The sequence below is a fragment of the Sphingomonas naphthae genome, assembly GCF_028607085.1.
In the GTDB taxonomy this organism is placed as follows: domain Bacteria; phylum Pseudomonadota; class Alphaproteobacteria; order Sphingomonadales; family Sphingomonadaceae; genus Sphingomonas_Q; species Sphingomonas_Q naphthae.
Window position 1 is genome coordinate 1,023,153 of sequence record NZ_CP117411.1, and the last position, 457,885, is coordinate 1,481,037.

The 457,885-nt window shown below is 67.9% G+C and carries 409 protein-coding genes, 4 tRNA genes, 2 other RNA genes and 2 pseudogenes (2 of these 417 only partly in view); 218 read left to right on the forward strand and 199 right to left on the reverse strand.

Annotation, left to right across the window (positions count from 1 at the left end):
• The 8 genes from PQ455_RS04820 to modA all read right to left on the reverse strand — a co-directional run.
• Positions 1-91: the 5' end (the start) of a hypothetical protein gene (locus PQ455_RS04820; protein WP_337958562.1), read on the reverse strand. Its footprint begins 194 nt before the window's first position; only the first 91 of its 285 coding nucleotides appear in the window; the start codon lies at positions 89-91; the stop codon falls past the left edge of the window.
• Between the two features lie 132 nt (positions 92-223).
• Positions 224-300 (reverse strand) — tRNA-Pro (locus PQ455_RS04825).
• A 47-nt stretch (positions 301-347) separates the two neighbouring features.
• Positions 348-2,504: a TonB-dependent receptor gene (locus PQ455_RS04830; RefSeq protein WP_273689683.1), complete on the reverse strand. Its 2,157-nt coding sequence runs from the start codon at positions 2,502-2,504 to the stop codon at positions 348-350.
• Positions 2,505-2,562: 58 nt separating this feature from the next.
• On the reverse strand, positions 2,563-3,318 hold the full coding sequence (locus tag PQ455_RS04835; RefSeq protein WP_273689685.1) for a molybdopterin-dependent oxidoreductase: 756 nt from the start codon (positions 3,316-3,318) through the stop codon (positions 2,563-2,565).
• On the reverse strand, positions 3,315-4,139 hold the full coding sequence (locus PQ455_RS04840) for a cytochrome b/b6 domain-containing protein (RefSeq protein WP_273689686.1): 825 nt from the start codon (positions 4,137-4,139) through the stop codon (positions 3,315-3,317). The genes PQ455_RS04835 and PQ455_RS04840 overlap by 4 nt, the downstream gene beginning before the upstream one ends.
• A gap of 146 nt (positions 4,140-4,285) precedes the next feature.
• Positions 4,286-5,020 (reverse strand): molybdenum ABC transporter ATP-binding protein, encoded by a 735-nt coding sequence (locus PQ455_RS04845; protein WP_273689690.1) that lies wholly within the window; start codon positions 5,018-5,020, stop codon positions 4,286-4,288.
• Positions 5,013-5,696 carry a molybdate ABC transporter permease subunit gene (gene modB, locus PQ455_RS04850; RefSeq protein WP_273689692.1) on the reverse strand — a complete coding sequence of 228 codons (684 nt, stop codon included), beginning with the start codon at positions 5,694-5,696 and terminating at the stop codon, positions 5,013-5,015. The genes PQ455_RS04845 and modB overlap by 8 nt, the downstream gene beginning before the upstream one ends.
• Positions 5,693-6,445, reverse strand: coding sequence for a molybdate ABC transporter substrate-binding protein (gene modA, locus PQ455_RS04855; protein ID WP_273689694.1), 753 nt, complete (start codon positions 6,443-6,445; stop codon positions 5,693-5,695). The genes modB and modA overlap by 4 nt, the downstream gene beginning before the upstream one ends.
• Between modA and PQ455_RS04860 the strand changes: the two genes are divergently transcribed.
• Complete coding sequence (locus tag PQ455_RS04860) at positions 6,444-6,695, forward strand: hypothetical protein (protein ID WP_273689697.1); 252 nt, start codon at positions 6,444-6,446, stop codon at positions 6,693-6,695. The genes modA and PQ455_RS04860 overlap by 2 nt on opposite strands.
• A 141-nt stretch (positions 6,696-6,836) precedes the next feature.
• Here PQ455_RS04860 and PQ455_RS04865 read toward each other — a convergent pair whose 3' ends face one another.
• Positions 6,837-7,574, reverse strand: a complete 738-nt coding sequence (locus tag PQ455_RS04865) for a c-type cytochrome (RefSeq protein ID WP_273689698.1) — start codon at positions 7,572-7,574, stop codon at positions 6,837-6,839.
• 188 nt (positions 7,575-7,762) lie between these two features.
• The gene (locus PQ455_RS04870) at positions 7,763-8,110 is read right to left on the reverse strand and encodes a UrcA family protein (protein WP_273689700.1); all 348 of its coding nucleotides are present in this window, start codon (positions 8,108-8,110) and stop codon (positions 7,763-7,765) included.
• 276 nt (positions 8,111-8,386) lie between these two features.
• On the opposite strand from PQ455_RS04870, the gene PQ455_RS04875 reads away from it, so the two are divergent.
• A complete protein-coding gene (locus tag PQ455_RS04875; protein WP_273689702.1) occupies positions 8,387-9,898 on the forward strand; it encodes a S10 family peptidase in 1,512 nt (503 codons plus the stop codon).
• A gap of 63 nt (positions 9,899-9,961) precedes the next feature.
• Here PQ455_RS04875 and PQ455_RS04880 read toward each other — a convergent pair whose 3' ends face one another.
• Positions 9,962-10,900 carry an aminoglycoside phosphotransferase family protein gene (locus PQ455_RS04880; RefSeq protein ID WP_273689705.1) on the reverse strand — a complete coding sequence of 313 codons (939 nt, stop codon included), beginning with the start codon at positions 10,898-10,900 and terminating at the stop codon, positions 9,962-9,964.
• A 149-nt stretch (positions 10,901-11,049) separates the two neighbouring features.
• Between PQ455_RS04880 and PQ455_RS04885 the strand changes: the two genes are divergently transcribed.
• Positions 11,050-11,619 carry a DUF2585 domain-containing protein gene (locus PQ455_RS04885; protein ID WP_420542833.1) on the forward strand — a complete coding sequence of 190 codons (570 nt, stop codon included), beginning with the start codon at positions 11,050-11,052 and terminating at the stop codon, positions 11,617-11,619.
• A 35-nt stretch (positions 11,620-11,654) separates the two neighbouring features.
• Here the strand turns inward: PQ455_RS04885 and PQ455_RS04890 are convergent, their stop codons facing one another.
• Positions 11,655-11,879: a hypothetical protein gene (locus tag PQ455_RS04890; RefSeq protein ID WP_273689708.1), complete on the reverse strand. Its 225-nt coding sequence runs from the start codon at positions 11,877-11,879 to the stop codon at positions 11,655-11,657.
• A gap of 141 nt (positions 11,880-12,020) precedes the next feature.
• Between PQ455_RS04890 and PQ455_RS04895 the strand changes: the two genes are divergently transcribed.
• The 5 genes from PQ455_RS04895 (at position 12,021) to PQ455_RS04915 (ending at position 17,251) form a co-directional block, all read left to right on the forward strand.
• A complete protein-coding gene (locus PQ455_RS04895) occupies positions 12,021-14,366 on the forward strand; it encodes a chemotaxis protein CheA (RefSeq protein WP_273689711.1) in 2,346 nt (781 codons plus the stop codon).
• Positions 14,363-14,797, forward strand: a complete 435-nt coding sequence (locus PQ455_RS04900; protein ID WP_273689713.1) for a chemotaxis protein CheW — start codon at positions 14,363-14,365, stop codon at positions 14,795-14,797. Before PQ455_RS04895 ends, PQ455_RS04900 begins: the two co-directional genes overlap by 4 nt.
• A gap of 104 nt (positions 14,798-14,901) precedes the next feature.
• Entirely contained in the window at positions 14,902-15,270 is a 369-nt protein-coding gene (locus PQ455_RS04905; RefSeq protein WP_273689717.1) for a response regulator, read from the forward strand.
• Entirely contained in the window at positions 15,267-16,415 is a 1,149-nt protein-coding gene (gene cheB, locus PQ455_RS04910) for a chemotaxis-specific protein-glutamate methyltransferase CheB (protein WP_273689719.1), read from the forward strand. Before PQ455_RS04905 ends, cheB begins: the two co-directional genes overlap by 4 nt.
• On the forward strand, positions 16,406-17,251 hold the full coding sequence (locus PQ455_RS04915) for a CheR family methyltransferase (protein WP_273689723.1): 846 nt from the start codon (positions 16,406-16,408) through the stop codon (positions 17,249-17,251). The genes cheB and PQ455_RS04915 overlap by 10 nt, the downstream gene beginning before the upstream one ends.
• 22 nt (positions 17,252-17,273) lie before the next feature.
• Here the strand turns inward: PQ455_RS04915 and truA are convergent, their stop codons facing one another.
• Both truA and fmt read right to left on the reverse strand, forming a co-directional pair.
• On the reverse strand, positions 17,274-18,020 hold the full coding sequence (gene truA / locus PQ455_RS04920) for a tRNA pseudouridine(38-40) synthase TruA (protein WP_273689725.1): 747 nt from the start codon (positions 18,018-18,020) through the stop codon (positions 17,274-17,276).
• Entirely contained in the window at positions 18,017-18,931 is a 915-nt protein-coding gene (gene fmt, locus PQ455_RS04925) for a methionyl-tRNA formyltransferase (RefSeq protein ID WP_273689729.1), read from the reverse strand. The genes truA and fmt overlap by 4 nt, the downstream gene beginning before the upstream one ends.
• A gap of 53 nt (positions 18,932-18,984) precedes the next feature.
• Here fmt and recR point away from each other — a divergent pair, with 53 nt between their 5' ends.
• The 3 genes from recR to PQ455_RS04940 all read left to right on the forward strand — a co-directional run bounded on the left by recR (position 18,985) and on the right by PQ455_RS04940 (position 21,565).
• The gene (gene recR / locus PQ455_RS04930; protein WP_273689730.1) at positions 18,985-19,581 is read left to right on the forward strand and encodes a recombination mediator RecR; all 597 of its coding nucleotides are present in this window, start codon (positions 18,985-18,987) and stop codon (positions 19,579-19,581) included.
• Between the two features lie 79 nt (positions 19,582-19,660).
• Entirely contained in the window at positions 19,661-20,194 is a 534-nt protein-coding gene (def, locus tag PQ455_RS04935; RefSeq protein WP_273689731.1) for a peptide deformylase, read from the forward strand.
• 189 nt (positions 20,195-20,383) lie between these two features.
• A complete protein-coding gene (locus PQ455_RS04940; RefSeq protein WP_273689733.1) occupies positions 20,384-21,565 on the forward strand; it encodes an L-talarate/galactarate dehydratase in 1,182 nt (393 codons plus the stop codon).
• A gap of 57 nt (positions 21,566-21,622) precedes the next feature.
• Here the strand turns inward: PQ455_RS04940 and hemA are convergent, their stop codons facing one another.
• Both hemA and murI read right to left on the reverse strand, forming a co-directional pair.
• The gene (hemA, locus tag PQ455_RS04945; protein ID WP_273689735.1) at positions 21,623-22,849 is read right to left on the reverse strand and encodes a 5-aminolevulinate synthase; all 1,227 of its coding nucleotides are present in this window, start codon (positions 22,847-22,849) and stop codon (positions 21,623-21,625) included.
• A gap of 85 nt (positions 22,850-22,934) precedes the next feature.
• Positions 22,935-23,732, reverse strand: a complete 798-nt coding sequence (gene murI, locus PQ455_RS04950; RefSeq protein WP_273689736.1) for a glutamate racemase — start codon at positions 23,730-23,732, stop codon at positions 22,935-22,937.
• Between the two features lie 82 nt (positions 23,733-23,814).
• Between murI and PQ455_RS04955 the strand changes: the two genes are divergently transcribed.
• On the forward strand, positions 23,815-24,702 hold the full coding sequence (locus PQ455_RS04955) for a 5'-nucleotidase, lipoprotein e(P4) family (protein WP_273689737.1): 888 nt from the start codon (positions 23,815-23,817) through the stop codon (positions 24,700-24,702).
• The gene (locus tag PQ455_RS04960) at positions 24,702-25,355 is read left to right on the forward strand and encodes a 3-oxoacid CoA-transferase subunit B (protein ID WP_273689740.1); all 654 of its coding nucleotides are present in this window, start codon (positions 24,702-24,704) and stop codon (positions 25,353-25,355) included. Before PQ455_RS04955 ends, PQ455_RS04960 begins: the two co-directional genes overlap by 1 nt.
• A gap of 12 nt (positions 25,356-25,367) precedes the next feature.
• On the opposite strand, the gene PQ455_RS04965 is transcribed toward PQ455_RS04960, so the two are convergent.
• The gene (locus PQ455_RS04965; RefSeq protein WP_273689742.1) at positions 25,368-25,892 is read right to left on the reverse strand and encodes a GNAT family N-acetyltransferase; all 525 of its coding nucleotides are present in this window, start codon (positions 25,890-25,892) and stop codon (positions 25,368-25,370) included.
• A gap of 73 nt (positions 25,893-25,965) precedes the next feature.
• Between PQ455_RS04965 and PQ455_RS04970 the strand changes: the two genes are divergently transcribed.
• Positions 25,966-27,240 (forward strand): MFS transporter, encoded by a 1,275-nt coding sequence (locus tag PQ455_RS04970; protein ID WP_273689743.1) that lies wholly within the window; start codon positions 25,966-25,968, stop codon positions 27,238-27,240.
• A gap of 17 nt (positions 27,241-27,257) precedes the next feature.
• On the opposite strand, the gene PQ455_RS04975 is transcribed toward PQ455_RS04970, so the two are convergent.
• On the reverse strand, positions 27,258-28,220 hold the full coding sequence (locus tag PQ455_RS04975; RefSeq protein WP_273689744.1) for a class I SAM-dependent methyltransferase: 963 nt from the start codon (positions 28,218-28,220) through the stop codon (positions 27,258-27,260).
• Positions 28,221-28,335: 115 nt separating this feature from the next.
• On the reverse strand, positions 28,336-29,199 hold the full coding sequence (lgt, locus tag PQ455_RS04980; protein WP_273689746.1) for a prolipoprotein diacylglyceryl transferase: 864 nt from the start codon (positions 29,197-29,199) through the stop codon (positions 28,336-28,338).
• A gap of 184 nt (positions 29,200-29,383) precedes the next feature.
• Between lgt and PQ455_RS04985 the strand changes: the two genes are divergently transcribed.
• From PQ455_RS04985 to alkB, 3 genes are all read left to right on the forward strand, one after another.
• Entirely contained in the window at positions 29,384-29,584 is a 201-nt protein-coding gene (locus tag PQ455_RS04985; protein ID WP_273689747.1) for a DUF5818 domain-containing protein, read from the forward strand.
• A 96-nt stretch (positions 29,585-29,680) separates the two neighbouring features.
• Positions 29,681-30,766 (forward strand): bifunctional DNA-binding transcriptional regulator/O6-methylguanine-DNA methyltransferase Ada, encoded by a 1,086-nt coding sequence (gene ada / locus PQ455_RS04990; protein ID WP_273689749.1) that lies wholly within the window; start codon positions 29,681-29,683, stop codon positions 30,764-30,766.
• A complete protein-coding gene (gene alkB, locus PQ455_RS04995) occupies positions 30,763-31,401 on the forward strand; it encodes a DNA oxidative demethylase AlkB (protein WP_273689751.1) in 639 nt (212 codons plus the stop codon). The genes ada and alkB overlap by 4 nt, the downstream gene beginning before the upstream one ends.
• Positions 31,402-31,405: 4 nt before the next feature.
• Here alkB and rffA read toward each other — a convergent pair whose 3' ends face one another.
• Positions 31,406-32,587: a dTDP-4-amino-4,6-dideoxygalactose transaminase gene (gene rffA, locus PQ455_RS05000; protein WP_273689753.1), complete on the reverse strand. Its 1,182-nt coding sequence runs from the start codon at positions 32,585-32,587 to the stop codon at positions 31,406-31,408.
• Positions 32,584-33,408, reverse strand: coding sequence for a class I SAM-dependent methyltransferase (locus PQ455_RS05005; RefSeq protein WP_273689754.1), 825 nt, complete (start codon positions 33,406-33,408; stop codon positions 32,584-32,586). Before PQ455_RS05005 ends, rffA begins: the two co-directional genes overlap by 4 nt.
• A gap of 126 nt (positions 33,409-33,534) precedes the next feature.
• On the opposite strand from PQ455_RS05005, the gene PQ455_RS05010 reads away from it, so the two are divergent.
• The 8 genes from PQ455_RS05010 to PQ455_RS05045 all read left to right on the forward strand — a co-directional run bounded on the left by PQ455_RS05010 (position 33,535) and on the right by PQ455_RS05045 (position 42,931).
• Positions 33,535-34,662 (forward strand): glycosyltransferase family 61 protein, encoded by a 1,128-nt coding sequence (locus PQ455_RS05010; protein ID WP_273689756.1) that lies wholly within the window; start codon positions 33,535-33,537, stop codon positions 34,660-34,662.
• Between the two features lie 43 nt (positions 34,663-34,705).
• The gene (gene recO, locus PQ455_RS05015; RefSeq protein ID WP_273689758.1) at positions 34,706-35,434 is read left to right on the forward strand and encodes a DNA repair protein RecO; all 729 of its coding nucleotides are present in this window, start codon (positions 34,706-34,708) and stop codon (positions 35,432-35,434) included.
• Positions 35,435-35,914: 480 nt separating this feature from the next.
• Positions 35,915-37,234, forward strand: coding sequence for a proline--tRNA ligase (gene proS / locus PQ455_RS05020; protein WP_273689760.1), 1,320 nt, complete (start codon positions 35,915-35,917; stop codon positions 37,232-37,234).
• 241 nt (positions 37,235-37,475) lie between these two features.
• On the forward strand, positions 37,476-38,726 hold the full coding sequence (locus PQ455_RS05025) for a lipoprotein-releasing ABC transporter permease subunit (protein ID WP_273689762.1): 1,251 nt from the start codon (positions 37,476-37,478) through the stop codon (positions 38,724-38,726).
• Positions 38,719-39,390: an ABC transporter ATP-binding protein gene (locus PQ455_RS05030; RefSeq protein WP_273689765.1), complete on the forward strand. Its 672-nt coding sequence runs from the start codon at positions 38,719-38,721 to the stop codon at positions 39,388-39,390. The genes PQ455_RS05025 and PQ455_RS05030 overlap by 8 nt, the downstream gene beginning before the upstream one ends.
• A 201-nt stretch (positions 39,391-39,591) precedes the next feature.
• Entirely contained in the window at positions 39,592-42,045 is a 2,454-nt protein-coding gene (locus tag PQ455_RS05035) for a beta strand repeat-containing protein (protein WP_273689767.1), read from the forward strand.
• Between the two features lie 2 nt (positions 42,046-42,047).
• Positions 42,048-42,533, forward strand: a complete 486-nt coding sequence (locus PQ455_RS05040; RefSeq protein WP_273689769.1) for a TadE/TadG family type IV pilus assembly protein — start codon at positions 42,048-42,050, stop codon at positions 42,531-42,533.
• Positions 42,530-42,931, forward strand: a complete 402-nt coding sequence (locus PQ455_RS05045) for a TadE/TadG family type IV pilus assembly protein (RefSeq protein ID WP_273689771.1) — start codon at positions 42,530-42,532, stop codon at positions 42,929-42,931. Before PQ455_RS05040 ends, PQ455_RS05045 begins: the two co-directional genes overlap by 4 nt.
• Positions 42,932-43,042: 111 nt before the next feature.
• Here PQ455_RS05045 and cysK read toward each other — a convergent pair whose 3' ends face one another.
• From cysK to PQ455_RS05065, 4 genes are all read right to left on the reverse strand, one after another.
• The gene (gene cysK / locus PQ455_RS05050) at positions 43,043-43,957 is read right to left on the reverse strand and encodes a cysteine synthase A (RefSeq protein ID WP_273689773.1); all 915 of its coding nucleotides are present in this window, start codon (positions 43,955-43,957) and stop codon (positions 43,043-43,045) included.
• Complete coding sequence (locus PQ455_RS05055) at positions 43,954-45,252, reverse strand: MFS transporter (protein WP_273689774.1); 1,299 nt, start codon at positions 45,250-45,252, stop codon at positions 43,954-43,956. The genes cysK and PQ455_RS05055 overlap by 4 nt, the downstream gene beginning before the upstream one ends.
• 112 nt (positions 45,253-45,364) lie before the next feature.
• Entirely contained in the window at positions 45,365-46,237 is an 873-nt protein-coding gene (gene nudC, locus PQ455_RS05060; RefSeq protein ID WP_273689775.1) for an NAD(+) diphosphatase, read from the reverse strand.
• Between the two features lie 48 nt (positions 46,238-46,285).
• Positions 46,286-47,167 (reverse strand): N-formylglutamate amidohydrolase, encoded by an 882-nt coding sequence (locus tag PQ455_RS05065; RefSeq protein ID WP_273689776.1) that lies wholly within the window; start codon positions 47,165-47,167, stop codon positions 46,286-46,288.
• A 114-nt stretch (positions 47,168-47,281) separates the two neighbouring features.
• On the opposite strand from PQ455_RS05065, the gene cpdR reads away from it, so the two are divergent.
• Together cpdR and PQ455_RS05075 are read left to right on the forward strand one after the other, a co-directional pair.
• Positions 47,282-47,656, forward strand: a complete 375-nt coding sequence (gene cpdR / locus PQ455_RS05070; protein WP_273689777.1) for a cell cycle two-component system response regulator CpdR — start codon at positions 47,282-47,284, stop codon at positions 47,654-47,656.
• A gap of 17 nt (positions 47,657-47,673) precedes the next feature.
• Positions 47,674-48,675: a cation diffusion facilitator family transporter gene (locus tag PQ455_RS05075; protein ID WP_273689779.1), complete on the forward strand. Its 1,002-nt coding sequence runs from the start codon at positions 47,674-47,676 to the stop codon at positions 48,673-48,675.
• 15 nt (positions 48,676-48,690) lie between these two features.
• Here PQ455_RS05075 and PQ455_RS05080 read toward each other — a convergent pair whose 3' ends face one another.
• Both PQ455_RS05080 and PQ455_RS05085 read right to left on the reverse strand, forming a co-directional pair.
• Entirely contained in the window at positions 48,691-49,593 is a 903-nt protein-coding gene (locus tag PQ455_RS05080) for a histone deacetylase family protein (RefSeq protein ID WP_273689781.1), read from the reverse strand.
• 826 nt (positions 49,594-50,419) lie between these two features.
• Positions 50,420-51,481: a 2,5-dihydroxypyridine 5,6-dioxygenase NicX family protein gene (locus tag PQ455_RS05085; protein WP_273689783.1), complete on the reverse strand. Its 1,062-nt coding sequence runs from the start codon at positions 51,479-51,481 to the stop codon at positions 50,420-50,422.
• Positions 51,482-51,752: 271 nt separating this feature from the next.
• Here PQ455_RS05085 and PQ455_RS05090 point away from each other — a divergent pair, with 271 nt between their 5' ends.
• The 8 genes from PQ455_RS05090 to PQ455_RS05125 all read left to right on the forward strand — a co-directional run bounded on the left by PQ455_RS05090 (position 51,753) and on the right by PQ455_RS05125 (position 62,876).
• On the forward strand, positions 51,753-53,033 hold the full coding sequence (locus tag PQ455_RS05090) for an amidase (RefSeq protein WP_273689785.1): 1,281 nt from the start codon (positions 51,753-51,755) through the stop codon (positions 53,031-53,033).
• The gene (locus tag PQ455_RS05095; RefSeq protein WP_273689787.1) at positions 53,030-54,034 is read left to right on the forward strand and encodes an alpha/beta fold hydrolase; all 1,005 of its coding nucleotides are present in this window, start codon (positions 53,030-53,032) and stop codon (positions 54,032-54,034) included. The genes PQ455_RS05090 and PQ455_RS05095 overlap by 4 nt, the downstream gene beginning before the upstream one ends.
• A 157-nt stretch (positions 54,035-54,191) precedes the next feature.
• Positions 54,192-54,689, forward strand: coding sequence for a (2Fe-2S)-binding protein (locus PQ455_RS05100; protein WP_273689789.1), 498 nt, complete (start codon positions 54,192-54,194; stop codon positions 54,687-54,689).
• Complete coding sequence (locus tag PQ455_RS05105; protein ID WP_273689790.1) at positions 54,686-58,216, forward strand: molybdopterin cofactor-binding domain-containing protein; 3,531 nt, start codon at positions 54,686-54,688, stop codon at positions 58,214-58,216. The genes PQ455_RS05100 and PQ455_RS05105 overlap by 4 nt, the downstream gene beginning before the upstream one ends.
• 192 nt (positions 58,217-58,408) lie before the next feature.
• Positions 58,409-59,350 carry an IclR family transcriptional regulator gene (locus PQ455_RS05110; RefSeq protein WP_273689791.1) on the forward strand — a complete coding sequence of 314 codons (942 nt, stop codon included), beginning with the start codon at positions 58,409-58,411 and terminating at the stop codon, positions 59,348-59,350.
• Between the two features lie 166 nt (positions 59,351-59,516).
• Positions 59,517-60,830, forward strand: a complete 1,314-nt coding sequence (locus PQ455_RS05115; RefSeq protein WP_273689792.1) for an MFS transporter — start codon at positions 59,517-59,519, stop codon at positions 60,828-60,830.
• A 63-nt stretch (positions 60,831-60,893) separates the two neighbouring features.
• On the forward strand, positions 60,894-61,526 hold the full coding sequence (locus PQ455_RS05120; RefSeq protein ID WP_273689794.1) for a LysE family translocator: 633 nt from the start codon (positions 60,894-60,896) through the stop codon (positions 61,524-61,526).
• Positions 61,527-61,565: 39 nt separating this feature from the next.
• Positions 61,566-62,876 carry an amidohydrolase gene (locus PQ455_RS05125; protein ID WP_273689796.1) on the forward strand — a complete coding sequence of 437 codons (1,311 nt, stop codon included), beginning with the start codon at positions 61,566-61,568 and terminating at the stop codon, positions 62,874-62,876.
• A 92-nt stretch (positions 62,877-62,968) separates the two neighbouring features.
• Here PQ455_RS05125 and PQ455_RS05130 read toward each other — a convergent pair whose 3' ends face one another.
• Positions 62,969-63,358, reverse strand: coding sequence for a four-helix bundle copper-binding protein (locus PQ455_RS05130; RefSeq protein WP_273689797.1), 390 nt, complete (start codon positions 63,356-63,358; stop codon positions 62,969-62,971).
• Positions 63,359-63,487: 129 nt separating this feature from the next.
• On the opposite strand from PQ455_RS05130, the gene fabD reads away from it, so the two are divergent.
• The 7 genes from fabD to PQ455_RS05165 all read left to right on the forward strand — a co-directional run bounded on the left by fabD (position 63,488) and on the right by PQ455_RS05165 (position 69,004).
• Entirely contained in the window at positions 63,488-64,423 is a 936-nt protein-coding gene (gene fabD, locus PQ455_RS05135; protein WP_273689798.1) for an ACP S-malonyltransferase, read from the forward strand.
• A 228-nt stretch (positions 64,424-64,651) separates the two neighbouring features.
• The gene (locus tag PQ455_RS05140) at positions 64,652-65,068 is read left to right on the forward strand and encodes a GxxExxY protein (protein WP_273689800.1); all 417 of its coding nucleotides are present in this window, start codon (positions 64,652-64,654) and stop codon (positions 65,066-65,068) included.
• Between the two features lie 10 nt (positions 65,069-65,078).
• Complete coding sequence (fabG, locus tag PQ455_RS05145; RefSeq protein WP_273689802.1) at positions 65,079-65,819, forward strand: 3-oxoacyl-[acyl-carrier-protein] reductase; 741 nt, start codon at positions 65,079-65,081, stop codon at positions 65,817-65,819.
• Between the two features lie 218 nt (positions 65,820-66,037).
• Positions 66,038-66,274 (forward strand): acyl carrier protein, encoded by a 237-nt coding sequence (locus tag PQ455_RS05150; protein WP_273689804.1) that lies wholly within the window; start codon positions 66,038-66,040, stop codon positions 66,272-66,274.
• Between the two features lie 147 nt (positions 66,275-66,421).
• Positions 66,422-67,681, forward strand: coding sequence for a beta-ketoacyl-ACP synthase II (fabF, locus tag PQ455_RS05155; protein ID WP_273689806.1), 1,260 nt, complete (start codon positions 66,422-66,424; stop codon positions 67,679-67,681).
• Between the two features lie 4 nt (positions 67,682-67,685).
• The gene (mltG, locus tag PQ455_RS05160; RefSeq protein WP_273689808.1) at positions 67,686-68,684 is read left to right on the forward strand and encodes an endolytic transglycosylase MltG; all 999 of its coding nucleotides are present in this window, start codon (positions 67,686-67,688) and stop codon (positions 68,682-68,684) included.
• Positions 68,685-68,785: 101 nt separating this feature from the next.
• The gene (locus tag PQ455_RS05165; protein WP_273689810.1) at positions 68,786-69,004 is read left to right on the forward strand and encodes a hypothetical protein; all 219 of its coding nucleotides are present in this window, start codon (positions 68,786-68,788) and stop codon (positions 69,002-69,004) included.
• A gap of 120 nt (positions 69,005-69,124) precedes the next feature.
• Here PQ455_RS05165 and argC read toward each other — a convergent pair whose 3' ends face one another.
• From argC to PQ455_RS05205, 8 genes are all read right to left on the reverse strand, one after another.
• The gene (gene argC / locus PQ455_RS05170; RefSeq protein ID WP_273689812.1) at positions 69,125-70,063 is read right to left on the reverse strand and encodes an N-acetyl-gamma-glutamyl-phosphate reductase; all 939 of its coding nucleotides are present in this window, start codon (positions 70,061-70,063) and stop codon (positions 69,125-69,127) included.
• Positions 70,064-70,065: 2 nt separating this feature from the next.
• The gene (locus PQ455_RS05175) at positions 70,066-71,004 is read right to left on the reverse strand and encodes a C40 family peptidase (protein ID WP_273689814.1); all 939 of its coding nucleotides are present in this window, start codon (positions 71,002-71,004) and stop codon (positions 70,066-70,068) included.
• Positions 70,928-71,260 (reverse strand): MarR family transcriptional regulator, encoded by a 333-nt coding sequence (locus PQ455_RS05180; protein WP_273689815.1) that lies wholly within the window; start codon positions 71,258-71,260, stop codon positions 70,928-70,930. The genes PQ455_RS05175 and PQ455_RS05180 overlap by 77 nt, the downstream gene beginning before the upstream one ends.
• A gap of 160 nt (positions 71,261-71,420) precedes the next feature.
• Complete coding sequence (locus PQ455_RS05185; protein ID WP_273689817.1) at positions 71,421-72,803, reverse strand: leucyl aminopeptidase family protein; 1,383 nt, start codon at positions 72,801-72,803, stop codon at positions 71,421-71,423.
• Between the two features lie 34 nt (positions 72,804-72,837).
• A complete protein-coding gene (locus tag PQ455_RS05190) occupies positions 72,838-73,932 on the reverse strand; it encodes a serine hydrolase (protein WP_273689819.1) in 1,095 nt (364 codons plus the stop codon).
• A 95-nt stretch (positions 73,933-74,027) separates the two neighbouring features.
• Complete coding sequence (locus PQ455_RS05195) at positions 74,028-75,320, reverse strand: spinster family MFS transporter (RefSeq protein WP_273689821.1); 1,293 nt, start codon at positions 75,318-75,320, stop codon at positions 74,028-74,030.
• A 26-nt stretch (positions 75,321-75,346) separates the two neighbouring features.
• Positions 75,347-77,905, reverse strand: a complete 2,559-nt coding sequence (locus PQ455_RS05200; protein ID WP_273689822.1) for an HWE histidine kinase domain-containing protein — start codon at positions 77,903-77,905, stop codon at positions 75,347-75,349.
• Positions 77,902-78,429 (reverse strand): biliverdin-producing heme oxygenase, encoded by a 528-nt coding sequence (locus PQ455_RS05205; RefSeq protein ID WP_273689824.1) that lies wholly within the window; start codon positions 78,427-78,429, stop codon positions 77,902-77,904. The genes PQ455_RS05200 and PQ455_RS05205 overlap by 4 nt, the downstream gene beginning before the upstream one ends.
• 163 nt (positions 78,430-78,592) lie before the next feature.
• Between PQ455_RS05205 and PQ455_RS05210 the strand changes: the two genes are divergently transcribed.
• The gene (locus tag PQ455_RS05210) at positions 78,593-81,928 is read left to right on the forward strand and encodes a glycosyltransferase (protein WP_273691237.1); all 3,336 of its coding nucleotides are present in this window, start codon (positions 78,593-78,595) and stop codon (positions 81,926-81,928) included.
• Positions 81,929-81,957: 29 nt separating this feature from the next.
• Here the strand turns inward: PQ455_RS05210 and PQ455_RS05215 are convergent, their stop codons facing one another.
• On the reverse strand, positions 81,958-82,851 hold the full coding sequence (locus PQ455_RS05215) for a hypothetical protein (protein ID WP_273689826.1): 894 nt from the start codon (positions 82,849-82,851) through the stop codon (positions 81,958-81,960).
• Positions 82,852-82,902: 51 nt separating this feature from the next.
• Here PQ455_RS05215 and PQ455_RS05220 point away from each other — a divergent pair, with 51 nt between their 5' ends.
• Together PQ455_RS05220 and PQ455_RS05225 are read left to right on the forward strand one after the other, a co-directional pair.
• Entirely contained in the window at positions 82,903-83,928 is a 1,026-nt protein-coding gene (locus tag PQ455_RS05220; protein ID WP_273689829.1) for an aspartate-semialdehyde dehydrogenase, read from the forward strand.
• Between the two features lie 6 nt (positions 83,929-83,934).
• Entirely contained in the window at positions 83,935-84,603 is a 669-nt protein-coding gene (locus PQ455_RS05225; protein WP_273689831.1) for a DUF2238 domain-containing protein, read from the forward strand.
• Here the strand turns inward: PQ455_RS05225 and PQ455_RS05230 are convergent.
• Positions 84,588-85,214, reverse strand: a complete 627-nt coding sequence (locus PQ455_RS05230) for a YitT family protein (protein ID WP_273689832.1) — start codon at positions 85,212-85,214, stop codon at positions 84,588-84,590. The genes PQ455_RS05225 and PQ455_RS05230 overlap by 16 nt on opposite strands.
• Positions 85,215-85,364: 150 nt before the next feature.
• Here PQ455_RS05230 and bla point away from each other — a divergent pair, with 150 nt between their 5' ends.
• Together bla and PQ455_RS05240 are read left to right on the forward strand one after the other, a co-directional pair.
• Positions 85,365-86,303, forward strand: coding sequence for a subclass B3 metallo-beta-lactamase (gene bla, locus PQ455_RS05235; protein ID WP_273689834.1), 939 nt, complete (start codon positions 85,365-85,367; stop codon positions 86,301-86,303).
• 25 nt (positions 86,304-86,328) lie between these two features.
• Complete coding sequence (locus PQ455_RS05240) at positions 86,329-87,567, forward strand: aminotransferase class V-fold PLP-dependent enzyme (RefSeq protein WP_273689836.1); 1,239 nt, start codon at positions 86,329-86,331, stop codon at positions 87,565-87,567.
• A 26-nt stretch (positions 87,568-87,593) separates the two neighbouring features.
• Here the strand turns inward: PQ455_RS05240 and PQ455_RS05245 are convergent, their stop codons facing one another.
• Together PQ455_RS05245 and PQ455_RS05250 are read right to left on the reverse strand one after the other, a co-directional pair.
• Positions 87,594-88,517: a DUF808 domain-containing protein gene (locus PQ455_RS05245; protein WP_273689837.1), complete on the reverse strand. Its 924-nt coding sequence runs from the start codon at positions 88,515-88,517 to the stop codon at positions 87,594-87,596.
• Positions 88,518-88,758: 241 nt separating this feature from the next.
• Positions 88,759-89,430: a spermidine synthase family protein gene (locus PQ455_RS05250; RefSeq protein WP_273689839.1), complete on the reverse strand. Its 672-nt coding sequence runs from the start codon at positions 89,428-89,430 to the stop codon at positions 88,759-88,761.
• A 119-nt stretch (positions 89,431-89,549) separates the two neighbouring features.
• Here PQ455_RS05250 and PQ455_RS05255 point away from each other — a divergent pair, with 119 nt between their 5' ends.
• The 3 genes from PQ455_RS05255 to PQ455_RS05265 all read left to right on the forward strand — a co-directional run bounded on the left by PQ455_RS05255 (position 89,550) and on the right by PQ455_RS05265 (position 93,312).
• Complete coding sequence (locus PQ455_RS05255; protein WP_273691239.1) at positions 89,550-90,308, forward strand: alpha/beta fold hydrolase; 759 nt, start codon at positions 89,550-89,552, stop codon at positions 90,306-90,308.
• 613 nt (positions 90,309-90,921) lie between these two features.
• The gene (locus PQ455_RS05260; RefSeq protein ID WP_273689840.1) at positions 90,922-92,103 is read left to right on the forward strand and encodes a GGDEF domain-containing protein; all 1,182 of its coding nucleotides are present in this window, start codon (positions 90,922-90,924) and stop codon (positions 92,101-92,103) included.
• A 69-nt stretch (positions 92,104-92,172) separates the two neighbouring features.
• The gene (locus PQ455_RS05265; protein ID WP_273689841.1) at positions 92,173-93,312 is read left to right on the forward strand and encodes a GGDEF domain-containing protein; all 1,140 of its coding nucleotides are present in this window, start codon (positions 92,173-92,175) and stop codon (positions 93,310-93,312) included.
• 24 nt (positions 93,313-93,336) lie between these two features.
• Here the strand turns inward: PQ455_RS05265 and PQ455_RS05270 are convergent, their stop codons facing one another.
• Positions 93,337-94,431 (reverse strand): phytase, encoded by a 1,095-nt coding sequence (locus PQ455_RS05270; protein WP_420542835.1) that lies wholly within the window; start codon positions 94,429-94,431, stop codon positions 93,337-93,339.
• Positions 94,432-94,611: 180 nt separating this feature from the next.
• Between PQ455_RS05270 and PQ455_RS05275 the strand changes: the two genes are divergently transcribed.
• From PQ455_RS05275 to PQ455_RS05285, 3 genes are all read left to right on the forward strand, one after another.
• Complete coding sequence (locus PQ455_RS05275) at positions 94,612-97,428, forward strand: TonB-dependent receptor (protein ID WP_273689842.1); 2,817 nt, start codon at positions 94,612-94,614, stop codon at positions 97,426-97,428.
• A 95-nt stretch (positions 97,429-97,523) separates the two neighbouring features.
• Positions 97,524-98,339, forward strand: a complete 816-nt coding sequence (locus PQ455_RS05280) for a hypothetical protein (RefSeq protein ID WP_273689843.1) — start codon at positions 97,524-97,526, stop codon at positions 98,337-98,339.
• A 132-nt stretch (positions 98,340-98,471) separates the two neighbouring features.
• On the forward strand, positions 98,472-99,701 hold the full coding sequence (locus PQ455_RS05285) for an NAD(P)/FAD-dependent oxidoreductase (RefSeq protein WP_273689845.1): 1,230 nt from the start codon (positions 98,472-98,474) through the stop codon (positions 99,699-99,701).
• A gap of 65 nt (positions 99,702-99,766) precedes the next feature.
• On the opposite strand, the gene PQ455_RS05290 is transcribed toward PQ455_RS05285, so the two are convergent.
• The 4 genes and pseudogenes from PQ455_RS05290 to PQ455_RS05305 all read right to left on the reverse strand — a co-directional run.
• Entirely contained in the window at positions 99,767-100,774 is a 1,008-nt protein-coding gene (locus PQ455_RS05290) for a helix-turn-helix transcriptional regulator (protein ID WP_273689847.1), read from the reverse strand.
• Between the two features lie 55 nt (positions 100,775-100,829).
• Positions 100,830-101,036 (reverse strand): hypothetical protein, encoded by a 207-nt coding sequence (locus PQ455_RS05295; RefSeq protein ID WP_273689849.1) that lies wholly within the window; start codon positions 101,034-101,036, stop codon positions 100,830-100,832.
• Between the two features lie 422 nt (positions 101,037-101,458).
• Positions 101,459-101,872 carry an NAD(+)--rifampin ADP-ribosyltransferase gene (gene arr, locus PQ455_RS05300; RefSeq protein ID WP_273689851.1) on the reverse strand — a complete coding sequence of 138 codons (414 nt, stop codon included), beginning with the start codon at positions 101,870-101,872 and terminating at the stop codon, positions 101,459-101,461.
• Between the two features lie 243 nt (positions 101,873-102,115).
• A pseudogene (locus PQ455_RS05305) lies at positions 102,116-102,244 on the reverse strand (IS481 family transposase); the annotation flags it as partial.
• A gap of 177 nt (positions 102,245-102,421) precedes the next feature.
• Between PQ455_RS05305 and PQ455_RS05310 the strand changes: the two are divergent.
• Positions 102,422-103,291, forward strand: coding sequence for a helix-turn-helix domain-containing protein (locus PQ455_RS05310; protein ID WP_273689852.1), 870 nt, complete (start codon positions 102,422-102,424; stop codon positions 103,289-103,291).
• On the opposite strand, the gene PQ455_RS05315 is transcribed toward PQ455_RS05310, so the two are convergent.
• Positions 103,284-103,850, reverse strand: a complete 567-nt coding sequence (locus PQ455_RS05315; protein WP_273689854.1) for a putative antibiotic biosynthesis monooxygenase — start codon at positions 103,848-103,850, stop codon at positions 103,284-103,286. The two genes, PQ455_RS05310 and PQ455_RS05315, sit on opposite strands and share 8 nt — an antisense overlap.
• Positions 103,851-104,111: 261 nt before the next feature.
• Here PQ455_RS05315 and PQ455_RS05320 point away from each other — a divergent pair, with 261 nt between their 5' ends.
• The 3 genes from PQ455_RS05320 to PQ455_RS05330 are packed head-to-tail and all read left to right on the forward strand — an operon-like array spanning position 104,112 to position 107,953.
• Positions 104,112-104,591 (forward strand): (2Fe-2S)-binding protein, encoded by a 480-nt coding sequence (locus tag PQ455_RS05320; protein ID WP_273689856.1) that lies wholly within the window; start codon positions 104,112-104,114, stop codon positions 104,589-104,591.
• Positions 104,588-105,598 carry an FAD binding domain-containing protein gene (locus PQ455_RS05325; protein WP_273689858.1) on the forward strand — a complete coding sequence of 337 codons (1,011 nt, stop codon included), beginning with the start codon at positions 104,588-104,590 and terminating at the stop codon, positions 105,596-105,598. The genes PQ455_RS05320 and PQ455_RS05325 overlap by 4 nt, the downstream gene beginning before the upstream one ends.
• Before the next feature lie 12 nt (positions 105,599-105,610).
• Positions 105,611-107,953: a xanthine dehydrogenase family protein molybdopterin-binding subunit gene (locus PQ455_RS05330; RefSeq protein ID WP_273689861.1), complete on the forward strand. Its 2,343-nt coding sequence runs from the start codon at positions 105,611-105,613 to the stop codon at positions 107,951-107,953.
• Positions 107,954-108,296: 343 nt separating this feature from the next.
• On the opposite strand, the gene PQ455_RS05335 is transcribed toward PQ455_RS05330, so the two are convergent.
• Entirely contained in the window at positions 108,297-109,232 is a 936-nt protein-coding gene (locus PQ455_RS05335; protein ID WP_273689863.1) for a LysR family transcriptional regulator, read from the reverse strand.
• A gap of 115 nt (positions 109,233-109,347) precedes the next feature.
• On the opposite strand from PQ455_RS05335, the gene PQ455_RS05340 reads away from it, so the two are divergent.
• The 8 genes from PQ455_RS05340 (at position 109,348) to PQ455_RS05375 (ending at position 116,150) form a co-directional block, all read left to right on the forward strand.
• On the forward strand, positions 109,348-110,991 hold the full coding sequence (locus PQ455_RS05340) for a CocE/NonD family hydrolase (protein WP_273689865.1): 1,644 nt from the start codon (positions 109,348-109,350) through the stop codon (positions 110,989-110,991).
• Complete coding sequence (locus PQ455_RS05345) at positions 110,988-111,728, forward strand: SDR family NAD(P)-dependent oxidoreductase (RefSeq protein ID WP_273689866.1); 741 nt, start codon at positions 110,988-110,990, stop codon at positions 111,726-111,728. Before PQ455_RS05340 ends, PQ455_RS05345 begins: the two co-directional genes overlap by 4 nt.
• 14 nt (positions 111,729-111,742) lie before the next feature.
• On the forward strand, positions 111,743-112,834 hold the full coding sequence (locus PQ455_RS05350) for an alkene reductase (RefSeq protein WP_273689868.1): 1,092 nt from the start codon (positions 111,743-111,745) through the stop codon (positions 112,832-112,834).
• Positions 112,831-113,697 (forward strand): alpha/beta fold hydrolase, encoded by an 867-nt coding sequence (locus PQ455_RS05355; RefSeq protein WP_273689870.1) that lies wholly within the window; start codon positions 112,831-112,833, stop codon positions 113,695-113,697. Before PQ455_RS05350 ends, PQ455_RS05355 begins: the two co-directional genes overlap by 4 nt.
• 17 nt (positions 113,698-113,714) lie before the next feature.
• Entirely contained in the window at positions 113,715-114,110 is a 396-nt protein-coding gene (locus PQ455_RS05360) for an aldo-keto reductase family protein (protein ID WP_273689872.1), read from the forward strand.
• A gap of 52 nt (positions 114,111-114,162) precedes the next feature.
• Complete coding sequence (locus tag PQ455_RS05365) at positions 114,163-114,804, forward strand: glutathione S-transferase family protein (RefSeq protein WP_273689873.1); 642 nt, start codon at positions 114,163-114,165, stop codon at positions 114,802-114,804.
• A gap of 84 nt (positions 114,805-114,888) precedes the next feature.
• A complete protein-coding gene (locus PQ455_RS05370; protein WP_273689875.1) occupies positions 114,889-115,812 on the forward strand; it encodes a LysR family transcriptional regulator in 924 nt (307 codons plus the stop codon).
• A gap of 29 nt (positions 115,813-115,841) precedes the next feature.
• Complete coding sequence (locus PQ455_RS05375; RefSeq protein WP_273689877.1) at positions 115,842-116,150, forward strand: EexN family lipoprotein; 309 nt, start codon at positions 115,842-115,844, stop codon at positions 116,148-116,150.
• A gap of 10 nt (positions 116,151-116,160) precedes the next feature.
• Here the strand turns inward: PQ455_RS05375 and PQ455_RS05380 are convergent, their stop codons facing one another.
• Genes PQ455_RS05380 through trbB form a run of 11 tightly spaced genes read right to left on the reverse strand, consistent with a single transcriptional unit; the run spans position 116,161 to position 125,762 of the window.
• Entirely contained in the window at positions 116,161-116,385 is a 225-nt protein-coding gene (locus tag PQ455_RS05380; protein ID WP_273689879.1) for a DUF2274 domain-containing protein, read from the reverse strand.
• Entirely contained in the window at positions 116,382-117,608 is a 1,227-nt protein-coding gene (locus tag PQ455_RS05385) for a TraB/TrbI/VirB10 family type IV secretion system protein (RefSeq protein WP_273689881.1), read from the reverse strand. The genes PQ455_RS05380 and PQ455_RS05385 overlap by 4 nt, the downstream gene beginning before the upstream one ends.
• On the reverse strand, positions 117,605-118,621 hold the full coding sequence (trbG, locus tag PQ455_RS05390) for a P-type conjugative transfer protein TrbG (RefSeq protein WP_273689884.1): 1,017 nt from the start codon (positions 118,619-118,621) through the stop codon (positions 117,605-117,607). Before trbG ends, PQ455_RS05385 begins: the two co-directional genes overlap by 4 nt.
• Entirely contained in the window at positions 118,618-119,301 is a 684-nt protein-coding gene (gene trbF / locus PQ455_RS05395) for a conjugal transfer protein TrbF (RefSeq protein WP_273689886.1), read from the reverse strand. Before trbF ends, trbG begins: the two co-directional genes overlap by 4 nt.
• A gap of 3 nt (positions 119,302-119,304) precedes the next feature.
• On the reverse strand, positions 119,305-120,615 hold the full coding sequence (gene trbL / locus PQ455_RS05400) for a P-type conjugative transfer protein TrbL (protein WP_273689888.1): 1,311 nt from the start codon (positions 120,613-120,615) through the stop codon (positions 119,305-119,307).
• 1 nt (position 120,616) lies between these two features.
• On the reverse strand, positions 120,617-120,919 hold the full coding sequence (trbK-alt, locus tag PQ455_RS05405) for a putative entry exclusion protein TrbK-alt (RefSeq protein ID WP_273689890.1): 303 nt from the start codon (positions 120,917-120,919) through the stop codon (positions 120,617-120,619).
• A gap of 5 nt (positions 120,920-120,924) precedes the next feature.
• Positions 120,925-121,683: a P-type conjugative transfer protein TrbJ gene (trbJ, locus tag PQ455_RS05410; protein ID WP_273689892.1), complete on the reverse strand. Its 759-nt coding sequence runs from the start codon at positions 121,681-121,683 to the stop codon at positions 120,925-120,927.
• A complete protein-coding gene (gene trbE, locus PQ455_RS05415; protein ID WP_273689895.1) occupies positions 121,680-124,169 on the reverse strand; it encodes a conjugal transfer protein TrbE in 2,490 nt (829 codons plus the stop codon). Before trbE ends, trbJ begins: the two co-directional genes overlap by 4 nt.
• Positions 124,166-124,447: a VirB3 family type IV secretion system protein gene (locus tag PQ455_RS05420; RefSeq protein ID WP_273689897.1), complete on the reverse strand. Its 282-nt coding sequence runs from the start codon at positions 124,445-124,447 to the stop codon at positions 124,166-124,168. Before PQ455_RS05420 ends, trbE begins: the two co-directional genes overlap by 4 nt.
• The gene (locus PQ455_RS05425; RefSeq protein WP_048578620.1) at positions 124,444-124,779 is read right to left on the reverse strand and encodes a TrbC/VirB2 family type IV secretion system protein; all 336 of its coding nucleotides are present in this window, start codon (positions 124,777-124,779) and stop codon (positions 124,444-124,446) included. The genes PQ455_RS05420 and PQ455_RS05425 overlap by 4 nt, the downstream gene beginning before the upstream one ends.
• Positions 124,776-125,762: a P-type conjugative transfer ATPase TrbB gene (trbB, locus tag PQ455_RS05430; protein ID WP_273689929.1), complete on the reverse strand. Its 987-nt coding sequence runs from the start codon at positions 125,760-125,762 to the stop codon at positions 124,776-124,778. Before trbB ends, PQ455_RS05425 begins: the two co-directional genes overlap by 4 nt.
• A 228-nt stretch (positions 125,763-125,990) precedes the next feature.
• Between trbB and PQ455_RS05435 the strand changes: the two genes are divergently transcribed.
• Both PQ455_RS05435 and PQ455_RS05440 read left to right on the forward strand, forming a co-directional pair.
• The gene (locus PQ455_RS05435; RefSeq protein WP_273689931.1) at positions 125,991-126,809 is read left to right on the forward strand and encodes a hypothetical protein; all 819 of its coding nucleotides are present in this window, start codon (positions 125,991-125,993) and stop codon (positions 126,807-126,809) included.
• Positions 126,806-127,267: a hypothetical protein gene (locus PQ455_RS05440; protein ID WP_273689933.1), complete on the forward strand. Its 462-nt coding sequence runs from the start codon at positions 126,806-126,808 to the stop codon at positions 127,265-127,267. The genes PQ455_RS05435 and PQ455_RS05440 overlap by 4 nt, the downstream gene beginning before the upstream one ends.
• Here the strand turns inward: PQ455_RS05440 and PQ455_RS05445 are convergent.
• From PQ455_RS05445 to PQ455_RS05495, 11 genes are all read right to left on the reverse strand, one after another.
• The gene (locus tag PQ455_RS05445; RefSeq protein ID WP_273689935.1) at positions 127,250-127,675 is read right to left on the reverse strand and encodes a ribbon-helix-helix domain-containing protein; all 426 of its coding nucleotides are present in this window, start codon (positions 127,673-127,675) and stop codon (positions 127,250-127,252) included. The genes PQ455_RS05440 and PQ455_RS05445 overlap by 18 nt on opposite strands.
• A gap of 9 nt (positions 127,676-127,684) precedes the next feature.
• The gene (locus PQ455_RS05450; RefSeq protein WP_273689936.1) at positions 127,685-129,658 is read right to left on the reverse strand and encodes a conjugal transfer protein TraG; all 1,974 of its coding nucleotides are present in this window, start codon (positions 129,656-129,658) and stop codon (positions 127,685-127,687) included.
• A 14-nt stretch (positions 129,659-129,672) separates the two neighbouring features.
• Positions 129,673-131,424, reverse strand: coding sequence for a relaxase/mobilization nuclease domain-containing protein (locus PQ455_RS05455; RefSeq protein ID WP_273689938.1), 1,752 nt, complete (start codon positions 131,422-131,424; stop codon positions 129,673-129,675).
• A gap of 238 nt (positions 131,425-131,662) precedes the next feature.
• Positions 131,663-132,427 carry a lytic transglycosylase domain-containing protein gene (locus tag PQ455_RS05460; RefSeq protein WP_420542858.1) on the reverse strand — a complete coding sequence of 255 codons (765 nt, stop codon included), beginning with the start codon at positions 132,425-132,427 and terminating at the stop codon, positions 131,663-131,665.
• A 151-nt stretch (positions 132,428-132,578) separates the two neighbouring features.
• Entirely contained in the window at positions 132,579-132,911 is a 333-nt protein-coding gene (locus PQ455_RS05465; protein ID WP_273689940.1) for a DUF736 domain-containing protein, read from the reverse strand.
• Between the two features lie 36 nt (positions 132,912-132,947).
• Complete coding sequence (locus PQ455_RS05470; RefSeq protein ID WP_273689941.1) at positions 132,948-133,505, reverse strand: S26 family signal peptidase; 558 nt, start codon at positions 133,503-133,505, stop codon at positions 132,948-132,950.
• On the reverse strand, positions 133,502-134,008 hold the full coding sequence (locus tag PQ455_RS05475; RefSeq protein ID WP_273689942.1) for a DUF2840 domain-containing protein: 507 nt from the start codon (positions 134,006-134,008) through the stop codon (positions 133,502-133,504). Before PQ455_RS05475 ends, PQ455_RS05470 begins: the two co-directional genes overlap by 4 nt.
• The gene (locus PQ455_RS05480) at positions 134,005-134,271 is read right to left on the reverse strand and encodes a helix-turn-helix transcriptional regulator (protein ID WP_015459426.1); all 267 of its coding nucleotides are present in this window, start codon (positions 134,269-134,271) and stop codon (positions 134,005-134,007) included. Before PQ455_RS05480 ends, PQ455_RS05475 begins: the two co-directional genes overlap by 4 nt.
• Positions 134,272-134,399: 128 nt before the next feature.
• Positions 134,400-135,068 (reverse strand): DUF2285 domain-containing protein, encoded by a 669-nt coding sequence (locus PQ455_RS05485; protein WP_420542836.1) that lies wholly within the window; start codon positions 135,066-135,068, stop codon positions 134,400-134,402.
• Complete coding sequence (locus PQ455_RS05490) at positions 134,962-135,183, reverse strand: transcriptional regulator domain-containing protein (protein WP_273689955.1); 222 nt, start codon at positions 135,181-135,183, stop codon at positions 134,962-134,964. Before PQ455_RS05490 ends, PQ455_RS05485 begins: the two co-directional genes overlap by 107 nt.
• 147 nt (positions 135,184-135,330) lie before the next feature.
• Positions 135,331-135,603 (reverse strand): DNA -binding domain-containing protein, encoded by a 273-nt coding sequence (locus tag PQ455_RS05495; RefSeq protein WP_145074289.1) that lies wholly within the window; start codon positions 135,601-135,603, stop codon positions 135,331-135,333.
• 169 nt (positions 135,604-135,772) lie between these two features.
• Between PQ455_RS05495 and PQ455_RS05500 the strand changes: the two genes are divergently transcribed.
• Positions 135,773-136,000 (forward strand): helix-turn-helix domain-containing protein, encoded by a 228-nt coding sequence (locus PQ455_RS05500; protein WP_273689957.1) that lies wholly within the window; start codon positions 135,773-135,775, stop codon positions 135,998-136,000.
• A 159-nt stretch (positions 136,001-136,159) separates the two neighbouring features.
• On the opposite strand, the gene PQ455_RS05505 is transcribed toward PQ455_RS05500, so the two are convergent.
• The 3 genes from PQ455_RS05505 to PQ455_RS05515 form a co-directional block, all read right to left on the reverse strand.
• Positions 136,160-137,002, reverse strand: coding sequence for a DUF932 domain-containing protein (locus PQ455_RS05505; RefSeq protein ID WP_273689960.1), 843 nt, complete (start codon positions 137,000-137,002; stop codon positions 136,160-136,162).
• Between the two features lie 284 nt (positions 137,003-137,286).
• Positions 137,287-137,586, reverse strand: a complete 300-nt coding sequence (locus PQ455_RS05510; protein WP_273689962.1) for a DUF736 domain-containing protein — start codon at positions 137,584-137,586, stop codon at positions 137,287-137,289.
• Between the two features lie 671 nt (positions 137,587-138,257).
• Complete coding sequence (locus tag PQ455_RS05515) at positions 138,258-140,312, reverse strand: ParB/RepB/Spo0J family partition protein (RefSeq protein ID WP_273691242.1); 2,055 nt, start codon at positions 140,310-140,312, stop codon at positions 138,258-138,260.
• A gap of 712 nt (positions 140,313-141,024) precedes the next feature.
• Here PQ455_RS05515 and PQ455_RS05520 point away from each other — a divergent pair.
• The 4 genes and pseudogenes from PQ455_RS05520 to PQ455_RS05535 form a co-directional block, all read left to right on the forward strand.
• Entirely contained in the window at positions 141,025-141,270 is a 246-nt protein-coding gene (locus PQ455_RS05520) for a FitA-like ribbon-helix-helix domain-containing protein (protein WP_181410451.1), read from the forward strand.
• Complete coding sequence (locus tag PQ455_RS05525; RefSeq protein ID WP_273689967.1) at positions 141,267-141,689, forward strand: type II toxin-antitoxin system VapC family toxin; 423 nt, start codon at positions 141,267-141,269, stop codon at positions 141,687-141,689. Before PQ455_RS05520 ends, PQ455_RS05525 begins: the two co-directional genes overlap by 4 nt.
• A gap of 82 nt (positions 141,690-141,771) precedes the next feature.
• Positions 141,772-142,017 carry a hypothetical protein gene (locus PQ455_RS05530; protein ID WP_273689970.1) on the forward strand — a complete coding sequence of 82 codons (246 nt, stop codon included), beginning with the start codon at positions 141,772-141,774 and terminating at the stop codon, positions 142,015-142,017.
• 18 nt (positions 142,018-142,035) lie between these two features.
• Positions 142,036-143,115: pseudogene (locus PQ455_RS05535) on the forward strand (recombinase family protein); the annotation flags it as partial.
• 576 nt (positions 143,116-143,691) lie between these two features.
• Here PQ455_RS05535 and PQ455_RS05540 read toward each other — a convergent pair.
• From PQ455_RS05540 to PQ455_RS05585, 10 genes are all read right to left on the reverse strand, one after another.
• A tRNA-Arg gene (locus tag PQ455_RS05540) sits at positions 143,692-143,768 on the reverse strand.
• 82 nt (positions 143,769-143,850) lie between these two features.
• On the reverse strand, positions 143,851-144,255 hold the full coding sequence (locus tag PQ455_RS05545) for a hypothetical protein (RefSeq protein ID WP_273689972.1): 405 nt from the start codon (positions 144,253-144,255) through the stop codon (positions 143,851-143,853).
• A gap of 2 nt (positions 144,256-144,257) precedes the next feature.
• Entirely contained in the window at positions 144,258-144,926 is a 669-nt protein-coding gene (nth, locus tag PQ455_RS05550; protein ID WP_273689974.1) for an endonuclease III, read from the reverse strand.
• 9 nt (positions 144,927-144,935) lie between these two features.
• Positions 144,936-145,676, reverse strand: a complete 741-nt coding sequence (gene dapB / locus PQ455_RS05555; RefSeq protein WP_273689976.1) for a 4-hydroxy-tetrahydrodipicolinate reductase — start codon at positions 145,674-145,676, stop codon at positions 144,936-144,938.
• Between the two features lie 84 nt (positions 145,677-145,760).
• On the reverse strand, positions 145,761-146,420 hold the full coding sequence (locus PQ455_RS05560; protein WP_273689978.1) for a trimeric intracellular cation channel family protein: 660 nt from the start codon (positions 146,418-146,420) through the stop codon (positions 145,761-145,763).
• Positions 146,421-147,588: 1,168 nt separating this feature from the next.
• Complete coding sequence (locus PQ455_RS05565; protein WP_273689979.1) at positions 147,589-148,425, reverse strand: TorF family putative porin; 837 nt, start codon at positions 148,423-148,425, stop codon at positions 147,589-147,591.
• Between the two features lie 177 nt (positions 148,426-148,602).
• Positions 148,603-150,102 (reverse strand): SulP family inorganic anion transporter, encoded by a 1,500-nt coding sequence (locus PQ455_RS05570; protein ID WP_273689980.1) that lies wholly within the window; start codon positions 150,100-150,102, stop codon positions 148,603-148,605.
• 17 nt (positions 150,103-150,119) lie between these two features.
• Complete coding sequence (locus PQ455_RS05575; protein ID WP_273689981.1) at positions 150,120-150,815, reverse strand: carbonic anhydrase; 696 nt, start codon at positions 150,813-150,815, stop codon at positions 150,120-150,122.
• 138 nt (positions 150,816-150,953) lie between these two features.
• Positions 150,954-152,267: an ATP-binding protein gene (locus tag PQ455_RS05580; RefSeq protein WP_273689982.1), complete on the reverse strand. Its 1,314-nt coding sequence runs from the start codon at positions 152,265-152,267 to the stop codon at positions 150,954-150,956.
• Positions 152,264-152,974, reverse strand: a complete 711-nt coding sequence (locus tag PQ455_RS05585; RefSeq protein WP_273689983.1) for a response regulator transcription factor — start codon at positions 152,972-152,974, stop codon at positions 152,264-152,266. The genes PQ455_RS05580 and PQ455_RS05585 overlap by 4 nt, the downstream gene beginning before the upstream one ends.
• A 236-nt stretch (positions 152,975-153,210) precedes the next feature.
• On the opposite strand from PQ455_RS05585, the gene PQ455_RS05590 reads away from it, so the two are divergent.
• The 3 genes from PQ455_RS05590 (at position 153,211) to PQ455_RS05600 (ending at position 155,157) form a co-directional block, all read left to right on the forward strand.
• Entirely contained in the window at positions 153,211-153,477 is a 267-nt protein-coding gene (locus tag PQ455_RS05590) for a hypothetical protein (RefSeq protein WP_273689985.1), read from the forward strand.
• 215 nt (positions 153,478-153,692) lie between these two features.
• Entirely contained in the window at positions 153,693-154,256 is a 564-nt protein-coding gene (locus PQ455_RS05595; RefSeq protein WP_273689987.1) for a DUF1579 domain-containing protein, read from the forward strand.
• Positions 154,257-154,833: 577 nt separating this feature from the next.
• Complete coding sequence (locus tag PQ455_RS05600; protein WP_273689989.1) at positions 154,834-155,157, forward strand: hypothetical protein; 324 nt, start codon at positions 154,834-154,836, stop codon at positions 155,155-155,157.
• An 18-nt stretch (positions 155,158-155,175) separates the two neighbouring features.
• On the opposite strand, the gene PQ455_RS05605 is transcribed toward PQ455_RS05600, so the two are convergent.
• Positions 155,176-156,450, reverse strand: coding sequence for an MFS transporter (locus tag PQ455_RS05605; protein WP_273689992.1), 1,275 nt, complete (start codon positions 156,448-156,450; stop codon positions 155,176-155,178).
• 136 nt (positions 156,451-156,586) lie between these two features.
• Complete coding sequence (locus tag PQ455_RS05610; protein WP_273689994.1) at positions 156,587-157,417, reverse strand: ATP-binding protein; 831 nt, start codon at positions 157,415-157,417, stop codon at positions 156,587-156,589.
• 122 nt (positions 157,418-157,539) lie between these two features.
• On the opposite strand from PQ455_RS05610, the gene PQ455_RS05615 reads away from it, so the two are divergent.
• The 5 genes from PQ455_RS05615 to rnpB all read left to right on the forward strand — a co-directional run bounded on the left by PQ455_RS05615 (position 157,540) and on the right by rnpB (position 161,365).
• On the forward strand, positions 157,540-158,436 hold the full coding sequence (locus PQ455_RS05615) for an aldo/keto reductase (protein ID WP_273691245.1): 897 nt from the start codon (positions 157,540-157,542) through the stop codon (positions 158,434-158,436).
• The gene (locus tag PQ455_RS05620) at positions 158,433-159,197 is read left to right on the forward strand and encodes a histidine phosphatase family protein (protein ID WP_273689996.1); all 765 of its coding nucleotides are present in this window, start codon (positions 158,433-158,435) and stop codon (positions 159,195-159,197) included. The genes PQ455_RS05615 and PQ455_RS05620 overlap by 4 nt, the downstream gene beginning before the upstream one ends.
• Positions 159,194-160,048, forward strand: coding sequence for an NAD(P)H-hydrate dehydratase (locus tag PQ455_RS05625; protein ID WP_273689997.1), 855 nt, complete (start codon positions 159,194-159,196; stop codon positions 160,046-160,048). The genes PQ455_RS05620 and PQ455_RS05625 overlap by 4 nt, the downstream gene beginning before the upstream one ends.
• A gap of 84 nt (positions 160,049-160,132) precedes the next feature.
• Positions 160,133-160,846, forward strand: coding sequence for an N-acetylmuramoyl-L-alanine amidase (locus PQ455_RS05630; RefSeq protein ID WP_273689998.1), 714 nt, complete (start codon positions 160,133-160,135; stop codon positions 160,844-160,846).
• Between the two features lie 157 nt (positions 160,847-161,003).
• An RNA gene (rnpB, locus tag PQ455_RS05635) (RNase P RNA component class A) lies at positions 161,004-161,365 on the forward strand.
• A 149-nt stretch (positions 161,366-161,514) separates the two neighbouring features.
• Here rnpB and PQ455_RS05640 read toward each other — a convergent pair.
• The gene (locus tag PQ455_RS05640; RefSeq protein WP_273690000.1) at positions 161,515-162,480 is read right to left on the reverse strand and encodes a LysR substrate-binding domain-containing protein; all 966 of its coding nucleotides are present in this window, start codon (positions 162,478-162,480) and stop codon (positions 161,515-161,517) included.
• Positions 162,481-162,591: 111 nt separating this feature from the next.
• Here PQ455_RS05640 and PQ455_RS05645 point away from each other — a divergent pair, with 111 nt between their 5' ends.
• From PQ455_RS05645 to PQ455_RS05660, 4 genes are all read left to right on the forward strand, one after another.
• On the forward strand, positions 162,592-163,137 hold the full coding sequence (locus PQ455_RS05645; RefSeq protein WP_273690001.1) for a peroxiredoxin: 546 nt from the start codon (positions 162,592-162,594) through the stop codon (positions 163,135-163,137).
• A 174-nt stretch (positions 163,138-163,311) separates the two neighbouring features.
• On the forward strand, positions 163,312-163,830 hold the full coding sequence (ahpD, locus tag PQ455_RS05650; RefSeq protein WP_273690003.1) for an alkylhydroperoxidase, AhpD family: 519 nt from the start codon (positions 163,312-163,314) through the stop codon (positions 163,828-163,830).
• Positions 163,831-163,958: 128 nt separating this feature from the next.
• On the forward strand, positions 163,959-164,663 hold the full coding sequence (gene epsC / locus PQ455_RS05655; protein WP_273690005.1) for a serine O-acetyltransferase EpsC: 705 nt from the start codon (positions 163,959-163,961) through the stop codon (positions 164,661-164,663).
• The gene (locus tag PQ455_RS05660; protein WP_273690006.1) at positions 164,663-165,001 is read left to right on the forward strand and encodes a DUF2794 domain-containing protein; all 339 of its coding nucleotides are present in this window, start codon (positions 164,663-164,665) and stop codon (positions 164,999-165,001) included. Before epsC ends, PQ455_RS05660 begins: the two co-directional genes overlap by 1 nt.
• A gap of 108 nt (positions 165,002-165,109) precedes the next feature.
• Here the strand turns inward: PQ455_RS05660 and PQ455_RS05665 are convergent, their stop codons facing one another.
• Together PQ455_RS05665 and gph are read right to left on the reverse strand one after the other, a co-directional pair.
• Positions 165,110-166,210, reverse strand: a complete 1,101-nt coding sequence (locus tag PQ455_RS05665; protein WP_273690008.1) for a hypothetical protein — start codon at positions 166,208-166,210, stop codon at positions 165,110-165,112.
• A 40-nt stretch (positions 166,211-166,250) separates the two neighbouring features.
• On the reverse strand, positions 166,251-166,934 hold the full coding sequence (gene gph / locus PQ455_RS05670; RefSeq protein WP_273690010.1) for a phosphoglycolate phosphatase: 684 nt from the start codon (positions 166,932-166,934) through the stop codon (positions 166,251-166,253).
• 67 nt (positions 166,935-167,001) lie between these two features.
• Here gph and glmU point away from each other — a divergent pair, with 67 nt between their 5' ends.
• The 6 genes from glmU (at position 167,002) to rplS (ending at position 172,411) form a co-directional block, all read left to right on the forward strand.
• Positions 167,002-168,363, forward strand: coding sequence for a bifunctional UDP-N-acetylglucosamine diphosphorylase/glucosamine-1-phosphate N-acetyltransferase GlmU (gene glmU, locus PQ455_RS05675; protein ID WP_273690012.1), 1,362 nt, complete (start codon positions 167,002-167,004; stop codon positions 168,361-168,363).
• Positions 168,364-168,388: 25 nt separating this feature from the next.
• Positions 168,389-168,625, forward strand: a complete 237-nt coding sequence (locus PQ455_RS05680) for a ribbon-helix-helix domain-containing protein (RefSeq protein ID WP_273690014.1) — start codon at positions 168,389-168,391, stop codon at positions 168,623-168,625.
• On the forward strand, positions 168,625-168,987 hold the full coding sequence (locus tag PQ455_RS05685) for a PIN domain-containing protein (protein ID WP_273690016.1): 363 nt from the start codon (positions 168,625-168,627) through the stop codon (positions 168,985-168,987). Before PQ455_RS05680 ends, PQ455_RS05685 begins: the two co-directional genes overlap by 1 nt.
• A 489-nt stretch (positions 168,988-169,476) precedes the next feature.
• Positions 169,477-171,300 (forward strand): glutamine--fructose-6-phosphate transaminase (isomerizing), encoded by a 1,824-nt coding sequence (glmS, locus tag PQ455_RS05690; RefSeq protein WP_273690018.1) that lies wholly within the window; start codon positions 169,477-169,479, stop codon positions 171,298-171,300.
• Complete coding sequence (gene trmD / locus PQ455_RS05695; protein ID WP_273690019.1) at positions 171,297-172,025, forward strand: tRNA (guanosine(37)-N1)-methyltransferase TrmD; 729 nt, start codon at positions 171,297-171,299, stop codon at positions 172,023-172,025. Before glmS ends, trmD begins: the two co-directional genes overlap by 4 nt.
• A 5-nt stretch (positions 172,026-172,030) precedes the next feature.
• Positions 172,031-172,411 (forward strand): 50S ribosomal protein L19, encoded by a 381-nt coding sequence (gene rplS, locus PQ455_RS05700; RefSeq protein WP_273690021.1) that lies wholly within the window; start codon positions 172,031-172,033, stop codon positions 172,409-172,411.
• Positions 172,412-172,561: 150 nt separating this feature from the next.
• Here the strand turns inward: rplS and nrdR are convergent, their stop codons facing one another.
• From nrdR to rpiB, 3 genes are read right to left on the reverse strand one after another with little or no spacing between them, the layout of a single operon-like run.
• Complete coding sequence (nrdR, locus tag PQ455_RS05705) at positions 172,562-173,023, reverse strand: transcriptional regulator NrdR (protein ID WP_273690022.1); 462 nt, start codon at positions 173,021-173,023, stop codon at positions 172,562-172,564.
• Positions 173,024-173,031: 8 nt separating this feature from the next.
• Positions 173,032-174,333, reverse strand: coding sequence for a serine hydroxymethyltransferase (gene glyA, locus PQ455_RS05710; protein WP_273690024.1), 1,302 nt, complete (start codon positions 174,331-174,333; stop codon positions 173,032-173,034).
• Positions 174,330-174,782: a ribose 5-phosphate isomerase B gene (gene rpiB / locus PQ455_RS05715; RefSeq protein ID WP_273691248.1), complete on the reverse strand. Its 453-nt coding sequence runs from the start codon at positions 174,780-174,782 to the stop codon at positions 174,330-174,332. Before rpiB ends, glyA begins: the two co-directional genes overlap by 4 nt.
• A gap of 89 nt (positions 174,783-174,871) precedes the next feature.
• Here rpiB and PQ455_RS05720 point away from each other — a divergent pair, with 89 nt between their 5' ends.
• Complete coding sequence (locus tag PQ455_RS05720; RefSeq protein WP_273690026.1) at positions 174,872-175,345, forward strand: hypothetical protein; 474 nt, start codon at positions 174,872-174,874, stop codon at positions 175,343-175,345.
• 130 nt (positions 175,346-175,475) lie between these two features.
• Here the strand turns inward: PQ455_RS05720 and PQ455_RS05725 are convergent, their stop codons facing one another.
• The 5 genes from PQ455_RS05725 to PQ455_RS05745 all read right to left on the reverse strand — a co-directional run bounded on the left by PQ455_RS05725 (position 175,476) and on the right by PQ455_RS05745 (position 180,593).
• Positions 175,476-177,071, reverse strand: coding sequence for an isocitrate lyase (locus PQ455_RS05725; protein ID WP_273690028.1), 1,596 nt, complete (start codon positions 177,069-177,071; stop codon positions 175,476-175,478).
• A gap of 137 nt (positions 177,072-177,208) precedes the next feature.
• Positions 177,209-178,039 carry a DUF481 domain-containing protein gene (locus tag PQ455_RS05730; RefSeq protein ID WP_273690030.1) on the reverse strand — a complete coding sequence of 277 codons (831 nt, stop codon included), beginning with the start codon at positions 178,037-178,039 and terminating at the stop codon, positions 177,209-177,211.
• A gap of 144 nt (positions 178,040-178,183) precedes the next feature.
• On the reverse strand, positions 178,184-178,654 hold the full coding sequence (locus PQ455_RS05735) for an RNA pyrophosphohydrolase (protein WP_273690031.1): 471 nt from the start codon (positions 178,652-178,654) through the stop codon (positions 178,184-178,186).
• Entirely contained in the window at positions 178,651-179,649 is a 999-nt protein-coding gene (locus PQ455_RS05740) for an alpha/beta hydrolase (RefSeq protein ID WP_273690033.1), read from the reverse strand. Before PQ455_RS05740 ends, PQ455_RS05735 begins: the two co-directional genes overlap by 4 nt.
• 20 nt (positions 179,650-179,669) lie before the next feature.
• A complete protein-coding gene (locus tag PQ455_RS05745) occupies positions 179,670-180,593 on the reverse strand; it encodes a 5'-methylthioadenosine/S-adenosylhomocysteine nucleosidase (protein WP_273690034.1) in 924 nt (307 codons plus the stop codon).
• Between the two features lie 145 nt (positions 180,594-180,738).
• Here PQ455_RS05745 and PQ455_RS05750 point away from each other — a divergent pair, with 145 nt between their 5' ends.
• The 4 genes from PQ455_RS05750 to alaS all read left to right on the forward strand — a co-directional run bounded on the left by PQ455_RS05750 (position 180,739) and on the right by alaS (position 188,513).
• Positions 180,739-181,884, forward strand: coding sequence for a purine-nucleoside phosphorylase (locus tag PQ455_RS05750; protein WP_273690035.1), 1,146 nt, complete (start codon positions 180,739-180,741; stop codon positions 181,882-181,884).
• Between the two features lie 18 nt (positions 181,885-181,902).
• A complete protein-coding gene (locus tag PQ455_RS05755; protein ID WP_273690036.1) occupies positions 181,903-185,202 on the forward strand; it encodes a TonB-dependent receptor in 3,300 nt (1,099 codons plus the stop codon).
• Between the two features lie 191 nt (positions 185,203-185,393).
• The gene (locus PQ455_RS05760) at positions 185,394-185,771 is read left to right on the forward strand and encodes a hypothetical protein (protein ID WP_273690038.1); all 378 of its coding nucleotides are present in this window, start codon (positions 185,394-185,396) and stop codon (positions 185,769-185,771) included.
• A 75-nt stretch (positions 185,772-185,846) separates the two neighbouring features.
• Positions 185,847-188,513 carry an alanine--tRNA ligase gene (gene alaS / locus PQ455_RS05765; RefSeq protein ID WP_273690040.1) on the forward strand — a complete coding sequence of 889 codons (2,667 nt, stop codon included), beginning with the start codon at positions 185,847-185,849 and terminating at the stop codon, positions 188,511-188,513.
• A 9-nt stretch (positions 188,514-188,522) separates the two neighbouring features.
• Here alaS and PQ455_RS05770 read toward each other — a convergent pair whose 3' ends face one another.
• The 13 genes from PQ455_RS05770 to PQ455_RS05830 form a co-directional block, all read right to left on the reverse strand.
• Complete coding sequence (locus tag PQ455_RS05770) at positions 188,523-190,076, reverse strand: carboxylesterase/lipase family protein (protein ID WP_273690042.1); 1,554 nt, start codon at positions 190,074-190,076, stop codon at positions 188,523-188,525.
• The gene (locus PQ455_RS05775) at positions 190,073-190,966 is read right to left on the reverse strand and encodes a LysR substrate-binding domain-containing protein (RefSeq protein ID WP_273690044.1); all 894 of its coding nucleotides are present in this window, start codon (positions 190,964-190,966) and stop codon (positions 190,073-190,075) included. The genes PQ455_RS05770 and PQ455_RS05775 overlap by 4 nt, the downstream gene beginning before the upstream one ends.
• 19 nt (positions 190,967-190,985) lie before the next feature.
• On the reverse strand, positions 190,986-191,927 hold the full coding sequence (gene kdgD, locus PQ455_RS05780) for a 5-dehydro-4-deoxyglucarate dehydratase (RefSeq protein ID WP_273690046.1): 942 nt from the start codon (positions 191,925-191,927) through the stop codon (positions 190,986-190,988).
• Positions 191,928-192,110: 183 nt separating this feature from the next.
• Complete coding sequence (locus PQ455_RS05785; protein WP_273690047.1) at positions 192,111-193,676, reverse strand: aldehyde dehydrogenase (NADP(+)); 1,566 nt, start codon at positions 193,674-193,676, stop codon at positions 192,111-192,113.
• A gap of 79 nt (positions 193,677-193,755) precedes the next feature.
• Positions 193,756-194,397, reverse strand: coding sequence for a 6-phosphogluconolactonase (locus tag PQ455_RS05790; protein ID WP_273690048.1), 642 nt, complete (start codon positions 194,395-194,397; stop codon positions 193,756-193,758).
• Complete coding sequence (locus tag PQ455_RS05795; RefSeq protein ID WP_273690051.1) at positions 194,390-194,779, reverse strand: VOC family protein; 390 nt, start codon at positions 194,777-194,779, stop codon at positions 194,390-194,392. Before PQ455_RS05795 ends, PQ455_RS05790 begins: the two co-directional genes overlap by 8 nt.
• A gap of 14 nt (positions 194,780-194,793) precedes the next feature.
• Complete coding sequence (locus PQ455_RS05800) at positions 194,794-196,383, reverse strand: family 43 glycosylhydrolase (protein ID WP_273690053.1); 1,590 nt, start codon at positions 196,381-196,383, stop codon at positions 194,794-194,796.
• Positions 196,380-197,573, reverse strand: coding sequence for a DUF885 family protein (locus PQ455_RS05805; RefSeq protein ID WP_273690055.1), 1,194 nt, complete (start codon positions 197,571-197,573; stop codon positions 196,380-196,382). The genes PQ455_RS05800 and PQ455_RS05805 overlap by 4 nt, the downstream gene beginning before the upstream one ends.
• Positions 197,570-201,376 (reverse strand): LamG-like jellyroll fold domain-containing protein, encoded by a 3,807-nt coding sequence (locus PQ455_RS05810; protein ID WP_273691250.1) that lies wholly within the window; start codon positions 201,374-201,376, stop codon positions 197,570-197,572. Before PQ455_RS05810 ends, PQ455_RS05805 begins: the two co-directional genes overlap by 4 nt.
• A gap of 85 nt (positions 201,377-201,461) precedes the next feature.
• Positions 201,462-202,748, reverse strand: a complete 1,287-nt coding sequence (locus PQ455_RS05815) for an MFS transporter (RefSeq protein WP_273690057.1) — start codon at positions 202,746-202,748, stop codon at positions 201,462-201,464.
• A 22-nt stretch (positions 202,749-202,770) separates the two neighbouring features.
• A complete protein-coding gene (locus PQ455_RS05820) occupies positions 202,771-203,568 on the reverse strand; it encodes a 2-keto-4-pentenoate hydratase (protein ID WP_273690059.1) in 798 nt (265 codons plus the stop codon).
• 87 nt (positions 203,569-203,655) lie between these two features.
• Complete coding sequence (locus PQ455_RS05825; RefSeq protein ID WP_273690062.1) at positions 203,656-205,095, reverse strand: mannitol dehydrogenase family protein; 1,440 nt, start codon at positions 205,093-205,095, stop codon at positions 203,656-203,658.
• Positions 205,092-206,606: a UxaA family hydrolase gene (locus PQ455_RS05830; RefSeq protein ID WP_273690063.1), complete on the reverse strand. Its 1,515-nt coding sequence runs from the start codon at positions 206,604-206,606 to the stop codon at positions 205,092-205,094. The genes PQ455_RS05825 and PQ455_RS05830 overlap by 4 nt, the downstream gene beginning before the upstream one ends.
• Positions 206,607-206,669: 63 nt before the next feature.
• Here PQ455_RS05830 and PQ455_RS05835 point away from each other — a divergent pair, with 63 nt between their 5' ends.
• The 6 genes from PQ455_RS05835 (at position 206,670) to PQ455_RS05860 (ending at position 213,696) form a co-directional block, all read left to right on the forward strand.
• On the forward strand, positions 206,670-207,707 hold the full coding sequence (locus tag PQ455_RS05835; protein ID WP_420542837.1) for a LacI family DNA-binding transcriptional regulator: 1,038 nt from the start codon (positions 206,670-206,672) through the stop codon (positions 207,705-207,707).
• Between the two features lie 223 nt (positions 207,708-207,930).
• Entirely contained in the window at positions 207,931-209,373 is a 1,443-nt protein-coding gene (gene uxaC / locus PQ455_RS05840) for a glucuronate isomerase (RefSeq protein WP_273690065.1), read from the forward strand.
• 20 nt (positions 209,374-209,393) lie between these two features.
• Positions 209,394-210,227, forward strand: a complete 834-nt coding sequence (gene kduI / locus PQ455_RS05845; RefSeq protein WP_273690067.1) for a 5-dehydro-4-deoxy-D-glucuronate isomerase — start codon at positions 209,394-209,396, stop codon at positions 210,225-210,227.
• An 11-nt stretch (positions 210,228-210,238) separates the two neighbouring features.
• Positions 210,239-210,994 (forward strand): 2-dehydro-3-deoxy-D-gluconate 5-dehydrogenase KduD, encoded by a 756-nt coding sequence (gene kduD, locus PQ455_RS05850; protein ID WP_273690068.1) that lies wholly within the window; start codon positions 210,239-210,241, stop codon positions 210,992-210,994.
• A gap of 41 nt (positions 210,995-211,035) precedes the next feature.
• The gene (locus PQ455_RS05855; protein WP_273691254.1) at positions 211,036-212,013 is read left to right on the forward strand and encodes a sugar kinase; all 978 of its coding nucleotides are present in this window, start codon (positions 211,036-211,038) and stop codon (positions 212,011-212,013) included.
• Between the two features lie 99 nt (positions 212,014-212,112).
• A complete protein-coding gene (locus PQ455_RS05860) occupies positions 212,113-213,696 on the forward strand; it encodes a carboxylesterase/lipase family protein (protein ID WP_273690070.1) in 1,584 nt (527 codons plus the stop codon).
• Between the two features lie 149 nt (positions 213,697-213,845).
• Here PQ455_RS05860 and PQ455_RS05865 read toward each other — a convergent pair whose 3' ends face one another.
• Complete coding sequence (locus PQ455_RS05865) at positions 213,846-214,280, reverse strand: cupin domain-containing protein (RefSeq protein ID WP_420542838.1); 435 nt, start codon at positions 214,278-214,280, stop codon at positions 213,846-213,848.
• A 252-nt stretch (positions 214,281-214,532) separates the two neighbouring features.
• Here PQ455_RS05865 and PQ455_RS05870 point away from each other — a divergent pair, with 252 nt between their 5' ends.
• The 3 genes from PQ455_RS05870 to eda all read left to right on the forward strand — a co-directional run bounded on the left by PQ455_RS05870 (position 214,533) and on the right by eda (position 219,307).
• The gene (locus PQ455_RS05870) at positions 214,533-217,556 is read left to right on the forward strand and encodes a TonB-dependent receptor (protein WP_273690071.1); all 3,024 of its coding nucleotides are present in this window, start codon (positions 214,533-214,535) and stop codon (positions 217,554-217,556) included.
• A gap of 57 nt (positions 217,557-217,613) precedes the next feature.
• The gene (locus PQ455_RS05875; RefSeq protein WP_273690072.1) at positions 217,614-218,606 is read left to right on the forward strand and encodes an alpha/beta hydrolase; all 993 of its coding nucleotides are present in this window, start codon (positions 217,614-217,616) and stop codon (positions 218,604-218,606) included.
• A gap of 83 nt (positions 218,607-218,689) precedes the next feature.
• Positions 218,690-219,307: a bifunctional 4-hydroxy-2-oxoglutarate aldolase/2-dehydro-3-deoxy-phosphogluconate aldolase gene (gene eda / locus PQ455_RS05880; RefSeq protein WP_273690073.1), complete on the forward strand. Its 618-nt coding sequence runs from the start codon at positions 218,690-218,692 to the stop codon at positions 219,305-219,307.
• Positions 219,308-219,401: 94 nt separating this feature from the next.
• Here the strand turns inward: eda and PQ455_RS05885 are convergent, their stop codons facing one another.
• Entirely contained in the window at positions 219,402-222,260 is a 2,859-nt protein-coding gene (locus PQ455_RS05885) for a TonB-dependent receptor plug domain-containing protein (RefSeq protein ID WP_273690074.1), read from the reverse strand.
• A gap of 203 nt (positions 222,261-222,463) precedes the next feature.
• A complete protein-coding gene (locus PQ455_RS05890; RefSeq protein ID WP_273690076.1) occupies positions 222,464-224,380 on the reverse strand; it encodes a DUF8034 domain-containing protein in 1,917 nt (638 codons plus the stop codon).
• Between the two features lie 486 nt (positions 224,381-224,866).
• Between PQ455_RS05890 and PQ455_RS05895 the strand changes: the two genes are divergently transcribed.
• The 4 genes from PQ455_RS05895 (at position 224,867) to PQ455_RS05910 (ending at position 230,623) form a co-directional block, all read left to right on the forward strand.
• Positions 224,867-227,017: a TonB-dependent receptor gene (locus PQ455_RS05895; protein ID WP_273690078.1), complete on the forward strand. Its 2,151-nt coding sequence runs from the start codon at positions 224,867-224,869 to the stop codon at positions 227,015-227,017.
• Positions 227,018-227,102: 85 nt separating this feature from the next.
• The gene (locus PQ455_RS05900) at positions 227,103-228,086 is read left to right on the forward strand and encodes an aldo/keto reductase (protein ID WP_273690080.1); all 984 of its coding nucleotides are present in this window, start codon (positions 227,103-227,105) and stop codon (positions 228,084-228,086) included.
• Positions 228,087-228,147: 61 nt separating this feature from the next.
• Positions 228,148-229,314, forward strand: a complete 1,167-nt coding sequence (locus PQ455_RS05905) for an FAD-dependent monooxygenase (RefSeq protein WP_273690081.1) — start codon at positions 228,148-228,150, stop codon at positions 229,312-229,314.
• Between the two features lie 217 nt (positions 229,315-229,531).
• Entirely contained in the window at positions 229,532-230,623 is a 1,092-nt protein-coding gene (locus PQ455_RS05910) for an AbrB family transcriptional regulator (RefSeq protein WP_273690082.1), read from the forward strand.
• On the opposite strand, the gene dinB is transcribed toward PQ455_RS05910, so the two are convergent.
• Positions 230,620-231,720 (reverse strand): DNA polymerase IV, encoded by a 1,101-nt coding sequence (dinB, locus tag PQ455_RS05915; protein ID WP_273690084.1) that lies wholly within the window; start codon positions 231,718-231,720, stop codon positions 230,620-230,622. The two genes, PQ455_RS05910 and dinB, sit on opposite strands and share 4 nt — an antisense overlap.
• Positions 231,721-231,928: 208 nt before the next feature.
• Here dinB and PQ455_RS05920 point away from each other — a divergent pair, with 208 nt between their 5' ends.
• From PQ455_RS05920 to PQ455_RS05930, 3 genes are read left to right on the forward strand one after another with little or no spacing between them, the layout of a single operon-like run.
• On the forward strand, positions 231,929-233,119 hold the full coding sequence (locus PQ455_RS05920) for an efflux RND transporter periplasmic adaptor subunit (protein ID WP_273690086.1): 1,191 nt from the start codon (positions 231,929-231,931) through the stop codon (positions 233,117-233,119).
• Between the two features lie 13 nt (positions 233,120-233,132).
• Positions 233,133-236,318, forward strand: coding sequence for an efflux RND transporter permease subunit (locus PQ455_RS05925; RefSeq protein ID WP_273690088.1), 3,186 nt, complete (start codon positions 233,133-233,135; stop codon positions 236,316-236,318).
• Positions 236,315-237,802, forward strand: coding sequence for an efflux transporter outer membrane subunit (locus PQ455_RS05930; RefSeq protein ID WP_273690089.1), 1,488 nt, complete (start codon positions 236,315-236,317; stop codon positions 237,800-237,802). Before PQ455_RS05925 ends, PQ455_RS05930 begins: the two co-directional genes overlap by 4 nt.
• Before the next feature lie 106 nt (positions 237,803-237,908).
• Here PQ455_RS05930 and PQ455_RS05935 read toward each other — a convergent pair whose 3' ends face one another.
• A complete protein-coding gene (locus PQ455_RS05935) occupies positions 237,909-238,052 on the reverse strand; it encodes a hypothetical protein (protein ID WP_273690090.1) in 144 nt (47 codons plus the stop codon).
• 207 nt (positions 238,053-238,259) lie between these two features.
• Here PQ455_RS05935 and PQ455_RS05940 point away from each other — a divergent pair, with 207 nt between their 5' ends.
• Positions 238,260-238,523 (forward strand): hypothetical protein, encoded by a 264-nt coding sequence (locus PQ455_RS05940; protein ID WP_273690092.1) that lies wholly within the window; start codon positions 238,260-238,262, stop codon positions 238,521-238,523.
• A gap of 49 nt (positions 238,524-238,572) precedes the next feature.
• Here the strand turns inward: PQ455_RS05940 and PQ455_RS05945 are convergent, their stop codons facing one another.
• Positions 238,573-240,438, reverse strand: coding sequence for an AsmA family protein (locus PQ455_RS05945; RefSeq protein WP_273690093.1), 1,866 nt, complete (start codon positions 240,436-240,438; stop codon positions 238,573-238,575).
• A gap of 184 nt (positions 240,439-240,622) precedes the next feature.
• Between PQ455_RS05945 and PQ455_RS05950 the strand changes: the two genes are divergently transcribed.
• From PQ455_RS05950 to PQ455_RS05960, 3 genes are all read left to right on the forward strand, one after another.
• Entirely contained in the window at positions 240,623-240,865 is a 243-nt protein-coding gene (locus tag PQ455_RS05950; protein WP_273690095.1) for a hypothetical protein, read from the forward strand.
• 72 nt (positions 240,866-240,937) lie between these two features.
• Positions 240,938-241,129, forward strand: a complete 192-nt coding sequence (locus PQ455_RS05955) for a hypothetical protein (protein ID WP_273690097.1) — start codon at positions 240,938-240,940, stop codon at positions 241,127-241,129.
• Positions 241,126-241,491, forward strand: a complete 366-nt coding sequence (locus PQ455_RS05960) for a YozE family protein (RefSeq protein ID WP_337958567.1) — start codon at positions 241,126-241,128, stop codon at positions 241,489-241,491. The genes PQ455_RS05955 and PQ455_RS05960 overlap by 4 nt, the downstream gene beginning before the upstream one ends.
• A 143-nt stretch (positions 241,492-241,634) precedes the next feature.
• Here the strand turns inward: PQ455_RS05960 and PQ455_RS05965 are convergent, their stop codons facing one another.
• From PQ455_RS05965 to PQ455_RS05975, 3 genes are all read right to left on the reverse strand, one after another.
• Complete coding sequence (locus tag PQ455_RS05965) at positions 241,635-242,459, reverse strand: alpha/beta fold hydrolase (protein ID WP_273690098.1); 825 nt, start codon at positions 242,457-242,459, stop codon at positions 241,635-241,637.
• A gap of 64 nt (positions 242,460-242,523) precedes the next feature.
• Complete coding sequence (locus PQ455_RS05970; protein ID WP_273691262.1) at positions 242,524-243,879, reverse strand: MFS transporter; 1,356 nt, start codon at positions 243,877-243,879, stop codon at positions 242,524-242,526.
• A gap of 326 nt (positions 243,880-244,205) precedes the next feature.
• Positions 244,206-245,549 (reverse strand): DNA recombination protein RmuC, encoded by a 1,344-nt coding sequence (locus PQ455_RS05975; RefSeq protein ID WP_420542839.1) that lies wholly within the window; start codon positions 245,547-245,549, stop codon positions 244,206-244,208.
• Positions 245,550-245,650: 101 nt separating this feature from the next.
• Between PQ455_RS05975 and PQ455_RS05980 the strand changes: the two genes are divergently transcribed.
• On the forward strand, positions 245,651-247,312 hold the full coding sequence (locus tag PQ455_RS05980; protein ID WP_273690099.1) for a formate--tetrahydrofolate ligase: 1,662 nt from the start codon (positions 245,651-245,653) through the stop codon (positions 247,310-247,312).
• Between the two features lie 213 nt (positions 247,313-247,525).
• Here the strand turns inward: PQ455_RS05980 and PQ455_RS05985 are convergent, their stop codons facing one another.
• Entirely contained in the window at positions 247,526-248,473 is a 948-nt protein-coding gene (locus PQ455_RS05985) for an IS5 family transposase (protein WP_273685932.1), read from the reverse strand.
• A 234-nt stretch (positions 248,474-248,707) separates the two neighbouring features.
• Complete coding sequence (locus PQ455_RS05990) at positions 248,708-250,090, reverse strand: intermediate filament-like cell shape determinant CreS (protein ID WP_273690101.1); 1,383 nt, start codon at positions 250,088-250,090, stop codon at positions 248,708-248,710.
• Positions 250,091-250,257: 167 nt separating this feature from the next.
• On the opposite strand from PQ455_RS05990, the gene PQ455_RS05995 reads away from it, so the two are divergent.
• Entirely contained in the window at positions 250,258-252,528 is a 2,271-nt protein-coding gene (locus tag PQ455_RS05995) for an ATP-dependent helicase (RefSeq protein ID WP_273690102.1), read from the forward strand.
• 33 nt (positions 252,529-252,561) lie between these two features.
• Here PQ455_RS05995 and rdgB read toward each other — a convergent pair whose 3' ends face one another.
• The 6 genes from rdgB to PQ455_RS06025 all read right to left on the reverse strand — a co-directional run bounded on the left by rdgB (position 252,562) and on the right by PQ455_RS06025 (position 258,894).
• Positions 252,562-253,203, reverse strand: coding sequence for an RdgB/HAM1 family non-canonical purine NTP pyrophosphatase (rdgB, locus tag PQ455_RS06000; protein ID WP_273690105.1), 642 nt, complete (start codon positions 253,201-253,203; stop codon positions 252,562-252,564).
• Positions 253,203-253,916 (reverse strand): ribonuclease PH, encoded by a 714-nt coding sequence (gene rph, locus PQ455_RS06005; protein WP_273690107.1) that lies wholly within the window; start codon positions 253,914-253,916, stop codon positions 253,203-253,205. The genes rdgB and rph overlap by 1 nt, the downstream gene beginning before the upstream one ends.
• A 77-nt stretch (positions 253,917-253,993) precedes the next feature.
• Positions 253,994-255,301, reverse strand: coding sequence for an adenylosuccinate lyase (purB, locus tag PQ455_RS06010; protein ID WP_273690109.1), 1,308 nt, complete (start codon positions 255,299-255,301; stop codon positions 253,994-253,996).
• Between the two features lie 123 nt (positions 255,302-255,424).
• Positions 255,425-256,090, reverse strand: coding sequence for an RBBP9/YdeN family alpha/beta hydrolase (locus PQ455_RS06015; RefSeq protein ID WP_273690111.1), 666 nt, complete (start codon positions 256,088-256,090; stop codon positions 255,425-255,427).
• A 185-nt stretch (positions 256,091-256,275) separates the two neighbouring features.
• Positions 256,276-256,701, reverse strand: a complete 426-nt coding sequence (locus PQ455_RS06020) for an organic hydroperoxide resistance protein (RefSeq protein WP_273690113.1) — start codon at positions 256,699-256,701, stop codon at positions 256,276-256,278.
• A gap of 159 nt (positions 256,702-256,860) precedes the next feature.
• Positions 256,861-258,894, reverse strand: a complete 2,034-nt coding sequence (locus PQ455_RS06025; RefSeq protein ID WP_273690115.1) for a S9 family peptidase — start codon at positions 258,892-258,894, stop codon at positions 256,861-256,863.
• Between the two features lie 127 nt (positions 258,895-259,021).
• On the opposite strand from PQ455_RS06025, the gene leuC reads away from it, so the two are divergent.
• From leuC to PQ455_RS06105, 16 genes are all read left to right on the forward strand, one after another.
• Positions 259,022-260,461, forward strand: a complete 1,440-nt coding sequence (gene leuC, locus PQ455_RS06030; RefSeq protein WP_273690116.1) for a 3-isopropylmalate dehydratase large subunit — start codon at positions 259,022-259,024, stop codon at positions 260,459-260,461.
• A complete protein-coding gene (locus PQ455_RS06035; RefSeq protein ID WP_273690118.1) occupies positions 260,458-261,303 on the forward strand; it encodes an N-acyl homoserine lactonase family protein in 846 nt (281 codons plus the stop codon). Before leuC ends, PQ455_RS06035 begins: the two co-directional genes overlap by 4 nt.
• 62 nt (positions 261,304-261,365) lie before the next feature.
• On the forward strand, positions 261,366-261,638 hold the full coding sequence (locus PQ455_RS06040; RefSeq protein ID WP_273690120.1) for a type II toxin-antitoxin system Phd/YefM family antitoxin: 273 nt from the start codon (positions 261,366-261,368) through the stop codon (positions 261,636-261,638).
• Positions 261,638-262,054, forward strand: coding sequence for a type II toxin-antitoxin system VapC family toxin (locus tag PQ455_RS06045; protein WP_273690122.1), 417 nt, complete (start codon positions 261,638-261,640; stop codon positions 262,052-262,054). The genes PQ455_RS06040 and PQ455_RS06045 overlap by 1 nt, the downstream gene beginning before the upstream one ends.
• Position 262,055: 1 nt before the next feature.
• On the forward strand, positions 262,056-262,637 hold the full coding sequence (leuD, locus tag PQ455_RS06050) for a 3-isopropylmalate dehydratase small subunit (protein ID WP_273690123.1): 582 nt from the start codon (positions 262,056-262,058) through the stop codon (positions 262,635-262,637).
• Positions 262,638-262,719: 82 nt separating this feature from the next.
• The gene (locus PQ455_RS06055; protein WP_273690124.1) at positions 262,720-263,043 is read left to right on the forward strand and encodes a DUF1476 domain-containing protein; all 324 of its coding nucleotides are present in this window, start codon (positions 262,720-262,722) and stop codon (positions 263,041-263,043) included.
• 4 nt (positions 263,044-263,047) lie between these two features.
• Positions 263,048-263,293: a BolA family transcriptional regulator gene (locus PQ455_RS06060; RefSeq protein WP_273690125.1), complete on the forward strand. Its 246-nt coding sequence runs from the start codon at positions 263,048-263,050 to the stop codon at positions 263,291-263,293.
• 4 nt (positions 263,294-263,297) lie between these two features.
• A complete protein-coding gene (gene grxD / locus PQ455_RS06065; RefSeq protein ID WP_273690127.1) occupies positions 263,298-263,633 on the forward strand; it encodes a Grx4 family monothiol glutaredoxin in 336 nt (111 codons plus the stop codon).
• Positions 263,634-263,714: 81 nt separating this feature from the next.
• A complete protein-coding gene (locus PQ455_RS06070; RefSeq protein ID WP_273690129.1) occupies positions 263,715-265,046 on the forward strand; it encodes a chloride channel protein in 1,332 nt (443 codons plus the stop codon).
• A gap of 118 nt (positions 265,047-265,164) precedes the next feature.
• Positions 265,165-265,533 (forward strand): BlaI/MecI/CopY family transcriptional regulator, encoded by a 369-nt coding sequence (locus PQ455_RS06075; RefSeq protein WP_273690131.1) that lies wholly within the window; start codon positions 265,165-265,167, stop codon positions 265,531-265,533.
• Positions 265,530-267,089: a M56 family metallopeptidase gene (locus PQ455_RS06080; RefSeq protein ID WP_273690132.1), complete on the forward strand. Its 1,560-nt coding sequence runs from the start codon at positions 265,530-265,532 to the stop codon at positions 267,087-267,089. Before PQ455_RS06075 ends, PQ455_RS06080 begins: the two co-directional genes overlap by 4 nt.
• A 261-nt stretch (positions 267,090-267,350) precedes the next feature.
• Entirely contained in the window at positions 267,351-268,217 is an 867-nt protein-coding gene (locus PQ455_RS06085; protein ID WP_273690133.1) for an MBL fold metallo-hydrolase, read from the forward strand.
• Positions 268,214-268,891, forward strand: coding sequence for a DUF4230 domain-containing protein (locus PQ455_RS06090; protein ID WP_273690135.1), 678 nt, complete (start codon positions 268,214-268,216; stop codon positions 268,889-268,891). The genes PQ455_RS06085 and PQ455_RS06090 overlap by 4 nt, the downstream gene beginning before the upstream one ends.
• Before the next feature lie 190 nt (positions 268,892-269,081).
• Complete coding sequence (gene nadA, locus PQ455_RS06095; protein WP_273690137.1) at positions 269,082-270,080, forward strand: quinolinate synthase NadA; 999 nt, start codon at positions 269,082-269,084, stop codon at positions 270,078-270,080.
• Between the two features lie 54 nt (positions 270,081-270,134).
• Positions 270,135-272,369: a S9 family peptidase gene (locus PQ455_RS06100; RefSeq protein ID WP_273690139.1), complete on the forward strand. Its 2,235-nt coding sequence runs from the start codon at positions 270,135-270,137 to the stop codon at positions 272,367-272,369.
• A 10-nt stretch (positions 272,370-272,379) separates the two neighbouring features.
• Positions 272,380-272,916 (forward strand): NADPH-dependent FMN reductase, encoded by a 537-nt coding sequence (locus PQ455_RS06105; protein ID WP_273690140.1) that lies wholly within the window; start codon positions 272,380-272,382, stop codon positions 272,914-272,916.
• A 26-nt stretch (positions 272,917-272,942) separates the two neighbouring features.
• Here PQ455_RS06105 and PQ455_RS06110 read toward each other — a convergent pair whose 3' ends face one another.
• The 8 genes from PQ455_RS06110 to aroA all read right to left on the reverse strand — a co-directional run bounded on the left by PQ455_RS06110 (position 272,943) and on the right by aroA (position 281,048).
• Positions 272,943-273,383 carry a DUF4112 domain-containing protein gene (locus PQ455_RS06110; protein WP_273690141.1) on the reverse strand — a complete coding sequence of 147 codons (441 nt, stop codon included), beginning with the start codon at positions 273,381-273,383 and terminating at the stop codon, positions 272,943-272,945.
• Between the two features lie 111 nt (positions 273,384-273,494).
• The gene (locus tag PQ455_RS06115; protein ID WP_273690142.1) at positions 273,495-274,847 is read right to left on the reverse strand and encodes an ABC transporter substrate-binding protein; all 1,353 of its coding nucleotides are present in this window, start codon (positions 274,845-274,847) and stop codon (positions 273,495-273,497) included.
• Positions 274,844-276,355: a peptide ABC transporter substrate-binding protein gene (locus PQ455_RS06120; protein WP_273690144.1), complete on the reverse strand. Its 1,512-nt coding sequence runs from the start codon at positions 276,353-276,355 to the stop codon at positions 274,844-274,846. Before PQ455_RS06120 ends, PQ455_RS06115 begins: the two co-directional genes overlap by 4 nt.
• A gap of 16 nt (positions 276,356-276,371) precedes the next feature.
• Positions 276,372-276,457, reverse strand: a tRNA-Leu gene (locus PQ455_RS06125).
• Between the two features lie 57 nt (positions 276,458-276,514).
• Positions 276,515-276,799 carry an integration host factor subunit beta gene (ihfB, locus tag PQ455_RS06130; protein ID WP_273690145.1) on the reverse strand — a complete coding sequence of 95 codons (285 nt, stop codon included), beginning with the start codon at positions 276,797-276,799 and terminating at the stop codon, positions 276,515-276,517.
• Between the two features lie 228 nt (positions 276,800-277,027).
• The gene (gene rpsA / locus PQ455_RS06135; protein WP_273690147.1) at positions 277,028-278,752 is read right to left on the reverse strand and encodes a 30S ribosomal protein S1; all 1,725 of its coding nucleotides are present in this window, start codon (positions 278,750-278,752) and stop codon (positions 277,028-277,030) included.
• Positions 278,753-278,938: 186 nt separating this feature from the next.
• A complete protein-coding gene (gene cmk, locus PQ455_RS06140; protein ID WP_273691268.1) occupies positions 278,939-279,574 on the reverse strand; it encodes a (d)CMP kinase in 636 nt (211 codons plus the stop codon).
• Positions 279,575-279,707: 133 nt separating this feature from the next.
• Positions 279,708-281,048 carry a 3-phosphoshikimate 1-carboxyvinyltransferase gene (gene aroA, locus PQ455_RS06145; RefSeq protein ID WP_273690149.1) on the reverse strand — a complete coding sequence of 447 codons (1,341 nt, stop codon included), beginning with the start codon at positions 281,046-281,048 and terminating at the stop codon, positions 279,708-279,710.
• A gap of 108 nt (positions 281,049-281,156) precedes the next feature.
• Between aroA and PQ455_RS06150 the strand changes: the two genes are divergently transcribed.
• Both PQ455_RS06150 and PQ455_RS06155 read left to right on the forward strand, forming a co-directional pair.
• On the forward strand, positions 281,157-281,468 hold the full coding sequence (locus PQ455_RS06150) for a TIGR02300 family protein (protein ID WP_273691269.1): 312 nt from the start codon (positions 281,157-281,159) through the stop codon (positions 281,466-281,468).
• A 97-nt stretch (positions 281,469-281,565) separates the two neighbouring features.
• Positions 281,566-281,641, forward strand: a tRNA-Ala gene (locus PQ455_RS06155).
• Positions 281,642-281,707: 66 nt separating this feature from the next.
• On the opposite strand, the gene PQ455_RS06160 is transcribed toward PQ455_RS06155, so the two are convergent.
• The gene (locus PQ455_RS06160; RefSeq protein WP_273690151.1) at positions 281,708-282,085 is read right to left on the reverse strand and encodes a Rieske (2Fe-2S) protein; all 378 of its coding nucleotides are present in this window, start codon (positions 282,083-282,085) and stop codon (positions 281,708-281,710) included.
• An 80-nt stretch (positions 282,086-282,165) separates the two neighbouring features.
• Positions 282,166-283,077, reverse strand: coding sequence for a LysR family transcriptional regulator (locus PQ455_RS06165; RefSeq protein WP_273691271.1), 912 nt, complete (start codon positions 283,075-283,077; stop codon positions 282,166-282,168).
• A 104-nt stretch (positions 283,078-283,181) separates the two neighbouring features.
• Between PQ455_RS06165 and PQ455_RS06170 the strand changes: the two genes are divergently transcribed.
• The 3 genes from PQ455_RS06170 (at position 283,182) to PQ455_RS06180 (ending at position 288,336) form a co-directional block, all read left to right on the forward strand.
• Positions 283,182-285,278, forward strand: a complete 2,097-nt coding sequence (locus PQ455_RS06170) for a malate synthase G (protein ID WP_273690152.1) — start codon at positions 283,182-283,184, stop codon at positions 285,276-285,278.
• Positions 285,279-285,405: 127 nt separating this feature from the next.
• A complete protein-coding gene (locus tag PQ455_RS06175) occupies positions 285,406-285,939 on the forward strand; it encodes a gamma carbonic anhydrase family protein (RefSeq protein WP_273690153.1) in 534 nt (177 codons plus the stop codon).
• A 129-nt stretch (positions 285,940-286,068) separates the two neighbouring features.
• Positions 286,069-288,336 (forward strand): NADP-dependent malic enzyme, encoded by a 2,268-nt coding sequence (locus PQ455_RS06180; protein WP_273690155.1) that lies wholly within the window; start codon positions 286,069-286,071, stop codon positions 288,334-288,336.
• A 3-nt stretch (positions 288,337-288,339) separates the two neighbouring features.
• Here PQ455_RS06180 and PQ455_RS06185 read toward each other — a convergent pair whose 3' ends face one another.
• The 4 genes from PQ455_RS06185 to PQ455_RS06200 form a co-directional block, all read right to left on the reverse strand.
• Complete coding sequence (locus tag PQ455_RS06185; protein ID WP_273690157.1) at positions 288,340-291,555, reverse strand: hybrid sensor histidine kinase/response regulator; 3,216 nt, start codon at positions 291,553-291,555, stop codon at positions 288,340-288,342.
• 155 nt (positions 291,556-291,710) lie between these two features.
• Positions 291,711-292,238 carry a molybdenum cofactor biosynthesis protein B gene (gene moaB / locus PQ455_RS06190; RefSeq protein ID WP_273690159.1) on the reverse strand — a complete coding sequence of 176 codons (528 nt, stop codon included), beginning with the start codon at positions 292,236-292,238 and terminating at the stop codon, positions 291,711-291,713.
• Positions 292,238-294,034 (reverse strand): transglycosylase SLT domain-containing protein, encoded by a 1,797-nt coding sequence (locus PQ455_RS06195; RefSeq protein ID WP_273690160.1) that lies wholly within the window; start codon positions 294,032-294,034, stop codon positions 292,238-292,240. The genes moaB and PQ455_RS06195 overlap by 1 nt, the downstream gene beginning before the upstream one ends.
• On the reverse strand, positions 294,031-294,723 hold the full coding sequence (locus tag PQ455_RS06200; RefSeq protein WP_273690162.1) for a uracil-DNA glycosylase family protein: 693 nt from the start codon (positions 294,721-294,723) through the stop codon (positions 294,031-294,033). The genes PQ455_RS06195 and PQ455_RS06200 overlap by 4 nt, the downstream gene beginning before the upstream one ends.
• 138 nt (positions 294,724-294,861) lie before the next feature.
• On the opposite strand from PQ455_RS06200, the gene PQ455_RS06205 reads away from it, so the two are divergent.
• The 4 genes from PQ455_RS06205 to PQ455_RS06220 all read left to right on the forward strand — a co-directional run bounded on the left by PQ455_RS06205 (position 294,862) and on the right by PQ455_RS06220 (position 300,012).
• On the forward strand, positions 294,862-296,499 hold the full coding sequence (locus tag PQ455_RS06205) for an electron transfer flavoprotein-ubiquinone oxidoreductase (RefSeq protein ID WP_273690163.1): 1,638 nt from the start codon (positions 294,862-294,864) through the stop codon (positions 296,497-296,499).
• 51 nt (positions 296,500-296,550) lie between these two features.
• Positions 296,551-298,281 (forward strand): tetratricopeptide repeat protein, encoded by a 1,731-nt coding sequence (locus PQ455_RS06210; RefSeq protein ID WP_273690164.1) that lies wholly within the window; start codon positions 296,551-296,553, stop codon positions 298,279-298,281.
• Positions 298,278-299,141 (forward strand): 4-(cytidine 5'-diphospho)-2-C-methyl-D-erythritol kinase, encoded by an 864-nt coding sequence (locus PQ455_RS06215; RefSeq protein WP_273690166.1) that lies wholly within the window; start codon positions 298,278-298,280, stop codon positions 299,139-299,141. The genes PQ455_RS06210 and PQ455_RS06215 overlap by 4 nt, the downstream gene beginning before the upstream one ends.
• A gap of 163 nt (positions 299,142-299,304) precedes the next feature.
• Positions 299,305-300,012 (forward strand): N-formylglutamate amidohydrolase, encoded by a 708-nt coding sequence (locus PQ455_RS06220; protein ID WP_273690167.1) that lies wholly within the window; start codon positions 299,305-299,307, stop codon positions 300,010-300,012.
• An 89-nt stretch (positions 300,013-300,101) separates the two neighbouring features.
• On the opposite strand, the gene PQ455_RS06225 is transcribed toward PQ455_RS06220, so the two are convergent.
• Both PQ455_RS06225 and PQ455_RS06230 read right to left on the reverse strand, forming a co-directional pair.
• Complete coding sequence (locus tag PQ455_RS06225; RefSeq protein ID WP_273690168.1) at positions 300,102-300,437, reverse strand: cell division protein ZapA; 336 nt, start codon at positions 300,435-300,437, stop codon at positions 300,102-300,104.
• Positions 300,437-300,667, reverse strand: coding sequence for a hypothetical protein (locus PQ455_RS06230; RefSeq protein WP_273690170.1), 231 nt, complete (start codon positions 300,665-300,667; stop codon positions 300,437-300,439). Before PQ455_RS06230 ends, PQ455_RS06225 begins: the two co-directional genes overlap by 1 nt.
• Before the next feature lie 210 nt (positions 300,668-300,877).
• On the opposite strand from PQ455_RS06230, the gene tkt reads away from it, so the two are divergent.
• The 9 genes from tkt (at position 300,878) to PQ455_RS06275 (ending at position 309,218) form a co-directional block, all read left to right on the forward strand.
• Entirely contained in the window at positions 300,878-302,842 is a 1,965-nt protein-coding gene (gene tkt / locus PQ455_RS06235) for a transketolase (RefSeq protein WP_273690171.1), read from the forward strand.
• Positions 302,843-302,858: 16 nt separating this feature from the next.
• Positions 302,859-303,866 (forward strand): type I glyceraldehyde-3-phosphate dehydrogenase, encoded by a 1,008-nt coding sequence (gap, locus tag PQ455_RS06240; protein WP_273690173.1) that lies wholly within the window; start codon positions 302,859-302,861, stop codon positions 303,864-303,866.
• Positions 303,867-303,870: 4 nt separating this feature from the next.
• Positions 303,871-304,353, forward strand: a complete 483-nt coding sequence (locus tag PQ455_RS06245) for an MOSC domain-containing protein (protein WP_273690174.1) — start codon at positions 303,871-303,873, stop codon at positions 304,351-304,353.
• Positions 304,331-305,527 (forward strand): phosphoglycerate kinase, encoded by a 1,197-nt coding sequence (locus PQ455_RS06250; RefSeq protein WP_273690177.1) that lies wholly within the window; start codon positions 304,331-304,333, stop codon positions 305,525-305,527. The genes PQ455_RS06245 and PQ455_RS06250 overlap by 23 nt, the downstream gene beginning before the upstream one ends.
• Positions 305,524-305,946 carry a VOC family protein gene (locus tag PQ455_RS06255; protein ID WP_273690179.1) on the forward strand — a complete coding sequence of 141 codons (423 nt, stop codon included), beginning with the start codon at positions 305,524-305,526 and terminating at the stop codon, positions 305,944-305,946. Before PQ455_RS06250 ends, PQ455_RS06255 begins: the two co-directional genes overlap by 4 nt.
• A gap of 30 nt (positions 305,947-305,976) precedes the next feature.
• Positions 305,977-306,873 (forward strand): fructose bisphosphate aldolase, encoded by an 897-nt coding sequence (locus PQ455_RS06260; protein WP_273690180.1) that lies wholly within the window; start codon positions 305,977-305,979, stop codon positions 306,871-306,873.
• A 5-nt stretch (positions 306,874-306,878) separates the two neighbouring features.
• Positions 306,879-307,283, forward strand: coding sequence for a putative quinol monooxygenase (locus PQ455_RS06265; protein WP_273690182.1), 405 nt, complete (start codon positions 306,879-306,881; stop codon positions 307,281-307,283).
• A gap of 115 nt (positions 307,284-307,398) precedes the next feature.
• The gene (locus PQ455_RS06270) at positions 307,399-308,754 is read left to right on the forward strand and encodes a serine hydrolase domain-containing protein (protein ID WP_273690184.1); all 1,356 of its coding nucleotides are present in this window, start codon (positions 307,399-307,401) and stop codon (positions 308,752-308,754) included.
• Between the two features lie 86 nt (positions 308,755-308,840).
• Positions 308,841-309,218, forward strand: coding sequence for a VOC family protein (locus tag PQ455_RS06275; protein ID WP_273690185.1), 378 nt, complete (start codon positions 308,841-308,843; stop codon positions 309,216-309,218).
• Positions 309,219-309,225: 7 nt separating this feature from the next.
• Here PQ455_RS06275 and PQ455_RS06280 read toward each other — a convergent pair whose 3' ends face one another.
• Positions 309,226-309,777, reverse strand: coding sequence for an NADPH-dependent FMN reductase (locus PQ455_RS06280; protein ID WP_273691273.1), 552 nt, complete (start codon positions 309,775-309,777; stop codon positions 309,226-309,228).
• A gap of 113 nt (positions 309,778-309,890) precedes the next feature.
• Between PQ455_RS06280 and PQ455_RS06285 the strand changes: the two genes are divergently transcribed.
• Together PQ455_RS06285 and thiE are read left to right on the forward strand one after the other, a co-directional pair.
• Entirely contained in the window at positions 309,891-312,143 is a 2,253-nt protein-coding gene (locus tag PQ455_RS06285; RefSeq protein ID WP_273690186.1) for a ribonuclease R family protein, read from the forward strand.
• Positions 312,144-312,182: 39 nt separating this feature from the next.
• Complete coding sequence (gene thiE / locus PQ455_RS06290; protein ID WP_273690189.1) at positions 312,183-312,878, forward strand: thiamine phosphate synthase; 696 nt, start codon at positions 312,183-312,185, stop codon at positions 312,876-312,878.
• A gap of 45 nt (positions 312,879-312,923) precedes the next feature.
• Here the strand turns inward: thiE and rfbA are convergent, their stop codons facing one another.
• The 5 genes from rfbA to rpsF form a co-directional block, all read right to left on the reverse strand.
• Positions 312,924-313,793, reverse strand: a complete 870-nt coding sequence (rfbA, locus tag PQ455_RS06295; RefSeq protein WP_273690191.1) for a glucose-1-phosphate thymidylyltransferase RfbA — start codon at positions 313,791-313,793, stop codon at positions 312,924-312,926.
• A gap of 34 nt (positions 313,794-313,827) precedes the next feature.
• Positions 313,828-314,886 carry a dTDP-glucose 4,6-dehydratase gene (rfbB, locus tag PQ455_RS06300; RefSeq protein ID WP_273690192.1) on the reverse strand — a complete coding sequence of 353 codons (1,059 nt, stop codon included), beginning with the start codon at positions 314,884-314,886 and terminating at the stop codon, positions 313,828-313,830.
• Positions 314,887-315,040: 154 nt separating this feature from the next.
• Positions 315,041-315,622, reverse strand: coding sequence for a 50S ribosomal protein L9 (gene rplI, locus PQ455_RS06305; protein WP_273690194.1), 582 nt, complete (start codon positions 315,620-315,622; stop codon positions 315,041-315,043).
• Positions 315,623-315,634: 12 nt separating this feature from the next.
• Positions 315,635-315,859: a 30S ribosomal protein S18 gene (rpsR, locus tag PQ455_RS06310; protein WP_273690196.1), complete on the reverse strand. Its 225-nt coding sequence runs from the start codon at positions 315,857-315,859 to the stop codon at positions 315,635-315,637.
• 12 nt (positions 315,860-315,871) lie between these two features.
• Entirely contained in the window at positions 315,872-316,309 is a 438-nt protein-coding gene (rpsF, locus tag PQ455_RS06315; RefSeq protein WP_273691275.1) for a 30S ribosomal protein S6, read from the reverse strand.
• 321 nt (positions 316,310-316,630) lie between these two features.
• Here rpsF and PQ455_RS06320 point away from each other — a divergent pair, with 321 nt between their 5' ends.
• The 7 genes from PQ455_RS06320 to trxA are packed head-to-tail and all read left to right on the forward strand — an operon-like array spanning position 316,631 to position 327,891.
• Positions 316,631-318,988 (forward strand): sensor histidine kinase, encoded by a 2,358-nt coding sequence (locus PQ455_RS06320; RefSeq protein ID WP_273690197.1) that lies wholly within the window; start codon positions 316,631-316,633, stop codon positions 318,986-318,988.
• Positions 318,988-319,431: a tRNA (adenosine(37)-N6)-threonylcarbamoyltransferase complex ATPase subunit type 1 TsaE gene (gene tsaE, locus PQ455_RS06325; RefSeq protein WP_273690199.1), complete on the forward strand. Its 444-nt coding sequence runs from the start codon at positions 318,988-318,990 to the stop codon at positions 319,429-319,431. The genes PQ455_RS06320 and tsaE overlap by 1 nt, the downstream gene beginning before the upstream one ends.
• The gene (locus PQ455_RS06330; protein WP_273691277.1) at positions 319,428-320,402 is read left to right on the forward strand and encodes an aminoglycoside phosphotransferase family protein; all 975 of its coding nucleotides are present in this window, start codon (positions 319,428-319,430) and stop codon (positions 320,400-320,402) included. The genes tsaE and PQ455_RS06330 overlap by 4 nt, the downstream gene beginning before the upstream one ends.
• Positions 320,402-321,154 carry a nucleotidyltransferase family protein gene (locus PQ455_RS06335; RefSeq protein WP_273690200.1) on the forward strand — a complete coding sequence of 251 codons (753 nt, stop codon included), beginning with the start codon at positions 320,402-320,404 and terminating at the stop codon, positions 321,152-321,154. Before PQ455_RS06330 ends, PQ455_RS06335 begins: the two co-directional genes overlap by 1 nt.
• Before the next feature lie 14 nt (positions 321,155-321,168).
• Positions 321,169-324,084, forward strand: a complete 2,916-nt coding sequence (gene addB, locus PQ455_RS06340) for a double-strand break repair protein AddB (RefSeq protein ID WP_273690202.1) — start codon at positions 321,169-321,171, stop codon at positions 324,082-324,084.
• On the forward strand, positions 324,081-327,512 hold the full coding sequence (addA, locus tag PQ455_RS06345; protein ID WP_273690204.1) for a double-strand break repair helicase AddA: 3,432 nt from the start codon (positions 324,081-324,083) through the stop codon (positions 327,510-327,512). The genes addB and addA overlap by 4 nt, the downstream gene beginning before the upstream one ends.
• A gap of 55 nt (positions 327,513-327,567) precedes the next feature.
• Positions 327,568-327,891 (forward strand): thioredoxin TrxA, encoded by a 324-nt coding sequence (gene trxA, locus PQ455_RS06350; RefSeq protein WP_273690206.1) that lies wholly within the window; start codon positions 327,568-327,570, stop codon positions 327,889-327,891.
• Between the two features lie 99 nt (positions 327,892-327,990).
• Here the strand turns inward: trxA and PQ455_RS06355 are convergent, their stop codons facing one another.
• Positions 327,991-329,178 (reverse strand): ATP-binding protein, encoded by a 1,188-nt coding sequence (locus tag PQ455_RS06355; protein WP_273690208.1) that lies wholly within the window; start codon positions 329,176-329,178, stop codon positions 327,991-327,993.
• Positions 329,179-329,495: 317 nt separating this feature from the next.
• Here PQ455_RS06355 and PQ455_RS06360 point away from each other — a divergent pair, with 317 nt between their 5' ends.
• Entirely contained in the window at positions 329,496-330,596 is a 1,101-nt protein-coding gene (locus PQ455_RS06360; protein ID WP_273690209.1) for a KpsF/GutQ family sugar-phosphate isomerase, read from the forward strand.
• Between the two features lie 231 nt (positions 330,597-330,827).
• Here PQ455_RS06360 and fcl read toward each other — a convergent pair whose 3' ends face one another.
• The 7 genes from fcl to PQ455_RS06395 all read right to left on the reverse strand — a co-directional run bounded on the left by fcl (position 330,828) and on the right by PQ455_RS06395 (position 340,014).
• A complete protein-coding gene (gene fcl / locus PQ455_RS06365; protein ID WP_273690211.1) occupies positions 330,828-331,790 on the reverse strand; it encodes a GDP-L-fucose synthase in 963 nt (320 codons plus the stop codon).
• The gene (gmd, locus tag PQ455_RS06370; protein ID WP_420542840.1) at positions 331,777-332,856 is read right to left on the reverse strand and encodes a GDP-mannose 4,6-dehydratase; all 1,080 of its coding nucleotides are present in this window, start codon (positions 332,854-332,856) and stop codon (positions 331,777-331,779) included. Before gmd (PQ455_RS06370) ends, fcl begins: the two co-directional genes overlap by 14 nt.
• 146 nt (positions 332,857-333,002) lie before the next feature.
• Positions 333,003-333,989: an NAD-dependent epimerase/dehydratase family protein gene (locus PQ455_RS06375; RefSeq protein WP_273690214.1), complete on the reverse strand. Its 987-nt coding sequence runs from the start codon at positions 333,987-333,989 to the stop codon at positions 333,003-333,005.
• Between the two features lie 12 nt (positions 333,990-334,001).
• On the reverse strand, positions 334,002-335,000 hold the full coding sequence (gene gmd / locus PQ455_RS06380; protein WP_273690216.1) for a GDP-mannose 4,6-dehydratase: 999 nt from the start codon (positions 334,998-335,000) through the stop codon (positions 334,002-334,004).
• Between the two features lie 241 nt (positions 335,001-335,241).
• Positions 335,242-336,483 carry a class I SAM-dependent methyltransferase gene (locus tag PQ455_RS06385; protein WP_273690218.1) on the reverse strand — a complete coding sequence of 414 codons (1,242 nt, stop codon included), beginning with the start codon at positions 336,481-336,483 and terminating at the stop codon, positions 335,242-335,244.
• 40 nt (positions 336,484-336,523) lie between these two features.
• The gene (locus PQ455_RS06390) at positions 336,524-339,100 is read right to left on the reverse strand and encodes a glycosyltransferase (RefSeq protein WP_273690220.1); all 2,577 of its coding nucleotides are present in this window, start codon (positions 339,098-339,100) and stop codon (positions 336,524-336,526) included.
• An 11-nt stretch (positions 339,101-339,111) separates the two neighbouring features.
• On the reverse strand, positions 339,112-340,014 hold the full coding sequence (locus PQ455_RS06395; protein ID WP_273690222.1) for a DUF4214 domain-containing protein: 903 nt from the start codon (positions 340,012-340,014) through the stop codon (positions 339,112-339,114).
• Between the two features lie 521 nt (positions 340,015-340,535).
• Between PQ455_RS06395 and PQ455_RS06400 the strand changes: the two genes are divergently transcribed.
• On the forward strand, positions 340,536-341,717 hold the full coding sequence (locus PQ455_RS06400; RefSeq protein ID WP_273690224.1) for an FkbM family methyltransferase: 1,182 nt from the start codon (positions 340,536-340,538) through the stop codon (positions 341,715-341,717).
• 68 nt (positions 341,718-341,785) lie between these two features.
• On the opposite strand, the gene PQ455_RS06405 is transcribed toward PQ455_RS06400, so the two are convergent.
• Entirely contained in the window at positions 341,786-343,126 is a 1,341-nt protein-coding gene (locus PQ455_RS06405) for a hypothetical protein (protein WP_273690226.1), read from the reverse strand.
• 193 nt (positions 343,127-343,319) lie between these two features.
• Positions 343,320-345,281 carry a glycosyltransferase family 4 protein gene (locus PQ455_RS06410; protein WP_273690228.1) on the reverse strand — a complete coding sequence of 654 codons (1,962 nt, stop codon included), beginning with the start codon at positions 345,279-345,281 and terminating at the stop codon, positions 343,320-343,322.
• A gap of 193 nt (positions 345,282-345,474) precedes the next feature.
• Between PQ455_RS06410 and PQ455_RS06415 the strand changes: the two genes are divergently transcribed.
• The gene (locus PQ455_RS06415; protein ID WP_273690231.1) at positions 345,475-347,862 is read left to right on the forward strand and encodes a glycosyltransferase family 4 protein; all 2,388 of its coding nucleotides are present in this window, start codon (positions 345,475-345,477) and stop codon (positions 347,860-347,862) included.
• A 346-nt stretch (positions 347,863-348,208) separates the two neighbouring features.
• Here the strand turns inward: PQ455_RS06415 and PQ455_RS06420 are convergent, their stop codons facing one another.
• The 4 genes from PQ455_RS06420 to PQ455_RS06435 all read right to left on the reverse strand — a co-directional run bounded on the left by PQ455_RS06420 (position 348,209) and on the right by PQ455_RS06435 (position 352,192).
• Positions 348,209-349,267 carry a KpsE/RkpR family capsule polysaccharide export protein gene (locus tag PQ455_RS06420; protein ID WP_273690232.1) on the reverse strand — a complete coding sequence of 353 codons (1,059 nt, stop codon included), beginning with the start codon at positions 349,265-349,267 and terminating at the stop codon, positions 348,209-348,211.
• Positions 349,268-349,400: 133 nt separating this feature from the next.
• The gene (locus PQ455_RS06425; protein ID WP_273690234.1) at positions 349,401-350,150 is read right to left on the reverse strand and encodes an ABC transporter permease; all 750 of its coding nucleotides are present in this window, start codon (positions 350,148-350,150) and stop codon (positions 349,401-349,403) included.
• A 121-nt stretch (positions 350,151-350,271) separates the two neighbouring features.
• Entirely contained in the window at positions 350,272-351,492 is a 1,221-nt protein-coding gene (locus PQ455_RS06430) for a polysaccharide biosynthesis/export family protein (RefSeq protein ID WP_273690236.1), read from the reverse strand.
• 37 nt (positions 351,493-351,529) lie between these two features.
• Positions 351,530-352,192 (reverse strand): ABC transporter ATP-binding protein, encoded by a 663-nt coding sequence (locus tag PQ455_RS06435; RefSeq protein ID WP_273690237.1) that lies wholly within the window; start codon positions 352,190-352,192, stop codon positions 351,530-351,532.
• A 141-nt stretch (positions 352,193-352,333) separates the two neighbouring features.
• Here PQ455_RS06435 and PQ455_RS06440 point away from each other — a divergent pair, with 141 nt between their 5' ends.
• Genes PQ455_RS06440 through PQ455_RS06450 form a run of 3 tightly spaced genes read left to right on the forward strand, consistent with a single transcriptional unit; the run spans position 352,334 to position 355,964 of the window.
• Positions 352,334-353,437, forward strand: coding sequence for a glycosyltransferase family 4 protein (locus PQ455_RS06440; protein ID WP_273690239.1), 1,104 nt, complete (start codon positions 352,334-352,336; stop codon positions 353,435-353,437).
• 29 nt (positions 353,438-353,466) lie between these two features.
• A complete protein-coding gene (locus PQ455_RS06445; protein WP_273690241.1) occupies positions 353,467-354,798 on the forward strand; it encodes a glycosyltransferase family 4 protein in 1,332 nt (443 codons plus the stop codon).
• Complete coding sequence (locus tag PQ455_RS06450; RefSeq protein ID WP_273690243.1) at positions 354,795-355,964, forward strand: hypothetical protein; 1,170 nt, start codon at positions 354,795-354,797, stop codon at positions 355,962-355,964. The genes PQ455_RS06445 and PQ455_RS06450 overlap by 4 nt, the downstream gene beginning before the upstream one ends.
• A 9-nt stretch (positions 355,965-355,973) precedes the next feature.
• Here PQ455_RS06450 and kdsA read toward each other — a convergent pair whose 3' ends face one another.
• The gene (gene kdsA, locus PQ455_RS06455; protein WP_273690245.1) at positions 355,974-356,804 is read right to left on the reverse strand and encodes a 3-deoxy-8-phosphooctulonate synthase; all 831 of its coding nucleotides are present in this window, start codon (positions 356,802-356,804) and stop codon (positions 355,974-355,976) included.
• A 192-nt stretch (positions 356,805-356,996) separates the two neighbouring features.
• On the opposite strand from kdsA, the gene PQ455_RS06460 reads away from it, so the two are divergent.
• From PQ455_RS06460 to PQ455_RS06470, 3 genes are read left to right on the forward strand one after another with little or no spacing between them, the layout of a single operon-like run.
• A complete protein-coding gene (locus tag PQ455_RS06460) occupies positions 356,997-358,622 on the forward strand; it encodes a capsular polysaccharide export protein, LipB/KpsS family (RefSeq protein WP_273690248.1) in 1,626 nt (541 codons plus the stop codon).
• Positions 358,619-359,872: a capsule biosynthesis protein gene (locus PQ455_RS06465; RefSeq protein ID WP_273690250.1), complete on the forward strand. Its 1,254-nt coding sequence runs from the start codon at positions 358,619-358,621 to the stop codon at positions 359,870-359,872. Before PQ455_RS06460 ends, PQ455_RS06465 begins: the two co-directional genes overlap by 4 nt.
• A gap of 13 nt (positions 359,873-359,885) precedes the next feature.
• Complete coding sequence (locus PQ455_RS06470; RefSeq protein WP_273690252.1) at positions 359,886-361,139, forward strand: glycosyltransferase family 4 protein; 1,254 nt, start codon at positions 359,886-359,888, stop codon at positions 361,137-361,139.
• A 22-nt stretch (positions 361,140-361,161) separates the two neighbouring features.
• On the opposite strand, the gene PQ455_RS06475 is transcribed toward PQ455_RS06470, so the two are convergent.
• From PQ455_RS06475 to dnaK, 3 genes are all read right to left on the reverse strand, one after another.
• Positions 361,162-361,605, reverse strand: a complete 444-nt coding sequence (locus PQ455_RS06475; protein WP_273690254.1) for a vgr related protein — start codon at positions 361,603-361,605, stop codon at positions 361,162-361,164.
• 22 nt (positions 361,606-361,627) lie between these two features.
• Positions 361,628-362,761 (reverse strand): molecular chaperone DnaJ, encoded by a 1,134-nt coding sequence (gene dnaJ / locus PQ455_RS06480; RefSeq protein ID WP_273690257.1) that lies wholly within the window; start codon positions 362,759-362,761, stop codon positions 361,628-361,630.
• Between the two features lie 142 nt (positions 362,762-362,903).
• Positions 362,904-364,802 carry a molecular chaperone DnaK gene (dnaK, locus tag PQ455_RS06485; RefSeq protein ID WP_273690259.1) on the reverse strand — a complete coding sequence of 633 codons (1,899 nt, stop codon included), beginning with the start codon at positions 364,800-364,802 and terminating at the stop codon, positions 362,904-362,906.
• Between the two features lie 160 nt (positions 364,803-364,962).
• Here dnaK and PQ455_RS06490 point away from each other — a divergent pair, with 160 nt between their 5' ends.
• Positions 364,963-365,418: a copper chaperone PCu(A)C gene (locus PQ455_RS06490; RefSeq protein ID WP_273690261.1), complete on the forward strand. Its 456-nt coding sequence runs from the start codon at positions 364,963-364,965 to the stop codon at positions 365,416-365,418.
• Positions 365,419-365,630: 212 nt separating this feature from the next.
• Here the strand turns inward: PQ455_RS06490 and PQ455_RS06495 are convergent, their stop codons facing one another.
• A complete protein-coding gene (locus PQ455_RS06495) occupies positions 365,631-366,008 on the reverse strand; it encodes a winged helix-turn-helix domain-containing protein (protein WP_273690263.1) in 378 nt (125 codons plus the stop codon).
• A gap of 5 nt (positions 366,009-366,013) precedes the next feature.
• The gene (locus PQ455_RS06500; RefSeq protein WP_273690265.1) at positions 366,014-367,426 is read right to left on the reverse strand and encodes a M20/M25/M40 family metallo-hydrolase; all 1,413 of its coding nucleotides are present in this window, start codon (positions 367,424-367,426) and stop codon (positions 366,014-366,016) included.
• Between the two features lie 99 nt (positions 367,427-367,525).
• Here PQ455_RS06500 and ettA point away from each other — a divergent pair, with 99 nt between their 5' ends.
• The 3 genes from ettA to PQ455_RS06515 are packed head-to-tail and all read left to right on the forward strand — an operon-like array spanning position 367,526 to position 370,148.
• Positions 367,526-369,205 carry an energy-dependent translational throttle protein EttA gene (ettA, locus tag PQ455_RS06505; RefSeq protein ID WP_273690268.1) on the forward strand — a complete coding sequence of 560 codons (1,680 nt, stop codon included), beginning with the start codon at positions 367,526-367,528 and terminating at the stop codon, positions 369,203-369,205.
• Positions 369,202-369,684: a hypothetical protein gene (locus tag PQ455_RS06510; protein ID WP_273690270.1), complete on the forward strand. Its 483-nt coding sequence runs from the start codon at positions 369,202-369,204 to the stop codon at positions 369,682-369,684. Before ettA ends, PQ455_RS06510 begins: the two co-directional genes overlap by 4 nt.
• Positions 369,684-370,148, forward strand: a complete 465-nt coding sequence (locus tag PQ455_RS06515; RefSeq protein ID WP_273690272.1) for a nucleoside deaminase — start codon at positions 369,684-369,686, stop codon at positions 370,146-370,148. Before PQ455_RS06510 ends, PQ455_RS06515 begins: the two co-directional genes overlap by 1 nt.
• A 10-nt stretch (positions 370,149-370,158) precedes the next feature.
• Here PQ455_RS06515 and PQ455_RS06520 read toward each other — a convergent pair whose 3' ends face one another.
• Positions 370,159-370,728, reverse strand: a complete 570-nt coding sequence (locus PQ455_RS06520) for a Uma2 family endonuclease (protein WP_273690274.1) — start codon at positions 370,726-370,728, stop codon at positions 370,159-370,161.
• Between the two features lie 60 nt (positions 370,729-370,788).
• Positions 370,789-371,238: a hypothetical protein gene (locus PQ455_RS06525; RefSeq protein ID WP_273690276.1), complete on the reverse strand. Its 450-nt coding sequence runs from the start codon at positions 371,236-371,238 to the stop codon at positions 370,789-370,791.
• A gap of 126 nt (positions 371,239-371,364) precedes the next feature.
• Here PQ455_RS06525 and PQ455_RS06530 point away from each other — a divergent pair, with 126 nt between their 5' ends.
• Positions 371,365-371,619, forward strand: a complete 255-nt coding sequence (locus PQ455_RS06530; protein WP_273690278.1) for a hypothetical protein — start codon at positions 371,365-371,367, stop codon at positions 371,617-371,619.
• Between the two features lie 79 nt (positions 371,620-371,698).
• Here the strand turns inward: PQ455_RS06530 and PQ455_RS06535 are convergent, their stop codons facing one another.
• Positions 371,699-372,331, reverse strand: a complete 633-nt coding sequence (locus tag PQ455_RS06535; RefSeq protein WP_273690280.1) for a carbonic anhydrase — start codon at positions 372,329-372,331, stop codon at positions 371,699-371,701.
• A gap of 67 nt (positions 372,332-372,398) precedes the next feature.
• Between PQ455_RS06535 and lipA the strand changes: the two genes are divergently transcribed.
• The gene (lipA, locus tag PQ455_RS06540) at positions 372,399-373,352 is read left to right on the forward strand and encodes a lipoyl synthase (protein WP_273690282.1); all 954 of its coding nucleotides are present in this window, start codon (positions 372,399-372,401) and stop codon (positions 373,350-373,352) included.
• Between the two features lie 131 nt (positions 373,353-373,483).
• Positions 373,484-373,960: a type II toxin-antitoxin system RatA family toxin gene (locus tag PQ455_RS06545; protein WP_273690284.1), complete on the forward strand. Its 477-nt coding sequence runs from the start codon at positions 373,484-373,486 to the stop codon at positions 373,958-373,960.
• Here PQ455_RS06545 and PQ455_RS06550 read toward each other — a convergent pair.
• The 3 genes from PQ455_RS06550 to PQ455_RS06560 are packed head-to-tail and all read right to left on the reverse strand — an operon-like array spanning position 373,906 to position 376,102.
• A complete protein-coding gene (locus PQ455_RS06550; protein ID WP_273690286.1) occupies positions 373,906-374,418 on the reverse strand; it encodes a CinA family protein in 513 nt (170 codons plus the stop codon). The genes PQ455_RS06545 and PQ455_RS06550 overlap by 55 nt on opposite strands.
• Entirely contained in the window at positions 374,415-374,963 is a 549-nt protein-coding gene (locus PQ455_RS06555) for a hypothetical protein (RefSeq protein WP_273690288.1), read from the reverse strand. The genes PQ455_RS06550 and PQ455_RS06555 overlap by 4 nt, the downstream gene beginning before the upstream one ends.
• Positions 374,960-376,102 carry a bifunctional 2-C-methyl-D-erythritol 4-phosphate cytidylyltransferase/2-C-methyl-D-erythritol 2,4-cyclodiphosphate synthase gene (locus tag PQ455_RS06560; protein WP_273690290.1) on the reverse strand — a complete coding sequence of 381 codons (1,143 nt, stop codon included), beginning with the start codon at positions 376,100-376,102 and terminating at the stop codon, positions 374,960-374,962. The genes PQ455_RS06555 and PQ455_RS06560 overlap by 4 nt, the downstream gene beginning before the upstream one ends.
• 92 nt (positions 376,103-376,194) lie before the next feature.
• On the opposite strand from PQ455_RS06560, the gene dusB reads away from it, so the two are divergent.
• The 5 genes from dusB to ntrX all read left to right on the forward strand — a co-directional run bounded on the left by dusB (position 376,195) and on the right by ntrX (position 383,499).
• Positions 376,195-377,193, forward strand: coding sequence for a tRNA dihydrouridine synthase DusB (dusB, locus tag PQ455_RS06565; protein ID WP_273690292.1), 999 nt, complete (start codon positions 376,195-376,197; stop codon positions 377,191-377,193).
• Positions 377,169-378,290 (forward strand): two-component system sensor histidine kinase NtrB, encoded by a 1,122-nt coding sequence (locus PQ455_RS06570; protein WP_273690295.1) that lies wholly within the window; start codon positions 377,169-377,171, stop codon positions 378,288-378,290. Before dusB ends, PQ455_RS06570 begins: the two co-directional genes overlap by 25 nt.
• A 2-nt stretch (positions 378,291-378,292) precedes the next feature.
• A complete protein-coding gene (gene ntrC / locus PQ455_RS06575) occupies positions 378,293-379,738 on the forward strand; it encodes a nitrogen regulation protein NR(I) (RefSeq protein WP_420542842.1) in 1,446 nt (481 codons plus the stop codon).
• A 138-nt stretch (positions 379,739-379,876) separates the two neighbouring features.
• The gene (locus PQ455_RS06580) at positions 379,877-382,108 is read left to right on the forward strand and encodes a sensor histidine kinase (protein ID WP_420542860.1); all 2,232 of its coding nucleotides are present in this window, start codon (positions 379,877-379,879) and stop codon (positions 382,106-382,108) included.
• Positions 382,108-383,499, forward strand: coding sequence for a nitrogen assimilation response regulator NtrX (ntrX, locus tag PQ455_RS06585; RefSeq protein ID WP_273690298.1), 1,392 nt, complete (start codon positions 382,108-382,110; stop codon positions 383,497-383,499). The genes PQ455_RS06580 and ntrX overlap by 1 nt, the downstream gene beginning before the upstream one ends.
• 36 nt (positions 383,500-383,535) lie before the next feature.
• Here the strand turns inward: ntrX and PQ455_RS06590 are convergent, their stop codons facing one another.
• Positions 383,536-383,970, reverse strand: coding sequence for a GreA/GreB family elongation factor (locus PQ455_RS06590; protein ID WP_273691282.1), 435 nt, complete (start codon positions 383,968-383,970; stop codon positions 383,536-383,538).
• Between the two features lie 74 nt (positions 383,971-384,044).
• Positions 384,045-386,006: a lytic transglycosylase domain-containing protein gene (locus PQ455_RS06595; RefSeq protein ID WP_273690299.1), complete on the reverse strand. Its 1,962-nt coding sequence runs from the start codon at positions 386,004-386,006 to the stop codon at positions 384,045-384,047.
• A 160-nt stretch (positions 386,007-386,166) separates the two neighbouring features.
• Between PQ455_RS06595 and dapA the strand changes: the two genes are divergently transcribed.
• The 8 genes from dapA (at position 386,167) to PQ455_RS06635 (ending at position 394,149) form a co-directional block, all read left to right on the forward strand.
• Positions 386,167-387,042 (forward strand): 4-hydroxy-tetrahydrodipicolinate synthase, encoded by an 876-nt coding sequence (gene dapA / locus PQ455_RS06600; protein WP_273690301.1) that lies wholly within the window; start codon positions 386,167-386,169, stop codon positions 387,040-387,042.
• A gap of 8 nt (positions 387,043-387,050) precedes the next feature.
• Positions 387,051-387,536, forward strand: coding sequence for an SsrA-binding protein SmpB (smpB, locus tag PQ455_RS06605; RefSeq protein ID WP_273690303.1), 486 nt, complete (start codon positions 387,051-387,053; stop codon positions 387,534-387,536).
• On the forward strand, positions 387,536-388,078 hold the full coding sequence (locus PQ455_RS06610) for a DUF2062 domain-containing protein (RefSeq protein ID WP_273690304.1): 543 nt from the start codon (positions 387,536-387,538) through the stop codon (positions 388,076-388,078). Before smpB ends, PQ455_RS06610 begins: the two co-directional genes overlap by 1 nt.
• A 2-nt stretch (positions 388,079-388,080) precedes the next feature.
• A complete protein-coding gene (locus tag PQ455_RS06615) occupies positions 388,081-390,477 on the forward strand; it encodes a hybrid sensor histidine kinase/response regulator (RefSeq protein WP_273690305.1) in 2,397 nt (798 codons plus the stop codon).
• A 243-nt stretch (positions 390,478-390,720) separates the two neighbouring features.
• Positions 390,721-390,987 (forward strand): hypothetical protein, encoded by a 267-nt coding sequence (locus PQ455_RS06620; protein ID WP_273690306.1) that lies wholly within the window; start codon positions 390,721-390,723, stop codon positions 390,985-390,987.
• 208 nt (positions 390,988-391,195) lie between these two features.
• Entirely contained in the window at positions 391,196-391,555 is a 360-nt protein-coding gene (locus tag PQ455_RS06625) for a response regulator (RefSeq protein WP_273690308.1), read from the forward strand.
• 125 nt (positions 391,556-391,680) lie between these two features.
• Positions 391,681-392,745: a recombinase RecA gene (gene recA, locus PQ455_RS06630; RefSeq protein ID WP_273690310.1), complete on the forward strand. Its 1,065-nt coding sequence runs from the start codon at positions 391,681-391,683 to the stop codon at positions 392,743-392,745.
• 483 nt (positions 392,746-393,228) lie between these two features.
• On the forward strand, positions 393,229-394,149 hold the full coding sequence (locus PQ455_RS06635; RefSeq protein ID WP_273690312.1) for a DUF4350 domain-containing protein: 921 nt from the start codon (positions 393,229-393,231) through the stop codon (positions 394,147-394,149).
• A gap of 373 nt (positions 394,150-394,522) precedes the next feature.
• Here PQ455_RS06635 and PQ455_RS06640 read toward each other — a convergent pair whose 3' ends face one another.
• Positions 394,523-395,029, reverse strand: a complete 507-nt coding sequence (locus PQ455_RS06640) for a CcdC protein domain-containing protein (protein ID WP_273690313.1) — start codon at positions 395,027-395,029, stop codon at positions 394,523-394,525.
• Positions 395,030-395,153: 124 nt separating this feature from the next.
• On the opposite strand from PQ455_RS06640, the gene PQ455_RS06645 reads away from it, so the two are divergent.
• The 4 genes from PQ455_RS06645 (at position 395,154) to dnaE (ending at position 401,841) form a co-directional block, all read left to right on the forward strand.
• Entirely contained in the window at positions 395,154-396,566 is a 1,413-nt protein-coding gene (locus PQ455_RS06645; protein WP_273690314.1) for a M20/M25/M40 family metallo-hydrolase, read from the forward strand.
• 69 nt (positions 396,567-396,635) lie between these two features.
• Complete coding sequence (gene fsa / locus PQ455_RS06650) at positions 396,636-397,289, forward strand: fructose-6-phosphate aldolase (protein WP_273690315.1); 654 nt, start codon at positions 396,636-396,638, stop codon at positions 397,287-397,289.
• Positions 397,290-397,406: 117 nt separating this feature from the next.
• Positions 397,407-398,315 carry a tyrosine recombinase XerC gene (locus tag PQ455_RS06655; protein WP_273690317.1) on the forward strand — a complete coding sequence of 303 codons (909 nt, stop codon included), beginning with the start codon at positions 397,407-397,409 and terminating at the stop codon, positions 398,313-398,315.
• Positions 398,316-398,397: 82 nt separating this feature from the next.
• Positions 398,398-401,841 carry a DNA polymerase III subunit alpha gene (gene dnaE / locus PQ455_RS06660; RefSeq protein WP_273691284.1) on the forward strand — a complete coding sequence of 1,148 codons (3,444 nt, stop codon included), beginning with the start codon at positions 398,398-398,400 and terminating at the stop codon, positions 401,839-401,841.
• A gap of 112 nt (positions 401,842-401,953) precedes the next feature.
• Here the strand turns inward: dnaE and PQ455_RS06665 are convergent, their stop codons facing one another.
• Positions 401,954-403,027 carry a PA0069 family radical SAM protein gene (locus PQ455_RS06665; RefSeq protein ID WP_273690318.1) on the reverse strand — a complete coding sequence of 358 codons (1,074 nt, stop codon included), beginning with the start codon at positions 403,025-403,027 and terminating at the stop codon, positions 401,954-401,956.
• A gap of 114 nt (positions 403,028-403,141) precedes the next feature.
• Here PQ455_RS06665 and PQ455_RS06670 point away from each other — a divergent pair, with 114 nt between their 5' ends.
• Genes PQ455_RS06670 through fghA form a run of 3 tightly spaced genes read left to right on the forward strand, consistent with a single transcriptional unit; the run spans position 403,142 to position 405,485 of the window.
• Entirely contained in the window at positions 403,142-404,254 is a 1,113-nt protein-coding gene (locus tag PQ455_RS06670; RefSeq protein ID WP_273690320.1) for an S-(hydroxymethyl)glutathione dehydrogenase/class III alcohol dehydrogenase, read from the forward strand.
• 14 nt (positions 404,255-404,268) lie between these two features.
• The gene (locus PQ455_RS06675; protein ID WP_273690322.1) at positions 404,269-404,652 is read left to right on the forward strand and encodes a VOC family protein; all 384 of its coding nucleotides are present in this window, start codon (positions 404,269-404,271) and stop codon (positions 404,650-404,652) included.
• The gene (gene fghA, locus PQ455_RS06680; protein ID WP_273690323.1) at positions 404,652-405,485 is read left to right on the forward strand and encodes an S-formylglutathione hydrolase; all 834 of its coding nucleotides are present in this window, start codon (positions 404,652-404,654) and stop codon (positions 405,483-405,485) included. The genes PQ455_RS06675 and fghA overlap by 1 nt, the downstream gene beginning before the upstream one ends.
• A gap of 125 nt (positions 405,486-405,610) precedes the next feature.
• On the opposite strand, the gene PQ455_RS06685 is transcribed toward fghA, so the two are convergent.
• Complete coding sequence (locus tag PQ455_RS06685; RefSeq protein WP_273690324.1) at positions 405,611-410,269, reverse strand: NAD-glutamate dehydrogenase; 4,659 nt, start codon at positions 410,267-410,269, stop codon at positions 405,611-405,613.
• A gap of 161 nt (positions 410,270-410,430) precedes the next feature.
• Positions 410,431-411,249: a PAS domain-containing protein gene (locus tag PQ455_RS06690; RefSeq protein ID WP_273690325.1), complete on the reverse strand. Its 819-nt coding sequence runs from the start codon at positions 411,247-411,249 to the stop codon at positions 410,431-410,433.
• A 174-nt stretch (positions 411,250-411,423) separates the two neighbouring features.
• Here PQ455_RS06690 and typA point away from each other — a divergent pair, with 174 nt between their 5' ends.
• On the forward strand, positions 411,424-413,265 hold the full coding sequence (gene typA, locus PQ455_RS06695; protein ID WP_273690326.1) for a translational GTPase TypA: 1,842 nt from the start codon (positions 411,424-411,426) through the stop codon (positions 413,263-413,265).
• Positions 413,266-413,339: 74 nt separating this feature from the next.
• Here the strand turns inward: typA and rpoN are convergent, their stop codons facing one another.
• From rpoN to PQ455_RS06725, 6 genes are all read right to left on the reverse strand, one after another.
• A complete protein-coding gene (gene rpoN, locus PQ455_RS06700) occupies positions 413,340-414,833 on the reverse strand; it encodes an RNA polymerase factor sigma-54 (protein ID WP_273690327.1) in 1,494 nt (497 codons plus the stop codon).
• Positions 414,834-414,945: 112 nt separating this feature from the next.
• A complete protein-coding gene (gene lptB / locus PQ455_RS06705; protein ID WP_273690328.1) occupies positions 414,946-415,704 on the reverse strand; it encodes an LPS export ABC transporter ATP-binding protein in 759 nt (252 codons plus the stop codon).
• 104 nt (positions 415,705-415,808) lie between these two features.
• Positions 415,809-416,363: an LptA/OstA family protein gene (locus tag PQ455_RS06710; RefSeq protein ID WP_273690329.1), complete on the reverse strand. Its 555-nt coding sequence runs from the start codon at positions 416,361-416,363 to the stop codon at positions 415,809-415,811.
• Positions 416,360-417,007 (reverse strand): LPS export ABC transporter periplasmic protein LptC, encoded by a 648-nt coding sequence (gene lptC, locus PQ455_RS06715; protein WP_273690330.1) that lies wholly within the window; start codon positions 417,005-417,007, stop codon positions 416,360-416,362. Before lptC ends, PQ455_RS06710 begins: the two co-directional genes overlap by 4 nt.
• Positions 417,007-417,624: a ribonuclease D gene (locus tag PQ455_RS06720; protein ID WP_273690332.1), complete on the reverse strand. Its 618-nt coding sequence runs from the start codon at positions 417,622-417,624 to the stop codon at positions 417,007-417,009. Before PQ455_RS06720 ends, lptC begins: the two co-directional genes overlap by 1 nt.
• A 55-nt stretch (positions 417,625-417,679) precedes the next feature.
• Complete coding sequence (locus PQ455_RS06725) at positions 417,680-418,474, reverse strand: TerC family protein (protein ID WP_273690334.1); 795 nt, start codon at positions 418,472-418,474, stop codon at positions 417,680-417,682.
• Positions 418,475-418,746: 272 nt separating this feature from the next.
• Here PQ455_RS06725 and PQ455_RS06730 point away from each other — a divergent pair, with 272 nt between their 5' ends.
• Both PQ455_RS06730 and PQ455_RS06735 read left to right on the forward strand, forming a co-directional pair.
• Entirely contained in the window at positions 418,747-419,583 is an 837-nt protein-coding gene (locus tag PQ455_RS06730; protein ID WP_273691286.1) for a cold-shock protein, read from the forward strand.
• Between the two features lie 386 nt (positions 419,584-419,969).
• Complete coding sequence (locus PQ455_RS06735) at positions 419,970-420,800, forward strand: hypothetical protein (protein ID WP_273690335.1); 831 nt, start codon at positions 419,970-419,972, stop codon at positions 420,798-420,800.
• A 90-nt stretch (positions 420,801-420,890) separates the two neighbouring features.
• Here PQ455_RS06735 and PQ455_RS06740 read toward each other — a convergent pair whose 3' ends face one another.
• Complete coding sequence (locus PQ455_RS06740; protein ID WP_273690336.1) at positions 420,891-421,775, reverse strand: bestrophin family protein; 885 nt, start codon at positions 421,773-421,775, stop codon at positions 420,891-420,893.
• Between the two features lie 21 nt (positions 421,776-421,796).
• On the reverse strand, positions 421,797-422,033 hold the full coding sequence (locus tag PQ455_RS06745; protein ID WP_273690337.1) for a hypothetical protein: 237 nt from the start codon (positions 422,031-422,033) through the stop codon (positions 421,797-421,799).
• A 236-nt stretch (positions 422,034-422,269) separates the two neighbouring features.
• Between PQ455_RS06745 and PQ455_RS06750 the strand changes: the two genes are divergently transcribed.
• A complete protein-coding gene (locus PQ455_RS06750) occupies positions 422,270-423,178 on the forward strand; it encodes a LysR family transcriptional regulator (protein ID WP_273690339.1) in 909 nt (302 codons plus the stop codon).
• Between the two features lie 49 nt (positions 423,179-423,227).
• Complete coding sequence (locus PQ455_RS06755; protein ID WP_273690341.1) at positions 423,228-424,529, forward strand: aminotransferase class V-fold PLP-dependent enzyme; 1,302 nt, start codon at positions 423,228-423,230, stop codon at positions 424,527-424,529.
• Between the two features lies 1 nt (position 424,530).
• On the opposite strand, the gene PQ455_RS06760 is transcribed toward PQ455_RS06755, so the two are convergent.
• The 5 genes from PQ455_RS06760 to lepB all read right to left on the reverse strand — a co-directional run bounded on the left by PQ455_RS06760 (position 424,531) and on the right by lepB (position 428,951).
• Positions 424,531-425,358, reverse strand: a complete 828-nt coding sequence (locus PQ455_RS06760; RefSeq protein ID WP_273690342.1) for a sugar phosphate isomerase/epimerase family protein — start codon at positions 425,356-425,358, stop codon at positions 424,531-424,533.
• A gap of 110 nt (positions 425,359-425,468) precedes the next feature.
• Positions 425,469-426,386: a GTPase Era gene (gene era, locus PQ455_RS06765; protein ID WP_273690343.1), complete on the reverse strand. Its 918-nt coding sequence runs from the start codon at positions 426,384-426,386 to the stop codon at positions 425,469-425,471.
• On the reverse strand, positions 426,386-427,051 hold the full coding sequence (gene rnc, locus PQ455_RS06770) for a ribonuclease III (RefSeq protein ID WP_273690345.1): 666 nt from the start codon (positions 427,049-427,051) through the stop codon (positions 426,386-426,388). The genes era and rnc overlap by 1 nt, the downstream gene beginning before the upstream one ends.
• 91 nt (positions 427,052-427,142) lie before the next feature.
• On the reverse strand, positions 427,143-428,024 hold the full coding sequence (locus PQ455_RS06775) for an outer membrane protein (RefSeq protein WP_273690347.1): 882 nt from the start codon (positions 428,022-428,024) through the stop codon (positions 427,143-427,145).
• Positions 428,025-428,150: 126 nt separating this feature from the next.
• A complete protein-coding gene (gene lepB / locus PQ455_RS06780) occupies positions 428,151-428,951 on the reverse strand; it encodes a signal peptidase I (protein ID WP_273690349.1) in 801 nt (266 codons plus the stop codon).
• Between the two features lie 88 nt (positions 428,952-429,039).
• Between lepB and pgi the strand changes: the two genes are divergently transcribed.
• Together pgi and PQ455_RS06790 are read left to right on the forward strand one after the other, a co-directional pair.
• On the forward strand, positions 429,040-430,530 hold the full coding sequence (pgi, locus tag PQ455_RS06785; RefSeq protein WP_273690351.1) for a glucose-6-phosphate isomerase: 1,491 nt from the start codon (positions 429,040-429,042) through the stop codon (positions 430,528-430,530).
• 49 nt (positions 430,531-430,579) lie between these two features.
• On the forward strand, positions 430,580-432,409 hold the full coding sequence (locus tag PQ455_RS06790; protein ID WP_273690353.1) for a DUF885 domain-containing protein: 1,830 nt from the start codon (positions 430,580-430,582) through the stop codon (positions 432,407-432,409).
• 99 nt (positions 432,410-432,508) lie between these two features.
• Here PQ455_RS06790 and PQ455_RS06795 read toward each other — a convergent pair whose 3' ends face one another.
• Positions 432,509-433,156 (reverse strand): alpha/beta hydrolase, encoded by a 648-nt coding sequence (locus tag PQ455_RS06795; protein ID WP_273690355.1) that lies wholly within the window; start codon positions 433,154-433,156, stop codon positions 432,509-432,511.
• A 110-nt stretch (positions 433,157-433,266) separates the two neighbouring features.
• Here PQ455_RS06795 and PQ455_RS06800 point away from each other — a divergent pair, with 110 nt between their 5' ends.
• The 10 genes from PQ455_RS06800 to gorA all read left to right on the forward strand — a co-directional run bounded on the left by PQ455_RS06800 (position 433,267) and on the right by gorA (position 444,304).
• Positions 433,267-434,301: a cysteine desulfurase family protein gene (locus PQ455_RS06800; protein ID WP_273690357.1), complete on the forward strand. Its 1,035-nt coding sequence runs from the start codon at positions 433,267-433,269 to the stop codon at positions 434,299-434,301.
• Complete coding sequence (locus PQ455_RS06805; protein WP_273690359.1) at positions 434,298-435,434, forward strand: cysteine desulfurase family protein; 1,137 nt, start codon at positions 434,298-434,300, stop codon at positions 435,432-435,434. The genes PQ455_RS06800 and PQ455_RS06805 overlap by 4 nt, the downstream gene beginning before the upstream one ends.
• A complete protein-coding gene (locus PQ455_RS06810) occupies positions 435,431-435,766 on the forward strand; it encodes a 2Fe-2S iron-sulfur cluster-binding protein (protein ID WP_273690361.1) in 336 nt (111 codons plus the stop codon). The genes PQ455_RS06805 and PQ455_RS06810 overlap by 4 nt, the downstream gene beginning before the upstream one ends.
• 28 nt (positions 435,767-435,794) lie before the next feature.
• Positions 435,795-435,892: signal recognition particle sRNA small type (gene ffs / locus PQ455_RS06815), an RNA gene on the forward strand.
• Between the two features lie 182 nt (positions 435,893-436,074).
• A complete protein-coding gene (locus PQ455_RS06820) occupies positions 436,075-437,679 on the forward strand; it encodes a DNA polymerase III subunit gamma/tau (RefSeq protein WP_273690362.1) in 1,605 nt (534 codons plus the stop codon).
• Positions 437,676-438,011 carry a YbaB/EbfC family nucleoid-associated protein gene (locus PQ455_RS06825; RefSeq protein ID WP_273690363.1) on the forward strand — a complete coding sequence of 112 codons (336 nt, stop codon included), beginning with the start codon at positions 437,676-437,678 and terminating at the stop codon, positions 438,009-438,011. The genes PQ455_RS06820 and PQ455_RS06825 overlap by 4 nt, the downstream gene beginning before the upstream one ends.
• Before the next feature lie 121 nt (positions 438,012-438,132).
• Positions 438,133-439,794 (forward strand): DNA repair protein RecN, encoded by a 1,662-nt coding sequence (gene recN / locus PQ455_RS06830; protein WP_273690365.1) that lies wholly within the window; start codon positions 438,133-438,135, stop codon positions 439,792-439,794.
• Positions 439,795-440,059: 265 nt separating this feature from the next.
• Entirely contained in the window at positions 440,060-442,549 is a 2,490-nt protein-coding gene (gene hrpB / locus PQ455_RS06835) for an ATP-dependent helicase HrpB (RefSeq protein WP_273690367.1), read from the forward strand.
• A gap of 52 nt (positions 442,550-442,601) precedes the next feature.
• Positions 442,602-442,901, forward strand: a complete 300-nt coding sequence (locus tag PQ455_RS06840) for an ETC complex I subunit (protein WP_273690368.1) — start codon at positions 442,602-442,604, stop codon at positions 442,899-442,901.
• Between the two features lie 56 nt (positions 442,902-442,957).
• Positions 442,958-444,304: a glutathione-disulfide reductase gene (gorA, locus tag PQ455_RS06845; RefSeq protein WP_273690369.1), complete on the forward strand. Its 1,347-nt coding sequence runs from the start codon at positions 442,958-442,960 to the stop codon at positions 444,302-444,304.
• A 274-nt stretch (positions 444,305-444,578) separates the two neighbouring features.
• Here the strand turns inward: gorA and PQ455_RS06850 are convergent, their stop codons facing one another.
• Together PQ455_RS06850 and PQ455_RS06855 are read right to left on the reverse strand one after the other, a co-directional pair.
• Entirely contained in the window at positions 444,579-446,093 is a 1,515-nt protein-coding gene (locus PQ455_RS06850) for a DEAD/DEAH box helicase (RefSeq protein WP_273690371.1), read from the reverse strand.
• Between the two features lie 107 nt (positions 446,094-446,200).
• Positions 446,201-446,626, reverse strand: coding sequence for a hypothetical protein (locus tag PQ455_RS06855; RefSeq protein ID WP_273690373.1), 426 nt, complete (start codon positions 446,624-446,626; stop codon positions 446,201-446,203).
• A 96-nt stretch (positions 446,627-446,722) separates the two neighbouring features.
• Between PQ455_RS06855 and PQ455_RS06860 the strand changes: the two genes are divergently transcribed.
• A complete protein-coding gene (locus PQ455_RS06860; RefSeq protein ID WP_273690374.1) occupies positions 446,723-448,171 on the forward strand; it encodes an FAD-binding oxidoreductase in 1,449 nt (482 codons plus the stop codon).
• A 63-nt stretch (positions 448,172-448,234) separates the two neighbouring features.
• Positions 448,235-449,044: a SapC family protein gene (locus tag PQ455_RS06865; RefSeq protein ID WP_273690376.1), complete on the forward strand. Its 810-nt coding sequence runs from the start codon at positions 448,235-448,237 to the stop codon at positions 449,042-449,044.
• A 437-nt stretch (positions 449,045-449,481) separates the two neighbouring features.
• Here PQ455_RS06865 and trpE read toward each other — a convergent pair whose 3' ends face one another.
• Together trpE and PQ455_RS06875 are read right to left on the reverse strand one after the other, a co-directional pair.
• The gene (gene trpE / locus PQ455_RS06870) at positions 449,482-450,993 is read right to left on the reverse strand and encodes an anthranilate synthase component I (RefSeq protein ID WP_273690377.1); all 1,512 of its coding nucleotides are present in this window, start codon (positions 450,991-450,993) and stop codon (positions 449,482-449,484) included.
• A 10-nt stretch (positions 450,994-451,003) separates the two neighbouring features.
• Positions 451,004-452,953, reverse strand: coding sequence for a peptidylprolyl isomerase (locus PQ455_RS06875; RefSeq protein WP_273690379.1), 1,950 nt, complete (start codon positions 452,951-452,953; stop codon positions 451,004-451,006).
• 163 nt (positions 452,954-453,116) lie between these two features.
• Between PQ455_RS06875 and tpiA the strand changes: the two genes are divergently transcribed.
• Positions 453,117-453,860: a triose-phosphate isomerase gene (gene tpiA, locus PQ455_RS06880; RefSeq protein WP_273690381.1), complete on the forward strand. Its 744-nt coding sequence runs from the start codon at positions 453,117-453,119 to the stop codon at positions 453,858-453,860.
• Positions 453,861-453,881: 21 nt separating this feature from the next.
• On the opposite strand, the gene PQ455_RS06885 is transcribed toward tpiA, so the two are convergent.
• Complete coding sequence (locus tag PQ455_RS06885; RefSeq protein WP_273690382.1) at positions 453,882-455,585, reverse strand: ABC transporter ATP-binding protein; 1,704 nt, start codon at positions 455,583-455,585, stop codon at positions 453,882-453,884.
• The gene (locus tag PQ455_RS06890; protein WP_273690383.1) at positions 455,569-456,675 is read right to left on the reverse strand and encodes a nucleotidyltransferase domain-containing protein; all 1,107 of its coding nucleotides are present in this window, start codon (positions 456,673-456,675) and stop codon (positions 455,569-455,571) included. The genes PQ455_RS06885 and PQ455_RS06890 overlap by 17 nt, the downstream gene beginning before the upstream one ends.
• Before the next feature lie 114 nt (positions 456,676-456,789).
• Between PQ455_RS06890 and PQ455_RS06895 the strand changes: the two genes are divergently transcribed.
• The gene (locus PQ455_RS06895; protein WP_273690385.1) at positions 456,790-457,227 is read left to right on the forward strand and encodes a PqqD family protein; all 438 of its coding nucleotides are present in this window, start codon (positions 456,790-456,792) and stop codon (positions 457,225-457,227) included.
• A gap of 8 nt (positions 457,228-457,235) precedes the next feature.
• Positions 457,236-457,885, forward strand: the 5' portion of a protein-coding gene (locus tag PQ455_RS06900) for a glycosyltransferase family A protein (protein ID WP_273690387.1). It continues 46 nt past the right edge of the window; 650 of the gene's 696 nt are visible here — the first part of the coding sequence; it begins with the start codon at positions 457,236-457,238; its stop codon lies off the right edge, out of view.

Consider the following 457,885-nt stretch of genomic DNA (forward strand, 5'->3'; position numbering starts at 1 on the left):
TCACCGGCACGAGCAGGAACTGCCCCCGCGCCGGCGGCGCGAGCGTGAGCGCCCCCAGCCCCAGCACCACCGCCCCGATCTGCCCCGCCACCATCATCCCGGTTGCCCCACGCGAATATCCATATCGGATGCGTTAGGCGACACTGGTTAGCGATCGGTTAACCGTGAAGGCATGCCCATGGCGATGGCGCGCGATAAGATCGGCACCTTCGTTGCGGTAAAATGGTCGGGGAGACAGGATTCGAACCTGCGACCCTCTGGTCCCAAACCAGATGCGCTACCAGGCTGCGCCACTCCCCGAGGTCGTGGTTCCCTTAGAGGGGGAAAAGCGGGCGGCCAAGCCTTTCTTAGAAATGCTCGAAGCGCAGGCCCACCCACAGCGTGCGGGGGGTGGCGCGTTCGATGGTGCCGTCGGCGGCGATCGTGGCGGGGACGAGGGTGTTGGTGAGGTTTTCGGCGCGCAACTCCAGCCGCAGGCCCGCGAACAGGGGGTAGGAGGCGGTGGCGTCGAGGGTTGTCGCCGCCGCCAGCGCGCGGCTGTTCTGGTCGTCCTCATATTGGCGGGCGACGCGGCGGACGGTCGCGTCGAGGCGCAGCGCGCTGGGGTCGTTCCAGCCGAGGGTGAGCGAGGCGGTGGTGCGCGGCGTCTGGGCCGGGCGCAGGCCATCGAGCGCGGCGGCGACGCCGGAGGCGCTGACCTTCGCATCAGACAGGGCGAAGGAGGCGGCGGCGAACATCCTGTTCCAGCTGCCGTTCGCCTCCAGCTCGATGCCCTGCGAGCGGATCGAATCGAGGTTCTGGCGGACGCGATAGGCGCCGCCCGCCGCCACGAAGCCGACGATCGGGAAGGTGCCGGGGCCGACCCCGGCGGTGACGTTGCCGATCGCGTCCTTCAACACGTTGCGGAACAGCGTCGCGCCGAGGCGCACGGTGGGCAGCGGGCGCCAGTCGATCCCGCCGTCCACGCCGGTCACCGTCTCGGGCTTGAGGCCGGCGTTGGCGGCGGTGGCGTCGGCGCCGGCGCGGAAGGGGCGGTAGAGTTCGTTGAGCGTCGGCAGGCGCCAGCCGCGATAGCCGGCGGCGCGCAGGGTGATGCCGCCATCCAGCTTGTACGCCGCGCCCAGGCGCCCGGTCGGCTCCCACCCGCTGCGATCGGCGAAGGCGAGGGCGGTGAGGGGCGCGCCGGTCGCGAGCGTGCGCTCGTTGAGATAGCCGTCCGCGATGCGCCAGCGATCGATCCGGCCGCCGGCGGTGAGGGTCAGCGCCTCGACCGGGAAGATCGTCGCCTCGACGAAGCCGCCGAAGGTACTCGTCTCGCCGCCCGCCTCACGGCCGCGTGTCGGGAGGCCGGCCACGAACGTATAGCGTTCCTTGGTGGCGCCGGTGGTGCGGCGGCCATCGGCGCCCAGGCGCAATTCGATGCCGGTGCCGACCGGCGGGCGCAGCTCGATCTTGCCGCCGATGCCGGTGGCGGGGACGGAATATTGGTCGAGCGTCTTGGTGGCGAGGCTGCGGGCGGCGTTGAGGCTGCCGTAGCTCGACTGGAATTCGCGCACCTGAAGGTAAGCGAGCGCCTCCCAGCCCCAGCGCCCGCGCCCGACGAGGCGGACGCTGGCGTCCTGCCCGGTGGCGGTGTTGCCGGTGAAGGGCAGGCCCCGGCTGCGGGCGTCGCGGGTGATGACGCCGTTGGCCTGCAATTCGGTATCCGGCCCGATCGGAAACACCGCGCGGGCGGCGACGCTGCCCTGGCGGTATGCGGCGGGCTGGTCGGCGGTGCCGCGCCGCGCCTCGACGATGGGGATGAAGCCGTCGCCCCGGCCGTAGCTGGCGGACAGGCTGGCGAAGCCGCCGCCGACGGTGGTGGAGATGCCGGCATTGGCGTCGATCGCGTCGCGGCTGCCATAAGCGATGCCGCCCCAGACCGGGGCCAGTTCGGTCGGGCCGGCGCTGGAGATGTCGATCGTGCCGGCCAGCGCGCCGGGGCCGTTGGCGCCGCTGCCGCCGCCGCGCGTGACGCGCACCTCGCTCAGCCGCTGCGGATCGAACGCCTGCCAGTTTACCCAGCCGCCGAAGGGATCGACCTGCGGCACGCCATCCAGCACCACCAGCGCGCGCGACGAGGCGTTGCCGCCGAGCCCGCGCAGGGTCGCGCCCTGGCTGGTCGGGTGGGCGGAGCGGCTGTCGGAACGGCGGAACTGAGCGAAGCCGGCGACCGATTGCAGCACGGTTTCCAGCCGCCCGCTGGCGGATTGATCGAGCCGGTCGCGGCCGATGGTGGAGACGTCATAGGCGGCCTCGCCGGCCGAGGCGGCGAGCCCGCGCCCGGTGACGACGATCTCGGCCGTGTCCTGCGCGTGGGCGACGGTGGGCAGCGCGACGCCGAGCAGCAGGAGCGCGGCGATCCGTGTAAGGTCACGAAGTTCGCATCCTACCGCCCAGTATTTCGCGCCGGTCGGCGGGGTGTTGGCGGGCAGGGCGGCGAAGCGGGGACGAAAAGCGAACATGGCGGCCGCCTCGCACAAAGCGGGGGCTGTAGGACAGCGATTTTTTGCCTGCGACGATCTAGATGCCGGCATACCATTCATAGTCGCTGACATCTTCCCAATATCCTCCCTTGCCGGCGCCGATGGCGGCGAGGCTTGTGACCGCCTCTATCCCCATCAGATATTTGGCCTGCTTGTAGCCGAGCTGCCGTTCAACCCGGAGGCGGAGCGGGGCGCCATTGGCCACAGGTAGCATTGCGCCGTTCAATCCCCAGGCGAGAATCGTCTGCGGGTGGAAGGCGTCGACCAGATCGATGCTCTCGTAATAGGTGGCGGAGCCGATCCGGTCGGCACAGTGGAAGACGATATATCTCGCCTTGTGGGAAAGGCCGGCGGCGTTGAGGATCAGGCGCAGCGGCGTGCCGGTCCATTTCCCGATCGCGCTCCACCCCTCGACGCAATCGTGCCGCGTGATCTGGGTGCGCGCGGGCATCCGGCCGAGATCGGCGAGCGACAGCGACAGCGGCCTGGCGACGAGGCCGGTGACGGCGAGGCGCCAGTCGGTGAAATGGCTTGCGGCCATCGCGGCATAGTCCGCCCCGGCGGGGGTGCGCGTGCCGTTCGAGCGGAACACGGGCGATATGTCCGCGCCGGCGAACTCCGGGGCGAGAGCCGCGCGATCGGTGATGAGGCGCTGGGCGCGATAGGTGAGCTTTTCGGCCGAGGCGAGCGCGCCGTGAAAAGTCGGGTTGGCGCCCAGCTTGTCGCAGCCGGCCAGCAGCAGCCCGCCGGCGGCGGTGGCCGATCCGATCAGCGCGCGGCGCGTGATCGTCATGCGCGGGGCAGCCGGAAGCGGCCGGTGATCATCGATCGCAGTTCGTTGATCGGCCCGGCCAGCACCACCATGATGAGGTGGACGAGGATGAACAGCGCGATGAAGGCGGCGCAGAGGAAGTGGATCGACCGCGCCGATTGGCGCCCGCCGAACACGTCGAGCAGCCACGGCCAGGCCGCGTTCATGCCCGGCGCCATGGTGAGGCCGGTCAGCACCAGCAAGGGGATCAGCGCGAAGATCACGCCGACATAGGCGATCTTCTGGAGCGGATTGTAGCGCGCGGCGGCCTCGCCTTTGGGAAAACGCAGCCGGGCGTGATCCCTGATGTCCCGCCACAGATGGCGGGGGCGCAGTTCGTCCCGCGTCGGGGCGAGATCGCGGCGGGCGTGGCCGTTGGCGAGGATGGCGACGATATAGGCGAGGATGCCGATCGCGAGCACCCAGGCGAAGGCGAGATGCCAGCGCCGCGCCATCGACAGGCTGTAGCGGGACGGGATCGTCGCCCAATAGGGGAAGGCGCGGGTCTGGGTGCGGCCCTGCTTGTCCTCCCACCGGCCGAGGACGCCCGTGGTGGGGATCACGACCGATCCGATCACGAGCCGGCCCTGCGTCGGCGTCGCGCCGATCATCAGCCACGCCCGATCATAGTTCGCGCCGGCCTTCCCCCAATAGAGCCGGGGGTGGGCGTTGAAGATCATCAGCCCGCTCATCAGCATGACGAAGATGGTCAGCGCGTTCAGCCAGTGCCAGATGCGCGTCGAAAGACGGTGGCGCAGGATTGTGCGGCGCGGTTCGCCGGGGGGCTGGGGGGCCGCTTCCATAAGTGATGCATGGACCGTTTGGGGCGGTCTGTCACGTGGGCGTTCGGCCACCGGCTTCCGTGCTCCTGCGCAGGCAGGAGCCCAGGGTTACAGGGCGGATCGCTTGTCGCCCCTGGGCTCCTGCTTTCACAGGAGCACGGCCGGGGTCAGGTAAGCGTGACGTGGCTACCCGGCCGGGGCAGGGGCCCGCTGACCCGGATCGTCACCAGATCGCCCTCCACCCCCACGACCTCGCCCTCGGCCCCCGCCAGCAACTCCGGCCCGCCCTCGGCCACCACCCGCCCCTCGGCGATCAGCACCACATGATCCGCCAGCCGCCGCGCCTCGCCAACGTGATGCGTGACGTAAAGGATCGGCAGGCGGAAGCGGGCCTTGAGGGTTTCGAGGAAGGGCAGGATCTCCGCCTTGCGCCCGCCATCCAGCGCGGCGAGGGGTTCGTCCATCAGCAGCAGATCGGGCTGGCTGAGGAGGGCGCGACCGATCGCCGCCCGCTGGCGCTCGCCGCCGGAAAGGGTGGCGGGGCGGCGGGAGAGGAGGGGGGCGATCGCGAGCACCTCGACCACCTCGTCGAAGCCGATGCCGCTCCGGTCGCTGCGGCGCAGGCCATAACGCAGGTTTCGCTCGACCGTCATGTGCGGGAACAGGCGGGAATCCTGATGGACGATGCCGATGCGGCGCCGCTCCGGCGGCAAGGCGAGCAGGTCGCGCCCGTCGAGGCGGACATGGCCCTCGCCCGTGGTCGGGCCGGCGATGGCGGCGAGGATCGAGGATTTGCCCGCGCCGGAGGGGCCGAACAGCGCCGTTACGCCATCCGACGGGGCGGTGAAGGCGGCCTCCAGCGCGAAGCCGCCCAGCCGGCGACGGATCGCGACGTCAAGCATCGCGACCCTCCCGCCGCATCGCGCGCAGCAGCCATTCCGACAGCAGCAGCGCCGCAACCGCCAGCGACAGCGAGATCAGCGCCAGCCGCAGCGCGATCCGCTCGCCGCCGGGCACCTGGAGCGCCGAATAGATGGCGAGCGGCAGGGTCTGCGTCTCGCCGGGGACGTTGGCGGCGAAGGTGATGACCGCGCCGAACTCGCCCAGCGCGGCGGCGAAGCCGATCACCAGCGCGGCGATCAGGCCGGGGGCGGCAAGCGGGAGGGTGATGGTGAACAGGCGATCCCAGAAGCCCGCGCCCAGCCCGCGCGCGGCTTCCTCCAGCCTGGGATCGACCGCCTCCAGCGCCTGCCGCACCGCGCGGACCATCAGCGGAAAGGCCATCGTGCCGGCGGCGAGGCTGGCGCCGGTGGAGGTGAAGACCAGGCGGATGCCGGCCTTGTCGAGCAGGGCGCCGATCGGCCCCTGCACGCCGAACAGCAACAGCAAGGCGAAGCCGACGACGACGGGGGGCAGCACCAGCGGCGCATGGAGCAGCGCATCGATCAGGGTGCGGCCGGGGAAGCGGCAGCGCGCGACGATCCACGCCGCGACGATTGCCAGCGGCAGCCCGACCAGCGCGGCGCGGCCGGCGACGATCAGGCTCAGCCACAGCGCCTCGGCTTCGAGCGCACTCACTTGGGGGGCGTGAAGCCGTAGCGGGCGAAGATGGCGCGCGCCTGTGCCGAAAGCAGGAAGCGGGCGAAGCGCGGCGCGGTGGGCGCGGCGCGGGTGGTGAGCGCCATGGGGTAGCTGATCGGCGCATGGCTGGCGGCGGGGAAGCGGCCGGCCAGCGCCACGCCTTTGTCGAGCGCTGCGTCGGTCGCGTAGACGATGCCGAGTGGCGCCTCCCCGCGCGAAACGAGGGCCAGCGCGGCGCGGACATTCTCGGCGCGGGCGAGGCGGGGCTGGACGGCGCGCCACAGACCGAGCTTGGTGAGCGCCTGTTCGGCATAGCGGCCGGCGGGGACGTAGGCGGGGTCACCCACCGCGAGGCGCCCGTTCGGGCCGAGCCGGGCGAGCAGCGGGAAGCGTCCGTCGATCATGGCAACGGGTTTCGCGCGGCTGGCCATAGGCGCGACGAGGACGAGGCTGTTGCCGAGCAGGGCGCGGCGCGTGCCGGGGCGGATGCTGCCCTTGGCGACGGCATAATCCATCGATTCCGCGTCGGCGGAGACGAACAGGTCGGCGGGCGCGCCGCCCTCCAACTGGCGGGCGATCGTGCCGCTGGAGGCGAAGGAGAAGCTGACCGGCTCCTTCGTCCGCGCGGTATAGGCGCGGCCGGCCTCCTGCATCGCCTCGGTCAGCGAGGCGGCGGCGAACACGCGCAGCTGCGCCGGGGCGGGGGCCGCGACGAGCGCGAGAAGCAGGAGGAGGAAACGCGTCATGCCCGCCGGGCATAGCGAAGTGGGGCGCGGAGGTGAACTGGCCAAGGGGGGCAATACGCCGCGTTTCAGCAAAGCGACTTTTCTGCCCAAACAAGCAACGCTGATCGGGAAGTTAATAGACGACGCCGGTCGGTACGACGCGAATTATGATGCGGCTTGTCATCTCGATCACGGTATCATGGGGATCAAGCCCATTCTCGATAGGCCAATGTTCGATCGCAGACGCCTTGAACTGCTCAATTTGATATGAACGAAGCGTGATGTGATCGCCAACTCGGGGGAGAGCGTCGAACTCCCATGCTCCGAGCTGCGCATCGCCATGTTCTGATACGATGTGCGCGATTATCATGAACGCGCCCGCAAACCCAACCGCCGCCGTAACGCCCGCCGCTTACTTCGTCGGGCGTTGCTGGGCCTGCTGGCCGGAGGTGGCAGGAGCCGCCGGGCCGGCGATGTTGCCGGCGGGCTGCTTGGCGGCCTGCGCTTCGGTCGGCACGGGCACGTTGCCGGCCTTCTGCGCGTCGTCCTTGCCCTCGGCGGCGGCCTTCTCGGGCGAGGCGGCGCCTTCGGGAGCGGCTGCGGTGGCGGTCGCGGCAGGGGCAGCCGGCATCGGCAACGGGCTGGCGCTGTGCTGGTTAAGGAAGGCGATCACGTCGGCGCGATCCTCGGGTTTGGAAAGGCCCGCGAAGGTCATCTTGGTGCCGGGCGCGAAGGCCTTGGGATTCTTCAGCCACTGGGCCAGATTGTCCCAGTTCCAGGTGCCGCCCTTGCCCTTCAGCGCATCGGAGAAGGCGAAGCCGTTGGCGCCGGTGCCGATGCTCTCGCCCAGCACGCCCCACAGGTTGGGGCCAAGCGCGTTGGGGCCGCCATTGTCGGCGTTGTGGCAGGCGGCGCATTTCTTGAAGACCTGCTCGCCCTTGGCCGGGTCGGCCTTGGCGAGATACACTTCGATCGGCTGTTCGGCGGCGGCTTCCTCGCCACCGGCCTCGGCCTCGACACCCTCGACGGTGTAGCCCATCGTCTCGGGGCGCTCGGCGTGGAAATACTCGCCGGTCACGATCGAAAGGCCAAGAGCAGCGATGCCGCCGGCCAGCACCCATCCGGCGATCGTGTTGCCGCGGTCGTTCATTGCCTGCCTAACCCCCGATTTTATATGCGGCTCTCAAGGCCGCGATAAGGCGAACAGCGGTTCCTTTAGGGGGCGTTGTGCTGCACTGCAAGCGGCCAAGCGGGGGCCGGCACGGCATTTCCACGCGACGACGGGCGGAACCGGATGGCCGGCTCCGCCCGCGTGAGGAACGGGGATCGCGGGGGCGATCAGCCGCCGTGCGCCGGCGATCCGGCCTCGGCGAGCTGCGTCTCGCGCAGTTCCAGGATGCTCGCCAGATGCACCTGCGCGGCCGTCTCGGCGCGCACCTTGCAATCCATGCTGTGCTGGAGCGCGGTCAGGTCGCGATAGTCGGTCGGCGCCTGACAGACGGCGTTGACGGCGCTCGAGATGCGCTTGGCGAGCGTCTTCTTGCCGGCGGCCGAGGCGAGATCGAGATCGGCGGTGGCGACGCGCACAGCGGTCGGCTCGGTCACCGGCGTAGCGGCGAAGGCGGGCGCGGCGGCCGCTGCGAACAGCGGGGCGGCGATCAGCGGGACGAGGATGGTCTTGAACATGATGAATTCCTTTCCTGGGTCGGGGGCCCCCAGGGCCTTCTCGTGAGAGGAGGCTGGGGTCGCCGGGCGGTTGGTGGGGCCACCGCCCGGCCCGCCCTTCCTAGGCGGGGTGGGTCGGCCGATCGATCGAGCTTCGATCGGGGGCGCCGATCGCCCGACCGGCGGTACGAGCGCCGTCCATCGATCGACGAACGACATGAACCGCGCTTGCAGGATCGGCGACGGGCGGCGATCCTGCCCGCCATACCGCCTCTTTCCTCAGGATATGCCCCGCCGATGATTCGCCGTTTCGCCGCCGCGCTGATGTTCACCTCTCTGCTGACCGCCGCCGTGCCGGCCGCCGCGCAGGACAAGGGCGCGCCCAAGAAGGAGGCGCCCGCGCCGAAGAAAAGCGACGACAGCGATCTGCCGCCGCTGCCCGCCGACCGTACCGTCCGCCAGCAGGCGGTGATCGGCGGCCGGTCGATCGCCTATGACGCCACGGTCGGCACGATCCCGGTGCGCGATGCCAAGGGCAAGATCGCGGGCGAGGTGGTGTTCACCGCTTATACGATGCCGGGCGCGGCGCGCGGATCGCGGCCGGTCACCTTCGCCTTCAACGGCGGGCCGGGGGCGTCGTCGGTCTATCTCAACCTCGGCGCGATCGGGCCGAAGCGGGTGCAGTTCGGCGCGCAGGGCGACAGCCCGTCGGACAGCCCGGTGCTGACCGACAATCCCGCCTCCTGGCTCGACTTCACCGATATCGTCTTCATCGATCCGGTCGGCACCGGCTTCTCGCGCTCGCTGGTGGACGAGGAGCAGACCAAGAAGCTGTTCTATTCGGCCAAGCCCGACATCGAATATCTGTCGCGCGTGATCTACGATTGGCTGCTCCGCAACGGGCGGCTGACCTCGCCCAAATATCTCGCGGGCGAAAGCTATGGCGGCTACCGCGTGCCGCGTGTCGCCTACCATCTTCAGAGCCAGCTCGGCGTCGGGCTGAACGGGCTGGTGCTGGTGTCGCCCTATCTCGATCCGACCGCGTTGCGCGCGCAGGGCACGGCGCTGTCGCCCTTGCCCTATATGGCCACCCTGCCGTCGATGGCGGCGGCCAATCTGGAGCGCAAGGGCCAGCTCAGCCCGGCGGCGTTGCAGGAGGTGGAGGATTATACGCGCGGCGAATATATCGTCGATCTGCTGCGCGGCCGCTCCGATCCGGCGGCGGTCGAGCGGCTGACGACGCGCGTGTCGGCCTATACGGGCCTCGATCCGAAGATCGTGCGCCAGTTGCAGGGCCGGGTCGATCTCGGCACCTTCCTGCGCGAGATCCATCGTGGCGAGAAGAAGATCGGCTCGGTCTACGACAGCAATGTCACCGCCTACGATCCCTTCCCCGAAAAGGCCGACAGCGACAGCAACGACCCCATCCTCGACGCGCTGATCGCGCCGACGACGAGCGCGATGGTCGATTTCGTCACCACCACGGTCGGCTGGAAGGTGGACGCGCGCTACAATGCGCTGTCCTACGATGTGAATCGCATGTGGGTGCGCGACAACAGCGACACGCCGGTGCAGGATCTGCGCAAGGCGATGGCGGCCGACCCCAAGATGCGGGTGATCGTGGCGCACGGCATGGACGACCTGTCCTGCCCCTTTTTCGCCAGCCGGCTCATCATCGATCAGCTGCCGGTGATGGGCGATCCCAACCGCGTGAAGCTGTCGCTCTATGCCGGCGGCCACATGTTCTACAGCCGGCCGGCGAGCGGGCAGGCGTTCCGGGAAGATATCCGGGGGATGATGGCGCGTTAGTTTGATCCGCTCACGCGGATAGCGGCCGGCCCCGCCCCTGATCCGGCCTAGCCGGATCAGGGCTCAACCAAACGCGAATCCCGGATCGCACCCCAGCAGCAGGATCGAGACGCCGAGCGTCGCCTGCCAGCGGGCGCGGAGGAGGGCGGTGCGCCAGCCGGGGCGCCGCTCCACCGCCGGCGCTTCGGCCGCCGCGACCTCGCGGGCGACGAAGGCGGCGAAGGCGTCGTCGCGGGTCGAGCGCAGGCCCCGGCTCCAGGCGACCGCCATCGGCAGGCGCCACGGCGCGACGGCGGCCGGGGATATGCCGGCGGCGCGGGCGTAGCACCACACGTACCAGCGTGCCGCCAGCTCGCGGCAGAGCGCCACCGCCCCGCGCCGCAGTGCGTTGCCGCTGGGGAAGGCGCCGAAGCGGATCAGCAATTCGGTGCGGGCCAGATCGGCGAGCGGCTGGCCGGCCGAGGCGCGCCCCCAATCGATCACGACCAGCCCGGCGGGGGTGTCGATCACGTTGCCGGGGTGGAAATCGCCATGGCACAGCCGGTCGATCCCGCCACTTGCGCCCAGCCGGGTGAGGCGGGCGAGGGCGGCCGAGCGGGTCGCCATGTCGCAGCCGGAATGGACGATCTGCAATTCGGTGACGTCGCGCTGGCGGCGCATGTCGCGCGGCGGGCGGCGGCTGTGGATCGCGGCCTGGGCGCGGGCCATGCGGGCGAAGGCGCGGGCGATGCCCCACGGCGCACGGCCAGTGACGGCCAGAACGGTACGGCCCTCGACATAATCGAACAGCAGGCCCCGCCGCCCGTCCACCTCGATCCGCGCGCTGGCGGCCGCCACGGGCAGGCCGCAGGCGGCGGCATGGCGCGAGGCGGCCTCCTCGCGCGCGATCAGCGCGTCGGGAACCTCGGTGCCGTATAATTTGACCACCCGGCCGTCGGCCCGGCGATACACTTCGGAACTGGTGCCACGCCCGATCGGCGTGCCGGGTCCGTCGTCTCTCATCCCGCCGCTATCGACCCTCCCGAACATCGTCACCACCCCGATATGGGGGGTTATGACATGCCTTTCGCATGTGCGAAACGGCGAGGGCGGCGATTGGTTGCGTTGCGGCGGCCCTTGCCGTCGCGCGGGCTTTGCCAGACGATGCGGGAATGACCGGACCCGATATCTTCCGCCGCCGCCATGCTATCGCCGCCGCTGCCGTCGTGGCCGCGACCGGGCTGATCGAATGGCTGATGGCCCGCCCGCCGATCTGCCGCTGCGGGCGGGTGCGGCTGTGGGCGAGGGAGGTGCAGGGGCCGGAGAACAGCCAGCAGATCGCCGACTGGTACAGCCTCAGCCACATCGTCCACGGGCTGCTGTTCTACGGCGCCCTGCGGCTGGTGCTGCCGCGTCTGGCCTGGGGCTGGCGTCTGGTCGTCGCGGTGGGGATCGAGGCGGCGTGGGAGCTGGCCGAGAACAGCCCGGTCATCATCGACCGCTACCGCGCCGCGACCATGGCCTTCGGCTATTCGGGCGACAGCATCCTCAATTCACTGAGCGACATCGCCTGCATGATGGTGGGCTTCGTCGTCGCGCGGCGCCTGCCGGCGTGGGGATCGGTGCTGCTGGTGGTGGCGCTGGAACTGATCGCTTTGGCCGCGATCCGCGACAATCTGGCGCTCAACGTGCTGATGCTGGTGCACCCGGTGGATGCGGTGCGGGTGTGGCAGGCGGGTTAGAAGCCATCGCCTCCCGATCCGAGCCAAAGACCCGATCAGTTGATCGTCTGCGGCCGCTGGTTGGTGTTGCGGTACATCGCCATCTGCTCCTCGGTCGGCACCGGCGGGCGCTTGGCCATCAGCGACTGGAACACCAGCATCAGCGCTATGGCGCCGGCCGCGATCATCAGCGCGACGCGCGTGTCGCCGGTGAAGACCGGGCGGCGGCGCTGGTGGGTCCAGTGCTGGCCCTTGCGGGCGGGTTTGGAGAACAGGGGCATATATAGATCCGCATAGGGCAAAGCCGCCCGCGCCGCACGCCATAATTTACGTAGCCCTTCGCAACGCATTGCGCCGCATGGCTAACACTTTGTTCACCATCCGCTGTCATGCCGGCCCGGTAGTAATGGGACAGGGCCTCGATGGACGACCTGCTGACAGAGTTCATTGCCGAAACGCGCGAGACGATGGAGGCGCTGGCCGGCGAGGTCGTCGCGTGGGAGGCGGCGCCCGGCGATCGCGAGCGGCTGGATGCGATCTTCCGCTTCGTCCACACGGTGAAGGGCAGCTGCGGCTTCCTCGATCTGCCGCGCCTCGGCAAATTGAGCCACGCGGCCGAGGATGTGCTGGCCGACGTGCGCGCCAACCGCCGCATGCCCGATGCCCGCCTCGTTTCGGCCGTGCTGGGCGTGATCGACCGGATCGGCGAGCTGACCGACGCGATGGAGACCGGCGTCGCCGTCTCCCATCACGAGGACGAGCAATTGATCGCCGCGCTTGCCGAACAGGCCGGGCCCGCCGACGCGCCCGAAGGCGCCACCCCCAATACCGTCCAGCCCAGCACCGCGCGCACCATGGCGCGCAGCATCCGCCTGCCGGTCGATCTGCTCGATCGCATGATGGCGGGCGTGTCCGATCTGGTGCTGGCCCGCAACGAACTCGGCCGCAAACTGCGCGACGGCAATGACGAGACCGGCACCGAGGCCGCGTTCGAGCGCCTCTCGCTCACCATCGGCGAGATCCGCGAGGCGATCACCCGCACCCGCATGGCGCGGATCGACAATCTCTTCTCGGCGCTGCCCCGTCTCGTCCGCGATCTGTGCGCCGATCTCGGCAAGCGCGTGTCGCTCGATATTGACGGCGGCGACGTCGAACTCGATCGCGAGATGATCGAGATGATCCGCGATCCGCTGACGCATATCGTCCGCAACGCGATCGATCACGGCATCGAACTGCCCGAGGTGCGCGAGCGCACCGGCAAGCCCGCCGCCGGGCGCCTGCGCATCGGCGCGCGCCAGTCGGGCAACCAGATCCTGATCGACGTGATCGACGACGGGCGCGGCGTGGATGCCGATCGCCTGCTCGAAAAGGCGCTGATGGCGGGGCAGGTCTCGACCGATCAGGCGCTCCAGATGAACTGGCAGCAGAAACTCGAACTGATGTTCCTGCCCGGCCTCTCCACCGCCGGTGCCGTCACCGCCATTTCCGGGCGCGGCGTCGGCATGGACGTGGTGCGCGCCAATATCGAGCGGATCGGCGGCCTCGTCGATATCGAGAGCCGGGTCGGCGCGGGGCTGAAGCTCACCCTGCGCGTGCCGCTCACCCTCACCATCATTCCCGCCCTTACCATCCAGACCGGCGACCAGCGCTTCGCCGTGCCGCGCTCGGCGATCGAGGAGATCGTGCGCGTCGGCGGCAATGCCGTCACGATGGAGAAGATGGGCGACGCCAATGTCGCGCGCATCCGCGGCCGCCGCCTGCCGGTGGTGGCGCTGGGCGCCTTCATGGGCCTCGAAGGGCAGGGGGCGTCCCGCCCGATCGCCGGCGTGCTGGTCGTCGTCCGCGCGGGCGGCGGCGAGCGGTTCGCGCTCTTGGTCGATCAGGTCATGGATCATGAGGAACTGGTGGTGAAGCCCGCCGCGCCCGCGATCATGGCCGCCGGGGTCTTCGCCGGCACCACCCTGCCCGACAACAGCCGGCCGATGCTGCTGCTCGACGTGGCCGGCATCGCCGCTGTCGCCGGGGTCGCCTCGGCCGAGCGCGAGGAGGAGCGCGCCGAGGCCGCCGTCGTCGAGGTGCCGCCGACCCTGCTGTTCCGCGATCTCGACGGCGTCGATCGCGCCATCCGCCTCGCGCTCGTCGAGCGCATCGAGGATGTGCCGACCGCGTCGATCGCGATGAGCGGCGGGCGGCTGCGCATGGCGCAGGACGGCCGCATCGTCGCCATCGCCACCTGCGGCGCGCCGCTGCCCGACGATCGCGTGCGGCTGCTCCGCCTGTCGGACGGCGCCACGCAGGTCGGCTATGCGATCGATCGGGTCAACGATATCGTCGAACTGGCGGGCGATCCCGTGCCCGCCGCCGCCCCCGGCCCGGTGCTGGGCGTGCTGGCCCACGAGGGGCGTCCGGTCGAACTGCTCGATCCCTTCTGGCTCTTCGCCGAGCCCGCCGCCTCGGCGCCGGCCGCGAGCCATCATCCGGCCGCCAAGCCGCTCTGCCTGCTGGCCGACGCGAGCGACCCGTGGACCCGGCAGGTGCTGGGGCCGCTGATCGCCGCCGCCGGCTACCGCGTCGCCTTCGATGCCGATGGCGAGGCGCCGGCCGACGTGGTGATCGCCTCGTGGGGGGCGTCCGCGCCCGCCGGCGGTGGCGCGCCGGTCGTCCGCATCCGCCCGCAGGCCGAGCCGCAGGGCGACGACAGCATCTATCGCTACGATCGCGCGGCCCTGCTCGATGCGTTGCGCACCAGCGTGGGGGGCGGGCGATGACCGACAATCTCTATCTGATCGTCTCGATCGCCGGACGTGAAGCCGCTCTGCCCGCCGACCAGATCGAATCGGTGGTGGAGGTGGACGCCATCACCCCGGTTCCGCGCGTGCGGCCGCATATCGCCGGCCTTTTCGCGCTCCGCAGCCGCGTGCTGACGGTGATCGATTCGACCGCCGCGCTCGGCCTCGGCAGCGTCGTGGCGGATGGCCCGTCGACCGCCGCGATCGTGCTGGTCGATGGCCATGCCTATGCGCTGCTGGTCGATTCGGTCGATGATGTGGTGCCGGCCGCTGCGCCGCACCGCCCGCCCGCGATCCTCGATCCCGTCTGGGCCGCCGCCTCGCGCGGGGCGATCGAGCATGACGGGCGCGCGCTGCTGCTGATCGATCCGGCCTATCTGGTCGAGGGGCCGGCCGCCATGGCAGCATAGTAAATGTCTCATAAACCAACAAGTTTCCGGTCCGTTAACGCGACCGTTACCGATCGATCCTAAACGGGTTCATGTGTTCGATCGCGTTTATGAGGCTGCCTGCAATGAAGACGTGTCTGGTCGTTGACGACTCCAAGGTGATCCGCAAGGTGGCGAGGCACATCCTCGAAACGCTCGACTTCCAGGTCGACGAGGCCGGCGACGGCCGCGAGGCGCTGGAGAGGGTCACGGGGGCCGAACAGCCCGACGTGATCCTGCTCGACTGGAACATGCCGGTGATGAGCGGGATGGAATTCCTCCGCGCCCTGTCCACCACTGATCTGCCGCGCCGCCCCAAGGTGGTGTTCTGCACGACCGAAAATTCGATCGGCCACATCCGCGCCGCGATCAGCGCCGGTGCCGACGAATATGTGATGAAGCCGTTCGATCGCGAGACGCTGCACAGCAAGATGCAGATCGTGGGCGTCGCGTGAGCCCAGCGGGGGGCAATGCGATGCTGGCCCCCCGGCCGGCGGCGTGGGGCGCGAGCCCGATGCCGGCCGAGCCGATCCGGGTGCTGGTGGTGGACGATTCGGTCGTCGCCCGCGCCGTGCTGCGCCGCCTGCTGGAGCGGGCGGGCGATTTCGAGGTCGTCGCCGAGGCCAATTCGGCCGATCAGGCGCTCGCCAAGCTCCGCCAGCATTGGGCGGACGTGGTGCTGCTCGACATTAACATGCCCGGCACCGACGGGCTGACCGCGCTGCCCGATCTGATCGCGGCGGCCAATGGCGCGCGCGTGGTGATCGTCTCGGGCGCCTGTGCCGATGGCGCGGCCGCCACGATCAGGGCGCTGGCGCTGGGGGCCGCGGACGCCTTGCTCAAGCCCGACGCGGCGCGGATCGGCGCTTCCTTCGGCGATCTCCTCACCGCGCGGCTGCGGCGGCTGGGCCGGGCGACGCCGCTCGCCCCCAATGTCCGGCCCCTGCTGCCCAACGATCGCCCGCCGCAGCGGGTGCCGGCGCGGCGCGGGCCGGTCGAGTGTATCGCGCTCGGCTCCTCCACCGGCGGCATCCACGCGCTCGCCGGTTTCTTCGCCAGCTTCCCCAAGGCATCGACCACGCCGCTGCTGCTGACCCAGCATCTGCCGCCGCCCTTCATGCCCTTCTTCGCCGCGCAGATCAGCGACATGGTCGGCAGGCGGGCGCAGGTCGCCCAGAGCGGGATGCGGATCGCGCCCGGCGTGGTGCTGGTGGCGCCGGGGGAGGGGCATCTCACCCTCGTCCGCTCCGGCTCCGACGTGCGCGTGCGGATCGACAGCACGCCGCAGCCCTCCGGCTGCCAGCCGTCGGTCGATCCGATGCTGGCGTCGGTCGCGCAGATCTACGGCGCGGCCGGGGTCGGCGTCGTGCTGTCGGGCATGGGGCGCGACGGGGTGATCGGCGCCGAGGCGCTGGTGACGGCCGGCGGCGAGGTGCTGGCGCAGGATCAGGCGAGTTCGGTCGTGTGGGGGATGCCGGGCGTCGTGGCGGCGGCGGGCCTCGCCTCCGAAGTGCGGCCACCGGCGGCGCTGGCGGGCCATCTGGCGCGGCGCATGGGGTTTCAGGGCATGGGATATCAGGGGGATAAAGGGTGGATCTGAGCGCGGACGACCATGCCTTCTTCGCGCGCCTGCTCGAGCAACGGACCGGACAGCAACTCCAGCCCGGCCGCCGCTGGCGGCTCGATACCGCCCTCCAGGCGGTGCTGAAGAGCCACGCGATCGAGGATGTGCCCGCGCTCGTCCGGCGCCTGCGGATGGGCGATCCGGTGCTGGCCGAGGCGGTCGCCTGGGCTCTGCTCAACCACGAGACCTTCTTCTTCCGTGACCAGCCGGCCTTCACCCAGCTCGTCACCGCCGGGCTGCCGGCGCTGCGCGAGTTGCGCGCCGCCCAGCGCCGCCTGCGCATCTGGTCGGCCGGCTGCTCGACCGGGCAGGAGCCCTATTCGCTCGCCTTCGCTTTCGCCCGCGAACCGAAGGTGTGGGAGGGGTGGCAGATCGACATCGTCGCGACCGACATCTCCCCGCTGGCGATCGAGCGCGCCCGCGCCGGCCTCTATACCCAGTTCGAGGCGCAGCGCGGCCTGCCCGTGCAGGAACTCGTCACCCTGTTCGAGCCCGCCGGCGACAGCTGGCGGGTGTGCGACCGGATGCGCCACAAGGTCCGCTTCAGCCGCCACAGCCTGTTCGACGCGCCCCCGCCGGGCGGCCCGTTCGATCTCGTCCTCTGCCGCAACGTCCTCTTCTACTTCGCCCCCGATCGCCGCCGCGCGGTGTTCGCGAACATCGCCTCGGCCATGGCGCCCGACGGCCGGCTGATGCTGGGCGCCGCCGAAACCGTGATCGGCCAGACCGACGATTTCGCCGTCGACCCCGAACAACGTGGCCTCTACCGCCGCCGCGATGGCGCGGAACCGGCGATGGCGCGGGTGGCGTAAGGCTCGGCCTGAACCCGGTCGTTTACGCCTCCGGGTAATCCGCCCCGACGAAGTACAGCCCATCCGGCGGGGCATTATGGCCCAGCGCGGCCCGGTCGCGCGCCTCCAACGCGGCCCGCAAGTCCGCCGCGCTCCACTTGCCCTGGCCCACCAGCGCCAGACACCCCACCATCGATCGCACCTGATGGTGCAGGAAGGAGCGCGCCGCCGCCTCCACCTCGATCGCATCGCCCACCCGCCGCACCGCCAGCCGGTCGAGCGACTTGACCGCGCTCGCGGACTGGCAATGGACCGAGCGGAAGGTGGTGAAATCGTGGAGGCCGACCAGCTGTTGCGCGGCCGCGTGCATGGCCTCCGCATCCAGCGGCGCGGCGATGCGCCACGCCCGGCCCGCCTCCAGCGCCAGCGGGGCGCGGCGGTTGACGATGCGATAGACATAGCGCCGGCCGGTGCAGGAGAAGCGGGCGTGCCAGTCGGCGGGCACCTCGGCGCAATCCAGGATCGCGATCGGATGGGGGCGGACCTTGGCATTGATCGCCTCCATCAGCCGGAAGGGCGCGAACGGCTTCTCCACATCGACATGCGCCGCCATCGCCAGCCCATGCACCCCCGCGTCGGTGCGGCCGGCGGCCTGCAAGCTCACCGCCTCGCCCGACACGGCGAACACCGCCTCCTCGATCGCCTGCTGCACCGAGGGGCCGTGATCCTGTCGTTGCCAGCCCATGAAGGGCCGGCCGTCGAACTCCACGGTCAGGCGGAAGCGGGTCATGCGGTGGGCGAGGGAAGGATCGTGCCGACGGGCAGATCGAAGCCGCGCAGCAGCGCGTCGGGCGTCATCATTCCCCGGCCGGCGCGCTGGACGATCCCGGGGCGGATCGCGCCTTCCCCACAGGCGATGGTGAGCGCGCCGTCCAGCACCTCGCCGGGCGCGCCGCTGCCCGCGACCGGATCGGCGGCGAGGATGCGGATGCGCTCGCCGCCGTGTTCCAGCCAGGCCCCCGGCGCCGGATTGAAGGCGCGCACGGCGCGGGCGACCTGTTCGGCGGGCAGGGTGAAATCGAGCCGCGCCTCGGCCTTCTCGATCTTGGCTGCATAGGTCGCGCCCTCGGGCTGCGCGACGGGCGGATGGCCGGGCAGGTCGGCCAGCACCGCCACCATCAGCGCCGCGCCGGTGGTCGCCAGCTCGGCGGTCAGTTCGCCCGCGCTCTTGTCGCCGGTCGGCGTCTCGATCGCCGCCAGCATCGGCCCCGTGTCGAGCCCGCGCTCCATTTGCATGATCGTCACGCCCGTCATCGCGTCGCCCGCAAGTATCGCGCGCTGGATCGGTGCCGCCCCCCGCCAGCGCGGCAGCAGCGAGGCATGGATGTTGAGGCAACCGAGCTTCGGCGCATCCAGCACCGGCTGCGGCAGGATCAGGCCATAAGCCGCCACGATCGCGACATCGGCACCCAGCGCGGCAAACTCCGCCTGTGCCTCGTCATTCCGCAGGCTGACGGGGTGGCGCACCTCCAGCGCCAGCATCCGCGCGCGATTGTGGGCCGGCGTCGGCATGTCCGCCTTGCCGCGCCCGGCGGGGCGGGGCGGCTGGGTGTAGACGCCCACGATCTCGTGCCCGGCCGCGACCAGCGCGTCGAGCGCGGGAACGGCGAAATCGGGGGTGCCCATGAAGATGATCCGCATCCACCCCCTCTGGCCGCTTGGCAGAGGGCGGGGCAAGCCCATATCGTATCGCGATGGCATCTCCCGAAATCGAGGCACTCACCCAGGCACTGTCGCGCCTTCCCGGTCTCGGCCCCCGCTCGGCCCGCCGCGCGGTGCTGCACCTGCTGAAACGGCGCGAGGCGCTGATGGGGCCCTTGCTCCACGCGCTGGAGGCGGTGAACGCCAAGCTGGTGACCTGCTCGACCTGCGGCAATGTCGATACCGCCGACCCCTGCGCGATCTGCGCCGATCCGCGCCGCGACCCCCGGATGCTGTGCGTGGTGGAGGAAGTGGCCGATCTGTGGGCGCTCGATCGATCGCGACTGTTCCCCGGCCGCTTCCACGTGCTGGGCGGGCGGCTCTCGGCGCTGGAAGGCGTGCGGCCCGAGGATCTCACCATCGATCGGCTGGTCGGCCGCATCGCCGAGGGCGGCATCGACGAGGTCGTGCTGGCGATGAACGCCACTTTGGAGGGGCAGACCACCGCCCATTATGTGGCCGAGCGGATCGAGAAATATCCGGTCCGGGTGACGCAGTTGGCCCACGGCCTGCCGGTGGGCGGCGAGCTGGACTATCTCGACGAGGGGACGCTGGCGCAGGCGCTGCGGGCGCGGCGGCCGGTCGGGTAGGGATCCGGCTTGTCCCGATGCGCGCTGATGGGCGCAGCCCGAGATTGAAAAATCGCGTCCCTCGCGCTACCTGAGCCGCATGGCCATCCGCCCCATCCTCGAAGCGCCCGATCCCCGCCTGCGGGTCAAATCCACGCCGGTTGATACGGTCGACGACGATCTGCGCGCGCTGATCGCCGACATGTTCGACACGATGTACGACGCCCCGGGCATCGGCCTCGCCGCGATCCAGATCGGCATACCGAAGCGCGTGCTGGTCATCGACCTTCAGGAAGAGGACGACGAAGAGGGCAAGCCGATCCGTACCCCCCGGGTCTTCATCAATCCCGAATTCTACGATCCGTCGGACGATCTGAGCGTCTACAACGAAGGCTGTCTTTCGGTGCCGGATCAATATGCCGAGGTCGAGCGCCCGGCGACGGTCCATGCCCGCTGGCTCGACGCCGAGGGCGTCGCGCATGACGAGCGGATAGAGGGCATGCTGGCGACCTGCATTCAGCATGAGATGGATCACCTCGAAGGCATCCTGTTCATCGATCACCTGTCGCGCATGAAGCGCGAGATGGTGCTGAAAAAGCTTGAAAAAGCCCGCCGCCAGCGCCGCGCCGCCTGACAAAGCCGTGAGGCTTTCGGCGCTTTGCGCCTGGAATGACGGTGTCACGACCGGCTCGTGGCCGTCGTATCGATGATTGGCTCATCGCCCGATCGATGCAAAAGTTGATCGGATCGTTGTCGATTCCCGTTTGGACGCTGCTCGGCCCGCTACGTATCGCTCTCCCACGATAAGGCGCAGGAGAGTCCCATGTTCGAGCAACGCGTGATTTCGGCCAATCCGATGCAGGGCAGCCTCGCCGCGGGCGTGGCGACGCTCGACCGGATCAGCAAGGTCACCGTCAGCCTCGCCTTCCTGCCCCTGAAGCGCCCGATTAGCGACGCCAAGGTGCTCACCGGCCGGCAGAAGCCGCTCACCGAAGTCGCCTTTCTGTTCGCCGAGATCGAGAGCGAGGGCGGGCTCCACGGCCTCGGCGTCAGTTACTCCAAGCGCGCCGGCGGCCCCGGCCTGTACGCCCACGCAAAGGAGATCGCCGGCAACCTGATCGGCGAGGATCCCAGCGACATCGCCCGACTGTGGACCAAGCTGGTCTGGGCCGGCGCCTCGGTCGGCCGCTCCGGCCTCGCCACGCAGGCGATGGCCGCGTTCGATATCGCCTTGTGGGACATGAAAGCCAAGCGCGCCGGGCTGCCGCTCGCCAAGCTGATCGGCGCGCACAAGGATTCCGTGCGCTGCTACAACACGTCGGGCGGCTTCCTCTCCTCGCCGATCGAGGAGGTGCTGGAGAATTGCCAGGCCTCGATGGGCTCGGGCATCGGCGGCATCAAGATCAAGGTCGGCCAGCCCGATCCGATGGAAGATCTCCGCCGGGTCGAGGCGGTGCGCGGCCTGCTCGGCGATTTCCCGCTGATGGTGGACGCCAACCAGCAATGGGACCGGCCGACCGCTTTCCGCATCGGCCGCATCCTCGAACAATTCAACCTCGTCTGGATCGAGGAACCGCTCGACGCCTATGACGCCGAGGGCCACGCGAAGCTGGCGGCGATGCTCGACACGCCGGTCGCCTCGGGCGAGATGCTGTCGAGCGCCGGCGAACATCTGGAACTGATCCGCCTCGACGCGGTCGATTTCATCCAGCCCGATGCCCCCCGCGTCGGCGGCATCACCCAATTCCTCAAGATCATGACGATGGCCGAGCAGAAGCATATGAAGCTCGCCCCGCATTTCTTCATGGAACTTCACGTCCACCTCGCGGCGGCCTATCCGCACGACAGCTGGGTCGAGCATTTCGACTGGCTGGAGCCGCTGTTCAACGAACGCCTCGACATCGCCGACGGGCGGATGGCGGTGCCGGCGCGGCCGGGCATCGGCATTTCGCTGAGCGATCAGGCGCGGGCGTGGACGGTGGCGACGGAGGCGATCGCAGGCTGACGGAAGTCAGGTCGCTTCGGTAAAGGGGCGGGGGCGGTGCCGGCAGACCGGCCGCCCTCACGCCGCCTTGCGCAATTCCATCCGGTCCCAGATTTCCACCAGCGCGTCGGTCAGTTCGCGCATCATTTCGGCCGTGTGGCTGGGGCCGGGGGTGAAGCGCAGCCGCTCGGTGCCGCGCGGCACGGTCGGGTAGTTGATCGGCTGGACGTAGATGCCGTACTCGGCGAGCAGGATGTCGCTGATCCGCTTGGCGCGCACCGGATCGCCCACCATCAGCGGCACGATATGGGTGGTGGAGGCCATCACCGGCAGGCCGGCCTCGGCGAACATCGTCTTCAGCAGGGCCGCCGCCGCCTGCTGCCCGTCGCGCTCTTCCGACGAGGATTTCAGGTGGCGCACGCTAGCCAGCGTGCCTGCCACCAGCACCGGCGACAGGCTGGTGGTGAAGATGAAGCCCGGCGCGTAGCTGCGGATCACGTCGATGATCGTGCGGCTGGTGGCGATGTATCCGCCCATCACGCCGAACGCCTTGCCCAGCGTCCCCTCGATGATGGTGATGCGATCGGCCACGCCGTCGCGATCGGAGATGCCGCCGCCGCGCGGGCCGTACATGCCGACCGCATGAACCTCGTCGAGATAGGTCAGCGCGTTATATTTGTCCGCCAGATCGCAGATGTCGGCCAGCGGCGCGACATCGCCATCCATCGAATAGACGCTCTCGAAGGCGATCAGCTTGGGCGCGTCCGGGTCGGCCTCGGCCAGCAATTCCTCCAGATGGGCGAGGTCGTTGTGGCGCCACACGTGCTTCTCGCAGCCCGAATTGCGGATGCCCGCGATCATCGAGGCGTGGTTCAGCTCGTCCGAGAAGATGATGCAGCCCGGCAGCACCTTGCCGAGCGTGGAAAGCGTCGCGTCGTTGGAGACATAGCCCGAGGTGAACAGCAGCGCGGCATCCTTGCCGTGCAGGTCGGCCAGCTCTTCTTCCAGATCGATATGGTAATGCGTGTTGCCGCCGATGTTGCGCGTGCCCCCCGAGCCGGCGCCCACGTCGTGCAGCGCATCCTCCATCGCCGCGATCACCTTGGGGTGCTGGCCCATCGCGAGATAGTCGTTGGAACACCACACCGTGATCGGCTTCGGGCCATTGTGGCCGGCGAAGCAGCGCGCGTTCGGGAAATTGCCCTTGTTGCGCAGGATGTCGATGAACACCCGGTAGCGGCCCTCGGCATGAAGGCGCTCGATCGCCTGGGTGAAGACGCGGCTGTAATCCAACACTCTCTCCATGGGGGAGATTTCTGCGCGCGCCTCTACCGAATATGGCGGGTCCACGCCAGCGCGAACGGCTCGCAACTATGATCGGCCGCCTCGATCAAAGGTATGAGATCTCGGGCAGTCCCCGCCCGGCGAGCGCGGCGCGGAGCCCGTCCGGCACATCGAAGCGCGCGGTGAACAAGGCGGTCCCAGGAGCCGGCGCATCGGGCCAATCCTGCCCTTGCGTCAGATAGGCCGTACGGCGCGCGATGCCCTCGGCCCCATCCACGAACGCCAGCGGGCGCGGCGCGACGGCCGCCAGCCGGTCCTGCACCAGCGGAAAGTGGGTGCAGGCCAGCACCACCGTATCCATTGCCTCGCCGCCGGGCTGGTCGGTCAGGCCGGCGAGGGCGGCGGCATAGGCATGGTCGGGCGTGTCCTCGCCGCGCAGATGCGCTTCGGCCAGTTGCACCAGCGCCGCCGATCCATGGCGCAGCACCGTGCAATCGCCCGCGAATCGTGCCGAAAGATCGTCGACATAGGGCTGGCGGACGGTCGCGTCGGTGCCCAGCACGCCGATCACGCGCGTTTGCGAGACCAGCGCGGCGGGCTTGATCGCCGGCACCGTGCCCACGATCGGCAGGTCCAGCACGGCGCGCACCTGCGCCAGCGCGATCGTCGAGGCGGTATTGCAGGCGATCACGATGATGCGCGGATCATAACGCTCGGCCAGCCGCCCGAGCAGTGCGGGCACGCGCGCGGCGATCTCGGCCTCGGTCTTGGTGCCATAGGGAAAGCCGCCATTGTCCGCGACATAGACGATCGGCGCCTGTGGCAGCGCACGTTGTACCGCGCCCAGTACGGAGAGGCCGCCGACGCCGGAATCGAACAGCATGACGGGCCGGATGTCGCTCATGCCGGCCCGAATAGGCCGGAGGGCGGACATTGGGAACACCCCGCTTGTCGCCCACGCGGCGCCCGCTTAAGGACCGGGCATGATGCTGCGCGCTGCCCTACCGGCCGTCCTCCTGCTGCTCGCCGGTTGCGCGACGCAGACACGCCCCGTGGCGGACGTCGCGCCGCCCGCCCCGCAGACCCCGCCCAAGGCGATGCAGTGGCTCTACGGGTCGGGCGAGGGCGCGGCGATCTCGCGTCAGGCCTATAATGCGCTGGCGGCCTATACCGCGACCGTCGCCGCCGATCGCAAGGCCGGGCGCCCGGTCCGCAGCGCCATCCTCGCCCCCGGCGCGACGCTCGATGCGCCGCGCTTCGTCGAATGCGCCGGCGGTCAGCCGCTCGCCGCGATGTTCGACGTGGACGAGACTGTGCTGCTCAACCTCGGCTTCGAATATGACGACGCCAAGGGCGGGGTCCGCCCGTGGGACGAGGATCGCTGGGCGCGCTGGGAACAGGCCGGTGCCGACAAGGTGCTGCCCGTCCCCGGCGCGGTCGAGGCCCTCGCCACCTTGCGCGCGCAGGGCCTGACGATCCTGTTCAATTCCAATCGCAACACCGCCAACGGCGCTTTCACCAAGGCGGCGATCGAGGGCGCGGGGCTCGGCCCGGCGGTGGCGGGCGACACGCTGTATCTGAAGGGCGACGTGGCCCCCGGCTCGGGCAAGGACCCGCGCCGGCTGAAGGCGTCGGAGCATTATTGCATCGTCGCATTGGGCGGCGACCAGCTCGGCGATTTTTCCGACCAATTCGGGCCGCTGATGAAGGATATTCCCGGCCGCCGCGCATGGGTGGGGCAGGGCGCGATCGCGCGACTGTGGGGCGCGGGCTGGTTCGTCCTGCCCAATCCGCTCTATGGCACCGGCACGGTCGGCAGCTATGACGACGTTTTCCCGGCGGACAAGCGCTGGACGGATCAGGGAGGCAAATGATGGCGACCACGGCAGTGAAGGGCTGGACCCGCGACCAGATGGCGGCCCGCGCCGCCGCCGAGCTGGAGGATGGCTTCTACGTCAACCTCGGCATCGGCATCCCGACGCTCGTCGCCAATTACATCCCGGAGGGCGTCAACGTGACGCTCCAGTCCGAGAATGGCATGCTCGGCATCGGCCCCTTCCCTTACGAGGGCGAGGAGGACCCGGACCTCATCAATGCCGGCAAGCAGACCATCTCGGCTTTGCCCTCCTCCAGCTTCTTTTCCTCGGCCGACAGCTTCGCGATGATCCGTGGCGGCCATATCGACCTGACCGTGCTGGGCGCGATGGAGGTCGCCGAAAATGGCGACATCGCCAATTGGATGATCCCCGGCAAGATGGTGAAGGGCATGGGCGGCGCGATGGACCTCGTCGCCGGCGTGAAGAAGATCATCGTCGTCATGGAGCATAACTCCAAGGACGGCAGCCCCAAGTTCATGCCCGCCTGCACCCTGCCGCTGACGGGGCAGAATGTGGTCGACATGATCGTCACCGATCTGGCGGTGTTCAAGCGCCCCGACCACAGCTCGCCCTTCAAGCTGGTCGAGATGGCGCCCGGCGTCACCGCCGAGGAGATCGCCGCCAAGACGAGCGCGCATTACGTTTCGTGATGCGCGGTGGGGTTAGCCCAGCGTCCGCTCGAAGGTGATGATGGGCCGCTCGCGATAGCTTGCGGTCCGGACCGCCTCGAACCCGAGCCGCCGCGCCAGCCCCACGGACGCTTCGTTCAGCGGCGTGATCATCGACACGATCCGCACCGCGCCCATCCGCGCGTGCGCCCAGGCCAGCACCGCTTCCATCCCCTCGCGCGCGATGCCCTGGCCATGCGCCCATGGCCCAAGCACCCACGCCGCCTCCGGCGCGCCGTCGAAATCGGGGCCGAGCCCGCGATGGAAATCCGCCAGGCCGATCTCGCCGAGCATCTGGCCGGTCGCCTTGTCCTCGACCAGAAACATGCCGTAGCCGAAGGCTGTCCAGTGGCCGATGAAGCGCATCACGCGGTGCCACTGGTCCTCCGCGCCGATCGGCTGGCCGGTGATGTGGCGGAACACGTCGGGCTCCTGCCACAGCGCCAGCGCCGCCGCATAATCCGATGCCCGGTGCGGCCGCAGCCGCAAGCGGGGCGTCTCGATCACGGTATCGGCCATGAATAGTCCTTTCCGGGTTGGACCGGGGGTTGGGCTGCGCTATGCCGCGCCACCCGCTTCATAGACAGTGTAGATGACCCCATCCTTTCACCTCTTGTCCAAGCGGCGCTTCCTGCCCTTGTTCACCACCCAGTTTCTGGGCGCGTTCAACGACAATCTGTTCCGCACCGCGATGGTGATGCTGGTGACCTTCCGTGTCTACAGCGATCCCAAGGCGGAGGCGCTGTTCAGCGCGATCGCGGCGGGGCTGTTCATATTGCCCTTCTTCCTGCTTTCCGCCCCCTCCGGCCAGCTGGCGGACGGGACGGACAAGGCGCGGATCGTGCGGCTGGTGAAGACCGCCGAGATCCTCATCATGATCGTCGGCGCGGCCGGGCTGCTGCTGGCGCAGGTGCCGCTGCTGCTGGCGGCGCTGTTCGCGATGGGGGTGCATTCCACCTTCTTCGGCCCGATCAAATACGCCATCCTGCCGCAGCATCTGCACGAGGATGAGGTGCTGGGCGGCACCGGGCTGGTCGAGGGCGGCACCTATTGCGCGATCCTGCTCGGCACGATCGTCGGCGGGGTGCTGCCGGCCGAATATGCCGCCGGGCTGGTGATCGTGGTGGCGCTGATCGGGCGATTGGCCGGATCGCAGGTGCCCCCGGCGCCGGCGCAGGGGGCGGTGCCCAGGGTCGACTGGAACGTGATCCGCTCGTCGATCCGGCTGGTGGGCGATACGATGCACATCCGCCACCTGTTCCTCGCCATCGCCGCGATCAGCTTCTTCTGGGCGATGGGCGCCATTCTGGCGGCGCAATTCCCGCCGCTGGTGAAGAATGTGTTCGGCGCCGATCAGGATGTGGCGACGCTGTTTCTGTCGGTCTTTTCGGTCGGCGTGGCGCTGGGCTCCGTCGCGATCAACCGGCTGCTCAAGGGCACGGTGCAGGCCCGCTTCGCGCCGGCCGCCGCGCTCGGCATGGGCGCCTTCGTGCTGATGCTCTACTGGACGACGAGCCGCTGGGTCGCCCCGGCCGGGGAAGGCACGCTCGATCTCCACCGCTTCCTGGCCCAGCCGATGGGCGTGTGGGTGCTGGTCGCGCTGCTCGGCGTGGCGGTGGCGGGGGGCATGTTCGTCGTGCCGCTCTACGCCTTCCTCACGACGAGCGTGCCCAAGGCGGAGACGGCGCGCACGGTGGCGGCCAACAATATCGTCAATTCGGGCGCGATGGTCGCCTCGACGCTGATCCTGTCCGGGCTGATCCGCGCCGGTGTGGGGGTGTCGGACACGCTGTTTCTGGTCGCGGTCGGCAGCGTCGGGGCGGCGTGGCTCGGCTGGCGGCTGCATTGCGCCTGCGATCCGGCATGAACGCGGGATAGGGCTGGCTAGAAGCCCGCCGGTTTGACCCATTCCTGAGCTGTGGCCGCCAGCACCTTGAAAAGCTGGCCCATTTCCTCCGCCGCCGTCAGCCGGCGATATTGCCCCGCTATCTCCTCCCCCCGCTCCGGCGCCGACCGGGCCAGCGCCGCCGCGCGCTGGGCGAGGCCGAGGGTGACGAGCCATTGGCCCTGCGGGATCGGGCCGTGGGTGGCCGCGCCGCCGGCCCGCAGCGCCGCCGCGAGGGCGGCGAAATCGACATGGGTGGTCAGGTCATGCTCGCCGGGGTCGGCGAAGGGATCGACAGGGGCGTGGCCGCGCACGGCTTGCAGCGTGTCGCCGGCTTCGCCCTTCGCATAGCCATAATCGATCGCGAGCAGCGCGCCGCCTTGTCCGGCGATTCGAGTGGCGAGGGCGGTGGCGATCGCCTGCGTCGCGGGATTGTCCTCCCGGATATTGCCCGCGTCGGCGACGAAGCGGCCGGCGACGTGGTGGACCATCCGCTCGCGCCCCTCGATCGTCTGGCGGACGGGCAGGGCATCGAAGAATTCGTTCGCCACCACCATCAGCGCGCCGTCGGCGGGCAAGGTGTCGATCGTGTCGTGCCATGTCGCACCCGGCAGGCGCGCGCGCTGGGCTTCGCGCAGCACCGGGCTGGTCTCGACGAGGTGGATCGCGGGGGTCAGCCCCGCCTTCGCCATCGCCCGCAGCGCATCCACCGCCAGCGTGCCGCGCCCCGGCCCCAGTTCGACATAATGGGCGGGGGGGCGGCCGGCGCGTTGCCACAGGTCGGCCAGCCACAGGCCGATCATCTCGCCGAACATCTGGCTCACCTCGGGCGCGGTGACGAAATCACCGGTCGCCCCCAAGGGATCGCGGGTGGCGTAATAATGCGCGTTGCAGGCCGCCATCCAGTCGTGGACGGACAGCGGCGCGCGGGCGGCGAGGGTGGTGGGGAGGTTTTCCGTCATCCTCTCAACCTTTCAGCCGTTCGTCCTGAGCGTAGTCGAAGGACGTGCGACTTGGCGACACCGCTTGGGGCACGTCCTTCGACTTCGCTCAGGACGAACGGTGTTTATATGTGACTCAGCCGACGCTCTCGCTTCCAGCCACCGGCTCCACCCGCACGCGCCGTCCCTTGGCGGTCAGCATCAGATACACCCCGCCCACGAACAGCGGCAGCGACAGCGTCTGCCCCATCGTCAGCCCCCACGACAGAGTGCCGAGCTGCTCGTCGGGTTCGCGGAAATATTCGACGATGAAGCGGCTGACCGTATAGCCGACGAGGAACAGGCCGAGCAGCTTGCCGGGCTCGTAGCGGGCACGGGTCTTCCAGAAGGCCAGGCTCAGCAGCGCGCCCAGCACCAGCCCCTCCAGCGCGGCCTCGTAGAGCTGGCTCGGGTGGCGGGGCAGGGGGCCGGCCCGGCCGGTGAAGACGATCGCCCACGGCACGTCGGTCACCCGGCCCCACAATTCGCCATTGGCGAAATTGGCGAGGCGGCCGAGGAGCAGGCCGATCGGCGCGACGGTGACGACATAATCATGGACCCGGAGCGCGCTCAATTTGTGGCGGCGGGCACAGGCGATCATGCCGAGCGAACAGCCCGCCGCGCCGCCATGGAAGGACATGCCGCCGTTCCATAGCTGGAGGATGGCGATGCCGCTGAACAGATCGCGATCGTAGAAGATGGCATAGCCCAGCCGCCCGCCGACCAGCACGCCGATGGTGCAGTAGAATACCAGATCATCGACCGCGCGCTTGCCCATCGGCGCGCCGGGCTCGGCCAGCAGCTTCAGGAAATACCACCAGCCGATGACGATGCCGGCGATGTAGGACAGAGAATACCAGCGCAGCTGGAAGAAGCCGAGATCGAGCGCCACCGGCGACAGCGGCAGCCGATCATAATGGAGATAGGCCGAGGTATCGACGGCCAGCGTGGCGATGCTCATCGGCGCTGTCCACCGCATTCACGAAGTTCGCATCCACCAGCGCCGTTTCGCGCCGGGCAGGGGGGGCAAGAAGCGTGATCCATGGCGCCGCCTTGGCACAGACCGGGGGCTGTAGGACAGCGTGTTTTGTCGGCGGGCGGTCTGGCGGCTGGCGGAACGATCCATAGACCCCTATTTCCCTTTCATGACCATCGGCGACCCCATCGACGAAACCGGCACCCTCCTGCGCGACGGCGGCGGCTTCGTGCTGAGGCTGGATGGGGGCGGGCGGTTGCGGCTCGAACTGCGGCGGATGCCGGTGGACGAAGTGGAGAAGCATGTCCGCCTCGTCGGCGTGCTGATCGGCCCGGATCATGTCGATGTCGAAGGGCTGCGGCTCGCGTGACGCCCCGCCTTTCTCGAATTCGAAAGCAAGCGGCGGGAAGCGGCGGCGCGGCCGCGCGATCATAAGGATCGCACAGCAACCTCACGGATCGAGACCATGACCACGACGACCCTCATCCCCGCGATCGACGATCCCCGCTGGGCGCGCATCGTGGCGCGGGATGCCTCGGCGGACGGCGATTTCTATTATTCGGTGCTCACCACCGGCGTCTACTGCCGCCCATCCTGCGCCTCGCGCGGCGCCCGGCCGGAGAATGTGGCGATCCACGCCTCGCTGGCCGAGGCCCGCGCCACCGGCTTCCGCCCCTGCCGCCGCTGCGACCCCGAAGGCATCGCCGAAGCTGCGCAGATCGCGCTTGTGACCGATGCCTGCCGCCGGATCGAGGCGAGCGAGACACCGCCGTCGCTCGGCGAGCTGGCGGCCGACGCGGGGTTCAGCGAGAGTCATTTTCACCGCCTGTTCCGCCGGCTCACCGGCCTCACGCCCCGCGCCTATGCCGCCGCCCACCGCGCCGGTCGGGTGCGCGAGGGCCTCGCCGCCGGCCAGCCGGTCACCGCCGCGCTGCACGAGGCGGGCTTCGGTTCGGCCAGCCGCTTCTACGAAGGCGCGGGCGCGATGCTCGGCATGGCTCCGTCGCGCTTCCGCCAGGGCGGCGCGCGGGAGACCTTGCGCTTCGCCATCGGCCAATGCTCGCTGGGCGCGATCCTCGTGGCCTCCAGTGACACGGGCGTGGCGGCGATCCTGCTCGGCGACGATCCACAGGCCCTCGTCCGCGACGTGCAGGATCGCTTCCCCAAGGCCGATCTCGTCGGCGGCGACGCGGCCTATGAGGCGATCGTCGCGCGGGCGGTGGCGCTGGTCGAGGCGCCCGGCATCGGCCTCGATCTGCCGCTCGACATTCGCGGCACCGCCTTCCAGCAGCGGGTGTGGCAGGCGCTGGCGGCGATCCCGGCCGGCGAGACGCGCAGCTATGCCGATGTCGCCCGCGCGATCGGCGCCCCCGCCGCGACCCGCGCCGTGGCCGGCGCCTGCGCCGCCAACGCGCTCGCCATCGCCATCCCGTGCCATCGGGTGGTGCGCAACGACGGCGGCCTTTCGGGCTATCGCTGGGGCGTCGAGCGCAAGCGCGCGCTGCTCGATCGCGAGGGCGGGGCGCGGGAAGGCGAAGCGGCGGCGGCATGATCGCCGATCTCTTCGCCGAGAGCCGGACGCTGACGCTCGATCCCGGCGCGATGCTGCTCGGCGGCTTCGCGCTCGGGGTGGCGCCGGCGTTGCTGGAGGGCGTGGCCGCGATCGCCGCCGCCGCGCCCTTCCGCCAGATGGCGACGCCGGGCGGGCGGCGCATGTCGGTGGCGATGACGAATTGCGGCGCCGCCGGATGGGTCACAGATGCTGCCGGCTATCGCTACGCCACCGCCGATCCCTTGAGCGGTCGGCCCTGGCCCGCGATGCCGCCTGCCTTCCGCGATCTCGCCCGCCGCGCCGCCACCGCCGCCGGTTTCGCGGGCTTCGATCCCGATGCCTGCCTCGTGAACCTCTATCGGCCGGGCGCGCGCATGGCGCCGCATCAGGATATCGACGAGCGCGACATGGGCGAGCCGATCGTCTCGGTCTCGCTCGGTCTGTCGGCCACCTTCCTGTGGGGCGGCGCCGCGCGCGGCGACCCGAAGCGGCGGCTGCGCATCGATCATGGCGACGTTCTCGTGTGGGGCGGCCCCGCCCGCCGCACCTTCCACGGCATCGCCCCGCTCGCCGCCGGCACCCAACCCGATACCGGCGAGACGCGGATCAACCTCACCTTCCGTCGGGCGCTGTAGCCGGTCAGTGACGCAGGGCTGCCTCGATCACCGCGACGATCCGCTCCTGCTCGACCGGGGTAATGACGTCGTCGAGGGGCAGGCGCAGCAGTGTGGCGGCGGCTTCGTCGGTCACCCCCATCGGCCCTGCCACGCGGCCGTAGCGCCGGCCGCCGGGTGAGCTGTGGAGCGGCTTGTAATGGGTGCGTGCATCGATCCGCTCATAGGCAAGGCGCGCGATCACGCCGGCACGGCGGGCTTCATTCTCGAAGCGGAGCGCGAAGATATGGCCGTTGCCGGCCGCCTGTTCCGGTATCGCGAGGAGGCGTACCCGCCCCCGCGCGGCGCAGTCGGCCAATAGCGCGACGTACCGATCATAGGCCGCCAACCGCGCTGCCCGCTTGGCATCGGCATCGTCGAATTGCGCGGCGAGGAGCGCGGCGGTGAGATCGGACGGCAGGAAGGACGAGCCCAGCGCCTGCCATTCGTAGCTGGAGACATGGCCCTGCTCGAAGCGCAGCCGATCGGTGCCTTTCTCCCAGGCGATCTCGGCCGCCGCCGCCGCGTCCGGGCGGTTGACGATCAGCGCGCCGCCCTCGCCGCAGCTGACGTTCTTGGTGCCGTGGAAGCTCAGCGCTCCGAAATCACCGAAGCCGCCGAGCGGTTTGCCGTCCCAGCTCGATCCGAATGCCTGCGCCGCATCCTCGACCAGCGCGATGCCGCGATCGGCGCAGAGCGCGACCAGGGCATCCATCGCGCAGGCGACCCCGGCATAATGGACGGCGTACACCGCGCGCGTCCGGGGCGTGATCGCTTCCTCGACGCGTGCGACATCGATGTTGAGCGTCGTCGGCAGCACATCGACGAAAACCGGAACCGCGCCGCGCAGCGCGACGGCGGTCGCGGTGGAGGAGAAGGTCCACGACGGCAGGATGATCTCGTCACCCGGCCCTACACCGAGCAGCAGCGCCGCCATTTCGAGCGCGGCGGTGCAGGAATTGGTGAGGAACGGGCGCGAGCCGGAATAGATCGCGTCGAGTTTCTCGTGGCATCGCCGCGTGTTGCGTCCGCCGCCGGTCAGGCTGCCATCGTCCAGCGCCCGCATCACCTCGCGGCGAACGGCAGGCGACAGGGATACGCGGTTGAAGGGGATGGGAGGCGGGTTGCCCTGGCAGCCGGTGTCGCGAGACTGATAGGGTGCGTTCATGCGGTCGGCGCCGGACGATTGGTGGAATCGCCTGCCGGGGTCAGAATTTGGAGGGCCGCCTCGATCGGCATCGGTCGATCGAGCGTCGCCGAGACATAGAGGCGGGCGATATCGAGGCCCCCATCGGGGCCATGGACGATCTCGATCGATCCGAAGCCGAGCCGCTCGAGCGCCCCGCGCAGGATCGGCTCGTCGATCCAGTGGAAGCGGGTGCTGGGCGCGGTATCGAACGCGGAATGGCGCCCGCAATCGCGCAGCATCCGCGCCCAGCCGCTGTCCGATCCGCCATCGCCGAAGGTGCCGACGAACCGTCCACCCTTTTGCAGCAGGCAGGCGGCCGAAATCAGATAGGTGAGCGCCGACTGGAAATCCATCATCAGGAATACGTCGATTCCGAAGAACAGGTTGCAGCCTGTGCCGCCTTTCGTGAAATCGTCGATCAGGCTGCGATTGTCGGTCCAGGCGCTGTGCCGTACCGCCAGTCGGCCCGCCGCGACATGATCGGCGCAGCGTGCTTCCAGGCTGCCGATGAAGGCGGGGCTGATCTCGTAGGCGGTGATCGACGCGGGCGTGCGGTCGAGCAGCATCTGGGTGTATTTGCCCGATCCCGGCCCGATTTCGATGACGTGGGAATCGGCCGCCAGAAAGGCCGCGCCGAGACAGTCGAAGGTCGCCTCGCGCAGCCGATCATCCGCCCATTCGTCGCCGGGCCATTGCCAGTCGCCACCTTGGGCTTGGGCCCGCTCGGGGAATATGCGTCGCACATAATCATCGAAGAAATCGCCCATCGCGAAACGGGAAGAGCGGGGCGGTGGGTTCATTCAGGACAGTCCGTAAAGGTGATGCGGCGGATCACGAAATCTCCGAACTGCGGCCAGCGGACCGTCATATGTTGCGAATGGGGAGCCCTAGTCTAGCATGGGAACTACTGAAGCCAAGGGGTCGCAATGGGTGAGTTTTCGGGTTCGGTGGTGCAGGATGACGATGTCTTCCGCGATTATGATTCGCCGCTATCCGCCATTTACCGCGCTTACACCCTGTGGCCGGCGGATCGACGGGGATGGAGTGAAGACCGCCTGACATCTTTTGAAACAGATCAGATCCTTGTCACCAGCGGTTTCGTCCCGGTCGATACGCAGCGCGGCCGTCTGTTGCTCAACCAGAGTTATAACCAGATCGATACGATCCTGCCTGTCCGCTTCACCCTCACCGACCAGAAATCGCGGTTCACGCTGAAGAGCGATCCGATCGAACTGGCCGGCCGCTATATCGTCCTGGGTGGGCCGGTCGACGGCGTATGGTATCACTGGCTGTTCAACTGGTTCCCCAGGCTGTTGCTGTTGAAGCAGCTTCGCCCGGACGTCTTCACCGATCGACGCACCCGCATTCTCGTCCATCCCAAGGCGCTGGAAGAACCTTATGTCGCCATCTTGCGGACCATGGGCCTTGGCGACGATCGGTTTTTCGCGATCGATCCGGATCGGGATTATATGCTCGATCGCGCGATCCTCGTGTCCTTTCCCAGCCAGAACAAGCTGTACCCGGCGTTGATGAACGCGACCGCCCGTCACCTCCTGTACAAACTCACAATGTCTGGTTCGCCGTCGCGCGGAAGACGGATACTCGCCAGCCGCCAGCCCCTGTCGCCGCCCAAGAGACGTATTCACAATTTCCACGAGATCGAACCGATTCTCGCGGATCTCAAGGTGGATATCGCCACCTTGGGCAGCTATTCGGCGGCGAAGCAGATACGGCTTTTCCGGAACGCGGATCTGGTGATCGGGGCGCACGGATCCGATCTGACCAATCTGCTGTTCTGCCGCCCCGGGACGAACGTGCTGGTCATCGAGAATGATTTCAGCCTCCGTTACGATCTGCACCTCGGGCTGAAGATGCTCTGCGAGATCATGGGCCTGCCCTATCGGGTTCACCGGGCATCCACCCATCGCCTGGCCGGTCTGGCGATGACGCCGGCGCATCACATCAACGAGGATTACATCATCGATTCCAAGCTGTTCCGAAACGATGTCGAGGCTTTGCTATATCCGAAGACCGGATCGCCCGTTTCCGGTTGATCGTTCGCTTGCCTCGCCCGGCCATGCGGCGCATCCCGCCGCAATGCACCTCGCCACCCGCGCCATCGTCTGTGCCGTGCTGCCGCATGGCGAGCATGGCGCGATCGTGCGGCTGATGACGGCCGAAAATGGCCTGCTGCCGGGTTATGTGCGGGGCGGGCGGTCGCGGCGGCTGCGGCCGGTGTTGCTGGTGGGCAATCTGGTCGAGGCGGATTTCCGGTCGCGCACGGACGCGCAGCTCGCCGCGCTGACGGTGGAACTGGCCGAGAGCCGGGCGGCGTTGCTCGGCGAACCGCTCGCCGCCATCGGAATCGAATGGGCGACGGCGCTGACGGCGGCGGCCTTGCCCGAGGGCCAGCCCTATCCGCATCTCCATGACGCGCTGGATGGCGTGCTGGCGGCGATCGCGGCGGCGCCGTCGGCGCGCGGCTGGGCGGGGGCGCTGGTGCGCTATGAACTGCTGGTGCTGGCCGAACTGGGCTTCGGGCTGGACCTGACCGCCTGCGCGGCGACGGGGGTGACGGAGGATCTGGCATGGGTGAGCCCCAGGAGCGGCGGCGCGGTTTCACGGGGGGCCGGGGCGCCCTATGCGGATCGGCTGCTGCCGTTGCCGGGGTTCCTGATCGCTGGGGGCGATGCGGGGTGGGGCGATGTGGTCGCCGGGCTGGCGATCACCGGCCATTTCCTGACGCGCGATGTGCTGATCGGGCGGGCCGCGACGATCCTGCCGGCGCGGGCGCGGCTGGTGGAGCGCTTGAGCCGGCTGGCGTGAAAGCGGCGAGGCTTGCGCGATCAGATCGGCCTGTCGGCAGACCCTGAAACGCCAAACGCCCGAACCGCGTTTTCGCGGTCCGGGCGCCTGCGTGACGATCGCTCGTCAGCCCCCTACTCGTAATAAGCTCCGGCCCACACGCTGCACCGTCCCCTTTAAAAACGGCGTGCGGGGCTCTGGAGCCCTCCCCGAACCATGGCCTAGGCCTCGTCTCGGTAAGGCGGGGTTAATCGGGTCGGCCGGGCTTGTCATCGGTTTTGGTATGTATCCGATGCGATACGGACGCATCTGTGTTCTTGATGCAACAGGATCATTCCTCCCCGGCACGGGGAGGGGGACCAGCCGCAGGCTGGTGGAGGGGGCTATCCGCGATCGCAGCGCGAGAGGTGAACCCCCTCCACCACAGGCCACGCCGGCGGTCCCGGGTTGCCGCCCGCGCCCTGCCCTCGTAGGGAGGCGCACCTTCTATCAGGACGACCCATGCGCCTTTCCCGCACCCTGCTGCCTGTCACCAAGGAATCGCCCGCCGACGCGCAGATCATCAGCCACAAGCTCATGCTGCGCGCCGGGCTGATCCGCCAGACCGCCGCCGGCATCTATGCCTGGCTGCCGCTCGGCCTGCGCGTGCTGCGCAATATCGAGCGGATCGTGCGCGAGGAGCAGGATCGGGCAGGGGCGGTCGAGCTGCTGATGCCGACGCTCCAGTCGGCCGATTTGTGGCGCGAATCGGGGCGCTACGACGCCTATGGGCCGGAAATGCTGCGCATCAAGGATCGCCACGACCGCGAGATGCTCTACGGCCCGACCAACGAGGAGATGATTACCGCGCTCTTCCGCGACGCCGCGCGCTCCTACCGCGATCTTCCGCGCACGCTCTATCACATCCAGTGGAAGTTCCGTGACGAGACGCGCCCCCGCTTCGGCGTGATGCGCGGCCGCGAGTTTCTGATGAAGGATGCCTATTCGTTCGACATGGACGAGGCCGGCGCGCGCCACAGCTACAACCGGATGTTCGTCGCCTATCTCAACACCTTTGCCCGCATGGGCCTGCGCGCGATCCCGATGCAGGCCGATACCGGCCCGATCGGCGGCGACCTGAGCCACGAATTCATCGTGCTGGCGCCCACCGGCGAGAGCGACGTCTTCTACCACAGCAATTGGGAGCGGCCGGCCGAACTGTCGTCGGTCGATTTCGACGATGTCGACGGGCTCCAGGCGATCGTCGGCGGCTACACCGCCGATTATGCCGCCACCGACGAGAAGCGCGACAGCGCGCGCGAGGCGGAGGCCGGCGAAGCGCTGCGCCAGTCGCGCGGCGTGGAGGTGGGCCACATCTTCTACTTCGGCACCAAATATTCGGCCGCGATGGGCATGAAAGTGCAGGCCAGGGACGGCGGCGAAGTCGTGCCGCACATGGGCAGCTACGGCATCGGCGTGTCGCGGCTGATGGGGGCGATCATCGAGGCGAGCCATGACGATGGCGGGATCATCTGGCCGGACGCGGTGGCGCCCTATCAGGTGGGCCTCATCAACATGCGCGCCGACGATGCGGCCTGCGCGGCGGCCTCGGACGACCTTTACGCGAAGCTGGGCGGGGCCGAGGGCGGCCGCGTCCTGTACGACGACCGCGACGAGCGCGGTGGGGCGAAGTTCGCGACGATGGATCTGATCGGCCTGCCCTGGCAGATCGTGGTGGGGCCGAAGGGGCTGGCCAAGGGCGTCGTCGAGCTGAAGCGCCGAGCGACGGGCGAGAAGGTGGAACTGTCGATCGAGGACGCGCTTCAGAGGGTAGCCGCTTGAACTTAAAGCGCCGTCACCCTGAACTCGTTTCAGAGTCCATCTCTCCACGGGCGCAAGCGCCTGGGGATGGCTGGATGCTGAAACACGTTCAGGGTGACGGTCAGTTCCTCCCCGGCACGGGGAGGGGGACCATGCGCAGCATGGTGGAGGGGGGCTTCCACGGGACGCAGCGCTTGGGGATAGCCCCCTCCACCACCGGCTTCGCCAGCGGTCCCCCTATCCGTGCCGGGGAGGATTTTAAATGATCCTCACCCGCTACGAGCGGATGATCGCCAAGCGCTACCTCCTGCCCGGCAAGGGCGAGGGGTTCATCTTTCTCGTCGCCTCGATCAGCCTCGTCGCGGTCATGCTCGGCGTGGCAGCGCTCATCATCGTCATGTCGGTGATGAACGGCTTTCGCGCCGAGCTGTTCGACAAGACGGTGGGGCTGAACGGCCATGCCGTGATCCAGGGCTATGACGGCAAGCTGCCCGACTGGCGCCCCATCGCCGATGCCGCGCGCAAGCTGCCCGGCGTCACCAGCGCCACCCCGCTGATCGAACAGCCGCTGATGGCGAGCTATGACGGGCGGGTCGAAGGCGTGCTGGTGCGGGGCATGCGGGTCGAGGATATTCGCGGCAACCCGATCATGGCCGACAAGGTCATCGCCGGGCGCCTTCAGGACGTGACGCCGGGATCGAACAACGTGGCGATCGGCGTGCGGCTGGCCGAGGCGCTGGGCGCGCGGGTCGGCGGGCAGATCAGCCTCATCAGCCCGCAGGGGCAGACCACGCCCTTCGGCACGGTGCCGCGCATCGTGAGCTATACCGTCGCCGCCATCTTCGAGGTGGGGGTCTATGATTATGACAAGGCGTTCGTCGTATTGCCGGTCGAGGATGCGCAGACGCTGCTGCTGATGGGCGACGCAGTCGGGCTGGTCGAGGTGCAGACGACCGATCCCGACAAGGTCGGCGCCATCCTCGCCCCGCTCGATCCGATCATCCGCGGCAAGGCCGAGATCCGCGACTGGCGTACGATGAACGCGGCGCTGTTCGAGGCGCTCGCGGTCGAGCGGGTGGCGATGTTCACCATCCTGTCGATCATCGTGCTGGTCGCGGTGTTCAACATCCTCTCCTCGCTCATCATGCTGGTCCGCGCCAAGACGCGCGACATCGCGATCCTGCGGACGATGGGCGCGACGCGTGGCGGGCTGGTGAAGATATTCGTCACCGTCGGCACCACGATCGGCGCGCTCGGCACGCTCGCCGGGCTGGGGCTGGGCGCGCTTTTCCTGTTCTTCCGGCAGGGGATGGTGAACGCGATCCAGTTCGTCACCGGCCAGAATCTGTGGGATCCCTCGGTGCGCTTCCTCACCGAACTGCCGTCCAAGACCGATCCGGTCGAGGTGACCGCCACCGTGGTCATGGCGCTCGGCCTGTCCTTCCTCGCGACGCTCTATCCGGCGTTCAAGGCCGCGAACACCGATCCGGTGCAGGTGCTGCGCTATGAATGAGATATTGGGCGTCACCGATCTGCGCCGCACCTTCGTCCAGGCCGATGTCGCGATCGAGGTGCTGCGCGGCGTCAACCTGACGGTGGGGCAGGGCGAGATCGTCGCATTGCTCGGGCCGTCGGGATCGGGCAAGTCCACCTTGTTGCAGGCGGTCGGGCTGCTGGAGGGCGGTTTCGAGGGATCGATCCGCATCGCCGGCATCGAGGCGTCGAAGCTGGATAACGACGGGCGCACCGCCACCCGCCGCGACCGGCTGGGCTTCGTCTACCAATTCCACCATCTGCTGCCGGACTTCAACGCGACCGAGAATGTCGTGCTGCCGCAACTGATCCACGGCGCGACCAACGCCGAGGCCAAGGCGCGGGCCGAGGCGCTGCTCACTACGCTCGGCCTCGGCCACCGCCTGTCGCACCGCCCGAGCCAGCTTTCGGGTGGCGAGCAACAGCGGGTCGCGGTTGCCCGTGCGCTCGCCAATCGCCCCGCTCTGGTGCTGGCCGACGAGCCCACCGGCAACCTCGACGAATCCACCGCCGACGTCGTGTTCGCCGAATTCCTGCGGCTGGTGCGGTTCGAGGGCTCCGCCGCCCTGATCGCCACCCACAACGAGCGGCTGGCGGCGCGGATGGACCGGGTGGTGCGGTTGCAGGATGGCGTGATCGCTTAAGACATTTCCCCGTTCGTCCTGAGCGTAGTCGAAGGACGTGCGACTGGACGCAGCGTTTGGGGCACGTCCTTCGACTTCGCTCAGGACGAACGGACGGGATAAGAGCGCCCCGGCTCGGTAAACATCCATTAACCATCCATTTTAGAAGTACCTTAGCCGCGCCCGCCTAAGCCCGATCGGATTGGGACGGGTGGGCGAAACGTGCGGCGATTCTGGCGACTGAAGCGGGACGAGACAGGGAGCATCGCCATCATGGCGGCGATGGCGCTGTCGGCCGTGCTCGGCATGTCCGCCTTCGCGGTCGAGGGCACGCAGGGCTATGTCGCCAAGGTGCGCAACCAGCGGGTCGCCGATCTGGCGGCGCTGGGTGCGGCGATCGCCTATAAGGCGAGCCCGTCCGACGCCATCCTGATCGCATCGGCCCAGTCGATCGCGGCCGCCAACGGGCTGACCTCCACGCAGGTCACGGCCGTCAAGGCGACCGACCCCAGCGGCAAGCCCGCGATCCAGGTGACCGTCTCGACCGACGTGCCGCTCGATCTGGCCAAGGCGATCACGTCGAAGCTCAGCTACACCGTGACCAACACGGCGATGGCCTCGCTCAACGCCAACACCACGCCCGCCTGCATCGTCGCGCTGTCGGGCGGAACCACCTATGGCGTCAGCGTCACCGGCGGCACCTCGCTCAGCCTCGGCGGCTGTGCGCTGGCGACCAATTCGGGCGTGAGCGCCACGTCGGGCACGAGCATCACCGCCGGATCGGTGGTGGCGGGCAAGAGCATCTATGACCAGCCGACCACCTGGAACGGCACCCCCGCGATCACCACCAACCCGACGCCCAACCAGATCCAGGCCAACAAGGCGAACGCGGCGCTCGATACCTATGGCAGCGACGCGCGCCTTGTCGCCGCCTTCGCCAAGCTGGGGCAGATCACCGCCACCGTCACCGCGCCCGTGGCGCCGCTTTCGCCGACCGGCCCGGCCGCGCTGGCGAACCCCTCCACGCCCACCGGGGTCGATTGGGATTTCAGCTACAGCCCCAACGCCACCGTCGCCGCCTATCGCGACAGCCAATATGGCAGCAGCTACACGGTGCCCGCCGGCAATTATACGATCGCCAGGCTGATCGTGCAGGGCGGCATCAGCGTGAAGTTCATCGGCGGTGCGGGCAAGACGATCACGATCAGCAACGGCATCCAGAACGGCGGGTCGTCGCTGATCTTCGGGCCGGGCGACTTCCGCATCAACGGCGCGATCAGCAGCAACAACGCCCCGCTCACCTTCGGCGACGGCAGCTACCAGATCGGCGACGGCGCGCTGAACCTTGGCAACACGATCACCTTCGGCAATGGCGACATGAGCTGGAACGGATCGCTGTCGCTGGGCAACGGCACGTTCAAGCTGGGCACCGGCGCGCACCGCTTCACGGGTCTCTCGATCGGCAACGGCGTCAATTTCCAGATGGGGGCGGGGGCCTTCTCCGTCTCCGGGCCGCTCAGCCTGGCCGGCACGATCACGCTGCCCGCCGGCAATATCGCGATCGGCAAGGATGCCTCGGGCAACAGCCTGACGGTCAACGGCAACGTCACTTTCGGGGACGGCAATCTCGATGTGCTGGGCGGGCTCGTCGTGTCGGGCACGATGACCAAGGGCACCGGCTATCTGCGGACGGGGGCGGTCTCGAACGGGGTCGGCATCAACGTGACCGGCACGCTCAACGCCAACACCGGCGACATCGACACGACCGGCAGCCTCAGCGTCTCGGGCTCGGGCACGATGAACAAGACGAGCGGCTATCTGCGCACCGGCAAGCTCTCCAACGGCACCGGCATAGACGTGTCATCGACCCTGAACGCCGGCAGTGGCAATATCGACACCAGCGGATCGGTGTCGATCGGCGGGGCGATCAACTCGACATCGGGCAGCTTCACCACCGCCGGCAACCTCACCGTGGGCGGCAGCAAGCGGCTGATCCTTGGGCCGGGCAATTTCACCGTCGCCGGCAAGGTGACGACCAGCGGCGGCTCGGTCGTGACGACGGGCGCCGGCACGCAGACGATCGGCGGCGTATCGGGCGTGGCGCTGGATATCGCCGGCGGCACGATCACCTTCGGCGACGGGGCGTTCAGCGCCAACGGATCGGTCAGCACGACGAGTGGCGGGGTCGTCAACTTCGGCGTATCGGCCAACCACCAGATCAACGGATCGCTCAGCATCACCGCCAACGCCAGCTTCGGGGCGGGCGCCTATACGATCAACGGCAATCTAGCGGGCACGGCCAGCGGCACGCTGACGGGCACGGGCGTCACCTTCATCCTTGCCGGCAATCTCACGATGAGCGGCGGATCGCGGATGAACTTCACCGCGCCGACCAGCGATGCGGGCGGCGGCATCACCGATGTGGTGATCGCCACCAAGTCGGCCTCGGCGACGCTCATCAACCAGGGCGCGCAGAACACGCTGACCGGCATGTTCTACGCCCCCAATTCGGCGGTCACGCTGGATGGCGGCGCCAATTTTTCAGCACCTTCGGGGAAATGCCTCATGATGGTCGTCAGCACGCTCACCCTGAACGGCGGCACGAGCAGCGGCACCGCGTGCACCAGCCTGACGGGCGGCTCGACCGGCTCGGGCGGCGTGGCGCTGGTGCTGTGAGGATGCGGCGGCTCCTCTCCAGCGAGCGCGGCACCGCGACGATCGAGTTCGCGCTGGTGTCGCTGTTCTTCTTCGGCCTCGTCGTCGTCGCGCTCGATTTCGGCGCCTATGTGCAGCAGAAACTGCGGCTGGGCGCGGCGGTCGAGCAGGGATCGATCATGGCGTTCAACACGCGCGACAGCGTGGTGCCGGCGAACGTGAGCAACTACATCTCCGCCGCCGCCCGCACGGCGACCGCACCGACGACCGCGATCACCTGCAATCAGGGGCAGGCCTGCACCAACACCGGCCGCACCTGCGCCTGCTACAATGCCGCCAGCAAGGCCTTCACGGCGGCGGCGAGCTGTTCGGCGACCTGCACCGACGGGGCTCTGGCGGGCTATTACATGACGATCACCTCGACCACGCCCTATCAGGCGATGATCGTGCCCGATGCGCTGCTTTCCGGCCGCAACCTCGTCCAGACTGCCGTGGTGCGACTGCAATGAAGATATGGCGCGAGCAGCGCGGGGCGACGGCGGTGGAATTCGCCTTCGTCGCGCCCATCTTCCTGATGTTCCTATTGCTGTTGCTGGAAGGCGCGCGGATGATGTGGACGCAGGGCGCCTTGCAGGAGGCGGCGGCTTCGGCGGCGCGGTGCAGCGCGGTCAAATCGTCGAGCTGCAACAGCGACGCGCTGGTGAAGAGCTATGCGGTGGCGCGCGCCGCCAATTCGCAGATCACCATCGCCGCCACGACGGTGACGATCGACAATGCCGTCACCTGCGGCACGCTCGGCAACATGCAGAAAGTGACGATCACCGCGCCCTGGTCGTCGGCGGCGACGAACCTGCTGCCCGGCGCGCCGAGCCAGTTGAGCGTCTACAGCTGCTTTCCGAACGCCTGAGCCGCCGACAAAAACCTTCGTGCTCCTGCGAAGGCAGGAGCCCAGGGTTACAGAGCGCGGCGCCCGCCGCCCTGGGCTCCTGCCTTCGCAGGAGCACGCCAGTGAGCTGGGCTATTCCGGCAGAAAATCCGGCACCGAAAGATACCGCTCGCCGGTATCGTAATTGAAGCCCAGCACCCGCGATCCGGGGAAGTCCTTCAGCTTCGCCGCGATCGCCGCCAGCGTCGCGCCCGAGGAGATGCCGACCAGCATTCCCTCCTCGCGCGCCGCGCGCCGGGCGTAGTCCTTCGCGTCGGCGGGATCGACCTGCGCCACGCCGTCGAGCAGATCGGTGTGGAGGTTGGCGGGGATGAAGCCCGCGCCGATGCCCTGGATCGGGTGGGGGGCCGGCTGGCCGCCCGAGATCACCGGCGACAGCGTCGGCTCCACCGCGAACACCTTCAGGTTGGGCCACACCTTCTTCAGCGCCTGCGCGACGCCCGTGATGTGGCCGCCGGTGCCGACGCCCGTGACCAGCACGTCGATCGGCGCGTCGGCGAAGTCCTTCAGGATTTCCTGGGCGGTGGTGCGGACGTGCACGTCGATGTTGGCGGGGTTCTCGAACTGCTGCGGCATCCACGCGCCGGGCGTCTCCGCGACGATCTCGGCGGCGCGCTCGATCGCGCCCTTCATGCCCTTCTCGCGCGGGGTCAGGTCGAAGCTGGCGCCATAGGCCAGCATCAGCCGGCGCCGCTCGATCGACATGCTCTCGGGCATCACGAGGATCAGTCTGTAGCCCTTCACCGCCGCCACCAGCGCCAGGCCGATGCCGGTGTTGCCCGATGTCGGCTCGACGATCGTGCCGCCGGGGGCGAGCTGGCCGCTGGCCTCGGCCGCCTCGATCATGGCGAGCGCGATACGGTCCTTGATCGAGCCGCCGGGATTGGATCGCTCGGACTTGATCCACACTTCGGCGTCGCCGAACAGGCGCTGGACGCGGATGTGCGGCGTGTTGCCGATCGTTTCGAGGATGGTGTTCGCCTTCATGTGCGGATCTCCTGTCCGGGAACCTCTTCCATAGTCTCGGGCACCTCCGGCGGATCGAAGGTGCGGGCGCGGCGCAGTTCGGGGAAGATGCGCGACCACAAGAGGGTAACGCCGATCGCGGCGACCCCGCCCGCCACCACGGCCGCGACCGGGCCGAGCAGTGCCGCCATCGCGCCGGATTCCGCCTCGCCCAGTTCGTTCGATCCCGAGATGAACAGGCCGGAGACGGCGCCGACCCGCCCACGCATCGAATCCGGCGTGTGCAACTGGATCAGCGACTGGCGGACATAGACCGAGACCATGTCGGCGGCGCCCAGCAGCGCCAGCGCGCCGAGCGACAGCGGCAGCCAAGTCGACAGGCCGAAGATCACCGTCGAGAGGCCGAACACGCACACCGCCGCCAGCATCTTCACGCCGACATCGTTCTTGAGCGGGCGGAACGAGAACCAGATGGCGATCAGCGCGGATCCGATCGCCGGCGCGCCGCGCAGATGCCCCAGCCCCTCGGCGCCGACATGCAGCACGTCGCGCGCGTAGATCGGCAGCATCGCGGTCGCCCCGCCGAACAGCACGGCGAACAGATCGAGCGAGATCGCGCCAAGCACCAGCCGGTTGCGGCGGACATAATGCAGCCCCTCGATCATCTGCTTCACCGGATGGACGGTGCGATCGAGCACGGCGCGCGGCACCGGGCCGATCATGCTGAGCATCAGCACCGACGACAGGCACAGCACCATCGAGACGGTGTAGGGCACCCAATGGTCGATCGCGTAGAGATAGCCGCCCATCGCCGGGCCGATGATGGCGCCCGTCTGCCACGCGACCGAGCTGACCGCGATCGCCTGCGGCAGCACGGGCAGCGGCACCAGATTGGGGGCGAGCGCCGAATAGGCCGGGCCGGCGAAGGCGCGCGCGACGCCCAGCAGCGCGGCCACGAAGAACATCCACGGCAAGGTCGCGGTGTCGTGCCAGCTGTGCCACGCCAGGATCGCGGCGCACAGCGCCTCCAGCGAGACGGTGAGGCGGACGATGATCCGCCGGTCGATCCGGTCCGCCGTCCAGCCGGTGATGAGCGTCAGGGCGGCGAGCGGCACGAACTGGATGAGGCCGACGAGGCCGAGCTGGAACGCCGCGTCGCGCACGTCCATCGCGCCCTTCAGCGGATCGCGCGCGATATCGTAGACCTGCCAACCGATCACCACGACCATCGAATTCTGCGCGAGCATCGTCGAGAAGCGGGACAGCAGGTAGAAACGGAAATCGCGGAAGGCGAACGGCGAGGGGGAAGTGGCCATGCGCAGTCGTTAGGCTTTGTTCCCCCGCCGCCGCAACGACAGAAACGCTAGGGGCGGGGATGGGCGCGCTTTGAGGGCGTTTTTATTTGCAACCCGTTCGAGAGGCGTGGGTCTAGGCGCCCGCCACCCACCGCCGGAACAGGGTGTTGGCGATGGCATAGGGCGGCGGGGCGATGAACGGCGCGTCGGGTGCGCCATCGAGCGCAGCGCGGACGTCGGCGCGGGTGACCCACATGGCGGCCTCCAGCTCGGTCGTGTCGAGCGTGATGGCCTCGTTCTCGGCCGCGGCGATGCAGGCGATCATCAGCGAGGAGGCGAAGGGCCAGGGCTGGCTGGCGACATAGCGCACCGCGCCGGTCGGCACGCCGGCTTCCTCGTGCAGCTCGCGCCGCACCGCCTCCTCGATCGACTCGCCGACTTCGACGAAGCCCGCCAGCGCGGAATAGCGCCCCTTGGGAAAAGCCGGCTGGCGGCCGACCAGCACCCGCGCATCCTCGCCCTCGCCGATCTCGGCCAGCATGATGACGACCGGGTCGGTGCGGGGGAAATGTTCGGTGCGGCAGGCGTCGCAGCGGCGGCCCCAGCCGGCGCGGAACGGCGCGGTCGGCTGGCCGCAGTTCGCGCAATGATGGTGGCGCGCGTGCCAGTCGGCGAGACTGCGCGCGGCGGCATAGGTGGCGGCATCCTCGGGCACGAGCCGGTCGAGGATCGGGAACAGCGTCGCGGTGCGGCGCGCGGCCGGCGCGGGCGAGGGGATGGCGACGAAGCAGGGCGCGCCATCGACGAAGCCGAGGAAGGCGGTGTCGTCTTGCCCCGGCATCGCCGCCCAACCGAGGCGGCCGGCATCGGTGGCGACGGGCTCGTAGGCGGCGAGGTCCAGCAGCCGCGCGCCGGGATCGGCGGCGAGCGCGGCGATGGCGGCGGGGTCACTGCGGATCGCATCGGCACGATCGAGGGTGGAGCCGGTGAAGCCGGGCGGTGTCATGCGAGGATCCTAGCGATTTGCAACGCGCTGGGGGAGCCCATTAAATCGCTACTCAGCCGCCTCCGCCAGCCGCCCCGGCAACGTCTCCACCAGCGCCACCCCGATCGCCCGCATCAGCCGCGACACCATCGCCACCCCCGCCGGATCGGGCGTCCGCATGTCGGGCAGCAGGTAGAGCGACCGGCACATCTCGATCTGCACCGCATGCACCCCATCCTCCGGCCGCCCATGCCGGTCGAGCGTATAGCCCCCCGCATAAGGCTGGTTGAGCGCCACCGGCAGGCCCGCCGCCGTCACCGCATCCTGCGCCGCCGCCGCCAGTTCCGCCGCGCAGCTCCGGCCGTGGCGGGTGCCGATCACCACCTTCGCGCCGCCCTCCGGCAGCGGCGGCATCGAATGGCAATCGAGCAGCACCGCCTGCCCCCATGCCGCCCGCATCCGCGCCAGTTGCGCCGTGATCGCCTCGTGGAAGGGCCGGTGGACCCGCTCCACCAGCGCCGCCACCTCCGCGCCGCCCAGCCGGTGCCGCCACAGATCGCCCTCCCGCGCCAGCCGGCGGGGGATGAGGCCGAGCCCCGAGCGCATCCGAAAGGAGGGCGTCGCCGGCCAGGGCAGGGGGCCGTCGATCATCTGTGGGTCGAGATCGCGCACGTCGCGGTTGAGGTCGATCGCCGCGCGCGCCACGTCCGCCACGATCGCGGTCGCGCCCTCCGCCACCAGCCCGCCGATCAGCGCGTCGGCATGACGATCCTCCAGCGTTTCGAGCGCGTGGCGCGTCACCCGTGCGCGCGCCATCACGGCGGCGGGATAGGTCTGGCCGGCGTGCGGCACCGCGACGAGCAGCGGCAGGGCCGGCCCGCCCGGCGCGATCGTCCTGAAGGTTGCGTCCTGTCCCGTCATCGAAGCGCCATGATAGCGGGCCTCGGCCACATGGGCACCCCGGCGCTAACCATCCAAAGCTGGAAATTTTTAACAAGCGCAGGCATAGTGGCTCGGGTCGCGCGGCCTTTCCGGTCGAAGGGCCGGGCCGATCAGAGGATAGTCATGATTCGCATCCTGCTTGCCGAGGACGATTCGTCGATGCGCGAATATCTCGCGCGGGCGCTCGAAAAGACCGGCTACAAGGTGACGGCGGTCGATCGCGGGACCGAGGCGCTGCCCCTGCTGGAGCGCGAGACGTTCGATCTGCTCCTCACCGATATCGTCATGCCCGAACTGGACGGCATCGAGCTGGCGCAGCGCGCCGCCGTGCTGGCGCCCGACATGCGCGTGATGTTCATCACCGGTTTCGCGGCGGTGACGCTCAAGAGCGGCGCGGTGCCGAAGGACGCGAAACTGCTGTCCAAGCCCTTTCACCTGCGCGATCTGGTGCTGGAGGTCGATCGCATGTTCGAGGTCGGCACCGCCACCGAGCTCTGATCGACGGACCGGCGGTTTTGGGTAACGCGCACGGCCACGATCACGCGGGCCATTCTCACGCCGATCACGACCATTCGGGTCACGGCCATTCGGGCCACGACCATAAGGCGCATGGTCACGCCGGCCATTCGCACGGCCACCACGGCCATTCCCACGCCCCGTCCAGCTTCGGCCGCGCCTTCGCCATCGGCATCGCGCTCAACACGGGCTTCGTCGTGGCCGAGGGGCTGGCCGGTGTCTGGGCGGGCTCGATCGCGCTCATGGCCGATGCCGGACACAATCTGTCCGACGTGCTGGGGCTCATCCTCGCCTGGGTCGGCCATTCGCTGTCGTCGCGCCCCGCCTCGCCGCGCTTCACCTACGGCCTGCGCTCCTCCTCGATCCTGGCGGCGCTCGGCAATGCCGTGTTGCTCATCCTGGCGAGCGGCGCGATCGCGTGGGAGGCGGTGCGGCGGCTGATCGAGGACGGCGCGCAGCCGATGGGCGGCGTCGTGATGGCCACCGCCGCGATCGGCGTGATCGTCAATCTGGCGACGGCGATGCTGTTCCACCGGGGCCAGCACGACCTCAACATCCGCGGCGCCTATCTCCACATGGCGGCCGACGCGGGCGTCTCGGCCGGGGTGGTGATCGCCGGGCTGATCGTCGCGAAGACCGGCTGGCTGTGGATCGATCCCGTCACCAGCCTCGTCATCGTCGCGGTGATCCTCCTGTCGACCTGGGGGCTGCTGCGGGATTCGCTGGCGCTCTCGCTCCATGGCGTGCCGCGCGGCGTCGATCTCAAGGCGGTCGCCGCCCGCCTCGGCGGTCTGCCCGGCGTCGCCCATGTCCACCACATCCACATCTGGCCCACCAGCACGACCGAAACGGCGCTGACGGCGCATCTGGTGATGCCGGCGGGCGCGACGGATGCCTTCCTGTCAGACACCGCCGGAATGCTCGAACAGGATTTCACCATCGGCCACGCCACCCTCCAGGTGGAACGCGGCGGGGACTGCGCGCACGCGGATTGCGAATAGCGGCGGAACGGCGGTTCAGTCGGCGCCATACGCCTCGGCCAGCGCCAGCATCGACCGCACGTGCCGCCGCGCCACCGCCATCCGGTCCTCGCCATAGCCCCCGCCGAGCGTGCTCGCGACCGGCACGCCCGCCATGCGCGCCATCCGCGCGACATAGCGATCGCGCGCGTCCAGCCCCGCGTCGCTCAGCGCCAGCCGGCCGAGCCGGTCTTCGACATGCGGGTCCACGCCCGCCTGATAGAGGATCAGGTCGGGCTGGAAATCCGCCATCACCGGCGGCAGCACCTCGCCCAACAGCGCCAGATAGGCCGCGTCGCCGATCCCGTCCGGTAGCGGCACGTCCTGCGTCGAACGGGCCTTGCGCGCGGGAAAGTTGCGTTCGGCGTGGAGCGACAGCGTATAGATATCCTCGCGCCCGGCAGTCAGCATCGCCGTGCCGTCGCCCTGATGCACGTCGAGGTCGAGGATCAGGATGCGGGCCGCATCGCCCTCCGCGATCAGCCGGTGGGCGGCGATGGCGAGATCGTTGAACACGCAATAGCCGGCACCCGTATCGGCCAGCGCATGGTGGCTGCCGCCCGCCGCATTGGCGGCGTGGCCATGGTCAAGCGCCAGCTTCGCCGCGAGCCAGGTGCCGCCCGGCGACAGCTGCGATCGGCGCGCCACCCGCTCGGTCACGGGAAAGCCGATCCGCCGCTCCTTGATGGCCGGCACCGAAAGGCTCAGCACCTCCTCGACATAGGCCGGATCATGCACTGCCTCGATCCAGTTACGGGGCATGAGCGCGGGCGCATGCTGGGTGAAGGCGGCGCCGGTCTCGCCCAGCGCCTCCATCACCAGTCCATATTTGTCGAACGCGAAGCGGCTGCCCGGCGCGGCGGGCGAGACGTAGCCGGGGTGGTGGACGACGTGGAGCATGGGGAGGGATGTAGGGATGCGCACGAGAGTTCGCGACTGCCGCCGCCATCACGGGACTGCGATGAAGAAATATCTTGACAAATAGGAACAAATAGAAAACATGTGCGGCTGTCGAATCGCCAAAGGCCAAGGCGTGCAGACGAGCATCCGGCGCGGGGCGACCCGCACCGGAACGACCGGCGCGAAGTCATCCGGTTCACCATGACGAAGCTTCGCGACAGGTCCGGCGAACATTTCAGGCGGCCCAGCCAAACCGGCCAGTAGCTCTTCGGGGCGAAAACCCAAGGGGCCACCGTCACCGGACCACCCCCAGCGCGGGCCTGCGGCGGCCTGCAAAAATGCTGTAAAAGTCCGCCCGGATGCCCGTGGCAGGACGCGCCGGTCGAAACGCTTCTTCCCGATTTCCGTCTGAATACCGCCAGCAAATCCTATTTTTCATCACGCGCACGCTCCCCCCCCCCCGGTTGTGCTCCGGCGGAGGCCGGAGCCCAGGGTTACAAAGCACACCCCAAGCCACCCTGGGCTCCGGCCTTCGCCAGAGCACAACCGCAGCCGCTGACTAACCATGGCGATAACAGACCGGTGAAACCGAAATCCTCCCCTGCGAGGGGAGGTGGCAGCCCGCAGGGCTGACGGAGGGGTATTGCCCTATCGAGAGCGGGTCACCCCTCCACCATGCTTCGCATGGTCCCGCTTCCCTTGCAGGGTAGGATCTTGCCCACCAATCAAACCCGCATCGGCATCGGCATCGGCATTGCTCGACCAGCACAAAAAAAGGCCGGCGCCTCACCGCACCGGCCCTTCCTTCACCGCTTCAGGGAAAGCGTCACCGCCCCGGAACGCGCATCTCCTCCGGCACGATCACGCCGCGATCCACGATCGTCTGGTTGTCGAGGAACAGGCTGCAGTTCCGGAGCGGCAGATCGATGTGGCAGGCGGTGTCGTTGGTGCCGCCCACCTCGGTGTTCGGCCCCAGAGAGAACAATACGTTGCCATAGAAGGACAGGCCGTTGACCCCCAGTTCCGGCGCGCCGCGCATCGCGGGGGATTTGGCGTTGCGGGTGGTGGCCAGATGGTGCCAGGCGGCCTTCTCGTTCAGGCCCCAGCCGATGTGCGACACGGCATAGGCGCGCGGATCGTTGAAGCTCTGCATATAGCCTTCGAGCAGCGCCTTATCGAGCCCGTCGCCCTCGATGTGGGTGACGTAACCCTTCTCGATCGTCAGCTTCACGGCGCTCGTGAAATAATCGTTGAACACCATCGAGATATCGCCCGGCGCGATCACCACCGTGCCGTCCACGCCATCGTCGTCGCCGCTCGTCAGCAGGAAGCCCGAGGGCCAGTGATCCCAGCGGCCGGGCGTGTCGGTATAGCCATATTCGGTCAGCACCGGATATTTGGTGAGCTTGTAGGTCACGTCGGTGCCCGCGTCGGACGTGACGCGCAACTCCTTCGCGCGGGTTAGCAGATCGCCGGCATGTTCCACCCGGCGGCGCAGATCGGGGCTGGGGGCGAGCTGCTTCAGCACATGCAGCGGCTCGATCACCATCAGCATCCGCGTGCCCGAGGCAAGGATCTCGTTCTGCTCGTGGCTGAACAGCAGGCCGATCAGGTCGATCACCAGATCGGCCTTCTTCATCATGTCGACGACGGCGGTGTTGCCCTCCAGCGGCCCCTTGCCGACCGTGTCGAAGCGGCCGGTGGTGCGCAGCGGCAGGTTCATGTGGAACGCCTCGCCGCCCAGCATCCGCGCGGCCGTCAGCGTGGCCTGCGCGTAATCGGCGCGGATCTCGCCTTCGGACAGCACGCCGACCAGCACGCCCGGCTTCACGCCGCACAATTCCAGTTCGGCCTGGAAGGTGTTCACCATGTCGATATCGATGGGCATCGGGGCGTCTCCGCATGATCGGACGGGTGCGATGCCGCCTGTCCGCACCGCTCTGACGGGCAGGATAGGCATGGGTAGGCGGCAGTCTCAATGGTTCGGCGGCCACCGCGCGCACTTATCAAAGATGTGATGTGAAGGGGCGGGCAGGGCGGAAAACCGCACTTTTCACATGCTTGATTTCGTGGGCGCCGCGCCGCCCCGCGCTTGACCATGGCGCATGGCGGACCGCACGTTCCGGCCCGTTATTCAAGCGGTAGGGAGCGCGCACATCATGGCCGAGCTGTACGAGATCAGCGCGCGGGAGGCCGTCGCCGGCGTCGCCAAGGGGGACTTCACCGTCGAGGCGGTGGTCCGCTCCTATCTCGATCGCGCCGACGCGGTCGAGGCCGATGTCGGCGCGTGGCACCATCTCGATCCCGATGCGGCGATCGCCACCGCCAAGGCGGTCGATGCCGGGCCCGGCGGCCCGATGAAGGGCGCGCTGATCGGCGTGAAGGACGTGATCTGCACCGCCGACATGCCGACGACCTTCGGCTCCAAGGCCTATGAAGGCTTCCGCCCGCCCTATGACGCGGCCTGCGTGACCATGGCCAGGGCGGCCGGCGCGATGGTGCTGGGCAAGACCGTGTCGACCGAATTCGCCGCCATGTCGCCCGGCAAGACGAAGAACCCCTTCAACCCCGAACATACGCCCGGCGGCTCCTCCAGCGGATCGGCGGCGGGGGTGGGGGCGAAGCTCGTGCCCATCGCGCTCGGCACGCAGACGGCGGGCTCCACCATCCGCCCGGCGGCCTTCTGCGGCGTGGTCGGCTACAAGCCGAGCTACGACCTGATCGATACCACCGGCACCAAGACGCTGGCGGCCTGCTTCGACACGATCGGGGTTATCGCCCGCGACGTGCGCGACGTGGCCTTCTACACCGCCCACGTCACCGGCAAGCCCGAGCTGGAGCCCGATGCGGCGCCCGCCGCGCCCACCGTCGCGCTCTACCGCAGCGAGGCGTGGCATCTGGCTTTGCCCGAGGCGCAGGAGGCGCTCGACCGCGCCATCGCCGCGCTGGCCGCCAAGGGCGTCAGCGTCACCGAAATCCCGCTGATGCCGGGTTACGACAAGCTCCTCGATATCCACGAGCGGATGATGGATTGGGGCATGACGACCGGCCTCTCCTACGAGCGGCTCTACATTCCCGATCGCATCTCCCCGATCTCGCGCGACATGCTCGAGGGCCGCGCCGCCCACGCCAGCGCCGCGAAATTCGCCGAGGCCGAGGCCGAGGCGATCGCCGCCCGCGCCAACATCAGCGCGCTGTTCGGCGATTATGACGTGATCCTGACCCCGCCGGCCCCCGGCGAGGCGCCCAAGGGACTGGCGCGCACCGGCGACGCCAGCTTCAACCGCGGCTGGACCGCGCTGCACCTGCCCTGCATCACCGTGCCCGCCGGCACCGGCCCGACCGGGCTGCCCGTCGGCGTACAACTGGTGGCGCGCAAGAACGACGACGCGCGGCTGCTCTCCGCCGCCGCCTTCCTCGAAGCGGCGCTCGCGGCGTGAGCGGCACGGTCCACGCTTTCGGCGACGTGACCTTGCAGAGCGGGGCGATCCTCCCCGCCGCGCAGCTCACCTACACGACGCATGGCACGCTCAATGCGGACAAGAGCAACGCCATCCTCTTCCCCACCTGGTTCGGCGGCCAGCATCCGGCCAACGACTGGATCATCGGCCCTGGCCGCGCGCTCGATCCCGAGAAATATTTCATCGTCGTCGTCAACAATATGGGCAACGGCCTGTCCTCCTCGCCCAGCAACACGCCGGCGCCGGCGGACGGGCCGCGCTTTCCCTATGTGTCGGTGCTGGACAATGTGATCCTCCAGCGGCGGCTGCTGGAGGAGGCGTTCGGGATCGGGCACCTGTTGCTGATCGTCGGCCGCTCGATGGGCGCGCAGATCGCCTTTCAATGGGGGGCTTATTATCCCGATTTCATGGATGCGATCCTGCCCTTCGTCGGCTCGGCCCGCACCGCGCATCATAATTGGGTGTTCCTCGAAAATGTGCGCGGCGCGATGACCTCGGACCCCGCCTTCATGGACGGGGAATATGAAACCCAGCCGACCGTGGCCTTCGATCGGATGGGGCTGGTGTTCGATAGCTGGGGTCTGTCGCAGGCCTGGTATCGGCAGGGGCTGCATCTGGCGCAGGGCTATGCCACGACCAAGGATTTCATCCGCCGCCAGCGGCCGCAGGGCGGGGGGGACGCCAACAACGTCATCGCTTCGGTCGAGACGTGGCAGGGCGCGGACCTCAGCGACAATCCACTCTATGGAGGGGATTATGCCAAGGCCCTTGGCGCGATCACCGCGCGCACTATCGTGATGCCGTCGCGTACCGACCTCTATTTCCCGCCGGAGGATAGCGAGATCGAAGTCTCCCACATGCCCAACGCCGAATTGCGGGTGATCGAATCGGTCTGGGGCCACCGCGCCGGCGCGCCCGGCACCGATCCGGTCGACACCGCCTTTATCGAGGATGCCATCCGCGAGCTGCTGCCGGCGTGAGGGCGGCGCGCACAACATCCTTCCCCCCTCCCGCGTGCGGGAGGGGCCGGGGGTGGGCCTCCGACATCAGCGGCGCGAGCGCGACCCTGTCGGGCCGCGCGCCCACCCCTGACCCCTCCCGCAAGCGGGAGGGGAAATCCCCCGCGAGGCGGGCGGCGTGAGGGGGCCGGGGGGCACCCATACCGTCACCCTCACGGTCAACGGCGCGGAGCATGCGCTGGAGATCGATCAGGGCGCCGTCCTGCTCAACGTGCTGCGCAACGATCTGGCGCTGAACGGGCCGAAATTCGGCTGCGGCCTCGCCCAGTGCGGCGCCTGCACCGTGCTGATCGATCGCCGCCCGGCGCGCGCGTGCGTATTGCCCGCCGCGAACCTCGAAGGCTATGCCATCACCACGCTCGAAGGGCTGGGCGACCGCGCCGCCCCGCACCCCGTCCAGCAGGCGTTCATCGAGGCGAACGGCACGCAATGCGGCTATTGCCTCAACGGCATGGTGATGGCGGTCACGGCCCTGCTGGAACGCCAGCCCGACGCGAGCGAGGACGATATCCGCAAGGCCCTCCGCTACAATCTCTGCCGCTGCGGATCGCATGTCGAGGTGCTGGCGGCGGCGTTGAAAGCGGCCGAGGCGATGCGGCAGGCGCCCACGCCATGAGGAACCCCGAACTCCCCACCGCCACCCGCGCCGATCTGATCGCGCGCGGCGGCCTCCTCGCCATCGTCCGCAATTCGGCGACGATGGCGGTGCCCGAATTGTTCGTGACGATCCTCGATGACGGGCGGGTGATCGGCTACAACAACCATGTCGATCTCGGCACCGGCATCCGCACCTCGCTCGCCCAGATCGTCGCCGAGGAGCTCGACGTGCCGTTCGCGCAGGTGTCGATGATGCTCGGCGACACCGAATGGACGCCCGACCAGGGCGCCACCACCGCCAGCGAGACGCTCCAGATCACCGCCGTGCCGCTGCGCTGCGCCGCCGCGCAGGCGCGGGCCATCCTTCTCACCCGCGCCGCCGCCCGCTTCGGCGTCGGGATCGAGGCGCTGTCGATCGAGGATGGCGAAATCCTCGTCGCGGACGGCGGCAACCGCCGTGTCAGCTTCGCCGAACTCGTCGCGGGCGAGACGATCGTCGCCGAAGTGGACCTCGCCACCCCGGTCAAATCGCCCGACGATTACCGCATCGTCGGCCGCTCGACGCCGCGCGTCGACATTCCCGCCAAGGCGCTGGGCGAACTGGTGTTCGTCCACGACATGCGCCTGCCCGATATGCTGCACGGCCGGGTCGTCCGCCCGCCCTATGCCGGGCGCGACGTGGGCGCCTTCATCGGCCGCACGCTCGTCTCCGTCGACGAAGCCTCGATCGCGCACATCCCCGGCATCGTGAAACTGGTCGTCATCCACGATTTCATCGGCATCGTCGCCGAGCGCGAGGAGCAGGCCGATGCGGCGATGCGCGCGCTGAAGGTCGATTGGGGCGCCTTCGACGATCTCGCCGATCTCAACAATCCGACGCAGGCGATCCGCGACAATCCGCGCACCACCCGCAAGCTGGTGGACGAGGGCGATGTCGAGGAGGCGCTGGAGGGCGCCGCCGTCCGCCTCGCCCGCACCTATGTGTGGCCCTATCAGATGCACGGCTCGATCGGCCCATGCTGCGCGCTGGCGGAGTTCGGCGCCGATGGCCGGCTGACGATCTGGTCCGGCACCCAGACCCAGCTCATGCTCCGCGCCGATCTGGCGAAGCTGCTCGACCTGCCCGAAACCGCCATCGACATCGTCCGCATGGAGGCGTCGGGTTCCTACGGTCGCAGCGGCGCCGACGACGTCGCGGCCGACGCGGCGCTGCTCGCCCGCGCGGTCGGCCGCCCGGTGAGGGTCCAGCTCACCCGCGATCAGGAGCATATGTGGGAGCCCAAGGGCACCGCGCAGCTGATGGAGGTGGATGGCGGCCTCGATGCCGATGGCGCGCCGCTCGCCTATGATTATCAGTCGAGCTACCCGTCCAACATCTCGCCGATGCTGGCGCTGCTGCTGACCCGCACGATCGAGCCGCAGGTCGATCGGATGACCGGCGGCGACCGCACCGCCATCCCGCCATATTCCTACCCGAATCTCCGCATCAACATCCACGACATGCCGCCGATCGCGCGCGCCTCCTTCATCCGGGGCGTGTCGGCGATGCCGACCAGCTTCGCGCACGAATCCTTCATCGACGAACTGGCGGTCGAGGCCGGGGTCGATCCGGTCGAATATCGCCTGCGCCACATGACCGACGAGCGCGCCATCGCCCTCGTCCGCGCCGTGGCCGATCGGGCGGAGTGGGAGGAACGGCTCGACGCCCGCCAGATCGAGATCGCGCCCGATATCGTGCGCGGGCAGGGCTTCGGCTACGCCGTCTATGTCCACGGCCCATGGCCGGGCAAGGCGGCGGCCTGGGCGGCCTGGGTCGCCGAGGTCGAGGTGAACAAGGCCACCGGCGAGGTGGCGGTCACCCGCGTCGTCGCCGGGCAGGATTCGGGCATGATGGTGAACCCCGAAGGGGTCCGCCACCAGATCCAGGGCAACGTCATCCAGTCGACCAGCCGCGTGCTGCGCGAGCAGGTCCATTTCGACGCGGCCGGCGTCACCAGCCGCGAATGGGGCGATTATCCGCTCCTCACCTTCCCCGAATTGCCGAAGATCGACGTGGTGATGATCCCGCGCCCGCGCGATCCGCCGCTGGGGGCGGGCGAATCCGCCTCGGTGCCGAGCGCCGCCGCCATCGCCAATGCGGTCTATGACGCGACCGGCGTCCGCTTCCGCGAACTGCCGCTCACGCCCGAACGGGTGCTGGAGGGCCTCGGCCGCAAGCCGCGCCCCGCGATGTTGCCGGCGCCCGAGCCTGTCGAGAAGGCCAAGGCCCGCCCGTGGAAGGCGATCGCGGCGGGCGCGCTGGCGCTGCTGGGGGCCGGATCGATCCTGTGGCCGGTGAAAGCCTCGATCGCCCCGATCCCTCGCCCCGCCGCCGACACCTTCTCCGCCGAGACGATCGAGCGCGGGCGAATGCTGGCGGCGGCCGGCGATTGCGCGGTCTGCCACACCACGGCGGGCGGCGCGGAGAATGCCGGCGGCTTCGCGATGGAGACGCCCTTCGGCACCGTCTATTCGACCAACATCACCCCCGATGTGGAAACCGGCATCGGCGCCTGGTCCTACCCCGCCTTCGAGCGGGCGATGCGCCACGGCATCTCGCGCGACGGGCGGCACCTCTACCCGGCCTTCCCCTACACCAGCTTCACCAAGATGAGCGACGCCGACATCCAGGCGATCTATGCCTATCTGATGGCGCAGCCGGCGGTGAAGGCGAAGCCGCCCGAGACCAGGCTCGCCGCGCCCTATAGTTGGCGCCCGCTGCTCGCTGGCTGGAACGGCCTCTACCTGAAACCCGGCCCACTGCTGGCCGATCCGGTCCGCTCGGACGACTGGAATCGCGGCGCCTATCTGGTCGAAAGCGTCGGCCATTGCTCGGCCTGCCACTCCCCGCGCGACGCGCTCGGCGGCGAGGTCCAGGGCGCGAACCGCTGGGCCGGCGCCTTCGCCGAGGGCTGGGAGGCGCCCGCGCTGGGCACCCATTCCAAGTCGCCCGTCCCGTGGACCCGCGAGGATCTCTACACCTACCTCCGCACCGGCGCGTCGGACGTGCACGGCCCCGCCGGAGGCCAGATGGCGCCGATCGTCGCCGGCCTGCGCGCGCTGCCCGACAGCGACATCCGGGCGATGGCCACCTACCTCTCCGATCTCGGCACGCCCGAGGCGACCCAACCGGCGGCGGCGCTGGTGGCTGCGGGGGAGGCGGCGCTGCAACCGCTCAACACGCCCGGCGCGCGTCTGTTCGATCGCGCCTGCGCCATGTGCCATTTCACCGAGGCGCCCGACCTGTTCGGCGCGAGGCTCCCCTTGGCGCTCAACAGCAACGTCCATTCGGATCATGCCGACAATCTCGTCCGGTCTATCCTCGATGGCCATGCCGATCCGGCCAATCCGGGGCGCGGCGCGATGCCCGCCTTCCGCCATCACCTGACGGACGCCCAGATCGCCGAACTCGCCCGCTTCATCCGATCGGGGCAGGCCCCCGGCAAGGCGCCGTGGCGCGACCTCGAAGCCACGATCGCCCGGATTCGCGCGGAAAGCCGCCACTGATCGATGACGGTTATTTGACAGTCATCGAAAAGAGGATAGCTTCATTGTGGATCGAAACCGAATCGCCTGGGGCGGTGATGACGGTGTGACCGAATATCCGGGGAGGGAGCCTGCAAGGCGGTGCACAGCCGTTAGCAGGAGGGGCATATGGCCCATCGAATTTCGGACGTTGACACCAGGTTCGGCGCTTCCATGCCGTCGGCGACCGAACAGGTCGTGGCGGCGACTTTCTATGACGCGCCGCCGCCCAATCCTTCTTCCGTCACCTATCGCGCGCACCAGTTGCACGATGGCGATCTGGAAGACCGCAACGGCCACAAGATCCATCACGACTATCAATACGTCAGCTTTTCCGACGCGGCCTATGAAAAGACGGTCGTCAAGTCGGCGCAGCGAACCTTGCAGGTCTTTGAATTCTTCACCGAATACCGCCGCGCCGCCAGCGCGAGCGAGATCGCGATCAATCTCGATCTGCCGCAGTCGAGCACCTCGATGCTCCTGCGCAGCCTCGTGTCGCTCGGTTACCTCAGCTATGATGCCGCCACCCGCCTCTACGCGCCGTCGCTGCGCCTCTCGCTGATCGGCGCGTGGCGGCCGGAACGGGTAGGGGTCGCGAACGACATCCTCCAGCTGATCGAACAGCTGCACATGGAAACCGGCGAATGCGTGATGCTCGCCGAACAGTACAAGCATTTCGTCCGCTACATCTACGTCCTCCAGAGCGCCGATCCGGACAAGGTCTATTATGTCCCGCTGGGCATCCTCCGCCCGATCTGCACCACCGCCTTCGGCCAGATCATGCTGAGCCTGAAGAGCGACAAGGAGATGCGGATGCTCGTCCACCGCGCCCGATCCGACAAGGATTCGGCCGATTACGGCGTCGGCATCGATACGGTGGCCGTCGCGGTCGAGCGGGCGCGCGAACTGGGCTATGCCTATACCAGCCGGCTGGTGAACGATTTCCGCTCCTATCAGCTGGCCACTTTGCTGCCCGGCAACGGTGACGCGCCGGCGCTGGCGATCGGCATTTCCTCCTACGGCGATCGCTTCATCGAGCGGAAGGCCGAGCTGCTCGACCGGCTGATGACGGTCGCGAAATCGCGCGGAATGGCCGCCCCGCTATCACATTCCTGATTTGTCGGCGGGCGGCTGCCGGGGCGGTTGCCTGCCCCCGATATCGGGCTAGCCTGCACCCATAATATAAAGGGGATGTCGAGCTGATCGTCGCTGGAGGGGCCAGGGTGCCCCGGCTCGCGATGGCGGTCGGGGCGGGTTATTGGCACCGATCACGAGGCCGACGATGCAGAGCGAACTTACGGCGTCCGCCCCCTACGTCCCGGCTGTGGGCAAGCTGAAGATCTATACCAAGATCATGCTGCGGCTGATCCCGTTCCTCGGGCTGTGCCTGATGACCTCGTCGCTCGATCGGGTGAACGTCAGCTTCGCCAAATTGCAGATGCTGGACGAGTTGCAGTTCAGCAACGCGGTCTACGGCATCGGCGCCGGCATCTTCTTCCTCGGCTACATTCCGTTCGAGGTGCCCAGCAACGCCATCCTTGCCCGCGTCGGCGCGAAGCTCTGGATCGGGCGGATCATGATTACCTGGGGCATCATGTCCGGGTTGATGATGTTCGTGCAGACGCCTGCCCAATTCTACGTCCTGCGCTTCCTGCTCGGCATGGCCGAAGCGGGCGGCCTGCCCGGCGTGCTCTATTACCTCACCTCCTGGTTCCCCTCGTGGCGGCGCGGTCGCGTGATCGGCCTGCTGATGCTCGGCGGCCCGATCGCCACCATGTTCGGCGGCCCCATCTCGGGCATCATCATGCAGGACATGCATGGGCTGAACGGCTGGAGCGGCTGGCAATGGCTGTTCCTGCTGGAAGCGATGCCCAGCGTCATCCTCGGTCTGATCGCCTTCTTCTACCTTCCCAAATCGCCCACTGCCGCCAAATGGCTGAGCCCGGAGGAAAAGACCTTCCTCGCCGACGAACTGGCGCATGACGTGCGGCAAGCCCCGCCCGGCCTCCACCGCTTTCGCGACGGCCTGCTCAACAAGCGCGTCTGGCTGCTCGGCGGCATCGATTTCTCGATCCTGCTGGCGACCTATGCGATGGGCTTCTGGCTGCCGACCTTCATCCGGGGCGCGGGCGAGACCGATCTGGTCCGCATCGGCTTCCTCTGCGCCATTCCCAGCATGGCCGGCATCGCCGGGCTGCTGCTGCTCTCGGCCAGTTCGGACAAATATCGCGAACGCCGCTGGCACATCATCGTGCCCTTCCTCGTGGCGGCGGTCGCGCTGTCGACCAGCACGCTCTTCCTCGACAATGTCGCGATGATCGTCATCTGCTTCGCGGTGGCGATGATGATGGTGACCGGCACGATCTCGGTCTTCTTCACGCTTCCGGCGACCTTCCTCACCGGCCCGGCGGCGGCGGCGGGCTTCGCGCTCGCCTGTTCGCTGGCCAATATCGCCGGCCTGGTCAGCAATTCGATCACCGGCTTCGCGCTGGAACTGACGGGCAGCCCGGCCAGCGCGCTCCTGATCTTCTCGGGCTCGCTCTGCGTCAGCTGCCTGATCGTCTATTCGCTGCCGCCCAAGCTGGTGAACCGCTGATCCGGCGCATTGCCTGTAAACCCGCGCTGGGGCAGGGGGCGTCATCCGTAGGGGGAGACGCCCATGCCGCACGCCACCACCATCATCGCCTTCGCGCTGGTCGCTTTCGGCATGGTCGTCACGCCGGGGCCCAACATGCTGTATCTCGTGTCGCGCTCGATCGCGCAGGGGACGCGGGCGGCGATGATCTCGCTGGTCGGTGTCGCGACGGCGCTGTTGATCTACATGGTGGCCGCCGCGCTCGGCATCACCGCGCTGCTGCTGGCGATTCCGCTGGCGTATGACGCCTTGCGCATCGCGGGCGCGCTCTACCTGCTGTGGATGGCGTGGAACGCGATCCGGCCGGGCGGGCGCTCGCCCTTCCAGGTGCGCGACCTGCCGGCCGACGGGCCACGCAAGCTGTATGTGATGGGGCTGCTGACGTGCCTGCTCAATCCCAAGGTGGCGGTGCTGTATCTGTCGCTGCTGCCGCAGTTCATCGATCCCAAGCTGGGGCACGTCCTCGGCCAGTCGCTGCTGCTCGGCGCCACCCAGATCGCGGTGAGCGTCGCCACCAACGGCACCATCGCTGCCTCGGCGGGCAGCATCGCCCGCCTGCTGGCGCGCAAGCCCGCCTTCATGACGGTGCAGCGCTGGCTGATGGCGACCGTGCTGGGCGGGCTGGCGGTGCGGATGGCGTTCGAGACGCGGAAGTAAGGCTATCGGGCGGGCGGCGCGCTTGATAGCCTGCGGCCCATGAAGCATTTCCTCCTCGCCGCCGCCGCTCTCGTCGCCACTCCCGCGCTGGCGCTCGATCCGCCGGCCGCGCGCGCCGCGATCGACGCGCAGGTGGCGAAGAACTGGGCGGCGCTCGATGCGCTCTACGTGGATCTCCACCAGCATCCCGAAACCGGCTTCCACGAGGTCCGCACGGCGGGCGTGCTGGCGGCGCGGATGAAGAAACTCGGGCTCGAGGTGACCGAGAAGGTCGGCGGCACCGGCGTGGTCGCCATCCTGCGCAACGGCCCCGGCCCGACGATCCTGCTCCGCACCGAGCTGGACGGCCTGCCGATGGAGGAGAAGACCGGTCTGCCCTACGCCAGCCGCCAGCAGCAGACGGCCGACGGCAAGACGACCTTCACCATGCACAGCTGCGGCCACGACAATCACATGACCGCCTGGATCGCCACCGCCGAGGTGCTGATCGCGATGAAGGCGCAGTGGTCGGGCACGGTGATGTTCGTGGCGCAACCCTCCGAGGAGACGGTGCAGGGCGCGCGGGCGATGCTGAAGGACGGGCTGTTCACCCGCTTTCCGAAACCCGATGTCGGCTTCGCGGTGCATGTGCGCGCCGATCCGGCCGGCACGGTGCTGCTGAAGGATGGCGTCGCCAGCTCCAATTCGGATGCGCTGACGGTGCTGTTCAAGGGGCGCGGCGGCCATGGATCGATCCCCTCGGCCACGATCGACCCGATCGTGATGGGCGCCCATTTCGTGAGCGACGTGCAGAGCGTCGTCAGCCGCCAGAAGGAAGCGGGCACCTTCGGCGTGGTGACGGTCGGCAGCTTCCAGGCGGGCACCGTCGGCAACATCATCCCCGACAATGCCGAGCTGAAACTCTCGCTCCGCAGTTTCACGCCCGAGGTGCGGGCGATGCTGCGCGAGGGTGTCGAGCGCACCGCGAAGGCGTCGGCGGCGATGGCCGGCGCGCCCGAACCCGTCATCACCCACGTCTCCGGCACGGCGGCGGTGGTGAACGATCATGCGCTGGCCGAAAAGGTGGGCGCGGTGCTGGCGGCGGCCGGCGGCGACCGCATCGACACCCAGCCCGCCACCGCCCCCGGCTGGTCCGCCAGCGAGGATTATTCGGCCTATGTCGAGGCGGGCGTCCCCTCGGTCTATTATTTCATCGGCGGCTACGACGCGGCCACCATCGCCGCCGCCCAGGCGAAGGGCGAGCCGCTCCCCACTAACCACTCCCCCTATTTCGCGCCGGACCACAAGGCGACGATCGGCACGGCGGTGCGGACGCTCAGCCTGTCGGTGCTGGCGGTGGCGGGGCGCTGAGCCGATCACGGCCTTCGCCGTGACCGGTCCAGCGCCCGGCGGTCGTCAGGTCGCGGGCGAACGATCGGCGTGAAGGTCGACTCGCCGGACCGTCACCCCAAGGTCGCCAGCGCCTCGCGGCAATCGTTCGCGCATTCGCGGCACATTTCCGCGCAGCGGCGGCAATGGTCGTGATCGTGTTTTTCGCATTCGATCGCGCAGATGTCGCAGGCGTCGGCGCAGGCGATCAGCAGCACCTTGAGCATCGCCGCATTCTCGCCGGTCTGGCGGGTCGCGGCGCGGGCGGCGGCGGTGCAGATGTCGGCGCAATCCATGCAGGTGCGGATGCACTGGGTCATGTCCATCGGCTCGGCCGAACAGGCGTCCGCGCAACTGGTGCAGATCACCGCGCAATACATCGCATGCTTGGCCGCCTCGGCCATCGGTTCGTTGATGTGGCCCTTGGCCAGCGGATGCGACGCGATCATCTTGCGAATGGACATAGGGTTTGGCTCCTGCTCCGATATATTTATCCGTAGCGCACGGCGGGAAACCGCGTTCCGCTCGGGCCGTGCTTGCAAGCCGGCGTCCATCTTTCTACGCGCATCCGCTTCCAGATCGAGGTGATTTCGATGCGTGCATTCATCTTTCCCGGCCAGGGCAGTCAGGCGGTCGGCATGGGCAAGGCGCTGGCCGAGGCCAGCCCCACCGCCCGCGCGGTGTTCGAGGAGGTGGACGACGCGCTCGGCCAGCACCTCTTCCGCCTGATGACCGAGGGGCCGGAGAGCGATCTCACCCTCACCGAAAACGCCCAGCCCGCGATCATGGCCAACGCCATCGCCACCCTGCGCGTGCTGGAGAAGGAAGGCGGCATCCGGCTGGCCGACAAGGCCGATTATGTCGCGGGCCACAGCCTGGGCGAATATGGCGCCCTGTGCGCGGCGCAGGCGCTGGACCTGACCACCACGGCCCGCCTGCTCAAGCTGCGCGGCCAGGCGATGCAGGCGGCGGTCCCGGTGGGGCAGGGGGCGATGGCCGCTTTGCTCGGCGCCGATCTCGCAAAGGCGCAGGCGCTGGCAGACGCGGCCGCCGAGGGCGAGGTCTGCACCGTCGCCAACGACAACGATCCCGGTCAGGTCGTCATCTCCGGCCATCGCGGCGCGATCGAGCGCGCGGTGGCGATGGTGAAGGATTACGGCATCAAGCGCGGCGTGCTGCTGCCCGTGTCCGCCCCCTTCCACTGCCCCCTGATGCAGCCTGCCGCCGACGCCATGGCCGAGGCGCTGTCGAACGTCGCCCTGCGCGCCCCGCTCGTCCCCGTCTACGCCAACGTCACCGCCGCCCCCGTGGCCGACCCGGACACGATCCGCGCCCTTTTGGTGCAACAGGTGACGGGCACCGTCCGCTGGCGCGAAAGCGTCGCGGCGATGGCGGAAGCAGGCGTCGACCAGTTCGTCGAATTCGGCGGCAAGGTGCTCGGCCCCATGGTCAAGCGCACCGCCCCGGAAGTGACGCCGGTGAGCGTGGTGACGATGGACGATATCGAGGCGCTGCTGAAGGGGCTTTGAGAAGAAGGGTTTGTTCACGCGGAGACGCGGAGACGCGGAGAGAAGAGGGGAAGAAGGAAGGTTGATTGGGACGTGGCTCCCCCAACGTTCGAGATACAGGCAACGACCGATGAGCCACGTCCCGATAACTCATCTTCCTCTCTCACTTCTCACTCTCCCTTCTTCTCTCCGCGCCTCCGCGTCTCCGCGCGAACAAAAATTCCCAGCCGTCCCCCGGAGAAAACGCCGATGGCAGACATAGACACCATCACCGGCGACGTGATCGACCTCGCCCTTCGCCTGCACCGTGATCTCGGCCCCGGCCTGCTCGAAAGCGTCTATGAGATGGTGCTGGCGAGCAAGCTCACCGCCATGGGCTACACCGTCGCCCGCCAGCACCCGGTCGATATCGCTTTCGAAGGCCTGCGCTTCGACGCCGCCTTTCGCATCGATCTGCTCGTCGATGGTCGGCTGCTCGTCGAGATCAAGTCGGTCGAGCGCCTCACCGCCGTCCACGCCAAACAATTGCTCACCTACTTGCGTCTTACCCATCAGCCCGTAGGGCTGCTCATCAACTTCGGTGGTGCCACGCTGAAGGAAGGGCTGAAGCGGATCGTCAACGATCACCGTCCTTCCTCATCGCCGCCCCTCCGCCTGAACCATTGAGAGGAAAAGCATGTTCGACCTTTCAGGCATGACCGCGCTGGTGACCGGCGCATCCGGCGGGCTCGGGTCGGAGACGGCCAAAGCGCTCGCGGCGCAGGGCGCCAAGGTGGCCCTGTCGGGCACGCGGCAGGGCGTGCTGGACGAGGTGGCGGCGGGGCTCGCCGGGGAGCCCGTCACGCTCGCCTGCAACCTCTCCGATCCGGCCGAGGTGGACGGTCTCGTGCCCCGCGCGGTCGAGGCGCTGGGCGGGCGGCTCGATATTCTCGTCAACAACGCCGGCATCACGCGGGACAATCTCATCCTGCGGATGAAGGATGACGAGTGGAATCAGGTGATCTCGGTCAATCTGGAGGCCGCGTTCCGCCTGATCCGCGCCGCCGCCCGGCCGATGATGAAGCAGCGGTTCGGCCGGATCGTCTCGATCACCTCCGTGGTCGGCGTCACCGGCAATCCGGGGCAGGCCAATTATGCCGCGTCGAAGGCGGGGCTGATCGGCATGTCCAAGAGCCTGGCGCAGGAACTGGCCAGCCGTTCGATCACGGTCAATTGCGTCGCCCCCGGCTTCATCCGCTCGGCGATGACCGACGGGCTGAACGAACAGCAGAAGGCCGCCATCCTGACGAAGATCCCCGCGGGCGATCTGGGCGCGGGCAGCGATATCGGCGCGGCGGTGGTGTATCTCGCCAGCCGGGAGGCGGGCTACGTCACGGGGCAGACCCTGCACGTCAACGGCGGCATGGCGATGATCTGACAAAACCCTCCCCCTGCGAGGGGAGGTGGCAGCCCGTCAGGGTTGACGGAGGGGTATCCCGCCATCGCGAGCGGGTCACCCCTCCACCAGCCTGCGGCTGGTCCCCCTCCCCTTGCAGGGGAGGATCGGGAGAGTGGTCCCGCCCGTCACACTCTTGCGCGCCTCCCGTGGCGCGGCTAGGGCGCGTTCAAAGGTTTAAGGCACGGAAAGGCTACAGCATGAGCGACACCGCAGAGCGCGTGAAGAAGATCGTTGTCGAGCATCTCGGCGTCGAGGCGGACAAGGTCACCGAGGAAGCGAGCTTCATCGACGATCTGGGTGCCGACAGCCTCGACATCGTCGAGCTGGTAATGGCGTTCGAGGAAGAGTTCGGCGTGGAAATCCCCGACGACGCGGCCGAGAAGATCAGCACCGTCAAGGATGCCATCAGCTACATCGACGCCAACAAGGGCTGAGCCCTTCCAGCGTCGACCGGCTGCGCGGCTCTCCGGCGACATGCCGGGGGGCCGCTTCTGGTTTCTGATGATGCGAAAGAACCCCGCCCCGAAGTGGCTATATCCGCGACGGGGCGGCATAAAGAGAATGGAAGAAGGAGACCGCCCATGCGTCGCGTAGTCGTGACCGGACTGGGGCTCGTCACGCCGCTGGGTGCGGATGTCGAGACCGCCTGGGCCAACATTCTTGCGGGCAAATCCGGCGCCGGCACCATCACCCGCTTCGATCCGTCCGATCAGATCTGCAAGATCGCGTGCGAGGTGAAGCCCGCCGACCATGAATATGGCTTCGATCCGAACAAGCGGGTGGACTACAAGGTCCAGCGCCAGGTCGATCCGTTCATCATCTACGGCATCGACGCCGCCGGCCAGGCGCTGGAAGACGCCGGCCTGACCGAGATGAGCGAGGAGGAGCGGTTCCGCGCCGGCTGCTCGATCGGTTCGGGCATCGGCGGCCTGCCGGGCATCGAGAGCGAATCGCTGGTGCTCGCCGCCAAGGGGCCGCGCCGCGTCTCGCCGCACTTCGTCCACGGGCGCCTCATCAACCTGATCTCGGGCCAGGTCTCGATCAAATATGGCCTGATGGGGCCGAACCACGCGGTCGTCACCGCCTGCTCGACCGGCGCGCATGCGATCGGCGATGCCGCGCGGATGATCGCGATGGACGATGCCGACGTGATGCTGGCTGGCGGCGCCGAATGCGCCATCTGCCCGATCGGCATCGCCGGTTTCGCGCAGGCCAAGGCGCTGTCGACCCGCAACGACGAGCCCGAAAAGGCCAGCCGCCCCTATGACAAGGATCGCGACGGCTTCGTCATGGGCGAGGGCGCGGGCGTGGTGGTGCTCGAGGAATATGAGCATGCCAAGGCACGCGGCGCCAAAATCTACGCCGAGGTCGTCGGCTATGGCCTGTCGGGCGACGCCTATCATGTGACGGCGCCGCACCCGGAAGGCTCGGGCGCGTTCCGATCGATGCAGATGGCGCTCAAGAAAGCCGGCATGGCGCCGTCCGATATCGATTACATCAACGCCCACGGCACCTCGACCCCGATGGGCGACGAGCTGGAACTGGGCGCGGTCCGCCGCCTGTTCGGCGACGCGATCGAGACGGTGTCGATGTCCTCGACCAAATCGGCGATCGGCCATCTGCTGGGCGGCGCGGGCGCGGTCGAATCGATCTTCTGCATCCTCGCCATCCGCGACCAGATCGTTCCGCCGACGATCAACCTAGATAACCCCAGCGACAGCTGCGTGGGCGTCGATCTGGTGCCCCACGTCGCCAAGAAGCGGCAGGTGAAGGCGGTGCTGAACAACAGCTTCGGCTTCGGTGGCACCAACGCCAGCCTGATCCTCAAGGCCGTCGACTGACCCGATGGCGCGGCGCCGCACCTCTCGCAAGGGCGCGGCCGTCGCGCTGATCGTGGCGGCGGCGCTCGTCGTCGCCGCCGCCGTCGCCGGCTATCCGGCATGGCGCGACTGGTATGGCCCCGGCCCGCTCGACGAGGCGAAGGAAGTCACTATCCCGGCCGGCTCGACGCTGGCGGGCGCGGCGCGCGCGCTGGAGAAGGCCGGCGCGATCCGCTCGACCACGGGCTTCCTCCGCTTCGCGCGCCATCTGGGCCCGTCCAAGCCGATCCGCGCGGGCGAGTTCGAGATTCCGGTCGAGGCGAGCGGCAAGGAAATCCTGACGCTCCTCCAGAACGGCAAGACGCTCCAGCGGCTGGTGACCATTCCCGAAGGCATGCCCTCGGTCATGGTCGTCGATCGCCTCCGCTCCGAGCCGCTGCTGGAGGGCGAGACCGACGTGCCCGAAGAGGGCAGCGTCCTGCCCGACAGCTACAGTTTCGAGAAGGGCGAAGCCCGCGCCGACGTGCTCGATCGGATGCAGGCGGCGATGACGAAGACGCTCGCCGAGCTGTGGGACAAGCGCAATCCCACCACGGTCGTCACCACCCCGCGTGAGGCGATCATCCTCGCCTCCATCGTCGAGAAGGAAACCGGCGTCGCGTCGGAACGCCGTCTGGTCGCGGCGGTCTATTCCAACCGCCTCCGCATGGGGATGCGCCTCCAGGCCGATCCGACGACGATCTACCCGATCACGAGGGGCCGCCCGCTCGGCCGCCGCATCCGCCGCTCCGAACTGAACGCGGTCAACGGCTACAACACATATGCCATGGCCGGGCTGCCGCAGGGGCCGATCGCCAATCCGGGCCGCGAATCGATCGCGGCGGTGCTCGATCCGGCGCCCAGCAAGGCGCTCTATTTCGTCGCCAGCGGCAAGGGCGGCCATGTGTTCGCCGACACGCTGGCGCAGCACAATTCCAACGTGCAGAAATTCTACGCGCTGCGCCGCCAGCGCGGCGAGATGTAGCGGGAAATCGTCGGGCGGAGCTGATCCGCCCGATTGTTATGGCTCCGTTTCGCGCGCTTTGCGTTTGTGTGCCGTAACCGGCTCACACGGAAGGACCATCCATGGCCAGCGAAGCGATCACCCCCGTTACCGACACCACCACGACGGCCGAGCCCACGGCCGCCGAGCAGAAGATCGCGGCCGCCCGCGACGCGCTGCTGGCGAAATCCGCCCCGCTGATCGAGCAGGCCAAGGGCTTCGCCAAGGCCCGCCCGTTCGCCACGGCGGCGCTGGCGGGTGTGCTGGGGATCGCGTTCCTGAACACGCTGCGGGGGAAGTAAACTTCAAGCAAACCCGTCACCCCGGCGAAGGCCGGGGTCTCAGGAGGCTCGGGGCAACGGTTCCGCACATCGCCTGAGACCCCGGCCTCCGCCGGGGTGACGGTTATTTGCGAGGGGCGATTACAGCTTCAACCCCGCCGCCTCGTCAAAGCCCGCCATGATGTTGAGGTTCTGCACGGCAGCCCCCCCCGCGCCCTTGCCGAGATTGTCCAGCGCCGCCACCAGCCGCGCCTGACCCGCCGCCTCGTCGCCATAGACGAACAGATCGAGCCGATCCGTTCCCGCCGCCTGCTCGATATCCAGCGAGGTCGGCGCATCGCCCACCACGCGCACCAGCGGGCGCCCGCGATAGGCCTCGTGCAGCGCCTCGCGCATCGCCGCCAGGCTGGCGCCGGCGGGCAGCAGGTGCATGTGCAGCGGCACCTCGACGATCATGCCCCGATAGGTCCGCGCCACTGCCGGCGCGAAGATCGGCGGATGGGCAAGTCCCGCATGGCCCTGCATCTCGGGCACATGCTTGTGCCCCAGCGACAGCGCATAGGCGCGGAAGGCGGTGTCGGTGGCGCCGGCGATCGCCCGGTCCTCGAACTGCGCGATCATCGCCTTGCCGCCGCCCGAATAGCCCGACGTGGCCGAGACGGTTGCGGGATAGTCCGCCGGGATCAGCCCCGCGCGCACCAGCGGGCGCACCAGCCCCAGAAAGCCCGTTGGGTAGCAGCCGGGGTTCGACACGCGGGTCGACGCCTCGATCTCCGCCGTCCGGCCCGGCTCGATCTCGGGAAAGCCATAGGCCCAGCCGGCGGCGGTGCGGTGCGCGGTCGAGGCGTCGATCACCTTGGTGGTGTCGTTTTCGATCAGCGCCACCGCCTCGCGCGCGGCGTCGTCGGGCAGGCACAGGATCACCACGTCAGCCGCGTTGAGCGCCTCGGCGCGGGCGGCGGCCTCCTTGCGGCGCGCGTCGGGGATGGTCAGCAAAGCGATGTCCGTGCGGCCGGCCAGCCGGTCGCGGATTTCGAGGCCGGTGGTGCCGGCGGCGCCGTCGATGAAAACCTTCACCATCTCTAGTCGATCCTTCTGCGCGCGACGATCGGCCGGGTTTCGCCCGCCTCCTCCAGTCTCGCGATCACGTCGGCGAGCGGCTCGATCACCGTCGCCATCCAAAATGCGTTGGCGTGGAGCAACCGCGCCCCATCCGCCATCAGCCCGACATGGCCGGGAAAGAAGATAATATCGCCTCGTCGGAGTGCATCCCCCTCGGCGATCTCGCGCCCCAGACCGCGCTGCTGGTCGCTGTCGCGCGGCGCCAGGATGCCCGACAGGCCGAGCGCCACCTGCACCAGCCCGGAGCAATCGATGCCGCCGGCGCCGCGCCCGCCCCACAGATAGGGCGCGCCGATCAGCCGCTCGGCCACCGCGACCGGATCGGGCGAAACCTCGTCCACCGCCGCCACATGGCGCAAGTGCAGATAGCCTTGCGCCACCTTCAGGAACGCGCCCTCGGCCTCGCCGCATAGCCGCGCGCCGATCGGCAGGCTCGTCACCACGGCCGTCTTGATCGCCGGCCCGGCGAACACCGGCGCCAGCGGGGCGGTGACGACATGGTTCGCCTCCGCCTCGATCGCGCCCAGCGCCGCGACCGGCAGGTAGCCGACATAATGATCGTGCAGGCCATAGCCCCAGGCCCAGCCGCCGGTCACGTCCAGCACGGCGAAACCCTCGCCCTGCTTGAGCTGCGATACGGCGGTGGCGGATCCGTCGGCGGCCCCGCTCAGCGGCACGCTGGCCGCCTCGACGCGGCAGGGGTGGGGCAGGGCATAATGCGGCGCGAACAGCATACCGGCCAGCGCCGCGTCGGCCAGATCGGGCCGGATCGCGTTGGTGCGCGGGTCGAGAGCCCGCGTGGGGCCGGTCAGCCGAAAGCGGTCAACCGGCGGCCGGGCGGGGGCGGCGGGAAAGCGGATCGGGGACTTCGCCCTCGATGAGGCCTCCGAAGAGCTCAAGAAAGTCCGTCCCCTTGTCCGTAGACGCCACGAAAACATTGCGCCGGTCGGCCTCGTCGCGTTCGCGCCGCAGATAGCCGAGCGCACCCAACGTATTCAAGGCGCGTGTGACAACGGGTTTGGATACCCCGAGGTTCTGCGCCAGGCCGCGCACCGTATGCGGGCCGGGCGTCATGTAAACGAGCAGGAGCAGCGCCATCTGCCGGTTGGTCAGATCGGGCTTGCCCGAGCGGACATAGCCCACCAGCGTCTGCATCCAACTACCAAGCGACCCATCGTGGATCATATGCGCCTCTCTAACCTGGACCGGCTTCTTCCTCCGGGGGCGGAGAAGAGCCTGCTAGGATCGAAAAACACCTGAACAGCGCGATCGTTTCATTGGCGGCGCGATTGGCTGGTCGCGGGCTACGACCGGCTCAGCCCGCGAAGCGCCGTTTGAGCATTTCCCACGCCGCGCGCAGCGCCAGCGCCTCGCCGCCTTTGGGTCGTCCCGGCTTGGCCGTCGGCATCCAGGCGAAGGTGTCGAAATGCACCCAGGGCAGCCCGGCGGGCACGAATTCCTGAAGGAACACCGCCGCCGTGATCGCGCCCGCGAAGCCGCCGGAGCCGGCGTTGTTGATGTCGGCGATGTCCGATTTCAGCATGTCGCGATAGGGCTTCCAAAGCGGCAGCCGCCACACCGGATCGCTCACCGCATCGCCCGCCGCGACCAGATCGGCCGCCAGCGCGTCGTCGTTGGCGAACAAGGCCGGCAGGTCCGGCCCCAGCGCCACCCGCGCCGCGCCGGTCAGGGTCGCGAAATCGATCAGCAGGGCGGGCTTGTCCTCGGCCGCGTGGGTGATCGCGTCGCCCAGCACCAGCCGGCCCTCGGCGTCGGTGTTGCCGATCTCGACATGCAGTCCGCTGCGCGCCGTCAGCACGTCGCCGGGGCGGAAGGCGTCGCCGGCGATCGCATTCTCCACCGCCGGGATCAGCAGGTGGAGCCGCACCGCCAGCCCCGCGCCCATCACCAGCCCGGCCAGCGCCAGCGCGTGCGCCGCGCCACCCATGTCCTTCTTCATCAGCAGCATCCCCGCCGCCGGCTTGATATCGAGCCCGCCCGAATCGAAGCACACGCCCTTGCCGACGATCGCGAGGCGCGGATGCGCCGGGTCGCCCCATGTCAGCTCGATCAGGCGCGGCGCGCGGGCGCGGACGGCGGCGCGGCCGACCGCGTGGATCATCGGATAGCCCTGCTCCAGCGCATCGCCCTGCGTTACGGTCACCGTGCCGCCATGCGCCTTGGCGACCGCCTCCACCGCGCCCTGCAACTCGGCCGGCCCCATGTCGGCGGGCGGCGTATCGACCAGATCGCGCACCAGCGCGACCGCCTGGGCGACCCGCACCACGCCATCGATCGCCGCCGGCTCGCGGGTCAGCAATATGCGGGGCGAGGCGGGGTCGGGCTTCCTGCGATAGCGATCGAAGCGGTGCTGGGCGAGCAGCCAGCCGAGCGCGGCGGCCCCCGGCGCGCCCTCCTTCAGCCGATAGGTGCCGGCGGGCAGCTTGGCGCAGACGGCGGCCAGATCCCACGGGCCGTTCTCCTCGGCCATGCCGATCGCGGCGCTCCACTCGCCCTTGTCGCCCGGCAGGATCACGATCTCCCCCGCCTTTGCCCTGAACCGCGCCGCCGCGACCAGCGCGCGCACGCCCTCGGGCTGGCCGGCGAGCCACCCGTCGAGCCCGGCCTTGCCCAGCGGCAGCAACGTCCGGGCATCCTGCCCGCGATCGGCGATGAGGAGAGAGGCGAAATCGGTCATGGCGTCAGCGGATGCGGCATGTGTGGACTATTGTCTACGGCTTCACCGCCACCCCATGCGCGCCGATCACCGCGCGGGTCACGTTCTGCATCATCTGCATTCGCTGCCACACCGCCAGCCGCGTGCTGGCGATCATTACCGCGACCGAATAGGTGCGGCCATCGGGCGCGGTCAGGATGGCCACGTCGTTATAGCCGGTGCCGGTGCCGCCCAGATCCTGCCCCGTGCCTGTCTTGTGGGCGAAGGCCCAATCCTCGTCGATGCCGCCCTTCAGGCGCTTCGGGCCGGTCTTGCTCTGCGCCATCGTGCTCAGCAGCAGCTGGGTCGAGGCGGGGGAGAGCAATTCGGTCTTGCGCAGCTTCGCCAGCGCGGCGGTGATGCCGTCGGGCTCGGCGCCGTCGATCGGATCGGCGAGATAGCGGTCGAGCGCCGCCTGGCGCTGCGCCAGCGGCAGCGCGGCGCGGGCCGCCTCGAAGCCGCGACCGAGGCCGCCCATCGACTGTTTCCACGTCAGTCCGGCGGTCTGCGCCTGCAACAATCGCTCGCCGGGGCCGAAGCGGATGCCGCCGATACCCTTGGCCAGCATCATCGCCCGCACCGAATCCGGCCCGCCGACGAGCCGCAGTAGCGCGTCGTTGGCGGTATTGTCGCTCTGCGTCATCGCGCGGGTGAACAGGTCGCGTACCGTGGTGGTATAGCCGCTCGCGCCGACCAGCGCGGCGATCGGCTGGTGGAACAGGGTTAGATCCTCGCGCCGGATCGTGACCGGCTGGTCGAGCCGCACCGTGCCGCGATCGATCCGGTCGAGCAGGGTGATCGCCACCCACAGCTTGGACACGCTCTGCTGCGGGAAGCGCGCGGTGCCGTTGAACGACACGATCCAGCCCGCCTGGATATCGCGCACCGAAATGCCCACCCGGCCGGCGAACCCGCGCCCCAGTTCGGCGATGCGCGTGGCCAGCATCGCCGGCGGCTGGGGCGTGGCGCCGGGCGGCACCACCACCGGCACCGCCACCTTGACCGGCGCGGTCGCGGCGGGAAGCGGGGCTTTGGCGGAGGGGGTGACGCAGGCGGACAGGAGCAGGGGAAGGGCAAAGGCGGCCAGCCGGCCGAAGCGCGATATCGTCAAGGCATCCCCCGATTATTCGCTCGTTTTCTTAGCGACTTGCACGGGAAGCGCACTGTCCGCCGGTCGCGCTACAGCCCCATCCTGCCGCACGGCGCCTACCGGTTCCAGTCCTTCGCCAGATGGCGCGAGGCCAGACCCATCAGCAATGCCGCCAGCAGGTAGAATACGAGCACGCACAGGATCGAATAGCGCAGCGCATCGTCGCCGAACTGCGGGCCGAGCTTGTCGGAGATGAAGCCGATGATGAGCGGCCCGAGACCGATGCCGATCAGATTGTTGACGAACAGGAAGGTCGCCGAGGCGGTCGCCCGCATCGACGGCGGCACCAGATGCTGGACGGCGGTGATGACCGGCCCCAGCCACACCAAGGCCAGCGCCACCGGCACCACGAACAGCAGGATGGTGACGGGCAGATTGTGGACGAGCAGCCCCGTCACGTAGAAGGGCACCGCGATCAGATAGGCGATCGCCGGCACCCGGCCGTAGGCGGCGGGGTTCGACGGGCCGAGCCTGTCGCCCAGCCAGCCGCCGGCCCACACGCCCGCGACGCCGCCGACGAAGGTGATCCCGCCGACGATCTGCGACACGGTGATCGGCGCCAGCGCGAAGGTGCGGGCGAAGAAGGAGACCGTCCAGAACAGCATTCCGTAGCCGACGATCGAGCTGCACGAGGCGCCGAACGCCAGCAGCCAGAAGCTCGGCTTGCGGCGGAGCAGCGCCAGCACCGCGCGAAAGGGCGGCGCCTCCGCGCTCGGCTGCGGCGGATCGAAGCGGCCGCGCGCCGGCTCCTTCACCACCAGCCGGAAGATCGGCGCCAGCACCAGCCCGGCCAGCCCGACGCTCACGAACGCCACCCGCCAGTCCACCGTCGCCGCGATCCAGCCGCCGAGCAGGATGCCCAGCGCCGATCCGAGCGGGATGCCCAGCGAATAGAAGGCCATCGCCTTGGCACGGCTCGAGCGAGGGAAATAATCGGCGATCAGCGCATAGGTCGGCGCGACCCCGCCGGCCTCGCCCACGCCCACGCCGAGGCGGGCAAGGAACAGCTGCCAGAAATTGCCCGCCGCCCCGCACATAGCGGTGAACAGGCTCCACAGGGCCAGGCTGATGGTGATGATCGCGGTGCGGCTCTTGCGGTCGGCCAGCCAAGCGATCGGGATGCCGAGCGCGGTGTAGAAGAGAGCGAAGGCGATGCCCGAGAGCAGCCCCAGCTGCGTGTCGGTCAGCTGGAATTCTTCCTTGATCGGCAGCGCGAGGATGCCGAGGATCTGCCGGTCGATGAAGTTGAACGTATAGACCAGCAGCAGCATCACGAGCACAAGCCCGCGATAGCCCGCGCTCTCGATCCGTCTCCCGCCCGTATCCGTCGCCGCTGTCTCGCCCGCCATCGCCATCCGCCTCTTATCGTTGGCGGTCAGCTTTGCCCGTTGAGGTTGACGCGCGCAATCGCCGCGGCGAGCGATTCCAGATTGTACGGCTTCTTCACGATCAGCACGGCGGCATGGCGCTCGGGCAGGTCGAGCTGGTCGCCATAACCGGTGGCGAAGGCGAAGGGGATGCCCGCCTCGGCCAGCGCGTCCGCCACGGGCAGGCTGGTTTCCACCCCCAGGTTGAAATCGAGCAGGGCGAAGCCGGGCGGGTTGGCCGCGATCACGCTGAGCGCCTCGTTCACGTTGGAGGCGGTGGTCACCGCGCGCGCGCCGAGCGAGCGCAGCCCGTCCTCGCCGTCGAGCGCGATGATGAGGCTGTCTTCCACCAGCAGCACGTGGCGGCCGTTGAGCAATCCTTCGCTGACGGCCGGCTTGGGCGCCTTGGCGCGGCTGCGGGCGGTATCGGCCAGCACGCTCGCCACCCAGCGGCTGGGGATGCAGAAATGCGCTTCCAGCCCGCCGAGCCGGTAATGCGCCTCGGCCTTGCCTTGAAGGTCGTAGGGGATCGATCGTTCGATGATCGTGCTGCCGAACCCGCGCCGCGAGGGGGCGGTGACGGCGGGGCCGCCGATCTCCGTCCAGTCGAGCAGCAGGCTGCCGTCCTCGTCCACCGTCCACGACACATCGACATGGCCGCTATCGGAAAGCGCGCCATATTTGGCGGCATTGGTGATGAGTTCGTGGAGGACGAGCGCCATCGTCGTGAAGGCGGTCGGCTCCAGCAGCACGTTCGGCCCGCGCGCGCGGATGCGTTCGCGGTTGCTGGAGAGATAGGCGGCGGCCTCCGTCTCGATCAGGTCGATCAGGCTGGCGGGCGCCCAGCGGTCGGCGGTGATCTGGTCGTGCGCGCGGGCGAGCGATCCGATGCGGTCGTCCAGCGTCTCGATGAAGGCGGCGGTCGGCATCGGCGTCGCCCGGCCCTGGCTGACGAGGCCCCGGATCAGCGCGAGAATGTTGCGCACGCGGTGGTTCAGTTCGGCGATCAGCAATTCCTGCCGCTCGGCCGCCTTGGCGCGCTCCTGCCCGGCATTGTCGCTCATCCGCAGCACCACTTCGAGCAGGGTGGTGCGCAGCATTTCGGCGGCGCGCATCTCGGGATCGGTGAAGGGCAGGGCATAGCCGCGCACCAGTTCGGACCATTCCTCGAAGCTCTTGCGCGGGGTCAGGCGCGGGCCGTTGGGGCCATAGTCGATCGTCTTTTCGGGGTTGCCCGCCCAGCGCACCGCGCGCAGCCGCTCGGCGCGGAACAGCACGACATAGTCGCGCGGCCGGCGCGAGACGGGGATGGCGATCAGGCCGGCGGCGCGGTCGGCATATTTCTCGGCGCCGGGCAGGATCGTGGCGATGCGATCGGTGGAATATATCTGGCTCGCCGCCAGCATGTTGAGCGAGCGGACGATCGCCGCGAAATCCTCACGCGGCGGGGCCAGGCCGGAGAGCGCGACCTTGCCGTCGACATAGACGCCCGCGCCGTCCGAGGGGATGGCCTCGGACATGACGTCACCCAGCCACGGTGCGTTGGTCAGCAGGTCGCCATCCTCGGCCAGCGAGGTCATCAGCCGGTCGGCCACGTCGCGCGCCTTGCGCTCGTAATCGCCGAGGCTCTGGCGTTCGCGGCTCTCCAGCATCAGCGAGAACATCTGGCCGAACAGTTCGGCGATGGTCCGCTGCGTCATGCTGGGCAGGCGCGGCGCATAATGGTGGCAGGCGAACAGCCCCCACAGGCGCCCCTCGACCACGATCGAGATCGACAGCGACGCCTTCACGCCCATGTTGGCGAGATATTCGATGTGGATCGGGGAGACCGCGCGGGTCAGCGACAGCGACAGGTCGATCGGCTCTCCGCGCGCGTCCAGCGTCGGGATGATCGCGGGCGCCTCGGCATCGACATCGGCGATCACGCGGAAGACGTTGCGCAGGTAGAGCTTGCGCGCCTGCGCCGGAATGTCGCTGGCGGGATAGTTGAGGCCCAGGAAGCTGTCGATGCCGGGGCGGACGGATTCGGCGATGACCTCGCCCGATCCCACGCTGTCGAAACGATAGACCATCACCCGATCGAAACCGGTGATCGCACGCACCTGCCGCGCGCCCTCGCGGAACAGGCCCTTCAGATCCTCGGCCTGGGTCAGCCGGCCGACGAGGCCCCGCACCACCGAGGCCGCCTCCGTCTCCTCGACGATCGCGGGCTCGGCCTCGATGAGGACGCCGCCGCTCGCGAAATGGACCGCCACGTCGAACGGCGGGCGCCCCTCCACCAGCGACAGGTTGAACAGCCGCTCGACCATGTCGCCGCCGCGCAGGATCGTCAGCCGGTTGCGGATCGCATGGACCGCATCGGGGCAGAAGATCGTCGCGATCGGCTGGCCCAGCGCATCCTCGGCCGATGTGCCGATGAAGTCGGCGATGTTGGCCGAGGCGCGCGACACGATCCAGTCGGTCGAGACCGCCAGCAGGAAGCCGAAGGGCTGGATGCGGCCCGGAATATGGATCGGCTCGCGATCGCAATTCGTCAGGTCGGTCGGGGAATTGGGCTCGATGCTCATGCGGGATCCTCGACGCGGGCGGCGCGGGCGAAGGTGGCGAAGGCGGCCTCGGCGGCCATGATGGCTTCGTCGACCCAATCCTCGCCGGTCGCCGCGTCGTCCAGCGCCGCCATGAAGTCGCGCCACTCGCCTGGTGCGAATTTATGGGCGAGATAGGCGCGGGGCAGGCCGTCCGCCACCCGCTCCGCCAGCATCGCGCCGCCCAGCCGCGATCCCTCGATCACATAGAGCGTCCCCCAGCGCGCGGCCTCGCCATTCAGCCGGGCGATGGATATCGGCGCGGGCACCGCCCGGCCGAGCGCCGCCAGATCGGCGCGCAGCAGCGGCCCGCGCGGGCTCCAGCGCGGCCAGGGCGCGGTCTCGCCCAGCGCATCCTCGATCGGCAGCAATGCGCGGGCATGCGCCGTCAGGAAGGCGGCATAGCTCTCGCCGTCGCCCAGATCATAGCCGGCAAAGGCGGCGTCCAGCGCCTCGTGAGTCGCGTGCGTCGCGGCGCGGAGCCGCTGGCGGACGGGGAAGCTCACGCGGCAGCGCCCGCGTAAGGCGTTGAACGGACGGGGTTGCGGGCTGCCATAGGGGCGACGGGCTAGACCAGCCCGCCCCACATGGCAACGCGCCATTGCCGCGCCCGCGCGACCGGCCTAGACCGCCCCGCTGAACAACCCGGCACGAGAAGCGGTGACGAATATGGGCCAGCAGCCGGTCTTCTACGATCCCAGCGGCCGCCGGCGCCGCCGTTTCACCGTCTCGGTCGTCGCCTTCGTCGCGCTGCTGCTGCTGGCGATCGCCATCTTCGTCGGCTCTATCGTCGAAACGCCCGCCGGCAGGCCGCTGCCGTTCGAGGTGGAGCGCCCGCCCGTCCGCAGCATCGGCCAGCTGGCGCATCAGGAAGGCAATCGCATCGTCCGCGCGCTCCGCGCCCGATCTCTGCTGCCCGCCAAGGCCTACAAGTCGCAGAAACCGCTCGCCGTCTCCTTCCACGCGCCGTGGGACGATGCCAGCGCCGCCTCGCTCGGCCGCCACGTCGACGATCTCGACTGGATCGTGCCCGGCTGGCTGTCGGTGACCGGGCCGGGCCACAAGCTCACCGTCTTTCCCGATCTGGCGGGCCACCGCATCATCGATGGCGCGTCGCGGCGGCCCAAGGTGCTGCCGATGCTCCAGAACGCGATCGAGGGTGAATGGGACGGCAAGGGCACCGCCGCGCTGCTCGCGGATCGCGTGGCCCGTACGCGGCTCCTCGATCGGCTGGAGGGCTTCCTCGTGGCCAACCACGCCGACGGCGCCTTCTTCGATCTCGAGGATCTGCCCGCCTCGGCCCAGCCCGATTACCTCGCCTTCCTCCGCGAAGTCCGTGCCCGCTTCGACAAGCGCCATTGGCTGATGGCGATGGCCGTGCCGGTCGGCGACCGCGACTGGAACCTGCCGGCCTATGCCAGGGTCGTCGATCGCCTGTTCCTGATGGCCTATGACGAACATTATCCCGGCGGCGATCCCGGCCCGATCGCCTCGCAGAACTGGTTCGTTACGCAGGTCGCCACCGCCGCGCGCGGGGTGCCGCGCGACCGGATCGTCGTCGCGGTCGGCTCCTATGCCTATGATTGGGCCAAAAGCGGCGGCACCGATGCCATGTCGGTCGAGCAGGCGTGGCTGACCGCGCACGAATCCGATGCGATCCCGGCCTATGACAAGGCGAGCGGCAACAGCAGCTTTCAATATGCCGAGGGCGATACGCCCCACACCGTCTGGATGCTGGATGCCGCCAGCGTCCACAACCAGCTCGCGGCGCTGCGCCGGGGCGGCTTCAACGCCTTCGCCTTGTGGCGGCTGGGCAGCGAAGACCCCTCTGTCTGGCAGGTGTTCGGCCGCGCCCACGAGACCGGCGCCAACGTCCGCGCGATCGAGGCGATCCCGGCGGGCACCGATGTCGATATCGAAGGCGCGGGCGAGATATTGAAGGTCGGCGCGGTGCCCGTGCCGGGCTTCCGGCAGGTCGACGTGGACGGGCAGGGCAATGTCGCCGACCAGCGCTATATCCGCCTGCCGCTGCCCTATGCCATCCAGCGCGCCGGCTATCGCCCCGGCCTCGTCGCGCTGACCTTCGACGACGGCCCCGACCCCAATTGGACGCCGCGCGTCCTCGACGTGCTGAAGGCCAAGAAGGTGCCCGCCACCTTCTTCGTCGTCGGCGAAAATGCGCTCGCCAATTACGGCCTGCTCCGCCGCGAGGTGGCCGAGGGGCATGAGGTGGGCAACCACACTTATACTCACCCCAATCTCGGCCAGGCGAGCGATCGCGAGACCGAGATCGAACTGAACGCCAACCAGCGGCTGTTCCAGGCCTTCACGATGCGCTCGATGCGGCTGATGCGCGCGCCTTACTTCGGGGATGCCGAGCCGACCACGGCGGACGAAATCGATCCGGTGCTGATCGGCCAGCGGCTCGGCTATCTCTCGGTCGGCCTCCATGTCGATCCCGACGACTGGAAGCGCCCCGGCGTCCAGCACATCATCGACGAGACGATCGCCGGCGTGCAGGCCAGCAACGGCGACCGATCGGGCAATGTCGTCCTGCTCCACGACGCGGGCGGCGACCGGCGGCAGACGGTCGAGGCGCTGCCGATCATCATCGATCGCCTCCGTGCCCTCGGCTATCGCTTCGTGCCGGTGTCCGAGCTGATCGGCCTCAGCCCGCTTCAGGCAATGCCGCCGCTGCCCCCGTCCGAACAGGGCGCCGCGCGCACCGATCTCGCCCTGTTCACCACGCTCGGCCTGATCCTTCAGGCGCTCAAGGTGATCTTCTTCGTCGCGATCAGCCTCGGCATCCTGCGCGCCATCACGCTGGCCGGGCTGGCGCTGTGGCAGGCCCGCCGCGAGAACAGGCAGGTCTGGCCCGCGCTCGACCCGGACAAATTCGTCTCGGTGCTGATCCCCGCCTATAACGAGGCGCGCGTGATCGAACGATCGGTCGCCAAGGTGCTGGCTTCGACCGACGTGCGGATCGAGGTGATCGTGATCGACGACGGATCGAAGGACGACACCAGCGCGATCGTGGCCCGCGCCTTCGCCGACGAGCCGAGGGTCCGCCTGCTGACGCTGGAGAATGGCGGCAAGGCCCGCGCGCTCAACGAGGGGCTGAAGCTGACCAATGGCGAAATCGTCATCGCGCTCGACGCCGACACCCAGTTCGAGCCGCGCACCATCGCCCGCCTCGCGCGCTGGTTCGGCGATCCGAAACTCGGCGCGGTCGCGGGCAATGCCAAGGTCGGCAACCGGGTCAATCTGGTCACCCGCTGGCAGGCGCTGGAATATATCACCGCGCAGAATCTGGAGCGCCGCGCGCTGGGCCGGCTCGATGCGATCACCGTCGTCCCCGGCGCGGTCGGCGCTTGGCGGCTGGCGGCGATCGCGCAAGCCGGCGGCTATCCGCACGACACGCTGGCCGAGGATCAGGATCTCACCATCGCCATCCAGCGGCTCGGCTGGACGGTCAGCTACGACCAGTCCGCCATCGCGTGGACCGAGGCGCCCGAGAGCTTCCGCGCGCTCGCTAAGCAGCGCTTCCGCTGGGCGTTCGGCACGCTGCAATGCCTGTGGAAGCATGGCGCGGTGCTGCGCAACGGCCAGCCCAAGGGCCTCGCCCGCATCGGCTTGCCGCAGGCGATCCTGTTCCAGCTCGTCTTCGCCGCCATCTCGCCCATCATCGATCTGGCGCTCGTCGCCTCGATCGTCGGCACCTGGATGAACGTCGCGGCGCACGGCTGGGCGCAGACACGCGGCGATGTCGGGCTGATGGCGGTCTATTGGCTCGTTTTCACCGCGATCGACCTGCTCGCCGGCATCGTCGCCTTCGGCCTCGAACCGCGCGAGAAATGGCGGCTGCTGTGGCTGCTGGTGCCGCAACGCATCGGCTATCGGCAGGTGATGTATTATGTCGTCATCAAGGCGCTCAGCAACGCGCTGCGCGGCCGCATGGTCGGCTGGGGCAAGCTGGAGCGGTCGGGCAGGGTAGGGGCGGCCTGAGCGGCGTCCCCCTGCGTCGACCGCTACCGTCAGCCGCCCTCGAACCCGCTCGGGCCGATCCGCGCGGCGCGGAGATCGATGCCGCCATTCCGCCCGAACAGCCGCGCGACGCCTTCGGCATATTTGCCCAGCGCCCCCTCGCGGCGCGCGCCTTGCCAGCCGGCATGGATCGTCACGAACAGGATCTTGAACTCCTCGCCCAGCTTGGCGCGCGTTTCGGGCGTCGACAGGCGCGGGTCCGACAGGGCCTGCGCCGCCTGCGCGCGGACACCACGCAGCCCGGCGGCGGGCGGCTCCCGACCCTCATGCACGATCATCCAGCCGAGGATCATATAGGCCGCCAGCGAGGATGCCGCGTCGTCGCCGGCCAGGCCGTAAGGGCGGGTAAGGCCTTCGTAGATCGCGGAATACTCATGCCTGGCGAGCTGCGCCCGCAAGGCTTGCGCGTTTTGCGGATCGCTGCTGCTCGCGCGCTCCAGCAGATCGGCCACCTGCTGTTCGCGGAACTGCCGCGTCGGCGCCGGATAAGGCTTGCCGGCGGCAAGCCCGGCCGGCGCGGGCTTCCGGAACGCGCTCATTCGGGCGCCGCCCGATGCGGCGGCCGGCGCGGCCGATGGCCTGCCCGTCGCTTGCGGCTGCCCCTGCTGCTGCAGGATCTGCTCGCTCGCGACCCCGATCGCCGCGTAGCCCATCGCCGCGGTCGGATCCATGACCGGGTTGAAGATGAAATCCTGCGCCATCGCCGGCGTTGCCGCCAGCATGACGGCGGATACGAGCAGGAGAGTGCGCATGAGCCCGACGGTCCTTCGGTAGCCCTTGAGGTCCGAGGGAGGGACGCTTCGCACGCGCAAGGGTTCCGGGCTGCCCTGCTTCACCCGCCCCAAGCAAAACTGCCTGCCGCGGCTCCGCCCTTTGCTGGACAAACCGTGCGCGATCCCTAATGCCCCCACGCCTACGAAAGGAGCTTGGGTATCATGGGGTATCGTGTCGTCGTCGCTGGAGCCACCGGGAATGTCGGGCGGGAAATGCTCGCCATTCTGGCCGAGCGCGAGTTCCCGATTTCGGAGATCGCCGCCGTCGCCTCCGCGCGCAGCCAGGGCGACGAGATCGATTTCGGCGAGACCGGCAAGAAGCTCAAGGTCCAGAACATCGAGCATTTCGATCCAACGGGCTGGGATATCGCGCTGTTCGCGATCGGATCGGACGCCACCAAGGTCCACGGCCCGCGCTTCGCGGCGGCCGGCTGCACGGTGATCGACAATTCGTCGCTCTACCGCATGGACCCGGACGTGCCGCTGATCGTGCCCGAGGTGAACCCCGAGGCGATCGACGGCTACAGGAAGAAGAATATCATCGCCAACCCCAATTGCTCGACGGCGCAGATGGTGGTCGCGCTGAAGCCGATCCACGATGCGGCGACGATCACGCGCGTCGTCGTCTCGACCTACCAGTCGGTGTCGGGCGCCGGCAAGGCGGGCATGGACGAGCTGTTCGAGCAGAGCCGCAACATCTTCGTCGGCGACCCGGCCGAGCCGAAGAAGTTCACCAAGCAGATCGCCTTCAACGTGATCCCGCACATCGACAGCTTCCTGGACGACGGTTTCACCAAGGAAGAGTGGAAGATGGTCGTCGAGACCAAGAAGATCATGGACCCGAAGATCAAGGTCGTCGCGACCTGCGTGCGGGTGCCGGTGTTCGTCGGCCATTCCGAAGCGATCACGATCGAGATGGAGCGCGAGCTTTCGGCCGCCGACGCGCAGAAGATCCTGCGCGAGGCGCCCGGCGTGATGCTGGTCGATAAGCGCGAGGACGGCGGCTACATCACCCCGGTGGAATGCGTCGGCGATTTCGCCACCTATGTGAGCCGCGTCCGCGAAGACCCGACCGTGGAGAACGGTCTCGTTCTCTGGTGCGTGTCCGACAATCTCCGCAAGGGCGCCGCGCTCAACGCGGTGCAGATCGCCGAACTGCTCGGCCGGCGGCATCTGAAGAAAGCGTGACGCCCCATGGAGCGCTTTCCGGTCTGGCGAGCGCTCCCACCGGCGCAACGCGCGCTGCTTGTGATACTCGGCGTGGCGGTTGTGGCGGCGCAGGTTCGGCAGCCGTTCCCGGACATGGCGCCGATCCAGCACGCACCGACGGTTCTGTTGCTCGTCGCGGCGCCGTGGCTGTTGCGGCGCTGGCCGCTGTCGACCAGGTCCGTCGCCTGCGTCATCGGTTTCTTTCTGCTGCATACACTGGCAGGTCGGTACATCTACTCCTACGTGCCCTATGATGTGTGGGCCAAAGCGTTGACCGGCCACACGATTTCGACACTGACTGGCTGGCGACGCAATTGCTTCGACCGGCTCGTGCATTTCTCGTTCGGCCTTCTTGCGGTCCGCCCGATAGCCGAATTGCTCCAGCGTTATGTCGGGGCCGGTCGTCGCCTGTCCCTGTATGTCGCGGTCGAGTTCGTGCTGGCCTTCAGCTGCGTCTACGAAATCTTCGAATGGGCGCTGACGCTTATGATGGCCGGTGCCGACGCCGAGGCTTACAATGGACAGCAGGGTGACCCGTGGGATGCCCAAAAGGATATGGCGATGGCGATGGCCGGCGCGATCGTCGCGGCCGCTATTATCGCCCTTGGGCGCCGAAGGGTCGGGCGGAAAGCCGCAGCTCAATACCCAGTATAGCGCCCCGGCTTGTGCCACGCGATCAGCATCGCGCTGATCGCCGCCGCGCTGACCAGAGACAGCAGGAACGGCACGAACGGCAGCACCGGGATCGCCGCCGCCAGGATCAGGCAATCGCCGATCAGGGTCGTCCGCCCCGGATTCCAGCCCCGGCTGCGCGCCAGCACGAGGGCCAGCACGCCGAGCCCGCCGACGCCCGCGCCGTGGCGGGCCAGCGCCAGCACGCCCATGCCGATCAAGGTCCCACCGAAGATCGCCGCGAACAAGGGATCGATCCAGCCGATATGGAACAGGTGCGGCGCCGCGATCGCCCCGCCGCTGACGCCCGCGCTCACCAGCGCCGTCCGCACCGCGAAGGCCGTGCCCAGCGTCCGCCACGCCAGCCACAGGAAGGGCACGTTCAAGGCCATGAAGGTCACCGCCATCGGGATCGGCAGCACATAAGAGAGGAGCAGCGCCAGCCCCGCCGTGCCGCCCGTCACCAGCCCGGCCTGCCCGAGGCAGACGAGCCCCACCACGAGGAAGCTCACGCCCATCAGGATCGCATAGACATCCTCGCCGGCGCTGTGCGGGCGGATGATCGGCGGTTCGGTGGCAAGCGGGTCGGTCATGACGCTCCGTCGATGCGGGCATCCTCTGCGCGGGCGGGCGCTCTGGCGGCGCCGTCGTCGCGCGTTCTAGCAGCCGATCGCGCCCAAGGCGACTTGTTCGATCGGCGGGCAGGGGCCATCATCACAGCCAAGCCAAGAGGAGAGACTGCGGTGCGGCGAGCGATGCGATGGATGGCGGTGGCCGCGACGATGGCCTCATCGCTCGCGCTGGCGCAGTCCCCGCCTCCGCCGGCACCGGAGCCCGCGCCCGATCCGCTGACCGCGCCGCTCGGCGGCGACAATGCCGCCCGATGGCTGGAACCGCAGCCGCCGACCCGCATCCACGGCAACACCTATCTGGTCGGCTACAGCGGGCTCAACGTCGGTCTGATCGATACCGGCGGGGGGCTGATCCTGATCGATGCCGGCTTGCCGCAGGGTATCGCCGGGGTCGAGGCGCATATCCGCCAGCTCGGCTTCCGCGTCGAGGACGTGAAATATCTCCTCTCGACCGAACCGCATTACGATCATGCCGGCGGCCTCGCCGCGCTGGCCCGCGACACTGGCGCGACGGTGGTGGCGAGCGGCCCGGCGGCCAGGGTGCTGGAGCAGGGCAGGAGCGGTACGGACGACCCGCAGGAGGCTTGGCTCCCCGCCTTCCCGGCGGTGAAGAAGGTCCGCGTCGTCCGCCCCGGCGAGCGGCTGAAGCTCGGCAAGGTCACCGTCACCGCGCAGGCGACCCCCGGCCATACGCCGGGCAGCATGAGTTGGTCGTGGAGTTCGTGCGAAGAGGGCAAGTGCTTGGGCGTCACCTTCGCCGCCAGCCTCAATCCTTTGGCCGCCGAAGGCTATCGCTACGATACGCCGGCCAAGGCATCCCCCGCCGCCGCCTTCCGCCACACTTTCGCGGCGGTCCGCGCGCTGCCCTGCGACATCCTCCTGACATCCCACCCCGAAGCCTCCGACGGCCAGACGAAATTTGCCCGACTGCGCCAGGGCGTGAAACCCAATCCCTTCATCGACCCCGCCGCCTGCCGCGCCTATGCCGACAAATACGAACCCCTGTTCGACAAGCGCATCGCCGACGAGAAGAGCGGCGCGGCGAAATAGGGCGGGGTGGCATATGGGAGCCAGCATGACTGACGCACCGATCCCCGCGCTCACCCGCCGCACCCTGCTGCAAGGCGCGATGGCGGCCTCCATTGCCGCACCCGCCATCGCGCACGCCGCCCCGGCCACCTCGCTCAAGGCGCAACTCCTGCTCGCCCCCGACCTCCTCTATTTCAACGCCGCCAACATCGCCCCGGCCTTCCGCAGCGTCGTCGCCGCGCAGGATCGCGGCACGCACGACTTTCAGGCCAATCCGTCGCGTGAATATCGCGAGAAATATCCGGTCCTCGCCACCCGCCTGCGCCAGCGCCTCGCCGCGCGCCTCGGCGTCACCGCCGACGAGATCGCGCTGGTGCGCAATTCGAGCGAGGCCAATACGGTGGCGGTGCTGGGCCTCGATCTGAAGCCGGGCGACGAGATCATCGTCACCGATCACAACCACCAGTCCACGCTCGACAGCTGGAAACTGCGCGCCCGCCGCGAGGGGCTCGTCCTCAAGACCATCAAGACGCCCGTTTCCGCCACGTCACCGCAGGCCGTGGCCGATCTGTTCGCGCAGGCCATCACCCCGCGCACGAAGGCGATCTTCCTGTCGCACATGACCAACGTCACCGGCCTCGTCTTCCCGGTCGCCCTCATCGCCGGGCTGGCGCGCGCGAAGGGCATCTGGCTGCATGTCGATGGCGCGCAGACCTTCGGCTGGATGAAACTCGATCTGGCGGCGCTCGGCTGCGATTCCTATTCGGGCAGCACGCACAAATGGCTGATGGGGCCGCTGGAGGGCGGCATGCTCTACGTCCGCCGCGCGCGGATGGACGAGCTGAGCCCGATCATGCGCAGCCACGGTTACTGGCTGACCGACGAGAAGAATATGGCGACCGCGCAACGCTATGAGATCCTCGGCCAGCGCGACGACCCCAAGATCGAGGCGATCCTGACGACGCTCGATGCACTCGACACGATCGGCGAGGCCGCGATCGAGACGCAAGCGCGTGCCGGGGGTGAGGCGATGCGCGACGTGCTGACGGCGGTGCCGGGCACGAAGCTGGTCGGCAGCCGTCATCCGGCGCTCTCCGGCCCGGTGCTGACGATGGCCTTCCCCGGCAAGGATGTCGCGGCGCTGCGCAAGCGCCTGTGGGCCGAGGGCAAGCTGGCCACCGCCGCCGCGAGTGCGCAGGGGCAATCGCTGATCCGCTTCAGCCCGCACATCTACAATGACACGGCCGAGATGCGGGCGGTGGCCGATCTGCTGAAAGGCGGCTGATCTTCGCTGGCGCGCGGTGTCGCGGGCTAGTGCCTGATCTTGTGGATCCCCAGCGCCAGCACGCCGCCGACCACCAACCCGACGATGCCCGCCGCCAGCGCGCCGACCGCCCAGCCGATCAGGCCGCCGATCGCGGGCAGCGCATGGGCCGCGACCTCGCCCCAATGGTGGACGATGTGCGCGGGCGTCGCCCAGCCCAGTACCTCGGCGCCGTGGAGCAGGATGCCGCCGCCGACCCACAGCATCGCGGCGGTGCCGACGATCGCCAGCACCTCCATCACGATCGGCATCGCCTTCACCATGCCGCGCCCGGTGGCGCGCACCGCCGCGCTCGATTTCTTGGCGAGATGCAGCCCGATATCGTCGAGCTTCACGATCAGCCCGACCACGCCATAGACGCCGACGGTGATGCCGATGCCGACGATGGCCAGCACGATCGCCTGTTCCCAGATCGGCTCGGCGGCGACGTCGGCCAGCGCGATCGCCATAATCTCGGCCGACAGGATCAGGTCGGTGCGGACCGCGCCCGCGACCTTCGATTGCTCGAGATGGGCGGGGTCGTCGAACGTCTCGGTTTCTTCCGCGCCATGCCCGCCCTGAAAGGCGCCGATCACCTTCTCGGCCCCCTCGAAGCAGAGGAAGGCGCCACCGCACATCAACAGCGGCGTGATCGCCCAAGGCGCGAAGGCGCTCAGCAGCAAGGCGGCGGGCAGCAGGATCAGCAATTTGTTGCGGATCGATCCCAGCGCGATCTTGCCGATGATCGGCAGCTCGCGCTTCGGGCTGAGCCCGGTGACGTAGCGCGGGGTGACGGCGGCATCGTCCACCACCACGCCCAGCGCCTTGCTGCCCGCCTTGCCGGCGGCCGCGCCGACATCGTCGAGCGAGGCGGCGGCCAGCTTGGTGAGCGCGGCGATATCGTCGAGGAGGGCAACCAGTCCGCCGGGCATCGTTTCACCTGTTGAGGGAAGGGGGTGTCGCCTTGCGTAGCGGCTGGGCGGGGCGGCGCAAACGGGAAAGCGTGTCAGTCATCATCCTGATCCCCGTTCGTCCTGAGCGCAGTCGAAGGACGTGCGACTGGACGCAGCGCTTGGGGCACGCCCTTCGACTTCCTGCCTTCAGGCAGGAAGTTTATCCTGAGCGCCCGCCTTGCAGGCAGTCGAAGGGCTCAGGGCGAACGGGTCTGGAAGCTCAGCGTTTCACCGCCACCCAGATCATATGATGCGCGCCCTTGCGCCCGCCGGTCGCGCGCACCGGCACTTCCTCCACCACGAAACGCGCGCGGCGCAGGCGTTCGGTGAAGGCCTTGTCCGCGCCCGCCGACCAGATCGCCAGCACGCCGCCCACCGCCAGCGCATCATACGCAGCCCGCAGCCCCTCCTTGCCGTAGAGGCGATCGTTGGAGGGGATCGTCAGCCCGTCCGGGCCATTGTCCACGTCGAGCAGGATCGCGTCCCACTGGCCCGGCCCTCGCGCGATCGGCGACTGCACGTCGCCCACCTCGACCGTCACGCGCCGGTCGGCGAGGCTGGCGCCGGCCAGATGCGCCAGCGGTCCCTTTGCCCATTCGACCACCTTGGGCACCAGTTCGGCGACGGTGACGGCGGCGTCCTTGGGCAGATCGGCCAGCGCCTGCCGCAGCGTGAAGCCCATGCCGAGCCCGCCGATCAGCATCCTCGGGCGCGGCCGGCCCCGGATCTTCTCGCAGGCGAGGCGGGCGAGGGCTTCCTCCGATCCGCTCAGCCGGCTGCTCATCAATTCGTTGCGGCCGAGCAGGATCATGTAATCGCCATGGCGCGTCATCAGGCGCAGCGTGCCGCCGCCGGGCAGATCGGCGGTGTCGAGCAGTTCGAGCGGTGTCATGCCCCGCCCATGGGTGCGTGGCGGCGGAAAGGCAACCATGGTCGAATGGTCGACAGGCTCCGGCGGGCAGGCTACCGCTCCACCCGACCTTCCCCAGCCGGACATCTGCCTTGGCCGACATCGCCGATTACCCCGTCCATCATTTCCAGGCCGACGATGGCGAGCGCCTCGCATATCGCGAACTCGGGCAGGGCGTGCCGCTGATCCTGATCCACGGCCTGTTCTCGAACGGCTGGACCAACTGGATCCGCTACGGCCATGCGGATCTCATCGCGGCCAAGGGCTTTCGCGTCATCATGCCCGATCTGCGCGGCCATGGCGAAAGCGCCGCCCCGCACGATCCCGCGGCCTATCCGCCCGACGTGCTGATGCAGGACGGGCTCGCGCTGGTGCGCCATCTGGGTGTCGAGGCGGATTACCGGCTGGCGGGCTATTCGCTGGGCGGCCGCACCGCGCTGCGGATGCTGGTGAAGGGTGCGCGGCCGAAGCAGGCGGTGCTGTGCGGCATGGGGCTACAGGGCATCATCGACACCGGCGGCCGGGTCGGCTTCTTCCGCGAGGTGCTGGAAGGCGTCGGCACGCACAAGCGCCTATCCCCGCAATGGATGGCCGAGGCGTTCCTCAAGACGACCGGCGGCGATCCGCAGGCGATGCTGCCCCTGCTCGACAGCTTCGTCAGCACGACCGAGGCCGAACTCGATTCGATTGACCTGCCGGTGCGCGTGGTGTGCGGGGTGGACGATCACGACAATGGATCGGCCGAGGCATTGGCCGATCGCCTGCCGCACGGCAGCTTCGCCGCCATCCCCGGCAACCATATGAGCGCCGTGCTGAAAGCCGAGCTGGGACGCGAGATCGCGGACTTCCTGGAGCCCTGAGCACATCGTCATCATCGAGCGCGCCGCCACAGGCGCCTCGGGCGCCGGGCAATCGATAGCCGATATCGCTACATCGATCCGGGCCATCATTCGGCATTAAACCCGTTCGCGGGGCCGGATGATTCTTCGCCGGATATTCGCCGCTTCTATCCGGCGAGCGGCACTAAATCTGTCGGTCGGTCCAGCAGTCGAAACATTCCGTTTCGCCGGGCGGCAAGAGCTTCTGACATCCCGGACAACGCCCTTTCACGCTCGGAGCATAAAGATGCGCCAAGAGATTACTTATTTTACGTAATATAAGTAAAATATCGGGAATGATCTTAAAACTCCGTGGCCAAGCCATCCATAATGTGATGCGTGATCTTCTACTATTGGTAATCTTATCGAAAATGGTGAAGATTTTTGTTGATATTGTGCTCGGCGTTGTCGGAGCAGATCGGGCTTTCGCCGCAAAATGTTGGATGCCCGCCGGGGTCGATCCGCCCAGTTAGACACCGACTTGACGATCGGTTCGGAAATCGGCGAAACAGCGCGCTTGGCCATCGCGGCCGGGCGGGGGGCCTGATCGCGCGGGCCGCCCTGCTGGAGCGCGTCCGCGCCCGTGCAAAGCATATTGTTCCTGGTCGCCATGCTGGCGTTGATCGGCATGATGCTGTCGGGCGCCATGCTCATCGCGTGGCGCGATTTTGGCCGTCCGCGCCATGCGCTGATCTGGGCGCTGGGCTTCGGCTGCGCGGCGCTGCAATGGACGCTCAACGCCATCATCGTCTATTTCCGGTTGCCCGGCGGGCCGCCGGCCCAGCCGCTCGGCTTCCTCTACATCGGGATGACGGCGTTCGTGCTGCTCGGCGTGCGGGCGCGGGCGGGCTATCGCGGGCGGCGGCTGTGGCTGTTTCTCGGCTGGGCGGCGGCGGTGCTGTCGGTGCCGGCCTTGACCTATCTTTACCCGCATCGTGGTCTCGCGACCCTGCTGCCGAAGATCTTCACGACCGCCGTGCTGACGATCGCCGCGCTGTCGGTCGTGCCGCGCGGCCGGCCGGCGACCTCGGCCGAGCGCGGCATGATCCTGCTGCTCGGTCTCTACGCCATTTCCGAGATGACCCTCGGCCTCGTCGGCATGGCGGGCGGCGCCGCGCCCAGCCGCGAGATGATCCGCTTCTACCGCCGCATGTCCGAACTGATGACGCCGGCCGCCTTCACCGGCACGGGCCTGTTCGCGGTGTTCCTGATCGCCGCCGATCTTTCGACCCGCATGAAGCGGCTCGCCAGCACCGATCCGCTGACCGGCCTGCTCAACCGGCGCGGGCTGGACGAGGCGATCGCCCAACTCGCCCGGCGGCACGCCCGCACGCCGCTGTCGGGCAGCGTCGTCGTCGCCGATCTCGACAGTTTCAAGGCGCTCAACGACCGGTTCGGCCATCCCGTGGGCGATCGGGTGCTGCGCCTGTTCGCCCGGCTGGTGCGCGATCACAGCCGGCGCGGCGAACTGGTCGCGCGGATCGGCGGCGAGGAATTCGCGCTCGTCCTGCCCGCCGTCTCCGCCGCCGAGGCGACGATACGCGCCGAGGAATTGCGCCTCCTCACCGCCGCCGCCCGCCTGGCCGAGGAGCCCGATCTCGCCGTCACCGCCAGCTTCGGCGTCGCGGCGCTGGCGGGGGGCGGGGGGCAGGTGGCCCCTGCGGTGCAGGACGCCATCGCCCGCGCCGACACCGCGCTGATCCGCGCCAAGGGCGAGGGGCGCGACCGGGTGTTGCAGGAGGATGCCGCCGATCGAAACGGGGCCGTAAGCGGTTAACCCGATGCTAGAGATTTTGGCGCTATTCCGCCGCTCGTGGACGCGAGCCTCCTTCAACCGGTCAGCACCGTGCTGGTAGCCCTGGTCACGATCAGCGCGATGATCGCGGTGATCCTCGCCATCGCGTGGCGCGATTTCGGCCGCCCGCGCCATGCGCTCACCTGGGCGATCGGCTTCACCCTCGCCTCGGTCGCCTGGGGCATGGCGATCGTGCAGCTGGCCGCGCCGGACTTCGCCTGGCTGCTCGCGATCATGGCGACGGGGCTGACCGCCTGGTCCAACGCGGCGGTCGCGATCGGCTATCGCCAGCGCGGCAGCCAGCCGCCGCTCGTGTGGCCCCTGGTCGGGCTTGGCGCGATCGTCACCTTCGCCGACGCGGTGCTGGCGGGAGTCGGCGGGCTGGAGGGGCTGCGCGCCGCCATCCCGGTGCTGTTCGCCACCTTCACCATGGGCCTCGCCGCCTCGGCGCTCACCGGCCGCCGCGCGGGCGAGCGTGCGGCCGAGCGGGTGACGATGCTGGTGCTGTTGACGCTCGCGATGTTCCACCTCGTCACCGCCGCGCTGGCGCTCACCGTCTCCGGCCCCGAGCTGCACGGCGATCTCGCGGTGTTCATGCAGGCGCGGCTGCTGGTGACCCCTGCGGCACTGACCGCGACGGGCCTCTTCTCGGTCTTCCTGCTGGCGGCCGACCTCGCCGATCGGATGCGGCGGCTCGCCGCGAGCGACCCGCTGACCGGCATCCTCAACCGGCGTGGCTTCGAGGAAGCGGCGATGCTGCTGCTCGACAGCGCGCGGCGTCAGGGCCGCCCTGTCACGCTGGTGCTGGCCGACATCGATCGCTTCAAGCAGATCAACGATGCCCACGGCCATGCGGCGGGCGACCGCGCGCTGCAACTCTTCGCCGAGCGGGTCGGCGCCTCGATCCGCCGCCGCGACCTGTTTGGCCGGATCGGCGGCGAGGAATTCGCCATCATCCTGCCCGACACCCCGATCGAGGACGCGCGCGTCGCCATCGACAAGCTGCGGCTGGAAGTGGCGGGCTACGACGCCGGCGAACTGGCAGAGCCTGTGCCGATCACCGCCAGCTTCGGCATCACCGCCTTCCGCCCCGGCGAGGATCGCACGCTCGCCAAGATGATGGCACGCGCCGACAGCGCGCTCTATTCCTCGAAACGTGGCGGCCGGAACATGGTAACGCTGATCGCCTGATATCCCCGGCTTATCGACGCAGTCTCATGGCCTTCCGTCGCCCAGCCCCAGCGCCTTCGCGATATCGCCCCAAGCCACCAGCTTGAAATTCTGCGCCCCGGCGGCGTTCTGGCCGTCCTGCGCCACGAAGAGCCCGCCGGGATAGGCGGGGCCGAAATCGCCGAGGATCAGGTCGATGCCGTCGGTTTCCTCGGTCGATCCCACCTTGCCGGCGGCGATGCGGAAGCGGCCGATATAGCGGTCGTCGGCCAGGCCGTAGACGCTGTAGGCATTGTCGCCCTGGCTGGAGACCAGCACATAGCCGCCGCGCGCGCCGATCGGGGCGAGGGCGACGCCCTCGGCATCGGCGACCAGATTCTTGCCGTCGGCCGCGCCGACCTTGGTCGCGGTGACGGGCGCGTCGGCGCGGGCGTCGAAGCGCCAGAGGCCGACGTCCTCCTCGGCCACGTACAGCCGGCCGGTGCGGTTGTCGGCCGCGCAGCCTTCGGACTGGGTGGCGAGCTTCATGGTGCGCACGATCTGCGCGGTCGGCGCGGCGCCGGAGGCGTCGATGGCGACCTGGTTGATCGTGCCGTCCTTCAGCACGGCAAAGGCGTAGAGCCCGGCACCGTCGCGATAGAGGCAGACGCCATAGGCCTCGCCGCTGCCGGCGCTGACCGTGCCGAGCGCAGCCAGCTTCGTGGTGACGGGATCGAGCCGGAACAGGGCCAGCCTGGCGTTGGCGACGTCGTTGCGGTCGCTGGCGACCACGAGGATGCCGGCCTTGCCCGCGATCGTCACGCCGTCCGCCAGATCGACATTGTTGACCCGGCCCGCGTCGTGGAAATCGCGCACCTTGCCGTCGAGGCCGTAGACATAGAGCCCGGCCTTCTTGTCGGTGCCGACGATCAGGCTGGCGGCGGGATCGGCGGGGTTGCGCCAGATGGCGGGGTCGTCGGCGGCATCGGCGTTGGCGGTGCCGACCGGCTCGGTCTCGGCGCGCGCCGTAACCATGACGGCCGGGGCGGAGGCGGCGATGCGCTGGGCGACCGGCGTTTCCCGCGCCATGCAGCCCGTCAGGGTGAGCAGCATCACGGCAAATGTCAGCGGCGTCGCGGCCGCGCGAAAGGTGGTCGTCATGATCTGGATGTCCCCCGAAGTCGCGCCGGCCCTGTCGGCGCGACATGACAGGGTGATGACAGCTGATCCCTGAATGGCCTTGTCACGATATCGTAACGCAGGCGTCACCGAACCTACCCGCGCCGCCGGTAGGGGCCCTCGCATCGCCGCTGAAACCGGCTTGAATGGGGGATTACCGACGTGAACAACTCATCCGCTCGGCGGAGCATCGCCGCGTGCCGTATCGGCGCGCTTCTCGCCTCGACCGCGCTCGTGGCGGGCACCGCTTATGCGGCGGCACCGGAGCCGGAACCCGTGGCCGCCGCGGCCGAGGAGCAGACGGACATCGTCGTCACCGGCACGCGCCCGATCGCGGAATCGGAGGCGGCGGCGCTTCAGGTGCAGCGCAATTCGGATTCGCTCGTCAGCGTCGCCGCTTCCGATGCGGTCGGCCGCCTGCCCGACCAGAATATCGCGCAGGCCACCAGCCGCCTGCCGGGCGTCAGCGTCGAGCGCGATCAGGGGCAGGCGCGCTACATCAACCTGCGCGGCGCGCCCAAGACCTGGACGACGCTGTCGTTCGACGGGATCAACGTGGTGAGCCCCGAGGGCCGGGACGCGCGCTTCGATTCCATCCCCTCGGCGATCGCGGGCAAGATCATCGTGTCGAAGGCGGTGACCCCGGACATGCCGGGCGAGACCGTCGCCGGCAACGTCAACGTCGTCACCCGCTCGGCCTTCGACTATCGCGGCTTCCACATGGCCGGGAAGGGCGGGCTGGGCTTCGCCGAACTGGGCGATCGCAAGGAATATGAGGCCAACGGCGTCATCTCCGATCGCTTCCAGACCGGCATGGGCGAATTCGGTGTGCTGCTGTCGGGCAGCTATTACGAACGCAACATGATCACCGACAATTTCGAGACCGATTACGAGCCGGTCTCGCGCGATGCCCGCCCGGGCAACGCCACCCGCTTCTGGGCGCATGAGGCGGAGAACAAGCTTTACCGCCTGACCCGCAAGAACTGGTCGGTCTCGGGCCGGCTCGACTGGAAGCCGGACGACGCCAACACCATCTCGCTGCGCTCGATCTACACGATCTTCACCGATGACGAGGCGCGCGACAATTATCGCTTCGACCTCGACGACCGCGAGGCCGACCTCGTCGCCAACACCGCCGCCTGCACCGTCACGCCGAACGCGACGCCGACCACCTCGGGCTATGCCGACGTCTGCATCGGCAACACGCCGCAGAAGGGCACGGTCTATGGTATCGACATCCGCCAGCGTTCGACCCTGCGCGCCTTCCGCCAGTCGGTCTTCACCAACACGCTGGCGGGCGACCATCGCTTCGGCGACGGCGGCTGGAAACTGTCGTGGGTGGCCAATTACACCGAATCGAAGGACGATCGCTCGGTCGTCGGCGAGGCGACGTGGGACAGCCCGGGCACGCGCAACCTGCGCCCGACGGTGACCTATGATTTCTCCAATCCGAACCGGTCGAGCCTGAGCCTGTTCCGCACCATCCAGCTCGCCAGCCCGACCCGCTATCAGGCGGGCGACGCGGTCACCGCGATCGACAGCTTCACCAAGCCGCTTTCGTCCTTCACCGTGCTCGACGCGGTGGATACGACCAAGGCCTATACCGGCAAGGTCGTGCTGGCGCGCCAGGCCGAGATGTTCGGCGGCGACAGCGAGTTCAAGCTGGGCTTCCAGTTCGACCAGCGCACCAAGGTGGCCGACGAGCGGAACATCGTGCTGAACACCGCCGCGCAATTCGCCACGGCGGGCTTGCCGACCGATTACAACCAATTCTCGCTCGACCGGTCGTTCCTCGGCGAGATCCCGATGGGCTACACCTTCCGCTACTTCGACATCGCCAAGATGCAGGCGGCGTCGGATGCGGCGACGAAGAATTTCGCCTTCACGCCGGTCACCGCCAACAATTACGACGTGCGCGAGCAGGTCTACGCCGGCTTCGCGATGGGCACGGTGCGCTATGACTGGGGTTCGGTGGTGGGCGGCGTGCGCGTCGAGCATCTGAAGAACCGGGGCACCGCGCTCGCCACGCTCGGCGCGGCGACGCCGGGGCTGGTGACGGCCGAGAGCGAGCAGACGCTCGTGTTCCCCAGCCTGCACGTCAATTACAATGTCGACGAGACCAAGAAGCTGCGCCTGTCGTTCAACAGCGGCGCGGCGCGGGCGGATTACGATCAGCTTCGCCCGAACGTCGTCATCAGCGATACCAACCAGACGATTTCGGGCGGCAATCCGGGCGTGAAGCCCGAGCGGGCCTATGGCGTCGACGCTTACTTCGAATGGTATATGCGGCCGCAGGGTTATCTGATGGTCGGCGTCTTCTACAAGAAGGTGAAGGACGTCCTCTACAACCAATCGCGCACCTTCGGCTCGAACGCGCTGGATACCGGCGGGATCGATCGGTCTGGCTATGTCTTCTCGGGCATCACCAACGACGGCGACGGGCGGCTGTATGGCATGGAAGCGGCGGCGCAGCTCCAGCTCGAGCCGTGGACGGCCAACCTCGGCCTGCCCGATTTCATGGGCGGCTTCGGCGTCTCGGCGAACGTGACGCTCAACGACAGCAAGGTGACCAAGCCGGCGTCCGGCGCGATCCCGGCGCGCAAGGTGCGGCTGCCGGGCGCCTCCGATTTCGTCTACAATATCGGGGCCTATTACGAGAAGTACGGCATCTCGCTGCGCCTGCAATATCAGAACCGGGGCAAGTGGCTGGATACGATCGCCGACAGCCTGGCGGACGCGGGTGATACTTATTGGGCGGCGGACGACGAACTCGATTTCTCGGCGCGCTATGCGATCACCAAGAATGTCGAAGTGTTCTTCGACGCCTCCAACCTGCTCAACCATCCGGGTCGCCGTTTCTCCGATCCCGGCAACCTGCTGACCGCGAGCGGCATCGCCTCGCCCAGCACGAGCAGCCAGACGATCGAATGGGAGCGGTTCGGCCGCCGCTACACGGGCGGCTTCCGCTTCAACTTCTGACGAGGCCGTGTCCCGGCGCCCCTGATGCCAGGGGCGCCGGGGCAGGGGAGCGACGACTCTGTCCTCCGCCTGGCGGGTAGGATAAGGATGAGGCCATGATGATCCCGCTGCTCGCCGTGCTGTCGCTGGCCGCGACATCCCCATCCGCGACATCCCCATCCGCGCCGTCGCTCTCCGCCGAGGAGGTGCGCCGGCTGCCGGCGGCCGAGGCGCGGCAGGGTGTCGTCGCCGCCGCCGACGCGGTCTATGCGATCGGCAATCGGGAGATCGGGCGCTACGCCAAGGCGGACGGCAAGCTGCTGGCGCGCTTCGCGGGCGATGCCGGCCACTTCCCGCACATGAACAGCTGCATCGTCCACCGCCGCGAACTGGTCTGCGCCGCCTCCAGTTTCCCGGCGGTGCCGATGTGGAGCCGGGTCGAGCGGTTCGACGCGCGCACGCTCGCCCATCTCGGCAGCCGCGAGATCGCCGACGCGCCGGGATCGCTCACCTGGCTCGACTGGCACGGCGGCGCCTGGTGGGCCGCCTTCGCCAATTACGACGGGCGCGGCGGCACCCCCGGCCGCGACCATCGCGAAACCGTCGTGGTCCGCTACGACCGCGCCTTCCACGAGATTGCGCGCTGGCACTTCCCCAACAGCATCCTCGATCGCTTCGCGCCGATGAGCGCGTCGGGCGGGGCGTGGGGGCCGGATGGCCTGCTCTACGTCAGCGGCCACGACCGGCCGGAGCTTTACGCGATGCGCGCGCCCGCCGGCGGCGGCGTGCTGGAACTGGTCGCGACGATCGCGATGCCCACCAACGGCCAGGCGATCGGTTGGGATCCGAAGGACCGCCGCATCCTCTGGTCGATCACCCGCCAGGGCAGCGAACTGGTCGCGAGCCGCATCCCGGTGGTGGCGGGCCGCTGAACGCCTTGCCGGGCCTCGTCGAAAGGCGATCGAAACGGATCTGGCCTTGTCGACATGTCCAGCATCGATACAGTCCGTCGCCGCCCGTCCGTTTGGTAGGCGTGGCCGCAGATGAGAAACGAAGGCGAGGATATGACGCGATACGATGTGGTGATCGTGGGTGGCGGGCATGGCGGTGCGCAGGCGGCGGTGGCACTGCGGCAGGCCAAGTTCGAGGGGACGATCGCGATCGTCGGCGACGAGCCGGAGCTGCCCTATGAGCGGCCCCCGCTGTCGAAGGACTATTTCTCCGGCGAGAAGGCGTTCGAGCGCATCCTGATCCGACAGCCCGCCTTCTGGGAGGAGCGGCAGGTGGCGATGCTGCTCGGCCGCAAGGTCGTGTCGGTCGATCCCGCGGCGCGGAGCATCACGACGGCGGACGGCGAGACGATCGGCTATGGCGACCTGATCTGGGCCACCGGCGGCTCACCCCGCAAGCTGACCTGCTCGGGCCACGACCTGATCGGCGTCCACGGCGTGCGCACCCGCGCCGATGTCGATCGGATGACCGGAGAGCTGGCCGGCACCACCCGCGTCGTCGTGATCGGCGGCGGCTATATCGGGCTGGAGGCCGCCGCCGTGCTGGCCAAGTTCGGCAAGCAGGTGACGGTGCTGGAGGCGCTCGACCGGGTGCTGGCCCGCGTCGCCGGCGAGCCCTTGTCTCGCTTCTACGAGGCCGAGCATCGCGCCCATGGCGTCGACGTGCGGCTGGGCGCGAAGGTCGAATGTATCGAGGAGGCCGAGGGCCGGGTCACCGGCGTGCGGCTGGCCGATGGCGAGATCCTGGCCTGCGAGATGGTGATCGTCGGCATCGGCATCATCCCCGCCGTCGAGCCGCTGCTGGCGGCGGGTGCCGAGGGCGGCAATGGCGTCGCGGTCGATGCGCAATGCCGCACCAGCCTGCCGCACATCTACGCCATCGGCGACTGCGCGCTCCACGCCAATCCCTTCGCCGGAGACATGCCGATCCGCCTGGAATCGGTCCAGAACGCCAACGATCAGGCGACCGTCGCGGCCAAGACCATTCTCGGGCAGGAGGTGGCCTATCACGCCGTGCCGTGGTTCTGGTCCAACCAATATGATCTGCGCCTCCAGACGGTGGGCCTGTCCACCGGCCACGAGCAGGCGGTGCTGCGTGGCGACCCCGCGACCCGCAGCTTCTCGATCGTCTATCTGAAGGACGGCAAGGTCATCGCGCTCGATTGCGTCAACGCCACCAAGGACTACGTCCAGGGAAAGGCGCTGGTCGTCGGCGCCGTAGCATTGCCGGCCGAGCGGCTCGCCGATGCCGCCGTGCCGCTCAAGGAGCTGGCGGCCGCCTGAGGCTGTTTGCGCAAGACCGTCTGGCGAAGAAGGCGGCTATCGACATCGATCCCTCCCGATAGCCGTCATGCCTGTTCCGGCCTCGCGGACGGCACCATCGCCTGCGCCGCCGCGATCCGCTCGCGCATCGTCTCGCACAGCAGGACCGGCCCCTCGATCACCAGTTCGCCGCCCCAGCTGAACAGATGCTCGGCCAGTTCGCGCATTCCGCCCGACGAGAAACGGATGCGCATCCCGCCGTCGTCCAGCGGCTCGACCTGTTGGTGGCGATGGAAGCGCCAGCCCCGCGCCCGCGCGGCGGAACTGGCCGGCACGCGCAGCACGACATCCTGCTTCTCATCGCGCCACACCGCGAAACTCTCGGCCAGCCACCCGTCGATATCCCAATCCTCGGGCGCACAGCCCAGCGTCTCGCTCAGCCGCGTATCGCTCATCCGGTCGAGCCGGAAATAGACCGGCTCCTCGTCGCGTCCCGGCATCTTGCCCAGCAGATAGGTCAGCGGGCCGTGCACCAGCCCATAGGGGATCACCCGACGCCAGCGCGGTTCGGGCCGATCCTCGGTCGCATAATCGAATTCGATGCAACAGCCGGCGAGGATCGCGCGCTGCACGATCGTCAGCGTTTCCGGCGCGACGGTCGCGATCGGCCCGGCGGCGACCATCGTGCGCTGCAACCGCGCGAGCGCGTCGAGATCGGGGTCGATCCGCCGCCTCTCCCGATCGTCGAGCGCACCCTTCACCTTGGCGAGCAGGCTGGCGAGCTGGTCGGCCCGCGCCGTCCGCCCGGCCGCGCGCTGGCCCTCGGCCTCGGCCTGGAGCGCCGCCACTTCGGCGGGCGTCGGGCGGGTATAGACGCGGCGCAGGCTGTCGCGGATCAGGAACCGCTTGCGGCGATCGTCGGCGATCTCCTCCAGATCGAAATGCGTCGCGATCACATCGCGCATCCGCTCCGCCGTCCGCCGGTTGACCCCCAGCCGCTCGGCCATCTCGCCCAGCGTCAGCCCCTCGCCGGTTTCGGACAGGGCATGGACCAGCGCCAGCAACCGATCCAGCTTCGCCATCCGTTCGGTCATCGCTCCGCCCTCCACGTCCGTATCTGTCGCAGGTTGCGGCGGCGGGCGGCGTTTTTCAACCGCCATGACCCGGCCGGTTGGCTGCATGGCACACCGGTACGACACCGGAAGCGGATGGCAGGAACAGGCTGTAAGGAATGGCGCCCCGCGCCGGATAAACATAACGAATACATCTTGCCGTTTTCACTACTATAGAGCCGCCGCTGTGCGTCTGCAGCCGATGCGCGCCGAACTGCGCCGCCGCCATTGCTTTGAAGAGCACCGGTTGCCCACTCATCATTCGGCAGTCGGCGCCCAATGGGAAGCCGCCGGCGGCAGCCGGACCCACTTGCGGTTGTCGGTGGGCCCGGAGGGCTAAGCTTCCTGCGCACTGATCCAACTGCTATCCTAAGCTCGGAGCCATGGAGGCAGACATGACGCATTTGGTGGGAGTAGCCATCGCGATCGGCGGTGGTATCGCAGTGGCGATCGTAATGGCCTTCGCTGCGGTGTGGGTGAAGCCGCGTGCCTGACCCTCTTCTGAATGGCAGCAAACGTCCCCATTTCGAAGCTTAGCCGGTGTGCGGCCCCAGCCGCCCGGCTGCAAACGACCGACAAGTAGGCATCCACGGTAGCTTGGGGCCGCCCGAAACGGGACGTTGGTTCAGGTGGCTAGCAGCGCTGGGATCGCACAAGCGAAGCTGACTATTCTTCGATGGTATCCCTGCCGTCAGCCTTAAGTCGGGCAAGCCCTTCCTTCATCGCTCGTAGTTCCTCGGTTGTATGACCCTGCCAGTCCTCAAGCTCGCCCACAACGCGCAACGGAGCAGTCGAGCGATAAGAGGCGGTCACGTTTCCCGGGAACTTCTTATCGGTCAGGTTGGGATCGTCCTCAAAGGGGCCGGTCGGCTCGACGATATAGATGCGGCCCCGTCCCGCGCCCAAGGCTAGCTCAGCGCCCCAGGTCGCTGCCCCGAGCATCGCCGAGAAGTAAATGTGCTTGAGTCGGCGCTCAATGAAGTTGCTGCGGTGGCCGGGCACAAGCAGCTCGCCGATCTTCAGGTCTGCCTTCGTGCCGTGATAGAAGGTTGTCCCTGGTGGAACTTCATGTGCCCGCAATCTCAACCTCCGCGTTTATAACCGCCAGATAGCGGTGCTGTTGCTGCCCGGCGGGTCCGCCGAGAACCTAATCGAGGCGGGCGGACGGAGCCGCGCCAATGCTTTTCTTTGCGCGTCCGCCTCTACCCGCGAAGCGCACGCACCATGCGGCGGGAGGCCGGATCGATTTCAATGGTTAACGAATGGCGCGCAGGTCGTGAGTGTCGGGGTCATCCACGCATCGACGGTGTGCGTCCGCTAGTGCCACTTCTGCACGGTGGTCGGGCTGATCCCGTAGCAGCCGGCGAGCGCCCTTACGCTCTCTTCACTCCGCTGTATCGCTCGACGGACTGCCTCAGTCGTCCGGGCGCTGCCGTGTAGAAACTGGCCCATAGCTCCTCCCGCCGCGCATGCAGGTCAAGCGTACCACCACACTGCGAGATCAAACACCTAGTGGCAAACGGCGCGCAGGCCGCGTACAGCCATGCAAAGCGTTTGGCCGGGACTAGCTCAGGCATGTCGAATGCGTCTTCAGGATCCTTGGCGGGCGGTCACGGCGGCCGAGTGCATTTGTTCGAGGACGTGGTGCGCGCTTCGCACCAGCTGCCAGGCAAGCTGACGCTTTGCAGTCTGGCCAACGGCTGGACCTCGTTGCTGCTGCGCCGTTACATCGAGCCGGCCCATGTCGAACCATTCGAGACGACGCCTATCCCCTATCAATCGACCGTGTTGGTGAAGTCGGGCGCCACCACTATCGAAAGCTTTGCCGCCGGGCGATGGCGCAAGGCAAACTACGTTCCAGGCGACCTTGGCATGGTGCCGCCAGGAGAAGGGGCCCGCCTGCGCTGGGGCGGGCGCCAGCGACATGAGACGCTGCAGGTGTTCCTGCCCGAGGCCCTGCTGGAGCAAGCCGTAGCCGATCTCCACGATCATCTGGGCGGCCGCCGTCCGAGTCTTGACAGCCTGTCCATGCGCGAGGGGCTGGTCGAGTCCGTGGTGCTGGCGCTCGAACATGGCGTCGAAGCCGGGTATCCCGCAATCTATGCCGATAGCGCGGCGCACTTTCTTGCCTTGCACCTCCTGGCGTTCGGTGCCGATCGCGCCCGCAGTCACTCAGGTGGCGACCTCCAGATGCGGCGCGCGGAGGAGTACATGCGCACGCACCTGGCGCAGCCGATCACGCTGTCAGACATCGCCGAAGTCATCGGCTGCAGCACGTTTCAATTGATCCGGCTAACCAAGCGCCTCCGCGGCCAGACGCCCATCCGTTACCTCGGCGAGCTACGGATGGAATGCGCGGAGCGCCTGCTGCGCGAGAGCGGCATGAGCGCTGTCCAGGTCTCGCTCCGGTGCGGCTTCACCAATCCCTCGCACTTCGCGACCGCGTTCCGCCGACGCTTCGGCGTGTCTCCGCGGGAGTTTCGGTCGCAGACTACGTGACCCGATCGGCTTGCGCGGCGGGGTAGAGCCAGCCATGAAACAGGCGTGTCAGGGCCGGCATGATCAGCCAGGTCACCAGAGCCGACAAAATGCTCACAGATACAAGTGCGATTGCCCACTCCGGCGCTGATCGCTCCAGCGGGGCGAGCAGTTGGTTGAGCACAAGAGTTGTCGGGTAGATGCCGACAATGCTGAGCAGCGCCAACTTCCAACCGGGAGGTGGGTCGGCGTAAGCCGACGCCGGGCTGAACCAGATCTCCACACCCTTCCGGACCCGGATTAGCGGCTGTTCGCTCGCCACACCCTCAAGGCGTGCGCGCCATTTAGCTGCATCCGACGACCCGCGCCACCTGGCTAGCGCCTGCTCGCTTTCGAAAAGCACGTTAACGGACCAGCGCTCGTCCTCGCCGGTGCGGCCGGTCGCCGCGGCATCGACCCCCGTCGCCCCGTGTGCCCTGGTCGCGGCGGAGCCCATTCCCTCGACTAACCGCTGGAACTCCGCATGACGAGGGTGCGGCACAAGGAATTCCAGACGGAGCACTGCGGGGGCCGACGCCATCGGTGACTTCCATTTAGTGAGGCGCTAGAAAGTAAATGCGTTTAGTCGTATTTACAAGAGTTTCAACCCGACGACATCACAAACCGAAATATCAACACAGATTGTGGGCAACCAATTCTTCGTTCTCTCGCGAGATTGCGCTCCCCAGAGCTGTATTTCTGCGACTTTGTTTCTGAGAAGTAACCAGGACGCAATTTCGCGAGTGTCTTGCATTCAACCTTGTCACGACGCAGTATCTAAGCACCTGCTGGGAGGCATTGCATGGCTGCAGAACTTTCGCTGACCGTAGTCGTCAATGGCAGCCCGTATACCGCGCAAGTGGCGCCGTGGACGACACTCCTCGACCTGTTGCGCGAGCAACTCGACCTCACCGGCACCAAGAAGGGTTGCGATCATGGCCAATGCGGTGCGTGCACGGTGCTGGTGGACGGCCGGCGGATCAACAGCTGCCTTGCGCTCGCGATAACGCGGCCGGGGGCGGAGGTCGTGACGATCGAGGGACTGGCCGATGGCGAGGCTCTCCATCCGATGCAGGCCGCTTTCCTCCAGCACGATGCGTTCCAGTGCGGCTATTGCACGCCCGGGCAGATCTGCTCGGCGGTGGCGCTGATCGCAGAAGGGCACGCGCGGACGCGGGAGGAGGTCGCCGAACTGATGAGCGGCAATCTCTGCCGGTGCGGCGCCTACGCGAACATAGCAGACGCCATCATGGATGTGATCGGGCAGGAGAAGGAGGCATGACGCCCTTCGCTTACGCGCGCGCCGGTGATCTGGCCGAGGCGGTGGCGTTAGGGGCCGAACCGGGGACGCGTTTCGTTGCGGGCGGCACCAACCTTGTCGACCTGATGAAGTATTTCGTTGAGGCGCCGCCGCGCGTGGTCGACATCAACGCGCTGTCGCTGCGAGCGATCGAGGACCTTGATGGCGGCGGGCTGCGCCTAGGCGGGCTCGCGACCAACGCGGACACGGCCCACGATCCGCGCGTGCAGGCGCGCTATCCGGTGCTCGCCAGCGCGATCCTGGCGGGCGCCAGCGCACAGCTTCGCAATGCGGCGACCAACGGAGGCAATCTGAACCAGCGCACCCGCTGCTATTATTTCTACGCCATCGACACGCCCTGCAACAAGCGCGCGCCGGGGTCGGGCTGCGGCGCGATCGGCGGCTTCAACCGCATCCACGCGATCCAAGGCGCGAGCGAGCACTGCATCGCGACGCACCCGTCGGACATGTGTGTTGCGCTGCTGGCGCTCGACGCGACAGTGCGTGTGACCGGGCCGGGCGGCGAGCGCGTCATCGCGATCGACGACTACCACCGGCTGCCGGGCGACGAGCCATGGCGCGATACCACCCTCCAGCCCGGCGAGATCGTCACCGCGATCGACCTGCCCGCAGAGGGGTATGCCGCGCACCACAGCTACCTGAAGATGCGCGACCGCCAGTCCTATGCGTTCGCGCTAGTCTCGGTGGCGGCCGTGATGCGAGTGGAGGACGGCGTGATCCGCGAGGGCAGGATCGCGATGGGCGGCATGGCGCACAAGCCGTGGCGCGTGGCGCAAGCCGACGCGCTGCTCGCCGGAAAGCCGGTCGATGACGACTTCGCCGACGTGGCCGACGCGCTGATGACCGGCGCCCGCGGCTATGGCGCCAACGACTTCAAGCTGGAACTCGCGCCGGCCACCATTCGCCGCGCCTGCAGGCAGGCTGCGGGTGGCACGCCCCAGATCCAATCCGACAAGCGCATCGTCTGAGGAGGCGCGCCCATGGCCACGATGCCCGACCCACCACTTGCCGCGCCGCTCGGCCGCGATCGGCTCGATGCCGCGCCGCGCCGCATCGAGGGCCGCGACAAGATCACAGGTCGCCTGCGCTACGCCGGCGACATCAGCGCCGCCACGCTGGGGATCGCCGAGCGGGCGCTGCTGCACGCGGTGGCGATCGTCAGCACGCAGGCGAACGGCCGGGTGCTCGGCTTCGATGCGGACGAGGCGCTGGCCGCCCCCGGCGTCAAGCTCCTGATGACGCACGAGAACGCGCCGCGGCTCGGCAAGGTGGTGGCGCTGAACGGAGCGGAGATCGGCGAGTTGCGGCCGCTGCAGGACGATGTGCTCCACTATGGCGGCCAGTGCGTGGCTGTGCTCGTCGCCGACACGCTCCAGCACGCGCTCGAGGCAAGCGTGCTGGTGCGCGTGCGCTACAGCGAGGCAACGGAAGACACCGCCTTCCGGCTAGCGGACGGGCGCGGGCGCGCGGTGGATGCCAAATCTCTTGGCTCCGGCACACCGGGCAAGGTCGAAACGGGCGATGCCGATGCCGCCTATGCGCAGGCGCCGTACAAGGTGGACGTGACGCTGACGACGTCCGCGCATCACCACAACGCGATGGAGCCGGGCGCGGCCGTGGCCATGTGGAACGGCGAGGACGGCCTCACCGTCTACTCGCCCACCCAGTTCAGCTACAACGAGGCGGTCATCCTGGGTGAGGCGTTCGGCTTCAGCCTCAAGGAACGCCTGCCGCGGATGATCGCGCAGGTCATCGCCAAGTACCAGTTCAGCAACAAGGTGCGGGTCGTCGCCCCTCCGGCAGGAGGCGCGTTCGGGGGGAAGAACTGCAACATTCACCTGCTGCTCGTCGCCATGGCCGCGAAACTCGCCGGAGCGCCGGTCAAGCTGGTGCTGTCCCGCGCGCAGACCTACACGTTGATGCCGCACCGCGGCGAGACGCATCAGCGCATCCGGCTGGCCGCCGACGCCGACGGGCAGCTCCAGTCGTTCCTGCGCGAGGCGGTTGTGGCGCAGGGCGCCAAGGGCAGCTTCGCCGAGCCGGTCAACGAGGTGGGTCCCAAGTCCTACGCCTGTCCGAACCTGCGGCTGCACACGCAGACGGCCCGGCTGGACACCAGCGCGTCCGGCTGGATGCGCGGACCCGGCGCGGGTCCGGACGCAGTTGGCCTGGAAATCGCGATGGACATGCTGGCGCACGAAGCCGGGATCGATCCCCTCGATTTCCGGCTGCGCAATCACGCCGATGTGGAACCGGATACCGGGCACGAGTGGTCGTCCAAGTCGCTCAAGGCCTGCTATCAGGCGGCGGCCGAGCGGATCGGCTGGTTCGACCGTGACCCGGCGGTCGGGTCGATGCGGGAAGGACGGCACCTTGTCGGCTTCGGCATGACCACGTCTATGTATCCCGTCCTGCAAATGCCCGCGCTGGCGCGGTGCGTCGTGCGCGCCGATGGCCTCGCGACCTTGCAGACGGCGCAGCACGAGATCGGCCAGGGCATGATCACCTCGCTCACACAACTCGGCGCGGAGGCGCTCGGCCTGCCCGTTGACCAGGTGACGCTGGAATATGGCGACAGCGCCCTGCCTTATGGCGGCATGACCGTGGGCTCAATGACCACGCTGACCAACGGCGCGGCCATCCACGAGGCCGCGACGCTGGTAAAAAAGGCGCTGTTGAAGCGCGCGGTCAGGGATCAGGGCTCACCGCTTCACGGGCTGCACCGGCACGATCTAGACGTGGTGGACGGGGTCATCGTCTCACCCGATGGTCCGCGCGAGACCGTCGCTGCGCTCATGTCGCGTCACCCCGAAGGTCTGATCGAAGAGGAGGCGGTCACCGGCCGGACGATGGGGCGCAGCAGCTACGGCCGCTTTGCCTTCGGCGCGCAATTCGCCAAGGTCCTGATCGATCCGGAGACGGGGCACCTCCAGGTCGCCAAGCTGATCGGCGCGTTCGCCGGCGGGCGGGCGGTCAACCCGCTGCTCGTCCGCAGCCAGCTGATGGGCGGCATGGTATGGGGTCTCGGCCAGGCGCTGCTGGAGGAAACGGTGATAGACCCGCGATCGGGCATGTGGATGAACCGCAGCCTGGGCGAAGCGCTTGTCCCCGCCCATGCCGACATTGCCGAGCTCGACGCGCTAATCATCGAGGAGGACGACACCCGCGCGCATCCGCTTGGGATCAAGGGCATGGGCGAGATCGGATCGATCGGCGGTCCCGCCGCGATCAGCAACGCAATCTTCCATGCAACCGGCGTGCGATTGACAGAGCTGCCTTTCCGCATCGACCGCCTGCTCGCAGCCATGCGGAGTAGGTCCTAAGTTGGGCGGATCTCGTCTGAGTTCGGTTGACGCGCTGGTCTAAGGGAGCAAACTCGGGAGCACATTGCGCACCGCACAGCAAAGACCTGAGTCGGAATAGGCGCTCATTTTCGCTCATGTCGATGCATACCGGCAAAGCAGAGACAGAACGCCAATGTTCCAGGCAGGCTCTTCGCATGCTGCAAACCTTTGAATTGCCGAGTGAGCCTGCCACAGCGACGGGGTGTCCACCGGCGTTCAAGCGGCGGCTTGCCTCCTCAGCAAACGCGATCATCGGATAGCAAGCAGACCGAAAGTGAACGGCGTCACCTGGACGCGAAGGGCCAGCCGCTATGATCGACCCTCATGCCGGCGCTCTAAAGGATGGGATCGCGTTGTTCTGCCAATGGAGGCCAGGCGGGTTCGACGCTTTCAGATAATCGACGAAGGCGCGAACGGAAGGGGTGAGTTCGCGTCGGCTAGGAAAAACGAGATTCACGACGACCGGAGACGAGGTCCATTCCGGCAGGAGATGGACGAGGCGCCCCTCTTCGATGTCGGGTGCGCAAAGATAGCAGGAGATTACGCCGATTCCGGCACCGTTGAGAACGAGGCGGTGGATCGTCAAAGCGTCGTTCACGCTCACGCGTGACTTCACGAAAATATCCCGCGTCATGTCTTCTTTGGAAAACGACCATCGCCGTAGTTGCCGGTCGCTCGCCGGCATCTCGATGACGTCATGATCCGTCAGTTCATCGACCGCCGTGGGCGGCGCGCGCGCTGCGAGGTATACAGGCGATGCGCAGAGCACACGCTTCATCTCGCCGAGACGGACGGCCACCATCGACGAGTCAGCGAGCTCGCCAAAGCGTATTGCGACGTCGACCCGATCCGCGACGAGATCGGCGACGCGACTCGTTAGGTCGAGATCGACATCGACGCGGGGAAATCGCCGGAGGAATGCCGGAAGCTGCTCGGCGAGCACGTTGATGCCAAAGCCGATGCCGGCGCTTACGCGAAGCAAGCCCTGAGCTTCGGTGCTCAGGCTGCCAACATAGGCCAGCGCATCGTTCAGGTCGCCGAGCGCCGAGGTGCACCGCTGCATCAGGCTCTCGCCGGCCGGCGTCAGCGTAACCTCGCGCGTCGTGCGCTGGACGAGGCGTAGACCGAGCGATGCTTCAAGCCGTGCAATGCTCCGGCTAACGTTCGAGCGGGGCTCGTCCAGCTCCCTTGACGCGGCGGCGAAGCTCCGCAGCGCGCCGACCCGTTCGAATATTCGAAGATCGTCGAGCATGGCCATGCTCTTATCATGCCGTTTCCGGCATAGTGTGTCCAGCAATTGGACACAACGGAATCAGCCCCTCCGGCGTTGAAGCGATGATGGCGAGAAAGGCTGTCCGATGAAGGGATAATCGATGGTAGACGTGAACGTTCAGCCGTTCGAAATCGAGATGCGCACGCGCCACGGCGATCTCGTGCGCGCGGACGTCTATCTGCCACGGGACCATGCCGGTCCGTGCCCGGTTCTGCTTGGCGCCTCGCCTTACCAGAAGTCGCTGCGGCGGTTGCCACCACACTGGGTTTTCCCGTTCATCGAATACGGCCCGATGCAGCTCTATCTCGATGAGGGCTACGCCTATGTCGCAATGGACGTGCCCGGCACCGGGCGATCTGAAGGGACCTGGGATTTCGTCTCGCGCGCGGAGGGCGAGGCAATCCACGACATGATCGAGCATGTCGCGGAACAGGATTGGTCGACCGGCGACGTGGGCATGATCGGAATGTCCTATTATTGCTGGAGTCAGTGGAACACCGCCAGGACGCGGCCCCCCAGCCTCAAGTGCCTCGGCGCTTATGATGGCGCGACCGACATGTATCGGGACTGGATGTATCACGGCGGCATGCCCACCGAGATGTTCCTCGACGCATGGCTGTTTGGTGCGGTTCTCACGCAGCATTTATGGGAGGGGCGCGACATTCGCGGCGGCGGTCGCGGCGAGCTCGTCTACGACATCCTTACCCATTCGCTCGACGACGAATGGCAGCGGCGGCGCTCACCGTTTTGGGAGCTCGACCAGATCGATATTCCTGTGCTGTCGATCGGGGTCTGGGGGAAAAGTTCGCTGCATCTGCGCGGCAACTTCACCGGGTTCGAGCGGGTGCGCGGGCCGCGGCAGCTCGTCGTCACCGAGCCGGACAGCTTTGCCGGCGCGCAGACGCAATATTCCGACGCCGAGTTCCATCGCAGCGAGCTGCTGCCGTGGTATGACCACCACCTGAAGGGCGTCCGGAACGGGGTGATGGATCGTCCAGCGGTCCGCGTCTTCGTTCAAGGCGAGGGAAAATACCGCGAAGCGACCACATGGCCGCCGGATGACGTCAAGACCGCCACATTTTTCCTGAGCGGCGAGCAAAGCGGCGTCGTCAAGTCGCTTAACGACGGCTCGCTGTTCGACGCTCCACCCCAGGCCACCGATAGCGCGACGTCGTGGAGCTACCCCGATCCTCAGTGGATGGCGGGCGTCACGACGTTCGACGAGAAGGGCGTGCCCGATCACGTCGCCAGGGTGAACACTTTCACCTCCGCTCCGTTCGACCGCGACCGCGAGTTCACCGGGCAAGGGGTGCTGGTGCTCCATGCTTCAAGCGATCAAACCGACATGGACGTGATCGTGAAGCTGACCTTGCTCTCCGGAAAGGGCGAGGCGATCAAGCCGATCAAGGTCAGCCAGGGCTGGCTGCGCGCCTCGCACCGGGCCGAAGACGCCGACCTCACATCGGATATGCGTCCGTTTCACGCCCACGCCGAAGTAGAGCCGATCACGCCGGGGAAGGCCTACGAGCTTCGCATCGAGCTGATCCCGATGTCGTTTCTCGTCCGGAAGGGCGAGCGCATTCGGCTTGAGATCAGCAACACGGACTCGATGATAACGGATGCGCCGATGACCCATTTCTACGGGCAGAAGGTCGGCACCGACACCTACCACCATGACGCGGTCCATCCCTCGTGCCTCCGGCTGCACGAGCGTCCGCGCGTGCAATTGGGAGACAGCCAATGAACACCGATCGCACGGTTCTGCTCACAGGCGCGGCTGGCGGCATGGGAGCGGTCTTCGTCCAGCGGTTCCTCGGCAATGGTGACACCGTCGTCGCGACCGATACCAGCGGCGAAGCGCTTGGCGCGCTCCTCGAAAAAATGGGCGAATCGGACAGACTGATAGTCGTCCAAGGCGACATTTCGGACGATGCGAGTTGCCGGGAGATCGCCGAGACCGCCCGGACGAAAACCGGGCGTATCGACGTGCTCGTCAACGTGGCCGGCTTTTTCCCGATCCAGCCCTTCCTCGACATCAGCGCCGACGACTGGCGCAAGATCATCGACATCAACCTGACGGGCACGGCCTTCATGACCAAGGCGGCACTGCCGCTTATGGTCGGGCGCGGATGGGGGCGGATCATCAACGTCGGGTCGGCGTCGGTCTATCCGGGCGTGCCCGGCCAGTCGCACTATGTCGCCGCGAAAGCGGGCGTTATCGGTCTGACCCGCAGCCTCGCACGCGAATTTGGGCGGGACGGCATCACCGTCAACCTCGTCGCGCCGGGGGTCACGGTCACCAAAGCGGTCAAGGAAAGCTTTCCCGAGGAACTGCTCAAGGAGCAGATCGAGCGACGCTGCATCAGGCGCGAAGAAAAGCCCGACGATCTCGTGGGCACCGTGTTCTTTCTCGCATCGCCCGATGCCGATTTCATAACCGGCCAGTCGATCATCATCGACGGCGGGTCATTGATGCTCTGACCGGAAGACCCGCCATGACCGATCTGTTTACGCCCTACGACCTTCACGGCCTCGAATTGCCGAACCGCATCGTTATGTCAGCGATGACGCGGACGCGCGCCTCGGATACCGGTGTGCCGACCGACCTCATGCGCGACTACTACGTGCAGCGAGCTTCGGCGGGCCTCATCGTTACAGAATGCACGCAGGTCTCCGATCAGGGCCACGGCATCATCCGCTGCCCCGGCCTCCATCGCGCCGATCAGATCGAAGGCTGGCGCAAGGTGACCGATGCGGTCCACGCGGCCGGGGGCAGGATCTATGTCCAGCTCTGGCATTGCGGGCGCGTCGCGCATCCGGAGATGCGCGGCGGCGAACCTCCGGTCGCGCCCTCGCCGCTGCCCGCAGAAGGCGACTTCTTTCTGCCACGCGGCCGAGTCGAGTTTCCCACGCCCCGGCCGTTGCGCGTCGAGGAGATCGCGCCGATTGTCGAGGATTTCGCGCGAGCCACCCGCAACGCCCAGGAAGCGGGCTTCGACGGCGTCGAACTGCACGGCGCGAACGGCTATCTGCAGGACCAGTTTCTTCAAGATGGCAGCAACCATCGCACCGATGCCTATGGCGGCGGGGTCGCGAACCGCGCCCGGCTGATGATCGAGACCGCCGAGGCCATGATCGGCGCGTGGAGCGCGGACCGGGTCGGCCTCAGGCTGTCGCCCTCCAGCTATCTCTACGGGATGAAGGATAGCGATGCGCGCGAAACCTTCGGCCATCTCGTCACCGCCTTCGATCGCCTGGGGGTCGGCTATCTCACCTTCCTTGAGCCGAATGGCAAAGATGCCAAGAAGGGCGTCCAGATCGAGCATGTCGTCGAAGCGCTGGGGCCGCTCACGTCACGACCGATCATCGTCAACACGGGCTTCGACAAGGACAAGGGCAATGAGGCGATAGCGAGCGGCGCTGTCGATCTCGTTGCCTATGGCGTGCCATATATCGCCAATCCTGACCTCGTGGAGCGATACCGGAGCGACGCACCGCTCAACAAGCCGGACCCGGAGACCTTCTACGGGGAAGGCCAGAAGGGCTATACCGACTATCCTGCGATGGCCGGCGGGACGACACCGTGACCTGGGATGAGTTCGCCACGATCCGGGCGGATGTGGGCGAAGCGAAGCTCGCGGTGCGCGTCGGAGGTTCTGGACCGCCGGTCGTGCTCCTGCACGGCTTCCCACAGCATTCGCTGATGTGGCATGCGATCGCGCCGATTCTTGCCGAGCAGTTCACGGTGATCGCGCCCGACCAGCGCGGCATGGGTGCCTCGACGATAGCGGAGGGTAACTACAGCAAGACGGCTCTCGCGGGCGACCTCGCCAAGGTGCTTGACACGCTTGGTCACAGCCAGGCGCACATCGCCGGCTACGATCTCGGCGCGGGCGTCGCGGCCGCCTTCGCCCGTGACTATCCGCGCAGGGTCAGACGGCTCGCCGTTATGGAGTTCGTCCTCGCGGGCTTCGGTCTTGAGCAGGCGATGGCACCGCAACCGGGCTGGGGCGCGGACTCCAACTGGCACTTCAGCGTTTTCGCCGCGCCCGACGTTGCCGTCTGGCTCTTCGCGGGACGCGAGCGCGAGCTGCTGGAATGGTTCTTCTGGCACGAAACCCATGCCGGTTCGCTCGCCGTGAGCGAAGCACATATGGCGGCTTACGCGCGCAGCCTGTCGCGTCCGGGGGTGCTGCGGGCCGGCGCCAGCTATTACGCAGCGATCTTCCAGGACGCCGACGACAATGCTCCTCTGAAGAAGAAGCCGCTGGCGATGCCAGTGCTCGCGGTGGGTGGCGCGTCGCACGCCGGACCGATGCTGGAGCGCTTCTGGAGCGACGTCGCCTCCGATCTCACGACCGCGGTCATCCCCGCCGCCGGCCACTGGCTCGGCGATGAAAATCCGCGGGCCACAGCGAAAGCGCTCGCAGACTTTTTTTCACAGCCTTGAAGCAGCAGGAGACAGACATGGCCGAGCAGAAAAGCATCCTCATCGTTGGCGAAACCCCCGAGAACATGGATTTTTCGGACCCGGCGATCCCGAAGGGCCTCACGCCCGACAAGATCCGCGACGGACTGGAATCGTCGCTGAACGAACTTCGCGGCAAGGGTCACATCGCCCGCCTCGTTTATCTCGACACCAGGGAGACAGCCCCTGAGCAAATGGCGGAAGCGCTCGGCTGGAATGTGTTCGATGTCATCGTCGTAGGCGCTGGCCTCCGGATCGTGCCCAAGCAGACGGAGATGTTCGAGGTCGTCATGAACACCATCCGCACCGCAGCGCCTCAGGCGAAGCTCGCGTTCAATCTCAGTCCCGACGACTCCGCGGATGCGGCGAATCGGCAGCTCTCCGGCGATGACTGAGCCACTCGAAGCCGACCCTGGCGGACGCTTGCCCGATCCAGGGCAAGATGGCGTGCCGGCGCTCTACTGGGGTCCGGGCACCTGCGCGATCGGCATTCAGGTATTGCTCGAGGAATCGGGTCGCCCCTACCGGACGATAAAGGTCGACGTCCACGGCGGCGGCACTCGCACGCCCGAGTTCCTGGCGATCAACCCCAAGGGTAAGGTGCCGACGCTTGTCCGAGAGGACGGGACCGTCCTGACGGAGTTCGGTGCGATCGCCACTTGGCTCGGACTGACTGACAAGAGCGCCGGCTTGCTACCGCGCGATCCGGAAAGTGGCGCGCGCGTCGCCGAAATGATCGCTTACGTTGAAGGCACGATTCACGGTCAGGGCTATGGCCGCCTCATGCGTCCCGACCTGTTCGAGCCTCAGGACGCGTTGCACACGAGCCTAGGGATTGGCCAAGCGGCCGTCAGACGCCAAGGTCGAGAGATCGTGGAGCAGGGCTTCGCTGTGCTCGATGCCGACTTGGCCGGACATGCATACGCCATCGGCGATTCCTTCACGATCGCGGACGCCGCGCTGTTCTACGTCGAAAGATGGGCACCGCAACACGATGTCGATCTGCCGCGCCATGTCGCCAGCCATTTCGCAAGACTCAAAGAGCGCCCTGCTATTCAATGCGTCATGCAACAGTGGAAGAATTTGTGACCGGCGGGCCTTTGGTCCTCACGGCACACGACGCAGACCGCTGCGACGGTCTCAATCCGTTCCTTCTGTCGGTAACCGAAAGCTATGTGCTTTGAGATCCGCCAACTTCATTATGCTATCACTGCAGCAGACCACGGAAGCTTCTACAAAGCTGCGCGAGTTCTCGATATCGAGCAATCAACACTAAGCCGCAGCATTCTCAAGTTGGAACGCGCGATTGGAACACCAATCTTCGAGCGGTCGCGTTCTGGTGTGACGGCGACATTGGCTGGCTCTGCGTTCATTCGGGGCGCGAGGCCGATGGTCGCGAGTGCGGAAGCTTTAGTCAAGATGATGCGAGCGGCCGGCCAAGGCCGAGCGGGTGGACTCGCCGTCGGGCATAATAGTTCAGTATCGGCGGGTAATCTTCGCGCTATTTTGATGAGTTGGCACGATACTCACCCCGACGTGATTTTCGAATGTGTTGAGGCTGATCGCAGTGTCCTGCTCGCTGGACTGGACTCTGGCGAGATTGACATAGCTATACTGATGGGCGCAGCCAGCCATAAAGGCTTCCACTGTGAGCCGTTATGGAGCGAGCGCATGCTCGTGGCGTTGTCCTCGGCTCATGCATTGGCCGGACGCAACGCAGTTTTGTGGACAGACCTACGTGGCGAGCGCATCTTATTGCCTGCCGCTGATCCGGGGCCGGAAATACACGATATGCTGCTCGGCAGGTTATCGGCGGCGGGCATGAAACCGGACATACGGATGCATCGATCCAGCCGAGAAATGATCCTGAGCATCCTTGGGGGCGGCTCCAGCGTGAGCATCGTTTGCGAAGGCTCTACGGGTGCGAGCTATCCTGATGTGGTCTATCGTCCAATACACGGCGAGCAAGGTCCGGCACTTACTGGCTATTCGGGGTACTGGCGCGACGACAATGGCAATCCGGCGCTACGGCGCTTCCTTGAATTCATCAAGGCACGTTACGCACTGTCTTTTGATGTATCTTCGGAATTGCAGTAGATTAGCTGACCGATTGCGGAGTTGTAGCGATGTGGCAAAGCAAGATATTTATCAGCGTGCTTGTTGCTTTGGCCATCGGCTTTGCAGGCGGTTTCGCCTTGCGGCCCGTCATCGCACCCGCGCCACAGGCTGTTGCCGTCTCCAGCCCGGCGCCAATCGCTATGACCTCGCCCGAAGCGCGCGGCACCCAGTATTTCGTGGCGCATATCGACGAGGCCCGTCAGGTTGTGGCCGGATGCCGGGACGGCTCGGTGCGTGGCGGCGAATGTGCCACCGCCGAGGAAGCGATCATAAAGGTCGATGCCGCAGAACGCCGGAGAAAGTTCCTGGGCAATTGACTCCGAATGCTCAGTTCTTTCCGATGTCCCGACGACGTGAAAACCCTCGGTCGCTGGCCATAAACTTTGCTAGCATCGGCGAGACGAGCTTTTCGGGCGGGATGGCTTCCGCGCCCGTTTCAGCCGCGAGTGCGGCGGCGTAAGCGGCGAGATCACGGTGGACGGTGGCTGGTAGTTCGACCGTTAACTTGACGGGTCGGTCGTCGGCAAGCGGCCCCAGCTTCAACTTTGTCATCGTGCGGCTCCCATTGGTTCGAGCACAAGGTCGCGGGTGAGGACCACGCGCAGCGGATGGCCTGGCCGGATGGTGAGCGTCGGCTGCACGTTGAGCTGCCGCCGCACGATCTGCTGGCCGGTCTGGTTGATGGTGTCCTGCGAGCCCCGCCGCAGCGCGCGGGTCAGCTCGTCCTCGCTGTCCGCGCCCAGCTCGGTGCCGACGCCGAGCAGCGTGGAGACGGCGGCTGCCCTGAGCAGACTGCCCCAATGCTGATTCACGCGGTCCTGTAGGCCCGCGAAGCCCGCGCCGTCCGCGCCGGGCTGGCGCTCGAGAACGATCGAGCGGCCGTCCGGCATGATGAGCCGATCCCAGGCGAGCAATACGCGGGTCTGCCCGGCGGCGATCTCGCTGTCATACTCGCCGATGAGCCGCGCGCCCTGCGGGATGAGCAGGATGCGCCCCGTGAGGCTGTCATAGACGTTCGCCGTCACCTGCGCGGTGATCTGGCCGGGCAGGTCCGAACGGACGCCGGTGATGAGCGCAGCCGGGATGGTGCTGCCGGCTTGCACGATGTTGGGCGACGCCGGCGCGGCCAGCCGCTCGACGCTGACGGTGCGCTGGTTGGCCGCCTGCGCCATGAAGGCGCGCTTGCCGGCCTGGTCGCCTTGCGCCGCCTGCTGCGCTGGTTCCTGCGCGGAAGGTGCCGGCAAGCCCGGCGTCGAAACCGGCTCCGCACCCGCACCCGCACGCCCGCCGCCGCTGCCGAGAAAGACCGAGCTGGTGCGGGCCGCATCGCGTTCCTGCGCCGCTCGCTGCCGGGCGGCCTCCGCCGCCTGCGCGCGCGGATCGGGCGGGCCGGGCTGCGCGCCGACCGGCGGCACCGGCACGTCTTCGCCACGCTGCTGCGCCGATACGATCGGGCGGCCGAGGTCGCCGGGAAGCGGTGGGCCGAGCCGGGGCGCCTGGGCGTAGTCTCGCGGCCCGGATGTGATCGCCTCGGAGGTGGCGCGGCTGTCGGTGTTATAGAGTTCTTGGCGCACCTCGTCGCCCGGCGGTCGCAGAGCGTAGATCAGCGAACCACCTATACCGAGTCCGGCGGCGACGCCAACGAGGGCGAGCGCTTTACGGGACAACCGCATGACGCGGGGTGGATCGCCGCGAAGCTGGAACGCGGCCGGATCGGGCCGTGGCGACTGCGGGGTGGGCCGATCCTCGACGGACGGATCGTGGCTATCGGTCACGGCCGCCCCCTCCGTCCGTCGTCGCGAACGATGCGGACGCGCTGCTCGGTGCGCCGATCGCCCAGGCGCAGCTCGGCGGCGGCGAACAGGCGATCGACCACCATGTAGCGACCTTGGACTCGATAGTTGACCAGCTCGGCGTCACCACGCGGGCCCGTCACGAACAGCGGCGGCATCTCGCCCTGCGAGATCCCGGCCGGAAATTCGATGAACACCTGTCGCCCGTCGTCGAAAGCGCGGGCCGGACGCCACGGCGCGCGGTCGCCCTCGATCCGGTAGCGGAAATTGAGCGCCGTTACGTCCACGCCGGTCGCGGCCGGCGCAGCGGCAGCAGCCGCCGCGTTGCGGCCTTGTAAGGCGATGAGCTGGTCCTGCGGATAGGTCCAGGACACAGACGCCATGTAGGTGGCGGGCGTTGCGCGCAGCTCCAGATGGTAAGTGCGGCGGTCGGTATTGATGACCAGATTGGTGGTGAGGTCGGGCCGGGTGGGCTTCACGAGGATATGCACGCGCGCGGTCGGCCCGCTGCCGCTCACCGTGTCGCCAATGATCCACCGCACCGTATCGCCGGCCGCGACCGGCCCCGGCCCCACGAGCTGCTCGCCTTCCTGCAAGGCGATGTCCGTCACCTGACCGGGCGCGGTATAGACTTGATAGAGCGCGCCTTCGGTCCACGGATATTGCTGGATGGCGTTGAGAAAGCCGTCACGCACCGGCTGGATGCGCGCGGCGTCGTTGGCGTCGCCGACACGGCGGCGCGGATCAGCGGGCTCTGGCGGTCGCGCGCGCTCCGTCATCGGCTCCAATTGGCCGGGCAGCGGCAACGGCTCGGGGATCGTGACAATCTCGACCGCGCGGGGCGGCTCGGCCGCGGGCGTCGCGACGATCGCAGGGGGCGGATCGTCGAAAGCGATCACGGGCGGCCTGGCCGACGTGGTGGCACAGCCGGCGAGCGCGGACGCGGAGACGAGCAACGCGGCCGTGGCCGCGCGGCGGATGGGTATGCCGGTCATTGCGACAGCTCCTTCGACCAGTTGAGGGCTTTGACGAAGACGCCAAGCGGATTCTTGCGCAGGGCGTCGGGGGTACGCGGTGGCTGCACGACGATGGTGAGGATCGCCGACCAGCGTTCGGTGGCGGCAAGGCTGCCGTCCTGATAACGGCGCTCGATCCAGGCGACGCGGAAGCTGTCGGGTGAGGCGCGGATGACGCTCGAGACTTCCACCGCGACCTGCACCCGCCCGACATTGGCGAACGGGTCGTTGGCTCGCGCATGATCGTTGAGTGCCATCGCGCCGCGATCGGTCGTGAAATCGTAGGCCCGCAGCCAGTTCTGACGGACAATGACCGGATCGGCCGGGATCGCGCGGACCTGCTCGATGAAGCGGGCGAGGTGGAACGCGATCTGCGGATCGGTCGGTCGGTAGCCGGCTTCGGCCGGCGCAACCGCTTGGGCCTCGCCCAACCGATCGACTTGAACGACCCACGGGACGATATGGCCGCGCGTCGATTGCCAGACGAGGCCGCCGGCCAAGCCGCCCGAAAGCGCGAGCGTCCCGAAGAAGGCGAGCCGCCAGTTCTTCGCCTGCACGCGCGCCGAGCCGATGCGGTCGTCCCATGCCTGCGCCGCGCGCTGATAGGGTGTGGCCGGCTCGGTCGTCTGGCCGTAGCGGATGCTCGGTCGCTTGAACATGGATCAATCCTTCTGGCTGGTGTCGACGGACGCGCCGCTGCCGCCGCCGTCGCCGGAGCGCAGCGTGTGGGCGGCGATGGTCGCGCCGTGGGTCATGGTCTGGCGGTTCTTCATCGCGGACGCCCAGGCGGGCGCTCCGGCCGGCGCGTCCGGCGACGGCGCGGAGCCGCCGCCTGAAACGGTCCCGCCCGTTGCGGTGACGGCGGCGCGGCCGCCCGAGCGATAGCTGCCCTTGAGCGAGGCGGCCGCCTTGCGAAGCGGCGACATGGCTGCGCCGACGGCGGCCTGGCCGACGCCAGCAGCGCCGCCGGCAACGGCGGCAGCGCCGGTCTTGCCGGCCGAACCGAGTGCATAGGCGCTGTTGGCGGCGCCCGAAGTGAAGGCGGCGCCGCGCGCTGCGCCGCCTACTGCACCCGCCGCCGCGCCGACGCCGAGGCGGGCGGCAGCGGCGCCACCGGCAAGCGCGCCGCCGGCTGCGAGCACGGTTCCCGCCGCAGCCCCTGCGCCAAGCGCCGGGCCGCCGGAGACGATGCCATTGGCGATCGACGGGCCGAAGATACCAAGGCCGAGAAGACACAGCGAGGCAAGCGCGACGGCCATCGCGTCCTCGATGCTCGGCTGCGCGCCGCCGAAACCGGCGCGGAACTCATCGAACAAGGTCGAGCCGATGCCGACGATGACGGCGAGCACCAGCACCTTGATGCCCGACGAGATCACCAGCCCCAGCACGCGCTCGGCCATGAAGGCGGTCTTGCCGAACAGGCCGAACGGAATAAGGACGAAGCCGGCGAGCGTCGCCAGCTTGAACTCGATCAGCGTCACGAAAAGCTGGATCGCCAGAATGAAGAAGGCGAGGATGACCAGCACCCAGGCGATCAGCAGCACCGCGATCTGGATGAAGTTCTCGAAGAATGCGACCCAGCCCATCAAGTCTGAAATGGATTCTAGGATCGGCTGACCAGCCTCCAGCCCAACTTGGGCGACGCGGCCCGGCTGGAGCAGTTCGGCGGCCGTAAAGCCGGTGCCCGACGCTTTGAGGCCGAGCCCGGCGAAGCTCTCGAAGACGATGCGTGCCAGGCTGTTCCAGTTGCCAATGATGTAGGCGAAGACGCCGATGAACAGCGTCTTCTTGACGAGGCGGGCGATGATGTCGTCGCCCTCACCCCACGTCCAGAACAGCGCGGCCAGGGTCACGTCGATGACGATCAGGGTGGTGGCGATGAACGCCACCTCGCCGCCGAGAAGGCCGAACCCGCTGTCGATGTAGCGGGTGAAGACATCCAGAAAGCGATCGACGACGCCGGTGCCGCCCATGTCAGTTCTCCTGTGCCGAAGCGTCTTCGGCGATGCGGGCGGCGGGGCGCGCGCCGGGCGCGAGGAATCGGCGACGGTTCTCGGCCCAGGCGCGCAGGCAGTCGGAGTCGCTTGCCCCGGCCGCGCCGATCGACTGGCAGCGGCGCAGCTCGATCAGCAGCGGGTCCGTCGCCGAGGTGTCGGCGACGGCCGCCGGCGCCGCGCGCGGGGGTTCGGGTGCGCGGCTCATCTCGATCGCCGTCATCGTGATGGCGATGGCGATGAAGATGACGGCGCCGATGCGCGCGAGGAGCTTGCTGTCCACGGGCGTCAGTCGTGGAACATGCGGGCGTTGCCCGGCTGATAGCCGGTGGACCGCGTGAGGAAGCGGCGGAGCCGTTCGCGGCTCTCGGCTTCGACGGCAGCGTTGCGCGCGGAATCCAGCGCCTGCGCCCGGCCCTGCGCGGCGAGCAGCGCCGTCAGGTCCGCAAGCTGCTGTGATTGCAGCGCGAGAAGCTGGTTGCCCGCCTGCGCCGCCTGAAGCGCGCCCGTCGCCGACTGGCTGGACGTGACCAGGCCGTCCATCGTGGTGCGCGCGCCGTCGATGTTGCCGACGACGCCGGCCTGAACGCGCAGCGCGTCCTCGAACGCCCCGACGCTATCCGCCCAACGCGCATTGGCATTGGCGACCATCTGCGCGTGGGTGCCGGTGAGCGCCGCGCCCTTGTAGCGGCCGTTGAACACCTGCTGGACGTTCTGCACATCGTAGGCGATGCGCTGCGCCTCGCCGAGAAGCTGCTGGGTGCGCTGCACCTGCTGCTGCAACTGCTGGAGCGAGCTGAACGGCAGCGAAGCCAGGTTGCGCGCCTCGTTGACGAGGCTGGTCGCCTGCTGCTGGATTTGCTGGATCTGGTTGTTGACCTGCTGGAGCGACCGCGCGGCCGTCAGCACGTTCTGCGCATAGTTGGTCGGGTCATAGACGATCCCGCCGAACTGAGCGTGCGCCGGCGTGGCGGCGGTGATGCCGATCATGCTCGACGTGGCGATGGCGCCGGCCAGCATGGCGCGGCGCAGGATATTGGGTTTCATGGGGTCGTGTCCTTCAAGGCAAGGTGGAGCTGGCCGGCATCTTCCCGGCGACCGGCCAGCGGATCGGGTTGGGGTTCGGGAAGAAGATCGACCGCCCAGGCCAGGCCGCGATGGCGCAGCCATTCGGCGGCGAAGCGCTCGCGGCCGTGGGTCTCGACCAGCTCGGCGATGCGGAGCTGATCGGTCTTGGAAGAAGCGGCGGCGAAGGCCAGCGCGATCTCGCCCAGCCCCAGCTCGAACAGCCGGTTGCCGCGCCGCGACTGGCAGTAATAGTCGCGCTTGGGAGTCGCCCGGCTGAGGATTTCGATCTGGCGGGCGTTGAGGCCGAACCGCTCATAGATCGCGGCGATCTGCGGCTCGGCCGCGCGTTCGTTCGGTAGGAAGATGCGCGTCGGGCAGCTCTCGATGATGGCCGGCGCGATGCTCGACGTCTCGATGTCGGCGAGGCTCTGCGTGGCGAAAACGACGCTGGCGTTCTTCTTGCGCAGGGTCTTCAGCCATTCGCGGAGCTGCGCGGCGAAGTCGGGGCTGTCGAGAACCAGCCAGCCCTCGTCGATGATGATGAGCGTGGGCGAGCCGTCCAGTCGGCCCTCGATCCGGTGGAACAGGTAGGACAGCACCGCGGCGGCCGATCCGGCGCCGACCAAACCCTCGGTCTCGAACGCCTGCACCGACGCTTCGCCGAGCCGTTCGGCCTCGGCATCGAGCAGCCGGCCCCACGGCCCGCCAAGGCAATAGGAGGCGAGCGCCTGCTTGAGCTGCTGGCTCTGGAGCAACACGGCGAGCCCGGTCAGCGTGCGTTCCGTGACGGGCGCACTGGCAAGCGAGCCGAGCGCCGACCACAAATGCTCTTTCGCCTGCGGATCGACCGCGACGCCTTCCGAGGCGAGGATCGCCGCGAGCCAATCCGCCGCCCATGCGCGCTCGGCCGGATCATCAATACGGGCGAGCGGCTGGAGCTGCACGCCGTCGCCGGCCTCGTCGGCGAGCATCCCGCCGAGATCCTGCCAGTCGCCGCCCATGCCGATCGCAGCGGCGCGAATGCTGCCGCCGAAATCGAAGGCGAAGACCTGGCCGTTCTCGTAGCGGCGGAACTGCATCGCCATGAGGGCGAGCAGCACCGACTTGCCGGCGCCGGTCGGCCCGACGATCAGCGTGTGGCCGACGTCGCCGACGTGAAGGGAAAACCGGAACGGGGTCGAGCCTTCGGTCTTGCCATAGAGCAAGGGGGGCGCGCCGAAATGCTCATCCCGTTCCGGCCCCGCCCATACTGCTGACAGGGGGATCAGGTGGGCGAGATTGATGGTGGAGATGGGAGGTTGGCGGACATTGGCGTAGGTGTGGCCGGGCAGGCTCCCCAGCCATGCCTCGATCGCGTTCATGCCCTCGGGGATGACGTTGAAGTCGCGGCCTTGGATGACCTTTTCGACCAGCCGCAGCTTCTCGGCGGCGACGGCGGGATCGCGGTCCCATACCGTCACCGTCGCGGTGACATAGGCCATGCCGGCATAGTCGGCGCCCAACTCCTGCAGGGCGGTGTCGGCGTCGGCGGCCTTGTTGGAGGCGTCGCTGTCCACGAGGACCGACGCCTCGTTGGTCATCACCTCCTTCAAGATCGCGACCACGCTCTTGCGCTTGGCGAACCACTGGCGGCGGATGCGGCTCAGCAGCTTGGTCGCATCGGTCTTGTCGAGCATGATCGCGCGGGTCGACCAGCGATACTCGAAGGCGAGCCGGTTCAGCTCGTCGAGCAGACCGGGGAAGGTCACGCTCGGGAAGCCGACGATGGTGAGCGTGCGAAGATGTTGGTCGCCGAGCTTCGGTTCGAGCCCGCCGGTCAGCGGCTCGTCGGCGAGCAGCGCGTCGAGGTGCATCGGCGTCTCGGGGACGCGCACGCGCTGGCGGCGGGTCGAGACGGTCGAGTGGAGGTATGTCAGCGTCTCGGCGTCATCGAGCCAGCGAACCTCGGGCACGAAGCCGTCGACCAGGTTGAGCACACGGTCGCTGCGATCGGTGAAGCCCTTGAGCAGCTCCCACGGATCGACGCCGGATGTGGAGCGGCCCTCGTAGAGCCAGCCTTCGGCGCGCGCCGCTTCCTCGGCCGGCGGCATCCACAGCAGCGTCAGGAAGTAGCGGCTCTCAAAATGCGCGCCCTCCTCGCGGAACTGTTCGCGGCGCTCGAACTCGACCAGCGACGACACGGGATCGGGAAAGTCGGACTGCGGATAGTCGAGCGCCGGGGTGCGCTGCGCCTCGACGAAGATCGCCCAGCCGGAGCCGAGACGGCGCAGCGAGTTGTTCAGCCGCGCTGTCGTGGCGACCAGCTCAGCCGGCGTCGCGCTGTCGAGATCAGGGCCGCGGAACCGGGCGGTGCGCTGGAACGAGCCGTCCTTGTTCAGCACGACGCCTTCGCCGACCAGCGCCGCCCAGGGCAGGAAGTCAGGAAGGTTTGCAGCTTTGCTGCGATATTCGCGCAAGCTCATCATGGCCGCATCCATGTCGGGTAGCGGAGGTGGCGTCGGGCCACGTCCACGAATTGCGGGTCGCGGCGAGCGGCCCACACGGACAGCCCGTGGCCGACCGCCCAGATGACCAGGCCGGCGATCCACAGGCGCAGGCCGAGGCCGATCGCGCCCGCCAGCGTCCCGTTGACGATGGCGATCGAGCGTGGGGCGCCGCCGAGCAATATCTGCTCGGTCAGCGCCCGGTGGACCGGGGCGAAATAGCCCGCGATCGGTTCGCCATGATCGGCCGCCCCGTTCATGCGATCAGCGCTCCGCCGCCGAACGAGAAGAACGACAGGAAGAAGCTCGACGCGGCGAACGCGATCGACAGGCCGAACACGATCTGGATCAGCCGGCGCGAGCCGCCCGATGTGTCTCCGAACGCCAGCGTCAGGCCGGTCACGATGATGATGATGACGGCGATAATCTTCGCCACTGGCCCCTCGATGCTTTCGAGGATCGACTGGAGCGGCGCTTCCCACGGCATCGACGAGCCGCCGGCGTGGGCCGGAACGGCAAAGGTCAGCGCGATCACGCTGGCGGTGGCGGTAAGCATGGCGCGGCGTGCGCCATGCCGAAGGGCATGGATCATGGCAGGTCTCCGGCTTGGTGGTTGGTGAGGGGTGCGAGGCGGTAGTCGCCGGTTGCGAGGTCGAGCCCTTCGACGCGGGCCAGCTCGGTCAGCCGGCGCCCGTGCGCGTCGCGGACCAGCACGGCGATCAGGTCGATCGTCTCGGCGATCAGCGCGCGCGGGACCGTCACGACGGCCTCCTGGATGAGCTGTTCCATGCGGCGCAGCGCGCCGAGCGCAGTGCCGGCGTGGATAGTGCCGACTCCGCCGGGATGACCGGTGCCCCAAGCTTTGATGAGGTCGAGGGCCTCGGCACCGCGAACCTCGCCGATGGGGATGCGGTCGGGGCGCAGGCGCAGCGACGAGCGGACCAGCTCGGACAGCGACACCACGCCGTCCTTGGTCCGCATGGCGACGAGGTTAGGCGCGGCGCATTGCAGTTCGCGCGTATCTTCGATCAGGACGACGCGGTCGGTGGTCTTGGCGACTTCCGCCAATAGCGCGTTGACCAACGTGGTCTTGCCCGCGCCGGTGCCGCCCGCGACGAGGATGTTGGCGCGGCTCTCGACGCCGTGGCGCAATGCCTCAGCTTCAGCCGCCGACATGATCCCCGCAGCCACGTAGTCGTCGAGCGTGAACACGGCGACGGCGGGCTTACGGATCGCGAAGGCCGGCGCGGCGACGACGGGCGGCAGCAACCCCTCGAACCGCTCACCTCCTTCCGGCAGCTCGGCCGAGACGCGCGGGGATCGGGCGTGAACCTCTACGCCGACATGGTGCGCGACCAGGCGGACGATTCGCTCGCCATCGGCAGCGCTCAGCAGCTCGCCAGTATCGCTGATCCCCTCGCCGAGTCTATCGAGCCAAAGCCGGCCATCCGGGTTCAGCATCACTTCGATGACGGCGGGATCGTCCAGCCATCCCGCGATCGACGGTCCGAGCGCCGTGCGCAGCATTCGCGCGCCGCGTGTCTTGGTCTCGGATCGGATCGGCTGGACGGTCAAGGATCGGCCCCTGGATTGGGCCGGGCGAACCGCCGCCTGACCTCAGGAGCACATCAAGAGACGCAGAAATATTCGCCCTGCAACAGCTACTTATCGGCGTAGTAAAAGCGGCGGCATATACGGTGCCGGCGGCGGATTTGTTTGGGCTGACACTCGGCCTCCGCGGTTCGCACCATTATCGACCAGGAATGATGACGGGCGAATCGGCGAGGCGATAACGGACGGATGATGGCAAGCAATTCAGAGACAAACGACGCGGAAGAGACTGGGGCATCGCTTTCAGTCGAAGCCCGCCCACGATGGTCGATCTGGATCGACATCGAGGGCTTTAGCAAACTTTGGGAGGACGGCGGGTTAGCCTTGGCAGGATTGCGCGCGCTGATGAGCGGAATCTACGCGATCGGTAACAAGGTCTATACCGACGATGGCGATCGGCTCTTCGCCCACCAGTTCGGGGATGGCTTTGTCATCGTCGGCGATTTCCACGAGGAAGCGCTGGACCGCTGCGTCGCAATCGCTGTTGCGCTCATGCGCCACATCGCGACGTCGGGTTGCCTCGCCCGCGCCGCTGTCGCCGAGGGTGATTTCGCCGATTACTCGGGTTGCTGGCCCAAGGAAATCCGTCAGGAGATAGCGAACCTTCAGTCCAACGATACCGTGTCGCTGGGGAGCGGGAGCATGACCCTATTGCCCGTGATGGGAACGGCTCTCATCAACGCGAACAAACTCGACAGCAGCAATTGCGTAAAGGGCGCTGTGCTGACCATCGCATCGAAGGATGCGGGGCGGATCGCCAGCGGCTTTCCCCGCCGCGTGTCGGCAGCGGACGGCAGGTTCACGATGATCGATTGGGTGCATGCCGCCTCCCCCTTTATCGATGAGATTGTCGCCCGATCGGGCGTCGGCGGTTTATCCGCTGCCGACATCGAGGCAGCCATTACCCGCTATGTCGGAGGGATGCCCGCGCCGCCATCGGCATGGATCACCGGCACCCGCGACTATGGCAGCCTTTCCATGCCGCTCGCGGGGGACGAAGCGGCGACATGAAGCGAGAGAAGACGCCGAGGATTCCGACAGCGGAAGAATTTTCAGCTTACAGGGGCGCGCACTGCCACCAGCTATGGGCGCGGGTTGGTCCCGACTGGACTTGCCCGTGTTGCAAGCGGTCGAAATTCCAGATTCTCCGTTGGACTATGCGCTTCCCGCGCACGGCAGAACGCTTCGAAGACTGGATGGCTGGACTGCATGAGCATCACGATCATGCACGCAGTTGGGACGGCATCGGCGTTGCTCGGTTTCATCCAACGGTGCTGTGCGATCAGTGCAACGCAGCAGACGGTGCGGCAAAACGGCGGCTGAAATTGCCTGAATACTTTTCATTCTCACCTATGGAAATCGCACAGTTCGTCACGGCAACACCGCACGGAAAGCATGTGATCGATCTGGCATCGGCAGAACGCATTTACAGATCCCTTCGAGGTGCCGACCTAGTCGCTTTCAGGTGACGGTCTCGGAGCGACATCTTCGGGTATCTCGTCCAGCAGGCTCTTGCCGCTGGCATAGCGACGACCGAGCGTTTCGATGAAGCCCTCATAGCGCTTGCGCCCCTTCACCTGCGCAGCAGCCTGGTCCTCGTCGGACAGCGGCGGTGTCACCGACAGCCAGAAGCGGACGAACAGCGCCAGCGCTTCGGTCGAGAGTCCCGTGTTGCGCTCAAGCCGCTGCACCTGACGCGACAGGCGGTCGAGCCGGCGAGCGAACGCCGCCTCCATCCGGTCGGCGCCATCCGGCGAAAGATAGGACGCCACTGCCGCCTCCACGATCGCCGAGCGCGAGATGCGGCGGCGGATCGCCAGCTCGTCCACCTGCTTAGCAAGTGCGGGCGGGAAATAGACGTTGAGCCGGGTCCGCATGACGGCCTCCTACAAGTCGATGCCGTCGGCCGGATCGAGCGAGGCTTGCCGTGCGAGCCCCTGCATCCGGCGGCGCACGGCTGCCTGCCGGGCCGCGTCGTCCTGCTCGTCCTCCACGATCGCGAACTCCTGCGCGGGCGGGGCCGTCGTTTCCGGCGCAATGGCGACATGCTCGGGCAGCTCGGGCTCTCGGCGCAGCCCTCCATTGGCAGCGTCCTCGGCATCGCGGACGATGCGTGCGACCTGCTTCGGATCAGCGGATGCCTGCCGCCCGGTCCAGTCATCGGACCTGACACTGGCCGCCTCCGGCGCCGGCGCCGACGCGATCCGCTCGGACAGGCGGCGATCTTGATAGTAGCGCGCCTTCTTCGCGCGGATCGGATGAACGCCCGCGACCATGACGATCTCGTCGTCCGGTGGGAGCTGCATCACCTCGCCGGGGGTGAGGAGCTGGCGGGCGGTCTCGGACCGCGACACCATCAAATGCCCGAGCCACGGTGACAAGCGATGCCCGGCATAGTTCTTCATCGCCCGCATCTCGGTGGCGGTGCCGAGCGCGTCCGACACGCGCTTGGCCGTGCGTTCGTCGTTGGTGGCGAAGCTCACGCGGACATGGCAGTTGTCGAGGATCGCGTTGTTGGGGCCGTAAGCCTTCTCGATCTGATTGAGCGACTGCGCGATCAGGAACGCCTTGAGCCCGTAGCCCGCCATGAACGCCAGGGCAGACTCGAAGAAGTCGAGTCGGCCGAGCGCGGGAAACTCGTCGAGCATCAGCAGCACGCGATGGCGGTTGCCCTTCGGGGTCAACTCCTCGGTCAGCCGGCGCCCGATCTGGTTGAGGATGAGGCGGATCAGCGGCTTGGTGCGGGATATGTCGCTGGGCGGCACGACCAGATAGAGCGTCACCGGCCGCTCGCCCTCGACCAGATCCGATATGCGCCAGTGACAGGCCCGCGTGACTTGCGCGACGACAGGATCGCGGTAGAGGCCGAGAAACGACATGGCCGTGCTGAGCACGCCCGACCGCTCGTTGTCCGACTTGTTCAGCAGCTCGCGCGCGGCGCTAGCGACGACGGGATGCACGCCGGCTTCGCCCAGGTGCGGCGTCGCCATCATCGCGGCCAGCGTCTGTTCGATCGTGCGCGCCGGGTCCGAGAGGAATCCGGCGACGCCGGCCAAGGTCTTGTCCGTCTCGGCATATAGGACGTGGAGGATCGCGCCGACCAGCAGCGAGTGGGAGGTTTTCTCCCAATGATTCCGGCGCTCCAGCGACCCTTCGGGATCGACCAGCACGTCGGCGACATTCTGCACGTCGCGAACCTCCCACTGGCCGCGCCGCACCTCCAGCAACGGATTGTAGGCGGCCGACGCGGCGTTGGTCGGATCGAACAGCAGCACGCGGCCGTGCCGCGCCCGAAAGCCGGCGGTCAGCGTCCAGTTCTCGCCCTTGATATCGTGGACGATTGCCGACGCCGGCCAGGTCAGCAGCGACGGCACGACCAGGCCGACGCCCTTGCCTGAACGGGTCGGGGCGAAGCACAGCACATGCTCAGGGCCATCGTGGCGCAGATAGTCGCGGGCGAGCCTGCCGAGCACGACGCCGTTCGGCCCGAGCAGCCCGGCCGCATGAACCTCGCGCTCGGTCGCCCAGCGGGCTGAGCCATAGGTCTCGGCGTTCTTCAATTCACGCGCGCGCCACACCGACATGCCGATGGCGACGGCGATCGACGCGAACCCGCCCGACGCGGCGATGAACGCGCCCGTCTTGAAGATGTCGGGCGCGTAGGCGTCGAACGAAAACCACCACCAAAAGAAGGCCGGCGGCGGATAGATGCGCCAGCCGAAGGCAACGACCCACGGCGGGCCAAGCTCGGGCTGATAGGCGAGCGCGGCGGCTGTCCACTGCGTCGCGCCCCACACCCCGGCGAGCACGATCAGGAACACGATGATGATCTGGCCCCAGAGTATCTTGGTCGCGGACATGGAGGTCTCCTGATTCAGATGCCGAGGCCGCGCTTGCGGCCGAGCGTCCAGTCGATGCCGCCGCCGGCGCGGACGACGCCGGACACCTGACGGCCGAGTTGCTGTTCGAGGGTGCTGGCCCACGGCACGAGCCGGAAGCCGAGCCCGTCGTCGACCATGGCGAAGCGGCCTGACGCGAGCGCGAGGCGCTGGCGCACAACACCTGCGATCTTCTCGCCGGAGCCAGCGGGCCGGTAGGCAAGCCCGGTCTCGCACGCGATCTTCGCGCCAACCGCGTCCAGCTCGCGCTTGCGGAGCGTGTCGAGCATTCCGCGCTCGAACACCGTCCGCTCGCCGAAGCGACGCGCCAGCCCTTCCTTGACGAGATGGTCGGTGCGCGCGTCCATCGCGCGCCGCACCTCGGCGCCGAACCCGCCGTCCGCAACGCTGGCGCCACGCTCGATCAGGCGATGGTCAAGCCAGGTCGCGCCGGGCGCTTTCACCTGCGCGGCAAGGTCAATGTCCGACCGCGTGGCGAGCACCAGCGTCGGCGTTTTCTCGCCGGGCCGGCCGACGCCGCGCAACTCGACGATGCCGCCGAGCTTGGGGCTATGCTCCAGCGCCTCGATGCCCGGCAGGCGAACATGGTGGGTGCGCCCGTCCGTGCCGTCGATGACGGCATAGGCGGTGCCGGTCAGCTCGTCGTGCAAGCCCTTGTCGATCAGCCGGCCGGCGATCGGCTTCGCGGGCGCGCTGGTGACGACGGCGTAGCTGTCGAGCGGCCGGTCCTGCCCCCGATCCTTGAGCGCCGCGCCGATCGTGCGGATGATGTCGCCGCGCACGCCCAGCTCGCGCAGCTTCGCCGCCGCACCTTCCGCGACCGCCCATTGGCCGGTATCCCCTTCGGCCGCGAGCCCCATCGTCTTTAGGTGTTGCAAGCGCCCGACCATCAGACGGCGGAGCCGCGGATCGTCAGGGCCGGGCCGCTCGGGGCGCAAGTCGATCACGCCCAGCTCGTCGGACGCGCGCTTGATATCGGTATCGAGCCGGGTCCAGCGTTCCGCCGTCACCTCACGGTCGAGCGCGCGCTGCACCTCATGTTCGGGCTTTGGCCCAAGCTCGGCGAAGGCCAGGTCTTGCGCGCGCGAGCGGAGATTGTGGCTGATGTAGTCGCGGGAGATAACGAGATCGGCGCCCTGATCGGTAACGCCGCGCACGAGCAAGTGGACGTGCGGGTTGTCGGTGTTCCAGTGATCGACCGCGACCCAATCGAGCTGCGTCCCGAAATCCGCCTCCATCTGACGCATGAGGTCGCGCGTGTATTCGCGCAGGTCGGTCAGGTCGGCGGCATCCTCCGGCGACACGATCACCCTGAAATGATGCCGGTCATCCTTGCACCGCTCGGTGAAACCGCGATCGTCTGCATTGTCTCCGGCCGCGTCGAACATCCGAGTAGGCGAGCCGTCGCGGGTGACGCCTTCGCGCTTCAAATATGCGACGTGCGCGGACAGCGGAGCCGAGCGCCGGCCGCCCCGGCTGCGGGTGGTCACGGGGAGCATCTTGACCATGACGCGGCGGCCCGAGCCGAACAGGCGGCTGCGGGCAAAGGCAGTGCGTCCCCGCCCGAAGGTCGATTGCGCGCCACGGCGCGCGCCGCCACGCCGGCCGCCGCTGTGGATCGCGGCGACGCGCAGCACCTCGGCGACTAGGCCGCGGCCATTGCGGCCCTGCGTCGTGCTGCGCTTGGCTTTGCCGGGACGAACGCGGAACTCGCTGTCCTCGCTCACGGCCGGGCCGCTTTCGGCCGAAAGTGGCCTGTGGTGCCATTCGAGGCTTTGTTATTGCTGGATTTTCCCTTCCGCGCGGCACGCGCGCCGACCGACGCCCCCGTGTGAAGCCACGGAAAAGCCTCGGCTTTTCGGCTGAACGGGGCGCTGCTTATATCTTGCCCTCGTCTGTCCCTGCCGTTTTCTCCCTCCCCAGGCACAATCCTGCTCGGGACGGATGATGGGGATGAAGCGCAGATCATTGCGGTCGGCCGGCGCGGGCGCGGGGCACGAACAGCGTGTCCGCCGGCTCGTTGGCAGACGGGGCGGCGGCGCGAAAGTCGCCGGATGTCGGCCCATCCGCCGGCAGTTCGGGCGCGGGTTCTGCGCCGCCCGACCGCTCGGAGACGCCCTCGGACGCGGCGCTCGCGGTGCGGACGAACAGCGCCGCACGACGCCACGCGAAGCGGTCCGGCGGCGCACTCACCGCCGTTTCAACCACATCCGGTGCGCCGGCTACGGTTGTAAGCTGGGCGAGGTAGCCGACCGTCTCGGCGGGCAGCGGACGGCCGCGCGACAGGTAATCGTCGTAGCGCCCCGGTCCCGCATTATAGGCCGCCAGCATCGCGGTCGCGTTGCCGTAGCGGTCGTGCATCTCGCGCAGGTAGGCCGCACCCGCCATGATGTTGTCGCTCACGTCGAACGGGTCGGGGCCGAGACCGTAACGGGCGCGCAGCCCCGCCCAGGTCGCGGGCATGATCTGCATCAGTCCCATCGCGCCAGCCCGAGAGACGGCGCGCGAATTGCCCCGGCTTTCGACGCGCATGACCGCCCATATCCACGCTTCGGGAATCCCGAACCGGCGCGCGGCGTCGGCGACATGACCGGCGAAGGAATGTGCTGCGGCGGGGACGGCAACGGGCGCTTCTTGCGCCCAAACCGTTCCCGGCGCAGCGCCACCGGACAACAGGACGGCGGCAATCAATTTGGCCGATCCGACTCCGCTTCGACGCCAGCCTGCCAGCGTGCTCGCTGCGGTAAAGGGTTCGCGCGAAGCGCCGGCCGTCGGCCGCCCTTGACCTTCGCTGCGCGCGCCGGCCGGCCTTGGGCCGAGCGGGACGAAGGGATGAGACGGCTTTCCCGCGAACAAAGGGATGAGCAGGGATCGCACCGGGTCAGTCCTGCTCGCGTGATTTCGGCTGACGATTCCAGCGCAGCGACCAGGCCGATTTGTCGCCCGTGTTCTGGAACAGTGCGGCGCGGATCGGCTGCGCAAACGCGGGGTCGTCGATGCGCAGCGAGACGTAATCCCCGGCGCGCTCGCCGGTCTTGTTCCAGCCCGCGCCGATCTCCGGGCCTTCGCTGTCGCCGCGGTGGACGCGCCAGTCCGGCGCCTTTTCGGCGTCGATCGGGTCGGAGGGAACGATCGAAATGCGGATGTCGAGCGTCGCCGTCTCGATGATCCCTTCATAGCCGTTGGCGGTGCGGAAAAAGCTGCCGATCTGCATGGGAATGTCCTTTCGTTTGGCGGGGTGAATGCGGAGTCAGGACCGGGCGGCACGCCACGTCAGCGGCGCTTCGGGCGTGTCGCGGGTGAGGATCGGGATCGCGCGGCCGAGCACGGTCGAAGCCGGCAGCGGCCCGAAATAGCGCCCGTCCAGGCTGTCGGGATGTCCGGGATTGAGGAGAAGCAGCTCGCCTGCCGCGAGCGTGCGGCAACCTTGCCACCCGGGCAGCGGACGGCCGATCCGGTCACGGATCAGGGCGACGGCAACCACCCGTCCATCAACGCTGATCGTCACGCCGATCCGGCAAACGCGCTGCCCCGTCTTGGCGGTGACATGCTTCAACAGCGGCACGTCGCGGCCGAGATAGCCGCGCTCGGCCAACCAGCGCCCAAGCCGCTCGGGCGGCGCGACGGCGACAAGCGCGCCAACCGGCGGATCGCTGTCGGGCCGTATGCGATAGAGGCCGAGCGGTGCGCTCGCGCTGGCGTTCCAGATGACGCGCGGGAGCGGATCGGTGAGGGCGATCGCAGCGAACGATAGGACGAACGCTGATGCGGCGAAGGCTGTCGCGCGGAAATAGAGGCGGCGCGTCATCCCTCGATCTCCCGGCGCTTGAGCCAGGCGCGATGACGCTCCAGCGTGTAGGGGCGCGGGACTTGTCCGGCGGCGATGCGGTTGTGAACGTGCCGCCAATGGTCGGGCGCGGCTTCACACGGATCGACGCCGGCCGCTTCGGTTGCGTCAATCGCCGCGAGAACCTGACTGACCTTGGGCCAGCCCTCGATCTTGAGCAGGATGTCGCCACCCGGCCGCACGAACGGCAGCGTCGTGAACGGCTCAGCCGCGCCGACCGCGCGCACGATGTCGATGCGCGAGCTGACCGTGCCGTAGTCGTTCGCCGCCCAGCGGACGAAGGCGAAGATCGCGCCCGGCTTGAAGCGGACGATGCGGCGGCGGCGATCGACGATTTCGTCCACGGCAACGCGGCCGAACCTGATCCAGTGCTCGATCCGCTTCTCGATCCAGGTCAGTTCAACGCGAGTCATGCCGTCGTCGGATGGCTGGCGGTGACGCATGGGTGGCGGCGGGACGGTCATCGCCGGCTCCGGGCGATGGCCGAATCCGCGCGCGGCATGAGGTCGTCCTGACCCGGATCGGAGGTCGAATGTTTGATGCCGATGTCGGCCCAGGCCCGCAGGTCATCGACCGAATAGACGACTCGGCCCCCGATCCGGCGGTAGGCGGGGCCGGTGCCGAAATAGCGGTGCTTCTCCAGCGTGCGGCCGGAGAGGCCGAGAAAGCGCGCGGCTTCCGGCGTGCGCAGGAAGCGGGGCGGCAGGTTCGTGGGCGTATCGGACAAGTGACGGCTCCTGCGGGCGGTGGCGGCAGGAGGCGTAATTGTCAGAATGGAGGCGGCCGGGTGGGGTATGAAGATGTGCGGCTGCGCGGATGTGACCACCCCCGCGTCAGCGGGCCAGGATAGGCGTTTCAGCGGATGCGGAGCAGCTTGCGGTAATCGCCTTTCATCATGGCGATGCCATCACGGACCAGCCGAACCACAAACGACCGGGACGCTGACATTTTCCAGTCGCTCGCGGAGAGCTTGGCCGCGTCCTCGCGCCCCAGCTCGACCGCGATCTGGCGATAGGTTGCACCGCCATCACGCAAATCAAGGGCGCGGAGGATCAGGCTTAGGCGGGCTAAGCGATAGGGTGTGAGCGGCCAACCGCGCGGCAACGGTCCGGCCTCCCGGCCGAGCAGCCGGCGATGGAAGCGCAATAAGGTGGCGATCCGGGTAACGAAGTCCCGGTCGAGCGGGATGATGGCGGCGAGCGGTCGGCCGGGGGTCGGGTCACGCAGCCATAGCCGATGCTCGCCGGCTGCGTCGGCGACGATGACGTGGCGCCCGTCGATCCCCGCCAGGTCCGCGAGCAGCGTGCCGAGCAAGTGCGGATCGACCGGCTGAGCGCTCGCGAATCCGTCCGGCGCCGCGTCGAGAATGACCGTGACGGCGGTCAGTTCCGGCCGCCAAACGACGGGCTGGGTCAGGTCATCGGGCGCCGTGGCGAAAGGACAACCCCCAGCGCCGCGCGAACGCCGACTCGGCGGCGTTCTTTGCGACGGCGCCGCTCGCGATGCGTTGCTGCATCTGCGCATGTTCGGCGCGATAGGTGAGGTTACGGCGTAGAAACTCGGCGGCTATGTCGGCGCGCCCGATCGCGTTGGACAGACCGCCGTCGCGTCGCTGGCGCCGGCGCTGTGGCGTCGGCATTGCATCCTCCCAACCGCGCTTCGCGCGGATTTCAGGCAGTGCAGCGTCACCTGTCGAGTATCGCGCGAATAGCGCGAAGACTGCGCTCAACCATGCCGCGAAAGCCGTGCTGGAGCCGAGCGAATGGGACCGAATTGGAGTTAAATCTTAACGCCTTGCTGGCCTCTGGCAGCCGAGCAGATGGGCATAGCCAACCTCGGTCATCCATCGTGCTCGCGCAAGATGACTGTCGTGCATTGTCTTCGCTCTGTGCGGTTCGGCGGCAGCGTCGATGCCGAGAATACAGGCGGCGACCTCGCGCCAGTCTGCGCCTTCGTCGTCGGCGTCGAGCAAGCGCAGATAATCGCCGAGATGGCCTTCATCGTAGGCGGTGAGCTGTGATACGTCCGGCGCACGATCCGCGAATGGGCTGGTGCTCATGGCGCCCTCGTCATGTCTTCCGTTAACCAACTTAGACCAAATACAGAGGCCAGCTACGCGCAAGTCTCGCATCGTTCGTCGCACCTGTTGCAGCGATAAGCGGGGTGAGGCTGACGATACACCTTATAGGAGATAAACCGCATAATGTGTATCGTCCAGTTTGCCGCGCATGGACATGCGCCGCCTCGTGGGATTGAACTTTGCCCGGCTGAGGAAGGAAAAGGGCTTTACCCAGGAGCGCTTTGCCGAAACATCAGGATTCACGCAGCAATATGTGAGTGATTTGGAGCGAGGCCGCCGTAATCCTACAGTCGTGACCTTGTTTCATTTGGCTTCCGCACTTGGCGTCACGCCGGCTGATCTTCTTGCTGAAGCCGATCAGACCGAGACTGACTAACCGAAACCCTTTCTCGCGAGCCGGGCGCCAGCCCGGCGAGCGCGCCATATGCGGCCGCGCGAACCATCGGGACGCGCGGCCGCCGACGATGCAAGCGGGTGGCTCGCGTGAATGCGCAGAGCCGTAGAGCCGGAAAACCGGCCCTACGGCTTCGGACGGTCAGGCTGCTTTCAGTCGCTGCATCCCCTCGGCCAGCGTCCACAGCGCGCGATTAAGCGTCACATTCTGGTCGATGCCGTTGATGGCGCGGGTCTGACTGCGACGGATGCGGCCTTCGGCGTTGCGCTTGCGGCCCTGCAACCCACCCCGAATGACGTTCTCCTGAATGACGTTGAACGTGGTCCAGAGGCTGTCGCCCCTATCTTCGCGGCGACGCGGCTCGATGATTTGCTCGGGGCGCAGCGGGCTTTCGTCGTCGCCGTAGCGGGCAACCAAGCTGACCTCGGCTAGCAAGCGGCGCTCGTCGTCGGAAAGCCGAACCTCCTTCATCGTTTCGCTGGCGTCGATCAGCCGGGGAAAATCCTCGGCGACGGTGTAAACGCCCTCGATGATGTCGTGCTCGATATTCCCCTTGTGCGGCACACGGACTTCCTCGAACCGCTCGCCAGCGATCATGGAATTGGTGCAGACGAAGCGCAGCATCCCGGCGAACATCTGATAGGCGCTGGTCCCGTCATGGCTGTTCACGATGATGACCTCGGCGGCTTCGGGCTTGCCGATGCCCTCATCACGGCGCAGGCGCAGCATATGCTTGGCGTGGCCGTGGCGGCTCCCATCGCGCGGAACCGACTGGACGGCAAAGAACGGGAACCATCCCTCCCGGCGCAATCCCTCCACGATGTCGATGGTCGGGACATAGACATACCGCTCCGAACGGCTGTCGTGCGCCTCGCGGGCGAAGATGGACGGGACATGAGCGTAGAGCGCCTCGTTGTCGAGCGGCTCCCGTCCGCTGATCTGATGGGCGTTCCGGCCGAACCGGGTGGCAAGTTGATGATACATGGCTGAACTCCTTGGGCTTGGGTTTCCGCGCAGCGGAGCGCCGCGCTGAAACCCTGCCCGTCGGCGAGACCGGGGGTGCAACCGGAGCGGGCGGCTTCGCGGGGAACCGGCTGCACGGAACGCGAAGCGTGGAGGAAGCTGGGCGGAAGCCGCTCCGAAGGGCGCTGGGGGCAGCGCCCCAAGCACCTCACAACATGCCGGGCCACTGGCCCGTCCATATTATGAACCGGCGGACCAGCACACGAAGGCGCCCCGCTTCGAGGGAGCGGGGCGCCGTGTGGAGATCAGCGCGACCAGATGAGGGCGTATTCGCCAGGGGTCTCGGTTTCGACCAGAGTGGCGTAGATCGGAGCCGCGAAGGTCGGGTCGTCCAGCTTGACCGAGATGTAGTCGCGGTTCTCGCGGCTGGTCTTCTTCCATCCCGCGCCGCACTCGACCGTGCCGACCGCGAGGCGGAAATCGGGAGCCTTCTCGCTCTCCTTGTCGATCGGACGGAGGGTGGCCTTGGCGTTGAGGGTGAGCGTCTTGATGGTTCCGGTGAAGGAGCCGTTGCCCGCCTGGGTGAAGGTGCCGATGGTAGCCATGTCGAAGTTCCTTTCGCTTCGGGCCACGACCGCCGCGGCCTCGATGGCGATCGGTGAAGCGGGGATGATCGGACGCGCACCGCTTGCGGCCGGAGCGCAGCGAAGGATGGCGACGCGCGGCTTTTTTGTTTCGCGATGCAAAGCCGAAGGCGGCGGAAAAAAGCCGCGCGTCGCCGTTGCGCCAGGCCGATCAAGGCGAAGCCGGCCCCGGTTAGATCAAGCCAATCGAGAGGCCGCGCGGTTGTCGCCGAGCCGGAAATTCTACGCCGGGGCTATCAGGGGCATTGTCAGTCGGAGGCATTCGCTTCTTTGCTGGCCCGCGCTGGGATCACCTCGCAAGCAATCCTTCGCAGAGATGTCGGGAGAGCGGGCGTCGCCGACTCTCTGCCTATGTGTTCGCCGAGATCCAAACGTGAGGCTCGAGTAGACCGTCGCTCACCGCCCCCATCATCTTCGCCAAGCGCTTCCGCCGTGCGGGTCTGCAATATCACTCGGCGAACCGAGCCCCAGAAACGCAACGGTCGATCCGCCATCAGCACGCCGCCCCGCGCCCTCGGAGCGGGGCGCCTTTGCAATGGGAAAGCGGCCGCGCCCCAACGGGCGCGGCCGCGATTTTCCGCCGGTCGTTAGAGAAAAGTCGGGACCGCTCCCGCGGTCCCGACCCCATGCCGCTATTCGGCGGCGACAGCATAGGACGCTTCGCTATCCTCCACTTCGGGCGGCTGCTCCACGCTATCCGCGTCCTCCGGCTCCACAGGCGCGCCGTCCGCTCCCTCCGGTTCGGGCGTCCGCAACACGGCGGGAAGCCAGCCGGTCCCGGAAAGAAGCTGCTCGGCGGCCTGCGCCATGTCCGGCTTCTTCATGTCCGCGATGCGGCGGGCGGCGTCCTCGGACACGCCTTCGGTCACGGCCTCCACGATATGCGCCTTGGTGACACGGCCAAGATAGCTGTCCACGGTCGGCGTCCAGTCCTTCGTCACATCCAGCGCCAGCGCGCCCGCCAGCCTGTCCGCCGTTTGCAACGACCGGGGCTTGCGGTCCCACGGCAATCGCAGGGCGTTGACGGTGCGAGCCGCGCAATGCGCCAGCAGCGCAATCCGCTTCGCCTCGTCCAGCCCGACGATGAAGCCCCATAGGTCTGCCACGTCGCGCGGCATCCGCTCGGCCCATGCCTCGTGCTGCTCGTTCGCCCGCGCGGCCAGCGGCGTATCCTCGATTCCGTCCGCATGGCTCCCCAAGGGAGTCACGGTCGGACGAACCTCAAGGCAACCGGCCTCCGCATAGCTGTAGAACAGTTGTGCGGTGAGCGTGTGGGTCAGCGCGATCAACGCCGTATCCGGCTGATCGGCCAACGCCACGCGGAGCGCCAGCGTCCGATGGGCGGACAGGTCGCGGGTGAGGCTGTCGGAAATCGGCTTGCCCGGTTCCTCGTCCTCGTCGACATCCTGCACGCCCTCGTCGCCGTCCTCCGGCTGCTCGTCGTCGCCCATCTGCGGCTCGGTCGCATCGCCTTCTTCCGGCTCCGACTGCGGCTCCGCCAGCGCCTCGTCCTCGGCCCGCACGAAACCGCGCTCGATCCTGACCGTGCCGTCATGATGAAGCACCACGAACGCGCCGCCGTTGGCGATCACGTTGGGGTCATAGGCGGAGCGCTTCGCCGAATAGGCGTCGATCTCATCCGACACCGCATCCAGCTTCGCGGCAATGTCCTCCGGCATTTCCTCGAAGGACTCATAGCCCTCCGCCAGCGCGTCATACTCCGCCGACAGAGCGTCCAGCCGCGCCTCATCCTCGTCGGAGAGGGTGACGGTCTGCGGATAGAAACGCCGCATCCCATGGGCGTGGGGATAGTCGATGTGCGCTTCGGCCCATTTCCAGCCCTCGGCCTGAACGCGCTCGGCAATCTCGCGCAGCTTCTCGATAGCGAGCGTATCGAGCAAGCCCGCATCCTCGAAGAACCCGCCACGGTCCTCGCTGAACAGGTCGCGGATGATGTTGCCGCCCGCTTCCGCATAGGCTTTGGCTCCGACGAACACCGCGCGGCGGTCCTCTGCCGACACATTGCTTGCGGTCATGTCACGCCGGATGATCCACGGCTCACGGTTGTGATGCAGGTTGGCGAACACCTGTTCCTGCCGGTCATGGTCCTCGGTGATGGCGAAGGCCATAAGCTGGTCGAGCGTAAGGCCGTCCTCACGATAGACCTGCAACAGCTTGGGCGAGACAGCGCCAAGGCGAAGGCGCTGCTTCACCACGGAAGCCGACACGCCGAACCGCGCACCGATTTCCTCGGCGCCATAGCCCTTGCTCTCGGACAGTTCGCGGAACCGCTCGAACTGGTCAGCGGGGTGCATCGGCGTCCGGGTCACGTTCTCGTCCAGACTGATTTCCGATGGGTCGTTCGCCGTATCGAGCCAGCAGCGCACCGGCTCGGAATTCTTGATCTGCTTGCGCTTGGCGCGCAGCAGCATCGCCAGCCTGCGGCCCTCGCCAGCAGTGACGAAATAATTGCCGGTGGGTGTCCCGTCCTCCTTGGTTTCCGGCTCCACGACAAGATTCTGGATCAGCCCCTTGTGCTGGATCGAAGCGGCCAGCGCCTCGATTGCGGCTTCCCCATGCGGCACCTTACGGGCATTGCGCGGCGACTTTTTCAGCCTGGCGAGCGGCACGAAGATTTCGACGCCCGACACAGGCTCGGCGGCTACGGTTTCGGTAACAGCGTTCATCACACTTCTCCTAAAAACCGCACTCACCCCGGAATGGGGTGGGCGGCGAAGAAGCGACCGGCTGGCCCGCCAGCGGAGCCGGGCAGCATCCGCAGGACCGGAACGCAGTGGAGGACGCGCCAATAGCGCGTTGCGGCCCGGCGGGGCGGGCCTAGAGGGAAGCGACGCCCACCCCATCAACGGGGAGAGAAACGACCAGATGCGATCGGGGCGGCGCAGCCCTGGCCCGATCTCCGCAGCTTCAAGAAAAAAGGAACCCGCGTTGGCGGGTTTCACCGTCTCAGCGCGCCAGCGGCGCCTCAACGAAAACGGCGCCCTCGCAACGGCGCGACGCAGCGGACCGCGTGGCGGCGAGCCGAGCAGAGACCAAGGTCGTTGCGCCGCAGGCGCAGCCCCGCCGGTCGCCGCGAGCGCGAGACCGCCGCCCGTCCGGCAAGGAGAGAGGCGAGAGCGCCAGCGGGTCAGCAACAGAACGCCGCGCCCTTAGGAGCGCGCAGCGCGGGACAGAGCGCGTCCTTAGAAGCTCCCGCTCATTTGGCGGCCTTTCGTCTTCCGCCATGCTGATCGTCACCCGGCAGGGACGAGACCCGCCAGGGGCTCGGTCGAAGCGCAGCGGAGATAGAGCGGCGGTCCCGCAGGGAGGCGTCAACTCCCTCGTTGCTCTTTTCAGCCTCATCGACTAATATGCAGTCAATGACTTATGGAGGTGCGTATGGCAGTCATGACGATCCGAAACATCGACGATGCGATCAAAAATCGTCTGCGCCTGCGCGCTGCGATGCACGGTCGGTCGATGGAAGATGAGGCCCGCGACATCCTGCGTTCGGCGCTCTCGACCGAAATCCCGCGGCCTCGCAATCTGGGCCAGGCCATCCATGAAAGGTTCGGCGCGCTGGGCGGCGTGGATCTGCCTGAGCTGTCCCGCGAGCCGATCCGGGCGGTGGACTTCGGCGAATGATCGTCCTCGACACAAACGTCATTTCCGAGCTGATGCGGCGCGAGCCTGACCCGAGGGTGATGGCGTGGATCGCCGAGCAGCCGATGGCGGGCGTATTCACGACGACGCTGACGCAGGCGGAAATCTTCTACGGACTGGCATTGCTTCCCGAGGGACGCCGCCGCGATGATCTGCTGGCCGCCGCGCGTCCCATGTTCGACGTCGATCTGGCTGGCCGCGTCTTGCCGTTCGATACCGAAGCGGCGCTTGCCTATCCCGAGATCGCCGCCGGGCGGAAACAGGGCGGCAAGCCGATCAGCCAGATCGACGCGCAGATTGCCGCCATCGTGCGCTCGCGCGGCGCAAGGCTGGCGACTCGCAATGTGCGCGACTTCGCCGAGTGCGGGATAACGGTCGTCGATCCGTGGAGCGAAGCATGACGCCCGCCGCCGCGCGTCCCTATCTGCGCTACGCCGCGATGGAGCCTTTGTGCAAGGCGCGGACACGCGGCAGCGTATCGAGATGGCCATTCCTCGCAAAGTCCGTCGCCGCACGCCTCGTCGCTGGGCCGAGTGCCCGGATGACCTGCATGACTATGCCAATCCCGTCACACCGCGGCGGGTGGCGCGCCGGTCGCGCGACGATGACGGGCCGATCGTCGTCACCGACGACTGGCCGGAGCAAGTTCCGATCGGCGACGCCGAGTTGCGCGCGATCGAAGGCCACATGCGGCGAGAGCTGGACAAGCTGTTTGGACCGCTGCCGTGAAGTGAGGAGTGAAGCGTTATGACCAGCGCCGCCCAGCGACGAAGCGAGGATGAGGCGTCGGTCGTGGCGACCGCCCGCGCCGCACTCTACCTGCGCGTTTCGACCGGCCGGCAGGCCGAGAGCGACCTGTCCATTCCCGACCAGCGCCGCCAGATCGAGGGCTACTGCCTGTCGCGCGGCTGGGAGGTCGCGGCCGAGTTCGTCGAGCCGGGCAATACTGCGACTGATGATCGCCGGCCCTCTTTCCAGGCGATGATCGACGCGGCGATGGTCAAGCCGCCGACGTTCACCGTCATCGTCGTTCACAGCTTCTCACGGTTCTTCCGCGACCAGTTCCAGTTCGAGTTCTACGTCCGCAAGCTGGCCAAGAACGGAGTGAAGCTCGTCTCGATCACGCAAGACCTGGGTGACGATCCGATGAGCGTGATGATGCGCCAGATCATGACGCTGTTCGACGAATATCAGTCGAAGGAGAACGGCAAGCATACGCTGCGCGCGATGAAGGAGAACGCGCGGCAAGGCTTCTGGAACGGCGCGCGGGCGCCGATCGGCTATCGCGTCGTTGCGGCCGGGGAGCGCGGCGCGAAGATCAAGAAGAGGCTGGAGGTCGATCCGCTCCAGGCCGAGACGGTGCGGCGCATCTACCGCATGGCGCTGAATGGCGTCGATAACAGCGGACCAATGGGCCTCAAGTCGATCGCCACTTGGCTGAACGAGAACAACATCCGCACCCGCGACGGCGGGCGCTGGGGCTTGGGCGCGGTGCATCAGGTTCTCACCCGCACGACCTATATCGGCCAGCACCGTTTCAACACGCGCGATCACAAGACCAGGACGCCGAAGCCGGAGAGCGAGCACGCTATCATGGAAGTGCCCGTCATCGTCTCGGAAACGGAGTTCGAGGCGGTCCAGCGGTCGCTCAAGGCGCGGAGTCCGAAGATGATGCCGCCAATGGCGGCGGGCGGCCCGACGCTGCTCACCGGCATCTGTTTCTGCGCGTGCTGCGGCGGCGCGATGACGCTGCGAACGGGCACCAGCAGCGTCGGGCGGGAATATCGCTATTACACCTGCTCGACGAAAGCGCGACAGGGCGCGACCGGCTGTCCCGGCATCACCGTGCCGATGGATCGGCTCAATGAGGCCGTGGTCGATCATCTCGAAGCGCGGCTGCTCGACCCGGCGCGGCTCGAAGCTCTGATGGATCAGATCCTTGAACGCCGCGACGAATGGGTGAACCAACGCCGCGAGCATGTCGCAGACCTTGGGCGGCGCGCGACCGAGGCGGAGGCGAAGCTCAAGCGCCTCTATGACGCGATCGAGAACGGAGTCATCGACGTGAGTGACCCGTCGCTCAAGGATCGCATCGCCGAGCTGACCGCGACGCGCGACCAGGCCAAAGGCGACGCCGAGCGTGCATTGGCGCATATCGTGAAGATCGGCCCGACGATCACGCCGGAGAGCCTGCGCACGTTCTCGGTCGCCCTGCGTAAGAAGCTGCGGAACGGCGACGGCACATTCGCCCGCGATCAGGTTCGCGCGGTCGCACAGCGAGTCGAGGTCGTGAGCCGGAAGGAGGTTCGCATTCGCGGCCTGCGCAGCGAGCTGCTCCGAACGCTAACCGCCGCCTCTGGCGTAGAGGCGGCGGTGCTAGGCGTTCGTGCCTTTGAACCGAAATGGCGCACCCGAAGGGATTCGAACCCCTGGCCTCTGCCTTCGGAGGGCAGCGCTCTATCCAGCTGAGCTACGGGTGCGTTGCGAGCGCGACTAGCAGAGGGTGGGGCGGGCCGCCAGAGGCAAATGGCGGCCCGTCCACAGATCGCGCCGCCCGGCCGGTCACTTGGCGGGCTTCGGCGCCTTGGCGATCGTCACCGGCTGGAACGGGCCCAGGCCACAGGTCGGGCCGGGGATGCCGGAGGGGGCGGTTTGCAGCACGGTGATCGTGTCGATCGAGCAGAGCTGGCCGATCGTCGTGCGATAGCCGAACCGCTCCTCGAACCCCAGCCGCGAGCAGGCGTAGGGCAGGGTGTTGCGATACACTTTCCGGTTGTTCATGAAGAAATCGATCGTGCTGTCGTCACGCACGCGGGTCTCGCGGATGTTACGGGTCAGGATGCAGTCGATCGGCTTGCCGGCGGGCGTGGCGGTGACCGGCGCTTCCTTGGCGAGCGCGGGCGAGGGGGCCAGCGCGGCGGCGGCCAGCGCGGGAAGAAAAGCGGCGGCGAACGATATACGGGCCATGGTCAATGCTCCATCGACCGGGCGGCCTTCCGGGCCGGCGCCGGCGTCTTCGGTTTGAACGCGCAGAGATCGGCAACGATGCATCGCCAGCACTCCGGCTTGCGCGCCTTGCACACATAGCGACCGTGCAGGATCAGCCAATGATGCGCGTGGCGACGAAAGGGAGACGGAGTCACCTTCTCGAGACCTTGCTCCACCTTGTCGACCGTCTTGCCCTTGGCGAGGCCGGTGCGGTTGGAAACGCGGAAGATGTGCGTGTCCACCGCGATCGTCTCCGCTCCGAAGGCGACGTTCATCACGACGTTGGCGGTCTTGCGGCCGACGCCGGGCAGCGTCTCCAGCGCGTCGCGATCGGCCGGCACCTCCCCGCCATAGACGTCCACCAGTCGCTGCGAGAGGGCGATGACGTTCTTCGCCTTGGTGTTGAACAGGCCGATCGTCTTGATATGCTCCTTCAGCCCGGCCTCGCCCAGCGCCAGCATGGCTTGCGGGGTCTGGACATCCTGAAACAGCCGCCTAGTCGCCTTGTTGACCCCCACGTCGGTCGCCTGCGCCGACAGCGCTACCGCGACGACCAGCGTATAGGGGTTCACATATTCGAGTTCGGTCTGGGGCGAGGGGTCCTCCTCGGCCAGCCGGCGGTAGAATTCGAAGACGTCGGCCTTCTTCATCGCGCGCCCTCAGAGCCCCAGCACGTCCGCCATGGAATAGCGGCCGGCGGGCTTGCTGGCGAGCCACAGCGCCGCCTTCACCGCGCCGCGCGCGAAGATGGCGCGGGTTTCGGCGCGGTGGCCGATCTCGATCCGCTCGCCCTCGGCCGCCAGGATCACCTGATGGTCGCCGGCGACCGATCCGCCGCGCAGCGAGGCATAGCCGATCGTCCCCTCCTCGCGCGCCGCCAGTACGCCCATCCGCTCGGTCACGCTCTTCGCGCCGCCGCGCCCGCGCGCCGCCGCCTCGCCCAGCAGCAGAGCGGTGCCGGAAGGCGCGTCGAGCTTGTGGCGGTGGTGCATCTCCAGCACCTCGATATCCCAATCGGTGCCCAGCCGCCGCGCCGCCTCCTCGACCAGATGGGTCAGCAGGTTCACGCCGAGCGAGGTGTTGGCCGCCTGCAACACCGCCACGCTGCCCGCCGCCACGTCGATCGCGGCATGATGCTCGGCCCCGAGCCCCGTGGTGCCGATCACGATCGGCGTGCCCGCCGCCACCGCCGCGTTGAGATTCGCCTGCAGCGCGGAGGGGGAGGAGAAATCCACCAGAACGTCGCTTCCGCCGGCCAGATCGGTGATGCTTTCATAGGGGCCGGTGAGGGGGCCGTCGCGGTCGATCCCGCCGGCGACCAGCGCGCCCGCCGCGCCCGTCTCGGCCGCGATCGCCTGGCCCATCCGTCCGCCCGCGCCGAGGATGCCGATGCTGGTCATGTCGCTGGTCCTTCCGAAAGCTGCGGCCGAAATCTTGGGGGCGGCACCCCATGGCAAATTTGGTGCGTGTAGGACAGCGCCGGATTATTCCGGCTCGCCACCCCGATAGGGCGGCAGCCGCCAGCCGCGCGCGATGGCGATGCCGCGCAGCGCGAAGCCCGCGACGGTCGCGATGCCGGCGGCGGCCACCGGCGACACGCCGATCGCGGTGAGCGCCACATAGAGCCCGGCGGCCAGCGCGGCCGGGGTGACATAGAGTTCGGGCCGGATCAGGATCGACGGCACCCCCGCCAGCACGTCGCGGATGATGCCGCCGACGCAGGCCGTCACCACGCCCATCCCCGCCGCCGGCACCACGGGGATGCCCCACGCCTGCGCCTTGGCCGCGCCATAGACGGCATAGGCGGCGAGGCCGGCGGCGTCGAACCAGTCGAGCGCCTTGCCCTGCCACAGCCGCTGCGGCGTGAACCACACGATCAGCGCCATGACGAGGCAGATGCCGAGCGCGACGCTGTCGTGCATCCAGAATACCGGCGCCCCGATCAGCAGATCGCGCACCGTGCCGCCGCCCGTGCCGGTGATCGCCGCGAAGAAACAGAAGGTGACGAACGTCAACCGCGCCCGCGCCGCCGCCACCGCGCCCGATGCCGCGAACAGCGCGATGCCGCCCATGTCGAGCCACGGCAGCGCCGAGGCCGAGAAGGCACGCACGGTGGCGGGCACGGCAAGGGTCACGTCGAGCATGGCGCGCTTATAGCGGCGGGTGAGGGAGGGGGCAGGGGGGATTCGCGGGCAACCCGGCCGCCCACGTAACCACCGTCCATCCCCACCCGCCCATCCCCACCCATTCACCCCACCCAACCCAACCCGTTCATCCCGAGCGAAGTCGAGGGATCGCCCGGCATTGAGCGCAGCCGAGATGCGGATGGGCCGGAGACCGGTCCTCGACTTCGTTCGGGATTACAATTTCGAGGATCCGCGAAATCCCAGGATCATCGCCGGCCGCCTTCCGGGCAGCCTCGTCGAACACTCGGGTTCGTCTATGGTTGCGATCGGCCTTCCTCTCGCGAGATGTGCATCGGCTTTATGCATCACGGAAGCACCCGGAACTGCGTTACTTTCCAGCGATGCAGAACTTGTGAGTTTTGCATCACGGCTGCGGCAAATTGGTCGTCAGCTACCATTCGCCGTCTGCAACGGCATTGCCTCTGCCACCTTTAGGATTGGACCACCTGTGTAGTGGCAGTAGCCAAGGACCATCATTGCATCGGGCCATTCCGTTTCACATTGGCCGATCACACCGACCATCATGTATCGTGCTGATCGTTGCGGGGCATCTTTAAGAACCTCACCCCGTGCATAGATACCGATCCGACGATTGCGGAGTGAGCGCGCGACATTTGACCGAGCCGCGTTGCCTTGCCCCTCGCGTTTGAACAATGCGCGGCCCGCCCAGAAACCTTCGATTGCTACGCAAGTCCCGTTCAGCTTTTCACCGCGTGCGAGGACTTCATCAAACGTCAGACGTGCCGCGTTCGCCCGATTGCACTTTACAGGATCAGACCAAGCCCCGAGGATTACGTCCTCCGAACCGGTAGTCGGTTTGTTGGAGGTTTGGGCAGGCGCGGAGGTTGCGATCAATCCAGTAGCGACTGTTAGGATCACGCGAGCGAGCATGGCTCACACTAGCACATCCAAAAATGTCGGCTAGTGGACGCCCCGATCAGTTGCTTTCAGCCCCGAGCCTGATGCAAAACTTTCAGGTTTCGCATCAGGGCCGAAACCGGCCAACCTGCCATCCCATACCCCAAACACCATCGGCGGAGCCACCTGCCCGTGACCCCGCCGACACGAACCTCCCTGGTTCGTTTATCGTTGCGGGCCGGCCGCCCTCGTCAGGCGGCCGGCGGCATCAGAAAGCGGCCGTGATGGAGAAGACCACCTGCGCGCTCGAGATCGCGCTGCCGTCCTTCGTCGAGGCGAAGTTCGGGAACAGATAGGCGCGATCGTTGCGCTTGATGCTGGTATCGACATAGGCGACGCCCAGCACGACCGGGCCGAGCGCGTAATCGGCGCCGAGCATCCAGTCGACATACTGGCCGGTCGGGGCGACCGAGGTGCCGTTCGGGCCAAGGCCGGAATTGCCCTTCGAATAGCCGACGTGGGCCTTGGCGGTCAGGCCGGTCTCGGCGACGGGCATGTTGTAGTCGCCCCAGACGTAGAGGTTGTCGTTCTTCTTGCCGGGGTTGTTCGGCACGCCCGTCGCGTAGGTGGCGGCGTTCCAATACCATTTGCCGAGTGCCTGCTGCTTGGGGGCATAAGCGACGCCGACGAGGGCATTGACCGGGCCGAGCACGCCCGACAGCTTCACATAAGGCTCGGCGAAGTCGGTCTCGGAGGCGCCGCCCGGATACATGTACCAGAGCAGGCCGGCATCGAGCGCGAGGCCGTTGCCGAGATCGGCCTTGTAGCCGCCGAACAGGTCGAGTTCCATGCTCGAGCCACCGAAGGTGCCCCAGCCGGCCAGGTTGGAGCCCCAGGTGCCGACGTAGAAGCCGCTTTCGTGGCTGACGGTGATGCCGGCCTGAACCGCCATATGCTCGTCGGTCTGCGAGACGCCACGGAAGCGATAGTCGGAAACGAGGCCGGCGCTGCCCGACACGGTGAACGGCTTGGCAGGTTCGTCCTGCGCGAGAGCCGGGGTCGCGGCGGCGCACAGCAGGGCTGCGGCGGCGAGACGATTGAACATGGAACATTCCCCTTTGAAGAGTGAACGTTCCTCCTGCACCCGCCGGTCGCTACCTCTCGCGTCGCCATCTGGCGATCACCGGGCCACGTGTCCTGCGGGTGCCTTGGTCCTATTGGCCGGTGGGTGTCCCGGCGTTGCTAGACTGTTTCAAAAGATGTCCGTGTCACGCTGTGACCTTCAGGCCACAGCGAGCTTGGACAGATTGCCCTTGGCGCCCATCAGCTCGATCGACATGCCGCGCGCGCGCTTGCGCTGGAGCCAGTCGGTCAGCATCTCGGCACAGGTGTGATCGACCGCGTCGCAGCGATGCAGGTCGAGCTGGAGCGCGCGATCCTCTGAAACCGAGTCCAGCACCCGGTTCAGCTTGGGCAGCGTCACGAAAGTCGCGGCGCCGACCAGGCCGATGCGATCGACCGTCTCGCCCTGCTCGGCATCGACGCGCAGCTTGAGCTTGCGGACATGCGGCAGCAGTTCGAGCAGCGAGAGGCCGAGACCCACCAGCACGCCGGTCAGCAGATCGGTCGCGATCACCATCACGAAGGTCGCCGCCCAGATCAGCGCGGGCAACAGGCCATATTGGTGGAACAGGTGGCGCACATGGCTGAGGCTCACGAGGCGCCAGCCGGTGATGACGAGGATGCCGCCCAGCGCCGCCATCGGGATCTGTTGCAGCACGAACGGCAGCAGCGCCACGAAGCCGAGGATCCAGGTGCCGTGGAGGATGGTGGACAGGCGGGTCTGCGCGCCGGCCTGCACGTTGGCCGAGGAACGGACGATCACGCCCGTCATCGGCAGCGCGCCGGCGAAGCCGCAGAGCAGGTTGCCCACGCCCTGCGCGCGCAATTCCTTGTCGTAATTGGTGCGGACGCCGTCATGCATGCGATCGACCGCCGCCGCCGAGAGCAGGGTCTCGGCCGAGGCGATGAAGGCGATGGCGAGCGCCGTCGTCAGCACCGCCGGGGTCATCATCGCGCTCAGGAAGCTCTGGTCGGGCGTTTCGACAGCGGCCCAGATCGAGGCCGGCACGGTGACGCGCGCCACGTCCAGCCCGCCCGCTATCGCCACGATCGTCGCGGCGACCACGCCGACGAGCGCGCCCGGCACCAGCTTCATCGAGGCCGGGCGGAACTTCTCCCACGCCAGCATCGATCCGATGGTGACGAGGCCCAGCACGAAGGCCAGCTCGGTCGCGGCGATATTGTTGGGGTCCAGGCCCAGCAGGCGGCCCGGCATGGCGGAAAGGTTGGCCAGGCCGCTCGACAACGGCTTCTCGTCGAACAGCACATGAAACTGGCCGATCACGATCAGCGCGCCGATGCCGGCGAGCATGCCATGCACCACCGCCGGGGAGATGGCGCGGAACCAGCCGCCGAGGCGGAAGATGCCGGCGGTCACCTGGAGGAGCCCCGCCAGCACGAGGATCGGCCCCAGCGCCGAAAGACCCTGCTCGCGCACGATCTCGAACACGATCACGGCCAGGCCGGCGGCCGGGCCGCTGACCTGGAGCGGGGAGCCCGCCAGCAGGCCGACGACGAGGCCGCCGATGATGCCGGTGATGAGGCCCTTTTCGGCCGGCACGCCGGAGGCGACGGCAATGCCCATGCAGAGCGGCATCGCCACGAGGAAGACGACGATGGACGCGGTGAAATCCCGCGCGAGATGCTTGGTGTTCAGCATGGGCAGTTGCATCGGATTTACTCGGCCGCCTGGAGGAAGGGGACTTCCGCTGCGGTGCGCTTGCCGGCGGGCAGGGCCACGGGCAGCGGTGCGTCTTCGCGCAGCGCGGTGAAGCGGCCGGTCTCGCCATCGAGGCCGAGCACCTGACCGCCGTGGATGTCGACGAACCAGCCGTGCAGCGAAATCTCGCCGCGCGCGATGCCCGACGCGACCGACGGATGGGTGCGCAGATGCTGCAACTGGCTGACGACATTCTCCAGCGCCATCACGCGGGCGCGCTCGCCGCCGGTCATCTCCGGATAGCAATGCTTCACCACCTCGTTGGCGGCGTTGCTGTGGCGCAGCCAGGCCGCGACGTTCGGCATCGAGCCGAGCTTCTCCGGGGCTTCCATCGCCTTCATCGCGCCGCAGTCCGAATGGCCGCACACGATGATGTCGCGCACGCCCAGCACCATCACGGCATATTCCACCGTGGAGGTCACACCGCCGTTGGCGCTGGAATAAGGGGGCACGATGTTGCCGGCGTTGCGGCAGACAAAGAGGTCGCCGGGCGCCGCCTGAAGGATCTGCTCGGGCACGACGCGGCTGTCCGCGCAGGAGATGATGAGCGCCTTCGGGCTCTGCCCTTCAGCCACCAGCTTGGAAAAGAGGGCGCTCTGGTCCGGGAAGGTCTTCTTCTCGAAACTGAAAACGCGACCGATCAGCTCGTTCACCGATTTGCTCCACTTGAATCACTGGTCCACCAAGGTGGACGGATCGGGTAGAGTTAGGGCGGCGATCTTGCTGTGTCGCAGCACGGATGTAAGGAAATATTTCCGGCGGATAAGCGCCAAAAAAATCGGGACGAACCGTTACGCCGGCAGCCGGATTTCCGCGCGCAGCCCGCCCTCGGCGCGGTTCGCCAGATGCAGCGTGCCGCCTTCGCCCTCCACCGCCTTGACGACGATGGCGAGGCCCAGGCCGAGGCCGCCGGTGTAACGCCCGCGGGCCGCGTCCAGCCGGATGAAGGGCTGCAACACCGCCTCCAGCTGGTCCTCGGGGATACCCGGCCCCTTGTCCTCGACGCAGATCACGATCGTGTCGTCGCGGCGAAACAGGGTGACGTGCGCGCTGCCGCCATAATGGATGGCGTTGGCGATCAGATTGCCGAGCGCGCGGCGCAGGCTGAGCTTGCGCACCACCGCGTCGAGATGCTCCGGCCCGTCATAGGCCGCGTCCAGATCGCGATCGGTGGCATTGTCCACCATCGTCTGCACCAGCACGGCGAGATCGATCTTGACCGGCTTCTCGGGCTCGCCCTCGCCGCCGAGGTAGGCGAGCAGCGAGGCGACCATCGCCTCCATCTCGGCGACATCCTCACCCAGCGCCTCGCGCGCCTCGCGGTCGTCCACCCCGTCCAGCCGCAATTGCAGCCGGGCGAGCGGGGTGCGCAGATCGTGGCCGACCGCCGCCAGCGCCTGGGTGCGATCGTCGATCAGCTTGTGGATCCGCTCCTGCATCACGTTGAAGGCGCGGATCAGGCGGCGCACCTCGAACGTGCCGGCCTCGGGAATATGCACTTCCTCGCCGAAGCCGATCCGCTCGGTCGCCTGCGCCAGCCGCCGCAGTGGGCTCAGCGTCTGGCGGATCATCAGCGCGCCGATGATGAGCAGGCCGAGCGCCGGCACCAGCGCCAGCAGGATGCGATTGAGCGCCAGATCCCAGCCGCCATGGACGATCTCGCGCGTGCCGAATTGCAGCCAGCTGCCGTCGGGCAGGCGCAGATAGCCCGTCACCGCCGATCGCCGGCCGGGCGAATCGAGCCGCAGGCGCAGGTTCGCCTGCGTCAGCGACGGCTCCCACGCCACGATCTGGCGGCGCATCTCGTCGAGCTGCGGGGTCAACGGGGCCGGGGGCGGCTTGGTCGGCGTCCAGTGGACGTCGTAGCGATCGGTGGTGAGTTCGTCGGCCAGTTCGGGCCGCTCGTAGCGCGGCCGCTCCACCACCAGCTTGCGCGCGATGACCAGATGCTCGGCCAGCCGGCGCGCCTCATCCTCCTGGATCAGCAGCCGGCTCGCCCGTTCGTAGAGAAGCGTCGAAACGCCGAATTCGATCGCGACCGTCAGCAGCAGGATCGCGACGATCCGCCCCAGCAGGCCCAGCGACCGGCGGAGCGGGTTGTTCAAGCGCGCGTGACCTCGGCCTTCAGCATGTAGCCGACGCCGCGCACCGTCAGGATCGGCGCGACCTTGCCGGCCTCGGTCAGCTTGCGGCGCAGGCGGCTGATGAGCACGTCGATGCTGCGATCGGAGGCGTCGCCCAGCCGGGTGCGCGATAGTTCGATCAGCCGGTCGCGCGCGATCACGCGCTGCGGCTGGCCGAGGAAGCTGGCGAGCAGATCGAATTCCGCGCCGGTCAGCTCCACCATCGCCCCGCTGGGCGAGCGCAGCTCGCGCCGGGGGAAATTGGCGACCCAGCCGTCGAAATGCGCCTCGGTCTCGCGCACCTCGCCATGCTGGCGCTCCAGCCCGCCCCGGCGCAGCACCGCGCGGACGCGGGCGATCAGCTCGCGCGTGCCGAACGGCTTGGCGATATAATCGTCGGCGCCCAGTTCCAGCCCGAGGACGCGATCCTCCTCGCTGCCCTTGGCGCTGATGAAGATGATCGGCACCTCGCTCTTCTTGCGCAGCTGGCGGCACAGATCGATGCCGTTGGTGCCGGGCAGCATGATATCGAGCAGGATCAGGTCGACCGGGCCGTTCTCCATCGCGATCCACATTTCGGGCGCGGAGGCGGCGGGGCGAACGAGATAGCCGTTTTCCTGCAGCGCGCGCGCCGTCAGGGTGCGGAGGGGGGGATCGTCCTCGACGAGGATGATGGACGGGGGGGTCACTGGCTCTTCGCCTGGATCATCGGGGTCATTACGGCCAGAGGTAGGAATGGCGGGGTCGCCGGTCAACCGCCGCAAGGGGTCGGCGGCCGCCGGCAATGCGCCAGCAACACTTTGTAAGTCGGCGGAAATCCCATCGTCTGACACGCGACACGCTTCCTTACGAACCGGTGCTTCCGCCGCAATGTGGGAAATCTACCTGTCACCATACAGCAATGATAGCCCCCAAGGAGACCCCTATGATCCGCTTCGCCCTCGCCGCCGGCCTGGCCCTCTCGCTCGCCGCCCCGGCCGCCGCGCAGAACCTGCACGAAACGCATGAGGAAGTCCGCATGCCCGCCGGCAAGACGGTCAAGCTCTACCGTCCGATCGCCCGCGCCGAGGCGTGCGGCGTCTCCTTCCACCACCGCCCCGCCGGCAAGCTGCCGACGATCGCGGCCGACACCAAGGACAGCTGCGCCACCGAATATGCCCTGAACGAGAAGAAGGGCGAAGCGCGCCGCTGATCGGCCCGCTTCTTCGCGACATCCGGAACGCCCGCAGGCCCTCGTCTGCGGGCGTTTTCTTTTAAGGACTGCAATGTCTCTCCACCGTTCGTCCTGAGCGAAGTCGAAGGACGTGCCCCGGCGCGCCGGCGTCTCGAATTGGGCGAGCCGATGCCCGCTTGCGCACCCCCGACCAATCCGGCACCATCCCGCCATCCGCTGCCGGGAGAAGACGCATGATCCGTCTCGCTGTCGCCGCCGTCCTGTCACTCGCGCTTCCCGCCGCCACGCTCGCCCAGCCGCCCGACCGCGCCGCCATCGCCGCGCAGGTCGAAGCGCTCAAGGCCACCGCCTGGATGGACGGCACATGGCGTGGTCCTGCAACCTTCCAGACCCCCGGCGGGCCGCTCACCATCACCCAGACCGAACGGGTTGGCCCCATGCTCGGCGGCGCGATCCGATTGGTCGAGGGCAAGGGCTACATGGCCAACGGCATGGCGGGCTTCAACGCCTTCGGCGTGATCGCCTTTGATCCGCAGACCAGGGCCTACATCTTCCAGACACACGCGCAGGGCCACGCCGGCAATTTCCCGCTGACCGTCACCCCCACGGGCTGGGCCTGGTCGCTGCCGATGGGCGAGGCGAGCCTGCGCTACACGACCACCCTGGTCGATGGGAAATGGCACGAGATCGGCGAGCGCATCGTCCCCGGCCAGAAACCCGTCACGATCTTCGAGATGACGCTGGTCCGCATCGGCGACACCGACTGGCCGGGGGCAGGGGCCGTGCCGGCGAAATAGCCCGCAGGATACACGGGAGCATGCCGGTCACGCAAAGAGCATTCGTGACCGATGCCGCAAAAGTACCTTGACAAATAGGAACATTACGTAAACATACACCATCGCTCGATTCCCAGAGGCCATGGGCGAAGAGCAAGCATCCGGGGCGGGCGACCACCCCGGAACGACCGGCGCGAAGCCATCCGGTTCACACCGACGATGCATCGCGACCGGCTCGGGGGATTATACGCAGGCGGCCCAGCCAAACCGGCCAGTAGCCCTGCCAAGGGGCGAAAACCCAAGGGGCCACCGTCCACCGGGCCAAACCCAGCGCGGGCCTGCGGCGGCCCGCACCATTGCTGTAAAAGTCCGCCCGGATGCCCGTGGCAGGACGCGCCGGTCGAAACGCTTTTTCCACCACGAGAGCGGAGGTGCGCCCGATGCGATCCTATTTTTTCGCCCACCACTGAAATCCGTCCGTCATTCGCGCGAAGGCGGGAATCCATGTCTCCCTCGCCGCAAGCCGCGATCGAATATGGAGAGAGCCATGGACCCCTGCCTTCGCAGGGGTGACGTCACGCTGACGTCGAGGCGGTTGATGGCCTCCACAGCTCCTCTATCGTGGCGTCGCAGTTTCGGTATTCTTTGCCATATGAGAAAGGCCCACGACCCGGATCGCTTTCACCGCATCGTCGGCTGGGTATCCGCCATCATATTGTTATTGTTCATTGGCTTACCAATATTTGCGGTCAGCGCCATCGGCGAATGCTTGCCACGAGGAACGCCTGAGACGGCAGCCTGCGATGCCCGCAAGCGCATGGAGTTGCTTTTCCTGCTTTTCGCCATCCCCATAACTTCGGCTGTCGCTGGCTGGCTGATGTTTCGGCTTAGCAAGTTTTTTGACGGACCCTACGGCAGCTAACGACCGACAACCGCCACCTCACTCCCCCTGCATCGTCCCATGATCCCGCGTATCCTTCATCCTCAGATACACCACCAGCGACACCCCGATCAGCGCGGTGACATACCAGTAGAAGGCGGCCTCCACCCCCTCGTTCTTCAGCCATAAGGCGACATATTCCGCCGTGCCGCCGAAGGCGGTGTTGGCGATGGCGTAGGGCAGGGCGACGCCCAGCGCGCGGATTTCGGGGGGGAACAGCTCGGCCTTCACCACGGCGTTGATCGATGTGTAGCCGGTCACGATCAGCAGCGCGGCCATCACCAGCGCGAAGGCGGCGAGCGGGCTCTGCACCGTGCCGAGCAAAGTGAAGATCGGCACCGTTCCCAGCATTCCGGCGATGCCGAAGCCCACCATCAGCGGCTTGCGCCCGATCCGGTCGGAAAGCGCGCCCGCCGCCGGCTGGACGAGCATGAACAGGAACAGCGCGGCCGTCATCACGAGTGTGGCGGTCTCGCGGGGGAAGCCGGCGGTCTTCTCCAGGAATTTCTGCATGTAGATGGAGTAGGCATAGAAAGCGACGGTGCCGCCCGCCGTCAGCGCGATCACGGTGAAGGCGGCGCGCGGGTGGAGGCGGAAGAGGGCGCTGCCGCTCGACTTGGGCGCCTCGCCAGCCTTGGCGGTCTCGTAGGCCTTGGTCTCGTCGATGCCGCGGCGGATGAAGAACACCGCGATAGCCAGCGCGCCGCCGATCAGGAAAGGGATGCGCCAGCCCCACGCCTCCAGCTGCGGCCGATCGAGCAAAGCCTGCAACAGCAGCAGCACGCACAAGGCGATCAGCTGCCCCGAAATCAGCGTCACATATTGGAAGCTGGAGAAGAAACCGCGATGTCTTCTGCCCGCCATCTCGGACAGATAGACCGCGCTCGCGCCATATTCCCCGCCGACCGACAGCCCCTGCATCATCCGCGCCGCGACCAGCAGCACCGGCGCAAGCGTGCCGATCGTGGCATAGCCCGGCGTCAGCGCGATCATCAGCGATCCGGCGCACATCAGCGTCACGGACAGCGCCAGCCCCGCCTTGCGCCCGCGCCGATCGGCATAGATGCCCATCACCCACGCCCCCACCGGCCGCATCACGAACCCCACCGCGAAGATCGCGGCGGTATTCAGCAACTGCGCGATATCGTCGCTCTGCGGGAAGAACACCGGCGCGAAATAGAGGGTGAAGGCCGAGTAAGCGTACCAATCATACCATTCGACGAGATTGCCCGCCGATCCGCCGAGGATGGATTTGAGGCGCTGGCGCTCGATCATCGGCTGCTATCTCCGCAACAAGAGACCCGTTCGTCCTGAGCGTAGTCGAAGGACGTGCGACCGGACGCGGCGCCTGTTGCACGCCCTTCGACTTCGCTCAGGGTGAACGGAATGGAGTGTTGCGGGCGGAAATCGCTCACAACCGCATCCCGTGCCGCCCGGCCAGCTCCACCACATATTGCCACGCCACCCGGCCCGATCGGCTGCCCCGCGTCGTCGCCCAGGCGATCGCGTCCTGCGGGTCGAGCGGCAGGCCGAGCGCCCGCGTATAGCCCTCGATCATCGCCACATAGGTCGGCTGGTCGCAGACGTGGAAGCCGAGGCTCAGCCCGAAGCGATCGGACAGCGCCAATTTGTCGTCCACCACGTCGCGCGGGTTGATCGCGCTGGATTGTTCGGAAAGGTCGCGCGGCACGAGGTGGCGGCGGTTGGCGGTGACGTAGAGGCGGGCGTTGGCCGGCCGCGCCTCCGCGCCGCCCTCCAGCAGCGATCGCAGCAGGCGCGGCGCCTCGCTCTCCTCGCTGAACCCCAGATCGTCGAGGAAGAGGATGAAGGCGCGGGGGGCCTCCGCGATGGTCGCGAACAGATCGGGCAGGGTGTCCAGCGCATCGGGCGCCACCTCGATCAGCGCGATCGCCGCGCCCTCGCCCTGGAGCGCGCCGACCACGCCCTTCACCAGCGCCGACTTGCCCGCCCCGCGCGCGCCCCACAGCAGGGTATCGTGCGCGGCATGGCCGGCGGCGAGGCGGCGGCTGTTGTCGAGCAGCGCCGCCTTCTGGGGGTCGATCCCGCTCAGCCGGTCGAGCGGCAGGGGGCTGAAGGCGCGCGCGGCGGCCAGCGCCTGCCCGCGCCACAGATAGGCTGGGTGCGCCAGCGGATCGGCGGCGGGCGGCGCGGGCGGGGCCAGCCGCTCCAGCGCATCGGCGATGCGGGCCAGGATCGTGTCGCCGGGGATCGTTTCGCTCATGGGCAGGCGATGGACCGGGTGCGGCACGGATGCAACAGTGTCGCCGCGCTTGCGTTGGGGCTGGCGACAGGGGACGGCATCGGGAGAATTTCGTGAGCAGCACATTCGGTTCGCTTCCGCTCATGTTCGGCGGCAACGTGTTCGGCTGGACGATCGACAAGGCAACGAGCTTCCAGATCCTCGACCGCTTCGTCGATGGCGGCGGCCGCGCGATCGACACCGCCGACGTCTATTCCGCCTGGGTGCCCGGCCATAGCGGCGGCGAATCCGAGGCGATCATCGGCGAATGGCTGAAGGCATCGGGCAAGCGCGACGCGGTGACGATCGCCACCAAGGTCGGCCTGCTGCCGGGCGAGGGCTGCGAGGGCCTCGCCGCCACCCGCATCGCCGCCGCCTGCGATGCCTCGCTCCGGCGGCTCGGCGTGGAGACGATCGACATCTATTTCGCCCACCGCGACGATCCTAGGACGCCGCTGGAGGAGACGCTGGCGGCGTTCGACGCGCTGGTGAAGGCCGGCAAGGTCCGCACCATCGCCGCCTCCAATTACACCGCCGATCGGCTGGGCGAGGCGCTCGCTATCTCCGACGCCAACGGCTGGGCGCGCTTCGCGGTGCTGGAACCGCTCTACAATCTCGTCGAGCGCGGGGAATATGAGGGTGCGTTGCGGGATTTGTGCGTGAAGGAGGGTATCGCCGTCACGCCATATTATGCGCTGGCGGCGGGCTACCTCACCGGCAAATATCGCTCGGCGGACGACCTGAGCGGCAGCCGCGCCGATAGCGTCCGGCCCTATCTGGAGGGCAAGGGGCCGGCGGTGCTGGCGGCGATGGATGCCATCGCGGCGGACACCGGGGCGAGCATGGTCGCGATCGCGCTGGCGTGGCTGAACGCCAAGCCGGGCATCGCCGCGCCGATCGCCAGCGCCACCAGCATCGCCCAGCTCGACACTTTGCTGGCCGCCGCCCGGCTGACACTCACCCCCGAACAGGTCGCCGCGCTGGATACGGCATCGGCATGAGCGGTCGCTGGCCCGAGACGCTCTGGCTCGTCCGCCACGGCCAGAGCGCGGGCAATGTCGCGCGCGACGCGGCCTCGGCGGCGGGCGACTATCGCATCGCGGTCGAGGGGCGCGACGTGGACGTGCCGCTGAGCGCGCTTGGCGAGGAACAGGCCGACGCGCTCGGCCACTGGTTCGCGGGCGAGGAGTTCGAGGACGACCGGCCCGACGTGCTCCTCGTCTCGCCCTATGTCCGTGCGCGGCAGACGGCGGATCGCTTCGCCGGGGCGGGCGGCGGGGCCGACGGGCTGATCCAGTGCGTCGACGAGCGTCTGCGCGAGAAGGAGTTCGGCATCCTCGACGGGCTCACGACCGCCGGCATCCATGCCGAGCTGCCCGATCAGGCCGAGTTCCGCCGCATCCTCGGCAAATTCTACCACCGCCCGCCCGGCGGCGAGAGTTGGTGCGACGTGATCTTCCGCCTGCGCGCGGTGATGGACACGATCGCGCTGCATTATGCCGGCCGGCGGGTGATGATCGTCGCGCATCAGGTGGTGGTGCTGTGCCTGCGCTATGTGATCGAGCATCTGAGCGAGGACGAAATCCTCGCCATCGACCGGGCGGGCGACGTGGCGAACTGCTCGGTCACGCGCTACCGCTTCGATCCCGTGGCGGGGCCGCAGGGCGGGCTGGTGCTCGATCTCTACAACCAGACCGCGCCGGTGCGCGCCGAAACCGCCGTCACCTCCGAACCCGATCGGTCGGAGGCGAAAAGCGCATGACCGCGCCGCTCGACCGCGACTGGCTGGCGGCCCACCCTCTGCCCTCGCCGGGCGAGGAGAGCGACAAGAACAGCCGGGGACGGGTGCTGGCGGTCGGCGGATCGATGCTCTGCCCCGGCGGCCTGATGCTCACGGCCGAGGCGGCGCTGCGCGCGGGCGCCGGCAAGGTGCGGGTCGCGACCGTGGCGCCCGCCGCGCTCGCCATCGGCATCGCCATGCCGGAAGCGGGGGTGGTCGCGCTGCCGGTCGACGATCGCGGTGAGATCGCGGTCGCGGGCGCCGACGCCGTGATCGAAAACCTCGCCCGCGCTGACGCGCTGGTGTTCGGCCCGGCGATGGCGAGCAGCGTTTCGGCCGCCCGCCTGCTGGGCGCCGTCCTCCACCAGATCGGCGGCGTGCCGGTGGTGTTCGACGCCGCCGCGATCGGTGCGCTGCGCCACCGCGCGGCCGCCGTGCGCGCGCTGGCGGGCGGCGCGGTGCTGACCCCGCACCATGGCGAGATGGCGGCCTTGTGCGGGCTGGACGAAGCGGAGGTCGCCGCCGATCCGGTCCGCCACGCTTGCGAATGGGCCGAAACCTTCGGCGCGGTGGTCGTGCTGAAAGGCGGCGACACGATCATCGCCGCGCCGGGCGCGGAGCCGCTGCGCTACGACGGCGGCGGGGTCGGGCTGGCGACATCGGGTTCGGGCGACGTGCTGGCGGGGATCGTCGCGGGCCTGCTGGCGCGCGGTGCCACCCCGCGCGACGCGGCCGCCTGGGGCGTGTGGCTGCATGGCGAGGCGGGGCGCACCCTCGGCCCGCCGGGCTTTCTCGCCCGCGAACTGCTGCCGCTGATCCCGGCGTTGTTCTGATCTCGCGGCCCGGTCATCTCCCCGTTTGCGCCACCGCCGAAACCCGGTATTCCGGGGGGCACGAGGCTGGCCGAAGGGGATGATATGGACGGCGCGATCACCGATATCCCGTCTCCCAATTTCGACGAGCGCAAGCTCCCCATCTCCATGCTCGTGCTGCATTATACCGGGATGCCCACCGGCGATCTGGCGCTCGCCCGCCTGACCAGCCCGGATGCGCCGCGCGTGTCCTGCCATTATCTCGTCGAGGAAGACGGGCGGATCATGCGCCTCGTGGCCGAGGACAAGCGCGCCTGGCACGCCGGCAAGTCGCACTGGCGCTCGATCGACGACGTCAATTCCGCCAGCATCGGCATCGAGATCGTCAATCCCGGCCACGAATTCGGCTACCGGCCCTTCCCGGAGGCGCAGATGTCGGCGCTGATCCCGCTGATGTCCGACATCTGCGAACGCTACGGCATCACGCGCGGCAATATCGTCGGCCATTCGGATATCGCCCCCGTCCGCAAGGTCGATCCGGGCGAATTGTTCGATTGGGAGCGGCTGGCCAAGGTCCGCCTCGCGCTGCCGCGCCCGCGCAAGCATCTGGCCGATCCGCACTGGACCGACGGCGGCTTCCTCCTCGCCCTCGAACGCTTCGGCTACGACGTGCTCGACGGCCCCGCCGCCGTCCGCGCCTTCCAGCGCCGCTATCGCCCCGAAACGATCGACGGCGTGGTCGACGGCGAAACCCGCGCGATCCTCCTCTCCCTTCTGACCGGCGGCGACAAGGGCGCGGAGAAGAGACTGGGCTCGTAAATCCCCCCTCCCCTTTAGGGGAGGGACCGGGCGTGGGGGCTGTCCAAGCTGCTCAACGATCGTTGAGGCGGGCCGACAACCCCCACCCCAACCCCTCCCCTGAAGGGGAGGGGCTTTAAGGTTGCGGTTCCCCCCGCACCCCGCTACCGCGCTCCCGCCAGAGGGCCGGGCGGCCGCCGGTGACGCAAGTCGCGGGAGGAAAGTCCGGGCTCCACAGAGTGACGGTGCCGGCTAACGGCCGGCGGGGGCGACCCCAGGGACAGTGCCACAGAAAGCAGACCACCGCATTTCGATGCGGCCAGGGCGAAAGGGTGCGGTAAGAGCGCACCGCGGCTCCGGTAACGGAGACGGCATGGTAAACCCCACCGGGAGCAAGACCGAATAGGGACGGCGCATGGGCTACTCGGCCCGGTCGTCCGGGTTGGTTGCTGGAGGCGGCGCGCGAGCGTCGCCCTAGAGGAATGGTCGCCTAATCCCGCAAGGGAGGGACAGAACCCGGCTTACAGGCCCTCTGGCATTTTCCCTTAATCCTCCCCGAGCTTGCTCGGGGAGGGGGACCGCCGGCGTAGCCGGTGGTGGAGGGGTGTCGCGTTATCGGGGACGGGGACACCCCTCCACCAGCCTGCGGCTGGTCCCCCTCCCCAGGCAAGCCTGGGGAGGAACTGGGATCACAGCCCCCACATCCGGTCGATCTGCGGATCGTCATAATCATGGCTCGCCGCCGGGGGCGGGGCGGGGATGCAGTTCACGATCGTGTCGGCCAGCAGGCGGAATTCCTTCTCGCGCGGGCTGCCTTTGCGCCAGATCAGGGCGATGCGGCGGGAGGGGTGATCGGCGTGGAGCGGGCGGGCGAACACGCTCGTGCCGTCCAGCAGCCCCGCCTCGATCGCCATGTGCGGCACCAGCGTGACGCCCAGGCCGTTCTCCACCATCTGCACCATCGTATGCAGCGACGTGCCCAGCATCGTCGCGCCCGCGCGCAGTTCGGGGCGGTTGCAGGCCGACAGGATATGATCCTTCAGGCAATGGCCGTCTTCCAGCAGGAGCAGCTTGGTCTCGTCGATCTCGTCGGCGCCGATCGTATCGGGCAGGTCGGCGCGCGAGCCCTGCGGCAGCGCGACGTACAGCCGATCATCGAACAGCGGGATCGATTCGATGTCGCCGCAGGCATAGGGCAGGGCCAGCAGCACGCAATCGACCTGCCCGCGATGGAGCGACTCGCAGGCGAGGCCACTGGTCTCCTCGCGCAGGAACAGGCGCAGTTCGGGCCAGTTGGCGCGGATCGTCGGCAGCACGCGCGGCAGCAGGAAGGGGGCGATCGTGGGGATCACGCCCAGCCGCAGGTCGCCGGTCAGCGGCTTGCCGGCGGCGCGGGCCATCTCGGCCAGTTCCTCCGCCTCCCGCAGCACGCGCTGCGCCTTCTCGGCCATCTTCAGGCCGAGCGGGGTGAAGCGCACGACGCGACGGGTGCGCTCGACCAGGGTGACGCCGATCAGCGATTCCAGCTCGCGCAGACCCGCCGACAGGGTGGACTGGGTGACGAAGCAGGCATCGGCCGCCTTGCCGAAATGGCCGTGCTGTTCCAGCGCCACCAGATATTGGAGCTGCTTCAGGGTGGGCAGGTAGACGCTCATATATCGCCTCTATCGATCAATAACGATAAAATAATCGATTTGTATTGTAAGTCCACCCCGCTATGTCCACCTGGCAGTTCGCAACGTCACTTTCCCCCAAGGAGGCATATCATGGCGCTCACCGTTGGCGATAAATTCCCCTCGTTCGTTCTCCCGGTACAGCAGGGCGTCGCCGCCCTCCCGGCTGGCGAGACGATCGACACCGGCGATACCGGCGGCAAGTGGAAGGTCGTGTTCTTCTGGCCGAAGGATTTCACCTTCATCTGCCCGACCGAGATCATCGGCTATGGCGAGTTGAAGAGCGATTTCGCGGATCGTGACGCGGTGCTGATCGGCGCCTCGACCGACACCGATTTCGTCCACTTCGCCTGGCGCAAGTCGGACGAGCGTCTGGCCGCCTGCGAATTCCCCTGGATCGCGGACAACCAGAAGAAGCTGGCGAACGCGCTCGGCATCGTCGACGCGGAGGCCGGTGTCGCCTATCGCGCGACCTACATCGTCGATCCGCACAATGTGATCCAGCACGTCACGGTCAACGGCCTCAACCAGGGCCGCAACCCGGCCGAGGCGATCCGCGTGCTCGACGCGCTGCAGACCGACGAGCTGTGCCCGTGCAACTGGCAGGCCGGCGAAGAGGTTCTGAAGCCCGCCGCCTGATCGCATGACGAGATCCCCGCCCGGCACCCACCGGGCGGGGTGCCCGCCCCCTTGCCGGGGCGGCAGGACGGTGGCCGTCTCCTTCTCGCCCCCCGCCAGAGGCAGACGGCCCGTCCGCCCGCTCCGCCCCGTGCCCGTCGCGGGGCGGGGTCGGGTAAAAAGGAGTGAATTCCCATGTCTCTCAAGACTTTCGCAGAGGCGCTGCCCGATTACGCCAAGGATCTGCGGCTGAACGTCAATTCGCTGGTGGGCGACCAAACGCTGGGCGACCAGCGCAAATACGGCCTGCTCGTCGCGACCGCGCACGGCACCGGCTACAAGCCGCTGGTCGAGGCGGCCGAGGCCGAAGCCGAAGGCAAGCTCTCGCCGGAGGCGCTCAACGCCGCCCGCGCGTCCGCCGCGATCATGGCGATGAACAACGTCTATTATCGCTTCGTCCACCTCGCCTCGAACAAGGAATATGGTCAGCTGCCGGCCAAGCTCAGGATGAACGTCCTCGGCGCGCCCGGCATCGACAAGGCCGATTTCGAGCTGTTCAGCTTGGCCGTCTCCGCCCAGAACGGCTGCGGCATGTGCATCGACAGCCACGAGAAGGTGCTCCGCCAGCACAATGTGCCGGTCGCGGTGATCCAGTCCGCCGCCCGCATCGGCGCGGTGATGACCGCCGTCGCCACGGTCCACGCGACGCTGTGACAGCTTTCCCTCTCCCCCACGGGGGAGAGGGAGGGTGAGGGCACGAAGCAGATCGCGCACCCCCCTTTTCATACCGACCGGTAGAGCCTACATGCGCCCGACCAAGAGACGGCGCTAGGGAGGCCGCGATGTTCGACCGGTTGATCGATTATCTGGATTCGATCCGTGCGCGCGATCCGGCACCGCGCAGCCGTTGGGAAATCCTGCTCTATCCGGGCGTGTGGGCGCTGGGCTTCCACCGTATCGCCCACTGGCTGTTCGTCGCGGAATTCTATTTCCTCGCGCGGCTGGTGAACCATGTCTCGCGGATGCTCACCGCGATCGATATCCATCCGGGTGCGACGATCGGTCGCAACTTCTTCATCGACCATGGCTTCGTCGTGATCGGCGAGACGGCCGAGATCCATGACGACGTGACCATCTACCAGCATGTCACCTTGGGCGGCACCAACCCGACCGACGGCGTCGGCGGCAAGCGCCACCCGACCCTGATGAACGGCGTGATCCTGGGCTCGGGCGCCAACGTCCTCGGCCCCATCATCGTCGGCGAGCGGGCGCGTGTCGGCGCCAATGCCGTCGTCACCAAGGACGTGCCGGTGGGCGCCACCATGACCGGCATCCCCGCGCGCGCGACCCTGGTGGACGCGACCGATTATCAGAAGAGCTTCGTGCCCTATGGCACGCCGTGCCGCGACGCCTTCGATCCGCAGACCCAGCAGCTCGAACTGCTCCGCTGCGAAATGGAGCAGATGCGGACCCGCATCAACATGCTGATCGAGGAACGCGACGCGGCGCGCGCGGCGGTGGCGCGGCGGGAGCGTGACTGCGCCTGATGGGCTTCGTCACCCCGTTTCCCACCGCCAAGCCCGCCCAGATCGGCTTCGACCGGGCCGAACTGTCCCGCATTCTCGACGTGTACGGCCGGGGCGTCGCCGCCGGCCACTGGCGGGATTATGCGATCGATCTGGGGCGCGAGGCGGCCAGCTTCGCCTGCTTCCGCCGCGCCACCGAACGCCCCGAATATCGCATCGAGAAGCGCCCGGCGCTGCGCAATCGCCAAGGGGAGTGGGCGCTGATCGGCGAGCATGGCGCGGTGCTGAAGCGCGGGCAGGAATTGCGGCTGGTGCTGGCGCCGATGGAACGCAAGCTGGTGAAGCTGGTCGAGGAATAGGGCGCTCACCTGCGGAACTCCGTTCGTCCCGAGCGAAGTCGAGGGACGTGCCCCAAACGGTGCGTCCAGTCTCACGTCCCTCGACTGCGCTCGGGACGAACGGGTAGGTTAGGCCTTCACCACCACCGCCCGATCCAGCGCCGGCAACCGCGCCTGCACCTTGTCCGGCAGCATCACCACCACCTTGCGCCGCAGCGGATGCCAGAAGGCCGAGAGCAGCAGCAGCGTCCCGCCGATCAGCAGCGCGGTGAAGGCCATGTTGAGGCTGATCGCGCCGAACTGCTTGAACAGCGACGACAGCGCGTAGAGCACATAGACCAGCGACGACACGAGCAGCGCGCGCCGATCTACCGCCAGCGCCACCAGCCCGAACAGGACGTACAGCACGAGTACCATTACCCCTTTCAATGGGCTCACATCGCCGTCGAGGACACCCATCAATTGGAAAACCGGATGCGCGATCAGCGGCGCGGCGCCCAGATGCAGCCAGAAGGCCACGTCCGACCGGCGCGTGACGCGGTCGCGATCGGACATGTCCCACCACATGGCGAAGGCGAACACCGCGAGGCCGGCGGCGAGCGCCAGCCACAGCAGCGCATCCTTCGCGGCGGGGACGGCAAAGAGTAATAGCGCGAGCAGTGTCGCAACGAGTGCGCCGGTGAGTGCTGCAATGGTGATCGGCACCCGAAAACGACGCCAGTGGATCCACGCCGCACCGGCCGTTGCCAGCGTCGCCACGGCGAGAATCGCGAAAAGGCCGCGTTCGCCGGGAGCCCTGAATATCGTCATCAGGAGACCATAGAGCGCCCATCCGGTCGCGTAGACGAAGCCCCCGAGCAACACGATGCTGGGGAGCGCCATCCGCCGCCTGCGCGTGAAATATTCCGCCAGCATCCAACTCGTAGCCGCAACGCAGGTGCCGCTGAACAGAAACGCCACGCTCAGGCCTTCGATACGCTTGCTGTCGCCCTCTGCGAGTGGCCAGATGGAGGTGGAGAGCGTGAAACCGATCCAACCCACCGCCACCAGCATCAGGATCGCGGCGATCGTGACGAAAATGTCATTAAAGCCCGTCAGCAGGCGAAAGCTCTCCTCGTCCACCGCCGGCGTCGCGCGGCCGCTGGCGACGCTGTCGCGAAGGGCCGCGGCGGCCTCGGGGGTGATCGCGCCGGAGGCGATGGCGGCTTCGATATCGCTTTCGCTGTACATGGTCGGCTCCTGTCAGGCGGCCATCTGTACGCCTGCTGCTCTATTCGGGCAATACACTGGCTCCGAGCGCGCGGAGCGCCGGGACCAGCTCGTCGAAATGGTCGATCAGCCGGTCCGCGCCCAATTGCTCGGGCGGCCGATCGGAGAAGCCGAAGCTCACCGCCACGCACGGGATGCGGGCGTTGCGCGCGGTATCGGTATCCGTGATCGAATCGCCCACGTAGGCCGCGCGCCCGCCCCCGGCCCGCGCGATCGCCTCGAACAGCGGCGCCGGATCGGGCTTGCGGACGGGCAATGTGTCGCCGCCGACGAGGCTCGCGAAGCGGCCGTCCCAGCCGAGCGCGGTCACCAGTTCCCGCGCCAGCCCCTCCAGCTTGTTGGTGCAGATCGCGAGTTTCACGCCCATCGCGGTCAGCTCGTCGAGCGCCGCCTCCAGCCCCTCGAACGCGCGCGTCCCGTCGGCGATGTGGCTGGTGTAGTAATCTAGGAAGATCGGGAAGCCCTGGTCGATCAGGGCTTCGCTGCTCTCGCCCGTCGCCGCCAGCCCCCTGGCCAGCAGCGCGCGCACGCCATGGCCCACCATATGCCGCACGCTCTCCGGGTCGATCGCCGGGCGGCCGAGCGCGCCGAGCGCATGGTTCAGCGCGGAGGTCAGGTCGGGGGCGGTGTCGGCGAGGGTGCCGTCGAGATCGAAGGCGACCACGTCGAAGGGGAAATCCGTCATGGATCGGTGTGTGGCCGGGCCGGGCCGATCTGGCAATGGCGCGGGTGAAGTGGCAAAGGCGCACCCCATGACACGGACCCGCTCTCCCTTCGCCGCCGTGATCCTTGCCGCGGGCAAGGGCACCCGCATGAAATCCGATCTGCACAAGGTGCTGCACCCGATCGCGGGCCGGCCGATGCTCGCGCATCTGATGGCGACCGTCGCCACGCTGAACGCCGCCGCGACGGTGGTTGTGGTGGGGTCCGGCCGGGAGCAGGTGGAGCCGCTGGTGACGAAGGCCGGCGGGCGGGTCGCGGTGCAGGCGCACCAGATGGGCACCGGCCATGCCGTGCAGCAGGCCGAGGCCGCGCTGGAGGGTTTCACGGGTGATGTGATCGTCCTTTACGGCGACGTGCCTTTGGTCACCGCCGAGACGATCGCGAAGCTGCTCGATCGGCTGCACGGGGCCGACGAACCGGCGGTGGCGGTACTCGGCTTCCGCCCCGACGAGCCCGGCGCCTATGGCCGCATCCTGGCCGATGGCGACGTGATCCGCCGCATGGTGGAATATAAGGACGCCTCGACCAGCGAGCGCTCCGTTACGCTCTGTAACTCCGGCCTGCTCGCGGTGCGCGCGGCCGATCTGTGGGCGCTGCTCGCCCGCGTCGGCAACGACAATGCGGCGGGCGAATATTACCTGCCCGATATCGTCATGCTCGCCGCCGCCGATGGCCGGGCGTCGGTGGTGATCGAGGCCGAGGCGTGGGAGGTGGCGGGCGTCAACAGCCGCGCCGAGCTGGCCGGGGTCGAGCAGGTCTGGCAGCAGCGCCGCCGCGCCCGCTCCATGGCGGAGGGCGCCACCCTGACCGCGCCCGAGACGGTGTGGTTCGCCCACGACACGATCGTCGGCCGCGACGTCACGATCGAGCCCCATGTGGTGTTCGGCCCCGGCGTCCGCATCGCCGACGGCGTCACCCTGCGCGCCTTCAGCCATATCGAGGGCGCGTCGGTCGAGCGCGGCGCCATCGTCGGCCCCTACGCCCGCCTGCGCCCCGGCGCCGAAGTGGGCGAGGGGGCGCATGTCGGCAATTTCGTCGAGCTGAAGGCGACCCGGCTGGGCAAGGGCGCCAAGGCCAACCACCTCACCTATCTGGGCGATGCCGATGTCGGGCCGGGCGCCAACATCGGCGCGGGCACGATCACCTGCAATTACGACGGCTATGGCAAATATCGCACCCTGATCGGCGCGGGCGCCTTCATCGGATCGAACAGCGCGCTGGTGGCGCCCGTCGCGATCGGCGACCGCGCGATCGTGGCGGCGGGCTCCGTCATCACCCGCGACGTGGACGACGATGCCTTGGCCATCGCGCGCGGGCGGCAGGAGGCGAAGCGGGGCTGGGCGGTCGATTTCCGCGCGGTGGCGGCGGAGAAGAAGCGGTCTGGCGGCTGATATCGCGGAATGATATCGTCCGGGGATGAGGACGCTGGTCGATATTCCTGAAGCGCAGATCCGCCGGCTGGACGTTCGCGCCAAGAGCGCGGGCCGCTCGCGCGCCGCGCTCATCCGCGAGGCGATCGACCGGATGCTCGGCCCCGAGGAGGTGCTGAACGTGGATCAGGTGTTCGGCCTGTGGGGCGACCAAGCCATGGACGGCGTGGAATATCAACGCCGCATCCGCGCCGAATGGGATCGGGAATGGGACCCGGACTGATGTCCCCCCTGTTCGACTCGAACATCCTGATCGACGCCCTCAATCGTTACGAACCCGCCCGCGCCGTGCTGGCCGAGGCCGCCGCGATCACGATCAGCCGCATCAGCTGGATCGAGGTGCTGGCCGGCGCCGGGCAGGACGTGCGGCTCGCGACCGAAGCCTTCCTGCGCGGCTGTCAGGTGATCGAGATCGACCCCACGATCGCCGCCCGCGCCGCGACGATCCGCAGGGAAACACGCCTCAAGCTGCCCGATGCGATCATCTGGGCGACGGCGCTGGTGACGGAGCGGATGCTGGTCACGCGCAACACCAAGGATTTCCCGACCCGGTGGCCGGGCGTGCATTGCCCGTATGTGATGTGAGCCGACGTTGACCATCGCATGGCAGGCTAGGGGAGCTATCGCCGCATTTGCGGACATTCGCGTTGTAGCTACTACTAGTGAATGGCTTACAAGAATCGCAGCGCGCACGTTTGGGGATGTGTGGCTACGATATCATTTGCTGCGCTTCTGATGACCGCAGCTTTTGGATGGTTATTCTGGGTCTTTAGAGACTGGTGAGGATACCGGTTCGTAAGCCCCAACGGGACGACCGCTCACCACCACAGCGAGACATCACGGCCGAGCCTCAAAAATCGCTGTCCTACAGGCGCCCACCTGTGCCAGCAGCATCGTCTCGCGCCATCGATGTGGAGCGGGTGGGCCGGGCGAACAGAACCGACCGATAGGCTGTGAACTTCGTGAACTTCCGCGTCCCGCCGCCTTCATTCAGCCGGCGATAAGCTGACGGGGCTAGGAGGCGATCCGGGGCGGGCGTAAGGGCTTCGGCGGCGCAAGGCAGGGACGACGGATATGTGCGGCATCATCGGTATTCTGGGGCAGAGCGACGTCGCGGGACGGCTGCTCGAAGGGCTGCGGCGGCTCGAATATCGCGGCTATGATTCGGCCGGCATCGCCACCGATCACGATGGCCTGATCGATCGCCGCCGCGCCGCCGGCAAGCTCGACAATCTGGCCAAGGTGCTGGCCGATCAGCCATTGCCCGGCACCACCGGCATCGCCCACACCCGCTGGGCGACGCATGGCGCGCCGACCGAGGACAATGCCCACCCGCACGCGACCGATCATGTCGCCTTGGTCCACAACGGCATCATCGAGAATTTCAAGCCGCTGCGCGAGGAGCTTCAGGCGCGCGGCCGCGTGTTCAACTCGCAGACCGATACCGAGGTGGTCGCCCATCTCGTTTCCGAACAGGTCGAGCAGGGCGCCGATCCCGTCGCGGCGGTGCGCGGCGTGCTGAAGCGGCTCCACGGCGCCTTCGCGCTCGCCATCCTGTTCCGCGAATTTCCCGACATGCTGATCGGCGCGCGGCTCGGCTCGCCGCTGGTCGTGGGTTATGGCGACGGCGAGACGTATCTGGGCTCGGACGCGCTGGCGCTGGCGCCGCTCACCCAGCGCATCTGCTATCTGGAGGAAGGCGACTGGGTCGTCATCACCCGCGAGAGCACGACGATCTACGATCGCGACGACCAGCCGGTCGAGCGGCCGATCGTCATCTCGGGCGCGATCGATCTGGCGATCTCCAAGGGCAACCACCGCCACTTCATGCTCAAGGAGATTTACGAGCAGCCGGTGGTCGTGGCGCAGACGCTGCGCGCCTACCTCCGCCGCCTCGATGGCGAGGTCGCGCTGCCGACCGAGAATTTCGATCTGGCGGCCGTCAAGCGCGTCACCATCGTCGCCTGCGGCACGAGCTATTATGCCGGGCTGGTGGCGAAATACTGGTTCGAGCAATTCGCCCGCGTGCCGGTCGACATCGATTTCGCCAGCGAGTTCCGCTATCGCGAGCCGGTGCTGGAGCCGGGCGGCCTGGCCCTCTTCATCAGCCAGTCGGGCGAGACAGCCGACACGCTGGCGGCGCTGCGCCACGCGCGGCTGGGCGGGCAGACGATCGCGGTGGTCGTCAACGTGCCGACCAGCACGATGGCGCGCGAGGCGGACCTTCTGCTGTCCACTCATGCCGGGCCGGAGATCGGCGTCGCCTCCACCAAGGCCTTTACCTGCCAGCTCGCCGTGCTGGCCGCCTTCGCCGCCAACCTCGCCCGCGCCAAGGGCCGGCTGACGCGCGACGAGGAGCGCCGCATCGTCCGCCACCTCTCCGAAGCCCCCGCCGCGCTGGCCGCCGCGCTCGCCTATGACGAGGCGATCGAGGCGATGGCGCCGCTCGTCGCGGTGGCGCGCGATGTGCTGTATCTGGGGCGCGGGGTGGATTATCCGCTGGCGCTGGAAGGCGCGCTCAAGCTCAAGGAAATCAGCTACATCCATGCCGAGGCTTATGCGGCGGGCGAGATGAAGCACGGCCCCATCGCGCTGATCGACGATAGCGTGCCCGTGATCGTCATCGCCCCCTCCGGCCCGCTGTTCGACAAGACCGTGTCGAACATGCAGGAGGTGCAGGCGCGCGGCGGCCGGGTGATCCTGATTTCGGATTATGACGGGATCCAGGCGGCGGGCGACGATTGCCTCGCCACCATCACCATGCCCAAGGTCCACCCGCTGATCGCGCCTCTGGTCTATGCGGTGCCGGTGCAGCTGCTCGCCTACCATGTCGCCGTCGCCAAGGGCACCGACGTCGATCAGCCCCGCAACCTGGCCAAGAGCGTCACCGTCGAGTGAGTTTCGCCGCCACCGTCCTGACGCTCTACCCGGAGATGTTCCCCGGCCCGCTCGGCACGTCGCTGGCGGGGCGGGCGATGGCGCAGGGGATCTGGTCGCTCGATGCGGTGCAGATGCGCGACTTCGCGACCGACAGGCATCGCTCGGTGGACGACACGCCGGCCGGGGGCGGGGCGGGGATGGTGTTGCGCGCGGACGTGATCGCGCGCGCGGTGGATGCCGTCGCCCGGCCCGGCGTGCCGATGCTGGCGATGAGCCCGCGCGGGAGCCCGCTGACGCAGGAGCGGGTTCGCGCCATCGCGGCGGGGCCGGGGGTGGTGATCCTGTGCGGCCGATTCGAGGGGTTCGACGAGCGCCTGTTCGAGGCGCGCGACATCGAGCCCGTCTCGATCGGCGACTATATCCTGTCGGGCGGGGAGATGGGCGCGCTGGTGCTGCTGGACGCTTGCGTTCGGCTGCTTCCCGGCGTAATGGGCGCCGCTTCCAGCGGAGTCGAGGAAAGCTTCGAAAGCGGCCTCCTTGAATATCCGCATTATACCCGACCTGTTGAATGGGAAGGGCGCACGATCCCCGAAGTGCTGCGATCGGGGGATCATGCGGCGATCTCGGCATGGCGCAAGGCCAGGGCCGAGGACGATACACGGCTAAGGAGGCCGGACCTTTGGGAGCGCCACGTCGGGGCTCGGGTCAAGTCTCCCTCTGGCGCGCGGCAAGACAGGGACTGAGCAATATGAACCTCATCCAGACGCTCGAGGCCGAGGCCATCGCAGCATTCAAGTCGGCGAAGCAGATTCCCGATTTCCGCCCCGGCGACACGCTGAAGGTCGGCGTGAAGGTGGTCGAAGGCGAGCGCACCCGCGTTCAGAATTACGAGGGCGTGTGCATCGCGCGCTCGAACAAGGGCATGGGCTCCTCGTTCACCGTCCGCAAGATCTCGTTCGGCGAGGGTGTCGAGCGCGTCTTCCCGCTCTATTCGCCCAACGTCGATTCGATCGAGGTCGTGCGTCGCGGCGTCGTCCGTCGCGCCAAGCTCTATTATCTGCGCGGCCGCACCGGCAAGTCGGCCCGCATCGCCGAGCGCCGCGACCCGCGCGCGACCACCAGCGCGTAACAGCGCCGGCCGGTTCGGCTGTGAAAGGCCCCGTCTCCCGATGAGGGAGGCGGGGTTTTTCCGTTTGGAGCGCGAGCGGATCATTCTCGCGACGAAGCGGGATTGCCGCGTTCCAATCGCAGTCACGAAGGACAAGCGTGATCGCCCGTCCTATTCCTTCCCCGCCTCAGCCACCGTCCCGGCGAAATCCTCGAAATCCTTCGCCTCGGCGAAGTCCTTATAGACGCTCGCGAAGCGGATGTAGGCGACGCTGTCGAGCGCCTTCAGCCCGTCCATCACCATCTCGCCCACCCGCGACGCCGGGATTTCGCTCTCGCCGCTCGTCTCCAGCTGGCGCTGGATGCCGGTCACCAGCCGCTCCAGCCGTTCGGCCGTCACCGGGCGCTTGCGCGCGGCGATGGCGATCGAGCGGTCGAGCTTGCTGCGGTCGAACGGCTGGCGCGCGCCGTCCTTCTTGACGATCGTCACCTCGCGCAGTTGCACCCGCTCGAAGGTGGTGAAGCGCGCCCCGCAGCCTTCGCACTGGCGGCGGCGGCGGATCGAGGCGCCGTCCTCGGAGGGACGGCTGTCCTTCACCTGGCTGTCGTCGTGGTGGCAGAAGGGGCAGCGCATCTAGCGGATCACAATTCCGGATAGATCGGGAAGCGGTCGCACAGCGCCTCGACGCGGGCGCGGACGGCCATCTCGACCTGCGCGTCGCCCTGCTCGCCATTCTTGGAGAGGCCGTCGAGCACGTCGGCGATCATATTGCCGATCTCCTTGAACTCCTCCGTGCCGAAGCCGCGCGTCGTGCCGGCGGGCGAGCCGACGCGGATGCCGCTGGTCTTCACCGGGGGCAGCGGATCGAACGGGATGCCGTTCTTGTTGCAGGTGATGCCGGCCCGCTCCAGCGCCTCGTCGGCGTCGCGGCCGGTCACCTTGAGCGGGGTCAGGTCGATCAGTGCCAGATGGGTGTCGGTGCCGCCCGAGACGACCTCGGCGCCGCGCGCCTTCAGCGTCGCGGCCAGCACCTTGGCGTTTTCCACCACGGCGGCGGCATAAGCCTTGAACTCGGGGGTCAGCGCCTCGCCGAACGCCACCGCCTTGGCGGCGATGACGTGCATCAGCGGGCCGCCCTGGAGGCCGGGGAACACCGCCGAGTTGATCTTCTTGGCGATCGCCTCGTCGTCGGTCATCACCATGCCGCCACGCGGGCCGCGCAGGGTCTTGTGGGTGGTGGTCGTGACGATATCGGCATGGCCGAACGGCGTCGGGTGGACCCCGCCCGCGACGAGGCCCGCGAAATGCGCCATGTCGACCATGAACAAGGCGCCTACTTCATCGGCGATCTTGCGGAAGCGCGCGAAATCGATGTGGCGCGGATAGGCCGACCCGCCGGTGATGATGAGCTTCGGCTTATGCTCCTTCGCCATCGCCTCGACCGCGTCATAGTCGATCAGGTGGGTATCGGCGGTGACGCCGTACTGCACTGCGTTGAACCATTTGCCTGACATGGCGGCGCGCGCGCCGTGCGTCAGGTGGCCGCCGGCATCGAGGCTGAGGCCCATGATCGTGTCGCCGGGCTTGGTCAGCGCCAGCATCACCGCGCCATTGGCCTGCGCGCCCGAATGCGGCTGGACGTTGGCGAAGCCGCAGCCGAACAATTGCTTGGCGCGGTCGATCGCGAGCTGCTCGACCTCATCGGAGGGCGCGCAGCCCTGGTAGTAACGCTTGCCGGGATAGCCCTCGGCATATTTGTTGGTGAAGACCGACCCCTGCGCCTCCAGTACCGCCTTGGAGACGATATTCTCCGACGCGATCAGCTCGATCTGCTTCTTCTCGCGCGCGACTTCGTGCTGGACGCCCGCGAAGACCGCCGGATCGGCGTCGGCGAGGCTGGAGGTGAAGAAGCCGCTCGACTTGGTTTCGGTAACGATGCTCATGCGGCGGTCTCCTGTTCGGAAGGCTGGGTCAGTTTGTCGATGCGGCGCTGGTGCCGGCCGCCGGCGAAGTCCGTGGCGAGGAACGCCTTGAGGCAGGCGATCGCCATGTCGGGCCCGGTCAGTCGCGCCCCCATGGCGATCACATTGGCATCGTTATGCTCTCGGGAGAGGGCCGCCGACAAGGGCTCGGACACGAGCGCGCAGCGGCAGGCCGGCGAGCGGTTGACCGCGATCGAGATGCCGATGCCGGAACCGCACAGCGCCACGCCGCGCGCCGCCCGGCCATCCTCGATCGCGCGCGACAGGCGATAGCCATAATCGGGATAATCGACCGAGGCGCTGCCGTCGGTGCCCAGATCGATCACGCCATGGCCCTCGGCCTCCAGCCACGCTATCAAGCTGGCCTTCAGGTCGACGGCGGCATGATCGCTGGCAATGGCGATGGGCAGGGCCACGGGGCGTCTCCGGCTAATGATTCGGATGGCGGCTCTCTAGTGGTTCGATCCGCTGCACGCCACCACGCTAAGGGGTTTGAACGATGACGATGCGGATAGCTTTTCTCCTGCCGCCACTGGCGCTGCTTGGCGCCTGCGGATCGCCGGCCCCCGCGCCCACGCCGGCGGCGGCCGACAATGCCGCCGATGTCGCGCCGGCGGCGGCCGATGATGCCGAGGAGCCCGCGCCCGCCGCTGCTTCCGCCCCTGTTCCTGTCGCCGCGCCGGCCGCCGCCAAGGTCGATCTGCTCGGCAAGTGGATCGGGGTGGAGGGGCTTTATTTCCAGGTCAGCCCCGGCAGCGACGACAATCATTACAAGGTGCTCAACAGCTGGACGCTCGATGACGAGGCCAGCTTCGTCGCCACCCGTGAGGGCAACACACTCAGCTTCGTGCGCGAAGGCGTGACCGAGCATGCGCGCCTCGGTACGGGCGCCGAGACGGGCTTCAAATGGCTCGACGGCAAGAAGGATTGCCTGATCGTGAAGGTCGAAGAAGAGGGCTATTGCCGGGATTGAGGCCGGTTTTGCGGCCGGGGCCGAGCGGGCACGCCACCGCCTCGGATCCCGGCCTTTTCGGGATCATATAATCTGAAACGAAAAGACCCAGGGCTTGCGCCCTGGGTCTCCTCGCCAGCGATCTTGGGGATCAGGCCGCGAACTGGTTCATCGTGTTGTGCGCGCCGCCGGCCTTCAGCGCGGCTTCCCCGGCAAAATATTCCTTATGGTCGTCGCCGATGTCCGAACCGGACATGTTCTGGTGCTTCACGCAGGCGATGCCCTCGCGGATTTCCTTGCGCTGCACGCCCTTCACGTACCCCAGCATGCCCGCCTCGCCGAAATATTGCTTGGCGAGATTGTCGGTGCTGAGCGCGGCCGTGTGATAGGTCGGCAACGTGATGAGGTGGTGGAAGATGCCGGCGCGGGCCGCCGCATCCTTCTGGAAGGTGCGGATGCGCTCGTCGGCCTCGTCCGCCAGTTCGGTGCCGTCATAATCGACCGACATCAGCCTGGCGCGATCATAAGCGGTCACGTCCTTGCCGGCGGCCGTCCAGGCGTCGAACACCTGCTGGCGGAAATTCAGCGTCCAGTTGAAGCTGGGCGAATTGTTGTAGACCAGCTTGGCGTTCGGAATGACTTCGCGGATGCGATCGACCATGCCCGCGATCTGCTCGATGTGCGGCTTCTCGGTCTCGATCCACAGCAGGTCGGCACCGTGCTGGAGCGAGGTGATGCAGTCGAGCACGCAGCGATCCTCGCCCGAACCGGCGCGGAACTGGTAGAGGTTCGACGGCAGGCGCTTGGGCTTCATCAGCTTGCCGTCGCGGTTGATGACCACGTCGCCGTTGACGCTGGAGATGTCGGTCACCTCCTCGCAATCGAGGAAGGCGTTATACTGGTCCCCCAGGTCGCCCGGTTCCTTGGAGAAAGCGATTTGCTTGGTGAGGCCCGCGCCCAGCGAGTCGGTGCGGGTGACGACGATGCCGTCCTCGACGCCCAGCTCCAGGAAGGCGTAGCGGCAGGCGCGGACCTTGGCGAGGAAGTCCTCGTGCGGCACGGTGACCTTGCCGTCCTGGTGGCCGCACTGCTTCTCGTCGGACACCTGATTCTCGATCTGGAGCGCGCAGGCGCCCGCCTCGATCATCTTCTTGGCGAGCAGATAGGTCGCCTCGGCATTGCCGAACCCTGCGTCGATGTCGGCGATGATCGGCACGACATGCGTCTGGTAATTCTCGACCGCATGGATCAGGCGCTGCGCCTCGACCTCGTTGCCGCTCTCGCGCGCCTTGTCGATCTCGCGGAACATCATGCCCAGCTCGCGGGCGTCGGCCTGGCGGAGGAAGGTGTAGAGTTCCTCGATCAGCGCGGGCACGCTGGTTTTTTCGTGCATCGACTGATCGGGCAGCGGGCCGAATTCCGAGCGCAGCGCGGCGATCATCCAGCCCGAGAGGTAGAGGTAGCGGCGCTCGGTCGATCCGAAATGCTTCTTGATCGAGATCATCTTCTGCTGGCCGATGAAGCCGTGCCAGCAGCCGAGCGACTGGGTGTAGTTCGCCGGATCGGCGTCATAGGCGGCCATGTCGCGGCGCATGATCGCGGCGGTGTAGCGCGCGATGTCGAGCCCGGTGCGGAAGCGGTTCTGCAGACGCATGCGGGCGACGGCCTCGGCGTCGATGCCGTCCCACGTCCCGTTGTAGCTCTGGATGAGCTGGTTGGTCTGCGTGATGGTGTCCTGATAGGTCATGTCCGTGATCCCCAAGAATGATGTGGGGGGACATACACATGGGGGCCGCGCGGGCCGCACGATTGTGCGGCGCAAAAGGGTAGGGTAGTGCGCTATCGGCCTGTTGGAGATGTCATACTGTAAAGATGTGACATCGCTCAGAAGCCGTAGACGAAGGTCGCGCGGGTGAGTGTGTCGAGCGAGCGGCGGGCTTCGGGGGCGTTGCGTTCGTAGAGGACGTTGTACGACAGTTTCGCCTTGAGCGCGCCGATCAGCCGGGTTTCGAGCGAGGTGATCGACGTGAAGTTGATCGTGTCCCGCTCGAGATAGCCCGAGGCATCCTGCTTCAGCACCACATCGGGCGAGAGCGACCAGCGCGCCGACATCGAGGCGCGCGGGGCGATCGCTGTAACGGGCGCCTCGTCGGTATAGACGGTGCGGCGCAGCGCCGGGCCGCCTTCGACGCTCACCTTCAGATCGGGCCGGTCGATGATGTCGTGGCCGATGCCGACGCCGAGCGTGTAGCGTTCGGTGTAGCCGAGGAACCGGTCATGCTCGTACTGGGCGATGCCGGCGGCGTAGCTCTTGAGCGAGAATTTGTAATTGGGCTGGTAGGCGACCAGCACGCGCTCCGCCGTCGTCTCGTCGTCGGTGCGCTGAAAATCGACGCGCGCGTTGAGCTTGTGGCGCCATTCGATCCCGTCGCGGGTGAGATTGGCGGCGGCATAGACGGCGACGATGTCGCTGTTGCCGGTCGCGCGCGATCCGCCGAGTTCGACCTCGCCCTTCCAGATATCGAGGAAGCCGGCGGCGCGGATGCGCGCTTCCTCGGCGCGGCGGTCGGCGGCGCGGCGCGCGGCGAGCAGGGCGGCGTCGCCGGAGGCGATGCGGTCGATCTCGATCTCGTCGTCAGGGTAGGTCTTTTTTGCGATCTCCTTGACCGCCTTGATCGTCGCATCGTCGTTGGTCTTATAGGCCTGCACGATCATGCGGATCACCGCCTCGGGCAGTTCGGCCTGCGCCGATGCGGGGGCGATCAGCGCGGCGACGGCGAGCGTCGGGGCGCGGGCGGGCAGCAGGTAACGCAGCGGTCGGTCTCCTCGGACGGCCCCCCGGACAGGCGGGGAACGGGCTCAGGCGAGATGGTCGGCGAACGCCTTTAGCACATCCTCGTATAAACGGCGCTTGAACGGCACGATCATGTCGGGAAGCGTGGCCGGCTCGGCCCATTTCCAGGCTCGAAACTCGGGGTGGGCGGTTTCCAGGTTCACGTCGGCATCGGCGCCGAGGAACCGGCACAGGAACCAGCTCTGGCGCTGGCCCTTCCATTTGCCCTTCCACAGCCGCCCCGCCAGATCGGCCGGCAGGTCGTAGAACAATTCCTCCTTCGTCGTCGCGATCACCTCGACGAGCGACGCGGGGATGCCGGTCTCCTCCTCCAGCTCGCGCAGCGCGCCGGTGCGGGCGTCCTCGCCGGGGTCGAGCCCGCCCTGCGGCATCTGCCACGCCTCCAGCGTCGTATCGATGCGCTGGGCGACGAACACCTGCCCCTCGGCGTTGAGCAGCATCACGCCGGCGGCGGGGCGATAGGGCAGGTCGGTCAAGCGGGCTCTCCCGAGGCGGCGGCCAGCACGCGGGCGGCCTCGGCCTCGACGATCATGGGTTTCAGGGTGGCGAGCAGCCCGCCGAGATCGCCCACCGCCGAGGGAAGGGCGTTTCGCAGGCTCAGGTGGGCGTGGATCGTGCCCCTGGCCTCGCGATAGACGGTCGGCACGCCCGCCGCGATCGTGGCGGCGGCATAGGCCCGGCCCTGATCGCGCAAGGGATCGAGCGAGGCGGTCAGCACCAACGTCGGCGGCATCCCCGTCTGGTCGCCCCGGATCGGCGCGCCGCGCCAGTGGGTCAGATCGGGCTGATAGCATTGCTGAAACCAGCGCATGCCCGCGTCGCTCAGGAAATACCCATCGGCGAAGGTGGCGTAGGAGGCATAATCCGGGCCATGGTCGATCGCGGGATACAGCGGCGCCTGCACCAGCACCGGCATGGCGGCGGGCGCATCGCGCAGCGCCATCGCCGTGGTGACGGCCAGCGTGCCGCCCGCGCTGTCCCCCATCAGCACCAGCCCGGTGATCGCCAGCCCCAGATCGGCGGGCGAGGTGGCGATCCAGCGCGCGGCGGCCTCGCAATCGTCGGGCGCCGCCGGCCAGGGGTTTTCGGGCGCCAGCCGATAGTCGATCGCGATCACCGGCAGGTCGAGCGTGCGCGCGATCTCGGCGCAGAGCGAGGCGTGGGTGTCGAGATCGCCCACCACCCAGCCGCCGCCATGGGTGAACATCACCGCCGGGCCGGGCAGGCGATTGTCGCGCCGGTCGAACAGCCGCGCCGGGATCGCCGGGCCGCCCGCGCGCGGGATTGATATGTCGCGCAGCACCGCCAGTTCGCCGACGGGCCTGTCGGCGAGGCTGGCGTTGGCGCGCATCGCCTTGCGCCCCTCGATCGCGCCCAGCTCATGGCTGCCGGGCGTGTTCATCATCTTCAGGAAGGCCAGGAATTTGGCGACATCCTCGCGGATGAACGGGGCAGGGGATTCGTCAGGCATGAGGGTGATTTAGCAGGCCGTCACTTGGCGTCGAGCGCCGCGACGAACGCCTTCACCACCACCGCCGAATTGTCCGACGCCAGCTTGTAGAAAGCGCGCGCCTGATTCTCCCCCGGCTGCCCGCCGGCCAGATCGGAGAGGCTGCGGAAGGCGATATAGGGCACGCGATTGGCATAGGCGACCTGCCCCACGGCGGCGGTCTCCATGTCGGTCACGGTCGCCTTGAAGGCATCGAACAGATATTCGCGGAAGACCTTGTTATCCATGAACACCGATGCGGATACGCCGGTGCCGCCGACCACCACCTTGGGCTGGGCGACCAGGCACAGGCTCTGCTGGCACCGCTCCAGCTTCGTCCTGGCGGCGACCGTGCGGGCGGTGGCGAGCATCGCGGGATCGACGTCGAACCAGAAGCGCCGCTCGATCCCGTCCGCCCCGTCGCGCCGCACCGATACGCCGCGCGGATAGATCATCCCGTAATTCTTGAGGCGCGGGGTTTCGAGCAGGCTGCCGTCCGGCTCGAACTTGCCGCCGCCGGTGTCGCGCGCGAAGATCGATTCGAGGTAGGTGCCCCATTTGTCGGGCACCACCACGTCGCCCACGTCGAGCGCGGGATCGATGCCGCCTGCCACGCCCGAAAAGACGATCCGGCTGATGTTGAAGCGATCCAGCGCCAGCTGCGTCGTCATCGCCGCGTTGGTCATGCTCACGCCCGACAGGAACAGCAGCACCGGCTTGCCGCTCATCGTGCCGCCGACGAACTGCACGCCGTTGACGGTCCATTCCTTCTTGTCCGCGATCATCGCCTGAAGCGTGATCCATTCGGGCGGGAAGGCGGAGACGATGGCGATCCGCTCGACCGTATCGACCGGCCCCTTCGGCACCGCGGCAGGGAGCGGCGCGGCGGCCATCAGGAGCGCGAGGACGAGGGCAGTGCGGCGCATAAGTCACTCCGTGGCACAATGTTGCTGCGGCGCAGCGATCGGTCTTGCGAGGCTTGGCCGATTTGATAGGTCTCTGTCGACCCCGCAACGAAAAGCGGGGCGCAAGGGCAAGGAGAGGGTTCCCGGACGGCACCGAAGGGGGCCCATGACTGTCATTCGTTCGCGAGCTGCCGGTACGGCTGCGCGCGTCGCCTGCGTGGCGATGGCGGCGCTGCTGGCGTCGCAATCCGTATCCGCGCAAACCGCGCCGGCGCCCACACCGGCCGCCGCGACGGCGCCCATTCCGATCCGCATGGTGATCGTCACCGCGTTCGAGATCGGCGCCGATACCGGCGACCGCGCCGGCGAATATCAGGCGTGGGCGGCCACCATGCCGCAATTCCTGCCCTTCCCGGCGGGCTTCCGCCATCTCGGCTATGATCCCAAGAAGCAGGTGCTGCTGCTCTCGACCGGGATCGGCACCAACCGCGCCGCCGCGTCGACGATGGCGCTGGGCCTCGATCCCCGCTTCGACCTGACCAAAGCCTATTGGATGGTGGCCGCCATCGCCGGCACCAACCCGGTCGAGGCGTCGGTCGGCTCCGCCGCGTGGATCGGCGATGTGATCGATACCGATTACGGCTATGCGATCGACCCGCGCGAGGCGCCCAAGGGCTGGACCGCCGGCATGTTCGCGCGCGGCCGCAGCGCGCCCTATGAGGCGCCGGTCCCCACCGACACCAGCTACAACCTCTTCCCGCTCAACAAGGGCCTGCGCGACTGGGCCTATAAGCTCACCGCCGACATGACGCTGCCCGATCCGCCCGTGCTGGGCGAGATCCGCGCCGCCTACAAGGCGTGGCCCAAGGCGATCGAGAAGCCGAAGGTGATCGTGGGCGACGAGGCGACCGGCCAGACCTTCTGGCATGGCCAGCTGCTCAACGACCATGTCGAACGCTGGGTCGCCTATTGGACCGGCGGCAAGGGCCGGTTCGTGATGACCGCGATGGAGGATTCGGGCGTCATCGGCGCGCTCGATATGCTCGGCCGGGTCGGCAAGGCCGATCCGAAGCGCGCGCTCGTGCTGCGCACCGGCAGCAATTATTCGGTCCAGCCCGCCGGCATGGGCGCGGCGGAAAGCCTCATCACCGAAGGCAAGGTGCTGTCGGCGCTGCAACCGTCGCTCGACGCGGCATTCCTCGTCGGCGGCAGGGTGGTGGACGAGATAACCGGTAACTGGGCGGCCTATGCCGATCATGTGCCGGGTGAAGCGAGCAAGGCTCCGGGTGCGTCCCGGAGCAACCAGGAATAACAGAAGGGGGTAATTTCGATGCGTAGGTTCCTTTCGGCGACGGCGGTCAGCGCGGTCGCGATCATGTGTGCGGCGCCGGCTCTGGCGCAGGAGACGACCTCGTCGATCCGCGGCAGCGTCACCGCCGACGGCGCGCCGGTTTCGGGCGCGACGGTCACCGTCACGCACGTTCCCTCGGGCACCAAGTCGATCGCCAAGACCGGCGCGGACGGCACGTTCGGCGCCTCGGGCCTGCGCGTCGGCGGCCCCTTCACCGTCACTGTCGCCGCCCCCGGCTTCGCCGACAGCAGCGTGACCGATCTGCGCCTCGTCGCGGGTGAGCCGCTCAGCCTGCCGGTCGCGCTGGAGACCGGGTCCGAGATCGTCGTCACCGCCGCCAAGACCGGCGCGGTCAACCTCGCCGCCGGCCCCTCGACCACGCTCGACAGCCGCGCCATCGCCGGCATCGCCACCACCCGCCGCGACATCCGCGACATCGTTCGCCGCGATCCCTTCGCCAACCTCGATCCGGCCGCCGGCGGCGGCAGCCGTGGCGTCACCATCGCTGGCCAGAACGCCCGCCTCAACAAATTCTCGGTCGACGGCCTGCGCTTCTCGGACAATTTCGGCCTGAACAACGGCGGCCTGCCGACCGAGCGCGGCCCCGTGCCGCTCGACGCGATCGAGCAGATGACCGTGAAGGTCGCGCCCTACGACATCACCGAAGGCGACTTCCAGGGCGGCGCGATCAACGTCGTGCTGCGCTCGGGCACCAACACGATCACCGGTGCCGCTTTCTACACCTACAACAACGACAGCCTGACCGGCGATCGCACTCGCCCCGGCACGTCGAACGCCACCGGCCGCATCAACCTCGATTATTCGTCCAAGACGTACGGCGGCTTCATCGCCGGCCCGATCATCAAGGACAAATTGTTCCTGGCGATGGCCTATGAGCATCTGAAGGAAGGGACGCCGATCGCGATCGGCACCGCCGGCTTCCCGCAGGTCGTCCCCAACCTGACCGACACGCAGATCGCCAACTTCAGCTCGATCGCCCGCTCGGTCTATAATTACGATCCGCTCGGCGTGCAGGCCACCACCGTCGAGAAGGACGAGAAGTGGACGATCAAGGCCGACTGGAACATCACCACCGGCCATCGCCTGTCCGGCACCTGGATCCATAACGACAGCAACAACGCCTCGATCGCCGGTTTCTCGTCGGTCGCGCCGGCCAGCCCGTCGCTCGGCCTCCAGTCGAACAACTACCAGCGCCCCGAGAAGGTCGATTCCTACGTCGCCCAGCTCAACTCGGACTGGTCGAGCAATTTCCACACCGAACTGCGCGGCAACTACCGCAAATATGACCTGACCCCGGTGCCGTTCGGCGAGTTCAACTTCGCCCAGATGCAGGTCTGCCTCGATCCGACGGCGGCGCTCCAGCAGAACGGTCTCGCCAACGCCAACGCCACGCTTTGCTCGCAGGGCAGCAGCGCGGCGCCGGGCGCGGCCCGCCTCTATTTCGGCCCGGATCAGTTCCGCCACTTCAACTATGTCCGCACCGAACAATATGGTGCCGACGCCTCGGCGCGCTGGACCTTCAGCGACTTCACGATGAAGGGCACCGCCGGCTGGATGCATCTGTCGGTGGGCAACGCCTTCACCCAGAACGCCTTCGGCAATTATTATTTCGACTCCGTCGCCGATTTCCAGGCCCGCCGCGCGGGCAGCCTCGCGCTCTCGGGTTCGGTCACGGGCAATCTGCTCGATACGCTCGCGAGCTTCGAATATGACCAATATACCGTCGGCGGCCAGGTCGCGTGGGATCCCTCGCCGCGCCTGAACGTCACCGTCGGTGGCCGTGCGGACATGTATGGCGGCATCACCCCGCCGGCGCTGAACGGCTCGTTCCTCGCCCGCTATGGCTTCTCGAACCGCTCGGTCATCAACGGCAAGGCGATCTTCCAGCCGCGCTTCCAGGCGACGTGGAAGCCTTTCCCGACCCTGCGTCTTCGTGGCGGTATCGGCCTGTTCGGCGGCGGTTCGCCCGACGTGTTCCTCGGCAACAGCTATTCGGTGTCGGGTGTTTTCGCGAACTCCTTCACGATCACGCGCAACCTGAACGGCGTGGGCTGCCAGGGCGGCATCTCCGCCGCGCTCTGCTCGGCGGCGCTCGACAATGTCGATGGGCGTAACTTCAACAGCCTCGTAACCGATTATCTGCGGACCAACACGGGATCGCTGGCGCTGGCCAACACCAACTCGATGGATCCGGGCTTCAAGATGCAGTCGAGCTGGAAGTCGAGCCTTTCGGCCGACTGGACGCCCGAGTTCGACGGCTTCCTGGGTCGCGGCTGGAATGTGGGCGGCGACTTCTATTACGGCTGGGTCAACAACGCCCCGATGTACATCGATCTGCGCCTGCGCCAGATCGGCGTGACGCCGGACGGCCGCCCGCGCTATGCTTCGTTGACGCCGACCAGCGCCAACACCGATCTGTTCCTCACCAACACCAAGATGGGCCATTCGCTCGTCGCGGTGGCGCGGATCGACAAGCGTTTCGATTTCGGCCTGTCGGTGGGCGGCAGCTACACCTTCCAGGACGTGAAGGACGTGACCGCGATGAACGGCACGACCGCCTCGGGCACCTACGGCCAGACCGCGATGGTCGATCCGAACCGCCCGGCCTATGGCACGTCGACCTATGAGGTGCGCAACTCGATCAAGCTGCACTTCGATTTCGACCACGCCTTCTTCGGCGATTACAAGACCCGCTTCAGCCTCTTCGCCGAGCGCCGTTCGGGCCTGCCCTACAGCCTGACGATGAACGATTCGGTGCAGACGCTGAGCCACGGCAACGTGTTCGGCACCGCCGGTTCGTCGAGCCGCTACCTGCTCTATGTGCCGAACGTGTCGAGCATCACCGCCGATCCGCTCGTCACCTATGATTCGGCGGCAACCTTCACGGCGTTCCAGAATTTCGTGCAGGCCAATGGTCTGAAGCAGGGCATCCAGAAGAAGAACGGTCAGCGGGCCCCCTACTGGAACAAGGTCGATCTCCACGTCGATCAGGAAGTGCCCGTGCCGCTGCTGGGCGGCGCGCGCATCAAGCTGTTCGCGGATATCGAGAACGTGCTGAACCTGCTCGACAAGGATTGGGGTTCGCTCCGCCAGGTGGCGTTCCCCTATCTGTCGTCGGTGGTGAACGTGGCCTGCGCGACAAGCGTGGGCAGCAATTGCACCCAGTATCGCTTCTCGAACTTCAGCAACCCCAACGTCGACAATCTCGGCCGCGTCTCGCTCTACGCGATCCGCGTGGGCGCCCGCTTCGAGTTCTGATCGGGCCTGAATCGGTAAAGGGAGGGGCGGGCGCCGAAAGGTGGCCCGCCCTTTTTCTGTTCACAGGGTCGCCGCAATGCGACAGGCCAAGCGGCTTTTCGCCCATCTGGACGTTCGACGTTTCGGAGGGAACGGTTCTTGCGTCCCGCCGCCCGCCGGGCATAATCGGAGGGTAAACGCCGGAGGGTGCCATGCTCGTTGCGACGCTCGCTCTCCTGCTCCAGTCCGTCGCGACGCCCCAGGCGGCGCCGCCGGCGCCGGAGGAGGCCAGGGAGCAGGCATTGCCGCCCGGCACCGCCGGCCCGCCGCGCCCGCCCAAGCGGACGCAGACGCCGGTGCAGCAGGCGATCGCCCGCTACCGTGAACGCAATGTCCGTACCGCCGCCGCCGAAAACTGCCCGCAATCCAAGCGCGGCGACATCGTCGTGTGCGGGCGGCCGGGGCGGTCGGAATATGAGATGCCGCTGCCCGACGAGGATCGGGAGGATTATCATCCGCTCAATGAGGCGCGATCGGTGCGCGGGGTAGGGGATTCGCCCGCGCGGGGGCCGCAGGCGGTGCCGAAATAGGCGAACGAAACCGTTACGGCGGCAACCCTTACCGCTCCGCTTGAGAAGCGCGCCGCCCTCGCCTAAGTCGGGGGCATGACTTCGACCAACGACATCCGCCGTTCCTTCCTCGACTATTTCGGGGCCGCCGGGCACCGCATCGTGCCGTCCGCGCCGCTGGTGCCGCAGAACGACCCGACCCTGATGTTCGTGAACGCCGGCATGGTGCCGTTCAAGAACGTGTTCACCGGGCTGGAGACGCGGCCATACGTGACCGCCACGTCCAGCCAGAAGTGCGTGCGCGCGGGTGGCAAGCATAACGATCTCGACAATGTGGGTTACACCGCGCGGCACCACACTTTCTTCGAGATGCTCGGCAATTTCTCGTTCGGCGATTATTTCAAGGATCAGGCGATCACCTACGCCTGGAATTTGCTGACGAAGGAATGGGGGCTCGACAAGGATCGGCTGACCGTCACCGTCTATCATACCGACGATGAGGCGTTCGACCTGTGGAAAAAGATCGCGGGCCTGCCCGACGCGCGCATCATCCGCATCCCCACGAAGGATAATTTCTGGGCGATGGGCGACAATGGCCCGTGCGGGCCGTGTTCGGAAATCTTCTACGATCATGGCGATCACATTCCCGGCGGCCCCCCCGGCAGCCCGGACGAGGATGGCGATCGCTTCGTCGAGATCTGGAACAATGTGTTCATGCAATATGAGCAGGAGGCCAACGAGATCGTCGGCGAACTGCCCAAGAAGTCGATCGACACCGGCATGGGGCTGGAGCGCATCGCGGCGGTGATGCAGGGCGTCCACGACAATTACGACACGGATACGTTCAAGGCGCTGATAGCGGCCTCCGGCGAGCTGACCAGGACGGCCACCGATGGCGCGATGAAGGTGTCGCACCGGGTGATCGCGGATCATCTGCGCTCGGCGGGCTTCCTGGTGGCGGACGGCGTGCTGCCCGCCAACGAGGGGCGCGGCTATGTGCTGCGGCGGATCATGCGCCGGGCGATGCGCCACGCGCATCTGATCGGCGCGGCCGAGCCGTTGATGCACCGTCTGGTGCCGAGCCTCGTCGCCGAGATGGGCGCCGCCTATCCCGAATTGGTCCGGGCGCAGCCGCTGATCGAGGAGACGCTGAAGCTGGAGGAAACCCGCTTCCGCCAGACGCTGGCCAATGGGCTGCGGTTGCTCGACGAGGCGACGGCGGGGATGGGCGCGGGCGATACGCTGCCGGGGCAGGTGGCGTTCAAGCTCTACGACACGTTCGGCTTCCCCTATGATCTGACCGAGGATGCGTTGCGGGCGCAGGGCCAGACGGTCGATCGCGCCGGCTTCGACGCGGCGATGGCCGAGCAGAAGGCCGCCGCGCGCGCCGCGTGGAAGGGATCGGGGGAAAAGGCGTCCGACGAATTGTGGTTCGATCTGGCCGAGGAGTTCGGCGCGACCGAATTCACCGGCTATGCGGGGCATGAGGGCGAGGGCCAGGTGCTGGCGATCGTGAAGGACGGCGCGCGGGTCGATAGCGCCGGCGTGGGTGATGAGGTGGTGATCCTCACCAACCAGACGCCTTTCTATGGCGAGAGCGGCGGCCAGATGGGCGACGTCGGCCGGATCGCGAGCGACGCGGGCTTCGCGGCCGACGTCGCCGACACCGCCAAGCCGCTCGGCCGGCTGCACGCGCACAAGGCGACGGTGACGGCCGGCGCGCTCAAGGTGGGCGAGGCGGTCAAGCTGATCGTCGATCGCGCCAATCGGGGCAAGCTGCGCGCCAACCATTCGGCGACCCACCTGCTGCACGCGGCGCTGCGCCACCGGCTCGGTGGCCATGTCACGCAGAAGGGCAGCATGGTTTCGGCCGATCGCCTGCGCTTCGATTATTCGCATCCCAAGGCGCTGAGCGTGGAGGATATCTCGGTGATCGAGGCCGAGGTGAACCGCCACATCCGCGAGAATGACGCGGTCACGACCCGCCTGATGACGCCCGACGCGGCGATCGAGGCGGGCGCGATGGCGCTGTTCGGCGAGAAATATGGCGACGAGGTGCGCGTGTTGTCGATGGGCTTGGGCGAGGACGCACCCTGGTCGGTCGAGCTGTGCGGCGGCACCCATGTCAACGCGCTCGGCGATATCGGCGTGTTCAAGATCGTCAGCGAGAGCGCGGTGTCCTCCGGCGTGCGCCGTATCGAGGCGCTGACCGGCGAGGCCGCGCGCCTGTGGCTGATCGGCCGCGACGAACGGCTGCGCGAAGTGGCGGCGCAGTTGAAGGCCTCGCCCGAGGACGTGCCGGCGCGTGTCGCGACGCTGGTCGAGGAGCGTCGCCGTCTGGAGCGCGAACTGGCCGAGGCGAAGAAGCAGCTGGCGCTGGGTGGTGGTGGCGGATCGGCGCAGGACACCGCCGGGCCGGAGCAGATCGCGGGCGTGGCCTTCATGGGCCAGGTGCTGCACGGCCTCGACCCCAAGGGGCTGCGTGGCGTGGTCGACGAGGCCAAGGCCAAGCTGGGCTCGGGCGTGGCGGTGATGGTCGCGGTCAACGAGGGCCGCGCCAGCGTCGCGGTCGGCGTGACCGACGATCTCAAGGGCCGGGCGAGCGCGGTCGATCTGGTCAAGGCGGCGGTGGCGGCCTTGGGCGGGCAGGGCGGCGGTGGCCGGCCGGACATGGCGCAGGGCGGTGGGCCGGAGGGCGACAAGGCCGAAGCTGCGGTGGATGCGGTGCGGGCCGCGCTGGCGGAGGTTGCGGCGGCCGCCTGAGGGCGATGGTCAGCCGCCCGGCTTGATGTAGGGCGCCACCTCGAACAGCAGCCGCTCCTCGCGGCGCGGGTCGTTCTCGATCCGCAAGGTCCGATCGAAGATCATCGTCGGGCGCTTTTCCAGATCGAAGCGGGGCCAGGCCGGCAGCCCGCCGCCGTTCGGATCACCCGTGCGCGCGAAGCGGATGAAGCAATCCGCCATGTCGCCCGCCAGCTTGCGCGCCGCCGGGCTGTTGCCGGTGCGCGCGGTCGGCACGGCGGTGTTGTCGAACACGAGCGGGATATCGAGCGTGTGGAAGGCGCCGAGGATGCCGCCCGCCTCGGGGCTGGGGAAATCGAGCTGATACATCCACGTCGGCCCGCCCAGCGCGGCGCGCGCCTCGGCCTGGATCAGATGGCCCGGCCACGATCGCCCGGCGGTCGCGGCGGCGAGGAGGATCTGGCCGGCATCGCGCTCCGGGTACATCTGGCGATAGCGCGCGACGACATGATCGGGCGCCAGATCGCGCGTCATCTCGCGGCCGAGCCGCTCGGCCAGATTGTCCCACGTCGTGTCGCGCGCGAGCAGCGTCTTTTCGATGAACAGCGCCGTCTCGTCATGGGTGTTGCCGATGATGAGCGGGATGTGCGCCGCCTCGCGCGGGGCGTCGGGCCAGAAGGGGTGGCGCGGCAGCACGCCATGATCCATCGTCGAGAAGAAGCTGATCTCGCCCTTCAGCTCGAGCGGATCGGTCTCGGCCATGGCGTCGACGATCCGCTGGTAGGGGATCGTCGCCAGCTCCTGCACGGTCGCGACGCCGGCACGCTTCATCAGCGCCTTGGCGCGGATCGTGGCGTGGTTGGGGCCGGCCGCGGTGACGTGCTGGCCGCTCATCGTGGCGACGGTGTGGAACAGCGGGCGCGCCTCGGGCATCGCCATCAGGGTGACCGCCTTGGCGCCGCCGCCCGACTGGCCGAAGATCATCACCCGGTTCGGATCGCCGCCGAAGGCCGCGATATTGTCGCGCACCCATTGCAGCGCCAGCACGATATCGAGATTGCCGACGTTGCCGGAATCGCGCGGGCCACCCAGCTGCGCCAGATAGGCATAGCCGAACGCCGCCAGCCGGTGGTTGAGCGTCACCACCACCACGTCGCCGCGCCGCACGAGGCTGGCGCCGTCGTACAGCGGGTCCGATCCCGATCCGTGGGCGTGCGCGCCACCGTGGAAATAGACCATCACCGGCCGCCGGCCCGCGTCGAGCCCCGGCGTCCAGACGTTGAGGAACAGGCAATCCTCGCTGACCGGCTCCTCGGCCCTGGTCTGCGGTGAGGCGGCGCCATAGCGGGTGGCGGGGGCGATATCCCGCCACGGCGCGGGCGTCACCGCGCGGGCGAAGCGGAGGGGCGCTGTGTCGGCGCCGTAGCGCACGCCCTTGAACACCAGCACACCGCCGTCGTTGGTGCCGCGCACCCGGCCGTGGCAGGTCGTGGCGACCGGATCGGAGGGGCCGCGCCCGATCTTCGCCTGCGCCATCGCGGGGACGGCGGCGAGGCCCGCCAGCATCGTCCGCCGGTCGATCATGCGGCGGCGGCCGCTTCCGCGCACAGGTTGCGCATCGCCGGCAGCGCCGGATTGCTGTTGTTGGTCATCCACGCCATGTGCAGCTCCACCGGCTTTTCGGGGTTGGTGTTGAGGCGCCGGAACTGCACGTCGGACATGCCGAGCCCCTGCGCGCTTTCGGGCACGATCGCCGCCGCGAGCCCCGCATGGACAAGCCCCAGCATCGAATGGATTTGCGTAACGTGCTGCACGAACAGCGGGTTCACCCCCGCGTCGCCGAACAGCCGCGCCAGCATCTGGTGGAAATAGCCGGCCCCCTGCCGCGCATACATGATGAGCGGCTTGCCATCGAAATCGGACAGCTCCAGCACCGCCTTGGCCTGGCGCGGATCGCCGGCGGGGAGCGCCGCCACGAACGACTGCTGCTGCACGCGAATGGTGGTGAATTCCTGCCGCTCGATCGGCGGGCGGACGAAGCCGATGTCGATCAGCCCGGTGAGGAGCGCATCGACCTGCTCGCCGGTCACCATCTCGCGCAATTCCAGCTCGATATTGGGCAGCGCCGCGCGCGCCTGCGCCACGATCTGGGGGACGAGATGATAGCCCGAGACGGCGGTGAAGCCGATCGCGAGTCGCCCGGCGTCACCCTTGGCCACCCGCCGGGTCGACAGCGCGGCGCTTTCGGCGAGGCGGATGATGCGGCGCGCTTCGATCAGGAACACGCGGCCGGCCGGGGTGAGGCTTACCTGCCGGCTGGTGCGCTCCAGCAGCGTCACGTCCAGGATGCGTTCGAGCAGCTGGATCTGCCGGCTGAGCGGCGATTGCGTCATGTTGAGGCGCTGCGCCGCGCGGCCGAAGTGGAGTTCTTCGGCCGCGGCGACGAAGCAGCGGAGTTGGCTGAGTTCAAACATGAGCCGGCGTTTACGCCGGTCAGGCGGCGGCGGCTACCTCGCTCGGCGCCACCGTTGCGATCAGCGCATCGAGTTCGGCCTGCTCGGCGGCGGTCAGGTCGGTCAGCGGCGAGCGGACCGGGCCGGCGTCACGGCCGATCGAGCGCATGCCGGCCTTCACGATCGAGACGGCATAGCCCTTGTTGCGGTTACGCAGCGCGACATAGGGCATCACGAACTTCTGGAGCTGGTTCATCACCTCGACCTGATCGCCGGCGCGGACCGACTTGTAGAAGGCGAGCGCCCATTCCGGCAGGAAGTTGAAGATCGCCGACGAATAGGTCGTGACGCCCATGGTGAGATAGGGGGTGGCGAACAGCTCGGCGGTGGGCAGGCCGCCGACATAGACCAGGCGATCGCCCATGCGGCCGTAGATGCGGGTCATCAGTTCGATATCGCCGACGCCGTCCTTGAAGCCGACGAGGTTGGGATTGCGCTCGCACAGGCGGGCCAGCGTGTCCTCGTTCACCACCGCATTGCCGCGATTGTAGACGATCACGCCCAGGCCGGTGGACTTGCAAACCGCTTCGATATGGGCGGCGAGGCCGTCCTGGCTGCCGGTCATCAGATAGGGCGGCAGGAGGAGGAGGCCATCGGCGCCGACTTCCTCGGCGTCGCGGGCGATGCCGGTGGCGATGGCGGTGCCATAGCCGCAGCCGGCGATGACGGGCGTCTTGCCGGCGGTCTCGACGACGGCGGCCGACACGACCTGCTTCACTTCGGCCGGGGTGAGCGAGAAGAATTCGCCGGTGCCGCCCGCCGCGAACAGGCCGGCCAGCTCATATTCCAGCATCCACGCGCAATGCTCGCGATAGGGGCCTTCGAGGAAGCTGTGGTCGGTCGGATCGAAATGGGTGACCGGAAAGGACAGGAGGCCGTCGCCGATCTGGGCGGCCATTTGCTGCGGGCTGATTCCGGTCATGTCGATCCCCTACCTTTGTCGCTTCGGCCTTTGCGCCGTCCCGTCGTAACTAGGGGATCGGGGGCTTGCCGGTCCAAACCAAAGGCGCGCTCGATCGATGCGCCTTCGGACTTGATCGGGTATTTTGGGCACACGCGTCCGTTCGTGCCGAGCCCTGCCCGGCACGAACGGACAGTGATCGCCTCAGGCCATATAGCCGTCGATGCGGCGCGGCAGGCCAAGCGGATTGGCTTCCTGAAGGTCCGGCGGAAGGATATCGTCGGGGATATCCTGATAGCTCACCGGGCGCAGGAAGCGTTCGATCGCGAGGCTGCCGACCGAGGTGGTGCGCGGATCGGAGGTGGCGGGGAAGGGGCCGCCATGGACCATCGCATGGCCCACCTCGACGCCCGTGCCGAAGCCGTTGGCGAGCAGGCGACCGGCCTTGCGCTCCAGCAGCGGCAGCAGTTCGCGCGCGGCGGCATGATCGCCATCGGCGATGTGCAGCGCGATCGTCAACTGGCCCTCGATATGCGCCAGCACCGCCTTCATCTCGGCCACGTCGGCGCAGCGCACGACGAGCGCCGCCGGACCGAAGATTTCCTCGTGCAGCGCCGGGGTCGACAGGAAGGTCGCCGCCGCCGTCTCGAAGATATGGGCATGGCCCTCGTAGGTACCGGTCGGCGCGAGGCCCTGGCCGACGAGGCGTGCGCCGGCCGCGCCATGCTTGGCGACGCCCTCGCTATAGGCCGAATGGATGCCCGGCGTCAGCATCGTGGTCGCCGGGATCACCGACAGCGCCTTTTCGGCGGCGTCGAGGAAGGCGTCCAGCGCGGGGCTGTCGATCGCCATGACGAGGCCGGGGTTGGTGCAGAACTGGCCGCTGCCGAGGGTGAGCGACGCGGCAAAGCCCTTGGCGATCGCCTCGCCGCGCTCCGCGAGCGCCGCGGGGAACAGCAGCACCGGGTTGATGCTTGACATTTCGGCATAGACCGGGATCGGCTCGGGCCGCGCCGCCGCCGTGCGCATCAGCGCCGTGCCGCCGCCGCGCGAGCCGGTGAAGCCGACCGCCTTGATGTTCGGATCGGCGACCAGGGCGGTGCCGACGCTGTTGCCCTCGCCGATGATCAGCGAAAAGACGCCGGGATGCAGACCGCACTTCACCCGCGCCCGTTCGATCGCCTCCGCGACGAGCGCCGAGGTGCCGAGGTGGGCGCGGTGGGCCTTCACCACCACCGGGCAACCGGCGGCCAGTGCCGAGGCGGTGTCGCCACCCGCGACCGAGAAAGCGAGCGGGAAGTTGGAGGCGCCGAACACCGCGACCGGGCCGACCGGGATCTGGCGCAGGCGCAGATCGGGGCGGGGGGCAGGGGCGCGATCGGGCTGGGCCGGATCGATCCGCACGCCGCGCCAGCTACCCTCGCGCAGCACGTTGGCGAACATGCGCAGCTGGCCCATGGTGCGACCGCGCTCGCCTTCCAGCCGGCCGCGCGGCAGGCCGCTTTCCAGCATCACGCGCTCGATCAGCGGGTCGCCGATGGCGAGGACTTCGTCGGCGATCGTGTCGAGGAAGGCGGCACGCTCGGTCGGCGTGGTCTCGCGGAAGCTGTCGAAGGCTTCCTCGGCCAGCGCGCAGGCGCGGGCGACGTCGTCGGTGGAGGCGGTGCCGAAGGCGGGCTCCAGCGGCTCGCCCGTCGCTGCGGCAACGGATTGCACGCTGCCCTGCGCGCCGAGCAGTCGCTCGCCGCCGATAATCATGGTCCCGTCCATTTCGCTAGCCTCTCACGTAAACCTGTCCCGATAAGGTAGGGAGGCTAGGGCTTACATTCCAAGCCAATCCTTGGCTGGATCATCCCGCCATACGCGCCGATGGGGCTTCGCGCAGGCTCCAGAAGATGGTGGTGCGCCCCTGCGCCTGGCGGACGAGGTGGCACAGCGGCAGCCGCTCGTCGCCGCTCAGCGCGCGATCGATGATGTCGCGCTTGGCCCGGCCCCGCGCGATGATCATCAGATGATCGGTCTGGGCGAGGGCCGGGATGTTGAGGCTCAGCCGCTCGAACGGCGCGTCGGCGGGCAGGGGATCGGGCGCGACGCGGATCGTGGCGGGCGCGGTCTCGCGATCGAACGGCATGTTGGGGAAGAGCGAGGCGACGCTGCCGTCCAGCCCGACGCCGACGCATACCAGATCGAAACGCGGCGGCGCCTCGTCCTCGCTGAGCGGCGCCACCTGCGCGGCGGTGGCGTCGAAGAAGCGCGAGAGCAGGCCGAAATTGCTGGCCGGGTGATGCTCGGGCACGATCCGGTCGTCGGTGAGCGAGATGCGCGTCTTGCCCCATGGGAGTGATCGGCGGCGCAATTCCTCGAACAGCGGCCCCGGCGTGCGCCCGCCGGGCAAGGCGATTGACCGGCGGCCGCGCGCGCAGATCACGCCGGCGATGTGCGAGGCCATGGCATGGGTGTCGGCGCGCGCCGCCCAGACGATCTCACTCACCGGCATGCCTCGTATCAAAGGTCAGTTCGATGCGCACGCCGTTGGGATCGCGAAAGAAGATCTGCTGCATCCAGTCGAGCCGCGTCTGGCTGTGCACATAGGTGACGCCCAGCTGCTCCAGCCGCGCGCGCATCTCGGCCACGTCGCTGCATTCGAAGGCGATATGGTCGAGCCGGGAGGGCGCGCCCGCCGCGATCGTCTCCGCGCCGGTGTTGACGTGGATGATCGGCTGGCCGGCGGCGGTGGAAAGCCAGGCGTTGGTCTCCTGATCCGCCATCGTCAGCGCGGGGCCGCGCACCAGATCGAACAGGCCCGTGTAGAAGGCGCAGGTCTCCTCGAAGAGCGGGGTCTTGATGTTGATATGGCCGATCCGGTCGATCATCGTGCGTTGGGCCTTCAGAGCGCGGTGAAACGGAAATTGCGGAAACGCGCGGCGCCCTGGCCGGCGGCGTAGAGGCCCGGCCGCAGCATCAGGAAGCCGCCGCGCACATTGTGGTGATAGCCGGACACCTCCATGCCCCGATCGAACCGTTTCCATGTCCGCCCCCCATCTCCGCTTAAATGGAAGGAGACGATGTGGCGATCGTTGGTGATCCGCATCGTGAGACGGCGGCCATAAGGATTGGCGGGGCGGCCGCGGTCCATCCCATATTGGTGGGTGACGAACCGCGCGCCATCGAAGCCGAGCCCGCAATAGAGCTTGTCGTCGTAGAAGAGGACGAGCCCCGCCGTCGTGCCGGGATCGATGTCGATCTCGCATTCCATCCGATAGGCGGTATCGCCCGCGATCAGCATCAATGGCGAGCTGTCCACCGGCGCGGTGCCGCGCGCCTTCAGCGTGAGCGTGCCGCCCTTGGCGCTGGCCCGTGAGGCTTCGTCGGGCGCGGGACGGAAGAAGCTCCAGTGGGTGCCGAGCGCCAGCGTCTCGAACGGGTCGCTGAGCGCCATGCCGTGCGGCACCGCCTCGCCGCCCCTGGGCTTGGCGAGCGGTTGCGAGAGATCGCCGCCGGTCATGCGGAACCAGCCGTCCGCCGTCCATTCGATCGGGTCGAGCAATGTCTGGCGGCCGAGCGTCCAATAGCCGTTCTCGAAGCCGTGATAGACCGCCCACCAGTCTCCCGCCGGCCCCTCGACCAGCGAGGCATGGCCGCGCGACCACCATCGCTCGCTCTGGTCCTTGGTCCGCACGATCGGATTGGCGGGGCAATTCTCCCACGGCCCATGCAGCGATCGCGATCGGGCGGCGATCACCATATGGCCGGTGGGCGGCCCGGCGGTGCCACCGACGGCGGTGATCTGGTAATAATAGCCGCCGTGGCGGACGATCTTCGGCCCCTCGGGCGAGAAGCTCTCGACGTCCCACTCCTCCGGGTAATGCCACGGATCATAGACATGCTCGACCTTGCCGACGGTCGACAGGCCATCCGCGCTCAGCCGGATGCGGTCCCCGCCCGAGAGGAACAGCCAGCGCGAGCCATCTTCGGCGACGGCGTGGCAAGGATCGATATGGTTCGGCAGATGCAGGTCGATCGGGTCGCTCCACGGCCCTTCGATCCGGTCGGCGTGGATCACATAGGTGGTGTTCGGGTTCGCCTTGACCGGGATGTAGAGGAAATAGCGGCCGTCATGCTTTTCGAGGCTGACCGCCCAGACCGAGCCGATATTCCTCGTCAGCGCCGGGCCGATCGGCCGCCAGTTCACCAGATCGCGCGAATGCCAGATGACGAGGCCGGGGTAGGAATCGAAGCTGGAGAAGGTGAGGTAATAGTCCTTCCCATCCTTCAGGATCGCGGGATCGGGCCGGTCGCCCGCCATGATCGGGTTGAGGAAACGGCCGTCGCCCAGATCGGCGATGCGCTGATTGTCGAAGCCCCGGCGCCATTGCGGGGCTGCGGCGGGCGGCGGCGCGGCGGGCGCGGCGGAGGGGAGCAGCAGCGCGGCGGCGCTGCCGGTCAGGCCGAAGGTTTCGCGGCGGTTGAGCTTCATCGGCGGGGCTCCCGGGGAAAGGCTTCGATGCGCTTGCGCCCATGCGCCAGCATAGCCGCGTGAAAGCGGACGAGGGCGGTGCCGGTGAGCCCCCTGGCGGCGTCGGCGATGGCCAGCCACGCCATCGCCTCGGCGGCGCGGAAAGCGGGTTCCCTGGCGATGCGGGCAAGATCGGTATCGAACGGCGCGAAATAGGCGGGCTCGCCCATCCATGCGATCAGCCGCGCCCTGGCCTGATCGATCGTCCAGCCGTGGCGGTGGATGCCGATATCGACGAGGCCCCGCGTCGCGCGGAACAGCAGCCAGTGGATATGGCCGAGTTCGATGCGGGGATCGCCGGCAAAGGCACCCTGCGCGGCGGACAACTGCTCGGCATAGGTGGCCCAGCCCTCGGCGAAGACGGGCGTGTAGCGCAGCCTCAGGGGATGTGGCGGCTCGATCGCCTCGACGGGCAGCTGCACCATATGGCCGGGCACCAGCTCGTGGGTGACGACGCTCGGCAGGGTCCAACTCGGCCGGCGGCGGATGTCCTTCAGATCGACGACATAGGCGCCCCGGCTGGTGGCGGTGGGGAGGGTGCGGTAGCCACCCTTGCCCGCCGCGATCTCCTCCGCCGAAAGGACGCGCACATCGACGTCGCCGCACCAGCGCGGCAGGCCGGCGAAGGCACGGGGCAGGCGGGCGCGGGCAGCGTCCAGCATGCGGGTCATGTCGGCGATGGCGCGGGCGCGGCCGGCCTCGTCGTCGGTGTAGAGGTAGCGGGTGTCGCCCCACAGCCGGCGATAGCGCGCGCCGATGTCGCCCTGCGTGTCGCCGATCTGCGTGAACAGGGCGTCGGCCCGGCGGTGAAGCGCGGCCAGTTCGGCCGTCAGCCTTGCCTCGGTCGAGACCGGATCGAGGCCGTCCCCCGCCGCGCGGCGCAGCAGCAGCGCGAAGCGGTCGGCGGGTGCCGCCGTCGCCAGCGCCGCATCGATCGCCAGCCCGGCGCGCGCCGCCTCCAGATCGAGCGCCAGCGCGGGCGTGCCACCCGTGACGCCCTTCAGCAGCGCCAGCGCCCTGACCGGATCGGCTTCCACCGCCGCCGCATCCAGCGCGGCACCGGCATCGCCGGTTGCCGCACGCAGGCGCGCGGGCAGCAGGGCCATGGCCCCGCCCGCAACGAGCAGCCCGCGCCGCGACAGTGCCGTCATTTCGCCGCGCCGCCCAGCGGCACGCGATTGTTGAGCATCGTCACCTCGGGCGCGTCGCCCGGCAGCGCGACCGTCACCGCCAGCGTCTCGATCGTCACCCCGGCGGGCGCCGTCAGCGTCACCGTCGCGGTGCGCGGATCGAGATCGAGCGGGGCGGCCAGCGGCGGCACGGCGGCGCTCGCGACCGCGCGGCCATCGGGCGCGACGAGGCTGACCGTGCCGCCCGCCACGTCCTTCGCGCCGAGGCTGTGGACCGTCACCTTCACCCGCCGCCCGCTCACCGCCACATCGTCGCGCCCGATGCCGAGATCGGCGCGCTGCTCGACCGGCGTGGTCGGCTCGGTGAGGGCGAAGTCCAGCACCGTCATCGTGCCCGCCGCGAACTGCACAGGGGTCGAGGCGCTGCGCTCCAGCGTCACGGTCCGGTCGGCCGTGATCGGCACCAGCGTCCTGCCTTCGTCGGCGCTGGTGGCGGCCTTCACCGTCCAGCGACCGGCGTCCACGTTCCAGCCCGTCATCACCGCGTCGATCGGCGCGGCGGTGGTGTTGTAGGCCATCACCCGGAAATGCGTGCGCGTCGCGCCGGGCATCAGGATGGCGACCTTCTCGGCATCCTCGTCCTTCGCAAAGCGCCAGCTCACCGCATTGCCGGGATAGAGGTAATTGCGCTTGAGGGCGATGCCGCCCAGCCGCTCGCGCTGGAGGATCTCGCTCGGCACGTCGACCCGGTCGGACCACCAATGGCCGACGGTGTACATGCCCTCGCGCGGCAGTTTCTCGCGCAGCGCCTCTACATGCAGCGTCTCGATCGCCTTCGTGTCGCCGGTCGCGGCCCATTGGGCATAGCGCACGAAGCCGTCCGCCCCGCCCTTGGCGACCAGCGCGTCGCGCCAGCCTTTGCCCTCGGGCAGCAGATCGAACACATTCTCGTTGAACTCGGCGAGTGAGGCCGGCCCCGACTTGCCGATCCGCGCATAGACCGGCCGCAGATATTTCGCGTCGCCGGTGAAGCGCCACGCCGCCCACGCGGTCTGAAGCGGAATGGTCACGCCGCCACCGTCGCCGACGCGCTCCTGCTCGGTGATCCAGTTGATCTCGTTGGGGAAGGCCCAACCGCCGCCGGCCTCCTGCTTCCCGTGCGCGAGCCAGCCATCCATGATGCCGGTAACCAGCCCGCGCGCGCCGGGGTTGTTGGCGTAGAGGCCGGTCAGGATCGGCCCGTGCATCACGACGAAGGCATAAGGCTTCTGCCACGACAGCGGCTCGTCGCGATACATCTTGCGGCCGCCATACCAGTTGCTGGCGAAATGCATGTGGCCCGCCGAATTGGTCAGGATCACGCCTTTCAGCGCCTTGGTGGTGCGCATCAGCCGTTCCAGCGCGACCGGCTCGCCCCAGTTCAGGTAGAAACGCTCGGCGTCGGAATTCATGCCTTCTTCGTAGGCGTGCAGTTCGTCGGTCTCGATCGTCGAGAGGCCGTTGGTGTGCATCCCGTTGCGATAGGCCGCTTCGGACAATGCGCGGAGCGAGGCGTTGAGCTTGTCGGGCTTGATTCCCATCAGCGCGAGGCCGGGCCATTGCTGGGTGAGATCGGTATCGTCGGAAATGCCGCCGCCGAAATCACCATAGGGCACCTGCCGCTCGTCGATCCACCATTCGACCACGCGGCGCGTCGCGGCCAGATCCTGCAACTGGCGCGCCGCCCAGGCGGGGGTGCCCGCCGGAATCGGCGGCAAGGTGATCGGCGGCAGGTTTTCGGGCCGGTAATTGATGTCGGCCCAATAGGTGCGGGCCTCCAGATTGTCGGGATCGACCCGCAGCAGATCGGAAATGTCGGCGAACACCCGGCGATAGAGGCCGGCGCGCTTAGAGGCGGTATGCTCCTCGACGAGGAAGCCCCAATTGTCCTTCACCTGATTGAGCCGGTCAGCGACATGCTCGGCCCTGGCCGCCGCGCGATCCTTGAACACCAGCCGGATCGCCGCACCATCCAGCGCCGCAGCGTCGAAATCGGGCACGGCCGAGGCGATGGTGAGGTACAGGCTGTCGTTGCTCAGGATGCGATCGCGCAGATCGAGCCAGAGCGTGCGCGCCTCGCCCGGCCGCACCGAGACCGACAGGTCGATCATGTCGCGCCCCGGCCAGATCGGGTCTTTCACGCGGATGTTGAGCGGGATCAGCCCGTCCCGGCCGGGCTTCAGCGCCAGCGCGGGCAGGTCGATGGCGATGCCGTCGAGCCCGTCATGGATATTCTGCCAGCCATAATCCCAGGCGCGCGCCACCGGGCGGCCAGGATGCGCCTCGCCGAAGCTGGACGGGATCAGGATATGGACGATCGGCGCCAGCCCCTTGGGCCGCACCACGGCACCGCTGGCCGAGGCATCGCCCGCGCCCACTGCCGCGCGGACGCCGCCCAGCGGCATGGCGACGACCGTGCTGCGCTCGTCGGGCGCATATCGGCCGGCGATGAAGGCGTTGAGGTCGTCGAACGGGGCGAGGGTGGAGGAAGCGGCGGCATCCACCTTGTAGGTCAGCTTGAAGCTGCCCCTGGGCTCCTCGCCGGCGGCCACGTCATAGGCCCAGATTTCCTGGATCGGCTGTTCCTGCATCACATTGGTGAAGCGCAGGCGCCCGCCCTGTTTCTCCGGCAGGCTGGAGACGCTGCGGACCACGCCCATCGGCCTCTTGGCGAGGCTGGCATAATTGGTGCCGTCCGCCGACCATGACAGGTCGCCATAGGCCGCGCCGCGTATCTCGATCCGGTTGAAGCGTTCGCCCGCCGGCACGGTCAAATCGTAATTCTTGCCGCCCTCGACATAGACGTTCCAGTCGGGGAGCTGGAAATAATCGTCGCGGCCGGGCAGGCGGGAGCGGTTGTAGACGCCGGGCCAGGTCGTCTCGGCGATGCCGTCGACGCCCTTCCACATCCATTCCTTCAGATCCTTCGCATCGGCGAACTCGACCTTGCGGGCGCGAGTGACGGGCGCGTCGAGGAGGGGCGGCGAGCCCTTGTCCCAGCCGTAGCGGTGGAGCCAAGCCGCGGTCTGCGCGGCCTTGTCGGGGGCGGGCGGGGCGGCGGGCTCGCGCTTGTCCGCCAGCGCCGCGACATCCTCGGCGGGCAGCATCCGGTCATAGACGCGCACCTCGTCCACGTCCGATCCGCGCATGAAATTGTAGCGGCTCTGCACCTGGTGCGGCGACATGACACGGCCGGCCAGCCCGAACTGGTCGAGCCCGCTGTCGAGATCGGCCTTCTGCACCTTGGCGGCGACCCGCTTGCCATCCACCGACAGCGTCACCCCCTTGGTCTCGTCCCAGCCAAAGGCGATATGGTGCCAGGCGTCGGGCGTGGGCAGCGGGTCCATCGTCCACGATACGCGCAGGCGGGAGAGATTGGCGTCGGTGACGAAGGCGTCGAAGCCGTGGCCGTTCCAGTCGATCCGCAGGAACGCCATGTCCCAGCTGGAATGATCGGCGAACCCTGCGCGGAAGATCACGAAGGGCGTCTCGCCCACCGGCGTCCGCGCGCGCCAGAAGAAGGAAAGCGTGCCGCGCGCCGCCTGCATGTTGCCGGGCGCGTTCCAGGCGAGATAGCCTTCGTCGGCCCATTGCGCCGCCGATCCGATCGCGCCGCCGGGCACGATCTTCACGCCGGACACGAAATTCGGCACCGCCGGCCCGGTCGCCACGTCGGCGGTGAAATCCTTGTCGAGCGGCGCGCGGAAGAGGAGCCCGGTGGGGTCCGCAGCCGCGGCGGCGCCCGCCGCCAGCAAAGCGGGCAGGGCGACGCCATAGCGCAGCATATCGGCAAGGCGGTGTCGCAAACTCACTCTCCTGTTAGCGGGCTTCTCGCGGCTGTTCGCCGTCTCGCCCGCCGCAATGATGGTTTCAGATGCTGTCGACCCTCGCGAGGCGGGGCGAGAGCAGGTGGATCACGAGGATCGCGATCAGATAGACGCTGCCCGCCACCGCGAAGATCGCGGTGTAGCTGCCGGTGGTCTCCAGGATGTAGCCGGTGAACTTGGCCATCATCATGCCGCCGATCGCGCCGACCGTGCCGCCGATCCCGACGACCGACCCCACCGCCGCGCGCGGGAACATGTCCGACGGGATGGTGTAGAGGTTGGCCGAAAAGGCCTGATGCGCCGCCGTGGCGAGGCCGAGGATGCCGACCGCGAGCCACAGATTGTCGATCCACTGGGCGAAGAAGATCGGCGTCACCAGTACCGCGCACACCAGCATCGTCAGCTTGCGCGCGGCATTGGCGGTGAAGCCGCGCCGCATCAGCCGCGAGGAGGACCAGCCGCCCGCGACGCTGCCCAGATCGGAGATGAGATAGATCACCACCAGCGGCGGGCCGAAGCTCTTGAGATCGAGATTGTAGGTCTTGGCGAGGAAATCCGGCGTCCAGAAGAGGAACAGCCACCAGATCGGGTCGATCAGGAACTTGCCCAGCGCATAGGCCCAGGTTTCGCGATAGCCGAGCAGGCGGCCCCAGCTGATCTTCTGGACGGGATCGGCCGGATCGCTTTCGATATAGGCCAGCTCGTCGGCCGAGACCTTCTTGCTCTCGCGCGGGCGGCGGTACATCGCAATCCAGGCCACCAGCCAGACGAGGCTGATGACGCCGGTGATGACGAACGCCATGCGCCAGCCGTAGGCGACGGTGAGGATCGGCACGATCAGCGGGGCGACGATCGCGCCGACGTTGGCACCGGCGTTGAAGATGCCGGTCGCCAGCGCGCGCTCCTTGGCGGGGAACCATTCCGACACGGCCTTGATGCCGGCGGGGAAGTTACCCGATTCACCCAAGCCCAGCACCGATCGCGCCATGGCGAATTGCGCGGCATTGTTGACGAAGCCGCACAGCGTATGGCCGAGCGTCCAGATGACGAAGGCGATCGAATAACCGATGCGCGCGCCGACCGTGTCGACGACCTTGCCGAAGCTGAGATAGCCGATGGCGTAGGCGGCCTGGAACCAGAAGACCACGTCGGCATAGGTCGTTTCCGACCAGCCGAGTTCGGCCGAGATGGTCGGCTTCAGCAGCCCAATCATCTGGCGATCGACATAGTTGATCGCGGTGGCGGCGAACAGCAGCCCGCAGATCACCCAGCGATAGCGCCCCACGCGATCGGCCGCGCCCGCGACCTCCGGCACATCCCTCAAAGCCATCGGTCCGTCTCCAAATTATCTTTTATGCGGCGGTAATCGTGCAGCGGATCGAGAAGCGATCGTCGAACCGCGCCTCGACCTCGTCGCCGACCCCGACGACATGTACGCCCGTCACGGCACCGCTGGAAATCCAGGTGCCGGCGGGCACCGCGATGCCGCGCGCGGCGAGATGCTCGAACAGGAAGCGCGCCGCGCCGATCGGGCCGTCGAGCATGGCGGCGGCGGTGGCGGCGCCGATCCGCTCGCCGTTGATGTGCAGTTCCACCGGCACGGCGTTCAGGTCCACGGCCTGCCAGCCCTCGATCGCGGGGCCGACGACGAGGCCGTTGTTGTTGCCGAAATCCGAAATGGTGACGAGCGGGCCGTTGCCGTTGATGCCCGGGAAGGGCGAGCTGGCGATCTCGATGCCGACATGCACCGCGCCGATCAGCGCGATCGCCTCGTCCATCGTGTAGCTGAGCTTCGCGGGATCGGGCGCGGTGCCGACCTGGATCAGAAATTCGCTCTCGGCCGCGCCGAAGCCATCGGCGAAGATCGCCATCGGCACCGCGTTGCTGCCGTCGTAATCGAACACCTGATGGGCAAAGATCGGGCCGGAGAGGCGATCGACGCCGTCCAGCGGCGGATTGATGCGGCCGACCTTCCAGCCGACGATCTCGCCGCCGAACAGGCCGATCGCGCTATCCTGCACGGCATAGGCTTCGTCGAGGCTGGCGGGCTTGGTGCCGGGGTAGTCGATCACGGCGGCGGCGGTCTGCCGGCCGGTGACGAACGCCTTGGCGATCCCCTCGATATTTCCGTCGATCTGCTGCGTAGCCAAGGCCGCGCCCCTCTCTTGCTTATTGGGATGATGAGTTATGGGAAACCGGTGTCACAGGCAAGTGGTCGTCCTGCCTCCGGCTGTTTCTTAAGCCAGGATTTGGGCGAGCGTTCCTGCGAAAGCGGCATCGCCGGCCCTAGCGATCGCATCGGTCACGGCCCGATCGCCCGCCATTTCGGGGGGCAGCAGCAGCCCGGCGCCGGTGATGCGCGCCAATACATCCGCCGCCGATCCTTCCGCCCCGGCGGTGGCGAGGAAGGCGCCTTCGGGATCGATGATCTTCGTCCCCGCCCGCGCCCGCTGCATCACGAAGCCGATCCACGCGCCGATCGCCGTCAGGATGCGCGGTGGCAGGCGGCCCGCGCGGCGGTTCTCGATCAGCGTATCGACCAGGCGATAGGGCAGCTTCTGCGTGCCGTCGTGGGCGATCTGCTCCAGCAGATGCACGATCACCGGATTACGGAAACGCCGCAGCACCGCATCGATATAATCGCCCAGATCGAGGCCGGGGACGGCCTTCAGCATCGGCGCGATCTCCTCGCGCATCATCGCCGCCACGAAGGCCGCCAGCCGCGCATCGCCCATCGCCTCGGCGACGCTTGTGTGGCCGAGCAGCAGCCCGGCATAAGCGAGGGTGGAGTGCGGCCCGTTGAGCAGGCGCAGCTTGGCGCGCTCGTAACCCGCGACATCGGTGGTGAGCGTTGCCCCGGCGGCGGCGAGATCCGGGCCGAGCGGGCGGCCCTGATCCTCGATCACCCATTGCACGAACGTCTCGCGCTGCACGGCGGCATCGTCGCGCACGCCCAAGGTGGTGGCGGTCAGGTCGAGGAAGCGCGCGTCCGAGGCCGGGGTGATCGAATCGACCATCGTGGCGGGCACCCGCACCTCGCCCGCGATCCAGTCGGCCAGTTCGCTATCCAGCCGCCCCGCATAGCCGACGAGCGCGGCATGCAGCTTGGCGCCGTTGCGCGCCAGATTGTCGCAGGGGACGGGCGTGAAGGGCGCGATGCCCGCACCCCGCCGCGCGGCGAGCCCCGCGACGATCCAGCCGACCACGCTGCGCGGGGCGGCGGCGCCCGCCAGATCGTGGACGATATCGGGATGGTCGAAATCGAGCGTCCCGTCGGGCGCCAGGCAATAGCCCTTCTCGGTCACGGTGGTCGTCACCAGCCGCACGTCGGGCGAGCCCAGCAGCGCCAACGTCTCGCCGGCCTCGTCCGGGCCGAGGAAGCGGTTGTGCGCCGCGATCACCCGCCATTCGGGCTCGGCGTCGCGCACGCCGATCGTATAATGGCCGCCCTGGCGCTCCAGCGCCTCGATCGTTCCGCGCGTCCGCAGCGAGACGGCGGCGATCCCCCAGCGCTGGTCGTGATCCAGGACGGTGTCGATGTAGCTCGCCTGATGCGCGCGGTGGAAGGCGCCGGGGCCGAAATGGACGATGCCGGTCGTCGTCGGCATCTTATGGCCGGGGCGGCGCACGACCGGCGGCAGGCTCGCGAGACGATCGACGGACAGAAAGTCACTCACAACGTCACCCCACGCTTCCAGATCGCGATCTCGCGCTCGCCATTCTTCTCCGCCTTGGTCTCCTCGCCCGAGGCGATGGCGCGGATGCGGTCGAGCAGCGCCTCTTCGGCGCTGGCGAAGCCCTGTTCCAGCACGCTGCCCGCGTCGAAATCGATCCAGCCGGGCTTGCGCTGGGCGAGGCCGCTGTTCGACGCGATCTTCATCGTCGGCACCGGAAAGCCGAGCGGCGTGCCCCGGCCGGTGGTGAACAGGATCACCGTCGCCCCCGCCGCCGCCAGCGCGGTGGAGGAAACGGCATCGTTGCCGGGCGCTTCGAGCAGGGTGAGCCCCTTCATCGTCACCTGCCCGCCATAGTCGATCACGTCGACCACCGTGGCATGGCCGCCCTTCTGCACGGCGCCGAGCGACTTTTCCTCCAGCGTCGTGATGCCGCCCGCGACATTGCCGGGGGAGGGGTTTTCCGAGATCGGCTCGCCCGCATCGATGAAATATTGCTTGAAGCGATTGACCAGCCCGCCGACGCGCTCGAACACGTCGGCATTGGCCGCGCGCTGCATCAGGAGATGTTCGGCACCGAAGATTTCGGGGATTTCCGTCAGGATCGCGGCGCCGCCGGCCTGCGTCACCCGGTCGCTCATCCGGCCGACCAGCGGGTTGGCGGTGAGGCCCGAAAGCCCGTCCGATCCGCCGCACTTCACCCCCAGCACCAGCGCATCGAGCCCCACCGGCTCGCGCTTCGCCTCGATCAGATCGACCAGTTCGGCGACCTTGGCGCAGCCGTCGGCTAGTTCGTCCTCGGCGAATTGCGCGGTCACGGTACGGATCGACGCGCGGCGCCATTCGGGGATTTCGCCGAGCAGTTCGTCGACCTGATTTTCCTCGCAGCCGAGCCCCACGATCAGCACGCCGCCGGCATTGGGGTGGCAGGCGAGCGCCGCGAGGATGCTGCGTGTGCCGGCGAGGTCGGCGCCGAGCTGCGAGCAGCCGTGCGGATGGGTGAAGGCATGGACCCCGTCGATCCGGTCGCCGGCCGCCGCCCCCGCCCTGGCGGCGATCCGCTCGGCGGTGCGGGCGACGCAGCCGACCGTGGGGAGAATCCAGATTTCGTTGCGCGTGCCGACGCGCCCGTCCGGCCGGCGGTATCCCAGGAAGCTGCCGCCATCGACCGTCGCGGCCGCCCCGGCATCGGCCTTTTCCTGAAACGCATAATCCAGCGTGCCCGACAGGCCACTGTGAAGATTGGAGGAATGGACATGCTCGCCCGCCGCGATGGCAGCGGTGGCGACACCGATCGGCGCGCCATATTTGCGCACCGGGGCGCCCTTGGCGATGGCATGGATCGCCACCTTGTGCCCCTTGGTCACAGCCTCGCCAGCGACGAGTTCGACATCGCCGACCCGGATCGATTCGCCCACCGCCGCGTCACCCAACAGAGTGGCGACGTCATCGTCCGCATTGATGAGAAGCGCCTCAGCCACAACACCCTCTATTCTTCTGGTAACCGGTGTCATACATAGCCCCTACAATATAGCCGGCGCAAGCCGGGAGACTAGCCGGAGGGGAGGCCGGCAGCTATGCCTGAGCCCGTGAAGAAGACCGGCCAGCCCACCATCAACGACGTCGCGCGCATCGCCGGCGTTTCCAAGAAGACCGTCAGCCGGGTCATCAACCGGTCGTCGCAACTGAACGGCGAGACGCGGAGCAAGGTGGAGGAAGTGATCGCGGAACTGGGTTATGTGCCCAATCCGCAGGCGCGCGCGCTGGCGCTGCGCCGCAATTACCTGATCGGCCTGGTCCACGACAATCCGAACGCGCAGACGATCATGAACGTCCAGCGCGGCATGCTGGAAGCGCTGCACGACAGCGAATTCGAAATGGTCGTCCGCCCGCTCAGTCGCGGCTCGCCGACGATGCTGGATGATCTGCGCACCTTTCTGGAGCGGCAGAGGCTGTTCGGCGTTTTCCTGATGCCGCCGATCAGCGAGAATGACGCGATCGTGAAGCTCTGTGTCGAACTCGGCTGTCGCTATGTCCGCATGTGTTCGGCGGTGCTCGACGACGACGAGCATATGGTGGCGTCGAACGACCGCGAGGTGGTGCGCGAGGCGACCGAATATCTGATCGCGCAGGGCCACCAGCGCATCGGCCTGGTCGCCGGCCCGCACGGCTTCCGCTCCGCCAAGGAACGGCGGCAGGGGTTCGAGGAGGCGCTCGCCGCCGCCGGCATCCCCTTGCCCCGCAGCCTGATCGCGGACGGCAATTACACCTTCGAATCGGGCCTCGTCGCGGCCGAGCGCCTGCTGGAGCAGACCCCACGCCCCACGGCGATCTTCTCGTCCAGCGACACGATGGCCGCCGGCGTGATGTTCGCCGCCCGCCAGCGCGGCCTCGACATTCCGCGTGACCTTTCGATCATCGGCTTCGACGACACGCCGATCGCCTCGCAGGTCTGGCCCCCGCTCACGACGGTGCGCTGGCCGAGCGTGTCGATGGGGCGATCGGGCGCGCTGAAGCTGATCGCGGGCGTCGATGGCGGAGAGGTGGTGCCCGAACCGTCGATGCTGTTGTCCACATTGGTGCGCCGCGCGTCTGTGGGGCCGCCGAGTCGGTAGGTCATAAGGGGCGTCGGTGGATCCTAGGATGATCCGTTCGTCCCGAGCGTAGTCGAGGGGCGTGCCCCAAGCGGCGGCTCCGGCCTCACGCCCCTCGACTTCGCTCGGGGCGAACGGGAAGGTTTATCGGAAGGGCGGATCACAATGTCTACCGGCTTGCACGATCGCCTGACACCGGTTACCTGAGCCCACCGCCCGGTTCAGAACGGCGAAGGAGGATGGCATGGCACGGCGACTGGAACTCCATCCGGACCGCCTTTTCCCCAGCGACCCGTCGGCGCGGAGCGTCGCGCGCGCGCTCTATGCCGAGGTGGCCGATCTGCCGATCGTCAGCCCGCATGGCCACACCGATCCGATCTGGTTCGCCGAGAATGAGAATTGGACCGACGCGACCAGCCTGCTGCTCGCGCCCGACCATTATATCTACCGGATGCTCTATTCGCAGGGCGTCGATCTCGACGCGCTGGCGATCCCGCGCAAAAGCGGCGTGCCCGCGACCGATCCGCGCGCGGCGTGGAAATTGTTCGCCAGCCACTACACGCTCTTCCGGGGCACGCCCTCGCGCCTGTGGCTCGATCATGTGTTCGGTGAGGTGTTCGGCATCGACGTGGCGCTGGAGGCGGCGACCGCCGACCTCTATTTCGACACGATAAACGAGAAATTGGCGAGCGAAGCCTTCCGCCCGCGCGCGCTGTTCGATCGCTTCAAGATCGATTTCCTCGCCACCACCGAGGGGCCGCAGCACGATCTGGCGCCGCATCACGCGATCCACGCTTCGGGCTGGGGCGGGCGGGTCGTCACGACCTATCGCCCGGATGCGGTGATCGATGTGGAGAATGAGGGCTTCGCGAACGCCATGGAGCGGTTTGCGGGCTGGACCGGCGAGGATGTCTATAGCTGGAAGGGCTATCTCGCAGCCCACGCCAAACGCCGTGCCGATTTCCGCGCCGCCGGCGCCACCGCGACCGATCATGGCCACCCGACCGCGCTGACCGCCAATCTCTCGCCCGCCGAGGCCGAGGCGTTGTTCCTGAAGGTGACCGGCGGTGACTGGACGCCGGCCGACGCCGAACTGTTCCGCGCGCAGATGCTGACCGAGATGGCGGCCATGTCGGCCGAGGACGGGATGGTGATGCAGATTCACCCCGGCGCCTTTCGCAACCACAATGCCGGGCTGTTCGCCACCCACGGCCGCGACAAGGGCGCCGACATCCCGACACGCACCGATTATGTCCATGCGCTCAAGCCTTTGCTCGATCGCTTCGGCACCAGCACCGATCTGTCGGTCATCCTCTTCACGCTGGACGAGAGCGTCTACGCGCGCGAGCTGGCGCCGCTGGCGGGCCATTATCCCTGCCTCAAGCTCGGCCCCTCCTGGTGGTTCCACGACAGCCCCGAGGGGATGCGCCGCTTCCGCGAGATGACCACCGAGACGGCCGGCTTCTACAACACCGTCGGCTTCAACGACGACACCCGCGCCTTCCTTTCGATCCCGGCGCGGCACGATGTCGCGCGCCGCGTCGATTGCGCCTTCCTCGCCCGCCTCGTCGCCGAGCATCGGATCGAGGATTGGGAAGCGGCCGAACTGGCGCAGGAACTCACCTCGGGCCTCGTTCGTCGCGCCTATCGCATCGACGAGCCCTTCACTGCCGCCAAGGCGGCCTGATCTCTCACCCGGAGACTATCATGTTCGAGAAAACCTATCACGCGACGCACCCCGACATGATGGAGTGCGTGGACAACGAATCGCTGCGCGACCGCTATCTCGTCGGCGGCATGTTCGAGGCCGGCAAGATCGTCCTCAACTATTCGCACAACGAGCGGTTCGTGATCGGCGGCGTGGTGCCGGCCGGCGGCAGCATCACCCTGCCGGCGCAGACCGAGCCCAAGTCGGCGGCGGGCAAGCCCTTCCTCGAGCGGCGCGAACTGGCGGCCGTCAACATCGGCGGCGCGGGCGCGATCACGGTGGACGGCGAGCGGTTCGAGCTGGGCAACAAGGAATGTCTCTACATTCCGATGGGCTCGACCGACGTGGTGTTCGAGGGCGCCGAGTCGCGCTTCTACCTGGCGTCGCTGCCCGCCCATAAGGTGTGCCCGATCAAGAAGATCACGCTGGACATCGCCAATCCGCTGGCGCGCGGCAGCCTGGAGGAATCCAACCAGCGCACCATCTATCAGCTGGTCATTCCGGGCGTGTGCGAGAGCGCGCAGCTCCTGCTCGGCCTGACGGTGCTGGAGCCGGGCAGCGTGTGGAACACGATGCCGCCGCACCTCCACGATCGCCGCAGCGAGATCTATCTCTACTTCGACCTCGCCGAGAAGGACCGTGTGTTCCATTACATGGGCGAGCCGGACGCGATGCGCCACATCGCCATCGCCAATGAGGAGGCCGTCATCTCCCCGCCGTGGTCGATCCACATGGGTTCGGGCACCAAATCCTATGGCTTCATCTGGGCGATGGGCGGCGAGAATCTCGACTATACGGACATGAACGTCCTCGACATCTGCCAGCTTCAGTAAGGGCAGCATCCATGAGCAAGATGTTCGATCTGAGCGGCAAGGTGGCGATCGTCACCGGGGCCAACACCGGCATCGGCCAGGCGATCGCGGTGGCGCTGGCGGAAGCCGGCGCCGACATCGCCGCCGTCGGCCGCACGCCGGCCGAGGATACGGTCGAGAAGGTCCGCGCGCTCGGCCGCCGCGCCGAGATCGTCTCCGCCGATCTGTCGAGCATCGAGCCGGTGCAGCGGGTGGTGGACGAGACGCTGGAGAAGCTCGGCGGGCTCCACATCCTCGTCAACAATGCCGGCATCATCCGCCGCGCGGATTCGGTCGACTTCACCGAGGCGGATTGGGATGCCGTGGTCGATACCAACCTCAAGTCGCTGTTCTTCCTGTGCCAGGCGGCCGGGCGTCACATGATCGGCCAGGGCTATGGCAAGATCATCAACATCGCCTCGCTGCTGACCTTCCAGGGTGGCATCCGCGTGCCGAGCTACACCGCGTCCAAGTCGGGCGTCGGCGGGCTCACCAAGCTGCTGGCGAACGAATGGGCGACCAAGGGGGTGACGGTGAATGCCATCGCCCCCGGCTATATCGCGACCAACAACACCGCCGCCTTGCAGGGCGACGAAACCCGCAACCGCCAGATCCTCGAGCGCATCCCGGCCGGCCGCTGGGGCGAGGCGAGCGATCTCGGCGGGGCGGCGGTGTTCCTCGCCGCGCCGGCCTCCGATTATGTCCAGGGCCATACCTTGGTGGTCGATGGCGGCTGGATGGGCCGGTGAGCCAGCCCGCCACCGGTCGCTTCCTCGCCTTCGGCGAGATCATGCTCCGGCTCTCGCCGCCGGGGCGCGAGCTGCTGCTCCAGACGCCCAAGCTGGACGTGTGGGTGGCGGGGGCCGAAGCCAATGTCGCGACGGCGCTGGCGCGGCTCGGCCACGATGTCGGCTTCGTCAGCCGCGTGCCCGACAACGATCTCGGCCGCTCGGCGATCTCCACCTTGCGCGGCCATGGCATCGATACGCGGACCATCCAGCTCGGCGGCGAGCGGATGGGGCTGTATCTGGTCACCTCCGGCGCGGGGATGCGCGCGACCGAGGTGATCTACGATCGCGCCGGCTCCGCCTTTGCCGAGGCGCCGGCCGATGCGTGGGATTGGGATAGCCTGCTGGCCGGGGTCGATCGGCTGCATCTGTCGGGCATCACCCCCGCGCTCGGCCCGGTGCCGGCCGAAGCCGCCGTGGCGGCGGCCGAGGCGGCGACGGCACGCGGGATCCCCATCTCCTTCGACGGCAATTATCGCGCGAAGCTGTGGGAGCGGTGGGACAGCGATCCGCGCTCGATCCTGACGAAGCTGGTCGCCACCGCCGACATCCTCTTCGGCAACCACCGCGATATCGCGCTGCTGCTGGGCAGGGATTTCTCGAGCGACGGCGAGGATCGGCGGCGCGAGGCGGCGGACGCGGCCTTCGCGGCTTTCCCCAAGCTCCAGATCATCGCCTCGACCGCGCGGCATGTCGACAATGTCGATACCCACCGCCTCTCGGCCCGCCTCGACGACCGCGAAGGCCATGCCCAGACCGAGGAGGTCGTGCTGGCCGGCATCGTCGACCGCATCGGCGGCGGCGACGCCTTTGCCTCGGGTGTGCTCCACGCGCTGCGCCAGGGCGGGGATATCGCGCGGGCGGCGCAGGTCGGGCTTGCGCTGACGAGCCTCAAACACTCCCTGCCGGGCGATGCGGCGCTGTTCCGGCAGGCCGATATCGACGCGTTCTTGGCGGGCGGGCTGGACGTGCGGCGGTAGGGGTAAACAATTCCCGACCGTTCGTGTCGAGCGAAGTCGAGACACCTGGCGCGCGGGGCACGTCCCTCGACTTCGCTCGGGACGAACGGGAGAGAGATAATGGACCGTAAAGAGTCCGCGTTTGCCAATAACAACTGGACCCGCCGGTCGGTGATAGGCGCGGGCGGCGCGCTCCTTCTCGCCACCGCCGCACCCGCCGCCACCTCCGACACGATCGTCCGCACCGCTGCCGGCGATTTCATCGGCGAGCGGCAGGACGAGGTCACCGCCTTCAAGGGCATCCGCTACGGCCGCGCCGAGCGCTTCCGCGCGCCCGTATCGGTGGCCACCCCACGCAAGCGCATCGAAGCGCGCGGCTTCGGCCCGGTCTGCCCCCAGTCCGACGATCGCTACCAGCCCCAGTCCGAGGATTGCCTGTTCCTCAACATCTGGAGCGCCGAGCCACGCCGGGGCCCGGCCAAGCCGGTGATGCTCTACATCCACGGCGGGGCCTATTCGAACGGCAGCGTCACCGATCCGCTCAACGACGGCCACCGCCTGGCCGCGCGCGGCGACGTGGTGGTGGTGACGGTCAATCACCGGCTCAATGCACTCGGCTATCTCTACCTTGCCCGGCTCGACCCGCGTTTCGCTGATAGCGGCAATGCCGGGCAGCTCGACCTGATCCTCGCGCTGCAATGGGTGCGCGACAATATCGCGGCTTTCGGGGGCGATCCGGCGCGGGTGATGGTGTTCGGCCAGTCGGGCGGCGGCGCCAAGATCGCGACCATGATGGGGATGCCCGCCGCCCAAGGGCTGTTCTCGCGCGCGGCGACGATGAGCGGGCAGCAGGTCACCGCCTCCGGCCCACTCAACGCCACGGCGCGGGCGCGGGCCTATCTCGGCAGGCTGGGGGTGAAGGAAGGCGATCTCGGCGCGCTGCTCGACAAGCCGGTCGGTGCGCTGGTGGACGCGCTCGACGCGACCGATCCGATCCTCGGCGGCGGGGTCTATTTCGGGCCGGTGCTCGATATGCGCTGGCTGGTCCGCCATCCCTTCTGGCCCGACGCCAACCCGCAGGGCCTGTCGATCCCGATGATGCTCGGCAACACGCATGACGAGACGCGCGCCTTCATCGGCCTCGATTCGCCCAAGGTGCGCGGGCTCGACTGGAGCAATGTGGCGGCGCGCATGGCGCCCGAATTGCGGATCGACATCCTGCCCGAATGGGTCGTGGCGGAATATCGCCGGCACTATCCCGATTGGTCGCCGCTCGACATATTCTACGGCGCCACCACCGCCGGGCGCAGCTGGCGGGGCCAAGTGATCGAGGCCGAGGAGCGGGCGAGGGCAGGGGCGCCGGGTTACGTATACCAGGTCGATTTCGCCTCGCGCACCGATCCCCGGCGCGGCGCCTTCCACACGATGGATATCCCGCTGGTGTTCGGCACGCTCGACGCCGCCGGATCGCAGACGGGCACGGGTGAGGATGCGCGCGCGGCGAGCCGGGCGATGCAGGAGAGCTTCGTGGCGTTCGCCAAGGCGGGCGATCCGAATCACGCGGGGCTGGCGGTGTGGCCGCGCTACGATCTCACCACGCGCGCCACGATGATCTTCGATGCGGCCAGTCGGGTGGAGAACGACCCGCGCAGGTGGGAGCGGGAGCTGTTCGCGCGGGTGCCGTATATCCAGCCGGGGACGTAGAAAAAGATCCTCCCCAAGCTTGCTTGGGGAGGGGGACCGCCGGCGCAGCCGGTGGTGGAGGGGTTTGCCTCACCGTTGCGCATGACCCCTCCACCATCTGCTCCGCAGATGGTCCCCCTCCCCAAGCAAGCTTGGGGAGGAACTTCAGATCACTTCACCACCACGGGATAGGCGATAATCAGCTCCAGCGGCGCCTTGCCGACCTGTTTGATCCCCACCGTCTCGCCGCGATACAGATAGGCCGCCATGCCCGGTGTGATCGGCTTTGTCTCCGCGCCCGACATCACCTCGCCGGTGCCAGAGACGACATAATAGACCTCGTCATGGTCGATCGGATGCGCGCCGATCGCCGAGCCGACGTGGAGGATGCGCTTGCGGAACTCCATCGTGCGGCCGGGCACGCCGTCGCTGATGCGGAAGGCGGTGCTCATGCCGATCTTGCCATGCGGGGTCGGCTCGTCCTTCTTCACCGTCTGCTCGTCGATCACGAGCAGGGGGCGACCGCCGGATGGGGCAGGGGCCGGCTCGGCGGCGGCGGCAAGACCGGACAGGCCAATAACAATCGGCATCAGAGCGTTCAGCATCCCGCAATCCTCCTCCACATTCCGACATCTGTTGACATCGGCCGATCCGCTGGAATAACTGATGACACCGGTTACCAGAGAAGACAAGGCCGGCGGGTAGACATGCAGCATGCAGCACCCGGAGAGGAACGCCCCCAAAGGACGACGCCACCGCAACGGCGTCCACCGGCCTCCCCTCAGCCTTCTCTTCGGCAGGTGCCCTGGCACCGGTGTCGTAAGCATCGCGGGTCACGCGATCGAAAGGGAGTGGTCATGATTTCAACGATTTCTCGCGTGAAGGGCGCCGCCGTCGCGCGCCTCGCCGGCGTCTCGATGGGCGCGATGCTGGTGGCGGCCGCCTCTACGAGCCCGGCTTTTGCCGCGGGGCAGGCGGCCAAGACCCCGGTTTCGCCCGCGCCGGGCACGCCCGCGCAGCAGGATCCGTCGCCCGCGCAGTCGGCCGTGGTCCCCGCGTCGCCGGCCGATCCCGCCGCCGTCACCACGCCCGCCGCCACCACCGCCGACACGTCGGCCGAAGAAATCGTCGTCACCGGCTTCCGCCGCTCGCTCGATGCCGCGCTCAACGTGAAGCGCGAATCGATCGCGGCGGTCGATGCGATCGTCGCCGAGGATATCGCCAAATTCCCCGACCAGAACCTCGCCGAATCGCTCCAGCGCATCCCCGGCATCTCGATCCAGCGTGACGCGGGCGAAGGCCGGGCGATCACCGTGCGCGGCCTCGGCGCGCAATTCACCCGCGTCCGGGTGAACGGCCTCGAGACGGTCGCCACCTCCACCGACGGCGCCAGCGCCAACCGCGACCGCGCCTTCGATTTCAACGTGTTCGCATCCGAGCTGTTCAACTCGATCGTGGTCCACAAGACCGCCGAGGCCTCGCTCGACGAGGGCTCGCTCGGCGCCGTGGTTGATCTCAACACCGGCAACCCGCTGGGCGGCAAGAGCGGCTTCACGCTCGTCGGCTCGGCGCAGGCCAGCTACAACGATCTGTCGAAGAACACCCGTCCCCGCCTTGCTGGCCTGCTTTCGTGGAAGGACCCCTCGGGCACCTTCGGCACCTCGCTCTCGGCGGCCTATTCCAAGACCGACAATTACGAGCTGGGCAACAACACCGTCCGCTGGGCGCAGGCGCGCTTCGACAGCGTGAACGGCACGCCCTGCTTCTACAACAGCAACACCGGCACCACCGCCGTGCCGAACGTCGGCGGCTTCTACCGCCCCAGCACCGCCTGCGACACGGCGGCGCTGGCCTTCCACCCGCGCATCCCGCGCTACGGCTCGATCTTCCACGGTCGCGAGCGCCTCGGCATCACCGGCAGCGTGCAATGGTCGCCCACCGACGCCACCAAGGTCTCGCTCGATGGCCTGTTCTCGCGCTTCAAGGAGACGCGCGAGGAGAAATATGGCGAGGTGCTGCTGCGCTCGAACGAACGTTCGATCGACGTGCTGAACCCCACCTACGACAGCAACAACAACATGATCTCGGCGACGCTCAACGACGCCTGGGTCCGCACCGAACATTATTTCCGCAAGTCGCAGACGAAATTCTGGCAGGTCGGCGGCAGCTGGGATCAGGACGTCACCGATCGCTTCCGCTTCACCGTGCTGGGCGGCACCTCCAAGTCGGACGCGTCGATCCCGGTCGAAACGACCTTCGTGTTCGACGATCGCGACGCGACCGGCTTCAGCTACGATTATACAGACATGCGCCAGCCGAAGATCACCTTCGGCACCAGCGTGACGAACCCGGCCAATTTCCAGCTCGCCGAAATCCGCGACCGGCCGTCCTCCACGATCAACAAGTTCCGCACCGGCCAGCTGCGCACCGAATGGGATGTCGTGCCCGATGCCTTCACCGTGAAGGCGGGTGGCGTCTATCGCCGCTTCGAATTCGACAGCGAGGCCTATACCCGCGACGCGGTGGTCTGCCCCACGGCGACGACGGCGCGGCCGGACGCGGTGCTCGGCTCGATCACCTGCTCGCCCTCTTCGGTGTTCGGCGCGAGCGCGGTCTACGGCTATGCCGCGACCGGTCTCGGCGAGACCTTCACGCTGGGCAAAGCGGGCCAGCCCGGCGGCACGACGACCGAATTCTACATCCCGAACATCGAATCGTCGGCCAATTTCACCGGCCTCTACAATCGTCCGCTGGCGGTCGATCCGGGCAACATCCGCAACGTGGTGGAGGAGGTGCGTGGCGGCTACCTCCAGTTCGACGCCAAGGGTGATCTGCTCGGCCTGCGCTACGCGCTCAACGCGGGTATCCGCTATGCGCAGACCCGCCAGAAATCGACCGGCCTGAACAACGGCCTGTCGGTCACGGTGAACCGCACCTACGAGGATTGGCTGCCGGCGGCGAACATCGCCCTGTTCCCGATGGACAAGCTCATCATCCGTGGCTCGATCGCCGACGTGATGACCCGCCCGTCGCTCGGCAACCTCACGCCGGGCGGTTCGGTCGACGGTTTCAACTATCGCATCAGCTTCGGCAATCCGAACCTGGAGCCGTTCCGCGCGGTCTCCTACGATCTGTCGGCCGAATATTATTTCGCGCCGCAGTCGATCTTCTCGGTCGCCTTCTTCAAGAAGGACGTGTCAAGCTTCCCGGTGGCCGTCACCACCTCGGGCACCTACGCCTCGACCGGCCTGCCGCTGGGCGTCATCCCGCCGTCGTCGCCGGCCGCCTCCAACCCGGAGGGCCAGCTGTGGACGATCAACTCGATCACCAACGGCGCGGGCGCCTCGCTGAAGGGCGTCGAGATCGCGTTGCAGGCGTCGTTCCGCTTCCTGCCGGGCTTCCTCAAGAATTTCGGCGTGCTGGCGAACACCACCTTCATCTCCAGCTCGGCGACCTATTCGACCACGGGGCCGACGGCGAACGCCTGCGTCGCGGGTGCCACGGCGGCGGCGGCCTGCACCTTCGGCCCGAACGTGGCGGTCACCCGCTCGACCACGCTGTTCGGCCTGTCGAAGCGCAGCTACAACGCGACGCTCTATTATGAGGACAAGAAGTTCTCGGCGCGCGCGTCGATCGCCTATCGCGGGCCCTACGTCGATGCCAATTCCGGCACCGGCAACGTGTTCGAGGGCTATAATTCGACGATCAACGTCGATGCCTCGGTCCGCTACAAGCTGACCGAATGGCTGGAGGTTTCGCTGGAAGGCACCAACCTCACCGACGAATATCGCGATCGCTACACCGATCTGACCGCCAACCGGAACTACGAATACAATCACTTCGGCCGCACCTTCCTGGCGGGTGCGCGCTTCAAGATGTAACCCCCGACTGGGACGCATCCTCACCGGGATGCGTCCCATTTCTTCGATGGAGCCCCCGTGATCGACCGTCGAAACCTGCTGCTCGCCGCCGCCGCCAGCCTTGGCTCGGCGGCTTTCGCGCAAACGGCGCCGCCCGATGTGCCGGCGAAGCGCCGCGTCGCGGGCCTGCCTGAGCCCGCCGAGACGATCGACCTGTGGCCGAACGGCGCGCCGGGGATGCCGGCCAAGCCGCTCGTCGAGACGGTCGACGAACGCAGCAGGGAAGACTCGCTCACCGATCGCGCGGTCTATGGCATCACCCGCCCGCGCCTCGTCGTGTTCCGCCCGCGCCTGCCCAATGGTTCGGCGGTGCTGGTCACGCCCGGCGGCGGCTATAAATGGGTGGTGATCGACAAGGAGGGCTATGAGATCGGGCGCTGGCTGGCGGCGCGCGGCTTCACTGTGTTCGTCCTCTTCTATCGCCTGCCCGGCGACGGCTGGCAGGCGGGGCCGGACGTGGCTTTGTCCGACGCGCAGCGCGCCATGCGGATTATCCGCGCCCGCGCCCAGGATTATGCGCTCCTGCCCGAGCGGATCGCGGCGATGGGCTTTTCCGCCGGCGGCCACCTCTGCGCCGATCTCTCGACCCGCTGGGCGGCGAAAACCTATGCCCCGGTGGACGCGGCCGACACGCTCAGCGCCCGGCCCGATGTGTCGGCGCCCATCTATCCGGTCCAGTCCATGCGCCTGCCCACCGCCCACCCCGGATCGCGCGAACTGCTGATCGGCAAGGGCGCCTCGGCCGCGCTGGAGGATGCCCACTCGCCCGATCACAATGTCACCGCGCAGACCCCGCCGACCTTCCTCGTGCATGCCGAGGACGATCCCACCGTGCCGGTCGAGAACAGCCTGCTCTATCGCGCGGCGCTGAAGAAGGCGGGGGTGCCGGTGGAAACGCACCTTTTCACCCACGGCGGCCACGGCTTTGGCCTGCGCCGCGCGATGGGCAAGCCCGCCGAGGCGTGGCCCGATCTCTTCCTTGCCTGGGCGCGAACCCAGGGTATTGGCTGATTTCAGCCGCTTTTTGTCGTCCGCGATTTCCGAGGCGGCGGATGATCCCATCCGCCTCGAAATCGCTCTAATCGGAGTTTCCCATGGCCCATATCGCCGACATCATGACCCTCGCGCCGGTGATCCCGGTGCTCATCATCGAGGATGCGGCCTATGCCCGGCCGATCGCCGAGGCGCTGGTCGCCGGCGGCATCCGCGCGCTGGAGGTCACGCTGCGCACCCCCGCCGCGCTTGACGTGATCCGTGAGATGGCCAAGGTCGAGGGCGCGGTCGTCGGCGCCGGCACCGTGCTGAACGAGAAGCAGCTGACCGCCGCGATCGACGCGGGCGCGAAATTCATCGTCAGCCCCGGTCTCACCGATGGTGTGGCCAGGCCGGTGATCGCCAGCGGCACGCCCTTCCTGCCCGGCACCGCCAACGCCAGCGACATCATGCGCGGCCTCGATCTCGGCCTCGACCATTTCAAATTCTTCCCCGCCGAGGCGTCCGGCGGGATCAAGGCGCTGAAGGCGATCGCCGCCCCCTTCGCCCAATGCCGCTTCTGCCCGACCGGCGGCGTCACGGTCGATAGCGCCCCCAATTGGCTCGCCATCCCGCAAGTGCTGTGCGTCGGCGGTAGCTGGCTGATCCCGGCCGGCGCGCCCGACACGGCGAAGATCACCGCCGCCGCCCGCGCCGCCGCAGCGGTGAAGGCGGGCTGAAACGACCGCGCCGCCCGGATGTGATCCGGGCGGCGACAGTTTGATCGGCGAAAAAGGAAGGGGCGACGGGATGACCGTCGCCCCTTCCTTTTTGTCAGAGGCGGAAGCGCAGGCCGGCGCGGTAGGTGCGGCCGATCACATCGTACAGCACCACGTTGGTCTGGAGCGCGCTGACGCTGGTGCCGGCCACGACCGGCGGATCCTTGTCGAGGAAATTCTCGACCTTGGCGAACAGCTCCATCTTCACGTTGCCGAGGTTGAAACGATAGGTGCCGGCCAGATCGACATAGGCCACGCCCTTGATCCGGTTGTTGTCGATATCGACGCCCGAGGTCCACAGATTGTCGTAGACGCCCTTGCTGATGGTGCGCAGCGTGACGAGGCCCGAGATGCTGTCGTCGTCATAGCCGGCGGTGACGAACCAGCGCCACTTCGGCGCGTCGCCGGTGTTCTGGCCGGCGGCTTCGGTGCTGACGCCGCCGTTGATCGTGGTGCGGCGCGCGATGTGGCTGCCCAGCGCGCGCAGGGTAACGGTGCCGCCCATCCCGCTGAACACGTCCGCGAGCGGCTGGCGGAAGCTGGCCTCCACGTCGAAGCCACGGGTCTTCAGCTGCGCCACGTTGATCGGCGAGGCGACGATCTGGGTGATGAAGCCGGCCGAGTCCCGCGTGAGATACTGGCAGAGCTGCGTTTCGCCGCGCGAGCAGCGATCGACCAGTTCCTGGCTGCCGAGCGAGGTGATCGCATCCTTCAGCTTGATCGAATAATAATCGAAGGAGGCGGTGAACTGGCGCAGGAACGACGGGCTGTAGACGATGCCGAGGCTGGTCGTATCCGCCTTCTCCGGCGACAGGTTGACGTTGCCGATGATGAGGCGCGTCGCCCGGTAGGAGGCGTTGCGGACCGGATCGGTGATCTCGCTCGACTGGGTATTGCCCGCCGCGAACAGCTCGTTGAGGTTGGCCGCCCGAATGTCGCGCGATCGCACGCCGCGCAGCCGCACGTCGGCGATCGGCTTCCAGGTGAGGCCCACCTTCCACGTCTCGACGCCACCAGTGGTGCTGTAATGCGTGTAGCGGCCGGCGGCGTTCAGCTCCAGCTGGCGCAGCAGCGGCATGTCGTTGGCCAGCGGCACGACGATTTCGCCATAGGCTTCCTTGACGGTGTAGCTGCCGTTGGTGCCCTTGAAATTGCCGGTGTACCAGCCGTTGACCGCCGAGATGGCGTCACCGGTGCCCGAAACCTGCTCCTTGCGATATTCGGCGCCCAGCGCGAGGCTGACGGGGCCGGCCCACAGCGAGAAGGGCTCGCCCGACAGGCCCGCCGCCGCGACATTCTGCTTGATCGTCAGATCCTGCGTCGCATTGCCCTTCACATAGCCGATCGCGGCCGGCGAGGCGACGTTGTAGCCGAAGATGTTGAGCGGCACGCAGCCGTTGGTCGGCGCGGCCAGGCTCGAGCGGCAGACGATCTGGCCGGCCGGGTTGCGAACCGCGTCGATCGCCTCGGCGAAGCGGGCGACGTTGGTGGTGTTGCGCAGCACGAACGCGGCGTCGGTCTGGCCGTACTGGTAGTAAGCGTCCCATTTCCAGTCGTCGAACACGGTGCCTTCGAGCGCCGCGACACCGCGATAGGTTTCGCGCGTGGCCTCGTTGTAGGGCTGGCCGAGATCGACGGTCGAATAGCCGTAGCGGAAGCTCGTCACGCCGGCGGCGGCCGCCTGCGCCCGCACGCTGTCCGGCAGGAAGGCGTTCGATGCCGACATGGTCAGGTTGCCGGGATACCGCTGATAGGCGGCGACACCGCCGGTCTTCGCATAAGCGTAGGAGCCTTCGGCGATGAACTCGATGTCGTCGGTCAGCTCATAGCTGCCACGGCCGTAGCCGGCCCAGCGCTTGAGCTTGGAATCGAGGGCGACGGTGTTGGTTTCGTAGTAGGAGTTGCCGCCCACCATCAGCGGATCGGAGATGATCGAGCCGCGCACGAACGGCTGCGGCACGCCGCCGTCGCCGAACTGCGTGTTGGCCAGCGCCGTCGTCGTGATGACGCCGCCGCGCGCGACGGTCAGGTTGTTGACGTTGTTGCGGATGATGCGGCGCGGCTGGCCGTTGGTCGCGGTCCAGGCGGGATTGAGCAGCAGGTTGGTCTGGTCGAACCACTTGCGCTTCGACGGATCGAGCGAGCCGATGCCCTTCTGGTACAGGCCCTCGACGCTGACCAGGATATGGCCGCGATTGTCGGCGAAGGGGGCGCCGGCGGCGAGATAGCCGTTGGTGTTCTCGCCGTCGCTGCGATCGGTGATGCCGCCCGAGATCGAGCCCTTGATGCCGGTGAACTTCTTCTGGAGGACGAAATTGACCACGCCGGCGACGGCGTCCGAACCATAGGCCGCCGAGGCGCCGCCGGTCACCACGTCGACCCGCTCGACCAGCGCGCTGGGCAGGTTGTTCACATCGACGGCCGAGTTGGTGGCCGAGGAGACGACGCGGCGGCCATCGAGCAACACCAGCGTGCGGTTGGTGCCCAGCGAGCGCAGGTTAAGCGCGTTCAGGCCGTTGGCGCCGGTCGAGGTGTTGGCGTTGTTGGTGCGCGTCGTCGCCGAGCCGCTCAGCTGCGGCAGCTGGTTGACGAAATCGGCGATGTTGGCGGGCGCCGCCTTCTGGATGTCGGCGATGCCGACCACGGTGGTCGGCGTCGGCGCGGAGAAGCCGTTGCGGGCGATGCGCGAACCGGTGACGACGATCTCGCCGGCGGTCGGGGTCTCGCCGGCATCGGCGGCGGCCTGCGCGACGACGGCGGCGGGTTCGGCTGCGGGGGTGCCGGCGGGCACGGGCGCGGTCGGCGTCGGCTGGGTCTGCGCCACGGCGGCGCTGGTCAGCGATGCGGCAACCACGAACGCGGCGGTGCTCAGCAGCAAACGAGTGTGATTCTTGGCGCGGCTAAACTCTTCCACGGCGCTCTCTCCCCTTAAAATCTTCAGACTTGTTGCCGATATGCTCATCGGAACCGCCGCAACGCCCGTCTGCTACCGGTGTCATACAGCCATCGTAAAATGGGCCGACCGGGGTGCCGTCGTCCATCGCTGATATCAAATCGATCGATGTCGCAAATGCATGGATGTTTGGTTGATCTATTCAACTATTGAATGAGCCGCGCTCAATATATCGGGGCCATCCGCGGCTCGCGCTCCTGCTGCGGGCGGCGCAGATTGTCGTCCACCAGCGGGCCGCCCCAGGGGAAATCGAGAGTCGGCTGGTTGGCGAAGCGGCGCATCCGCAGCATCAGCCGCGCGCCGGCACCTGGCTCCAGCCGCACGGTGAAGGCGCGGGCATCCACCGGCCGGGCCGGGCCGCCGTCCGATACCGACAGGATCTGGTGTTCGCCATAGGCGCCGCCCTGGATCGTCATCGTGCGGGCTTGGCTCTGGCTGAGGTTGACCAGCGTGACGCCGGTCTCGTCGGCGGTCAGCGTATCGACCAGCGCCGCCACGTCGGGCGGCACGCCGGGCCGCTTCGCCTCCGGATCGAAGTAGCGCAGCCGCGAGAATTGCAGCGCGCCGCCCATGGTGGGCGAATTGTTCGACCAGCCCGGCCGGGCGATATGCGATCCGCCCTGCATCAGCACGATCAGCGGCGTGATGCTGGCCGGATTCTGGTCCATCACCGTATCGGCGAAGCGGGTGTCGGGGGTCGAGGTGTCGGCGCGCAGCATCTCGCCGGTCTCGCGGATATGCGCCAGCGCCTCGCGTAGCGCACGCACCGGCAGGCCGGGGTTCTTGCCGTCGAGATATTGGAAGAAGGGATGGTCGGGCGCCCGCGCGCGATCGGACGGCTTCATCGTCAGCAGATAGATGTCCTGCGCGCCGACCGCCCATTTCTGCGGCTTGAAGCCGTACCAGCCGCTGTCCCCATACATGGTGGGGTAGTGCATCCTGCCGTCGATCATCTTGCCATTGGCATTGATCCGGTCGGTCATGCGCCGCCACGCGTCGAGATATTTGTCGTCGCCGGTCAGCAGATAGGGGTTGAGGAAGCCGGTGAAGGTATAAGGGATGCGGTTGCGGTCGGCCGGCTTGCCGGTCATCGGCACGATCGGGCTGAACCCCCAGCCATAGACGCCGCCATACCATTTGCCGCCCGCCGTGCCGCCGATCGTGCCGTCCAGCCCGATGTTGGTGGGCAGCAGATCGTTGTTGGCCTTGGCGCGCGCGATCCAGGCGTCGACATATTCGATCACCCAGTCGCGATAGCGCGGCTCGTTGGACAGCATGTAAGCGTTGGTGGCGAGGCCGGTCGCCTGAAGGTTCAGCGGATGATCGCCGATCACATCCTCATAGCCCTTGAAGTGGGCCAGCATCTCGTCGAAATTCCGCTCGCCGTGGAAGACGGCGGACTGGTCGATCCCGCTCAGGTCGATCGGGTCGCCCGCCCAGTCGAGCGGGGTCGCCTTGCGCATCAGCGGGCCGCGGCTGCCGTTGATGAGGCTGCGGATGATCTTGTGCTTGGGGTCGTAATTGGGCGCGGTGGGGTCCGCGCCGGTATAGAAATCGGCGAAGCGCCGCACCCGGTCGCGATAGGCTTTGTCATAGGGGTTGCCGAGCCCCATCACGTTGAAGACCGACATCCCCTCGCCATTATGCTGCCAGTCCATCATCACCGGGAAGTCGCGGAAATACATGCCCTGGCGGGCGATCGGCACCTCAGTGGTTCTGGCCGCCGCGAACTGGCGGACATGGCCCTCATAGGCCAGTTCATAGAGCTGGCGAATGCGCTCCGATCCGCCGAGCTGGTAGATGTGCGGCCAATCGTTGACGTTCTCGATCGCGTCGTCGGGGCCGTCGTTGCCGCCCCACCGCTCGATCGCGCGCAGATAGCCGGTGCGCGGATCGAAATAGCGCGCGAAGAAGGCCTCGCACGCCGCCGTATGCGCATCGAGCAGGGCGCGTTCCAGCAGCGCCCATTCGGGCGGCGCCATCGGGGTCGAGATATCGAACGGGGCAGGGGCGGTCACCGCCCGCGCCGGCCAGGCCGCCATCGCCGATGTCAGGCCCAGCGCCGCGGACCCCAGCAACATTTCCCGCCGGCTCGCGCGCATCCCGTCTCTCCCTGTTGCCGCCCCTGTTTTGGGGATTTGGCCGGAGCGTAAGGAAAAGTACCGTCGCCAGCCAAGCCAAAGGTGGCATGAAGCGATGCGTGCGGCGCATGGTGAGGCTCAACCCGTACCCATCGCGATTGCCAACCATGGCGCGACACGGGCTCCCAGTTCACACATATGATTTCGGATCGGGTGGCCGCCATGGCCCTTGCCCGCCGTGACGATCGCGACTTACTCTTGCGTCCAAGCCCAAGCAATCTGCGGCGGGGAACGAACAAGATTATCAAAAGACAACGTGCCAGATCAGTATAGACCCATATGAAGCCATCGATGAATGGCGTGGGCGGCTTGTCACTATAGGCATGGGGATCGAGAGGGGGAACCATATACTGGGGGATCGTCATGTCGAATAGTGTTCAGGATCGGTCAAATAGCGGACCAACTCTTGCCGGATCGCGCCATCCGATGCTCCGAAAGGCGCTGGTCGCCCTGATGACCTTGCCGGTCGCGCTGGCCGCCACCGCCGCTTATGCCGAGGAGGCGCCCGTCGCGGCCGCCGCCGCCGAGGAGCCGGCGCCGGAAGAGCAGGGCGGCGACATCGTCGTCACCGCGCAGCGCCGTTCCTCCACCCTCGTCTCGACGCCGGTCTCGGTGCAGGCCTTCTCCGCGCTGAAGCTGGAAGAGCAGAGCGTCAGCCACCTCTACGACATCTCGAAGGTCACGCCGGGCCTGCGCATGGACCTTCTCGGCACCAACCTCCAGCCGACCATCCGCGGCATCACCACCGCCACGTCGGGCACCGGCAATTCGATGAACACCGCCATCTACATGGATGGCTATTATCAGCCGAGCAACCTGTCGAACGGCCTCGACCTCGCCGACATCTCGCAGATCGAAGTCGTCAAGGGGCCGCAGGGCACGCTCTTCGGCCGCAACGCCACGGCGGGCGCCATCCTCATCACCACCCGCGACCCGAGCTACGATTTCCACGGCAAGCTCGAGGCGGGCTATGGCAGCTACAACGACTATCGCGGCAACGCCTTCCTGACGGGCGGGCTGACCGACACGCTCGCCGCCAGCGCCAGCGTCGTCTACCGCCACTTCGACGGCTTCACCCGCAACGTCATCAACAACGAGCGGCAGGGCTATTACCATTCCTTCCTGGGTCGCGGTAAGATCATGTTCGAGCCGAGCAGCATGGCCAAGTTCGTGCTCCAGGCCCGCTACAGCAAGTCGAACGATCCCGAAGGCCGCATCTACCGCGTCGTCGGCCGCGCCACGACCGGCTTCTCGATCCCCGGCACGATCGTCACGACGCAGAAGTACCGGAACTCGCAAGGCCTCCAGCCCAAGAGCGAAACCAAGGTCGGCCAGGTCACGCTCACCTCGTCCTTCGATTTCGATTGGGCGACGCTGACCTCCTACACCGGCGGCATGCAGGAAAAGACCAGCCAGCAAACCGATCTGGACGGCACCTCGGCCCGCATCAGCGACATCATCTCGCGCACCAACACCAAGACGTTCAGCCAGGAATTCATCCTCGGATCGAAGGGCGGCGGCCGGCTCGACTGGACCCTGGGCGCCAACTATTTCTACCAGTGGGACGACGCTCCCTTCTACACGATCGGCACGCTCACCAACGGCACCTTCGCCAACACCCGCTCGTCGCGCGTCACCACCAACGCCTTCGCCGCCTTCGCCGACGCGACCTGGGAGCCGATCGACCATCTCTTCCTGACCGGCGGCGTGCGTTATTCCAGCGAGCGCAAGGATTATGTGTTCGGCCTCACCACCCGCACCACCGACACCGACAAGAAATGGACGCAGGCGACGCCGCGCGCGGTGATCCGCTACGAACTGGCGCCGCGCACCAACGTCTATGCCTCCTTCTCGAAGGGCTTCAAGAGCGGCACCTTCAACGCCAGCTCGGCCAGCGCCACGCCGGTCAATCCCGAGAAGATCACGGCTTGGGAATCGGGCTTCAAGACGGCGGGCGACATGTTCTCGCTGAACACGGCGGCCTATTTCTACAAATATAGCGACATGCAGCTCAGCTCGTACAACTTCCTCGCCAACCCGCCGATCACGATGTTGCAGAATGTCGGCCGGGCGGAGATCTACGGCGGCGAAGTCGAGGCGCAGATCCGGCCCTCTCCCAACTTCCGCGTGTCCTTCAACGGCGCCTACACCCACGCGCGCTACAAGGAATTCCCCGGGGCCATCGCGTATGTGCCGAACGCCACCAACACGGCCTATGCCACGGTGACGCGCGACAATTCGGGCAGCCAGATGATGCGCGCGCCGACGTGGACGGGTACGCTGTCGACCTATTACCAAGTGCCGACCAGCGCCGGCACCTTCGCCGTCTCGCCCAGCCTCTACGTCACGTCGGACTTCTTCACCGAAGCGGCGACCCAGTTTCCGGTCGATGGCTATGCGGTGCTCGATCTGACGACCAGCTTCACCTTGCCGGGTGACAAGATCAAGATTTCGGCGGTCGTGAAGAATGTGTTCGACCGTTACTACATCTCCTACTGGGATCCGGTCGGTTCGGCGCTGATGATCGCCGACGCCCCGCCGCGCACGGTGCGCGTGTCCGTCGCCTTCAAATTCTGAGTAACCGCCCGGCGGCGGGGGATCGTCTCCCCGCCGGGCCAGACCGCGCCGCGTGGCTTTCCGGCGCCTATCGAGTGAGACCGACATGATCGAACGCGTACCTTTCGGCCGCACGGACTTCACCGTGCCCGCCTTCGGCTTCGGCGCGGCCGGCCTGCCCGCCGACGACGACGCCAGCGCCTTCAAGGTGATGGCCCATGCCGTCGAGAAGGGCATCAACTTCTTCGACACCGCCGATCTCTACGGCATCGGCCTGAACGAGAGCCAGATCGGCCGCTTCCTGAAGACCATGCCCGCCGGCAGCGTCATCATCGGCACCAAATATGGCTCGATGCCCAAGGGCGAGAACGGCCTGCCCGGCGTCAACAACAAGCCCGAGCATATCCAGGCCGCCTGCGAAGCCTCGCTCAAGCGGCTCGGCGTGGACGTGATCGACGTCTATTACATGCACCGCCGCGATCCCGACGTGCCGGTCGAGGAGTCGGTCGGCGCGATGGCGCGGCTGATCGAGCAGGGCAAGGTCCGCGCGCTGGGCCTCTCCGAAGTCTCTGCCGCCACGCTGCGCGCCGCTTACGCCGTCCACCCGATCGCCGCCGTCGAGAGCGAATATTCGCTCTGGTGGCGCGGCGTGGAGGATGAGGTGCTGCCCGCCTGCCGCGAACTGGGCGTCACGATGGTGCCGTTCAGCCCGCTCGGCCGCTCCTTCCTGACCGGCAAGCTGTCCGGCTCGTCGACCGGCAGCGATCTGCGCTCGACCCTGCCGCGCTTCCAGGCCGACGCGCTCGCAAAGAACCAGCTTCTCGTCGATCAGCTCGCCCTGTTCGCGCAGGGCAAGGGCTTCACCACCGCGCAGGTCGCGCTCGCCTGGCTGCTCGGCCAGAATGACGCCACCACGTCGGTCGTGCCGATCCCCGGCACCAAGCGCACCGAATATCTCGACCAGAATCTCGGCGCGCTGGAGGTGAAGCTCACCCCCGACGAGCTGGACGAACTGGCGACCATCTTCGCGCCCGAAGCCATCGTCGGCGATCGCTATTCCGAGGTCGAGGCCGCCCGCGCGGGCCTCTGATCCCACCCATTCACCAGGACGGGCGGGGGGCATCCGCCCGATCACATCGGGGACAAAACATATGAGCATCAAGCCGAGGATCGCGGTGATCGGGGCAGGGCTGGGCGGCGTGACCTGCGCCATCCTGCTCCAGAAGATGGGCCATGACGTCGTGATCTACGAACAGGCCCCGCGCCTGGCGCGCATCGGCGCCGGCATCGGCCTGGGGCCGAACGTGTTGAAGGTGATGCGCGAAGCGGGCGTGATGGACCAGATGATGGACATCGGCATCGTCCACCAGAGCAGCTACAGCCGCGTCTGGGATACGGGCGAAATCCTGTGGAACCGCCGCGACAACGACTGGGCGGAGAAATACGGCCTGCCGCCGCTCACCATGCACCGCGGCGACATGCTGACGGTGCTGTCGCGCGCGCTCAAGCCCGGCACGATCGTGTTCAACAAGCAGCTGCTCGATATCGGCACGCGCATGGGCGAGACCCAGCTGCTCTTCACCGACCAGACCGAATATGAGGCCGACATCGTCATCGGCGCGGACGGCGTGAACTCCAAGGTGCGCGAGATCCTGCTCGGCTACGAGCCGCCGATCTACACCGGCTTCGTCGCCTATCGCTCGATCTATCCGTCCAGCCTGCTCGGCGATTTCAAGGTCAGTTCGGACGCGGCGAAATGGTGGTCGGACGATCGCCATCCCGCGCAGGAGGACCGCCACTTCATCATCTATTACCTCACCAAGCAGCGCGACGAGATCTATTTCGTCACCGGCTCGCCCGCGCCTGACTGGCCCGGCGGCGTGTCCTCGATCCCCGCCACCAAGAAGGAGATCAAGGAATGCTACGAAGGCTTCCATGACGAGGTGCAGAGGGTGATCGACGCCGCCCCCGCCGCCTCCAAATGGCCGCTGCTCGAACGTAATCCTTTGCCGCTGTGGAGCCGCGACAATATCGTCGTGCTGGGCGATGCCTGCCACCCGATGAAGCCGCACATGGGGCAGGGCGCCGGCATGGCGATCGAGGATGCCGCCATTCTCGCCCGCTGCATCGACGCGGCGAGCGGCAATTTCACCGCCGCCTTCCGCCGCTACCGCGCCAACCGCATCGAACGCACCAGCAGGGTCCAGCGCGAGAGCCACGAGAATGTCTGGATGAAGCACCCGACCGACCCCAGCTGGGTCTACGGCTATGACGCGACGACGATCGATCTGGTCTCGGAGGACACGCTGGTCGATTGATGTCTCCCGTCGCCCCCGCGCAGGCGGGGGCCCATCTCTCCCTCCTCGCACGGTGGCGGTTGTGGAGAAAGACATGGATCCCCGTCTGCGCGGGGATGACGGGATAGATGGAACCGTTCGTGCTGAGCGAAGTCGAAGCACGTGTCCCGCGCGGTATCGTCCAGTCGCACGTCCTCCGACTTCGCTCAGGACGAACGGCGAGAGTGGTTGGAATGACATGACCGACGCAACACCCACCCGCCTCGCCGCCCTCGGCCGCTGGCAATGGCCGCCGCTCATCGTGGCGGCCGTCGTCATGTCCTGGCTGTTCGGCCTCGCCGGAATCAACGCCGCGATGTTCCTGGCGCCGATGGTCGCCGGCCTCATCTTCGCTTTCTCCGGCTCCGATCTGAAGATGCCGCGTCAGGCGACCATCGCCTCGCAAGGCGTGATCGGCGTGATCGTCGCCCGCTCGCTGGAGGCCGACGTGCTGGCCTTCGTGGCGAGCCATCCCTTCCCCGTCGCCTTCGTCATCGTCGCCACGGCGGCGGCCAGCTGCCTCGTGGCGTGGGGCCTGTTCCGCTTCAGCCCGCTCGACGACGAGACCGCCGCCTGGGGATCTATGCCGGGCGCCGCCAACATCATGGTCGCCTTCGCCGCCGAATATGGCGGCGACACGCGGCTGGTGGCGCTGATGCAATATCTCCGCCTGATCCTGGTCGTCGGCAGCGCCTCGCTCGTCGCCTCGCTGCTCACCAGCATGATGCCGCACGGCCCGATCGACCCGGCGGTGGGCGCTCTGAAGGCCGCCGCGCCGAGCGACGCGCAGATCGGCTGGACGATCCTGCTCGCCATCGTCGGCGTGATCGCGGGCAAGCTCTCGCGCATCCCCGCCGGGCCGCTGCTCGTCACCGCGTTGCTGGGGGCGGTGCTGCACCTCAACGGCATCCTCGATCCGGTCCTGCCGCACTGGATGCTGGCCGTCTCCTACGGCCTGATCGGCCTCTACGTCGGCCTCCAGTTCAACCGCGCGATCATGCTGGTCGCGGTGCGCAGCCTGCCCGCCATGGCGATCGCGATCGTCGTTCTGATCCTGCTCTCCAGCCTGGTCGGCATCGCCTTCGCCTGGATGCTCAACCTCGATCTCGTCACCGGCTACCTGGCCACCAGCCCCGGCGCGATCGACTCGATCGCCATCCTCGCCCTCGGCAGCAACGCGACGATGTCGGTGGTGATGGCCGTCCAGGCGATCCGCTTCTTCGCGGTGATCCTGATGGCCCCCTATCTGGTGAAACTCATCCACCTCGGCCGCAAATGGAAACCGGCCTAGAGTAGCGCCGGCTGGGCCATTTCCTCCACTTCGTCATGCGCGATGCCCGACAGGGTCAGCCCCAGCAACCGCACCGGGCGGGGCAAAGGGAGGAGGGCGCGGAGCAGGACTTCGCCGGCGGCGAGGAAAGCGTCGCGGCTGTCGAGGGGGGCGGGGATGGAGCGGGCGCGGGTGATGGTGCGGAAATCGTTGTAGCGCACCTTGAGGGTGACGGTGCGGCCGTGGGCCTCCTTGCGATCGACCCGCTCCCACGCGGCATCCGCCACCCGGCCCAGCGCGTCGAGCAATTCGGCTTCTTCCTTCAGATCCTCGAAGAAGGTCCGCTCGGCGCCGATCGACTTGGCGAGGCGATGGGCGCGCACCTGCCGCTCGTCCTGCCCCCGCGCCGCGCCATAGAGATAGGCGGCGAAGGAGCCGAAGTGGGTCCGCAGATACTCGAGTGAATGGGTGCGCAGGTCGGCGCCCGTCAGGATCCCCAATTTCTCCATCCGTGCCGCCGTCACCGGGCCGACGCCGTGGAAGCGCTTCACCGGCAGCGCGGCGACGAAGGCCGGGCCTTTCGCTGGCGGGATCACGCACAGGCCATCGGGCTTGTTCTGATCCGACGCGAGCTTGGCGATGAACTTGTTGTAGGAGACGCCCGCCGAGGCGGTGAGGCCGGTCTCCGCCTTGATCCGGGCGCGGATTTCCTCGGCGATGGCGCGGGCCGATCCCAGGCCCTGCCGATCCTCGGTCACGTCGAGATAGGCTTCGTCGAGCGACAGCGGCTCGATCAGATCGGTGTAATCGGCGAAGATCGCGCGGATCTGGCGGGAGATTTCGGAATAGACCTCGAAGCGGGGCTTCACGAACACCAGCTCCGGGCAGCGGCGGATCGCGGTGACCGAGGGCATGGCCGATCGTACGCCATAGACGCGCGCCTCGTAGCTGGCGGCCGCCACCACGCCGCGCGCCTTGCTGCCGCCCACGGCCACCGGCCGCCCGCGCAGCGACGGATCGTCGCGCTGTTCGACCGACGCGTAGAAGGCATCCATGTCGACATGGATCACCTTGCGCTGAACGGGCTCCGGCCCGGTGGAAGATACGATCTCGGCCATCGGATTCGCTGTGGATTTCCTAGACGACACAAACTATGTTCGTCAAATGTTCCATACTTTCATGCCGAGCGGTACAAAACTTTGGGACAAGCTGGTGGCGTAAGTATCTGTTTTTCAATCAATCCTGTTTCGGGCCGGGAATAAAATCCACCGAGGCCTCTTGCCGCTGACATCGCACCGCAACATAAGTCCGGCCAAAGGGGTTCCAATGAAAAAGATAGTCCCGCTCCTTACGCTGGTTCTGGTCGCATGCGGCAAGACCGATGCCCCGCCCCCGCCGCCGCCCACGGTCTCCGTCGCCAATCCGCTCGTCCGCGATGTGGTGGACTGGGACGATTATACCGGCCGGTTCGAGGCGCCGCAGGATGTGGAGGTGCGCGCGCGCGCCACCGGCAACATCACCCGCATCTTCTTCCGCGACGGCCAGGACGTGCGCCGGGGCCAGCCCCTGTTCGAGATCGACCCGCGCACCTATCGCGCCCGTTTCCAGCAGGCCCGCGCCCAGCTGCTGCGCGCGCAGGCGGCGCTGGCCAACGCCCGCACTGTAGAGGCGCGATCGAAGAAGCTGCTCGAATCGCAGGCCGTCAGCCGCGAGGAATATGAGCGCGATCAGGCGGCGCTGCGCACGGCCGAGGCCGATCTCGCCGCCGGTCGGGCCGAGGTGGAGGCGGCGCGCGTGTCGCTCGACTTCACTGTCGCCCGCGCGCCCTTCGCCGGCCGCGTCTCCGATCGCCGGGTGAGCCTGGGCGATGCCGTGGCGGACGGCACGACCGTTCTCACCCGCGTCGTCTCGCTCGATCCGATCTGGTTCGCGTTCGAGGGGGCCGAGAGCTTCTATCTGAAGAATCTCCGCCAGGATCAGCGCGGCGAGCGCGGCTCCTCGCGCTATACCGCCAACCCGGTCGAGGTGCAGCTGGCCGACGAGAGCGGCTATCGCTGGAAGGGGCGGATGATCTTCCTCGACAATGCGGTGGACGAGCAATCCGGCACGATCCGCGCCAAGGCGCTGATCGCCAACCCGACGCGCTTCCTCACCCCCGGCATGTATGGCCGCGCCCGCCTGCTCGGCTCCGGCACCTATCGGGCGATGCTGATTCCCGAAGAGGCGATCGTGACCGACCAGACCCGCAAGGTGACCTATGTGGTCGGCCGCGACGGCAAGACGGCGCAGCGCCAGGTCGAGACCGGCCCGCTGGTCGACGGGCTGCGTGTGGTGAAGGCGGGGCTCGCGCCGACCGACATGCTGGTGCTGACCGGCCTCGGCCGGATGCAGCCGGGCATGGCGGTGACGCAGAAGAAGACCGTCATCAAGCCGCGCGCCAGCTTCCAGAACGCGCCCAAGACACAGGCGCTGACGACCCCGCCCTCCGCCGAGGCGACCGCCTCGACCGGCGATTGAGGCCGGCCCGGCGATGAAATTCCCCCATTTCTTCATCGATCGCCCGATCTTCGCGGCGGTGCTGTCGATCCTGATCGTGATCGTCGGCGCGATCGCCTATCCGACCCTGCCGACCGCGCAATATCCCGAGATCGCGCCGCCGACGGTGGTGGTGACCGCCACCTATCCGGGCGCGAGCGCCGAAACCCTAGCCGAGACCGTGTCGGCGCCGATCGAGCAGGCGATCAACGGCGTGCAGGACATGATCTACATGTCCTCCTCCTCGACCGGCAACGGCACCGTGCAGATCACCGTCAGCTTCGCGCAGGGGGTGAACGTCGATCAGGCGCAGGTGCTGGTGCAGAACCGCGTCTCCACGGCCGAGCCGCGCCTGCCGGAAGACGTGCGCCGCATCGGCGTGACGGTGAACAAGAGTTCGCCCGATCTGCTGCTGGTGTCCTTCTTCTACTCGCCGGACAAGTCGCTCGATCAGCAATATATCGCCAATTACGTCACCTTGCAGGTGCTGGACCGCATCTCGCGCGTGCAGGGCGTGGGCAGCACGCTCGCGGTCGGCGGGCGCGATTACAATATGCGGATCTGGATCGATCCCGGTCTGGCCGCCGCGCGCGACATGACCGTGGACGAGGTGGTCGCCGCGATCCGCGCGCAGAACGTGCAGGTTGCCGCCGGCTCGGTCGGCCAGCCGCCGTTCGGGAAGGGCAGCGCGGCCTTTGAGCTGGGCATCCAGACCAAGGGCCGCCTCACCAGCCCCGAGGAATTCGGCCAGGTCATCGTCAAGCGCGACGATCGCGGCCGGCTGACCCGCCTGCGCGACATCGCCCGCATCGAGCTGGGCGCGCAGGATTACGGCACTAATTCCTACATGGGTGAAAAGACGGCGGTGGCGCTGGGCGTCAACCAGTTGCCGGGCTCCAACGCGCTCACCACGTCGGAGGCGGTGCGCAAGGAACTGGCGGAGATCGCCAAGGGCTTCCCGCCGGGCATGGCCTATAGCGTTCCCTACGATTCCACCGTCTACATCCAGGAATCGATCAACGAGGTCGTCCATACGCTGGTCGAGGCGGTGATCCTCGTCGCGCTGGTGGTGCTGATCTTCCTCCAGAGCTGGCGCGCGGCGATCATCCCGATCATCGCCATCCCCATCTCGCTGGTGGGTTCGCTCGCGGTGCTGGCGGCGTTCGGTTACTCGCTGAACAGCCTGTCGCTGTTTGGGCTCGTCCTCGCCATCGGCATCGTCGTCGACGACGCGATCGTCGTGATCGAGAATGTCGAGCGGCTGATGAAGGAGGAGGGGCTCGGCCCCCGCGAGGCCGCGCACAAGACGATGGACGAAGTGTCCGGCGCGCTCATCGGCATCGCGCTGGTGCTGGTCGGCGTGTTCGTGCCGACGATGTTCATCCCCGGCATTTCAGGCCAATTCTACAAGCAGTTCGCGCTGACCATCTCGTCGGCGACCTTGATCTCGGCCTTCGTCTCGCTGACGCTGTCGCCCGCGCTGGCGGCGATCATTCTGCGCCCGCAGCATGACGCCACGGTGCGCCCCGGCTGGCGCGGCTGGCCGGCCAAGGCGGCCAACGGCTTCAATCACGGGTTCGAGCGGCTGTCGGATCGCTACGGCAAGCTCACCGCGCGGCTCGTGCGCATGCTGGCGGTGATCGGCATCGTCTATGTGCTGCTGATCGGCATCGCGGGCTGGCGCTTCTACGCGACGCCGACGGGCTTCATCCCGACACAGGATCAGGGCTATCTGATCGGCGTGGTGCAATTGCCGCCGGGCTCGTCGCTCGACCGCACCGATGCGGTGCTGCGCGAGGCGATCGGCATCGCCATGAAGAATCCCGCGATGAAGACCGCGATCGGCTTCGCGGGCTTCGACGGCGCGACCTTCAGCAACGCGCCCAACGCCGGCGCCATCTTCTTCACGCTCAAGGACCATGGCGACCGCGACGCGACCGCCGAGCAGGTGATGGGCCAGCTCTACGGCGCGTTCGGCGGCATCACCGGCGGCGACATCCTCGTCATCCAGCCGCCGCCCGTGAACGGCATCGGCACCGGCGGCGGCTTCAAGATGATGATCGAGGATCGGTCCGGCGCGGGCTATGCCGCGCTCGCCGCCGCGACGATGCAGATGATGGCCGGCGCCAACGCCCAGCCGGGGGTGGCGGGTGCCTTCTCCACCTTCAACGTCGGCACGCCGCGCCTGACGGCCGATATCGATCGCGAGCGGGCGGAGCGGATGGGCGTGCCGGTGCAGAACGTCTTCTCGACGCTCTCGGCCTATCTCGGCTCGGCCTATATCAACGACTTCAACTTCCTCGGCCGCACCTTCCGCGTGACCGCGCAGGCCGATGCGCCCTATCGCAACCAGCCGTCGGACATCCCCCAGCTCAAGACGCGCTCGGCCACCGGCCAGATGGTGCCGCTGGCGGCCGTGCTGGACGTGAAGAACGATGCCGGCCCGTATCGCGTGGTGCGCTACAATCTGTATCCGGCGGCCGAGTTGCAGGGCGATACCAAGCCCGGCTTCTCGACCGGCCAGTCGCTGAAACAGATGGAGGAACTGGCCGCCAAGACGCTGCCCAAGGGCTTCTCGTTCGACTGGACGGAGCTGGCCTATCAGCAGAAGCAGGCGGGCAATACCGGCATCATCGCCTTCGGCCTGGCGGTGGTGTTCGTCTTCCTGCTGCTCGCGGCGCTCTACGAAAGCCTCGTGCTGCCGCTGGCGGTGATCCTGATCGTGCCCATGTGCCTGCTGGCCGCCATCGTCGGCGTCGGCCTGTTCGGGATGGACAATAATATCCTGACGCAGATCGGGCTGGTCGTGCTGATTGGCCTGGCCGCGAAGAACGCCATCCTGATCGTGGAATTCGCCAAGCAGGGCGAGGACGAGGGCCTGTCGATCCGCGACGCGGCGCAGCGTGCCGCGCATCAGCGCATGCGGCCGATCATCATGACCTCGATCGCCTTCATCCTCGGCGTGCTGCCGCTGGTGATCGGATCGGGGCCGGGATCGGAGATGCGCAAGGCGCTGGGCGTGGCGGTGTTCTGCGGGATGATCGGCGTGACCCTGTTCGGCCTGATCTTCACGCCGGCCTTCTACGTCATCAGCCGCACGCTGGGCGTGAAGCTGAAGGCGATGTCCGATCGGATGCGCCATAAGCGCCATCCCGCCGGCGAGCAGGAGGCCGGGGCATGAAGCGGCCGCTGATCCCCGTCGTCGCCGCCCTCGCGCTGTCGTTGTCGCTGTCGGCCTGCGCGGTAGGGCCGAATTACGTGAAGCCCGCCTCGACGCCCGCGCGCGACGGCACCTTCGTCGATCCCGCCGCCGCGCGGGCCGATGCGGTCACGCCCGCGCCGGTGCCGGCGGGCACATGGTGGCGGCTGTTCGACGATCCGGTGCTCGATCGCCTGATCGCCGACGCGCTGGCCCACAATGCCGACGTGCGCGAGGCGGCCGCCAACGTCCGCAAGGCGCGTGCCCTGCTGTCGGAAGCGAAGACCGATCGCCTGCCGACGACCAACCTGAGCGGCGGCTATACCCGCAACCGCATCGGCCTCGGCGCGGCGGTGGCGCAGGGGGCGATCGGCGGCACGACGCCCGCGCCCGGCGGCCCGAGCCATATCGACTATGATTTCTACCAGACCGGGATCGACGCCTCCTACGAGGTCGACCTGTTCGGCCGTGTGTCGCGCTCGGTCGAGGCGGCGCGTGGCGAATGGGTCGCGACCGAGGCCGATCTCGACGCGGCGCGCATCGCCGTCGCCGCCGAGACGGCGCGCACCTACGCCACCGCCTGCGCCTCGGCCGAACAGGCCCACGTCGCGCGCGAGACGGCCGAATTGCAGGGCCGCACGCTCGACCTCACCCGCCGCCTCTACGATGGCGGGCGCGGCACCCAGCGCGATATCGATCAGGCCAATGTGCTGGCGCAGCAGGCGCTGGCGCAGGTGCCCACGTTCGAGGCGGATCGCCGCGCGGCGCTCTATGCGCTGGCCGCGCTCACCGGCCGGCCGCCGCGCGAGTTCGACCAACAGGCGGCGCAATGCACCGTCACCCCGCGGGTCACCACGGCCATCCCGATCGGCGACGGTGCCGCGCTGCTCGCCCGCCGGCCCGACGTGCGCGCGGCCGAGCGACGGCTGGCGGCGCAGACCGCCCGGATCGGCGTGGCGACGGCGGCGCTGTTCCCGAAGATCACGCTGGGCGGCAACGCCACGCTCGGCGCGCAGCGGCCCGGCGATCTCGGCAAGGCGAGCAGCTTCGGCTTCTCGCTCGGCCCGCTGATCTCGTGGAGCTTCCCCAACATCTCGGTCGCGAGGTCGCGGATCAGGCAGGAACGGGCCGAGACCGAGGCGGCGCTCGCCCGCTTCGACGGCACCGTGCTGACCGCGCTGACCGAGGCTGAATCGGCGCTGGCCCGCTATTCGGGCGCGCTCGACAGCGACGCGGCGCTCACCAGCGCGGCGGCCTCGGCGGAAAACGCCGCCCGCCTGTCCCGCGTCCGCTTCGATGCCGGCCGCGACAGCTTCCTCCAGTTGCTCGACGCCGAACGCGCCCGCGCCTCGTCGCGCGCCGCACTGGCGGAAGCGCGCGCGGCGCTCACCGAAGCACAGGTCGGCCTGTTCGCGGCGTTGGGCGGCGGCTGGGAAGAGGCGGCACAAGCAGAGAAAGCCAAATAGGTAATGGCTTTGCGGGCCGGGCATTCGGGCTGTTAAACGACGCAAATGCTTCCCACGCGGTGCCCGGTCGCGATCGAGCCGGGCGCCCGCGCGGGATGCCTGACGCTCAGAAGCTGCCCTGCAACGGGGATGGCTGCGGATCGATAACGGGGTCGCTTGGCGCGGGCGGGATGGGGTCGACCGGAGTCGGCACCGGATCGTCGACGGGGGTCTGCTCGGGCACTTCGGGAACTGGTGGCTGGCTGGCCATGAATCGTCTCCTTCGCAATAAGCTGCCAACGAGACGCATCGCCTTTGGATGCAACCGCCGGTCCAGAAAGCCTTGCCGTTCCGCGCTTTCTGTCCGTTCGCTTCCGAAACGGATCGTTATGGCCCTTGGGCAGGCGGGAACAGCGCTTGCCTTCGATGCGTCTGAAAATGCAGACTATTAACCATCAGCTTTTGGATCGAGGCGATCATGGCACGCACGCAGCGGGCGGATATGGCAACGGAGGCAGAGTCGCTCCGGGGTACGATTCTTCGGGCAGGCCGCAATCTGCCGGAGGAGGAATTGTTGCGTCTCGCGGATGACCTCTATGCTCTGGTCAGGGCACGCCGCCGCGACCATGAAGGCGGCGGGCCTGTCGGCATGCCCATGGCGTCACGCTGGGCGACGTCGCTCGTTCCCGAGGGCGGTAGTTTCTGGGCCGTACAGCCGTTCGACCATAGAAACCGCGAATAAGCTGATCTCGTTCTCCTCCCTCGGCTCCTTCGTGGCGAGGCTCTCGACCTTACTTTAATGCATCGGCGCTGAGTGCCTTGCAATCGATCGGCGTGACGACGGGGCGGTGGTTGCCGGTGCTGAGACCTTTCAGGATCGCGGCCGCCTTGGCAAAAGCGCCTTTGCCCCGCACCGATTCCGGAACCAGTTGAACGTCCGGCTTGCTCAGCGAGCCTTTCAGCCGGATCGGCGCCTCGAGCTGGATCGCGCCAGGATCCTTGGCGCGACCCGTGAAGGCAAGGTCCACCGTTTCCGATGGCAGGCGGATCACCCCCTCGCCATTCGCCCGGCTGATCTCCGTATCGACCAGCATCCGGCGCGCATCGACCCGGCCCGGCGTCAGGCGCAGTTGGGCGACGACGCAGCGGACGGACGTGCGGCTGCCGTCGCTGCCGCCGATCGCGCGGCCGGCCGCCTTCAGCACGTCACCGCTGGCGGCGATCGCCAGCGTGCGATCGACGCTGGCGCCTTGCCCCGCGAGACCGATGGATCCGCCGGCATTCGCCAGCGCGGCGCGGATCGTCCGCCCTGTACCGGTCACGCGGAGCCGGCCCGCGATCGGCCCGGCGATCCGGTTGCTGCCGACCAGATCCTCCAGCCGGGCGCCCGTCATGGTGAGATTCACCGACAGCTTCGGATCGCCCGTGCGGTGATCCACCGCCATGCGTCCGTTCATTCGCCCGTGCGGCAGGCTGATCGTCAGTGGCGTGAGCGTCAGCAGGCGATGATCCATCGTCATCACCGTCCGGACACCGCGGAAATACATGGGGCCTTCGCCGATGAGCCGCGCGACATGGATGCGCAGCGTCCCGTCGGTACGGGCGAGTTTCTCGAAATGGATTTCAGTGTCGGGGATGACGCGCGGGCCGATGGCGCGCTGTCGGGCGGCGGCACGGGCGCGGCCCGCGCTGGAGGCAAGGTCGGCGAAGTCGAGCGCGGCGAAGCGGACGCTCCCGTCTAGGATGGTGCGCTCTTCACGCTTGCGCACCGTGAGGTCGCCCGCCAGCGGTGAGCGACCGATCCGCCCCGTCAGCCCCGAGATCGTCCAGTCGGGGCGATCGTGTCGCACCGTGGCAGTCAGGCTGACGGGTTGCGTGCCGGGCAATCCGGCCTCGATCACATCGTCGAGATAGCGGGCGTCGCCGGCCCAGGCCGCGATCGTCGCCTTCATCTGGCCGATCGCCAGCGGTCGATCGGTGCGCCCTTGCCCCTGAAAGCGTAGCAGGGGCGAGGCCAGCGCGATGCGGAACCCCCAGGGCCGATCGCGCACCACGGGCCCGCTATCGAGGCGGAGCGTCATGGGGCGCCCACGATGCGTGCCCCGGCCGTGGAGGCGGAGCCCGCGCGCGTCGGCCGACCAGCCGGCATCGATCGTCATGTGCCGCTTGGCGTCGCTGAGGATCAGCCGGCTGTTCCGCACGGTGAGTTGCTCCAGCGCCTGCCCGCCGCTGCCGCCGCCGGCCTTGCCATCGCTCTCGAAGCTCCACCGCCCGGCGGCATCCCGTGCCAGCCGTACCGTCACGCCGTCGAGCGTCGCGGATTCGATGCGGAGCCGGCCGACCAGCACCGGAAGTACGGCAAAACGCACCGCCAGTCGCCGCGCGCGGATGATCTCCGCCTGCCTTGGCTGCGCGACCACCAGATCGCGTATCTCGATCGTCGGGTGGAAGGATAGCCCGGTCTGCCGTGTCATCGACCCGATCGAGACCGGCGCGCCGAAGCGGTCGGCGAGGCGCGTGGCGATCTGCCCTTTCAAGAGCTGCCACGGCACGGCCGCGAGGGCGATGAGCAGGAGCAGACCGGCCACGACCGCGATGCCGATCAGGCGAAGCGCGCGGGCCGGGCGGGGAGGGGGCGTTGCAGTCTCGCTCGTCATCGTGCGCGGCCCAACGGCTCGCGACGATTTTGGTGCCGCTCCACTGTATTGGCCCGTTCACAAATGATCGGTACGCATGGCGCCTGTGGCTTGTCCGTTATGGCGGCGTCATGGTGATGAGAGCCGCAATGACGGTCATTGCCCCTGATCGTGGTGCGGCTCTCACAGAATGTGGGGCACGGGTGTGAACGCAGAGAGCTGGTTTCTGGTACTGATCAATATCGTCGAGGTTCTCCTGCTGGTGCGCGTCGCGATGATGATCCGATCGCTCAACAGCCTGCACGATCACACGATGAAGATGGTGGGCCGCGCGGTTGCCGACCTCACAGCGGCGGCGCAGCGGCTGGAGGCGGCAGGCGGCAAAACCCCGTCCGATGCCATCGCGGGCGATCCATTGACGAACAGAGGCGTCGCCAGCACGGCTTGATCGTTGTTCGCTTAATGTTCTAATGCTTGTCCATCGAGTCGGGCGGCGCCCGCAGATCGACAGGAGCATGACATGCAGCACGACGTGCGGCTGAGGGCCGCCGCGCGGGCCGTCTTCGACGCCTGCTACCCCAGTGACGACTGGTCGCCGATCGGCTTCGAGGAAGCCGAGCAGCGCGGCACCGTCCATTATCGGCAGGCGGTGGAGGCGGTGCTGCTATGCCGCGCGGAATTGGCCGCCGTCGACCAGCCGAGGCTGCTGTGAGCGTCCGATCCGCCAAGGTCGATCCGGCGCAACTGGGCCTGGATCTCACCGCGTTCTTGCCGATCGCGCCGCCGCCGCCCTTGCCGGTCAGGATCGTGCCGCCGCAGCCTGTGATCGTCGATGAGCCGGCAGCGGTTGAGCCGCCGGCCGCCGACAGTCCGCCGTTTGGGACGTGGCTGGTTGGCCAGGTCCAGAGCCGGAGCGACTGGATCGGCGGTCTGGCCAAGTCGGCCAGGGCCGATCCCTCGTTTCCACGGCGCGGCAACCCGGATGCTGTCCGCCATTATCTGTCGCAGCGCGGCGCGGACGGCGACATGTTCGAGGCGATCGATGATGCCGAACGGGCATGGCAGCGGTCATAGTCCATCCGGCCGACATCCGATCGATCGGACTTGGCGAACAGGCTATCCGCCGCCTGAGCAGGGCGGGGCGCTGAACGGCCATTGACTGTCGGAGGCGGAAAGATCGGCACGGGTCGATCCGCGATCAACCCGTGCCGACATGTTCAAGCCGCCAGGAACGACAGCAGATCGCCCGTCAGCCGATCCTTCTCGGTCACGTTCAGGCCGTGCGGCGCGCCATCATATTCGATCAGCTGCGAACCCGCGATCAGGGCGGCGGCGGCTCTTGCCGAGGGGTCGATCGGCACGGTCTTGTCGCCGGTGCCGTGGACGATGAGGGTCGGCACGCTGAACGCCGCGCAGTCCGGGCGGAAATCGGTGCGGCCGAAGGCGTCGATGCAGGCGAGGGTGCCGGGCAGGCCGGCCTTCATCGCCTGCGCCCAGAAATGATCGAGCACCTCCTGGCTGACCGGGCTGGTGATGTAGCCGACGCCGTAGAACATCTGCGCGAAGCTGGCGAAGAAGGCGGCGCGATCCTGCTTGATCGGCGTCTTCATCTGATCCTCGAAGACGTAATCGTCGACGCCGTCGGGATTGCTGTCGTCCTTCAGCAGATAGGCGACGACCGACGAGACGAGCCCCGCCTTGTCGATACCCTTGCCACCGTGGCGGCTCATGTAGCGCGCGACCTCGCCGCCGCCCATCGAGAAGCCGACGAGCGCAGCATCGCTCACCCCGGTCGCCTCGATCACCGCCGCCAGATCGTCCGACAGCGTGTCATAATCATAGCCCGACCAGGGCTGGCTCGACCGGCCGAAACCGCGCCGATCGTAGGAAATGACGCGATAGCCGGCGTTGGCGAAGGCGAGCGCCTGATCGTCCCAGCTGTCGGCGGTGAGCGGCCAGCCGTGGAGCAGGATGACCGGTCGGCCGGCACCCCAATCCTTCACATAGAGATCGACGCCGTCCTTGGTCTTAACATAGGGCATGAGCTGCTCCTTCGGGGGTTTGGCGCTGAACGCCGCAGCCCCCGGCGGAGTGCCATCCCGCCCATCACAAATCGGGCACGTCGCGGCGCGGCGGGTTGTGCAGGGCGGGGCGCAACCGGAAGATGCTGAAGAAGAACGCGGTTATGGTGAGCCCGGCCGCGACGAACGCGGGCGTGGCGGTGGAGCCGACGCCCAGCGCCAGCAGCAGCGCCAGCAGGGTCGCGCCGAGCGTCTGGCCGGTCATGCGGGTGGTGGCGACCAGCCCGCCCGCCGCCGCCGCCCGCTCGCGCGGGGCCGAACCCAGGATCAACCGCGCGTTGGGCGAGGTGAACAGGCCGAAGCCCGTGCCGCACATCACCATCCGCCACGAGATCGAGACGAAATCGGGCTCGGCCGGCAGCCAGGCCACCAGGAACAGCCCGATCGTGGCGATCGTCATGCCGATCGCGCCGAGGATGCCGGCGGGAACCCGATCCGAGAGGAATCCCACCAGCGGTGAGGTGAACAGCATCGTCAGCGGCCAGAAGCCGAGCATCGTGCCGATCGTGGCAGGCGTGAAATCGCCGATATGCTGGAGGCGGAAGGGCAGCGACAGCAGGCAGCAGGTGGCGGCGACGAAGGCGCAGAGCGATCCCCCGGCCGACATCGCGATGGCCGGGCGGCTGAGCAGGTCGATCGGCATGACGGGCTGTGCCGCGTTCAACTCGCGACGGACGAAGATCCAGCCGATGCCGGCGCCGGCCGCGACGATGGCGGCGGCCACCGCGGGTGAATCGCCATGCACCACGCCTTCCAGCCCGCCGATCGAAAGTCCGAAGGTCAAGGCGCACAGGACTGCGGCGAGCGTGTCGTACGGCACGTCGCGCGGTTCGGGATCGGGCAGGGCACGGCCAAGCAGCAGGGAGACGATGCCCAGCGGTACGCCCGCCGCGAACACCCACGGCCAAGGCGCGACCGACAGGATATAGCCGCCCAAGGTCGGCGCGAGCGCCCCCATGCTGGCGACGATGACGGCGTTGACGCTGAGGCCGCTACCCAGATTTCTGGCCGGATAGGTGGAGCGTATCATCGCCGACGCCACCGACAGCGCCATTGCCGCCCCGATCGCCTGCGCCACGCGACAGACGAGGAGGAAGGGCAAGGACTTGGCGAAAAAGCAGAGCAGCGAGGCGATCAGGAACAGAGCCTGCCCCCGCTGATACAGCGTGCGATGCCCGATCCGGTCGCCCAGCGCCGAAAAGGGCAGCAGCCCCATCACGAGGGTCAGCTGATAGACGGTCACGACCAGTACCGCCGCCGATTCCGCGACATGCAGATCGCGCGCCAGGGTCGGCAGCGCGACGGTGGCGATGCCGCCGTCGATCACGATCAGCGCGCTGCCGAAACACAAGGCCCCGATCGCGCGGTAGCGGCGGGGCAGGGGGAGCCCGTCGGGATCGGCCGGCGGCTGCGGAGTAACGGGGCGGACGAGCGTGGCGGAGGCGGGGAAATCGTTCACGGAAGTGTCTTGGCGCCTGTCGGGCGGAGTCGGTCAAGTCCAAGCTCCTCCGGTCCAGGGACTTTCGAGCCAAAAGCCACCCGGCCATTCAGCCCCGCGACAGGGGCGCGACCGATCGGAAACGGCGCCATGCGCCCTGTGGTGGCAGAGGCTCGCCACCGGCCGTGCATGAGCCAGCGCCCTGGCGAGCGGCACAGGCTGCATCATCCCGTGCCGGGCGGCTGCGCACCTGCCGCAATCCGAAACGGCTACTCCGCCGCCTCCGCCGCGCCCGGCAACAGCCCCGTCTCGCCATACCGGGGCAGCGCCTCGATCGGCGGTAGCTCGGCGATGTCCTTCGCGCCCGTTTCGATGTTCAGCTCGCGGAACTTGCGGCCCGTGCTGGCCACGTTGCGCTCGAACGAACTGACGAAGCTGTTGTAATTGTTGACCGCGCTGCCCAGCCCGGCGCCCACCTTGCGGAGGTGCTCGCTGGCCACCGCGATGCGGTCGTGCATTTCTTTGCCGAGCGCGCCGATCGCCTTGGCTTCGGCCGCCAGTTTCTCCTGCCGCCACACCGCCGCGACCGTCCGCGCGATCGCGATCAAATTGGTCGGGGTCGCCAGCAGCACCCTCTTGTCGAAGGCGAAGTCCCACAGGGTCGGGTCGTTCTCCAGCGCGGCGGACAGGAAATGTTCGCCGGGAACGAACATGATGACATAATCGGGCGCGTCATCGAACTGCGCCCAATAGGCCTTGTTGCCGAGGCCGTTGACGTGGGCGCGCATCGCCGCCGCATGGGCCGCCAGCCCGCGTGCGCGCTCGGCCTCGTCCACCGCCGCGAAGGCGTCCTGATAGGCGTTGAGCGAGACCTTGGCGTCGATCACCAGCGCGCGGCCGCCGGGCACCTTGACGATCGCGTCGGGGCGCAGCCGGCCATCCTCGTGCGCGACCGACACTTCGGTCTGGAAATCGCAATGTTCGGAGAGGCCGCAGGTCTCCAGCACGTTCTTCAGCTGCTGTTCGCCCCAGCGGCCGCGCGCCTTGGGGGCCGAGCGCAGCGAATTGACCAGCTTGGCCGCTTCCGCCCGCACCGATTCCTGGCCCGCCCGCATCGATTCCATCAGCCCGGTGAGGTTGCCATAGGCCTCCTGCCGCGCCTTCTCGATCCGGCCGACGCCCTCCTCATATTGCTTCAGCCGCGCATCGACCGGGGCGAGCAGCGCCTTCAGCCGCTCGCCGCTCTTCTCGTCGGCCTGCTGGAAGCGTTGATCGGCGCGCTCGAGGAACTGGCGCTGCGCCTCGCCGAGCAATTTGCCGCCCACTTCGGCGAATTGCGCCGACAATGCCTCCTTGGCCTCGCGCAATTCGGTCAGCCGCGCCTCGGCCGCCGCCTCGCGCGCCGCACCGGTCGCGCGTTCGGCCGCAAGCCCACGCAGCGCCTCGTCGCGCTCCGCCGTCACCGCATCGAGGGTCGATCGCAGCAAGGGCACCGCCGCCGCCCGCTCCTCGGCGGTCGCGAGCTTCGCCGCCAGCGCGCCCGCCGCCGAGCCGCGCAGCAGCCAGCCGAGGCCGAGCCCCACCAGCAGCGCCACCACGGCCAGTCCGATCACGCCTGCGTCCAACGCCGCACCCCACCACAAGAACAGATCACGAACTTGTGCCCGCCAAAATCCAACATTGCAAGCCCCTCGCGGTCATGGGAGGAGGCGGCATGACGACCGACATCGCGATCTGCCGCGCCGCCACCCTCCTTCCCATCGCCCAGGTCGCCGCCCGGCTCGACATACCCGAAGAGGCGATCGAGCCTTATGGCCGGGTGAAGGCCAAGATCGCGCCCGAGCGCCTGCCCACCGCCACGAGCGAGGGCAAGCTCATCCTCGTCACCGCGATCAACCCCACCCCCGCCGGCGAGGGCAAGACCACCACCTCGGTCGGGCTGGCAGACGCGCTCAACCGCATCGGCAAGCGAACGGCGCTGGCGCTGCGCGAGCCTTCGCTCGGCCCCTGCTTCGGCATGAAGGGCGGGGCGGCAGGCGGCGGCCATGCCCAGGTCGCGCCGATGGAGGACATCAACCTCCACTTCACCGGCGATTTCCACGCCATCACCAGCGCGCACAATCTGCTCGCGGCGATGATCGACAATCATATCCACTGGGGCAACAAACTCGGGCTGGACGTGCGGCGCATCGTCTGGCGGCGGGTGCTCGACATGAACGATCGGGCGCTGCGCGACATCGCCCAGTCGCTCGGCGGGGTCGCCAACGGTTTCCCCCGCGAATCCGGCTTCGACATCACCGTCGCTTCCGAAGTGATGGCGATCCTGTGCCTCGCCCGCGATCTGGCGGATCTGGAGCGGCGGCTGGGCGACATCATCGTCGGCACCCGCGCCGATCATTCCCCCGTCACCGCGCGCGACCTGAAGGCGGACGGGGCGATGGCGGTGCTGCTGAAGGATGCGATCCGCCCCAACCTCGTCCAGACCTTGGAGAACAACCCGGCCTTTCTCCACGGCGGCCCCTTCGCCAACATCGCCCACGGCTGCAATTCGGTGATCGCCACCCGCACCGCGCTGGGGCTGGCGGATTATGTCGTGACCGAGGCGGGCTTCGGCGCCGATCTGGGGGCGGAGAAGTTCTTCGACATCAAATGCCGGCAGGCGGGCCTCGACCCGGCGGCGGCGGTGATCGTGGCGACGGTGCGCGCGCTCAAGATGAATGGCGGCGTCGCCAAGGCCGATCTGGCGGCCGAGGATGTGGAAGCGGTGCGGCGCGGCGGGGTGAATCTGGCGCGCCATATCGAGAATATCCGCATGTTCGGCGTGCCCGCCGTCGTCGCGATCAACCATTTCGCGGGCGACAGCGCGGAGGAACTGGCCGCCGTCGCCGAAATCGCCCGCGCGCACGGCGTCGAGGCGATCCTGTGCCGCCACTGGGCCGAGGGCGGCGCGGGCGCGGAGGCGCTGGCCCATGCGGTGGTCGCGCTGACCGAGACGCCCGGCCAGTTCGGCTTCCTCTACGACGACGATCTGCCGCTGTTCGACAAGATCAACACCGTCGCCACCCGCATCTACCGCGCCGAGGGGGCGGTGGCCGAACCGGCGGTGCTGGCCAAGCTGGCGCGCTGGGAGAAAACTGGCCACGGCCGCCTGCCGGTGTGCATGGCCAAGACGCAATACAGCTTCTCCACCGACCCGAGCCTGCTGGGCGCGCCGACCGGCCATATCGTGCATGTGCGCGAGGTGCGGCTGGCGGCGGGCGCCGGCTTCGTGGTGGCGATCTGCGGAGACATCATGACGATGCCGGGCCTGCCGAGGGTGCCGGCGGCGGAGAGCGTGCGGTTGAATGCGGAGGGGTTGATCGAGGGGCTGTTCTAGGGGGCGGCTGGCTGCCCCTTACGATCCGGTGCTCCGGCGCAGGCCGGAGCCCAGGGTTATTCGAGCGGAGCGCGTGTGGCCCCTGGACTCCTGCTTTCGCGAGACCTTTGCGTAAGTGGTGTCTGGACAGATTTGCGAATGAGCCGGCGGCGCGATCGGTCGGTTGCGCTTAGCGCTGGGTTGGCGTGAGCCCTTGGGGGTGAAGATGAGGGTTCACCGGGCTGCGGCGCGGGCAAGGTTCCATGCGGTGAGGGTCAGGAGGGTGGCGCAGGTGTTGCGAGCCAGGCCCATGAGCCGCATTCGCGCCAGTCCGTAGGATCGTTTGAGGGTTCCGAACACCGCTTCGATCCTGCCGCGCCGGTAGCCGATGAGCCGGTTGCGCCATGTCTCGCGGGGTGTGAGGGGCCGGCCGGTGCCGGCCTTCTTCTGGACGCGGTTGCGGATGCCGTCGCGGGCCAGCCGCTCGCGCAGGCGGGGACCGACGTAGCCTTTGTCCGCATAGACGGCCGTTTCGTCGCCACAGACGAGATGATGGCCCTGATCGACGTCGGCGACGTTGGCGCCGGTCACGATAGCCCGGCGCACGATGCCCGTCCCCAGATCGACCGCGGCGTGCAACTTGTAGCCGAACCGCGCCTGGCCGTTCGCGCTTTTGACCCAGCGCGCGTCGGGATCGGCCTGCGACCGACCGCCGCCCTTCTGGCGGTGCGGTTCGGCCGCCGCCGCCTCGATCACCGTCGCGTCGATCAGCGTGCCCGAACGGATCGTCACGCCCTGTGCGTCCAACTGCCGGCCGACCTCGGCGAAGATGCCGTCCGCCAGTCCCCGGTCGGCCAGAAGCGTCCGGAACCGGCTGATCGTCGAATGATCCGGCGCGCGCTCGTCCAGCCCAAGACCCGCGAACCGCCGGAACGACAGCCGGTCGCCCAGCGCCTCCTCCATCGCGGGATCGCTCAACCCGTACCAGCCCTGCAGCAGCAATATCCGAAGCAGCGTCAGCGGCGCATAGGACGGCCGCCCTGTCCCCGACGCATAAACCCCACCGAGCAACCCCTCCAGCCGACCCCAATCCAGCAATTCCGCGATCCGCTCGAGCCGCCGGTTGCCGCCGCCCACCACCAACACGTCCGCAAACGATCCCTGCCCCGCTTCCCGACGCATCCCATGCCTCCTCGATCCCTCAAGGAGAATGAATCACCAATCCACACCTTATGCAAAGATCTCGCTTTCGCAGGAGCACGGAGGTTGGATTGGCTAATGCCATCCAATTCGCCCGTTCGTCCCGAGCGAAGTCGAGGGGCGTGCCCCAAGCGGTGCGTCCAGCCTCACGTCCCTCGACTACGCTCGGGACGAACGGCCTCCAGTCAGAGTCGAGAGCCACACGAGCCCCAGCCCTCACGCAGCCGCGCTGGCGTTCCCGAACAGCGCCACCTGCAACCGGTCCCGATCGCGCCGCACCGTTTCCAGCGCGCCTTCGGCCAGCGCGGCTTCGGCGCGGCTGCGTTCGATGTCCTTCTGGAGCGCTTCGATCCGCTGCTCCTGCTCGCGCAGCGCGGCCTCGTGCGCGGCCATGAGCTTTTCGAGCTTGGTGCGGACCTGTCCGGCACGCCCCTCGGCTCGCTCCACCGCCCGCTCGTGGCCGGCCAGCGACTTGGCGAGCTGGTCGGCCCGCTCCACCGCCGCCGCGCGCGCGGTCTCGACCGCCGCATGGCGCTGGCGGAGCGATTCCGATTCCTCTTCCAGCAGGCGCACCCGCTCGGCCTGACGGTCGAGGACGGTCTGGCGCTCGCCGATGGCGCGTTCGGCCAGCTGCTGGCGGCTGCCGGCCTCGTTGAGGCGCGAGCCCAGCTGGTTGTTGAGTTCCTCCAGCTTGGTCGCGCGCACCACCGACGTTTCCAGCCGGGTCTGCGTGGCGGACAGTTCGGAGCGGATCAGTTCGAGCTGGGTTTCCAGCTGGCGGACCACGCGGGTCGATTCGGCCTGGAGCGCCAGCGCGCCGGCCTCGCTCGCCGTCACCCGCGCGCGTTCGGCGGCGAGCTGGGTTTCCAGATCGTTCTCGATCCGGGTGAGCCGCGCCACTTCGGACGAGGATTGCTCGTAGCGCTTCTTGAGGACGGCGGTTTCCTCGGCGATCAGCGCATTGTCCTGCGTGGCGCGGGCGAGGCCGGATTCGGCCTCCGCGCGCCGGCGATCGACCTCCTCGAGGTGACCGCGCAGATTGCCGACATCGTGATCCATCTCGTCGTTGCGGGCGAGCGCGTCGCGCAGCGCGGAATCGAGATGCTGGGCCTTCAGTTCGAGCTGGAGAAGGTCGTTGCGCATACGATCGATCTCGATCGCGCGCTCTTCCAGGGTGGTGCCCTGCGCGGCGCGGACCGCCTCGGCCTCGCCCAGCGCCATTTCGGCGGCGGAGAGCTTGCCCACGGCGTCGCGCTCCTGCGCCTGCGCCGAATAGAGCGCGGCCTCCATCGTCTCGTGCATGTGGCGCAGCGCGGTCAGCTCGGAATGCTCCGCCCGGCGCGTCTCATATTCCTGCGCCAGCGGGCCCTTGATCTCGGCCATCAGCGGCTCGATGCCGCGCAGCTGCTCCATCAGGCGGCCGATGCTGTCGAGCGCCGAATTCATCATCTCGTAGCGGCCGCCGATGGCCTGCGCCGAGGCGGCCAGCTGCGGGGTCAGTTCGGGCTCGGCCAGCGGCGCGATCTCCGGCGCCTGCTGCTCAGGCTCCGCCCGCTGCCCCTTGCTCAGCAACCACATACCGCGCCCGTCCCCTGCCATGATGATATCCTTCCGCCGCCCAAATGGCTGCTCCCCGGCGAAAAGTTAAGCCATAGCAACCCTGGCTTGTCGAGTCTGTCGCTGCACCCGGATGACGGTTCGGAGACGGTGTGGCCCGCTCGCGACGGCGCTTGCGGGCGGGGCCGACGTTCCCTAACTGTTCGCCGGTGACCGACATTTCCCCCGAAGCGCCCTACCTCCGCGGGCTGAACGCACCCCAGCGCGAGGCGGTGCTGACCACCGAAGGCCCGGTTCTGGTGCTGGCCGGCGCCGGCACCGGCAAGACCGCCGCGCTCACCGCCCGCCTCGCCCATCTGGTGGCGACGCGGCGAGCGTGGCCGAGCGAGATCCTGGCGGTCACCTTCACCAACAAGGCCGCGCGCGAGATGCGCCACCGCATCGGCCGGATGCTGGGCGATGCGGTGGAGGGGATGCCGTGGCTCGGCACCTTCCACTCGATCGCCGCCAAGATGCTGCGCCGCCATGCCGAGCTGGTCGGGCTGCAATCCAATTTCACCATCCTCGATACCGACGATCAGCTGCGCCTGCTGAAACAGCTGATCGTGGCGGCCGACATCGACGAGAAACGCTGGCCCGCGCGCCAGCTGGCGGGGCTGATCGATCGCTGGAAGAATCGCGGCTGGGTGCCGGCCGATATCGATGCGGCCGAGAGCGAGGCCTATGCCAACGGGCGCGGCGGCGAACTCTACCAGCGCTATCAGGACCGGCTGAAGGCGGTGAACGCCTGCGACTTCGGCGACCTGCTGCTCCACATGCTCGTCATCCTCAAGACGCATCGCGACGTGCTGGAAAGCTATCAGCAACGCTTCCGCTACATCCTCGTCGACGAATATCAGGACACGAATTCGAGCCAGTATCTCTGGCTCCGCCTGCTCGCCCAGACGCGCAAGAACATCTGCTGCGTGGGTGACGATGACCAGTCGATCTATTCGTGGCGCGGCGCCGAGGTGGCCAACATCCTGCGCTTCGAGCGGGACTTTCCGGGCGCCGCCGTGATCCGGCTGGAGCAGAATTACCGATCGACCGGCCATATTCTCGCCGCCGCGTCTGGCGTGATCGCGCAAAATGGCGGGCGGCTCGGCAAGACACTGTGGACCGAGGCCGACAGCGGCGAGAAGGTTCGCGTGATCGGCGTGTGGGACGGGCCGGAGGAAGCCCGCCGCGTCGGCGACGAGATCGAGGCGGCGCAGCGGCGCGGCACGAAGCTGGACGACGTGGCGATCCTCGTCCGCGCCCAGTTCCAGACGCGCGAGTTCGAGGATCGCTTCATCGCGATCGGCATGCCCTATCGCATCGTCGGCGGCTTCCGCTTCTACGAGCGCGCCGAGATCCGCGACGCCCTGGCCTATCTGCGCGTCATCTCCCAGCCGGCCGATGATCTGGCGTTCGAGCGGATCGTGAACGTCCCCAAGCGGGGGCTGGGCGACAAGGCGGTGCAGAAGATCCACCAGCTCGCCCGCGCCGAGGGCATCTCGCTGATGCTGGCCGCCGCCCGCATCCTCGACAGCGACGAGCTGACCGGGGCGGCGCGCAAGTCGCTCGGCCGGCTGGTGGCGGATATCGCCGCGTGGCGCGACCGGCTCTCGGCGCTGCCCCATGCCGAGCTGGCACGCCAGATGCTCGACGAGAGCGGCTATACCGCGATGCTCCAGGCCGATCGCTCGGCCGAGAGCGCCGGGCGGCTGGAGAATCTCACCGAACTGGCACGCGCGATGGAGGAATATGAAACCCTCCCCGCCTTCCTGGAACATGTCAGCCTCGTCATGGACAATGACGCCGACGCCCAGCGCGAGCAGATCACCATCATGACGATCCATGCCGCCAAGGGGCTGGAATTCGACACGGTGTTTCTGGCCGGGTGGGAGGAAGGCGTATTCCCCTCGCAACGCTCGCTCGACGAGGGCGGCACAGCCAGTCTCGAGGAAGAGCGGCGGCTGGCCTATGTGGCGATCACGCGGGCGCGGCGGCTGTGCTTCATCTTCCACGCCGCCAACCGCCGCATCTACGGCCAGTGGACCTCGTCGATCCCCTCGCGCTTCGTCGGCGAGCTGCCGGGCGAGCATATCGAGAGCGAGACGACGATGACCGGGGGCGCATCGCTCTGGCGCGCGCAATGGTCCGAACAGGCCGATCCCTTCGCCGATGTCGGGCGCGGCACCGGGCGGGGCCCTGGCTGGCAGCGCGCGGCGGTGGCCGGCAACCTCGACCGCACGACCGCCCGCGTCGGCGAATCCCGCGTCTCCGCCGCCAGCTTCGCCGCCAAGCCGCGCGGCGACATATCGGTCGGGCAACGCGTGTTCCACTCGAAGTTCGGCTATGGCGCGGTGGCCGAGATCGAGGGCAACAAGCTGGAGATCGATTTCGAGCAGGCCGGGCGCAAGCGGGTGCTGGACAGTTTCGTGAGCGTGGCGACCTGAAATGATCCGCCGAGAGAGCGGAACGTCGCTCGTTTAGAGAACCGCCGCGACCAGCTTTGCGAAGGCGTCCGCGCGGTGGCTGATGGCGTGTTTGGCGGCCTGGTCCATTTCGCCGAAGGTCTCGCTGCCGCCGTTGGGCAGGAACATCGGATCGTAGCCGAAGCCCTTCAGCCCACGCGGCGGCCAAACGAGGATACCCTCGACCCGCCCCTCGAACGTCTCGATATGCCCGTCCGGCCAGCACAGCGAGAGCGCGCACACGAAATGCGCGTCGCGGCCTTCGTCGTCGGCGGTTTCGGCCATGCGATCGTGGACCAGTTGCATCGCGGCGCCGAAGTCCTTGCTTTCCCCCGCCCAGCGCGCCGAGAAGATGCCCGGATCGCCGTGCAGCGCATCCACGCACAGCCCGCTGTCGTCCGCCAGCGCGGGCAGGCCCGACAGGTCGGCCGCCGCGCGCGCCTTCAGTTCGGCGTTGGCGGCGAAGGTCGTGCCGGTCTCCTCGGGCTCGGGCAGGCCGAGCGAGCCGGCCGACACCGCCTCGATCCCGCGCCCGGCCAGCAGCTCGTTGATCTCGCGGACCTTGCCCTCGTTGTGGCTCGCGATCACCAGCTTGCCGGGGGCGAGCTTGCGGTGCGGCACGGGCTCGGGTTCGTCGTCCACGATCAGGATGCTCATCAGGCGATCGCCTTCCTCTGCGCCGCGAAAATCTCGCCACAGCCGATCCGGGCGAGGCGCAGCAGACGCAGCAACGCTTCCTCGTCGTAGGTGGCTCCCTCGGCGGTGGCCTGCGCCTCGGCGATATTGCCATTGTCGAGCAGCACGAAATTCGCGTCGGCATGGGCCGAACTGTCCTCGATATAATCGAGGTCGAGGACCGGATTGCCCTCCCAGATGCCGCACGACACGGCGGCAACCTGTGCGGTGATCGGGTTCTCGGTGAGCAGCCCCTTGGCCATCAGCCCCTGCACCGCGAGGCTTAGCGCGACCCACGCGCCCGAGATCGAGGCGGTGCGCGTGCCGCCGTCGGCCTGGATCACGTCGCAGTCGAGCGTGATCTGCCGCTCGCCGAGCTTCGTCATGTCCACCACCGAACGCAGCGACCGGCCGATGAGGCGCTGGATTTCCTGCGTGCGGCCGGATTGCTTGCCCTTGGCCGCCTCACGGCTGCCGCGCGTGTGCGTGGCGCGGGGGAGCATGCCATATTCGGCCGTCACCCAGCCCTGGCCCTTGCCGCGCAGGAAGGGGGGCACCCGCTCCTCGATGGAGGCGGTGACGAGCACCTTGGTCTCGCCGAAGCCGATCAGGCAGCTGCCCTCGGCATGACGGGTGAAACCGGGCTCGATCGTGATCGCCCGCATCTGATCGGGGGCGCGGCCTGAGGGGCGCATGTCTGTCCTTTCGGGTTGAATGGGCGCGCCATAGCGGGGCAGGGCAGGGGGCGCCAGTGGCGGCGGCCCCTATCAGCCTAGGCGCCGAACACCCGCGCGAAGATCGTGTCGACGTGCTTCAGGTGATAGCCGAGGTCGAATTTCTCCTCCAGCTCGGCATCGGACAGCGGCACCTCGGGATCGGCCTTGAGCAGTTCCAGCAGCGAGAGCTGGCCATCCGATTCCCACACCTTCATAGCGTTGCGCTGGACGAGTTTGTACGAATCCTCGCGGCTCACGCCCGCTTGGGTCAGCGCCAGCAGCACGCGCTGCGAATGGACGAGGCCGCCCATCTTGTTGAGATTCTTCTCCATCCGCGCCGGATAGACGAGCAATTTGTCGATCACGCCGGTCAGGCGGGCCAGCGCGAAATCGAGGGTGATGGTCGCGTCGGGACCGATGTAGCGCTCTACCGAGGAATGGCTGATGTCCCGCTCGTGCCAGAGGGCAACATTCTCCAGCGCCGGGGTGACGTAGCCGCGCACCATGCGGGCGAGGCCGGTGAGGTTTTCGGTCAGCACCGGGTTGCGCTTGTGCGGCATCGCCGACGAGCCCTTCTGGCCGGGCGAAAAATATTCCTCGGCCTCCAGCACCTCGGTCCGCTGGAGATGGCGGACTTCGGTGGCGAGCCGCTCGATCGAGGACGCGATCACGCCCAGCACCGCGAAATACATCGCATGGCGGTCGCGCGGGATCACCTGCGTCGAGACGGGCTCGACGGCGAGGCCCATCTTCGCCGCGACATGCGCTTCCACGCGGGGATCGATGTTGGCGAAGGTGCCGACCGCGCCCGAGATGGCGCAGGTGGCGATCTCCGCGCGGGCCGCCGTCAGCCGCGCCTTGCAGCGATCGAATTCGGCATAGGCCTGCGCCAGCTTCAGGCCGAAGGTGACGGGCTCGGCATGGATGCCGTGGCTGCGGCCGATCGTGGGGGTCAGCTTATGCTCCTCGGCGCGGGTGCGGATCGCGGCCAGCAGCGCATCGAGATCGGCGAGCAGGATATCGGTCGCCTGCGCGAGCTGTACCGCGAGGCAGGTGTCGAGCACGTCGGACGAGGTCATGCCCTGATGCATGAAGCGCGCCTCGTCCCCGACCTGTTCGGCGACCCAGGTGAGGAAGGCGATCACGTCATGCTTGGTGACGGCCTCGATCGCGTCGATCGCGGCAACGTCGATCGCGGGCTTCGTCGCCCACCAGTCCCACAGCGCCTTGGCGGCGGAGGCGGGGACGACGCCCAACTCGGCCAGCGCCTCGGTGGCGTGCGCCTCGATCTCGAACCAGATGCGGAAGCGGTTCTCCGGCGTCCAGATCGCGGTCATCGGGGCACGGGAATAGCGCGGGATCATAAGGTCGATTCTCCTGGTCGCCGCGCCGGTAGCAGGGGCGGGGGCCAGCGGCAAACGGCGGCGGAACGGTCCGCGCCCGTTTGCGGCGGCGACAGGAGGGATCGGCTTATGGGCCGGGCGGGATCAGACGCGGGCGGTGCCGGCCTCTTCGCGCAAGGTGGCCCATTCGCGCGGCGAGAGCGTCGCCTGCCGATCGCCAGGGCCACGGACATGATCGATCAGCCCGTCGAGCAGCGCCTCGCCCTGCGTCCAGCCGCCGAGGCCCGAGGCGGCGTTGATATGACCGCAATTACCGATGTCGAGGAAATGGCTGCCCCAGAATTTCGCCATGTCGTGCGATCGCTCGATATCGGCATAGGGGTCGTCGGTGCTGGCCACCACGATTGACGGGAAGGGCAAGGGCTGGCGCGGGGCTGGCGCGAACTCGGCCACTTCCGGCATGTGGGCCAGCTTGTCCGTATCGGGCGGGGCGACCAGCAGGGCCCCCGCCACCGGCCAGCCGAACGGCTGCGGATCGAACGCCGCCCACCACGCGACCGCAAGGCAGCCGAGGCTGTGCGCGACCAGGATCACCGGCGGCTGCGCGGCGGAAATGGTCTGGGCGAGCTTCGTCACCCACAGGTTGCGCTTGGGGGCATCCCACATGCCGAGGTCGGCGCGCTGGCAATCGCCGCGCGTCCGCTCCCAGATGGTCTGCCAATGGCCCTCGCCCGAATTGCCGAGGCCGGGGACGGTCAGCACCAGAGGGTCCGTCTGGCGCAGATCTAGCTCCGAAACGATCATGGCCATCCTCCGGGGGTTGGGCCGTTCATGATTCGGAAAGGTATGGAGATCGGTCGCCGCCGCAAGCCCGGGTCCGCCCGAATGTGGCCGGATTGCGGCAGCCGGAGTAAGGCGCGACGGATTTGTCTAGCGGTACGGTCGTAAAAGCGCCGAACGCCCCGTCGCGGCCGATCCGCGACGGGGCGGGGGCGTCAGGCGATGATGAGGCCCACGTCCACATTGTTGCGGGTGGCGTTGGAATAAGGGCACACTTCGTGCGCCGCCTTGGCAAGCTTCTCGGCCTCGGCCTTGTCCACGCCGGGCAGGTCGATCGTGAGGTCGGCGGTGATGCCGTAGCCGCCTTCCGAGCGCGGGCCGAAGCCGATCTCGGCGGTGACGCTGGCGTCGGCGGGCACCTTCACGCCCACCTTGCCCGACACAGCCTTCATCGCGCCGAGGAAGCAGGCCGAATAGCCCGCCGCGAACAGTTTCTCGGGGTTGGCGCCCTCGCCGCCGGGGCCGCCCATCTCCTTGGGCACCACCAGATTGACGTCGACGCTGCCGTCCTCGGAGCGGGCATGGCCGTCGCGGCCCCCGGTGGAAGTGGCCTTGGTCTTGTAGATCACATCGACGGGCATGGGGCGTCCTTTCATGGTTGCCGGGCGCATATGGTGGCGGCGGTGGCGTTCGCTAGTGCGCGCGCGCCTCCGTGCTCCGGCGAAGGCCGGAGCCCAGGGTTACAGAGCGCATCGCTTGCCGCCCCTGGGCTCCTGCCTGCGCAGGAGCACGACAGCGTTTCATTTCAGCGGCTTTCTCTCGATCAGCGTCGTGCGGAAAAACGCTTCCGTCGCGCGATAGCTCTTCAGCCAGTCGGCGTAGCGGAAGAAGCCGTGGCGCTCGTTCGGGAAGGCGATCTCGCGATAGGGGATGCGCCGCGCGGCCAGTTCGCGCGCCAGGATCAGGGATTGCGAGAAATCGACATTCTGGTCGTCGTCGCCGTGGATCAGCAGCACGGGCGAACGCCATGTGTCGATCGCGCCCATCGGCGAGGAGGTCCATTGCAGCTGGCGCGCGGCGGTCTGCTGGTCGGGCGAGAGGTTGTTCTCGACCGGGCGCAGCATCGTGTGAACACCGTGGAAATCGACACCGGCCGCGAACAGGGCGCTGTCCCGCGCGAGCGCCAGCGCGGTGAGGTATCCACCCCAGCTTCCGCCCCAGATGCCGATGCGGGCGGGATCGACATGGGCTTGCGCCGCCAGCCATTTGCCGGCGGCCAGCACGTCGCGATATTCCGAGGCGCCGGCGCGCGCGATCTCGGGCGCGTCGCGGAAGGCGAGGCCATAGCCGGTGCCGCTGCGATAATTCACCGCCAGCACGTCATAGCCCTCGGCCGCCAGATGCTGGTTGAGGATGTAGGCGTTGGAATAATAGCCCGAGGGGTGGAAGCCGAGCAGCATCTGCCGGCGCGGCCCGCCATGGACGAAGATCAGCGCGGGGTGGCGCCCCGGCCCCTTCGCGCGGAACAGCTGGGCATGGACTTCGACCCCGTCGGCGGCGCGGAAGATCACCGGATTGGGCGCGACGAAATCCTGCGCGGCGGGTGCCTTGCCGATCGGGGTGAGTTTCGCGTCGAGCAGAGCGGGGTGCGCCGGGTGGGTCGCGTCGCTGGCGATCACGCCGATCGTGTCGCCGGCCGGTGCGGGGTAGGATTCGATGCCCGTGCCGCCGCTCAGCCGGGTGGTGGCGCCGCTTGCGAGGGTCGTGCGCCGGATATGGCGACGGTCGAGATCACCGGCGTTGGACGAATAGAGCAGGGCGCGGCCGTCGCGGTCGAGCAGCATCGTCTCGACCTCGAAGGCGCCGGGGGTCAACTCGCGCGGGGCGCCGCCTTTGTTGGCATCGATCGCGTAGGCATGGAGCCAGCCGCTTCGCTCCCATGGAAAGACGAGCGTGTCGTCCTTGCTCCAGAAGAGATTGCGACTGCGCGTGCCGGCGAAGCGCGCGCCCATGCCCTGCGGGGCGGCCCATAGTTCGCGCGTCTCGCCGCTCGCGACATCGGTGATGCGGATCGACCAATAGGGGCCGCTGTCGTCCTTGGCGCCGGAGGGCGGATCGACGTAGCGAATGAACGCCACCTGCCGGCCATCGGGCGAGAAGGCCGGCTCGACCGAATGGCCGAGCGACGGATCGAGATAGGTGAGCCGCTGTCCCGTCACGTCGAACAGCGCGACGAAGCTGTGCCCGCTGCGCGCCTCGACGAAGAGCAGGCGCGTGCCGTCCGGCGACCAGCCCAGCCGCTCGATCCCGCCCTCGACGCTCGCCAGCTTCCTGGCCTCGCCACCCTGCTGCCACAGCCAGAGCTGCCCCTTGCGGACGAAGGCGATGCGGCCGCCGTCGGGCGAGAATACCGGCTGATGCCCCTCGCCGATCGCCACCGCCGCGCCGCCAGTGGCGGGCATCGCGAACAGCTGCTGCTTCGGCGTCGCGGTGGCGAGGCCGGTGTTGGGCAGGCCATCGTCGGGAAACTCGCCATCCCCGCCGCGCACGAACACCAGGGTCGCGCCATCCGGGCTCAGGTTCAGGTCGTAGATCTGCTGTCCGTCATCCTCGGCAAATGCCGTCACCTGCCGCGCCGGCCGGCCCTTGTCCGCCACCCACACATTGCGCGCGCCCGCCGCATTCTCGATCCACGCGAACCGCGCCACATCCTGCGCGCCGGTCAACCCGCTGGCGACGGGGAGGGCGAGCGTTTCCGCCAGCCGGTCGGGCGCGGCGGCGGCCGGGGCGGCAAGGGTGAGGGCGATAGCGGCGAGGGTGAGGCGGATCGTCATGCGGCGGAGTGTCGCAAGGGCGGGCGCGAGGGGCAAGGGCGGCGGTTCGACACGATCCCTCGATTATCCACCCACCAAGAACCGCTTCGTTTACACCGTTCGTCGCACGGCGTATCGGCCACGCATCATGACCAAGCCGCGCACCCTCTACGAGAAGATCTGGGACGCCCACGTCGTCGACCGGCGTTCCGATGGCACCTGCCTCATCTATATCGATCGCCACCTCGTCCATGAGGTGACGAGCCCGCAGGCGTTCGAGGGGCTTCGCGTGGCGGGGCGCACGGTGCGGCGGCCGGACCTGACGCTCGCCGTGCCCGATCACAACCTGCCGACCACCGCGCGGGTCGATGCGGCGGGCAATCCCATCCCCATCGCCGACGTGGAATCCGCGCAGCAACTGGCCGCGTTGCAGGCCAATGCGCCGGCCGCCGGCATCCGCTATATCGACGCGACCGCGCCCGAGCAGGGGATCGTCCATGTCGTCGGGCCCGAGCAGGGCTTCTCGCTGCCCGGCACCACCATCGTCTGCGGCGACAGCCACACCGCCGCGCATGGCGGCGTGGGCGCGCTGGCGTTCGGCATCGGGACGTCGGAGGTGGAGCATGTGCTGGCCACCCAGACGCTGCTGCTGTCGCAGTCCAAGACGATGGAGGTGCGGGTCGAGGGCACGCTCGGCTTCGGCGTCGGGCCGAAAGACGTGATCCTGGCGATCATCGGCAAGATCGGCGCGGCCGGCGGCACCGGCTATGTCATCGAATATACCGGCTCGGTGTTTCGGGAGATGTCGATCGAGGGGCGCATCACCGTGTGCAACATGTCGATCGAGGGCGGCGCCCGCGCCGGCATCGTCGCGCCCGACGACAAGACCTTCGCTTACCTCAAGGGCCGGCCGATGGCGCCGCAGGGGGCCGAATGGGATCAAGCCGTCGCCTGGTGGAAGACGCTGCCGACCGACGCGGGCGCCACCTACGATCGCACCGTCATCCTCGACGCGAGCGAGATCGCGCCCAGCCTGACGTGGGGCACCAGCCCCGAGGATGTCGTGCCGATCACCGGCATCGTCCCCGCGCCCGACAGCTTCGCCGATCCCTCCAAACAGGCCGCCGCCGCCAAGAGCCTGGCCTATATGGGCCTTACGCCCGGCACGCGGATGCAGGACGTGGCGGTCGAGAATATCTTCATCGGCAGCTGCACCAACAGCCGGATCGAGGATCTGCGCCAGGCCGCCGCCATCGCCAAGGGCCGCCATGTCGCCGCCAACGTGCGGCAGGCGCTCGTCGTGCCGGGCTCGGGTCTGGTCAAGCGCCAGGCCGAGGCCGAGGGGCTCGACCGCATCTTCCTTGACGCGGGCTTCGAATGGCGCGAGCCGGGCTGCTCGATGTGTCTCGCGATGAACCCGGACAAGGTGCCGGCCGGCGAACGCTGCGCTTCCACCTCCAACCGCAATTTCGTCGGGCGGCAGGGGCCGGGCGCGCGCACCCACCTGCTGTCGCCGGCGATGGCCGCCGCCGCCGCCGTCACCGGCCGGCTGACCGATGTTCGTGAATTGATGGAGGCCGAAGCATGATCCGCACCCTGATCGCCACGCTCGCCGCCTCGGCCGCGATGGCCGCCACCGCCGCCCCGGCGCCCGTGCCCGCCACGCGCGGCGTGGTCGAAAAGCTCTGGCGGCTCGATTGCGGCACCGTCCACGTCAACCAGCTCAACGCTTTCTCGGATACGCTGGCCTATCCGGGCAAGAGCCGCGACCTGACGGCGAGCTGCTATCTCATCAAGGACGGCCCCGGCTACATGCTGTGGGACACCGGCCTGCCCGCCGGCACCAGGAACGCGCCCAACGATCCGACCAAGCCGATGAGCCCGACGCTGACCAAAACTCTGGTCGAGCAGCTGGCCGAAATCGGCGTGAAGCCCGAGCAGATCGGCCTGATCGGCATCAGCCATTATCATTTCGACCATACCGGTCAGGCGGCGGACTTCCCCAAGGCCAAGCTGATGATCGGCGCGGGCGATCTGGAGGCGGCGCGCAAGGATCCCGAAGGCCTCGGCAAGCCGCTCGCCCCGTGGCTGGCGGCGGGCGCCAAGGTCGAGGGCGTGACCGGTGACAAGGACATCTTCGGCGACGGCAGCGTGGTGATGCTGGCGTTCGACGGCCATACGCCCGGCCACCACGGCCTGCTTGTGCGCCTGCCCAAGACCGGCGCGGTGCTGCTGTCGGGCGATGTCGCCCACTTCCACGAGAATCTCGACAGCGACGGCGTCCCGCCCTTCAACGTCAACCGTGCCGAAAGCATCGGCGCGATGGACCGCTTCCGCAAGCTGGCGACCAACCTGAAGGCCGTCGCCATCATCCAGCACGACCCGCGCGACATCGCCAAGCTGCCCGCTTTCCCGAAGGCGGCGGAGTAAGCGCGTTGGACGGCCGCGTTGCTTTGCGTTATGACCTGAACTGGATGAATTGAGGTCATATCATGGACGCTCGCACGACAGAATTCGCCGTCGCCGACGCCAAGGCCCGTTTTTCCGAGCTTCTGGCGCGTGCCGAGGCGGGTGAGGAAATCGTGATCCGCCGGCATGGCCGCATCGTGGCGAAGCTGGTGCCGGCGATGGCGGCCGCGGCGCCGACAATGCAGGAGCGCCGTGCCGCCCATGAAGAGTGGCTGCGGTGGCGGGCGAGCGAGGGGCCGCGTCTGGCGCCGGGCGAGAGCGTGACCGATCTGATCGCCGAAGGGCGGAAATATTGATGGCCTTCGTCGTCGATGCATCGATGGCGCTCGCCTGGCATTTCGCGGACGAGGCGCATGGCTTCGCCGATGGCGTGCTGGAGCGCACCCTGGCCGAGCCGATCGTCGTGCCGCGCCATTGGTGGCTGGAGGTCGCCAACGGCGCATTGATGGGCGAGCGGCGAGGGCGTTCGCTGCCCGCGCAGACCGCCCGGTTTGAGGCGCGGCTGGCGATGATCGATGTCGAAACCGATGAAGAGGGCGGGGGCGACATCTTTGCGCGCATCCTGCCGCTTGCCCGCGCCCATCGATTGACTGTCTACGATGCCGTCTATCTCGAACTGGCGGAGCGGCGCGGGCTTGCGCTCGCCACGCTCGATCGGGATCTGGGCGATGCGGCCCGCGCCATCGGCGTCGAAGTTCTGGAGCAGCAGTGAAATGACCGAGCCGATCACCACCGTCGATGGCATCGCCTATCCGTTCGGGCGGAAGAATGTCGATACCGACGTCATCATCCCGGCGCATTACCTGAAGACGATCACCCGCGCGGGTCTCGGCCGGGGGGCGTTCGAGACGGTGCGGGCCGAGGCGGGCAATGTGTTCGACGATCCGGCCTATGCGGGCGCGCCGATCCTGATCGCGGGCGACAATTTCGGCTGCGGCTCCAGCCGCGAACATGCCGCCTGGGCGCTCAACGACATGGGCGTGAAGGCGGTGATCGCGCCGAGTTTCTCCGACATCTTCTCCTCCAACGCCTTCAAGAACGGCATCGTCGCGGTGGTGCTGCCGCAGGCGGCGGTCGATCGGCTGATGGAGGTGGCGAAGGATCATCCCATCACCGTCGATTTGGAGACGCGGACCGTCACCACGCCGTTCCAGGATCGCTTCACCTTCGAGATCGATCCCTTCCGCCGCGAATGCCTGATGAAGGGGCAGGACGAGATCGGGCTGACGCTGGCGATGGGTGATGCGATCGGCGGCTTCGAGAAGGGCATGGCCGAGGCGCGGCCCTGGCTGTGACGGCGGCCATCACGCGGCCCGGTTGCGCCGCCGCGCGTGGCACCCTATCTCGCACCGTAACAGACAAGACCCGGGGGATATGATGACGACCTTCGACGACCGCGAGCGCGCCTTCGAGGCCGGTTTCGCCCACGAGCAGGAAATGGCCTTCCGCGTCACCGCGCGCCGCAACCGCCTGGTCGGCACCTGGGCCGCCGGCCTGATGGGCCTCACCTCGGAAGAGACCGACGCCTATGCCAAGGCGGTGGTGCAGGCCGATTTCGAGGAAGCCGGCGACGAGGACGTGATCCGCAAGCTGCTTGGCGATCTGGTGTCGGCGCAGGTCGACGTGGACGAGGCCAAGGTCCGTTCGGCCCTGTCCGACGCGACGATCGAGGCCCGCCGCCAGCTGATGGAATCGAAATAACATCATGCCGATGGCCGCCGACGATATCGCCGAGATGATCCGGGGCGCGATCCCCGACGCGACGGTCGAGATCACCGATCTGGCCGGCGACGGCGATCATTATGCCGCCCGCGTCGTGGCGGAGAGCTTTCGCGGCCAGTCGCGCGTGATCCAGCAGCGCCGCGTCTACGATGCCCTCGGCGGGCGCATGGGCGGGGTGCTCCACGCGCTCCAGCTCACCACCGCCGTCCCGCCCTCCACCGGAGCCTGACACCATGACCGACGACACCCAGGCGCGCATCGACCAGGCGGTGAAGGCCGCCGACGTGCTGCTGTTCATGAAGGGCACGCCGCTCTTCCCGCAATGCGGCTTTTCGAGCCGCGCCATCGCGATCCTCGATCATCTCGGCGTCGAATATGCCTCGATCGACGTGTTGCAGGATCAGGCGATCCGCCAGGGCATCAAGCAATATTCGGACTGGCCGACCATCCCCCAGCTGTATGTGAAGGGCGAATTCGTCGGCGGATCGGATATCATGATGGAGATGTACGAGGAAGGCGAACTGGCCGAGCTGATGGCCGAAAAGGGCGTGAAGAAGGCCGAGGGCTGATCCACCGCCCGCGTGGCGGCGTGATCGCGTAAATTCTCATTGCCGTCGCGTCATGTCGAACGGTGCCGCGATGGACACGACATGAGCTTTCTCCAACTCATCGGGCAACGGATCGCTGCCCTGCGCCAGCGCGGTGCGCGCGAGGTGCCGGGCGCGCGCGATGCGCTGACGATCGCGCGGCGACGGATAGCGACCGGGGCGGGGGCGGTGCTGCTCGCCCTGGTGGCGATCGGCTTCGCCAAGGCGGGCGATCTGGCGCAGCATCTCTTTCTGCAATTCGACGCGCGCTGGCCGTTGGCCGCGCTGCTGCTGACCCCCTTTGTCTTCGCCGCCGTCACCTGGGCGACGCGGCGTTTCGTGCCGGAGGCGCGGGGCTCCGGCATCCCGCAGGTGATGGCGGCGTCGCACGATCCGGCCGATGCGGCGCATGGCCCGCTCGTTTCGATCCGCACGGCCGTCGCGAAGTTCGTGATGACCCTCGCGATACTGTGCGCGGGGGGCGCGGCGGGGCGAGAGGGGCCTACGGTGCAGATCAGCGCGGCGATCATGGTGGCCGTCCACCGCCTGCTGCGCGTGCCGATCACCGCTGGCGTGCTGATCGCCGGTGGCGCGGCGGGCGTGGCGGCGGCGTTCAACACGCCGCTCGCCGGGGTTGCCTTCGCCATCGAGGAACTGGCCGCCGCCTATGAACAGCGGGTCGCCGTGCTGGTGATGGCGGCGGTGATGGTCTCGGGCCTCGTGAGCCTCGGCATCGCGGGCGACTATATCTATTTCGGGGCGATGCGCGCCACGCTCGATCTGGGATCGGTGGTGATGCTGGCGCCGGTGGCGGGCGTGGTCGGCGGTCTGGCGGGCGGGCTGTTCTCCCGCGCGCTGCTGGCCTTCTCGGCCGGCCGGCTGGGATGGATCGCGGCGCTGAAGCGGCGGCCGATACTGCTCGCCGCCGGCTGCGGACTCGTGGTGGCGGTATTGGGCGTCGTGACCGCCGGGGCGACGTGGGGCACGGGCTACGGCACCACGCGGCAGCTTGTCGAGGGGCAGGGCGGGGCCCTGTGGTTCGCCCCCGCCAAGCTCGCCGCGACCCTCGCCACCGCGCTCAGCGGCACGCCGGGCGGCATCTTCGCCCCGTCGCTGGCGGTGGGGGCGGGGATCGGTCATCTTGTCGCCGCCGTTTTTCCGAACCAGCCGTCCGGGGCGATCGTGCTGCTGGGGATGATCGGCTATTTCGTCGGCGTGGTGCGCGCGCCGCTGACCGCCGTCATCATCGTGATCGAGACGACGGCGAGCCGGGGCCTGATCCTGCCGCTGTTCGCGACGGCGCTCGTTGCCGACGGGGCAAGCGCGCTGGTCTGCCGCGAACGGCTCTATCACGGCCTGTCGCGCGCCTTCCTGCGGCCCGATCCGCGCGCCTGACCGGGCACCCCCGTCGACGAAGGGCGGGTTCCGATCGACGAACCATCGTCGATCGCCGTTGACGACTACATCCGTAATCGAATAAGACTACACCCGTAGTCAGTACGGAGTCGTTTTCGTGGCCGAACGCATCAGCGATGCCGAACATGTCGTGATGGAGGTGCTGTGGGCGGATGCCCCGCTCACCGCCGCCGAAGTGTTCCAGCGCATCGATCCCGCCCGTGACTGGTCCGACCGCACGGTCAAGACCATGCTCGGCCGGCTGCTCACCAAGGGCGTGCTGGCGCATGAGGAGGATGGCCGCCGCTACCTCTATCGCCCCACCGTCGAGCGCGAGGCCTATGTCGCCGGGGAATCGCGCCGGCTGGTCGATCGCCTGTTCGGCGGCCGCGCCGCGCCGCTGGTCGCGCATCTCGCCGAGCAGGATCAGCTGACCGAACAGGATATCGCCGATATCGAGGCGCTGCTGAAGGATCTGCGGCCATGATCGCCTGGACCATCCAGACCCTCGTCTCCACGACCCTGCTGATGCTGCTGGTGCTGGCGATCCGCCGGCCGGTGGCGTCGATGTTCGGGGCGCGCATCGCTTATGCACTGTGGGCCTTGCCGGCGCTCCGCATGATCCTGCCGGCCTTGCCGTTCCACCGCCAGCTGTTCGTGCCGGTGATGCTGGCCGCGCCGGATGAGGTGAAGATCGGCCTCGTGCCGCCCGAAAGCGTCACCCGCGCCTTCGCGCTGCCGCCGGCGATCACCGCCAGCGCGCCCGCCGCCGGGATCGACTGGCCGTTCCTGCTGCTGTGCGTGTGGGCGGGCGGCGCGCTGCTGTGGTTCGCGTGGCAGATGGGCCGCTATGGCCTGTTCATGCGCCGGGCGCTGCGCGGGGCGACGACGATCTCGCGCGAATGCGGCATCGCCGTGATGCAGAGCGATCACGTCACCGGGCCGGTCGCCGCCGGCATCGTCAGCCGCCGCATCTTCCTGCCGCGCGATTTCGTCGCCCGTTACTCGCCGACCGAGCGACGCCAAGCGCTGCTGCACGAAGGCGCGCACCACGACCGGTTCGACATCGTCGCCAACCTCGCCGCGCTGGCGGTGCTGGCGGTGCATTGGTGGAACCCGATCGCCCACCGCGCCTATCGCGCCTTTCGTTCGGACCAGGAACTGGCTTGCGACGCGACGGTGCTCGAGCGGATGGGGCCTGAGGAGCGCTATGCCTATGGCAGCGCGCTCGTGAAATCGGGCGGGGGCCGCTTCACCGGCACCGCCTGCGCGCTGGACCGCGCGACCGAGATCAAGAGGAGACTGAAGATGATCAAGCGTGGACGCATCGCCGCCCCGCGCCGCTATGCCGGCGCGCTCATCGCGGCCACCGCCATCACCGGCGGCCTGCTGCTCACCGCATCGGGCGGCGCCGCCGCCGAGGTGGCGCGGGAGGCGGTGAAGCCCGTCGCCGCGATGCTGCCGGCCGCCGCCGCAGCCCCCTTCGCCGATCCCGCTCTGCCGATGCAGGTGGTGGAGCATTCGGTGCAGGAAGGGGCCGCCATCGCCGCCCGCGCCCGCGCCGCCGCCGATCGGGCGCGAGAGGCGGCCGATCACGCCGGCGTCGCCGCCGATCATGCCGCCCATGCGGCGCATCAGGCACACCTCGCCGCCGCCGCACCCCTGCCGCCGCTCGCCCCGCTGCCGCCGATCGCGCCGGGTGCCCCGCGCGCGCCGGTCCCGCCGGTGCCGCCGATCCCTCCGGTCGCCACCGCCGACGAGGAGGCGTTCGGCCGGATGATCTCGGCGCAGGTCACCGCCTCGCTCGCCACCGCCCGCGCCGAACTGGCCTCCGAATGCGCCCGTCGCGGCAAGCCGGTGCCGGATACGCAGGATTGGTCGAGGCTGGCGATGTGCGGCGTCGATCAGGCCGAAATCCGCCGCGAGGTCGCCAAGTCGCTGGCCGAAGCCCGCGACGAGGTCGCCCGCGACCGCGATATCCCGAGCCACATCCGCAAGAGCGTGCTGGCCTCGCTCGATCAGGAAATCGCGCGGAACAGGTAATTCAATCGTCATCCCGGACTTGTTCCGGGATCCACCCCCAAGGCCGGACGCCGCGCTGCCTTTCGATCGCTGCGCTTCGGGGGCCGGTGGACCCCGGCACAAGGCCGGGGTGACGGGAATAGTATCACAGCCATTCCGGGGGTCGCTCCGGCGAGTCCCTTCCCCGGTGTGGGGCGGGGGGTGGAGGGGGAGCCGTTCTCCCCGTCCGCCCCCCGTTTCGCGTATCGGCAGCCCCTTCAAAAGCCGGGCGCGCGGTGCCACATGGTCGGCATGACCGAAACGATCGCCAGCCCCGTTACGCAGCTTCACCCGCTCGTCCGCCGCGTGCTGGCGCCCAATCCGTCGGCCTTCACTTACACCGGCACCGAAACCTATATCGTCGGGCGGGGCGAGGTGGCGGTGATCGATCCGGGGCCGGACCTGCCCGAGCATCTTGCGGCGATCCTGCAAGCCACCGCCGGCGAGCGCGTCGTGGCGATCGTCTGCACCCACACCCACCGCGATCACAGCCCCGCCAGCCGCCCCTTGCAGGCCGCGACCGGCGCGCCGATCGTCGGCTGCGCGCCGCTGACCCTGGATGACGACGGCCCGCGCGCCGACGCCGCCTTCGACGCCGACTACCGCCCCGATCGCACGCTGATGGACGGCGAGACGCTGACCGGCCCCGGCTGGACGCTGGAGGCGGTGGCGACGCCGGGCCATACCTCCAATCACCTCTGCTACGCGCTGCCGGAGGCAGGGGCCTTGTTCACCGGCGATCATGTGATGGGCTGGTCCACCACCGTCGTCTCGCCGCCCGACGGCAACATGACGCACTTCATGGAAAGCCTCGACCGGCTGATGGCGCGCGAGGATCGGATTTACTATCCGGCGCACGGCGACCCGGTCGAGAACCCGCAACGCTTCGTGCGCGGCCTCGCCGGCCATCGCCGCCAGCGCGAGGGGCAGATATTGCGCCAGCTGGGCGACGGGCCGAAGGCGATACCCGACATGGTGGCGGCGATGTACAAGGGCATCGATCCGCGCCTGCACGGGGCGGCGGGGCGGTCGGTCCACGCCCATCTGATCGATCTGGCCGATCGCGGCATGGTGATCGAACAGGGCGACGGCTGGGCGCTGGCGGCATGATCCGCCCGGCCGCCCGATGGGCGGCGGGGGTGCTCGCCGCGCTGCTGCTGATCGCGCTCGCCGCCTGGATCGCGATCGGCGTGGTGCGCAAGGCGGCCGCGCCCGACCCCACCGTGATCGCCACCGCCAGCCTCGAATCGATGCGCGAGCAGAACCGGCTGGTGCCCTTCCAGGCGCGCTATGTCGCGGTGGTGACGGCCACCCAGCGGCGCTTCGGCCTGTCGGCGGAAAAGACGCTGATCCTGCCCGGCACTGTGCGCTACGAACTCGATCTCGCCGCGATCCGCCCGCGGGACGTGGCGTGGGACGCGGGCAGCCGGACGCTTTCGGTGTCGCTCCCCGATATCCAGCTGTCCGGCCCGGCGGTCGATTTGGGCGGCATGAAGGAATATGGCGGCGGCGGCCTGCTGACCCGCTTCACCGATGCCTCGACCGTGCTGACCGATGCCGCGCGCAAGGCGGGGCAGGCCGAATTGCTCAACCAGGCCCGCGCCCCCGTGCCGATGCGCCTCGCCCGCGAAGCCGCCCGCCGCGCCGTCGTCCAGAATTTCGCGATGCCGCTGCGCGCGGCGGGGCTGGACGCTACGGTGCGGGTGCGCTTCGCCAGCGAGGCGGATTTCGAGCCGATGGATCGCTCGGCCGAGCCCGGCGAGGTCTATCGCAACGGGGCGTGAAGGCCGATCGTCATCGCGAGCGTAGCGTGGCGATCCAGTTTTGACGTTTCCTTGTGCGGCTGGGCTGGATTGCTTCGCTGCGCTCGCAATGACGAATGGGGTTTGCCCTTTATCATCCGCCCCCGACACGCCATATCGCCCGCCATGCAGCATTGCGGCCCCCGCCGCACCCTCGCGGAGACCTGAGACAGTGACGATCGCCACCGGGGGCCTCGCCGGCCTCGACCTGCTCGCCGAGATCGATCGCCTCCGCAAGGAGCGCAACGCCGTGATCCTCGCGCATTATTATCAGGAGCCGGCGATCCAGGATCTGGCCGATTTCGTCGGCGACAGCCTCGATCTCAGCCGCAAGGCGGCGGCCACCGATGCCGATGTGATCGCCTTCTGCGGGGTGCGCTTCATGGCCGAGGTGGCCAAGATCCTGAGCCCGGAAAAGACCGTGATCCTGCCCGACATGGATGCCGGGTGCAGCCTGGAGGACAGCTGCCCGCCCGAGCAGTTCGCCGCCTTCCGCGCCGCCCACCCGGATCATATAGCGCTGACCTACATCAATTGCTCGGCGGCGGTGAAGACGCATTCCGACATCATCGTCACCTCGTCCTCGGCCGAGAAGATCCTCTCGCAGATCCCGATGGACCAGAAGATCATCTTCGCGCCCGACAAGAACCTCGGCGCCTATTTCAACCGCAAGACCGGGCGCGACATGCTGCTGTGGCCGGGAGCCTGCATCGTCCACGAGGCGTTTTCGGAGACCGAGCTGCTCAAGCTGAAGGCGCTGCATCCGGACGCGCCGGTCGCGGCGCATCCGGAATGCCCGGCCTATATCCTGGATCATGCCGACCAGATCGGCTCGACCCGCGCGATCCTCGATTTCGCTCTGTCGTCACCGGCGCAGACGATCATCGTCGCGACCGAGCCGCACATCATCCATCAGATGGAAAAGGCCGCCCCCCACAAGACCTTCATCGGCGCGCCGGGCGCGGACGGAAACTGCAACTGCAACATGTGCCCGTACATGGCGCTCAATTCGATCGAGAAGCTCTACATCGCGCTGCGCGACATGACCCCCCGCATCGAACTCGACGCCGACACGATCGATCGCGCGCGCAAGCCGCTCGAACGGATGCTGGCGATGGCGAGCGGCACGGTGGGGATGGGCGATCTGGGCGTGAAGGTGACGGGGGACTGACGGCGCCCGCGCCCGGCTTGGCATCGCGCGCCGTCGCGGGTACGACATGCGCCCATGAACCGTATCCTTGGCTTCGCCGCCGCTGCCATCGCCATGACCGCCAGCCTCTCCGCCACCCCCGCCGCCGCCGAGCCGCTCACGCTCGACCGGGTGTTCGCCAGCCCGTCACTCTCCGGGCCGACGCCGCGCGGGCTGCGCCTGTCGCCGGACGGCAAGATGGTGACCCTGCTGCTGCCGCGCGACAGCGACAAGGATCGCTACGATCTGTGGGCGATCGACACCGCCAACACCGCCAACCGGCGGATGCTGGTGGACAGCGCCAAGGTCGGCTCCGGCGCGGACGTGTCGGAGGCAGAGAAGATGCGGCGCGAGCGGCTGCGCATCGGCGGCACGCGCGGCATCACCGCCTATGATTGGGCGCCCGACGGCAAGTCGATCCTCGTGCCATTGGACGGCGACCTCTATCTCGCCACGCTCGACGGCAATGTCCGCCGCCTGACCAACACGCCCGCCACCGAGATCGACGCCAAGGTCTCGCAGGACGGCAAGTTCGTGTCGTTCGTGCGCGACCAGAATTTCTACGTGATCGATCTGGCGACCGGCGCCGAGCGCCAGCTGTCGAAGGACGGGCAGGGCACCATCACCTGGGGCACCGCCGAGTTCGTCGCGCAGGAGGAGATGGATCGCTACACCGGCCATTGGTGGTCGCCCACCGACGGCCGCATCGCCGTGCAGCGCACCGACGAGGCGCCGGTCAAGGTCGTCTCGCGCGCGTCGATCGGCGCCAAGGGCACGCGGGTGTTCGACCAGCGCTATCCGGCGGCGGGCACGCCCAATGCGGTGGTCGAGCTGTGGCTGATGAACCCCGACGGCACCGGCCGGGTGAAGGTCGATCTCGGCACCAACACCGATATTTATCTGGCGCGGGTGAATTGGGGGCCGGGCGGCAAGGCGCTCTATGTGCAGCGCGAGAATCGCGCGCAGACCAGGCTGGACATGCTCAAGGTCGATCCCGCGACGGGCGCGTCCACATTGCTGTTCACCGAGACCGCCAAGCCGAAAAGCTGGATCACCCTGTCGGACGATCTGCGCATCCTGCGCGACGACAGTTTGATCTGGTGGTCCGAGCGCGACGGCCATGGCCATCTCTATCGCTATGCGGCGGGCAAATGGACCCAGCTGACCAAGGGCGCCTGGGAGGTGCAGGGCATCATCGGCCTGGATCAGGACGAGAAGAAGCTCTGGTTCACCGGCAATCGCGAGACCCCGCTCGAGGGGCAGGTCTACACGCTCGATTATGAGCGGCCGGGCAGCATCACGCGGCTGAGTGAGAAGGACTGGTCCTACGGCACGGCGCGTTCGCCCTCGGCCTCGATGGACCGGTCGGCGACGCGGATGCTGATGAGCCGATCCAGCCCGGACCAGCCGACCCAGACCTATCTGGCCGACAATCGCGGCAAGATGATCGCCTGGATCAACGAGAACAAGGTCGTCGCCGGCCACCCATATTACCCCTATCTCGCCCAGCATCGCCCCAGCCAGTTCGGCACGATGAAGGCGGCGGACGGCTCGGTCCTCCACTGGCAGATGATCACGCCCGCGCTGGAGCCGGGGAAGAAATATCCCGTGTTCTTCCAGCATTATGGCGGACCCGGTTCGCAGACCGTGTCGCGCGGCTGGATGTCGCCGATCGCGCAATATCTCGTGTCGAAGGGGTGGATCTTCTTCCAGATCGACAATCGCGGCTCGGCCAATCGCGGCGTCGCCTTCGGCCAGCAGATCTGGCACGCGATGGGCACGGTCGAGGTGGACGATCAGGTGGCGGCGGCCAAATGGCTCAAGACGCAGCCCTTCGTCGATGGCGCGAAGATCGCGACCTATGGTTGGTCGTACGGCGGCTATATGTCGCTGAAGATGCTGCAAAAGGCGCCGGGCGTGTTCGCCGCCGCCATCGCCGGTGCGCCGGTGACCGACTGGACGCTGTACGACACGCATTACACCGAACGCTTTCTGGGCGATCCGCGCACCGACCTCAGGAGCTATCAGGTGTCGAACGCGCTGGCCGACGCCACCAAGATCCGCGACCCGCTGCTGATGATCCATGGCATGGCCGACGACAATGTCGTGTTCGAGAATTCGACCGCCTTCTACGCGGCGTTGCAGGAGGCCAAGGTGCCGTTCGAGATGATGGTCTATCCCGGCAAGACCCACGGCGTCAGCGGGGAGGGCGCGCAGACCCATGTGTGGAAGACGATCGAGAATTTCCTCGACGTGCATGTGAAGAAGTGAGGCGGCGGGCATGAAGCAGGTCGCCGTCCTCGTCGGATCGCTGCGGCGGGAGTCGCTCAACCGCAAGCTTGCCGAGGCGCTGATGTTTCTCGGCGAGGGCAAGCTGGCGATGGAGATCGTCGAGATCGGCGGACTGCCGCTCTACAACGAGGATCTGTGGGCCGATCCGCCCGAGGCGGTGACGGCGTTCAAGGCCGCGATCGCCAAGGCCGACGCGGTGCTGATCGTCACGCCCGAATATAATCGTTCGATGCCCGCCGCGATCAAGAACGCGCTCGACTGGGGCAGCCGGCCGATGGGCCAGAGCGTGTGGCCTGGCAAGAAGGCGGCGATGGCCGGCGCCTCGCCGGGCGCGGTCGGCACGGCGGTGGCGCAGGCGGCGCTGCGCACCACGATCGTAACGCTCGGCATGGCGCTGATGGGCCAGCCGGAGCTGTATCTGAGCGTGAAGGACGATACGTTCGCGCCCGACGGCGGCATCGGCAATGAGAAGACCGCCAAATTCCTGGCCGGTTTCGTCGACAAGTTCGCGGCCTGGGTGGGATAGTCGGCCGACGAAGCAGTGGGTAAACCTCAGCGCCGCAGCGCCGTCCCCGCGTCGATCGTCACCGTGCCGGGATGATATTTGTCGAGATGGCGGCGGATGATGCGCAGATTGCGGGTGTTCGATCGGAAGAAGAAATCGGGGATGGCGCCGATCCACGGCAGCGCGCCGAGCAGCGCATCCACGCCGACATTGCCGCCCATCCGCGCCATCTGCCATTTCGACATGCCGAGGTTGCGCGCTTCCCACACCATATAGGCGCCCATGCCAGCGGCCACGATCGGGCCGACAATGGGGATGAGATCGAGGATCACGTCGAGCCCGAACTGCTGTTTGGTGCCCGGCACGGTGAACCCACGCTCCATCAGCCTCTCCATCGCCTCGACCCGCTTGCGGACGGAGGGGGCATCGCGGCCGAGGCCGGGCAGGCTGTCGGTGAAGCGATCGAACGGCTGGGGCGAAACGGCCATGATGGGTCTCCTTCCTGCCGGAGCGCGGGGCGGGGGCGAAGGTTCCCGTCCGGCCCTTTTTCATGCCGTTCGCCGTTCGACTACGTCCAGGACGAACGGGCGTTGGAGTGTTTAGCGCCCCACCTGATCCAGCGGATGGGCGCCCCGCGCATTCTCCTGCCACCCGGTCAGCGCCGGGTTCACCAGCGACCAGCGAACCGGCTGGGTCAGGCCCATGAACAGGCCGGAGGCATCGAGCGCGGCGCGGGCATCGGCGATAGCCTGCGCCCGCGCCTCGGGTGACGGCGCAGTACGGGCGGTGTCGAGCGCGCTATCCGCGTCGGCGCTGCACGGGGCGGCGCCCGACGAGGCGCAGGCGAAGCGGGCGATCGGCCAGTCCTCGGCCTCGGTCGGCGCCACCTCGTCGATCAGGCGGATGTCGGCGGTGGAATCGTCGAGCGTGGTCATCTCGGCTGCCACGCCGATGCGCCGCCAGTCGGCCTGTAGCTGGCGGAACAGCAGGCGGGCGCCGGCACCGGGAGGCAGAGCGATCCTGAGCGGCTCCTCGGGTGCGGGCGCGGCCCCGGCCGTCGGCGGCCCGCCGGCGATCGCCACCGGCGCCAGGTTCGGCACGCCGATCAGCCGGGCGATGCGGGCGCGATCGATCGCGCGCGACAGGCGCAGGCGGTTGGCGGGGTCGCCCAGCCAGCCCGATCCGCGCATCACCCGCAGGCCGAACAGGCCGTGGACGGGGTCGTAGCGCAGCTGCCGCGCATCCACCTCGGCGGCCGCCACCAGCGGCAGATCGGCGAAGGTGCCGCCGGTGACCAAGCTGCCGAGCCCCGCGACATAGCGTGCCACCGCCTTCGACGCCCATTCCGCATGGACCGTGACCACCTTGGGCGGGGGCGGCTCGGCATCGGCGTCGGGCGTCGCGGGGGTTTGCGGCAGGAGCAGGCGGAAGCGCGGCCCGTCGCGTTTCTCCAGCCGGAAGGGGCCGCCGCCCTCGCCGCGCCGCGCCAGCGCCATTTCGGGCGCGGCGAGCAACTGGAGCATGTCGGCGCGGGGGGCGGAGAGGCGGATCTCGATCACCTCGGGCGTGACCGCTACGATCTCCTCGATCGCGCCCAGCACGGGCTTCAGCAGATTGTCGCTGCGCCGGTCGATCGCGCGGCGGAGCAGGCGGGCGGCTTCCTCGGCGTCGATCGGGGCGCCGTCGGCGATGCGGAAGGTGTAATAGAGGCCGTCGTCCGACACATCCCACCGCGCCGCCAGCCCCGCCTCGATCTGCCCGGTCGCGTCCAGCCGCACCAGCCCCTGCGCGATCGAGCCGAGGATCAAACCCGTCGCGGCGTCGATCGGCGCGCGAACCGGGCTGGGCAATTCGCCGACATTGCCGATCACGCTCACGTCGATCGGCCCCTCCGGCGCGCGCTCGCCACAGCCCGCCAGCGTCAGCAGCGCGAGGGGAAGCAGCCGCCTCATCCGCGCGGCCACAGGGTTCGGCTGGGGTGGAGGTTGGCGGGATTGTCGATCCAGCCACCGACCCGCGGGTTGACCAGCGCGCGGCTGACATAATGGTCGATCGGCAGGATCGGCGCATCTTCGATCAGGATCGCCTCGGCCGCGCGCATCTTCAGGCGGCGCCGGGCGGGGTCTGGCTCGGCCAGCGCGGCATCGAGCGCGGTGTCATAGGCGGGGCTATCGTAGCCTGAGTAACTGACCGCGCCGGCATCCGATCGGTGGACGGCGAGGTAATTCTCCGGCGCGTCGATATCGCCGATCCAGCCCGAGCGGGCGATATCGAAATCCCCGCGCCGCATGCTCGCGAAGTGGAGCGACGCCTCGCTGTTGAGCAGCCGCGCCTCGACCCCCAGCGGCTTCCACAGGCTGGCCAGCGCCACCGAGATGCGGCGATGTTCGGCATCGCTGTTGTAGCGGATGTCGAACGCGAGCGGGTGGCGCGGGCCGTAGCCCGCCTGCGCCAGCAGCGCGCGGGCGGCGGCGAGGCGGCGGACTTCGCTCCAGTCGGCCCAGACCGGGCGATAGGCGGGCAGGCCGGCGACGGCGGGCGGCACGAGGCCCCATGCCGGCTGCGTGCCCATGCCGACGAGCCGCCCGGCGATCTTCGGACGATCCACCACCATCGAGAGGGCGCGGCGCACCCGCCCGTCGTCGAACGGCGGGAGGCGCGTGTTGAAAGCGAAATAATAGCTGCCGTTGTAGGGCGCGACATGCAGCGCGGCGGGGCGCTCGCGCTGGAGGTCAGCATAGCGGGTCGAGGGGAAATCGGCGGTGGTGTCGGCCTCCCCGGCGGTGAAGATGCGCAGCGCCGTCAGCCGATCGGCGACGGGACGCCACAGGATCGTCGCGAAGCTCCGGCCCGGCCCCTGCCAGCGCGGGTTGCGGCTCAGGCGGATCGCATCGTTGAGCGTCCAGCTGTCGAGCCGATAGGCGCCCGAGGTGACGAGCGGCCGCTCGTTCGTCCAGCCGTCGCCCGCCGCCGCGATGCGGTGAAGCGGCAAAGCGGCGATGGCGGGCTGGGCGAGCAGCGCGGGCAGGGCCGGGAAGGGCGCCTTGAGGCGCACGACCACGCTGTCCCCGGCCGCCTCGACGGCCGCGACCGACTTGAACAGCGCCGCGTTGGGCGAGGCGGTCGCGGGATCGTTGAGGCGCCGGAAGCTGCCCGCGAAGCTGGCGGCGGTGATCGGTGTGCCGTCGGAGAAGGTCTGGCCGGGGCGCAGGCGGAAGCGCCAGCTCAACCCGTCGGCCGAGGGGCTCCAGCTGCTGGCAAGGCCCGGTTCGGGCAGACCGGCGGCGGACACGCGGGTCAGCCCTTCGAACTGGTCGATCGCCAGCCGGATCGAGGCGAGATCGGACGCCTTCTGCGGATCGAGGCTTTTGGCCTCGTCGTCGGCCAGACGGACCAGCACCGCCGGATCGCGGCCCTCGCCCGTTTGATGGCCACAGGCGGTAAGAACGAGGAGCAGCATCATCGCGGCAGCGCGATGGTGCGGACGGCGGGACTCGAACCCGCACTCCCATGGGGAAGCGGATTTTAAGTCCGCTGCGGCTACCGGTTTCGCCACGTCCGCTCCATGATCGGCCAAAGGCCCGAATGGCCGGGAGCGGTCAACCCCAAAGGATGCCGATCAGCCCTCGACGTTGAGGCGGGCGCGCATTTCCTTGCCGGGCTTGAAATAGGGCACGCGCTTGGCGTCCACCGCGACGGCTTCGCCGGTGCGCGGGTTGCGGCCGGTGCGGGCGGTGCGGTCGCGGGTCGAGAAGGTGCCGAAGCCGCGCAATTCCACGCGCCCGCCGGCGGCCAGCCGATCGGTGATGGTGGCGAAGATCGTCGAGACGATCTGCTCGATCTCCCGCCCGGAAAGGTCAGGATGCTCGCTCGCCAGCCGGGCTACGAGTTCGGACCGGATCATACATCCCCCAAAAACCACCCCGTCCACCGGGGAAGCGACGCCAGGCCGCACCCGGCGGGTGCGACATCGTTACGCAACGCTTACGTTTTTGCAGCGCGATATCAAGAGCCACGCGCTCACGTGAGCGTAACAAAAGTTAAGACGCGCGAAGCCGGCAGGCTCCGCGCGTCCCAAGTGCCTCACTTTGCTACCGATGTGCAAATGCACGATCGGCAACGTCAGTGATTCTTACTGCTCTTCGTTGCGGGCCTTGAGGGCCGCACCGAGGATATCGCCCAGCGACGCGCCCGAGTCGGACGAGCCGTACTGCTGCACGGCCTGCTTCTCTTCGGCCAGCTGCATCGCCTTGATCGAGAAGGTCGGCTTCTTGGACCGATCGAAACCGGTGACCATCGCGTCGAACTTCTGGCCGACCTGGAAACGCTCCGAACGCTGCTCGTCGCGGTCACGGCCGAGATCGCCACGGCGGATGAAGCCGGTCGCGCCGTCGTCGCCGACCTGCACGTCCAGACCCGCATCGCCGACCGACAGGACGGTGACGGTGACGATCTGGTTCTTGTTGACGCCGCTGCCCGAGGACGCGCCGCCGGCGGCACCGCCGGTCGAAACGCCACCGCGCTCAAGCTGCTTCATGCCGAGCGAGATGCGCTCCTTCTCGGCATCGATGTCCAGCACCTGCGCACGGACGGTCTCGCCCTTGTGGTGCAGCGCGAGAGCTTCCTCGCCGGTGACGCCCCAGGCGATGTCCGACATGTGGACCATGCCGTCGACGTCGCCGTCCAGGCCGATGAACAGGCCGAATTCGGTGGCGTTCTTGACCTCGCCCTCGACTTCCGAGCCGATCGGGTGGGTTTCGGCGAAGGCCTCCCACGGGTTCTGCTGCGCCTGCTTCAGGCCCAGCGAGATGCGGCGCTTCTCGGCGTCGACCTCGAGGATGACCACGTCCACTTCCTGCGAGGTGGAGACGATCTTGCCCGGATGGACGTTCTTCTTGGTCCAGCTCATCTCGGAGACGTGGACCAGACCCTCGATGCCGGCTTCCAGCTCGACGAAGGCGCCATATTCGGTGATGTTGGTCACGCGGCCATGGAACTTGCCGCCGACCGGATACTTGACCGAGGCGCCTTCCCACGGATCGCTCTCGAGCTGCTTCATGCCGAGCGAGATGCGCTGCGTGTCCTTGTTGATGCGGACGATCTGCACGCGCACCGTGTCGCCGATGTTGATCATCTCGGACGGGTGGTTGACGCGCTTGTAGCTGAGATCGGTGACGTGGAGCAGGCCATCGATGCCGCCCAGATCGACGAAGGCGCCGTAATCGGTGATGTTCTTGACGACACCGTCGATCACCTGGCCCTCATGCAGCGACTGGATCAGGCCCGAACGCTGCTCGGCGCGGGTCTCTTCCAGGACGGCGCGGCGCGACACGACGATGTTGCCGCGGCGACGATCCATCTTCAGGATCTGGAAGGGCTGCGGAATGTCCATCAGCGGGGTCACGTCGCGGACCGGGCGGATATCGACCTGCGAACCGGGCAGGAAGGCCACGGCGCCGTTCAGGTCGACGGTGAAGCCACCCTTCACGCGGCCGAAGATCACGCCTTCGACGCGGGCGGTCTGCGAGAATTCGCCTTCCAGCTTGTCCCACGCGGCTTCGCGGCGGGCGCGGTCACGCGAGAGCATCGCTTCGCCGTGGATGTTCTCGACACGGTCGACATACACTTCGACCTCGTCGCCCACCTTCAGATCGGCCTTCTGGCCGGGGGCGGCGAATTCGCGGAGGGCAACGCGGCCTTCCGACTTCAGGCCGACGTCGATCACGGCCATGTCGTTCTCAATGGCGGTGACGGTGCCCTTGACGACGCGGCCTTCGAAGCCTTCGTTCTCGCCGCCGAGCGTCTCGTTCAGGAGGGCCGCGAAATCATCGCGGGTGGGGTTGGGCGCAGTGGCCATAAAAAGAGGGTTCCTTGCGTCTGTTTCCGGCCGACCGGTTGTCTCCGGTGGTCTTTGGCCGAAGTGCCGTCGCGGCCGAATGCCGGGGCGGCATCCCGCGTGCAGGCACGTTCGCAGGGGCGTCGGAACATTATCCTCGATCGGATAACGAAAAAGGCGCGTCGGCAAATGCCGCGCGCCACCAGGTCAGTCGTTTGCCGCTGTCCTGATCCGTGCCTCCACGAGCGCGACCGCCCGCTGGACGGCGTCGTCTATACCCATATCGGTCGTGTCCAGCAAGGCCGCGTCGTCGGCCATCACGAGGGGCGCGGCCGAGCGGCTGGAGTCGCGTTCGTCGCGTGCCTGGATGTCGTGGAGGACATGCTCGAACTGCACGTCGAGGCCCAGCTTCACCAGTTCGCGGTGGCGGCGATCGGCGCGGATCGGCGCGCTCGCGGTGACGAACAGCTTGGCCGAGGCGTCGGGCGCGATGACGGTGCCGATATCGCGCCCATCGAGCACGGCGCCGCCCGCCTGCGCCGCGAAATCGCGCTGGCGGGCGAGGAGTGCCGCGCGCACCTGCGGATGGGCCGACACCATCGATGCGGCGCGGCCGGCCGCCTCCGACTTGAGCGCCGGATCGTGAAACAGGGCGTCGGAGAAGCCACATTCGGCGAGCGCGGCGGCCTCGTCGGCCGGGTCCGCGTCGGCGCGCAGCACGCCGATGCCGACGGCGCGATAGAGCAGGCCCGTGTCGAGATGTGGCAGGCCGTAATGCGTCGCCAGCGCGCGGGCGATGGTGCCCTTGCCCGACGCGGCGGGGCCGTCGACGGCGATCACGATGGTCATATCACGGTTCCCATCCCAATCCCCGTTCGTGCTGAGCGAAGTCGAAGCACGGGAGGCTGGGCGCAGCGCTTGGGGCACGCCCTTCGACTGCGCTCAGGGCGAACGGGTGCAAGCGGGATAGGGATCGTCACGCCACCACCTCGGCGCCCAGATCGGCCATCATCGTCGCGAAACCCGGAAAGCTGGTCGCGACAGGCGCCATGTCGTCGATCGTCACCGTGCCCGACGATACCAGCCCGGCCACCGCGAAGCTCATCGCGATCCGGTGGTCGAGGTGTGCCGCGACGGTCGCGCCGCCCGCCAGCGGCTCCCCGCCGGTGCCGTCGATGATGAGCCCGTCGGGCAACTCCTCGACGCGGGCGCCGATCGCGCGGAGCCCCTCGGCCATCACCGCGATCCGATCCGATTCCTTCACGCGCAATTCCTCCAGCCCGCGCATCACGGTGCGGCCCTCGGCCAGCGCGGCGGCGACGAACAGGATGGGGAATTCATCGACCATGCTGGGGACGATCTCCGGCGGAACATCGATGCCACGCAGCACCGAATGGCTAACGCGAAGGTCGGCGACAGGCTCCCCGCCCACCTCGCGCTCGTCTTCCGGCACGATCGACGCGCCCATCGCCCGCAGCACGGTATAGAGCCCGGCGCGGGTGGGATTGAGCCCGACGTTGGCGACGACGATCTCCGATCCCGGCACGAGCAGCCCGGCGACCACCGGGAAAGCGGCGGACGACGGATCGCCCGGCACCACGATCTGTTGCGGGCGCAACTCGGCCTCGCCGGTGATGGCGATGGTGCGGGTGCCGTCGATATCCTCTTCCACCGTCAACGCCGCGCCGAAGCCGGTCAGCATCCGCTCGCTATGGTCGCGGGTGGGCACGGCCTCGATCACGCGGGTGATGCCGGGCGTGTTGAGCCCCGCCAGCAGGATCGCCGACTTAACCTGCGCCGAGGCGACCGGCAGGCGGTAGTCGATCGGGATGGCAGGGCACAGGCCGCGCACCATCAGCGGCAGCCGCCCGCCGGGGCTGGTGGTGAATTCGGCACCCATCAGCGAGAGCGGATCGGTCACCCGCGCCATCGGCCGCTTGGAGAGGGAAGCGTCCCCGGTGAAGGTGGCGGTGATGGCATGGCTCGCGACCAGGCCGAGCAGCAGGCGGGTCGAGGTGCCCGAATTGCCCATTTCCAGCGCGGTGGCGGGCTGGCGCAGGCCGCCGACGCCGACGCCGTCGATCGTCCAGACGGCATCGTCGTCGCGCGTGATCGTGGCGCCCATCGCCCGCATCGCGGCGGCGGTGGCCAGCACGTCCTCGCCCTCCAGCAGCCCCTCGACCCGGCTGGTGCCGACGGCGAGGGCGGACAGCATCAGCGATCGGTGGGAGATCGATTTGTCGCCGGGCACGGTGATGCGGCCGGAAAGGCCGGCGGTCGCCCGGAAGGCGGCGGGGGAGGGGGTTGCATGGGCCATGAAGCGGCGGCTTTTGACAGCGGCCCCCCGCTATGGCAAGGCGCGCACCGCTTCGTGGCGGGGCATTGTCCCGTCGCGCATCCTCCCTTTTATCTGGAGCTATCAACCGTGGTGAAACCTGAATGGGGCACCAAGCGGCAGTGCCCCAAGTGCGGCACCCGCTTCTACGATCTGGGCAAGGAAGACCCGGTGACCTGCGTCGAATGCGGCGCCATCTGGGAGCCGGAGCCCGTCCTGAAGTCCAAGCAGCCGATGCCGTTCGACGCGCCCAAGAAGGAAGTGGTCGAGAAGAACGACAGCGATCTGGCCGAGGATCTGGACATCGACGAGGAGGAAGAGCCCTCCCCGGACGATGATGTCGACCTGGGCGGCGACGACGATATCGGTGTCGATACGGCCGGCGACGAAGACGAAAATTGAGGCTTGCAAGGGAGCGCGGCCTGACATAGAGGCCGCGCTCCGGTCCACACGGTGCCTCGAATCAAGGCACCTTCCCAGGTGGATCGACCAAGGGTTTGGGGCCGTAGCTCAGCTGGGAGAGCGTCGCGATGGCATTGCGAAGGTCTGGGGTTCGATCCCCCACGGCTCCACCAACCCTCCATTCCAACGAAGTGTGAATCGCAGGGCGCGCGTCAAGCTGGCGGGCGCCTTTCGGTGTGTCACGTTTCGGGGCCGGCCGTGACCATGTCGCCGTCCACGATGGAAACCGGCCATGGCGTCAGATACAGGCCGGCGCACGGCCCGTCGAGGCACCGGCCCGTATCGATCGCGAACACCGCGCCATGCCAGCTGCACCCGATCAGCCGGCCGGAGGGCGTAAGATAATCGTCGGGCTCCATCGCCAGCGGCATGCCGACATGCGGGCAGCGATCGACATAAGCGTGGATCGCCTCGCCCATGCGGACGATGAAGCCATGGAAGCGCCCGTCGCCGACCGGCACGGCGAAGGATCTGGCGGCACCGTCGGCGATCTGATCGACCGGCCCGAGCGGCAGGCCGGGCGGGGTGGCATAGACGCGGGTCGGGGGCTTGTTCATGCTACGGGTCGCTCCGCCGCCTCTCGATCGGGCCATAAGGTCGGTCGGCCGGCCCGCTCCTGTCAATTCGCGGCGCTCGATCATCGCGGGGGCGTAGGCGTGGGCGGCGCTATCCACGGCGGGGTCGCGTACAATTCCCCGAGATAGGCCACGAACGCCCGCACATTGGCCGAGGTCAGCGTGGAGCGGGGGTGGACGGCGTAGATGGAGGTGGCGATGTCGCCCTGCCATTCGGGGAGGACGCGGACGAGGCGGCCGGCGCGCAGGTCGTCGCTCACGTCCCACAGGGAACGCAGCGCGATGCCCATACCGCTGAGGGCCAGTTCGCGGACGACTTCGCTGGAATTGGTGCGGACGCGGCTGTCGACCGGGAGCAGCTCGAAGCGTTGCCTGCCGGTCAGCCGCCACGGCGTCTGGTGCGAGGCCACGAGGAGCGCGTGGCGATCGAGATCGAGCAATGTCTGCGGTTCGCCGTGCGCCGCCAGATAGGCCGGGGCGGCGCAGAGGACGCGGGGGCTGGGGCACAGCAGGGTGGAGGCGAGGCTGGCCTCGGGCTCGGGGCCGATGCGGATCGCCAGATCGATGCGGTCGCCGACCAGATCGACGAAATCGTCCGACACCTCCAGTTCCAGCCGCACCGCCGGATGATGCGCGAGGAAGCCCGCGATGTGCGGCGCGATATGCAGGCGGCCGAAGGAGGTGGGCGCCGCCACCCGCAAGCGTCCCGCCGGCGTCTCGGCGCGGCCGGCGACACGCGCCTCGGCCGCGCGGGTCGCGGCGAGGATGGTCACCGCGTCGTCGTAGAAGGTCTGGCCCACGTCGGTCGTCGCCAGCCGGCGGGTGGTGCGGGTGATGAGCTGCGCGCCCAGCCGCGCCTCCAGCCGGGCGAGCCGCTTGGACACCATCGCCGGCGACAGGCCGAAGCTGCGCCCGGCGGCGGTGAGGCTGCCGCTGTCCACGATGGCGACGAACAGGGCATATTCCGCATCCATCGCGATTGTTTCTCTCACAGATAAAAAGCCTTGAACATTTGCGATCTAACGCAAGAAATGCCGCATCGCTAGATGAGGCCGCAGTATAGGACAGGAGAGCCCGCATGACCGACAGGATCGACAAGCACGGATTGAAGGTCGCGCCGGTTCTCGTGCGCTTCATCGAGGAGCAGGCGCTGCCCGGCACCGGCCTCACCGCCGACGCCTTCTGGGCCGGCACCGCCGACATCTTCGCCCGTTTCGCGCCCGACAATGCCGCGCTGCTGGCCGTCCGCGACGATCTTCAGGCGAAGATTGACGCGTGGCACAAGGATCGCGCCGGCAAGCCGATCGACATGGCCGATTACACCGCCTTCCTGCGCGAGATCGGCTATCTCGTCGCCGAGCCCGCGCCCTTCGCGGTCGCGCCCGGCGGCGTCGATCCGGAAGTGGCGGCGATGGCCGGGCCGCAGCTCGTCGTGCCCGTGCTCAACGCCCGCTTCCTGCTCAACGCCGCCAATGCGCGCTGGGGCAGCCTGTATGATGCGCTCTACGGTACCGATGCGCTGCCGGGCACGGCCAGCGGCAAGGGCTATGATCCGGCAAGGGGCGCGCAGGTGATCGCCTGGGCCAAGGCGTTCCTCGACAAGGCGGTGCCGCTGGCGTCGGGCAGCTGGGCCGATCTGGCCGGCGAGCCGGTGCTGGCCGATCCGGCGCAGCTCGTCGGCCGCGCGGGCGCCAATTATCTGTTCCGCCACAACGGCCTGCATATCGAGGTGGTGATCGATCACGGCCATCTGATCGGCAAGGACGATCCGGCCGGCATCGCCGACGTCATCCTGGAATCCGCGCTCTCGACGATTGTGGATCTGGAGGACTCGATCGCGGCGGTGGATGCGGACGACAAGGTCGCGGCCTACGCCAATTGGCTAGGGCTGATGAAGGGCGATCTGGAGGCGAGCTTCCAGAAGGGCGGCGTGACCATGACCCGCGCGCTGGAAGGCGATCGCAGCTATGCGGCGCCCGACGGTTCGACCCTGACGCTCAAGGGCCGCAGCCTGCTGTTCGTCCGCAACGTCGGCCATCTGATGACGACGCCGGCCGTGCTGCTGGCGGACGGTTCGGAGGCGCCCGAGGGTATTCTCGACGGGATCGTCACCAGCCTGATCGCGCTGCACGACCTGAAGGGGCTCGGCCGCTATCGCAACAGCGTAGAGGGCTCGGTCTATATCGTGAAGCCCAAGATGCACGGGCCGGACGAGGCGGCCTTCACCAACCGCCTGTTCGATGCGATCGAGGACCTGCTCGGCGTTCCCCGCTTTACCGTCAAGGTCGGTGTGATGGACGAGGAGCGGCGCACCTCGGCCAATCTGGCGGCGTGCATCGCGGCGGTGAAGGACCGTATCGTCTTCATCAACACGGGCTTCCTCGATCGCACCGGCGACGAGATGCACACGTCGATGCAGGCCGGCGCGATGCTCCGCAAGGGCGACATGAAGGCGAGCGACTGGATCGCCGCCTATGAGGATCGCAACGTCCAGATCGGTCTGGCCTGCGGTCTTTCCGGCAAGGCGCAGATCGGCAAAGGGATGTGGGCGGCGCCCGATCGCATGGCCGACATGCTGGTGCAGAAGATCGGCCACCCCAAGACCGGGGCCAACACCGCCTGGGTGCCGAGCCCGACCGCCGCGACCCTGCACGCGACCCATTATCACGAGGTCGACGTCTTCGCGCGTCAGGCGGAGCGCAAGGCCGAGCCGATCGCGGCGCTGGAGAAGCTCCTGACGGTGCCGCTGGCGCACGGCCAGAATTGGTCGCCCGAGGATATCGCGCAGGAACTGGACAACAACGCGCAGGGCATCCTGGGCTATGTCGTCCGCTGGGTCGATCAGGGCGTCGGCTGTTCCAAGGTGCCCGACATCCACGATGTCGGCCTGATGGAGGATCGCGCGACCCTGCGAATTTCCTCCCAGCATATGGCCAATTGGCTGCTGCACGGCGTCTGCACCCCGGCCGAGGCCGATGCCGCGCTGACGCGGATGGCGGCCAAGGTGGACGCGCAGAATGCCGGCGACCCGCTCTACCAGCCGATGGCCGGGCGCGAGGCGGAGAGCCTGGCTTTTCAGGCTGCACGCGCCCTGGTGTTCGATGGCGTCACCCAGCCGAACGGCTATACCGAGCCGCTCCTCCACGCCTATCGCGCGAAGGTGAAGCAGGGCTGATCGCGTAAATTTCCGTTCGTCCCGAGCGAAGTCGAGGGATGGGAGGCGGGCGATGCGCGTGGGGCACGCCCCTCGACTTCGCTCGGGGCGAACGGGTAGGGCAGGATTGTAACCGATCGGAACCGCCATGCCGCTCTACGAGATCGACGGAAAACGCCCCACGCTGCCGGCCGACGGATCGGCGTGGGTCGCGCCCTCGGCCGATGTGATCGGGGATGCGGTGCTGGGCGAAGGCGTGACGATCTGGTTCGGCGCGGTGATCCGCGCCGACAATACCCCGATCGTGATCGGCGCGCGCAGCAATGTGCAGGAAGGGGCGATGCTCCATTCCGATCCGGGGGTGCCGCTGACGGTGGGGCAGGGCGTCACCATCGGCCACCACGCCATCCTCCACGGCTGCACCGTGGGCGATAACGTGCTGGTCGGCATGGGCGCCACGATCCTGAACGGCGCGGTGATCGGCCGCGACAGCCTCGTCGGCGCGGGCGCTCTGGTGACGGAGGGCAAGACCTTCCCGCCCGGCAGCCTGATCGTCGGCGTGCCGGCGCAGGCGAAGCGCGATCTGTCGCCGGAGGCGATCGAGACGCTGAAGCTGTCGGCGGCGGGCTATGCGGCGCGGGGCCGGGTCTATGCGGCCGGGTTGAAGCGGATCGACGGCTGACCGCACCACGATGCGGCAAGAGATACATTAAAACACGGTAAATCGGCCCATCCGCCCTTGCGGATGCGGAACGAGCGGACCATTGCCGCCCCGTTCACCCCATTGAAACGCCAAGGAGGACCGTCCGCCGTGGACGAGGATATTCGCAAGGCCGCGCTCGATTATCACCGGCTGCCCCGCCCGGGTAAGCTCGCGATCGAGGCGACCAAGCGCATGGCGACCCAGCGCGATCTGGCGCTGGCCTATTCGCCCGGCGTCGCCGCCCCCTGCATCGAGATCGCCGCCGATCCCGACAAGGCGCTGGACTATACCGCGCGCGGCAACCTCGTCGCGGTGATCTCCAACGGCACGGCGGTGCTGGGCCTCGGCGCGATCGGCGCGCTCGCCTCCAAGCCGGTGATGGAGGGCAAGGCCGTTCTCTTCAAGAAGTTCGCCGATATCGATGTGTTCGATATCGAGGTGGACACGACCGACCCGGAGAAGTTCATCGAGGCGGTCGCGCTGCTGGAGCCGACCTTCGGCGGGATCAACCTTGAGGATATCAAGGCCCCCGAATGTTTCGAGATCGAGCGCCGCCTGCGCGAGCGAATGAACATCCCGGTCTTTCACGACGACCAGCATGGCACCGCGATCGTCGTGGCGGCGGCGGTGCGCAACGCTCTGGTGTTGCAGGGCAAGACGCTGGCGGAGGCTAAGTTGGTCACGTCCGGCGCGGGGGCGGCGGCGCTGGCCTGCGTCGATCTGCTCGTCACCATGGGCCTGCCGGTCGAGAGCGTGACGCTGACCGACAAGGACGGCGTGGTCCATGCCGGCCGCGATCCCTCGATGCCGCCGAACATGGCGCGTTATGCCCGGCCGACCGACGCGCGCAGCCTGCCCGAAGTGCTGCCCGGTGCCGACATCTTCCTCGGCCTCTCGGCGCCCGGCGTGCTGAAGGCGGAATGGCTGCCGCTGCTGGCGGAAAAGCCCGTGATCTTCGCGCTGGCCAACCCCGATCCCGAAATCCTGCCAGACGTGGTGAAGGCGGGGCGGCCGGATGCGATCGTCGCGACGGGACGCTCCGATTTCCCCAATCAGGTCAACAACGTCCTGTGCTTCCCCTTCATCTTCCGGGGTGCGCTGGATGCCGGCGCGACCGAGATCAACGAGGCGATGAAGGCCGCCGCCGCCGAGGCGATCGCGGCGCTCGCCCGCCTGCCCGCCGACGAGGCGGTGGCGTCGGCCTATGGCGGCCGCCCGCCCAGCTTCGGCGCGGACTATATCATCCCGGCGCCGTTCGATCCGCGCCTGATCCTGGAGGTCGCGCCGGCGGTGGCCAAGGCGGCGGCCGACAGCGGCGTGGCCCGCCGGCCGATCGCCGACATCGCGGCCTATCGCAAGACGCTGGAGCAACGCTCCTGGCGGTCGAGCCAGCTGATGATGCCGATCTTCTCGGCGGCGTCTGCCGCCCGCCCGCGCATTGCCTATGGCGAGGGCGAGGACGAGCGCGTGCTGCGCGCGATCCAGACGGTGCTGGACGAGGGGCTGGCCCAGCCGGTCATCGTCGCGCGGCGGGCGATCGTCGAGCAGCGCATCGCCGAACTCGGCCTGCGCTGGAAGCTGGATCAGGATGTCGAGATCGTCGATCCGGCCGCCGGCGGCCCGGTGCTGGCCGGGCTGGTCGAGCCCTATCAGCGCCTCGCCGCCCGGCGCGGCGTGACGGTGGAGGAGGCCGAACGGCAGATCTATCGCCGCCCGTCGATCACGGCGGCGATGCTGCTCAAGACCGGCCATGTCGATGGCGCGCTGGTCGGCGGCAAATCCGAATGGTGGGGGCAGATGCGCCTCATCCTGCCGATCATCAAGCGGGCCGAGGGCGTGAAGCGGGTCTATGCCATGTCGGCGCTGATCCTCGATGCCGGCGCGCTCTTCTTCGCCGACACGCATATGGTGCCCGATCCCAATGCCGAGCAGGTCGCGGAACTGACCCTGCTGGCGGCCAGCGAGATGCGCCGCTTCGGCGTCGAGCCGCAGGCGGCGTTGCTGTCGCATTCCAATTTCGGCGCGTCCGACACGCCGAGCGCGCGCAAGATGCGGGCGGCGCTGAAGCTGCTCCAGCGCGGCGGGGCGGATTTCCCGGTTGATGGCGAGATGCACGCCGACGCCGCGCTGTCCGATGCGCTGCGCAAGCGGCTGGTGCCGGATTCGCCGCTGACGGGCTCCGCCAATCTGCTGGTGATGCCCAATCTCGATGCCGCCAACATCACGCTGACGGCGCTCCGCGCGGCGGCGGGCGGCCTTGCGATCGGGCCGATCCTGCTCGGCCTGGAACAGCCGCTGCATGTGCTGGTGCCGACGACGACCGCGCGCGGCATCGTCAACCTCACCGCGATCGCGGCGGCCGATACGGTCCGGTAGGGCTCAGGTCCAGCCGCGCGCGCCGAGGCAGTGGGCGTGCAGGTCGCGCAGCGCGGCGGCGAGTTGTTCGGGCGTGTAGGGCTTGGGCAACACCGCCACGCACACGTCGCCCGACAGCTTCGCCCGAATGTCGCTCTCATCCTCCTCGCAGGCGAGGAGGAGCGGCAGATCGGCGTGGAGGGCGCGGACCTCGACCAGCAGGGTCTCGCCGCGCCGGTCGGAGAGCTGCTGGTCGATGAAGACCATGTCGTAGCGCCCCTGCGCCGAGCGGACCTTACCGAGTGCCTCGGCGACGGTGGCGGCCTGCTCCGTCGCAAAGCCCGCGCCTTGCAGAAATTCCACCGCCTGCAACCGCTCGACCGGCCGCGCCGCGACGACCAGCACCCGCCCGGTGCGGCCGGCATCGAGTTGGTCGCGGATCTTGCGGCCGAGCGCCGCATAGGTGAAGGGCTTGGCGATCATCTCCACGCCCGCATCGAGCCGCCCGCCATGGCTGATCGCGTCGCGGGTGTAGCCAGACGTATAGAGCACGCGCAGGCGCGGTTGCAGCTTGCGTGCGGCCTCGGCCAGTTCGCTGCCCGACATGCCGGGCATCACGACATCGGTGAACAGCAGGTCGATCGGCTCTTCCTGCCGTTCCAGCAGGCGCAGCGCCGAGGGGCCGTCATGCGCCTCCAGCACGCGATAGCCCAGGTCGCGCAGGCTCTCGACGGTATAGGCGCGCACATCGTCGTCATCCTCGACGGCGAGGATCGTCTCGTAGCGCTGGCTCACCTCGATATCGGGCGGGGGCGCCGCCTCGATCTCGATATCGGCGTCGGCCATCAGGCGGGGGAGGTAGATCTTGACGGTCGTGCCGACGCCCAGTTCCGAATAGACCTTCACATGGCCGCCGGACTGTTTGACGAAGCCATAGACCATCGACAGGCCGAGCCCCGTGCCGCGCCCCACCTCCTTGGTGGTGAAGAAGGGCTCGAACACATGGGCCATCGTCTCGCGGCTCATGCCCTCGCCCGTGTCGGTCACGGCGATCACGACATATTGCCCGGGGGCCACCTCCACCTGCGAGGCGGTATAGGCTTCGTCGAGCCGGGCGTTGGCGGTCTCGATCACCAGCTGGCCGCCGCCCGGCATGGCGTCGCGCGCGTTGACCGCGAGGTTGAGGATCGCGTTTTCCAGCTGGTTGGGATCGGCCTCGATCCGCCACAGGCCGGGCGCCGTGATGATTTCCAGCCGCACCGTTTCGCCGAGCGAGCGGGCGACCAGTTCGGACATGCCCTGCACCAGCCGGTCGACATCCAGCGCGCGCGGCGCGAGCGGCTGGCGGCGCGAGAAGGCGAGCAGGCGCTGGGTGAGCGAAGCCGCCCGCTCGGCGCCCTTCATCGCATTGGCCAGCGCCCGGCGCGAGCGCGCCTCGGTGACGCCGGCATTGTCGAGCGCGCGGCCGGCCATGTCGATATTGCCGGTCACCACGGTCAGCAGATTGTTGAAATCATGCGCGATACCGCCGGTGAGCTGGCCCACCGCCTCCATCTTCTGCGATTGGCGCAGCGCCTCCTGCATCTGCTCCAGAGCGCGCTGGGCGTCGCGCTCGGGGGTGATGTCGCGGCCGACGCCGTGGAGCAAATCGGCGTGCGGCACCGCCGTCCACGACAGCCAGCGATAGTCGCCGTCCTTGTGGCGGTATCGGTTGGCGAAGCGCAGGGTGCGGTGGCCGGCCTCCAACTGGTCCATCTCGGCCGAGGTGGCGGCGATGTCGTCGTCGTGGACCAGATCGAGCAGCTGGCTGCCGACCAGTTCCTGTTCGGTCCAGCCGAGCATCTCGGTCCAGGCCGGATTGACCGCGTGAATGATGCCGGCGAAATCGGCGACGAGCATGATGTCGGTCGAGAGGCGCCAGATGCGGTCGCGCTCCGCGGTGCGCTGGGCGACCCTCTGCTCCAGCGTCTCGTTGAGGATGCGCAACTGCTCCTCGATCCGGCGGCGTTCGGTGATGTCGTACACGACGCCCGCGAAGCGGCGGCGGTCGCGATGCGGATCGCTCACCGCCTGGCCGTTGCGGGCGATCCACCGCTCCTCGCCGGTGTCGGCCCGGCGGATGCGATATTCGGTGTAGCCGAGCGAATCCTCGTCCAGTTCGGCCTGCATCGAGCGGAGCTGGGTGCGATCCTCCTCCAGCACGGCGTCGGCCGCCTGCTCCATCGTGATCTCGGCCGTCAGCGGGATGCCCCACAGGCGGCAGAATTCGTCGGTGATGGCCATGCGGCGCGTGACGGGATCGAATTCGAACGAGCCGACGTGGCCCGCCTCCTGCGCGATCCGCAGCCGTTCCTGCGCCTGGACGAGTTCGGTCACCTCATAGCCGTTCACGAAGATACCGGAGACGGCCCCATCCTCGTCGCGGATCGGCTGATAGGCGTAATCGAGATAGGCCAGCTCCGGCTCGGCACCGGGATCGCGCTGGATCAGCAGCGGCACCTGCCGCCCCGAATGCGCCTCGCCGGTGGCGTAGACCTGATCGAGAATGGCGACGAAGCCCTGTCCGCGCACCTCGGGCAGCGCCTGCAACAGCGGCTGGCCGACGATCGGGCGGTGGCCGACGAGCTGCATGTAAGCGGCGTTCGCGCTGTCGATGACATGATCGGGGCCGGAGAGGATCGCGGCGAAGCCGGGCGCCTGATCGAACATGCGGCGGATGCGCTCGCCCTCGCCGGCGATGCGCTGTTCGGCGCGGACCTTGGCGGTCGTCTCGACGACGATGCAGATCACGCCGATGACCCGGCCCTCGTCGTCGATGGCGGGGGAGTAATCGAGCGTCATCCAGCCGACCGACGGCCCCTGGCCGGCGCGATCGAGGCTGAGTTCCTGATCCTCGTAACTGAGCGTGCCGCCCTCGTGATAGACCGACTTCATCACATGGGCGTTGAAGTCGGCGACTTCGTCCCAGCCCTCCAGCACCTTCGATCCCAGCAGTTGTGGATGGCGCGTGCCGGCGAACGCGGCATAGGCATCGTTGTAGATCATGATCCCGTCCGGCCCCCACAGGGTGACGAACGGCATCGGCGCGCGCAGGATATAAGCGATGTTGGCGCGCAGGGCCGGCGGCCAGCCCTCGATCGGCCCGATCGATGTCGCGGCCCAGTCATGGCGCGCGATCAGCCCGGCAAGTTCGCCCTTCCCGGTGAGGAACGGGTAGAGCGGGTCGGCCGGGTCGCTCATCCGCGACCGCTCCTGCGGGGTTTCGAAGCGGGGCGGGGATCAAGGGAACGCGGCATCGTGGCCCTGAACGCGAGTGATCGAGGAGGTTTCCCTAACCGAGCCGATCCGGGCCGTCATCCGCCGACTTGATCCATGCCAACTTTTGCGCCGAGCCTTTACCGCTCCATCAGGCGCGGCATCAGCTCGACGAAATTGCAGGGGCGGTGGCGATTGTCGAGCTGGGACAGGAGGATGTCGTCCCACCCGTCCTTCACCGCGCCTGTCGAGCCAGGTAGCGCGAAGAGATAGGTGCCGCGCGCCACCCCGGCGGTGGCGCGGGACTGGATGGTCGAGGTGCCGATCTTGGCATAGCTGAGCCAGCGGAAGAGTTCGCCGAAGCCGGGGATCTCCTTGTCCCACACCCGCGCGAACGCCTCGGGCGTCACGTCGCGGCCGGTGACTCCGGTGCCGCCGGTGGTGATGATGCAGTCCACCGCCGGATCGTCGATCCAGCCGGTCAGCGTGGCCGCGATCGTCGGCACGTCGTCGCGCACGATGGCGCGGTCGGCCAGGATGTGACCGGCGTCCGTGATCCGCGCCGCCAGCGTGTCGCCCGATCGGTCGTCAGCGAGCGTGCGGGTGTCGGAGACCGTGAGGATCGCGATGCGGACGGGGAGGAAGGCCCGCGTCTCGTCGAGCGGCATCAGTCGGTGCCCGTCGCGGTCCCGTCCGCCTCGATGCGCAGCGCGGTCTTGCCCGGCAGGCCGGGGAAACGCGGCCACAGCCCCTGCGTCAGCGCGGTCGCGCTCGCCGCCGCGACGCCCGCCTGCTGCTGGTACATCCAGTAATTGCGCATCACCGTGGTCACATAGCCGCGCGTCTCGGCATAGGGGATGCTCTCGATATAGAGCAAAGGATCGTTCTGGGCGCGGCTGTTGGCGTTCCACACCGGGATGCGGCCGGGGCCGGCGTTGTAGGCGGCGATCACCTTGGGCAGCAGCCCGCCCGTGCCGCCGCGATCGGCGATGTCCTGAAGGTAATATTGGCCATATTCAAAGGCGAAGGCCGGGTCGTTGAGGCGGCTGGGGTCGCTCGCCGCCTCGCCGCGCTTTTTGGCGATCAGGCGGGCGGTGCCGGGCATCAGCTGCATCAGCCCGCGCGCGCCGGCCGGGCTGACGGCATCGGCGCGGAACTGCGATTCCTGAAGCGCGTGGGCGAACAGGAGCGCCTTGTCGACCCGCCAGCCCGACACCGGCGCCCAGGCCGGCGCCGGGTAGCGCGCGGCGGCGGTGAGCGTCGCGCCCGAGGGGCCGTTCTGCGCCAGCCACACCTGCGTCGCGGGCAGTTGCAGCTTGGCGGCGAGCGCGAGGAGCTGGCCGTGATCGGCCGCCGCGCCGATCCGCGCCTGCTGGCGGACGAGCTGGTCGGCGAGCGCGGTCTCGCCGATCTCGCCCAGCGCCTCGGCGGTGCGGACGTTCGGCAGCGAGGCGATGCGCTGGGTGTCGGCGAGGCGGAGCGCGGTCGCGGTGTCGGCGGCGGGGCGGGCGAGGCCGAGCGATTCGGCGGCGAGCATGCCGTAGAAGGTCTCGGTCAGGCGCGCGGCGCTGCGCAGGCGGGCCTGCACCTTCTCGGGCCGCTGGCAGGCGGTGTCGGCGCGGGCGGCCCAATAGAGGCCGGCGGCCATCGTCTCGGCATCGCGCGCATGGCTGGCGACGGCGGAGAAAGCGTCCCCGGCGGCGGCGCAGTCGCGGCTGCGCCACGCGGCGAGGCCGGCGACCCAATCGGCCTGCGCCAGCCATTCGCCGGTGCCGCCCCGTGCGAGCGTCGCGACCCGGCGCGCGGCGGCATCGTCGCCGACCTGATACCAGGCCCAGGCGACGCGCTGGCGCCATTCGGTCAGCGCCTCGGCGGTGAGCGATCCGGCGGCGCCCTCGACGAGCGCCTCGGCGGCGGCGGGCTGGTCCTGCTTGAGCAGCGGCGTGACGGTGGCCGAGAGCCGCGCGGCGGCGGCATCGCTGCGGGTGGGGCTGGCACCGACCCGCTTGGAGGCGCCGGCGTAGCGCACGAAATCATGCTGGGCGGGCAGTGCCGGCAGGCCGGTCGCGCCGCGCGACGCGGCCAGCTTGAGGAGCGCGGGGGCCTGCGGCAGTTCGGGCGCGCGGGTGAGGGTGGCGGTGATCGCGGATACTTCGGCCTTGGGCGAGCCTTTGGCGAGGATCAGCTCGGCGCGGGCGACGGCGCTCAGAGGGCCATCGGGGCGGGCCTCCAGACCGGCGGCGGCGCTGGTCCAATCCTTCGCGCGGATCGCGGCGAAGATGGCGCGGTAGGCGGTCTTTTCCTCGGCGGTCAGGATCGTCGCCGGCGTGACGGTGGCCAGCGCGGTCGGCGCGGCGGAGAGCGTGGTCGGCACGCCCGCCGCATCGGGCGCGGCGAGCGCGGGGGCGGCCGCGAGGCCCAGCGTAAGGGCCCAAGATGAGAAGACAGGGCTCAGGCGGATCATGCGAAATCTTCCGTCAACAGCAGGAGGTCGGCCCAGGCGGCGGCCTTGGCGGCGGCGCGCCAGGCGGGCGTGGGCAGATGGGTGGCGACGGCGGGCACGCCGCCGATATCGTGGAGCCGGCCGCGCGCCTGCACCACGTCGAGCCCGGTCAGCGCCTCGACCGGGCCCTTGCCCAGCAGCAACAGACGGCGCGGCGCGGCGAGCGCGATATGGTGAAGGGCGATCTCGGCGAGGCGTGCGGCGTGCGCCTTGTCGGCGATGCCGCCGGCGGGGCGGGCCGGCCAGATCGAGGCGAGGTAGGCCGACTGGCGATCACGGCCGATCGCGGCGAGCATCCGATCGAACAGCAGCCCGGCCTCGCCCGAGAAGAGCGCGCCGGCGGCGGCATCGGCGCTGTCGGGCATGTCGATCAGCAGCATCAGGCCGGATGCTGCATCACCCGATGGCGCGACCCGCTGGGCCGGGGCACCGGGCAGGCTGGTGTCGCTCGTCCACCATTCATGGAAGGCGGCAAGGTCCGTCGGTAGGGCGGCCGGCGCCGGTGCCGCGGGGGCGGCTTCGGCGGCGGGCACGGGCTCGCGCGGGCGAACCGGCGCGAACCAATCGCGCACGTCCTCCTCCACCAGCGTATCGACGCCGGCCAGCTCCCACCAATGCAAGGCGCTGTGCAGCACCGATTTCGAATACACGACGTGATTGCCCCGCGCGCGAACCCCTGCCTATAGAGGGGTCAAAGCGCGGCGTTTCGTCAATCGAATGGCTCGGCCCCAAAGGCAGGCCGTTCGATCCACGCGACGACCGGAGGATCGAGGGAAAGAGAGAGCAGAATGTCCGATCGCGAAAGCATGACCTATGACGTGGTGATCGTCGGCGCGGGGCCGGCGGGTCTTTCGGCGGCGATCCGGCTGAAGCAGATCAACCCCGATCTCGGCGTGTGCGTGCTGGAAAAGGGCTCCGAAGTCGGCGCGCACATCCTGTCGGGCGCGGTGATCGACCCCAAGGCGCTCGACGAACTGCTGCCCGACTGGCGCGATCTGGACAGCCCGCTGACCGTGCCGGTGACGGACAACCAGCATTGGGTGCTGACGCCGACCAAGAAATACCCGCTGCCGCATTTCGCGATGCCGCCCTTCATGAACAACAAGGGCACCTACACGGTCAGCCTGGGCAATCTGTGCCGCTGGCTGGCGGGGCAGGCGGAGAATCTCGGCGTCGAAATCTTCCCCGGCTTCGCGGCCGCCGAAATCCTCTGGAACGACGACGGTTCGGTGAAGGGCGTCGCCACCGGCGACATGGGCGTGGCGCGCGACGGCGAGTTCAAGCCCGATCACATGCCCGGCATGGAACTCCATGCGAAATATACCTTCTTCGCCGAGGGTGTGCGCGGCCATCTGTCGAAGGAGCTGATCGCGCTGCATGGCCTGGCGGCGGACAGCCAGCCGCAGGTCTATGGCCTGGGCATCAAGGAATTGTGGGACATCGATCCCGAAAAGCATGTCCCCGGCCGGGTGATCCACACGCAGGGCTGGCCGCTCGACGATGCGGTCGGCGGCGGCTTCCTCTACCATCAGGCCAATAATCAGGTGGCGCTCGGCTTCGTCACCGGGCTCGGCTACAAGAACCCCTACATCTCGCCGTTCGAGGAATTCCAGCGCTGGAAGCAGCACCCGGAGATCCGCGCGATCATCGAGGGCGGGCGCCGCGTCTCCTATGGCGCGCGGGCGATCAACGAGGGGGGGTATCAGGCGATCCCCAAGCTCACCTTCGCGGGCGGCGCGCTGATCGGCTGTTCGGCGGGCTTCGTCAACGTGCCGCGCATCAAGGGCACGCATACCGCGATGAAATCGGGGATGCTGGCGGCCGAAGCGGCGGCGGAGGCGATCGCGGCGGGCCGCGAGGCGGACGAGCTGGTCGCCTATGGCGAGGCGCTCCATGCGAGCTGGATCGTCAAGGAACTCAAGACGGTGCGCAATGCCGAGCCGGCGCTCGCGAAATTCGGCGCACTGGCCGGCACGCTCTATGCCGGGTTCGACATGTGGGCGCACCATATCGGCATCACGCTGCCGTGGACCTTCAAGCATCACCGCGACAATGAGGGGATGTGGCGCAAGGACATGGTCAAGCCGATCGACTATCCCAAGCCCGACGGGAAGATCAGCTTCGACCGCCTCTCATCGGTGTTCCTGTCGAACACCAATCATGAGGAGGATCAGCCGGTCCATCTGACCCTGAAGGACGCGTCGGTGCCGGTCGACGTGAACCTCGCGCTCTACGACGCGCCCGAGCAGCGTTACTGCCCGGCGGGCGTGTACGAGATCGTCGGGCAGGAGGTGGACGAGCCGCGCCTCCAGATCAACGCGCAGAATTGCGTCCACTGCAAGACCTGCGACATCAAGGATCCCACCCAGAACATCCGCTGGGTCGTGCCCGAGGGCGGGGGTGGACCGAACTATCCCAATATGTGAGGGTCGCGCCGCCTTGGGCCCGTCCGGTCCGGGGCGTGTGAAGGAGCGAGAATGCCGGTCAAGAGCCTGACGATCGCGATGGCCCTCGTCGTGCCGGGGCTGATGGCGCCGGCGCAGGCGGCCAACGCCACCGTCGATGCCTCGTCGGTCGCGGCGTCCGCCTATGTGCGGGCGCGCGCCGCCGACGTGCGGGGCGAGTTGCAGGCATCGGCGGCGGGCTATGCCGCCGCGCTCGCGATGGCGCCGGGCGAGGAGGATATCGCGCTGCGTGCCTATCGCGCCGCCATCGCCGCCGGCGACAAGGCGCTGGCGCTGCGCGCGCTCAAGACGCTCGACGCCGCCGGCAAGATGCCCGCCGACGGTCGTGTGTTGATCCTGGCGGATGCCGTGACCAATCGCGACTGGGTGACGGCCAACGTCGCGGCGAATCTGCTGGAGAAGGAGGTTTTCTCGCTCGTCCTGCCGGTGGTCCGCGCATGGATCGTTTATGGATCGAAGCAGGGCGATCCGCTCGCCTTGCTGGGGCCGCTGCCGGCGGTGCCCGATCCCTCCTCGCTGTCGGAAAATCCCAAGGCGGCGCCCACCAATGTCGTGCCCGCGCAGCAGACGCCGACGCCCTACGCCCCCGAACATCGCGCGGCGATGTTGCTGGCGATGGGCAAGCTGGACGAGGGCGTGGCGCTGGTGCGCGAGTTGCAGGCGGCCGGCCTGCCGGTGCGCATCCGCCTGCTCGCCGCCTCGGCGCTGGCGCGCAAGGGCCGCCGTGACGAGGCGCTTGCGCTGGTGGCGGGCGACGAGCCGGCGATGGCCGCCGCGCGCGCCCGCATCGCGGCGGGGCAGGCGCTGCTGCCGCCCACCTATACCGCCGCCGACGGCATCGCCGATCTGCTCGCGCGCATGGCCGCCGACGTGAACCGCCAGCGGGTGACGCCGGTGTCGATCGCGCTCGCCCGCATCGCCACCTTCGCCGCGCCGGCCAACGCCATCACCTGGCTCACGGCGAGCGAAGTGCTCAACCAGGCCGGCCGGCCGCAGGCGGCGCTGGCCGCGCTCGGCAACGTGCGGCCGGACGACGTGTTCGCCGATACGGTGGCCGCGCTCCGCCTGCGGCTGATGGTCGCGACCGACGACAAGGCGGGCGCGTTGGCGACGGCGCAGGCGCGCGTCGTCCAGCGGCAGGCGACGACCGACGACTGGCTGAGCCTGGGCGATCTTTATTCCGAACTGGAGCGCCATCGCGAGGCGGCCGACGCTTACACCAAGGCGCTCGGTCTTGCCGAAGGGCAGGGGCGGCAGGGCGACGATCTGTGGCCGATCCTGCTGTTGCAGGGCGGCGCGCTCGATCGGGCGGGCGACTGGGCCGGTGGCAAGGCGGCGCTGTCGCGCGCGCTCGCCCTCGCGCCCGAGCAAGCGGTGGTGCTGAACTATCTCGGCTATGCCCAGCTCGAAAAGCGCGAGAATGTCACCGAGGCGCGCAAGATGGTCGAGCGGGCGAGCGCCTTGCGCCCGGACGATCCCTCGATCACGGATTCGCTCGGCTGGAGCTATTACCTCACCGGCGATCTGCCCAGGGCGATCGACGCGCTGGAGAAAGCGGCGAAGGGCGATCCGGCGCAATCGACGATCAACGAGCATCTCGGCGACGCATACTGGCGCGCGGGCCGGCGCTATGAGGCGCGCTATTCGTGGCATGCCGCGCTGATCGTGGCCGAGGAGGCATCCGCCAAGCGGCTGCGCGAGAAGATCGACACCGGCCTCACCACCCAGACGGCGGCGCCTTGAGCGCGCCCGCCGTGACCGATGCCGAGACCGGCCCGCTGATCGAGACGGGCTACGCCAAGATCAACCTCGCGCTCCACGTCCGCCATCGCGCGGCGGACGGCTATCATGCGATCGAGACGATCTTCGCCTTCGCCGAGGATGGTGACCGGCTGATCCTGAACGATGGCGAGGGCGTGTCGCTGGCGATCGAGGGGCCGTTCGCCGCCGGGCTGGCGGGGGAAAGCGACAATCTCGTCACCCGCGCGGCCGATCGCTTCCTTGCCCGGTTCGGTGGGGGAGGGGCGGCCTTCACCCTGGAGAAGACTCTGCCGGTGGCGTCGGGCATCGGCGGTGGATCGGCGGACGCGGCGGCGGCGCTACGCTTGTTGTGCCGGCGGGGCGGGGTGGCGGTCGCCGAGGTGATGGACATCGCCGCCGGGCTGGGCGCGGACGTGCCCGCCTGCATCGCCTCTGTGGCGCAGCGCGGCACGGGCCGGGGCGACGAACTGATGTCGATCGCGGGCGATACGCTCGGCGGGCTGGCATTGCTGCTGGTGAACCCGCTCAAGCCCGTTTCGACGGGGGCGGTGTTCAAGGGCTGGGATCAGGTGGATCGCGGCGCGCTGGGCGAGGGCGATCCGCTGGCGGTGGCGCTGGCCGGGCGCAACGATCTGGAGCCGCCCGCGCTGGCGATCGAGCCCGAGATCGCCCGCGTGCTGGCCTTGCTAGGCGGGCAGGAGGGCGTGACCCTCGCCCGCATGTCGGGTTCGGGCGCGACCTGCTTCGCGCTGTTCGACGGCACCGAGGCGCGCAACGCGGCGGCGGAGGCGATCGGTGTGGCCGAGCCGGGCTGGTGGCTGATGGCGAGCCGGTTGCGGTGACATCGCTCACCCCCCAACCACCGTTCGTGCTGAGCCCTTCGACTGCCTGCAAGGCAGGCGCTCAGGATAAACGTCATGCAGGGCATGAAGTCGAAGCACGGGGAGAGCCACGCGCTTGGGCCACGCCCTTCGACTGCGCTCAGGGCGAACGGGGGAGGGTGGCGTGATCCCCTGGACAGAGCTGCCCGGTAACGACACCACCGGCATCCTCCTGATCGCCGACCACGCCTCCGCCATTGTTCCCGAGGGCGTCGATCTCGGCGTTCCGCCCGAACTGATGCACGAACATGTCGCGATCGATATCGGTGTGGCCGATGTCGCCCGCGCGCTCGGCTATCCCGCGATCCTCGGCGGCGTCTCCCGCCTCGTCATCGATCTCAACCGCGAGGCGGATTCGCCCGGCCTCGTGCCCACCGAAAGCGATGGCCACACGATCCCCGGCAACATCGATGCGGACGTCGCCGATCGCATCACCCGCTGGTGGCGGCCCTATCACGACCATCTCGCCGCCCGCATCGCCGCCATGCGCCCGGCGCTGATCGTCTCGCTCCACAGCTTCACCCCCGGCCTGCGCTCGCGGCCCGGGGAGAAGCGGCCATGGCAGGTGGGCGTGCTCTACAATCAGGACGAACGCGCGCCCCGCATCGCCATCCCCCTGCTCCGCGCCGCCGGGATCGTTACCGGCGACAACGAACCCTATTCGGGCAAGATCCTCAACGCGACGATGAACCGCCATGCCGAGGGGAACGGCATTCCCTATCTCGGCTTCGAGGTGCGGCAGGATCTGATCGGCGAATCCGAGGGCGTCGCGCAATGGGCGGCGCGGCTGAGGCCGGTGATCGAGGCGACGCGGGTGGGGCTTTCGGGCTGAGCCGTGCTCCTGCGAAGGCAGGAGCCCAGGGTCTCAAGCGATTCCCTCTGTAACCCTAGGCTCCTGCCTTCGCAGGAGCACGGAAGGGTTCAGACCGGGCGGCGCGTTGCCAGCCCCGCCGCGATCTTTTCCAGCCGCTCGGCCAGTTCGTCGAGCAACGGTGCGAGACCGGGCCAGTTTTGTTCGCCCGGTTCGGTGGTCGGGGTCGGCGCGGGAACGCCTTTGCGCAGGTCGTTAAGCTCATCGGCCAGCAGCAGCGAGGCGAGGAGCAATTGCCGCGCCTCGTTGACGCCGCCTACAGCGCGTCCAGCCTGACTGGCCTTCTGGTCGACGATCGCGGCGAGCGCGGTCAGATGCGTTTCCTCCCCGTCGCGGCAGGCGATCTCGTAGGTGCGGCCGGCGATCTTGAGGTCCACCTGCGCCATCAGCCGGCGACCCCTTCGGCGCCCGACGCATCCGCGTCCTCGCCGATCATCGCATCGAGGCCGATGATGATCTGGCGGATGCCGTCGCGCATCCGCTCATGCTGGTCCTCCAGGATCGCATAGGCCGCGCCGAGCCCGCCGGCGGGCGGCGGCTGGTCGATCTCCGCCTCGATCCGGGCGAGGGCGGCGTCGATTCGCCGCATGGCGTCAAGGGCTTTGTCGTCGGCCATCGCCGGGGAATAGCATGGCGGCGGACATTGGCAACGCATCGCACCGCACAACATGGGCGAAGCGTCTCACGACGCTCATGTCACCGGTGTCATATCTGCGCGCTGGTTGACGCCTCCGACGACGCAACGCAAAGGGACCGCGCGGCGGCGCACAATGTCTTTCGACTCGTGGGGCGGCGGCCGCGTCACTTCGTCTGTTCAAGGACTTTCATGACCGTCGCTCCTGCTCAGCTCGCCAATGCCGTTCGGGCTCTGTCGATGGATGCCGTCCAAGCCGCCAATTCGGGGCATCCCGGCATGCCGATGGGCATGGCCGATGTCGCGACCACCCTGTTCACCCACTACCTCCGCCACGACCCGACCGACCCGAAATGGGCGGACCGCGACCGCTTCGTGCTGTCGGCGGGGCACGGATCGATGCTGATCTATTCGCTGCTCCACCTGACCGGTTATGCCAGCCCCACGCTGGATGACATCCGCCGTTTCCGCCAGTTGGGAAGCCCCTGCGCCGGCCACCCCGAGAATTTCGAGATCCCGGGCGTCGAGGCGACCACCGGCCCGCTGGGTTCGGGCTTCGCCACCGCCGTCGGCATGGCCATCGCCGAGCGCCATCTGAACGCCACCTATGGCGACGATCTGGTCGATCACCGCACCTGGGTGATCGCCGGCGACGGCTGCCTGATGGAAGGCATCAACCATGAGGCGGTCGGCCTGGCCGGCCATCTGAAGCTCGGCCGGCTGATCGTGCTGTGGGACGACAATCGCATCACGATCGACGGCCCCACCTCGCTTTCCACCAGCGAGGATGTGAAGGGCCGCTACGACGCGAGCGGCTGGCATACCGTGTCATGCGACGGCCATGATGCGACCGACGTGGCCCGCGCGATCGAGGAGGCGCTGGCCGATCCGCGCCCGTCGCTGATCGCGTGTCGCACCGTCATCGGCTTCGGGGCGCCCAACAAGCAGGGCACCCATTCGGTCCACGGCTCGCCGCTGGGCGCCGAGGAAGTGGCCGCCACCCGCCAGGTTCTCCAGTGGATGAACCCGGCGTTCGATCTGCCCGAAGCCGTCACCGAAGCCTGGGCGCACGCCGGGCAGCGTTCGGCCGAGGATCGCAAGGCGTGGGACGCGCGGCTCGAAAAGTCGCTCGACAAGGGTGAGTTCACGCGGCGCATGGCGGGGGAGCTTCCCGCCGATTTCTCGCTCGACGGCTATATCGCCGGGCTGCTCGCGGAGCCGAAGAAGGTTGCCACCCGCGTCGCCTCGCAGATGGCGCTGGAGGCGATCAACGTCGCCTTGCCCGAGACGATCGGTGGTTCGGCCGATCTGACGCCCTCGAACAACACCAACACCAAGGGCCTGAAGCCGCTCGACGGCAGCGACTATGCCGGCCGCTACGTCCATTATGGCATCCGCGAGTTCGGCATGGGCTGCGCGATGAACGGCCTCGCGCTGCATGGCGGCGTGATCCCTTATGGCGGCACCTTCCTCGTCTTCTCGGATTACGCCCGCCCGGCGATCCGCCTGTCGGCGCTTCAGGAGGCGCGCGTCGTTTATGTGATGACGCATGATTCGATCGGTCTGGGCGAGGACGGCCCGACCCATCAGCCGGTCGAGCATGTCATGTCGCTGCGCCTGATCCCCAATCTCGACGTGATGCGCCCGTGCGACACGATCGAGACGGCGGAATGTTGGGAGCTGGCGCTGAAGAACGACCGCGGTCCCTCCCTGCTGGCGCTCAGCCGCCAGAATCTGCCGCAGGTGCGCGCCGAGGGCGGCAATCTCTCGGCCAGGGGCGGCTACCGCCTGCGCGCCGCGACCGCCGGCCGCAAGGTCGCGATCGTCGCGACCGGCTCCGAAGTCGAGATCGCGCTCGCGGTGGCAGACAAGCTCGAAGCCGAGGGCATCGGCGCCGACGTCGTCTCGCTGCCCTCGTGGAGCCGCTTCGACGCGCAGGACCGCGCCTATCGCGCCGAGGTGCTGCCGGGCGACGTGCTCAAGGTCTCGATCGAGGCGGGGACCACGATCGGCTGGGAGCGCTATGTCGGCATCGACGGCCTGCGCTTCGGCCTCGACGGCTTCGGCGCCTCCGCGCCCGCGCCCGACCTTTACAAGCATTTCGGCCTGACCGCCGACCAAATCGCGCCGCAGATCATCGCGGCGCTCAGCAACTGACGGGAGACAAGACGACATGACGAAGGTTGCCATCAACGGTTTCGGTCGCATCGGGCGCCTCGTCGCCCGCGCCATCCTGTCGCGCCCGGATTGCGGCCTGGATCTCGTCGCGATCAACGATCTGGGCGATGCCAAGTCGAACGCGCTGCTGTTCAAGCGCGATAGCGTCCACGGCGCCTGGAAGGGTGAGGTCTATGCCGACGGCACCGATCTCGTCGTGGACGGCAAGCGCATCAAGGTGACCGCCGAGCGCGATCCCGCCAACCTGCCGCACGCCGCCGACGGCATCGATATCGCGCTGGAATGCACCGGCTTCTTCACCGACAAGGATTCGGCCGGCAAGCATCTGACCGCCGGCGCCAAGAAGGTGCTGATCTCGGCGCCCGCCAAGAATGTCGACCTGACCGTCGTGTTCGGCGTCAACCACGACAAGCTGACGGCCGAGCACACGATCGTGTCCAACGCGTCCTGCACCACCAACTGCCTGGCGCCGATCGCCAAGGTGCTGAACGACGTGATCGGCATCGAGCGCGGCCTGATGACCACGATCCACAGCTACACCAACGACCAGCGCATCCTCGACCAGATCCACAGCGACATGCGCCGGGCGCGCGCCGCCGCCATGTCGATGATCCCGACGACCACGGGCGCCGCCCGCGCCGTCGGCGAGGTGCTGCCGGAGCTGAAGGGCAAGCTCGACGGCTCGTCGATCCGCGTGCCGACCCCGGACGTGTCGGTGGTGGACCTGACCTTCACCCCGAAGCGCGACACCAGCGTCGAGGAAGTCAACGCCGCGCTGAAGGCCGCGTCGGAAAGCGGCCCGCTCAAGGGCGTGCTGGAATATGTCACCGATCCGCTCGTCTCGATCGACTTCATGGGCAACCCGCATTCGTCGTCGGTCGACAGCCTGGAAACGGCCGTCCTCGAGGGCAAGCTGGTGCGCGTGCTGAGCTGGTACGATAACGAATGGGGCTTCTCCAACCGCATGGTCGATACGGCCGGCGTGATGGCGGGCCTGCTCTAAGCAGATGGTGGAAGGGCGTCTCATCGGCATCGCGCGGCACGATCGGCCGCGTGGTGAGATGGAGACGCTCGACCATGCCGAGGTGACGACCGCGCTCGGCGTCGTCGGCGATTTTCGCGGCGCCGCCAAGCCCGGCAGCAAGCGCAAGCGGCAGGTGACCGTGATGGCGGCGGCCGATTGGCTGGCGGCGGTTCGGGAACTCGGCGTGCCACTGGAATGGCAGGTGCGCCGGGTCAATCTGCTGGTGGAGGGGCTGGCCCTTCCGCGCGTGACCGGCACCCTGTTGCGCTTCGCGGGCGGCGTGGTGCTGGAAGTCACCGGCGAATGCGATCCGTGCAGCCGGATGGACACGATCGCCCCCGGCCTGAAAGCGGTGCTGACGCCGGACTGGCGCGGCGGAATAACGACGCGGGTGATCGCCGACGGGCCGATCGCCTTGGGCGACCGAGTGGAGATCGAATGGCATGACCAGCTTCAAGACGCTTGACGATATCGGCGACGTGACGGGCAGGAAGGTGCTTGTCCGCGAGGATCTGAACGTGCCGATGGACGGCGCCACCGTCACCGACGACACCCGCCTGCGCGCCGCCGCGCCGACGATCGCCGAACTGTCCGACAAGGGCGCGATCGTCCTCGTCCTCGCTCACTTCGGCCGGCCCAAGGGCGAGCGCAAGCCCGACATGAGCCTCGCCATGGTCACCCGGCCGCTGGAGGCGGTGCTGGGCCGCGAGGTGCGCTTCATCGACGATTGCGTCGGCGAGGATGCCGCCGCCGCCATCGCCACGCTCAAGCCGGGCGATATCGCGCTCCTCGAAAACACCCGCTTCCACAAGGGCGAGGAGAAGAACGATCCCGCGCTGGCCGACGAGATGGCGAAGCTCGGCGATCTCTACGTCAACGACGCTTTCTCCGCCGCGCACCGCGCCCATGTCTCGACCGAGGGCCTCGCCCACCGCCTGCCGGCCTATGCAGGCCGATCGATGCAGGCCGAGCTGGAGGCGCTGGAAAAGGCGCTCGGCAAGCCCGAGCATCCGGTGATGGCGGTGGTCGGTGGCGCCAAGGTCTCGACCAAGCTGGACGTCCTCAAGCAGATGGTCACCAAGGTCGATCATCTGGTGATCGGCGGGGGCATGGCCAACACCTTCCTCGCCGCGCGCGGCGTGGATGTGGGCAAGTCGCTGTGCGAGCACGACCTGAAGGACACCGCGCTCGAAATCCTCGACGCGGCGGACAAGGCCGACTGCATCGTCCACCTGCCTTACGATGTGGTGGTCTCGAAGGAATTCCGCGCCAACCCGCCGGTCCGCACGATCAACGTGCACGAGGTCGCGGCCGACGAAATGATCCTCGATTGCGGCCCCGCCGCCAGCGAGCAGATCGCCGACGCGCTCAAGACCTGTCGGACGCTCGTCTGGAACGGCCCGCTCGGCGCGTTCGAGATGGCGCCGTTCGATACCGCCACGATGGCGCTGGCGCGCACCACGGCGGCGCTGACCAAGACGGGCAGCCTCGTCTCGGTCGCGGGTGGCGGCGATACGGTGGCGGCGGTGAACGTCGCGGGCGTGGCGGACGACCTCACCTTCGTCTCCACCGCCGGCGGCGCCTTCCTGGAATGGATGGAAGGCCGCGAGCTTCCCGGCGTGGCAGCCCTCACGGCTTGATTACGATCCGCGCCATCGATCACATCGTCCTCCGGGTGACCAACCTGGAGGTGATGGCGCGTTTCTACATCGATGTGCTGGGCGCCCGCTTCGAAAAGCATCAGGAGGCGTTCGGCCTCTACCAGCTTCGGGTCGGCGAGGCGCTGATCGATCTCGTGCCCGTAGACGGCCCGGCCGGCCGCAAGGGTGGCGCCGCGCCCGGCGCCGAGGGCCGCAACCTCGACCATGTCTGCTTCCGCGTCCTGCCATGGGACGGCCCGGCGATCGTCGAGGAACTGCGCGGCCACGGCATCGAGACGCAGATCGGGATGCGCTATGGCGCGGAGGGCAACGGCCCTTCGCTCTATCTCGACGATCCCGAAGGCAATACGATCGAACTCAAGGGGCCGCCCTGGGCGGGCATCCCCGCGACCCACTGAACATCAAACGGATAAACAGGGAGCCAGATGATGAGCGACGCGACGATGTTGGAGAAGGTTGGCAGCGGCAAGGGCTTCATCGCCGCGCTCGACCAGTCGGGCGGTTCCACGCCCAAGGCGCTCAAGGGCTATGGCGTCGAGGATAGCGCCTGGTCGGACGAGGCGGGCATGTACGGCCTGATCCACGACATGCGCAGCCGTATCATCACCTCGCCGTCCTTCACGGGCGAGAAGGTGCTGGGCGCGATCCTGTTCGAGCGCACGATGGACGGGCAGGTCGATGGCAAGCCGACCCCGCAGGCGCTGATCGACAAGGGCGTGGTGCCCTTCATCAAGATCGACAAGGGCCTCGAGGACGAGGCCAATGGCGTGCAGATGATGAAGCCGATGCCGGAGCTGGACGCGCTGCTCGCCAAGTCGAAGGCGCTGGGCGTGTTCGGCACCAAGGAGCGCTCGGTCATCAACCTCGCCAACCGCGAGGGCATCGCCGCGATCGTCAAGCAGCAGATCGAGATCGGCCTCCAGGTTCTCGCCGGCGGCCTCGTGCCGATGCTGGAGCCGGAAGTGAACATCAAGAGCGCCGAGCGCGCCGAGATCGACCAGATCCTGCTGGAAGAGCTGCTCAAGGGCCTCGATGCGATGCCCGGCACCGAGAAGGTGATGCTCAAGCTCTCGATCCCCGAGACGTCGGGCCTCTACACCCCGTTGGTCGAGCATCCCCGCGTGTTGCGCGTCGTGGCACTTTCGGGCGGCTATGCCCGCCCTGAAGCCTGCGTGGAGCTGGCCAAGAACCCCGGCATGATCGCCAGCTTCAGCCGCGCGCTGCTGGAAGACCTGCGCTTCCAGATGACCGACGAGGAATTCGACGCCTCGCTGGGCGAGGCGATCGACGCCATCTACGACGCTTCGGTCAACAAGACGGCCTGAGCGACATGACCCCCGATCGCCGCGGCTTCCTCGCCGGAACGCTGGCCGCCGCGGCGATCGGGGCATCTTCTTCGGGCGCGGCGGCGGCGGCCACTCACACCGCCGCTACGCCGATGCACGGCCTGATCGGCCGGATGACCGCCAAGCCGGGCACCCGCGACCAGCTGATCGCGATTCTGCTGGAAGGCACCGGCGCGATGCCGGGATGCCTGAGCTACATCGTCGCGAAAGACCCGGCCGATGCCGACGCGATCTGGATCACCGAAGTGTGGGACAGCAAGGCGAGCCACGCCGCGTCGCTGTCGCTGCCGGCGGTGAAGGCGGCGATCGCCAAGGGCCGGCCCCTGATCGCGGGATTCGACAAGGGGCAGGAGACGGTGCCGGTGGGCGGGCACGGGTTGGTGCGCTGATCGCGGCTGACAGTGGCGCCGCCAAATTCACCGCACGCACCCCACGTCCGGTCGCGAAACATTCTCCTCTCATGGGCTTGCGCGCCGCGTGGCTGTGCTAAGCTGCTGATCGTCCATGAGTGAAGCGTCCGAATCCCCGCCCCCCCAGTCCCGTCCGCCCGCACCCGTCCCCGGCTTCAACTGGGGCAATGCGGCCGAGATCGTCGTCGCCATGCTGTTCGTCGCGGCCGTGCTGGCCGTCGGCGTGCGCTTCGCCGGGAGCGAGCCCGAGCGGGTCGCGATCGGCCGGGCCGGGCCGGCGCCCGCCGTCACTGCGCCGCGTTTGCCGGCGGTCGCCGCCGCCGCCGTGCCCGCGCCGCAGCAGGTGACGCCGGGCGCGCCGCTGCCGCCCAATCCCTCCACGATCGACATCGCCTTCCTCGACGGGCGCATCCGCCAGCTCATGAACCGCAAGGACATGGTCGGGCTGGGCGTGGTCGTCGTCGAGGACGGCGCGGTGCGCTACCTCAAGGGCTTCGGGTCGACCGGCGGTGAGGGCGAGCCCGGCAGCGGCGCCGTGACGCCCAACACCGTGTTCCGCTGGGCGTCGGTCTCCAAGGGCGTCGCCGCGACGATGGTCGCCAAGCTGGCGGAGGAGGGCAAGCTCAGCCTGTCCGATCCTGTCTCGCGCTGGTCCTCGTCGCTGAAGCTGCCCGGCGACGACCAGAATGTCGCCACCGTCACCCAATTGCTCTCCCAGCGCCTCGGCATCGTGAAGAATGCCTATGACGACAAATTGGAGGACAATGAGGATCCGCGCGCCATCCGCACGATGCTGGGCGGGCTCGATCGCTTCTGCCGCCCCGGCCAGTGCTGGACGTACCAGAATGTCGCCTACGATGCCGCGAGCGAGGTGGTGCAAAAGGCGACCGGCGTGGATTATGGCGATGCCGTCCGCCAGTCGCTGTTCCTGCCGCTCGGCATGAAAAGCGCCAGCACCACGCGCGAGGGGCTGGTGAGCGCCCGAAGCTGGGCGCGCCCGCACATCGGCCAGCGCACGCTGGAGGTGAAGGAAGCCTATTATCGCGTGCCGGCGGCCGGCGGGGTCAATTCCTCGATCGCCGATCTCGGCCGCTGGATGCAGGCGCAGATGGGCATGCGCAACGACGTCCTCGACGAGCAACTGTTGTGGACCATCCACCTGCCGCGCATCGAAACCGCCCGCCGCAGCCGCGCGCAGGCCGATGTCGCGATGGAGGACGGCCGCTATGCGCTCGGCTGGCGCAACCACGTCTATCGCGGCCACCGGCTGGTCGGCCATCGCGGCGCGGTAAGCGGCTATCGCTCGCTCATCCTGTTCGATCCGGCGCTACGCACCGGCATCGCGATGCTGTGGAACTCGCAGAGCCCCAAGCCCCCCGGCCTGCCCCTCGAGCTGTTCGACATGGTCTACAAGCTGCCGCGCCACGACTGGATGGACCTGGCGGGGTAGGTGCGACGGTGTGTCACGCCCGGCGGCGTGGCGGAAACCCGTTACTGACGATCGCGTTCTTCCCCGAAACGGAGAGGAACCCGGCCATGATCCACCATGTTTCGGTCGGTACGAACGACATCGCCAAGGGCCGCGCCTTTTACGACGCGGTGCTACCGATCCTCGGTATGGCATTGATGAAGGCGGACGATACGGCGGGCCATTATGGCAGCGGGCACCTCGTTATCAGCGTGCAGAGGCCGATCGATGGCGCGCCCGCGACGGTGGGTAACGGCAGCCACATCGCCTTCGATGCCGAGGATCGCGCGATGGTCGATGCTTTCTATGCCGCCGCGATGGCCAACGGCGGCAGCAGCGACGGCGCCCCCGGCATTCGCGCGGAGTATGACGACCATTACTACGGCGCCTTCGTCCGCGATCCCGATGGCAACAAGATCGAGGCGCTCACCTTCGCCTCGAAGTGAGGCGCGCTCAGGCCGCCGTTTCGGTCACGCTGGGGTCGCTCATCCTGAGGCGGGCGAATTCCGCCACCTGCCGGCCGACCAGATCGAGCTGGTTGGCGGCACCCGGATCGCTGCACGCGCCATCCTTGAAGATGCCGCCCGAACTGTTGATCGCGGCGCCCAGCGGGGTCGGGAAGCCGCGCAGCGCGTGGACGATCGAGCGCATCGTGGCGAGCGTCGATCCGGTCGCCTGCCAGCCGTAGGCGGTGACGATCAGGCCCACGGGGATGCCGTCGAGATAGACCCGCGCGTCCTTGGCGGTATCCTCGATATAGTCGAGCGCGTTCTTGACCAGGCCGGAGATCGAGCCGTGATAGCCGGGGCTGGCGATGATGACGCCGTCGGCGCGGCGGATCGCCTCGACCAGATCCCTGCCCTCGGCCGAGGCGCGCTGCTCGGGCGTGAGGTAGTGGGGGAGGGCGGTGAGGTGCGCCGCGCCGAAGGCCCGCGTCTCCGCGCCCTGTCGCTCGGCCGAGGCCAGCGCGAGCATCAGCGCGGTCTCGGTGGAGGAGCCGGCCATGGTGGTGCCGCCGATGCCGACGATGAAGGGGGTGCTGGTCACGCGCTTCTGTCTGCCACGCCGGCCGCGCCACGGCAACTTGCGGATGCCCCGGCGCTGGGCGACAAGGGCCAATGACGCGCACCATCAAGCCGGGTCTCCCCAGCCGGCAGCAGATCCTCGATTTCATCGCGAAGAGCGATACGCCGGCGGGCAAACGCGAGCTGGCCAAGGCTTTCGGCCTGCACGGCGCCGACAAGATCGCGCTGAAGGCGTTGCTGAAGGACATGGCCGACGAGGGGCTGATCGATTCGGCGCCCGGCCGCGCCTTCCACAAGATGGGCGGGGTGCCCAAGGTCACGGTGCTGCGGATCGTCGACATCGATGGCGCCACCGCCTTTGCCACGCCCGAGAATTGGCAGGCCGAAAGCCCCCCGCCGAAGTTGCGCGTGATCGAGCGCGGCAAGCGCCAGTCGGCGCTCGCCATCGGCGACCGTATCCTGGCGCGTACCGAGGAAGCGGGGCAGGGCTATGTCGCCCATCCGATGAAGAAGCTGGCGCGCGGCGAGGAGCTGGTGCTGGGCGTCCTCCACCGCGAGGGCGACCGGCTGTGGCTCAAGCCCGTCGACAAGCGCGAGCGGCGCGAGCTGATGGTGTCCGACGCGGGCAAGGCCGAGGTCGGCGACCTGGTGCTGGCGGAAAAGGCCGGCCGCCCGCCGCGCATCACCGCGCGGGTCACCGAACGGCTGGGCGATCCCTTCCAGCCGCGCAGCTTCAGCCTGATCGCGATCCACAAATTCGGCATTCCCGATCATTTCAGCGAGGGCACGCTGGAGGAGGCGGAGGCGGTCGCGAAGCTCAGGCTGGGCGACAGGCGCGAGGATCTGCGCCACCTGCCGATCGTCGCGATCGATCCGGTCGACGCGCGCGACCATGACGATGCGGTATGGGCCGCGCCCGACGACGACCCCGCCAACCCCGGTGGCTTCAAGGCGGTGGTCGCCATCGCCGACGTCAGCTTCTACGTCCGCCCCGGCTCCGCGCTGGATCGCGAGGCGCGGCGGCGCGGCAACAGCGTCTATTTCCCCGATCGGGTCGTGCCGATGCTGCCCGAAATCCTTTCGGCCGACGTCTGCTCGCTCAAGGAGGAGGTCGATCGCGCCGCGCTTGTCTGCCACCTGACGATCGGGGCGGACGGCAATCTCAAGGCCTGGTCCTTCACCCGCGCGGTCGTGCGGCTGGCGGCCAATATCGCCTATGAGGACGCGCAGGCCGCGATCGACGGCACCATGCCCCATCCGCTGACCGAAACCGCCCTGCGCCCGCTCTGGGCCTGCTGGACGGCGCTGAAGGCGGCGCGCGACCGGCGCGAGCCGCTCGATCTCGATCTGCCCGAGCGACGGGTGGTGCTGGACGAGAAGGGGCGGATCATGTCGGTCGCGGCGCGCGAGCGGCTCGATGCCCACCGGCTGATCGAGGATTATATGATCGCCGCCAACGTGGCTGCGGCCAAGGCGCTGGAGGCCAAGAAGGCGCCGGTGATGTACCGCGTCCACGAGGTGCCGAGCCGCGAGAAACTGGTCGCGCTGAAGGAGTATCTCGACACGTTCGGCATCAGCTTCGCGCTGGGGCAGGTCATCAAGCCGGCGGTGTTCAACGCCATCATCGGCAAGCTCGGCGAGAGCGACGACCGCCAGCTCATCATGGAACAGGTGCTGCGATCGCAGACCCAGGCCTATTACGGCCCGGCCAACATGGGCCATTTCGGCCTCGCGCTGGGCAGCTACGCCCATTTCACCAGCCCGATCCGCCGCTATGCCGATCTGCTGGTGCATCGATCGCTGGTGGGCGCCTACGGGCTGGAACAGGGCAAGCCCTCGGTCGCCGCCGCGCAGCCCAAGACCACGCTGAGCGAGGAGGATGCCGGCGCGATGGACCGGATCGGCCAGACGATCTCGGCCGCCGAGCGCCGCGCGATGGAGGCCGAGCGCGAGACGATCGACCGCTACGTCGCCGCCTTCCTCTCGACCCGCGTGGGCGAGGTGATGACGACGCGGATCACCGGCGTGCGCGAGTTCGGCTTCTTCGCCACGGTGGAGGGGCTGGGCGGCGACGGCCTCGTGCCGGTCTCGACCCTGGGCATCGAACGCTTCCGCTACGACGAGGCCGCCCGCGCGCTGGAGGGCGAGCAGACCGGCGACCGCTATGCCACCGGGCAGACGCTGGAGCTCCGGCTGGTGGAGGCCAACCCGATCAGCGGCGCGCTGCGCTTCGAGCTGCCGGAGGGCGCGAACCACATGCCGATGCGGCGCGGCGGCAAGGATCGCCGGCCGGTCGGGCGGCGGGGGCGGCCACCGGGGATACGGCACAAGGGTGGGAAGCGATGATCCTTCCGCTCCGGGTCGGTCGGGGCTAAGGCGCCGCGCATGACCGAAGATCTTGACGACGACGCCCTCACCCTGGACCCCGGCTTCGCCGACCGTTTCGAGCGCGATCCGCGCCGGCCGGCGTGCCAGCTGTATCTGATCTCGCCGCCGGCGATCGACGCGGGGTTCGCCGATCGGCTCGCCGCCGCCCTCGATGCCGGGCCGGTCGCGGCGTTTCAGTTGCGCCTCAAGGGGATCGACGACCACGCCATCGCCCGCCTCGCCGAGCCGGTGCAGCGGCTGTGCGCCGACCATGAGGTGGCGTTCATCATCAACGACAGCATGGGCCTCGCCAAGCGGCTGGGTGCGGACGGCGTCCACCTCGGCCAGGACGATGGCGACCCGCGCGACGCCCGCGCGCTGCTGGGGCCGACCGCGCAGATCGGCGTGACCTGTCACGACAGCCGCCACCTCGCGATGGAAGCGGGCGAGGCGGGGGCCGACTATGTCGCGTTCGGCGCTTTCTACCCGACGGCCACCAAGGACGCGCGCCACCGCGCCGAACCTTCGATCCTGGGCTGGTGGACCACCCTGTTCGAGCCGCCCTGCGTCGCGATCGGCGGCATCACCCCCGACAATGCCGCGCCGCTGGTGGCCGCTGGTGCCGACTTCCTCGCGGTATCCGGGGCGGTGTGGAATGGGCCGGGGGGCGAGGCGGCGGTGGTGAAGCGGTTCGCGGCACTGCTGGGCGGCTGATCCGAATCGCGCAGTGATGATGGACGAGATGCGGGAGCGGAGGGCTCATTCGCCCAGCACGGTATTCCGCAGATAATCGGCATAGTCGCTGTTGCCGAGTGCGGCGGCTAGTCGCTCCAGATCGGCCGCGTCGATGAAGCCCTGGCGGAACGCGATTTCCTCGGGACAGGCGATCTTGAAGCCCTGTCGCGTTTCCAGCGTCCGCACCAGTTCGGCGGCGTCGAGCAGGCTGTCGGGCGTGCCCGCGTCGAGCCAGGTAAATCCGCGCCCCATCACCTCGACCGACAGATCGCCGCGCGCGAGATAGGCGGCGTTAATGTCGGTAATCTCCAGTTCGCCGCGTGCCGACGGGCGGAGATCGGCGGCTATATCGACGACCCGCCCGTCGTAGAAATAGAGGCCGGTCACCGCCCAGTTGGAGGTGGGCCGGGCGGGTTTCTCGACGATCGAAAGCGGGCGCATCTGCCGGTCGAACTCGACCACGCCATATCGTTCGGGATCCTTGACGTGATAGGCGAAGACCGTGGCGCCCTGGCGGCGGTTGGTCGCCGACCTGAACAGATCGGTGATGCCGTGCCCGTAGAAGAGATTGTCGCCGAGGATCAGCGCCGATGGCTGGCGGTCGACGAAGCGCGCGCCGATCGTATAGGCTTGTGCCAGTCCGTCGGGTGAGGGCTGTTCGGCATAATCGATCGAAATGCCCCATTGCGCGCCATCGCCGAGCAGGGTGCGGAAGGCGGGAATGTCGCGCGGGGTGGAGATGAGCAGCACGTCGCGGATGCCGGCCAGCATCAGCGTCGAGAGCGGATAATAGATCATCGGCTTGTCGTAGATCGGCAGCAGCTGCTTGGTGATGACCTGCGTCATCGGGCGCAGGCGCATGCCGGCGCCGCCGGCGAGGATGATGCCCTTCAAGGTCGATAGCCTCCCAGAGGGCGGTATGGCGCGATCATGCGGACAGGACGCCCCGGCGTTCGGTTGCGTCCCCCCGGTCGACGAGCGGCGCCCACCAATGCGGATGGGCAAGATACCAGGCGACCGTGCGCGAGATGCCGCCGGCGAACGTCTCCCGCGGTGCCCAGCCGAGTTCGGCGCGGATCCGGCTGGCGTCGATCGCGTAGCGGCGGTCGTGGCCCGGCCTGTCGGCGACGTGGCGGATCTGCGCGGCATAGCTGAAGTCGTGGCCAAGAGGTTGCTGCTCGTCGAGCGCGGCGCAGATCGTCTGGACCACGTCGATATTGAACCGCTCGGCACCGCCGCCGACATTGTAGGTCTCACCCGGCACGCCCGCCTCGAACACCCGGCGCAGCGCGCGGGCATGATCCTCGACATGCAGCCAATCGCGCACCTGCCGGCCATCGCCATAGACCGGCAGCGTATCCCCGCCGATGGCGCGCAGGATGGTGAGCGGGATCAGTTTCTCGGGGAATTGGCGAGGGCCGTAATTGTTCGAGCAATTGGTGAGCAGCACCGGCAGGCCGTAGGTATGGCCCCAGGCGCGGACGAGATGGTCGGCGCCCGCCTTGGTGGCGGAATAAGGCGAGCGCGGATCGTAGGCGCTGTCCTCGGTGAAGGCGCCACTGTCGCCGAGCGAACCAAAAACCTCGTCGGTGGAGATGTGGTGGAAGCGGAAGGCGGCACGGCGTGGCGCGTCGAGGCCCTGCCAATAGGCCAGCGCCTGTTCCAGCATCGTGAAGGTGCCGATCAGGTTGGTCTGGACGAAGGCGGCCGGGCCGTCGATCGAACGATCGACATGGCTCTCGGCGGCGAGGTGGGCGATCACGTCGGGCTGGAAACCGGCGATGGCGCCCGCCACCGCCCGGGCATCGCACACGTCGCCCCGGACGAAGCGATAGCGCGGATGCGCCGCGACCGGCGCGAGCGAGGCCGCGACGCCGGCGTAGGTCAGCGCGTCGAAGTTGAGGATGTGGTGATCGCTCTCGTCGATCAGGTGGAGGATCAGCGCCGATCCGATGAATCCCGCGCCTCCTGTCACCATGATCTTCAAGATTGCCGGCTCCGCCACGGATGGTTCGAATGGCAGGGTTAGGGCGCGGCCGGGCGGGGCGCAATGTCGGCGCAGCCGGGCACGGTGTGGGAAACAAAAGAAAAGGCCGCCCGGAGCGATCCGGGCGGCCTCGTCATGTCGGTGATCGGGGAGATCAGGCCTCTTCGGGCTCGTCCACGACGATCTCGCCGGGCTCGGCGTTGGGATCATAGTCCTCGGTGAAGCCGGCGGCGTCACGCTCGAACATGGAAGCCATCACGTCGACGCCCTGCGCCTGCATCTCGGCCTCTTCCGGCGAGCGTGCGACGTTGACCTTGATGGTCACCGACACTTCGGCGTGGAGGGCGATCTTCACTTCGTGCAGGCCGATCGCCTTGATCGGGCGATCGAGCACGATCTGGCTGCGGAGCACCTTGACGCCATCGGCGGCAAGCAGCTCGGCCAGGTCACGCGCGGCGACCGAACCATAAAGCTGGCCGGTGTTCGACGCCTGACGGATGAGCGTCAGGGTCTTGCCGTCGATATCCTTCGAATCGGCAACGGCGGTCTCGCGACGCTTGGCGTTGTCGGCTTCGATCTGCGCGCGGTTGGCCTCGAACACCTTCTTGTTCGCGGCGTTGGCGCGCAGCGCCTTGTTGCGGGGGAGGAGGAAATTGCGCGCGAAGCCGTTCTTCACGGTGACGACGTCACCGATCTGGCCCAGCTTCTCGACGCGCTCGAGCAGGATCACGTCCATCGGGTGCGCTCCTTACTTAACGAGGTAGGGCAGCAGGCCCAGGTGACGAGCGCGCTTGATCGCCTGGGCGAGTTCGCGCTGCTTCTTGGCCGAAACCGCGGTGATGCGGCTCGGAACGATCTTGCCACGCTCGGACACGAAGCCCTGCAACAGCCGGACGTCCTTATAGTCGATCCGGGGGGCATCCTTCGCGGAGAAGGGGCAGCTCTTGCGGCGGCGGAAAAAGGGGCGTGCCATGGTTCTTTCTCCTTAGCCCTGGCGCTCTTCGTCGCGATCGCGACGGGGACGATCCTCACGCGGACCACGGTCCTCGCGGGGGCCACGATCACCACGGTCGCCGCGCTCGCCGCGGCGGCCGTCACGCTCGTTGCGGCGCATCATGGCCGAGGGGCCCTGCTCCAGCGCATCGACGCGAACGGTCATGTAGCGGATCACGTCTTCGTTGATCGCGGTCTGGCGCTCCAGCTCGGCGACGACGCCGGTGGGCGCGTCGATCTCGAGCATGACGTAATGCGCCTTGCGGTTCTTCGCGATCCGATAGGCGAGGCCGCGCAGGCCCCAGGTCTCGGTCTTGACGACCTTGCCGTTGTTGTCGGTCACGATCTTGGTAGCGGCTTCCGCCAGCGCGTCGACCTGGGCCTGGGCCAGATCCTGACGTGCGAGAAACACATGCTCGTAGAGAGCCATGCGCAAACGTCCTTCATGTTGGCCGATCGCTGGTGCCGCGCCAATCGCGGAACCCCTCCGGCTATCGTCTCGATAAATGCAGGCCGGGGCGGAAAGCGTGAGCCTCCACCCGAGCGGGGCGGCCAATGGCCTATCCGGAAGGGAAAAGCAAGGGGGCGACGTGCTCCTGCGCAGGCAGGAGCCCAGGGCCGCACGCGATTCCCTTTGTAACCCTGGGCTCCTGCCTGCGCAGGAGCACGGAGCATCGGGGGAAGGGCGGTGCGCAAGATGGACGCATCTTCCGCTGTCCTACAGGCATGGCTTTGCGTTAGGGACGGCAGAATGATCGTCCTTGATCGTGCCGATGCCGCCGTGCTGGCCGCCATAGCCGTGTTCTGGATCGCGATGGCGGCGTGGGCCACGGTGGCGGGGATGCGCCGTGCGAGCCAGGGCCGCGCGGTCGGCGACGAGACCTCGCGCCTGGCCTCGCTGATCGCGACCGCGCCGGCGATGCCGCTGGTGGTGGATGGCGAGGGGCGGGTGGAGCAGGGGACGCGCCTTGGCCGCTGGCTGGGCCTGCCCGAACCGCCGACGACCCTGACCGATCTGGCCGACGAGGGCTTCGGCCTGCCCGAGAAGGATGTCGAGGCGCTGAGCCGCGACGTCGCCGCGACCCGGCGTTCGGCGCGGGGCTTCAGCCGGGCGATCACCATGGCGGGGTCGGGCCGCGTGCTGCTGGTGAAGGGGCAGCCCGATACCGTCACCGGCCGGGTGATCCTGTGGTTCATCGACATGACCGACAGCGAGCGCGAGATCGAGCGGCTCGGCGTCGAGGTGCTGCGGCTGCGCGGCATGATCGAGGCGCTCTCGACGCTGATCGAGGCGGCGCCCTTCCCGATGTGGCATCGCGGGGCGGACCTGCGGCTCAACCTCGTCAACGGCGCCTATGTACGGGCGGTGGAAGGACAATCCGCCCAGCAGGTGGTGAAATCGGGGCTGGAATTGCTGGAAGCGGGCAATTCGGGGCGCGCCTTCCAGGTGCCGTCGCTGGGGCGCGAGCCGGGCGCCGTCTCGATCCGCACCGCGCCCGCGATCATCGCCGGCGAGCGGCGCACGATCCGCGTGGTGGACGTGCCGCTCGGCGAGGCGGGCATGGCCGGCTATGCGATCGACGTGGAGGAGCTGGAGGAGGCGCGGGCCGATCTGCGCCGCTTCGTGGTGGCGCAGCGCGACATGCTCGACCGGCTTTCGGCGGCGGTGGCGCAGTTCGGCGGCGATCACAGCCTCGTCTTCTACAACCGCCATTTCATTCGCCTTTTCCCGCTGGAGCCCGAATGGCTGGCGGAAGGCCCGACCTTCGACCGCATCCTGGAGCGGATGCGCGAGGAGCAGCGCGTGCCCGAGGCGCGCGACTTCCCCGGCTGGAAGGCGGAGCGGCGGGCGTGGTTCAACAGCACGACGCCGATGGAGGAAAGCTGGCTGCTGCCGGGCGGCACGCACCTGAGGGTCGTGGCGCAGCCGCTGCCCGATGGCGGGCTCCTCCTCATCATGGAGGACCGGACCGAGCATCTCCAGCTGGCCCGCGCCCGCGACACCTTGCTGCGGGTCCGCACCGCGACGTTCGACAATCTGTTCGAGGCGATCGGCGTGTTCGCCGCCGACGGCCGGCTCCAGCTGTTCAACAGCCGCTTCCGCGACGTCTGGAAACTCTCCGAGGAGCATCTCACCAACCATCCGCGGGTCGATACTCTGGTGCAGGCGATCGCGCCGCAGCTGGCCGATCCGTCGCGCGCCGGGCTGGTGCGCGAACTGGTGCGTGTGGCGACCGTCGAGCGCCAGCAGCGGGTCGGCCGGATCGCGATGAAGGACGGACGGCATTTCGAGTTCGCGGCCGTGCCGCTGCCCGATGGCAACGCGCTCTTCACCCTGCTCGACGTGACCGCCTCGCGCGATATCGAACATGCCCTGCGCGAGCGGAACGACGCGCTGGAGGCGACCGACCGGATGAAATCGGCCTTCGTGGCGAACATGAGCTACGAATTGCGCGTGCCGCTGACGACGATCGCGGGCTTCGCCGAGATGCTGGCGGACGGCTATGCGGGCGATCTGAGCGAGACCGCCCGGCAATATGTCGATGCGATCGTCCATGCGGTCGGGCGATTGAGCCAGTTGATGGGCGACGTGCTCGATCTCACGCAGAGCGAGGTGGGCAGCCTGCCGCTGAGCCGCGCCTCGGTCGACATCTGCGATCTGGCCAAGCAGGCGCTGGATGCGGCCGAGGAAACGGCGCGGGTGGGCAACATCCACCTGAAGCGCGCGATCGACCCCCAATCGCTGTGCGTGATGGGCGATGACATGCGGTTGCGCCAGGCGTTCGACCATCTGCTGCGCAACGCGATCGATTATACGCAAGGCGGCGGCGAGGTGCGCTTCAGCGTCGGCACGTCAGGCGAGCAAGTGCAGGTGATCGTGAGCGACAACGGCCCCGGCCTCTCGCCCGACCAGCATCGATCGATCTTCGAGCCGCGCCAGATCGGTGGCGTCGAGGATGGGCGCGGCATCGGCCTGCCGCTCGTGAAGCAGCTGGTCGAGGCGCATGAGGGCACGCTGACGCTGGAGAGCCAGCCGGGGGTGGGAACGCGCGCGATCATCCGCCTGCCGCTGACCGACACGCCGGCGCGGGTGTCGCTGGGCGCGTGATGCACTTGGCCGATCCCGCCGCGACCGCCGCCGCCGGGGCGGCGCTGGCGCCGCTGCTGCGCGCGGGCGACGTGGTGGCGCTGTATGGCGATCTGGGCGCGGGCAAGACGAGCTTCGCGCGCGGGCTGCTGGCGGCGCTGGGGCTGGCCGACGAGGCGCCGAGCCCGACCTTTCCGATCGTGGTGAGCTATGCCCCGCCCGAGGTGGCGCTGCCGCTGCTGCATGTCGATCTCTACCGGATCGACGATCCCGCAGAGATCGAGGAGCTGGGGCTGGACGATGCGCTGTATGACAGCGCGCTGCTGATCGAATGGCCCGAGCGGCTGGGCGGGCGGCTGTGGCCTGACGCGCTGAGCTTGCGCTTTGCGGCGGAGGGGGCGGGGCGCCGCTTGACTTGGGACGTGCCGCCCGCTTGGGAAGGGCGATGGCCTCCGCCCCGATGATCCCCCCCGCGACCGCCCCGATGTTCCTCGCCATCCACGGCTGGGGCGGGGCGGATATCCTGCCGCTGGCGGGCGACGCCTCGTTCCGCCGCTATTTCCGGGTGGTGCTGGACGGGCGGACGGCGGTGCTGATGGACGCGCCGCCCGCGCATGAGGACAGCCGGCCGTTCCTCGCGGTGGCGGGGCATCTGCTGGCGCGCGGCTTCGCGGCGCCCAAGCTGCTGGCGGTCGATCTCGACGAGGGGCTGATCCTGCTGGAAGATTTCGGCGACGCGCGGGTGCGCGAGGTGATCGAGGCCGAACCGGCGCGCGAGGAGGGCATTTACGAACAGGCGATCGACCTGCTGCTCGGCCTGCACGAGCATGATTGCGGCGAACTGCCGGCCTATGATCGGGCGGTGCTGCATCGCGAGGTGGGGCTGTTCCCCGAATGGTATGCCCCGGCGCTGGGGCTGGCGGTGGACAGCCAAGGCTTCATCGATGCGTGGGAGGCGGTGTTCGCCTTGCTCGACGAGGCGCCGCCGGTGACGGTGCTGCGCGATTATCATGCCGAGAATATCATGATCCTGCCCGATGGCAGCCTCGGCCTGCTCGACTTCCAGGACGCGCTGGCGGGGCATCCGGGTTACGATCTGGTATCGGTGTTGCAGGATGCGCGGCGCGACGTGGCGCCCGATCTGGAACTGCGGATGCTCGATCGCTATCGCGCCAAGCGCCCGCTCGATCTGGCAGCCTATGCGGTGCTGGGGGCGCAGCGCAACACCAAGATCCTCGGCATCTTCACCCGGCTGTGGCGGCGTGACGGGAAGGAGCGGTATCTCTCGTTCCAGCCGCGCATGTGGGGGCTGCTGGAGCGCGATCTGGCGCACCCCGCGCTGGCCCCGGTGGCCGACTGGTTCGCCCGCAACGTGCCGGTCGAGGCGCGGGCCGCCGCCTGGGCGCTTCATGCGGATGTTGGGGTCTCCCTCTGATGGCCCGCCTGCGCGATCACCGGCCCGACCCCAATGTCGGGCAGCCGCCGCTGCGGACCGCGATGGTGCTGGCCGCCGGGCTCGGCAAAAGGATGCGGCCGCTGACGGCGACCCGGCCCAAGCCGATGGTGGAGGTGGCAGGCAAGCCGCTGATCGATCATGTGATGGACCGGCTGCGCGCGGCGGGGATCGAGCGCGCGGTGGTCAACGTCCACTATCTGCCCGACGCGCTGGAGGCGCATCTGCGGGCGCAGAAGGGCATCGACATCGTCATTTCGGACGAGCGCGACCTGTTGCTGGAAACCGGCGGCGGGATGGTGAAGGCGCTGCCGCTGATCGAGGATGAGCGCTTCCTGTCGGTCAACAGCGACAATCTGTGGGTGGATGGCCCGATCGACGCGATCCGCCTGCTCGCCTCGCGCTGGGACGATGCGATCATGGACGCGCTGCTGCTGGTGGTGCCGCTGGCGCGCGCCAACAACCATCGCGGCGCGGGCGATTTCCACCTCGATCCGGTCGGCAAGCTCACGCGCCGCAAGGCCAAGGTGGCGCCGTTCGTGTTCACCGGCATCCAGATCGTGTCGCAGCGACTGCTGCGCGATCCGCCGCCGGGGCCATTCTCCACCAACATATTGTGGAACCGGGCGATCGCCGAGGGGCGCTGCTACGGCGTGGTGCATCAGGGGCTGTGGTTCGACGTGGGCACGCCCCCGGCCATCGCCGCGACCGAGGCCGTGCTGGCGCAGGGCTGACGGGGGCGGTGGCGATGTCCCGACCCAGCGTCTTCAGCATCCCGCTCCACCGCTCGTTCGCCGATGCGCTGGCGGCGGGGCTGCTGCGCTGGACGAAGGAGGAACCGCTCGGGCTGGCGCAAACCCTGCTGCTGGTGCCGGGCAATCGCGCGGGGCTGGCCATCCGCGACGCCTTCGTGCGGCGGGCGGAAGGGGGGCTGCTGTTGCCGCGCATCGTGGCGATCGGCGATCCCGAACTGGACGAGAAACTGGGCGCTGCGCTCGACCCCATTGACGATGGAGCACCGATCCCGCCGGCGATCGATCCGCTCGATCGCCGGCTGATCCTCGCCCGATTGCTCACCGAGAGCCGCGTGGGCGACCCGATCGAGACGGTCGAGGCGATGCGGCTGGCGGGCGATCTGGGGCGGGTGATCGATCAGATGCTGATCGAGGGGATCGATCCGGCGGCGCTGGCGGATGTGGTGCCGGCCGATCTGGCGCGGCATTGGGAAAGCTCGCTGGCGGTGCTGCGGCTGGTGCTGGATCGCTGGCCGGAGGAATTGCGCGCGCGCGGGCTGATCGATCTGGCGGATCGGCGGGGGCGGTTGCTGGCGCGGGCCGATGCGCGGTGGCGGAGCGCGCCGCCGGCCGGGCGCGTGGTGGCGGCGGGAATTTCGGGCGGTGGCGCGGCGGTGGCGGCGCTGCTCAGGACGGTGTCGCGGCTGGAGCGCGGCGCGGTGGTGCTGGCGGGCGTCGATCTCGACATGCCGCAGGAGGAATGGGATTCGCTCGGGCCCACCGATGGCCAGCGGGCCGAGGAGACGCATCCGCAATATCATCTGAAACGGCTGCTCGATGCGATGGATGTCGGGCGGGGCGAGGTCGAGGGCTGGCGATACGGCGGCGGGCGCGATGCGCCGGCGGTCAGGACGCGGGCGATCTCCAACGCGCTGGCGCCGGCCGCCTTCACCGCGAAGTGGCAAACCCTGCCGGTGGCTGAGCGGCGGCTGACGGGGGTGAAGAGCGCGGTGTTCGCAACGCCGGCCGAGGAGGCGCAGGCGATCGCGGTGGCGTTGCGCGAGGCGGTCCAGACCGAGGGGCGCACCGCCGCGCTCGTTACACCGGATCGGATGCTGGCGCGGCGGGTGTCGGCGCACCTGCGGCGCTGGGGGATCGAGGCGGACGACAGCGCCGGCCGGGCGCTCTCCTCGACGCCGCCCGCCACCCTTCTGCTGGCGCTGGCCGAGGCGGCGGCGGAGGGCTTCGCGCCGGTCGCGCTGATGACCCTGCTCAAGCATCCCCTGGTCAACGGTGGGGGCGAGCGCCTGCCGTGGCTGGAGAAGGTGCGGCGGCTGGATCGCGCGCTGCGCGGGCCGAGGCCGGCGGCGGGGCTGGGCGCGATCACGGCGCATCTGGAGCAGGGCCGGCGCGAGAAAGCGATCGAGGATTGGGCCGCCATCCGCCCGCTGCTCGAACCGCTCGAAGCGGCCTTCGTCGATGGACCACCGAGCGCGCTGGTCGCGGCGCTGCGCGAGGCGGTGGCGCGGCTGGCGGGTGACGCGGCGTGGGGCCGGCCGGCGGGGCGCGCGACGGCGGCGCTGGTGGCCAGTCTGGAAGAGGCGCTGCCGCTCGGGCCGCGCCATGTGCGGGCGGATGCCTTTCCGGCGGTGCTGAAGCTGCTGCTCGACGAGATTTCGGTGCGGCCGCCGCAGGGCGGTCATCCGCGCATCTCGATCTGGGGGCTGATCGAGGCGCGGTTGCAACAGCCCGACCTCACCATATTGGGCGGGCTGAACGAGGGGGTATGGCCGTCGCGGCCGGCGCCCGATCCGTGGCTGGCGCCCGCGATCCGCGCGGCGCTGGGCCTGCCGGGGATCGAGCGGCGGATCGGCATCCAGGCGCACGATCTGGCGACGGCGCTGGGCGGGCGCGAGGTGCTGGTGACGCGGGCGCGGCGCGACGCCCGCGCGCCGGCGATCGCCTCGCGCTTCTGGCTGCGGATGGAGGCGATGACGAGCGGGCTGACGCTCGCGCCGCAGTTCGCACGGCTCGCCGAGGCGCTGGATCGCCCGAAGGATTTCCGCCCCGCCGGCCGCCCCGCGCCGAGCCCGCCGGTCGAGGATCGCCCGCGCCGGATCGCGGTGACGCGGCTGGATCGGCTGAAGGCGGACCCCTTCGCTTTCTACGCCAGCCAGATGCTGCGCCTGTCCGAATGGGATGCGATCGACGCCGATCCGACGCCGGCGTGGCGCGGCAGCCAGGTCCACAAGGTAATCGAGGAGTGGCTGACCGAGGATGATTGCCGCCCCGACGAATTGCGCGCGCGGGCCGAGCGGATGCTGGCGAACGTCGCGCGCCATCCGGTGCTGCACGCGATGTGGACGCCGCGCCTGCTGGAAGCGATCGAGCGACTGGGCGGGTTCGTGGCGGACAATCGGGGGGCGGGGCGCGTGCCGCTGGTCGCCGAGCGCAAGGGGCGGATCGAGATCGAGGGGGTCACGCTTGAGGGCACCGCCGACCGGATCGACCGGCTGCCGACCGGGGGCCTTGCCATCGTCGATTACAAGACTGGCCAGCCGCCGAGCGGCAAGGCGGTGATCGAGGGCTATTCGATGCAGCTCGGCCTGCTCGGGCTGATCGCCGATCGCGGCGGCTTCGAGGGGATCGAGGGCAAGGCCGGCGAGTTCGAATATTGGTCGCTGGCGGCGGACCGGAAATCGGGTGACCTCGGCTATGTCCAGTCGGCGGTCGGGCTGAAGCGCGACGGATCGGGGATCGAGCCGGGCGACTTCACCGATGTGGCGGCGCGCAACCTGATCGCGGCTGTGCAAACATGGCTGCTGGGCGAGGAGCCCTTCACCGCCAAGCTGCACCCGGATTATTCGCCTTATGAGGATTACGACCAGCTGATGCGGCTCGACGAATGGTATGGGGCACGCGACCTGTGAGCCGCCGCCTCAAGCCGCTGATCGAACTGGAGGGCGCGCAGCGCGACGCCTCCAACCCGAACGATCTCGTCTGGTTGTCGGCCTCGGCCGGCACCGGCAAGACGCACGTCCTGACGGCGCGGGTGCTGCGCCTGCTGCTGCGCGGCACGCGGCCGGAAAGCATCCTGTGCCTCACCTTCACCAAGGCGGGCGCGGCCGAGATGGCCGATCGCGTCCATGCGCGGCTGGCCTATTGGGTGCGGCTCGACGAGAAATTGCTGCGCGCCGATCTCTATGCGTTGGGGGCGCATAACGATGCCGATGCGATCGCCTTCGCCCGCACGCTTTTCGCCCGCGTGCTGGATGCGCCGGGCGGCGGGCTGACGATCCAGACGATCCACGCTTTCTGCCAGACCCTACTGGCGGGCTTTCCGACCGAGGCGGGGCTGGCGCCGGGCTTCAAGCCGCTGGAGGGGCGTGGCGAGGCGGTGCTGGCGCGGCGGACGCTGGCGGATTTGCTGGAGGGCGCGCAGGGCAGCGGCGACCTGGGGCTGATCGCCGACGTGCAGGCGCTCAGCCGGCGGCTGGGCGAGGGGCGGGCGGAGGCCTATCTCGTCCGCAGCGCCCGCCTGCCGCGCGAGATGGCGGCGCTGGGGCCGCGACAGGGGATCGAGGCGCGCGTCCGCACCGCGCTCGACGTGCCGCTGGGCGATGTCGAGGACGCCATCGTCGCGCGGCTGGCCGACGATCGCTTTCCGGTGGAGTGCCTCCGCTGCATGGCCAGGGCCAATGCGAGCTGGGGCACCAAGACCGGGCTGGACCATGCCGACCTGCTCTCGGCCTTCCTCGGCGCCAGCCCCGCCGCCCGCGCCGATCTGCTGGAGGATACGCTTGCGGTCGTGCTGACGGGCAAGGGCGAGCCGCGCAAGGTCTCGGCCAAGCTGGCGGCCTGTGATCCCGATCATGAGGGCAATTGCGCCCGCTTCGCCGAGGCGGGACTGGAAATCCTCGGGCTTCGCAACCGCGCGGCACTGGCGGCGGTGATCGCGGCGGGTCTGCGCGCGGGCCAAGCCTATGCCCACGCCTATGCCGATGCCAAGCGCATCGCCGGGGTGGTCGATTTCGACGATCTCATTCGCGGCGCTGTCGAGCTGCTCGGGCGCGAGGGGATCGGCGAATGGGTCCGCTACAAGCTGGACCGGCGGATCGACCATATCCTCGTCGACGAGGCGCAGGATACCAACGCCGCGCAATGGGCGATCGTGGCGGCGCTGGCGGGGGAGTTCTTCGTCGAGGAGGCCGATCCGATGCGGCCGATGGCGACCCGCACGATCTTCACCGTGGGTGATTTCAAGCAGGCGATCTTCGGCTTTCAGGGCACCGATCCGGTCAATTTCGCCAATGCGCTGCGCCATTTCACGATCGAGGCGGGGCAGAGCGGGCGGGCGGTGAATTTGCTGTCGCTCGATCGCTCGTTCCGCTCGACCCCGCCGGTGCTGGCGCTGGTCGATCGGATCATCGGCGACATGGGGCCGGACGCCTTCGGTATCCCGCTGGTCGAGCCGCATCTGTCGGCGCGGTCGGCACTGCCGGGGATCGTGAGCCTGTGGAAGCCGATCGTGTCGGGCGCGGTCGAGGCGGAGAGCGAGGATGGCGAGGAAGGGTGGATCGACGACGCCACCCGCGAACTGGCCGGCCGCATCGCCATTCAGGTGCGCCAGTGGATCGCCGATCGGATGCCGATGCCGGGCAAGGGCCGCCCGATCCGGCCGGAGGATGTGCTGATCCTCGTCCGCAAGCGCGGCGCGCTCGCCTCGCTGCTGGTGGCGCGGCTCCATGCCGAGAAGGTGCCGGTGGCGGGCGTCGACCGGTTGCGGCTGGATGCGCCGCTGGCGGTGAAGGATCTGGTCGCCTCGATCCGCTTCGCGCTCCAGCCGGAGGATGATCTCAATCTGGCGGCGCTGCTGGTGTCGCCCTTGTTCGGGCTGACGCAGGACGAACTGTACGCCATCGCCTTCCGCCGCCCCGGCAGCCTGTGGGAAGCGGTGCGGGCGCGGGGGGATGCCGCCACGGTCGAGGGGCTGTCGGCACTGCTGGCGCAGGCGGATCTGGTCGAGCCGTATCGCTTCCTCGAAACCATCCTGTCGGGGCCGCTGGACGGGCGGCGCAAGCTGATGGAGCGGCTGGGGCCGGAGGCGCGCGATCCGATCGAGGAATTGCTGAGCGTGGCGCTGGGCTTCGAGGGCGAGGCGACGCCGACCCTGCAACGCTTCCTCGACTGGTTCGATCGCGGCACGGTGGAGGTGGTGCGCGATCCGTCCGCCCCGCTCGATGCGGTGCGGGTGATGACGGTGCATGGGGCGAAAGGGTTGCAGGCGCCGCTGGTGATCCTGGCCGACGCCACCGCCGATCCCGAGAACAGCCGGCCCGACATGATCGACTGGGCGATGGGCGAGGGTGACCCGATCCCCGTGCCGCGCCCGCGCAAGGCCGAGATGGCGGAGCAGCTGGCCGAGGCGGCGGCGGCGGCTTCGGCGCGCGAGCGGCAGGAACATTGGCGGCTGCTGTATGTCGCGATGACGCGGGCGGAGGAGCATCTGGTGATCGCCGGCGCGCTCGGCCCCAAGGCACGCGGCGTGCCGCCGCCCGAAAGCTGGTACGCGCGCGCCGAGGCGGCGCTGGCGGGGCTGGGCGCCGAGGAGGAGGCCGATGCCCTGTGGGGCGGGGCGCGTCACTATCGCGGCGAGGGCCGGGCAGGGGGTGTCGCCCGCCTGCCGCGTGCGGCGCGGGAGGTAGCGCCCATCGTCGAGCCCCTGTGGCTGCGCGAGCCCGCACCGCAGGAATCGCGCCCGCCGCGTCCGCTCGCGCCCTCGTCGATCGGCGTGGACGACGTGACCGATCCGCCGCCCTCCGCCGCGATGATCGCCGCCGCGCGCCGGGGCGAGTTGCTCCACGCCCTGTTCGAGCGGCTGCCGCCGGTCGCGCCCGATCTGCGCCGCGCCGCCGCCGATCGCTGGCTGGCGGGGGCGGGGCGGATCGACGATGCGGACGTGCGCGCCGGGCTGGTCGATGCCGCCTGCGCGGTGATCGCCGATCCGGCCCACGCCCACATCTTCGCGCCCGACGCGCTGGCCGAGGCGCCGATCGCCGCCGTGGTGGGCGGCGAGGTGGTCGCGGGCACGGTCGATCGGCTGGTGGTGACGCCCGATCGCATCACCCTGATCGATTTCAAGACCGGGCGGCGGGTGCCCGAGACGGCGGAGCGCATCCCGGACTACCACCTGCGCCAGATGGCGGCCTATGCGGCGGCGCTGGCGGTGATATTCCCCGGCAGGGCGATAGAGGCGGGGCTCCTCTATACATCGGGGCCGAAATTGTTCACCTTGCCGCCAGAGAGGCTGAAGCAATACTTTCCGCCCAAGGAGCAAATCGATCCGGGTGGCCGTTGAGGGGTTGCGATTGCGAACCTACATGGGCTCGCGATACGATATGAGGATTGGGGCGATGGCGACGAAGAAGATCACCGACAACAGCTTCCACACCGATGTGATTTCGGCCGATGGGCCGGTGCTGGTGGATTTCTGGGCGGAATGGTGCGGCCCGTGCCGCATGATCGGCCCGGCGCTGGAAGAGCTTTCCGACGAACTCGGCGAGAAGGTCACCATCACCAAGATCAACATCGACGAGAATCCGGATGCGCCGGCCAAGTACGGCGTGCGCGGCATCCCGACGATGATCCTGTTCAAGGACGGCCAGCCCGCCGCCACCAAGGTCGGCGCGGCGCCCAAGGGCCAGTTGAAGAGCTGGATTGAGACGTCGATCGGGTGATCGCGCTTTGCTCGTCATTGCGAGGCGCGTAGCGGCGAAGCAATCCAGCGGCGCAGCCGTCGGACTGGATTGCTTCGCTACGTTCGCAATGACGAAGAATTAGTGCCCATTGCCGTTCTGCGCCGCCGGTAACGTCACCGTCACCGTCGTGCCCACGCCCACGATGCTGGCGATCTCCAGCCGGCCGCGATGGCGCTCGACGATATGCTTCACGATCGCCAGCCCCAGGCCGGTGCCGCCCTTGGCGCGGCTGCGGTGCTGGTCGACCCGATAGAAGCGTTCGGTCAGGCGCGGCAGGTGTTGGGCGGGGATGCCGTCGCCCTCGTCGGCGACGCTCAGCATCAGGCCGTTGGCGTTGGGGGCCAGGGTGACCCGCACCGCGCCGTCGCTCCGGCCATATTTCAGCGCGTTGCCGATCAGATTGTAGAGCAGTTGCGAAAGCTGCGCGCTGTCGCCGGTGACGGCGGGAACGGCTTCGTTCACGTCGGTCGAGATACGGTCGCGTGCCTCGCCGGCGGTGCGCAATTCGCCGACGACCTGCGCCAGGATCGCCGACAGATCGACCGGCTCGGCGGGGACGACGTAGCGATCCGCCTCGATCCGCGACAGCGAGAGCAGATCGTCGATCAACTGGCGCATCCGCCTGGCCTCGCCCGCCATGATGCCGAGGAAGCGCTGGCGCAGCGCGCGATCGGCGGCGGTGGAATCGTCCTCCAGCGTCTCGATGAAGCCGATCAGCGTGGCCAGCGGCGTGCGCAGTTCGTGGCTGGCGTTGGCCACGAAATGGGTGCGCATCTTCTCGGCGGCGTGGCTGTAGGATCGATCCTGGAGACGCAGCAGGCGGAAACGCGTGTCGATCGGGCTGATCGCCATTTCCCAGCGACGATCGGGATCGCCCAGGCCCGCCAGTTCGACCGGGCCGGTGCTGTCACCCGTGAGGACGGTGGTGGCGGCGGGATGGCGGATGGCCAGGCGGGTGAGGGCGCCGTCGATCTTGGCGCCGAGCAATTCGCGCGCGGCGGCGTTGCTGGCGAAGATGCGCGCGCCATCGAGGATGAGGGTCGGTTCGTCGAGCGCCTCGATCAGCTTGTGATCGGGGCGGGCGCCCTGCGCGTCGGCGGAAAGGCCGCGATCGGGCAGGCGATAGCGGCGCAGGCCGATGCGCCAGCCGATCCACGCGCCGCCACCGCTGCCCAGAACGAGCGCCAGCCCCCACAGGCCCGCGATCCGCAGGCTGGCGGCCACCGCGATGACCGCGAGCAACAGGATGACGACGGGATGACGCATAAGGCTGGATATCATCCGCGATGGCAAAGAAATGCGACGATCCTGTTACGGCCGATGCGCGGCAGGGGCCAGCCCCGCCGGGTCCGGGGTGGCATCACGTTCTCGCCAAACCGGTACGATGACGAAATGACCGTCGCGGTGCATCGCAGCAACCACGGATGGCGAAAAAGCGCGACTTGTGCCGATCGCCACCCCAATTCGGGGGAGAAGCGGGCGATTTCCTCTCGCCGACACGAGAGAAATCAGCGCCTTAGTCATGTCACCGGAATGAAACTCGACTTGTTCTGCGCCCGCGAAGAGCGTAATCGCCGATACCGATGAAAGACGCTGCATCTTCCTCCGGCGAGCCGCAGCCCGCCGCTCCCGTCGCGGCGCGCCAGGCGGCGCTGTGGGCGGATGCCGCCAGAGTGGGCCGGCTCACGGCCAGCGGCGGGGCGCTGACCGAACCGCGCGAGATCGCGGCGCGATCGGCCCTGAACACCGTTCGGGTCGAGGTGGCGGGCTTGACCGCGCTCTATTCGGCGCTGCTGAGCCCGGCGCTGTACGAGGCGTTCGACAAGGCGGTGGCGCTGATCGCGGCGTCGCGCGGGCGCGTGATCGTGACCGGCATGGGCAAGAGCGGCATCATCGCCCGCAAGATCGCGGCGACGCTCGCCTCGACGGGCACGCCCTCGCTGTTTCTGCATCCGGCCGAGGCCAGCCATGGCGATCTCGGCATGGTGACGACCGACGATCTGATCGTGGCGCTTTCCTGGTCGGGCGAGACGACCGAACTGACCGACATCATCACCTACTGCCACCGCTTCGGCGTGCCGCTGATCGTGATGACCGCCAAGCCGCGCAGCGCCGCCGGCCGCGCCGCCGACATCTGCCTGGCGCTGCCCGCCGCGCAGGAGGCCTGCCCCAACAAGCTGGCGCCGACGACGTCGACGACGGTGCAATTGGTGATGGGCGACGCGCTGGCCGTCGCGCTGGTCGAGGCGCGGGGCTTCTCGGCGTCGGATTTCCACATCTTCCATCCCGGCGGCAAGCTGGGCTCGCAACTGCTCACGGTCGGCGAGATCATGGGCACGGGCGACGAGGTGCCGATCGTCGCCGCCGGCGCGACGATGATGGACGCCACGATCGAGATGAGCCGCAAGCGCTATGGCAGCACGGCGGTGGTGGATGACGAGGGCCGCCTGGTCGGCGCCTTCACCGACGGCGACCTGCGCCGCAGCATCGCGACGGGCAATCTGAGCGACCCGATCGTGCAGCACATGACCCGCGCCCCCAAGTGGATCGCGGCGGACGCGGTGGCATCCGAGGCGCTGCGGGTGATGAACGAGAGCAGCGTGACCCTGCTGTTCGTGTGCGACGGCAACCGGTTGACCGGCGTGATCCATCTTCACGATATCCTGCGCGCCGGGGTGGTCTGATCGTCAGCGTCGGCTGATGCCGGGGCGGGTTGAATGCCGGTCGGCGTGGCGATCTCGGGGATGGCCAAGGTGCGTTTGAAAACGCGCATTCTTGAATTTTTCGTGTCGGCGAAAGCAAGCAAGATGCGTCGGGCGCACGCCGCCCGACCTCGCTCTGAATGACCGGCAACCATCCCGCTTGAATAGTTGCCGGTCAGCCTTCGGTGAACCTTGCTCCGGGTGATCGAAGATCTAGCTGCGGTCGGCCCCCTCGCCAGCCAGGAAATTCTGGTAGGCGCCGGCGATCCCCTCCTCGAAGCTGATGCGCGGGCTCCAGCCCATGGCGCGGAGCTTGTCGGCGCTCATCAGCTTTCGCGGCGTGCCGTCGGGTTTGGACGTGTCCAGTTCGATCCTGCCCGTGAAGCCGACGATACGACAGACCGTCTCCGCCGCCTCGAGGATGGTGACGTCGTCGCCCGAGCCGACGTTGACATGCTCGAAGTCCGAATAATGCTTCATCAGGAACACGCAGGCATCGGCGCAGTCATTGGCATCGAGAAATTCGCGGCGCGGCGTGCCGGTGCCCCAGATGGTGATATGATCGGCCCCCGCCAGCTTCGCCTCGTGCGCCTTGCGGATCAGCGCCGGCAGGACATGGCTGGAGTTGAGATTGTAATTGTCGCCGGGCCCGAAAAGATTGGTGGGCATCGCGCTGATGAAATCGCAGCCATGCTGCTTGCGATAGGCCTGCGCCAGTTTGATGCCGGCGATCTTGGCGACCGCATACCATTCGTTGGTGGGCTCGAGCGGGCCGGTGAGGAGCGAATCCTCCTGGATCGGCTGGGGCGCGAACTTGGGATAGATGCAGCTCGATCCCAGGAACATCAGTTTCTCGACACCCACCTTGTGGGCGGAATCGATGATGTTGGCCTCGATCATGAGGTTTTCATAGAGGAAGGGGGCGGGGAAACTGTTGTTGGCGACGATGCCGCCAACCTTCGATGCCGCGACGAACACGACATCCGGGCGGTTCGCCTCCATCCACTGCTCGACCTCGGCCTGCCGAACCAGATCGGCATCCTGGCGCGATGCGGTGAGGATTTCGCAGCCTTCGCTGGCCAGTCGGCGAACGATCGCCGAACCGACCATGCCACGATCACCGGCAACCCAGACGCGCTTGCCGGCGAGGGAATAGATCACGTCAACCTGCGTCATTACGCCGCTGCTCCTTCGCAACAATCTTCAGGTCGGCCTGCACCATTTCGGCGCACAGCGCGTCCCACTTGGTCTCGTGGGTCCAGCCCAGCTTCTCGCGCGCCTTGGTCGGGTCGCCGATCAGCAGGTCCACCTCGGTTGGGCGGAAATAGCGCGGATCGACCGCCACCAGCACCTTGCCGGTCGCCTTGCACACGCCCTGCTCGTCGACACCCTCGCCACGCCATTCGAGGTCGATCTCGACCTCCTGGAAGGCGCGGGTGACGAAGTCGCGGATGATGGTCGTCTCGCCGGTCGCCAGCACATAATCGTCAGGCTCGTCCTGCTGCATCATCAGCCACATGCCGCGAACATATTCGCGGGCATGGCCCCAGTCGCGCTTGGCGTCGAGATTGCCGAGATACAGGCAATTCTGCATCCCCAGCTTGATCGCGGCGACGGCGCGCGTGATCTTGCGGGTGACGAAGGTCTCGCCGCGCAGCGGGCTTTCGTGATTGAACAGGATGCCGTTGGAGGCGTGGATGCCATAGGCCTCGCGGTAGTTCACCGTGATCCAATAGCCGTACATCTTGGCGGCGGCATAGGGGCTGCGCGGATAGAAGGGCGTCGTCTCGGACTGCGGCACTTCCTGCACAAGACCGTACAGCTCCGAGGTGGACGCCTGATAGAAGCGGGTCTTCTTCTCGAGGCCGAGGATGCGGATCGCCTCCAGGATGCGCAGCGTGCCGATGCCGTCGGCGTTGGCGGTATATTCGGGCGTCTCGAACGAGACCTGCACATGGCTCTGCGCGGCGAGGTTGTAGATCTCGTCGGGCTGGGTCTGCTGGATGATGCGGATCAGATTGGTGGAATCGACCAGATCGCCATAGTGAAGGAAGAACCGCGCATCCTTTTCGTGCGGATCCTGATAGAGGTTCTCGATCCGGCCGGTGTTGAATGACGAAGAACGCCGCTTAACACCGTGAACGATATAGCCTTTTTCGAGCAGCAGTTCCGCCAGATACGCGCCGTCCTGACCCGTCACGCCCGTGATGAGCGCGACCTTACCGTTCACACTGCCAACCATGCGACGCTGCCCCCAAATGCGTAACCGCAGCTCTTGGCATAACCACAACAACTTCGTCGCGCTACTGGCAAGTTGGCGCGAAACTACCGATTTTATGTGTCGTCGGACAGGGCAGAGGGTGACCGCCCACGCGCCGTTGTGGGGCGCTACAAGCGATCCCGCGCGAGTGTCCGCTGCTCGTCAAGAATGTCGAGAAGCGTCTCCTCGACCGAATGGTCGGGGTTCCAGCCTGATACGGCCCGGAACCGGGAGGCATCGACGCATGCGGCGGAAATCTCCGCCTCGCGAAACAGTTGCTTGTCCACTTCGACCGAAGTCGGCACCGAGGCGAGCTTTTGCAGGCCACCCAGCATCGACGCCAGCGAGCGCGGCGTTCCGGACGCGACGTTGAACGTCTCCCGCCGGGCCAGATCGCCCGAAATCGTCGCCAGCCGGCAATAGGCCGTCACGACATCGCGCACGTCCATGAAATCCCGCTCGGCGATGAGATTGCCGACGCGGATCGTGGCGGCGCTTCCGGTCGCTTCGGCGGCGGCGATCTGTGCGGCGAAGGAGGGCAGGGCGAAGCGCCGATCCTGGCCCGGCCCGATGTGGTTGGTCGGCCGCACCACGATCAACTGTGCATCATCCGACAGGGCGGACGACAGCAACTGTTCCGCGCACAGCTTGGATTTGCCATAGGTCGATCGCGGTTCGGGCGCGCTGCTTTCGGACACCGCACCGTTCAGAAAAGCCGATCCATAAACTTCCGCGCTGCTGGCGAAGATCAGCGTGGCCGCAGGGGCGTGCTCGTTGATGGACAATGCCAGTTCGAGCGATCCGACGGTATTGATCTGCCATGCGCGGCGTTCGGCCGAGGCAGCCGTCGCCACCGAAGCCTCCCCGGCCAGGTGGAAGACGAGCGACGGTTTCACATGGGCCACGGCCGCATCGATCGATCGGGCATCCGACAGATCGAGGCTGACCCGCTCGATGCCGCACCCATCCCCGGCCGGCGGCGTGCGATCCGCGCACACCAGCCGCGCGCCGGGCGCCATCTGGCGCAATTGCGCAGCCAGATAACGCCCGACGAACCCCGACGCGCCGATCAGCAGGATCGTCGCGAAGACCCTGTCTTCGGCATGCGTGGACATGCGGAGTTCCGGTCAGGCCCTGACGCGGGCCGTTGCGGCCTTCACGGCGAGGCGATCGAGATCGGCGTCCAGCATTTCGCAGATCATGTCCTCGAGCGTGGTCTCCGCTTCCCAGCCGAGGATGCGGTTGGCCTTGCTGGGATCGCCCAGCAGAATGTCGACTTCGGCAGGACGGAACAGGGCGGGGTCGATCACCAGGAACTCCTCCATGTCCAGATCGACATGCTGGAATGCGATCCGGCACATGTCGCGCACACTGGTCGTGCGACCGGTGGCCACGACATAATCGTCGCCCTTCTCCTGCTGGAGCATGAGCCACATCGCCTTCACATAGTCACGAGCATGGCCCCAGTCGCGGGTGGCATCGATGTTGCCCAGCCGCAGTTCCTTGCTCATGCCCAGCTTGATCCGGGCGACGGCGTCGGTGACCTTGCGGGTGACGAACTCGATACCACGCAGCGGGCTCTCGTGATTGAAGAGAATGCCCGACGACGCATGCGCGCCGAAGCTCTCGCGATAGTTGACGGTGATCCAGTGGCCATAGAGCTTCGCCACGGCATAAGGCGAACGCGGGTAGAAAGGCGTGCTTTCGCTCTGGCGATCCTGCTGGATCAGGCCGTACATTTCGGACGAGGAGGCCTGATAGAAGCGCGCGTTGGGCGCCGCGAGCCGGACGGCTTCGAGCATCGTCACGACGCCGGTCGCGGTGATGTTGGCCGTCAGGACCGGCTGGTTCCACGAGGACGCGACGAACGACTGCGCGGCCAGATTGTAGACTTCGTCCGGGCCGACTTCATTGAACACGCGCAGCAGCGAGGACAGATCGGTCAGATTGGCGTCATGCAGCGTGACATCGTCCGCAATCCCGAGCCACCGGAGCCGGTGATCGGCCACGCCCAGATGCGACGACCGCCGGACAATCCCATGAACCTCATAGCCCTTCGACAGCAGGAACTGCGAAAGATACGCGCCGTCCTGCCCGGTTATGCCCGTAATGAGTGCTTTCTTCATTGGATATCCCTGGATCTGGATTTGAAGGTCGATACAAGTTTACGGAATTCAACGCTGACGCATGAGGAGATGGATTGCGCCACCGGGGGCAGGGTGCTCAGCGACAGGCGGCCATAATCCCGCTCGAAAGAATGCGATCATGGCCGACACCGCCTTTCGCTAGCGAAAATATCGCCGAATGCAATCGGGTTTGGCGGTGCAGCATTGTCCTCATTACCATACTCGAGACGCCGCGCCGTCGTCAGCCGACCTGCGCCGTCGCCGATACCAGCGTCGCCTTGTTGATGGTGAACGAGATGAGGCGTTTGTCGTCGTTATTGATCTCCGCCGCGGGCGACCACACGTCCGCCGCGATGGTGACGATGGTTGCGGCCTTGATGGAGATCTGGTTGAGCCCCGGTTGCAGATCGAACTCGTGAATCTTGCCATCGCTCGTGAAAGCGGCGTGGAGTTCCGTGGGCCGGTAATTCCAGACGTCGAATGTCATGGTATCGCCCTCATCGAAGGCGCTGATCTTGAGCACACTCGAGCCCAATGATGTCCAGCCCGATTCCGCGATGTCCCAGCCGTACAATGGCTGGACGCCGTCCAGCGTGAACTGCTGCGAATATGTGGTCTTCGTGCCGATGAAGATAGGGTCTGAGCCGATCGCGCTTTCTTCGATGAACTCGCAGTTGAAGCCTGCACGGTTGGCCATTTCAGCGAGAAAGGCGCGGGACCAGCCACTCTCGAACCAGCCGAACTGGTGAATGCAATAGACCGACAGCGGATCGAGGCGGATGCCCCACGCCGGCCACCAAATATCCTGAATCGGCTCGCCGGTCAGCATCAGCTTACCGTTCGGCGCCAGCACGCGGCCCATTTGTTCGATGATGCGCCATGGGCGGACGGCATGATGCAGGCATTCGTAGAAGAAGACAGCCTCGAACGCTTCGCTGCCGATCCGCTCTTCGGTGATCTCATCGAAGCCCGAATGGATGACGTTTACGCCATAGCCATGCCGGCTACAGCGGTCCTTTACGAGATTGATGAAATCCTGATTGATGTCGACCGAGGTGACCGATGCGCCCAGGAAGGACAGGATTTCAGTCGACAGGCCCCAGCCGCAGCCCATGTCGAGAATCCGGGGCGACGGCGGCAGTCCGGCCCGGATGATCGTCGACGATATCGTCGACATGTGGCGCGCCATCTGGACGACATCGGTCGACGCATAGGGATTGGCGGCCGAGAAATGCGTCCGATAGTCGAACGAGGTATGCTCATTGGCGGACTGATCCAGGCCACGATTGGAAATCGCCTTGTAGACCCGGATCTGATAGTCGACATATTCTTCCGAGAATGGATCGATCGTTGGATCCAACGGAAGTATATCATTCAGATCAAGGCTCTCGAACTCGAGATTGAGCTTGCTGGCATCACCACCCAATTTGTCGACAGCGTCAACCAAGTCGCCGATATTGGCCAGGCTGAGGGGTTTCTTCATTATATGATCCGTACCTGAATAGAGCTTGGCTGGAGCCGGGCTAGGCGCTGAGAAGATACCGATCCATCTGGATCAACTGCCTCGCTTCCTCGAACACGCGCGCCGGGCTGATCTCCATGCACCAATGATCCCGCGGGCAGGCCGACAGCTTCGTGAGGTAGCAGGGCGAGCATCCGACAGAGCCTTTCAGCGTGACGACATGGCGGCCATTGGGGCGCCAGCTTTCGACATGCGACTGGCCGGAGAAAAGGCAGAGAGTGGAAATGCCGAGGGCTGCGGCCAGGTGGGTCGTGCCCGTATCGTTGCCGATATACAGGTCAAGCCCCGCCAATACGGGTGCCAGATCCGTCAACGGCAGGTTGCCCGCGAAATTGCGGACCTTGTCCGCCGCCAGCGGCGCCGCGATCGTGGCGGCATCCTCGACGTCGCGTTTCCCGCCTACGATCACGATCCGGCAGTCGAGATTCTCGACGAACCGTTGGGCAAGGGCCGCGAACCGTTCCGCGCCCCAGGCCTTGATCGGATTGCCGGCGCCGGGGGCCAGGCCGATCGTTGGCCGCCCGTCGAACAGGCGCCGCGCCGGGCGTTGGCCGAGCAGCATCGCGCGGGCGCCACCTTCCGGCGGGGCATAGGTCCACGCCATCGCCGAGGCGAGCGCCATGACCCGCGCACCCACCTGCGCGCGCATGCTGGTTTCCGGCACCTCCGGGAGCGACAGGTCGAGATCGACACCACCGCCCGTGTAGCCGACCCGCCTGTTGGCATCGACGTAATTGAGCAGGAAGCGTGTGTCTTCATAATAGCGGAAATCGGCGGCGATGTCGTAGCTGCCGAGCGGGCACGCCCGGAACTTCGCGAGGCCCTCCTTGTGCAGGGCATCCTTGTCGTAATCCGCGCCCGCCTCCGGCAGGAAGTCGCACGGGACGATTTCGTCGAACAGGCCGCAGCTTTGCGCCAGATCCTTGTTCCAGGGGCCGCACACCAGCGTGATCCGCGCTTCCGGCCAAGTCGTGCGGACGTGCCGGAACGCTTCGAGGCTGATCAGGAAATCGCCGATATGATCGAGCTTGAGAAGCAGGATGTTCAACTGGCCTGACGTCTCGACATGGGCGCTGTAGCGCTTGATCGGAACGCCGATGGGCAACACGGCGGGAATGGTCCACGGGAGCGGTGGGCTGGGCAGCAGATCGTCTTCGTTCGCCGCCGCGGGGCTTTCCGGCAGGCTGGTATCGGCTGTGGCCGCGGCCGATTTCTCGACGCCTTCCAGTTCGATACCCAGTCCGTCGAATGTCTTGCTGATGGCGTTCGACAGCGACACCAGATCCTCGGCGACCGGATAGCCCGGCAGGGTGGCGATGGCAGTGTAGAGATCGCCCAGACCGGCCGGCATCGCCGGTTCATCCAGCACCGGGAGGGTTTCGATCGCGTCGAGCGCCAGTGCGGCCGTCGCCTCCCAACTGAACCGCTTGGCCTGCTCGGCCGAATGTTCGCGAAGCGATTGCTGGAAGTCGGGTTCCTCCATCACGCGCCGGAGCAGCGCCGCGATAGACTGATCGTCATAAGGATCGAACAGCGCGTCCTCGCGGCCGATGACCTCCGGAATGCTCGTCGCGTTGGACCCGATCACCGGCGCGCCACAGCACATCGCCTCCAGCGCCGGCAGGCCGAAGCCTTCATGAAACGGTGGAAAGGCGAAGAGGTCGCATTCGGAATAGAGAGCGATCAGTTCGTCATCGTTGACCCGCCCCGCATAGACCAGTTCGTCCGGCCCCAGTCCGTAGTCGTCCGCGATGCCGCGCACGCGGATCTGATCCTCAAGCGAGATCGCCGATACGAAGACCAGCTGGTAGGGCGCGCGCACCTCCGGGGGGATTTGCCCGAACGCCCGAACCAGGCCTTCGAAATTCTTGCGCGGTTCGAACGCGCTGGTGTGCATGATGAAGCGGCGCGTGATGTTGAGCCGACGCAGCATGTCGGCATTGCCATCCTGGCCGGCGCGGCTCGTGAAGAGCGACGAGGCGGCAGACATGATCGTCCGCGCGCGTGCCGGATCGTATCCCACGAAGTCGCACGCCTCGCGGCGCGCGGAATCGGAGATCGCCAGCAGCATATCGGCATTCTTGAGGGATTCGACCTTGGAATAATACCAGTCGCTGCTGACCTTGTTGGGCAGATATTTGGCGGGGTCCGAAAACGGAATGAGATCGTACAATACGCACGCCACCTGCGTGCGGGACCGGCGGCGCGGAATCGCCGTGACGCCGCCGTCGATCGCGCCCTCGAACAGGCTGGTGACCAGCACCACGTCCGGATCGATGCGATCGATGAGCCACTGGCGCTCGGCCTCGGCGGCGGCCTTACGCCAGGCATTGGCCGGAACCAGCCCCTCGACATTGCCGGAGATGTGGAACGTATAGATCCGCTCGCGCGGCATCATGGCGGAGAAAGTATCCACCAGGTCGGCCAGGGCTTCCTCGAACACGCCGTTCAGCAGGATGGAAATCTCGTGATGTCGTGGCGTCCTGGCGATCGCAGTCGCCAGGGCCAGGGCATAGCGCCCGATGCCACGATGTCGGCTGCCCGTTTGAGCGCCTTGAATGTCGATGAGGATCCGCATGGAAATACCGTTCAGACGAGGTTTTCGTAAATGGCCAAAGCCATCGCGTCGGAAAGCGCGGGACGTCCGCGATAGACGTCGGAGGCAGCCTCCGCGACCGTCGCGACTTCACCCGCCACACCACGGATATCGCGATGGCGGAGCGCCGAAATGAAGTCGCGACCGGCTTCGCCATAGAGTTGCAGGATGCTGCGCTCGATGAACGGCGATGTCATCAGGATCGCCAGCGGCGAATACCAGACGATCGCCTCGCCGCCCGGCCGGTTTTTCCGTATGATCACGCCTTCAGCCGATTGAAGCAGATCGGCGAACACCGCGCGCCGGTTGGCGGTGCCGGATTGCAGGGCGCGCAGATGATGCGACAGCCCCCCCTCGTCGGCCTCGCGATTGAGCAGGGCCATGTAGCTCAATTTGATGAAATCGCTGTTGATGTCAGCTTCATCGAAGTCGTCGGAAATTCTGATCGTGCGGCCCTTGTCCGCCGCTTCGGAGGATTGGCCGATTGATTCGATGACGTCGACCGGGCTGTTTCCGGCGGCCAGGCCCAACTCATAATGGGCCTGGCCACCGGGATCTGGCGCACGCCAGAAGCCTTCCCAATAGGCAAAGTCCACCACGTTGCGGCAATCGGCCAGATCGGCCGGGCTTACGACATGCTCGATCCCGACATCGCGAGACAATTGCGCCCGCGAAAAGACGTCGAGAATATTATACCAGTCACTGGGAGCGAGGTTCTCGTGAGGCAGGACAGCGCCTTTGTTGAGTTCCTTGAGGATGGAGACCCCGAACTCCTCGGAATCGAGAACGGTGAAAACAGCTTCCAGTATCGACATGCCGATAAAGCGATCGAGAACCCCAAGCGATTCACCTCGCCGCCCCAGAATCAGGCAATATATTGCCTCGATTTCCTCCAACGTCCTCAACAACATGAAAGCGCGCCCCCGAGTATTTTTAAAATTCAATCAAAACGGATGTATTAAGCGTAAATAGCGGCCTGCCCCTGTTTTCTCAGCGCCGACGGGCTGAGGATACGCTTTTTTGCACATGCGAAAAGCATCGTATCAGGTTGGCTGGACCCCTGTCGATGGGTTGATTCCATCGCTGGCGGACGGTGAGCAAAGAAATGTCTTTTCGCGCTCCGCCAGTGTGATCAAATTTCGAGAACGCTCGATACCGGCGGCAGCGAGCGGGGTGATGAGCCGTTCAACTCGAGATCGTGGCTAGCAAGCATCGGGTTGAGCGTGTAGCCTCCTGGCTGCTGTCGCATCATGCCGACATGTCGGGGGTTTGTGCTGAAAATGCAGTAAGGCGATTGCCAGCGAGGGAAGCCTGCTCGAGCTTCGTGGCGGTGCAGTTATGCCTATGCCGGCCGATCTATTGCCGTACAAAACTGGGACTGAACTTCTGAAGGCCAAGTGCGGAGGAAAGAGGGAACGTGCAAAGAGAAGACGTTGCATCGGCATATAGAGCAATTCTTGGCCGGGATCCGCAGGACGAGGCTGTCATTGACTGGCATATCGGCGAGCAAGGTACTCTCGAACGGCTTATCGATTTTCTCCTGGGGTCCGAAGAGTTTCGCGTTTCGGGCAGAGTGAAGCAGGCCGTGTCGCCCGCGTTGGCGTTCGAGGCCGTATATGGGCGCGCGCCGGACGAAGCCGAAACTGTCCGCATGACGGAATATGTGGCATCGCTTCTCGGGCTGAACGACGACGGCGCGCTCACGCTGAGCGGGCAGGAGATGTTGCGCGCGGCGGTCACCGCTTTCCCCCGCGATAGCCATCCGACGTCGATTTCGGCGCGCTTCGTCGATCGGCACCTGCTGAGGGCGGCCATTACGGGAAGTGCCGGCAGACTGGTGCTGGATCGTCTCGATTGGTCCGTGGCCAGCACGATCATCGCGACGGGCGAATATGAGCGCCATCTCGGTCGGTTCATTCGGCACGTCGTGAAGCCGGGCATGACTTGCGTGGATATCGGTGCGAACGTCGGATTCCACACCATGGTGATGTCGGGTCTGGTCGGCGACTCCGGGCGGGTCTACGCGATCGAGCCGAATTCCGAAAACTGTCGCATGCTGATGCTGAGCATCGAAGAAAACGATAGTCCGAACATCACCGTCATTCCGGTAGCGCTTTCCAACGAGCTCGGCGCCGTCGCGTTTTCGCCGGCGGTCGGCAGCAATGGCAGTTTCATGTATACGATGAGCAGCCCGCTCCATCATCCAAACTGCATCGTCGTGCCTACGGTTCGCCTGGATACGATCCTGTCGCCTGACCGCCTCGACTTCATCAAGATCGATGTTGAAGGTGCCGAAGCGCTTGCCCTGAAGGGGGCGGAATCGCTGATCGAGCGGCATCGCCCCATCATCACCAGCGAGTTTTCAGCAGCGATGCTCGAGGGGCTGTCGGGCGTTTCGGGCGAAGCGTATATCGGCGGCATGATGGCCCGCGGCTACAGGGCATATACTCTGGGCGGGTCGGGCCCTTACATGGAAATCGGGGATCCCCAGACGTTCATGGCTAGCTGGCCGGATCGATACAGGATCGAAGACCTCGCTTTCGTTCCCAACGAAAACCCGTTCGATTTCGAGGCTTTCGTTGGCGAGGCTCGGTCATAAGCATCCGAAGGCCGGATCGATCGACAGGCGGCTGGAGCACCCGTCCAGCCGCCTGTTTTCTTCGTTGCTCAGCTCAGCAGGGACAATTCCGCCGATTGTCGGGTGGTGCCATCTACGGGCTTGATCTTCCGCGCCGGAACGCCGGCGTATAGCCAGCCCGGCTCGACGTCGCCGATGACGACACTTCCAACGCCGATCACCGCGTTGGCGCCAATCCGCGCAGGCCCGATGACGGTCGCTCCGCTGGATATCCACGCGCCATCCTCGATCACGATATCGCGCCCGTTCGTCGGAACCGCCAGCTGGCGATCGAGCCCATGGACCGACATGTCGTGCGTACCGGTCAATATCCGGACATCATGGCCGAAGAATGCATAAGCGCCGACCGAGACCGATCCCGACACCAGATTGAACAGCGTGTTCACCAGATTGCAGCCGGGACCGAGCGTCAACCGTGCTGGATCGCCGAAGATGCGGGGCGTGGTCAGCAGACGTTCGGTAATGATTGGCATCAATCGGTCGGCCAGTGCGGGAAGGGCGTCATCACCGATCGCAATCGATTTCGAGGCGTGCGGATGCTGTTGCTGCATCGCGACCTCGGCCCGTCGCGCCGGCCCGGCTTCCACCCGGAAGTCGCCCAGAAAGATATCGGGCCGTTGGGGATTGTTCGCCTTGTCGAGCGGCGTCGGGAAAATTTCGAGGCTTTCGATCAGATCGTATCGGCTGCGTGCTGCGAAGGTAACTTCGATCACGCCCGCGATAGGCACGCCCTCAACGATTCCCAGCGGGGCGAAATTGTTGGCGTGGATATGGACGACGCCGTGGCTCGCAGCCAGCGCCTCGAACACGCGCAAGGCGCGCTCCCGGAAATCGGCATGGATCAGATTATCGAGCCAGTGAAATTCGCATACGATCTGGCGGAAGCGTCCCAGGAAATGTTCCGGCAAACGATCGAGAATATTCCACTCCGCACCCTCAATATCGATCTTGAGAATGATCTCGGTGCTTTCGGCATGGCCATTATCGTGGAGGATTTCCTCAAGGCCTTTGAGGTCATCGGACCAATCCGGATCGTCGGAGATGCCAAATTTGTGAAAAGTGAAATTGGGGTGACTGAGGGGCGGCCCTGCAACCGTATGATCGTACTGGAAAATCGACAGTCCGAGGTTGGCGAGATCCCAATCCCAAGACACATCGCCGCCGACGCCGATCGAGTAGCAGGGCATGTCGGGCCGAAAATCATCGATCATGACGTAGCCGCCATCATCCGATGCACCGACGCGTATCTTCTCGAAGCCACGCGCGCGCATCGGCTTCATCAACGCCAGCAAGCGAAGGACCTCGCGTTGGGCATCGCCCACGCCGGTATCAGCGGTAAGAGGCGCGTCCGGCGACCCATTTTCAGACATGGCATTCTCGGCTCATGGGGGCGACGTCGGAAACGTAGCGTCCCGGCAGATTTAGGTAACATGCGCAGACGAGTCGAGCCTCCCCGACACTGGACCGGCTCTTCGTCATCCGTCGCTACCCCGTGATCGCAATGAAGGATCAGGCGCTCATCGGAAAGGAGACACCCTGCGCCAAGGTTTGCTCGCGATGCGCTTATGCTTTCTGCCGATAGGCGTTGCGATCCTCGAGGCTGCCGAGGGCCACGGCCTCGATCAGTTCGCGCCGATCTTGCGGCCTGGCGGCATCCAGCACCATGAAGCCCGCCACGCCGACTGCCAGCTTGCGATGATCGCCGTTCGGTGAAGCGGCGCGATCGGAACTGATGGTGATGTCGAGAAGCTCGGTATCAGCCGGAATCGGAACGAATATCCAGCGATCCACGAAGGCGCCGAGCTTGCAGCGCACCAGCAATTCCCCCTCGGCCGTCTCAACGCTGACCGTGGTTTCCTGATCGGATGGGCTCTTGATGGCCAGGGCAAGTTCCAGCGAGCGGGCGGGATCGACCCGCATCGCAAGACGGCCGCCGGCGGGCCTGGACCAGCAACCCCAAATTTCGGGCGGCCACCAGTTCAGGCTGCGGCGGAAACCTTCCGCCGTGCCCATGCCGGGCCAGTAGGTTTCGGTGAAACGGCGGGCCATCGGATAATATTCGCCGACGACGGCCTCCGGCGGGTTCCAGTCCGGCGCCGCGCCACGATCGCTCCAGGTTTGCACATGATCGCGGATTTCGTTCGCGATCGCCGTCCAGGTCCGGGGACGGAAATCCGCCACGATCTTGGCCTCGCGCGCGGCGACCTTGCTCCGGTCGAAGATCAGGCTCTTGAGCGAGGCGAGCAGATCCGAAGGCGATCCGTCGTTGAAGAAAAAGGCGAAATCGCCGCCGGCTTCCGGCAGCGAGGAATTGTTGGCCGTCAGCGGCACCTTGCCGTAGCAGAGCGCCTCGGTGACGGGCAGGCCCCAGCCTTCATACGAGCTGGGGTACAGGACGAAGAGGCAGCCGTCGTAGAGGCTGGCGAGTTCCTCGTCGGAGAGTTGCTGGAGCAGGGTCACCCGCGTCGCGAGAGTTTCGTCGGAATGCGCCCGCTCGATGACTTCATTGCCCTTGTAGCCCTGTTTGCCGACCAGCACGAGCTGCGGCACCTTCTCGGTGCCATATTGGTTGATGAGCTGGCGCCACGCGTTCAGCGCCGCGATCTGGTTCTTGCGAACTTCCCAGGTGGACACGAGCAGCACATAGGGCCGGCCGATCGGTGCGAAGCTGGTCCGAACGCCGGAACCCGCCTTCCGGTCCTGACGATAATCGGCGTCGAGCTGCGCCACGCCAACCATGTTGTCGTCGATGGTTCGGCCGATCTCGCCCGCGAAATCGATCAGATCCTTCTTCGAGGCGTGGGAAATCGCCAGGAAATAATCGGCGTTGTCGATCACATCGACCAGCCAGGGAATGAATTCCGCGACCAGCTCCGTCGCGCAATATTGCGGCGCCCGTGCGGGAATGACGTCGTAGATCAGCGGAACGTAGCGAACGCCATGGGCCAGCTTCAGCTCGCGGATCTGGAGGAAATAATCCTTGATCCACCAGGAGGAGCCGAGATTGATCAGCACGCTGTTTGGCCCGAACTCCATCACCCCCGCGCTCTGGCCCGCGGAATCGATGCGACGATAGGTTTCGCGCCAGTCCGCGGCACCGGCATCGCCGCCCGCAAGGCTCGCGTCGCAGATGGCGAGGAACAGGCTCGCGGGCACCTCGACCCAATAGCCGCGCGCGTCCAGAAAGCGGCAGATGCGGATGTTCCCACCCTGCGGCTGTGCCAGCAGAGCCATGATGACTTCCATCTGGACACGTTGAATACCCGTCGGCGCGCGATTGTGCGGGAAATAGCCGAGCAGATCGGAGACGTCGAAGACCAGACGGAGACCGGTATCAGCCTCCGCGGCAGGCCCGGAGTCGCCACCGTCACGAAGATCGAGCAACGACTGGCGCAGTCGATCGATCGCCGACCGATCGATCACGCTCCCGTCGGGGCCAACCAGCGCCTCCACGCTGCGGATGGCCTCGGCCATGGCATCGTCGATGCCGGCGGAGGGGGTGTTCTGCTCGTGCTGTAGCTTCATCGGTGTACCCTGTGAGACGGGTTTGGCGCTACCCTCCGGGCGGGGGGCGGGGCAGGTGATGAAGACGCCTGCCACGTTCCGGGCGGGCTAGACAAGATTCTTTTGGTGGTTGTCAGGCGCCTGCGATACCGGCTAGCGATCCGTTCGGGGACGGCCACTCCCAGGCGCCGGCCGGCGTTTCGGTAGGATTTTGATGTTTCAGTTGAAAAGCAAGAAGTCGGCTGGCGTCAGGGTCACGCCGGCGGTCCACAGCCTGATCGAGCAGGGCAACGCCGCGCGCGGGATGAAGGATTGGCCTAACGCGGCGGTCGCCTATCGCGAGGCACTCGCCCAGGCCCCCGAGCTTCATCATATCTGGGTGCAGCTGGGCCATATGCTGGCCGAGCAGGACCAATGGGACGACAGCGAAGCGGCCTATCGCGAGGCGGCGGCGAAGGGCGCCCCCTCCAGCGAGGTCGATCTGCACATCGGCCATCTGGCGAAGCGATCCGGCGCGGCATCGATGTCGGCCAAGGCCTATCTGCGCGCAGCGGCCGACGGCAGCGCGGAAGCCCTCACCGAATTGTCGACGCGGGTCGGCCGGCTGCTGCCGATCGGAAAGGACATCATCCTTCGCGCGCTGCGATCCGCCCCGCAGGAGGAGGCGCGCCGTGATCCCGTGGCGATCGCCGCAGCCCGGGAGTCTCTCGACGCCGTCATCGCGCGCTATGCCGACACGGATGTGCCGCTCGCGATCAGGCAACTCCGCTCCCGGCTCGACGGGATCGCCGATGTCACGCCGGCAGCCGATGCCGCGCGGATCATCTACGACATTTCCGATCTCGTGTCCCACTTCCGGCATCAGCGGCTGCCGACCGGAATTCAACGCGTCCAGGTCGAGGTCATAACGCGGGCACTGGAAGATCCCGGCTGTGCCACGCGCATCTGTTGTTATGTCGATGGCAACGAATGGCTGACGGAAGTGCCGGTCGCGATGTTCCGGGAACTCGCCAGCCTTTCCGGTGAGAGCACCGATAGTGACGACGAGGATTGGGTCGAGGCCGTCGCACGGCTGTTCATTCATCTCGCTGTCGCACCGCCGCTGGAATTTCAGGATGGCGAATGTCTGGTCAACCTCGGGACATCGTGGTGGATCTATAATTACAACCTGTTCCTGCGGAACGCCAAGGCGACCCACGGCGTAAAGGTGGTGGTGTTCGTCCATGACCTGATCCCCGTCTTCGCCGCCGAGCATGTCGTTCGGGGTGTGCAGGAGGATTATGTCGGCTGGCTGGTGGGCGCCTTCGACCATATCGATCATTTCATCGCCAATTCCGCCTCGACCGCGCGCGATCTCGTTCGCGCCGGGCAGCAACTGGGCCACGCCATCCAGGAGGACGATATCACGATCGCCCGGCTGGACGCGGATTTCCGCCGCCCGTTCGACAAGCCGCTCGATCGGGCATCGCTCGCCCGGTGGGATCTGGCGGAGCGGCCCTATGCCCTGCTCGTTTCCACGATCGAGGCGCGCAAGAACCATATCCTCGCGCTGGATGCGTGGGCGAAGATGCTCGCCGCGGACGAAGATCTCGATATTCCGCAGCTGGTGCTGGTCGGGCGCAAGGGGTGGCTGTTCGATCAGATCTATGCGCGGCTGGCGTCCAACGCGCGCCTCTCGCAGCATGTGACGATGATCGAGCGGGTGTCGGACGAGGATCTGGCGCTCCTGTATCGGCAAAGCCTCTTCACGCTCTATCCCAGCCACTACGAGGGGTGGGGGCTGCCTGTCACGGAGGCGCTCAGTTACGGAAAACTTCCGGTCGTGGCGGACAATTCGTCGTTGCCGGAAGCGGGCGGCGAGTTCGCGCTGCTGTTTGAAAGCAATTCCGTGCCGGCCCTCGTCGCCGCGCTTCGCCAGGTCATCGGCGATCCGCAATGGCGCGCGGAACGCGAGGACGCGATCCGACTGCATTTCAGGCCGCGGCCGTGGGCGGTGATCGCCCGCCAGATCATCGATGCGGCAATCGACGTGGCCCGCTCGGCGGACGTTTCCTACGAGCCTCCGCACGTCGAGGCGGGGATATTCTACCCCGTCAACCACTATAAGGGTGTGCGGATCTGGAAGGGGCTGGCGAGCGGCGAGATTTTCCGGCTCGGCGATGGTTGGCTCTGGCCGGACGAGAAGGGCGCGCGAACCGGCCAGAAGGGCGGGATGCTGCAATTCCGCCTTCCCGCCGGTGCCGGGCCGTGGCGCATGTATATCCGGATGATGGGCCTCGGTCAGGAGGCCTGCCCCTACGAGATCAGCATGGATGGCGATACGCTCGTGCAGGGATCGGTCGAGGCCGGCGCGGCACGCTGGACCAGCGGCTTCAACTTCGATGCGGACGGTGGACAGATCGTGACGATGGTCCTCAAGGGCGCTGTTTCGGAAACGATCGACGTGATGCAGGGCGGCAGCCTGAAGCGGCGGGTCGCTTCGATCGGCGTTTCGGGCTTCTTCCTCTGCGAAGAGGCCGACGATGCCATGCGTGACCAGCTGGTCGCCGCAGCCGCCCTCAACCAGTGGGACGATATCGACGCCTACCGACGGTATCGCTGAGGCGGGCACGTTCGGTCCGCACGGGGCGGCAGACAAGCCCCGGTGGTCGATGGCGGATCGTATCGCTGTTCGATCCTGATCCACGCGACGGGTGGCCAGGACTGGCATGGCCGTATCGCGATGGTGGGCCGTCCACCATGCGTCGCGATCGACGACATCGCACAATGTGGCACCACACCATGCGGCATCGCATCAACCAAGCGCCGACGGCGCCATCCTGCTGGCTACGATCGACACGTCCTGCGGCCGGTCATCGATCGCTCGCTGCAGCGGCCGATCGGGCCTATCGTCGTCTGGCTGTCGCCAGGCTTGGAACGCGCTTTTCGGCCCGCATGGCGCCCAGCGGTCAGGCGCTATGTTCCTTGACACCGGCAACGATCATCCAGCCGATCGCGAAGGCGATCAACAGGCCTACGAACACCGTTGCCGTGGTCCGGATGCGGTGCGGATAGGTCGATTTCACCGGCATGTTCGGCTCGACCACACGGACCAGATAAAGCTGCTTGCGGAGAGCCTGCTGGCGCGCGTTCTGCAAGGCGACGCCGGCGGCCTCATATCGCTTTGCCGCGAACTGCTGCCGCAACTGCAGCTCATTGTAGTTCGCCACGCTGGATGCGATCGTGTCGCCCGAACCCGCAAGACGGCCGGATTGCTGCGCCACCTGCGCCGCCAGGGCATTCACCCGCGCCGCAAGCGCGCGATACTGAGGGCTGGAGGTCGACACCAATTGCCCCATGGAGGACAATTGGGCGCGCGCCTGCGCCAGTGTCTGCGTCAGGTTCGTGACGAGGACGGTCTGCGCCCGACCGGTGCCTTCGGGGTCGATGTCGCGGGTGCGTTCGCGAAAGCCGCTCATGCGTGACTGGACGGCAGTAAGGGCCTGCTCCGCCTCGGCCAACTGGCGGCGCGAGTTGGCGATGGCATCGTCGTAGCTCTTGGTGTTGAGCGAATTGATCCGCCGGTCGCCAAGGCGCAGCAGCATGTTCGCGATGCGATAGGAATCTTCCGGCGTGAACGCGCGCACCACGATTGTCGTGATACCGGTCTCGCGATTGAGCTCGACCTTGACCTGCTTGTTATAGAATTTCAGCAGTTTCTCGGGCGTCGGATTGTCTGTTCCCAGACGGCTGAACACATCGGTGCCCGGTCGATTGAAGATGCGGACGAGATCCGCCTGCTGACGCAGCGCCGCCACGGCATCGTGCGAACTCATGTAATCGGCGACGCCGAGCGCTTCCGTCGTGGACGACGACGGCCCGCCGGCGAGGCCGAGCAGGCCGCTCAGGCTGCTCTGCTGATTGCTCGGCCCTTCGGCCGAGCGGACGACGATGTGCGTTTCGGCCTCATATTGATCGGATGCGATCAAGAAGAAATAGCAGGCGGCCAGCAATGTCGGGGCGATCACGATCAGCAGGAAAGGGCGATGCGCCCTGCACCACGCGATCAGTTTCCGCAGCGCGCTCTCGCGCTGGCGGGGTTCCGCCACCGGGGCAATGATACCGTGCATCAGCGAACTGCCATCGTCAGAATATCCATCATCACAGGCTCAACGATGCCCTGACCTTGTTGATCGCACGAAGCCCCCAGATCGTCAGCAGGGAGCAAGCCAATGCCACATAACCGAAGCTGAAGTAATCGTCCTTGGCAACCTCGAACAGGCCATAACGACCCATCTCCATGATGTGAACCATCGGATTCCACCACAGGATGTCGCGGATGTCGCTCGGCATCCAGTCCTGCGCCAGGCCCATGCCGGAAATCGGCATCTGGAAATAGGAGAACGGGTGCACCATCCGGGCGAGGAGGTGGTTCTTGTGGGTATAGGCCGTCACCAGCATCGACGCGCCGGTCGACAGCCAGATCATGAAGCCAAGCGAGGCGAACAGATACAGCGGGCGCTCGGGCAGCGTGCCGAGGCCGAGGGCGACGCAAATCGCGAGAAGCAGGAACATGGTGGCGCAGCAGCCCACGCCCTCGACCACCGATTTCGCCCAGACGATGTCCAGGATCGTGATGTGGCGGTGATACAGCATCGTGGTGTTATGCTCGATCAGCCCTTCCGCGCGCCCGAATATCCCGCGGAAGATGATGAAGGTGCAATAGCCGTGGATACCGAACATCACAGGGTTGATGCCTTGCGACATATGGCCACTTGCCATGGCGCCGTGGATGATGCCGATCACCGTTGCCAGCAGCAGCGGTTCGCCGATCATCCACAGGAAACCGATATTGTGGCGACCGAAACGCGAGTGAAGGTCGCGGATCGTCAATGCGCCGATCACGCGCATCTGGACCGCGAGGCCATGCACGAACGATCCGCCAGGTCCGCCGGGCTCGGGATAGGTTGATGCCATGGCCCGATCTACCATTCTTTCGGTAACGTGAACAGGATGACCGAAATCCGCCGGCTCAATTGTTGGAGTTCAGCAGAACCCGCGCGGTCAGGAACGGCGAGAACAACTGGTTGAGGACATTGATGAATTTCGTCGGCAGGTTCGCCGGCGCATTGGCGATGTAGATCACGTCCTTGTCGTGCATCAGCAATTGCTGCGCCAGGAAGTAGTTGGTCGGATTCATCATGTTGAGACGATAAATGACCGGATCCTGCATCTGTGACTGCGTGTAGCGGAACAGGAAGATGCCGCGCGGGTCGGCCTGCTGGTCGCTCGGCCCGCCGATCTCGGCCAGCGCCTCGGCGAGCGAGACACGATCGGACTTGAAGGCGACCTGCGACACCTTGTTGGTCGCGCCGAATACGCTGAAGCTCTTCGGCCGCAGGATCAGTTCGACCCGGTCTCCGGGCAGCAGGGCGAGATCGAGCGGCGAGCCCGTGCGGATCGCGCTCAGCCGCTCTTCGACGGTCTGGCCCTTCCGGGTGAAGCGGACGACCATGCTGTCCGCGGCGCCGGAGGGGCCACCGGACACGGCCAGCGCGTCAAGCAGACGTTCGCGCGCGAGCGTCAGAGGGAAGCGGCCGGGCTTGTTGACCGCACCCGATACGTAGACCGTGTTCACGACATTCTCGCGCACGGTGACGATCACCTGCGCATTCTGCGACTTGCCGCTGAACTTGGCCTCGATCGCTTTTTCGATCTGCGGCGGTGTGAGGCCGGCGACCTTGATGTCGCCGATATAGGGCAAACGGATCGTGCCATTTTCGTTTACGACCACCCCGCCCAGCGCGCGTCCGCGCGCCGTCGGGTTGAAGGTCTCTTCGCTGAACGAGCCTTCGCCGCCGAAATTGGCTTGGCCGCCGAACAGCGTGACGCCCACCTCAAATACGTTGATGCCGAGCACGTCGCCCGGGCCGACCGCATCCACGGCACCGCGTCGATCGAGCGTCGCGAAGGGTGGCGTGGCGGGCTGTGCCGCCTCATCCGCCCGGCTGATCTCGGCGAGCCGCTGCGGATCAATATTGACGATCCGAAAATTGATCGTGTTCGCCGCGCCTTTTTCGGCGCTCTGCACCTGAGACGCCGTCGGGCCGTTGCTGGGCAGGGTAGCGCAACCGGATACCGCCAAAGGTAGGGCGGCCAGAATGAACCGGTGGCCGCGCCACCGCAATACCGATGTGAGCAATTTCAGGCCCTTAACCAGAAGCGTGCAAGAATTTCGCTCTGCGGCTAACATATCGCCAAGCGGAAACCAATCGGTTCGTGACGCGGCGTCAGTTGCTCAATGCCTGCAATCCATGATGGATTTCGCAGGCTTCCTCGATGCTGTCGAAGAACGACAGCGTGCCCGCGTACAGGACCGCGCCCCGCTCGCAATATTGGCGCAGGGTTCCGGCATCGTGCGAGATCATGATGAGCGTACTCTCTTTCCGCCGCGCCATCAGGCCATCCTCGCTCTTTTTGCGAAAGCGCATGTCGCCCGCCGCAGTGACCTCATCGACCAGATAGCATTCGAAGCGGATATTCAGCGATGCGCCGAACGCCAGTCGCGCCACCATGCCCGCCGAATAGGTGTTGATCGGCTGATGCATGTAAGCGCCAAGCTCGGCGAACTCCTCGACCTCGGCCAGAAGCGTCTCCTCCGGCCGATCATAGACGCGCGCGAGAAACCGAACATTGTCGGCGCCGGTCATCGCGCCCACAAACGCGCTGCCATAGCCCATCGGCCAGGACGTCTTGAGACCGCGCGTCACCTTGCCGCTCGTCGGCGCTTCGATCCCGGCGAGCAGCCGCATCAACGTCGATTTGCCCGCGCCGTTGGCGCCGCAGATGCCGATGCTCTCGCCTCGATTGATCTGGAAGCTCAGATTGTTCAGGACCTGCTTTTGAAACTTGTGGATCTCGTAGCTCTTGCTGACATTCTCGAACAGGATCATCCAGCCGGCCCTTACCCTCTGCGGCGAAAACGCTGCCGCGGCGGAGCGGTGCGGTAGGGCGAGGCGGGAGGGTCGGTGACGCCGCCGGATTCGCACATGGCACCGATCTGCATCGATGGCCGGCTTCTTAGCGCAGCGGGGATGGGTTCGACAACCTATGCGCGCAACCTGCTGGCGGCGTTGCGGGAATCCGGCCGGGCGCCGCTCTTGCTGGAGGATCGCTTCGTCGGGGCGGGCGCAAAATCGCTCGCCGAGAATGTCGTGCGCTGGTTGCGTGCCCGCGCCAGCGGCACGGTACGGCTGCGGCCGGCGGAGAGCGCTCTCGCCGCGCGCGACATCTTCCGGCTCGCGCAGGTGCGGTTCGATGCGTCGGGCGACCTGCTAAGCCTCGTTCCGCCCTTCGCCGGCGGGGTGATGCACTGGACCTATCCGGTGCCGATCCGAATGGAGGGTTGGGCCAACCTGTATACCGTCCACGATGCGATCCCGCTCGACCTGCCCGATCTCACCCCGATCGACGCCGGCCGCCACCGCCGGCTGCTGACGGCGATCGAGGCGCAGGCGGCGCGGCTCGTCACCGTCAGCGATCGGGCACGGCTCGACATCGCCGCCGCCATGGGCTTCGCGCCCGATCGGATCGTGAATTGCGGGCAGGGGGTGGAGATCGACGAGGCGCCGACCACATCGGCCCTGCTCGAAGGTATCTCACCGGGCCGTTACTTCCTCGTCTGCGGCACCGTCGAGCGGCGCAAGAACATCCCCCGGCTCGTCGAGGCGTGGCGGGCGGCGCGCACCGGCCTCCCGCTCCTCGTCGTCGGCCCGGACGGCTTCCACGCCGACGAAGCCGCCGCCGCGCTCGCGAACGAGGGGGTCGTCCGCATCCCGCACAGCCCGCGCGCCGATCTCCTCGCCCTGATGCGCGACGCCACCGCGCTCCTGTTCCCCACGCTCGCCGAGGGGTTCGGCCTGCCGATCGTCGAGGCGATGGCGCTGGGCACGCCGGTGATGACCACGCGCGGCGGCGCCACCGGAGAGGTGGCGGGCGATGCGGCGGCGCTGGTCGATCCCACGGACATCGCCGAAATGGCGCTCACCATCCGCCGCCTCGCCGCCGATCCGCTCTGGGCGGCCGATCTGGTCGAGCGTGGCCATCGCCGGGCGCCGGCCTTCTCGCGCGCGGCCTTCCTCGATCGGTTGCTGCCGGTCTATGACGCCGCGATTGCCGATCTGGCGCGCTTGCCCTAATCGGCGCGAGACTGGCTGAAGGACGACATTTGGAACCGCTCAGGATCGGCATCGACGGCTTCAACCTCGCGATGTCCAACGGCACCGGGGTCGCGACCTACGGATTGCAACTCGTCCGCACCCTCAAGACGATGGGTCACCGTACCGAGGGTGTGTTCGGCGTGTCGGTCGGCAAGGATGCCGCCAACCGCGAGGTCAATTTCTTCGACAATTGCCAGCGCCCGCCGGATCCGAAGAAACGCATCCCGAAATGGCAGCGCCGCGCCGAATTTCTGCGCTCGCTGGTCGATCAGACCGCCTATGAGGTACCGCTGACCGACAAGGTCGAGAAGGCCGGCTTCGCCGAGCGCCTGCCCGATTTCGATCGTCTGGTGAGTGCCGACGCGCTGTTCGACCGCGCCCATACCCATTTCAAGGTCCGCAACCGCTTCCTGCGGCTCAGGATGGATAATCCGCCGCCGATCATGCACTGGACCTATCCGGTGCCGATCGTGCTGGAAGGATCGCGCAACATCTACACGCTGCACGATCTGGTGCCGCTGAAGCTCCCCTACGCCACGCTCGACGACAAGGATTTCTACCGCGGCATCGTCGCCGGCTGCGCGCGCGAGGCGGCGCATATCTGCACCGTGTCGGAGGCGAGCCGCGCCGATATCCACCATCTGCTCGATGTGCCGCTCGATCGGATCAGCAACACCTATCAGATCGGCGCATCGGGCCTCGCCGCCTCGCCCGCCGAGGATGACGCCCGCGCCGTCGAGGGCATCTTCGGCCTCAAGGCGGACGGCTATTTCCTGTTCTTCGGGGCGATCGAGCCCAAGAAGAATATCGGCCGCATCATCGAAGCCTACCTCTCGATGCAGACCGCGACCCCGCTGGTGATCGTCGGCGCGCGATCGTGGCAGGCGGACGAGGAACTCAAGCTGATGCCGGGCGGCGGCGCCGATGGCGGGGTCGGCACCTTCGTCGGCCATCGCGGCCAGACGATCATTCGCCTGTCCTACATGCCGCGCGATCTGCTCGCCAAGCTCATCCGGGGCGCGCGGGCGGTGCTGTTTCCCTCGCTCTACGAGGGCTTCGGCCTGCCGGTGCAGGAATCGATGCAGGTTGGCACGCCGGTCATCACCTCCAACGTCAGCTCGCTGCCCGAACTGGCGGGCGATGCCGCCATCACCGTCGATCCCTATGATGTGCCCGGTCTCGTCACGGCCATGCGCCGGGTCGACGAGGACGAGGCGCTGCGCCGAGATCTGGGCGCGCGCGGCATGGTGCAGGCGGGCACCTTCTCGCAGGAAGCCTATCGCGGCCGGCTGGCGGCGATGTATGATGTCGTCATGACCCGCAAGGCCGCCGGCGCATGATCGAGGAAAAGACGCTCCAGCAGGAGGGCGACCAGGTTCCGGCGCCGCCCTTCGCCTTCTGGCCCGAATTCCGCAGCCGTATCGTCGGCCTCGGCGGGCATGAGGACGCCCTCGATCCCGATTACGCCTTCCACTCCACCTATGTGCGCAGCGGCGATGGCGAGGTCGCGTTCGAGGGGCGCTTCACCGGCCTCGCCGGCACCGGCGGCACGATGATCGTCCGCATCAACGAATTTCCCCTCTACCCCAACGGCAAGGCGCGGCAGGTCGCGGTCAAGCAGTTCCAGGTCCGCGATCTCGCGATCGAAGGCGGCCGGTTCGAGATCGATGCCGAGGCGCGGCAGGGCTTCGCCTATGCCGTCTGGTGCAACCTCTATGGCGAGGCCAACGTCCGCGCCGACGGGCTGGACATCGTCGCCGAACTGCGCCCGGCCAACCCCGATCGCTGGCGCCAGCCGATCTCGGCGGGCCACGATCGCATCCGCTCGGCCGCGATGCTGGTCGCGCGGGTCGAGCCGAGCTTCGCCGCGCCGGCGTCGCAGCCGCTGACCCCCGCGCAGTTCACCGAGCCCGCCTTCGCCGCGCTCGAAGAGCCGCTCGCCCTGCACGAGACGGCCGATCCGGTCGCCCGCTGGTCGCGCGCCTATGTCGCGCAGGTCTGGCAGCATTATGGGCTGCTCAAGGATGCCGCCAGCGTCGCCGGCCTCGATACCGAGGATGCGGCGCTGACCCGCTTCATCGAGAATAATGGCGTCCGCATGTTCCCGGTGATCGCCAGCAGCACCGATCCCGAAAGCCTCGGCGACAGCAGCCAGCCCAGCGGGCACGAGGCCGGCGCCAACGATATCGCGTATTCCTTCATCCCGGCCGCCACCGCGCGGCTGTGGTCGCTCACCCTGCGCTACATGGATCATGCGCTGATGCGGTTGAAGCCGGGTGGCTGGGGCGTGTTCGTCCTGCCCTTCGTCGCCGGGGATGATCCCGACGACGGCACGGGCCGCGACCGGCCGGGCCTGCTCACCCGCCACGATATCGAGCGGATCGCGCTGGTGATGATCTCACGCGGCCATCAGGTGGCGCAGATGCGCGTCGGCAAGACCTTTCAGGGGCCGATGGACAATGCGCCGAGCGCCTTCGGCATGACGGTCCGCAAGCGCAGCGACTGAGGCGGGCTCTCAGCTCCGCGCCGCTTCGTGGATCGCCAGCAACGTCCGCACGAGCTTCTCGAGCTGATCCAGCGGCCACGCATTCGGCCCGTCCGACAGCGCATGGGCGGGATCGGGATGCGTCTCCATGAACAGGCCGCTGATCCCCACCGCCACCGCCGCGCGGGCAAGGGCGGGGACGAACTCGCGCTGGCCGCCGCTGGTGGTGCCGTTGCCGCCGGGCAGTTGCACCGAATGGGTCGCGTCGAACACCACCGGGCAGCCGGTTTCGCGCATGATGACCAGCCCGCGCATGTCGGACACGAGATTGTTGTAGCCGAAGCTCGTGCCGCGATCGGCGACCATGAAGGTGGGGTCGGTGATGCCCGCCTCGGCCGCCGCGTCGCGGGCCTTGGCGATCACGTGCGTCATGTCGCCCGGCGCCATAAACTGCGCCTTCTTGATGTTGGCGGGTTTGCCCGACGCGGCGACGGCGGCGATGAAATCGGTCTGGCGCGCCAGGAAGGCGGGGGTCTGGAGGACGTCGGCCACCTCGGCGACGGGCTTCACCTGATCCTCGGTATGCACGTCGGTCAGGATCGGCAGGCCGGTTTCGGCGCGCACTTTCTGGAGAATCCGTAATCCTTCGTCAAGGCCGGGGCCACGAAAGGATTTGCCCGAGCTGCGGTTCGCCTTGTCGAAGCTGCTCTTGTAGATGAGCAGGATGCCCAGCCGGTCCGCGATCCCCGCCAGCGTCTCGGCGGTCGAGAGCGCCAGCGCCTCGCTCTCGATCACGCAGGGGCCGGCGATGAGGAAAAGCGGCTGATCGAGCCCGATCGGGCGGCCGCACAGGCTGGTCATGGACATCTCCGGTTGAACCGGCCCCGCTTAGCCGTTCGAGGCTCGCGGTGCCAAGGCCATGACAGCGCCGCGATCCTCGCCTAGAGCGATCGGGCGTATCACCTCGTCATCGCGAGCGAAGCGCGGCGATCCAGCGTCGCGGCTGGATTGCTTCGCTGCGCTCGCAATGACGGATGGGGGAATAGGGTTCGTTTGCCGGGGTTAGCCTTTACCAAGAAGCGTGTCTGGACGCCGATCCTGCGGTCGCCGCTGTTTCCCGGCATCGCGATCGGCGTGGCCGATGTCGCGCGCAGGGGGCCGGCGGTGGCGTTCGATGCGACGCGTGTCGCCGAGGTTGCCGCCGCCATCGCCCGTGAGCGGGTCGGTGGGCGCTTCTGGGGGCGGCCGATCGTCGGCGCGCGCCACCTGATCGTTGCCAGCGACATCGCGCATCTCGATGCGGCCGAGGGCGAAGGCACGATCGTCTGGCCGGTCGGCACCGCCATCGCCGACGCGGCGCGCAAGAGGGGGCTGGCCGTCGCGCCGGCGGATGCCGATCCCTGGTCGCTGATCGATGCCGCCGAGGTCGTCAGCGGCGATCCCGCCCATGAAGTGGCGCTGCTCGCCGCCTGCGCGGGCAAACTCCCGCTCGATCCCAGCGCGCTCCACAGCCATCTGATCGACACGGTCGCCTATCGCGATCCCTTCACCGGCGCCTCCAGCGATCCGCTCGCCGCGATCGACCTGCTCGGTTTCTGGCGCCGCTGGATCGACGCGAATCGCGGGATCGCCGCCGCCGCCGGCATGGCGTGGTGGAAGCGGGCGGAGATCGCGCGTTTCCTGTGGGCGGGGCAGGGCACCATACCCTTCCTCCGCCCCGCCGCCGCGATCGCCGTCGCCGCGCCTGCGGACGGGGTGATCGCGACCTGGCCGTCGCGTGTGCCCGCCGACTTCGCCGATCAGGCCACCGCCGCCGGCGCCCGCGTCCATCTCGTCGAAGACGGCTTCCTCCGCTCGCCCGGCCTCGGCGCCGATCTCCATCCGCCGCTCTCGGTGGTGGTGGACGGCCAGGGCATCTATTACGATCCGTCGCGCCCCTGCGATCTCGAGACGATCCTCGCCACCCACGAATTTCCGCCCGCGATCAAGGCGCGCGCCGATCGGCTCCGTCAGCGGATCGTGACGAGGGGGATCGGCAAATATGGCGTCAGCACGCCGGCGGCGGTGCTGGATCTGCCCGCAGGGCGGCGCATCGTCCTCGTCGCGGGGCAGGTGGAGGACGACATGTCGGTGCTGGCCGGTGGGGCGGGCGTGGCGGGCAACCGCGACTTGCTCGAACGCGCCCGCGCCGCCGAGCCCGATGCCTACCTCCTCTTCCGCCCCCATCCCGATGTGGAGGCCGGCCATCGCAAGGGCGCGGTGCCCGATGCCGAGGCGCTGCGCTTCGCCGACGTCATCTCGCGCGGCGGCTCGCTCGCGGCGCTGCTGGAACAAGTTGATTCGGTTCATGTTCTATCGTCTCTCACCGGTTTCGAAGCGTTGCTGCGGAACCGGGACGTGGTAATTCATGGCCAGCCCTTCTTTGCCGGATGGGGGCTGACTCGCGATCTCGCTCCGGCTATGTTGCGGCGCAACAAGAAACTGGAGCTGGACGAGTTGATAGCGGGCGCCCTGATTCTCTATCCGCGCTACCTCGATCCGCGGACCGGTTTGCCCTGTCCGCCCGAAACCTTCCTCGACGCGATCGTGCCCGCCCGGTCACTCAGCCCGCTGATCCGTTTGCGGCAGTTGCAAGGACGGTTGCGAAAGTGGTTCCAGCGGCGTTATGTCGCGGCATGAAGCCGTGGCCGTCATCCCGCAGGAATTTCCTTTTCCTGCAAGGCCCTCATGGCCCGTTCTTCTTCCGGCTGGGGGAGGCGCTCGCCCAGATCGGCCATGGCATCCACCGCATCAACCTGAACGGTGGCGACCAGAAGGATTGGCCCGGCCCCGCGACGAACTTCGGCGGCAAGGCCGAGGCCTGGCCGTTGTTCTTCGACAAATATGTCACCGATCACGACATCACCGATGTCGTCTTCTTCGGCGATTGCCGCCCGCTGCACACGGCGGCGCACGGTATGGCCCGCCTGCGCCAGCTGCGCATCCACGTGTTCGAGGAAGGCTATATCCGGCCCGACTATGTGACGCTGGAACTGGACGGGGTGAACGGAAACAGCAGCCTGTCGCGCGATCCGCAATGGTATCTCGATCAGGCGGCCGGGCTGCCGCCGGTGCCGGTTCACCCGCCGGTCGCCTCCAGCTTCGGCCGCCGCGCGCGCGAGGCGATGGCCTATAATACGGCGACCGTGCTGGCGAAGCTCACCTTCCCGCATTACCGCAACCATCGCCCGCTCTCGTCCTGGGGGGAGGGCATCTTCTGGCTGCGCCGTCTCCAGCGCCGCAAGCGCGAGCGCGAGCGCTCGTCCGCGATCCTCGCCGCCATCGCCGGCCAGCCCTATTTCTGCTTCCCGCTCCAGCTCGATTCGGATCACCAGATCCGCACCCATTCGCCGTTCGGCAACATGTCGGTCGCGATCCGCTATGTGATCGAGAGCTTCGCCCGCGCCGCGCCGCGCGATCATCTGCTCGTCATCAAGCAGCATCCGCTGGATGCCGGCATGATCAACTGGCGCCGCTTCATCGCCGACGAATCGGCCAAGAACGGCATCGCCGAGCGGGTCCATTTCGTCGAGGACGCCGATATCGCGCCGATGGTGGCGCAGGCGCGCGGCGTGGTGACGGTCAACAGCACCACCGGCACCCTGGCGCTGCGCGAGAATGTGCCGACGGCGGTGCTGGGCCATGCCGTCTATCACATCCCGCGCATCACCCATCAGGGCACGCTCGACGATTTCTGGCGCAACCCGGTCGCGCCCGAGGAAGCGGTGTACGACGCGTTCTGCCGCGTGCTGGTCAACCGCTGCCTCATTCATGGCGGATTCCTGAGCGATGTGGGTCTCGGCTATCTAGTGCGCGGCGCGGTCGCGCGGCTGACGGCCGACGACAGCGGCGAGACGGTCTCGCTGGAGGAAAAGCTCAGCCTGCTATGATGGTTGGTGGGTAATGCTGGAGATCCGGCCCCGCGGGTCGATCGATGGAGCGGAAGTCGTTCTCGACATTTCGCGCCTGTTGTCGCGCGCGCTGCACGCCATGCCCACCGGCGTCGATCGCTGCGAGATGGCCTATGCGACCGACCTGATCGAGCGCATCCCCGATCGGCTGAGCTTCTCCGCGCTCCATCCGGCCGGCGCCTATGGTCGGCTGTCGTGGCCGGCGGTGCGGCAATTCCTGTCCTCCACCGGCGCGCGCTGGCGCCATGGCGGCAAGATCGATCCGCTGACCCTGAAGGTTTCGGCGCTGCGCCACTGGACGGCGCTCTGGCCGAAGCCGGTGCCGGCGGCGAGGCGCCCGCGCGTCTATCTTCAGGCGTCACCGCATCATCTGGAACGCGGCGACAAGGTGCGGGCGATCCTGCGGCGCGAGAATGCCGCCTTCGTCTGCCTCGTCCACGATGTGATCCCAATCGTCCATCCCGAATATGCGCGCGAGGATGGCGCGATGAAGCATCTCGCCCGCATCCGCAGCGTGGCCGATCATGCCGCCGGCATCGTCAGCAATTCGGCCGCCACGGAAGAGGCGCTGATCCCTTTCCTCCAGGCGGTCGGCCACCGCCCGGAACTGCGCATCGCCCATCTCGGCGTCGACGTGCCGGACATGATCGACGCGCGGAAGGGCGGCGACGCGCCGGGCATCGACGGGCCGTATTTCGTGTGCGTCGCCACGATCGAGCCGCGCAAGAATCACCTGCTGCTCCTCAACATCTGGCGCCGCCTGATCGAACGCCATGGCCATGCCGCGCCCAAGCTGGTGCTGATCGGTCGGCGCGGGTGGGAGAATGAGCAGATCGTCGACATGCTCGATCGCTGCGCCACGCTGAAGGGACATGTGATCGAATATGGTGGCCTGCCCGATCGCCAGATGCGGTCGTTGATGGCGGGCGCCCGCGCCCTGCTGCTGCCCAGCTTCGCCGAGGGCTTCGGCATGCCCGTCACCGAGGCGCTGATCGCGCGCGTGCCGGTGATCGCCTCGGATCTGGGGGCGTTGATGGAGGCGGGCGGGGCCGCCGCCGATTATCTCGATCCGCTCGACGGCTTCGGCTGGATGGACGCCATCCTCGATTATGCCAAACCCGATTCCGCCCGTCGTGCCGCGCAGTTGGAGCGCATCCGCGACTGGCGCCCGCCCAGCTGGCGCGCGCACCTCGATACGGTGATGGAACTGGTCGACGCCGTCGCCGAACGCCCGGCGATGGCCTGATTTCAACGCGGTCGGTGGCGAGCTACGCCTGCTCGAACGGCAGCGCCGCCGCCAGCCGGCCCTGCCCGGCCCGCCGCGCCACCCAGGCATCGGCCACCACCTCCGCCTGCTGCTCGATTCCGTAAAGATCGAACGCCTTGCCCGGCCGATAGCGATAGCGGCAGAATGGATGGCGCATCAGCGGCAGCCACCAGCGGCCCGATCGCTGCGCCTGCCACACATGCGTCATTTCGTGGATGAACAGCCGTTGCAGGGAAAACGGCGCGGCGGCGAAATCGGCGCGCCACAGGCCGGCCGGGCACCAGATCGCCCCATCCGGCGCCATCACCACATTGCCCGGTTGCAGCGGCCACCAGCGCCCGAGGTGGACCCACACCGCGCCATAATCGATCGCCTTCCCGAACACCTCGCGCGCCATCGCGATCTCGCCGCCGGTGAGCGGGCGGGAGTGGCGCGCGCGGGCCATCAGGGGTGGGCGCCGGGGCGGATCACTCCGCCCCGAACATGCCCTTCAGCTTGCCGAAGAAGCCCTGGCTCGCGGGGCATTCGTCGCCCGTCTCGGTCGCGCGAAACTCTTCCAGCAATTCCTTCTGGCGGGCGGACAGCTTGGTCGGCGTCTCCACCTCGATCTGCACGATCATGTCGCCGGTGCCGCGCCCGTTCAGCACGGGCATGCCCGCGCCGCGCTGGCGCAATTGCTTGCCCGACTGGATGCCCGCCGGGATGCGGATGCTGTGCACCTGCTGGTCGAGGCCGGGCACTTCGATCGCGCCGCCCAGCGCCGCCGTGGTGAAGCTGATCGGCACCTTGGCGAACAGGGTCGTGCCCTCGCGCTCGAACACGCTGTGCCGCTTCACATGGATGAAGATGTAGAGGTCGCCCGCCGGCGCACCCCGCGCCCCGGCCTCGCCCTCGCCGGTCAGGCGGATGCGCGTGCCCTCGTCGACGCCGACGGGAATCCGCACGTCGAGCGTCTTTTGTGCCTCGACCCGGCCCTCGCCACGACAGGCGGGGCAGGGGTCGGCGATCACCTGACCGCGCCCGTGGCACGACGGGCACATCCGCTCGACCACGAAGAAGCCCTGCTGCGCGCGGACCTTGCCATGGCCGGCGCAGGTCGTGCAGGTCTTGGCGCCCTTGCCGCCGGCCTTCGCGCCGGAGCCGTGGCAGGTGTCGCAAGCCTGCGCGACATCGACCCGCACGCTCTCCTGCTTGCCGTGGAAGGCATCTTCCAGCGAGATTTCGAGATCGTAGCGCAGGTCCGCGCCGCGCTGGGCGCCCCCCTGCTGGCGGCCGCGACCGCCGCCCATGAACTCGCCGAACACGCTTTCGAAGATGTCGGAAAAGCCCTCGAAGCCCTGTCCGCCGCCGCCGAAGCCGCCGCCCGGCCCGCCCTGCTGGAAGGCGGCCTTGCCATAGCGATCATAGGCCGCGCGCTTCTGCGGGTCCTTCAGGCACTCATAGGCCTCGTTGATCGCCTTGAACTTCGCTTCGCTATCGGCGCAACCGGGGTTCTTGTCCGGGTGGCATTGCATCGCAATTCGCCGGAACGACGATTTGATCGTCTTGTCGTCGGCGGTGCGCTCGATCTCGAGCAGCTCGTAATAATCGGTGTCAGCCATCAAGCCCCCCGGCCTGTATCTCCCTCTCCCGCATTGCGGGAGAGGGTCGGGGAGAGGGCCTGTCCGTCAATCAGCACGTCGCTCAAGAAGAAGACCCTCTCCCAACCCTCTCCCGCGAAAGCGGGAGAGGGCTTCGTTGCACTTACTTCGTCTCGTCGACTTCCGAGAATTCGGCGTCGACCACGTCATCGGCCTGCGCCGCGCCCGAAGCGGCGCCCGGCGAGGCTTCCGCCTGCTGCTGCTTCTCGTAGATCGCCTGACCCAGCTTCATCGCCACCTGGGTCAGCGCGCCGGCCTTTTCGGTCATCTGGTCGGCATCGCCGCCCTCGATCGCCGTCTTGGTCTCGGCGATGGCCGCCTCGATTTCGGACTTCAGGCTCGCGTCGATCGAATCGCCATGCTCCTTGAGCTGGCTCTCGGTCGAATGGACGAGGCTTTCGGCGTTGTTCTTCGCCTCGGCCGCCGCACGGCGCTTCTTGTCCTCCTCGGCGAACTGCTCGGCGTCGCGCACCATCTGGTCGATGTCGCTGTCCGAAAGGCCGCCCGAGGCCTGGATCTTGATCTGCTGCTCCTTGCCGGTGCCCTTGTCCTTGGCGCTGACGTTGACGATGCCGTTGGCGTCGATGTCGAACGTCACCTCGATCTGCGGCACGCCGCGCGGCGCGGGCGGGATGCCGACCAGATCGAACTGGCCCAGCATCTTGTTGTCCTGCGCCATCTCGCGCTCGCCCTGGAAGACGCGGATCGTCACGGCGTTCTGATTGTCGTCGGCCGTGGAATAGGTCTGCGACTTCTTGGTCGGGATCGTCGTGTTGCGGTCGATCATCTTGGTCATGATGCCGCCCAGCGTTTCGATGCCCAGCGACAGCGGGGTCACGTCGAGCAGCAGCACGTCCTTCACGTCGCCCTGGAGGACGCCGGCCTGCACGGCCGCGCCGATCGCCACCACCTCATCGGGGTTCACGCCGGTGTGCGGCTCCTTGCCGAAGAACTGCTTCACGGCCTCGCGCACCTTGGGCATCCGCGTCATGCCGCCGACCAGCACGACCTCGTCGATGTCGCTCGTCTTCAGGCCCGCGTCGGCCAGAGCCTTCTTCATCGGCTCGATCGTGCGCTTGATGAGATCCTCGACCAGACGCTCCAGATCGGCGCGGGTGATCGCCTTCACCAGATGCTTCGGCCCGGTGGCGTCGGCGGTGATGAAGGGCAGGTTCACTTCGGTCGTCTGGGTCGACGACAGCTCGATCTTGGCCTTTTCGGCGGCTTCCTTCAGGCGCTGGAGCGCGAGACGATCCTTGGTGAGATCGATGCCCTCGTCCTTCTTGAAGCCTTCCGCCAGGAACTCGACCAGCTTGGCGTCGAAATCCTCGCCGCCCAGGAAGGTGTCGCCGTTGGTCGACTTCACCTCGAACACGCCGTCGCCGATTTCCAGCACCGACACGTCGAACGTGCCGCCGCCAAGGTCATAGACCGCGATCGTCTTGCCGTCGTTCTTGTCGAGGCCATAGGCCAGCGCGGCGGCCGTCGGCTCGTTGATGATGCGCAGCACTTCGAGGCCCGCGATGCGGCCGGCGTCCTTGGTCGCCTGGCGCTGCGCGTCGTTGAAGTAAGCCGGCACGGTGATCACGGCCTGCGTCACGGTCTCGCCGAGGTAGCTCTCGGCGGTTTCCTTCATCTTCTGGAGCGTGAAGGCCGAAATCTGGCTGGGCGAATAATCCTCGCCGCGCGCCTGCACCCAGGCGTCGCCGTTCGGGCCTTTCACGATGTGATAGGGCACCAGCTCGGTGTCCTTCTTGGTGATCGGATCGTCGAAGCGGCGGCCGATGAGGCGCTTCACCGCGAAGATCGTCGCGTCCGGGTTGGTCACCGCCTGGCGCTTGGCCGGCTGGCCGATCAGGCGCTCGCCGTCCTTGGCGAATGCCACGATCGACGGCGTCGTGCGCGCGCCTTCGGCATTCTCGATCACCTTGGGCTTGCCGCCCTCCATCACCGCCACGCAGCTGTTCGTGGTCCCCAGATCGATACCGATCACCTTGCCCATAATCTCTCTTCCAGTCCCTCGTTAGGTGCCGCCGGCCGCCCCCCAGATAACGAGGCGAGACGGCCGTCATGCGGCGAATTGACCGGCGCGATATAGGGTGTGGTTCCTGCCCCGCAAGAACCCGTGACGAATCCCCGGAAAGCCGATTATGAGCGGCCATATGAAGAGCTTCGCCACCGCCGCCCTGATCGCCCTCGCCACCTTGTCCGCCTGCCACGGCAAGGCGCCCGACAATCGCGGCGTCACCCGCGCCTGGGCACGCCTGCCGGTGGTGCCGGGCCGGCCGGGCGCGGTCTATTTCACCCTCGTCGGCACCGGAAAGGCCGATCGCCTCGTCGGCATCGACAGCGCCGTCGTCGGGCGGATCGAGCTGCACGAAAGCGGCATGCACGGCCGCATGATGACGATGCGCCCGCTGGCCGGCGCCGACGTGCCGGCGGTGGGCAAGGTCGTGTTCGGCCCCAGCGGTAACCACGGCATGCTGTTCGATATCGACAAGGCGATTACCCCCGGCACCGCCATCCCCATGCGCTTCGTCTTCGCCAGCGGCCGCGCGGTGGAGGTGGAGACCAAGACGGTGGAGCAGGGCGGCGAGGCGCCGTTTCCGGCGGAGTGATGATAAAACCGGACCGTCACCCCAGCGAAAGCTGGGGTCTTGCGGGGCTTGGGACGATGTCTATGGCAGCCGCCTGAGACCCCGGCCTTCGCCGGGGTGACGATCCCACCCCACACCGTTCGTCCTGAGCGTAGTCGAACGAAGTGCCCCGAACGCTGCGCTTGCCTCCTGTGCTTCGACTACGCTCAGCACGAACGGGTGAAATCAGTCGCTCAGCCCGCCGGCCGATCCGGCTCCGCCCGCAGCAACGGCGCCAGCATTGCCAGCCCCGGCCCGGCCGCCGCCGCGATCTCGGCCTCCATCGCGCGATAGCCCGCCAGTACCGCGCGCCCGCAGTCCGTCAGCCGCGCGCCGCCGCCCTTGCCGCCGCCCGCGCTCGTCTCGACCAGCCGCTCGACCCAGCAGCGGTTCATGCTGTCCACCAGCAGCCACGTCTTGCGATAGCTCATCCCCAGCGCGCGGCCCGCGCCGGAGATCGATCCCTCCGCCACGATCGCCTCCAGCAGATCGGCCTTGCCCGGCCCGATCGCCGGCTCGTCGCCGCAGAACACCTGCGCCTTGAGCTTCAGGGGGCCGTGGCGGGGCACCACCGGCGTTACTGCGGCTTCGCGGCGGCGCCGGGCGCCAGCGGCGTCTCGGTATTGGCGACCACGCCCAGCATCGCCGTCCACGCCGCCACCGCCTGTTGCATCTGCGGCTTCTCGATCTTGTCGAACGTGTCGTCGGCGGTGTGGTGCAGGTCGAAATAGCGCGTGCCGTCCTGCCCGAGATCGACGATCGCGGTCCCCTGCGCATTGGCGGTCGGCTCCACATCGGTGCCGCCATGCGCCGCGCCGCGACCGGGTGTCACGCCCAGCGGCGCGAGCAATTCCATCAGCTGATCGCTCGTCGCCTTGGCGGCCGGCGCCAGCGTCGCCTGCATCCGCCACACCCGGTCGCCGCCGAAATCGGCCTCGGCGACCAGTTCGTGCTTCTCGTTCGCGTGCGCCTTGGCATAGGCCTCCCCGCCGAAGCCGCCCACTTCCTCCGCCCCGAACCACACCAGCCGGATCGTCCTGAGCGGCTTGGCACCCGTCGCCAGAAAGCGCCGCGCCGCCGCCGTGGTGATGGCGAGGCCGGCGGCATCGTCGATCGCGCCCGTGCCGAGATCCCAGCTGTCGAGATGCCCGCCGATCAGGATGATCGGTGCCCTGGGGTCGCGCCCCGGCACTTCGGCGATCACGTTGCCCGACTGGTGGATGCCGGTATCGCGGGGCGTGAGCGTCAGATGGATCGTCACCTTCTGCCCGCGCGACAGGATGCGCGACAGCTGCTCGGCATCGGGCACCGAAAGGGCGGCGGCCGGGATCGGCTTCACCCCGTCGGTCCAGTTCTGCACGCCGGTGTGCGGCACGCGATGATGATCGGTGCCGATCGACTTGATGAGGATCGCCGCCGCGCCCTTGGCCGACGCCACCGACGGCCCGTTGCGGCGGACCGCGCCGAAATAGCCGTAGCCCGATCCGTCCTGATTGGCCTTCATGTCGTGCGTGACGAACACGATCTTGTTGGCGACCTGGGCGGCGGGGGCCGCGCGCAGCTCGTCGAGGCTGGCGAAGCCGATCACCTCGGCGTCGATCCCGGCGGCCGGCGTCGCGCCGCTGTTGCCGAGCGCGGTCAGCACCAATTTCTGCGCGAAGGGCGCCGTCACCTCGGCGGTCTCGGCGCCCCGCACCCACACCGGCATGTCGAACGTCTCGGTGCGCACGTTGGCGAAGCCGAGCGACTTCAGCGTCCTGGCCGCCCACACCCGCGCCCGCGCCTCCGCCTCGGTGCCGGCAAGGCGCTGGCCCACCTCGGTCGTCAGCCCCTCGGTGATGTCATAGGCGATATCGTCCTTCAGCGCCGCGTCGCGCATCGTGGCGACCTTGTCGGGCTGGACGGCAGCTGTCGCGGTGGTGGCGAGGAGCAGGGCGGACAGGGCGGGGAGGATCGTGCGCATGGCGCAGGCGTAGGCCGCGCGCGCCATGTTTGCCAAGAGGGGGCGTGCGGTTTGCCAAGCGGGGCTCGGCTGCGCTAGGGCAGCGCGCAAATCCCGACCACCGCCCTAACCGGAGTCCATGCACCCATGGCCGCCCAGTACGCCTTCGTGATGAAGGACATGACCAAGACCTTCCCCGGCGCCCCCAAGCCGGTGCTCCACAACATCAACCTGCAATTCTACCAGGGCGCCAAGATCGGCATCGTCGGCCCGAACGGCGCCGGCAAGTCGACCTTGATGAAGATCATGGCCGGCGTGGACAAGGATTTCACCGGCGAGGCCTGGCCCGGCGAATATATCACCGTCGGCTATCTGGAGCAGGAGCCCCAGCTCGATCCGACCAAGACGGTGCTGGAAAACGTCAAGGAAGGCGCGCGCGGCGTCGCCGATCTGGTCGATCGCTTCAACGCGATCTCGGCCGAGATGGGCGATCCCAAGGACGACACCGATTTCGACGCGCTCATGGAGGAGATGGGCGAGCTTCAGGGCAAGATCGACGCGGTCGACGGCTGGACGCTCGACAACCAGCTCGAAGTGGCGATGGAGGCCCTGCGCTGCCCGCCCGGCGACTGGCCGGTCGCCAACCTGTCGGGCGGTGAGAAGCGCCGCATCGCGCTCACCCGCCTGCTGATCCAGAAGCCGTCGATCCTGCTGCTCGACGAGCCGACCAACCATCTCGACGCCGAAAGCGTGAAGTGGCTGGAGAGCCACCTCAAGGAATATGCCGGCGCGGTGCTGATGATCACCCACGACCGCTACTTCCTCGACAATGTCGTCGGCTGGATTCTCGAAATCGATCGGGGGAAGTATTTCCCCTACGAGGGCAATTACTCGACCTATCTCGAAAAGAAGGCCAAGCGGCTCGAGCAGGAAGAGCGCGAGGAGAGCGGCCGCCAGACCGCGATCCGCAACGAACTGGAATGGATTCGGCAGGGCGCCAAGGCCCGCCAGACCAAGTCCAAGGCGCGTATCGCCAAGTTCGACCAGCTGGTCGAACAGCAGAACAACCGCACCCCCGGCAAGGCCCAGATCGTCATCCAGGTGCCCGAGCGCCTCGGCGGCAAGGTGATCGAGGTCGAGAATGTCTCCAAGGCCTATGGCGACAAACTGCTGTTCGACAATCTCTCGTTCACCCTGCCGGCCGGCGGCATCGTCGGCGTGATCGGCCCGAACGGCGCCGGCAAGTCGACCCTGTTCAAGCTCATCACCGGCCAGGAAACGCCGGACGAGGGCAAGATCGACATGGGCTCGACGGTGCGCCTTGGTTACGTCGATCAGAGCCGCGACCATCTCGACGACAAGAAGAACGTCTGGGAGGAAATCTCCGACGGGCTCGATTACATGAAGGTCAACGGCCACGACCAGTCGACCCGCGCCTATGTCGGCGCGTTCAACTTCAAGGGCGCCGACCAGCAGAAGAATGTCGGCAAGCTCTCGGGCGGCGAACGCAACCGGGTGAACATCGCCAAGATGCTGAAGAAGGGCGGCAACGTCCTCCTGCTCGACGAGCCGACCAACGATCTCGATGTCGAGACGCTGGGCGCGCTGGAGGAAGCGATCGAGAATTTCGCAGGGTGCGCCGTGGTCATCAGCCACGACCGCTTCTTCCTCGATCGCCTCGCCACGCACATCCTCGCGTTCGAAGGCAACAGCCACGTCGAATGGTTCGAAGGCAATTTCGAAGCCTATGAGGAAGACAAGCGCCGCCGCCTCGGCGACGCCGCCGACCGCCCGACCGCGCTGGCCTACAAGAAGCTGACGCGGTGACAGAAGGGCTGGACGCTAAAGAGTTAAACGCGCTTTCGATCATTGCTGCTTGTAATGACGCCGATAAGGTTCGCCGAATGATGTTGAACGCATCTGGCAAGTCGATCGTGGTCGAACAGGCGGCGTTCAACCGGATTATCGAGATCGAAGCGCGATCTACCGTGCCGGGAGTTGAACAAGCATGCTGGTCAATGATCCATGCGGTAGAGGAAATTAGACGCCAGCGAACCGGTAAGCGAAAGCCGATGAACCGCCTGCGACCAAAGATCGAGCGTGATGGTGTCGTCGCTTCTTTGGAATACCTCGCGTTAAACCGTAGTGAAGGATTCCAAGAGGTCTTGGATTACAAAAGGCCTGATTTAACCGCTGAGGCAATAGTGCTCGCACATGCTCAGCATTTTTCCGACAAGGCACTGACAGCGGCGGCTGATCGGCTAATTGAGGCCGGGATTGATCCGCAGGTGTTCAGAACTGTCTAGTGGGTTCCGGTTTTGAAGATGACGGCGCCATCCGCCCCGATCTGGTCGATCGCTGCTACGAACTGGCGGCGATCGGCTATGGCGAGGGCGGGTGCCCGATCGGGTCCTTGCTGGTGCGGGGCGGCGCGATCATCGGCGAGGGGTGGAACCGGCGGGTCCAGCAGGGCGATCCGATCGCGCATGGCGAGATGGATGCGCTGCGCAACGCCGGCCGCCAGCCCACCTATCGCGACACGATCCTCTACACCTCGCTCAGCCCCTGCATGATGTGCGCGGGCACGATCGTGCAGTTCAAGATCCCGCATGTCGTGGTGCTGGAGAACACCACCTTCGGCGGCAACGAAGGCTTCCTGCGCGAGCACGGCGTGACGGTCGACGTGCTCGACGATCCGCGCGCCATCGCCCTGATGCGCCGTTTTATCGCCGAGCAACCGGCGCTGTGGAACGAGGATATCGCGGAGTAGGGCGAGCGCGTCAGTTCAGACCGGTCTCGATCGACAGGCCGGGGATGGTGGCCGCCGCGATCGTCTCGCCGAGCGGCACGATGCACGTCTTGAGATAGGCACCGTCCACCGGCGCCCAATGCTGGTGGATTGTCCGGGCGGGCAGGTCCACCACCCAGAACTCCGGCACGCCACCCGCCGCATAGATCGTCGCCTTGCGGCCGAGATCGAACGCCACGGTCGTGTCGGCGATCTCCACCAGCAGCGCGACCGAGGCGCCGGGCACCGGGCCGTCGCCGATCGGTTCGGATGTCAGGATGATATCGGGTTCGGGCAGATCATGGTCGGACAGCGATACGCTGCCCTCCATGCCGACATAGAGGCTGCTGCCGATGGCTTGAAGCGCCAGTCGCAGGCGGAAGGCGAACTCGCCCTTGGCATACATGTGCGGCCGGTGCTGCGCGTTCATCGTCAGCACCTCGCCATCGATCAATTCGGTCTTGCGGTAACCGGCAAAGGCCCCCGCCTCGTCGAGCAAGGCGAAGTCGGCGACCCGCAGGCGCATCCGCTTCGGCACGTTGAGGGCAACGACCTCGTTCATGGCGCTCAGCCTATCACAGCCGGCCGGGCCACGAAAACCCGGCCGGCCGCCGATCGTTCATCAGTAGAACTGCTCGGGCGTCGGGGTCGGGGCCTTGCAGGCGCGCTGGTTGCCGCGCTTGCAGGCGGCGTCCTGCATCCGCCACGCGACCATCGCGTCGGCATAGGCATTCTGCTGGCGGGCATAGCGTTCGTCCGTCCGAAGCACCGACCGGTCATGCGCCATCAGCGCGCGCCAATAGGCTTCGCGATCGGCCTCGTACACGGCCTTGGCGTCGATATCGGCGCTGGCGGTCGCCGTCGCGGCGGCGCCGGCCTGGGCGTTGAGCGTATCGGTGACCGGGCCTTCCTGCGCGTTGATCGCGTCGGTGCGCGGCGAGGGCTTGTCGTAGCCGCGGTCGTAGGGAAGCTCGCGGGTCGGGCTCGCCGGCGCCGTCGGCAGCGTCTGGGCCGAAGCGGGCAGGGCAGTCGCGCTCGCCAGCAGGGCGGCGATCATCATCGGGGCACGCATCATCTCTCTCCTCGGGAAAGCGGATATGGCGGCCCAAACGTGGCGACGCCCCCTCGCGTTCCCGCAACCGACCCGGCAACCGCTGCGCCCGCGGGACGTTGCAGCCCCATAACGACGGAGGATGCGATGGACATTTCCAAGGGCGACGTGGTCGAACGGATCGCGCGCGTGCTCGCCGCCCAGCGGCTGAGCGTCAACGCCGGCGGCGACACCCGCTCCGCCGCCAGCGAGGTGGACGGCAGCTGGAGCGCGCACATCCCCGACGCACTGGCGGTGCTGCGAACGCTGCGCGAGCCCGACGAGCGGATGGCGGCGGCGGGCGATCCGGCGGTGTGGGAACGGATGGTGCTGGCCGCGCTGGCGCAGGAGCCGGTCGTCTAAACCTCGATCGTCATTGCGAGCGCAGCGAAGCAATCCAGGTTCCGCCGCTGGATTGCTTTGCTGCGCTCGCAAGGACGGATCAAACCGGCGCGAAAGCCCCGCTTTCCTCGTCCAAAATATGCAGCACGCCATCGGTTATCGCGAAATAGGCGCCACGCAGGCGCAGCGTCCCCGCCGCCTCGCGTTCCGGGACGATGGGGAAGGAGCGGAGGTTGGCGAGGCTCACCTTCACGGCCTCCATCTCCATCAGCCGCACCGCGTCCGGCCCGGTGCCGTGCGCCGCCACGATCCGGTCGCGCGCCTCGTCGAGCAGGTCGACCCAATGGGCGATGAAGCCGCCCTCCCCGGGTTTCGCGCCCTTGAAGCGCTGGCTCAGCGCCGCCGCCACGCCGCCGCAGGCGCCATGGCCCAGCACGACCACCTCGGGCACCTGCAACTGGTTGAGCGCGAATTCCAGCGCGGCGGACACGCCGTGGCGGCTGCCGTCCAGCTCGAACGGCGGCACCAGATTGGCGACGTTGCGTACCACGAACATCTCGCCCGGCGCGGTATCGAAGATGATCGAGGGTTCGACCCGGCTGTCCGAGCAGGCGATCACCATTACCTTGGGGCTCTGCCCCTCGGCCAGTTCCTGCCAGCGCGCGCGTTCCTCGGCCCAGTCGCCCGCGCGGAAGCGGCGATAGCCATCGATCATGCCTGAAAAGTCCGTCATGGGGAGAAGCCTAAACCCTGTCGCCGGGGGGTGGCAAGCGGGCGCGGGGATCGCTATCTCCACCGCCATGACCGAACCCGTCGCTCCGCTCCCGACTCCGACCCCGCGCGAACCGCGCATCCGCAAGCCGGACTGGATTCGCGTGAAAGCCCCCGGCGGCACCGCCTTCGCCGAGACGAAATCGCTGATGCGCAGCCTGAATCTGGCTACCGTGTGCGAGGAGGCGGCCTGCCCTAATATCGGCGAATGCTGGAGCAAGAAGCACGCCACGGTGATGATCCTGGGCGACACCTGCACCCGCGCCTGCGCCTTCTGCAACGTGAAGACCGGCATGCCGCGCGCGGTGGACCTGAAGGAGCCGCAGCATGTGGCCGATGCGGCCGCCGCGATGGGGCTCCAGCATATCGTGGTCACATCGGTCGATCGCGACGATCTGAAGGACGGCGGCGCCAGCCAGTTCGTCAAGGTGATCGATGCGCTGCGCCGCACGACGCCCAACACCACGATCGAGATCCTGACCCCCGATTTCCGCAATAAGGCCGATGCCGCCGTCGAGGCGATCGTCGCCGCCCGGCCGGACGTCTACAATCACAATCTGGAAACCGTCCCGAGGCTCTATTCCACCATCCGGCCGGGCGCGCGTTATTATGCGTCGCTGCGCCTGCTGGAGACGGTGAAGCGCCTCGATCCGTCGATCTTCACCAAGTCCGGCGTGATGGTCGGCCTGGGCGAGGAGCGGCTGGAGGTGCATCAGGTGATGGACGACATGCGCTCGGCCGGCATCGATTTCCTGACAGTCGGCCAATATCTCCAGCCGACGCCGAAGCACGCCAAGGTGATGGATTTCGTGACGCCGCAGGCATTCGACGCCTACGCCTCGATCGCGCGCGCCAAGGGCTTCCTGCTGGTCGCGTCGAGCCCGCTGACCCGTTCCAGCTACCACGCCGATTCGGACTTCGCGAAGCTGCGTGTCGCGCGCGAGAAGCAACTCGGCCGGGTGACGGCGGTGGCGGCGGAGTAGGGGGTTGGGACTGCCCATTTCCCATCCGTTCGTCCCGAGCGAAGTCGAGGGACGGGAGGCTGGACGCGGCGCGCGGGGCACATCCCTCGACTTCGCTCGGGACGAACGGTGTGTGGGGGGAGAGGTGTAACATGCCCCGCCACAGCGAAATCCGCCATCTGCCCTACACCCCCGAACAGATGTACGATCTGGTCGCGGATGTCGCCAGCTACGCCAAATTCCTGCCCTGGGTCGCCGCCGTCCGCGTGCGATCGGATAGCGAGACCGAGATGGTCGCCGATCTCGTCGTCGGCTTTTCCGCCCTGCGCGAGAAATTCACCTCGAAGATCGAGAAGCACCGGCCGGACAGCGTCCATGTCGAATATGTCGATGGCCCGCTGAAATTCCTGCACAACGACTGGAAGTTCCGGCCCGACGAGGCGGGCGGCTGCTTCGTCGACTTCCTCGTCGATTTCCAGTTCAAGTCGCGCATCTTCGAGGCGCTGGCCGGCCAGATGTTCGACAAGGCGCTGCGCAAGATGATCGGCGCGTTCGAGACGCGCGCCGCCGCGCTTTACGGCAGCGGCGCGCCCGGCATCAGCAGTTCCAGCGCCACCAGCGCCGCCTGAAGCCGGATCCCGCTGCGGCCCAGATCGCCGAACTGCTTGCGATCGGCATGGATGTCGTCCTCGTGCATCCCGCGCGTCGCGCAGGCGAACACCACCGTGCCGACCGGCTTCTTCGCCGTGCCGCCGCCCGGTCCCGCGATGCCGGTGATCGACACCGCCACATCGGCATCGCTCTTGTCGATCGCCCCGCGCGCCATCGCCCAGGCGGTCGCTTCGGAAACCGATCCGAACGTCTCGATCACGTCGCTGGCGATGCCGAGCAGCTTAACCTTGGCTTCGTTGGAATAGGTCACGAAGCCCGCGTCCATCACATCGGACGATCCCGCCACCTCGGTCAGCGCGGCGGTGACGAGGCCGCCGGTGCAGCTTTCGGCGACCGCGATCTTGCGCTTGGCGGCGCGATTGGCATCGATCACGCGGGTCGCGGCGGCGACAAGTTCGTCCGGCAGCAGGGTCACGGGCGCTCCTCCGGGCGGCACACTTTCAGGACGCCGGCGATGCCGTTGCCCTTGCGGTCGGCGATGGCGACGCCCAGCGCGGCGAGCCGGCCGATGTCGCGCCCCGGCACGGTCGACAGCGATTCGATCACCTCGTTGGCCTCGAAACAGGCGTTGGGCTTGATCTTCTCTGCCAGCAGCGAGGCGAGCATCGGCTCGACCAGGAAGCGCAGCGCGTCGCTGTTCATCTCCGGCGGCATCAGCTGACCCAGCACCTGGCTAAACACCCGCCCGATCACCTTGCGCGCCGTCGGCCAGGCCGCCGCCGCGTCGGGGCGGTAGCGATCGGCCAGTTGCGGCGCATAGCTCGTCAGATAGGCCGCGCGGGGCAGCACCGGCCCGCACCGCTCGGCCAGCTTCGTCACCACCGAGGGCAAAGCGAAGGTGACCAGCGCGGCCGCCTCCTGCCGCTCGATACAGCCGAGCTTCAGATTCTGGAGCGCCTGCGCCGAGGCGACGGTGGGCATCGCGACGAGCGCGGCGGCCAGCAGGGCGCGCCGGATCATGCCGGCACCCGCACGGTCGCCATCGCCTGGGCGGCGATGCCCTCGCGGCGGCCGGTGAAGCCCAGCCCTTCGGTGGTGGTTGCCTTGATGCTCACCTGATCCTCCTCGAGCCCGAGCAATGTGCCGATCCGGGAACGGATGGCGGCGCGATGCGGTCCCACCTTGGGCGCTTCGCAGATGATCGTGACATCGACATGATCGATCACGCCGCCCTTCGCCACGATCAGGTCGCGGGCGTGGGTGAGGAAGCGGTGCGAGGCCGCGCCCTTCCACTGCGGGTCGCTCGGCGGGAAATGGCTGCCGATATCGCCGTCGCCGATCGTGCCGAGCAGCGCGTCGGTCAGGGCGTGGAGCGCCACGTCGGCATCCGAATGGCCGGCGAGCGCGGCGCTGTGGGCGATGCGCACACCGCCCAGCCACACATGGTCGCCGGGCGCGAAGGCGTGGACGTCATAGCCCATCGCCGTGCGCGAGCGCATCGCGGCCGCAAGGCGCGCTTCGGCGGCGGCGAAATCGGCGGTGTGGGTCAGCTTGTCGAGCATCGTGTCTCCCTCGACGGTGGCGACGGCGAGCCCGGCGGCGCGGGCGACCTGCGCGTCATCGGTGGCGGGGCCGCCGGCCCACGCCCGATGCGCCGCGAGGATCGCGTCGCGGTCGAACCCCTGCGGGGTCTGCACCCGCACCAGCCCGTCACGCGGCCGCACGTCGCCCAGCAGGCCATCGGCGGCCGCGATCGTATCGACCACCGGCAGCACCGGCACCGCGCCATCATGCGTATCGAGCGCCGCCAGCAGCCGGTCGATCACGGCCACGGAGAGGAACGGGCGGGCGGCATCGTGGATCAGCACGCGCCCGGCGGGCACAGCCTCCAGTCCGGCGATCACCGAATCGCGCCGCTCGGCCCCGCCGATCACGGGGGTGGGCATGGTGCGGTCGCCCAGCGCCTCGGCCAGCAGCCCCGACTGCCCCGCGCCGATCACGATCTGGATGCGGTCGATCGCGGGGTGGGCGGCCAATGCATCGACGGCATGAGCGATCATCGCCTTGCCCGCGATGGTCGCATATTGCTTGGGGGTGCCGAGGCCGGCGCGCTCGCCGCGACCGGCGGCGACGATCAGCGCGGTGGTGGTCGATGCCATATCGGCGCCTTAGCCGCCCGCGCGGGTGCCGTCCATGTTGCGCCGCTCGCCCAAAAACGGTAGGGGCGTGCCTGTTTTTTAGGCAGAGACTCTTGGCACGGCTTTCCCCCATCTCGATCGGCCCCGTCACGGTGCAGACCCCGGTGATCCTCGCCCCCATGACCGGGGTGAGCGATCTGCCGTTCCGTCGCGCCGTGCGCCGCTTCGGCTCCGGCCTGAACGTCACCGAGATGATCGCCAGCCAGGCCGCCATCCGCGAGACGCGCCAATCGGTGCAGAAGGCGATGTGGGATCCCATCGAGGAGCCCGTATCGATGCAGCTCGTCGGCTGCTCGCCGGTGGACATGGGCGAGGCGGCGAAGCTGTGCGCCGATCGTGGCGCCGCCATCATCGACATCAACATGGGCTGCCCGGTCCGCAAGGTCGTCAACGGCGACGCGGGTTCGGCGCTGATGCGCGATCTGCCGCTCGCCACCGCGCTCGTCGCCGCGACGGTGAAGGCGGTGGACGTGCCCGTCACGCTCAAGATGCGGATGGGCTGGTGCCACGACAGCCTCAACGCGCCCGAACTGGCGAAGGCGGCCGAGGATATCGGCGTGAAGATGATCACCGTCCACGGCCGCACCCGCAACCAGATGTACAAGGGCTCGGCCGACTGGGCGTTCGTGCGGCGGGTGAAGGATGCCGTGTCGATCCCGGTGATCGTCAACGGCGATATCTGTTCGATCGAGGATGCCGATACAGCGCTGGAACAGTCCGGCGCGGACGGGCTGATGATCGGGCGCGGCGCTTATGGCCGGCCGTGGCTGCTCCATCAGGTGATGCGCTGGCTGGAGACCGGCGAGCGCCGGCCCGATCCCACCCTCGACCAGCAATATGCCGTGATCGTAGCGCATTATCACGAGATGCTCGAAATCTATGGCAGCGAAGTGGGCGTCAACATGGCGCGCAAGCATCTCGGCTGGTACACCAAGGGCCTGCCCGGATCGGCCGAGTTCCGCCACAAGGTGAACCAGATTCCCGATCACAAGGTCGTCCTCGCCAACCTCGCCGAATTCTATCGTCCATGGCTCTCGCGGGCAGCGGCCTGACCCGCTTCATCCGGCGCGACCTTCGCGAAGAGGGGCGCCTGGGCCTGCCCGAAATTTTCGCCGCCCTGCCGACCCCGGTGCTTGCGCTCGATGCGGGCGGGGTGGTGGTGGAGGCCAATCCGGCGGCCGAAACCTATATCAACCTCGCCCGCTCGGCGATCGTCGGCCAGAATATCGCCGAGCTGATCGGCCACCCGCTCACCTCGGTGTCGAGCGACGCCCGCTTCGTGGCCTATGATCTCGATCTGACCCTGCCGGGCGACAAGCTCCAGTCGGCCGACCTTTCGGTGGCGCCGCTGCCCGACCGGCCCGGCTGGCGGATGCTCACCATCCATCCCCATCCGCAGGTCACCGTCCGCACCCGCCGCACCGGCCGCGAGGGCGGCACGCTGGCGGCGGTGGGCGCGGCGGCGCTGCTCGCGCATGAGATCAAGAATCCTTTATCGGGTATCAGGGGTGCGGCTCAACTCCTTGAAAGTGCGGCAGACGAAGGCTCGCGCGACCTCACCCGGCTGATCCGCGACGAAGTGGATCGGGTGGCCGCGCTGATCGACCGGATGGAGGGTTTTACCGACAGCCGCGCCATAGCCGTCGAACCGTTCAACATCCACACCGCGCTCTACCATGCCCGCGACGTCGCGATTAAGGGCTTCGCGCGCGATTTCAGCATTCGTGAACTCTACGATCCATCCCTGCCCCACGTCCTGGGCCATCGCGATTCGCTGGTTCAGGTCGTTATCAACCTGCTCAAGAACGCGGTCGAGGCGATGAAGGGCGCGGGGATGGAGACGGGGACTATCACCCTCACCACCGCCTATCGCCACGGCGTGCGCCTGTTGACCGACCAGGGCGATGGCCGCCGCTCGCTGCCGATCGAACTGTCGGTGTCGGACGAGGGACCGGGCGCCCCGGACTCGATCCGCGACCATCTGTTCGATCCGTTCGTCTCGTCGAAGCGGTCGTCGGGCGGTCTGGGGCTGGCGCTGGTCGAGAAGCTGATCGCCGATCAGGGCGGCATGGTCGAATATGTCCGCGAGGGGCAGCCGCCACGCACGATCTTCCGTGTGCTGCTGCCGCGCGCGGTGCGGGGAGAATGACGATGAGCGCGGCGCGGATCCTGGTGGTGGACGACGATGCGGCGATCCGCACCGTCATTCGCGAGGCGCTGCGCCGCGACGGCCATCGCGTCGAGACCGCCGCCTCGGTTGCCGATCAGTTCCGATTGATCGATAGCTTCATGCCACATGTCCTTGTCACTGATGTAATATTACCTGACGGCAATGGGCTGGACGTGATGCCCGAGGTGATGGCGCGGGCGCCGAAGATGCCGATCATCGTTCTCTCCGCGCAGAACACCTTCACCACCGCGATGCGCGCCACAGAGCAGGGCGCGTTCGATTACCTGCCCAAGCCGTTCGATCTGGCCGAATTGTCCAAGGCGGTGAACGACGCGGTCGCCACCCATGCCGCGACGCTCGACGCCGATGGCGGCACGCCCGCCGAAGATCTCCCCCTCATCGGCCGCTCGCCGCCGATGCAGGAGGTGTATCGCACCATCGCCCGCGTCGTTTCCAACGATCTGACGGTGCTGGTTCTGGGAGAATCCGGTACGGGCAAGGAACTTGTGGCACGTGCTATCCATGATTTCGGAGCAAGGGCGGCCAAGCCCTTCGTCGCGATCAACATGGCCGCCATCCCGCGCGAGCTGATCGAAAGCGAATTGTTCGGCCATGAGCGCGGCGCCTTCACCGGCGCGGCCCAGCGCACCGCCGGCCGTTTCGAGCAGGCGCAGGGGGGCACGCTCTTCCTCGACGAGATCGGCGACATGCCGATGGAGGCACAGACCCGGCTGCTGCGCGTCCTCCAGTCGGGCGAGTTTTCGACGGTGGGCGGCGCCCGCGCGATCCGCGCCGACGTGCGGATCATCGCCGCCACCCACAAGGATCTGCCGCGCCTGATCGGCGAGGGCGGCTTCCGCGAGGATCTCTATTACCGCCTCGCCGTCGTGCCGATCCGCCTGCCGTCGCTGCGTCAGCGGGTCGAGGATCTCGCCGAACTCTCGCGCCACTTCCTTGATCGCGCCGTGGCGGACGGCCTGCCCCGCAAGCAACTCGATCCCGCCGCGATCGATCGGCTCACCCGCCACAGCTGGCCGGGCAATGTGCGCGAGCTGGAAAACCTCATGCGTCGCCTGGCCGCGCTGGTGCGCGAGGACGTCATCTCGGTCACCGCGCTCGAACAGCATCTGGCCGGTCACGGTGGGGAGGCAGCGCCTGCGCCGATCTCGGTCGGCTCCGGCCTCGCCGACGCGATCGAGCATCATCTGGCCAGTCACTTCGCCGATTACGGCCGCCAGCTGCCCCCGGACGGCCTCTACGATCGCCTGCTGGCCGAGGTGGAGAAGCCGCTGCTGCGCATGTCGCTGGCGGCGGTGCGGGGCAATCAGTTGAAGGCCGCCAAGCTGCTCGGCATCAATCGCAACACGCTCCGCAAGAAATTGTCCGAGCATGGGCTCGACCCGCAATCGGCCAAGCGTGGCGGATAAGCGACGGGCGTCTGCCGAAAATCCCATTTCGATGTGTTTTGTGTGCAACGCTCTTGTGGTAACAAGGTCACGATGACGCTTGCCACAGTCCGCCCCGCCGCGCGCCCGCCCCGTTGGCGGCGTCGGCTCGCGCTGGGGATGCGGGGCATAGGCCGCTTCATGCGCCGCGCCCGCGTCATGCCCGCCGTGGAGATCGCGACCGTCATCGTCATGGCGGCGATGATGGTCCTCGCCTGGCGCGCCACCGCCGGGGCCGGCGCGCCGCAGCGTCCGCTCTCGCCGCCGATGGTGGCGCTGCTGCTCGTCGCCAATCTGGTGCCGGCGATGGCGCTGATCGTGCTGGCCGCGCGTCGACTGGCCCAGCGCCGCACCCGCCATTCCACGGTTGGCGGGCGCGGGCGGCTTCACGTTCGGCTCGTGGCGATGTTCTCGGTCGTCGCCGCCGTGCCGACCCTGCTGGTGGTGATCTTCGCGTCCTTGCTGTTCCAATATGGCGTGGAATTCTGGTTCTCGGATCGCGCCCGCGTCGTCCTCGAAAGCGCCGACAGGGTCGCCCAGACCTATGTCAACGAAAGCCAGCAGCGGATCATCGACGATGCCACCGCGATGAACAACGATGTCGCCCGGGTGCTGAGCCAGCTGCCGATCGACGATCCGCGCGTCCGCTCCTTCTTCGCCGAGCAACTCGTCAACCGCGTGCTCGACGAGGCGGCGATCATCAGCTTCCCGCCCGGCGGCGCGCCCGCGCTGCTCGGCGGCGCCAATCTCGACAAGCGCCCGCTGGAACAGCGGCTGCCGCCGCGCGTGCTGCCGCTGCTCGCCAACGGACAGCCGCGCGCCACCTTCGCCTCGGGCGACCGGGTCGAGGCGGTCGTGCTGCTCGACGCCAAGTCGCACACCTATTTCTATGCCTCGCGCTATGTCGATCCCACGGTGCTGAAGCAGGCGCAGCGCTCCGCCTCGGCGCTGGGCGCCTATCAGCAGCTCACCACCCGCGCGCGTTCGCTCCAGCTGCGCTTCAACATCACGCTCTTTCTGGTCTCGCTGCTGATCGTGGCGCTGGCGGTGTGGATCGCGCTGGAGGTGGCCGATCGCATGGTCCGCCCGGTCGGCGCGCTGGTGTCCGCCGCTCGCCGGGTCGCGGCGGGCGATTTCACCGCGCGCGCCGCCACCGCCATCACCCCCGATGAACTCGGCACGCTCGCCGGCGCGTTCAACCGTATGACCCGCCGAATCGAGGAGCAGACCGGCGCGCTGGTCTCCGCCAACGGCCAGCTCGAAAACCGCCGCGCCCTGATCGAGGCGGTGCTGTCGGGCGTGTCGGCGGGCGTCGTCTCGATCGATGGCGAGCGGCGCATCACCCTCGTCAACCGCTCCGCCGCGATGATCCTCGATGTCGGCGACGATCTCGTCGGCCGCACCCTGGCCGATGTCGCCCCCGCGCTCGATGGCGTGATCGACGCGGCGGATCGCGACAGCGTCATCCAGTTCGCCACCGGCGGCGATCCGCGCACACTGGCGGTCCGGCTGGTCCGGGTCGAGGCCGGCCACGTCCTCACCTTCGACGATATCACCGAGCAGCTCGCCGACCAGCGCCGCGCCGCCTGGGCCGACGTCGCCCGCCGTATCGCCCACGAGATCAAGAACCCGCTGACCCCGATCCAGCTTGCCGCCGAACGGCTCCAGCGCCGCTATGGCCGCGAGATCCAGTCCGATCCCGCCACCTTCGAGCGGCTGACGCAGACGATCGTGCGGCAGGTGGGTGATCTGCGCTCGATGGTGAACGAATTCTCCGCCTTCGCGCGGATGCCCAAGCCTGAGTTCAAGCCCGAGCCGATCGCCGACATCGCCCGGCAGGCGCTGTTCCTCCACGAAGTTGCCCATCCCGCGATCAGCTTCCGCATGATGGCGCCCGAGCCGTCGCCGATCCTGATCTGCGATCGTCGCCAGCTGGGGCAGGCGCTCACCAACATCGTCAAGAATGCGGTCGAGGCGATCGAGGGCCGCGCGGGCGAGGGCGGGGCAGGGGCCGTCGTGCTGGGCCTCAGCGCGGAGGACGAACGCCTGACCATCGAACTGGCCGACGACGGCATCGGCCTGCCCGCCGAGCGCGAGCGGCTCACCGAACCCTATATGACGACCCGCGCGCGCGGCACCGGCCTGGGCCTCGCGATCGTGAAGAAGATCGTCGAGGAACATCAGGGCACGATCCAGTTCGGCGACAATCCGGGCGGCGGCGCGATCGTGCGCCTCTGCTTCGACATGGCCGCGCTGGCGCCGCTGGCCGGCACCGCGCCTGCCGTGGCCGACCCGCAAGATCAGGACGATGGGCGCCGCCTGCCCGAGTTAACGCGTATGAGGATTGGCTGATGGCACTCGACATTTTGGTCGTCGACGACGAGCGCGACATCCGCGAGCTGGTCGCGGGGGTGCTGGAGGACGAGGGCTATTCCGCCCGCGCCGCCGCCGACAGCGACCAGGTCTTCGCCGAAATCGCGGCGCGGCGCCCCTCGCTAGTGCTGCTCGACGTCTGGCTGGCGGGTTCGAAACTCGACGGGCTGGAAATCCTCGACGAGATCAAGCTGCGCGATCCGACCCTGCCGGTGATCGTGTTTTCGGGCCATGGCAATATCGACACCGCCGTGTCCGCCGTGCGGCGCGGCGCGGTCGATTTCATCGAGAAGCCGTTCGAGAGCGAGCGCCTGCTGCTGATGGTCGCCCGCGCGACCGAGACCGAGCGCCTGCGCCGCGAGAATGCGGTACTGCGCGCCCAGGTCGGCCAGGATGACGAACTCACCGGCACCTCGGCGATCATCAACGGCGTGCGCGCCACCCTGAAGCGCGTCGCCCCCACCGGCAGCCGCGTGCTGCTGTCCGGCCCGGCCGGCGTCGGCAAGGAAGTCGCGGCCCGTCTGCTCCACCAGTGGAGCCCGCGCGCCAACGCCCCGTTCACCGTCGTCGCGGCCGCGCGGATGACGCCCGACCGGGTGGAGGAGGAATTGTTCGGCGTGGAGGACGGCGCCTCGGTCGTCCGCCCCGGCCTGCTCGAACAGGCGCATGGCGGCACGCTCTTCCTCGACGAGATCGCCGACATGCCGATGACGACGCAGGCCAAGATCCTGCGCGTGCTGACCGACCAGAGCTTCGCCCGCGTCGGCGGCAGCCGGATGGTGAAGGTGGACGTGCGCGTCGTTTCGGCCACTTCGCGCGATCTCTCCGCCGAAATCGCCGCCGGCCGCTTCCGCGAGGATCTTTATTACCGGCTGAACGTGGTGCCCGTGCCGATCCCGGCGCTGTCCGAACGGCGCGAGGACATTCCCGTCCTCGTCGAGCATTTCGTCGCCCGATACGCCGCCGATCGCCGCGTCCGCACGCCCGAAATCTCGCCCGACGCGATGGCCGCGCTGCAATCCTACGACTGGCCCGGCAATGTCCGCCAGATCCGCAACATGGTCGAGCGCACCATCATCCTCGCCCCCGGCGACCGCATCGCCCGGATCGACGTGGACATGCTGCCCGCCGAAGTCCTGTCCGATCAGGCGCAGTTCACGCCCGACAACAGCGCCACCAAGTCGATCATGGGCACACCCTTGCGAGAGGCGCGCGAGACGTTCGAGCGCGAATATCTCCGCGTCCAGATCCGCCGCTTCTCCGGCAACATCAGCCGTACCGCGACCTTCATCGGCATGGAGCGGTCGGCATTGCACCGGAAGCTCAAGACGCTCGGTCTCGTTGATCCGCGGGCTGAAGGCGAGGAATAAGGCTGGCGGCGGCGCGGAAGGAAGCGATCTTGAAGCTCAAGGATAGCGGATCGCCACCACTTCCCATTCCTTCGCGCCCGCCGGTAGCACCACCGTCCGCAGATCGCCCACCGTCGATCCGCACAGCGCGCGGGCGAGCGGCGAGCGCCAGCTGATCCGGCCGGCGCTGGCGTCCGCCTCGTCTTCGCCCACCAAAGTGAGGATGCGCTGATTGTCGTCCTCGTCGGCGATCGTCACGGTCGCGCCGAACCACGCCCTCGCGCGATCGGCCTGGGCGGCGGGATCCACCACTTTGGCGCGCTTCATCCGGCGTGAAAGGTGGCCCAGCTCACGATCGATCTCGCGCAGGCGCTTGCGGCCGTAGATGTAATCGCCATTCTCGGATCGGTCGCCGTTGCCCGCCGCCCAGCTGATCGTCTCGACCAGCCTGGGGCGCTCCACGCCGAACAGGTCGTCGTAGCGCGCCCGCATCGCGGCATAGCCAGCGGGCGTGATGAAATTGGGTGGCGGGCCGCTATCCTCGTCGTCGCCGAAGAGCGCGCGGCTCACCCCGGAGTCTTCTTGCCGAGATAGTGCGACAGGCGATCGGTCGAGGGCGTGCGGGCGCGCTGCGGGTTCATCAGATCGTAGACCACCGCATTTTCCAGCACGCGCTGCACATAACCGCGCGTCTCGGTAAAGGGGATCGCCTCGATCCAGTCGACCACGTCCACCCCCGGCATCCGGGGATCGCCATTGGCGCGGATGAACTTGTTCACATTGCCCGGCCCGGCATTGTAGCTCGCCACCGCCAGCACATAACTGCCGTTATAATAATTGAGCATCCGATCGAAGAAGGCCGAGCCCAGCATCACATTGTAGCTCGGCTCGGTCAGGCGCGACGGATCGTGGGCGAGGCCCAGCTTGCCGGCCTGTTCGGCGGCGGTGGCGGGCATCAGCTGCATCATGCCCTTGGCGCCGGTGCGGCTGGTGGCCTGCCGGTCGAACTGGCTTTCCTGCCGGGTGATGGCGTGGACGATCGTCCAGTGATCGGCCATCGTCGGCGGCACGGCGATCGTGGGGAAACCGATACGGATCGGATCGCGGGTGCCCGAATTGCGCGCGTTGCGGCTGACCATCACGCCGAGGTCAGGCCGGGCGATGGCCTGCGCCAGCTCGCCCGCCAGCACATGATCGGCATCGGTCTTGGCATTGGCGGCGATGGTGCGGACGAACATCGTCTGGTCGGCCCAGCGCCCGTCCTGCCCGAGCAGCCGCGCGGCGCGCACCACTTCGCTTTCGAAGAAGGCCTGGCGCTGCGCCGGCGACACCACCAGCGCGGGCGGATCGGCCGGCAGCGCCAGGATGCGGCCCAGCCGCTCGGTGGCGAGCTGGCCGTAATATTGATCGATATTGGCGGCGGCCTGCCCGTAATAGGTCTGCGCCGTCGCGCGGTCGCCCAGCCGTTCGGCCGAGCGGCCCGCCCAATAATAGCCCTTGGTCTGGCTCTGCGGCGTCTGCGATCCGCGCGCATAGGCCAGGAACAGGGGAATGGCGTCGGCCGGACGGTTGAGCTTCTGGAGCGCCTGCACCCCGCCGAGCCACACGAGGCTGGTATAGACGTCGCGCTCGCCGAAGCTGCGCTGGCGTATATCGGTGCCGGCAGGGAAGGCGGCGTCGGCGGCGCGGGCGATGCTCCACGCGGTGGACGCCTGCCCGTCGGCGCCGGCGCCATTGGCGGCGGTCAGCAACGTCTGGAGATATTTCTGCGGCACCAGCGCCGGCGCGTCGAGCTGGCGCGCCTCGCCCAGCCACAGGCGCGAGACCGCGCTCTGGCTGGAATCCCGCAGCCAGTTGGCGCGATCGATCACGAAGCCCGGATCGCGCGTGCCGCCGGGGCCGACCAGCGCGGCCTTGTCCGCCGCGTCCGCCGCACGGGTCTGCATGGCGAGGCGGGCCTGATAGATCGGCTGGCGTGCGGGCGAGACGAGCGCGATCTGGCGCTGCGCGGCGGCGGTCGATCCGTCCCACAGCAATTTCTCCATCCGGCTATCCTGATCGGACTGGCCGAAGGCGCCGGGGAATCGCTGGAGCAGGCGCTGCTCCTCGTCGGGCGGCAGCGCGCCGCCTGTCCAGGCGGCGATGGCGGCGGCGCGGGCCTGCGGGGCCTGCCCGGTCGATTGCAGTGCCTCGGCATAGCGCAGGCGGCCGGTGCTGGTCTGCGGCGGCAGCTTGGCGAAGAAGGCGACGATTGCCGAGGGCGGTGTGACGTCGCGCTGAATCTGGCGCTCGGCCGCGCGGCGCATCGCCGCTTCGCCCGGCCAGCCGGGATGCTGCTCCAGGAAGGTCGCGTAATCGAGGAAGGGCAGGCTGTCGGTCTGCTGGAGGCGATACCATGTCGCCACGGTCGTTCGCAGCGGATCGGTCGCGGGGATCGGCGCGAGCGGGGTGACCGCCGCCGCCGTCGCCTCGCCGGTGATGCCGGGGCGCAGCAGCAGGCCGATCGCGCTGGTCGTCGCCAGCGCCACGGCGATCGTCAGCGGCAGGGCGCGGCGATGCCGGGCCTTGCGCGTATCAGGAGTGCTGGACAGGCGAGGGGGGCGAACCCTATCTGGCGCGGACGCTTTGCGTTTGGGACTCATGGGACCACATATGGCCCGGCCCGGCCGCGAATTGAAGGAGATAAGGATGTTCTCGGGTTCGATCCCGGCGCTGGTGACGCCTTTTCGCGATGGATCGTTCGACGAGGCCGCCTTCCGCAAACTCGTCGACGCGCAGATCGCGGGCGGTTCCTCGGCGCTGGTGCCCTGCGGCACGACCGGCGAAAGCGCCACGATGCTCATCGCCGAGCATAATCATGTGATCGACGTGTGCATCGATCAGGCCGCCGGCCGCGTGCCGGTGATCGCGGGCTGCGGATCGAACGACACGAGCGTCGCGCTCGATCACATGCGCCACGCGCAAAAGGCGGGCGCCGCCGCCGCGCTGGTGGTGCTGCCTTATTACAACCGCCCCAATCAGGACGGCTTGCTGGCGCACTACCGCCATCTCGCCTCGAACTGCGATCTGCCGATCGTCGTCTACAACGTGCCCGCGCGCACCGTGACTGACATCGCCGTCGAGACGCTGGCGGAACTGGCCAAGCTCCCCACGATCGTCGGCATCAAGGATGCCAGCGGCAAGGTGGAGCGGGTCGCCGCCCAGCGCCTCGCCTGCGGTCCCGATTTCTGCCAGCTTTCCGGCAATGACGACATGGCGCTGGGCTTCATGGCGATGGGCGGGGTGGGCTGCATCTCCGTCACCGCCAATGTCGCCCCCGGCCCGTGCGCCGAATTCCAGAAGGCGTGTGCCGAGGGCCGCTGGGCCGATGCGCTGGCGTGGCAGGACAGGCTCTTCCCGCTCCACGCCGCGCTCTTCACCGATGCCTCGCCCGGCCCGGTGAAGTACGCGCTGTCGCGGCTCGACCCCGGTTTCCCGACCGACATCCGCCTACCGATGACCTGGCCGAGCGCCGCCAGCCGCGCGGCGGTGGACGCAGCGCTCGTTCATGCCGGGCTGCTATAAGGCCCGTCATGGCACGCCCCCGCCCCGCAGAATTCGTCAAAGTGAAGACCGTCGCCGAGAACCGGCGCGCCCGCTTCGAATATTTCCTCGAGGATTTCTTCGAGGCCGGCATCGCCCTGACCGGCACCGAAGTGAAATCGCTCCGCTTCGGCGAAGGATCGATCGCGGAAAGCTATGCCGAGGTGGACAAGGACGGGCAGGTCTGGCTGGTGAACGCCAACGTGCCCGAATTCAGCCACGGCAACCGCTTCAACCATGTGCCCAAGCGGCCCCGCAAGCTGCTGCTGCACCACCGCCAGATCGAGAAAATGAAGACCGCCGTCAGCCGCGAGGGCATGACGCTCATCCCGCTCTCGATCTATTTCAACGGCAACGGCAAGGCCAAGGTCGAGCTGGCGCTGGCCAAGGGCAAGAAGCTGCACGACAAGCGCGAGACCGCCAAGGACCGCGACTGGAAGCGCGACCAGGCCCGCATCATGCGGGAGCGCGGCTGATGTTCGATCGGATGCGCGCCTGGTCGCAGCGCAACATGCCGACCCGCGACACGTTCGAGAACAGCCGCTGGCTGCGGCCGATCGCGCATCGCGTGCTGGAGCCGTCGCTGTGGCGCTTCCATCGCCGCTCGGTCGCGCGCGGGGTGGCGCTGGGCGTGCTGGTCGGCGTGCTGATCCCGATCGCGCAGACGGTGTTCGCGGCCCTGCTGGCGCTGCCCGCGCGCGCCAACGTGCCGGTCGCGGCGCTCACCACCTTCATCACCAACCCCTTCACCACCCCGCCGATCTGGCTGGGCGCCTATTGGATCGGCAGCCGGATATTGGGGGCCGAGGGCGCGCAGGTCACGCCCGGCGGGCATGAGGCCGAGATCGGCTGGGTCGAATGGACCTTGACCCAGGCGGGCCCCGCGACCCTGCTCGGCCTCGTCATCATCGCCGTCGTCGGCGCTGCGGTGGGCTATCTGATCGCCTCCTTCGGCTGGCGCGGCTGGGTCGCGCACAAATGGGCCGAGCGCAGCCGCGCCCGCGCGCTGCGCCCCTGAACATGGCGTCGAGCGCCCTCCCGTCGCAGCCGACCCGCCCGCGCGAATGGTGGAAGGTCGCGGTGGTCGTGAAGGCCGCGATCCTGTCGGTCGGGCTGATCTGGGCGTCGCTCGCCAATCTGCCGATCGAGGGCATATTGGGTGGCGCGGCGATCGGCGTGGCGCTGATCCTGGTGACCCCCCGCCTGCTGCGCGGGCGTCAGGTGGTGGCGGCGCCGACCAACGTGGTCGATTGGCCGCTCGTCGCGGCGGCGCTCGACGACAATGACAGCGCCGTCGCGATCACCGACCGGCGCGGGCTGCTGGTGTGCGCCAACCGCACCTACGAACATATCTTCGAGGGCCTCGACGGCCCGCTGTCGCTCGGCGCCGACGCGGGCGAGAGCGAGCGCCTCTCCGCCATCGCCCACGCCGCCTGGCGCGAGGGCGAGGCGCGTGGCGAGGGGATCGGCGTCGCCGGTGGTGGGGCGACGACCCGCGTCCATGTCCGCCGCGGCGGCATCGGCGAGGATTATCTTATCTGGCGCTTCGGCCGCACCCGCGCCCGCAATGCCACCGCCGACGCGGTCGCGCTGGTCGATTCGGCGGCCGGCGGCTGGCTCGGCCATGCCGGGGTGATGGCCGTCGTGGTCGATCGCCTGGGGATGCTGCTGGCGGCCAATGCCGTCTACCGCGTCCGCGCGTTCGGGGATGCAGCGGCCGATCCCGCCGGCCAGCCCTTCGCCGACGCGCTCACCAACGAGAGCGGGCAGTTGCGCTTCGTGATCGACGGCGAGGACGATGATGCCGTCCGCATCATCCACGTCCCCCTCGACGAAGCCGATCCCGAGGGCGACGCGATCCTGCTGCTGATCGACGAGGAGGAAGGCGCGGGCGAACCGCGCCAGTCCGCCACCGCCAGCGTCTACGGCCTGCTCGCCACCCTGCCGCTGGGCCTTGCCCTCACCGAGCGCGACGGGCGCTTCCTGTTCATGAACGCCGCCTTCGGGCAGGCGGCGGGGGTCGGCGGGGCGGATGGCGTGCTGTTCCCCAGCGACCTCGTCGTCGATGAGGACAAGGCGACCGTGTCCGAGGCGGTTCGCCGCTTCTCCGCCGGGCGCGCTCTGCCGGGCGACCTCGCGGTGCGCTTCAAGGCGCGGCCCGAGGAGCCCGTGGCGCTCACCATCGCCGGCGCGCGCGGACTGGGCGAGGCCTCGGTGCTGCTCAGCCTGAAGGACAATAGCGAGGAATCGAAGCTCAAGCGGCAGGTGGCGCAGGCCACCAAGATGCAGGCGGTGGGCCAGCTCGCCGGCGGTGTCGCCCATGATTTCAACAACATATTGACCGCGATCATCGGCCATTGCGATCTGATGCTGATGCGCCATTCGCCCGGCGACATCGATTATGACGACATCCAGCAGGTGAAGCACAACAGCAACCGCGCCGCCTCGCTGACCCGCCAGTTGCTCGCTTTCTCGCGCCAGCAGACCCTGCGGCCGCAGGTGCTGCAGCTGCCCGACGTGATCTCCGAAATCTCCCACCTGCTCAAACGCCTGCTGGGCGAGACGGTGACCCTGACGGTCAAGCATGGCCGCAACCTCGGCTATGTCCGCGCCGATCCGGGCCAGCTGGAACAGGTGATCGTCAACCTCGCGGTCAACGCGCGCGATGCCATGCCCGATGGCGGCACGCTGTCGGTGCAGACCTATATGATGAGCGCGGCCGACGTGCGGCGGATGGACAGCGATATCGTGCCCGTCGCCGATTATGTCGCGCTGTCGGTGTCGGACACGGGCACCGGCATCCCGATCGAGATTCAGGGCAAGATCTTCGAGCCCTTCTTCACCACCAAGGAAGTCGGCAAGGGCACCGGGCTCGGCCTCTCGACCGTCTACGGCATCGTCAAGCAGACCGGCGGCTTCATCTTCGCCGAAAGCGCGCCGGGGCAGGGGACGACCTTCGTCATCTATCTGCCGGTCCATCAGGCGGCCGACCAGCCGCTCGTCCAGCCACTCGCGCCCAAGATCGAGCCCGCGAGCGACCTGTGGGGCACCGGCACGATCCTGCTGGTCGAGGATGACGCGATGGTCCGCGCCGTCGCCGAACGCTCGCTCTCAAGGCAGGGCTATCGCATCCTGACGGCCACCAATGGCGAGGAGGCGCTGGAACTGATCGGGCAGGGCGAGGAGATCGACCTGCTCATCTCCGACGTGGTGATGCCCACGATGGACGGCCCCACCCTCGTCCGCCACGCCCGCGCCCGCCACCCCGACATCCCCGTGCTGTTCATGTCGGGCTATGCCGAGGAGCAGCTCCGCCGATCGATCGACATCGACCGGGTGAATTTCCTGCCCAAGCCTTTTTCGGTGCAGCAATTGGCCACGGCGGCGAAGGATACGCTGGCGGCGAGCAAGGGGTAGGGCGGGGGACAGGCGCGCCGAGCCCAGCCCTTCCCGCATCGTCTCCCCAGCGAAAACTGAGGCTTCCCGACGTCATTCGCACCCGCCCACCGTGCTCCGGCGAAAGCCGGAGCCCAGGGTGTCGCGCGCCACGGCGATCGTAACGCCCCGCTATCCGCTGCCGATTGGCCGATCGCGGCAATGAGGGGGAGTGGTGGTTAGCTGGCTCTTGCCGTGGGGCGGAACAAAGGTCAAAAATGGGATGTGGCATCGACGCAGCAGACCTTCGTCAACGGAAGAGACGGCCCGATCTATGTGTCGGTGGAGCCTTGGCCAGAGAGCTTCGAATTAGAGCCAGGTGATAAGCTGACGCTCGTTTGGGATGCGCCAACCACTGGCGATGCCATGCAGATCGAGTTTATCAACGAACGTGAGCTTGTCGTCTGGCCCGATGGGGCCATCGATGACATCCGTTACCTCTTCAACGGCGAACCGGGCAAGGATCGAAGTTGGATGTTCAAGCACCGGTGATGTCCGCAAGTGTGCGACAGCCGTCATTCACCGTCATGCCGGCCTTGTTCCGGCATCCGCAGAGCCGCCAACGCACCGTTGGCTGCTCGCGCTTTCGTCGGCGCCTGCTACGATGGCCCTAACCCACATCAGCCCCACCACCTCTCCTCCGCGCTCTACCCAAAAAACCCCTAGCGCCGGGCCGTTCGCGCCCTTATCCCTCCGCGCCATGACAACGCCGCTCTCCGTGCTGATCGTCGAGGACGAGCCGCTGATCGTGATGATGCTCGAGGATTTCGTCGATGCGCTCGACCATGTCGTCGCCGGCACCGCGAGCAGCTGCGCCGATGCGCTGGTCGCGGTCGAGAAGGGCGGGTTCGACGTCGCCATCCTCGATCTGCGGCTGACCGACGGCCCCTCCTGGCCGGTGGCCGATGCGCTGGCCGACCGGGGCATTCCCTATCTGCTGGCCAGCGGCGGCCATGTCGATCCACCGCCCGCGCGCCATGCCGGGGCGGTGATGCTGGCCAAGCCCTTCACGATGGACGGCGTGGAGGACGCGCTGAAGCGGGTCGTTTCGCCGAAATAACACCGCCGATGCGGAAAAGCGATGTTCCCCCCTTGTTCTGTTGGAACATTTGCGATACGAAAGCTTTCTGAGGCACGGGGCCATTGACGGAAATGGCCGCTGTCCGCACACGGGAGGCGAGCGCGATGTCGGCATCACTCAAGATCGTTGCTGGTAAGGATACGGGCACAGTGGAACGGCAGAAGGCCCTCGAAGCGGCTCTCGCACAGATCGATCGCGCGTTCGGCAAGGGCTCGGCCATGCGGCTGGGCGCCAAGGAGACGATGCAGGTCGAGGTGATCTCGACCGGGTCGCTCGGCCTCGATATCGCGCTCGGCGTCGGCGGCCTGCCGCGCGGCCGCGTGATCGAGGTCTATGGCCCGGAAAGCTCGGGCAAGACCACGCTCGCCCTCCATGTCATCGCCGAGGCGCAGAAGAATGGCGGCACGGCGGCCTTCGTCGATGCCGAACATGCGCTCGATCCCGTCTATGCCAAGAAACTGGGCGTCAATATCGACGAGCTGATCGTCTCGCAGCCCGACACCGGCGAGCAGGCGCTCGAGATCGTCGATACGCTGGTGCGCTCCAACGCGATCGACGTGCTGGTGGTCGATTCGGTCGCGGCGCTGGTGCCCCGGGCCGAGATCGAGGGCGAGATGGGCGACAGCCATGTCGGCCTCCAGGCGCGGCTGATGTCGCAGTCGCTGCGCAAGCTGACCGGCTCGATCAGCCGCTCGCGCTGCATGGTGATCTTCATCAACCAGCTGCGCATGAAGATCGGCGTGATGTACGGCAATCCGGAGACAACGACCGGCGGCAACGCGCTCAAATTCTACGCCTCGGTCCGCCTCGACATCCGCCGCACCGGCCAGATCAAGGATCGCGACGATATCGTCGGCAACGCCACCCGCGTGAAGGTCGTCAAGAACAAGGTCGCCCCGCCGTTCAAGCAGGTCGAGTTCGACATCATGTATGGCGAGGGCATCTCCAAAGTTGGCGAGATTCTCGACCTCGGCGTGAAGGCTGGGCTCGTCGAGAAATCGGGCGCCTGGTTCTCCTACGACAGCGTCCGAATCGGCCAGGGCCGCGAGAATTCGAAAACCTTCCTGCGCGAAAATCCCGAGATGATGGCCAAGCTGGAAAAGGCCATCCGCACCAAGACCGACGCGGTCGCCGAAGCGCTGATGGTGGGGCCGGGCGAGGACGATTGAGGGTGAGGGCGGGGCGGTTGGCCTGGTGCCGCCGCCCCGCACACCGATTGGTGAAGATCCGGACGGAGCATGATCGCGAACGACGCGACAGGAGGCACACTTCGTGACCTTCGAGAACTTGAACGATCGCCACTACCGTCGTTCCGGCGCAGGCCGGGGCCCATGCCGCTCGCCAGAACAATTGCCATTTCCTCTCGCTTCCCATTGTCCCGGCCCGCTCCGGAACCGTCATTTAGGCGGCTGATCGAGGATTAACGATCCGGGTTCATTTCACGCCGTTCGCCCCGAGCGAAGTCGATTGCCATGCCCCGCGCACGGGGGAGGCGTCGGGCTGCTCATCGTTCGATGCGCCGGCCTTCGCGGCATGCCCGCGCGCAGGTGGGGGGCGAGGCAGTGGAACTCCGGATCATGTCCGCGGCGACGAAGCGGCGTTGGCTATCATGTCATCGGCATCTGGTCTCGTAGCATCGACGTAGGGCATCCATGACCGGAACCGTAGCGCCGACCCGCCGTTCCCGCGCCATGCGACTGCCCCTCCTCGCGAGCCTCTTCCTCGCCACCGCAGCCCCCGGCCAGCAGCCGACCCAGCAACAGGCCGCCGATCCGCAGGCCGACACCAGCGTCGCCCACCCGGCCTATCCCGCCGCGCAGGGCCCGCTCGTCGCGATCGATCAGGGGCATGGCGAGTTCCACACGCTCGCCGGCCGCTACGCCCCCTTCGCCGCCGTCCTGCGCGCCGACGGCTACCGCCTCGCTGCGATCGAGACGCCGCTCTCCGCCGAGACGCTCACGGGCGTGTCGGTCCTCGTCATCGCCAACGCCACCGCGCGCGGGTCGTGGCAGCCGGCCGAGATCGATGCGGTGCATCGCTGGGTCGAGGGCGGCGGATCGCTGCTGCTGATCGCCGATCACATGCCCTTCGGCGCCGCGACCAATCCGCTGGCCGAGCGGTTCGGGATCCATTTCGACAATGGCTTCGCCTTCCAGAAGAATCGCGGCCCGGAATCCTTCACCCGCCGCAACGGCCTGCTGCTCGACGGCCCGCTCACCGCCGCGCACGGGCACCAGAAGGCGATCGACGAAGTCTATGCCTTCACCGGCACCGCCTTCACCGCGCCGCCGTCGGCCACCATCGTCATGCGGCTCGGGCCGGGCTGGTCGATCCTGTCGCCCGCCATTCCCTGGCAATTCGACGGCGCCCCCTCGCGCCCCTCGACCGAGGCGGACCTGCGCGGTGCCATCCTCGATATCGGCAAGGGCCGGCTCGCGGTGTTCGGCGAGGCGGCGATGTTCACCGCCCAGCGCAGCGTGCGCGGTGGCACGATGGGCTTCAACTACCCGAAGGCGACGAAGAACAAGGCCTTTCTGCTCAATACGCTCCACTGGCTGAGCCGGACGGGGTGAGGCGGGGCCAGCCATCGCCGGCGGCTTCTTACAGGTTGGTTGGAGGCTCACTCGCGACCGCATTCCTGCGGAGGCAGGAGCCCAAGGCCCCGGACGATGCGCTTTGTAACCCTGGGCTCCTGCCTCCGCGAGACCGTTGCGCAAGCGGTGTCCGGATAGATTTGCGACCGGGCCGGTGGCGGGATCAGTCCGTTACGCTTGGTGTTGGGTTGGCGCGAGATCTTGGGGTGAAGTTGGGGCTCACCGGGCCACGGCGCGGGCGATGGTCGATGCGGTGAGGGTCAGTAGGGTGGCTCGAGACCCCGGGCTCCTGCCTCCTGCCTCCTGCCTCCTGCCTCCTGCCTCCTGCCTCCGCAGGAGCACGACGACAGCATCAGATCCGCGCGTCGGCCTCGGCCAGCATCCGCTTGGCGCGCAGGTACATTTCCAGCCGGGTCAGGCTGAACAGGCCGAGCGCGAAGGCGATCAGCGGGTCGGTCAGGCTGGCGGCGCTGACGTGGATCATCCCGCGCTGGATCGCGATCGTCGTGGCGAAGCGGATCGCGATCAGCACGACGATGACGATGACGGCCATCGCCGATCCGCGCTGGTTGAGCCGGTGGGTGTTGGGATCGATCGTGATCGCCATATGCGTGCCGCGCCACCAGCCGACCGCGCAGCCAGCCGCCAGCGCCACGGCGCACCATGCCCAGCCGAGGCCCTGCGGCGGGAATTTGTAGAACATCAGCGCCGCGACCGCCGCGTAGAGCGTCGGCACGATCCACAATTGCTCCAGCTTGAGCGGCCGTTCGCGCCGCAGCGAGCGGGTGCGCAGGACGAGCACCAGCACGAACACCAGCGCCATGAAGCCGTAACGATACAGGTCCGCCTGTTGCGGCATGATCTTTTCCCCCCGGAATGGCCGTGACTTACTGTGGCCGGGGCCGCCGCACAATCGCGATCCGCTTTGACCGCGCCGCCGGGCCGTGCTGGGATGCGGGCAGGGCATATCGAGGGGGATGCGAATGAAGCGCGCGATTCTGGGCTTTGTGGCGGCCGGGCTGATGACGGGGACGGCGCTGGCCGCGCCCGAACCCAAGGCGGCGCTGCGGCCTGACCAGCAGGCGTTCTTCGCGCTCTACAAGGAATTGGTCGAGACCAACACGACCCTGTCCGAAGGGAGCTGCACGCTCGCGGCCGAGAAGATGGCGGCGCGGCTGAAGGCGGCGGGCTTCCCGGACGATGCGATCACCCTGTTCGCCACGCCCGAGCATCCCAAGGACGGCGGGCTGGTCGCGGTGCTGCCGGGCAGCGACAAGGCGGCCAAACCGATCCTGCTGCTGGCTCATATCGACGTGGTCGAGGCCAAGCGCGCCGACTGGGTGCGCGATCCCTTCACGCTGATCGAGGAGGACGGCTTCTACTATGCGCGCGGCGCCTCCGACGACAAGGCGATGGCGGCCACCTTCACCGACGCCATGATCCGCTTCCGCCAGCAGGGCTTCAAGCCGAAGCGCACCGTGAAGCTCGCGCTCACCTGCGGTGAGGAGACGACTTACGCCTTCAACGGCGCCGACTGGCTGGCGAAGAACAAGCCCGATCTGATCGCGGCCGAATTCGCGCTCAACGAGGGCGGGGGCGGGCGGATGGACGCCAGCGGCAAGGTCATCAGCCAGTCGGTCCAGGTCGGCGAGAAAGCCGTGCAGAATTACCGGATCGAGACGCGCAATCCGGGCGGGCACAGTTCGGTGCCGGTGCGCGACAATGCGATCTACCAGCTGGCCGACGCGCTGGTGAAGGTGCGCGAGCATGAGTTTCCGGTCCATCTGAACCCGACGACGCAGAATTATTTCGCCAGCCTCGGCAAGAAGATGGGCGGCGAGATGGGCGGGGCGATGGTGAAGATCGCGGCGGACCCGACCGACAAGGCGGCCGACGCGATCGTCTCGCGCGACCGGGGCTATCATTCGATGCTGCGGACGACATGCGTGGCGACCCTGCTGGATGGCGGCCATGCCAACAATGCGCTGCCGCAGCGGGCCGGCGCCAACATCAACTGCCGCATCGCGCCGGGCGAGACGGTGGAGCAGACCGCCGAGGCGCTGAAGACGGCGATCGCCGATCCGGGCGTGGCGCTGAGCGTCACCGCGCCGATCCGCCCGCCGGCCAAGACCCCGCCGCTCGACCCCAGGGTGCTGGGGCCGATGCAGACGCTGGCCAAGACCTATTTCCCCGGCATCACCATCGTGCCGACCATGTCGACCGGCGGCACCGACGCCATCTTCCTCGCGGCGATCGGCATCCCGGTCTATGGCGTGCCGGGCTTCGCGGGCAGCGGCAGCGACGGGGCGCACGGGCTGAACGAGCGTATCCAGATCAAGGCGCTGTATCGGGGGCGGGATTATATGTTCGATCTCATCAAGGCCTATGCCGGCTGAGGCTTCGCGCGGCGGATTTGCGCGGCTATAGCGCGTCGAATCCGGCATCTTGCCGTCGTGGGGGCCCATATGAAGTTCTTCGTCGATACCGCCGACACCAAGGAAATCGCCGATCTGGCCGAAACCGGCCTGCTCGACGGCGTCACCACCAACCCCAGCCTGATCCACAAGGCGGGCCGCGATTTCGTGGAGGTGGTGAAGGAAATCTGCGGGATCGTGCCCGGCCCGGTCTCGGCCGAGGTGGTCGCGCTCGACCATAAGGAAATGATGCGCGAGGCCGAGATCCTGCGGAAGGTGGCGGACAATGTCTGCATCAAGGTGCCGCTGACGATCGACGGCCTGAAGACCTGCAAGGCGCTGAGCAGCGAAGGCACGATGGTCAACGTGACCTTGTGCTTCTCGGCCAATCAGGCGCTGCTGGCGGCCAAGGCGGGCGCGAGCTTCATCTCGCCGTTCGTCGGCCGGCACGACGATATCGGCTTCGACGGCATGGCATTGATCGCCGATATCCGCCTGATCTACGACAATTATGATTTCGGAACCGAGATCCTCGTGGCGAGCGTGCGCCACCCGATCCACATCCTGGAGGCCGCCAAGATCGGCGCCGACGTGATGACCGCGCCGCCCTCCGTCATCAAGATGCTGTTCAACCATCCGCTGACCGACAAGGGCATCCAGGGCTTTCTGGCGGATTGGGCGAAGAGCGGGCAGACGATCGGCTGAGATCCGTCCCATGATCTCCGTTCGTGTCGAGCGAAGTCGAGACACGGAGGCGAGCGCCGTGCTTGTAGCATGTCCCTCGACTTCGCTCGGGACGAACGGTGAGCTAGGCTGCCCGGTATGACAGGCACCGCGCTCGACGACCATCCCGCCCGCCTGGTCGCGGCCGATTGGGCGGCGCATCTGGCGCGGGATCGGCGGCGGTCGGTGCATACGGTGCGGGCCTATGTCGCGGCGGCGCATCGGTTGATCGGATTTCTCGGGCGGCATCGTGCCGGCGCGATCGGCAAGGCGGGGCTGGCCGATGTCGCGCAGGCGGAGTTGCGCGCCTATCTGGCCGAGCGGCGGCAGGACGGGTTGGCCAATGCGTCGGCCGCGCGGGAATTGTCGGCGTTGCGCGGATTTCTCGCCTTCGCGGGCGATGGCGCGCCGCGCATGGCGGGGCCGAGGGTGAAGAAAGGCATCCCCCGGCCGATCGCCCCGGATGATGCGATCGGCTTGGCTGAGGATCTCGACGAGACCGCTTCGCTGCCGTGGATCGGCGCGCGGGATTTCGCGGTGCTGCTGCTGCTCTACGGGGCCGGCCTGCGCATCGGCGAGGCGCTGGGGCTGACCGCAGCCGCGCTGCCTTTGGGCGAGACGCTCGTCGTCACCGGCAAGCGCGCCAAGACGCGGGTGGTGCCGCTGATCGCGCCGGTGCGGGACGCGGTTCAGGCCTATGTCGATCTCTGCCCTTACCCGCTGTCACGCGATCTGCCGCTGTTCCGGGGGGCGCGGGGCGGGGGCTTGTCGGCGGACGTGATCCGCCGGTCGGTGCGCGGGGCGCGGGTACGGTTGGGCCTGAACGATCGCACCACGCCGCACGCGCTGCGCCACAGTTTCGCGACGCATCTGCTGGGGCGGGGCGCGGATTTGCGCTCGTTGCAGGAGCTGCTCGGCCATGCCAGCCTGTCCTCGACGCAGGTCTATACCGGTGTCGATGCGGCGCATCTGCTAGATATCTACAGGAATGCGCACCCCCGCGCCTGACGGGGTTTTCCGAATCGGCCGCCGTCCCCATAGTCCGGCAATGACGGCGTTCGTGCCCCTCCGCATCTTTTCGGCCTACACCATGCTCGAAGGGTCGATCGACCCCAAGGAGATTGCGTCGGCCTCGCGCAAGCTGGGCTTCCCGGCGGCGGCGATCACCGATCGTAACGGCCTGTATGGCGCGATGGCCTATTCGGACGCGGCGGCGAAATCGGGCGTGCAGCCCGTCATAGGCGCGATGCTGGCGGTGGCGCGACCCGGCACGCCCGAGGGCAAGCCGGCGCTGCTCGACTGGCTGGCGCTCTACGCGCAGGACAAGGCCGGTTACGACAATCTGTGCGCGCTCGTCAGCCAGGCGCACCTCGCCCGGCCGCCGCACGAGCCGGCGCATGTCGCGATGGGCGATCTCGAGGGCCGCACCGATGGCCTGATCGCGCTGACGGCGGGCGGGGAGGGCGGCATCGCCCGGCTCTTCGCCGAGGATCAGCCTGCTGGCGCGCGAGCCTATTGCACCCGGCTGGAAGGGTTGTTCCCCCAGCGGCTCTACATCGAACTCGCCCGGCGCGGTGATCGGGTGGAGGAGCGCGCCGAGGACGAACTGGTCGCGCTCGCCTATGATCATGATCTGCCCTTGGTCGCGACCAACCCGGCCTTTTTTGCCGAGCCCGGCTTCCACGCCGCGCACGATGCCATGCTGTGCATCGCGGGATCGGCCTATGTGGATCAGGACGAGCGGGCGCGGTCGTCGCCCGATACCTGGCTGAAGCCCGCCGACGAGATGGCGCGGCTGTTCGCCGATCTGCCCGAGGCGATCGCCAATACGCTGGTCGTGGCCGAACGCTGCGCGGTGGCGGCGCCCAAGCGCAAGCCGATCCTGCCGAGCCTCGCCGGCGATCGCGAGGCGGAATCCGAACAATTGCGGGTGGATTCGCGCGCCGGCCTCGCCCTGCGGCTCGCCGGGCGGACCTTGAGCGACATGGAGCGCGCGGCCTATTTCGAACGGCTCGATTTCGAGCTGGACGTGATCGTCGGCATGGGCTTTCCGGGTTACTTCCTGATCGTCGCCGACTTCATCAAATGGGCGAAGGAACAGGATATTCCGGTAGGGCCGGGGCGCGGATCGGGCGCCGGCTCGGTCGTCGCCTGGGCGCTCACCATCACCGATCTCGATCCGCTGCGGCTGGGCCTGCTGTTCGAACGCTTCCTCAATCCCGAGCGCGTGTCGATGCCCGACTTCGACATCGATTTCTGCGAAACGCGGCGTGGCGAGGTCATCAGCTACGTCCAGAAGAAATATGGCGCCGATCATGTGGCGCAGATCATCACCTTCGGGCGGCTGAAGGCGCGCGCGGTGCTGAAGGATACCGGCCGCGTGCTCCAGATGAGCTACGGCCAGGTCGATCGCCTCGCCAAGCTGGTGCCCAACCACCCGACCGACCCGTGGACGCTCGGCCGCGCCCTCAACGGCGTGTCGGAACTGGCGCAGGAATATAAGAACGACAAGGATGTACGGCGGCTATTTGATCTGGCGGGTAAGCTGGAAGGGCTGCCGCGCCACAGCTCGACCCATGCCGCCGGCGTGGTGATCGGCGATCGGCCGCTCGATCAACTCGTCCCGCTCTACCGCGATCCGCGCTCCGATTTCCCGGTCACCCAGTTCGACATGAAATATGTCGAAGGCGCGGGGTTGGTGAAGTTCGACTTCCTCGGCCTCAAGACGCTATCGGTGTTGCAGAAGGCGGTCGAGATGCTCGCAAAGCGCGGCGTGACGGTCGATCTGCCCGCGCTCGAATGGGACGATCCGGCGGTCTATGCCCTGCTCCAGAAGGGCGACACGGTCGGGGTGTTCCAGCTGGAATCGGAAGGGATGCGGCGGACGCTGGCGGCCGTCCGCCCGACCAATTTCGAGGATATCATCGCGCTGGTGTCGCTCTACCGGCCCGGCCCGATGGACAATATCCCGATGTTCGGCGCCCGCAAGAACGGCCGGGAAGAGATTGAATATCCCCACATCCTGCTCGAACCGATCCTGAAGGAGACCTACGGGATCTTCGTCTATCAGGAACAGGTGATGCAGGCCGCGCAGATCCTGGCGGGCTATTCGCTGGGCGGCGCCGACATGCTCCGCCGCGCGATGGGCAAGAAGGTGCAGGCGGAGATGGATGCCCAGCGGAGCATCTTCGTCGAGGGCTGCGCCTCGGTGAACGCCATCCCGGCGGCCAAGGCCAACGAGCTGTTCGACCTGATCGACAAATTCGCGGGCTACGGCTTCAACAAGAGCCACGCGGCCGCCTATGCGCTGGTCGCCTATCATACGGCGTGGATGAAGGCGCACCACAAGCCGGAATTCTATGCCGCTTCCATGTGTTACGACATGGCCTTGACGGACAAGCTCACCATCTTCGTCGACGATATGCGGCGGTTGGGGGTGGAATGCCTCGGCCCGGACGTGAACCATAGCGAGGCGGAATATACGGTCGAGGCGGGGAAGGTCCGCTACGCCTTGGGCGCGCTCAAGAATGTCGGCGAGAAGGCGATGGAACAGCTGGTCGCCGAGCGGTCGGCCAACGGGCGCTTCACCTCGCTCGACGACTTCGCCAACCGGGTCGATCCCAAGCTGCTCAACCGCCGCCAGATCGAAAGCCTCGCCGCGGGGGGGGCATTCGATTCGATCGATCCCGATCGCGCGCAGGTGCATGGCGGGGCCGAGACGATCCTCGCTCATGCCGCCTCGGCGCATGGCGAGCGCGAGAGCGGGCAGGGCGGGCTGTTCGGCGACGCCGGCACCGGCACGAGCGCGATCCGCTTGCCCAAGGTGGCGCATTGGAGCCTCGCCGAGCGGATGTCGGCGGAGAAGGACGCTTTCGGCTTCTACTTCTCGGCGCACCCGACCGATCGCTATCGCCATCTGTCCGACGCTTATGGGGTCAAGAGCTTCGCCGATCTGGGATCGGTGCCGAGCTTCGAGGTGACCTATGACGATCGCGGCAAGCGCAGCGAGGCGCCGACCTGGAAGATGGCCGCGCTGGTCGAGGATGCGCGCTGGCGCACCTCCGCCAAGGGGCGGCGCTACATGATGGCGACCTGCTCGGACGCCTCGGGCCAGTTCATCGCGACCTGCTTCGACGATCTCGTCTCGGCCGATCTGGAGCAGGCGGCCAAGGCGGGCGGCTGCGGGCTGCTGACGGTCGAGGTGGATCGCCGCCCCGGCGAGGAAACGCCGAGGGTGACGATCCGGGGGGTCCAGCCGTTCGAGGGCATGGCGACGACCGTGCGCCTGCGCCTGACGATCGAGACCGACGACCCACGGGCGCTGCCGGCGCTGGCGCAACTGGTGGCCGGCGCGCGCGGCGGGCGGGGCGAAATCCGGCTGATCGCGCACCTGCCCGATGGGGGCATCCTGCCGATGGCGCTGGGTGGGGATTTCCAGTTGGATGCCGAACTGGCCGCGCGGATCGAGCGGTTGCCGAGGGTTACGACGACCCTGGCGACAGTGCCGGTGCCGTCGCTACGGATGGTTTCCTGACCCCTACACCCGTTCGTCCCGAGCGCAGTCGAGGGACGTGGCCCCAAATGGTGTCGCCCAGTCGCCCGTCCTTCGACTTCGCTCAGGCCGAACGGGGGATATCTGGCGCCCTTCAAAACAGGTTCAGTTGCGGCCCCTGTGGCGGCACGAACAGGTCCGTCCTGATCCTGAACCGCTCCCGATTGAGGCCATGGCGTTTGCAGGCGATCTGGAAGCGGCCGCGCATCAGATCGGCCCAGGGGCCGGTGCCGCGCATCCGGGTGAAGAAATTGGGGTCGTTCTCCCGCCCGTCGCGGATCGAGGTGATGATCGACATGACCTTGCCGGCGCGATCGGGGTGGTGCGCCTCCAGCCACGCCCGGAACAGCGGCGCCACCTCGTGCGGCAGGCGGACGGGCAGGAAGAAAGCGGAACGGGCGCCGTGGGCGGCGGCGGCCTCGATGATATGCTCCATCTCGTGATCGGTGATCGCGGGGATGACGGGGGCGAGCGACACGAAGGTCGGCACGCCCGCATCCGACAGTGCCTTGACCGCCGCCAGCCGGCGGGCGGGGTGCGGCGCGCGCGGTTCCAGCGTGCGCGCGGTCGCCGGATCGATCGTCGGGATCGACATCGCCACCGCGACCAGCCCGCGCGCGGCCATCGGCGCCAGGATATCGAGATCGCGCACCACCCGGTTGGATTTGGTGGTGATGGTGCAGCCGTGGCCATGTTCGGCGAGGATTTCCAGCAGTTGGCGGGTCAGGTGATAGCGGCCCTCGATCGGCTGATAGGGATCGGTGTTGGTGCCCATCGCGATCGGCTTCGGCTCATAGCCGCGCTTCCCCAATTCGGCGCGGAGGAGGGCGGGGGCATCGGGCTTGGCGAACAGCTTCGTCTCGAAATCGAGGCCGGGCGACAGATCGTGGAAGGCGTGGGTCGGCCGGGCGAAGCAATAGATGCAGCCATGCTCGCATCCGCGATAGGCGTTGATCGAGCGATCGAAGCCTATGTCGGGGGAGTTGTTCTTGGTGATGATCGTGCGCGGCGTCTCGTGCGCCACGGTAGTCCGCAGCGGGGGCAGATCGCCGTCGATCGCGCCGCGATCGTCGAGCCAGTCGCCATCCTCCTCCCGCGCCTTCAGGTTGAAGCGGGTGGAAACTTCGTTGACCGTGGCGCCACGGCCGCCTGTCGCGATCGAAGGCATGGCATCGGTATAACGGAACAAAAGAAGAACGCAATCGTTTCCGCGATCGGCGGGTTGGTTTTGTCGGCCTGCCCCGGCTAAAGCCCCGGCGACACATCTGCGGAGACAAGCCCCATGAAGACCCGTGCCGCCGTCGCGTTCGAGGCGAAGCAGCCGCTGGAGATCGTCGAGGTCGATCTGGAGGGGCCGAAGGCCGGCGAGGTGCTGGTCGAGATCATGGCGACCGGCATCTGCCACACCGATTCCTACACGCTCGACGGGCTCGACAGCGAAGGGATCTTCCCCAGCATCCTCGGCCACGAGGGCGCGGGCATCGTGCGCGAGGTGGGGCCGGGCGTGACCAGCGTGGTGCCGGGCGACCATGTCATCCCGCTCTACACGCCCGAATGCCGCCAGTGTAAATCGTGCCTCAGCGGCAAGACCAACCTGTGTACCGCGATCCGCGCGACGCAGGGCAAGGGGCTGATGCCCGACGGCACCACCCGCTTCAGCTACAAGGGCCAGCCGATCTTCCACTACATGGGCTGCTCGACCTTCTCGAACTTCACCGTCCTGCCCGAGATTGCGGTCGCCAAGATTCGCACCGACGCGCCGTTCCAGACGAGCTGCTACATCGGCTGCGGCGTCACGACCGGGGTTGGCGCGGTGGTCAATACCGCCAAGGTGCAGGTCGGCGAGACGGTCGTGGTGTTCGGGCTCGGCGGTATCGGCCTGAACGTGATCCAGGGCGCGCGGATGGTGGGGGCGGACGTGATCGTCGGCGTCGATCTCAACCCCGATCGCGAGGCATGGGGCCGCCAGTTCGGCATGACCCATTTCATCAACGGCACGGGCAAGAGCCGCGATCAGGTGATCGCCGAGGTGCTGGCGCTGACCGACGGCGGCGCCGACTACAGCTTCGACGCGACCGGCAATACCGAGGTGATGCGGACGGCGCTGGAATGCTGCCATCGCGGCTGGGGCGAGAGCATCATCATCGGCGTGGCGGAGGCCGGGAAGGAGATCGCGACCCGGCCATTCCAGCTCGTCACGGGCCGGGTGTGGAAGGGCACGGCCTTCGGCGGCGCCAAGGGCCGGACCGACGTGCCCAAGATCGTCGACTGGTACATGAACGGCAAGATCGATATCGACCCGATGATAACCCACGTCCTCACGCTGGACGAAATCAACAAAGGGTTCGATCTGATGCACGCGGGTGAAAGCATCCGCTCCGTCGTGGTCTACTAGGGGAGACAGAAACGATGTTCAGTCATGTGATGTTGGGCGCCGCCGATATCGAGGCGTCCAAGACCTTCTACGATGCGGTGCTGGGCGCGCTCGGCATCAAACCGGGGATGAGCGATCCCAAGGGACGCGTCGCCTATCTGCATCCGGGCGGCACCTTCCTGCTGACCCTGCCGATCAACGGCGAGCCGGCGTCCTGCGCCAACGGCGGCACGATCGGCTTCGCGGCGTCGTCACCGGAGGCGGCCGATGCGTGGCACGCGGCGGGCGTGGCGAACGGCGGCACCCCGTGCGAGGACCCGCCCGGCGTACGCGAATCGCCGTTCGGCAAGCTCTACCTCGCCTATCTGCGCGATCCGGCGGGCAACAAGATCTGCGCCATGCACCCCGTGGCGGCCTGATGGAGACCGTCTCGGTCACGAAGGCGTTCGGGGGCACGCAGGGCGTCTACCGCCATGCCTCCACCGCGACGGGCACGGACATGACCTTCTCGGTCTATGTCCCGCCCCATGCGGAGGGGATGAAGCTGCCGGTGGTGTGGTATCTGTCGGGCCTCACCTGCACCCACGCCAACGTGACCGAGAAGGGCGAGTTTCGCGCCGCCTGCGCGGAGCTGGGGCTGATCTTCGTGGCGCCAGACACCAGCCCACGCGGCGAGGACGTGCCGGACGACCCGGACGGCGCCTGGGATTTCGGGCTGGGCGCGGGCTTCTACGTCGATGCGACCGAGAAGCCGTTCGCCGCCAATTACCATATGTGGACCTATGTGACCGAGGAACTGCCCGGGCTGGTCGCGGCGGAGTTTCCGGCCGACATGGCCCGCCAGTCGATCATGGGCCATTCGATGGGCGGCCATGGCGCGCTGACGATCGGGCTGACCTGCCCCGATCGCTACAAGGCGGTCTCCGCCTTCGCGCCGATCGTGGCGCCGTCGCAGGTGCCGTGGGGGCAGAAGGCGCTCGGCGGCTATCTCGGGGATGACCGGGTGGCGTGGGGCGCGCATGACGCGGTGGCGCTGATCGCGGGCGGCGCGCGGGTGCCGGAATTGCTGGTCGATCAGGGGGATGCCGATGGCTTCCTCGATCAGCTGAAACCCGATCTGCTGGCCGATGCCTGCGCGGAAGCGGGGATCGCGCTGACGCTGAGGATGCAGCCCGGCTACGACCACAGCTATTATTTCATCTCGACCTTCTTGGGCGATCATCTGCGCTGGCACGCCGAGCGGCTGGGGTAATCCTTATCCCCCTCCCGCTTGCGGGAGGGGTTAGGGGTGGGGCGCGACCCAGTGAAGGCGTACTCGGCTGGGGTGTTGCAGGCCGACCCCCGGCCCCTCCCGCAAGCCGGAGGGGAAGGAAGGCCTTACCGCCCCAGCAGCACCCGCGCCTGACCGGCCAGCTGCGCCAGCATCGCCGTCGTGATCGTCGGCTGGGTGCGGATGCGTTCGGCCAGCGCGCGGAACTGGGCCACGCGCGGTTCCTGATCCACCAGCCACGCATCGACCGCCGCCTCCGCGTCACCGCCGCCATGGCGGGCGAGGAAGTCGAGCCGGAGCTGCTCGAAATCGCGGACGAGGCCGGCCGCCAGCAGCCGCTCCCACGGATCGGTCGAGGTGTCGCGCAGCGCGGCGGCCTTGGCCCAGTCGAGGCCGAGCGCCTCGCCCAGCTTCACATAGGCGTTGGTCGCCTTGATCTCGTCGATGCCGAGCTGGGCCGAGAGCGAGGCCGTGCCGACCGCGCCATCCATCTCGACGATATGCACGACCCGATCGGCCAGATCGGCCGGCGCGCCGGCATCGGCGAGGCGCTGGCGCAGGCGATCGGACTGGGTGCGCGCCTCCTGACGCAGCAGCGTCTGGAGTTGGGCTTCCAAGCGGCGGATGCCGGGGCCGAAGCTCTCGACCCACTGGCCGGGCGTCGCCGCGCCGGGGGCGACGCGCAGGATATCCGAGACGTGCAGCCGGGCCGATCCGGCGACGGCTTCCAGCAGGAAGAGGCGCGCCTCCTCCGCCATCGGCGCCGCCTCGATATCGGCGAACAGGCCGGCCAGCCCGAACAGGGCATCGGCCGCCGCATAGGCCGCCGTGACCGACGCCATCGACGCGCCTTCCTCCTCGGCCAGCTCGAACGGCGCGGCGAGGCCGAGGCGGTTGACGACCCGATTGGAGAGCTTGGTCGCGACGATCTCGCCCGCGAGGCGGTGCGCGTCGATCGCGTCGGCGAAGCGGGCCTGCATCGCCGGCGGGAAGGCGGCGTGGAGCGTGTCGCGCAGCAGCGGATCATGGGCGAGCGGGCTCGCCTCGATCGCCGCCTGCAACGCCAGCTTGCCGTGCGACATGATGATCGCGAGTTCGGGGCGGGTGAGGCCGCGATGCTCCTGCGCGCGGCGGATGAGGGCATCGTTGGCCTCCAGCCCGTCCACCGCGCGATCGATCCGGCCGGCGGCCTCGAGGATCTCGATCACGCGCACCTGCGCCGGCAGCCGCTCGGCCCCGCGCCGTTCGGAGAGCGACAAAGCGAGCGTCTGGAGGCGATTGTCCTCCAGCACCAGTTTCGCCACGTCGTCGGTCATCTCGGCGAGGAAGGTGTTGCGGTCGGCCTCGGCCAACCGGCCCTCGATCATCTCGCGGTTGAGCGCGATCTTGATGTTGACCTCGTTGTCCGAGCAATCGACGCCGGCCGAATTGTCGATGAAGTCGGTGTTGATCCGCCCGCCCTTCAGCGAGAAAGCGATGCGCGCCGCCTGGGTGACGCCCAGATTGGCGCCCTCGCCGATGGCGACCGCGCGGATATCCTCGGCATCGACCCGGTTGGAATCGTTGGCGGGATCGCCGACGTCGGCGTTGGATTGGGCGCGCGCCTTCACATAGGTGCCGATGCCGCCGAACCAGATCAGGTCGGCGGGCGACTTCAGGATCGCCTGGATCAGCGAGGCGGGGTCGAGCGTCTCGTCGCTCACGCCCAGCACGGCGCGGACCTCCGGCGAGAGCGGGATCTGCTTCTGCGAACGCGGGAACACGCCGCCGCCGGCCGAGATCAGCGACGCATCATAATCCGCCCACGACGAGCGCGGCAGCGCGAACATGCGGTTGCGCTCTTCCCAGCTCTTCGCCGGATCGGGATCGGGATCGAGGAAGAAGTGGCGATGATCGAACGCCGCGACGATCTTGAGCGTCTTGGACAGCAGCATGCCGTTGCCGAACACGTCGCCCGACATGTCGCCGCAGCCGACGACCCGGATGCTCTCGCTCTGCACATCCACGCCACGCTCGGCGAAATGGCGCTGGACCGAGACCCACGCGCCCTTGGCGGTGATGCCCATCGCCTTGTGATCGTAGCCGACCGAACCGCCGCTGGCGAAGGCGTCGCCCAGCCAGAAGCCCTTTTCCAGCGCGATGGCGTTGGCCACGTCGGAGAAGGTGGCGGTGCCCTTGTCGGCGGCGACGACGAAGTACGGATCGTCCCCGTCGCGGATCACGACGCCTTCAGGGTGCGTCACCGCGCCCTCGACGAGATTGTCGGTCACCGACAGAAGCGTGCGGATGAAGATGCGGTAGCTCTCCGTCCCCTCGGCCATCCAGGCGTCGCGGTCGGCGGGGGAGGGAAGCTGCTTGGGGTAGAAGCCGCCCTTGGCGCCGGTCGGCACGATGACGGCGTTCTTCACCACCTGCGCCTTCATCAGCCCCAGGATTTCGGTGCGGAAATCGTCGCGCCGGTCGGACCAGCGCAGGCCGCCGCGCGCGACCGGGCCGCCGCGCAGGTGGATGCCCTCGACGCGGGGCGAATAGACCCAGATTTCGCGCCACGGCACCGGGCGGGGCAGGCCGGGCACCTTGGCGCTCTCCAGCTTGAAGGCGAGCGCCTCCTCGGCGGCTGGCGTGAAGGCGTTGGTGCGCAGGATCGCTTCGATCAGGCCGAGCAGGCGGCGCAGCACGCGATCGTCGTCGATCGAGGCGACGGCGGCGAGGCCGGCCTCCACCTTGGCGACGGCGGCGCCATCGTCATGCGTCACCGCCGGATCGTGGCGCGCGTCGAACAGCGCTATCAGCGATTTGGCGAGATCGGGCGAGCGGCGCAGCGCATCGGCCACCGTCGTCAGACCATAAGGCAGGCCCGTCTGGCGGAGATAGCGGAACCAGGCGCGGAACAGCACCACGCCGCGCGCATCGAGCCCGGCGGCGGCCATCAGGGCGTTGAAGCCGTCATTCTCGGCGCGGCCCGCCAGCACGCCGGCGATCGCCGCCTCCAGCGCTTCGGCGCGGGCGAGCAGCGCCGAAGCGGTCTCGGCATCCTCCAGCTGGAGGAGGAATTCGTGGATATAGGCGGGGTCTTCGGCGCCCAATTTGGTCGGCAGTTCCTCCAGCACGCGGAAGCCGAAATTCTCGAACACCGGCACCGCTTCGGACAAAGGCACGAGGCCGCCGATGCGATAGACGTTGACCCGCAGGCGATCGGCATCGTCGCCGGGCGCGCGATAGAGGCGGACGGCGCGGCCGCGATCGTCCTCCAGCCCGCCGAGGCGCAACGTGTCGATCGCAGCTTCGCGCGCGCCGGCGCGGCTGCGGTAGGCGGCGGGGAAGCGTTCGGCCCAGGCGAGGGCGAGGCGGGTGGCGCGCTGGCCGGGCTCGATCGCCGCCAGTTCCTCCTCCACCGCCGGCGCCCAGCCGCGCAGCATCGCCTCGATCTCGGCATCCAGCGCGGCCTCGTCGGGGGCGGGGGCGCCCTCGGCGGGGTCGAGCGTGAAGCGGAGGAGAGCGAGGTCGCCCTCGTCGCGGTCGATCGACCAGCCGGTGAGTTCGGCCCCCGTCGCCTCGGCCAGCAACGCGCCGATCGCCTGCCGCCGGTCGGTCGAGACCGCCTCACGCGGCAGCCACACGAAAGCGAAGAGGTGGAGGCCCAGCACATCGGGCACCAGCATCAGGCGCGGGCGCGGGCGATCGGCGAGCGACATGGCGGTCAGCGCCAGCCGCTCCAGATCGGCCGGGGCGACGCCGGTCAGCAATTCGTGCGGCAGCGCCGACAGCGCATGGCGCAGCGCCTTGCCGGCATGGCCCTGCGGATCGAAACCATATTTCTCCTCCAGCGCGGCGAGGCGCGCGCGCAGGCGCGGCAGCTTGGTGGAGGGGGCACGCAGCGCGGCGCTGGTCCAGAGACCCGCATGGATCGAAAGCCCCGTGATCCGCCCGCCCTCGCGCACCGGCACGACCACCAGATCGAGCGCGGCGCGGCGATGGACGCTCGCCTCCCGGACGGACTTCAACAAGACAGGTGCCTCGCCGCCGCGCTCTAACCAGGCGATGGCGGCGGCGCGGGCGTGATCGGGCCACAGCGCGCTGTCGTCGGTGCGCAGCACGCCCTGCCCGGCGGTGGCGGTGCCGTCGGCCTGTTCGATGGCATGGCCGAGGAAGGTGAAATGGCCCTCGCCGAGCCAGCGCAGGAGGGCGGCGCCCTCTCCATCACCCAGGGTTTCGGCATCGCGCTTCATCGCCTCGCGCAGCGCCGGCCAGTCGGCGACGGCGGCGCGGACGTCGGCCAGCACCTCGTTCAATTCGGTCTCGATCGCGCGGCGGACGCGGGCGTCGGCGCGGTCGAGTTCCATATAGATCATGGATTCGCGGCGTTCGCCGGCGGCGTCGGCGGGCAGGATCGCGGTCAGCTTGCCCTCGCCATCGCGGCGCACCGGGAGGACGGGGTGGAGCAGGCGGTGCACGTCGATCCCGCGCGACGCGAGCGCGCCCGATACGGAATCGACCAGGAAGGGCATGTCGTCGTTGACGATCGCCAGCCGCATCCGGCGGCGCGCGCTTTCACCGGAGAGCGATTCCAGCCGGACGGCGGGTTCGTTGGGGCGGCGGATGGCGGCGGCTTCGGCGACGAAGGTGGCGGCGTCGGTCGCGGCATCGCCGTCGAACCCGTCGAGTTCACCGGGCAGCGCGCCCTCGGTCAGCGCCCCGGCGATCTGCGGAACGATGTTGGCCAGGGTGTCGGTTGCGGTCGCGCGGTCTTGGGCCTCGGTGGCCATGGTCGTATCTCCTGCCGGCGTGCCGCTTCTCACGCGCGGCTCACGCCCCTGACCACGCCTATGCGCCCCCGAAATGACGGGCACAAGTCGCGACCGGAAGTTTGCAGGATATGGCCGAAAAATCGCGCTTTCCGCCTCATCAGCGGTCGCGGCGGGGCGATTTAGCGCAACAATGCGTCGGTCGCGCGGCGCAGCGTCTGCGCGTCGGGCGGCAAGGCGGCGACCAGCGTGATCGTGCCGTCGGGCTGGCGGCGGCCGACGAGCATGACGAATTCGCTCTCGAACGGCAGCGGATCGATATCGACCACGGCGACGCCCTGATGCTCGCGCAGGCGCTTGCGGCAATCCTCGTCGGTCGCCTGCGGGAAGGGGCTGGCCGCCTTCTTGCGCGGCTCCATCGGGCCGGAGCGGGCGGCCTCGACCGCGTCGGTGATGTCGGCGGGCACGTCGCCCGGCGCCAGCAGCTTCCAGTTCACGATGCCGTAGAGATGGTCGATCGTGCGCCCGTCGGACGAGAAGGGCAGCATCACGCCGCGATAGAGCGTGGCCTCGCCGAACTCGCCGACATATTCGGCCTCGACGGCTACGGGGCTGCGATGGTTGGCCATGTCGTGATGGCGCGCGACGAGGCGCTGGAGCAGGGTGCCTTCGGGCAGGTCGTTCTGGTCGATCTCGGCATCGGCCTCGATCCCCGCCTGATCGCGGAGAGCACGGCCGACGAAGAGAAGCTCGGGATCGCCGCCCTCCTCATTGTAGCGCAGCTTCACAGCGCGCGGGGCGAACTCGGCCAGGGTCGGCGAATCCATGTCGCGCACGGAGGGCAGGGGGCGGCCGTGGCGCAGCGACTGCCAGCGATTGTAGGCGCGCACATGGATGCGCCGCTCGACCTGCATGATCGTGGGCGGCGCGTCGAAGACGGCCTCCTCATATCCCTCGCGGTCGGAAATCCGGTTCTGCTCCATGCGGCGCCACGCTCCCATCGCCCGGTTCCCTCCCGGCCGTGAGAGGGGGCTTAAGCCGACATGGTTGACGAAGCGTGAAGATCGGCGGGGGTTCTCGCGGCATCGCAAGGCCCGCCTCGCCCCGCCTTGTTGCATCGCGCCATATCGGCTATGGGCGCGCCAACTTCACAGCTCACAGCACCGGGATATTTCATGAGCCTCCGCAACGTGGCCATCATCGCGCACGTCGATCATGGCAAGACGACCCTCGTCGATCAGCTTTTCCGTCAATCCGGCACCTTCCGCGACAACCAGCGGATCGAGGAGCGGGCGATGGATTCGAACGACCTGGAAAAGGAGCGGGGCATCACCATCCTCGCCAAGCCGACCTCGGTCGACTGGACCCCGCCCGGCACCGACGAGAGCATCCGCATCAACATCGTCGACACCCCCGGCCACGCCGATTTCGGCGGTGAGGTGGAGCGCATCCTCTCGATGGTGGACGGCGTCGTCCTGCTGGTCGATTCGTCCGAAGGCGCGATGCCGCAGACCAAGTTCGTGACCGGCAAGGCGCTGGCGCTGGGCCTGAAGCCGATCGTCGTCGTCAACAAGGTCGATCGCGCCGACGCCCGCATCCAGGAAGTGCTGGACGAGGTGTTCGACCTGTTCGTGTCGCTCGACGCCAACGACGAGCAGCTCGACTTCCCGGTGCTGTATGCCTCGGGCCGCAACGGCTATGCCTCGACCGACATGGACGCGCGCGAAGGCACGCTGATCCCAATGTTCGAGACGATCGTCAGCCACGTTCCGGCCCCCAAGGTCGAGGTGGAGGACGTGCCCTTCACCTTCCTGGTGACCTTGCTCGATCGCGACAATTTCCTCGGCCGGATCCTCACCGGCCGCGTCAATTCGGGTACGGTGAAGACCAACCAGGCGATCCACGCGCTGGATAACGACGGCAAGATCATCGAGACCGGCCGCGCCTCCAAGATCCTGTCGTTCCGCGGCCTCGATCGCGTGCCGGTCGACGAAGCCAAGGCGGGCGACATCATCAGCCTGGCCGGCCTGACGGTGGCGACGGTTGCCAACACCATCGCCGACACGTCGGTGACCGAACCGCTCCACGCCCAGCCGATCGATCCGCCGACGCTGTCGATGCGCTTCGCGGTGAACGATTCGCCGATGGCGGGTCGCGAGGGCACCAAGGTGACGTCGCGCATGATCCGCGACCGCCTGTTCCGCGAAGCCGAATCCAACGTCGCCGTGAAGGTGACCGAGAGCGCCGACAAGGACAGCTATGAAGTGGCCGGTCGCGGCGAGCTTCAGCTGGGCGTGCTGATCGAGACGATGCGCCGCGAGGGCTTCGAGCTCGGCATCAGCCGTCCGCGCGTGCTGTTCGGCGAGGAGGACGGCAAGAAGACAGAGCCGTACGAGACCGTCGTGATCGACGTGGACGAGGAGTTCTCGGGCACGGTCGTCGACAAGATGAACCAGCGCAAGGCCGAGATGACCGACATGCGCCCGTCGGGTGGCGGCAAGACCCGCATCACCTTCTCGGCGCCGTCGCGCGGCCTGATCGGTTATCATGGCGAATTCCTGTCCGACACGCGCGGCACGGGCATCATGAACCGGCTGTTCGAGAAGTATGGCCCCCACAAGGGCAATATCGAGGGCCGCAAGAATGGCGTGCTGATCTCGAACGGCAATGGCGAGGCGCAGGCCTATGCGCTCGGGCCGCTCGAGGAGCGTGGCATCCTGATGGTCGGCCCCGGCGAGGCGCTCTACGAGGGCATGATCATCGGCGAGAATGCCAAGACGGACGACCTCGAGGTCAATCCGATGAAGGCCAAGCAGCTGACGAACTTCCGCGCCTCGGGCGGCAAGGACGATGCCATCCGCCTGACCCCGCCGCGTCGCCTGACCTTGGAACAGGCGATCGCTTACATCGACGACGACGAGCTGGTGGAGGTGACCCCCAAGTCGATCCGCCTGCGCAAGCGCCACCTCGACCCGAACGAGCGCAAGCGCGCCAGCCGGGCCTCGAAGGCGGCGTAAGGCCGGTTTGAAGACCTGAGAACCAGGCGAGGAATTCCCTCGCCTGGTTCGGTCGGGCATTTACAAATTGGCGATCAGGCGCCCAGCGCCTTCTGTCGCCGCCGCTGCACCGACGATCCCAGCCCGATCGCCTCGCGATATTTCGCCACCGTGCGGCGGGCGATGCCGAAGCCTTCGGCGTTGAGCAGGTCGACCAATTTGTCGTCGGAGAGGATGTCCTTCGGGCTCTCGGCGGCGATCAGCCTGGCGATGCGGTCCTTCACGGCGTTGGCCGATGCGGCCTCGCCGCCGTCGGCGGACTGGATCGCGCTCGTGAAGAAATATTTGAGTTCGTAGAGGCCCCGGTCGCACGACAGATATTTGTTGGACGTGACGCGGCTTACGGTCGATTCGTGCATGCCGATCGCATCGGCGACCATCTTCAGCGTCATCGGCTTCAGATGCGCCACGCCGCGCGCGAAGAAGGCTTCCTGCTGCGTGACGATCTCGCTGGCGACCTTCAATATGGTGCGCGCGCGTTGGTCGAGCGCCTTGACCAGCCAGTTGGCGCTGGCGAGGCAATCGGCCAGCCACGCCTTGCTCTCGCGATTTTGAGGGCCGCCCTGCAACTCGCTGTAATAGCTGCGATTGACGAGCAGGCGGGGGAGGGTGGCGCCGTTCAGTTCGACCGCCCAGCCGGGGCCGCGCCGCATGACGTGGATGTCGGGCGACACCGCCTCGATCCGGGTCGATCCGAAGCGCAGGCCGGGTTTGGGATCGTAGGCGCGCAGCTCGCGGATCATGTCGGCGAAATCCTCCTCGTCCACGCCGCACATCCGGCGGAGCTGGGGCAAGGCGCCGCGCGCGAGCAGGTCGAGATTGGCGATCAGGGTCGCCATGGCGGGGTCGTAGCGGTCGGCCTCGCGCGCCTGGAGGGCGATGCACTCGGCCAGGCCGCGCGCGCCGACGCCGGTCGGGTCGAGCCCGTGGATCACACCCAGCACCCGCTCGACATGATGGAGCGCCACGTCGAGCCGCTGCGCCACCTCGGGCAACGGCACCGTGAGGTAACCCGCCTCGTCGATCTGGTCGATCAGGTGGAGCGCGATGGCGAGATCGACGCCCGACAGCTGCTCGCCCGCCTGCGCCGCCAGATGCTCGGCCAGACTGGGCGGCGCGGCGCCGAGCAGGTCGAGGTCGGGCATCTCCTCGCCGCCCGGGCCGGCGATGCCCTCGGTCGAGGGGCCGGGGCTGTCGGCGACGCTGTCGTGATGAAAGGTCTCGGCGGCATAATCCGCGTCGAGCGGCGCGTCGGCGATGGCGTCGCCGGCCTCGATCAGCCGGTCGGCTGTGACGGGTTCGTCGGGCGGGCCGTCGTCCATCGTCGAAGGGTCGGGCGCTTCGGCGGCGGCCTCGCGCTCGTCGGCGACGCCGCCGGTTTCGAGCAGGGGGTTCTTGTCGATCTCCTCGGCGATGAACCCCTCGATCTCCAGATTGGAGAGCGCGAGCAGGCGGATCGCCTGCTGCAACTGCGGGGTCATCACCAGCGATTGCGACTGGCGGATGTCGAGGCGGGGGGCGAGGCTCATCCTCGCAGGCCGCTACGCGGCGGCGGCACCGGCCCGCACCCCCACCCGACCGCCCGACGGAAGTATCATGTGGGCGGTCGGGTGGGGGTGCGGGCCGGTGCGGCTCATCAAACTACAGCGCGAAGCTCTCGCCGAGATAGAGGCGGCGCACGTCCGGGTTGCGGACCAGATCGGCCGGCGCGCCCTGAAACAGCACCCGGCCGTCGTAGATGATGCAGGCGCGATCGACGATATCGAGCGTCTCGCGGACATTGTGATCGGTGATGAGCACGCCGATGTCGCGCCGTTTCAGATCCTTCACCAGATCGCGGATGTCCGCGATCGAGATCGGGTCGATGCCGGCGAAGGGCTCGTCGAGCAGCATGATCGAGGGATTGGCCGCCAGCGCGCGCGCGATCTCGCAGCGCCGCCGCTCGCCGCCCGACAGCGCCATGGCGGAGCTGTCGCGCAACTTCTCCAGGTGGAATTCGGCCAACAGCTCGTCCAGCCGCCGCTCGCGCGCGGCGCGATCGGGCATGGCGATTTCCAGCACGGTGCGGATGTTCTGCGCCACCGTCAGCCCGCGGAAGATCGAGGTTTCCTGCGGCAGATAGCCGAGACCCAGGATCGCGCGGCGGTACATCGGCAGGCCGGTGATATCGTCGCCGTCGAGCAGGATGCGGCCCGCGTCCGGCTTGGCCAGACCCATCACCGAATAGAAACAGGTCGTCTTGCCAGCGCCGTTCGGCCCGAGCAGCCCGACCACCTCGCCGCGCGCCACGGAGAGCGACACGTCGGTCAGCACCTGACGGCGATCATAGGCCTTGGCGATCGAGACGATCTCCAGACCGCTCGATTCCGGCAGCCGTTCCAATGTGTCGATATCCGCCATGCTACCTCGCTGTGCGCGATCCCCGTACCGCACCGGCGGCGTGAAGAGCAAGATTCATGCCGCCCGGCTCGGCCCGTTTCGGATCAACCTGTGGCTTTGTGCGGTCAGTTGGTCCGCTGGGGCACGCTGAAGCGGCCCGTCACGCGGCCGCCGGCCACGCCGCCGGGTCCGGTGGTCGTGGCGTTGCCGGGCACCCGGCTGCCGTCCACGCTGGCGCGGCCGGTCGTCAGGTCGATCGTCAGGCGGGATCCGTTGACGTTGTTGGTGCCGCGCGTCACCCGCACGTTGCCGATCAGGGTCACGAGCCGGCGGTTGACGTCGTAGATGCCGAAATTGCCCTTGGCGGTCTCGGTGGGCGAGGTGACGGTCACGCCGCCCGAGGCGTCGATGCGCTGCACCTGCGGGTCGGCCCCGGCGGCGCGGGCGTAGGCGACGGTCATGCGCGGGGCGTCCATCGTCATGTCGCCCTGCTTCACCTTCACGTTGCCGGTGAAGATCGCGCGGTCGGCACGGTCCTGCAATTCGATCCGGTCGGCGGCGACATCCACGGGCGCGTTGGCATTATGCCCCTTCAGCGACGATACCGTGGCCGACTGGCCGATCGCGATGGCGGCCGGCAGGGTGGCGAGCATCAGGAACAGGGGAAGGCGCGCGGTCATTTCGCGGCCTTGGACTGGCCTTGGACGATATGCAAGCGGGCGCGGCCCTCCAGCACCACCACATGGCTGTTGAGATCGCCGGTCATGCGATCGGCGGTGAAGCGGCCGGTGGGGGATAGGCCGGAGACCGGCGTACGGCTGGCGAACTGGCGCGTCTTGAGATCGATATCGACATTGCGCGTATCGAGCCGGTAGCCGGTCGAATCGGACAGGCGCACCGGGCCGTCGATGGCGATCTTCTCGCTGTTCATGTCGTAGCGGCCCTGCGGCGCCACGGCGAGCGCCTCGCCATTGGGCTGGGCGAGGCGGGCGCGCAGGGTCTGCATCTTGACAACCGGATCGGCCGAGGTTTGCTGCACGGCCGAAGCGGCGGTCAGGTTGAACGGCTGGCCCTTGGCATCCTGCCCGCGATAGACCGCGCGGCTGAGGCGCATCCGCTCGTGCGCGATCTCAACCCGGTCCTTCGACAGCACGAAGCTGATGTCACGCTGGCTGGTGAGCGGCACCGCCGCCAGGAACAGCCCCAGCACCACTACCGCGAGCGGCAGCGCGACCCGCACCACGCGGATCAGCCTGTCGTGCGATCCGCCGGGCACGGCCCAGCCCTGCCGACGATCGCGGATGGTATCGGCGCGCGTGGCCATCAGGCGTGGGCGAAGATGTCGATTTCGGGCCAGCCGGCGAGATCCAGCTCGGCGCGGTGCGGCAGGAAATCGAAGCAGGCCTGCGCCAGTTCCATCCGGCCCTCGCGGATCAGCCGCTCGTCCAGCTTTACCTTCATCGCATGCAGGAAGCGCACGTCGGAGGCGGCATAATCCTTCTGCGCCTCCGAAAGCTCGGGCGCGCCCCAGTCGGACGATTGCTGCTGCTTGGACACATCCTGCCCGAGCAGTTCGCGCGCCAGCTCCTTCAGGCCGTGGCGATCGGTGTAGGTGCGGATCAGGCGCGAGGCGATCTTGGTGCAATAGACCGGGCCGGCCACCACGCCCATGTAATGGCGGATCGCCGCCAGATCGAAGCGGGCGAAATGGTAGAGCTTCAGCCGCGCCGGATCGGCCAGCACCGCGCGCAGGTTCGGCGCGGCATAGTCGCTGCCCGGCCCGAAGCGGACGAGATGCTCGTCGCCGCCCCCGTCCGAGATCTGGAGCAGGCACAGCCGGTCGCGCGGGGTGATGAGGCCCATCGTCTCGGTATCGACGGCGACGGGGCCGGGGGCGAGGACGCCCTCGGGCAGATCCTCTTCATGCAGGTAAACGCTCATCCGGCCCGCATAGGCCTGTGCGGCGTTCCGCTCAATGCGCGTTCTTCACGCGGGCTCAATGCGCCTTCTTCGCCTGCGCCCTGGCCTTTCGGCTGCGCTGCCACAGGTTGAGCATCTCGACCCCGCCCGAAAAGGCCATGGCGGTGTAGATATAGCCCTTGGGGATGTGCGCGCCGAAGCCCTCGGCGATCAGCACCATGCCGATCATCAGCAGGAAGCCGAGCGCCAGCATCACCACGCTGGGGTTGCGATTGATGAAGTTGGAGAGCGGATCGGCCGCCAGCAGCATCGCGCCCACCGCCACGATCACCGCCGCCACCATCACCGGCAGATCGTCGGTCATGCCCACCGCCGTCAGGATCGAATCGATCGAAAAGACCAGGTCGAGCGCGATGATCTGGGCGATGGCCGATCCGAAGCCGATGCCGACGGCGCGCGCGGTCGTCTCGCTCTCGTGCCCGCCATCGTCGTTCACGCTGTGCGAAATCTCGCGCGTCGCCTTCCACACCAGGAACAGCCCGCCCGCGAACAGGATGATGTCGCGCCAGGTGAAGCTCGTCTCGAACGAGGGCACGCGATGGTCGCCGGGCGGGCCGGTCAGCCCCAGATCGAACACCGGCTTCGTCAGCCCCATCACCCACGATATCGTGAACAGCAGCAGCAGGCGCATGACGAGCGCGAGGCCGATGCCGATGCGCCGGGCCTTCTGGCGCGTTTCGGGCGGCAGCTTGTTCGACAGGATCGCCACGAAGACGAGATTGTCGATGCCCAGCACCACCTCCATCACGATCAGCGTGAGGAGGGCCGCCCAGGCGGCGGGGTCCGAAAGCAGCTGTCCGATCTGGTCCATGAACAGGCTGATAAGGCGTGCCGGACAGGCGCGGCAAGTCTAACGAAAGAGTAACCAACCGGTTATTTCGTGACATTTTGCGACTCAAGCTGCGGCAAGGCGCGCTGTCCAGCCGATGAACCACCTGAACGGAAGCGAAACCGCTCGCAGTTCCCCTGTTTTTCCTTTAAACGGCCACATTGGCGCGTAACGGATCGCGCTGGGAGATTCGCGCCAGACGTCCGGCGCGGGCTTCTCGTTGGATCGGGCGTATTCGGGAAGAATTCTTAGGCATGAGTTTCGACAGAGGGCGACGCGGTCAGCGCGGCCGTGACAAGGGCTTCGGCGACGAAGGCGGTTTTGGCGGCGGTTTCGACGGCGGCTTCGGCGGTGGCGGTGATCGCTTCGGCGGCGGCGGCTTCGGCGGTGGCGGCGATCGCTTCGGCGGCGGCGGCGGCGGTGGTTACCGCGGCGGTGGCGGCGGTTTCGGCGGCGGCGGTGATCGCTTCGGCGGTGGCGGCGGCGGCGGTTTCCGTGGCGGCGGCGGCGGTGGTTTCGGCGGCGGCGGTGGCGGCTTCGGCGGCGGTCGTGGCGGCGGCGGCATGCCCCCCCAGGTGATCGGCGAAGGCAAGGGCGTCGTGAAGTTCTTCAACGGGCAGAAGGGCTTCGGCTTCATCGTCCGTGATGACGGCGGCGAGGACGTTTTCGTTCACATCTCGGCGGTCGAGCAGGCCGGCCTCACCGGTCTGGCTGATGGCCAGCCGCTGGGCTTCACGCTCGTCGATCGCGGCGGCCGCATCTCCGCGACCGATCTGAAGATCGATGGCGAGCCGATGGCGGTCGAAGATCGCGGTCCCCCGCGTGACGCCGCTGGCGCCCCCGGCGCGGCCCGTGGTGGCCCGCAGCGCCAGCTCACCGGCGAGAAGGCTTCCGGCACCGTGAAGTTCTTCAACCCGATGAAGGGCTTCGGCTTCATCCAGCGCGACGACGGCCAGCCCGACGCGTTCGTCCACATCTCCGCTGTGGAACGCGCCGGCATGACCAGCCTGAACGAGGGCGACCGCCTCGAGTTCGAACTCGAAGTCGATCGTCGCGGCAAGTACGCCGCGGTGAACCTCAGCGGCATCTGATCGCACACCCTAACGGGTAGAATGGCCCGGTCGCAGCGATGCGGCCGGGCTTTTTCGTGGCGGATGATGCGGATGTTATGGTTCTTTTCGCAAATGCGAGGTGGAGTTAGTGTGGGATCGATGGCGGGTCGCTCAATTGCCCCGAAATGCCTGTCATCCAGACCTACTTCAGTGGTTACCGTGAATGTACACGTTGGCCAATACACCTGCTGTAGCGGGGCTGTCAGAGAAAATTTATGCAGATGAAGAAGACCGCTGATCTAGAAAAGCATCTTTAAAATAGAAAAGCTGGCCTATTTCAAGAATCAGGCATAAGTTGTAGGTGTTTTGACTGTTGAGAGCTGTATATGTCGATCGGCGTCTCACGTCACGGATGAGTTGCAGCTATGGCCCAAGATTTACACGACGCGGCGAACAAGATTATATTTGATCGCAATGAGATGGCAACCATCGAACTTATCCTTGGAATGGGCCATGGGTACGTCCTCGATTTCAGCGATCGGACATTTAACGAGTTCGTTCGCAGGCATTGGAATCTTGACGCGACTGCCCCAACCTACATTGAGCTGGGCACATCGAAGGCCAATCGCCTTAGGGGTTTGCTTAGGGCGTTCAATGACCAAGCCCGCGCGGATGTTCTTCAGAAGTTCTTGGATTATCGAAATCATCCTACACGGGCGGACGATTTCGAAAGCGTTAACCCTGACGTCGAGAAGTCCTATGTGGACATCATTCAGCGGCTGATCGGGAATGAAGATGTAACTGATTCTGCAGGATGGACGGGGCGACCATCGCTTCAGGCACGAGTTGCCGCGATCAAAGTTATCGCTCCAATAGCTTTGGGTGAGCTTAAAAATTTAATTGATAGTGTCGAAGCAAGGCGCTTCAACGATCCTGAGACAGCAGATGCTCTCAGGCATCTAAAGGAACTGCATGGCGCTATAGGTCAGTTGATCGAGGCGATAGAGGATGGGCGGCCAATAGCCACAATAGTGTCTTCGATCGAACTGCACCGTAGTCAATTGTTGGATTCTGCTGAACGTGGCGCGAAGATTTTTGTAGTTGCTCCCGCGCTTGCGTTGGGAGTCGCGCACCTACTCTGCTGGATCAGTGGGACCACTATCGATTCGGGCATGATGAGCACGGTTTATGCTTCACTTGTCGGAGCTGACGCGCTTAGCGGTGTTGGACGAGAAATGAAGAGACGCGCTAAATAATGCCAACCGAGCGATCGTTTCTCTCAAATTAGACTGATACTGATTTCGGCGGCGTCATCCCAGCGATAAACTCCGGCGCTTAAATCGCCCTCACCACAATATCCCCCCCACCGGCTCCACCGCCGGCGGCGCCTCGCGGCCCAGGCCTTGCAGCAGGTCCGCCTCGATTGTCGTCGTCATCGCCAGCAGGGGCGCGTCGTGGATCGAGTTGGCGAAGGGATCGACCAGGTCGTCGCCGATCTGGAGGACGGCGAGGTACATGAAGCCCGCCACCGCCGAACCCACCGGCGTTGCCACGCCCAGCGTCTCGACCAGGCCGATCGGCAGCAGCACGCAGAACAGGCGGGTGAAGAAGGTGGGGAAGCTGCGATATTGCGCGGGCAGGGGGGTGTTCTTCAGCCGCTCCATGCCGCCCTGCGCGTTCGACATGTCGATGAACAGGCTTTCCAGCCGGCTCTGCTGGATGCTGTCGATCCAGCCCTTGCGATAGGCATCGGTGATCAGCAGGTCCGATCCGTCGAGCAAGCCGTTGGCCGGGTTGCGGCGCGCCAGTTCGGGATTGTCGCCGTTCGGCAGCGTGCGGCGCATCTCGGGGCCGGGGTCCTGCTTGCGAAGCTGGCAGCGCAGCACATGGACATAGGCGATCTGCCGCTCGATCAGGGTCGTGCGGAGCGAGGCGGCCTCGGGCGTGTCCGGGATCAGCGCCAGCACCGCGCGGGCGAAGCTGCGCGAGACGTTGACCATGCCGCCCCACAGCACGCGCGCCTCCCACCAGCGGGCGTAGGCGGAGTTCACCCGGAAGCCGAGGAACAGCGCCAGCGCGGTGCCGAAGATGGTGAGGGGCAGCGCCGGGGCGCGAAACGGCGAGATGAAATAAAAGACCGTAACCGTGACGTCCCACACGAAGAGCGCGATCAGCGCGCTCCACGCGGCCTGGAACGTCTGGCGGATACGGGGCGTCCGTCCGACGATCATGCGAGATACTGTACCGATAGGTTAAGAGGTGGGGGCGGCTTCGTCATCGAGTTTGAGCCACGCATGGCGCAATGCGAGGCAGCCGACAATACCCACCGCCTTGATCGTCGCCGCCTGAAGCGAGGGGGACTGGTCCGTGATGGCGAACCACAGGAAGCCGAGGCCCAGGATCAGCGCGGCGTAGATCGGCAGCGCCTCGATATCGTTCCAGGCGAGCGGGGGATCGGATTTGATCCGGGGGGCGGTGAGAGCCACCATAAGCCTACATCCTTCTCGAAAATGACGATGCCGCAATGCGACGCCCCACAAAAATGTTGCGTCGCACCCCGATCGTCAACCACCCGACAAGTGCGCAAGGCAGGTTTGCGTTTCGCGGTATTGCGATAATTTTTCGCAGAAATCCGGTCACACGCCGTTGATGTGGCAATGCTTTAATACAGGGGAGCAAGGTACATTCTATTGCACCGCAACATTGCAATCCTACGTTATCTCGCATGCGCGACCGCTTCTCGGAGATCCAATCCTTCCTCAAGATCGTCGAGGCCGGCAGCCTCTCCGAAGGCGCCCGCCGCCTCGGCCTGTCGCTCGCCGCGACCAGCCGGAGGCTGACCCAGCTGGAGACGCGGCTGGGCGTGCCGCTGATCCGCCGCAACAGCCGCCACCTGACCCTGACGGACGAGGGCGCGATCTTCTTCGACAAGGCGGGCCGTGCGCTCGCCGAGCTGGACGATGCCGAAGCGGCGGTGATGCGCACCGCGACCGACGCCTCCGGGCTGCTGCGCGTGGTGACGACGATCGCCTTCGGCCGCCGCCGCCTCGCGCCCCTGCTCCACCATTATGCGATGCTCCACCCCGAGGTTGAGGTGCATCTGGAAACCGCCGAGCAGGCCGGCAACATCGTCGAGAGCGGGCACGACATCGCCATCTGCTTCGATCCGCAGCCCGATTCCACGCTCATTATGAAGCGGCTGGCGGATAACCCGCGCGTGCTGTGCGCCTCGCCGACCTATCTTCACCGCCGGGGCCGGCCGCAGCACGCCACCGATCTGGCCGATCACGATATGATCGTGGTGGGCAGCGGCGCGCAGGATCTGTGGCGCGGCATCGACATGGGCGGCGCCGCGCCCAAGCGGATGCTCTCCACCAACGACGGCGAACTGGCGCGGCTGTGGGCGATCGACGGCGCGGGCGTGGTCATCAAGTCGCTGTGGGACGTGTCGGAGGATCTCACCGCCGGGCGGCTGGAGACGCTGCTCCCGGCGGTGTCGCTGCCCGCCTCGCGCATCGCCGCGCTCTACCTGCCGGCGCAGGGCGATACCGCCAAGGTGCGCAGCTGCCTCGGCTTCCTGGCCAAGCATCTCGGCGTCGATTCCGCCAACGGCCGCGCGCTCCACGCCGATTGACAAGCCTTGCCGGCCCTGTTCCGTGCGGCGCGGGCACAGGGAGGTTTCGATGCACGATCGCCGCGCGTTTCTGGGGATGACGGGCGCCGTGGCGCTGGCCGGGGCGGGCGAGGCATCGGCGCAGGGCATCGCGCTCGAACCCGGCTTCGATCGGGCGATGGGCGATTTCGCCTCCGCGCAGGCCACCTTCGGCCGGCTCTACGATATCGATCGCACCATCGCGAATTTCGACGCGGCTTATTATGGCGCGATGACCCGCCCGGTGCAGGCGATCTATGCCGAGAAGGTCGGCTGGGTGAACCGGGTCAACGCACTCTATCTGCGCAGCGCCGTCCCCGGCCATCCGCGCGATGCGGAGCTTGATCGCAGCCGCGCCGAGGTGGCCGGCCTGCTCGGCTGCAAGACGCAGGAGATCGCGCTCAGCACGGGCGGCACCGAGGCGCTCTATGCGCTCATCACCAATTATCGCCTGCTCAAGGCCGGCGATGCCGTGCTGCTGGCCGATGTCGATTATGACGAGATGCAATATGCGATGGAATATCTGAAGGAGAGCCGGGGCGCCGAGGTGGTGCGCTTCGACCTGCCCGAGCCGATGACCCGCGCCAACATCCTGTCGGCCTATGATCGCATCCTGCGCGACACGCCGCGCGCCAAGCTGTTGCTGCTCACCCACCTGTCCAACCGCAATGGGCTGGTGCCGCCGGTGCGCGAGATCGTGGCGATGGCCAAGGCGCGCGGCGTGGACGTGATCCTCGACAGCGCCCAGACCGTCGGCCACCTCGATTTCACGGTCGCCGATACCGGCGCGGACTTCATCGGCTTCTCGCTCCACAAATGGCTGGCCGCGCCGCTCGGCAATGGCGGCATCTACATTCGCGAGGGGCGGCTGGGCGACATCGCGCCGTACCTCGGCAACCGCATCCACGACGAGAGCGATATCCGCGCGCGCGTGCCCACCGGCACCGCCGACATCGCCGCGCGCCTCACCATCCCCGCCGCCGTCGCGATGCACCGCGCGATCGGGCCGAAGCGCAAGCTGGCGCACCTGCGCGCGCTCCGCGACCATTGGATCGCCGGGGTGCGCGAGGTGAAGGGCCTGCAATTGATGCTGCCCGACGAGCCCGACAACCACGGCTCGGTCAGCGCCTTCCGCCTGCCCGGCCAGCGCGACTGGGCGCAGGCGCAGGCGGTGCAGAAGCTGTTCCTCGACAAATATCGCCTGCTGGTGGTGGCGAAGAGGGGCCTCGCCTCCGGCCCGGTATTGCGGGTGACGCCGGCGCTGTTCAACACGACGGCGGAACTGGACCGGCTGATCGCCGCGATCCAGGCCGAGCGCGGGCTGTTCGCCTGATCTAACGCCGCAGCCCGTCCGCCTCCGCCATCAGCGCGCGGGCGGCCGTGACGCAGGGGCCGAGCCAGTCGCCCGGCGCATCGCCCGCCAGCGCGCGCGCCTGCATCGGCATTTCCAGCCCGATCGAGACGGTGCCGGGCAGGGCGGCGAGCCATTCCGCCAGCGGAAATTGGCCGGTGCCGGGGCACAGCCGCTCGGCCGCCGCCTCGTGCATATAGCTGTCCATCGTCCATTCGAGCAGACCGTCGCACAACTGGATATGGCCCACCTCGCCCGGATCGAGCGCCAGCAGATCGGCGGTCGTGCCGCCCGATCGGGCGAGGTGCAGCATATCGACCAGGATGGCGAAGCCCGGCCGATCGACATGGCGCACCAGCGCGCGGGCGGTCGCCAGATCGGGCACGCCCAGCATCGGCGCGAATTCCACCGTCGATCGCATCCCGCGTGCCTCGGCCATTTCGGCGTAGAGCGCGCATTGGTCGAAGGTGCGCTGCCTGTCCGGATCGAGGCTGGCGATGTTGGCGCAGGGCGCGCCGAGTTCGGCCAGCACGTCCAGCGCCGGCGCCGTGTCGCGCACGTCGCCGCCGGGGAAGAGCAGGCAGGCTTCGGCGATCGCGATCGAGACGGCGTTGGCGGCCAGCGCCGCCTTCACCTCGCGGCGGAGCGCCGCATCGTCGACCAGCGACCAATCGGGATAGACCCCCGGATTGACCACGAGCGGCCTCGGCCCGAGCCCGATCCGGGCGACGCCCAGATCGGCGGCCAGTTCGACGAAGGCGACCGGCGGCATCCCGAAGACGCTGATGAAGTCGATTCCCAGGCGATCCATGCGGCACCCCCACGGCAGTATCGGGGTGGCCTAATCGGTGCCCGGTCGCCCGTCACTTGCGCGCCGCCACTATCCGCCGGGGCGATCAAACCGCGCCCGGCCCGTGCGTCTCACTTCACCCAGTCGAGCCCGATCTCCTCGTAGAGCCCGCGATCCTCTTCCCACTTCGGGTTGACCTTCACATGCAGGAACAGGTGGACCTTGCGGCCGAGCAGGGTCGCCAGTTCCTCGCGCGCCTTCGATCCGATCTCCTTCAGCCGCACGCCGCGCTTGCCCAGCACGATCGCCTTCTGCGTGTCGCGGCCGACGAGGATCTGCTGGTGGATCGCGACCGACCCGTCCTTGCGCTCCTCGTACTTTTCCGTCTCGACCGCGCTGGCATAGGGCAGTTCGGCGTGGAGCTGGAGGTAGAGCTGTTCGCGCGTCACTTCGGCGGCCAGCATCCGGTCGGTCGCGTCGGACACCTGATCCTCGGGGAAGTGCCACGGCCCTTCCGGCATCCGCGCGGCGAGCGTCGCCTTCAGGTCGGCAAGGCCGTCGCCGGTGGTGGCGGAGACCATGAAGATGTCGGAGAATTCCATCGTCTCGTTGAGGCTCTGGGCCAGCGCCAGCAATTCCTCCTTGGGCGTCACGTCCACCTTGTTGAGGATCAGCAGCTTGGGCTCGCGTCGTGCCTTCAGCGCCTCGAGGATCGGCTCCAGCTTGCGGAACATGCCGGTCTTGGCATCGACTACCAGGCACAGCAGGTCGGCATCCTCGGCGCCGCCCCAAGCGGCGGCCACCATCGCCCGGTCGAGCCGGCGCCGCGCCTCGAAGATGCCGGGGGTGTCGACCAGCATGATCTGCGTGTCGCCGGCGATGGCGATGCCCATCAGGCGGGCGCGGGTCGTCTGCGGCTTGGGGCTGACGATCGCGACCTTCTGGCCGACGAGGGCGTTCACCAGCGTCGATTTGCCCGCGTTGGGGGCGCCGACGAGGCTGACGAGGCCGCAGCGCGTCTGCGGAGCCGGAGTAGGGGCGTCGGTCATCATTTCAGTCTTTCGAGCAGGGTGCGCGCGGCTTCGGATTCCGCCTCGCGCTTGGAGGCGCCTTCGCCGTTCGCTTCGGCGCCCGCCTTGCCGGGCAGAGCGACGCTGACGAGGAAGCGCGGGGCATGGTCGGGGCCGGAGCGGCGTTCGAGCGCATAGACGGGCGGGCGGCAGCGGTTGGCAGCGGCCCATTCCTGCAACGCCGCCTTGGGGTGGCGCGGCGCGCTCTCGCCGAGGAAAGGCGCGAAGGCCCGCTCGACGAACGGCCGCGCGGCATCGAGCCCGTTTTCCAGGAACAGCGCGCCGATCAGCGCTTCGACCGCGTCGCCGACGACATTGTCGCTGTGGATCACGCCATCGTCGCGCGCCTGCTTGCCCAGCACCAGCCGCTGCGGCACGCCGATGGCGCGGCCGACCTCGGCACAGGTCTCGCGACTGACGACGGCGTTGAGGCGGCGCGAGAGCGCGCCCTCGGGTTCGTCGGGGTGGATGCGGTAGAGCCAGGCGGCGGTCACCACCCCCAGCACCTTGTCGCCGAGGAACTCGAGCCGCTCGTAATTGGCGGACGTCTGCGAGGCGTGGGTCAGCGCGCGCAGGAAGAGGGCAGGATCGCGCGGGGCATGGCCGAGGGCGCTTTCGATCCAGGCGGTAAGATCGTCGTTCACCGCCGCGCCCTACAGCAAGACGGGCCCAGTGGGTAGGGGAGGGTGGGTAGGGGAGGGCCGGAACGCGCGCTCGCGCCCCGGCCCGCCGCCATCAGAAGCGGTAGCTCGTCGTCACCGACACGGAGTGGCGGTTGAAGTCGCTATAGCTGCGCTTCATGAAAGTGCCGGTCGCGTTGGTCAGCAGGAACGGGTTGGTCACCGGTGCCGCGCCGCGCTGGACGTCGACGACATAGTCGTTGTCCTTCAGGCTGGTGTACAGATACAGCACGCCGATCGAGAATTTGCCGATGCGCTGCTCGACGCCGCCGCCATAGGTATAGCCCCAGACATTGTCGCGCGCCTGGTTCAGGCGAGCATCGTCACCCTTGGGATCGATGAAGGCGTTCGCGCCGTTCGTCGTGCCGAAACGGTTGCGGACGCGGCCATAGGCGAGGCCGCCGGTGGCGTAGGCGAGCGTCGTCGGCTCGGCATCGAAGATCGCGACGGCATAGCCGGCGCGGGCGCGCAGGCTACCCTGGCCGCGCAGCGTGCGCGAGAAAGTGTAATTGGCGGGCGTCGTCGAGAAGCCGCTGACGCCGTCGGTCACGCCCGAGCGGCCGTAATCGACCAGCGCGCCGACCACGATATTGCTGCCGATCTGGTAATCGAAGCCCAGCACGCCCGCGATCTCGGTGCCGCCGGCATCGCCCTGGCAGCCGTTGGCCGGCAGCGAGGTGTGGCCGACGCCGCCGCAGAAGCCGGGCGAGAAGGCGTTGGCACCGGTCGTTGTGCGGACCGTGTCGTTGAACGTGCCGTCGCGGTTGGTATCGAAGATCAGCGTTTCGTTGCGATCCTTGGGCTGCCATGAAAAGCCGAGCCGCATGCCCGCATAGGGGCCGGTCCAGCTGCTGGCGGAGGCGCTATCCTGTGCGAAAGCAGGCGTGGCGGCCGACAAGGTGACGGCAAGCAAGCCGCCGACGACGAACGATTTCATGGCATTCCCCTTTGGCGAATAGGCGTGTTCTACGCATACCCGAGGCAAGCAACGCGCTTGCGGGGAGGGATACTCTTAAATGGATACTTTCGTTCCGGCACTAATCGCGTTGTAATAATCGGGAAATCAAAAACTTTTCCCGATCCTGTGCGTACGCGCGGCGCGGAGCCAGCTGGCGGGACTGGTCCACGATGCCGATCCATCGGTGGAAAACACGGAAATCTGCGCTCTTCCGACCAGATTTTCGATCGGCACCAGCCCGATCCCGCCATCGTCCTGCGCGGGAAAGCGGCTGTCTGCGGATCGATCGCGATTGTCGCCCATCAGGAACAATCTGTCGGCCGGAACGACCATTTCGTCGCGATCGTCGGCGGTGGTGTTGCCCATATCGAGGACGTCATAGGCGCGGCCACCGGGCAAAGTCTCGCGATAGCGGTGGTAGCGGCAGGCGTGGCTGCCGTCGGGCTCGCGCTCCCGCACGATCGCGGCGCCCTGTTCGGGGCGGCACGGGCTGTTGGGGCTCACCGGGACCAGCAGATCGGCGACCCTGAGCTTGGGGATGGCCACGCCGTTCAGGATCACCTGACCGCCGCGCATCGCCACCCGATCGCCCGGCAGGCCGATCACCCGCTTGATATAATCCACCCGCTGGGACGGCGGCGCCTTGAACACCACCACGTCGCCCCGCGTGGGCAGCTTGGCCCCGATCCGCCCGGACCAGAACGGCAGGGCTCCTGGCAGGCTGTAGCGTGACCAGCCATAGGGCCATTTCGTCACGACCAGATAATCGCCGACGAACAGGCGCGGCAGCATCGATTCGGAGGGGATGACGAACGTTGCGAACACGAAGCCACGCAGCACCAGCGCGATCAGCGCCAGCGCCACGAAGAAGCGGATTTCGGACCATAAGGTGCGCGGGCGGGCCATTTCGATGGGCGATGGGCTGCCGGAAAGGGTTGGTCAACCTTTTGACCCCGTCTAACGTTACGATGCCGAACAGGAAGCGGGAGTTACCATGAGCGCCTGGGACGATATCAAGGCCGTACCGAACACGACGCTGGCGGAGCTGTTCGCGGCGGAGCCCGATCGGCTCGACCGGCTGGTGATCGACGAGGCCGGGATGCGCTTCGATTTCAGCAAGACGCATCTGTCGTCCGCGCTGGTCGAGGCGTTCGTGAAGTTCGCCGACGAGACGGGCTTCGCCGCCCAGCGCAAGGCTTTGTTCGCGGGCGAGCCGGTCAACAACACCGAGGGCCGCGCCGCCGAGCATCCGGCCGAGCGCGGCGAGGGCAATGCGGAGAGCGTCTCGCGCGCCAAGGGCTTCCACGCCCGTACCCGCGCGCTGATCGACGCGATCGAGGCCGAGGCGCTCGGCCCCGTCCGCCACGTGCTGCACGTCGGCATCGGCGGCTCGGCGCTCGGCCCCGATCTGCTGATGGACGCGCTGGGCCGCGAGAGCGACCGCTACGACGTGGCGATCGTCTCCAACATCGACGGCGTCGCGCTGGAGGAGGCATGGGCCGATTTCGATCCCGCCGCGACCCTGCTCGTGATCGCCTCCAAGACCTTCACCACCACCGAGACGATGCTCAACGCCGCCAGCGTCATCAACTGGATGGTCGAGGGCGGGGTCGCCGACCCCTACGGCCAGATCATCGCGCTGACCGCCGCGCCCGACAAGGCGATGGAATGGGGCGTCGACGAGACCCGCATCCTGCCCTTCTCCGAAAGCGTGGGCGGACGCTATTCGCTCTGGTCCTCCATCGGTTTCCCGGCGGCGATCGGCCTCGGCTGGGAGGCGTTCGAGCAGCTTCTCGAGGGCGCGGCGGCGATGGACCGTCACTTCCGCCTCGCCGAGCCGGCGAAGAACCTGCCGCTGCTCGCCGCCTTCGTCGATCTCTATTACGCTCGCGTGCGCGGCGCCGAAACACGCGCCGTGTTCGCCTATGACGAGCGATTGCGGCTGCTGCCCTCCTACCTCCAGCAGCTCGAGATGGAATCGAACGGCAAGAGCGTCACCCGTGACGGTCAGCCGCTCGACGGCGTCTCCTCGCCGATCACCTGGGGCGGGGTCGGCACCGACGCGCAGCATGCCGTGTTCCAGCTGCTCCATCAGGGCACGCATCTGGTGCCGGTCGAATTCCTCGCCTCGATCGAGCCGGGCCATGCGCTGGACGAGGCGCATCACCGCACCCTGCTGGTGAATTGCTTCGCGCAAGGGGCGGCGCTCATGGCGGGCAAGGCGTCCGACGATGGCGCGCGCTCCTATCCCGGCGATCGCCCCTCGACGACGATCCTGCTCGACCGGATCGATCCGGCGCGGTTGGGCGCGCTGCTCGCTTTCTACGAACATCGCACCTTCGCCGTCGCCGCGCTGATCGGGATCAATCCGTTCGACCAGTTCGGCGTCGAGCTGGGCAAGGCCATCGCCAAGTCGATCGAGACCGAGGGCACCGACAAGTTCGACGCCTCCACACGGGCGTTGATCGAAAAAGCGTTCGGCTGACGGGCCACGGCCGCCACCCGGCGGCCCATATCGAACAGGGAGCAGCATCATGGATCGTCGGCAATTCATCGGCTCGGGCGCGGCGGCGGCGAGCCTCGCGATCCTCCCCGCCGGCATCGCGCGCGCGGCGACCGTCGCCAGGGCGCCCGCCGGCCCGGGTGACGTCGGGCTGAAGGCCGCGTTCGACGCGATCTTCGACGCGCAGATGGATCGCTCGCCGGAATTCGCCACCTCGCTCGGGCTCGACAAGGGCGCCAACGCGGCCCGCAAGCGCCGGCTGGGCGATCGCTCCAGGGTCGGCCTCGAAACCGAGCTGACCGCCACCCGCAAGTCGATCGCCACACTGGAGGCGATCGATCCCAGGACGCTGGGCGAGGCGGCGAAGCTCGATCGCGAGGTCGTGCTCTATGGCCTGCGCCAGCGCACCGTAGGCCCGGCGCAATTCGGTGTCGGCAGCCCGATCCGCCCCTTCACCATCACCCAGCAGGGCGGCAGCTATTTCTCGGTGCCGGATTTCCTCAATTCGACGCACACGGTGGCCAGCGCCGACGATGCCGAGGCCTATCTCGCGCGGCTCGACGCCTTCGCCGTCGCGCTCGATCAGGATAGCGCGGTGCAGGCGGAGGAGGCGGGCAAGGGCCTGCTCGCCCCGTCCTTCTCGCTCGATCTGGCGCTCCAGCAGATGGCCAAGCTGCGCGCCGCAGCCCCCGCCTACGCGGGGCTCGTCACCTCGCTCACCGGCCGCGCCACCAAGGCGGGGCTGACCGGCGATTATGGCCCACGCGCCTCGAAGATCGTCGCCGACAAGGTCTATCCCGCGCTCGACCGCCAGATCGCGCTGGTGAAGAAATTGCGGGAGAAGGCCACCGCCGACGCCGGCCTGTGGCGCGTGCCGCGTGGCGACGAAATGTACGCCGCTGCTCTGCGCGCCTCAACCACGACCGACGTGACGCCCGACGAGGTTCACAAAATGGGTCTGGCGCAGGTCGCCGAGATCAGCGCGGGGCTCGATGCGATCCTCAAGTCGCAGGGCATGACCCAGGGCTCGATCGGCGAGCGGCTGACCAAACTCAACGCCTCGCCGGCGCAGCTCTACCCCGATACGCCCGCCGGCCGCACCGAACTGATCGCGCGGCTCAACGCCGATGTGCGCGCGATGCAGGCGAAGCTGCCCGCGATGTTCCTCAACCCGCCGACCGCGCCGCTCGAAATCCGCGCGGTGCCGGTCGAGATCCAGGATGGCGCATCCAACGGTTACTACCACACCGCCTCGCTCGATGGCACGCGGCCGGCGATCTACTTCATCAACCTGAAGGATGTCGGCGACTGGCCCAAATACGGCCTGCCCGCGCTCACCTATCACGAGGGGCTGCCCGGCCATCATCTCCAGATCAGCATCGCGCTCGGCACCGATGCGCCGATGCTGCGCAAGACCAGCTTCTTCGGGGCCTATATCGAGGGGTGGGCGCTCTATGCCGAGCAGCTCGCCGACGAATTGGGCGCCTACGGCCCCGATCCGCTCGACCGGGCGGGCTACCTCCAGTCCTTCCTGTTCCGCGCCGCGCGGCTGGTGGTGGACAGCGGCATCCACGCCAAGAAATGGACCCGCGAGCAGGCGACCGACTATCTCGTCACCACCACCGGCTTCGCCCGCCCCCGCGCCCAGCGCGAGGTGGAGCGTTACTGCACGATGCCGGGGCAGGCGACGAGCTACAAGGTCGGCCACATGAGCTGGGTCAAGGCCCGCGCCCGCGCCAAAGCGATCGCCGGCCCCCGCTTCGACCTGAAAAAATTCCACGAGGTGCTGCGCGAAGGCGCGCTGCCGCTGACGATCCTGGAGCAGCTGGTCGAGCAGCGGGCGAAGGGGTGGGTGGTCTGAGAGGTTCGTGCTCCTGCGGAAGCAGGAGCCCAGGGCCACGGGCGGTGCGCTTGGTAACCCTGGGCTCCGGCTTTCGCCGGAGCACGGTTTACTCAGCCCTTAACGGTCGCCCGCCAGCCGCATATCCAAATAGCGATCCACCGAACCCATCAGCGGCGTCATCTCATGCTCGAAGAAATGGTTCGCGCCCGGGATGGTGTCGTGGTGGATGGTGATGTGGCGCTGGGTGCGCAGCTTGTCGACCAGCTTCTGGGTAGCCGGCGGGGTCGCCACCTCGTCATTTTCGCCCTGGATGATGATACCCGAGGAGGGGCAGGGGGCCAGGAAGGTGAAATCGTAGAGGTTGGCCGGCGGGGCGATCGAGATGAAGCCCTTGATCTCCGGGCGGCGCATCAGGAGCTGCATCCCGATCCATGCGCCGAAGGAGAAGCCCGCGATCCAGGTGGTCGAGGCTTCCTTGTGGATGGACTGCACCCAATCGAGCGCCGAGGCCGCGTCGGAGAGTTCGCCGATGCCGTTGTCGAACGTGCCCTGGCTCTTGCCGACACCGCGGAAGTTGAAGCGCAGGGTCGCGAAACCGCGCTTCGCGAAGGTCTGGTACAGTGCCTGCACGATGCGGTTGTTCATCGTGCCCCCCGCCTGCGGATGCGGGTGGAGGATCATGGCGACCGGCGCGCGCGGGCGGATCGGCGGCTGAAAACGGCCTTCGAGGCGCCCTTCGGGGCCGGGGAAAATGACTTCGGGCATGGCACCTGCGGATTATCTGGCGTGGGCGGCGGCGGCTTGGCCGTGCGCTCGGGATCGGGTGCCTATATAGAGGTGCGACCCCTTCGTGCAATCATTGCGGGCTTTGCGCCATGAACCGCCTCTATCTCGACCATGCCGCGACCACGCCCGTCCTGCCGGAAGCGCGCGCGGGCATGGCCGAGGCGCTTGCCCGCTGGGCCAATCCGTCGAGCCCCCATGCGGAGGGGCGGGCGGCGCGTGCGGTGCTGGAGGCGGTGCGCGGCCGGATCGCGGCGGCGCTGGGGTGGACCGGCGCGGTGATCCTGACGAGCGGGGCGAGCGAGGCGCTGGCGATCGCATGGGGTGGTGCGAAGCGGCCGGGCCGGGCGCGATCGGCGGTGGAGCATGATGCGGTGCGCCGCCTACCGGGCGAGGCGGTGACCTTGCCGGTGGATCGCGATGGCGGGGTCGATGGGGGCGCGATACCCGCGGACTCGCTGGTCGCCATCCAACACGTCAACAACGAGACCGGAGTGGGCCAGCCCGCCGGGGAGATTGCTGCGGCGGTGCGGGCGAAGGGCGGGCTGTGGCTCGCCGACTGCGCGCAGTCTGCCGGCAAGATCGACCTGCCCGACGCCGATTTCATCGCCGTCTCCGCGCACAAGCTCGGCGGGCCGCCGGGCATCGGCGCCTTGCTGGTCAGGGACTTGAACCAGCTTTCGGCTACGGGTGGGCAGGAACAGGGCTATCGTGGCGGGACAGAGAATGTTCCCGCCGCGATCGGTTTCGCGGCGGCGCTGGAGGCATGGGTGCGGCCCGATCCCGCGCTGCGCACCCGTCTCGATGCGGCGATCGTCGCCGAGGGGGGTGAGGTCGTGGCGGCGACCGCCGAGCGCCTGCCCGAGATCGCCTCCTACCGGATGCCCGGCGTCCCCGCCGCCGCGCAGCTCATCCATTTCGATATGGCCGGCATCGCCGTCTCGGCGGGCAGCGCCTGTTCGTCGGGTAGCGTGAAGCCCAGCCATGTGCTGGCGGCGATGGGCTGGGACGAGGCCGCCGCGCGCGAGGTGGTGCGCGTCAGCTTCGGCCCCGAGACCGACGCGGCCGCGCTCGACCGCTTCGTCGGGGCATGGCGTGCGCTGGCCAGACGGGCACAGGCGGCATGATCTACCTCGACTATCAGGCGACCACGCCGCTCGCCCCGGAGGCGCGTGAGGCGATGCTGCCGTACCTCGGCGACCTGTTCGGCAACCCCCATTCGCCCCACCGCATGGGCCGCGAGGCCGCCGCCGCCGTCGAGGTGGCGCGCGAACGCATCCTCGTCGCGCTCACCGGCGGCGCGCCCAAGGACATGGCCGCCGGCCGGCTGGTCTTCACCAGCGGCGCCACGGAAGCCCTCAACTGGACGATCAAGGGCTGCTTCGCCAAGCTCGGCGGCGCCCGCCCGCGCATCGTGACGATCGCCACCGAACATGCCGCCGTGCTGGATAGCGTGCGCCATCTCGAGCGGCTGGGGGCGGAGGTGGTGGTGTTGCCGGTCGATCTCCACGGCCAGCTCGATCTCGATGCCGCCCGCGCCGCGATCGACGGCCGCACCGCGCTGGTCGTCGCGATGCTGGTCAACAACGAGATCGGCGTGATCCACCGCATCGCCGAGATCGGCGCCCACGCCCGCGCGGTCGGCGCGGTGATGCTGTGCGATGCGGTGCAGGGTTTCGGGCGGGTCAAGGTGCCGGTCGAAAGCTGCGATCTGATCGCCATGTCCGCCCACAAGATCCACGGACCAAAGGGAATTGGTGCCTTGTGGGTCCGCGAGGGTTTCGCGCCCGAGCCGCTGATGCACGGTGGCGCGCAGGAGGGCGGGCTGCGATCGGGTACGCTCAGCCCAGCTTTGTGCGCCGGCTTCGGCGTCGCCGCCGATCTCGCCCGCCAGCGCATGGTGGAGGATGCCGATCATGCCTATGCCCTGTTCCGCCGCGCCCGCGAGGGGCTGGGTGAGGGGTGGCGGCTCAACGGCGCGCTCGCCCGGCGCTGGTACGGCAATCTCAACGTGCGCGCCGACGGGCTCGATGCCGGGCGGCTGATCGCCGATCTGCGCGGGGTCGCGCTGTCGGCGGGCTCGGCCTGCGCCAGCGGATCGGGGCGGCCGAGCCATGTGCTGCGCGCGATCGGGCTGAGCGACGCGGAGGCGCGCGGCAGCATCCGGCTCGGCTTCGGACGATACACCACGCCGGACGAGATCGATCGCGCGATGGCGCTGGTCAACGAGGCGGTGGCGCGGCAGAGGATGTTCGCATGAGCGTGACCGTCCGTTTCGTCGCCGCCGATGGCGAGACCGTGCAGGAGGTGTCCGCCCCCGCCGGCGAACGCCTGCTAACCGTGGCGCAGGCCGCCGGCCAGCCGCTGGAGGGCACCTGCGAGGGGCAGATGGCCTGCTCCACCTGCCACGTCATCGTCGACCGCGCCGATTTCGCGAGCCTGCCGCCCGCCAGCGAGACTGAGGAGGATCTGCTCGATCTCGCCGCCCACGTCACCGCCACCTCGCGCCTCGCCTGCCAGATCTGGCTGGAGGGGATCGAGCGGCTGACCGTGCGGATTCCGCCCGCCGCGCGCGACATGCAAAGGCGTTGATAAGCGGAAAACTTTCCCCCATATGCGCCGCGGGAGTCGGGCGGACGGTGCCGTCGCCAACCCGGTCAGGTCCGGAAGGAAGCAGCCGCAACGATTTCGTATCGGGTCGTTCCGGCTCCCACCATTTTCGGGAAGAGCGGACCGCAGAGCGGTTCGCCCCGAAAATCTTAAGGCCGCGAGAGCGGCCGCCGGGGCTCCGCTCCAAGCGCGCACCGGACTTTCCGCCATGCCGCCACGAACATCGCCCTCCCACGATGTTCCGCATTTGTCCCCTCGACTTTAGCGCCCCTCAGCGGGTAGGTTGATCCATGGCCGAAGCCCAACCCTATCGCGTCCTCGCCCGCAAATATCGGCCGCAGAGCTTCGATCAGCTCATCGGCCAGGATGCGATGGTCCGCACGCTCGGCAATGCGATCAAGCGCGACCGGCTGGCCCATGCCTTCCTGCTGACCGGCGTGCGCGGTGTCGGCAAGACATCGACCGCGCGGCTGATCGCCAAGGCGCTCAACTGCATCGGGCCGGACGGGCAGGGCGGGCCGACGATCGCGCCGTGCGGCGTGTGCGAGCCGTGCATCGCCATCGCCGAGGGCCGCCATATCGACGTGATCGAGATGGACGCCGCCAGCCACACCGGCATCGACGACATCCGAGAGATCATCGAGGCGGTGCGCTATGCGGCCGTCTCGGCGCGCTACAAGATCCACATCATCGACGAAGTCCACATGCTGTCGAAGCCGGCCTTCAACGGCCTGCTCAAGACGCTGGAGGAGCCGCCGCCGCATGTGAAATTCCTGTTCGCCACCACGGAGGTGAACAAGATTCCCGTCACGGTGCTGTCGCGCTGCCAGCGGTTCGACCTGAAACGCATTCCATCCGAGCTGCTTGCGGGCCATTTCGGCCATGTCGTGGAAGCCGAGCATGTCGAGGCAGAGCCCGAGGCGCTGGCGCTGATCGCGCGCGCGGCGGAGGGTTCGGCGCGCGACGGCCTGTCGATCCTCGACCAGGCGATCGCCCATGCCGGCATGGGCGATGGCGGCGTGACCGCCGATCAGGTGCGCGAGATGCTGGGCCTGTCCGATCGCGGCGCGATCCGCCGGCTGTTCGGCGATCTGCTGGCGGGTGACGTGCCGGCGGTGCTGGCCAGCCTCCAGAGCCAGCATGATCTGGGTGTCGAGCCGGCGGCGGTGCTGCGGGCGCTGCTGGAGATCGTCCATGGCGCGACGCGGGCCAAGGCGGGCGGCGCGGCCGATCCGGCGCTGTCGGCCGAGGAGCGCGAGGCGCTGGCCGATTGGGCGAGCCGCTTGGGCTTCGCGACGCTCCACCGCCTGTGGCAATTGCTGCTGAGGGGCCATGAGGAGGTGCAGCGCGCGCCCCAGCCGCGCGAGGCGGCGGAAATGGCGCTGCTGCGGCTGATCCATGCCAGCCAGCTGCCCGATCCGGGCGATCTGGCGCGCCGCCTGCAATCGGGCGAGGCGATGCCGGCAGGCCCGCCCGCGCCCGCCAGCGCGGCGGCCGAGGCACAGGCGCCGATGTTGCGTTATCCTGCCGATTTCAGGACGATGCACGACCTTCTTGTCGCCGAGCGTAAGCAGCTGCTGGCGCAGATGCTCCACGATTTCACCGGCGTCGTGCGTTACGATCCGCCCACGCTGGCGATCCGGCCGTTGAAGCCCTTGCCCGGCGATTTCGCGCGCGATCTGGGCGCGGCGCTGAAGGCGGCGACGGGCTCGCTGTGGGATGTCACGCTCAGCGACGGCCCGGCCGAACCGAGCCTGCTCGAGACCGAGCAGGCCGCCGAGGCCGCCGCGCGCGACGCGATCCTCGCGACCCCGGTGGTCGCCGCGACATTGGAAGCCTTTCCGGGCGCCAAGCCTATCTGGGACGAAATCGAACCACGGAGCATAAGCCGATGAACGGTATGGAAGATCTGATGAAGGCCGCGCAGGCCGCCGCCGAGAATATCCAGAAGCAGATGGCGGGCGCGCAGGAAGGGCTCGACAAGATCGAGGTGGAGGGTGTCGCTGGCGGCGGCCTCGTCACGATCCGCGCCACCGCCAAGGGCCGCATTCTCGGCGTCGCGATCGACGATTCGCTAATGGTGCCGGCCGAGAAGCAGATGCTGGAGGATCTCGTCGCGGCGGCGCTCAACGACGCGCGCACCAAGGCGGATGCGGCGGGCAATGCCGAGATGCAGAAGATGACCGCGGGGCTTCCGTTGCCGCCGGGCTTCAAGCTGCCGTTTTGATATCCCTCCCGCGCTCCTGCGAAGGCAGGAGCCCAGGTTTACCGAGCGCAGCGCATGCCACCCTGGGCTCCTGCCTTCGCAGGAGCACGGCGGTGATAGATTCAATAACAAACAGAAACACATGCTGACCAGTCTTGCCATCCGTGACGTGGTGTTGATCGAGGCGCTGGACCTGGAGTTCGGCGCGGGCCTCGGCGCGCTCACGGGGGAGACGGGGGCGGGCAAGTCGATCCTGCTCGACGCGCTGGGCCTGGCGCTCGGCGCGCGGGCGGATAGCGGGCTGGTGCGCAACGGCGCCACTCAGGCGGCGGTGACGGCCAGCTTCGATCTGCCCGCCGATCACGGCATCGCCGCGCTGCTCGACGAAAATGGCCTGATGATGGAGCCGGGCGAGCCGCTGGTGATCCGCCGCACTGTGAAGGCCGATGGCGGCAGCCGCGCCTTCGTCAACGATCAGGCGGTGTCGGCGGCGCTGCTGCGCGAGGTGGGCGCGCAGCTCGTCGAGATCCACGGCCAGCATGACGATCGGGGGCTGCTCAACGCCAAGGGGCATCGCGCCCTGCTCGACAGTTTCGGGCGGATCGACGGCGCCCCGGCGGCGCGGGCGTGGAAGGCGTGGCGTGCCGCGCAGGATGCGCTGGATACCGCGCGCGCCGATCTCGACACGGCCGAGCGTGATCGCGAATGGCTGAAACATAATGTCAAGGAGTTGAACGACCTCGCGCCCGAAGCTGGCGAGGAGGAGCAGCTCGCCGAGGCGCGGGCGACGATGCAGAAGGGCGCCCGGCTGACCGAGGATCTGGCGGCGGTCGACGGCGAATTGCAGGGATCGGATGGCGCGCTGGCCCGGTTGCGGCAGGCGGCGCGGCGGCTCGATCGGCTGGCGGGCGACCATCCCCTGCTGGCCGAGGCGCTGGCCGCGCTCGATCGCGCGGTGATCGAGGCGGGTGAGGCGGAGGAGAAACTGGCCGGGGCGGGCGAGGCCTTGTCCTTCGATCCGGCGCGGCTGGAGGCGATGGAAACGCGCCTGTTCGAGCTGCGCGCGCTCGCCCGCAAGCATCGTGTCCAGCCCGACGATCTGGCGGCGCTGGCGGAGGAATTGTCCGAGCGGCTGGCGCGGATCGAAGCGGGCGGCGAGGGATTGGCGGCGCTGGAGGCGGCGGCCGGCGAGGCGCGGCTGGGCTACGAGACGGCCGCCGCCGCTCTGTCGGTGGCGCGGCAGCTGGCGGCGGTGCGGCTCGATGGGGCGGTGGCGGGCGAACTGGCGCCGCTCAAGCTGGATGCGGCGCGCTTCCGCACGGCGGTCGAGGCGATGGCCGAGGGTCAATGGGGTCCGGGCGGGCAGGATCGGGTCGAGTTCGAGATTTCCACCAACTCCGGCGCGCCCTTCGCGCCGCTCGCCAAGATCGCGAGCGGCGGCGAACTCTCGCGCTTCATTCTCGCGCTGAAGGTGGCGCTGGCGGAAGAGGGCGGGGCGGCGACGATGATCTTCGACGAGATCGATCGCGGCGTCGGCGGGGCGGTGGCCTCGGCGATCGGCGAACGGCTGGCCCGCCTGTCGCGCCGCGCGCAATTGCTGGTGGTCACGCACAGCCCGCAGGTGGCCGCGCGCGCCGACCGCCACTGGCTGATCGCCAAGAGCCACGATGGGTTGGTGACGCGCACCGGCGTGCGGCCGCTGGATGAGGCCGAGCGGCGCGAGGAGATCGCGCGAATGCTGTCGGGCGCCGAGGTGACGGACGAGGCGCGGGCGCAGGCCGGGCGGTTGCTGGCGGCGGCGTGAAGAAGGCACGGATTGTTCGCGCGGAGTCGCGGAGGCGCGGAGAGGAGAAGAGGGAGATTGGTGGGACGTGGCTCCCGCATCTCACCCTCTGCTTCGGCCGGATCGCCGGGGGAGTCACGTCCCGATATCTCCTTTCTTCTTCCTCCGCGTCTCCGCGTCTCCGCGTGAACAAAATCGACGGTGCGACGCACGGTGAACCAAGGTGGCAGCCACGGGAGACCCCAGCTTTCGCTGGGGTGACGTGTGAGAGTGCGGGCGGGAGCGTATGACCCTCCCGATCCACACGGTCCTGCCCGAGCTGATCGCCAGCCTCGACGCGACCCCCAACGCCGTCCTCGTCGCCCCGCCCGGCGCGGGCAAGACCACCGCCGTCGCCCCCGCCTTGCTCGACCGGCCGTGGTGCACCGGGCGCATCCTCCTCCTCCAGCCCCGCCGCCTCGCCGCGCGCGCCGCCGCCGAGCGGATGGCCAATACCGCCGGCGAGCAGATCGGAGGGCGCATCGGCTTTGCCACCCGGCTCGACAGCCGCCAGTCCGCCGCGACCCGGCTGCTCGTCGTGACGCAGGGCATCTTCACCAACATGATCCAGGCCGATCCCGAGCTGGCGGGCATATCGGCGGTGCTGTTCGACGAGGTTCATGAGCGCAGCCTCGACGGCGATTTCGGCCTCGCGCTGGCGCTCGACGCGCAGGGGGCGCTGCGGCCCGACCTGCGCCTCGTCGCCATGTCGGCCACGCTGGAGGGCGGGCGCTTCTCCGCGTTGCTGGGCGCGGCACCCGTGATCGAGAGCGAGGGGCGGGCGCATCCGATCGAGCTGCGCCACATCGGCCGCGACGCGGGCCAGCGGATCGAGGACCAGATGGCCGCCGCCATCCGCCGCGCCGTGATGGAGACCGAGGGCGGCATCCTCGCCTTCCTGCCCGGCGTCGCCGAGATCGAGCGCACCGCCGAGCGGCTCGCCAATCTGCCCGGCGACGTGCGCCTGCACCGCCTCCACGGCACGCTCGACCCCGCCGAACAGCGCCGCGCCATCGCCGCCGAGCCCGATGGCGCGCGGAAGCTCGTGCTGGCCACCTCGATCGCGGAGACCAGCCTCACGCTCGATGGCGTGTCGGTGGTGGTCGATTCGGGGCTGGCGCGGCGCCCGCGTTACGATCGGGCGGCAGGGATGACCCGGCTCGTCACCGAACGGGTCAGCCGGGCGGCGGCCACGCAGCGCGCGGGCCGCGCCGGGCGCCAGCGGCCGGGGATCGTCTATCGACTGTGGGAGGCGGCGGCGACCGCCGGCCTGCCGGCCTATGACCCGCCCGAGATATTGGAGGCGGACCTGTCGGCGCTGCTGCTGGCGTGCGGCCTGTGGGGCGTGACCGATCCGGCGAGTCTCGCGTGGATCGATCCGCCGCCCGCCGCCGCCGTTGCGGAGGCGCGCGGGCGGCTGGCGCGCTTCGGGATGATCGACGGCGACGGCCGGCCGACCCCGCACGGCAAGGCCGCCGCGCGCCTGCCGCTGCCGCCGAGGCTGGGGCATATGCTGCTGGCGGCCGAGGCGATCGGGCTGGGCCGGGTCGCGGCGGAGGTGGCGGTGCTGCTGTCCGAACGCGGGGTCGGCGGGAGCGACGCCGATCTGGATGCGCGCCTGCGGCGCTGGCGCGGCGAACGTGGTGCGAAGGCCGAGCAGGCGAGGGGGCTGGCGCGGCGGTGGGTGGAGCTTGCCACAAAGTCACCGTTCGCCCTGAGCATAGTCGAAGGGCGTGCCCCAAGCGTTGCGTCCGGCCGCACGTCCTTCGACTTCGCTCAGGACGAACGGAGAGTGGGCATCGCCATCGCCCTCGGTTTCCCCGATCGCGTCGCCAGGCGCCGTTCCGCCACCGGCGAGGACTGGATCTCCGCCGGCGGGCGCGGCTTTCGGCTTGACGGTACTTCCCCGCTCGCCTCGGCCGAATGGCTTGCCGTGGCCGAAACCCAAGGGTCGGCGGCCGGCGCACGCATCCTCTCCGCCGCGCCGATCGACCCCGCCGCGATCGAGGCGCTGTTCGGTGACACGATAGAAACCGTCCGCAAGGTCGCCTTCGATCCCGCGACCGGCGGCGTCCAGCCCACTCGCGAGCGGCGGCTCGGCGCGATCCGCCTGTCGCGCGGGCCGGATACGCAGGCGGAGCCCGCCGCGATCGCGGCGGCGCTGCTGGAGGGCGTCCGCATCCACGGCCTCGCGCGCCTGCCCTGGTCCGACACGGCCACGGCCCTTCGCGAACGCGCGGCCTATGCCGGCACCGATCTGTCCGACGCGGTCCTGATCGCCCGGCTCGACGAATGGCTCCCTCCGCTCCTCGCCGGCCGTCGCAAGCTCGCCGATATCGCCCCCGGCGCGCTCACCGAGGCGCTCAACGACCTGCTCGGCTGGGAGGGCAAGCGCGCGATCGACGCGGCGGCGCCGTCGCATTTCACCAGCCCGGCCGGCAGCACCCACCCGATCGATTATGCGGCGGAGGGCGGCCCGGCGGTCGAGCTGCGCCCGCAGGCGCTCTACGGCCTCACCCGCCATCCGGTGATCGGCCGCGACACGCCGCTGGTGCTGCGCCTCACCTCGCCCGCCGGCCGCCCGATCCAGACGACGCGCGACCTGCCGGGCTTCTGGGCGGGAAGCTGGGCGGCGGTCGCCAGGGAGATGCGCGGCCGCTACCCGCGCCACCCCTGGCCCGATGATCCGACCGTCGCCGACCCCACCTTGCGCACCAAGAAGCGTGCCGGCACTTGACCCGCCTTCGCACGCGCGGCATCGCAACCGCGACCCTTTCCAAGAGGCCCGCATGACCGGCATTGCCCGCATCTACCAGCGCACCAAGAACGCCATGCAGTCGGGCCGCGCCCGCACCGGCACATGGGTGCTGGAGCATGAGCCCGCCGAGGCCAAGCGCCCCGACGCGCTGACCGGCTGGGCAGGCTCCGGCGACGTCGGCGAGCAGGTCCGCCTGTCCTTCTCCACGCTCGACGAGGCGCGGGCCTATGCCGATCGCCACGGCCTGACGCCGCATGTCGTGCCCGGCGCCGAGCGCGTGCTGAAGCTCCAGGCCTATGCCGATAATTTCAAGGGCGTGGACATCTCCTGACTTCGCCCCCATCTGAGCGGCCCACCTCTTTTCCAGCCGCCAGACCGGAGCACCTTATGGCCGATTACGACTACGACCTTTTCGTCATCGGTGCGGGATCGGGCGGCGTGCGCGCGTCGCGGGTCGCCTCGGCGCATGGCGCGAAGGTCGCGGTGGCCGAGGAGTATCGGGTCGGCGGCACCTGCGTCATCCGCGGCTGCGTGCCCAAGAAGCTGCTCGTTTACGGCGCCCATTTCGCCGAGGATCTGATGGACGCCCGCCGCTTCGGCTGGGACGTGCCCGATTGCGGCTTCGACTGGAAGATCCTGCGCGACAACGTCCTGTCCGAAGTCGATCGGCTGGAGGGCATCTACGGCCAGACGCTGGGCAACAACAAGGTCGAGATCATCCGCGAGCGCGCCGAGATCGTCGGACCGCATACCCTGCGCCTCGCGTCGGGCCGCCAAGTCACGGCGGGCACGATCCTGATCGCCACCGGCGCCACGCCGATCGTGCCCGATTGCCCCGGCCACGAACTGGGCATCACCAGCAACGAGGCCTTCCACCTCGAAAGCATCCCGAAGCGCATCGTGATCGCGGGCGCCGGCTATATCGCCAATGAGTTCGCCGGCATCTTCCACCAGTTCGGCGCGCACGTCACGCTGGTGAACCGCACCGACGTGATCCTGCGCGGCTATGACGAGCAGATCCGCGATCGGCTGATGCAGATCAGCATGATGAAGGGCATCGATTTCAAGTTCAACGCCGCCTTCCAGAAGGTGGAAAAGGCCGAGGACGGATCGCTGCTGGTCCACGTCACCAAGCATGAACCGATCGCCTGCGACGTGCTGATGTTCGCCACCGGCCGCAAGCCTAACACCGATGGGCTGGGCCTCGAGACGGTCGGCATCCAGCTCGACGACAAGGGCGCGGTGCCAGTCGACGAGGACAATCGCACCACCTGCCACCATGTCTATGCCGTCGGCGACGTGACCAATCGGGTGCAGCTCACCCCCGTCGCCATCCGCGAGGGGCAGGCGTTCGCCGACACCCTATTCGGCAACAAGCCGCACCGGGTGGACTATGATTGCATCCCCAGCGCGGTGTTCAGCCACCCGCCGATCGGCGCGGTCGGCCTCACGGAAAGCCAGGCCAAGGGCAAATACGGCTCGTGCAAGGTCTATACATCGGACTTCCGCGCCATGAAGAACGTGCTGGCCGACCGCAACGAGCGCGCGCTCTACAAGATGGTCGTCCACCCCGAGACGGACGTGGTGCTGGGCATCCACATGATCGGGCCCGACGCGCCGGAAATCCTCCAGGCGGCGGCGATCGCGGTGAAGGCTGGGCTGACCAAGCAGGCGTTCGACGACACGGTGGCGCTGCACCCGAGCATGGCGGAAGAGCTTGTGCTGATGAAGTGAGGTGCCCCCCCCAAGTACGATCGTCACCCCAGCGAAAGCTGGGGTCTCAGGAAGGCTTGGGGCAACGGTGCGGCAGCCACGGGAGACCCCAGCTTTCGCTGGGGTGACGGTTGAATGGAGCGAGGCAGAGGCGACGCTCTCTTAGCCGACAGTCAGCCCGCCCATTCGCGAAACGTGCTCCTGCGAAGGCAGGAGCCCAGGGTTACGGAGCGCAGCGCCCGCCGCCCCCTGGGTCCCTGCTTTCGCAGGGACACGATCGGATAAAGCGAAAGCCTCAGCCCGCGCCAGTCGTGCCGAAACCATATTCCAGGAAGCTCGGGATCGGGCCATTCCAGCCGCCGTCGTCGGGGCCATCCTCCTGCCGATAGCGGCGGTCGTCGCGGCGCGGGCGGTCTTCGCGATCGCGGCGGGGGCGGTCCTCGGCGCGCTGGCGTTCCGCGCGGGGCTCGCGGCGCGGTTCGGCCGGGGCCTCCTCGCGGCGGGGGGCGGGCGCCGTCTCGGGCACCGCAACCGTTTCCGGTGCTTCTTCGATCTCGACCACGGCGTCGCCACCGCGCGCCTTGCCGCGACCACGGCCGCCACGACGGCGCGACTTGCGCTCGCCGGTCGGGGCCTCGTCGCCCGCTTCGGCCTCAGCCGGGGCAGGGGCCTTGGCGGCCACAGGCGCATCGCCGGCAACATCGCCCAGGCGGGTGATCTTGGTGCTGGTCAGCTTCTCGATCTGGGCGATCGCCTCGGCATCGTCGGGCGTGACGAGCGTGAAGGCCTTGCCGGTGGCGCCACCGCGACCGGTGCGGCCGATGCGGTGGACATAATCGTCCGGATGCCACGGCACGTCGAAGTTGAAGACATGGCTCACGCCCTTCACGTCGAGGCCGCGCGCGGCCACGTCGGAGGCGACGAGGATGTTGATGTCGCCCGCCTTGAACCGCTCCAGTTCGCGCAGGCGCTCGGGCTGTTCCATGTCGCCATGGATCTGGCCGGCGGCGAATCCGTGGCGGCGCAGCGATTCGGTGAGTTCACGCACCGTCGACTTGCGGTTGGAGAAGATGATCGCGGTGCGGACATCCTCTGCCAGCAGCAGCTTGCGCAGCGTCTCGCGCTTGCCGCGCGAGGTGGTGGCGACCAGCGCCTGCTCGATCGCGAGGTTGGCGCTGGCGGGGCGCGACACCTCGACCTGCTTGGGGTTCGACAGGAAGCGATCGGCCAGCTTCTTGATCGGCGCGGGCATCGTCGCCGAGAACAGCAGTGTCTGGCGGTTGGCCGGCAGCTTCTCGCAGATCGACTCGATATCCGGGATGAAGCCCATGTCGAGCATGCGATCGGCCTCGTCGATCACCAGCAGCGAGCAGCCCGACAGCAGGATCTTGCCGCGCTGGAACAGGTCCATCAGGCGGCCCGGCGTCGCGATCAGCACGTCGACGCCCCTTTCCAGCGCCTTGGTCTGGTCACCCATCGATACGCCGCCGATCAGCAGCGCCATCGAGAGCTTCAGATGCTTGCCATATTTCTCGAAATTCTCGGCGACCTGCGCGGCCAGCTCGCGCGTCGGCTCCAGGATCAGCGAGCGCGGCATCAGCGCGCGGGCACGGCCATGCGACAATATGTCGATCATCGGCAGCACGAAGGCGGCGGTCTTGCCGGTGCCCGTCTGGGCGATGCCGATCAGGTCGCGGTTCATCAGCACGGACGGGATCGCCTGCTGCTGGATCGGAGTCGGTTCGCTGTAACCCGCGTCGGTCACGGCGCGCAGCAGTTCGTCGGATAAGCCGAGATCGGCGAAGTTCATGCGCGGTCCGTCATGAGAGAGGGCCACCGGAAAACCCGTCGCGGCCACATCGGGCGCTAGGAGACAAATTCAGCCAAAAGTCAAGGCTTGAGGGCTGTTTCCGACCCCTAGTCCTTCTCTTTGGCCGGTATCAGCCGCCGAAACCGCTCGATCTCGCACTCGCCGCCCGATCGCGCCTTGATGCGATCGCGGTCGGCGCACAGCATCCCGTCCTCGGTCGGCTTGACGTAGAAGCCGCCGTAATAATCGAGATCGGGGCATTTCGAGGAGAAGCGCGCCCGCACCCGATCGCCGCCGCGCAGGATGATATCGACGCTGTCGGGCTCCATGATGGCGGCTCCCGCGATCGCCTCCATCGGCACGCATTTCGGGCCCTTGCGCTCGCGCAGCGGGATCATCGGGCGGGGGGCGGGGCCGCGCGCCTGCGACATCTTCACGACCACGCTGCGGCGGATGATGAGCTGCGCGAATTGCATCGGCGGCCCTGCCGAGGATGCCCCGGAAAGCAGCAAGGCCAGCGCCGGCCCGATCATCTCAACCCACCCATAAGTGCCTGCGGCGATCGGGTCGCGCGGTTGAACGCCGGATGAACTGGCCGTGGCATGGATGCAACGCTATGCTGCCGATCGATGCCGGCGACCGCGACCCACCCCGATCTGCTCGAAAAAATCGCGGTTGCCGTAGGGGCGGGCGCGATCGAGGCCGATCCCGCCGCGATGGCGCCGTGGCTGACCGACTGGCGCGGCCGCTATACGGGCCGGGCGCTGGCGATCGTCTCGCCGCGCGATGCCGCCGGGGTGCAGGCGGTCGTGCGGATCGCGGGCGCGGCCGGGATCGCGATCGTGCCGCAGGGGGGCAACACATCGATGGTGGCGGGCGCCACCCCGCCGGTCGATCGCCCCGCCATCCTCCTGTCGCTCCGCCGCATGACCCGCATCCGCGCGCTATCGCCGGAGGACGGGATCGCCGTGGCCGAGGGCGGCGTGATCCTGGCCGACCTGCACGCCGCCGCCGAGGGGATCGGCCGCCGCTTCCCGCTGTCGCTCGCCGCCAAGGGCAGCGCCACGATCGGCGGGCTGATCGCCACCAACGCCGGCGGCACGCAGGTGCTCCGCTTCGGCACGATGCGCAGCCTGGTGCTGGGGATCGAGGCGGTGCTGGCGGACGGATCGCTGTTCGAGGGGCTGTCGGCGCTCCGCAAGGACAATCGCGGCTATGATCTGCGCCAGCTGCTGGCGGGATCGGAAGGCACGCTCGGCATCGTCACCGCCGCCAGCCTGCGGCTGGTGCCGGCGGCGGCGCGGCGCGCGGTCGGCTGGGTCGGGCTCGGCTCGCCGCAGGATGCGCTCACCCTGTTGCGCCAGCTGGAGGATGCGCTGGGCGACGCCATCGAGAGTTTCGAGATCCTCCCCCGCGACGCGCTGGCGCTGGTGCTGGCCCACATCCCCGGCACCCGCGCGCCGCTGGCGGAGGACCATCCGTGGCAGGTGCTGGTCGAGGCCACAGCGCCCGCCAGTGGCGGCGATATCGCCGAGATGCTCACCGCCTCGCTGGCGCAGGCGATCGATAGCGGCCTTGCCCGCGACGCCACCGTCGCCGCCAGCGAGGCGCAGGCCGAAGCGCTGTGGAAATTGCGCGAGAGCGTGTCGGAGGCCGAGCGGGTCGACGGCGCCGCCGCCAAGCATGACGTGTCGGTGCCCGTCTCGGCCATGCCCGCCTTCCTGCATTTGGCGCGCGGGCAGGTGGAGGCGGCCTTCCCCGGCGCACGCGTGCTCGCCTTCGGCCATCTCGGTGACGGCAACGTCCATTTCAACGTGCGGCCCCCGACGGGCGACACGGGCTGGTTCGCGCGGGAGGGCGGGGCGGTCAGCCGGTTCGTCCACGATCTGGTCATGGCGGAGGGCGGATCGATCTCGGCCGAACATGGCATCGGCCAGCTGAAGCTCGCCGAATTCGTGCGGACGGCCGATCCGGTGCGGCTGGCTGCGATGCGTGCGATCAAGGCGGCGCTCGATCCGCGCGGCTTGCTCAACCCCGGCAAGCTCCTGCCCCTTGCGGAAATCGGCCCGGCGCAATAGAGCGCCGCTTCGCGCGCGGGGCACCGGCCAGGCGCCCCAACCAACACCTCCGGAGTTTGTTTCATGGCCAGCCAGCCGCTTCCGATGCTCTACAACGAGCTGACGCCGCTTTCGAGCAGCGTCCACGCCGACTGGAAGGCGCGGAGCATCAATTCGCTGCATTTCCTGAAGGGCCACCACATGGTCCCGCTGGCGGCGGAAGAGTTCATCGATGCCGGCCGCTCCTATCCGATCATCTTCTCGGATGGTGACGAGATCATCCCGCTGGCGCTGATGGGCCTGAACGAAGGCTTCAACACCTTCGTCAACGAAGAGGGCCAGCTGGCCGACGACGTGTACCTGCCGGCCTATGTTCGCCGCTTCCCCTACATGCTCGTCCGCATGTCGCAGAACGACACCGACACGCTGACCTTGTGCTTCGATTCGACCCCCGGCACGATCGGCCCCGATATCGAGGGCTTCGCCTTCTTCGAGAATGGCGAGCCGACGCAGGAATCGAAGGACATCCTGGCCTTCTGCGAATCCTTCGAGGTCGCCGGCCAGAAGAGCGTCGCCTTCACGCAGGAACTGAAGGAACTGGGCCTGCTGACCGACGGCGAGTTCACCTTCCAGCTGGAAGGCCGCGAGGAGCCCTTCATCTATCGCGGCTTCCGCATCGTCGACGAGAAGAAGCTGTTCGAGCTGCGCGGCGATCAGCTGCGCAAGCTCAACCAGTCGGGCGCGCTGTCGCTGATCTACGCGCACCTCTTCTCGCTGCGCCTGATCAACATGGTGTTCCAGCGCCAGCTGGTGCAGAATCCGGACTTCGCCCGCTCGATCGGCCTGGAAGTGCGCCGCGCCGACGAGGTGCTGGACCAGACCGCCGACGCCTGATCGGCTGACTGTTACTGAAAAATCACATCCATAACGAATTTTTCAGCCGCCGGGGGGTTGCGCCTCCCCGGCGGCTTTCCTATCTGGAGGGTGCGTCGGGCTGTGTCCCCCCTTTCGCGGTTCGGCGCTAACGCACCCTCGGGTGCGTTCCTCCCTGAACCTTGGCCACTCCGTGTGAAAACACGGGGTGGTTCTTTTTTGTGGGTCACCTGATCCTCCCCGGCACTGGGAGGGGACCAGCCGAAGGCGGTGGAGGGGCATTACCCCGAAGCGCAGCGCGTGCGAATAGTGTCTCCATCACCGCGTGCCGCCACCTCTCCCGTACCGGGCAAACCAGAAAGCCGCTGTTCTACAGGCACCCACCCGTGCCCACCGCGAATCCCCCCACAAGGGAAGGCGGCAAAAACCGGGCTGCAGGATGTCAACCTTCGCCGGGCTTACTGCCCGAACCCGGCCTCGCCGGCGCGGGCCAGCGCCTCGCGGGCGGCGGCGATGAGGGCGCCGGCCTTGGCTTCGCATTCGCGCTGTTCGGAGGCGGGGTCGCTGTCGGCGACGATGCCGGCGCCGGCCTGGACGTGCATCATCCCGTCCTTCACCACCGCCGTGCGCAGCACGATGCAGCTGTCCATCGACCCATCCGGCGAGAAATAGCCGACGCCGCCGGCATAGGCGCCGCGGGTTTCGGGTTCGAGTTCGGCGATGATCTCGCACGCCCGCACCTTGGGTGCGCCCGAGACGGTGCCCGCCGGGAAGCCCGCGAACAAGGCATCGAGCGCGTCCTTCGCGGGATCGAGCCGGCCGACCACGTTCGACACGATGTGCATCACATGGCTGTAGAGTTCGACGGTGTAGCTGTCGGTCACCCGCACCGTGCCCGCCGCCGCGACCCGGCCGACATCGTTGCGGCCGAGATCGAGCAGCATCAGATGCTCGGCGCGCTCCTTCGGATCGGCCAGCAATTCCTCGCGAAGATCGGCATCCTCGGCCGCCGTCTTGCCACGCGGCCGGGTGCCCGCGATCGGGCGGATCGTGACCTCGTTGTCGCGCACCCGGACGAGGATTTCGGGACTGGAGCCCGTCAGCGCGAAGCCCGGCAGGTCGAGGTGGTAGAGGAAGGGCGACGGGTTGATCCGTCGCAGCGCGCGGTACAGATCGAGCGGCGGGAGCGGGAAGGGGGCGGAGAAACGCTGCGCCAGCACCACCTGAAAGATGTCGCCCGCGCCGATATAGTCCTTCGCCCGCGCGACCATCTCGCCATAGCGGCCGGGCGCCAGCTGCGGCACCGGATCGAGAGTGGTGACGTCGGTTCCCGTGCGCCGGCCATCCGGCAGCGGCGCGGCGAGGCGCGCGGCGGTCGTTTCGATCCGCTCGACGGCGGCGGCGACGGCGGCCTGCGGGTCGGCGGCACTCCACACGGGGGCGACGAGGAACAGTTCGTCGGCCAGCCGGTCGAACACCAACACAACCGTCGGCCGCACGAACAGCATGTCGGGTAGGTCGAGCGGGTTGGCCGGCGGGCGCGGCAGGGTCTCGACCAGCCCGATCGTCTCATAGGCGAAATAGCCCACGAAGCAGGCGAGCGCGGGGGGCAGGCCCTCGGGCACGTCCACCCGGCATTCCGCCACCAGCGCGCGGAAGGCGGCGAGCGGTTCGGCGCCGGCGGGCTCGAAGGCGGCGGCATCGTCCAGCCAGCGGCGATTGGTCTCGGCCACGCCATCGGCGAGGCGGAAAACCAGATCGGGCGCGATGCCGAGCAGCGAATAGCGGCCGCGCGTGGCCCCGCCCTCGACCGATTCGAGCAGGAAATCGCCCCGGCCCGGCTCGACCAGCTTGAGCGCGGCGGCGATCGGCGTGTCCACGTCGGCGATCTGGCGGCGCCAGACCAGCGCCGGCCGGCCGGCGGCCAGCGCCGCGACGGCGGCGCGATCGTCGGGCTGCGGGCGGTTCACCTCAGGCTCGTCACTGCGCCGGTTGGGCGGGGGCGACCGCGCCGGTCAGCTCGCCGCGCAGCTTGAGGATCGCCTGCTCGTTGCGCTTCACGCCCACCGCCGTGCGGGCGCTGGCGGCCAGCTGCTCGATCAGCTCGTTGGAGATGGCGCGGGCCAAATCGCCCCGGAACTGTGTCAGCAGCCGCGGCACCGGCGTCACGTCGCCCGGCTCGATCAGATTGGCCTGGATGACGTAGAAGCCCTGATCGTTGGGCAGCGGCAGCAGCTGGGTCTTGCCCTTGCCCAGCGTGAACAGGAATTGCAGCGGCGGCGCGGCCTGGCCGGCGCGCTCCAGATCCATGCGGCGGGCATTGACGGGCTGCGGCGGCTTCAGGCCGAGGTTGGCGGCGGCGATCGACTGGGCCAGCGGCATCCCCTTGTTGGCGCGATCGACGATCTGCTGCGCGACCGCCTTGGCCTTGGCGGCGGCGCGGCGGACCATGATGTCGCGCACCACCGATTCGCGCACCTTGGCGAGCGGCTGCGGCGCCGATGGCACGACATTGCCGAGTGCCAGCACCGCATATTTCTTGGTCGCGCCCAGCGCCTCGACGGTCGGGGCGTCGCCCGGCGTCGCATCGAAGGCGGGCTTCAGCAGCGACGCCAGTTCGGGCGGAAGCTGGTAATCGGGCTGCTCGGGCGCGACGCCGGCCTGCACCAGCGGCGGGGTGGTCGCCGCCGTCAGCTTTTCCTTGGCGACCGCCTCGTCGAAGGTGGCGCCGCCGGACAGCGCATCCTCCAGCCGGTTGACCTTGTCGGCCAGCAGGCTCTCGGCCTTCTTCGCCTCCAAGGTGGTGGTCAGTTCGGCGCGGGCCTGATCCAGCGACTTGCCCGCGACCTGGGTGGCCGACACGATATGGACGACGTGCCAGCCGAAGTCCGACTTGATCGGATCGGTCACGCTGCCGGTCGGCGCGGCGTAGGCTGCGGTGGCGACGGCGGGGCTGGCGAGCTTGGCGAGCGCGGGCTTGGTGTCGGCGGCGACGGCGATATCGCCCGCCGCGAAGCCGGCGCCTTGCGCGGCGGCGGCGAAGGCGGTGCCCCCGCGCACCTTGGCGACCAGCGCGCGGGCGGCGGCCTGATCCTGGAGGATCACCTGCTGCACGGTGCGCTTCTCGCTCGGCGCATAGGTCGCGGCGGCGGCCTTGTAGGCGGCGGCGATCTCGGCCTCGCTCGGCTTGGCCTGCGCCGTCACGCTCTCCGGCCCGAACAAGGCGTAGCGCAGGCTGCGGCGCTCGGGCAGCGTGTAGTGCGTGATGTCGCGCTTGTAGGCGGCGGCGATCTCGGCGGCGGTCGGCTGCGGGCCTTCCGGCATGGTCGCGGTCGGCACCGCGCCGATCAGCCCCTCGCGCCGCTCGAGCAGCAGCGAGGCGTAAGGCCTGGCGAGGCCGGGCGCGACGGTCAGCCCGCTCGCGATCGGCACCAGCACCTGGCGGCGAATGATGTCCGACTTGAGATCGGCGCGCAGCTGCGCCTCGGTCAGCCGCTGGCGGGCGAGGATGGCGAGCATGGCGTTTCGATCGAACTGGCCGGTGGGGCCGTAGAAGGCCGGGATACTGGCGATCTCGCCGTCGATCAGCCGCTTGCTGGCGACGAAGCCCTGCTTTTCCGCCCACCGCTCGATCGCGAGGCCATTGATCGACTGGTCGATCAACTGGCTGTAGCCGCCCTGCGCCACATAGGCCGCCATGGTCGCCTGCGGATTCTGCTGCGCGGCCTGCTGCACCTCGCCCTGCGCGCGCTGGCGCATGTCGTCGGCCGACAGGTCGGTCCCGCCGACCGTCGCGACCGAATTGGCGCCCCCGCCGCCGGAGAACATCGATCCGGTATCGATGCCCGTCACGGCAAAGGCGAGCATGATGAGGCCGAGGAGCGCGACGACGATCCAGGAGGACAGGGCACGGCGGAAGAAAGCAAGCATGGCGCCGCGCATAGAGAAGGCGGGGGAGGGCTTCAAGCGCGGTGCGCGTCATCCGCCCGCCGCCGAACGCCGAAGTATCCGTCATTGCGAGCGTGTCGCGCATGTTGCGTCGCGGCGCTGCCCGAGGCTAGGGCAGGGGCACATGCCACACGAGGGGGACATAATGGCCAATCGCAAGCTGATCGCCGGCAACTGGAAGATGAACGGGTCGCTGGCAGCCCTGGCCGAGATCGACGCGATTGGCGCGGCGGCGGCGGCCAATCCGGCGGTCGATGTCGCGATCTGCCCGCCCTTCACCCTGATCGCGCCCGCCGCCGGGCGCGGCGTGGCGATCGGTTCGCAGGATTGCCATGCCGCCGCCAAGGGCGCGCACACCGGCTGCGTATCGGCGACGCTGCTGATCGAGGCGGGCGCCACCTATGCGATCGTCGGCCATTCCGAGCGCCGGCAGGACCAGCATGAGACCGACGCCGAAGTGCGCGCCAAGGCCGAGGCGGCGATCACCGGCGGCCTGATCGCGATCGTCTGCGTCGGCGAGACCGAGGCCGAGCGCGACGCCGGCAACGCCGTTAGCGTTGTCGAGGGCCAGCTCACCGGCTCCGTCCCGCCCGCCGGCACCGCCGCGACCCTGGTGGTGGCCTATGAGCCCGTCTGGGCGATCGGCACCGGCCGCACGCCGTCCGTGGCCGATGTGGCCGACATGCACGCCGCGATCCGCGCCAAGCTGGTCGCGCTGCTCGGCGCCGAAGGGCCGGGCGTACGCATCCTCTATGGCGGATCGATGAACCCGAAGAATGCCGCCGAGCTGCTGGCGGTGCCGGATGTGGACGGCGGCCTCGTCGGCGGGGCGAGCCTGACGGCGGCGCAGTTCGTACCGATCATCGAGGCGGGCGCCGCCCTCGGCTGAGCCCCGAACGCACGGAAAGGGTCAGGCGGCCGCTATCCGGCCGTCTCGGCGGCGCTCCACCAGCCGCCCTTCGACCAGATCGACGATCCGGTCGGCCTCGGCCAGCATCCCCGGATCGTGTGTCGCCACCACGATCGTCGGGCGGTCCGCCGCCTGAAGCAGCCGGGTCACCAGCAAGGCCGTCGCGGCGGTGTCGAGGTGATTGGTCGGCTCGTCGAGCAGGAGCAGTTCGGGGTCGGCGATCAGCGCGCGGGCGATGGCGATGCGCTGGCGCTCGCCGCCCGACAGCATCTGGCCCCGGTCGCCCATCCGGGCCTCGATCCCGCCGGTGAGCCGCGCCAGCACCGGATCGAGCGCGGCGAGGTGGATCGCCCGCTCCAGCGCCAACGGATCGACCGCATCGCGCCCGAAGCAGATATTCTCGCGCACCGTCCCGTGGAAGAAGGCCGGATGCTGCGGCACGAAGCCGATCCGCCGCCGCCACGCCGCCCCGTCGATCCCCGCAAGGTCTTGCCCGTCTAGCCGCACAATGCCGCTGTCGGGCACCTGTAGCCCGGCGATCAGTTCCAGCACCGTCGTCTTGCCGACGCCGTTGGGCGCGGCCAGCGCGAGGATTTCACGGTCGCCGAGGGCAAGGCTCTGGCCCGACAGGATGAGGCGCGGGCCGAAGGCGAAGGATACCGCGTCCAGCGACACCCGCCTGCGCCCCTCCGGCACGCCGCCGCCGCCCGCCACGTCCTCGCGGCCGATCGCGCGAAACTCGGCGAGCCGCAGCAGCGCCTCGTCGCCGCTCATCAGCACCGGCACCGCGTTGATGATCGACGTCATCGCCGAATTGATCTGGGTCGAAGCGATGACGAAGGCACCCAGCGCACCGAGGCTCAACATGTCCCGCGCCACGGCGATCCCGCCGGCGATCAGCAGCACGACGGCGATCAGGCTTGTCACCAGCATGTTGGTCTGGCTGTTGGCGACGCCCGCCAGCACCATCCGCGTGCCCGCCTGCGCCAGCGCATCGACGGTGCGGCGGTGGCCCGCCTGCTGGTGCGCTTCCGTGCCCTGGGCGCGGACGACGGGCAGCATCTCGACCGTATGCTGCGTACCGATGTTGAAATCCTCATAGGCGGCCTGAAAGCTCTTGATCGATCGCCGCAGCCGCTTGGCGCTCGCCCGCGCGATCCAGCGCAGAAGCGGCGTCAGGATCAGGAACAGGCCGGCCAGCAGCGGCGATATGGCGATCAGCACGCCGGCATATACCAGCACCGGCAGGACCGCGGGCGCCACCGTGGACAGCAGCGCCTGGGTCAGCAATTCCACCCGTTCGGTCTCGTTGACGATCCGGCCGTTGGCGCGCGCGCCCTCCAGCGCGCCATGATCGCGCCAGCGCAGCCGGTGCAGCCGGGCGATCAGATCGGCGCGCATGGCCGCCGTGGTCGCGCGGATCGCGGGAACCGAGCGGTGGGCAAACAGTAGCACGCACGCCGCCGACAGCACCCGTGCCGCGAAGATGCCGCCGCCGGCCAGCAACAGCAGGCCGATGGCCCGCGCCGGGATCGCGACATCGAGAGCGTAGCGCAGCAGCCACAGCGCGGGCAGCGTCAGCAGCGCGACGAAGGCGCTCGGCACCACGGCGGTCGCCAGCATCGCCGGCCGGGCGCGCAGATAGGCGAGATACCAGCGCCACGCCGCGCGCCGCGCGGGGGGCGGTTCAGCGGAGCCGTCCACGCGCCTTCTTCACCGATTTCTTCAGATTGCGCCCCGCCCATCGAACGAGAATGCGCGGGATATGGCGCGCGTTGTCGTTCTGGATCATCCGCGCGACACTGGCCACCGGCCGCCCCTTCACGAAACGTCGGACGCGCGAGGTGCGCGGATCGGCCAGCGCCGCCCAATTCTCCATTCGTTCGGCCAGGCGCGGGCGAACGGCGGCGCCGCGGGCGATCGGCGCGTCGGGAATGGCGAGGCCATAGTCGCGGCGGACATGATCTAGCGCCAAGCCCAGCCGTCGCAGCACGCCCGCACGGGAGGCGAAATCGGCCATCTCGTCCCAGTCGATCGCCTCGTCTTCGCGGGCGAGGATCATTCCCAGATCGGCGATCCAGCGGAGCGGCGGCATGACATTGTAGCGCAGGCCGTGGAGCGCGGTGTGAAGCGCGAGGTCGGTGGGCGACAGGCGCAGGGTCGGCTCGCCCCGCACCGCCATCGGCTGGGCGCCGGCCCAGAAGCGCTCCTCGGCCCAGGCCATGCTGAGTTCGCCCGCCGGCGCCCAGTGCAGGTCCAGTTCGCGCCCGGCGCTATCGCGGAAGCCGACCGAATGACGGTAGAGCATGATGTCATGCCAGTTGATCGTGTAGCGCCCGGCGTGCTGCGGGATCCAGCCGGCGCCCCGCAGCAGCGTCACCGCCTGCGGCAGATCGGTGCGCCGGACGATCAGGTCCACGTCCGACATCGGCCGGTGCGCGGGATGGGCATAATGGGTGAGGCCCAGCACCAGCCCCTTGTTGGCCATCGTCGCGACGCCGCCCTCGCGCAGCAGCGCGAGTACCGTCGCCGCCTGATGATGCACTTCCTGCGTCGCCGCCCAGGATCGACGGAAGGTGCCCGCAAGCCGCCCCATCAGTGGATCGGCCGAGCCATGGCGCTTCAGATTGGCGTGGAGCAGGGGCAGCAGGCGAAAGCTGCCCTGATCGAGATGATCGTCGAGGTCGATCCGCCCGCGCCAGGCATCGAAAGCCACAAGCGCCTTGGCCGCATCAGGTTCCATCGCCGCGATCAGCAGCAGGCGCTGGGTCTCGTCGGGCCACAATTGGGTCATCGGCGATCAGCTTTCCATGGGGGCGATGGGAACGCAATCGTCGCAACCCGGTAGCGAAATGAAATGCTGCCGCCTATAGATTTGCGGTAACGCGGGCCGTGGGGAGTTCGGGTGATGGACAGGGTCTTCAGTCTCGCGGCGCCGACCGTGGTGAGTGAGGTGATCGACGGCGAGGCGATCATCATGGATGTGCGAACCGGCATCTATCACAGCGCCGAGGGGCTGGCGGCGCCGCTCTGGGAGGCGCTGGTTGCCGGTGTGGGCACGGTGCAGATCGTGCAGGCGCTGGAGATGGCCTATCCGGGAACCGAGGCCGCGGCCGACCTCAATGCCTACGTCGATCAGTTGACGGGCGCCGGCCTTCTGGCTGCGAGCGACGGCAAGCCGTCGATCGTCCCGGTCGACTTCGCCGGCCTGCCTTATGCCGCGCCGTCACTCGTCAGCCATGGCGACATGCAGGATCTCATCCTGCTCGATCCGATCCACGACGTGAGCGCGGATTATGGCTGGCCGGTGAAGCCCGATCTCGCCGCACCGGGGGCCGCCGCCTGAGTATGGCAATGGTCGCGCCGGTGTCGGTGCCCGCACCGGTTTCCGTCATCGTGCCATGCCACAATTACGCGCGTTATCTGCCGCAGGCGCTCGATTCGATCCTCGGCCAAAGCCGTCCGCCCGCCGAAGTCATCGTGATCGATGATGGATCGAGCGATGGCAGCGCCGATATCGCCCGCGCCTTCGGATCGCGGGTGGTCGTGCGGTCGCAGGCACAGCAGGGCATTGCCGCTACGCGGAATGCCGGGCTCGATATGGCGGGGCAGGGGCTGATCGCCTTTCTCGACGCGGACGATCTGTGGACGCCCGACAGCCTCGCGCTCCGTTTGGCGGCGCTCGAAGCGCAGCCTGCGCTCAGTTGCATCTTTGGCCAGACCGAACATTTCATGAGCCCGGAGGTGGATGAAGCCACACGCGCCCGGCTGGCTTGCCCGCGAGGCGCAGCGGTCGCCCGCTTTGTCGGCGCGATGCTCGTGCGGCGCGACGTATTCGATCGGATCGGCCGCTTCGACACAGCTTTCCTCGTCAGCGAGATGATGGACTGGTCCGGGAGGCTCGACGATTCGGACGTGGCGGTGGGGCAAGTCGAGGCGCTCGTGATGCGGCGGCGGGTGCATGGCGACAATTCCACGCTCTCCCCGGCCGCGAAGGGCGATTA

Excerpts from the sequence above, each read along its gene's own strand:
- lipA (WP_273690282.1), top strand. The coding sequence starts at position 372,399 with ATGACCGAACCCGTCGCTCCGCTCCCGACTCCGACCCCGCGCGAACCG.
- PQ455_RS05510 (WP_273689962.1), bottom strand. The coding sequence starts at position 137,586 with ATGGCTACCATCGGCACCTTCACCCAGGCGGGCAACGGCTCCTTCACC.
- PQ455_RS05450 (WP_273689936.1), bottom strand. The coding sequence starts at position 129,658 with ATGTCCGCGACCAAGATACTCTGGGGCCAGATCATCATCGTGTTCCTG.
- gph (WP_273690010.1), bottom strand. The coding sequence starts at position 166,934 with ATGACGGATTTCCCCTTCGACGTGGTCGCCTTCGATCTCGACGGCACC.
- ettA (WP_273690268.1), top strand. The coding sequence starts at position 367,526 with ATGGCCGCCCAGTACGCCTTCGTGATGAAGGACATGACCAAGACCTTC.
- PQ455_RS06450 (WP_273690243.1), top strand. The coding sequence starts at position 354,795 with ATGATCGAGGAAAAGACGCTCCAGCAGGAGGGCGACCAGGTTCCGGCG.
- PQ455_RS06670 (WP_273690320.1), top strand. The coding sequence starts at position 403,142 with ATGAAGACCCGTGCCGCCGTCGCGTTCGAGGCGAAGCAGCCGCTGGAG.
- gmd (WP_273690216.1), bottom strand. The coding sequence starts at position 335,000 with ATGAAGAAAGCACTCATTACGGGCATAACCGGGCAGGACGGCGCGTAT.
- kduD (WP_273690068.1), top strand. The coding sequence starts at position 210,239 with ATGAGCAAGATGTTCGATCTGAGCGGCAAGGTGGCGATCGTCACCGGG.
- PQ455_RS05745 (WP_273690034.1), bottom strand. The coding sequence starts at position 180,593 with ATGCGCCGCACTGCCCTCGTCCTCGCGCTCCTGATGGCCGCCGCGCCG.
- PQ455_RS05465 (WP_273689940.1), bottom strand. The coding sequence starts at position 132,911 with ATGCAGATCGGCAGCTTTTTCCGCACCGCCAACGGCTATGAAGGGATC.
- PQ455_RS05720 (WP_273690026.1), top strand. The coding sequence starts at position 174,872 with ATGACGATGCGGATAGCTTTTCTCCTGCCGCCACTGGCGCTGCTTGGC.
- def (WP_273689731.1), top strand. The coding sequence starts at position 19,661 with ATGGCCATCCGCCCCATCCTCGAAGCGCCCGATCCCCGCCTGCGGGTC.
- rdgB (WP_273690105.1), bottom strand. The coding sequence starts at position 253,203 with ATGAGCATCCTGATCGTGGACGACGAACCCGAGCCCGTGCCGCACCGC.
- PQ455_RS06205 (WP_273690163.1), top strand. The coding sequence starts at position 294,862 with ATGTCCGATCGCGAAAGCATGACCTATGACGTGGTGATCGTCGGCGCG.
- PQ455_RS04955 (WP_273689737.1), top strand. The coding sequence starts at position 23,815 with ATGCTGCGCGCTGCCCTACCGGCCGTCCTCCTGCTGCTCGCCGGTTGC.
- PQ455_RS05530 (WP_273689970.1), top strand. The coding sequence starts at position 141,772 with ATGGCCATTCCTCGCAAAGTCCGTCGCCGCACGCCTCGTCGCTGGGCC.
- kdsA (WP_273690245.1), bottom strand. The coding sequence starts at position 356,804 with ATGACCAGCCTGTGCGGCCGCCCGATCGGGCTCGATCAGCCGCTTTTC.
- PQ455_RS06080 (WP_273690132.1), top strand. The coding sequence starts at position 265,530 with ATGATCGCCTGGACCATCCAGACCCTCGTCTCCACGACCCTGCTGATG.
- PQ455_RS05025 (WP_273689762.1), top strand. The coding sequence starts at position 37,476 with ATGATCCTCACCCGCTACGAGCGGATGATCGCCAAGCGCTACCTCCTG.
- PQ455_RS06320 (WP_273690197.1), top strand. The coding sequence starts at position 316,631 with ATGATCGTCCTTGATCGTGCCGATGCCGCCGTGCTGGCCGCCATAGCC.
- PQ455_RS06090 (WP_273690135.1), top strand. The coding sequence starts at position 268,214 with ATGATCCGCCCGGCCGCCCGATGGGCGGCGGGGGTGCTCGCCGCGCTG.
- PQ455_RS05445 (WP_273689935.1), bottom strand. The coding sequence starts at position 127,675 with ATGCGGACCCGGCTCAACGTCTATTTCCCGCCCGCACTTGCTAAGCAG.
- PQ455_RS05590 (WP_273689985.1), top strand. The coding sequence starts at position 153,211 with ATGATCCGCTTCGCCCTCGCCGCCGGCCTGGCCCTCTCGCTCGCCGCC.
- PQ455_RS05760 (WP_273690038.1), top strand. The coding sequence starts at position 185,394 with ATGCTCGTTGCGACGCTCGCTCTCCTGCTCCAGTCCGTCGCGACGCCC.
- uxaC (WP_273690065.1), top strand. The coding sequence starts at position 207,931 with ATGGCACGGCGACTGGAACTCCATCCGGACCGCCTTTTCCCCAGCGAC.
- PQ455_RS04960 (WP_273689740.1), top strand. The coding sequence starts at position 24,702 with ATGGCGACCACGGCAGTGAAGGGCTGGACCCGCGACCAGATGGCGGCC.
- ada (WP_273689749.1), top strand. The coding sequence starts at position 29,681 with ATGACCACGACGACCCTCATCCCCGCGATCGACGATCCCCGCTGGGCG.
- PQ455_RS06410 (WP_273690228.1), bottom strand. The coding sequence starts at position 345,281 with ATGAAGCTACAGCACGAGCAGAACACCCCCTCCGCCGGCATCGACGAT.
- moaB (WP_273690159.1), bottom strand. The coding sequence starts at position 292,238 with ATGCCGCTCGACGAGACGCGGGCCTTCCTCCCCGTCCGCATCGCGATC.
- PQ455_RS05185 (WP_273689817.1), bottom strand. The coding sequence starts at position 72,803 with ATGACCGATTTCGCCTCTCTCCTCATCGCCGATCGCGGGCAGGATGCC.
- PQ455_RS06245 (WP_273690174.1), top strand. The coding sequence starts at position 303,871 with ATGGTGGAAGGGCGTCTCATCGGCATCGCGCGGCACGATCGGCCGCGT.
- PQ455_RS06465 (WP_273690250.1), top strand. The coding sequence starts at position 358,619 with ATGAAGCCGTGGCCGTCATCCCGCAGGAATTTCCTTTTCCTGCAAGGC.
- PQ455_RS05315 (WP_273689854.1), bottom strand. The coding sequence starts at position 103,850 with ATGGCGTCGGCCCCCGCAGTGCTCCGTCTGGAATTCCTTGTGCCGCAC.
- ntrX (WP_273690298.1), top strand. The coding sequence starts at position 382,108 with ATGGCACTCGACATTTTGGTCGTCGACGACGAGCGCGACATCCGCGAG.
- PQ455_RS06210 (WP_273690164.1), top strand. The coding sequence starts at position 296,551 with ATGCCGGTCAAGAGCCTGACGATCGCGATGGCCCTCGTCGTGCCGGGG.
- PQ455_RS05615 (WP_273691245.1), top strand. The coding sequence starts at position 157,540 with ATGTTCGGCGGCAACGTGTTCGGCTGGACGATCGACAAGGCAACGAGC.
- PQ455_RS05220 (WP_273689829.1), top strand. The coding sequence starts at position 82,903 with ATGGGGTATCGTGTCGTCGTCGCTGGAGCCACCGGGAATGTCGGGCGG.
- PQ455_RS06625 (WP_273690308.1), top strand. The coding sequence starts at position 391,196 with ATGACAACGCCGCTCTCCGTGCTGATCGTCGAGGACGAGCCGCTGATC.
- typA (WP_273690326.1), top strand. The coding sequence starts at position 411,424 with ATGAGCCTCCGCAACGTGGCCATCATCGCGCACGTCGATCATGGCAAG.
- PQ455_RS05345 (WP_273689866.1), top strand. The coding sequence starts at position 110,988 with ATGAACACCGATCGCACGGTTCTGCTCACAGGCGCGGCTGGCGGCATG.
- PQ455_RS05645 (WP_273690001.1), top strand. The coding sequence starts at position 162,592 with ATGGCGCTCACCGTTGGCGATAAATTCCCCTCGTTCGTTCTCCCGGTA.
- PQ455_RS05830 (WP_273690063.1), bottom strand. The coding sequence starts at position 206,606 with ATGACACCGGTTACCAGAAGAATAGAGGGTGTTGTGGCTGAGGCGCTT.
- PQ455_RS05895 (WP_273690078.1), top strand. The coding sequence starts at position 224,867 with ATGCTCCGAAAGGCGCTGGTCGCCCTGATGACCTTGCCGGTCGCGCTG.
- PQ455_RS05130 (WP_273689797.1), bottom strand. The coding sequence starts at position 63,358 with ATGTCCATTCGCAAGATGATCGCGTCGCATCCGCTGGCCAAGGGCCAC.
- fabD (WP_273689798.1), top strand. The coding sequence starts at position 63,488 with ATGCGTGCATTCATCTTTCCCGGCCAGGGCAGTCAGGCGGTCGGCATG.
- PQ455_RS05865 (WP_420542838.1), bottom strand. The coding sequence starts at position 214,280 with ATGCTGAACGCTCTGATGCCGATTGTTATTGGCCTGTCCGGTCTTGCC.
- PQ455_RS06035 (WP_273690118.1), top strand. The coding sequence starts at position 260,458 with ATGATCCGCACCCTGATCGCCACGCTCGCCGCCTCGGCCGCGATGGCC.
- PQ455_RS06070 (WP_273690129.1), top strand. The coding sequence starts at position 263,715 with ATGAGCTTTCTCCAACTCATCGGGCAACGGATCGCTGCCCTGCGCCAG.
- PQ455_RS04965 (WP_273689742.1), bottom strand. The coding sequence starts at position 25,892 with ATGGCCGATACCGTGATCGAGACGCCCCGCTTGCGGCTGCGGCCGCAC.
- PQ455_RS06085 (WP_273690133.1), top strand. The coding sequence starts at position 267,351 with ATGGTCGGCATGACCGAAACGATCGCCAGCCCCGTTACGCAGCTTCAC.
- cpdR (WP_273689777.1), top strand. The coding sequence starts at position 47,282 with ATGATTCGCATCCTGCTTGCCGAGGACGATTCGTCGATGCGCGAATAT.
- PQ455_RS05525 (WP_273689967.1), top strand. The coding sequence starts at position 141,267 with ATGATCGTCCTCGACACAAACGTCATTTCCGAGCTGATGCGGCGCGAG.
- PQ455_RS06040 (WP_273690120.1), top strand. The coding sequence starts at position 261,366 with ATGGACGCTCGCACGACAGAATTCGCCGTCGCCGACGCCAAGGCCCGT.
- epsC (WP_273690005.1), top strand. The coding sequence starts at position 163,959 with ATGTTCGACCGGTTGATCGATTATCTGGATTCGATCCGTGCGCGCGAT.
- PQ455_RS05330 (WP_273689861.1), top strand. The coding sequence starts at position 105,611 with ATGGCCACGATGCCCGACCCACCACTTGCCGCGCCGCTCGGCCGCGAT.
- PQ455_RS06865 (WP_273690376.1), top strand. The coding sequence starts at position 448,235 with ATGGCCAGCCAGCCGCTTCCGATGCTCTACAACGAGCTGACGCCGCTT.
- PQ455_RS05900 (WP_273690080.1), top strand. The coding sequence starts at position 227,103 with ATGATCGAACGCGTACCTTTCGGCCGCACGGACTTCACCGTGCCCGCC.
- PQ455_RS06610 (WP_273690304.1), top strand. The coding sequence starts at position 387,536 with ATGTTCGATCGGATGCGCGCCTGGTCGCAGCGCAACATGCCGACCCGC.
- PQ455_RS06790 (WP_273690353.1), top strand. The coding sequence starts at position 430,580 with ATGGATCGTCGGCAATTCATCGGCTCGGGCGCGGCGGCGGCGAGCCTC.
- PQ455_RS05815 (WP_273690057.1), bottom strand. The coding sequence starts at position 202,748 with ATGGCTTTGAGGGATGTGCCGGAGGTCGCGGGCGCGGCCGATCGCGTG.
- ihfB (WP_273690145.1), bottom strand. The coding sequence starts at position 276,799 with ATGATCCGGTCCGAACTCGTAGCCCGGCTGGCGAGCGAGCATCCTGAC.
- PQ455_RS05965 (WP_273690098.1), bottom strand. The coding sequence starts at position 242,459 with ATGCCCTATGTTAAGACCAAGGACGGCGTCGATCTCTATGTGAAGGAT.
- fmt (WP_273689729.1), bottom strand. The coding sequence starts at position 18,931 with ATGCGGATCATCTTCATGGGCACCCCCGATTTCGCCGTTCCCGCGCTC.
- rpsF (WP_273691275.1), bottom strand. The coding sequence starts at position 316,309 with ATGGCTCTCTACGAGCATGTGTTTCTCGCACGTCAGGATCTGGCCCAG.
- PQ455_RS05120 (WP_273689794.1), top strand. The coding sequence starts at position 60,894 with ATGCCGCACGCCACCACCATCATCGCCTTCGCGCTGGTCGCTTTCGGC.
- PQ455_RS06230 (WP_273690170.1), bottom strand. The coding sequence starts at position 300,667 with ATGGCCGACGACAAAGCCCTTGACGCCATGCGGCGAATCGACGCCGCC.
- trbE (WP_273689895.1), bottom strand. The coding sequence starts at position 124,169 with ATGATGAGCTTGCGCGAATATCGCAGCAAAGCTGCAAACCTTCCTGAC.
- PQ455_RS05370 (WP_273689875.1), top strand. The coding sequence starts at position 114,889 with ATGTGCTTTGAGATCCGCCAACTTCATTATGCTATCACTGCAGCAGAC.
- PQ455_RS05150 (WP_273689804.1), top strand. The coding sequence starts at position 66,038 with ATGAGCGACACCGCAGAGCGCGTGAAGAAGATCGTTGTCGAGCATCTC.
- PQ455_RS05685 (WP_273690016.1), top strand. The coding sequence starts at position 168,625 with ATGTCCCCCCTGTTCGACTCGAACATCCTGATCGACGCCCTCAATCGT.
- PQ455_RS06260 (WP_273690180.1), top strand. The coding sequence starts at position 305,977 with ATGAGCGACGCGACGATGTTGGAGAAGGTTGGCAGCGGCAAGGGCTTC.
- kduI (WP_273690067.1), top strand. The coding sequence starts at position 209,394 with ATGTTCGAGAAAACCTATCACGCGACGCACCCCGACATGATGGAGTGC.
- PQ455_RS05230 (WP_273689832.1), bottom strand. The coding sequence starts at position 85,214 with ATGACCGACCCGCTTGCCACCGAACCGCCGATCATCCGCCCGCACAGC.
- PQ455_RS06105 (WP_273690140.1), top strand. The coding sequence starts at position 272,380 with ATGAAGCAGGTCGCCGTCCTCGTCGGATCGCTGCGGCGGGAGTCGCTC.
- PQ455_RS05595 (WP_273689987.1), top strand. The coding sequence starts at position 153,693 with ATGATCCGTCTCGCTGTCGCCGCCGTCCTGTCACTCGCGCTTCCCGCC.
- PQ455_RS06385 (WP_273690218.1), bottom strand. The coding sequence starts at position 336,483 with ATGAAGAAACCCCTCAGCCTGGCCAATATCGGCGACTTGGTTGACGCT.
- fabG (WP_273689802.1), top strand. The coding sequence starts at position 65,079 with ATGTTCGACCTTTCAGGCATGACCGCGCTGGTGACCGGCGCATCCGGC.
- era (WP_273690343.1), bottom strand. The coding sequence starts at position 426,386 with ATGACCGACGCCCCTACTCCGGCTCCGCAGACGCGCTGCGGCCTCGTC.
- argC (WP_273689812.1), bottom strand. The coding sequence starts at position 70,063 with ATGGTGAAGGTTTTCATCGACGGCGCCGCCGGCACCACCGGCCTCGAA.
- PQ455_RS05610 (WP_273689994.1), bottom strand. The coding sequence starts at position 157,417 with ATGAGCGAAACGATCCCCGGCGACACGATCCTGGCCCGCATCGCCGAT.
- PQ455_RS06640 (WP_273690313.1), bottom strand. The coding sequence starts at position 395,029 with ATGCCGCAACAGGCGGACCTGTATCGTTACGGCTTCATGGCGCTGGTG.
- PQ455_RS05600 (WP_273689989.1), top strand. The coding sequence starts at position 154,834 with ATGGCCTCCACAGCTCCTCTATCGTGGCGTCGCAGTTTCGGTATTCTT.
- PQ455_RS05750 (WP_273690035.1), top strand. The coding sequence starts at position 180,739 with ATGACTGTCATTCGTTCGCGAGCTGCCGGTACGGCTGCGCGCGTCGCC.
- PQ455_RS06025 (WP_273690115.1), bottom strand. The coding sequence starts at position 258,894 with ATGACGATCCGCCTCACCCTCGCCGCTATCGCCCTCACCCTTGCCGCC.
- PQ455_RS05985 (WP_273685932.1), bottom strand. The coding sequence starts at position 248,473 with ATGCGTCGGGAAGCGGGGCAGGGATCGTTTGCGGACGTGTTGGTGGTG.
- PQ455_RS05505 (WP_273689960.1), bottom strand. The coding sequence starts at position 137,002 with ATGTATCATCAACTTGCCACCCGGTTCGGCCGGAACGCCCATCAGATC.
- PQ455_RS04885 (WP_420542833.1), top strand. The coding sequence starts at position 11,050 with ATGACCGGACCCGATATCTTCCGCCGCCGCCATGCTATCGCCGCCGCT.
- PQ455_RS04830 (WP_273689683.1), bottom strand. The coding sequence starts at position 2,504 with ATGTTCGCTTTTCGTCCCCGCTTCGCCGCCCTGCCCGCCAACACCCCG.
- rpsR (WP_273690196.1), bottom strand. The coding sequence starts at position 315,859 with ATGGCACGCCCCTTTTTCCGCCGCCGCAAGAGCTGCCCCTTCTCCGCG.
- dnaE (WP_273691284.1), top strand. The coding sequence starts at position 398,398 with ATGCTCGAAGGGTCGATCGACCCCAAGGAGATTGCGTCGGCCTCGCGC.
- glyA (WP_273690024.1), bottom strand. The coding sequence starts at position 174,333 with ATGAGCATCGTTACCGAAACCAAGTCGAGCGGCTTCTTCACCTCCAGC.
- PQ455_RS04975 (WP_273689744.1), bottom strand. The coding sequence starts at position 28,220 with ATGACGGAAAACCTCCCCACCACCCTCGCCGCCCGCGCGCCGCTGTCC.
- PQ455_RS05470 (WP_273689941.1), bottom strand. The coding sequence starts at position 133,505 with ATGACGCGCCGCCTCTATTTCCGCGCGACAGCCTTCGCCGCATCAGCG.
- PQ455_RS05630 (WP_273689998.1), top strand. The coding sequence starts at position 160,133 with ATGGACGGCGCGATCACCGATATCCCGTCTCCCAATTTCGACGAGCGC.
- PQ455_RS04875 (WP_273689702.1), top strand. The coding sequence starts at position 8,387 with ATGATTCGCCGTTTCGCCGCCGCGCTGATGTTCACCTCTCTGCTGACC.
- PQ455_RS05245 (WP_273689837.1), bottom strand. The coding sequence starts at position 88,517 with ATGCCCGGCGGACTGGTTGCCCTCCTCGACGATATCGCCGCGCTCACC.
- PQ455_RS05340 (WP_273689865.1), top strand. The coding sequence starts at position 109,348 with ATGGTAGACGTGAACGTTCAGCCGTTCGAAATCGAGATGCGCACGCGC.
- trbG (WP_273689884.1), bottom strand. The coding sequence starts at position 118,621 with ATGACCGGCATACCCATCCGCCGCGCGGCCACGGCCGCGTTGCTCGTC.
- PQ455_RS06875 (WP_273690379.1), bottom strand. The coding sequence starts at position 452,953 with ATGCTTGCTTTCTTCCGCCGTGCCCTGTCCTCCTGGATCGTCGTCGCG.
- trbJ (WP_273689892.1), bottom strand. The coding sequence starts at position 121,683 with ATGAAACCCAATATCCTGCGCCGCGCCATGCTGGCCGGCGCCATCGCC.
- PQ455_RS05800 (WP_273690053.1), bottom strand. The coding sequence starts at position 196,383 with ATGAAGCTCAACCGCCGCGAAACCTTCGGCCTGACCGGCAGCGCCGCC.
- rplI (WP_273690194.1), bottom strand. The coding sequence starts at position 315,622 with ATGGACGTGATCCTGCTCGAGCGCGTCGAGAAGCTGGGCCAGATCGGT.
- PQ455_RS05490 (WP_273689955.1), bottom strand. The coding sequence starts at position 135,183 with ATGCCGACGCCACAGCGCCGGCGCCAGCGACGCGACGGCGGTCTGTCC.
- PQ455_RS04905 (WP_273689717.1), top strand. The coding sequence starts at position 14,902 with ATGAAGACGTGTCTGGTCGTTGACGACTCCAAGGTGATCCGCAAGGTG.
- alaS (WP_273690040.1), top strand. The coding sequence starts at position 185,847 with ATGACTTCGACCAACGACATCCGCCGTTCCTTCCTCGACTATTTCGGG.
- trbL (WP_273689888.1), bottom strand. The coding sequence starts at position 120,615 with ATGGGCGGCACCGGCGTCGTCGATCGCTTTCTGGATGTCTTCACCCGC.
- alkB (WP_273689751.1), top strand. The coding sequence starts at position 30,763 with ATGATCGCCGATCTCTTCGCCGAGAGCCGGACGCTGACGCTCGATCCC.
- PQ455_RS05740 (WP_273690033.1), bottom strand. The coding sequence starts at position 179,649 with ATGCCTGACGAATCCCCTGCCCCGTTCATCCGCGAGGATGTCGCCAAA.
- thiE (WP_273690189.1), top strand. The coding sequence starts at position 312,183 with ATGACCGAAGATCTTGACGACGACGCCCTCACCCTGGACCCCGGCTTC.
- lgt (WP_273689746.1), bottom strand. The coding sequence starts at position 29,199 with ATGAGCATCGCCACGCTGGCCGTCGATACCTCGGCCTATCTCCATTAT.
- PQ455_RS05955 (WP_273690097.1), top strand. The coding sequence starts at position 240,938 with ATGCAGCACGACGTGCGGCTGAGGGCCGCCGCGCGGGCCGTCTTCGAC.
- PQ455_RS06760 (WP_273690342.1), bottom strand. The coding sequence starts at position 425,358 with ATGGATCGCCTGGGAATCGACTTCATCAGCGTCTTCGGGATGCCGCCG.
- PQ455_RS05115 (WP_273689792.1), top strand. The coding sequence starts at position 59,517 with ATGCAGAGCGAACTTACGGCGTCCGCCCCCTACGTCCCGGCTGTGGGC.
- PQ455_RS06250 (WP_273690177.1), top strand. The coding sequence starts at position 304,331 with ATGACCAGCTTCAAGACGCTTGACGATATCGGCGACGTGACGGGCAGG.
- PQ455_RS05620 (WP_273689996.1), top strand. The coding sequence starts at position 158,433 with ATGAGCGGTCGCTGGCCCGAGACGCTCTGGCTCGTCCGCCACGGCCAG.
- fcl (WP_273690211.1), bottom strand. The coding sequence starts at position 331,790 with ATGACGCAGGTTGACGTGATCTATTCCCTCGCCGGCAAGCGCGTCTGG.
- PQ455_RS06800 (WP_273690357.1), top strand. The coding sequence starts at position 433,267 with ATGAACCGCCTCTATCTCGACCATGCCGCGACCACGCCCGTCCTGCCG.
- lepB (WP_273690349.1), bottom strand. The coding sequence starts at position 428,951 with ATGGCCCGCCCGCGCACCTTATGGTCCGAAATCCGCTTCTTCGTGGCG.
- PQ455_RS06270 (WP_273690184.1), top strand. The coding sequence starts at position 307,399 with ATGAGTGAAGCGTCCGAATCCCCGCCCCCCCAGTCCCGTCCGCCCGCA.
- murI (WP_273689736.1), bottom strand. The coding sequence starts at position 23,732 with ATGAGCGACATCCGGCCCGTCATGCTGTTCGATTCCGGCGTCGGCGGC.
- PQ455_RS06775 (WP_273690347.1), bottom strand. The coding sequence starts at position 428,024 with ATGAAATCGTTCGTCGTCGGCGGCTTGCTTGCCGTCACCTTGTCGGCC.
- PQ455_RS06535 (WP_273690280.1), bottom strand. The coding sequence starts at position 372,331 with ATGACGGACTTTTCAGGCATGATCGATGGCTATCGCCGCTTCCGCGCG.
- PQ455_RS06470 (WP_273690252.1), top strand. The coding sequence starts at position 359,886 with ATGCTGGAGATCCGGCCCCGCGGGTCGATCGATGGAGCGGAAGTCGTT.
- PQ455_RS06430 (WP_273690236.1), bottom strand. The coding sequence starts at position 351,492 with ATGTTAGCCGCAGAGCGAAATTCTTGCACGCTTCTGGTTAAGGGCCTG.
- PQ455_RS05520 (WP_181410451.1), top strand. The coding sequence starts at position 141,025 with ATGGCAGTCATGACGATCCGAAACATCGACGATGCGATCAAAAATCGT.
- dapA (WP_273690301.1), top strand. The coding sequence starts at position 386,167 with ATGTTCTCGGGTTCGATCCCGGCGCTGGTGACGCCTTTTCGCGATGGA.
- PQ455_RS05420 (WP_273689897.1), bottom strand. The coding sequence starts at position 124,447 with ATGAACGGGGCGGCCGATCATGGCGAACCGATCGCGGGCTATTTCGCC.
- PQ455_RS05080 (WP_273689781.1), bottom strand. The coding sequence starts at position 49,593 with ATGCTCCACGTCGTCCACCACCCCGGCTACGTCTCGCCCGCCGCGCCG.
- purB (WP_273690109.1), bottom strand. The coding sequence starts at position 255,301 with ATGATCCCGCGCTATTCCCGTGCCCCGATGACCGCGATCTGGACGCCG.
- PQ455_RS05380 (WP_273689879.1), bottom strand. The coding sequence starts at position 116,385 with ATGACAAAGTTGAAGCTGGGGCCGCTTGCCGACGACCGACCCGTCAAG.
- PQ455_RS06745 (WP_273690337.1), bottom strand. The coding sequence starts at position 422,033 with ATGGTGGCTCTCACCGCCCCCCGGATCAAATCCGATCCCCCGCTCGCC.
- PQ455_RS05335 (WP_273689863.1), bottom strand. The coding sequence starts at position 109,232 with ATGGCCATGCTCGACGATCTTCGAATATTCGAACGGGTCGGCGCGCTG.
- PQ455_RS06685 (WP_273690324.1), bottom strand. The coding sequence starts at position 410,269 with ATGGCCACCGAGGCCCAAGACCGCGCGACCGCAACCGACACCCTGGCC.
- PQ455_RS05090 (WP_273689785.1), top strand. The coding sequence starts at position 51,753 with ATGGCCGAGCTGTACGAGATCAGCGCGCGGGAGGCCGTCGCCGGCGTC.
- lptB (WP_273690328.1), bottom strand. The coding sequence starts at position 415,704 with ATGGCGGATATCGACACATTGGAACGGCTGCCGGAATCGAGCGGTCTG.
- glmS (WP_273690018.1), top strand. The coding sequence starts at position 169,477 with ATGTGCGGCATCATCGGTATTCTGGGGCAGAGCGACGTCGCGGGACGG.
- PQ455_RS04835 (WP_273689685.1), bottom strand. The coding sequence starts at position 3,318 with ATGACGATCACGCGCCGCGCGCTGATCGGATCGGCCACCGCCGCCGGC.
- PQ455_RS06490 (WP_273690261.1), top strand. The coding sequence starts at position 364,963 with ATGAAGAGCTTCGCCACCGCCGCCCTGATCGCCCTCGCCACCTTGTCC.
- PQ455_RS06675 (WP_273690322.1), top strand. The coding sequence starts at position 404,269 with ATGTTCAGTCATGTGATGTTGGGCGCCGCCGATATCGAGGCGTCCAAG.
- PQ455_RS06615 (WP_273690305.1), top strand. The coding sequence starts at position 388,081 with ATGGCGTCGAGCGCCCTCCCGTCGCAGCCGACCCGCCCGCGCGAATGG.
- PQ455_RS06825 (WP_273690363.1), top strand. The coding sequence starts at position 437,676 with ATGAACGGTATGGAAGATCTGATGAAGGCCGCGCAGGCCGCCGCCGAG.
- PQ455_RS04845 (WP_273689690.1), bottom strand. The coding sequence starts at position 5,020 with ATGCTTGACGTCGCGATCCGTCGCCGGCTGGGCGGCTTCGCGCTGGAG.
- PQ455_RS06375 (WP_273690214.1), bottom strand. The coding sequence starts at position 333,989 with ATGTCCACGCATGCCGAAGACAGGGTCTTCGCGACGATCCTGCTGATC.
- hemA (WP_273689735.1), bottom strand. The coding sequence starts at position 22,849 with ATGGAGAGAGTGTTGGATTACAGCCGCGTCTTCACCCAGGCGATCGAG.
- PQ455_RS05660 (WP_273690006.1), top strand. The coding sequence starts at position 164,663 with ATGGGCTTCGTCACCCCGTTTCCCACCGCCAAGCCCGCCCAGATCGGC.
- gmd (WP_420542840.1), bottom strand. The coding sequence starts at position 332,856 with ATGGTTGGCAGTGTGAACGGTAAGGTCGCGCTCATCACGGGCGTGACG.
- ntrC (WP_420542842.1), top strand. The coding sequence starts at position 378,293 with ATGAGCGCGGCGCGGATCCTGGTGGTGGACGACGATGCGGCGATCCGC.
- recO (WP_273689758.1), top strand. The coding sequence starts at position 34,706 with ATGCACCTCGCCACCCGCGCCATCGTCTGTGCCGTGCTGCCGCATGGC.
- PQ455_RS05375 (WP_273689877.1), top strand. The coding sequence starts at position 115,842 with ATGTGGCAAAGCAAGATATTTATCAGCGTGCTTGTTGCTTTGGCCATC.
- PQ455_RS05005 (WP_273689754.1), bottom strand. The coding sequence starts at position 33,408 with ATGAACCCACCGCCCCGCTCTTCCCGTTTCGCGATGGGCGATTTCTTC.
- PQ455_RS05165 (WP_273689810.1), top strand. The coding sequence starts at position 68,786 with ATGGCCAGCGAAGCGATCACCCCCGTTACCGACACCACCACGACGGCC.
- grxD (WP_273690127.1), top strand. The coding sequence starts at position 263,298 with ATGACCGACGACACCCAGGCGCGCATCGACCAGGCGGTGAAGGCCGCC.
- PQ455_RS06725 (WP_273690334.1), bottom strand. The coding sequence starts at position 418,474 with ATGGACCAGATCGGACAGCTGCTTTCGGACCCCGCCGCCTGGGCGGCC.
- PQ455_RS06750 (WP_273690339.1), top strand. The coding sequence starts at position 422,270 with ATGCGCGACCGCTTCTCGGAGATCCAATCCTTCCTCAAGATCGTCGAG.
- PQ455_RS05725 (WP_273690028.1), bottom strand. The coding sequence starts at position 177,071 with ATGACCTATCAGGACACCATCACGCAGACCAACCAGCTCATCCAGAGC.
- PQ455_RS05250 (WP_273689839.1), bottom strand. The coding sequence starts at position 89,430 with ATGACACCGCTCGAACTGCTCGACACCGCCGATCTGCCCGGCGGCGGC.
- rpsA (WP_273690147.1), bottom strand. The coding sequence starts at position 278,752 with ATGGCCACTGCGCCCAACCCCACCCGCGATGATTTCGCGGCCCTCCTG.
- PQ455_RS05795 (WP_273690051.1), bottom strand. The coding sequence starts at position 194,779 with ATGATCGACCGGATCGGCCATATCAACATCAAGACCCCGCTCTTCGAG.
- rplS (WP_273690021.1), top strand. The coding sequence starts at position 172,031 with ATGAACCTCATCCAGACGCTCGAGGCCGAGGCCATCGCAGCATTCAAG.
- dnaK (WP_273690259.1), bottom strand. The coding sequence starts at position 364,802 with ATGGGCAAGGTGATCGGTATCGATCTGGGGACCACGAACAGCTGCGTG.
- rffA (WP_273689753.1), bottom strand. The coding sequence starts at position 32,587 with ATGAACGCACCCTATCAGTCTCGCGACACCGGCTGCCAGGGCAACCCG.
- cysK (WP_273689773.1), bottom strand. The coding sequence starts at position 43,957 with ATGAAGGCGAACACCATCCTCGAAACGATCGGCAACACGCCGCACATC.
- PQ455_RS06645 (WP_273690314.1), top strand. The coding sequence starts at position 395,154 with ATGAAGCGCGCGATTCTGGGCTTTGTGGCGGCCGGGCTGATGACGGGG.
- PQ455_RS06165 (WP_273691271.1), bottom strand. The coding sequence starts at position 283,077 with ATGGATGCGGAATATGCCCTGTTCGTCGCCATCGTGGACAGCGGCAGC.
- PQ455_RS06690 (WP_273690325.1), bottom strand. The coding sequence starts at position 411,249 with ATGGGAGCGTGGCGCCGCATGGAGCAGAACCGGATTTCCGACCGCGAG.
- PQ455_RS04880 (WP_273689705.1), bottom strand. The coding sequence starts at position 10,900 with ATGAGAGACGACGGACCCGGCACGCCGATCGGGCGTGGCACCAGTTCC.
- fsa (WP_273690315.1), top strand. The coding sequence starts at position 396,636 with ATGAAGTTCTTCGTCGATACCGCCGACACCAAGGAAATCGCCGATCTG.
- PQ455_RS05565 (WP_273689979.1), bottom strand. The coding sequence starts at position 148,425 with ATGTTCAATCGTCTCGCCGCCGCAGCCCTGCTGTGCGCCGCCGCGACC.
- fghA (WP_273690323.1), top strand. The coding sequence starts at position 404,652 with ATGGAGACCGTCTCGGTCACGAAGGCGTTCGGGGGCACGCAGGGCGTC.
- PQ455_RS05560 (WP_273689978.1), bottom strand. The coding sequence starts at position 146,420 with ATGCTCGACGTGACCCTTGCCGTGCCCGCCACCGTGCGTGCCTTCTCG.
- PQ455_RS05325 (WP_273689858.1), top strand. The coding sequence starts at position 104,588 with ATGACGCCCTTCGCTTACGCGCGCGCCGGTGATCTGGCCGAGGCGGTG.
- PQ455_RS05195 (WP_273689821.1), bottom strand. The coding sequence starts at position 75,320 with ATGGCGGGCGAGACAGCGGCGACGGATACGGGCGGGAGACGGATCGAG.
- PQ455_RS05055 (WP_273689774.1), bottom strand. The coding sequence starts at position 45,252 with ATGGCCACTTCCCCCTCGCCGTTCGCCTTCCGCGATTTCCGTTTCTAC.
- PQ455_RS06720 (WP_273690332.1), bottom strand. The coding sequence starts at position 417,624 with ATGAGCGTTTACCTGCATGAAGAGGATCTGCCCGAGGGCGTCCTCGCC.
- PQ455_RS05805 (WP_273690055.1), bottom strand. The coding sequence starts at position 197,573 with ATGACGGCACTGTCGCGGCGCGGGCTGCTCGTTGCGGGCGGGGCCATG.
- PQ455_RS06555 (WP_273690288.1), bottom strand. The coding sequence starts at position 374,963 with ATGATCCGGCGCGCCCTGCTGGCCGCCGCGCTCGTCGCGATGCCCACC.
- rph (WP_273690107.1), bottom strand. The coding sequence starts at position 253,916 with ATGCGCCCCTCAGGCCGCGCCCCCGATCAGATGCGGGCGATCACGATC.
- PQ455_RS06810 (WP_273690361.1), top strand. The coding sequence starts at position 435,431 with ATGAGCGTGACCGTCCGTTTCGTCGCCGCCGATGGCGAGACCGTGCAG.
- PQ455_RS05290 (WP_273689847.1), bottom strand. The coding sequence starts at position 100,774 with ATGACCGAACGGATGGCGAAGCTGGATCGGTTGCTGGCGCTGGTCCAT.
- PQ455_RS04890 (WP_273689708.1), bottom strand. The coding sequence starts at position 11,879 with ATGCCCCTGTTCTCCAAACCCGCCCGCAAGGGCCAGCACTGGACCCAC.
- PQ455_RS06120 (WP_273690144.1), bottom strand. The coding sequence starts at position 276,355 with ATGCTGCTCCTCGTTCTTACCGCCTGTGGCCATCAAACGGGCGAGGGC.
- PQ455_RS06425 (WP_273690234.1), bottom strand. The coding sequence starts at position 350,150 with ATGCGCGTGATCGGCGCATTGACGATCCGCGACCTTCACTCGCGTTTC.
- PQ455_RS06355 (WP_273690208.1), bottom strand. The coding sequence starts at position 329,178 with ATGCGTCATCCCGTCGTCATCCTGTTGCTCGCGGTCATCGCGGTGGCC.
- recR (WP_273689730.1), top strand. The coding sequence starts at position 18,985 with ATGGCATCTCCCGAAATCGAGGCACTCACCCAGGCACTGTCGCGCCTT.
- PQ455_RS05665 (WP_273690008.1), bottom strand. The coding sequence starts at position 166,210 with ATGTACAGCGAAAGCGATATCGAAGCCGCCATCGCCTCCGGCGCGATC.
- nrdR (WP_273690022.1), bottom strand. The coding sequence starts at position 173,023 with ATGCGCTGCCCCTTCTGCCACCACGACGACAGCCAGGTGAAGGACAGC.
- PQ455_RS06045 (WP_273690122.1), top strand. The coding sequence starts at position 261,638 with ATGGCCTTCGTCGTCGATGCATCGATGGCGCTCGCCTGGCATTTCGCG.
- PQ455_RS06020 (WP_273690113.1), bottom strand. The coding sequence starts at position 256,701 with ATGCCCGTCGATGTGATCTACAAGACCAAGGCCACTTCCACCGGGGGC.
- PQ455_RS06525 (WP_273690276.1), bottom strand. The coding sequence starts at position 371,238 with ATGCGTGCCCCGATGATGATCGCCGCCCTGCTGGCGAGCGCGACTGCC.
- tkt (WP_273690171.1), top strand. The coding sequence starts at position 300,878 with ATGACCGTCGCTCCTGCTCAGCTCGCCAATGCCGTTCGGGCTCTGTCG.
- PQ455_RS05045 (WP_273689771.1), top strand. The coding sequence starts at position 42,530 with ATGAAGATATGGCGCGAGCAGCGCGGGGCGACGGCGGTGGAATTCGCC.
- proS (WP_273689760.1), top strand. The coding sequence starts at position 35,915 with ATGCGCCTTTCCCGCACCCTGCTGCCTGTCACCAAGGAATCGCCCGCC.
- nth (WP_273689974.1), bottom strand. The coding sequence starts at position 144,926 with ATGAAGAAGGCCGACGTCTTCGAATTCTACCGCCGGCTGGCCGAGGAG.
- PQ455_RS06755 (WP_273690341.1), top strand. The coding sequence starts at position 423,228 with ATGCACGATCGCCGCGCGTTTCTGGGGATGACGGGCGCCGTGGCGCTG.
- PQ455_RS06665 (WP_273690318.1), bottom strand. The coding sequence starts at position 403,027 with ATGCCTTCGATCGCGACAGGCGGCCGTGGCGCCACGGTCAACGAAGTT.
- dinB (WP_273690084.1), bottom strand. The coding sequence starts at position 231,720 with ATGGCCGAGATCGTATCTTCCACCGGGCCGGAGCCCGTTCAGCGCAAG.
- PQ455_RS04900 (WP_273689713.1), top strand. The coding sequence starts at position 14,363 with ATGACCGACAATCTCTATCTGATCGTCTCGATCGCCGGACGTGAAGCC.
- PQ455_RS06435 (WP_273690237.1), bottom strand. The coding sequence starts at position 352,192 with ATGATCCTGTTCGAGAATGTCAGCAAGAGCTACGAGATCCACAAGTTT.
- PQ455_RS06570 (WP_273690295.1), top strand. The coding sequence starts at position 377,169 with ATGGCTCTCGCGGGCAGCGGCCTGACCCGCTTCATCCGGCGCGACCTT.
- PQ455_RS05545 (WP_273689972.1), bottom strand. The coding sequence starts at position 144,255 with ATGGCCCGTATATCGTTCGCCGCCGCTTTTCTTCCCGCGCTGGCCGCC.
- PQ455_RS06580 (WP_420542860.1), top strand. The coding sequence starts at position 379,877 with ATGCGGGGCATAGGCCGCTTCATGCGCCGCGCCCGCGTCATGCCCGCC.
- PQ455_RS06390 (WP_273690220.1), bottom strand. The coding sequence starts at position 339,100 with ATGCGGATCCTCATCGACATTCAAGGCGCTCAAACGGGCAGCCGACAT.
- PQ455_RS05930 (WP_273690089.1), top strand. The coding sequence starts at position 236,315 with ATGAAGCGGCCGCTGATCCCCGTCGTCGCCGCCCTCGCGCTGTCGTTG.
- PQ455_RS05425 (WP_048578620.1), bottom strand. The coding sequence starts at position 124,779 with ATGATCCATGCCCTTCGGCATGGCGCACGCCGCGCCATGCTTACCGCC.
- pgi (WP_273690351.1), top strand. The coding sequence starts at position 429,040 with ATGAGCGCCTGGGACGATATCAAGGCCGTACCGAACACGACGCTGGCG.
- PQ455_RS05140 (WP_273689800.1), top strand. The coding sequence starts at position 64,652 with ATGGCAGACATAGACACCATCACCGGCGACGTGATCGACCTCGCCCTT.
- PQ455_RS05010 (WP_273689756.1), top strand. The coding sequence starts at position 33,535 with ATGGGTGAGTTTTCGGGTTCGGTGGTGCAGGATGACGATGTCTTCCGC.
- dnaJ (WP_273690257.1), bottom strand. The coding sequence starts at position 362,761 with ATGGCTGACACCGATTATTACGAGCTGCTCGAGATCGAGCGCACCGCC.
- PQ455_RS06805 (WP_273690359.1), top strand. The coding sequence starts at position 434,298 with ATGATCTACCTCGACTATCAGGCGACCACGCCGCTCGCCCCGGAGGCG.
- PQ455_RS06360 (WP_273690209.1), top strand. The coding sequence starts at position 329,496 with ATGAAAGACGCTGCATCTTCCTCCGGCGAGCCGCAGCCCGCCGCTCCC.
- PQ455_RS06115 (WP_273690142.1), bottom strand. The coding sequence starts at position 274,847 with ATGAGGCGGCTGCTTCCCCTCGCGCTGCTGACGCTGGCGGGCTGTGGC.
- modA (WP_273689694.1), bottom strand. The coding sequence starts at position 6,445 with ATGACGCGTTTCCTCCTCCTGCTTCTCGCGCTCGTCGCGGCCCCCGCC.
- PQ455_RS05625 (WP_273689997.1), top strand. The coding sequence starts at position 159,194 with ATGACCGCGCCGCTCGACCGCGACTGGCTGGCGGCCCACCCTCTGCCC.
- PQ455_RS05030 (WP_273689765.1), top strand. The coding sequence starts at position 38,719 with ATGAATGAGATATTGGGCGTCACCGATCTGCGCCGCACCTTCGTCCAG.
- PQ455_RS05085 (WP_273689783.1), bottom strand. The coding sequence starts at position 51,481 with ATGCCCATCGATATCGACATGGTGAACACCTTCCAGGCCGAACTGGAA.
- PQ455_RS05680 (WP_273690014.1), top strand. The coding sequence starts at position 168,389 with ATGAGGACGCTGGTCGATATTCCTGAAGCGCAGATCCGCCGGCTGGAC.
- PQ455_RS05040 (WP_273689769.1), top strand. The coding sequence starts at position 42,048 with ATGCGGCGGCTCCTCTCCAGCGAGCGCGGCACCGCGACGATCGAGTTC.
- gap (WP_273690173.1), top strand. The coding sequence starts at position 302,859 with ATGACGAAGGTTGCCATCAACGGTTTCGGTCGCATCGGGCGCCTCGTC.
- PQ455_RS05755 (WP_273690036.1), top strand. The coding sequence starts at position 181,903 with ATGCGTAGGTTCCTTTCGGCGACGGCGGTCAGCGCGGTCGCGATCATG.
- PQ455_RS06710 (WP_273690329.1), bottom strand. The coding sequence starts at position 416,363 with ATGACCGCGCGCCTTCCCCTGTTCCTGATGCTCGCCACCCTGCCGGCC.
- PQ455_RS05785 (WP_273690047.1), bottom strand. The coding sequence starts at position 193,676 with ATGGACGGGACCATGATTATCGGCGGCGAGCGACTGCTCGGCGCGCAG.
- PQ455_RS06280 (WP_273691273.1), bottom strand. The coding sequence starts at position 309,777 with ATGGCCGGCTCCTCCACCGAGACCGCGCTGATGCTCGCGCTGGCCTCG.
- PQ455_RS04985 (WP_273689747.1), top strand. The coding sequence starts at position 29,384 with ATGACCATCGGCGACCCCATCGACGAAACCGGCACCCTCCTGCGCGAC.
- trbF (WP_273689886.1), bottom strand. The coding sequence starts at position 119,301 with ATGTTCAAGCGACCGAGCATCCGCTACGGCCAGACGACCGAGCCGGCC.
- PQ455_RS06500 (WP_273690265.1), bottom strand. The coding sequence starts at position 367,426 with ATGGCGCGCGCGGCCTACGCCTGCGCCATGCGCACGATCCTCCCCGCC.
- PQ455_RS06735 (WP_273690335.1), top strand. The coding sequence starts at position 419,970 with ATGGCCCAAGATTTACACGACGCGGCGAACAAGATTATATTTGATCGC.
- PQ455_RS04970 (WP_273689743.1), top strand. The coding sequence starts at position 25,966 with ATGACCCCATCCTTTCACCTCTTGTCCAAGCGGCGCTTCCTGCCCTTG.
- PQ455_RS04895 (WP_273689711.1), top strand. The coding sequence starts at position 12,021 with ATGGACGACCTGCTGACAGAGTTCATTGCCGAAACGCGCGAGACGATG.
- lptC (WP_273690330.1), bottom strand. The coding sequence starts at position 417,007 with ATGGCCACGCGCGCCGATACCATCCGCGATCGTCGGCAGGGCTGGGCC.
- PQ455_RS05515 (WP_273691242.1), bottom strand. The coding sequence starts at position 140,312 with ATGAACGCTGTTACCGAAACCGTAGCCGCCGAGCCTGTGTCGGGCGTC.
- PQ455_RS06110 (WP_273690141.1), bottom strand. The coding sequence starts at position 273,383 with ATGGCCGTTTCGCCCCAGCCGTTCGATCGCTTCACCGACAGCCTGCCC.
- PQ455_RS06730 (WP_273691286.1), top strand. The coding sequence starts at position 418,747 with ATGAGTTTCGACAGAGGGCGACGCGGTCAGCGCGGCCGTGACAAGGGC.
- PQ455_RS05435 (WP_273689931.1), top strand. The coding sequence starts at position 125,991 with ATGGCAAGCAATTCAGAGACAAACGACGCGGAAGAGACTGGGGCATCG.
- PQ455_RS05180 (WP_273689815.1), bottom strand. The coding sequence starts at position 71,260 with ATGCAGACGCTGGTGGGCTATGTCCGCTCGGGCAAGCCCGATCTGACC.
- dapB (WP_273689976.1), bottom strand. The coding sequence starts at position 145,676 with ATGACCAGCATCGGCATCCTCGGCGCGGGCGGACGGATGGGCCAGGCG.
- PQ455_RS05925 (WP_273690088.1), top strand. The coding sequence starts at position 233,133 with ATGAAATTCCCCCATTTCTTCATCGATCGCCCGATCTTCGCGGCGGTG.
- PQ455_RS06405 (WP_273690226.1), bottom strand. The coding sequence starts at position 343,126 with ATGTCTGAAAATGGGTCGCCGGACGCGCCTCTTACCGCTGATACCGGC.
- PQ455_RS06060 (WP_273690125.1), top strand. The coding sequence starts at position 263,048 with ATGCCGATGGCCGCCGACGATATCGCCGAGATGATCCGGGGCGCGATC.
- eda (WP_273690073.1), top strand. The coding sequence starts at position 218,690 with ATGGCCCATATCGCCGACATCATGACCCTCGCGCCGGTGATCCCGGTG.
- PQ455_RS04860 (WP_273689697.1), top strand. The coding sequence starts at position 6,444 with ATGCCCGCCGGGCATAGCGAAGTGGGGCGCGGAGGTGAACTGGCCAAG.
- PQ455_RS06795 (WP_273690355.1), bottom strand. The coding sequence starts at position 433,156 with ATGCCCGAAGTCATTTTCCCCGGCCCCGAAGGGCGCCTCGAAGGCCGT.
- fabF (WP_273689806.1), top strand. The coding sequence starts at position 66,422 with ATGCGTCGCGTAGTCGTGACCGGACTGGGGCTCGTCACGCCGCTGGGT.
- PQ455_RS05125 (WP_273689796.1), top strand. The coding sequence starts at position 61,566 with ATGAAGCATTTCCTCCTCGCCGCCGCCGCTCTCGTCGCCACTCCCGCG.
- PQ455_RS06635 (WP_273690312.1), top strand. The coding sequence starts at position 393,229 with ATGACCGGAACCGTAGCGCCGACCCGCCGTTCCCGCGCCATGCGACTG.
- PQ455_RS06840 (WP_273690368.1), top strand. The coding sequence starts at position 442,602 with ATGACCGGCATTGCCCGCATCTACCAGCGCACCAAGAACGCCATGCAG.
- recA (WP_273690310.1), top strand. The coding sequence starts at position 391,681 with ATGTCGGCATCACTCAAGATCGTTGCTGGTAAGGATACGGGCACAGTG.
- PQ455_RS05775 (WP_273690044.1), bottom strand. The coding sequence starts at position 190,966 with ATGTTTGAACTCAGCCAACTCCGCTGCTTCGTCGCCGCGGCCGAAGAA.
- trxA (WP_273690206.1), top strand. The coding sequence starts at position 327,568 with ATGGCGACGAAGAAGATCACCGACAACAGCTTCCACACCGATGTGATT.
- PQ455_RS05890 (WP_273690076.1), bottom strand. The coding sequence starts at position 224,380 with ATGTTGCTGGGGTCCGCGGCGCTGGGCCTGACATCGGCGATGGCGGCC.
- PQ455_RS05640 (WP_273690000.1), bottom strand. The coding sequence starts at position 162,480 with ATGAGCGTCTACCTGCCCACCCTGAAGCAGCTCCAATATCTGGTGGCG.
- PQ455_RS04840 (WP_273689686.1), bottom strand. The coding sequence starts at position 4,139 with ATGGAAGCGGCCCCCCAGCCCCCCGGCGAACCGCGCCGCACAATCCTG.
- PQ455_RS06195 (WP_273690160.1), bottom strand. The coding sequence starts at position 294,034 with ATGATCCGCCTGAGCCCTGTCTTCTCATCTTGGGCCCTTACGCTGGGC.
- PQ455_RS06475 (WP_273690254.1), bottom strand. The coding sequence starts at position 361,605 with ATGGCCCGCGCGCGCCACTCCCGCCCGCTCACCGGCGGCGAGATCGCG.
- PQ455_RS06275 (WP_273690185.1), top strand. The coding sequence starts at position 308,841 with ATGATCCACCATGTTTCGGTCGGTACGAACGACATCGCCAAGGGCCGC.
- leuD (WP_273690123.1), top strand. The coding sequence starts at position 262,056 with ATGACCGAGCCGATCACCACCGTCGATGGCATCGCCTATCCGTTCGGG.
- PQ455_RS05210 (WP_273691237.1), top strand. The coding sequence starts at position 78,593 with ATGGGCCAGCAGCCGGTCTTCTACGATCCCAGCGGCCGCCGGCGCCGC.
- PQ455_RS05810 (WP_273691250.1), bottom strand. The coding sequence starts at position 201,376 with ATGCTGCGCTATGGCGTCGCCCTGCCCGCTTTGCTGGCGGCGGGCGCC.
- PQ455_RS05240 (WP_273689836.1), top strand. The coding sequence starts at position 86,329 with ATGACTGACGCACCGATCCCCGCGCTCACCCGCCGCACCCTGCTGCAA.
- PQ455_RS06265 (WP_273690182.1), top strand. The coding sequence starts at position 306,879 with ATGACCCCCGATCGCCGCGGCTTCCTCGCCGGAACGCTGGCCGCCGCG.
- PQ455_RS05110 (WP_273689791.1), top strand. The coding sequence starts at position 58,409 with ATGCCGTCGGCGACCGAACAGGTCGTGGCGGCGACTTTCTATGACGCG.
- PQ455_RS06545 (WP_273690284.1), top strand. The coding sequence starts at position 373,484 with ATGCCCCGCCACAGCGAAATCCGCCATCTGCCCTACACCCCCGAACAG.
- PQ455_RS05945 (WP_273690093.1), bottom strand. The coding sequence starts at position 240,438 with ATGACGAGCGAGACTGCAACGCCCCCTCCCCGCCCGGCCCGCGCGCTT.
- PQ455_RS05910 (WP_273690082.1), top strand. The coding sequence starts at position 229,532 with ATGACCGACGCAACACCCACCCGCCTCGCCGCCCTCGGCCGCTGGCAA.
- gorA (WP_273690369.1), top strand. The coding sequence starts at position 442,958 with ATGGCCGATTACGACTACGACCTTTTCGTCATCGGTGCGGGATCGGGC.
- PQ455_RS06225 (WP_273690168.1), bottom strand. The coding sequence starts at position 300,437 with ATGGCGCAGGTGGACCTCAAGATCGCCGGCCGCACCTACGAGATCGCC.
- PQ455_RS06520 (WP_273690274.1), bottom strand. The coding sequence starts at position 370,728 with ATGAACGAGGTCGTTGCCCTCAACGTGCCGAAGCGGATGCGCCTGCGG.
- glmU (WP_273690012.1), top strand. The coding sequence starts at position 167,002 with ATGACACGGACCCGCTCTCCCTTCGCCGCCGTGATCCTTGCCGCGGGC.
- PQ455_RS05360 (WP_273689872.1), top strand. The coding sequence starts at position 113,715 with ATGGCCGAGCAGAAAAGCATCCTCATCGTTGGCGAAACCCCCGAGAAC.
- PQ455_RS06860 (WP_273690374.1), top strand. The coding sequence starts at position 446,723 with ATGCCGGCGACCGCGACCCACCCCGATCTGCTCGAAAAAATCGCGGTT.
- PQ455_RS06440 (WP_273690239.1), top strand. The coding sequence starts at position 352,334 with ATGGGTTCGACAACCTATGCGCGCAACCTGCTGGCGGCGTTGCGGGAA.
- PQ455_RS05105 (WP_273689790.1), top strand. The coding sequence starts at position 54,686 with ATGAGGAACCCCGAACTCCCCACCGCCACCCGCGCCGATCTGATCGCG.
- truA (WP_273689725.1), bottom strand. The coding sequence starts at position 18,020 with ATGACCCGCTTCCGCCTGACCGTGGAGTTCGACGGCCGGCCCTTCATG.
- addB (WP_273690202.1), top strand. The coding sequence starts at position 321,169 with ATGTCCCGACCCAGCGTCTTCAGCATCCCGCTCCACCGCTCGTTCGCC.
- PQ455_RS06330 (WP_273691277.1), top strand. The coding sequence starts at position 319,428 with ATGATCCCCCCCGCGACCGCCCCGATGTTCCTCGCCATCCACGGCTGG.
- PQ455_RS06175 (WP_273690153.1), top strand. The coding sequence starts at position 285,406 with ATGCCGCTCTACGAGATCGACGGAAAACGCCCCACGCTGCCGGCCGAC.
- PQ455_RS06170 (WP_273690152.1), top strand. The coding sequence starts at position 283,182 with ATGACCGACAGGATCGACAAGCACGGATTGAAGGTCGCGCCGGTTCTC.
- PQ455_RS06185 (WP_273690157.1), bottom strand. The coding sequence starts at position 291,555 with ATGAGCGACCCGGCCGACCCGCTCTACCCGTTCCTCACCGGGAAGGGC.
- PQ455_RS06055 (WP_273690124.1), top strand. The coding sequence starts at position 262,720 with ATGACGACCTTCGACGACCGCGAGCGCGCCTTCGAGGCCGGTTTCGCC.
- PQ455_RS05495 (WP_145074289.1), bottom strand. The coding sequence starts at position 135,603 with ATGAGCACCAGCCCATTCGCGGATCGTGCGCCGGACGTATCACAGCTC.
- nudC (WP_273689775.1), bottom strand. The coding sequence starts at position 46,237 with ATGACACCGCCCGGCTTCACCGGCTCCACCCTCGATCGTGCCGATGCG.
- PQ455_RS05920 (WP_273690086.1), top strand. The coding sequence starts at position 231,929 with ATGAAAAAGATAGTCCCGCTCCTTACGCTGGTTCTGGTCGCATGCGGC.
- PQ455_RS05730 (WP_273690030.1), bottom strand. The coding sequence starts at position 178,039 with ATGATCGTGCAGGCCTATAAGACCAACGACGATGCGACGATCAAGGCG.
- PQ455_RS05475 (WP_273689942.1), bottom strand. The coding sequence starts at position 134,008 with ATGACCGTCCCGCCGCCACCCATGCGTCACCGCCAGCCATCCGACGAC.
- PQ455_RS04865 (WP_273689698.1), bottom strand. The coding sequence starts at position 7,574 with ATGAACGACCGCGGCAACACGATCGCCGGATGGGTGCTGGCCGGCGGC.
- PQ455_RS05350 (WP_273689868.1), top strand. The coding sequence starts at position 111,743 with ATGACCGATCTGTTTACGCCCTACGACCTTCACGGCCTCGAATTGCCG.
- PQ455_RS05200 (WP_273689822.1), bottom strand. The coding sequence starts at position 77,905 with ATGAGCATCGAGCCCAATTCCCCGACCGACCTGACGAATTGCGATCGC.
- PQ455_RS05225 (WP_273689831.1), top strand. The coding sequence starts at position 83,935 with ATGGAGCGCTTTCCGGTCTGGCGAGCGCTCCCACCGGCGCAACGCGCG.
- aroA (WP_273690149.1), bottom strand. The coding sequence starts at position 281,048 with ATGGCCCATGCAACCCCCTCCCCCGCCGCCTTCCGGGCGACCGCCGGC.
- PQ455_RS06850 (WP_273690371.1), bottom strand. The coding sequence starts at position 446,093 with ATGAACTTCGCCGATCTCGGCTTATCCGACGAACTGCTGCGCGCCGTG.
- PQ455_RS06015 (WP_273690111.1), bottom strand. The coding sequence starts at position 256,090 with ATGGCCATGATCGTTTCGGAGCTAGATCTGCGCCAGACGGACCCTCTG.
- PQ455_RS05280 (WP_273689843.1), top strand. The coding sequence starts at position 97,524 with ATGATGATCCCGCTGCTCGCCGTGCTGTCGCTGGCCGCGACATCCCCA.
- recN (WP_273690365.1), top strand. The coding sequence starts at position 438,133 with ATGCTGACCAGTCTTGCCATCCGTGACGTGGTGTTGATCGAGGCGCTG.
- PQ455_RS05285 (WP_273689845.1), top strand. The coding sequence starts at position 98,472 with ATGACGCGATACGATGTGGTGATCGTGGGTGGCGGGCATGGCGGTGCG.
- PQ455_RS06160 (WP_273690151.1), bottom strand. The coding sequence starts at position 282,085 with ATGAACAAGCCCCCGACCCGCGTCTATGCCACCCCGCCCGGCCTGCCG.
- PQ455_RS05980 (WP_273690099.1), top strand. The coding sequence starts at position 245,651 with ATGACGACCGACATCGCGATCTGCCGCGCCGCCACCCTCCTTCCCATC.
- rpoN (WP_273690327.1), bottom strand. The coding sequence starts at position 414,833 with ATGAGCCTCGCCCCCCGCCTCGACATCCGCCAGTCGCAATCGCTGGTG.
- PQ455_RS04940 (WP_273689733.1), top strand. The coding sequence starts at position 20,384 with ATGTTCGAGCAACGCGTGATTTCGGCCAATCCGATGCAGGGCAGCCTC.
- smpB (WP_273690303.1), top strand. The coding sequence starts at position 387,051 with ATGGCACGCCCCCGCCCCGCAGAATTCGTCAAAGTGAAGACCGTCGCC.
- PQ455_RS05270 (WP_420542835.1), bottom strand. The coding sequence starts at position 94,431 with ATGACGACCACCTTTCGCGCGGCCGCGACGCCGCTGACATTTGCCGTG.
- PQ455_RS05485 (WP_420542836.1), bottom strand. The coding sequence starts at position 135,068 with ATGCGCAGATGCAGCAACGCATCGCGAGCGGCGCCGTCGCAAAGAACG.
- kdgD (WP_273690046.1), bottom strand. The coding sequence starts at position 191,927 with ATGACCGGAATCAGCCCGCAGCAAATGGCCGCCCAGATCGGCGACGGC.
- ahpD (WP_273690003.1), top strand. The coding sequence starts at position 163,312 with ATGTCTCTCAAGACTTTCGCAGAGGCGCTGCCCGATTACGCCAAGGAT.
- PQ455_RS06100 (WP_273690139.1), top strand. The coding sequence starts at position 270,135 with ATGAACCGTATCCTTGGCTTCGCCGCCGCTGCCATCGCCATGACCGCC.
- PQ455_RS06415 (WP_273690231.1), top strand. The coding sequence starts at position 345,475 with ATGTTTCAGTTGAAAAGCAAGAAGTCGGCTGGCGTCAGGGTCACGCCG.
- PQ455_RS05500 (WP_273689957.1), top strand. The coding sequence starts at position 135,773 with ATGGACATGCGCCGCCTCGTGGGATTGAACTTTGCCCGGCTGAGGAAG.
- leuC (WP_273690116.1), top strand. The coding sequence starts at position 259,022 with ATGACCAAGCCGCGCACCCTCTACGAGAAGATCTGGGACGCCCACGTC.
- mltG (WP_273689808.1), top strand. The coding sequence starts at position 67,686 with ATGGCGCGGCGCCGCACCTCTCGCAAGGGCGCGGCCGTCGCGCTGATC.
- PQ455_RS05990 (WP_273690101.1), bottom strand. The coding sequence starts at position 250,090 with ATGGCAGGGGACGGGCGCGGTATGTGGTTGCTGAGCAAGGGGCAGCGG.
- hrpB (WP_273690367.1), top strand. The coding sequence starts at position 440,060 with ATGACCCTCCCGATCCACACGGTCCTGCCCGAGCTGATCGCCAGCCTC.
- PQ455_RS06285 (WP_273690186.1), top strand. The coding sequence starts at position 309,891 with ATGACGCGCACCATCAAGCCGGGTCTCCCCAGCCGGCAGCAGATCCTC.
- PQ455_RS05905 (WP_273690081.1), top strand. The coding sequence starts at position 228,148 with ATGAGCATCAAGCCGAGGATCGCGGTGATCGGGGCAGGGCTGGGCGGC.
- PQ455_RS05940 (WP_273690092.1), top strand. The coding sequence starts at position 238,260 with ATGGCACGCACGCAGCGGGCGGATATGGCAACGGAGGCAGAGTCGCTC.
- tsaE (WP_273690199.1), top strand. The coding sequence starts at position 318,988 with ATGCACTTGGCCGATCCCGCCGCGACCGCCGCCGCCGGGGCGGCGCTG.
- PQ455_RS06855 (WP_273690373.1), bottom strand. The coding sequence starts at position 446,626 with ATGATCGGGCCGGCGCTGGCCTTGCTGCTTTCCGGGGCATCCTCGGCA.
- PQ455_RS05855 (WP_273691254.1), top strand. The coding sequence starts at position 211,036 with ATGCTCCGGCTCTCGCCGCCGGGGCGCGAGCTGCTGCTCCAGACGCCC.
- PQ455_RS04870 (WP_273689700.1), bottom strand. The coding sequence starts at position 8,110 with ATGTTCAAGACCATCCTCGTCCCGCTGATCGCCGCCCCGCTGTTCGCA.
- PQ455_RS05860 (WP_273690070.1), top strand. The coding sequence starts at position 212,113 with ATGGACCGTAAAGAGTCCGCGTTTGCCAATAACAACTGGACCCGCCGG.
- PQ455_RS06890 (WP_273690383.1), bottom strand. The coding sequence starts at position 456,675 with ATGACCCAATTGTGGCCCGACGAGACCCAGCGCCTGCTGCTGATCGCG.
- PQ455_RS05440 (WP_273689933.1), top strand. The coding sequence starts at position 126,806 with ATGAAGCGAGAGAAGACGCCGAGGATTCCGACAGCGGAAGAATTTTCA.
- PQ455_RS06560 (WP_273690290.1), bottom strand. The coding sequence starts at position 376,102 with ATGGCATCGACCACCACCGCGCTGATCGTCGCCGCCGGTCGCGGCGAG.
- PQ455_RS06655 (WP_273690317.1), top strand. The coding sequence starts at position 397,407 with ATGACAGGCACCGCGCTCGACGACCATCCCGCCCGCCTGGTCGCGGCC.
- PQ455_RS05320 (WP_273689856.1), top strand. The coding sequence starts at position 104,112 with ATGGCTGCAGAACTTTCGCTGACCGTAGTCGTCAATGGCAGCCCGTAT.
- PQ455_RS05870 (WP_273690071.1), top strand. The coding sequence starts at position 214,533 with ATGATTTCAACGATTTCTCGCGTGAAGGGCGCCGCCGTCGCGCGCCTC.
- PQ455_RS06820 (WP_273690362.1), top strand. The coding sequence starts at position 436,075 with ATGGCCGAAGCCCAACCCTATCGCGTCCTCGCCCGCAAATATCGGCCG.
- tpiA (WP_273690381.1), top strand. The coding sequence starts at position 453,117 with ATGGCCAATCGCAAGCTGATCGCCGGCAACTGGAAGATGAACGGGTCG.
- PQ455_RS05835 (WP_420542837.1), top strand. The coding sequence starts at position 206,670 with ATGCCTGAGCCCGTGAAGAAGACCGGCCAGCCCACCATCAACGACGTC.
- PQ455_RS05770 (WP_273690042.1), bottom strand. The coding sequence starts at position 190,076 with ATGATCGACCGGCGGACGATGCTGGCGGGCCTCGCCGCCGTCCCCGCG.
- PQ455_RS06895 (WP_273690385.1), top strand. The coding sequence starts at position 456,790 with ATGGACAGGGTCTTCAGTCTCGCGGCGCCGACCGTGGTGAGTGAGGTG.
- PQ455_RS05605 (WP_273689992.1), bottom strand. The coding sequence starts at position 156,450 with ATGATCGAGCGCCAGCGCCTCAAATCCATCCTCGGCGGATCGGCGGGC.
- PQ455_RS06590 (WP_273691282.1), bottom strand. The coding sequence starts at position 383,970 with ATGCGGGCGCGCTACGACGACCTGTTCGGCGTGGAGCGCCCCAGGCTG.
- PQ455_RS06530 (WP_273690278.1), top strand. The coding sequence starts at position 371,365 with ATGGACATTTCCAAGGGCGACGTGGTCGAACGGATCGCGCGCGTGCTC.
- PQ455_RS05935 (WP_273690090.1), bottom strand. The coding sequence starts at position 238,052 with ATGGCCAGCCAGCCACCAGTTCCCGAAGTGCCCGAGCAGACCCCCGTC.
- PQ455_RS05570 (WP_273689980.1), bottom strand. The coding sequence starts at position 150,102 with ATGCTGAACACCAAGCATCTCGCGCGGGATTTCACCGCGTCCATCGTC.
- PQ455_RS06335 (WP_273690200.1), top strand. The coding sequence starts at position 320,402 with ATGGCCCGCCTGCGCGATCACCGGCCCGACCCCAATGTCGGGCAGCCG.
- PQ455_RS06740 (WP_273690336.1), bottom strand. The coding sequence starts at position 421,775 with ATGATCGTCGGACGGACGCCCCGTATCCGCCAGACGTTCCAGGCCGCG.